421 protein-coding genes, 5 tRNA genes, 3 rRNA genes, 1 other RNA gene, 7 pseudogenes and 2 riboswitches (2 of these 439 only partly in view) are annotated in these 460,368 nt (G+C 61.9%); of the genes and pseudogenes, 178 read left to right on the top strand and 259 right to left on the bottom strand.

Annotated elements, in window-relative coordinates; genetic code table 11:
- Together kynU and kynA are read left to right on the top strand one after the other, a co-directional pair.
- A protein-coding gene (kynU, locus tag P0D84_RS03265; protein ID WP_408332401.1) for a kynureninase crosses the window boundary here: on the top strand, positions 1-286 show its 3' portion. It extends 965 nt beyond the left edge of the window; 286 of the gene's 1,251 nt are visible here — the last part of the coding sequence; the start codon falls outside the window, past its left edge; the stop codon is at positions 284-286.
- A 10-nt stretch (positions 287-296) separates the two neighbouring features.
- The gene (gene kynA, locus P0D84_RS03260) at positions 297-1,259 is read left to right on the top strand and encodes a tryptophan 2,3-dioxygenase (protein WP_408332399.1); all 963 of its coding nucleotides are present in this window, start codon (positions 297-299) and stop codon (positions 1,257-1,259) included.
- 295 nt (positions 1,260-1,554) lie between these two features.
- Here the strand turns inward: kynA and P0D84_RS03255 are convergent, their stop codons facing one another.
- A complete protein-coding gene (locus P0D84_RS03255; RefSeq protein WP_408331415.1) occupies positions 1,555-2,700 on the bottom strand; it encodes an ISAs1 family transposase in 1,146 nt (381 codons plus the stop codon).
- A gap of 234 nt (positions 2,701-2,934) precedes the next feature.
- Between P0D84_RS03255 and P0D84_RS03250 the strand changes: the two genes are divergently transcribed.
- Positions 2,935-3,423, top strand: a complete 489-nt coding sequence (locus P0D84_RS03250; RefSeq protein WP_408339643.1) for a hypothetical protein — start codon at positions 2,935-2,937, stop codon at positions 3,421-3,423.
- Positions 3,424-3,532: 109 nt separating this feature from the next.
- Here P0D84_RS03250 and P0D84_RS03245 read toward each other — a convergent pair whose 3' ends face one another.
- The 8 genes from P0D84_RS03245 to P0D84_RS03210 all read right to left on the bottom strand — a co-directional run bounded on the left by P0D84_RS03245 (position 3,533) and on the right by P0D84_RS03210 (position 10,301).
- Positions 3,533-3,778 (bottom strand): hypothetical protein, encoded by a 246-nt coding sequence (locus tag P0D84_RS03245; RefSeq protein WP_408332397.1) that lies wholly within the window; start codon positions 3,776-3,778, stop codon positions 3,533-3,535.
- Positions 3,779-4,003: 225 nt separating this feature from the next.
- Complete coding sequence (locus tag P0D84_RS03240) at positions 4,004-4,258, bottom strand: hypothetical protein (protein WP_408332396.1); 255 nt, start codon at positions 4,256-4,258, stop codon at positions 4,004-4,006.
- Positions 4,259-4,315: 57 nt separating this feature from the next.
- The gene (locus P0D84_RS03235) at positions 4,316-4,543 is read right to left on the bottom strand and encodes a hypothetical protein (RefSeq protein WP_408332394.1); all 228 of its coding nucleotides are present in this window, start codon (positions 4,541-4,543) and stop codon (positions 4,316-4,318) included.
- 141 nt (positions 4,544-4,684) lie between these two features.
- Entirely contained in the window at positions 4,685-4,924 is a 240-nt protein-coding gene (locus tag P0D84_RS03230) for a hypothetical protein (protein ID WP_408332392.1), read from the bottom strand.
- 520 nt (positions 4,925-5,444) lie between these two features.
- On the bottom strand, positions 5,445-5,816 hold the full coding sequence (locus P0D84_RS03225) for a hypothetical protein (protein ID WP_408332390.1): 372 nt from the start codon (positions 5,814-5,816) through the stop codon (positions 5,445-5,447).
- 376 nt (positions 5,817-6,192) lie between these two features.
- Entirely contained in the window at positions 6,193-6,540 is a 348-nt protein-coding gene (locus P0D84_RS03220) for a DUF3658 domain-containing protein (protein WP_408332388.1), read from the bottom strand.
- A 73-nt stretch (positions 6,541-6,613) separates the two neighbouring features.
- Positions 6,614-8,962: a DUF6531 domain-containing protein gene (locus tag P0D84_RS03215; protein ID WP_408332386.1), complete on the bottom strand. Its 2,349-nt coding sequence runs from the start codon at positions 8,960-8,962 to the stop codon at positions 6,614-6,616.
- 358 nt (positions 8,963-9,320) lie between these two features.
- Positions 9,321-10,301, bottom strand: a complete 981-nt coding sequence (locus tag P0D84_RS03210; RefSeq protein WP_408332384.1) for an AraC family transcriptional regulator — start codon at positions 10,299-10,301, stop codon at positions 9,321-9,323.
- A 386-nt stretch (positions 10,302-10,687) separates the two neighbouring features.
- Here P0D84_RS03210 and dalD point away from each other — a divergent pair, with 386 nt between their 5' ends.
- The 3 genes from dalD (at position 10,688) to P0D84_RS03195 (ending at position 14,698) form a co-directional block, all read left to right on the top strand.
- Positions 10,688-12,100 (top strand): D-arabinitol 4-dehydrogenase, encoded by a 1,413-nt coding sequence (dalD, locus tag P0D84_RS03205; protein WP_408332382.1) that lies wholly within the window; start codon positions 10,688-10,690, stop codon positions 12,098-12,100.
- A gap of 90 nt (positions 12,101-12,190) precedes the next feature.
- The gene (gene xylB / locus P0D84_RS03200) at positions 12,191-13,672 is read left to right on the top strand and encodes a xylulokinase (protein ID WP_408332380.1); all 1,482 of its coding nucleotides are present in this window, start codon (positions 12,191-12,193) and stop codon (positions 13,670-13,672) included.
- Positions 13,673-13,750: 78 nt separating this feature from the next.
- Positions 13,751-14,698, top strand: a complete 948-nt coding sequence (locus P0D84_RS03195; protein ID WP_408332378.1) for a sugar-binding transcriptional regulator — start codon at positions 13,751-13,753, stop codon at positions 14,696-14,698.
- A 120-nt stretch (positions 14,699-14,818) separates the two neighbouring features.
- On the opposite strand, the gene P0D84_RS03190 is transcribed toward P0D84_RS03195, so the two are convergent.
- From P0D84_RS03190 to P0D84_RS03165, 6 genes are all read right to left on the bottom strand, one after another.
- The gene (locus P0D84_RS03190) at positions 14,819-15,928 is read right to left on the bottom strand and encodes an ABC transporter ATP-binding protein (protein ID WP_408332376.1); all 1,110 of its coding nucleotides are present in this window, start codon (positions 15,926-15,928) and stop codon (positions 14,819-14,821) included.
- A 167-nt stretch (positions 15,929-16,095) separates the two neighbouring features.
- Positions 16,096-16,809 (bottom strand): HAD family hydrolase, encoded by a 714-nt coding sequence (locus P0D84_RS03185; RefSeq protein ID WP_408332374.1) that lies wholly within the window; start codon positions 16,807-16,809, stop codon positions 16,096-16,098.
- Positions 16,806-17,639: a carbohydrate ABC transporter permease gene (locus P0D84_RS03180; protein WP_408339640.1), complete on the bottom strand. Its 834-nt coding sequence runs from the start codon at positions 17,637-17,639 to the stop codon at positions 16,806-16,808. Before P0D84_RS03180 ends, P0D84_RS03185 begins: the two co-directional genes overlap by 4 nt.
- 38 nt (positions 17,640-17,677) lie before the next feature.
- Entirely contained in the window at positions 17,678-18,613 is a 936-nt protein-coding gene (locus P0D84_RS03175; RefSeq protein ID WP_408332372.1) for a carbohydrate ABC transporter permease, read from the bottom strand.
- A gap of 188 nt (positions 18,614-18,801) precedes the next feature.
- Positions 18,802-20,124, bottom strand: coding sequence for an ABC transporter substrate-binding protein (locus tag P0D84_RS03170; RefSeq protein WP_408332370.1), 1,323 nt, complete (start codon positions 20,122-20,124; stop codon positions 18,802-18,804).
- Between the two features lie 97 nt (positions 20,125-20,221).
- On the bottom strand, positions 20,222-21,004 hold the full coding sequence (locus P0D84_RS03165) for an L-iditol 2-dehydrogenase (RefSeq protein WP_408332368.1): 783 nt from the start codon (positions 21,002-21,004) through the stop codon (positions 20,222-20,224).
- A gap of 323 nt (positions 21,005-21,327) precedes the next feature.
- Between P0D84_RS03165 and P0D84_RS03160 the strand changes: the two genes are divergently transcribed.
- From P0D84_RS03160 to P0D84_RS03145, 4 genes are all read left to right on the top strand, one after another.
- Positions 21,328-21,795: a Fur family transcriptional regulator gene (locus tag P0D84_RS03160; protein ID WP_408339638.1), complete on the top strand. Its 468-nt coding sequence runs from the start codon at positions 21,328-21,330 to the stop codon at positions 21,793-21,795.
- 87 nt (positions 21,796-21,882) lie between these two features.
- The gene (locus P0D84_RS03155; protein ID WP_408332366.1) at positions 21,883-22,857 is read left to right on the top strand and encodes a metal ABC transporter solute-binding protein; all 975 of its coding nucleotides are present in this window, start codon (positions 21,883-21,885) and stop codon (positions 22,855-22,857) included.
- Complete coding sequence (locus P0D84_RS03150) at positions 22,854-23,831, top strand: ABC transporter ATP-binding protein (RefSeq protein WP_408332364.1); 978 nt, start codon at positions 22,854-22,856, stop codon at positions 23,829-23,831. Before P0D84_RS03155 ends, P0D84_RS03150 begins: the two co-directional genes overlap by 4 nt.
- Positions 23,824-24,606 (top strand): metal ABC transporter permease, encoded by a 783-nt coding sequence (locus tag P0D84_RS03145; RefSeq protein WP_179734094.1) that lies wholly within the window; start codon positions 23,824-23,826, stop codon positions 24,604-24,606. Before P0D84_RS03150 ends, P0D84_RS03145 begins: the two co-directional genes overlap by 8 nt.
- 76 nt (positions 24,607-24,682) lie before the next feature.
- Here P0D84_RS03145 and fghA read toward each other — a convergent pair whose 3' ends face one another.
- From fghA to P0D84_RS03130, 3 genes are all read right to left on the bottom strand, one after another.
- Positions 24,683-25,531, bottom strand: a complete 849-nt coding sequence (fghA, locus tag P0D84_RS03140; protein WP_408332362.1) for an S-formylglutathione hydrolase — start codon at positions 25,529-25,531, stop codon at positions 24,683-24,685.
- A gap of 79 nt (positions 25,532-25,610) precedes the next feature.
- Positions 25,611-26,717 (bottom strand): S-(hydroxymethyl)glutathione dehydrogenase/class III alcohol dehydrogenase, encoded by a 1,107-nt coding sequence (locus P0D84_RS03135; protein ID WP_028197996.1) that lies wholly within the window; start codon positions 26,715-26,717, stop codon positions 25,611-25,613.
- Positions 26,718-26,968: 251 nt separating this feature from the next.
- A complete protein-coding gene (locus P0D84_RS03130; RefSeq protein ID WP_408332360.1) occupies positions 26,969-28,594 on the bottom strand; it encodes a xylulokinase in 1,626 nt (541 codons plus the stop codon).
- A 424-nt stretch (positions 28,595-29,018) separates the two neighbouring features.
- Between P0D84_RS03130 and P0D84_RS03125 the strand changes: the two genes are divergently transcribed.
- The gene (locus P0D84_RS03125) at positions 29,019-30,428 is read left to right on the top strand and encodes a nucleobase:cation symporter-2 family protein (RefSeq protein ID WP_408332358.1); all 1,410 of its coding nucleotides are present in this window, start codon (positions 29,019-29,021) and stop codon (positions 30,426-30,428) included.
- Positions 30,425-30,760 carry a hypothetical protein gene (locus tag P0D84_RS03120; RefSeq protein WP_408332356.1) on the top strand — a complete coding sequence of 112 codons (336 nt, stop codon included), beginning with the start codon at positions 30,425-30,427 and terminating at the stop codon, positions 30,758-30,760. The genes P0D84_RS03125 and P0D84_RS03120 overlap by 4 nt, the downstream gene beginning before the upstream one ends.
- Positions 30,761-30,841: 81 nt before the next feature.
- Here P0D84_RS03120 and P0D84_RS03115 read toward each other — a convergent pair whose 3' ends face one another.
- Genes P0D84_RS03115 through P0D84_RS03105 form a run of 3 tightly spaced genes read right to left on the bottom strand, consistent with a single transcriptional unit; the run spans position 30,842 to position 36,863 of the window.
- A complete protein-coding gene (locus tag P0D84_RS03115) occupies positions 30,842-32,389 on the bottom strand; it encodes an efflux transporter outer membrane subunit (RefSeq protein ID WP_408332354.1) in 1,548 nt (515 codons plus the stop codon).
- A gap of 1 nt (position 32,390) precedes the next feature.
- The gene (locus P0D84_RS03110; protein WP_408332352.1) at positions 32,391-35,612 is read right to left on the bottom strand and encodes an efflux RND transporter permease subunit; all 3,222 of its coding nucleotides are present in this window, start codon (positions 35,610-35,612) and stop codon (positions 32,391-32,393) included.
- 18 nt (positions 35,613-35,630) lie between these two features.
- Entirely contained in the window at positions 35,631-36,863 is a 1,233-nt protein-coding gene (locus P0D84_RS03105; RefSeq protein ID WP_408332350.1) for an efflux RND transporter periplasmic adaptor subunit, read from the bottom strand.
- A 429-nt stretch (positions 36,864-37,292) separates the two neighbouring features.
- Between P0D84_RS03105 and P0D84_RS03100 the strand changes: the two genes are divergently transcribed.
- Positions 37,293-37,961: a TetR family transcriptional regulator gene (locus P0D84_RS03100; protein ID WP_408339635.1), complete on the top strand. Its 669-nt coding sequence runs from the start codon at positions 37,293-37,295 to the stop codon at positions 37,959-37,961.
- 197 nt (positions 37,962-38,158) lie between these two features.
- On the opposite strand, the gene P0D84_RS03095 is transcribed toward P0D84_RS03100, so the two are convergent.
- Positions 38,159-38,791: a cysteine hydrolase family protein gene (locus P0D84_RS03095; RefSeq protein WP_408332348.1), complete on the bottom strand. Its 633-nt coding sequence runs from the start codon at positions 38,789-38,791 to the stop codon at positions 38,159-38,161.
- A 188-nt stretch (positions 38,792-38,979) separates the two neighbouring features.
- Between P0D84_RS03095 and P0D84_RS03090 the strand changes: the two genes are divergently transcribed.
- Positions 38,980-39,975 (top strand): helix-turn-helix domain-containing protein, encoded by a 996-nt coding sequence (locus P0D84_RS03090; RefSeq protein ID WP_408332346.1) that lies wholly within the window; start codon positions 38,980-38,982, stop codon positions 39,973-39,975.
- A gap of 345 nt (positions 39,976-40,320) precedes the next feature.
- On the opposite strand, the gene P0D84_RS03085 is transcribed toward P0D84_RS03090, so the two are convergent.
- From P0D84_RS03085 to P0D84_RS03060, 6 genes are all read right to left on the bottom strand, one after another.
- The gene (locus tag P0D84_RS03085) at positions 40,321-41,082 is read right to left on the bottom strand and encodes an SRPBCC family protein (RefSeq protein WP_408332344.1); all 762 of its coding nucleotides are present in this window, start codon (positions 41,080-41,082) and stop codon (positions 40,321-40,323) included.
- Positions 41,083-41,114: 32 nt separating this feature from the next.
- Positions 41,115-41,507: a DUF427 domain-containing protein gene (locus tag P0D84_RS03080; RefSeq protein WP_408332342.1), complete on the bottom strand. Its 393-nt coding sequence runs from the start codon at positions 41,505-41,507 to the stop codon at positions 41,115-41,117.
- A gap of 175 nt (positions 41,508-41,682) precedes the next feature.
- Entirely contained in the window at positions 41,683-42,177 is a 495-nt protein-coding gene (locus tag P0D84_RS03075) for a carboxypeptidase regulatory-like domain-containing protein (protein WP_408332340.1), read from the bottom strand.
- Positions 42,178-42,557: 380 nt separating this feature from the next.
- Positions 42,558-44,066, bottom strand: coding sequence for a DegQ family serine endoprotease (locus P0D84_RS03070; protein WP_408332338.1), 1,509 nt, complete (start codon positions 44,064-44,066; stop codon positions 42,558-42,560).
- Positions 44,067-44,234: 168 nt separating this feature from the next.
- Positions 44,235-45,536, bottom strand: a complete 1,302-nt coding sequence (locus P0D84_RS03065; protein ID WP_408332336.1) for an ATP-binding protein — start codon at positions 45,534-45,536, stop codon at positions 44,235-44,237.
- A gap of 4 nt (positions 45,537-45,540) precedes the next feature.
- Entirely contained in the window at positions 45,541-46,203 is a 663-nt protein-coding gene (locus tag P0D84_RS03060; RefSeq protein ID WP_153134552.1) for a response regulator, read from the bottom strand.
- 315 nt (positions 46,204-46,518) lie between these two features.
- Here P0D84_RS03060 and dacB point away from each other — a divergent pair, with 315 nt between their 5' ends.
- The 3 genes from dacB (at position 46,519) to P0D84_RS03045 (ending at position 50,640) form a co-directional block, all read left to right on the top strand.
- Positions 46,519-48,180, top strand: coding sequence for a D-alanyl-D-alanine carboxypeptidase/D-alanyl-D-alanine endopeptidase (gene dacB, locus P0D84_RS03055; protein ID WP_408332333.1), 1,662 nt, complete (start codon positions 46,519-46,521; stop codon positions 48,178-48,180).
- A 205-nt stretch (positions 48,181-48,385) separates the two neighbouring features.
- The gene (locus P0D84_RS03050; RefSeq protein ID WP_408332331.1) at positions 48,386-49,336 is read left to right on the top strand and encodes a sterol desaturase family protein; all 951 of its coding nucleotides are present in this window, start codon (positions 48,386-48,388) and stop codon (positions 49,334-49,336) included.
- 95 nt (positions 49,337-49,431) lie between these two features.
- A complete protein-coding gene (locus P0D84_RS03045; protein ID WP_408332329.1) occupies positions 49,432-50,640 on the top strand; it encodes an SGNH/GDSL hydrolase family protein in 1,209 nt (402 codons plus the stop codon).
- A 210-nt stretch (positions 50,641-50,850) separates the two neighbouring features.
- Here the strand turns inward: P0D84_RS03045 and P0D84_RS03040 are convergent, their stop codons facing one another.
- The 9 genes from P0D84_RS03040 to P0D84_RS03000 all read right to left on the bottom strand — a co-directional run bounded on the left by P0D84_RS03040 (position 50,851) and on the right by P0D84_RS03000 (position 60,756).
- Positions 50,851-51,903 (bottom strand): L-threonylcarbamoyladenylate synthase, encoded by a 1,053-nt coding sequence (locus P0D84_RS03040; RefSeq protein ID WP_408332327.1) that lies wholly within the window; start codon positions 51,901-51,903, stop codon positions 50,851-50,853.
- A 10-nt stretch (positions 51,904-51,913) separates the two neighbouring features.
- Entirely contained in the window at positions 51,914-53,110 is a 1,197-nt protein-coding gene (locus tag P0D84_RS03035; RefSeq protein WP_408332325.1) for a 5-(carboxyamino)imidazole ribonucleotide synthase, read from the bottom strand.
- 104 nt (positions 53,111-53,214) lie between these two features.
- Positions 53,215-53,733 carry a 5-(carboxyamino)imidazole ribonucleotide mutase gene (purE, locus tag P0D84_RS03030; protein ID WP_029968172.1) on the bottom strand — a complete coding sequence of 173 codons (519 nt, stop codon included), beginning with the start codon at positions 53,731-53,733 and terminating at the stop codon, positions 53,215-53,217.
- A 39-nt stretch (positions 53,734-53,772) separates the two neighbouring features.
- Entirely contained in the window at positions 53,773-54,663 is an 891-nt protein-coding gene (locus P0D84_RS03025) for a phosphoribosylaminoimidazolesuccinocarboxamide synthase (protein ID WP_028196245.1), read from the bottom strand.
- A 132-nt stretch (positions 54,664-54,795) separates the two neighbouring features.
- Positions 54,796-55,860 carry a class II fructose-bisphosphate aldolase gene (gene fba, locus P0D84_RS03020; RefSeq protein ID WP_063497240.1) on the bottom strand — a complete coding sequence of 355 codons (1,065 nt, stop codon included), beginning with the start codon at positions 55,858-55,860 and terminating at the stop codon, positions 54,796-54,798.
- A gap of 454 nt (positions 55,861-56,314) precedes the next feature.
- Positions 56,315-57,751 carry a pyruvate kinase gene (gene pyk, locus P0D84_RS03015; RefSeq protein WP_408339633.1) on the bottom strand — a complete coding sequence of 479 codons (1,437 nt, stop codon included), beginning with the start codon at positions 57,749-57,751 and terminating at the stop codon, positions 56,315-56,317.
- A 472-nt stretch (positions 57,752-58,223) separates the two neighbouring features.
- Positions 58,224-59,417, bottom strand: coding sequence for a phosphoglycerate kinase (locus tag P0D84_RS03010; RefSeq protein WP_408339630.1), 1,194 nt, complete (start codon positions 59,415-59,417; stop codon positions 58,224-58,226).
- 272 nt (positions 59,418-59,689) lie between these two features.
- Positions 59,690-60,013 (bottom strand): AzlD domain-containing protein, encoded by a 324-nt coding sequence (locus tag P0D84_RS03005; protein WP_132373242.1) that lies wholly within the window; start codon positions 60,011-60,013, stop codon positions 59,690-59,692.
- A complete protein-coding gene (locus P0D84_RS03000) occupies positions 60,010-60,756 on the bottom strand; it encodes an AzlC family ABC transporter permease (protein WP_408332322.1) in 747 nt (248 codons plus the stop codon). The genes P0D84_RS03005 and P0D84_RS03000 overlap by 4 nt, the downstream gene beginning before the upstream one ends.
- 307 nt (positions 60,757-61,063) lie before the next feature.
- On the opposite strand from P0D84_RS03000, the gene P0D84_RS02995 reads away from it, so the two are divergent.
- The 6 genes from P0D84_RS02995 to P0D84_RS02970 all read left to right on the top strand — a co-directional run bounded on the left by P0D84_RS02995 (position 61,064) and on the right by P0D84_RS02970 (position 65,964).
- Positions 61,064-61,987 carry a branched-chain amino acid transaminase gene (locus P0D84_RS02995; RefSeq protein ID WP_408332320.1) on the top strand — a complete coding sequence of 308 codons (924 nt, stop codon included), beginning with the start codon at positions 61,064-61,066 and terminating at the stop codon, positions 61,985-61,987.
- Positions 61,988-62,080: 93 nt separating this feature from the next.
- A complete protein-coding gene (locus tag P0D84_RS02990; RefSeq protein ID WP_408332318.1) occupies positions 62,081-62,275 on the top strand; it encodes a zinc-finger domain-containing protein in 195 nt (64 codons plus the stop codon).
- Between the two features lie 260 nt (positions 62,276-62,535).
- Positions 62,536-63,561 carry a lipopolysaccharide heptosyltransferase II gene (gene waaF, locus P0D84_RS02985; RefSeq protein ID WP_408332317.1) on the top strand — a complete coding sequence of 342 codons (1,026 nt, stop codon included), beginning with the start codon at positions 62,536-62,538 and terminating at the stop codon, positions 63,559-63,561.
- A gap of 178 nt (positions 63,562-63,739) precedes the next feature.
- Positions 63,740-64,186, top strand: a complete 447-nt coding sequence (locus P0D84_RS02980) for a nuclear transport factor 2 family protein (RefSeq protein WP_408332315.1) — start codon at positions 63,740-63,742, stop codon at positions 64,184-64,186.
- A 67-nt stretch (positions 64,187-64,253) separates the two neighbouring features.
- A complete protein-coding gene (locus P0D84_RS02975) occupies positions 64,254-65,393 on the top strand; it encodes a YheT family hydrolase (RefSeq protein ID WP_408332313.1) in 1,140 nt (379 codons plus the stop codon).
- Entirely contained in the window at positions 65,386-65,964 is a 579-nt protein-coding gene (locus tag P0D84_RS02970; RefSeq protein WP_408332311.1) for a DUF2946 family protein, read from the top strand. Before P0D84_RS02975 ends, P0D84_RS02970 begins: the two co-directional genes overlap by 8 nt.
- Before the next feature lie 78 nt (positions 65,965-66,042).
- Here the strand turns inward: P0D84_RS02970 and P0D84_RS02965 are convergent, their stop codons facing one another.
- Positions 66,043-67,776 carry a M48 family metalloprotease gene (locus P0D84_RS02965; RefSeq protein WP_408332309.1) on the bottom strand — a complete coding sequence of 578 codons (1,734 nt, stop codon included), beginning with the start codon at positions 67,774-67,776 and terminating at the stop codon, positions 66,043-66,045.
- Between the two features lie 146 nt (positions 67,777-67,922).
- Between P0D84_RS02965 and moaC (P0D84_RS02960) the strand changes: the two genes are divergently transcribed.
- Both moaC (P0D84_RS02960) and P0D84_RS02955 read left to right on the top strand, forming a co-directional pair.
- The gene (moaC, locus tag P0D84_RS02960; RefSeq protein ID WP_408332307.1) at positions 67,923-68,402 is read left to right on the top strand and encodes a cyclic pyranopterin monophosphate synthase MoaC; all 480 of its coding nucleotides are present in this window, start codon (positions 67,923-67,925) and stop codon (positions 68,400-68,402) included.
- Between the two features lie 139 nt (positions 68,403-68,541).
- Entirely contained in the window at positions 68,542-69,525 is a 984-nt protein-coding gene (locus P0D84_RS02955) for a tyrosine-type recombinase/integrase (protein ID WP_408332305.1), read from the top strand.
- 197 nt (positions 69,526-69,722) lie between these two features.
- Here the strand turns inward: P0D84_RS02955 and P0D84_RS02950 are convergent, their stop codons facing one another.
- The 7 genes from P0D84_RS02950 to P0D84_RS02920 form a co-directional block, all read right to left on the bottom strand.
- Positions 69,723-70,016, bottom strand: a complete 294-nt coding sequence (locus P0D84_RS02950) for a hypothetical protein (protein WP_408332303.1) — start codon at positions 70,014-70,016, stop codon at positions 69,723-69,725.
- Positions 70,017-70,100: 84 nt separating this feature from the next.
- Positions 70,101-70,664, bottom strand: a complete 564-nt coding sequence (locus tag P0D84_RS02945) for a hypothetical protein (protein WP_408332301.1) — start codon at positions 70,662-70,664, stop codon at positions 70,101-70,103.
- Between the two features lie 4 nt (positions 70,665-70,668).
- Positions 70,669-71,652, bottom strand: coding sequence for an ADP-ribosylglycohydrolase family protein (locus tag P0D84_RS02940; protein WP_408332299.1), 984 nt, complete (start codon positions 71,650-71,652; stop codon positions 70,669-70,671).
- 25 nt (positions 71,653-71,677) lie between these two features.
- Complete coding sequence (locus tag P0D84_RS02935; protein ID WP_408332297.1) at positions 71,678-72,493, bottom strand: alpha/beta hydrolase family protein; 816 nt, start codon at positions 72,491-72,493, stop codon at positions 71,678-71,680.
- A gap of 215 nt (positions 72,494-72,708) precedes the next feature.
- Positions 72,709-74,523, bottom strand: a complete 1,815-nt coding sequence (locus P0D84_RS02930) for a hypothetical protein (RefSeq protein WP_408332295.1) — start codon at positions 74,521-74,523, stop codon at positions 72,709-72,711.
- A 526-nt stretch (positions 74,524-75,049) separates the two neighbouring features.
- The gene (locus P0D84_RS02925; protein ID WP_408332293.1) at positions 75,050-75,535 is read right to left on the bottom strand and encodes a hypothetical protein; all 486 of its coding nucleotides are present in this window, start codon (positions 75,533-75,535) and stop codon (positions 75,050-75,052) included.
- Positions 75,536-75,721: 186 nt separating this feature from the next.
- A complete protein-coding gene (locus tag P0D84_RS02920; protein WP_408332291.1) occupies positions 75,722-76,342 on the bottom strand; it encodes a recombinase family protein in 621 nt (206 codons plus the stop codon).
- Between the two features lie 1,039 nt (positions 76,343-77,381).
- Between P0D84_RS02920 and P0D84_RS02915 the strand changes: the two genes are divergently transcribed.
- The 4 genes from P0D84_RS02915 to P0D84_RS02900 all read left to right on the top strand — a co-directional run bounded on the left by P0D84_RS02915 (position 77,382) and on the right by P0D84_RS02900 (position 81,031).
- Complete coding sequence (locus tag P0D84_RS02915; RefSeq protein WP_408339918.1) at positions 77,382-78,242, top strand: hypothetical protein; 861 nt, start codon at positions 77,382-77,384, stop codon at positions 78,240-78,242.
- A gap of 488 nt (positions 78,243-78,730) precedes the next feature.
- Positions 78,731-78,991, top strand: a complete 261-nt coding sequence (locus tag P0D84_RS02910; protein WP_408332289.1) for a hypothetical protein — start codon at positions 78,731-78,733, stop codon at positions 78,989-78,991.
- 1,182 nt (positions 78,992-80,173) lie between these two features.
- Positions 80,174-80,371 (top strand): hypothetical protein, encoded by a 198-nt coding sequence (locus tag P0D84_RS02905; protein ID WP_408332287.1) that lies wholly within the window; start codon positions 80,174-80,176, stop codon positions 80,369-80,371.
- Between the two features lie 399 nt (positions 80,372-80,770).
- Positions 80,771-81,031, top strand: a complete 261-nt coding sequence (locus P0D84_RS02900; protein WP_408332285.1) for a hypothetical protein — start codon at positions 80,771-80,773, stop codon at positions 81,029-81,031.
- Positions 81,032-81,081: 50 nt separating this feature from the next.
- Here P0D84_RS02900 and P0D84_RS02895 read toward each other — a convergent pair whose 3' ends face one another.
- Entirely contained in the window at positions 81,082-81,345 is a 264-nt protein-coding gene (locus P0D84_RS02895) for a hypothetical protein (protein ID WP_408332283.1), read from the bottom strand.
- Positions 81,346-81,681: 336 nt separating this feature from the next.
- On the opposite strand from P0D84_RS02895, the gene P0D84_RS02890 reads away from it, so the two are divergent.
- The 3 genes and pseudogenes from P0D84_RS02890 to moaC (P0D84_RS02880) all read left to right on the top strand — a co-directional run.
- Positions 81,682-82,407: a hypothetical protein gene (locus P0D84_RS02890; protein WP_408332281.1), complete on the top strand. Its 726-nt coding sequence runs from the start codon at positions 81,682-81,684 to the stop codon at positions 82,405-82,407.
- A 296-nt stretch (positions 82,408-82,703) separates the two neighbouring features.
- Entirely contained in the window at positions 82,704-83,342 is a 639-nt protein-coding gene (locus P0D84_RS02885; protein WP_408332279.1) for a hypothetical protein, read from the top strand.
- 248 nt (positions 83,343-83,590) lie between these two features.
- A pseudogene (moaC, locus tag P0D84_RS02880) lies at positions 83,591-83,686 on the top strand (cyclic pyranopterin monophosphate synthase MoaC); the annotation flags it as partial.
- A 69-nt stretch (positions 83,687-83,755) separates the two neighbouring features.
- On the opposite strand, the gene P0D84_RS02875 reads toward moaC (P0D84_RS02880), so the two are convergent.
- The 11 genes and pseudogenes from P0D84_RS02875 to recA all read right to left on the bottom strand — a co-directional run bounded on the left by P0D84_RS02875 (position 83,756) and on the right by recA (position 97,521).
- Entirely contained in the window at positions 83,756-85,540 is a 1,785-nt protein-coding gene (locus P0D84_RS02875) for a PglL family O-oligosaccharyltransferase (RefSeq protein WP_408332277.1), read from the bottom strand.
- Positions 85,541-85,666: 126 nt separating this feature from the next.
- Positions 85,667-86,671, bottom strand: a pseudogene (locus tag P0D84_RS02870) (group II intron reverse transcriptase); the annotation flags it as partial.
- Complete coding sequence (locus P0D84_RS02865; RefSeq protein ID WP_408332275.1) at positions 86,616-88,346, bottom strand: recombinase family protein; 1,731 nt, start codon at positions 88,344-88,346, stop codon at positions 86,616-86,618. The gene P0D84_RS02865 and the pseudogene P0D84_RS02870, both read right to left, overlap by 56 nt.
- Positions 88,347-88,670: 324 nt before the next feature.
- Positions 88,671-89,393 (bottom strand): annotated as a pseudogene (locus P0D84_RS02860) (reverse transcriptase N-terminal domain-containing protein); the annotation flags it as partial.
- A 1,253-nt stretch (positions 89,394-90,646) separates the two neighbouring features.
- Entirely contained in the window at positions 90,647-91,270 is a 624-nt protein-coding gene (locus tag P0D84_RS02855) for a pilin (protein WP_408332273.1), read from the bottom strand.
- A gap of 129 nt (positions 91,271-91,399) precedes the next feature.
- Positions 91,400-92,104 carry a TerC family protein gene (locus tag P0D84_RS02850; protein WP_408332271.1) on the bottom strand — a complete coding sequence of 235 codons (705 nt, stop codon included), beginning with the start codon at positions 92,102-92,104 and terminating at the stop codon, positions 91,400-91,402.
- A gap of 147 nt (positions 92,105-92,251) precedes the next feature.
- Positions 92,252-93,133, bottom strand: a complete 882-nt coding sequence (sucD, locus tag P0D84_RS02845; protein ID WP_408332269.1) for a succinate--CoA ligase subunit alpha — start codon at positions 93,131-93,133, stop codon at positions 92,252-92,254.
- Between the two features lie 137 nt (positions 93,134-93,270).
- A complete protein-coding gene (sucC, locus tag P0D84_RS02840; RefSeq protein WP_179734195.1) occupies positions 93,271-94,437 on the bottom strand; it encodes an ADP-forming succinate--CoA ligase subunit beta in 1,167 nt (388 codons plus the stop codon).
- Positions 94,434-95,174, bottom strand: a complete 741-nt coding sequence (locus P0D84_RS02835) for a DUF2889 domain-containing protein (RefSeq protein ID WP_408332267.1) — start codon at positions 95,172-95,174, stop codon at positions 94,434-94,436. The genes sucC and P0D84_RS02835 overlap by 4 nt, the downstream gene beginning before the upstream one ends.
- Positions 95,175-95,375: 201 nt before the next feature.
- Positions 95,376-95,993, bottom strand: a pseudogene (recX, locus tag P0D84_RS02830) (recombination regulator RecX); the annotation flags it as partial.
- A gap of 451 nt (positions 95,994-96,444) precedes the next feature.
- Positions 96,445-97,521 carry a recombinase RecA gene (gene recA, locus P0D84_RS02825; RefSeq protein WP_408332265.1) on the bottom strand — a complete coding sequence of 359 codons (1,077 nt, stop codon included), beginning with the start codon at positions 97,519-97,521 and terminating at the stop codon, positions 96,445-96,447.
- 242 nt (positions 97,522-97,763) lie between these two features.
- Between recA and P0D84_RS02820 the strand changes: the two genes are divergently transcribed.
- Positions 97,764-98,543: a response regulator gene (locus P0D84_RS02820; protein ID WP_408332263.1), complete on the top strand. Its 780-nt coding sequence runs from the start codon at positions 97,764-97,766 to the stop codon at positions 98,541-98,543.
- Between the two features lie 9 nt (positions 98,544-98,552).
- Positions 98,553-100,091, top strand: a complete 1,539-nt coding sequence (locus P0D84_RS02815; protein ID WP_408332261.1) for a sensor histidine kinase — start codon at positions 98,553-98,555, stop codon at positions 100,089-100,091.
- Here the strand turns inward: P0D84_RS02815 and P0D84_RS02810 are convergent.
- Positions 100,083-100,268, bottom strand: coding sequence for a hypothetical protein (locus tag P0D84_RS02810; RefSeq protein ID WP_408332259.1), 186 nt, complete (start codon positions 100,266-100,268; stop codon positions 100,083-100,085). The two genes, P0D84_RS02815 and P0D84_RS02810, sit on opposite strands and share 9 nt — an antisense overlap.
- 53 nt (positions 100,269-100,321) lie before the next feature.
- Between P0D84_RS02810 and P0D84_RS02805 the strand changes: the two genes are divergently transcribed.
- The 3 genes from P0D84_RS02805 (at position 100,322) to P0D84_RS02795 (ending at position 102,578) form a co-directional block, all read left to right on the top strand.
- Entirely contained in the window at positions 100,322-101,980 is a 1,659-nt protein-coding gene (locus P0D84_RS02805; protein WP_408332257.1) for an MFS transporter, read from the top strand.
- Positions 101,981-102,066: 86 nt separating this feature from the next.
- A tRNA-Met gene (locus P0D84_RS02800) sits at positions 102,067-102,143 on the top strand.
- An 84-nt stretch (positions 102,144-102,227) separates the two neighbouring features.
- Positions 102,228-102,578: a hypothetical protein gene (locus P0D84_RS02795; protein WP_408332255.1), complete on the top strand. Its 351-nt coding sequence runs from the start codon at positions 102,228-102,230 to the stop codon at positions 102,576-102,578.
- Between the two features lie 116 nt (positions 102,579-102,694).
- Here P0D84_RS02795 and P0D84_RS02790 read toward each other — a convergent pair whose 3' ends face one another.
- Positions 102,695-104,455, bottom strand: coding sequence for an alpha/beta hydrolase (locus P0D84_RS02790; RefSeq protein ID WP_408332253.1), 1,761 nt, complete (start codon positions 104,453-104,455; stop codon positions 102,695-102,697).
- Positions 104,456-104,692: 237 nt separating this feature from the next.
- Complete coding sequence (locus tag P0D84_RS02785) at positions 104,693-105,136, bottom strand: MarR family winged helix-turn-helix transcriptional regulator (protein WP_408332251.1); 444 nt, start codon at positions 105,134-105,136, stop codon at positions 104,693-104,695.
- A gap of 158 nt (positions 105,137-105,294) precedes the next feature.
- Between P0D84_RS02785 and P0D84_RS02780 the strand changes: the two genes are divergently transcribed.
- On the top strand, positions 105,295-106,833 hold the full coding sequence (locus P0D84_RS02780) for a DHA2 family efflux MFS transporter permease subunit (RefSeq protein WP_408332249.1): 1,539 nt from the start codon (positions 105,295-105,297) through the stop codon (positions 106,831-106,833).
- A 48-nt stretch (positions 106,834-106,881) separates the two neighbouring features.
- Here the strand turns inward: P0D84_RS02780 and P0D84_RS02775 are convergent, their stop codons facing one another.
- Positions 106,882-107,595, bottom strand: a complete 714-nt coding sequence (locus P0D84_RS02775; RefSeq protein WP_408339628.1) for a FadR/GntR family transcriptional regulator — start codon at positions 107,593-107,595, stop codon at positions 106,882-106,884.
- A gap of 276 nt (positions 107,596-107,871) precedes the next feature.
- On the opposite strand from P0D84_RS02775, the gene dgoD reads away from it, so the two are divergent.
- The 3 genes from dgoD to P0D84_RS02760 all read left to right on the top strand — a co-directional run bounded on the left by dgoD (position 107,872) and on the right by P0D84_RS02760 (position 109,957).
- Positions 107,872-109,020, top strand: a complete 1,149-nt coding sequence (dgoD, locus tag P0D84_RS02770) for a galactonate dehydratase (RefSeq protein WP_408332247.1) — start codon at positions 107,872-107,874, stop codon at positions 109,018-109,020.
- 377 nt (positions 109,021-109,397) lie between these two features.
- Positions 109,398-109,700, top strand: a complete 303-nt coding sequence (locus P0D84_RS02765) for a hypothetical protein (protein ID WP_408332245.1) — start codon at positions 109,398-109,400, stop codon at positions 109,698-109,700.
- Positions 109,701-109,726: 26 nt separating this feature from the next.
- Entirely contained in the window at positions 109,727-109,957 is a 231-nt protein-coding gene (locus P0D84_RS02760) for a YodC family protein (protein ID WP_408332243.1), read from the top strand.
- Between the two features lie 149 nt (positions 109,958-110,106).
- On the opposite strand, the gene P0D84_RS02755 is transcribed toward P0D84_RS02760, so the two are convergent.
- A complete protein-coding gene (locus tag P0D84_RS02755; protein WP_408332241.1) occupies positions 110,107-111,036 on the bottom strand; it encodes a CopD family protein in 930 nt (309 codons plus the stop codon).
- A complete protein-coding gene (gene copC / locus P0D84_RS02750; protein ID WP_408332239.1) occupies positions 111,033-111,410 on the bottom strand; it encodes a copper homeostasis periplasmic binding protein CopC in 378 nt (125 codons plus the stop codon). Before copC ends, P0D84_RS02755 begins: the two co-directional genes overlap by 4 nt.
- A gap of 372 nt (positions 111,411-111,782) precedes the next feature.
- Here copC and P0D84_RS02745 point away from each other — a divergent pair, with 372 nt between their 5' ends.
- From P0D84_RS02745 to P0D84_RS02730, 4 genes are all read left to right on the top strand, one after another.
- Positions 111,783-112,514, top strand: coding sequence for a c-type cytochrome (locus P0D84_RS02745; protein ID WP_408339626.1), 732 nt, complete (start codon positions 111,783-111,785; stop codon positions 112,512-112,514).
- A gap of 21 nt (positions 112,515-112,535) precedes the next feature.
- Positions 112,536-113,834, top strand: a complete 1,299-nt coding sequence (locus P0D84_RS02740; RefSeq protein ID WP_408332237.1) for a c-type cytochrome — start codon at positions 112,536-112,538, stop codon at positions 113,832-113,834.
- A 118-nt stretch (positions 113,835-113,952) separates the two neighbouring features.
- Positions 113,953-114,573 (top strand): PAQR family membrane homeostasis protein TrhA, encoded by a 621-nt coding sequence (gene trhA / locus P0D84_RS02735; protein ID WP_408332235.1) that lies wholly within the window; start codon positions 113,953-113,955, stop codon positions 114,571-114,573.
- 246 nt (positions 114,574-114,819) lie between these two features.
- A complete protein-coding gene (locus P0D84_RS02730; protein ID WP_408332233.1) occupies positions 114,820-116,403 on the top strand; it encodes a DEAD/DEAH box helicase in 1,584 nt (527 codons plus the stop codon).
- A 41-nt stretch (positions 116,404-116,444) separates the two neighbouring features.
- Here the strand turns inward: P0D84_RS02730 and P0D84_RS02725 are convergent, their stop codons facing one another.
- The 4 genes and pseudogenes from P0D84_RS02725 to P0D84_RS02710 all read right to left on the bottom strand — a co-directional run.
- Complete coding sequence (locus tag P0D84_RS02725) at positions 116,445-116,969, bottom strand: hypothetical protein (RefSeq protein ID WP_408332231.1); 525 nt, start codon at positions 116,967-116,969, stop codon at positions 116,445-116,447.
- 130 nt (positions 116,970-117,099) lie between these two features.
- Complete coding sequence (locus P0D84_RS02720) at positions 117,100-117,927, bottom strand: ferritin-like domain-containing protein (protein WP_408332229.1); 828 nt, start codon at positions 117,925-117,927, stop codon at positions 117,100-117,102.
- Between the two features lie 344 nt (positions 117,928-118,271).
- Positions 118,272-118,945: pseudogene (locus P0D84_RS02715) on the bottom strand (MFS transporter); the annotation flags it as partial.
- 187 nt (positions 118,946-119,132) lie between these two features.
- A pseudogene (locus tag P0D84_RS02710) lies at positions 119,133-119,905 on the bottom strand (gamma-glutamyltransferase); the annotation flags it as partial.
- A 305-nt stretch (positions 119,906-120,210) separates the two neighbouring features.
- Here P0D84_RS02710 and P0D84_RS02705 point away from each other — a divergent pair.
- From P0D84_RS02705 to P0D84_RS02695, 3 genes are all read left to right on the top strand, one after another.
- Positions 120,211-120,990 carry a DeoR/GlpR family DNA-binding transcription regulator gene (locus tag P0D84_RS02705; protein ID WP_408332227.1) on the top strand — a complete coding sequence of 260 codons (780 nt, stop codon included), beginning with the start codon at positions 120,211-120,213 and terminating at the stop codon, positions 120,988-120,990.
- 317 nt (positions 120,991-121,307) lie between these two features.
- The gene (locus P0D84_RS02700) at positions 121,308-121,505 is read left to right on the top strand and encodes a hypothetical protein (RefSeq protein ID WP_408332225.1); all 198 of its coding nucleotides are present in this window, start codon (positions 121,308-121,310) and stop codon (positions 121,503-121,505) included.
- Positions 121,506-121,696: 191 nt separating this feature from the next.
- The gene (locus P0D84_RS02695) at positions 121,697-122,323 is read left to right on the top strand and encodes a TetR/AcrR family transcriptional regulator (protein WP_408332223.1); all 627 of its coding nucleotides are present in this window, start codon (positions 121,697-121,699) and stop codon (positions 122,321-122,323) included.
- 78 nt (positions 122,324-122,401) lie between these two features.
- Here P0D84_RS02695 and P0D84_RS02690 read toward each other — a convergent pair whose 3' ends face one another.
- Complete coding sequence (locus P0D84_RS02690) at positions 122,402-122,776, bottom strand: hypothetical protein (RefSeq protein WP_408332221.1); 375 nt, start codon at positions 122,774-122,776, stop codon at positions 122,402-122,404.
- Between the two features lie 209 nt (positions 122,777-122,985).
- On the opposite strand from P0D84_RS02690, the gene glpD reads away from it, so the two are divergent.
- The 5 genes from glpD (at position 122,986) to P0D84_RS02665 (ending at position 128,380) form a co-directional block, all read left to right on the top strand.
- A complete protein-coding gene (gene glpD / locus P0D84_RS02685) occupies positions 122,986-124,515 on the top strand; it encodes a glycerol-3-phosphate dehydrogenase (protein ID WP_408332219.1) in 1,530 nt (509 codons plus the stop codon).
- A gap of 167 nt (positions 124,516-124,682) precedes the next feature.
- Entirely contained in the window at positions 124,683-126,182 is a 1,500-nt protein-coding gene (gene glpK, locus P0D84_RS02680) for a glycerol kinase GlpK (protein WP_408332217.1), read from the top strand.
- Positions 126,183-126,278: 96 nt separating this feature from the next.
- Complete coding sequence (locus tag P0D84_RS02675; protein WP_408332215.1) at positions 126,279-126,992, top strand: MIP/aquaporin family protein; 714 nt, start codon at positions 126,279-126,281, stop codon at positions 126,990-126,992.
- A gap of 231 nt (positions 126,993-127,223) precedes the next feature.
- On the top strand, positions 127,224-127,910 hold the full coding sequence (locus P0D84_RS02670) for an HAD family hydrolase (RefSeq protein ID WP_408332213.1): 687 nt from the start codon (positions 127,224-127,226) through the stop codon (positions 127,908-127,910).
- A gap of 53 nt (positions 127,911-127,963) precedes the next feature.
- On the top strand, positions 127,964-128,380 hold the full coding sequence (locus P0D84_RS02665; protein WP_408332211.1) for a DUF4279 domain-containing protein: 417 nt from the start codon (positions 127,964-127,966) through the stop codon (positions 128,378-128,380).
- Positions 128,381-128,637: 257 nt separating this feature from the next.
- On the opposite strand, the gene ribB is transcribed toward P0D84_RS02665, so the two are convergent.
- The 4 genes from ribB to P0D84_RS02645 all read right to left on the bottom strand — a co-directional run bounded on the left by ribB (position 128,638) and on the right by P0D84_RS02645 (position 132,316).
- Entirely contained in the window at positions 128,638-129,357 is a 720-nt protein-coding gene (ribB, locus tag P0D84_RS02660; protein ID WP_408332209.1) for a 3,4-dihydroxy-2-butanone-4-phosphate synthase, read from the bottom strand.
- A 146-nt stretch (positions 129,358-129,503) separates the two neighbouring features.
- A riboswitch (FMN riboswitch) is annotated at positions 129,504-129,732 on the bottom strand.
- A 122-nt stretch (positions 129,733-129,854) separates the two neighbouring features.
- Positions 129,855-130,544 carry a helix-turn-helix domain-containing protein gene (locus P0D84_RS02655; RefSeq protein WP_408332207.1) on the bottom strand — a complete coding sequence of 230 codons (690 nt, stop codon included), beginning with the start codon at positions 130,542-130,544 and terminating at the stop codon, positions 129,855-129,857.
- A gap of 189 nt (positions 130,545-130,733) precedes the next feature.
- Positions 130,734-131,900 carry an MFS transporter gene (locus P0D84_RS02650; RefSeq protein ID WP_408332205.1) on the bottom strand — a complete coding sequence of 389 codons (1,167 nt, stop codon included), beginning with the start codon at positions 131,898-131,900 and terminating at the stop codon, positions 130,734-130,736.
- A gap of 17 nt (positions 131,901-131,917) precedes the next feature.
- Positions 131,918-132,316: a VOC family protein gene (locus tag P0D84_RS02645; RefSeq protein WP_408332203.1), complete on the bottom strand. Its 399-nt coding sequence runs from the start codon at positions 132,314-132,316 to the stop codon at positions 131,918-131,920.
- A gap of 118 nt (positions 132,317-132,434) precedes the next feature.
- Here P0D84_RS02645 and P0D84_RS02640 point away from each other — a divergent pair, with 118 nt between their 5' ends.
- From P0D84_RS02640 to lnt, 7 genes are all read left to right on the top strand, one after another.
- Positions 132,435-133,418 (top strand): LysR family transcriptional regulator, encoded by a 984-nt coding sequence (locus tag P0D84_RS02640; protein WP_408332201.1) that lies wholly within the window; start codon positions 132,435-132,437, stop codon positions 133,416-133,418.
- Between the two features lie 210 nt (positions 133,419-133,628).
- Complete coding sequence (gene miaB / locus P0D84_RS02635; protein ID WP_408332199.1) at positions 133,629-135,002, top strand: tRNA (N6-isopentenyl adenosine(37)-C2)-methylthiotransferase MiaB; 1,374 nt, start codon at positions 133,629-133,631, stop codon at positions 135,000-135,002.
- 46 nt (positions 135,003-135,048) lie between these two features.
- Positions 135,049-136,128 (top strand): PhoH family protein, encoded by a 1,080-nt coding sequence (locus P0D84_RS02630; protein WP_408332197.1) that lies wholly within the window; start codon positions 135,049-135,051, stop codon positions 136,126-136,128.
- A 99-nt stretch (positions 136,129-136,227) separates the two neighbouring features.
- Entirely contained in the window at positions 136,228-136,689 is a 462-nt protein-coding gene (gene ybeY / locus P0D84_RS02625; RefSeq protein ID WP_408332195.1) for an rRNA maturation RNase YbeY, read from the top strand.
- A 27-nt stretch (positions 136,690-136,716) separates the two neighbouring features.
- Complete coding sequence (locus P0D84_RS02620; RefSeq protein WP_408332193.1) at positions 136,717-137,418, top strand: gamma-glutamylcyclotransferase; 702 nt, start codon at positions 136,717-136,719, stop codon at positions 137,416-137,418.
- Positions 137,419-137,761: 343 nt separating this feature from the next.
- The gene (locus tag P0D84_RS02615) at positions 137,762-138,655 is read left to right on the top strand and encodes a CorC family transporter (protein ID WP_091799238.1); all 894 of its coding nucleotides are present in this window, start codon (positions 137,762-137,764) and stop codon (positions 138,653-138,655) included.
- Positions 138,656-138,704: 49 nt separating this feature from the next.
- Positions 138,705-140,426 carry an apolipoprotein N-acyltransferase gene (gene lnt / locus P0D84_RS02610; RefSeq protein WP_408332191.1) on the top strand — a complete coding sequence of 574 codons (1,722 nt, stop codon included), beginning with the start codon at positions 138,705-138,707 and terminating at the stop codon, positions 140,424-140,426.
- A gap of 196 nt (positions 140,427-140,622) precedes the next feature.
- Here the strand turns inward: lnt and P0D84_RS02605 are convergent, their stop codons facing one another.
- Positions 140,623-141,237 carry a glutathione S-transferase C-terminal domain-containing protein gene (locus tag P0D84_RS02605; protein ID WP_408332189.1) on the bottom strand — a complete coding sequence of 205 codons (615 nt, stop codon included), beginning with the start codon at positions 141,235-141,237 and terminating at the stop codon, positions 140,623-140,625.
- A 341-nt stretch (positions 141,238-141,578) separates the two neighbouring features.
- Between P0D84_RS02605 and P0D84_RS02600 the strand changes: the two genes are divergently transcribed.
- The 5 genes from P0D84_RS02600 (at position 141,579) to purH (ending at position 147,450) form a co-directional block, all read left to right on the top strand.
- On the top strand, positions 141,579-142,985 hold the full coding sequence (locus P0D84_RS02600; RefSeq protein WP_408332188.1) for an aminopeptidase P N-terminal domain-containing protein: 1,407 nt from the start codon (positions 141,579-141,581) through the stop codon (positions 142,983-142,985).
- 44 nt (positions 142,986-143,029) lie between these two features.
- Positions 143,030-144,280 carry a UbiH/UbiF/VisC/COQ6 family ubiquinone biosynthesis hydroxylase gene (locus P0D84_RS02595; protein WP_408332186.1) on the top strand — a complete coding sequence of 417 codons (1,251 nt, stop codon included), beginning with the start codon at positions 143,030-143,032 and terminating at the stop codon, positions 144,278-144,280.
- A 251-nt stretch (positions 144,281-144,531) separates the two neighbouring features.
- Positions 144,532-145,599: a tRNA dihydrouridine synthase DusB gene (gene dusB, locus P0D84_RS02590; RefSeq protein ID WP_408332184.1), complete on the top strand. Its 1,068-nt coding sequence runs from the start codon at positions 144,532-144,534 to the stop codon at positions 145,597-145,599.
- Positions 145,596-145,829 carry a Fis family transcriptional regulator gene (locus tag P0D84_RS02585; protein WP_007180440.1) on the top strand — a complete coding sequence of 78 codons (234 nt, stop codon included), beginning with the start codon at positions 145,596-145,598 and terminating at the stop codon, positions 145,827-145,829. Before dusB ends, P0D84_RS02585 begins: the two co-directional genes overlap by 4 nt.
- Positions 145,830-145,884: 55 nt before the next feature.
- On the top strand, positions 145,885-147,450 hold the full coding sequence (gene purH / locus P0D84_RS02580; protein WP_408332182.1) for a bifunctional phosphoribosylaminoimidazolecarboxamide formyltransferase/IMP cyclohydrolase: 1,566 nt from the start codon (positions 145,885-145,887) through the stop codon (positions 147,448-147,450).
- A 337-nt stretch (positions 147,451-147,787) separates the two neighbouring features.
- Here purH and P0D84_RS02575 read toward each other — a convergent pair whose 3' ends face one another.
- Positions 147,788-148,027 carry a hypothetical protein gene (locus P0D84_RS02575; protein ID WP_408332180.1) on the bottom strand — a complete coding sequence of 80 codons (240 nt, stop codon included), beginning with the start codon at positions 148,025-148,027 and terminating at the stop codon, positions 147,788-147,790.
- 133 nt (positions 148,028-148,160) lie between these two features.
- On the opposite strand from P0D84_RS02575, the gene ruvC reads away from it, so the two are divergent.
- The 5 genes from ruvC to P0D84_RS02550 all read left to right on the top strand — a co-directional run bounded on the left by ruvC (position 148,161) and on the right by P0D84_RS02550 (position 151,921).
- Complete coding sequence (gene ruvC, locus P0D84_RS02570) at positions 148,161-148,703, top strand: crossover junction endodeoxyribonuclease RuvC (RefSeq protein ID WP_063497310.1); 543 nt, start codon at positions 148,161-148,163, stop codon at positions 148,701-148,703.
- Positions 148,704-148,833: 130 nt separating this feature from the next.
- Positions 148,834-149,415 (top strand): Holliday junction branch migration protein RuvA, encoded by a 582-nt coding sequence (gene ruvA, locus P0D84_RS02565; RefSeq protein WP_408332178.1) that lies wholly within the window; start codon positions 148,834-148,836, stop codon positions 149,413-149,415.
- A gap of 198 nt (positions 149,416-149,613) precedes the next feature.
- Positions 149,614-150,678 carry a Holliday junction branch migration DNA helicase RuvB gene (ruvB, locus tag P0D84_RS02560; protein WP_408332176.1) on the top strand — a complete coding sequence of 355 codons (1,065 nt, stop codon included), beginning with the start codon at positions 149,614-149,616 and terminating at the stop codon, positions 150,676-150,678.
- A 33-nt stretch (positions 150,679-150,711) separates the two neighbouring features.
- Positions 150,712-151,650, top strand: coding sequence for an oxygenase MpaB family protein (locus tag P0D84_RS02555; RefSeq protein ID WP_408332174.1), 939 nt, complete (start codon positions 150,712-150,714; stop codon positions 151,648-151,650).
- A 142-nt stretch (positions 151,651-151,792) separates the two neighbouring features.
- Positions 151,793-151,921 (top strand): hypothetical protein, encoded by a 129-nt coding sequence (locus P0D84_RS02550; RefSeq protein ID WP_408332172.1) that lies wholly within the window; start codon positions 151,793-151,795, stop codon positions 151,919-151,921.
- Here the strand turns inward: P0D84_RS02550 and P0D84_RS02545 are convergent.
- The 3 genes from P0D84_RS02545 to tyrS form a co-directional block, all read right to left on the bottom strand.
- Entirely contained in the window at positions 151,918-152,598 is a 681-nt protein-coding gene (locus P0D84_RS02545) for a histidine phosphatase family protein (protein ID WP_408332170.1), read from the bottom strand. The genes P0D84_RS02550 and P0D84_RS02545 overlap by 4 nt on opposite strands.
- A 111-nt stretch (positions 152,599-152,709) precedes the next feature.
- Positions 152,710-153,168: a D-aminoacyl-tRNA deacylase gene (gene dtd / locus P0D84_RS02540; protein ID WP_408332168.1), complete on the bottom strand. Its 459-nt coding sequence runs from the start codon at positions 153,166-153,168 to the stop codon at positions 152,710-152,712.
- A gap of 52 nt (positions 153,169-153,220) precedes the next feature.
- Positions 153,221-154,465, bottom strand: a complete 1,245-nt coding sequence (tyrS, locus tag P0D84_RS02535) for a tyrosine--tRNA ligase (RefSeq protein ID WP_408332166.1) — start codon at positions 154,463-154,465, stop codon at positions 153,221-153,223.
- Positions 154,466-154,722: 257 nt separating this feature from the next.
- Between tyrS and P0D84_RS02530 the strand changes: the two genes are divergently transcribed.
- Positions 154,723-155,853: an anhydro-N-acetylmuramic acid kinase gene (locus P0D84_RS02530; RefSeq protein ID WP_408332164.1), complete on the top strand. Its 1,131-nt coding sequence runs from the start codon at positions 154,723-154,725 to the stop codon at positions 155,851-155,853.
- An 86-nt stretch (positions 155,854-155,939) separates the two neighbouring features.
- Here P0D84_RS02530 and erpA read toward each other — a convergent pair whose 3' ends face one another.
- From erpA to rplM, 3 genes are all read right to left on the bottom strand, one after another.
- A complete protein-coding gene (erpA, locus tag P0D84_RS02525; protein ID WP_007180424.1) occupies positions 155,940-156,305 on the bottom strand; it encodes an iron-sulfur cluster insertion protein ErpA in 366 nt (121 codons plus the stop codon).
- A 265-nt stretch (positions 156,306-156,570) separates the two neighbouring features.
- Entirely contained in the window at positions 156,571-156,963 is a 393-nt protein-coding gene (gene rpsI / locus P0D84_RS02520; protein WP_007180423.1) for a 30S ribosomal protein S9, read from the bottom strand.
- A gap of 11 nt (positions 156,964-156,974) precedes the next feature.
- Positions 156,975-157,403 (bottom strand): 50S ribosomal protein L13, encoded by a 429-nt coding sequence (gene rplM / locus P0D84_RS02515; RefSeq protein ID WP_007180422.1) that lies wholly within the window; start codon positions 157,401-157,403, stop codon positions 156,975-156,977.
- Positions 157,404-158,086: 683 nt separating this feature from the next.
- On the opposite strand from rplM, the gene P0D84_RS02510 reads away from it, so the two are divergent.
- Complete coding sequence (locus P0D84_RS02510) at positions 158,087-158,509, top strand: OsmC family protein (protein ID WP_323046753.1); 423 nt, start codon at positions 158,087-158,089, stop codon at positions 158,507-158,509.
- A 98-nt stretch (positions 158,510-158,607) separates the two neighbouring features.
- Here the strand turns inward: P0D84_RS02510 and rnpB are convergent.
- The 3 genes from rnpB to pyrC all read right to left on the bottom strand — a co-directional run bounded on the left by rnpB (position 158,608) and on the right by pyrC (position 161,062).
- Positions 158,608-159,020: RNase P RNA component class A (rnpB, locus tag P0D84_RS02505), an RNA gene on the bottom strand.
- Positions 159,021-159,146: 126 nt separating this feature from the next.
- On the bottom strand, positions 159,147-159,980 hold the full coding sequence (locus P0D84_RS02500; protein WP_408332162.1) for a DUF3025 domain-containing protein: 834 nt from the start codon (positions 159,978-159,980) through the stop codon (positions 159,147-159,149).
- A gap of 11 nt (positions 159,981-159,991) precedes the next feature.
- Positions 159,992-161,062: a dihydroorotase gene (pyrC, locus tag P0D84_RS02495; protein WP_408332160.1), complete on the bottom strand. Its 1,071-nt coding sequence runs from the start codon at positions 161,060-161,062 to the stop codon at positions 159,992-159,994.
- Between the two features lie 178 nt (positions 161,063-161,240).
- On the opposite strand from pyrC, the gene P0D84_RS02490 reads away from it, so the two are divergent.
- The gene (locus P0D84_RS02490; RefSeq protein WP_408332158.1) at positions 161,241-162,173 is read left to right on the top strand and encodes a class II glutamine amidotransferase; all 933 of its coding nucleotides are present in this window, start codon (positions 161,241-161,243) and stop codon (positions 162,171-162,173) included.
- A 246-nt stretch (positions 162,174-162,419) separates the two neighbouring features.
- Here P0D84_RS02490 and P0D84_RS02485 read toward each other — a convergent pair whose 3' ends face one another.
- The 6 genes from P0D84_RS02485 to P0D84_RS02460 form a co-directional block, all read right to left on the bottom strand.
- On the bottom strand, positions 162,420-163,145 hold the full coding sequence (locus P0D84_RS02485; protein WP_408332156.1) for an amino acid ABC transporter ATP-binding protein: 726 nt from the start codon (positions 163,143-163,145) through the stop codon (positions 162,420-162,422).
- The gene (gltK, locus tag P0D84_RS02480; protein WP_408332154.1) at positions 163,142-163,819 is read right to left on the bottom strand and encodes a glutamate/aspartate ABC transporter permease GltK; all 678 of its coding nucleotides are present in this window, start codon (positions 163,817-163,819) and stop codon (positions 163,142-163,144) included. The genes P0D84_RS02485 and gltK overlap by 4 nt, the downstream gene beginning before the upstream one ends.
- Complete coding sequence (locus P0D84_RS02475; protein WP_408332152.1) at positions 163,819-164,559, bottom strand: amino acid ABC transporter permease; 741 nt, start codon at positions 164,557-164,559, stop codon at positions 163,819-163,821. The genes gltK and P0D84_RS02475 overlap by 1 nt, the downstream gene beginning before the upstream one ends.
- An 82-nt stretch (positions 164,560-164,641) precedes the next feature.
- The gene (locus P0D84_RS02470) at positions 164,642-165,535 is read right to left on the bottom strand and encodes a glutamate/aspartate ABC transporter substrate-binding protein (protein ID WP_408332150.1); all 894 of its coding nucleotides are present in this window, start codon (positions 165,533-165,535) and stop codon (positions 164,642-164,644) included.
- 367 nt (positions 165,536-165,902) lie between these two features.
- A complete protein-coding gene (locus P0D84_RS02465) occupies positions 165,903-167,216 on the bottom strand; it encodes a Glu/Leu/Phe/Val family dehydrogenase (protein ID WP_408332148.1) in 1,314 nt (437 codons plus the stop codon).
- 137 nt (positions 167,217-167,353) lie between these two features.
- Positions 167,354-168,316, bottom strand: a complete 963-nt coding sequence (locus tag P0D84_RS02460) for a LysR family transcriptional regulator (RefSeq protein WP_408332146.1) — start codon at positions 168,314-168,316, stop codon at positions 167,354-167,356.
- A gap of 126 nt (positions 168,317-168,442) precedes the next feature.
- Here P0D84_RS02460 and purB point away from each other — a divergent pair, with 126 nt between their 5' ends.
- On the top strand, positions 168,443-169,831 hold the full coding sequence (gene purB / locus P0D84_RS02455; protein ID WP_408332144.1) for an adenylosuccinate lyase: 1,389 nt from the start codon (positions 168,443-168,445) through the stop codon (positions 169,829-169,831).
- Between the two features lie 114 nt (positions 169,832-169,945).
- Here the strand turns inward: purB and P0D84_RS02450 are convergent, their stop codons facing one another.
- The 4 genes from P0D84_RS02450 to edd form a co-directional block, all read right to left on the bottom strand.
- Positions 169,946-170,449 (bottom strand): gluconokinase, encoded by a 504-nt coding sequence (locus P0D84_RS02450; protein WP_408332142.1) that lies wholly within the window; start codon positions 170,447-170,449, stop codon positions 169,946-169,948.
- An 11-nt stretch (positions 170,450-170,460) separates the two neighbouring features.
- Positions 170,461-171,846 (bottom strand): GntP family permease, encoded by a 1,386-nt coding sequence (locus tag P0D84_RS02445; RefSeq protein ID WP_408332140.1) that lies wholly within the window; start codon positions 171,844-171,846, stop codon positions 170,461-170,463.
- 253 nt (positions 171,847-172,099) lie between these two features.
- Positions 172,100-172,741 carry a bifunctional 4-hydroxy-2-oxoglutarate aldolase/2-dehydro-3-deoxy-phosphogluconate aldolase gene (gene eda, locus P0D84_RS02440; RefSeq protein WP_408332138.1) on the bottom strand — a complete coding sequence of 214 codons (642 nt, stop codon included), beginning with the start codon at positions 172,739-172,741 and terminating at the stop codon, positions 172,100-172,102.
- 26 nt (positions 172,742-172,767) lie between these two features.
- Positions 172,768-174,672, bottom strand: coding sequence for a phosphogluconate dehydratase (edd, locus tag P0D84_RS02435; protein WP_408332136.1), 1,905 nt, complete (start codon positions 174,670-174,672; stop codon positions 172,768-172,770).
- Positions 174,673-174,963: 291 nt separating this feature from the next.
- Here edd and P0D84_RS02430 point away from each other — a divergent pair, with 291 nt between their 5' ends.
- Positions 174,964-175,809, top strand: a complete 846-nt coding sequence (locus P0D84_RS02430; protein WP_408332134.1) for a MurR/RpiR family transcriptional regulator — start codon at positions 174,964-174,966, stop codon at positions 175,807-175,809.
- Positions 175,810-176,100: 291 nt separating this feature from the next.
- On the opposite strand, the pseudogene P0D84_RS02425 reads toward P0D84_RS02430, so the two are convergent.
- The 11 genes and pseudogenes from P0D84_RS02425 to P0D84_RS02375 form a co-directional block, all read right to left on the bottom strand.
- Positions 176,101-177,531, bottom strand: a pseudogene (locus P0D84_RS02425) (YadA family autotransporter adhesin); the annotation flags it as partial.
- Entirely contained in the window at positions 177,464-178,327 is an 864-nt protein-coding gene (locus P0D84_RS02420; protein ID WP_408339624.1) for a hypothetical protein, read from the bottom strand. The pseudogene P0D84_RS02425 and the gene P0D84_RS02420, both read right to left, overlap by 68 nt.
- Positions 178,328-178,941: 614 nt before the next feature.
- On the bottom strand, positions 178,942-179,358 hold the full coding sequence (locus P0D84_RS02415; protein WP_408332132.1) for a CopD family protein: 417 nt from the start codon (positions 179,356-179,358) through the stop codon (positions 178,942-178,944).
- A gap of 162 nt (positions 179,359-179,520) precedes the next feature.
- A complete protein-coding gene (locus P0D84_RS02410) occupies positions 179,521-180,792 on the bottom strand; it encodes a glutamate-5-semialdehyde dehydrogenase (protein ID WP_408332130.1) in 1,272 nt (423 codons plus the stop codon).
- 419 nt (positions 180,793-181,211) lie between these two features.
- Entirely contained in the window at positions 181,212-182,330 is a 1,119-nt protein-coding gene (gene holA / locus P0D84_RS02405) for a DNA polymerase III subunit delta (RefSeq protein ID WP_408332128.1), read from the bottom strand.
- Between the two features lie 84 nt (positions 182,331-182,414).
- Complete coding sequence (locus P0D84_RS02400; protein WP_408332126.1) at positions 182,415-182,966, bottom strand: LPS-assembly lipoprotein LptE; 552 nt, start codon at positions 182,964-182,966, stop codon at positions 182,415-182,417.
- Positions 182,967-183,057: 91 nt separating this feature from the next.
- Positions 183,058-185,649 (bottom strand): leucine--tRNA ligase, encoded by a 2,592-nt coding sequence (gene leuS, locus P0D84_RS02395; protein ID WP_408332124.1) that lies wholly within the window; start codon positions 185,647-185,649, stop codon positions 183,058-183,060.
- Positions 185,650-185,913: 264 nt separating this feature from the next.
- Positions 185,914-186,351 carry an ExbD/TolR family protein gene (locus P0D84_RS02390; protein WP_408332122.1) on the bottom strand — a complete coding sequence of 146 codons (438 nt, stop codon included), beginning with the start codon at positions 186,349-186,351 and terminating at the stop codon, positions 185,914-185,916.
- Positions 186,352-186,386: 35 nt separating this feature from the next.
- On the bottom strand, positions 186,387-187,115 hold the full coding sequence (locus tag P0D84_RS02385) for a MotA/TolQ/ExbB proton channel family protein (RefSeq protein WP_408332120.1): 729 nt from the start codon (positions 187,113-187,115) through the stop codon (positions 186,387-186,389).
- Between the two features lie 77 nt (positions 187,116-187,192).
- Positions 187,193-187,990: a 4-hydroxy-tetrahydrodipicolinate reductase gene (gene dapB / locus P0D84_RS02380; RefSeq protein ID WP_408332118.1), complete on the bottom strand. Its 798-nt coding sequence runs from the start codon at positions 187,988-187,990 to the stop codon at positions 187,193-187,195.
- Between the two features lie 182 nt (positions 187,991-188,172).
- Positions 188,173-189,003 (bottom strand): outer membrane protein assembly factor BamE, encoded by an 831-nt coding sequence (locus P0D84_RS02375; protein ID WP_408339622.1) that lies wholly within the window; start codon positions 189,001-189,003, stop codon positions 188,173-188,175.
- 158 nt (positions 189,004-189,161) lie between these two features.
- On the opposite strand from P0D84_RS02375, the gene fur reads away from it, so the two are divergent.
- Positions 189,162-189,590, top strand: coding sequence for a ferric iron uptake transcriptional regulator (gene fur, locus P0D84_RS02370; RefSeq protein WP_179734383.1), 429 nt, complete (start codon positions 189,162-189,164; stop codon positions 189,588-189,590).
- A 253-nt stretch (positions 189,591-189,843) separates the two neighbouring features.
- Here the strand turns inward: fur and P0D84_RS02365 are convergent, their stop codons facing one another.
- The 3 genes from P0D84_RS02365 to P0D84_RS02355 form a co-directional block, all read right to left on the bottom strand.
- Complete coding sequence (locus tag P0D84_RS02365; RefSeq protein ID WP_408332116.1) at positions 189,844-190,353, bottom strand: ureidoglycolate lyase; 510 nt, start codon at positions 190,351-190,353, stop codon at positions 189,844-189,846.
- Between the two features lie 13 nt (positions 190,354-190,366).
- Positions 190,367-191,377 carry an allantoicase gene (gene alc / locus P0D84_RS02360; protein WP_408332114.1) on the bottom strand — a complete coding sequence of 337 codons (1,011 nt, stop codon included), beginning with the start codon at positions 191,375-191,377 and terminating at the stop codon, positions 190,367-190,369.
- Between the two features lie 300 nt (positions 191,378-191,677).
- Entirely contained in the window at positions 191,678-193,006 is a 1,329-nt protein-coding gene (locus tag P0D84_RS02355; RefSeq protein WP_408332112.1) for a C4-dicarboxylate transporter DctA, read from the bottom strand.
- 227 nt (positions 193,007-193,233) lie between these two features.
- Between P0D84_RS02355 and P0D84_RS02350 the strand changes: the two genes are divergently transcribed.
- The gene (locus tag P0D84_RS02350; protein ID WP_408332109.1) at positions 193,234-193,926 is read left to right on the top strand and encodes a FadR/GntR family transcriptional regulator; all 693 of its coding nucleotides are present in this window, start codon (positions 193,234-193,236) and stop codon (positions 193,924-193,926) included.
- A 98-nt stretch (positions 193,927-194,024) separates the two neighbouring features.
- Here P0D84_RS02350 and gap read toward each other — a convergent pair whose 3' ends face one another.
- Positions 194,025-195,035 carry a type I glyceraldehyde-3-phosphate dehydrogenase gene (gene gap, locus P0D84_RS02345; protein WP_408332107.1) on the bottom strand — a complete coding sequence of 337 codons (1,011 nt, stop codon included), beginning with the start codon at positions 195,033-195,035 and terminating at the stop codon, positions 194,025-194,027.
- A 95-nt stretch (positions 195,036-195,130) separates the two neighbouring features.
- Positions 195,131-197,152, bottom strand: a complete 2,022-nt coding sequence (gene tkt / locus P0D84_RS02340; protein ID WP_408332105.1) for a transketolase — start codon at positions 197,150-197,152, stop codon at positions 195,131-195,133.
- Positions 197,153-197,472: 320 nt separating this feature from the next.
- On the opposite strand from tkt, the gene speE reads away from it, so the two are divergent.
- The 3 genes from speE (at position 197,473) to P0D84_RS02325 (ending at position 199,642) form a co-directional block, all read left to right on the top strand.
- Positions 197,473-198,354, top strand: a complete 882-nt coding sequence (speE, locus tag P0D84_RS02335; RefSeq protein ID WP_408332103.1) for a polyamine aminopropyltransferase — start codon at positions 197,473-197,475, stop codon at positions 198,352-198,354.
- A 114-nt stretch (positions 198,355-198,468) separates the two neighbouring features.
- A complete protein-coding gene (locus tag P0D84_RS02330; RefSeq protein WP_054034519.1) occupies positions 198,469-198,882 on the top strand; it encodes a VOC family protein in 414 nt (137 codons plus the stop codon).
- Between the two features lie 19 nt (positions 198,883-198,901).
- Positions 198,902-199,642: a 16S rRNA (uracil(1498)-N(3))-methyltransferase gene (locus P0D84_RS02325; RefSeq protein WP_408332102.1), complete on the top strand. Its 741-nt coding sequence runs from the start codon at positions 198,902-198,904 to the stop codon at positions 199,640-199,642.
- Positions 199,643-199,941: 299 nt separating this feature from the next.
- Here the strand turns inward: P0D84_RS02325 and P0D84_RS02320 are convergent, their stop codons facing one another.
- From P0D84_RS02320 to P0D84_RS02310, 3 genes are all read right to left on the bottom strand, one after another.
- On the bottom strand, positions 199,942-200,502 hold the full coding sequence (locus tag P0D84_RS02320) for a barstar family protein (protein ID WP_323043186.1): 561 nt from the start codon (positions 200,500-200,502) through the stop codon (positions 199,942-199,944).
- A gap of 16 nt (positions 200,503-200,518) precedes the next feature.
- Entirely contained in the window at positions 200,519-200,935 is a 417-nt protein-coding gene (locus P0D84_RS02315; RefSeq protein WP_408332100.1) for a ribonuclease, read from the bottom strand.
- Positions 200,936-201,351: 416 nt separating this feature from the next.
- Positions 201,352-203,691, bottom strand: coding sequence for an NADP-dependent malic enzyme (locus tag P0D84_RS02310; protein ID WP_408332098.1), 2,340 nt, complete (start codon positions 203,689-203,691; stop codon positions 201,352-201,354).
- A 234-nt stretch (positions 203,692-203,925) separates the two neighbouring features.
- Between P0D84_RS02310 and thiL the strand changes: the two genes are divergently transcribed.
- The 4 genes from thiL (at position 203,926) to P0D84_RS02290 (ending at position 206,643) form a co-directional block, all read left to right on the top strand.
- Entirely contained in the window at positions 203,926-204,924 is a 999-nt protein-coding gene (thiL, locus tag P0D84_RS02305; RefSeq protein WP_408339618.1) for a thiamine-phosphate kinase, read from the top strand.
- Positions 204,914-205,486: a phosphatidylglycerophosphatase A family protein gene (locus P0D84_RS02300; protein WP_408332096.1), complete on the top strand. Its 573-nt coding sequence runs from the start codon at positions 204,914-204,916 to the stop codon at positions 205,484-205,486. The genes thiL and P0D84_RS02300 overlap by 11 nt, the downstream gene beginning before the upstream one ends.
- Before the next feature lie 103 nt (positions 205,487-205,589).
- Positions 205,590-206,090 (top strand): CinA family protein, encoded by a 501-nt coding sequence (locus P0D84_RS02295; RefSeq protein WP_168795226.1) that lies wholly within the window; start codon positions 205,590-205,592, stop codon positions 206,088-206,090.
- 31 nt (positions 206,091-206,121) lie between these two features.
- Positions 206,122-206,643 carry a cupin domain-containing protein gene (locus P0D84_RS02290; RefSeq protein WP_408332094.1) on the top strand — a complete coding sequence of 174 codons (522 nt, stop codon included), beginning with the start codon at positions 206,122-206,124 and terminating at the stop codon, positions 206,641-206,643.
- Between the two features lie 214 nt (positions 206,644-206,857).
- On the opposite strand, the gene pyrF is transcribed toward P0D84_RS02290, so the two are convergent.
- The 16 genes from pyrF to mpl all read right to left on the bottom strand — a co-directional run bounded on the left by pyrF (position 206,858) and on the right by mpl (position 226,081).
- Positions 206,858-207,673, bottom strand: a complete 816-nt coding sequence (pyrF, locus tag P0D84_RS02285; RefSeq protein ID WP_408332092.1) for an orotidine-5'-phosphate decarboxylase — start codon at positions 207,671-207,673, stop codon at positions 206,858-206,860.
- 216 nt (positions 207,674-207,889) lie between these two features.
- Positions 207,890-208,942, bottom strand: coding sequence for an aldose 1-epimerase (locus P0D84_RS02280; RefSeq protein ID WP_408332090.1), 1,053 nt, complete (start codon positions 208,940-208,942; stop codon positions 207,890-207,892).
- 211 nt (positions 208,943-209,153) lie between these two features.
- Entirely contained in the window at positions 209,154-210,104 is a 951-nt protein-coding gene (locus P0D84_RS02275) for an SMP-30/gluconolactonase/LRE family protein (protein WP_408332088.1), read from the bottom strand.
- A complete protein-coding gene (locus P0D84_RS02270) occupies positions 210,101-210,901 on the bottom strand; it encodes an SDR family NAD(P)-dependent oxidoreductase (RefSeq protein ID WP_408332086.1) in 801 nt (266 codons plus the stop codon). The genes P0D84_RS02275 and P0D84_RS02270 overlap by 4 nt, the downstream gene beginning before the upstream one ends.
- A 40-nt stretch (positions 210,902-210,941) precedes the next feature.
- On the bottom strand, positions 210,942-211,958 hold the full coding sequence (gene araH, locus P0D84_RS02265; RefSeq protein ID WP_408332084.1) for an L-arabinose ABC transporter permease AraH: 1,017 nt from the start codon (positions 211,956-211,958) through the stop codon (positions 210,942-210,944).
- Between the two features lie 54 nt (positions 211,959-212,012).
- Positions 212,013-213,554 carry an L-arabinose ABC transporter ATP-binding protein AraG gene (gene araG / locus P0D84_RS02260; RefSeq protein ID WP_408332082.1) on the bottom strand — a complete coding sequence of 514 codons (1,542 nt, stop codon included), beginning with the start codon at positions 213,552-213,554 and terminating at the stop codon, positions 212,013-212,015.
- Between the two features lie 280 nt (positions 213,555-213,834).
- Complete coding sequence (locus P0D84_RS02255; RefSeq protein WP_408332080.1) at positions 213,835-214,833, bottom strand: arabinose ABC transporter substrate-binding protein; 999 nt, start codon at positions 214,831-214,833, stop codon at positions 213,835-213,837.
- Positions 214,834-215,061: 228 nt separating this feature from the next.
- Positions 215,062-215,838 carry an SDR family oxidoreductase gene (locus P0D84_RS02250; protein WP_408332078.1) on the bottom strand — a complete coding sequence of 259 codons (777 nt, stop codon included), beginning with the start codon at positions 215,836-215,838 and terminating at the stop codon, positions 215,062-215,064.
- Positions 215,835-216,515 (bottom strand): 2-dehydro-3-deoxy-6-phosphogalactonate aldolase, encoded by a 681-nt coding sequence (locus P0D84_RS02245; protein WP_408332076.1) that lies wholly within the window; start codon positions 216,513-216,515, stop codon positions 215,835-215,837. The genes P0D84_RS02250 and P0D84_RS02245 overlap by 4 nt, the downstream gene beginning before the upstream one ends.
- 36 nt (positions 216,516-216,551) lie before the next feature.
- Positions 216,552-217,640: a 2-dehydro-3-deoxygalactonokinase gene (locus P0D84_RS02240; RefSeq protein WP_408339616.1), complete on the bottom strand. Its 1,089-nt coding sequence runs from the start codon at positions 217,638-217,640 to the stop codon at positions 216,552-216,554.
- Between the two features lie 260 nt (positions 217,641-217,900).
- Positions 217,901-218,878 (bottom strand): IclR family transcriptional regulator, encoded by a 978-nt coding sequence (locus tag P0D84_RS02235; protein WP_408332074.1) that lies wholly within the window; start codon positions 218,876-218,878, stop codon positions 217,901-217,903.
- 1,257 nt (positions 218,879-220,135) lie between these two features.
- The gene (mtgA, locus tag P0D84_RS02230; RefSeq protein WP_408332072.1) at positions 220,136-220,858 is read right to left on the bottom strand and encodes a monofunctional biosynthetic peptidoglycan transglycosylase; all 723 of its coding nucleotides are present in this window, start codon (positions 220,856-220,858) and stop codon (positions 220,136-220,138) included.
- A gap of 65 nt (positions 220,859-220,923) precedes the next feature.
- Positions 220,924-221,793: a shikimate dehydrogenase gene (aroE, locus tag P0D84_RS02225; RefSeq protein ID WP_408332070.1), complete on the bottom strand. Its 870-nt coding sequence runs from the start codon at positions 221,791-221,793 to the stop codon at positions 220,924-220,926.
- On the bottom strand, positions 221,790-223,904 hold the full coding sequence (locus P0D84_RS02220) for a ribonuclease catalytic domain-containing protein (protein ID WP_408332068.1): 2,115 nt from the start codon (positions 223,902-223,904) through the stop codon (positions 221,790-221,792). The genes aroE and P0D84_RS02220 overlap by 4 nt, the downstream gene beginning before the upstream one ends.
- A 183-nt stretch (positions 223,905-224,087) precedes the next feature.
- Positions 224,088-224,690, bottom strand: coding sequence for a YqiA/YcfP family alpha/beta fold hydrolase (locus P0D84_RS02215; protein WP_408332066.1), 603 nt, complete (start codon positions 224,688-224,690; stop codon positions 224,088-224,090).
- Positions 224,687-226,081, bottom strand: a complete 1,395-nt coding sequence (mpl, locus tag P0D84_RS02210; RefSeq protein ID WP_408332064.1) for a UDP-N-acetylmuramate:L-alanyl-gamma-D-glutamyl-meso-diaminopimelate ligase — start codon at positions 226,079-226,081, stop codon at positions 224,687-224,689. The genes P0D84_RS02215 and mpl overlap by 4 nt, the downstream gene beginning before the upstream one ends.
- A gap of 211 nt (positions 226,082-226,292) precedes the next feature.
- On the opposite strand from mpl, the gene P0D84_RS02205 reads away from it, so the two are divergent.
- The 10 genes from P0D84_RS02205 (at position 226,293) to P0D84_RS02160 (ending at position 234,618) form a co-directional block, all read left to right on the top strand.
- Positions 226,293-226,946, top strand: coding sequence for a UDP-N-acetylmuramate--alanine ligase (locus P0D84_RS02205; protein WP_408332062.1), 654 nt, complete (start codon positions 226,293-226,295; stop codon positions 226,944-226,946).
- A gap of 15 nt (positions 226,947-226,961) precedes the next feature.
- A complete protein-coding gene (locus P0D84_RS02200) occupies positions 226,962-227,510 on the top strand; it encodes a TlpA family protein disulfide reductase (RefSeq protein ID WP_408332060.1) in 549 nt (182 codons plus the stop codon).
- Between the two features lie 194 nt (positions 227,511-227,704).
- Positions 227,705-228,160 (top strand): type II 3-dehydroquinate dehydratase, encoded by a 456-nt coding sequence (aroQ, locus tag P0D84_RS02195; RefSeq protein ID WP_408332058.1) that lies wholly within the window; start codon positions 227,705-227,707, stop codon positions 228,158-228,160.
- Between the two features lie 76 nt (positions 228,161-228,236).
- Entirely contained in the window at positions 228,237-228,701 is a 465-nt protein-coding gene (gene accB, locus P0D84_RS02190; protein ID WP_408332056.1) for an acetyl-CoA carboxylase biotin carboxyl carrier protein, read from the top strand.
- Positions 228,702-228,819: 118 nt separating this feature from the next.
- On the top strand, positions 228,820-230,187 hold the full coding sequence (gene accC / locus P0D84_RS02185) for an acetyl-CoA carboxylase biotin carboxylase subunit (RefSeq protein ID WP_179734457.1): 1,368 nt from the start codon (positions 228,820-228,822) through the stop codon (positions 230,185-230,187).
- A gap of 3 nt (positions 230,188-230,190) precedes the next feature.
- Positions 230,191-231,093 (top strand): 50S ribosomal protein L11 methyltransferase, encoded by a 903-nt coding sequence (prmA, locus tag P0D84_RS02180; protein WP_408332054.1) that lies wholly within the window; start codon positions 230,191-230,193, stop codon positions 231,091-231,093.
- A 48-nt stretch (positions 231,094-231,141) separates the two neighbouring features.
- The gene (locus P0D84_RS02175; protein WP_408332051.1) at positions 231,142-232,497 is read left to right on the top strand and encodes a zinc-ribbon and DUF3426 domain-containing protein; all 1,356 of its coding nucleotides are present in this window, start codon (positions 231,142-231,144) and stop codon (positions 232,495-232,497) included.
- 73 nt (positions 232,498-232,570) lie between these two features.
- Positions 232,571-233,071 (top strand): thiol peroxidase, encoded by a 501-nt coding sequence (gene tpx, locus P0D84_RS02170; RefSeq protein WP_408332050.1) that lies wholly within the window; start codon positions 232,571-232,573, stop codon positions 233,069-233,071.
- Between the two features lie 106 nt (positions 233,072-233,177).
- Complete coding sequence (locus tag P0D84_RS02165) at positions 233,178-234,113, top strand: carbohydrate kinase family protein (RefSeq protein WP_408332048.1); 936 nt, start codon at positions 233,178-233,180, stop codon at positions 234,111-234,113.
- Between the two features lie 28 nt (positions 234,114-234,141).
- On the top strand, positions 234,142-234,618 hold the full coding sequence (locus tag P0D84_RS02160; protein WP_408332046.1) for an outer membrane lipoprotein: 477 nt from the start codon (positions 234,142-234,144) through the stop codon (positions 234,616-234,618).
- Positions 234,619-234,888: 270 nt separating this feature from the next.
- Here the strand turns inward: P0D84_RS02160 and P0D84_RS02155 are convergent, their stop codons facing one another.
- From P0D84_RS02155 to P0D84_RS02145, 3 genes are all read right to left on the bottom strand, one after another.
- Positions 234,889-235,503: a histone H1-like DNA-binding protein gene (locus tag P0D84_RS02155; protein ID WP_179734468.1), complete on the bottom strand. Its 615-nt coding sequence runs from the start codon at positions 235,501-235,503 to the stop codon at positions 234,889-234,891.
- 30 nt (positions 235,504-235,533) lie between these two features.
- The gene (locus tag P0D84_RS02150) at positions 235,534-235,860 is read right to left on the bottom strand and encodes a hypothetical protein (RefSeq protein WP_408332044.1); all 327 of its coding nucleotides are present in this window, start codon (positions 235,858-235,860) and stop codon (positions 235,534-235,536) included.
- A gap of 83 nt (positions 235,861-235,943) precedes the next feature.
- A complete protein-coding gene (locus tag P0D84_RS02145) occupies positions 235,944-237,179 on the bottom strand; it encodes a ribonucleotide-diphosphate reductase subunit beta (RefSeq protein ID WP_408332042.1) in 1,236 nt (411 codons plus the stop codon).
- Positions 237,180-237,631: 452 nt separating this feature from the next.
- On the opposite strand from P0D84_RS02145, the gene P0D84_RS02140 reads away from it, so the two are divergent.
- Entirely contained in the window at positions 237,632-237,823 is a 192-nt protein-coding gene (locus tag P0D84_RS02140; protein ID WP_408332040.1) for a hypothetical protein, read from the top strand.
- Between the two features lie 99 nt (positions 237,824-237,922).
- Here the strand turns inward: P0D84_RS02140 and P0D84_RS02135 are convergent, their stop codons facing one another.
- The 5 genes from P0D84_RS02135 to P0D84_RS02115 all read right to left on the bottom strand — a co-directional run bounded on the left by P0D84_RS02135 (position 237,923) and on the right by P0D84_RS02115 (position 243,296).
- Positions 237,923-240,928, bottom strand: coding sequence for a ribonucleoside-diphosphate reductase subunit alpha (locus tag P0D84_RS02135; protein ID WP_408332038.1), 3,006 nt, complete (start codon positions 240,926-240,928; stop codon positions 237,923-237,925).
- A gap of 45 nt (positions 240,929-240,973) precedes the next feature.
- Positions 240,974-241,096, bottom strand: a complete 123-nt coding sequence (locus P0D84_RS02130; protein ID WP_408332037.1) for a hypothetical protein — start codon at positions 241,094-241,096, stop codon at positions 240,974-240,976.
- A 361-nt stretch (positions 241,097-241,457) separates the two neighbouring features.
- Positions 241,458-242,054: a 1,6-anhydro-N-acetylmuramyl-L-alanine amidase AmpD gene (gene ampD, locus P0D84_RS02125; protein ID WP_408332035.1), complete on the bottom strand. Its 597-nt coding sequence runs from the start codon at positions 242,052-242,054 to the stop codon at positions 241,458-241,460.
- Positions 242,051-242,347 carry a PP0621 family protein gene (locus tag P0D84_RS02120; RefSeq protein ID WP_408332033.1) on the bottom strand — a complete coding sequence of 99 codons (297 nt, stop codon included), beginning with the start codon at positions 242,345-242,347 and terminating at the stop codon, positions 242,051-242,053. Before P0D84_RS02120 ends, ampD begins: the two co-directional genes overlap by 4 nt.
- Positions 242,348-242,357: 10 nt before the next feature.
- Positions 242,358-243,296 (bottom strand): cytochrome C assembly family protein, encoded by a 939-nt coding sequence (locus P0D84_RS02115; protein ID WP_408332031.1) that lies wholly within the window; start codon positions 243,294-243,296, stop codon positions 242,358-242,360.
- A gap of 81 nt (positions 243,297-243,377) precedes the next feature.
- Here P0D84_RS02115 and ffh point away from each other — a divergent pair, with 81 nt between their 5' ends.
- A complete protein-coding gene (gene ffh, locus P0D84_RS02110; protein ID WP_408332029.1) occupies positions 243,378-244,745 on the top strand; it encodes a signal recognition particle protein in 1,368 nt (455 codons plus the stop codon).
- A 149-nt stretch (positions 244,746-244,894) separates the two neighbouring features.
- A complete protein-coding gene (locus P0D84_RS02105; RefSeq protein WP_408332027.1) occupies positions 244,895-245,446 on the top strand; it encodes a hypoxanthine-guanine phosphoribosyltransferase in 552 nt (183 codons plus the stop codon).
- A gap of 204 nt (positions 245,447-245,650) precedes the next feature.
- On the opposite strand, the gene P0D84_RS02100 is transcribed toward P0D84_RS02105, so the two are convergent.
- Both P0D84_RS02100 and P0D84_RS02095 read right to left on the bottom strand, forming a co-directional pair.
- A complete protein-coding gene (locus P0D84_RS02100; RefSeq protein ID WP_408332025.1) occupies positions 245,651-246,250 on the bottom strand; it encodes a MarC family protein in 600 nt (199 codons plus the stop codon).
- A gap of 12 nt (positions 246,251-246,262) precedes the next feature.
- The gene (locus tag P0D84_RS02095) at positions 246,263-247,999 is read right to left on the bottom strand and encodes a proline--tRNA ligase (RefSeq protein ID WP_408332023.1); all 1,737 of its coding nucleotides are present in this window, start codon (positions 247,997-247,999) and stop codon (positions 246,263-246,265) included.
- Between the two features lie 382 nt (positions 248,000-248,381).
- On the opposite strand from P0D84_RS02095, the gene P0D84_RS02090 reads away from it, so the two are divergent.
- Together P0D84_RS02090 and P0D84_RS02085 are read left to right on the top strand one after the other, a co-directional pair.
- Positions 248,382-249,125, top strand: coding sequence for an RNA pyrophosphohydrolase (locus P0D84_RS02090; protein WP_408339614.1), 744 nt, complete (start codon positions 248,382-248,384; stop codon positions 249,123-249,125).
- 77 nt (positions 249,126-249,202) lie between these two features.
- Positions 249,203-249,754 (top strand): CNP1-like family protein, encoded by a 552-nt coding sequence (locus P0D84_RS02085; protein ID WP_408332021.1) that lies wholly within the window; start codon positions 249,203-249,205, stop codon positions 249,752-249,754.
- A 112-nt stretch (positions 249,755-249,866) separates the two neighbouring features.
- Here the strand turns inward: P0D84_RS02085 and proB are convergent, their stop codons facing one another.
- From proB to rplU, 4 genes are all read right to left on the bottom strand, one after another.
- A complete protein-coding gene (gene proB / locus P0D84_RS02080; RefSeq protein WP_408332019.1) occupies positions 249,867-250,985 on the bottom strand; it encodes a glutamate 5-kinase in 1,119 nt (372 codons plus the stop codon).
- A gap of 74 nt (positions 250,986-251,059) precedes the next feature.
- Positions 251,060-252,178 (bottom strand): Obg family GTPase CgtA, encoded by a 1,119-nt coding sequence (gene cgtA / locus P0D84_RS02075; protein ID WP_408332017.1) that lies wholly within the window; start codon positions 252,176-252,178, stop codon positions 251,060-251,062.
- Positions 252,179-252,417: 239 nt separating this feature from the next.
- Positions 252,418-252,681: a 50S ribosomal protein L27 gene (gene rpmA / locus P0D84_RS02070; protein WP_007180330.1), complete on the bottom strand. Its 264-nt coding sequence runs from the start codon at positions 252,679-252,681 to the stop codon at positions 252,418-252,420.
- Positions 252,682-252,706: 25 nt separating this feature from the next.
- Positions 252,707-253,018: a 50S ribosomal protein L21 gene (gene rplU / locus P0D84_RS02065; protein WP_007180329.1), complete on the bottom strand. Its 312-nt coding sequence runs from the start codon at positions 253,016-253,018 to the stop codon at positions 252,707-252,709.
- A gap of 238 nt (positions 253,019-253,256) precedes the next feature.
- Here rplU and P0D84_RS02060 point away from each other — a divergent pair, with 238 nt between their 5' ends.
- The 26 genes from P0D84_RS02060 to yacG all read left to right on the top strand — a co-directional run bounded on the left by P0D84_RS02060 (position 253,257) and on the right by yacG (position 285,013).
- Entirely contained in the window at positions 253,257-254,249 is a 993-nt protein-coding gene (locus P0D84_RS02060) for a polyprenyl synthetase family protein (protein ID WP_179734498.1), read from the top strand.
- A gap of 49 nt (positions 254,250-254,298) precedes the next feature.
- Positions 254,299-254,375 (top strand) — tRNA-Pro (locus P0D84_RS02055).
- 974 nt (positions 254,376-255,349) lie between these two features.
- Positions 255,350-256,399 carry a type VI secretion system protein TssA gene (gene tssA, locus P0D84_RS02050; RefSeq protein WP_408332015.1) on the top strand — a complete coding sequence of 350 codons (1,050 nt, stop codon included), beginning with the start codon at positions 255,350-255,352 and terminating at the stop codon, positions 256,397-256,399.
- Positions 256,400-256,450: 51 nt separating this feature from the next.
- Positions 256,451-257,011: a type VI secretion system contractile sheath small subunit gene (gene tssB / locus P0D84_RS02045; RefSeq protein ID WP_408332014.1), complete on the top strand. Its 561-nt coding sequence runs from the start codon at positions 256,451-256,453 to the stop codon at positions 257,009-257,011.
- A 111-nt stretch (positions 257,012-257,122) separates the two neighbouring features.
- Positions 257,123-258,583 (top strand): type VI secretion system contractile sheath large subunit, encoded by a 1,461-nt coding sequence (gene tssC / locus P0D84_RS02040; RefSeq protein WP_408339611.1) that lies wholly within the window; start codon positions 257,123-257,125, stop codon positions 258,581-258,583.
- A 60-nt stretch (positions 258,584-258,643) separates the two neighbouring features.
- The gene (locus P0D84_RS02035; RefSeq protein ID WP_408332011.1) at positions 258,644-259,126 is read left to right on the top strand and encodes an Hcp family type VI secretion system effector; all 483 of its coding nucleotides are present in this window, start codon (positions 258,644-258,646) and stop codon (positions 259,124-259,126) included.
- Between the two features lie 96 nt (positions 259,127-259,222).
- Complete coding sequence (gene tssE, locus P0D84_RS02030) at positions 259,223-259,762, top strand: type VI secretion system baseplate subunit TssE (RefSeq protein ID WP_408332010.1); 540 nt, start codon at positions 259,223-259,225, stop codon at positions 259,760-259,762.
- Positions 259,762-261,669 (top strand): type VI secretion system baseplate subunit TssF, encoded by a 1,908-nt coding sequence (gene tssF / locus P0D84_RS02025; RefSeq protein WP_408332008.1) that lies wholly within the window; start codon positions 259,762-259,764, stop codon positions 261,667-261,669. The genes tssE and tssF overlap by 1 nt, the downstream gene beginning before the upstream one ends.
- The gene (tssG, locus tag P0D84_RS02020; RefSeq protein ID WP_408332006.1) at positions 261,666-262,754 is read left to right on the top strand and encodes a type VI secretion system baseplate subunit TssG; all 1,089 of its coding nucleotides are present in this window, start codon (positions 261,666-261,668) and stop codon (positions 262,752-262,754) included. Before tssF ends, tssG begins: the two co-directional genes overlap by 4 nt.
- A gap of 10 nt (positions 262,755-262,764) precedes the next feature.
- The gene (locus tag P0D84_RS02015) at positions 262,765-264,948 is read left to right on the top strand and encodes a type VI secretion system Vgr family protein (RefSeq protein ID WP_408332004.1); all 2,184 of its coding nucleotides are present in this window, start codon (positions 262,765-262,767) and stop codon (positions 264,946-264,948) included.
- A 22-nt stretch (positions 264,949-264,970) separates the two neighbouring features.
- Positions 264,971-267,496, top strand: a complete 2,526-nt coding sequence (locus P0D84_RS02010) for a DUF2169 family type VI secretion system accessory protein (protein WP_408332002.1) — start codon at positions 264,971-264,973, stop codon at positions 267,494-267,496.
- On the top strand, positions 267,493-268,590 hold the full coding sequence (locus P0D84_RS02005; protein WP_408332000.1) for a pentapeptide repeat-containing protein: 1,098 nt from the start codon (positions 267,493-267,495) through the stop codon (positions 268,588-268,590). The genes P0D84_RS02010 and P0D84_RS02005 overlap by 4 nt, the downstream gene beginning before the upstream one ends.
- A 2-nt stretch (positions 268,591-268,592) precedes the next feature.
- Positions 268,593-269,468, top strand: a complete 876-nt coding sequence (locus P0D84_RS02000; RefSeq protein ID WP_408331998.1) for a DUF3540 domain-containing protein — start codon at positions 268,593-268,595, stop codon at positions 269,466-269,468.
- A 9-nt stretch (positions 269,469-269,477) separates the two neighbouring features.
- A complete protein-coding gene (locus P0D84_RS01995; protein ID WP_408331996.1) occupies positions 269,478-269,867 on the top strand; it encodes a DUF4150 domain-containing protein in 390 nt (129 codons plus the stop codon).
- 75 nt (positions 269,868-269,942) lie between these two features.
- Positions 269,943-270,437 carry a type VI secretion system lipoprotein TssJ gene (gene tssJ / locus P0D84_RS01990; RefSeq protein ID WP_408331994.1) on the top strand — a complete coding sequence of 165 codons (495 nt, stop codon included), beginning with the start codon at positions 269,943-269,945 and terminating at the stop codon, positions 270,435-270,437.
- Entirely contained in the window at positions 270,434-271,801 is a 1,368-nt protein-coding gene (gene tssK, locus P0D84_RS01985; RefSeq protein WP_408331992.1) for a type VI secretion system baseplate subunit TssK, read from the top strand. Before tssJ ends, tssK begins: the two co-directional genes overlap by 4 nt.
- 31 nt (positions 271,802-271,832) lie before the next feature.
- Entirely contained in the window at positions 271,833-273,149 is a 1,317-nt protein-coding gene (tssL, locus tag P0D84_RS01980; protein WP_408331990.1) for a type VI secretion system protein TssL, long form, read from the top strand.
- Positions 273,146-276,733: a type VI secretion system membrane subunit TssM gene (gene tssM, locus P0D84_RS01975; RefSeq protein WP_408331988.1), complete on the top strand. Its 3,588-nt coding sequence runs from the start codon at positions 273,146-273,148 to the stop codon at positions 276,731-276,733. The genes tssL and tssM overlap by 4 nt, the downstream gene beginning before the upstream one ends.
- A gap of 27 nt (positions 276,734-276,760) precedes the next feature.
- Positions 276,761-277,894, top strand: a complete 1,134-nt coding sequence (locus P0D84_RS01970; RefSeq protein ID WP_408331986.1) for an FHA domain-containing protein — start codon at positions 276,761-276,763, stop codon at positions 277,892-277,894.
- Positions 277,895-277,989: 95 nt separating this feature from the next.
- The gene (locus tag P0D84_RS01965; protein ID WP_408331984.1) at positions 277,990-279,288 is read left to right on the top strand and encodes an HlyC/CorC family transporter; all 1,299 of its coding nucleotides are present in this window, start codon (positions 277,990-277,992) and stop codon (positions 279,286-279,288) included.
- A 191-nt stretch (positions 279,289-279,479) separates the two neighbouring features.
- Positions 279,480-280,787, top strand: a complete 1,308-nt coding sequence (locus P0D84_RS01960; protein ID WP_408331982.1) for a GspE/PulE family protein — start codon at positions 279,480-279,482, stop codon at positions 280,785-280,787.
- Complete coding sequence (locus P0D84_RS01955; RefSeq protein WP_408331980.1) at positions 280,784-282,013, top strand: type II secretion system F family protein; 1,230 nt, start codon at positions 280,784-280,786, stop codon at positions 282,011-282,013. Before P0D84_RS01960 ends, P0D84_RS01955 begins: the two co-directional genes overlap by 4 nt.
- Positions 282,014-282,041: 28 nt before the next feature.
- Positions 282,042-282,983 (top strand): prepilin peptidase, encoded by a 942-nt coding sequence (locus tag P0D84_RS01950; RefSeq protein WP_408331978.1) that lies wholly within the window; start codon positions 282,042-282,044, stop codon positions 282,981-282,983.
- Positions 282,984-282,986: 3 nt separating this feature from the next.
- Complete coding sequence (coaE, locus tag P0D84_RS01945; RefSeq protein ID WP_408331976.1) at positions 282,987-283,589, top strand: dephospho-CoA kinase; 603 nt, start codon at positions 282,987-282,989, stop codon at positions 283,587-283,589.
- A gap of 325 nt (positions 283,590-283,914) precedes the next feature.
- Positions 283,915-284,670, top strand: a complete 756-nt coding sequence (gene zapD / locus P0D84_RS01940; RefSeq protein ID WP_091798841.1) for a cell division protein ZapD — start codon at positions 283,915-283,917, stop codon at positions 284,668-284,670.
- Between the two features lie 145 nt (positions 284,671-284,815).
- A complete protein-coding gene (gene yacG, locus P0D84_RS01935) occupies positions 284,816-285,013 on the top strand; it encodes a DNA gyrase inhibitor YacG (RefSeq protein WP_323046636.1) in 198 nt (65 codons plus the stop codon).
- 117 nt (positions 285,014-285,130) lie between these two features.
- On the opposite strand, the gene P0D84_RS01930 is transcribed toward yacG, so the two are convergent.
- The 4 genes from P0D84_RS01930 to secA form a co-directional block, all read right to left on the bottom strand.
- Positions 285,131-285,553, bottom strand: coding sequence for an NUDIX domain-containing protein (locus P0D84_RS01930; protein ID WP_408331974.1), 423 nt, complete (start codon positions 285,551-285,553; stop codon positions 285,131-285,133).
- The gene (locus tag P0D84_RS01925; RefSeq protein WP_408331972.1) at positions 285,550-286,419 is read right to left on the bottom strand and encodes an ATP-binding protein; all 870 of its coding nucleotides are present in this window, start codon (positions 286,417-286,419) and stop codon (positions 285,550-285,552) included. Before P0D84_RS01925 ends, P0D84_RS01930 begins: the two co-directional genes overlap by 4 nt.
- A gap of 56 nt (positions 286,420-286,475) precedes the next feature.
- On the bottom strand, positions 286,476-287,717 hold the full coding sequence (argJ, locus tag P0D84_RS01920; RefSeq protein WP_408331970.1) for a bifunctional glutamate N-acetyltransferase/amino-acid acetyltransferase ArgJ: 1,242 nt from the start codon (positions 287,715-287,717) through the stop codon (positions 286,476-286,478).
- Positions 287,718-287,866: 149 nt separating this feature from the next.
- Positions 287,867-290,683, bottom strand: a complete 2,817-nt coding sequence (gene secA, locus P0D84_RS01915) for a preprotein translocase subunit SecA (RefSeq protein WP_408339608.1) — start codon at positions 290,681-290,683, stop codon at positions 287,867-287,869.
- 290 nt (positions 290,684-290,973) lie between these two features.
- On the opposite strand from secA, the gene P0D84_RS01910 reads away from it, so the two are divergent.
- Entirely contained in the window at positions 290,974-291,459 is a 486-nt protein-coding gene (locus P0D84_RS01910; protein WP_408331968.1) for a DciA family protein, read from the top strand.
- An 80-nt stretch (positions 291,460-291,539) separates the two neighbouring features.
- On the opposite strand, the gene lpxC is transcribed toward P0D84_RS01910, so the two are convergent.
- From lpxC to coq7, 18 genes are all read right to left on the bottom strand, one after another.
- A complete protein-coding gene (gene lpxC, locus P0D84_RS01905) occupies positions 291,540-292,457 on the bottom strand; it encodes a UDP-3-O-acyl-N-acetylglucosamine deacetylase (RefSeq protein ID WP_408331966.1) in 918 nt (305 codons plus the stop codon).
- 290 nt (positions 292,458-292,747) lie between these two features.
- A complete protein-coding gene (locus P0D84_RS01900) occupies positions 292,748-293,251 on the bottom strand; it encodes a peroxiredoxin (protein ID WP_408331965.1) in 504 nt (167 codons plus the stop codon).
- A gap of 247 nt (positions 293,252-293,498) precedes the next feature.
- The gene (ftsZ, locus tag P0D84_RS01895) at positions 293,499-294,698 is read right to left on the bottom strand and encodes a cell division protein FtsZ (protein WP_408331963.1); all 1,200 of its coding nucleotides are present in this window, start codon (positions 294,696-294,698) and stop codon (positions 293,499-293,501) included.
- Between the two features lie 131 nt (positions 294,699-294,829).
- Complete coding sequence (gene ftsA, locus P0D84_RS01890; protein ID WP_012434417.1) at positions 294,830-296,062, bottom strand: cell division protein FtsA; 1,233 nt, start codon at positions 296,060-296,062, stop codon at positions 294,830-294,832.
- A gap of 27 nt (positions 296,063-296,089) precedes the next feature.
- On the bottom strand, positions 296,090-296,842 hold the full coding sequence (locus P0D84_RS01885; protein ID WP_408331961.1) for a cell division protein FtsQ/DivIB: 753 nt from the start codon (positions 296,840-296,842) through the stop codon (positions 296,090-296,092).
- A gap of 24 nt (positions 296,843-296,866) precedes the next feature.
- Positions 296,867-297,808: a D-alanine--D-alanine ligase gene (locus P0D84_RS01880; RefSeq protein WP_408339606.1), complete on the bottom strand. Its 942-nt coding sequence runs from the start codon at positions 297,806-297,808 to the stop codon at positions 296,867-296,869.
- Between the two features lie 5 nt (positions 297,809-297,813).
- On the bottom strand, positions 297,814-299,217 hold the full coding sequence (gene murC / locus P0D84_RS01875; protein WP_408331958.1) for a UDP-N-acetylmuramate--L-alanine ligase: 1,404 nt from the start codon (positions 299,215-299,217) through the stop codon (positions 297,814-297,816).
- Entirely contained in the window at positions 299,214-300,332 is a 1,119-nt protein-coding gene (gene murG, locus P0D84_RS01870; RefSeq protein ID WP_408331956.1) for an undecaprenyldiphospho-muramoylpentapeptide beta-N-acetylglucosaminyltransferase, read from the bottom strand. Before murG ends, murC begins: the two co-directional genes overlap by 4 nt.
- Positions 300,333-300,444: 112 nt before the next feature.
- Positions 300,445-301,725, bottom strand: a complete 1,281-nt coding sequence (gene ftsW, locus P0D84_RS01865) for a putative lipid II flippase FtsW (RefSeq protein WP_408331954.1) — start codon at positions 301,723-301,725, stop codon at positions 300,445-300,447.
- On the bottom strand, positions 301,722-303,236 hold the full coding sequence (gene murD / locus P0D84_RS01860) for a UDP-N-acetylmuramoyl-L-alanine--D-glutamate ligase (protein WP_408331952.1): 1,515 nt from the start codon (positions 303,234-303,236) through the stop codon (positions 301,722-301,724). Before murD ends, ftsW begins: the two co-directional genes overlap by 4 nt.
- Before the next feature lie 23 nt (positions 303,237-303,259).
- The gene (gene mraY, locus P0D84_RS01855) at positions 303,260-304,429 is read right to left on the bottom strand and encodes a phospho-N-acetylmuramoyl-pentapeptide-transferase (RefSeq protein WP_408331950.1); all 1,170 of its coding nucleotides are present in this window, start codon (positions 304,427-304,429) and stop codon (positions 303,260-303,262) included.
- 17 nt (positions 304,430-304,446) lie between these two features.
- Positions 304,447-305,874 carry a UDP-N-acetylmuramoyl-tripeptide--D-alanyl-D-alanine ligase gene (locus P0D84_RS01850; RefSeq protein ID WP_408331948.1) on the bottom strand — a complete coding sequence of 476 codons (1,428 nt, stop codon included), beginning with the start codon at positions 305,872-305,874 and terminating at the stop codon, positions 304,447-304,449.
- Entirely contained in the window at positions 305,871-307,433 is a 1,563-nt protein-coding gene (locus tag P0D84_RS01845) for a UDP-N-acetylmuramoyl-L-alanyl-D-glutamate--2,6-diaminopimelate ligase (protein WP_408331946.1), read from the bottom strand. Before P0D84_RS01845 ends, P0D84_RS01850 begins: the two co-directional genes overlap by 4 nt.
- On the bottom strand, positions 307,430-309,295 hold the full coding sequence (locus P0D84_RS01840) for a peptidoglycan D,D-transpeptidase FtsI family protein (RefSeq protein WP_408331944.1): 1,866 nt from the start codon (positions 309,293-309,295) through the stop codon (positions 307,430-307,432). Before P0D84_RS01840 ends, P0D84_RS01845 begins: the two co-directional genes overlap by 4 nt.
- Positions 309,292-309,642: a cell division protein FtsL gene (gene ftsL / locus P0D84_RS01835; protein WP_408331943.1), complete on the bottom strand. Its 351-nt coding sequence runs from the start codon at positions 309,640-309,642 to the stop codon at positions 309,292-309,294. Before ftsL ends, P0D84_RS01840 begins: the two co-directional genes overlap by 4 nt.
- Positions 309,639-310,592: a 16S rRNA (cytosine(1402)-N(4))-methyltransferase RsmH gene (gene rsmH / locus P0D84_RS01830; RefSeq protein ID WP_408331941.1), complete on the bottom strand. Its 954-nt coding sequence runs from the start codon at positions 310,590-310,592 to the stop codon at positions 309,639-309,641. The genes ftsL and rsmH overlap by 4 nt, the downstream gene beginning before the upstream one ends.
- 15 nt (positions 310,593-310,607) lie before the next feature.
- Entirely contained in the window at positions 310,608-311,036 is a 429-nt protein-coding gene (gene mraZ / locus P0D84_RS01825) for a division/cell wall cluster transcriptional repressor MraZ (protein WP_006053203.1), read from the bottom strand.
- Between the two features lie 467 nt (positions 311,037-311,503).
- Complete coding sequence (gene coq7 / locus P0D84_RS01820; protein ID WP_408331938.1) at positions 311,504-312,136, bottom strand: 2-polyprenyl-3-methyl-6-methoxy-1,4-benzoquinone monooxygenase; 633 nt, start codon at positions 312,134-312,136, stop codon at positions 311,504-311,506.
- Between the two features lie 302 nt (positions 312,137-312,438).
- Between coq7 and P0D84_RS01815 the strand changes: the two genes are divergently transcribed.
- The gene (locus P0D84_RS01815) at positions 312,439-313,608 is read left to right on the top strand and encodes a porin (protein ID WP_408331936.1); all 1,170 of its coding nucleotides are present in this window, start codon (positions 312,439-312,441) and stop codon (positions 313,606-313,608) included.
- A 223-nt stretch (positions 313,609-313,831) separates the two neighbouring features.
- Here P0D84_RS01815 and P0D84_RS01810 read toward each other — a convergent pair whose 3' ends face one another.
- Both P0D84_RS01810 and P0D84_RS01805 read right to left on the bottom strand, forming a co-directional pair.
- Positions 313,832-315,505, bottom strand: coding sequence for a long-chain fatty acid--CoA ligase (locus P0D84_RS01810; protein WP_408331935.1), 1,674 nt, complete (start codon positions 315,503-315,505; stop codon positions 313,832-313,834).
- 147 nt (positions 315,506-315,652) lie between these two features.
- Complete coding sequence (locus P0D84_RS01805) at positions 315,653-317,731, bottom strand: molybdopterin-containing oxidoreductase family protein (RefSeq protein WP_408331933.1); 2,079 nt, start codon at positions 317,729-317,731, stop codon at positions 315,653-315,655.
- A gap of 174 nt (positions 317,732-317,905) precedes the next feature.
- Here P0D84_RS01805 and P0D84_RS01800 point away from each other — a divergent pair, with 174 nt between their 5' ends.
- Positions 317,906-319,102: a M20 aminoacylase family protein gene (locus P0D84_RS01800; protein ID WP_408331931.1), complete on the top strand. Its 1,197-nt coding sequence runs from the start codon at positions 317,906-317,908 to the stop codon at positions 319,100-319,102.
- 298 nt (positions 319,103-319,400) lie between these two features.
- Here P0D84_RS01800 and rrf read toward each other — a convergent pair.
- The 6 genes from rrf to P0D84_RS01770 form a co-directional block, all read right to left on the bottom strand.
- Positions 319,401-319,513: ribosomal RNA gene (gene rrf / locus P0D84_RS01795) — 5S ribosomal RNA — on the bottom strand.
- Between the two features lie 153 nt (positions 319,514-319,666).
- Positions 319,667-322,545 (bottom strand): 23S ribosomal RNA (locus tag P0D84_RS01790).
- Between the two features lie 337 nt (positions 322,546-322,882).
- Positions 322,883-322,958, bottom strand: a tRNA-Ala gene (locus P0D84_RS01785).
- A 75-nt stretch (positions 322,959-323,033) separates the two neighbouring features.
- Positions 323,034-323,110: transfer RNA gene (locus tag P0D84_RS01780), tRNA-Ile, on the bottom strand.
- Positions 323,111-323,174: 64 nt separating this feature from the next.
- Positions 323,175-324,705: ribosomal RNA gene (locus P0D84_RS01775) — 16S ribosomal RNA — on the bottom strand.
- Together the 16S, 23S and 5S rRNA genes with 2 tRNA genes alongside form the textbook arrangement of a ribosomal RNA operon.
- Before the next feature lie 511 nt (positions 324,706-325,216).
- Positions 325,217-325,993, bottom strand: a complete 777-nt coding sequence (locus P0D84_RS01770) for an enoyl-CoA hydratase (protein ID WP_408331929.1) — start codon at positions 325,991-325,993, stop codon at positions 325,217-325,219.
- 132 nt (positions 325,994-326,125) lie between these two features.
- On the opposite strand from P0D84_RS01770, the gene paaN reads away from it, so the two are divergent.
- The 5 genes from paaN (at position 326,126) to paaK (ending at position 331,934) form a co-directional block, all read left to right on the top strand.
- Positions 326,126-327,826: a phenylacetic acid degradation protein PaaN gene (gene paaN, locus P0D84_RS01765; protein WP_408331927.1), complete on the top strand. Its 1,701-nt coding sequence runs from the start codon at positions 326,126-326,128 to the stop codon at positions 327,824-327,826.
- 126 nt (positions 327,827-327,952) lie between these two features.
- Complete coding sequence (gene pcaF / locus P0D84_RS01760; RefSeq protein WP_408331925.1) at positions 327,953-329,155, top strand: 3-oxoadipyl-CoA thiolase; 1,203 nt, start codon at positions 327,953-327,955, stop codon at positions 329,153-329,155.
- 58 nt (positions 329,156-329,213) lie between these two features.
- The gene (gene paaG / locus P0D84_RS01755) at positions 329,214-330,005 is read left to right on the top strand and encodes a 2-(1,2-epoxy-1,2-dihydrophenyl)acetyl-CoA isomerase PaaG (RefSeq protein ID WP_408331923.1); all 792 of its coding nucleotides are present in this window, start codon (positions 329,214-329,216) and stop codon (positions 330,003-330,005) included.
- A gap of 1 nt (position 330,006) precedes the next feature.
- Complete coding sequence (gene paaI, locus P0D84_RS01750) at positions 330,007-330,480, top strand: hydroxyphenylacetyl-CoA thioesterase PaaI (RefSeq protein WP_408331921.1); 474 nt, start codon at positions 330,007-330,009, stop codon at positions 330,478-330,480.
- A gap of 149 nt (positions 330,481-330,629) precedes the next feature.
- Positions 330,630-331,934 carry a phenylacetate--CoA ligase PaaK gene (paaK, locus tag P0D84_RS01745; protein WP_408331919.1) on the top strand — a complete coding sequence of 435 codons (1,305 nt, stop codon included), beginning with the start codon at positions 330,630-330,632 and terminating at the stop codon, positions 331,932-331,934.
- A 326-nt stretch (positions 331,935-332,260) separates the two neighbouring features.
- On the opposite strand, the gene mltA is transcribed toward paaK, so the two are convergent.
- Positions 332,261-333,385 carry a murein transglycosylase A gene (gene mltA / locus P0D84_RS01740; protein ID WP_408331917.1) on the bottom strand — a complete coding sequence of 375 codons (1,125 nt, stop codon included), beginning with the start codon at positions 333,383-333,385 and terminating at the stop codon, positions 332,261-332,263.
- Between the two features lie 28 nt (positions 333,386-333,413).
- Here mltA and P0D84_RS01735 point away from each other — a divergent pair, with 28 nt between their 5' ends.
- Positions 333,414-333,575 (top strand): hypothetical protein, encoded by a 162-nt coding sequence (locus P0D84_RS01735; protein ID WP_408331915.1) that lies wholly within the window; start codon positions 333,414-333,416, stop codon positions 333,573-333,575.
- 46 nt (positions 333,576-333,621) lie between these two features.
- Here the strand turns inward: P0D84_RS01735 and apaG are convergent, their stop codons facing one another.
- Positions 333,622-333,996: a Co2+/Mg2+ efflux facilitator ApaG/CorD gene (apaG, locus tag P0D84_RS01730; RefSeq protein ID WP_408331913.1), complete on the bottom strand. Its 375-nt coding sequence runs from the start codon at positions 333,994-333,996 to the stop codon at positions 333,622-333,624.
- Between the two features lie 276 nt (positions 333,997-334,272).
- Here apaG and rpe point away from each other — a divergent pair, with 276 nt between their 5' ends.
- The 8 genes from rpe to P0D84_RS01690 all read left to right on the top strand — a co-directional run bounded on the left by rpe (position 334,273) and on the right by P0D84_RS01690 (position 341,746).
- Positions 334,273-334,956, top strand: coding sequence for a ribulose-phosphate 3-epimerase (gene rpe, locus P0D84_RS01725; RefSeq protein ID WP_408331911.1), 684 nt, complete (start codon positions 334,273-334,275; stop codon positions 334,954-334,956).
- Positions 334,957-334,982: 26 nt separating this feature from the next.
- Positions 334,983-335,699, top strand: coding sequence for a phosphoglycolate phosphatase (locus P0D84_RS01720; RefSeq protein WP_408331909.1), 717 nt, complete (start codon positions 334,983-334,985; stop codon positions 335,697-335,699).
- Between the two features lie 373 nt (positions 335,700-336,072).
- Complete coding sequence (gene trpE, locus P0D84_RS01715; protein WP_408331907.1) at positions 336,073-337,566, top strand: anthranilate synthase component I; 1,494 nt, start codon at positions 336,073-336,075, stop codon at positions 337,564-337,566.
- Between the two features lie 13 nt (positions 337,567-337,579).
- The gene (locus tag P0D84_RS01710; protein ID WP_169487624.1) at positions 337,580-338,167 is read left to right on the top strand and encodes an aminodeoxychorismate/anthranilate synthase component II; all 588 of its coding nucleotides are present in this window, start codon (positions 337,580-337,582) and stop codon (positions 338,165-338,167) included.
- A 17-nt stretch (positions 338,168-338,184) separates the two neighbouring features.
- Positions 338,185-339,216 (top strand): anthranilate phosphoribosyltransferase, encoded by a 1,032-nt coding sequence (trpD, locus tag P0D84_RS01705; RefSeq protein WP_408331904.1) that lies wholly within the window; start codon positions 338,185-338,187, stop codon positions 339,214-339,216.
- Between the two features lie 18 nt (positions 339,217-339,234).
- Positions 339,235-340,020 (top strand): indole-3-glycerol phosphate synthase TrpC, encoded by a 786-nt coding sequence (trpC, locus tag P0D84_RS01700; RefSeq protein ID WP_408331902.1) that lies wholly within the window; start codon positions 339,235-339,237, stop codon positions 340,018-340,020.
- Between the two features lie 39 nt (positions 340,021-340,059).
- Positions 340,060-340,686, top strand: a complete 627-nt coding sequence (locus P0D84_RS01695) for a CYTH domain-containing protein (RefSeq protein WP_408331900.1) — start codon at positions 340,060-340,062, stop codon at positions 340,684-340,686.
- Positions 340,687-340,906: 220 nt separating this feature from the next.
- Complete coding sequence (locus tag P0D84_RS01690) at positions 340,907-341,746, top strand: uracil-DNA glycosylase (protein WP_408331898.1); 840 nt, start codon at positions 340,907-340,909, stop codon at positions 341,744-341,746.
- A 209-nt stretch (positions 341,747-341,955) separates the two neighbouring features.
- On the opposite strand, the gene P0D84_RS01685 is transcribed toward P0D84_RS01690, so the two are convergent.
- The 5 genes from P0D84_RS01685 to P0D84_RS01665 all read right to left on the bottom strand — a co-directional run bounded on the left by P0D84_RS01685 (position 341,956) and on the right by P0D84_RS01665 (position 346,994).
- Complete coding sequence (locus P0D84_RS01685; RefSeq protein ID WP_408331896.1) at positions 341,956-342,552, bottom strand: FMN-dependent NADH-azoreductase; 597 nt, start codon at positions 342,550-342,552, stop codon at positions 341,956-341,958.
- Between the two features lie 152 nt (positions 342,553-342,704).
- Complete coding sequence (locus tag P0D84_RS01680; RefSeq protein WP_408331894.1) at positions 342,705-344,495, bottom strand: M61 family metallopeptidase; 1,791 nt, start codon at positions 344,493-344,495, stop codon at positions 342,705-342,707.
- 95 nt (positions 344,496-344,590) lie between these two features.
- A complete protein-coding gene (locus tag P0D84_RS01675; RefSeq protein WP_408331892.1) occupies positions 344,591-345,316 on the bottom strand; it encodes a DsbC family protein in 726 nt (241 codons plus the stop codon).
- 134 nt (positions 345,317-345,450) lie between these two features.
- On the bottom strand, positions 345,451-346,623 hold the full coding sequence (locus P0D84_RS01670) for a UbiH/UbiF family hydroxylase (protein ID WP_408331890.1): 1,173 nt from the start codon (positions 346,621-346,623) through the stop codon (positions 345,451-345,453).
- A gap of 65 nt (positions 346,624-346,688) precedes the next feature.
- Positions 346,689-346,994 carry a hypothetical protein gene (locus P0D84_RS01665; protein ID WP_408331888.1) on the bottom strand — a complete coding sequence of 102 codons (306 nt, stop codon included), beginning with the start codon at positions 346,992-346,994 and terminating at the stop codon, positions 346,689-346,691.
- A gap of 351 nt (positions 346,995-347,345) precedes the next feature.
- Between P0D84_RS01665 and ychF the strand changes: the two genes are divergently transcribed.
- Positions 347,346-348,440 (top strand): redox-regulated ATPase YchF, encoded by a 1,095-nt coding sequence (gene ychF / locus P0D84_RS01660; protein WP_408331886.1) that lies wholly within the window; start codon positions 347,346-347,348, stop codon positions 348,438-348,440.
- A gap of 181 nt (positions 348,441-348,621) precedes the next feature.
- Here ychF and P0D84_RS01655 read toward each other — a convergent pair whose 3' ends face one another.
- Complete coding sequence (locus P0D84_RS01655; RefSeq protein ID WP_408331884.1) at positions 348,622-349,533, bottom strand: glycerophosphodiester phosphodiesterase family protein; 912 nt, start codon at positions 349,531-349,533, stop codon at positions 348,622-348,624.
- Positions 349,534-349,875: 342 nt separating this feature from the next.
- Between P0D84_RS01655 and ugpB the strand changes: the two genes are divergently transcribed.
- The 7 genes from ugpB to P0D84_RS01620 all read left to right on the top strand — a co-directional run bounded on the left by ugpB (position 349,876) and on the right by P0D84_RS01620 (position 357,854).
- Positions 349,876-351,201 carry a sn-glycerol-3-phosphate ABC transporter substrate-binding protein UgpB gene (ugpB, locus tag P0D84_RS01650; RefSeq protein WP_408331882.1) on the top strand — a complete coding sequence of 442 codons (1,326 nt, stop codon included), beginning with the start codon at positions 349,876-349,878 and terminating at the stop codon, positions 351,199-351,201.
- Between the two features lie 71 nt (positions 351,202-351,272).
- Positions 351,273-352,157 (top strand): sn-glycerol-3-phosphate ABC transporter permease UgpA, encoded by an 885-nt coding sequence (gene ugpA, locus P0D84_RS01645; protein ID WP_323047574.1) that lies wholly within the window; start codon positions 351,273-351,275, stop codon positions 352,155-352,157.
- The gene (gene ugpE, locus P0D84_RS01640) at positions 352,154-352,999 is read left to right on the top strand and encodes a sn-glycerol-3-phosphate ABC transporter permease UgpE (protein ID WP_408331879.1); all 846 of its coding nucleotides are present in this window, start codon (positions 352,154-352,156) and stop codon (positions 352,997-352,999) included. The genes ugpA and ugpE overlap by 4 nt, the downstream gene beginning before the upstream one ends.
- A 91-nt stretch (positions 353,000-353,090) precedes the next feature.
- Positions 353,091-354,179, top strand: coding sequence for a sn-glycerol-3-phosphate import ATP-binding protein UgpC (locus tag P0D84_RS01635; RefSeq protein ID WP_408331877.1), 1,089 nt, complete (start codon positions 353,091-353,093; stop codon positions 354,177-354,179).
- A gap of 51 nt (positions 354,180-354,230) precedes the next feature.
- The gene (locus P0D84_RS01630; protein WP_408331875.1) at positions 354,231-354,536 is read left to right on the top strand and encodes a DUF3761 domain-containing protein; all 306 of its coding nucleotides are present in this window, start codon (positions 354,231-354,233) and stop codon (positions 354,534-354,536) included.
- 236 nt (positions 354,537-354,772) lie between these two features.
- Complete coding sequence (ettA, locus tag P0D84_RS01625; protein ID WP_408331873.1) at positions 354,773-356,437, top strand: energy-dependent translational throttle protein EttA; 1,665 nt, start codon at positions 354,773-354,775, stop codon at positions 356,435-356,437.
- A gap of 295 nt (positions 356,438-356,732) precedes the next feature.
- Positions 356,733-357,854: a DUF748 domain-containing protein gene (locus P0D84_RS01620; RefSeq protein ID WP_408331871.1), complete on the top strand. Its 1,122-nt coding sequence runs from the start codon at positions 356,733-356,735 to the stop codon at positions 357,852-357,854.
- Positions 357,855-357,991: 137 nt separating this feature from the next.
- Here P0D84_RS01620 and P0D84_RS01615 read toward each other — a convergent pair whose 3' ends face one another.
- Genes P0D84_RS01615 through P0D84_RS01605 form a run of 3 tightly spaced genes read right to left on the bottom strand, consistent with a single transcriptional unit; the run spans position 357,992 to position 360,745 of the window.
- Positions 357,992-358,615: an HAD family hydrolase gene (locus P0D84_RS01615; protein WP_408331869.1), complete on the bottom strand. Its 624-nt coding sequence runs from the start codon at positions 358,613-358,615 to the stop codon at positions 357,992-357,994.
- A 32-nt stretch (positions 358,616-358,647) separates the two neighbouring features.
- On the bottom strand, positions 358,648-360,462 hold the full coding sequence (locus P0D84_RS01610) for an aminopeptidase P family protein (protein ID WP_408331867.1): 1,815 nt from the start codon (positions 360,460-360,462) through the stop codon (positions 358,648-358,650).
- 19 nt (positions 360,463-360,481) lie between these two features.
- Positions 360,482-360,745 (bottom strand): hypothetical protein, encoded by a 264-nt coding sequence (locus P0D84_RS01605; RefSeq protein WP_408331865.1) that lies wholly within the window; start codon positions 360,743-360,745, stop codon positions 360,482-360,484.
- 218 nt (positions 360,746-360,963) lie between these two features.
- Between P0D84_RS01605 and P0D84_RS01600 the strand changes: the two genes are divergently transcribed.
- The 7 genes from P0D84_RS01600 (at position 360,964) to P0D84_RS01570 (ending at position 367,172) form a co-directional block, all read left to right on the top strand.
- Positions 360,964-361,674 carry a response regulator transcription factor gene (locus P0D84_RS01600; RefSeq protein ID WP_408331863.1) on the top strand — a complete coding sequence of 237 codons (711 nt, stop codon included), beginning with the start codon at positions 360,964-360,966 and terminating at the stop codon, positions 361,672-361,674.
- A gap of 63 nt (positions 361,675-361,737) precedes the next feature.
- Positions 361,738-363,024 carry a glutamyl-tRNA reductase gene (gene hemA, locus P0D84_RS01595; RefSeq protein ID WP_408331861.1) on the top strand — a complete coding sequence of 429 codons (1,287 nt, stop codon included), beginning with the start codon at positions 361,738-361,740 and terminating at the stop codon, positions 363,022-363,024.
- A gap of 122 nt (positions 363,025-363,146) precedes the next feature.
- On the top strand, positions 363,147-364,229 hold the full coding sequence (gene prfA / locus P0D84_RS01590; RefSeq protein WP_408331859.1) for a peptide chain release factor 1: 1,083 nt from the start codon (positions 363,147-363,149) through the stop codon (positions 364,227-364,229).
- A 6-nt stretch (positions 364,230-364,235) separates the two neighbouring features.
- Positions 364,236-365,078 (top strand): peptide chain release factor N(5)-glutamine methyltransferase, encoded by an 843-nt coding sequence (gene prmC / locus P0D84_RS01585; protein WP_408331857.1) that lies wholly within the window; start codon positions 364,236-364,238, stop codon positions 365,076-365,078.
- Positions 365,079-365,191: 113 nt separating this feature from the next.
- Positions 365,192-365,503 carry a Grx4 family monothiol glutaredoxin gene (grxD, locus tag P0D84_RS01580; RefSeq protein ID WP_179734661.1) on the top strand — a complete coding sequence of 104 codons (312 nt, stop codon included), beginning with the start codon at positions 365,192-365,194 and terminating at the stop codon, positions 365,501-365,503.
- Between the two features lie 61 nt (positions 365,504-365,564).
- Positions 365,565-366,164 carry a UbiX family flavin prenyltransferase gene (locus P0D84_RS01575; protein WP_408331855.1) on the top strand — a complete coding sequence of 200 codons (600 nt, stop codon included), beginning with the start codon at positions 365,565-365,567 and terminating at the stop codon, positions 366,162-366,164.
- A 222-nt stretch (positions 366,165-366,386) separates the two neighbouring features.
- Positions 366,387-367,172 carry a DODA-type extradiol aromatic ring-opening family dioxygenase gene (locus P0D84_RS01570; RefSeq protein ID WP_408331853.1) on the top strand — a complete coding sequence of 262 codons (786 nt, stop codon included), beginning with the start codon at positions 366,387-366,389 and terminating at the stop codon, positions 367,170-367,172.
- A 143-nt stretch (positions 367,173-367,315) separates the two neighbouring features.
- Here the strand turns inward: P0D84_RS01570 and P0D84_RS01565 are convergent, their stop codons facing one another.
- On the bottom strand, positions 367,316-368,911 hold the full coding sequence (locus P0D84_RS01565) for an APC family permease (RefSeq protein WP_408331851.1): 1,596 nt from the start codon (positions 368,909-368,911) through the stop codon (positions 367,316-367,318).
- A gap of 564 nt (positions 368,912-369,475) precedes the next feature.
- Here P0D84_RS01565 and P0D84_RS01560 point away from each other — a divergent pair.
- On the top strand, positions 369,476-369,679 hold the full coding sequence (locus P0D84_RS01560; protein ID WP_060858913.1) for a cold-shock protein: 204 nt from the start codon (positions 369,476-369,478) through the stop codon (positions 369,677-369,679).
- A 108-nt stretch (positions 369,680-369,787) separates the two neighbouring features.
- Here the strand turns inward: P0D84_RS01560 and P0D84_RS01555 are convergent, their stop codons facing one another.
- On the bottom strand, positions 369,788-371,038 hold the full coding sequence (locus P0D84_RS01555; protein ID WP_408331849.1) for an Hsp70 family protein: 1,251 nt from the start codon (positions 371,036-371,038) through the stop codon (positions 369,788-369,790).
- Positions 371,039-371,227: 189 nt separating this feature from the next.
- On the opposite strand from P0D84_RS01555, the gene P0D84_RS01550 reads away from it, so the two are divergent.
- On the top strand, positions 371,228-372,703 hold the full coding sequence (locus tag P0D84_RS01550; RefSeq protein WP_408331847.1) for an MFS transporter: 1,476 nt from the start codon (positions 371,228-371,230) through the stop codon (positions 372,701-372,703).
- 126 nt (positions 372,704-372,829) lie between these two features.
- On the opposite strand, the gene P0D84_RS01545 is transcribed toward P0D84_RS01550, so the two are convergent.
- Both P0D84_RS01545 and P0D84_RS01540 read right to left on the bottom strand, forming a co-directional pair.
- Positions 372,830-373,423, bottom strand: a complete 594-nt coding sequence (locus tag P0D84_RS01545) for a nitroreductase family protein (RefSeq protein WP_408331845.1) — start codon at positions 373,421-373,423, stop codon at positions 372,830-372,832.
- 186 nt (positions 373,424-373,609) lie between these two features.
- Positions 373,610-374,893 (bottom strand): MFS transporter, encoded by a 1,284-nt coding sequence (locus tag P0D84_RS01540; RefSeq protein ID WP_408331843.1) that lies wholly within the window; start codon positions 374,891-374,893, stop codon positions 373,610-373,612.
- A gap of 154 nt (positions 374,894-375,047) precedes the next feature.
- Between P0D84_RS01540 and P0D84_RS01535 the strand changes: the two genes are divergently transcribed.
- Both P0D84_RS01535 and P0D84_RS01530 read left to right on the top strand, forming a co-directional pair.
- Positions 375,048-375,689, top strand: coding sequence for a TetR/AcrR family transcriptional regulator (locus P0D84_RS01535; protein WP_408331841.1), 642 nt, complete (start codon positions 375,048-375,050; stop codon positions 375,687-375,689).
- Between the two features lie 93 nt (positions 375,690-375,782).
- A complete protein-coding gene (locus P0D84_RS01530; protein WP_408331839.1) occupies positions 375,783-376,337 on the top strand; it encodes a DUF1415 domain-containing protein in 555 nt (184 codons plus the stop codon).
- 41 nt (positions 376,338-376,378) lie between these two features.
- Here the strand turns inward: P0D84_RS01530 and P0D84_RS01525 are convergent, their stop codons facing one another.
- A complete protein-coding gene (locus tag P0D84_RS01525; protein ID WP_408331837.1) occupies positions 376,379-377,221 on the bottom strand; it encodes a class I SAM-dependent methyltransferase in 843 nt (280 codons plus the stop codon).
- Between the two features lie 392 nt (positions 377,222-377,613).
- Here P0D84_RS01525 and P0D84_RS01520 point away from each other — a divergent pair, with 392 nt between their 5' ends.
- On the top strand, positions 377,614-377,934 hold the full coding sequence (locus P0D84_RS01520) for a type II toxin-antitoxin system HicA family toxin (protein ID WP_028199662.1): 321 nt from the start codon (positions 377,614-377,616) through the stop codon (positions 377,932-377,934).
- 137 nt (positions 377,935-378,071) lie between these two features.
- On the opposite strand, the gene P0D84_RS01515 is transcribed toward P0D84_RS01520, so the two are convergent.
- The gene (locus P0D84_RS01515) at positions 378,072-378,281 is read right to left on the bottom strand and encodes a DUF1059 domain-containing protein (RefSeq protein WP_408331834.1); all 210 of its coding nucleotides are present in this window, start codon (positions 378,279-378,281) and stop codon (positions 378,072-378,074) included.
- A 371-nt stretch (positions 378,282-378,652) separates the two neighbouring features.
- On the opposite strand from P0D84_RS01515, the gene P0D84_RS01510 reads away from it, so the two are divergent.
- Positions 378,653-379,930 (top strand): TIGR03862 family flavoprotein, encoded by a 1,278-nt coding sequence (locus P0D84_RS01510; RefSeq protein ID WP_408331832.1) that lies wholly within the window; start codon positions 378,653-378,655, stop codon positions 379,928-379,930.
- Positions 379,931-379,972: 42 nt separating this feature from the next.
- Here P0D84_RS01510 and P0D84_RS01505 read toward each other — a convergent pair whose 3' ends face one another.
- The 8 genes from P0D84_RS01505 to P0D84_RS01470 all read right to left on the bottom strand — a co-directional run bounded on the left by P0D84_RS01505 (position 379,973) and on the right by P0D84_RS01470 (position 386,596).
- Entirely contained in the window at positions 379,973-381,097 is a 1,125-nt protein-coding gene (locus P0D84_RS01505; RefSeq protein ID WP_408331830.1) for a methyltransferase, read from the bottom strand.
- Positions 381,098-381,446: 349 nt separating this feature from the next.
- Positions 381,447-381,522 (bottom strand) — tRNA-Thr (locus P0D84_RS01500).
- Between the two features lie 19 nt (positions 381,523-381,541).
- Entirely contained in the window at positions 381,542-382,072 is a 531-nt protein-coding gene (locus P0D84_RS01495; protein WP_408331828.1) for a ClpXP protease specificity-enhancing factor, read from the bottom strand.
- A 74-nt stretch (positions 382,073-382,146) separates the two neighbouring features.
- Positions 382,147-382,758, bottom strand: coding sequence for a glutathione S-transferase N-terminal domain-containing protein (locus P0D84_RS01490; protein WP_006052302.1), 612 nt, complete (start codon positions 382,756-382,758; stop codon positions 382,147-382,149).
- A 94-nt stretch (positions 382,759-382,852) separates the two neighbouring features.
- Positions 382,853-383,608 (bottom strand): cytochrome c1, encoded by a 756-nt coding sequence (locus tag P0D84_RS01485; RefSeq protein ID WP_408331826.1) that lies wholly within the window; start codon positions 383,606-383,608, stop codon positions 382,853-382,855.
- A 22-nt stretch (positions 383,609-383,630) separates the two neighbouring features.
- On the bottom strand, positions 383,631-385,010 hold the full coding sequence (locus P0D84_RS01480) for a cytochrome b (protein WP_408331824.1): 1,380 nt from the start codon (positions 385,008-385,010) through the stop codon (positions 383,631-383,633).
- Positions 385,010-385,630 (bottom strand): ubiquinol-cytochrome c reductase iron-sulfur subunit, encoded by a 621-nt coding sequence (gene petA / locus P0D84_RS01475; RefSeq protein WP_408339603.1) that lies wholly within the window; start codon positions 385,628-385,630, stop codon positions 385,010-385,012. Before petA ends, P0D84_RS01480 begins: the two co-directional genes overlap by 1 nt.
- A 219-nt stretch (positions 385,631-385,849) precedes the next feature.
- The gene (locus P0D84_RS01470; RefSeq protein ID WP_408331822.1) at positions 385,850-386,596 is read right to left on the bottom strand and encodes a Nif3-like dinuclear metal center hexameric protein; all 747 of its coding nucleotides are present in this window, start codon (positions 386,594-386,596) and stop codon (positions 385,850-385,852) included.
- A 19-nt stretch (positions 386,597-386,615) separates the two neighbouring features.
- On the opposite strand from P0D84_RS01470, the gene P0D84_RS01465 reads away from it, so the two are divergent.
- Positions 386,616-387,839: a Do family serine endopeptidase gene (locus P0D84_RS01465; RefSeq protein WP_408331819.1), complete on the top strand. Its 1,224-nt coding sequence runs from the start codon at positions 386,616-386,618 to the stop codon at positions 387,837-387,839.
- A gap of 247 nt (positions 387,840-388,086) precedes the next feature.
- Here the strand turns inward: P0D84_RS01465 and tatC are convergent, their stop codons facing one another.
- The 29 genes from tatC to P0D84_RS01320 all read right to left on the bottom strand — a co-directional run bounded on the left by tatC (position 388,087) and on the right by P0D84_RS01320 (position 410,346).
- Positions 388,087-388,863, bottom strand: coding sequence for a twin-arginine translocase subunit TatC (gene tatC, locus P0D84_RS01460; RefSeq protein ID WP_408331817.1), 777 nt, complete (start codon positions 388,861-388,863; stop codon positions 388,087-388,089).
- Between the two features lie 34 nt (positions 388,864-388,897).
- Entirely contained in the window at positions 388,898-389,416 is a 519-nt protein-coding gene (gene tatB / locus P0D84_RS01455) for a Sec-independent protein translocase protein TatB (RefSeq protein WP_408331815.1), read from the bottom strand.
- A 39-nt stretch (positions 389,417-389,455) separates the two neighbouring features.
- Positions 389,456-389,695, bottom strand: coding sequence for a Sec-independent protein translocase subunit TatA (tatA, locus tag P0D84_RS01450; RefSeq protein ID WP_408253448.1), 240 nt, complete (start codon positions 389,693-389,695; stop codon positions 389,456-389,458).
- Positions 389,696-389,937: 242 nt separating this feature from the next.
- A complete protein-coding gene (locus P0D84_RS01445; RefSeq protein WP_408331813.1) occupies positions 389,938-390,303 on the bottom strand; it encodes a histidine triad nucleotide-binding protein in 366 nt (121 codons plus the stop codon).
- Between the two features lie 81 nt (positions 390,304-390,384).
- Positions 390,385-390,780: a DUF4870 family protein gene (locus P0D84_RS01440; protein ID WP_408331811.1), complete on the bottom strand. Its 396-nt coding sequence runs from the start codon at positions 390,778-390,780 to the stop codon at positions 390,385-390,387.
- A 94-nt stretch (positions 390,781-390,874) separates the two neighbouring features.
- A complete protein-coding gene (locus tag P0D84_RS01435; RefSeq protein WP_408331809.1) occupies positions 390,875-391,267 on the bottom strand; it encodes a phosphoribosyl-ATP diphosphatase in 393 nt (130 codons plus the stop codon).
- Positions 391,264-391,674: a phosphoribosyl-AMP cyclohydrolase gene (hisI, locus tag P0D84_RS01430; RefSeq protein WP_408331807.1), complete on the bottom strand. Its 411-nt coding sequence runs from the start codon at positions 391,672-391,674 to the stop codon at positions 391,264-391,266. The genes P0D84_RS01435 and hisI overlap by 4 nt, the downstream gene beginning before the upstream one ends.
- 1 nt (position 391,675) lies before the next feature.
- Positions 391,676-392,449 carry an imidazole glycerol phosphate synthase subunit HisF gene (gene hisF, locus P0D84_RS01425; RefSeq protein WP_063497498.1) on the bottom strand — a complete coding sequence of 258 codons (774 nt, stop codon included), beginning with the start codon at positions 392,447-392,449 and terminating at the stop codon, positions 391,676-391,678.
- Between the two features lie 255 nt (positions 392,450-392,704).
- Positions 392,705-393,457, bottom strand: a complete 753-nt coding sequence (hisA, locus tag P0D84_RS01420) for a 1-(5-phosphoribosyl)-5-[(5-phosphoribosylamino)methylideneamino]imidazole-4-carboxamide isomerase (protein WP_054036624.1) — start codon at positions 393,455-393,457, stop codon at positions 392,705-392,707.
- A 214-nt stretch (positions 393,458-393,671) separates the two neighbouring features.
- Positions 393,672-394,313: an imidazole glycerol phosphate synthase subunit HisH gene (hisH, locus tag P0D84_RS01415; RefSeq protein WP_408331804.1), complete on the bottom strand. Its 642-nt coding sequence runs from the start codon at positions 394,311-394,313 to the stop codon at positions 393,672-393,674.
- On the bottom strand, positions 394,310-394,930 hold the full coding sequence (locus P0D84_RS01410) for a MarC family protein (protein WP_408331802.1): 621 nt from the start codon (positions 394,928-394,930) through the stop codon (positions 394,310-394,312). The genes hisH and P0D84_RS01410 overlap by 4 nt, the downstream gene beginning before the upstream one ends.
- 71 nt (positions 394,931-395,001) lie before the next feature.
- Entirely contained in the window at positions 395,002-395,589 is a 588-nt protein-coding gene (gene hisB / locus P0D84_RS01405) for an imidazoleglycerol-phosphate dehydratase HisB (RefSeq protein WP_408331800.1), read from the bottom strand.
- A gap of 117 nt (positions 395,590-395,706) precedes the next feature.
- The gene (gene hisC, locus P0D84_RS01400; protein ID WP_408331798.1) at positions 395,707-396,777 is read right to left on the bottom strand and encodes a histidinol-phosphate transaminase; all 1,071 of its coding nucleotides are present in this window, start codon (positions 396,775-396,777) and stop codon (positions 395,707-395,709) included.
- A 178-nt stretch (positions 396,778-396,955) separates the two neighbouring features.
- The gene (hisD, locus tag P0D84_RS01395; RefSeq protein WP_408331796.1) at positions 396,956-398,278 is read right to left on the bottom strand and encodes a histidinol dehydrogenase; all 1,323 of its coding nucleotides are present in this window, start codon (positions 398,276-398,278) and stop codon (positions 396,956-396,958) included.
- Between the two features lie 59 nt (positions 398,279-398,337).
- Positions 398,338-399,033: an ATP phosphoribosyltransferase gene (hisG, locus tag P0D84_RS01390; RefSeq protein ID WP_408331794.1), complete on the bottom strand. Its 696-nt coding sequence runs from the start codon at positions 399,031-399,033 to the stop codon at positions 398,338-398,340.
- Complete coding sequence (gene murA / locus P0D84_RS01385) at positions 399,030-400,292, bottom strand: UDP-N-acetylglucosamine 1-carboxyvinyltransferase (protein WP_408331792.1); 1,263 nt, start codon at positions 400,290-400,292, stop codon at positions 399,030-399,032. Before murA ends, hisG begins: the two co-directional genes overlap by 4 nt.
- Before the next feature lie 111 nt (positions 400,293-400,403).
- Positions 400,404-400,643 carry a BolA family protein gene (locus P0D84_RS01380; protein ID WP_408331790.1) on the bottom strand — a complete coding sequence of 80 codons (240 nt, stop codon included), beginning with the start codon at positions 400,641-400,643 and terminating at the stop codon, positions 400,404-400,406.
- 15 nt (positions 400,644-400,658) lie between these two features.
- On the bottom strand, positions 400,659-401,423 hold the full coding sequence (locus P0D84_RS01375; protein WP_408331788.1) for an ABC transporter permease: 765 nt from the start codon (positions 401,421-401,423) through the stop codon (positions 400,659-400,661).
- The gene (locus P0D84_RS01370; RefSeq protein ID WP_408331786.1) at positions 401,420-402,352 is read right to left on the bottom strand and encodes an ABC transporter ATP-binding protein; all 933 of its coding nucleotides are present in this window, start codon (positions 402,350-402,352) and stop codon (positions 401,420-401,422) included. The genes P0D84_RS01375 and P0D84_RS01370 overlap by 4 nt, the downstream gene beginning before the upstream one ends.
- A 169-nt stretch (positions 402,353-402,521) precedes the next feature.
- Positions 402,522-402,815 (bottom strand): STAS domain-containing protein, encoded by a 294-nt coding sequence (locus P0D84_RS01365; RefSeq protein WP_408331784.1) that lies wholly within the window; start codon positions 402,813-402,815, stop codon positions 402,522-402,524.
- Positions 402,812-403,444 (bottom strand): MlaC/ttg2D family ABC transporter substrate-binding protein, encoded by a 633-nt coding sequence (locus P0D84_RS01360; protein WP_408331782.1) that lies wholly within the window; start codon positions 403,442-403,444, stop codon positions 402,812-402,814. Before P0D84_RS01360 ends, P0D84_RS01365 begins: the two co-directional genes overlap by 4 nt.
- A 118-nt stretch (positions 403,445-403,562) precedes the next feature.
- Positions 403,563-404,630 carry an MlaA family lipoprotein gene (locus P0D84_RS01355; RefSeq protein WP_408331781.1) on the bottom strand — a complete coding sequence of 356 codons (1,068 nt, stop codon included), beginning with the start codon at positions 404,628-404,630 and terminating at the stop codon, positions 403,563-403,565.
- A gap of 11 nt (positions 404,631-404,641) precedes the next feature.
- A complete protein-coding gene (gene mlaD, locus P0D84_RS01350) occupies positions 404,642-405,205 on the bottom strand; it encodes an outer membrane lipid asymmetry maintenance protein MlaD (RefSeq protein ID WP_408331779.1) in 564 nt (187 codons plus the stop codon).
- A 91-nt stretch (positions 405,206-405,296) separates the two neighbouring features.
- Complete coding sequence (gene mlaE / locus P0D84_RS01345; RefSeq protein ID WP_172312138.1) at positions 405,297-406,064, bottom strand: lipid asymmetry maintenance ABC transporter permease subunit MlaE; 768 nt, start codon at positions 406,062-406,064, stop codon at positions 405,297-405,299.
- Positions 406,061-406,882 (bottom strand): ABC transporter ATP-binding protein, encoded by an 822-nt coding sequence (locus tag P0D84_RS01340; RefSeq protein WP_408331776.1) that lies wholly within the window; start codon positions 406,880-406,882, stop codon positions 406,061-406,063. The genes mlaE and P0D84_RS01340 overlap by 4 nt, the downstream gene beginning before the upstream one ends.
- 94 nt (positions 406,883-406,976) lie before the next feature.
- Positions 406,977-408,080, bottom strand: coding sequence for a thiamine phosphate synthase (gene thiE, locus P0D84_RS01335; RefSeq protein ID WP_408331774.1), 1,104 nt, complete (start codon positions 408,078-408,080; stop codon positions 406,977-406,979).
- Positions 408,077-408,892 (bottom strand): thiazole synthase, encoded by an 816-nt coding sequence (locus tag P0D84_RS01330; RefSeq protein WP_408331772.1) that lies wholly within the window; start codon positions 408,890-408,892, stop codon positions 408,077-408,079. Before P0D84_RS01330 ends, thiE begins: the two co-directional genes overlap by 4 nt.
- A gap of 39 nt (positions 408,893-408,931) precedes the next feature.
- A complete protein-coding gene (gene thiS / locus P0D84_RS01325) occupies positions 408,932-409,129 on the bottom strand; it encodes a sulfur carrier protein ThiS (RefSeq protein WP_120289231.1) in 198 nt (65 codons plus the stop codon).
- Between the two features lie 86 nt (positions 409,130-409,215).
- Positions 409,216-410,346, bottom strand: a complete 1,131-nt coding sequence (locus P0D84_RS01320; protein ID WP_408331770.1) for an FAD-dependent oxidoreductase — start codon at positions 410,344-410,346, stop codon at positions 409,216-409,218.
- Positions 410,347-410,583: 237 nt separating this feature from the next.
- Positions 410,584-410,707: riboswitch (TPP riboswitch) on the bottom strand.
- A 378-nt stretch (positions 410,708-411,085) separates the two neighbouring features.
- Between P0D84_RS01320 and P0D84_RS01315 the strand changes: the two genes are divergently transcribed.
- The 5 genes from P0D84_RS01315 to P0D84_RS01295 all read left to right on the top strand — a co-directional run bounded on the left by P0D84_RS01315 (position 411,086) and on the right by P0D84_RS01295 (position 416,698).
- On the top strand, positions 411,086-412,837 hold the full coding sequence (locus P0D84_RS01315) for an ABC transporter ATP-binding protein/permease (RefSeq protein ID WP_408331767.1): 1,752 nt from the start codon (positions 411,086-411,088) through the stop codon (positions 412,835-412,837).
- Positions 412,838-412,860: 23 nt separating this feature from the next.
- Positions 412,861-413,652, top strand: coding sequence for an SDR family NAD(P)-dependent oxidoreductase (locus tag P0D84_RS01310; protein WP_408331765.1), 792 nt, complete (start codon positions 412,861-412,863; stop codon positions 413,650-413,652).
- Positions 413,653-413,760: 108 nt separating this feature from the next.
- Positions 413,761-414,486, top strand: coding sequence for a response regulator (locus P0D84_RS01305; protein ID WP_408331763.1), 726 nt, complete (start codon positions 413,761-413,763; stop codon positions 414,484-414,486).
- A gap of 203 nt (positions 414,487-414,689) precedes the next feature.
- Positions 414,690-415,430, top strand: a complete 741-nt coding sequence (locus tag P0D84_RS01300) for a response regulator (protein ID WP_179734754.1) — start codon at positions 414,690-414,692, stop codon at positions 415,428-415,430.
- Entirely contained in the window at positions 415,427-416,698 is a 1,272-nt protein-coding gene (locus tag P0D84_RS01295; RefSeq protein WP_408331761.1) for an ATP-binding protein, read from the top strand. The genes P0D84_RS01300 and P0D84_RS01295 overlap by 4 nt, the downstream gene beginning before the upstream one ends.
- A 36-nt stretch (positions 416,699-416,734) precedes the next feature.
- Here the strand turns inward: P0D84_RS01295 and P0D84_RS01290 are convergent, their stop codons facing one another.
- Positions 416,735-417,661, bottom strand: a complete 927-nt coding sequence (locus P0D84_RS01290; protein ID WP_408331759.1) for a tyrosine-protein phosphatase — start codon at positions 417,659-417,661, stop codon at positions 416,735-416,737.
- Positions 417,662-417,912: 251 nt separating this feature from the next.
- Here P0D84_RS01290 and P0D84_RS01285 point away from each other — a divergent pair, with 251 nt between their 5' ends.
- Positions 417,913-419,172, top strand: a complete 1,260-nt coding sequence (locus P0D84_RS01285; RefSeq protein WP_408331757.1) for an MFS transporter — start codon at positions 417,913-417,915, stop codon at positions 419,170-419,172.
- 2 nt (positions 419,173-419,174) lie between these two features.
- Complete coding sequence (locus P0D84_RS01280) at positions 419,175-420,455, top strand: D-amino acid dehydrogenase (RefSeq protein ID WP_408339600.1); 1,281 nt, start codon at positions 419,175-419,177, stop codon at positions 420,453-420,455.
- A 269-nt stretch (positions 420,456-420,724) separates the two neighbouring features.
- Here P0D84_RS01280 and P0D84_RS01275 read toward each other — a convergent pair whose 3' ends face one another.
- From P0D84_RS01275 to P0D84_RS01265, 3 genes are all read right to left on the bottom strand, one after another.
- On the bottom strand, positions 420,725-422,194 hold the full coding sequence (locus tag P0D84_RS01275; protein WP_408331755.1) for a glutamate synthase subunit beta: 1,470 nt from the start codon (positions 422,192-422,194) through the stop codon (positions 420,725-420,727).
- 124 nt (positions 422,195-422,318) lie between these two features.
- Positions 422,319-427,022 carry a glutamate synthase-related protein gene (locus P0D84_RS01270; protein ID WP_408331753.1) on the bottom strand — a complete coding sequence of 1,568 codons (4,704 nt, stop codon included), beginning with the start codon at positions 427,020-427,022 and terminating at the stop codon, positions 422,319-422,321.
- Positions 427,023-427,319: 297 nt separating this feature from the next.
- Positions 427,320-428,027, bottom strand: coding sequence for a transposase (locus P0D84_RS01265; protein WP_054036587.1), 708 nt, complete (start codon positions 428,025-428,027; stop codon positions 427,320-427,322).
- Positions 428,028-428,214: 187 nt separating this feature from the next.
- Between P0D84_RS01265 and P0D84_RS01260 the strand changes: the two genes are divergently transcribed.
- On the top strand, positions 428,215-428,940 hold the full coding sequence (locus P0D84_RS01260; RefSeq protein WP_408331751.1) for an OmpW/AlkL family protein: 726 nt from the start codon (positions 428,215-428,217) through the stop codon (positions 428,938-428,940).
- Positions 428,941-429,278: 338 nt separating this feature from the next.
- Positions 429,279-429,659, top strand: coding sequence for an ElaB/YgaM/YqjD family protein (locus P0D84_RS01255; RefSeq protein ID WP_408331749.1), 381 nt, complete (start codon positions 429,279-429,281; stop codon positions 429,657-429,659).
- 145 nt (positions 429,660-429,804) lie between these two features.
- Here the strand turns inward: P0D84_RS01255 and P0D84_RS01250 are convergent, their stop codons facing one another.
- The 7 genes from P0D84_RS01250 to pilM form a co-directional block, all read right to left on the bottom strand.
- On the bottom strand, positions 429,805-431,007 hold the full coding sequence (locus P0D84_RS01250) for a deoxyguanosinetriphosphate triphosphohydrolase (protein WP_408331747.1): 1,203 nt from the start codon (positions 431,005-431,007) through the stop codon (positions 429,805-429,807).
- A 72-nt stretch (positions 431,008-431,079) separates the two neighbouring features.
- Positions 431,080-432,165, bottom strand: a complete 1,086-nt coding sequence (gene aroB / locus P0D84_RS01245; protein ID WP_408331745.1) for a 3-dehydroquinate synthase — start codon at positions 432,163-432,165, stop codon at positions 431,080-431,082.
- Positions 432,165-432,716: a shikimate kinase gene (locus P0D84_RS01240; protein WP_154560936.1), complete on the bottom strand. Its 552-nt coding sequence runs from the start codon at positions 432,714-432,716 to the stop codon at positions 432,165-432,167. The genes aroB and P0D84_RS01240 overlap by 1 nt, the downstream gene beginning before the upstream one ends.
- A 106-nt stretch (positions 432,717-432,822) precedes the next feature.
- Entirely contained in the window at positions 432,823-434,490 is a 1,668-nt protein-coding gene (locus tag P0D84_RS01235) for a type IV pilus secretin PilQ (protein WP_408331742.1), read from the bottom strand.
- A gap of 284 nt (positions 434,491-434,774) precedes the next feature.
- Positions 434,775-435,698, bottom strand: a complete 924-nt coding sequence (locus P0D84_RS01230) for a hypothetical protein (RefSeq protein ID WP_408331740.1) — start codon at positions 435,696-435,698, stop codon at positions 434,775-434,777.
- Entirely contained in the window at positions 435,695-436,408 is a 714-nt protein-coding gene (locus P0D84_RS01225) for a fimbrial assembly protein (RefSeq protein ID WP_408339599.1), read from the bottom strand. The genes P0D84_RS01230 and P0D84_RS01225 overlap by 4 nt, the downstream gene beginning before the upstream one ends.
- The gene (pilM, locus tag P0D84_RS01220) at positions 436,408-437,400 is read right to left on the bottom strand and encodes a type IV pilus biogenesis protein PilM (protein ID WP_408331738.1); all 993 of its coding nucleotides are present in this window, start codon (positions 437,398-437,400) and stop codon (positions 436,408-436,410) included. Before pilM ends, P0D84_RS01225 begins: the two co-directional genes overlap by 1 nt.
- Before the next feature lie 253 nt (positions 437,401-437,653).
- Here pilM and P0D84_RS01215 point away from each other — a divergent pair, with 253 nt between their 5' ends.
- A complete protein-coding gene (locus tag P0D84_RS01215; RefSeq protein ID WP_408331736.1) occupies positions 437,654-440,053 on the top strand; it encodes a penicillin-binding protein 1A in 2,400 nt (799 codons plus the stop codon).
- 96 nt (positions 440,054-440,149) lie between these two features.
- Here P0D84_RS01215 and cyaY read toward each other — a convergent pair whose 3' ends face one another.
- Positions 440,150-440,467, bottom strand: coding sequence for an iron donor protein CyaY (cyaY, locus tag P0D84_RS01210; RefSeq protein ID WP_211633109.1), 318 nt, complete (start codon positions 440,465-440,467; stop codon positions 440,150-440,152).
- 35 nt (positions 440,468-440,502) lie between these two features.
- On the opposite strand from cyaY, the gene lptM reads away from it, so the two are divergent.
- Together lptM and lysA are read left to right on the top strand one after the other, a co-directional pair.
- Entirely contained in the window at positions 440,503-440,856 is a 354-nt protein-coding gene (lptM, locus tag P0D84_RS01205) for an LPS translocon maturation chaperone LptM (RefSeq protein WP_408331733.1), read from the top strand.
- 9 nt (positions 440,857-440,865) lie between these two features.
- Positions 440,866-442,128, top strand: coding sequence for a diaminopimelate decarboxylase (gene lysA, locus P0D84_RS01200; RefSeq protein WP_408331731.1), 1,263 nt, complete (start codon positions 440,866-440,868; stop codon positions 442,126-442,128).
- Positions 442,129-442,211: 83 nt separating this feature from the next.
- On the opposite strand, the gene msrQ is transcribed toward lysA, so the two are convergent.
- From msrQ to P0D84_RS01175, 5 genes are all read right to left on the bottom strand, one after another.
- Positions 442,212-442,907: a protein-methionine-sulfoxide reductase heme-binding subunit MsrQ gene (gene msrQ / locus P0D84_RS01195; protein ID WP_408331729.1), complete on the bottom strand. Its 696-nt coding sequence runs from the start codon at positions 442,905-442,907 to the stop codon at positions 442,212-442,214.
- Positions 442,908-442,921: 14 nt separating this feature from the next.
- Positions 442,922-443,917 (bottom strand): protein-methionine-sulfoxide reductase catalytic subunit MsrP, encoded by a 996-nt coding sequence (gene msrP / locus P0D84_RS01190; RefSeq protein WP_408331727.1) that lies wholly within the window; start codon positions 443,915-443,917, stop codon positions 442,922-442,924.
- Between the two features lie 199 nt (positions 443,918-444,116).
- On the bottom strand, positions 444,117-445,325 hold the full coding sequence (ccsB, locus tag P0D84_RS01185) for a c-type cytochrome biogenesis protein CcsB (protein ID WP_408331725.1): 1,209 nt from the start codon (positions 445,323-445,325) through the stop codon (positions 444,117-444,119).
- A 4-nt stretch (positions 445,326-445,329) separates the two neighbouring features.
- Positions 445,330-447,552 (bottom strand): cytochrome c biogenesis protein ResB, encoded by a 2,223-nt coding sequence (locus P0D84_RS01180; protein ID WP_408331723.1) that lies wholly within the window; start codon positions 447,550-447,552, stop codon positions 445,330-445,332.
- A gap of 115 nt (positions 447,553-447,667) precedes the next feature.
- Entirely contained in the window at positions 447,668-448,321 is a 654-nt protein-coding gene (locus P0D84_RS01175) for a c-type cytochrome (protein WP_408331721.1), read from the bottom strand.
- A 226-nt stretch (positions 448,322-448,547) separates the two neighbouring features.
- Here P0D84_RS01175 and yihA point away from each other — a divergent pair, with 226 nt between their 5' ends.
- Entirely contained in the window at positions 448,548-449,201 is a 654-nt protein-coding gene (gene yihA / locus P0D84_RS01170; RefSeq protein ID WP_408331720.1) for a ribosome biogenesis GTP-binding protein YihA/YsxC, read from the top strand.
- 261 nt (positions 449,202-449,462) lie between these two features.
- The gene (gene hemB, locus P0D84_RS01165) at positions 449,463-450,461 is read left to right on the top strand and encodes a porphobilinogen synthase (protein WP_408339597.1); all 999 of its coding nucleotides are present in this window, start codon (positions 449,463-449,465) and stop codon (positions 450,459-450,461) included.
- Positions 450,462-450,583: 122 nt separating this feature from the next.
- Here hemB and dsbD read toward each other — a convergent pair whose 3' ends face one another.
- From dsbD to rpsH, 16 genes are all read right to left on the bottom strand, one after another.
- Entirely contained in the window at positions 450,584-452,464 is a 1,881-nt protein-coding gene (gene dsbD, locus P0D84_RS01160; protein ID WP_408331718.1) for a protein-disulfide reductase DsbD, read from the bottom strand.
- Positions 452,457-452,783, bottom strand: a complete 327-nt coding sequence (gene cutA / locus P0D84_RS01155; RefSeq protein ID WP_408331716.1) for a divalent-cation tolerance protein CutA — start codon at positions 452,781-452,783, stop codon at positions 452,457-452,459. The genes dsbD and cutA overlap by 8 nt, the downstream gene beginning before the upstream one ends.
- Positions 452,784-452,979: 196 nt before the next feature.
- Positions 452,980-453,372 carry a 50S ribosomal protein L17 gene (rplQ, locus tag P0D84_RS01150; protein ID WP_135894945.1) on the bottom strand — a complete coding sequence of 131 codons (393 nt, stop codon included), beginning with the start codon at positions 453,370-453,372 and terminating at the stop codon, positions 452,980-452,982.
- Between the two features lie 170 nt (positions 453,373-453,542).
- A complete protein-coding gene (locus P0D84_RS01145) occupies positions 453,543-454,520 on the bottom strand; it encodes a DNA-directed RNA polymerase subunit alpha (protein ID WP_028199575.1) in 978 nt (325 codons plus the stop codon).
- Between the two features lie 124 nt (positions 454,521-454,644).
- A complete protein-coding gene (rpsD, locus tag P0D84_RS01140; RefSeq protein WP_007180123.1) occupies positions 454,645-455,268 on the bottom strand; it encodes a 30S ribosomal protein S4 in 624 nt (207 codons plus the stop codon).
- A gap of 156 nt (positions 455,269-455,424) precedes the next feature.
- Positions 455,425-455,829: a 30S ribosomal protein S11 gene (gene rpsK / locus P0D84_RS01135; protein WP_006052224.1), complete on the bottom strand. Its 405-nt coding sequence runs from the start codon at positions 455,827-455,829 to the stop codon at positions 455,425-455,427.
- Positions 455,830-455,857: 28 nt separating this feature from the next.
- Positions 455,858-456,223 (bottom strand): 30S ribosomal protein S13, encoded by a 366-nt coding sequence (gene rpsM, locus P0D84_RS01130; protein ID WP_012434566.1) that lies wholly within the window; start codon positions 456,221-456,223, stop codon positions 455,858-455,860.
- Positions 456,224-456,264: 41 nt separating this feature from the next.
- Entirely contained in the window at positions 456,265-456,381 is a 117-nt protein-coding gene (gene rpmJ / locus P0D84_RS01125) for a 50S ribosomal protein L36 (protein WP_004199844.1), read from the bottom strand.
- A gap of 20 nt (positions 456,382-456,401) precedes the next feature.
- Positions 456,402-456,620: a translation initiation factor IF-1 gene (gene infA / locus P0D84_RS01120; protein WP_004521905.1), complete on the bottom strand. Its 219-nt coding sequence runs from the start codon at positions 456,618-456,620 to the stop codon at positions 456,402-456,404.
- Positions 456,621-456,628: 8 nt separating this feature from the next.
- A complete protein-coding gene (secY, locus tag P0D84_RS01115; protein ID WP_063497536.1) occupies positions 456,629-457,975 on the bottom strand; it encodes a preprotein translocase subunit SecY in 1,347 nt (448 codons plus the stop codon).
- Positions 457,976-458,021: 46 nt separating this feature from the next.
- A complete protein-coding gene (gene rplO / locus P0D84_RS01110) occupies positions 458,022-458,456 on the bottom strand; it encodes a 50S ribosomal protein L15 (protein ID WP_408331713.1) in 435 nt (144 codons plus the stop codon).
- 29 nt (positions 458,457-458,485) lie between these two features.
- Positions 458,486-458,668, bottom strand: coding sequence for a 50S ribosomal protein L30 (gene rpmD / locus P0D84_RS01105; RefSeq protein ID WP_007180126.1), 183 nt, complete (start codon positions 458,666-458,668; stop codon positions 458,486-458,488).
- A 10-nt stretch (positions 458,669-458,678) separates the two neighbouring features.
- Positions 458,679-459,197 (bottom strand): 30S ribosomal protein S5, encoded by a 519-nt coding sequence (gene rpsE / locus P0D84_RS01100; protein ID WP_006052219.1) that lies wholly within the window; start codon positions 459,195-459,197, stop codon positions 458,679-458,681.
- A 14-nt stretch (positions 459,198-459,211) separates the two neighbouring features.
- Complete coding sequence (gene rplR, locus P0D84_RS01095) at positions 459,212-459,577, bottom strand: 50S ribosomal protein L18 (RefSeq protein WP_006052218.1); 366 nt, start codon at positions 459,575-459,577, stop codon at positions 459,212-459,214.
- Between the two features lie 12 nt (positions 459,578-459,589).
- Entirely contained in the window at positions 459,590-460,120 is a 531-nt protein-coding gene (gene rplF, locus P0D84_RS01090; protein ID WP_028199570.1) for a 50S ribosomal protein L6, read from the bottom strand.
- 18 nt (positions 460,121-460,138) lie between these two features.
- Positions 460,139-460,368: the 3' portion of a 30S ribosomal protein S8 gene (gene rpsH / locus P0D84_RS01085; RefSeq protein WP_006052216.1), read on the bottom strand. 166 nt of this gene lie beyond the right edge of the window; 230 of the gene's 396 nt are visible here — the last part of the coding sequence; its start codon lies off the right edge, out of view; the stop codon is at positions 460,139-460,141.

The raw sequence follows: 460,368 nt of genomic DNA, 5'->3' as shown, positions 1-460,368 counted from the left end.
GGCGCGTTGCAGCGAGTTTCCGTTGACGCTCGTGACGCCGCGCGAGCATGCGCAACGAGGTTCGCATGCGAGCTTCGAACATCCGCATGGTTATGAGGTCATGCAGGCGTTGATCGCGCGTGGTGTGATTGGTGATTATCGTGAGCCGCGTGTATTGCGGTTTGGTTTTACGCCGCTGTATACGCGTTTTGTCGATGTGTGGGATGCGGTGGAGACGTTGCGCGATGTGCTCGCGCAAGAGACCTGGCGGGCACCTGAATTTGCCGCTCGCGGCGCTGTGACCTGAGGAGCGCGCGATGACCGATCACATGCAAACGCCGGGACTGCCGGAAGAGAAGCCGGCGCAAGGGTGTCCGTTTGGGTATGGGAGTGGTAGTAGTGCTCAGGTGGCCTCTCCTGCCTCTCCTGCCTCGGCTTCCGATGCTTCTGTTTCGTCCAACGACGGCTGGCACGACGCGCAACTCGATTTTTCGGAGTCGATGAGTTACGGCGATTATCTGTCGTTGGGGACGGTGCTGGATGCACAGCATCCTTTGTCGCCGGATCACAACGAGATGCTGTTCATCATTCAGCATCAGACAAGCGAGTTGTGGATGAAACTCGCGCTGTATGAGTTGCGCGCGGCGCTGAAAGCGGTGCATCGCGATGAGTTGCCGCCGGCGTTCAAGATGCTCGCTCGCGTGTCGCGAATCATGGAGCAACTCGTGCAGGCGTGGAGTGTTCTCGCGACGATGACGCCGTCTGAGTACACGGCGATGCGGCCTTATCTTGGCAGCTCTTCCGGGTTCCAGTCATATCAGTATCGGCAGATCGAGTTTTTGCTCGGCAATAAGAATGAGCAGATGCTGAAGCCGCATGCGCATCGGCCGGATGTGCTTGCTGAAGTCACGGCTTCGCTGCAAGCGCCTTCCTTCTACGATGAAGTTGTTCGATTGCTGGCGCGGCGCGGGTTTGAGATTTCACCGTCGAGGCTGGAGCGGGATTGGACGCAGCCTACTACTCACGATGCTTCGGTTGAGGCCGCGTGGTTGGAGGTGTATCGCAATCCTTCGCAGCATTGGGAGTTGTATGAGATGGCGGAGGAGCTTGTCGATCTCGAGGACGCGTTTCGGCAGTGGCGGTTTAGACATGTGACGACTGTTGAACGGATTATTGGGTTCAAGCAAGGTACGGGCGGGACGAGTGGCGCGCCGTATTTGCGGAAGATGCTGGATGTGGTTTTGTTTCCTGAGCTTTGGCATGTGAGGACGATGCTTTAGACGCCTTTGTGTTGCCGTCGCAGTGCGATGCGTTGATCGTAGTTGTGAAGCGCGGAGGGACTCGTCGATGCACCCGCCCAAATGTAAAGATTGGTCATAGCTCGCGCATTTAGCCTATGTGGTTGATCGTCTCGAAAAACGGGTGGGTTAGATTTCTGTTTGCCGTGAGAAAAAGCGGCCGGGTGTGAGAGCCCACAGCATAAAACCGCACTACTTGCGAAAGCAGGTAGTGCACAACCCTACACGTCTATTTCTATGGGCGGGCTGTGGTGAGGGAGTCGCCAGGGCCGGAGCATCAAATTCTGGGAAGTCGCGTGAGCTGGAGTAACTCGAATAAGTAGTCGGGATTCCAGCCGGCGACCTTGCGACGTGCGGCCACGCTGCGCTTTTTCTTACCGGATTCGGGCCGCATGCGCAGCAAATTCAAAGTGATGCGGCGCAAGGTGGCGAAATTGGCCGTCGCATTGCGCAAGCGCACGGTGCTGGCGTCCTCGCGGAAGGTCACGTCAAGGCAATGATGCAAACCATTCTCGATGGCCCAGTGCATGCGGCTCGCCTCAAGTAGGTATTTGGCGTCGGGTGCTGCGGAGCTGATCAGGTACTGCGTCTGCGAGCTGACCTGGCCCGCGATCTCGCGTGTCCGCTCAATGCGCACCAGGCTCTTAAGCCTGGGCCAGCGGTCCAGTTCGCTGAGATAGTCCGGCGCTGCCACTGCGACACAGTGACGGGTTTCAAGGCGACCATGCCCTTTATCCAGCGTCTCAAAGATCGATGGATTCATGTGCGCCCAATCGTGGGCTTTGCCGATTCGCATATAGTCTTCAACGGCCTGAGCCAGACCGGGCTGGTTATCCTTCGCAACCAGCAGATAGTCGCCACCACGCTCAGTGATCTTCTGGGCGATGGCCACCTGAGTGCCGATGGCGTCTATGGTTACCAGGCTGCCCTTGAGCGACAGGACGGGCAGCAGAGCTTCAATGGCAGTGATCTCGTTTGACTTCTCCTCGCAGCGCTGCTGCGCCAGCACCAGCCCACTTAGACTCGCGTAGGCCGTCACGCTATGCAAGGCACGCACACCCCTGGCGTGCGTGCCCGAACCACGCACACTCTTGCCGTCGATTGCGATGACCGAATGAAGATCCGGACACACCTCGCCTACCCAATTCAGCAGGCACGCATCCAGTTGCTTCGGATCGAGCACCTCGAAGATCCGTCGGATGGTGTCGTGCCCCGGGATGCCATGGGGCAATTCGAGGTATTGCCGAAGCCTCGCTTCGTTGGCAAGCCCCCATTCTTCCATCTCGTCCCACCCTTGTGCGCCGGCCAGCACAGAGAACAGCGCAATCGACAGAACGTCGATCAACTTGTGCCACGTTCGTCCAACGACGCGGGGATCTTCTATTGCCGACAGCAGACTGATCAGATGTTTTCCCGGGCTCATTTGCGCTACTCTGAAAAACCAGAAGTAAACGCTTTTTCCGCCAAGCTTACAACTCGTTGCTGTAACTCATTGCTTGTAAACGGGTTTTGGCGCTCCGGCCCTGAGGGAGTCGCAAGGCTCGCCGGTTTTGGTTTTGTGCCCGGTCTCTCAAACTCGCTACGTGCCCGCTCACCCCATCTGTTCTGTTAGTTGGTGAGTGTTCGGGAAGTTCAGGAACCCACCGGAAATCGCACCATGAGCAAACCCACTAAGAAGAATCAAACCACGTCACGCCCGCCCGTTGATGCACTTCAGTATGAAAAACTCGCACTTTCGGCGTTTGGCGCATGCGACCGGCAAATCCGGCAGCTTGAAACACTGATTAACCTTGCGGCAAGCATCACCCGATGCCCGGCTACGACGGTTGAAGAACGACGTCGTGAACGCAATCTGCTGGAACATCTGCTTTATACCGTCGAGCAATACCAGCAGGAAGTTGAAGGCGACCGCGATCTTTACCAGGTGATCGCGCTCGATGCGAAGGGCGTTGCGCACAGCCGCATCACGGCCAAGCTTGCGGCGGAGCTTCTTTCGGAAGCGGCGCACGCGGGACGAGAAGCAGGGGAAGCTGCTTCGGAGGCCGAAGGTGCGGCGGATAACAAAGCTGTGACGCGTAAGCAGGAGCGCGTTAAGACTGCGGCGCAGGCGCGAGCGGATTCGCAGCAGACGGCGGTGAAGCACTAAGAGGAAGTAGCGGCCACCGTGCCGCTTGAAAGAGTAAGGCGTGCATTGTTCGCGCCTTCTCTTTTTAGCGGCAGCCCTGGAGACTTTAGCGGCGCCGTGGGTTGGCCAACTATTGCGTTTCCCCGCGAGGCTTAAGCTCCATCTCTGGCGGCGCAATTTCTGGATGTTCTTCGTAGAGTGGTTGCAGACCCAACACGTATAGGTGGTCAAGCAACCTACCCATCGCCAAGCGGAGCCCTTTGAATTCTTCGTCTGGGCAACGATCATGTACAAGAATGATGGCCTCGTTAATCGTGCCGCTTATCTTGAGCAGTTGACTACTTAATTCTGCGGCTATCTCTTGATTCTTAATCATGGCCTTCCTTTGACATCCGTGTAATTCTTATTGCACAAAAAAAGCGAAATTCCAATGCGACCCGGCGTCGGACCGGTCTGATGAGAATGCACGTAAGCCGGTACGGGCGTAAAGCGTGTGTCGCGAACAAAGGCATGACTTGATGCCACTCCCGTTTCACGCTGTCGAGTACTTGCGGAACCACCGCATAGCACCAAAGAGGCGCAATTGCTCGCGCCGCTTTTGTTATCGCTTGCTCTTTTTCTTTGGGGGGACCATGACCAGCCCCTCGGGAGCAAGATCTGGATAGGCTCGCCAGAGTGGTTCGAGCAGCAGGTATAACCCACCGACAACTCTCCCGGCCTCAGAGTGAAACCCCTCGAACTCATCTCTCGAGCAATTCTCCTGAATTATTTTTGTTGCATTTTCGACCGATAAATACGCCTCTAACAGTTGCTTGCTTACTTCTAACGCGACCTCTTTCTCTATTTCCTTGTCCACATTCGTATCCTTCGCTGGATTGATCGACTTCTCACGTGTTTTGGCAGCTACCACACCTTATCGTTTACCTTTTCTTTTCGGCGGACGGCTCATATCCAATCCTTCTGGAGCAAGTTCGAGGTGCTCCTGCCATAGCGGCCTTAGGAGAAAGCTGAACATATGTCCCGCCACATGCGCGGCTCCAGCGCGGAATGCTTGAATCTCTTGCTCCGAGCCGTACTCGTCAACGCACTTCAACGCGTCAACAATCGAGCCGTGCGCTGACAGCAGTTTTTCGTTGACCACTGTAGCGAGCTTTTTTCCTCAATCAAGACGTTATACCTAGCATCGGTTGTCTACGCTGTACACATTCGCGCATAAAAAAATGCAACTCTAAGTGGAGAATCGGAAAGCACGAACAATGGTGCCCTTCTTACACCTTCGCGGTTATCGATTTTTTCCTTTTGGCGGGTCGACGATTACACCTTCGGGAGCCAAATTTGGGTAGTCTTTCCAAAGCGGTAGTAAAAGCATAGTTATGCCGCCTGCCACTCTTCCTGCCTCAGCCCGAAAAAACTCAAACTCTTCCACCTCGCAGCGCTCCTGAACCAGCCTGATAGAATCTTCGACCGATCGAAACGCGTTAAGCAATAGCCGGTCAAGCTCCGTCGCAATTTCCCTGTTCATTGTGTTTTCCTAATAGTCGTTGTCGGCCAAGCACTGAATCACACAGTTGTGGCTGTTACGGCCGTCGTTCATCGCCGGGGGGGCGGCAGAGTCTCCCTCAGGCATTTATCGATGCATTTATCTCGCACTCTCGCTTAATAATCTGGCACGTTACCAGGCTCACAAAGCTTCATCGATTTCATGCGAACTGCGCCTAGCATATTTTCCTTTGGAACGAGAGAAAACGCGGACCAGTCGGCTGCATTCACATAAACCACGCCGGCCTTGCATCGCATATGCGCCTGCTTCGGATTTGTATCGCACCATGCACCGTCGACCGCACATCGTTGCCACTGCGGGATGACGCTCAACGGCGTTACCTCTCCGTTCGACGCCTTCGTATAAGTCTGCACGTCACGCGTTGCTATCGACAGGTACATGAAGTCAACGTTTGCCCTTATCGGGCGTGTAGCCTCGGCATCCGCATAATGTCTGCGCAGGTCCGCGACATAGAAGCATCCCGCGCCAAACAACACAGTTGTCACCAATCCAACAGCGACAATGAACCCTCGTCTGGAACACAATCGCGTTCAGCGTGTGAACACATGGCCGAATAAGGGAACGCGACAAGGCACGCGACAGTTATGAAGAACCAGATTCCCGTGGCATAACTCTCGCAGTCGTAGCCGCACATGGGTGCGAAGGCCAGCACGATGCAAGCAGCAACAGTGCCGGTAATTGCCCCGATACCAGCGAACATCACGAGCGCTGCCAGCCTTTTCATTTCATTTCTCAAAATAATATTTGCTTTGATTGGCGCAAATCGGAGAATCCAAACGGAAAGCTCGAGGCAAAAGAATTCAACCCAAATCGCCTGCCAAGCGTTAGCAATGGAGTCTATCGGGCCGCTCATGGTCAAGCGTGTCCCATTCCAAAGGTCAATATGCCCGCCGCTCAAATTGTCCTTCGAATCCCCTTCCTGTCGCCAGTATCCGTAAAAAATGTCAATACCTCAATTCCACCTGCTTGATCGAACCCGGGGCATCGAATTCGTTTGAACGACAATTTTCTTGTTTGGCATCCGTCAAACTCCCGCTTCTCTTGCAAGGACGTCATCGCTCCAAAATACGGCGCAGCTATCAGAAACTTCAGTACAGACGCGCTGTAGGCGACGGCGCGCGTCGAGACGCTCCAAAACCATGTGGCCATCGTCTGTTTCGAAGAAGTAGCGATTAGAGACGTTATCGCAAAGAGGAACGCGCGAACAATAATGGCGCGTTTCTTTGGCATTAGCCGTGGTCCGCATCGGCGTTCGACTGGCGCAATCGAACCTCACAACGCCGCATACGTCTCACGTTGCCCTCAGCTTCGATCGTTCCTTTTTCAACCAGCAGTATTACGCGTTGTGCATAAAACACGTCTGGAACGCCCTTAATGTGTAGCGCATTCTGCTGCATGGTAATGCCCACCACCATCGCGACCTTGCGCCAGTTGTCCGTAACGTTTCTGAGGATGGCTTCGTCAATTTTCCGAAGCGCAGCTTCATCGAGAGCACTTACCGCGTCCAATTGTTCCGGCGTAAGCGCAGGGTCGTCCTGATAGTCCGCCGTGTCCATTTCGTTTTGCTTTCGTTTCATTGTCCGTAGTCCTGTCAAGCGTCAAAGTTTCGCACGATGCTGGTGCGGGAGCACACGTCGTGCACCAGTAAGGTCACGCACCGCCACATCGTGCGGGCATGCACCCACTCATACATCTCCTCATCGAGCCCCCCCAAACATGAAACTGGTCGAAGTCAGTTCGTGCTTTATTACACATTGCCCTGCATCCCGCTTTTTCTGCTGCGCAACCATCTCCGCAAGGCTTAGCACCTAGCAGGTTCTTGGATGTCGTGCCCTTTGCGAAATCCTCGGCCGTCAGCGTAGTATCCGTAATCGATTCTGACGGAATGGCGCTGTTAAATCCGCCCAATTGGAGGTTGAAATAAGGGTAGTTGTAGTAGAGCTTCGTCTGCATCCCGCCACCGGCAAACAGATAGCAGTCGCCGCACAGTTGCACAATGGTCCGTGCATCTGTAGATACTTGCGATTTAGCCCATCCCAACCGGTTCGGTGGCGGTCCAGCGGGTGCGACGCCGGTTTCGTAGTTGGTCAACCAAGTGTCAATCTCGTCGCCGCTGATATCGGTAGCGGGACCGAGATTTGTCGACACGGTACCTGTACGCGACACCACTTTGCCGTCGGCCGAATAACTGAAGTTGACCTTCAACAACCGCTTTACACCGCCGTTGGCCGGGCCCGCATCTTCCCAATATTGAAAGGCTGTCAGACGGCCGCGAGAGTCATAGAGGGGATTTGCCGAAAAACCTGGCCCCACGATGCCGATTGCCCGATGCGCCGCGTCCCGAGTCGAGACCCCGACTGTGTTGGCGGCATTCAGTCTGTCAACTATCAGGCGCAAATTCCCGGTGGCATCCCGTGTGATTGACCAGTTTCCGGTAAGAACGCCGTTTTCTTTAAGCTGGACGAAATTGGGCCGGTTCGCCGAGTCGTACGCGATGCCGTACGTACGAATCAGTCCACCTGATGACAGCGCGAAGAATCCATTAGCACCGGTCGGATCGTCCGTTGGCCTTTCGTCGATGCCCGCGACGTTACCATCAGCATCGTACGCGTACGCGCGTCTCCAACCAGGTGCCATAACTTCCGACGGTCGCAAGCTCGTCGCGTCAACGTAACGCACAGACGTAACAAGTTTGCCCGACGCATCAGTGACGATCTTTATGATCGGACGACCTGCCTCGTCATACGTGTATTGGACGTTTGCCCCACCTGCTATTACAAGACTTAAAAGATTCCCGTATGCGTCGAATGTGCGACTACTCGAACCCGATGGCGAACCTACAGAGATCGGACGCCGCACACCGGCAACCGATGAGAAATTCAACGTGTTGGAGCCCTTGCTGTCGCTTACAGTTGTAGCGCCATTGCCATACGTGAATTGCACGTTTCGCATCGTGTCTGGGTGACCAACTGCGGTGACGCGAGCTTTCTCGTCGTAACTCCAAGTCGCAATGCGCGATCCGTTTTCATCAACGATCCCGGTCAATAGCGCCGTAAAACGCTTGTCCTCATACATATAACGGCGAACGTTACCATCCGGCCAAATGACCGACACGAGGTTCCCTTTTGCGTCATAGGAGTATTGCGTGACGGCGCCGGTTGGGTCCGTCAAATGAGTAACTCGTGCGTTCGCGTCATAAGCCAATCGAAGCGTCAGGTCATAATATGGGTTCGAGTTCGCAGCGTGTTGGATGAGTGCAACTAGCAACCCGGTTGCTGGCGCAACATTGCTTGGCGTGTTTGCGTCACTGTAAATCAGTGTGGTCGTGAAGCCATTGCGGCTACTCACTGATTGAAGGACACCCTGTGGCGAATAAGTTTCCACAGTGCCGGTGGCCCAATCGGTAACTGTCCATGAAGACGCCTGTTGCGCGAGCGTAAGCGGCGAGCCGTCACTTGCTCGCCATACAGTTCCAGAACGGCCGAATGCGACACGATTGCCGTCCTCACGATATGCGAGAACCTTGGGCGTGCTGCCGCTAACATCGGCGAGATCCAACTGGCGCTGCCAGTTATGAACCCATTGCGTCCCGATCTTTGCATCGGACCTTAAAAGAGGTTGCCCCCTGTAAGTGCGACGGAAATACATTGGCACATCATCACCGCTGACAAAATCGTCCTCTGTGATCAATGTGGCACCAGTGACAGGATAGACAGGGTCCGAAACTGGACAGCTGCCGTCGGGGATTCCATCCGGAGCCGACGCACACCAACTCTTTATCAAGTCGATGTTATTTCGGCAGTTGTATGCCCCTTCGCCACTCGGCGTATTGCTCGCCGCGATCAACGGACAGGTCGGGTCGCCTTGGATCGCGCCAGATTTTGGAAAGAGCGTAAGGCAGTCAGCAGCATATGCAGTGGGTGGAACGAATATGAACACGATGGCTGCAAGCAAACGAACCACCGATGCTATTCCGCCTAATGTTTTTTCTATTTTCATGAATCTCCCTTTTGTAATGCGTCGTTACAAGCGCGTAATAATTCGACGTTGCACGAAGGAGAGCAAAAACCAGAATAGGAACAGTCTGAAAATGCCGATTAAGCGACACATCTTCACAAACCGGCTGAAATTAGAGGCATCGAAACAGGAAGAGCGCTAAGCGGACGTCTCAACAACGATCACATCGGGGCATTCGAGGGGGAGACAAGCACCAGCGCGGTTGACACTTGTGCCGGTCGTATCCACCGTGTGCACAAACCAGCCACGCGGTAAGCGTCCCCACGCTGTGGGCGAACAGCGGGGTAGTCATTGAAACTCAGTTGAAGCAAAGCGTTTCGGCTTATCGCCTTACGTAGAACTATGCCGACGGATAAACAGTTGCGATACCGCGTGGCAACCCTGCCGCAACCACAATCGCAGGCGCGTCATCAACACCTACTCCACCAGCGACCGCCCCATCAGATGCCTCCCGACTCGCCTCATTCAATTGCTGATACCGTCGAAACTTCGAAGGCGCCATCCCCTTCACCGCAAGGAACTGCCGATTGAAATTCGACAGGTTATTAAACCCCGCCTTGAAGCAGATATCCGTAACACTCAACTCATCGTCCGCAAGCAATTGGCAAGCGAGATTAATGCGCATACGGTTCACATACTGCACAAACGGCAACCCTGTATGCCGACGAAAATACCGCGAAAACGCACTAACACTCTGCCCGGCAAGCTGCGCCAGATCCGACTCACGCAGATCGTTGGCCAGGTTCTTACCGATATACGACAGTGCATGATTAATCCGACTCGACGCAAACCCACTCGGGTCGACCTGATAAGCAGGACTCGCGAGCGTCTCACGATCCTCGGCATTCATCAGGCTCTCGATCATCGACATAAACAGCACGAGACGCCGCAGTCCGCGCGCGCCTAGCAACTCGAGAAACAGCGGCCGAATCGCCGCGCTCGTTTCTGCACCAAACAACACCCCCCGTCGCGAATCAGCAAGCAGCGCCTCCACTTGCCGCCACTCCGGAAAACTGCCCATACAACTCGATACGAACTCCTGCCCAAACTGAAGAACCAGATTGCGCTGCGCGATCGTCTCGCCTTCCGGCACGTCGCTGACCCAGTTGTGCGGCAAGTTCGGCCCCAGCAACACCAGGTTGCCAGGCACAAAGCTGCTGATATGGTCACCGACGAACATCTTGCCGGTCGTCGCCACGATCAGATGGATTTCGTATTCCGGGTGAAAGTGCCAGCGCACCGTGCGATACGGATAACCGTGCGACCACACTTTGAACGATTCGTCGCGTCGTACGGCGACGAGTTCGAGATCGGGTTGCATTCGCGTCTTCCTCCATGAAGCGGCGTGCAGCGGGTGCCGCTGATCTTCGTCTTATATAGCGAAACGTAGCCCTCAAACGCCTTATCCACCACTAAAAATGAAGCCGCGAACCGATACATTTTTGCATCCGGGTTAGTCCTGGCGCGGCGAATGTCAAATTTGACGCAATGCAATACGCGCCGTGAGACGCGTCCCATAACGCGCGAGGGGCTGGCGAGCCATGTCGAGAGTCGCGCCACGCCGCGCTGCGCCACGAAAAGCCGCTGAGCTCGCCTTGACATTCGTTTCACCGGGTACGATCATTCGCTCACAGACAGAGCAAATGCTCCACCATAGAAAAAACGCACGCTCCGAGCCGTGCGATCAAATACATTCAGGAGACGCACATGAACAGCGCACAAGGCAGCGGCACGGCCGCACACGTGATCCTGCACATCGGCGCGGGATCGTTTCATCGCGCGCATCAGGCCTGGTATCTCCATCGGTTGAACGAGGCGAAAGTGGCGGGCGAGCCGCACTGGTCGCTGACGGTCGGCAATATCCGCAGCGACATGAACGCGGTGCTCGAAGCGCTCGCCGCGCAAAACGGCGTCTATACGCTCGAGACCGTCACGCCGCAGGGCGAACGCGCGTACGAGACGATTCGTTCGATCGAGCGCGTAGTGCCATGGACCGAGAGTCTCGATATGTTGATCGAAGCCGGAGCCGATCCGGCCTGCAAGATCATTGCGTTTACGGTCACCGAAGGCGGCTATTACCTCGACGAACAGGACGAACTCGACACGGCCAACGCCGATCTCGCGGCCGATCTGAACGGCGGTCACACCACTATCTACGGCGCGCTCGCGGCGATTCTCGACGCGCGCATGAAGCGCGGCGCCGGTCCGGTCACGCTGCAGACCTGCGATAACCTGCGCAGCAACGGCGAGCGTTTTCATGCGGGCATGAGCGAGTTTCTCGAGCGACGCGGCGCGGACAATCTGGCGCAATGGTTCGACGACAACACCGAGTGTCCGAGTTCGATGGTCGACCGCATCACGCCGCGTCCGACACCCGACGTGCGTGAGCGCGTGAAAGCCGCCACCGGCGTCGACGATACCTGTCCGGTGATGGGCGAGGCCTTCATCCAATGGGTGATCGAAGACCGTTTCGTGGCGGGACGCCCGGCGTGGGAACAGGTCGGCGCGGAACTGGTCGACTCGGTGCTGCCCTACGAGGAAGCCAAGATCCGCATTCTCAACGCGACGCATAGCTGCATCGCGTGGGCGGGCACGCTGGTCGGACTGAACTACATCCACGAAGGCACGCTCGATCCGGACATCAACAAATTTGCCTTCGATTACGTGACCGAAGACGTGATCCCTTGCCTCACGCCGAGCCCGCTCGATCTAGAACGCTATCGCGACGTGGTGCTCGAGCGCTTCGGCAATCCGTATATCCAGGACACCAATCAACGCGTCGCGGCCGACGGCTTTTCGAAGCTACCCGGCTTTATCGCGCCGACGCTCTCGGAATGCTTCGAGCGCGGCGTCACACCCGCAGCGACGGCGATGTTGCCGGCGCTGTTCTTCCGTTTCCTGGAACGCTGGAACGCCGGCGCGCTGCCGTATGCCTATCAGGACGGTGTGATGGACGAGAAAGTCGCGCGCGGCTTCTTTGTCGCGCCCGATCCGTTGCAGGCGTTCGCGGCTGACCGGCTGCTATGGGGCAGTATGGCCGGCACGCCGCAGTTGGAATCGGCGTTGGCGGGCGCGTTGGCGCGTGTCGACGTGTGGCTCGCCAAACGCGGCGCGGTTTGATTCCGGCGAAGTCCTGGGCTTAATGCGCATGGCACTGCCCGCCATGTGCGGCTAAAGTAGCGCATCCCTAACGACGAAGGTTCCGCGCCCATGTATCTCGGCATCGACCTCGGCACGTCCGAAGTGAAAGTCCTGCTGCTCGCCTCCGATGGACGTGTGATCGGCACCGCGGGCTCGCCCTTTACCGTTTCACGCCCGCATCAGCGCTGGGCCGAACAAAATCCTGCAGACTGGTGGGCCGGCACGCGCACGGCGCTGGCCGCGTTGCGCGCCAAACATCCTGGAGAGTTCGCGCAGATTCGCGGCATTGGCCTCTCGGGGCAAATGCACGGCGCCGTGCTGCTCGACGCGGAAGACCGCGTGCTGCGGCCCGCGATCCTGTGGAACGACATGCGCAGCGACAAGGAATGCGCGGAGCTGACCGAGCGCGCGCCGGAGCTGCACACCGTGGCCGGCAATCTCGCGATGCCCGGTTTCACCGCGCCGAAGCTGCTGTGGGTTGCGCGTCACGAACCCGACATCTTCGCCCGGACAGCCTGCGTGCTGTTGCCGAAGGATTACCTGCGCTTGCAACTGACCGGCGGCAAGGTGTCCGATCCATCAGACGCAGCCGGCACGCTATGGCTCGACGTTGCCAAACGCGACTGGTCCGATTCGCTGCTGGCCGCCTGCAACATGACGCGCGCGCAGATGCCGGGCTTGTGCGAAGGCAGCGAGCCGTCCGGCACGCTGCTCCCCGAAGTCGCGCGCGAATTCGGTTTGAGCGACGGCGTGATCGTCGCGGCCGGCGGCGGCGACAACGCCACCAGTGCGATCGGCATCGGCGCGACGCAACCGGGCGACGGCTTCGTCTCGCTCGGCACGTCCGGCGTGTTGTGCGTGGTCGGCGACAGTTTCCGGCCGAACCCCGCTTCCGCGGTGCACGCGTTCTGTCACGCGATTCCGGATCGCTGGCATCAGATGAGCGTGGTGCTGTCGGCGGCAAGCTGTTTGCGCTGGGTCTGCAAGCTCACCTCGACCGACGAGCCGACCCTGCTCGCCGAAATCGAGGCGCTCCCAGCGGACGCCTTGAACACCGCCCCGCTCTTTCTGCCCTATCTGTCCGGTGAACGCACGCCGCACAACGACCCATACGCGCAAGGCGTGTTCTTCGGCATGAATCACGCGACCGATCGCGCCTTGCTCGGCTACGCGGTACTCGAAGGCGTGACGCTCGCGCTCACCGACGGCCTCGACGCCTTGCGCGCGGCCGGCACCGAAGCAAAGGCGCTGTCCCTGCTCGGCGGCGGCGCCCGCAGCGATTACTGGGCGCAACTGCTCGCCGACGCGCTCAACACCGCCACTCGCAAGCACGGCGGCGGCGAAACCGGCGCGGCGCTCGGCGCGGCACGTCTGGGCTGGCTGGCCGCGGGCGGCGAGCCGGCCAAGGTGCTGTCCAAGCCGCCGATCGAAAAGGAGTTCACGCCGAATCCGCGACGGCACGCCGAACTGCGCAACCGGCTCGAAGCGTATCGCGCGCTCTATCGCCACGTGCGGCCGCTGTTCGATCCCGCGCGGCAACCGCTCGCCTGACCGGCAAACCACAGCCGGTTCCCGTTGAGAGGCGGTGACCGGCTGCTATCATCGGCGCACTTCAAGCGAACCGTCACCGTGCCCAAGTCCACAGAAAAATTAGATCTAGCTACCCGCGCCGCGTGGCTCTACTACGTCGCCGGTAATACCCAGAACGAGATCGCCGAGAAACTGCAGGTGTCGCGCCCGGTCGCGCAACGGCTGGTCGCCTTCGCGGTGGAAAAGAACCTGATTCGCGTGCGCGTCGATCACAAACTGGCCGATTGCCTCGCGCTCGCCGATCAACTCTCGAAGCGCTACGGTCTGAGCATGTGCGAAGTCGTACCGATCGACAGCGATACGTCGGAGGAAGTCGACCGCAAGCTGGCCGTGGCCGGCGCGCAGGTCATGGAGCGCTATCTCAGCGAAGAAAAACCGATGGTGGTCGCCGTGAGCAGCGGCCGTACGCTGAAGGCCGCGGTCGATCAGATCGCGCAGCTGGAGCGTCCGCAGCACCGGTTGGTATCGATGGTCGGGGCGATCGCCCAGGACGGCTCCTCGAACCGCTATGACGTCGCGCTGCACATTTCGGAGAAGACCGGCGGCAAGTATTTTCTGCTGCCCGCGCCGCTACTCGCCGATAGCGAAACCGAGCGCGCACAGTGGTGCAATCACCGGCTGTACCGGATCGTCGAATCGCTGTCGGCCAAAGCGGATGTCGCGTTCGTCGGCATCGGCAATATCGGGCCGAAATGCCCGTTGCACGAAGACGGCTTTATCACGTCGGTGGAAGTGAAAGAGCTGATGCAGAACGGCGCGGTCGCCGAAATGCTCGGCCTGCCGATCGATTCAGCAGGCGCGCACGTCGAATCGCCGACCGGCCGGCGCGTGACCAGCATCGCACTCGACTCGCCGCCGCGGCGCCCCACCATCGGGTTTGCCGGCGGCGAGCGCAAGCACGAGGCCCTGATCGCTGTGCTCAAAGGTGGCTGGTTGTCGGGATTGGTGACCGACGAGTTGTGCGCGCGGGCGGCGCTCGAAGCCTGAGCGCGGCGCGCAAAGACGGCGTCCTGGCAGGACTTGTTTGCGATGCGTTATCCACCGCGGTACCGGTCGCAATGTGATTGCGCGGAAAGCGGCGCGCCCGCCGCTTTCCTGATCACTTCATCACGCGGCCAGCACTTCGACGATCTTGCGCTGGAATGCTTTTCCTTCGCTGTCGAACAAATGGCAGTGGTCCGGCGTGGCGCCGAGCTTTTGCATCTCGCCCTTGGCGTGCCGTTCGAGCGGCGGAATCCGCGCGATCAGGCCATCCGGCGAAACGCTCGATTCCGCATACAGATAGGCGGCGTCGCCGAGCGATTCGAGCGCCATGGTGCGCGCCGAGATGCCGTCTTCCGTCGAGCCTACGTGCAAATGCTCGGGGCGAATCCCGACCGTCACCTTGTCGCCCTGCTTCACCGCGCCCGGTTCCACCGCGACGCGCTGCGTCTCGCCGGTTTCGTAGCGCACCGTGACGCCGTCGTGCGTGACCGATTGCACCACGCCGTCCATAAAGTTCATCTTCGGCGAGCCGATAAAACCGGCGACGAAGCGATTGGCCGGCGCGTGATAAAGCATGGTCGGGCTGCCGACCTGCTCCACGTTGCCCGCCGACAGCACCACGATCTTGTCGGCCAGCGTCATGGCTTCGACCTGATCGTGCGTCACGTAGATCATGGTGGTCTTCAGCTCGTCATGCAGACGCGCGAATTCGAGGCGCATCTTCACGCGTAGCGCGGCGTCGAGATTCGATAGCGGTTCATCGAACAGGAACACCTTCGGCTTGCGCGTAATCGCGCGGCCGATGGCGACGCGCTGGCGCTGACCGCCCGAGAGCTGCTTCGGCTTGCGATCGAGCAGATGGTCGATGTGCAGGATCTTCGCCGCGTTGCGCACGGCGGCGTCGACCTCCGGCTTCTTGGTGCCGGCGAGTTTCAGGCCGAACGCCATGTTGTCGTACAGCGTCATGTGCGGATACAGCGCGTACGACTGGAACACCATCGCGATGCCGCGCTTGGCGGGCGGCACGTCGTTCACGCGCGTGCCGTCGATGGTCAGGTCGCCGCCGCTGATGTCTTCGAGGCCGGCGATCATCCGCATCAGCGTCGATTTACCGCAACCGCTCGGGCCCACGAACACGACGAATTCGCCGTCCAGGATGTCGAGGTTGATGTCGCGCATCACCTCGTTGTCGTCGTAGGCTTTTCTGATGTTGCGCAGAGTTACGCTTGCCATGATGTGTCTCCGTGTGTTGCTGTCTGTTGCTATCCAGTGCTTCAGCTGTGTCAGTGGCTTACGGTACTTCCGGTGCTTCCGTTTCTTCAGCAGCTGCGTTGATTCGCTTCTCGATGTGCGCTTCAGATCCTGCTCATTCGCCGCCCATCTGCTTTGAACTGCCGCGCTTACGGCGCCGCTGCTGTCGCGCTCAGCGTCCATTGCGCGACCAGTTCCGGCAACTGCAACATTTCGTCGAATACATGACGCGCGCCCGCTGCATGCAACGCATCGATCTGCGCGTCACTCGCATGACCGCCGCCGATGAAGCCCAGCACCGTCATGCCGGCCGCGGCCGCGGCCGTCACGCCTGTCACGCTGTCTTCCACCACGAGGCAAGCGGACGGCGCGAGGCCGAAGGCATGCGCCGCGGCAAGATAGACATCGGGCGCGGGCTTCGGATTCGGCACCGCATCGGCGCAAAACAGCCGGTCGCCGAAAAACTTCACGAGCCCCGTGCGCGCCAGGACCTTCTCCACATACGGCCGGAAACTGTTGCTCGCGCATGCTTTGGTGAGCGGCACCTGCGCGAGCGCGGTCTCGATCCCTTCGACTGTGGGTGCCTGCATCGCCGCCGCCTCCACCGCGCGACGAATCGCATCGATATCCTCGGCACTCAGGCGCTGACCAAGTTGCGCCGCCGTGCCTTGCAGGACCTTTTCGATGCGCAGGCCGAGCAGCGGCAGCACCACCGGTTCGACATCGGCATCGGGCCAGCGCGCTTCGAGTTCGTGCACCAGCATGCGCGCCGCCACGGCTTCGCTGTCGATCAGCACGCCGTCGCAATCGCAGATCAGCACAAAATTCAAGGCACTCGCGCCTGCAATCGTGCCTGCCGTCATTTGACCGCCCCGAACGTAAGGCCGCGCACCAGTTGCTTTTGCGACAGCCAGCCGACGATCAGAATCGGCGCCACCGCGAGCAGCGACGCCGCGGAGAGCTTGGCCCAGAACAAACCTTCAGGACTCGAATACGAGGCGATGAACACGGTCAGCGGCGCGGCGTTCGAACTCGACAGGTTGATACTCCAGAACGCTTCGTTCCACGACAGGATCACCAGCAGCAGCGCAGTGGAGGCGAGCCCCGGCAGCGACATCGGCATCAGCAGATAGACGATTTCCTGCCACGTCACCGCGCCGTCGATCCGTCCTGCTTCGAGAATGTCGCGCGGAATCTCCGCGAAGTACGTGAACGACATCCATACCGCAATCGGCAGGTTGATCAGCGTGTAGACGATCACCAGACCCGAGACCGTGTCGAGCAAGCCACTGTTTTTCCACAGCAGATAGATCGGCACCAGCACGCCGACCGACGGCATCATCTTGGTCGACAGCATCCACAGCAGCACTTTCTGCGTGCGGCGCGTCGGAAAGAAGGCCATCGCGTACGCCGCCGGCACGGCAAGCAACAGGCACAACACCGTGACGCCCACCGAGATCAGGATCGAATTCCACGCAAACGAAAAGTAATTGCTGCGGGCGAACACCTCGCGGAAGCTATCGAGCGTCGGAATGAAGAATAGCGACGACGAATAGGCCTGCTGCTCCGTCTTGAACGCGGTGATCGTCATCCAGAAGATCGGGAAGAACAGCAGCAGGGCGACCAGCCACGCAATCAGGCCAGGAATACCGCGACGAATCGCGGCGAACGGCGACTTCGCCGGCACAGTCATGGGCGCCGTGCTCGACGCCGGGGTAGAGGCAACGTGGCTCATTTTTCGTACTCCCCTTTCAGGTTCTTCGCGAGCATCCGCACAAGGAAGAACGACACGATATTGGCCAGCACGACAGCGAGAATGCCGCCCGCCGAAGCGAGACCGACGTCGAACTGTTGCAGACCCAGCGAATAGATCAGGTACGACAGATTGGTGGTCGCGGTGCCCGGACCGCCGCCCGTGGTCGTATAAATTTCGGCGAAGATCGACAGCAGGAAAATCGTCTCCATCATCACCACCACTGCAATCGCCCGTTTCAGGTGAGGCAGCGTGATGTAGAAGAACATCGAGAACGGACCCGCACCGTCGATGCGCGCCGCCTCCTTCTGTTCCTGATCGAGCGACTGGATCGCGGTGAACAGAATCAGGAACGCGAACGGCAGCCACTGCCACGCGACGATCATGATCACCGCGGTGAGCGGATACTCGGCGAACCAGTCGATCGGCTGCATGCCGATCGCGCGCATGCCCTGAGCGATCAGGCCATACACCGGATGCAGGATCATGTTCTTCCAGATCAGCGCGCTCACAGTCGGCATCACGAAGAACGGTGCGATGGCTAGTAGCCGCGCAATGCCTTGACCGTAAAACTTGCGGTCGAACAGAATCGCCATCAGCACGCCGCCAACCACAGTGATCACCAGCACGGAGATGATCAGCTGTAGCGTGTGTCCGATCGACGGGCCAAACGACGGATCGCTGGCGAGATATTTGTAGTTGTCGAAACCGGCGAAGCCTTTCAGATCCGGATTCAGCAGGTTGTAGCGCGAGAACGAAAACCAGATCGTCATCGCCAGCGGAATCGCCATCCACAGCACGAGTACCGCGACCGAGGGCGAGACTAGCCAGCGGGCGGAATTGGCTTTACGGATTTCTCTTTCTTTTTCTGTCTGGGGATGGGCATGCATGAGAGGTAGGTGCAGAGGACGCATGATTGGCCACCTGTTCGGTAATGCGCGGGCTGTCCGGCTCGAGCCGGAGCCGGAACCGCGGGAGCCGCCACGACACCACTCGATGTCGCGAGGCAGGCGCGGCGGGGACGGCCCGCTGTGCTGCGTGAGCCAGCTGACGGGTGTCAGCCGGCGCGTTTCACGTTACGTTCCAGTACTGGCAGTGCTGCTTACTTCTGATAACCAGCCTGCTTCACCGCGCGGTCCGCAGTGGCGTTGCCGGCTGCCAGCGCCTGATCGACCGTCATCTGACCGGCAATCGCGCCGGAGATGCTCTGGCCGACCACCGTGCCGAACGACTGGAACTCAGGAATCCCGACGAACTGCACACCGGTGTACGGCACCGGCTTGAGCGTCGGATGGTCCGGATCAGCCGTTTCGATCGCCTTCAGCACGAAGTCGCCGAACGGTGCGGCCTGCTTGTACTCAGGACGTGCGTAAGTGGATTGGCGCGTTCCCGGCGGCACCGAGGCCCAGCCTTCATCCTTCGCGACCAGTTCGATGTACTGCTTCGACGTGGCCCACGCGATGAATTTCTTGGCCGAGTCCGCCTGCTTCGAGGACTTCGGAATCGCCAGCGCCCAGGCCCACAACCAGTGCGAACCCTTCGGCGTGACGGCAATCGGCGCCGCGGCAAAACCGACCTTGTCGGCAATCTGCGACTGCTGCTTGTTATAGAGTATGCCGGCCGCCACCGTCGCGTCGATCCATATCGCGCACTTGCCCGACGACATCAGCGTAAGGTTTTCGTTGAAGCCGTTCGAGCTGGCTCCCGGAGGACCATTTTTCTTCAACAGGTCGACGTAGAAGGTCATCGCCTTCTTCCATTCCGGGGACGTGAGCTGCGCCTGCCACTTCTCGTCGAACCAGCGGCCGCCGAAGGTATTCACCACCGTCGTGCCGTACGCCATGTTTTCGCCCCAGCCCGCCTTGCCGCGCAGGCAGATGCCGTACATGCCGTTGGCTTTGTCGGTGAGCTTGTCGGCGAATTGCGCGATCTGGTCATAGGTGGGCTGATCCGGCATCTTCAGGCCCTTCGCCGCGAACAGGTCTTTGCGGTAATACGTCATCGAGCTTTCGACGTAGAACGGCAAGGCATACAACTGGCCGCCGCTCGAGAGACCGTCGCGGGCCGTCTTGACGACGTCGTTCAGATCGTAATCGGCGGGCAGATTGGTGATCGGCGTGAGCCAGCCACGCTTGCCCCACTGCGGCGTTTCGTATGCACCGATCGTCATCACGTCGAACTGGCCGCTGCCGGTGGTGATGTCGGTGGTAGCGCGTTGACGCAGCACGTTTTCTTCGAGAATCACCCAGTTGAGCTTGATGTCCGGATTCGCCTTCTCGAAAGCGGGCGAGAGCTTCTTCAGCTCGATCATGTCCGGGTTGTTCAACGTGGCGATGGTCACCGTGGCCGCCTGAGCCTGCAGCGCGAAGCACGCGACTGCGCCGGCACTGACCGCCTTGAGTGCGGATTTGAGGGCTGGTTTCATGTGTTGTCTCCTTTCTCGTACGTTATATGGTGCTGCGTTTGTTCTACGAAAATGACGATGGGTAACGCGGGTGCGGCTCATCCACGCTGTGATCCACTCAGCTCATCCAGTTGCCGCCGTCCACGTTCAGGGTTTGCGCGGTGATGTAGTCGGCGTCCGCCGACGCGAGAAACAGGGCAGCGCCGGTCAGATCGTCCGGCACACCCATGCGGCCAAGCGGCACCGCTTCACCCACCAGGCGCTTCTTCTCGCCGAGCGGACGGTTTTCATAACGGGCGAAGAGCGCGTCGACCTCGTTCCACATCGGCGTATCGACGACACCCGGCGCGATGCCGTTCACGTTGATCTGGTGCGGCGCGAGCGCGAGCGCGGCGGATTGCGTATAGCTGAGTACGGCGGCTTTGGTTGCGCAGTAATGCGACACCAGCGCCTCGCCGCGCCGCCCGGCTTGCGACGACATATTGATGATCTTGCCGCCGTGGCCCTGCTCGACCATTTTGCGGGCGACGGTTTGCATCAGGAAGAACATGCCCTTCACATTGACCGCGAAGAGGCGGTCGAACACGTCCCATGATTCGTCGAGAATCGGGCGCATATCGAAGAGCGCCGCGTTGTTGAACAGAATGTCGACCTGGCCGAAGCGCTCCAGCGTGCTGGCAAGAATACGTTCGATATCCTCGCGGCGCGTCACGTCGGCGCTGACGGTCAGCACGCGATCGCCGTAAGCGCTGAGCAACGAAGCGCCGAAACTGTTCGCCGGCTTCACATCGACCAGCACGCAGCGCGCGCCTTCGTCCAGATAGCGCCTGGCCACGGCTTCACCGATTCCACTTGCCGCGCCCGTCAGAATGGCCACCTTGTCTTGCAATCGTGCCGCCACTGCTCGTCTCCGGTTCGTTTCGCTTCTTGAAGCGCAGTGAGCGAACGCTCATTGCGCGAACAATTGCTCTGTTTGTGATCGAATGATCGGATACGGACCGGGTCATGTCAAGGCGCTCGGCCAGATTTCGATGGTGCAGCGCGGCAGGACCCAATCACAGCGGCGGCGGCTTCGGGTCAACACTAATACGAGAAATGGAACAGGGCCAAGCTGCTTTCTGTGCAAGCCGCCGGCAAAAATTCGAGATACGTTATATCATTGCGGCCTCGCTTCGCTTTTGAAGCTTTGCCAGTTCGTCAGGAGGTCCGCTGATGGCTACATCGATTGCAGAACACCATGCCGTACGGCTCGCTCATGGGGAGGCGCATGCCGCCCTGCATGGACTCGCGCTCACGCCGCTGCGTCGTCAGGTGTATGCGGCGATTGTCGCCAGTGACCGGCCGGTCGGCGCCTATGAGTTGCTGGATGCGCTCGAGCCGCAACGCGGCCGCGTGCCGCCCACTACCGTCTACCGGGCGCTGGATTTTCTGCTCGCCCACGGCTTCGTTCATCGGATCGAATCGAAGAACGCGTTCGTGGCCTGCTGCGAAGTCGGCGTGCCGCACAGCAGCCAGTTTCTGATGTGCGACGAGTGCGGCGCGACTGTCGAGATTCCCGGCGGCGAGCTTGCCCAGCAGCTGTCGCATAGCGCACCAGCGCATGGTTTCGAGGTGCACCGCCAGGTGGTCGAACTCAGCGGCCTGTGCGCACGCTGCGCCCGCGCGGCGCGGCCGGCCGGTGCGTCGGCATGAAGCCATGCACGCTGCCGGCATCACCGCAAAAGCGCGCCGCGCCCATAGTTTGTAGTTCATTCAACTTTCACGCAGCAGGAAACAACGATGAAGAAATTCGGCTCGATGTTGAACGGGGCGCGCCGTGCGCTGAAGCTGTCGAAGGCCATGGCCATGGGCGCGGCTGCTGCTACTGCCGTCACGCTTAGTCATGGCGCGTTGGCCGCGGATGCGAAAATCCCGGTGGTGACAGCGGAAAACTTTTACGGTGACGTCGTGCAGCAGCTGGGCGGCGAGCGCGTCGACGTGACGAGCATCCTCAGCAATCCGGACCAGGATCCGCATCTGTTCGAAGCCAGTCCGAAGACGGCGCGCGCGCTACAGCATGCGAGCCTTGTGGTCTACAACGGCGCCGACTACGATCCGTGGATGGAAAAACTGCTGGCCGCCTCGAAGGGTGCGAAGCGCACCACGATCGTCGCCGCGGACCTCGTCGGCAAGAAGAGCGGAGACAATCCGCACCTCTGGTACGACCCGGCGACCATGCCGAAAGTGGCGCGCGCGGTGAGCGAAGCGCTCGTCGCGGCTGACCCGGCGCACAAGTCGGCGTACGATGCGAACCTCGCGAAGTTTCTCGATTCGTTGCAACCGATCGACGCCAAAGTCGCCGGTCTGCATGGCCGCTACGCCGGCGTGCCGGTGACGGCAACCGAGCCGGTGTTCGGCTATATGTCGGACGCGGTCGGCCTCTCGATGCGCAATCTGCGCTTCCAGCTGGCCACAATGAACGACACTGAAGCAAGCGCGGCCGATATCGCCGCGTTCGAACGCGATCTGCGCGAAAAGCGCGTGCGCGTTCTGATCTATAACAGCCAGGCAACCGAGGCTCTGACCAAACGCATGTTGAAGCTCGCGCAGCAATCGAAGGTGCCGACCATGAGCGTCACCGAAACCGAACCGGCCGGCAAGACCTATCAGACGTGGATGCTGACCCAGCTCGACGCGCTGGGCACGGCGCTGGCCGCGGGCGATGCGAGCGGAGCGAATGCGGCGGCTTCCGCCGCCAAAGGAAAAACCCCATGAACGAAACTGGCCGCAGCACGCCAGCTAATGCATCAACGAGTGCATTAAGCAGCGCACGCGCCAATGCGCCCGTGCTCGAACTCGAGCACGTGACGCTCGAACTCGGCGGCCGCACGATTCTGCGCGACACCGGCTTCGTGGTGAACCAGGGCGAATTCATCGGCGTGCTCGGGCCGAACGGCGCGGGCAAAACCACGCTGATGCGCGCCGTGCTCGGTCTCGTACCGGCGGCGAGCGGCGCGATCCGCGTGCTGGGGCAGCCGGTCGAACGTGGCAACGCGTCGATCGGCTATATGCCACAGACGCGCAGTGCGCTAGCTGGGCGCCGCGTGCGCGGCCGCGATTTCGTCGCCATGGCAGCCGATGGACACCGCTGGGGCCTACCCCACGCGGACAGCAAGACTCGCGCGGATGTCGAGCGGGTGCTCGATCTGGTGGGCGGCCGTCAACTGGCCGAGCGGCCGTTATCGGAACTGTCGGGCGGTGAACGTCAGCGGCTGCTGCTTGCGCAATGTCTGCTCGGCAATCCCAAGCTGCTGCTCCTCGATGAACCGCTGATCAGTCTCGATCCGCATCATCAGAAGAGCGTGGTCGAACTGGTGCGGCGGGTGCAGCAGGAACTCGGCATTGCCGTGCTGTTCTCGGCGCATGAATTGAATCCGCTGCTGAATTCGCTCGATCGCGTGCTGTATCTCGGCAGCGGCGTCGCCGCGCTCGGCACGGTCGATGAAGTCATTACGAGGCCGGTGCTGTCGCGTCTTTATGGCTCGCCGATCGATGTGATGCGCGTGAACGGCCGGATCTTCGTGATGTCGGGCGACGTCGAAGTCGAAAAACACGATCACGAGCACGAACACGACGAGAATGGCGGCCATGATCACGCCCACTCGCATTCGCACGACCACAGCCACTTGCACGGCCATTCGCATTCCCACTCCCACGACTCACGCGACGGACACACGCACGATGTTTGAATACGATTTCATGGTGAACGCGTTCGCGGCGTCGGGGATCGTCGCGGTGCTGGCGGGGATAGTCGGATATTTTCTGGTGATGCGTGGACAGACCTTCGCGGGCCACGCGCTCTCGCACGTCGGTTTCACCGGGGCGACCGGTGCGGTCCTGATCGGTATCTCGCCGATCTGGGGGATGATCGGCTTCACGCTGGCAGCCGGCGTCGGCATGGGCGCGCTGGGCGAGCGGCTCGCCGGACGCGATGTGGCGATCGGCGTGATCCTGTCGCTGTCGCTCGGCTTCGGCTTGCTGTTTCTGCACTTCTTCACCGCGTACGCGACCCAGGTCACCGCGCTGCTGTTCGGCAACGTGCTCGGCGTGAATGCGTCGACGCTCGGCGTGCTGGCGGCGTTGGGCGTGGTCAGTTTGCTGGCGCTTGCGGCGATCATGCGGCCGCTGTTGTTTGCTTCGTTGCAACCGGAATTGGCCGAAGCCAAGGGCGTGTCGTTGCGTCTGGTGTCGGTGCTATTTCTGTCGATTGCCGCACTGGCGGTGGCGGCGTGCACGCAGATTGTCGGCGTGCTGCTGGTGTTCACGCTGATGGTCGGGCCGGCGGCGGCTGCGCAAAACATGACGACGCGGCTTTCCACCGGGCTCGTGCTCGCCGCCGTGTTTGCGCTGGTGCAGGCGTGGCTGGGATTGACGCTGGCGTTCTATACGGATTGGCCGACGAGCTTCTGGATCACCGTGCTGTCGGCTGTGGTGTATGGCGGGAGTTTGTTGCGGCGGCGTTGAAACGGGGTCGGCCAAAACCCAGCAGTAACGGCGGCACACCTGCATGCCGCCGCTACTGCTCCGAGCTTTCTCTACTTCAAAGCAACACCTTCGCGTGATGCGCGATGTGGTCCTCGATGAAAGTCGAAATGAAGTAATACCCGTGGTCGTAGCCTTCGTGACGACGCAAGGTCAGCGGCTGTCCCGCGGCCTTGCAAGCGGCTTCGAACACATCCGGATTCAACTGCTCGGCGAGGAACTGATCCGCCAGCCCCTGATCGACCAGAATTCCTTCCGCGAATTTGCGCGATGCGTGAGCAACCAGTTCGCTCGAGTCGTACTGCTTCCAGGCTTCACGGTCTTCGCCAAGATACCCGCTGAACGCCTTCACGCCCCACGGGCATTGCGAAGGCGCGGCGATCGGCGCGAACGCCGACACCGACCGATAGATCTCCGGATTGCGCAGCGCCAGCATTAACGCGCCGTGTCCCCCCATCGAATGCCCGAAGATGCCCAGACGCGCACCGTCCACCGGCAGATTCGCCAGCACCGTTTCACGCAGTTCGTCGCGCACGTACGAGTACATTCGATAGTGCTTCGCCCATGGCTGCTGCGTCGCGTCGACGTAAAAGCCCGCGCCCACGCCGAAGTCCCACGCCGCGCTTTCACCCGGCACGCCCGCACCGCGCGGACTGGTGTCCGGCGCGATCAGCGCGATGCCGCGTTGCGCGGCGAAGCGCTGCGCGCCCCCTTTGATCGGAAAGGTTTCTTCGGTGCAGGTCAGACCGGCGAGATAAAACAGCGCGGGCACATTCGCATTGGCCTGCAAGGCCTGCGGCGGCAGATACACCGAGAAACGCATCGGCAAACCAACGGTCTGCGAGTCGTGCCGGTAGATCCGCTGCTCGCCGCCATGGCAGGCATGCGACGACAATAGTTCAAGCATCCACATGCTCCTTTCTGTGCTGGGTCGGTCCCGTATTAGTGCTGCATTGGCGCCGCATTGATGCGGCGTTAGTGGCGCGTTAGTACAGCACGACCGAGCGGATCGACTCGCCCTTCTTCATCAGATCGAAGCCTTCGTTGATGCGTTCGAGCGGCAAGCGATGCGTGATCAGATCGTCGATATTGATCTTGCCTTCCATGTACCAGTCGACGATCTTCGGCACGTCGGTGCGGCCGCGCGCGCCGCCGAACGCCGATCCTTTCCACTCGCGGCCCGTCACCAGCTGGAACGGACGCGTGCTGATTTCCTCGCCCGCCGCCGCCACGCCGATAATGAACGACTGGCCCCAGCCCTTGTGCGTGCACTCCAGCGCCTGACGCATCACCTTGGTGTTGCCGATGCATTCGAACGAGTAGTCCGCGCCGCCATCAGTGAGTTGCACGATATGGTCGACGACGTTTTCCACTTCATTCGGGTTGATGAAGTGGGTCATGCCGAACTTCTTCGCCAGCTCGACGCGGCCCGGATTCAGGTCGACGCCGATGATCTTGTCCGCGCCCACCATCTTCGCGCCCTGGATCACGTTCAACCCAATGCCGCCGAGACCGAACACCACCACGTTCGCGCCCGCTTCAACCTTCGCCGAATAGACGACAGCGCCCACGCCCGTCGTCACGCCGCAGCCGATGTAGCAGATCTTGTCGAACGGCGCGTCTTCACGCACCTTCGCGACCGCGATCTCCGGCACGACGATGTAGTTCGAAAACGTGGACGTGCCCATGTAGTGAAACAGCGGCTTGCCGTCCAGAGAGAAACGCGACGTGGCGTCGGGCATCAGACCCTTGCCTTGCGTCGAACGGATCGCCTGACAGAGATTGGTTTTGCGCGACAGACAGAATTTGCACTGGCGGCATTCCGGCGTGTACAGAGGAATGACGTGATCGCCCTTCTTCAACGTGCCGACGCCAGGACCGACGTCGACAATCACGCCCGCGCCTTCGTGGCCGAGAATCGCCGGAAAGATGCCTTCAGGATCCGCGCCCGAGAGCGTGTAGTAGTCGGTGTGGCAGATGCCGGTCGCTTTCACTTCGATCAGTACTTCGCCGGCGCGCGGCCCTTCCAGATCCACTTCTTCGATCGTCAACGGGGCGCCTGCTTTCCATGCGATTGCTGCTTTGGTTTTCATCGTGAATGCTCCTATGAGACTGTGAATGCGTGGCGCGTCGCGGTGCGATATTGCGCGACGCGCCGTTGACTGTCGACCAATGCGGTCCGCGTGCTGCCAATCGGACGCAGCGCTTAATTTGCGGGTCGGGCAGCGGACCAATTCTGCCGCTGCTGCAGGGACCAAGGTGCCGACGCACAATGTAGCGCGCGAAAGCCGTCATGGTATTGCAAAGTGCGCCGCGGCATTGTTCGTACGTAACATCGGTTCGCTTACGGATACGGAGCCTTGCCGAACCATGTTTCGACGCGGCCATACAAATCGAGAAAGCGCGCATAACGTTCGGCGAGCGCCGTATCGCCTTGCGGCCCGGCAACGCGCGTCGCGCCTGGCGCAAGTGTGACGAGATCGCCCGCGTGCCAATATCCGCTCGCCAATCCGCCGAGAATTGCAGCACCGCGTGGCGCCGCGTTCGGACAATCGACCGCGTGAAGTTCAACGTTCAGCGCATCGGCGAGCAATTGCCGCCAGCGCGTATCGACTGAGCCGCCGCCCGCGAGCTTCAATGACGTCACCGTCGCGCCGCTCGCGCGGATCGCGTCGAGCCCGGCACGCAGCGAGAACGCGACGCCCTCGAATGCGGCGCGCATCATCGCGCCGCGCGTGTGATCGAGCGCCAGGCCGAGCCAGCCGCCACGCGCGGCCGGGTTGAGCCAAGGGGTACGTTCGCCGGTGAGGTATGGCAGGAAGGTGAGCCCTGTCGCAGCGCTGGAATTAGCGCCTGTTGCATCGCCAAGGGCACCACCCGACAGGTTGCCTGTGGCACTGCCAGATGCATGGCCAATCGCGCCGCTGGACGCACCGTTGAGCGCGCCGTCCGGTATGTTGCCCGGAGCACTGACAGATGCATTGCCGAACGCAGTACCCGACGCACCGCCGAACGCGCCGCCCGAAAAGTCGCTCGCGACACTGCCGAACGCATCCCGATAGGCATCAGCCCATTCATACGACAGCCAGCCACGCACGCGTTCAAGCGCGACGCCGACGTTTTGCATCGCCGCCATCCGATACCAGTGATCGCTCGCCGCTCGATAGCGATGCAGGCCCCGTATCGCTTGCGGCGCCTGTTCGGCGAGCACGACGATTTGGCCGCCGGTGCCGGTGGTGAGTAACGCGTCGCCATCGCGCGCGAGACCGCTGCCGAGTGCCGCGCATGGCGTATCCGCAGCGCCGATCGCTAGCACGATGCCGGCGCGCAGACCCAGTTCCTGCGCGGCTTGCCGCGACAAAATGCCGCCCGCCGCATAGGACGGCGCGAGCGGTGCAAACCATTCATGCGGTAATTCGAGCCGCTCGAGCAGCGCTCGATCCCACACACCGGCGGGATCGGCAAGCGCGGTCGCGCAGGCGTCGGACGGATCGGTTGCGACCGCGCCGCCCAGCGCGACACGCAGCCAATCTTTCGGTTGCAATGCCCAACGCGTCTTCTGCGCGGACTGCGGTTCGTTCTGCACGATCCAACGTAACAAGGGACCGGCCATGCCCGGCGCAACGGGATTCGGCTGCGGCTCGGGCCACTGATCGAGCAAGCCCAATGCACGCGTGTCCGGCCAGAGCATCGCGGGGCGCACGGCTTCGCCATCGGCGTCGATCAGCACGACACCATGCATCTGCCCGGAGAAGCCGATGGCCTGCACGTCGCCTCGCAACCCGGCAGGTAAGCGCGCCGCCGCTGCGCATAGCGCGCGCCACCAGGTTTCCACCGAAGTTTCCGCCCAACCCGGATGCGGCGTTTCGAGTGCATAAGCGACACCCGCCGCAGCCAGCTCGCGGCCGTTTTCATCGATGATTGCTGCTTTGAGGGAGCCGGTGCCGAGGTCGATGCCAAGAAAACTCATGGGCGATAGAACGTCAATTTGAGGCGGGTGATAAGCACGCAAAAGGTGCCCGGAACGGCGTGCCTTCAACCGCCGCTGCATCACTTTGGAAGCGCGCCCGAATGCACACGGAAAACCCGGAATCGCGGGTTAACCCCGCCGCGCCGCGAGCTGCATGAAAACAGCACTATGCGGCGAGCGAGATACACCTCATTGATTCTCACACATATCTCGTTAAGGCGGGCGCGCCCTGCTCATGGACCGCACCGCCGCTGCGCGGGACTTAGCGCCGATTTGTCCGGTGCGCGGATTTCGTTTTGCTTTCAAATGGGCCTCATGCATATCGTCACCGGGAATGCCGGAATAGGCCCCAGTGGTCTTGTTGCACTTTTTCGTTCCGCATACCTTGGAGTCATCCCAAAACGAGATGGTGGAGAGAGACAAAATGCAATCGAACACGGTTCACCCGTGCGACGAGCGACTGCCCGCAGGCCAGTTGCTCACGCTCGGCATCCAGCACGTTTTGGTGATGTACGCAGGCGCAGTTGCGGTGCCGCTGATCATCGGTGCGGCGCTCAAATTGCCGAAAGACCAGATCGCGTTTCTGATCAGCGCCGATCTGTTTTCCTGTGGGATCGCCACGCTGATTCAGACCCTGGGTCTGTGGATCTTCGGCATCCGTCTGCCGGTCATCATGGGCTGCACCTTCGCGGCCGTCGGTCCGATGGTCGCGATCGGCACCAATCCGTCGCTCGGCATTCTCGATATCTTCGGCTCGACGATCGCGGCCGGGGTGATCGGCATTCTTCTCGCGCCAGCGGTCGGCAAGTTACTGCGCTTTTTCCCGCCGGTGGTGATCGGCGTGGTGATCTCGGTGATCGGTCTGTCGCTGATGGAAGTGGGCATCAACTGGGCGGCCGGCGGTGTGGGCAATCCCGATTACGGCAACCCGATCTACCTCGGGCTGTCGCTGGTGGTGTTGATGCTGATTCTGCTCATCAACAAGTTCGCCAAGGGCTTCGTCGCCAATATCTCCGTGCTGCTCGGCATCGTGGCGGGTTTCGTGATCGCGCTGGCGCTCGGCCGCGTCAACATGGAAGGCGTCACGCACGCGCCATGGGTTGGCTTCGTGATGCCGTTCCACTTCGGCCTGCCGCATTTCGATCCGCTCGCGATCGCAACGATGGTCACGGTGATGTTCGTTACCTTCATCGAATCGACCGGGATGTTCCTCGCCGTTGGCGATATGGTCGATCGTCCGGTGGATCAGAAGACGCTGGTGCGCGGCCTGCGCGTCGACGGTCTGGGCACGTTGATCGGCGGCATCTTCAACTCGTTTCCGCATACCTCGTTCTCGCAGAACGTCGGCCTGATCGGCGTGACGGGGGTGAAGAGCCGCTTTGTCTGCGCGATGGGCGGTGTGATTCTGGTGCTGCTGGGTCTGTTTCCGAAGATGGCGCAGGTGGTGGCTTCGGTGCCGGCCTTCGTGCTGGGCGGCGCGGGCATCGTGATGTTCGGCATGGTCGCGGCGAACGGTATCAAGGTGCTGGCCAAGGTCGACTTCGTGAAGAACCATCACAACCTGTTCATCGTCGCGGTGAGTATCGGTATGGGTCTGGTGCCGGTGGTGTCGCCGCAATTTTTCTCGAAGCTGCCGCCGGCGCTGTCGCCGCTGTTGCATAGCGGGATCCTGCTGGCTTCGGTATCGGCGGTGGTGCTGAATCTGATCTTCAACGGTGTGAAGAGCGAGAAGAAGGCGCAGTGCGAAATTCGCAAGGCCGGGCATGATTTCGACGGACGCGGCGGTAATGAGCCGCCACGCGACGAAATGCTGCGGGCGATCGATTTGCAGTGAATTTTGGGAACCGGGGCCACGCGACTGGCGTCGGTGAGGTGCTTGAGGTGCTTGAGGTGCTTGAGGTGCTTGAGGTGCTTGAGGTGCTTGAGGTGCTTGAGGTGCTTGAGGTGCTTGAGGTGCTTGAGGTGCTTGAGGTGCTTGAGGTGCCTGAGGTGCCTGAGGTGCCTGAGGTGCCTGAGGTGCCTGAGGTGCGCGAGGTGCGCGAGGTGCTTAAGTGCTTGAGGTGCACGAGGGTTGCTGAAGTCACGCGCATTCAGCGCACCAAACAAAAACGCCACGGCATGCCGTGGCGTTTTTTTGTTACCGGTTGGACAGAGCAGCCTTTCTGAAACCGTGAAAACCGGCCTGTCACACCCCGTTGCATGGGGCGGCTTCCGAGGAAACGAAACGCGCCTTGCGCCCCGCCAGACTCAGCCCGCCGTCGCCGCCGAAGCTGCAACCGGCGCACTGGCCGCGCCGTAATCGACCGGCGCGTCGGCCGGACGCGGCTGTTCGCCGCTCCGCTCGATCCAGCCGCCGCCGAGTGCCTGATACAGCGTGACCAGGTTCTGCAGACGCTCCATGCGCGCGGTAGTCAATAACAGTTGCGCCGCATACAGATCGGTCTGCGCGGTCAGCACCGACAGGTAGCTGTCGACGCCGTTCGTATAACGCAGATTCGACAGATCCAGCCGGCGTTGTTCCGCAAAGGTATCGCGCTCCAGCGCCTGGATTTGCTGATCGTACGTGCCGCGTGCCGCCAGCCCGTCCGCCACTTCGCGGAAGGCCGTCTGGATCGCCTTTTCGTACGTGGCAATCTGGACTTTCTTCTGGATGTTGGCGAGATCGAGATTGGCCAGGTTCTGACCGCCCTCGAAGATCGGCAGCGTGATCGACGGCGCGAAGCTCCATGCCGCCGAACCCGGTTTGAACAGACCGCCGAGCGTCGGGCTCAGTGTTCCGAAACTGCCGGTCAGCGAGACCTTCGGGAAGAACGCCGCGCGCGCCGCGCCGATATTCGCGTTGGCCGCGAGCAGATTCTCCTCGGCCTCCATGATGTCCGGACGACGCGTCAGCAGATCGGACGGCAAACCAGCCGGAATATCCGTCAGGAGATTCTGGTCGTTCAACGTTAGACCCGGCGGCAAATCGGCGGGCAGCGGTTCGCCGACCAGCAGCACCAGCGCGTTTTCAGCCTGCGCCCGCAGACGTTCCTGCGACTGCAGATTCGCGCTGGCCGTCTCGACCACAGTTTGCGACTGGCGCAGATCGAGCTCGGAGCCGGTGCCGTTGTCGAACTGCAGCTTGACGATCCGATACGATTCCTCCGAGGTCTTCAACGTGTTCTGCGTGACCTTCAGAAGATCGTCCAGTTGCAGCACCGTCAGATACTGATTCGCCACCTGCGAGACCAGCGAGATTTCCGCCGCCTTGCGCGCCTGAGCAGTTGCCAGGTACTGCGCCAACGCCTGGTCCTTCAGGCTTTGAATCCGCCCGAAGAAGTCGATTTCCCACGAGGCGTTCAGGCCGACCGAGTACGAGTTGGTAATCGTTTGGTTAAAGAACGACAGGTCTTTCGGCGTGCGCTGTTTGCTTTGCGAAACTGCGGCGTCGAGCGTCGGCAACAGCTGCGCCCGAACGATGCGGTACTGCGCCGCCGACGCCTGCATGTTCAACACCGACACACGCAGATCGCGGTTGTTCTTCAGCGCGATCTCGATGATCCGCTGCATGCGCGGATCGACGAAAAAATCACGCCAGCCGATATCCGCCGCCGCCTGACCGCCAGCGCTGCGCGCCGCGGTCGACATGCCCGTCTCCCCCGGGCCCGGTTGGGTCGCGCCCGGCTGCGTGTCATACACGCCGCCGGTCGGGAAGGTGCTCGTCACGGGTTCGGCCGGGCGCTGGTACTTCGGCGCCATCGTGCAACCCGCGGCGAACAGCGCTACCGCCACTGCAATCAAAGAGTGTTTTTGCATCTCAATGTCCGTCCTTGCCCGAGCCTTGATCAGTCGACCCGCCGGCCGACCCGCCACCTTGCGGATCATGCGGATGGTGCTGGTTATAGTGTTCGAGCGCCTCATCCGGGTCTTCCTTCTCGCCGCCGAACTTCGCGCGGATCACGACGAAGAACATCGGGATCATGAAAATCGCGAGGAAGGTCGCCGTCAACATCCCGCCGATCACGCCGGTACCGATCGCGTGCTGGCTCGCCGAGCCGGCGCCGTTACTGATCGCGAGCGGCATCACGCCGAGAATGAATGCGAGCGAGGTCATCAGAATCGGACGCAACCGCAGACGCGCTGCTTCGAGCGCGGCCTCGATCGGCCCCATTCCTTCGCCCTGCTGCAACTCGCGGGCGAATTCCACGATCAGAATCGCGTTCTTCGCCGACAGCCCCACTGTGGTCAACAGACCCACCTGGAAGAACACGTCGTTCTCCAGCCCGCGCAGGGTAGCGGCCAGCAGTGCGCCGATCACGCCGAGCGGCACCACCATGATCACCGAGAACGGGATCGACCAGCTTTCATACAGCGCCGCGAGACAGAGGAACACGACGAGGATCGAGATGCCGTACAGAATCGGCGCCTGCGAACCCGACTGGCGTTCCTGCAGCGACAGGCCCGTCCATTCGTAGCCGACCCCCGCCGGCAGCTTCGCCACGAGTGCTTCCATGGCCGTCATGGCCTGACCGGTCGACTTGCCCGCTGCTGCCGCCCCCTGGATTTCCACTGCCGAAATACCGTTGTAGCGCTCGAGCTTCGGCGAACCGTAGGTCCACGTGCCGCTGGCGAACGACGAGAACGGCACCATGCCACCGGCCGTATTGCGCACGTACCAGGCATTCAGGTCTTCCGGCTTCATGCGGAACGGAGCATCGCCTTGCAGATACACCTTCTTGATCCGGCCATCGGTATCGAGGAAGTTGTTCACGTATTGCGACGCCCACGCGATCGAGAACGTCTGGTCGATCGCCGACAACGACACGCCGAGTGCCGAAGCCTTCTCGTGGTCGATGTTGACCGTGAACTGCGGCGTGTCGTTCAGGCCGTTCGGACGCACCTGAGCCAGCGTCGGATCTTTCGCCGCCATGCCCAGCAACATGTTGCGTGCTTCCATCAGCTTTTCGTGGCCAATACCCGCGCGATCCTGCAGTTCGAAGTCGAAGCCCGCAGCCGTGCCGAGTTCAGGAATCGACGGCGGATTCACCGGATACACCAGCGCGTTCTTGTAGCCCGCGAAGTGCATGAACAGACGGCCCACCAGCGCCTGCACCTTCTGATCCGAGTGCTGACGTTGCGAGTAATCCTTCATCCGCACGAACACGAGACCCGCATTCTGGCCGCGGCCCGCGAAGCTGAAGCCGTTCACCGTGAAGGTCGATTCGACGATGCTCTTCTCGTCGTTGAGCAGGTAGTCGGAAATGTCCTTCAGCGCGCGCGCCGTGGTTTCCTGCGTCGAGCCGGACGGCGTTTGCACCAGCACGAACATCGTGCCCTGGTCTTCGTCAGGCAGGAACGACTTCGGCAACTTCACGAACAGCAGGCCGACCGCGAAGATCACCACCATATAGATGATCAGCCAACGGCCCGAGCGCTTGATCACGTGGTGAACGCCCGAGTGATACTTGTCGCGGCTCTTGTTGAAGGTGCGGTTGAACCAGCCGAAGAAACCCGTGGTTTTTTCCTGGTGCCCCTTTTCGATCGGCTTGAGAATCGTCGCGCACAAGGCCGGCGTCAGAATCAACGCAACCATGACGGACAGCACCATCGCCGCCACGATCGTCAGCGAGAACTGCCGGTAAATCGCGCCGACCGAACCGCCCGAAAACGCCACCGGCACGAACACCGCCGACAGCACGAGCGCCACGCCGACCAGTGCGCCGGTAATCTGGTCCATCGCCTTGCGGGTCGCATCTCGAGGCGATAAACCCTCCTCCTGCATCACCCGCTCGACGTTTTCCACCACCACGATCGCATCGTCCACCAGCAAACCGATCGCCAGCACGAGCCCGAACATGGACAGCGTGTTGATCGAGAAGCCCACCAGACCCATGATCGCGAACGTGCCCAACAGCACCACCGGCACGGCGATCGTCGGGATCAGCGTGGCGCGCAGGTTCTGCAGGAACAGGTACATGACCAGGAACACCAGCACGATACCTTCGAGCAGCGTCTTGACCACTTCTTCGATCGACAGGCGCACGAACGGCGTGGTGTCGTACGGATATTGCACGACGAGGCCGTGCGGGAAGTACTTCGACAGTTCCGCGACCTTCGCGCGCACCGCCTTGGCCGTGGCCAGAGCGTTAGCGCCCGTGGCGAGCTGAATACCGAAGCCTGCCGTCGGCTGACCGTTGTACTTGGTGTCGAAGTTGTAGTTTTCGCCACCGAGTTCGATACGGGCTACGTCCTTGATACGGACTTGCGAACCATCCGGGTTCACCTTGAGCAGCACGTTGCCGAACTGTTCAGGCGTATTCAGCAGCGTGGCCTCCGTGATGGTGGCCTGCAGCACCTGCCCCGGCACCGACGGCGTGCCGCCAAGCGAACCGCCCGCGACCTGCACGTTCTGCGCCTGCAATGCCGTCTGCACATCTACCGGCGTGAGGCCGAAGTTGGTCAGCTTGTTCGCATCCAGCCAGATCCGCATTGCATACTGCGAGCCGAACAGCGTTACCGTACCCACACCGTCGATCCGGCTGACCGGGTCTTCGACGTTCGACGCGACGTAGTTCGCCAGATCGTACTTGCTCATGCTGCCGTCTTCGGACACGAACGCCATCACCAGCAAGAAGCTGCTGCTCGACTTCGTGACCTTGGTGCCCAGCTGCTGCACGGCTTGCGGCAACAGCGGCGTGGCGAGCTGCAGCTTGTTCTGCACCTGCACCTGCGCGATGTCAGGATTGGTGCCGGCTGCGAACGTCAGCGTGATGGTTGCCGTACCCGAGTCGTCCGACGTGGACGACAGATACAGCAAGTGGTCGAGACCACTCATCTGCTGTTCGATCACCTGCGTGACGGTGTTTTCCACCGTCTTCGCCGATGCGCCCGGGTACGTTGCGCTGATCTGCACGGCCGGCGGGGCGATGGTCGGGTATTGCGCGATCGGCAATGTAAACACCGACGCGATACCCGCGAGCATCAGAATAATGGCGATCACCCATGCAAAAATTGGGCGATCGATAAAGAACTTTGCCATGAGGCGGGCTCCCTGTTATTACGCGCCCGATGCAGCAGAGGCAGGTTGAGCCGTCTGCGCAGCACCGCTGGCGGCCTGCGCACCCTGAGCGGATGCGTCGGAAGCGGGTGTGGCGGGAAGTTGCGCGGCAACGGTCTTGACCTGCTGGCCCGGGTGCGCCTTGTCGGTGCCCTGGACAATCACGCGGTCACCGGGCTTCAGGCCACTCTCGACCACCCAGTTCGAACCGTACGTGCCCGACGTAACCAGCTGACGCAGCACGACCTTGTCGTCCTGGCCTACGACCAGCGCGGTCGGCTGACCCTTCTGGTCATGCGTGACGCCCACTTGCGGGACGACAAGCGCGTTTTCGTTGACGCCTTCTTCGATCTTTGCGCGCACGAACATACCCGGCAGCAATACCTTGTCCGCGTTCTTGAAGATCGCGCGAACCGTGACCGAACCGGTGCCCTGGTCGACCGTCACGTCGGTGAACTGCAGCTTGCCCTTTTCCGAATAGGTGCGGCCGTCCTCGAGGATCAGCGAGACCTTGGCGGCGTCCGGGCCGCTCGTCTTCAGACGGCCTTCCTGTACTTCGCGACGCAGCTTCAGACCGTCGAGGCTCGATTGCGTCAGGTCCACATAGACTGGATCGAGTTGTTGGACCGTGGCCAGCAGCGTGGCGGCGCTCGCTTGCACATAAGCGCCCGGCGTGACTTGCGAGATGCCGATCTGGCCGCTCACCGGCGAGGTCACGTCGGTATAGCCGAGGTTGATTTGCGCCGTGTCGACCGCTGCCTTGCCGGAGGCCACGTCAGCCGCGGCCTGGCCCGCAGAGGCCACCGCGTTGTCGTAGTCCTGCTTGCTGACCGCGTTGGCGGCAACCAACACCTTGTAGCGGCTGGCTTGCGCGGTGGTCGTCGCAAGGTTGGCCTGGGCCTTCGCCAGGGTTGCCTTCGCGTTGTTCAACGTCGCGATATAGGGTGCCGGATCGATCTTGTACAGACGCTGGCCGGCCTTGACCTGGTCGCCTTCGGTGAATTCACGGCGCAGCACGATGCCGTCGACCCGTGCGCGGACTTGCGCGACGAGGAACGCACTGGTGCGGCCCGGCAATTCGGTGATAACGGGCACAGCTGTCGGTTGGACGGTAATGACGCCAACTTCGGGCGTTTGCGGCGGCGGCGCCGATTGTTTTGGTCCGCACGCTGCCAGCAATACGGCAGCCGTCGCGGCACTAATTAAGCGGAATGGAACCCGTTCGACGCGCATGGAGCGACCTCTGTCTAGGACTGAGAATGAAAAAGTGCGCGCATCCCTTACCCCGGGGACGACTGCGCACACATGCGTCTTGCGACGCGTGACCGGAAGCCCGTGGATGCAAACCGAAGCTGCAGGGGCATCTGGCAAAATGCGCCAAACCCGGGAAATGCCGCACGGCGCCGCCCGTTGGGGCACGGCGCAAGAGCGTTTTGAAAGGCAACAGTGACGGATATTAACCGGTCGTCACGGCTTGGGCTATCCGATCGTGGGATGCTATTATATATACATCCACGAATGCATGTAAAAGTGCATTTACTTCTTTTGTGGGCAGGGGGCCCGCAAGATCGGTTCGCAATTTGCTTAAATGTAGACAGATTGTCACCGGGCGTACTTAAGAACGTTCGGGAAAACCCCACAATCAGGGCAGATCACAACAATATGGTCAGAAGAACCAAAGAAGAGGCCCAGGAGACGCGGAACAGCATTCTCGACGCGGCCGAACGGGTTTTCTTCGAGAAGGGCGTGTCGCGCACGTCCCTCGCCGACATCGCGCAGGCCGCCGGCGTCACGCGCGGCGCCATCTATTGGCATTTCGCCCATAAAAGCGATCTGTTTACTGAAATGTTCGACCGCGTGCTACTGCCGCTGGATGAACTCAAGGCCGCCTCGCAAGATCCCAACGAGCCCGACCCGCTCGGCCGCCTGATGGAAATCTGCACGGTCTGCCTGCGCGACACGGCCAACGACCCGCGCCGCCGGCGGGTGTTCGACATCCTGTTTCTGAAGTGCGAGCTGGTCGAGGAGATGGGGCCGGTGATGGTCCGCTATCAAACCAATATGCGCGAAGGGCTGAAGAAGATCGAAGGCGGTCTGCGCAATGCGATCTCCAAAGGGCAAATGCCGGCCGATCTCGACACCAGCATCGCGGCGGCAATGGTGCATGCGTTCGTCAGCGGATCGCTGCGTGACATGCTGTTTCTGCCGGAGGCGACCGATTTCGGCAAGCATGCGCAGCAAATGGTCGCGGGGATGTTCGATGCGCTGCGGCTGAGTCCGGCGTTGCGCCAGGGAAGGGCGCCGGGGCTATTCGATCGGTCCGCTAGCTGAATAATTAGCGCGGCCGCGAAACAGCGGGCGGGGTGCGCATTCGCGCAATCCGCCCGCTTTTGTTTGCGCGTGCAGGTCTTTACAAGAGGGCACTACCGCCGCCGGTCTTAACAGCGGGTCTTAACAACGTGTTCTTACCGCAGACCTTTGCAGCGGACCTTTGCAGCAGGCCTTTCACCGAGCCCCTTGCAGCGGCCTCAGGCGGTCGCCTGATTCGCCCGCGCCTTCTGGTTCGACGCGTAGATGTTGCCGCGTTCGAGCGGCGCCCCGCTCTTCACCGCCGCAATCCATTGTTCCGTGCTCGCCACGGCCGCGAAGCGCGACTGCAACACCACGCTGAACACCCGGTGAATGTCCTGCGCACTCGCAAAGCCCGCGCTGTTCTCATAGGGCACGGAGCCCGTCGCATCGGCCAGGAATTCGACCGCAAGCCCGTCGTGCAGTGCGTGGAATATGGTCGACGCATCGCAGTTATGGGTCATGTAGCCGATCACCGTCAGCGTGTCGATCTCTCGCGCGGCAAGCCAGGCGCCCAGATCGGTGCCGGCGTAAGCGCTCGGCAGCGACTTCTCCACATAGTGATCGTGCGGGCGCGAGCCCACCACCGGATGCAGTTCCGCGCCGACGCTGCCACGCGCGAACAACGGTGAGGTGGCCGGCGCGAAATTCTGCACGACCACCACCGGCACGCCAGCTGCGCGGGCCGCATCCATCGCCCGGCCGATGTTGACGAGCGAGGTTTGCACATCCGGATATTCGATCGGCAGATCGCCGGTGACGTATTCGTTCTGCACATCGATGACGATCAGCGCGCGGCGTGGTGCGGTCATGGCAAGACTCCTTGTCGGTTAATCGGTTAGGGCTCGCGCTGCGCGGCCCGGCATGGGCCCGAGCAGACAGCGGCGATGACTGCATTGTTGGCCTCTCGCCGTTTTCCCGATAGCGACCCGAACGACAAGATTCGCTAGAATCGGGCCATCGTTGGATCATCGTTGGATTTCACAGGACGACTGCGCTGATGGCTTCCCCCACCTCCTCCACCGCGGCGCGCGACAATGCGCCCCGCCACGTCGTCGTGGTCGTCGCGTTCGATCGCATCAACCCGTTCCATCTTTCGGTACCGTGCGTGGTGTTCGGCGAGGATCGTCGTGACGGCGGCTTGCCCAATTTCGATTTTCGCGTCTGCGCGGCCGAGAGCGGCATCCTGACCACCACCGCCGGGTTCTCGATCGCCGTCACGCATGGACTCGAAGCACTCGCCGACGCGGACACGATCATCGTGCCGAGCTGGCGCGATCCGGCCGAGACGCCGCCCGCCGCGCTGCTCGAAGCGCTGCGCGCCGCGCATGCTCGTGGCGCCCAGCTGGTCGGGCTGTGCCTGGGCTCGTTCGTGCTGGCCGCCGCTGGTATTCTCGACGGCCGGCCGGCGTCGACTCACTGGGCGTGGGCGGACGACTTCGCGCGCCGCTATCCGCGCGTGCGGCTCGACCCGGACGTGCTCTATGTCGACGACGGCAACGTGCTGACCTCGGCCGGCACTGCCGCCGGTCTCGACTGCTGCCTTCATGTGCTGCGCAAGATGTGCGGCGCGCAGGCGGCGAACTATGTCGCGCGCCGGCTGGTGGTGCCGCCGCATCGGCAGGGTGGCCAGGCGCAGTACATTCAGCAACCGGTGGCGCCGAACGTGCGCGGCGACCGCCTGTCCTGTCTGCTCGAGTGGGTGAGCGGGAATCTGAGTGCGCCGCATACGCTCGACACACTCGCCGAGCGCGCGTTGATGAGCCGCCGCACCTTCACGCGGCGCTTCCGGCTGGCCACCGGCACGACCGTCGGCGCATGGCTGTTGGCGCAGCGGCTCGCCCGCGCTCAGCAGTTGCTGGAAAGCACGGATGAGTCAGTGGAAGCGATCGCGGGGATTGCGGGTTTCGGCTCGACCGCTTCGCTACGGCAACATTTCGCGGAGGCGTTCCGCACGTCGCCATCCGCATGGCGGCGGGAGTTTCGCGGCGTGTGAGCACGTGTGAAGGCGCGCGATATTTTTTGTTTGAGAGCGGGGAAAGGCGCGCATGCGTGGGAGCAGATCAAGGCGATCGGGGCTGAGACAAGCGAGACCCGATAAACCGTTCGAGGGCCGCAGACGTCACCAAGTTGACGGCGTTTCGTAGTGACCCACCAGGATTTTGTAGTCGCGTCAGCGCGACAGAGGTGCGCCTGCCTGTAGCCGTGGCGCGTGGCGGCCGTGACGGTGCCCGTGGTTATGGCTGTGGCTGTAGTTGTTGCGCTGGCGGTGGCCCCAACGTGACCGGTGCCCTAATGTCGTCATCACCAACTCAACAAAGCCAAACGAACCAAAGCCATTTCAGTGTTCGCTAATCCATCGCGCCACATACAACAGCAGCGCCACCAGAAATATCATCGCCGCCCACGCCCAGTTCGGAACCGCGTGCGCACCGGGCTCGCGATGCGAGACGCCATGCGACACACCATGGACCGCACCATGCGACGCGCTCGCCGCCCGCCCGCTCAACGCGTTGCCATGATCCGTGCGAGTCCGCCGAGCCACACCGCCGAGCGTGATCGGCCGCAGAAACACATGCTGCCGGCGCGCCGCCGCCCCCCGCGCCCGGTTCGGCCCTTGCCCATGCTTGGCACGAACGACCGCACCAAACTCGTCGAAAAAATCATCGGCCAGCTGGTGCAGCGCGTTTTCGAGCTGGCGCGTGGGCAGTTCGGCGAGCGGCCCGGACGAGGTCGCCCAGATCGTGTAATCGATCCGCGTGCCCCGCTCTCTGCCGATGCCATGCGAGCCGTCCTCCGCGCGCAACCTCACCTCGATCTGACCGCGTAACGCGCCGATGCCTTCGGCTCGCGCCTTGAAGTTGATGGTGCGGCGCTGCGCGTCCGCCGGTCCGGAATCCTGACCGGCTACGTGAGCCCGCGCTTCGTAACGCGCGCGCAACGGCCCGAGCGGCACAGTCAGGGTGAGCGCATATTCGCCGTGGCTGAGCCGGCTGAACGACTCGCAGTTGTCGAGGCTGGCACGCAACAAGGCGAGGTCCTGCAACGCGTCCCAAACCGCGGACGGCGCAAGTGGAATCCGTAACGCGTCGTTCAATTCCATGTCAGCCTCCCCGATGAACGCGCGACGACCGGTCAGGATGTCTGATCGATACGGTCGACGCGCGATGCGTAAAACGCGAGATATCCTTTTATTTGTGCCACCGCCTCGAGCGGCGTCTCATAGCTCCACACGGCGTTTTCGATCAGACCGTCTTCAGTGCGCAGATGGAAGTATGACGCCTCGCCCTTGAACGGGCAGTGCGAAGTATGCGTTGAGCGTTCGAGGCGCGCCATGTTCACGTCGCCACGCGGGAAATAGAACACGTCCGCGAGACCGGTTTCCGTGAGCGTCAGGCCCGCCTGGGTGTCGGCCATGGTCACGCCGCCATGGATCACACGCACCCGGTGATTGTTGCCGGATATGCCGATGGTATGCCCGCCCGCGCTCGCGCCGGGGCTTCCGTGAGGTGTCAAGGCATCGCTCATGGCTCGGCTCCGTGATGGTGTCCAACTCGATGTGCAACTGGTGTGCGAAAGTACAAACAGTAAAGCCACGGGGCACGCCCGTGGCTTCATTATCGGCCAAACTTCCGCCGCTTGCGCGGCCTTCCTGAATGCCGAAGAGGGGTCTCGCCCGACGCCGCTCAAACCGGCGAGCCGCTTATTGCGTATTCCAATAGAAGGCTGCCTTGGCGGTGCCCTTGGCCGGGATCGTCACCGGCTTGGTCTGGTCGCGATCCTTGTATTGCGCATGCACGGTGTAACGGCCCGGCCGCAGCTTGACCAGCATGTACGGCCCGCGCGACGTGGTGCTCAACACTTCGCCGTCGTGCGCGTCGACCACCCGCACGTGGACGTCGGCAAGAAAATCGGAGCCGGGTCCGGTGAAGCGCAGCGACAGTGGCCACTGGCTTTGCGCCTGCTGCAGTGCTTTCGATTCGTCAAGGCCGACGCCGCCCGACACGAACGAAACGTCGCCTTGCTGCTGGATTTGCGGCAGGCCGCCGCCGTTGGCGTTGCCCGCGCTGCTTTCGTCGGTGGTAGTGCCGCCCGTTACGTCACTCGCCTGTGCATAAGCGCCGCCCGCCAGACCGAGCGTGAGCGCTGCGCATACCGCGGCGGCTACGATCCTTCGCTGATTGCGTTGGGTTTTCATCGGTTCGCTCCTTATTAAGGTCCTTGTCGTCCGGTATCCGTCGATGGACCCGGACTAAGGCAGACGCAACCTGCGTGCCACCAGCAAGTCGCGTCGTTTGGAAACCGCTGCTGCACCGCGCCACGCGGCGCGGAGCGCCCTTCTTCATGGCTTGGAAAGGGTGAAAAAAATGCCGGTCCGTCAGCAGTAAGTGCAAGGACCGGCAAGCATTGCTTCAATTTCCGGGCAAGATCGGCCCGCGCGTCAGTCAGAGTGACCGCCAAACGATCCGCCGTGTCGACCAAGCGATCAGCCGTGTCAGTCAACATGCCAGCCAAACGATCAACCACGCGATCATTCAAGCCGCCAACACGCTGACCGACTCACCGAATCGCCGATCCTCAGCCGAGATCCACCGGCACGAAGATCTGCGCGTTATCGCGCTGGATCAGCAGGGCGATGCTGTTGCCCGCGGCGGCAATCATCTGCTTCAACTGATCGACGGTCGTGACCGGCCGCCCATTCACCGCCAGAATCACGTCGCCCGGCTGGATGCCGGCGTTTTCAGCCGCGCCGCCCGATTGCTGCACGAGCAGACCGTGAGAGACCGACGCACCGCTCTTTTCTTCGGGCGTCAGCGGCCGCACCGCCACGCCGAGACGGCCTTGCAACTGGGCCGGCTGATCGGCCTTGTCCGAAGCCACTTTTGCATCCGACAACGAACCGATCGTCACCTTCAGATCCTTGGTGGCCTTGTCGCGCCACACCTGCACGGTGGCGGAGCTGCCCGGCGCCAGACCCGCGATCTGCGCCGGCAGATCCGACGAGTCGCCGACCGCTTCACCATTCACCGACAGAATCACGTCACCCGGTTGCAAACCGCCCTTGGCGGCCGGGCCGCCCGGATCGACCGAGCTGACGAGCGCGCCTTGCGGCTTTTGCATGCCGAACGAATTGGCCAGCGTCTGGTTCATGCCCTGCACCGCGACGCCGAGACGTCCGCGGCTCACATGGCCGGTCTTGACGATGTCGTCCTTGACCTTGATCGCTTCGTTGATCGGAATCGCGAACGAAAGGCCCTGGAAGCCGCCTGTGCGCGAATAGATCATCGAGTTGATACCAATCACCTCGCCCTGCAGGTTGAACAGCGGGCCACCCGAGTTACCCGGATTCACCGGCACGTCGGTCTGGATGAACGGCGTGTAGTTTTCGTTCGGCAGCGAACGCGACTTCGCGCTGATGATGCCCGAGGTCACCGTGTTGTCGAAACCGTAAGGCGAGCCGATCGCGACCACCCACTGGCCGACCTTGCTCTGACTCGGATCGCCGATCTTCACGGTCGGCAGACTGCTTGCGTCGATCTTCAGCACGGCAATGTCGGACTGCTTGTCGGCACCGACCACTTTCGCCTTGAATTCACGCTTGTCGGTCAGCTTCACGGTGACGACGTTCGCACCGTCCACCACATGGGCGTTGGTCAGGATGTAGCCGTCACTGCTGACGATGAACCCCGAGCCCAGGCTCGCGCTCGGTTGATCGGGCGCGTCGCCGCCGTCGCTGCCGTCGCCGCCTTGCATGCCCGGCACACCGCCGAAGAAGTGCTTGTAGAACTGATAGAACGGATCGCTCGGATCGATCGGCAACTGATTGCCGCCGTTGCCGCGCAGTGCCGCCTGCTTGACCACATGCTTCGCACTGATGTTGACGACGGCCGGGCCGTAAGTTTCGACCAGACCCGAGAAATCGGGGATGCCGGTCTTCGCGGCGGCTTCAGCAGGCATCATCGCGGCCTGCGCTGGCGTGATCACCTGCGGCGCGGGCACGTCGCGATGCCCCGCCACATAGCCGGCGGAAAGCGCCACGGCGACAGCCACTGCAACAGCGCTGCGGGACAAGGTTTTCGCGTTCATCGTGTACTCCTGACTGGGAGAAAGAGGCTTTGGAATGAGATGAAGCGTACGTGGCATCGCTTAAAAGAGTCTTAAGCAGCGTCTGATCGCTTCAGAGCAGTTTTTTAGGCGCGTTTAAGCCTCGCTTAAGCCTGTTTCGAACCACTTTACGAACAGAAAGCCTCACACTCAGAAGCGGACTTCGACCTGCAACCCACCCGTCGGCGATTCGTCGAGCCGCACCGCCGCATGGTGTTGCGTAGCGATGCGCCGCACGATCGCGAGGCCGAGGCCGCTGCCGGCCACATCGGTGCGCGCGCGGTTCGCGCCCGCGCCGGCCCGGTAGAAGCGATCGAATACGCGGTCGCGTTCCGCCGGCTCGATGCCTGGCCCGCTGTCGGCGATCCGTACCACCGGATGCCCTTCTTCGACATGCAGACCAACGTCGACGCGCCCGCCTCGCGGCGTGTATTTGGTTGCGTTATCGACGAGGTTGTTGAACATGATCCGCAGCGCGTCGGCGTCGCCGATTACCGTGGCGGCTTCGCTCGCCTCGATGCCGAGATCGACGCCGCGATTCTGCGCAAGCGGCGCGTACGCCACCACGCAGTCCTGCAGCAGCGCGCGCAGATCGATCGCGTTGGTCGCGGCGAGGCCGTCCGGTTCCGAGCGTGCGAGCGCCAGCAATTGCTCGGCAAGCCGCGTGGCGCGCGTGACGCCGGCTTGCAGATCGGCCAGCGCTTCGCTGCGCGCCACATCGTCTTTCGCACGGGCAACCAGTTGCGATTGGATCTGCACCGCTGCGAGCGGCGTGCGCAATTCGTGCGCGGCGTCGGCAACGAATGCTTTCTGAATGTCGAGCGCGGTGGCGAGGCGCTCGAGCAGGCCGTTCAACGCGCGCACGAGCGGCTGCACTTCGAGCGGCAGGCGCTGATCGGGCAAGGGATCGAGCGCTTCGGGGTGACGCGCGTCGAGCGCGCTGGTCACGCGCCGCAACGGCCGCAGCCCTCGTCCGACAATGATCCACACCGCGACGCCCAATAACGGCAGGAGCACGATCAACGGCCACAACGTCCGCAACGCGACATTCGCCGCGAGCCGGTTGCGCACCGAAACCGGCTGCGCCAGCTGCACGACGTTATCGCCGACAATCGCGCCATACACACGCCAATCGCCGCGCTCCGTACGCTCGGTGGAAAAGCCGAGTTCGGCGCGTGGCGCGAGCGGCGCACGCGGTCGCGAGTAGTACATCAAGACGCCATTGCGATTCCAGATTTGCAACACGATGCCTTCGTCGCCGGTGTCGCGCGAACCCAGCACTTGCGAAAACGGTTCCGACGGCAGTGCCGCGGCGATCTGCTCCAACTGGTAATCGAACAGTTCGTTGGCTTCGGCAAGCGCCTGCCGGTAGATCAGCCAACCCGCAATGCCGACGCCGAGCAACACCAGCGCCAGCAGCCAGAACAGCAATTGACGACGAATTGAACGCATCGGCTCAGGCGTCCTTCGCGATCATGTAGCCAAGACCGCGCACGTTGCGGATCAGGTCCGCGCCGAGCTTCTTGCGCAGTGCGTGAATGTAGACCTCGACGGTATTGCTGCCGATCTCCTCGCCCCAGCCATACATTTTTTCCTCGAGCTGGCTCTTCGAGAGCACCGCGCCAGGACGCGCGATCAGTGCTTCGAGCAGCGCGAATTCACGCGCCGACAACGCGACCGGCGCGCCGTCGAGTGTGACCTGATGCGAGGCCGGATCGAGCGTCAGGTTGCCGTGGCGGATCGTCGAATCGCTGCGGCCCGATTGGCGGCGGATCAGCGCGCGCATGCGGGCGCCGAGTTCATCGAGATCGAAAGGTTTGACAAGGTAATCGTCGGCGCCGGCGTCGAGGCCCTTGACGCGATCGGCGACCGCGTCGCGCGCCGTGAGGATCAGCACCGGCGTGGCGTGGCCTTTGGCGCGCAGCGTACGCAGCACCTCAAGGCCGTCGCGTTTGGGCAGGCCGAGGTCGAGCAACACCAGATCGTAGGGTTGGCCGGTTGCCGCGCTGAGCGCCGCTTCGCCGTCTTCCACCCAATCGACCGCGAAGCCTTCGCCGCGTAGCGCCTTGCGCACACCTTCGGCGATCATCCGGTCGTCTTCGACTAGCAATATGCGCATGTTGGTACGGTCCTGAAACATTCGATGATGCCGCATTCTAGCGCCCAGCCCGGCATGCGCGCCGCGCGATGCTTTTTCACCGCAGCCTCGCGGCATGTCTCTACAATGGGCGCTTTGCGTCGCGCGGCTCGGTTCAGCAGCAGGCCCCGCTCCGTATGCGGGGTGCGTGAATTCGCCGCCGCGTTTGCATGACCGCCCGCTGCCGCTCTCGCGAACGCGCAACGAAACCGTTGCCCGCACGCGTCGCGCGCTGCATCGACACACCCTGGATTGCCGCGTACCACGCGCCCCGAAATCTTGCTTCCTCGCCTGTCCATGACGCACGCTTTTTTGTCTTCTCTCGCACGCTGTGTGGCGCTGCCTCCACTCTCTCCTGCTCGCGCTCGCGCTCGCGCTCGCGCCCTGCCGCGCCGCTTCGCGCCGCGCACGGCGGCCTTGCTGCTCGCCTGTGCCGCGCTCGGTTGCAGCACGCTGCTGCCGCTCACCGCACAGGCTCGCGTCAAGGCCACGCATCCGAGCGTCAACGTCACGACCGTCCTGCCGCAACCGGTGATGGTCGGCCTGCAGCGCGCCCATGTGCCCTTGTCGTCGATCAGCGTGGTAGTCGAAAAAGTCGGCGACCGCACGCCGATCCTCGCGCTGAATGCCGGCAAGCCGATGATGCCGGCCTCGACGATGAAGCTCGTCACCACTTACTCCGGCCTGTCGATGCTCGGCCCGGACTATCGCTGGCGCACGAGCGCGTACGCGGACGGCACGGTAGATGCCAACGGCGTGCTGCACGGCAATCTGTACATCCAGGGTACGGGCGACCCGAAGCTCGTGCCCGAAGAACTGATCGACCTCGTGCAGAAGATCCACAAGGCGGGCATCAGCGGTATCGACGGCGCGCTGGTGCTCGACAAGCGTTACTTCGATGCCTCGACGCGCGACCTGCCGCCGTTCGACGACGACGCCACCGCGCCGTACAACGTCGGCCCCGACCCACTGCTGTATGCCTTCAAATCGCTGTCGTTCACGCTGACGCCTTCCCCGGACGGCAGCGTCGCCATCGACGTGCTGCCCGCGCTCTCGCAGCTGCAGATCGACAATCAGATGCACGCAGTGAGCGGCCCATGCCGTGGCGACGCCGCCTCCGCCACACCCACCGTGACGCCGCAACCCAACGGCACCGTGGTGGCGTCGTTCGCCGGCGACTACTCGATGCGCTGCGGCCCGCGTACGATCAACGTCGCGGTGCTCGATCACTCCGCGTTCTTCGCGGGCGGCTTCCTCGCGCTGTGGCAGCAAACCGGCGGCACGTTCAGCGGCGCAACCCACGAAGGCGCGGTGCCGCTCGGCGCGCGCCTCGTCGCCACCCACCAGGGGCCGATGCTGTCCGACATTGTTCGCGACATCAACAAGTTCAGTAACAACACGATGGCGCGCAACCTGTTCCTGACGATCGGCGCGACGGAAGAAAAACCGCCTGCCACGCCCGCCAAATCGGCGCGCGCGATCGAGGCGTTTCTGCGCCGCGACAGCATCGACATGGAATACCTGACGCTCGACAACGGTTCGGGCCTCTCGCGCGACGAGCGCGTCACCGCGCTCGCGCTCGCCGATCTGCTGCAACGGGCCAACGCGAGCCCGGTCGCTCAGGTGTTCGTGGAGTCGCTGCCGATCGCCGGCGTGGACGGCACGATGCGCAACCGCTTGATCAACCAGGGCGCCGGCGGCAACGCGCACATCAAGACCGGCACCCTGCGCGACGTGCGGGCGATCGCCGGCTATGTGGCTTCGGCGGACGGCAACAGTTATGTGGTGGTGAGCCTGATCAACGACCCGCATTCCGAAGCCGCGCGCGCCGCACACGACGCCTTGCTCGAATGGGTATACCAGGGACCGTCCCAGGGATTCACGAAAGTCTCCGACCCGGTCACCGAACCGCGCGGCAGCAAGCCCAGGAAAAACCCGCACAAGCGCAGCACCCATTGAGGATTCCTTCTATAGAAGCCGCGCGCCGCAACGCGCCCAAGCGTGTACGCTGTCGGGCAGTGTTTGAGGCGCGCGTAAAACGCAACGCGTAGCGCACGAGCCGCGCAGCCCCGCGTAACCATTAGGGTCGCGTGGCCCATTCAAACGAAAACGACAACGTCCGTTGCGGCAAACGCAGCGGCCAGGGACCACGGAGGAAGACACAATGCAATTCGATGCCGAATTGCTGCTGCTCGCCATGGCGCCGGTCTTTCTCGCATGCATTGGCTGGGAGGCGTGGCACCTGCGGCGCACGCGCCTCGGCGCGCAGCTTTATAGCTGGCGCGACACGTTCTGCAACGCCGCGCTCGCGCTGATGCAGCAAGCCGCCGACAAGCTCGCGTGGCTCGCGATCATCCCCGTGTATGCCTTTTTCTACGATCACTATCGCGTCACCACGTGGCAGGCGAATTGGGTGTCCTTTGTCGTGCTGTTCGTCGCTCAGGATCTGCTTTATTACGTGTTCCACCGTTGCAGCCATCGCGTGCGCTGGCTGTGGGCCGCGCATGTCGTGCATCACTCGTCGGAGCGGATGAATTTTTCCACCGCATTCCGCCAGAGCCTGATGTACCCGATTGCCGGTATGTGGCTGTTCTGGATCCCGCTTGCCGTGCTCGGCTTTCCGCCGAAGCAGATCGTCGCGATCGTGCTGATCAACCTCGGCTTCCAGTTTTTCGTGCATACCCAGGCGATCGGCAAACTCGGCTGGCTCGAATACGTGTTCAACACGCCGTCGATTCACCGCGTACATCACGCGCGCAACGACCGCTATATCGACCGCAACTATGCCGGCGTGCTGGTGATCTGGGATCGCCTGTTCGGCAGCTTTGTCGAGGAAGATGCGCACGATGCGCCGGTGTACGGCATCGTCGAGCCGCTTTACACGTATAACCCGCTGAAGGCGACGTTTCATGAATGGGCGTCGATGGCCGCCGATTTCGTGAGCGTGCGAGGCTGGCGCAACAAGTTGCGCGCGCTGTTCGCACCACCCGCGTGGGCCGCGGCGTATCACGCCCGGCGCACCACCGGCGCGAGCGTCGATATCGCGGCAGCGGGCGGCGATACGAGCGTTGAAGAAAACCATACGGCCGCGCTTCAAACACCGCGCAGGCCTTAGAAGATTCTGTAAGCGTGTCGTCACGCCGCGGACGCGGGGGACGCCGCCTGCAATACATGGCACAAAGGCCACACATACGAGGAGATGAAGTTAACATGAAGCAAACAGCATCGAAGAAGCTCAAGTTCGTACGCGTCACGCAGATCGCCATCGCCAGTGCGGCGTTTGTACTGCTCGCGGCTTGTGGTGGCGGCAGCGATAACAACAACCAGAGCAGCACACCGGCGGGCGGCGTGAAATTGCAGGTCGTATCGTTCGGCGACAGTTTATCGGATGTCGGCACGTATGCGCCGGTAATTCAGTTGAGCTTCGGCGGCGGCCGCTTCACGACCAACCCGGGCGAAGTGTGGACGCAGAAGGTTGCCGAATACTATGGCGGCACGTTGACCGCTGCGTATCTGGGCGGCTTCGGTCAACCGCTGGTAGCGGCGGGCGGATACGGCTACGCCCAAGGCGGTTCGCGCGTAGATCAGCCGCAAGGCGAAGGTTACGCGCCGAACTTCATGGCAGCCACGACGATTCCGGTCACGCAGCAGATCACACAGTATCTGGGCGCGCACAGCAGCTTCAATGCGAACCAGCTCGTACTGATGAACGGCGGCGCGAACGACATTTTCATTCAGGCGCAAGCGGTTTCGGACGCCGGCACCGCGGCGGCGACGGCGGTCCTGCAGAGCGGCGGAACGGCTGCGGCGGCGCAGGCGGCGGCCACAGCCGCGTCGAATGCGGCGATCCCCGCGGCGCTTCAGGCGATCGGCGTGGCGGCGGGCAAGTTCATCGGCGCGGTTCAGCAGGTCATCGCGGCGGGCGCGACCCATGTGGTCGTGTCGGATGTGCCGGACATCAAGTCCACGCCGCAAGGTGTGCAGAGCGGTGCGCAAGGTCAGCAATTGTTCGATGCGCTGACCCTGACGTTCAACGGCGCGCTGGCACAAGCGTTTGCTTCGAACAAGCAGGTCATTTATGTGAGCGCGTATAAGTGGCTGGACACCTCGCTGGCGTCCTACCAGCAGCTGGGCTTCACGGTGTCGAACACGGGCACGGCGTGTAACCTGAACGCGATGGGGCAAGCGGCCACGACCTATGCCACGCAGAATCCGCTCGTGCTCCAGCCTGGGCAGACGGCTGCGTCTTACGGCAGCCAGTTCCAGTCGTCGCTGTTTTGCTCGCCGCAAACTTATACCGTAGCCGGCGCGGATCAGACGTACATGTTTGCGGATCTGGTCCACCCGAGCACGCATTTGCACGCGTTGTTCGCGCAGACGGTCGAGCAGGCGATCGCTGCGACTGGGCTGGGGAAATAAGTTGAGGGTTGCCGCGTAGCGGCAGCAGGATGCGAGTTTTGCGAACGCCTGGCTTGCTGGTCAAGCCAGGCGTTTTTTATTGCCTGCGCGGCACTTCTGATTAATCGCCAGCGGCGTTAGCGTGTCGTGATTTTTTTGCCTACGCGGCGCTCGATATCTATTTACCGCTGCGCGCGACCTTAGCGCTACACAGGCAAAAAAAATCAAACTTCAACCTTGTGCTTCAAAAGCCGCAGCAGCCCGGCCGAGCCGATCGTTCACAGCGATCCACTCAATCGTGTCCGGCAACTTCTCGATAAGAATCCGGCTCACATCCGCGCGATCCAGCGCCCTTAGCAGGCCATACAACTCGCGCGCATAGACATGCGGATCTTCCGGCGCGGCAATGAAATGCACGCCCTCGGCATGCGCCCACTCCCCTGCGCGGGACGCTCGCGCTACCAAGGCAACGCGCTCGTCGCCCTGGCGCGCCGCAAGCAAAGTCTGCAACGCATCAAAAGGCAGCAAAGCCAACGGCGTGCGCGGCGCGTAATGTGCCTTCAACGTCCCGGAAGCACGCGGCGCAGTCGCATCCGATCCGTCCGGCAATCTCGGCGCCTCGCCGAGCACATCGGCAATATCTTGCGGCGTGACGCGGCCAGGCCTTAACAGCGCTGGAAATCCACGCGACAAATCCAGAATCGTCGATTCGATCCCGACATCCGACGCGCCGCCGTCCAGCACATGAATCGCGCCGCCGAACTCTTCGCGCACATGCTGCGCAGTCGTCGGGCTCACATGGCCGAAGCGATTCGCCGACGGCGCCGCCACACCGCCATGCCCGCCACGCAACGCACTGAACGCTTCCAGCAAAGCCTGGGCAACCGGATGCGACGGGCAGCGCAGCCCCACCGAATCCTGCCCGCCGCTCACCGCTGCATCGATTCGCGCCGCGCGCTTCAGGATCAACGTGAGTGGCCCGGGCCAGAACGCATCGATCAAACGCTGGGCCTCAGCAGGCAAATGCTCGACCCAGTAGTTCGGATCGCCCTGCGGCGCCAGGTGCACGATCACCGGATGATTCGCCGGCCTGCCCTTCGCCGCATAAATACGCGCGACCGCGTCCGGACTCTCGGCGTCGCCGCCGAGTCCGTAGACAGTCTCCGTGGGGAACGCGACCAGACCACCTGCGTCGAGCAGCGCGGCCGCGTGCCCGATCTGCTCGGCGCTCACAGGCAAGGCGTTCGCAGCGCCTCCTTCGGCAGGTTTGCTTTGATCCGGCATGGCGCTCGTGTCAACTCGTGATGATATGCAGGAGCCGCGCGCAATCGCGGCCAGCCGTGCGGGCTTCTTCGAGCGTCGCGGCGGTGAAGTTCACGTGACCCATCTTACGGCCGCAACGCGCCTCTTCCTTGCCGTACAGGTGCAGACGCGCCGCCGGCATCGCGGCGACTTCGTGCCACGGCGGCGTGACCGCCGCGCGCTTCGGGCCGTCCGGGAACCAGACGTCGCCGAGGACATTCAGCATCACGGCCGGCGAATGCTGGCGCGTGTCGCCGAGCGGCATACCGGTCATCGCGCGCACCTGCTGTTCGAACTGGCTGGTGGCGCAGGCATCGACGGTGTAGTGGCCGGAGTTGTGCGGGCGCGGCGCCATTTCGTTGGCGACGAGCGATCCGTCTTCAAGGATGAAGAACTCGACGCACAGCACGCCCACATAGCCGAGCTTGTCGGCGATTTGCAGCGCGGCCTGTTGTGCCTGCCCGACCAGCGTCGAGCTGGCATCCGGCGCGGGGACGATGGTGTGCGATAGCACGCCGTCGCGATGCGTGTTCTGCGCCAGCGGATACACCACCGACGCGCCGCTCGCCGCGCGCGCAATCAGCGCGGACACCTCGAACTTCAGCGGCAAGCGCTTTTCCAGCACGCACGCCACGCCGGCGAGCGATGCATGCGCCTCGCGCACTTCCTCCGCGTTGCGCACGCGAATCTGGCCTTTACCGTCATAGCCCATGCGGGCAGTCTTGAGAATGCCCGGCAGCACCGCCTCGAGCTTCGCATCGTCGAGCGCGGCCAACGCATCCGACGACTCGATCACGACGTGTGGCGCCACCGCCACGCCTGACGACGCGATAAAACGCTTCTCGGCGATCCGGTCTTGCGCCACGGCGACGCAACGGCCCGCCGGGCTGACGAACGTGGTCCTGGCGAGGAAATCGAGGCTCGCGGCCGGCACGTTCTCGAATTCGGTCGAGACCGCCGCGCACAGGCGCGCGAGTTCGGTCAGCGACGCTTCGTCGTCGTAAGCCGCACGGATATGGCGGTCGGCCACCGCACCCGCCGGACTGGTTTCGTCCGGGTCGAGCACAGCGACGCGATAGCCCATCGCCTGCGCGGCAAAACAGAACATGCGGCCGAGCTGGCCGCCACCAACCATGCCAAGCCATGCGCCGGGCAGAATCGGTGAAACCGGTGTGTTGTCTGGGTTCATCTTAGTGGTCGGTCGCGGCCGGATGCGCATGCAAAACGTGCAATAGCGGCATCCGGCCGGGGGTCGGACATTGGGGGACGTCTAAAAGCAATCGGCCTTGGCGCTTACAGCGCCGGCAGCACCATTGCGTGAGCCGCTTCGTTCTGGCGCACGCGGAACGCCGCCAGTTTTTCCGCATACTCGGCGCTCGTGCCGCTCAGAATCGACACCGCGAACAGCGCCGCATTCGCCGCGCCCGCTTCGCCGATGGCAAACGTGGCGACCGGCACGCCCTTGGGCATCTGCACGATCGAATGCAACGAATCCACGCCCTTCAGATACTTGCTCGCCACCGGCACGCCGAGCACGGGCACCGTGGTCTTGGCGGCCAGCATGCCCGGCAGATGCGCCGCGCCGCCCGCACCCGCGATGATCGCGCGAATACCGCGCTCGCGCGCGCTCTCTGCATAGGCAAACATCTCGTCGGGCATGCGGTGCGCCGACACGACCTTCGCTTCGTACGGCACGCCGAATTCCTGCAGAATCGCCACGGCGTTCTTCATCACTTCCCAGTCGGAGCTGGAGCCCATCAGCACGCCGACAACGGGCGCGCCATGCGTATGGGCAGTTTGTGCTTCACTCATCTTACGGCTTCCTTGTTTCTTGACCAGTGCGAACCGTAATCAGGCGAGCTTGTGTCCGGTCAGGCGTTCGAGGGCTTCCTGGTACTTCTCGCCCGTCTTCGTGACCACGTCGTCCGGCAGCTTCGGTGCGGGCGGCTCTTTCTTCCACGGCTGGGTTTCGAGCCAGTCACGCACGAACTGCTTGTCGAACGACGGCGGGTTCGTGCCGACCTGATACTGGTCAGCCGGCCAGAAACGCGACGAATCGGCGGTCAACGCCTCGTCCATCAAATACAGTTGGCCGTGGTTGTCCAGGCCGAACTCGAATTTCGTGTCCGCGATGATGATGCCGCGCGTGGCAGCGTAGTCAGCGGCTTCCTTGTACAGCTTGATCGAGATGTCGCGGATCGTGGCCGACAGTTCGGTGCCGATGCGGCGCTCCATCTCGTTGTACGTGATGTTTTCGTCGTGGTGGCCCATTTCAGCCTTGGCTGCCGGCGTGAAAATCGGCTCGGGCAACTTCTGCGCGTTTTGCAGGCCGGGCGGCAGTTCCACGCCGCACACCGAGCCGGTTGCCTGGTAGTCTTTCCAGCCGCTGCCGGCCAGATAGCCGCGCACCACCGCTTCGACGAGGATCGGCTCGAGGCGCTTCACGACAACCGCGCGACCCTTCACCTGCTCGACTTCGTCTGCCGCCACCACGGATTCGGGCGCCACACCCGTGAGGTGATTCGGCACCACATGCTTGAGTTTCTCGAACCAGAAGTTCGCCATTTCGTTGAGCACGCGGCCCTTGTTCGGAATCGGCTCGCCCATGATGACGTCGAACGCCGACAGACGGTCGGTCGTGACGATCAGCAACTGGTCGTTGCCCACCGCATAGTTGTCGCGGACTTTACCGCGGCCGAGCAGCGGCAGCGAGTGGAGCGTGGATTCGTAAAGGGTAGACATCGTCGTGGTTCGCTAAAAGTGGGGCAAAAAGTGTGACCGGAACAAAAGGGAAACGCCGTTCCCCGGATGATGCGGGAACGGCGATCTAACGGCAACCTGGCCAATTGGCCAAGCCTGACGCTTAGTTATAGCTTAGCGGACAACCTGTGCGAGCTCGCCCGACTTGTATTTCTCCGCGATTTTATCAAGCGAAACCGGCTTGATCTTGCCAGCCTGGCCTTCGCAGCCGAATTGCGTGAAGCGCTCGAGACAGATCTTCATCGCGGCTTCGCGCGCCGGCTTCAGGTAGTCGCGCGGATCGAACTTGCCCGGATTGGTCGCCATGTAGCGGCGGATCGCGCCGGTGATCGCCAGACGCAGGTCGGTGTCGATATTGACCTTGCGCACGCCGTTTTTGATACCTTCCTGAATTTCCTCGACCGGCACGCCGTAGGTTTCCTTCATGTCGCCGCCGAATTCGCGGATTTCCGCGAGCAGCTCCTGCGGCACCGACGACGAACCGTGCATCACCAGATGCGTGTTCGGAATGCGCTGGTGAATTTCCTTGATGCGCTGGATCGACAGGATGTCGCCCGTGGGCTTCTTGCTGAACTTGTACGCGCCGTGCGACGTACCGATCGCGATCGCCAATGCGTCGCATTGCGTCAGCTTCACGAAGTCGGCTGCCTGCTCCGGGTCGGTCAGCAACTGTTCGCGGGTCATCGTGCCTTCCGCGCCGTGGCCGTCTTCCTTGTCGCCCTTCATGGTTTCGAGCGAACCGAGCACGCCCAGCTCCGCTTCCACCGTGATGCCGATCGAGTGCGCCGCTTCAACCACCTTGCGCGAGACTTCGACGTTGTATTCGTACGAGGCGACCGTCTTGCCGTCGGCTTCGAGCGAACCGTCCATCATCACGCTGGTGAAACCGCTGCGGATCGCCGCCATGCAGACCGCCGGCGACTGGCCGTGGTCCTGGTGCATCACGACCGGAATGTGCGGGTACGACTCGACCGCTGCTTCGATCAGGTGGCGCAGGAACGGCTCGCCCGCGTACTTACGCGCGCCGGCCGACGCCTGCATGATGACCGGGGCGTTGACCTTGTCGGCCGCCGCCATGATCGCCTGCACCTGCTCCAGGTTGTTCACGTTGAATGCCGGAATGCCATAACCGTTTTCCGCGGCATGGTCCAGCAGTTGACGCATTGATACGAGAGGCATGCTGTAACTCCTTAGATTGAAACGAATTCTGTGCCGTCGGCATCTTATTGGGCGATTTTATCGCGAAGCAAGCTGCATACCCTTTCACCCATTCCCTAAAGCGCGTTTTCCTTCACGCGCGATTGGAGTCTGTGCGCCGCCTCTCGCGGGGTATGGACAGCCTGCTTCGGTCAATCAAGTGTGTGTCGACCAGAGTTGGCGTGTCGACCCGAGTTAGCGCTTTAACGCTTACTCGGGTCCCATAGCGCTTACTCTGGTCCCATGCAACGCGCGCCGATCGAGCAGTCTTCGGTGTCGACCGGAGCTAGTGCTTCAGCACTTACTCCGGTCCCACACATAGTGAGTCGACGGGAATTAGCGTGTCGACCCGAGTAGCGTTTCGCCCAGAGTTAGCGCTTTAGTGCTTACTCTGGTGCCATAGCGCTTACTGCCGTCCCACACACAGTGCGCCGAATCAATACGGCTCGCCGACCCGCACGATCTTCAGCGTATTCGTGCCGCCCGCTTGCCCCATCGGCTCGCCGACGGTCAGCACAACCATGTCGCCACGCGACGCGTAACCCTTGCCGACCACGGTTTCCAGCGCCTGCTGCAACGCGGTGTCGCGGTCAGTGCTGGTGTCCAGATGCAGCGACGTGACATTGCGGTAGATCGCCATGGCCCGTTCGCTGCCGACGCGCGGCGTGAGCGCGAAAATCGGCACGTGGGTCCAATGACGCGACATCCACAGCGCGGTCGAACCCGATTCGGTCAACGCGACGATTGCCTTCGCGCCCAGGTGGAACGCCGTAAACAGCGCGCCCATGGCGATGGACTGGTCGATTCGCGTGAACGTGCGGTCGAGGAAATCCTTGTCCAGCTCGGACTGCTCCGACTTCTCCGCTTCCACGCAGATCGCCGCCATCGTCTCGATGGTCTGCACCGGGTACTTGCCCGCCGCCGATTCGGCCGACAGCATCACCGCGTCGGTGCCGTCCAGCACCGCGTTGGCGACGTCCGACACTTCGGCGCGGGTCGGCACCGGCGCGTAGATCATCGACTCCATCATCTGGGTCGCGGTGATCACGAACTTGTTCGATTCGCGCGCCATACGAATCATGCGCTTTTGCAGCGCGGGAACTGCGGCATTCCCCACTTCCACGGCCAAGTCGCCACGCGCGACCATGATGCCGTCCGATGCGTCGAGGATGCCTTGCAGCGCCGGAATCGCTTCCGCACGCTCGATCTTCGCGATCATCTTCGGCTTGATGCCGTATGGCGCACCCGCAATGTTCGCGAGCTGACGGGCCATTTCCATGTCGGTGGAGTTCTTGGGGAACGATACCGCGACGTAATCCACACCGAGCGACATGGCCGTGCGGATGTCTTCCATGTCTTTGGCCGTCAGCGCCGGCGCCGTGAGGCCGCCGCCCTGGCGGTTGATACCCTTGTTGTTCGACAGTTCGCCACCGATCTTCACCGTGGTGTGAATCTCGCTGCCGAGCACGCGCACAACGTCGAGCACGATCAGGCCGTCGTTGAGCAACAGGACGTCGCCCGGTTTCAGGTCGCGCGGCAGGTCTTTGTAGTCGAGACCGGAGCGTTGTTCATTACCGAGTTCGCACTCGGCGTCAAGAATGAACGGCTCGCCGGCGACCAGCGTGATCTTGCCGTTTTCGAATTTGCCGACCCGAATCTTCGGGCCTTGCAGGTCAGCCATGATGGCAACTTCACGGCCGGCCTGGCGGGCCGCCTCGCGCACGAATTCGGCGCGCTGGCGGTGGTCGTCGGCGGTGCCGTGCGAGAAATTGAGCCGCACCACGTCCAACCCTGCCTGAATCATTTGCAGCAGGATTTCCGGCGTGCTGGAAGCCGGTCCGATGGTGGCGACAATCTTGGTGGCGCGATGCATGAGTCTCCTCGTCTGGATGGGATCGCTGGAAAGAGCGCTGCGAGTCGGTTGCGGAGGCTGCGCACCGAAGGATGCTGCCGGGGGCTGCGCGCCGGTTGAAACCAGCGTCGCTCTATGGGGTGAAGCGGTGTTCGACACCAGCACGGGGGGTGCCGGTGGGGGGGCGAGCGCGACCTCTTCGTCAGGGAGTTCTGCTGGGGAGGAAGCGGCTGGTGCAGCATCTGCACCGGACAATTCGGCTCCCTCGACGGCAGTGGTCAACTCCGCGAGCGCGAGGGGCGAGCCGGATTCTTCATGTTGCTGGCTAGCTGACACGATCGCGGACTCAACCGCCGGATCGGCCGCTGCCGGAATGGCTGCAGAGGGCGTTTCGCGCTCCTTGGCCGTTGCTGCTGCGGTATTGCGCGCCTTGCCGGCAGGCTGACCGTCGCGCGCTTTTGCAGACTTCGCTGAGGGGGAGCGCGTCGCCACGTTAAGCCCGCGATTCCAGGACTTCGACCGCAGGCAGTTTCTTGCCCTCGAGGAATTCGAGGAAGGCGCCGCCACCCGTCGAGATGTAGCTCACCTTGTCGTGGATGCCGTACTTGGCAATGGCCGCGAGCGTGTCGCCGCCGCCTGCAATCGAAAACGCCGACGATTTGGCGATCGCGTCGGCCAGGGTCCTGGTGCCGTTGCCGAACTGGTCGAACTCGAACACGCCGACCGGGCCGTTCCACACAATCGTGCCGGCCTTTTCCAGTTGTGCTGCGAGCACCTTGGCGGTTTCCGGTCCGATGTCGAGGATCATGTCGTCGTCTTGAACGTCGGCGACGGCTTTGATTTCGGCTTTGGCGGTAGGCGAAAACTCTTTCGCCGTGACCACGTCGGTCGGGATCGGCACCGAGGCGCCGCGGGCTTTCGCTGCGTCGATGATGGCTTTGGCTTCATTGACCAGATCGGCTTCCGCGAGCGACTTGCCGATTTTCAGGCCGGCGGCCAGCATGAACGTATTGGCGATACCGCCGCCCACGATCAACTGGTCGACCTTGTCAGCCAGCGATTTCAGAATGGTCAGCTTGGTGGACACCTTCGAGCCGGCGACGATCGCCACCAGCGGCCGCTTCGGCGCACCCAGCGCCTTGCCGAGCGCTTCCAGCTCGGCGGCCAGCAGCGGGCCGGCGCAGGCGACCGGCGCGTACTTCGCAATGCCGTGGGTGGTGGCTTCAGCGCGGTGTGCGGTGCCGAACGCGTCGTTCACGTAGATGTCGCAGAGCTTCGCCATTTTCTGCGCGAGCTCGTCGGAATCTTTCTTTTCACCCTTGTTTACGCGGCAGTTTTCCAGCAGCACGACCTGGCCCGGCGCTACATTCACGCCGTTTTCGACCCAGTTCGCGACCAGCGGGACGTCACGGCCGAGCAGTTCGGCGAGGCGCTTTGCCACCGGCGCGAGCGAGTCTTCCGGCTTGAAATCGCCTTCGGTGGGGCGGCCCAGGTGCGACGTGACCATCACGGCGGCGCCGGCGTCCAGCGCGGCCTTGATAGCCGGCACGGAGGCGCGGATACGGGTGTCTTCGGTGATGTTGCCTTGATCGTCCTGCGGCACGTTCAGATCGGCGCGGATGAACACGCGTTTGCCGGAAAGCTTGCCTTCGGCGATCAGATCGGAGAGACGCAATACCTTGTTCATGGGCGTGTGTGTGCGAGTTGATGGGAAGGCGGTGGCGGACGACGCACTGCCATAGAGGCGCGGCAAACTCCAGCGCTTCGGCACGGCAGCGGCTCCACTGAATCGGGCGCCAGCGGATCGGCCGCGGCTGTCGCGCCATGCACCGGCGCGCTTATCCCGGAAACGACCATTTTAACTGATCCACACTGCCTTCTGACCCGCAACCAGGCGAATGTCCCGTATTTGGAGGATGCGCCACGCATTCCGCAACGCAGCATTTTCGCCTCGCTCCATCACATGAAGAGGCGCAGGAGTGTGAACACGACCATTCCCACCACGATTGTGCCGAGCATGGTGCGCCGCCACAGAAACCACGCCAGACCGGACAGCGTCGCGTAAAACTCGTGGTTCGACGGTGCGAATGAGAGTCCGTCCGGCGTCGCCAGCACATCGGGCAGCACCACGGCGGCAAGCGCCGCGGCCGGCGCATAGCGCAGCATCCGCTGCACGCGCGCCGGCAACACCGTGCGCTCGCCGCCGATTAGAAACATCGCGCGTGTCAGGGCGGTGACGAAGGTCATGCCGAAAATGGCGAGCCAGATCTGCGTGGATGTCATTGGGAATCTCCGGCGCTGTTACGGATGCGGCGCAAGTCGGCGCGTTCGGCCATCAGGTCGGCGGCACTGCCGGCGATGATCGCGGCGATCACCGCCAGCGGCAGCGCGAGCCGGTATGGCAGGTCGAACGCCAGCAGCGACACCACGCCAGCCATGCTGACGGCAACCAGCGTCGAACGGGTGGCGATCGCCGACACCATGATGGGCAGCAAAGCCAGCGTACCCGCCAGCGCGAGACCCCAGTTATCCGGAATCAGGCTCGCCAGCAGAATGCCGACGATCGACGACACCTGCCATGACAGCCAGCTGCACACGGCCATGCCCCAGAAGTACGCCTCCTTGCCCGGCACGTAGCCGGTCTGGAAGCTCTTCTTCTGGAACAGCAGATAGATCACGTCGCCGTTGAAGTAGCCGAGTACGATGCGCCGCCACATCGGCAGATACGAAAAATGCGGCGCGAGGCCGGCGCTGAAGATCACGAAACGCGTATTGACCATCGCGGCCGTGAGCAGCACGGTCCAGATCGGCAATCTGGCGGCGAGCAGCGGCAGCACCGCCAGTTGCGACGAGCCCGCGTAGCACAGCAACGACATGGTGAGCGCCTGCGGCAGCGTAAGCACGGACTTGCTCATCGCAATACCCGTGACCAGGCCCCAGGAGAAAATCGCCATCAGCGTGGGCGAATAGTCGCGTGCGCCCTCACGGAAAGCACGACGATCGGTATCTGATAGACGAGCGAGCATGAGGTGAAACGCGGGCGCCAAGGGGCGCCGCAACGAAGGGAGGTCGACGCCAGGTCGTCAGGCACCCGCTGGCGCATCCGGATTTGAATTATGCGTGCGCTGAAGTATAGCGCCCGGGATGCGGCCAAATGCCCGTTCCTTGTGCAAAAGACGCTAAAATAGCGCTCCTCGACTTCACACCAAAAGAAAACCCCGGGCCGCCCCGCGTTTTCCGCCCGAAGGAAGTCCCCTTGGGGATTCCCCCTCGGGGGACTTGGCGCGCAGCGGCAGGTTTGGGGGCTCTCACACATTCCCGCTGGAGAATCGTATGTCAATGGCCGACCGCGACGGCAAGATCTGGATGGATGGCAAGCTCATCGACTGGCGCGACGCCAAGATCCACGTGCTCACTCACACGCTGCATTACGGCATGGGCGTTTTCGAAGGCGTACGCGCCTACAAGACGGCGGATGGCGGCACCGCGATTTTCCGCCTCCAGGAACACACCAAGCGCCTCCTGAACTCGGCCAAGATCTTCCAGATGGACGTGCCGTTCGACCACGAAACGCTGGCCGCCGCACAGTGCGAAGTGGTGCGCGAAAACAAGCTGGAATCGTGCTACCTGCGCCCGATCATCTGGGTCGGCTCGGAAAAGCTCGGCGTGTCCGCCAAGGGCAACACGATCCACGTGGCGATCGCCGCCTGGCCGTGGGGCGCTTACCTCGGTGAAGACGGTATCGCCAAGGGCATCCGCGTGAAGACTTCGTCGTTCACGCGCCATCACGTGAACGTGTCGATGGTCCGCGCCAAGGCATCGGGCTGGTACGTGAACTCGATCCTCGCCAATCAGGAAGCCATCGCCGACGGTTACGACGAAGCGCTCTTGCTCGACGTGGACGGTTACGTATCGGAAGGTTCGGGCGAGAACTTCTTCCTCGTGAACAACGGCAAGCTCTATACGCCGGATCTGTCGTCGTGCCTCGACGGCATCACGCGCGACACGGTCATCACGCTGGCGCGCGACGCGGGCATCCAGGTGATCGAAAAACGCATCACGCGCGACGAGGTCTATACCTGCGACGAAGCGTTCTTCACCGGCACCGCCGCCGAAGTCACGCCGATCCGCGAACTCGACAACCGCACGATCGGCTCGGGCGCACGCGGCCCGATCACCGAGAAGCTGCAATCGGGCTTCTTCGATATCGTGAACGGCAAGAGCGAGAAATACGCGCACTGGCTGACCAAGATCTAACGCGCGCTGCGCCGCCACCAGGGCCTCGGCCCCTCGGCCATCGCCCTTTTGACGGCGCAACGCACGGACCCTGCATACAACGAGACAGTCCCCATGAGCGAAATCAAGGAAATGCCGCTGGTCGAACTGTCGGCAAGAGATCTGCCGGCATATTGTCCGAATCCGTCGATGCCGCGCTGGAGCACGCACCCGCGTGTCTTTATCGATGTCACGCACGGCGAAGCGCGCTGCCCGTATTGCGGCACGCGCTACAAGCTGCGCGACGGCGAAGTGGTCAAGGGTCATTAAGCCTGCTGAACACTGCGCGTTGATCGCTTGCTGCGCTTCTTGCCTGCGTGCCTGCTACCCGGTCCGTTGTGTGACGGATCGGTTCTGGTTTTGCAGCAGAGCGTAGCAAGCCAGGCGCTTCGCAACCAGGCCGCAGCCGCGGCGGGGCCAGCCATGCTGGAACTGCGCCGCAAAGCTCGCGGCTTTTCCCCTTTTCAACAATCGAACGTCACGCGCATGGTTCGCGCGGCGCTTCGTTTCGATACCGGACACTCACTCTGATGCGTCGCGCGTTGGTTATCGCACCGAACTGGATCGGTGACGCATTGATGGCGCAGCCGCTGTTTGCGCGCCTCGTGAAATTGCATCCACGCATCGTGATCGATGCGGTCGCGCCTTCGTGGGTTGCGCCCGTGCTCGAACGCATGCCCGAGATTCGCGACGTTTACGCTACGGACCTCGCGCACGGCAAGCTGCAGATGCTGCGCCGCTGGCAGCTGGCGAGCGACTTGCGCGATGTCGGCTACGACGCGGCCTATGTCCTGCCGAATTCGTTCAAGTCGGCACTGATTCCGTGGATGGCGGGCATTCCGCTGCGCATCGGCTACACCGGCGAAAGCCGCTACGGCTTGCTGAACGTGCGTCACACGAACCCGCGCAAGGACGAGCGCCCGCCAATGGTCGGCCAGTACGCAGCCCTCGCCTATGCGCCCGGCGGCAAGCTCCCCGGCGACCTGCCGACGCCACGGCTCGACGCGGACCTGAACGAAGCGTCACGCGTGTCGGCGCGCTTCAATCTGGACACGCGCGTGCCGCTGCTGGTGTTCTGCCCGGGCGCCGAGTACGGTCCGGCGAAACGCTGGCCGCCCGAGTATTTCGCGGCGCTCGCGCAGATGGTGGGCCAGTCGTTCCCGTACACGCAGATCGTCGCGCTCGGCTCACCGAAAGACGCGCCGCTCGCTCAGGCGATCGCCGAGAAAGCGCCGAACGTGCGCAACCTGTGCGGCCAAACGGCGCTGGGCGAGGCCTGCGCGCTGATCTCGCGAGCCAATGCGGTCGTCACCAACGATTCCGGCCTGATGCATGTGGCCGCCGCGCTGCGCCGCCCGCTGGTGGCCGTGTACGGTTCGACCGATCCGCGCCACACGCCGCCCTTGTCCGAGCTTGCGAAGGTACAATGGCTTCATCTCGAATGCAGCCCCTGTTTTCAGCGCGAGTGTCCGCTCGGCCATCTGAACTGCCTGAAGCAGCTGAGCGCCGAGCAGGTATTCGGCGATTTGCGCGGCATGTTGCTTGCGCAACGTTGAACCCAGCTAATTCGGCTGATACTTGCACGCAACACCGCACGCCCCCGAGCGCGTCGCGTCATGTTCGCGCCTTGCGGCACGGGCATTCTCGCGCCTGGGTGCGATTGTCCGGTGAGCCGGACTGTCCCGCTGACCGCTGCCCCGCAACCGCGCGCCGCGCACAAGAGACTGACGAGCCATGCCACGTTTTGCCCATATCTTCGAAGCCGCCGCCGATACGCTGAACGCCTATTACCAGGCCGTCGCCGAGGTGAATATCGACAGCTTGATGGGCCTGTGGATCGATGAGGAGTTCGTGAGCTGCATCTGTGCCGACGGCTCCCACCTGCACGGTCTCGAGAGCATTCGCGCCGGCTTGCAAACCCAGCTCGAAGCCGCGCCCGTTTCGATTGAACCGCTCGATATTCGCGTCTACGACAGCCTCGGCACCGTCGTCTATGCCATTGCCGAAGCACACCGCCCGGCTGATCCGAAGGCGACGCCCGCGATGGTGTTCACCACGTATGTGATGGTCCACGAGCGCGGCGAGTGGAAGATTGCGCATATTCACGCGAGTCCGATGCCGAATGAGGCCGCCAGCCAGTTCGCCACGAAGATGCGGCATGGCCAGGGTTCGCTGCACTGACGCCTGACGGGCGTTTTCGTCTGTTCAGACCGTTTTACCGGTTTTACTTTTTTGCTTCGACGCTGGCATGAGCACGCCCCGCAGGAAGTCGCCCGCCCCGAACGAAGTCCCCTCCGGGGCCTGGGGAACGACGCACGATGAATCCGCTTCTGGCGGCACAGCACGCGCCGTGGCAGCAGTCGAAGCTACCGTCGATCTGCTCTACCGCGCGCCGCTCTGGCTGCCGAACCGGCATGTGCAGACCATTGTCCCGTCGCTGTTTGCGCGCCGTCCGGTCATTGCGTTCCGGCGCGAACGCTGGGATACGCCGGATGGCGATTTCATCGATCTCGATTGGGTCGTGCATGACGGCCAAACCGCCGCTGCGCTCGCCCCCGCCTCCCCGCCTCACGTTCCCGCCGACGACGCTCCGCTGTTCGTCCTGTTTCACGGCCTCGAAGGCAGTTCCACGTCGCACTACGCCGCCACGTTGATGGCGGCCGCGCGTGAGTACGGCTGGCACGGCGTGGTGCCGCACTTTCGCAGTTGCAGCGGAGCGCTGAATCTGTTGCCGCGCTTCTACCATCTCGCCGATAGCAACGAAGTCGACTGGATTCTGCGGCGCTTGCGCGCCACGCATCGCGGGCCGATCGTGGCGGCGGGCGTGTCGCTCGGCGGCAATGTGCTGCTGCGCTGGCTTGGCGAGCGGCGCGAAGAGGCGTCGCCGGTGCTCTCGGCCGCCGCGGCGATTTCTACGCCGATCGACGTACATGCCGGCGGCCGCGCGTTGTCGCAGGGCTTCGGCATGGTCTACACGCGCAGTTTCCTGAAGACGCTGAAGCAGAAGGCCGAGCAGAAGCTCGCGCAGTTTCCCGGGCTGTTCGACCGCGACGCGATGCTGGCGAGCCGCACGATGTACGACTTCGACAATGTGGTGACGGCACCGCTGCACGGCTTTCGCGATACCGACCACTACTGGAGCAGCGCGACCACGCGTCCGTTGCTGCCTGGCATTGCCGTGCCGACACTCGTGCTGAACGCACGCAACGACCCGTTCTTACCGGCCGAAGCGTTGCCGGCTCGGCACCAGGTGTCGGCAGCGGTGGAACTTGATCAACCCAGGCATGGCGGCCACGCCGGTTTTATGACTGGGCCCTTCCCGGGGCGCATCGACTGGTTGTCGCGGCGCGTGCTCGGTTATCTGGAGCGGTACGTCGATCATGGATGACATTGTCAAACAGGCCTTGGCCAAATGGCCGAATGTGCCGAGTTGCACCGGATGGTTGATGCTGGACCGGCGCGGCAACTGGCGCATGCGGGACGAAGCCGCTCAGGCCGGCGGTGAGCCAGGCACGGCGATCCGGCACGAGGCGTTGCTCGGGTTTATCAATCGGAATTACGACGCCGACGAACGCGGGCAGTGGTTTTTCCAGAATGGGCCGCAGCGGGTGTATGTCGAGTTGGGCTATACGCCGTGGGTCGTCAGGTTGTCGGCTGATGTCACTGGCGCGCTTGCCTTGACCGACCAGGCCGGCGGAGCTTTCGAACCTTCGGCTGTGTTCGTCGACGATGACGGCGGGATTCTGTTTGTCGATAGCTCGGTGCCACCGAGGGTCGCTGTTTTGCACGATCACGATCTCGAGGTTTTTTCCGATCACGCAGCGTTGGGCGATGACTCGATGAGCGGGGAGTTTCGCTGGAACAACGGGGTTGTTTTGCCTTTGCAGGGCGTGCTGCGAAATGAGGTTGCCGAGCGGTTCGGATTTGTCGATAGTCCGGCCGCTGCGGCGAGTGCTTAGGCCGTTTGGCTACTGATCGCTGGGATTGGCTGCATAGTCCGCATTCTGGTCAGATCGAAGGCGGGCGAGTCCTAACTCCTAACTCTTCTCGTCAAGGCGTTCCTCTTTATACCGGCTCTCCATTTCATGTAACCGGGCATCGACGGTGGCGAGATCGTAGTAGCCGATCGCCTTCAGATCGCGTGCCTCCTTCAGTTGCCGGATGGCTGATGGCCATGCCCCCTCGAGAGCGAATTTTTCGGCGAGCGCCCGATGCTGCGTCAACGCATCCCCGCTGCCCGCACTCGCCTGCGCCAGATACAACCACCATGCAGGCTGATCGGGCTGCGCACGCGTCTCTTTCAAAGCCAAAGCCTGCGCCGCGGCAAAGCGCTTCAACGTCAGCAAGGTCTGAATATGCATGTCGATCGCGGCGTTCGACTGCGGCCAACGCTTCTGTGCAAAGTCGGCCAGACGAGCCGCCTCGTCATCACGCCCGGCGCGGCGCGCGATGTCGGCCGCCAGCACGTCGAGGCTCGGCGAACTGCGCATAGGCTCACCTTCGCTGCGCTCTCCGTTTGCGAACGCGGCACGCGACACCGCCAGCGACGCCACTGCATCGTCGTATCGCTCGAGCAGCATCTGCCCGTATGCAATCCCGTACCAGTTCGCGGCCACGTTCACTGCGGTACGGTCCTCGATTTCGGAGCGCAGGCGCGAAATCTCGTCCGCGTATTCACTGCGCGAGCGGTCCTGCAGCAAGCGCGCCCGCGCTCGCACAAAACCGTATTCGGAGGTCTGATGCGGTTGCCGGTAAGGCGCGCGGCGCGCACGGTCCTCCATGTCGGCAATCCGTTCGCCAGTCAGCGGATGGGTGCGCGCATAGGCCGGTATGCCCGTGTCGCTCATCGCCGCGCGATCGAGGCGGCCAAAAAACGTCGTCATTGCGTAGGGGTCGTAGCCGGCGCCGGCTAGCAGCAGAAAGCCGACGCGGTCCGCTTCGTGTTCGGCGGAGCGCGAGAAACGCAGCTGGTTGTCGACCGCATAAGCCTGGCCGCCAATCGCAATCGCGCTGCCGAGGTCGCCACTGTGCGCGAGCACGCCCGCCAGAACGCCGAACAACAGGCCGGCGAGCGCGGCATAGGAGCTGCGCTCGCCGGTCGTGATCATTCGCGAAATGTGCCGCTGCAAGACGTGCCCCATCTCGTGGCCGAGCACGGAGGCGAGTTCGGACTCGGTTTGCGTCGTCACGATCAAACCGGTGTTCACGCCGATAAAGCCACCTGGCAGCGAGAAGGCGTTGATCTGCGCATCGCGGACTGCGAACAACTCGAAGTCCGGACGATAGCCGCCGATATATAGCGCGTTCGCAGCCGCGGCGAGTTTCGCAGCGACCGAGTTCAGGTAGTCCCGCACCAGCCAGTCGTCGAGATAGTCCGGGTCGCGGCGCAATTCGCGCATCACGCGCTCGCCGAGCCTGCGCTCGGCTTGCGGCGTCAGCGAGTCGGAGCCGCCGTTACCGAGGTCGGGTAATTGCTGCGGGACGATTGGGGCGCGCCAGTTGGTGGTCACGCCCGAGTTGCCGGAGAAGCGGCTCTGGGCGCCGCCATAGACGCCGAAGACGCCTTGCGCGATATCGGATGGGATGATGGGGTTGGCGAAAGTTTCGGCTGGGCCGCTTTCCAACGGCGGTTCCGCGGACTGCATGTTGAGGGCGAGGCTTGTGCTTGTATTCGTACTCGTGCCCGATACGCCGCGCGATTGCGCGTACGCGCCCGGCGGAGTCGCGAGCGCGAAACACAACAACGCAGCAAGAAACCGTTTCGAACGCATCGCGAGGTCGGTTAGCGAGGTCGGTTAGCGAAGTCGAAAAGCAACGCCCGCCGCTCGGACTAAGATAGCGGGCATAGGGCAATTGTAATCAGCTTCGCCCGCCCAGCCACACTGCTATGATAGGCGCCCTCTGAAGGAGCCCAACCATGCCTGAACTCACTCATTTCGACGCCGCCGGCCAGGCGCATATGGTGGACGTCGGCAGCAAGCAGGAGACCAGGCGCATCGCTATCGCGCGTGGCTCGATTCGCATGCTGCCGGAGACCTTCGCGCTGATTCGCGACGGCAACGCCAAGAAGGGCGACGTAATCGGCATCGCGCGTATCGCCGCGATTCAAGGGTCGAAGCGCACCGCCGATCTGATTCCGCTATGTCATCCGCTCGCGCTGACGCGCGTCAAAGTGGACTTCGAACTCGATGAAACGCTGCCTGGCGTGCATTGCAAGGTCCAGGTCGAAACGCTGGGACGCACGGGCGTGGAGATGGAAGCGCTAACCGCCGTGCAAATCGGCTTGCTGACGGTGTACGACATGTGCAAGGCGGTGGATCGCGGGATGACGATCACCGATGTGAAGGTGCTGGAGAAGCACGGCGGGAAATCGGGGGATTGGGTGGCGGCGGGTTAAGGTATTGTTTTTTAAGCCTTAGTTCGACGCTGCGCTTGATTCTGCAACGAAGCCGTCCCCTGACGCGTGCAGCGCAGACCTGACTTTTGGGGTCCAGAAAATCGATCTTGCTCCAATCCTGCTCCACTTAGGAACAGGAATGGCCGCTATACACCGTAGAAAAGACAAATGGCAGGTGCGCATTCGCCGTAAGGGGTTCCCTGTCGAAGTAAAGACTTTCAACACCCGCGCCGATGCGGAACAGTGGGCGCGATCCGTCGAAACAGAGATGGATCGGGGAGCCTTCATTAGTCGCAGTGAAGCCGAAGCCAACACTCTCGAAGACATCATCAAGCGTTACGTCACCGACGTTTGTCCCACAAGGCGTAGCGGTATGGACGAAATATCGCGGCTTCGCGCTACATGCCGCACCAAACTTGCGAAACTCAGCATGATCGCGTTGACGCCGAAGGCAGTTGCGGCTTATCGGGACGAACGGCTGAAAAAAGTGAAGCCAGCCACGGTGATTCGGGAACTGGCGTATCTATCAGCGATCATCAATCACGCCCGTCGTGAATGGGACATCAATATCGCGAACCCGGTCACAATGGTTCGTAAACCGCCTTCACCGCAAGGTCGAGATCGTGTACTCACCACCGACGAAGAAACTCGCCTTCTTGCGGCAATGGTCCCGGCTGGACGGCGAAGCGTATGGCTGCTTCCGGCAACAATCCTGAGCTTGGAAACAGGTATGCGGCGCGGCGAACTCGTTGAACTGCGATGGTCGAATATCAACTTGGAAGCCCAGACAGCGCATTTGCCGCTCACCAAGAATGGTTCGGCACGAACGGTTCCGTTGTCCAAGAAGGCCGTCAGAATCTTGGCTGACCTTCCCCGTTCTATTGAAGGCAACGTGATTCCCGTCAAAGGGAATACCTTGCATGCGGCTTTCAGGAAGGCTTGCAAACGGGCTGAGATCACCGACTTTCATTGGCACGACTTGCGCCATACAGCGATTACCCGATTGGCGCACAAGTTGCCGAACTTGATCGAACTTGCGGCAGTGTCTGGACATCGCAACTTGGGAATGTTGAAACGGTACTACCATCCGTCCGCTACCGAGTTGGCTCAAAAACTCGGCTGAATGGCAGGAAGATATTCCCGTCGGCTGGACCCACTATCTTACTTGGTAGTGGGTCAAAGCAATGTCTTCCCGAGATCGACCCGCTACGTGGACAACTTGTCCCAATCTTCACCAAGCATCCATCGCAGCGCGGAAAGTTTACCGTTAGTCAGTCCCCACTCGAAGTCGGACCAAGGTCCGAAGTAAGCGCATGCGGCTTAAGATGTCCATCGCCGTCCAAACATGAAGCCCGATGACGCGACAGCGAAGGCAAGCGCCCATCTAGGCAAAGACTGGATGGCATGGATGTCCATCACGCCAAGGCCGATGACGGGAAGAATCGTGCTGGCAGCGATCCCGACAAGGGTCCTTACCATTAGCCGAGCGATGGCGTCGGTCAACCATCTTTGCGTGAAAACACCGCGTGCTGGTATCCGAGACAGGACCGAAACCAAGCCACCCGCAAACGCCCAGATCAAAACGTCCGGCGGCGCGGAGTTCGAGATAGTCATGGATGCTCTCCCTTGTTTGACTGCCCGCAGTTTCCCGCAGCCAATCGGGATCACACCAACACACTCCGCGCCGAAATTCGTGTTTTACTTTTTCTCGTCGTTGAGAATTGAACGTCCTGTGCGGCGTGGAAGCGGTATCGTGCTGTGACCCAACCCGAAGATTTGCATCGGGTCCTTTGAACGCGGCAATCCCTTCACGAACTGCCCGCTGGTTTTGTAGATAGCTTCCACGTCCCTACGGCTGGCTTCGATGCCGCGCTTACTAAGCCCGTCACAGACTCTGTCGAACATGTCATCTGGGGACAGAGAAGCGCCATCCAGCCGCGTATTCTGCAATTCAAGCAGTACATCCTTCTCAATTCGCGCCCGCCGAGCGGCCCGCTCCCGCATGGACTGCGACGGACCATCCCAACCGAACGCTTCATTGAAATCCTTCAATTGCCCTTGATTCAAGCGACCCTGAGCGTCTAACAGGGCGTCGGCGGCCCAATCCGGCATGACGGCTTGAAACCGGGCACATAGATAGACAGTTTCGATGAGCGCACTCCGTTCACCTTTTTCGAAATGTTCACGCGCCATTTCCATATACCGAAGTATGGCTTCATCACCCCACATGGCTTCCTGCACGGCCTTCGACAAAGTCACCATTGGTTCACCTGACATTGAAAGGCGACCCGGCTAAGACCGGTTCGACAAGATGGAAGCCACGAAGCTGTCTCAGCCATCGCTCAGGGATTCCGTCGATACCGTACTTGATTCCGGCAAGACCACATGCGACTGCGGCTGTCGTGTCAGTATCGTTTCCGAAGCTGATTGCAGTCCGGGCCACATCTTCAAACGACCCTGCTTCCATCGCCTTCCGCGCCGACCAGATCGTATCAAGGACGTATCCGGTCCCGCGTGATTCATCGGTCTTCGGGAAGCTTCTAAGTACGTCCAGTTCGCAGAGAAACGCCCTTCGTGCCGTTTGGTCGGACCACTCGGCATAGATTTTTTCGAGACGTTGGTCGGCTGATGACCAAGGGTCTGCAAGGTCGTGCAAATAACCCCTTGCGACAAGACAGTAGAACGCGCAGACAACCAGTGAACGCGGGTGTCCGTGCGTTACCATCGACTGCAAATGTGCATAGTGAACCAACTCGCCATCGGGACCGGTATGCCACAAGGCAAGCGGCAGGACCCGCATCAGTGACCCATTGCCGTTATCCATGACAGACGCGCCGCCCGATTCACGTGGTGACGTACCGTCGCGTAACCTGAGTAACGCGTCGGCTGTCTGAATACCCACATCGAACACATGTCCATCAACCGCAAGATAACCGTCGTCCAGCCATCGCAGCAGCCGTTCGGCGAAGTCGGTCAAGGAAAACTTCCCGCATTCGCGCAAGCTTGCGAGTAGGCAAAGGGCTTGTGCACCATCGTCGGACCACGTACCGACCGGCACACCGGCATGTGACCGCCTGAAGCCGACAGGCGTTGTCATCTCAATCTGATCGCGTGGCGGAATCTGTGTAGGCTTCTTGAATTCAAACCCTACGCCGACCGCATCGCCGACCAGTAGGCCGACAAGCCCACCAAGTTCGGCATCGAACTGACGGTTCTGTATCAATGAAGCGAAACCATTCTTATTTGTCAAATTCATTCCCCCGACTATGCATAGGTTAACGGGACACGCTGGCCGCCAACCAGCCATTGATGTCGCCAAGAACTTCGTCTTCAATTCCAAGGAAGCCGTGCGGTGAATGTCCACCGCAGTCAGTCACCCTGTCACCGCCACCGCCTGTCGATTCGACGGCGACAAGGTCGAAGTGATTCCTGTCAGCCAGCCGCTTCGCACCGTAAAACATTGCTGCCGGACAAGCGTCGTGACGATTGGAAACGACCAGCACGCGGACCTTGGTGCCGTCTGCGTCAAGGCCGGAAACACCGGCTTTACCGTACCGGGCGATAGACACAGGTGATGTCAGCACAAATGCGTCTGCAAGATCAGGATTACGTTCGAGCGCATTTCCGACCAAGGTCGTTCCCCGACTCGTACCGACCAGCGCGATTCTCGACGAAGGGAAACGCTGCCGCAGTGCTTTGATTACCGCTGCCACATCCCCGAACGCGTCCTTTCCTAGACGAAACCCGTCGTCAATCCCATTCGCGTAATCAGACGGCGTGTCGATCAGTACAGCCGCGTCACCCTGCCGAACCCAATAAGCAGCCGTTCGGATGAGAAAATTCCCGCGAAGCGTAGTCGGGCCATCTGCTGTCAGGTGCAAAGCGCCGTCGTCACCGGCGAAAAGAACGATGACCCACGCCGGAGTTGCGCCGGATGTTTCGATATACAGACTTTCAGTCACCCCATCACGACTCGGCACGGTCACCAGTTCACCCGATGGAGCAGCCGCAATGCCTGCCAGCCTTTCTGGTTCTGCGGCCCAAGACTTGACTGCAAAAAGAATCGCCAACCCCACGACAACGCGCTTCATGATGCCTTGTCCGTGAGTCGAATGTTCATAATGCCGTCCTTCAGCCGCCAACAGTCAACGAATGCAAATTTCATAGCAAAGAGTCGCTTCATCGCTTTCCCACGGTTTTATGATGCCCGGATCAATACCGACATCTGAAGAAAAAGCGGGTGATTCATTGTCACCCGCCATGCAGCCGCTGACATGAATCACCCGCAGATCGGGAAGCCCGACGTTCAGTCCTGATACTTCCAGATGTTGTAGTACGTCGTCTGACCGACGTTCCAGTACAACTCAGCCAGACGTGAGCCACCCGCCTGAAGCGCCGGGAACTGGCAAGCAGTCGCGCACTGCTGGATACCTGTTTGACTCATACCAGCCGTTACGGACGACGAGTATTGTCCTGAAGCTGCAAACGTCGCCGGACCCGGCCACCATCCATCGACTTCACCGGTCGTCACACCCGTGCCCGGAACCGCCTGAATCTGCGTTCGCGACGCCAAAGGCGCGATGTTCTGATTATTGAAGAGATTCGACCACGACAGGCTGACCGAAGATTGGGAACCTGCGAGCGCGCCGCTTGGATTAAGGAAGTCATTCTGAACACTGGACGCAAGCGTCTGCCACTGAATCCCGGTACCTACGGCTGCGCTGATAGGCGGGGTCGTATTAATAACGGTCATCGGCTGCCCGATCTGCGCACCGGTCGAGTCATAGAACGTAACGGTGTACGGAGCAAACTGTTGCACCGTGGAAAGGTCAATCGGCGACGAAGCGTAGAACCCACGCCTACCGTTCGGCGGGTTGTATGTCCCTGTCGCACCGGCGACCGCTTGCCATGACCAACGATATAGATTTGTGTTCGAACCTGAAGTCAGGCCACCGGTCGGCACACTCGTCTGGACGGTGGATGTCAGTGCAAGCGTATTGTTGCCTGTAGCGGCACGCGGTACGAGATACAACGTACCGTTAATGCCGGGACCCGTTACTGAAGCGGACGCAAGGTTCGCCGGATTCGGTCCGCCGACCGGGATGCTGATCCCTAGACCCGACTCATACCGGCTGAACTGTGCGTTAGTCGCATCAAGGAACTGCCAGCGGCTCAGATACGAAGAGATTGTGGCGTTGTACTGCTGCTGGTTTCCGATGATGTCCCACGTATTGCTACCCGTTTGCTGAACGACCGTCACAGCAGTCCCGGCCACCCCACCGCTGGACGTGTAGGGGATCGAAATCAACGCTTCTTGCGTGCCGCCCGCACCCTTCAGGAATTCAAGGGTTTGCGGCGTCCCGATAGTGACGCCTGTGGCTGCAATCTGCGGATGCGCGTCCGCGAAGGCGGTAAAGCCGTTTTCTTTGTATTTCGCATCAATTGCTTGACCGCACGCCGCTGCCGTTCCCCCAAGGCACTGTGTAAGTTGCGCAACAAGCGCCGTCAGGTAATTCGCCGCGACAGGTGGCGCAGCAAGCGGTGCGGACACCGACGTGCTTTGGTTCAGGGTAATGCCGCTCGATGGCGCTGCTGACGAAATGAGTTGGGTACCGCCAGTCGGCGCGGGAACGACTTGCACTGCGTCAATCACGGCGTCCGCACCGCTCTGATTCGGCGTGAACACGGTGCCCACCGGATCGAACGATGCAGCGCTCAGCCCGTTAGACGGAAGGATAGTGGCAAGCGCCCCATTGAGTTTGGCGATGGCACTTGTCACTGAAGCGGTCTGCGCAAGGGACGATAAGCTACCGCTGCCAGCAAGTTCTAACGCGTTGCCGCTGGTCGTCAGGAGTGCCGCCACCGCCGTTGTCAAGGTGGTGACGTTTCCGATCACAGGTGCTGTCGTTCCTTTGGGTATGGTGGTGACGACCGAAGCCAACGTCGGATTCACGCCGGTGGGATCGGAAGCGACAATCAACAGCGGAGCGGTCAGCCCCGCCAGAGAGATTGTGTAGTTGCCTGAAGCGTCACTGGTCGTGCTTGCGCTATTACCCTTCGCATCTATTACCGTGATGTTAGCTCCGGCGACACTACCACCAACGGCCACGGTCCCGGACATGGCGGTCGGCGTTGCGTTGCTGGTGGTCGCGGTTGAACTTCCGCCGCTACCGCCGCCGCATCCTGCCAATATAGACACCGCCAACGCGACTGCTGCTGTGCGTGGGAACCCCGATTTAATGTGATGGCTTGACGCCCATTTTCGATTCATGAAAACCTTCTTGTCGTAATACTTCAATGAAGAACAGCCTGCAACGAATGAGAACTGACCGCTATGCGACCGTTCTCGTTAGTTGCATCGATGTGGTGATTAACCAATTGTTTGTTGGCCCCGTCTGAATTTCGCCATATCGGAAAGCGGCCAATTCTCACCACCATAGTTTTGGAAAGCAAGCAGCTTCAATCGTCTGATGAGACGCCGAACCACACATCTCATCGCCGGTATTGCACGCTTGCGACTTCTCGGGCAGCCAATTTTCGACCAACGCGAACTGGACGGATTTTCAGAAGACGGGGACTGACGAAGTACACCGCTAGAGCGGACCCCGTCAATCCAGACCAGCGGCCTTATCCATAGGAGCGTGGCGTCAACGAAGCGTGAAGGTATAGCTCACCGTAGATTCGGGCCACGGTGTCGGCAGCATCTCACCGGCCAAGAAGATGCCGCATCCGTACTTCTGGTACAGCATCGCAAGCGCAAAAAGGGGTGCATAGACAGGCGGACCGCCCCTTCTAAAGCCGATGTAAGTCAGGCCATCCGCATGTGCACCAAACGCGCCATGGACCATGCGATAGAACTCGTCGCTATCGGTCGGACAACCATTGTCATCAGCGATCAGGGACACATACTTCCAACACCGGGCGTTCTGGTCGTTCTCGTACAAGCCCGTCAGATCGATATCGTCCCGATAGTCGTCCGTGATCTCGATGCGAACGCGTGGCGGTACATGGCGATCTAGATACATCGGGAAGTGAACAAGGTCGAAGGAATGCTTCGTGAGTTCTTCTTTGCTGGCCTTTCCGATGTTGCCGAATGGTATGGACACGCGTGCGGTGCCGTTGCTGTCAGACATGACAATTTCTCCGTTTTAGCCGATTCGACAATTTCGTCAGGGACGGCAAGCTGGATACAAATCCCCCCAATCCTTTTCCCAATCCGGGCCGGGGACTAACCGGTTGCAACAGCGCAAGGGTACCGTAGTGGAACATCGCCAAGCAAGCACCATTCGGTCCCAGAGCGGTGCCTGAGACCCACGACTTCAAGCAGCTTCCTGCTTCACCTGTTGACCAAGTCGCGACAGCGTCGAACGCGAACAACCGGTCGCCGCGATGATGTGGTTCCAGCTATCACCACGACGCAGCATTTGCATGATGGCCGCATTGCGCTGGACATCAGGCTTCCGACCGCGATAACCGCCTGATTCTTTCAGCTTGGCAATGCCCTGAGCCTGTCGCCGCCTACGGTCGTCATAATCCTTTCTCGCGATGGCAGCCAGCATGTCCAGCAACATGGAATTGAGCGCATCAAGCATTCGACTGGTGATGTCATCCGCCGTGGTCGCCATGATCCATGATGTTGGAAGGTCGAGTGCGACGACCCGAACGCGACGGGATTGAAGTTCAGACTTCAGCTTCTGCCAGTCGTCGCTATTGAGACGCGACAGCCGGTCCACTTGCTCAATCAACAGGATGTCGCCTTCATGCGCATCCGACAGCAACCTGAATAGCTCTGGTCGTTGCAGTGACGCACCGGATTCGTTCTCGGTATAGAAGGCTGCGATGTGAAGACCACGCTCCTTGGCAAAGTCGATCAGATCGTTCTTGGCACGACCGGCGTCCTGCTCTTTTGTTGATGCCCGAAGATACGCCCTGACGAACATAGATTACCCCACCGGTTCGATTTGACTAGTTCGTATAATATCGGTTCGATATGGGTTGTGTCAACCGATATATCGAACCACGATTAGAGCGGTTTCCATCAGGTGTACCCGTTTGGAACCGCGTTTGGGTAGGGCGTGACTGACAAACGGTGACCATTGGATTTGAAAGCAACATGACCCCAACAAGAATCGTGCCAGATATGGACAAAATGGACCCGTTTGTGATATAATGCTTTTTCCGTCGATTCACTCGGTTGTTGATGAGTGGGTTAGACCGGCCTGCATGTCCATCGCCTGTCCAAGAAACGGCTTTCTGCCGATTCCGCAAAATCCGACGCTGCATTGTGCAATTGAGCGACGGCACCTGATTTGTTTCGTCGTTGATCTTTGAACTCATATCGCCGCTGATTTCTGCTGGTAGTGAGTTGTCATTGAAGGACTGCGTCCCGCCCATGCGGCGGAACGAGTGACTACAGGCCGAAGTTGTGCGCCAATGAGTACAAGCAGAACTGGCGGACGCGTGACTTGTCCATCAGCAGCGCCGGTGATCCGTGGCTGTGGAACACATGAGAAGGAACAAGTCCCGTCAAATCACATGGCAGTGCATGAATTCGACGGCACGCAGTGACGGCGATTCAACTAAGGCCGCAGGCCGAAGTTCGATCCCGTCCACATGTCGCCGGATGAGATTCAATGTAGTCCAACGAAGAACAAATAGGAAACAACTAGGCTCTCGCTCTTCAATCAGGTCCAGATGTCGCGGCAATCAGGTCTTCATTAAATAACGAATCCAACTCGTCCGCTACCGCGTCCGAGTACGTCGCTGCCCTGTGCAGCGCAGGCCATCACGTCGAACTGGTTTCTTCAAATAAATGAAATCAGATAAGAAAAAGACATGTGACCGACTAAGAAAAGATAAGTAACCAACTAGGAACCGACTATCCACAAGACTATGGTTCACTATTCTGTCAATTTGACAGGGTTTCGAGGGGGTGTTCGCTCGCCCCGTTATGAAAGGAGATTGAAATGACAATTCACCATGACCGGGGAACTTCCCCACCATTCACAAGAGAACAACGAAGTGTCAACACGAAACATCAAAAGCGAGATCAAGGACGCGGCATCGGTCGAAAAAAATCTTTACCAGTACGTGGACAAGGAACTTGATACGGTTGCGTCCGGCAAGTTCCTGAAAGTACAAATCAAGGTCATCCCGGAATCACAGTTCCCCATGTGGGCGACCACGTTTGCATCGATGCTCTGCGCCAATCCAGAACTGGCGAACCTGACGAACAAAGAACTTGCAGCCCTGATCGAAAACGAGTCCGGGGAAACGGGCTTCAATTACACCATCATTTCGAAGAAACTTAGTGAAGGTCAGCGCCATCACGCGGGTGAAATTCTTCGAAAGCATGGTTATGCCACCGACACGTTGGTCAAAGGTACGGACATCAAACGGATCGTGAAAGACGACGTTCGCACCGAAGCCCTGAAAGACGACGGCGTGGTCTTCCATGCGGACGGCGTGTCGATGGGTCGCAAGAGATATGCGTACCGGCAACGCGCCGTCACGCCGAGCGGTAAGCCGTGGCATGACTTCTGTATCCGCCTTGCTGGCGATGACACATCGCTTCAAGCCTTTCTCGCCGCACGTACAATCGGCATCAACGACTTTGTGAGCCGCGACGAAGCTGCCCGCGCTACTGCCAGCCCAGAAGAAGCCGCACGGCGTCACAAACTGGAGCGCCAAGCGACTGAATCGCGCCGACTTACGAAAATCATGTCTGCCGATGGCGCAAATAGAAACGGCGCTGGTGCCATTGCTGATTTCAAAGCGATGCATACGCCGGACCGGTGCCTGCAATGGACATCTGACGGATTGATGGCCTGCGCCCAGTGATTGCAGAGTCGGCAACCGACGCACCATTGCACCGGACCATTGCAATGCACTGCCGCGACTGTTCGCCCGGTATGTCCATTTTCATACAATCGCTCGGCGCTACAGTCGGCACTATTGCCGTCCACTGACCGGGACGTCCCTGCTAATGAACCACAGTGTGATGGATACCGAGACTATGCCGACACTAATACTCAGTCTCGTAGGCCAGCAGTGGAACAGGTGGTCAGTAGCGTACCAACGGCTATTTCAGCCCGTACTGGTATCAGCTTTACCATTCAGTCCGCTGATACCATCACCGGCAACACCATCACCGGCTACCATTACTGGTAACACCATCGCCAGCTACCCGTACAGCGGTCACACCCAGCATGATCGTCTACCTGCCGGTCTTCATACCCGTCGCGATCCCACACCTTGCGACATGTGCCGTTACCCGGTAACGTAGTCGCACGGAGTGTTACCGGGTAACGACGATAAGGAGAAGCGGGATGGCACAGACAACAGCAGAGCGACAGGCCGCCTATCGTGCAAGGCGCACGACTGCGGGCACGGACGGCAACGGAGAGCGGCGGCTGGACATGTGGGTGACAACTGAAGCTGATCTCGCGCTCGCACGGCTGGCACGCCGTTACTCGGTAACGAAACGGGAGATGCTTGAGCGGCTGGTGGTGCGGGCGGACGCCGCAATCGTGCGCAGGCTCGATCCGGTCTCGGCAGAATGGGATGTCTACTTCAGCGATACCCGATAGCTCATCAGCGTTACCGGGTAACGGACCCACTTCCCTTGCGCAGCCGAGTTTCCAGCAACAGACCCACCCCCAATAGTGAGCGGTACCAGTCGGTCTGCCATAACCGACTGGACGCTACAACACTGGTCAATCAGCCTGACTACCATTGCTACAGTGGCCCTTACTTCTTGCCAAAGCGAAAGTTTATGAACTCAGAGTCAGGAAATAGAATAAGATTCTTGCGTTAGCCATTTTCATCGTCTACTGAATATCAAGCGACCGTGTAACCACATGACCAATTGGGGATAAGTAATGAAAAAGTCACTAATAGCATTAGCAATTGTTGGTGGTTTGTTTTATATTTCAACCACTTCAGCGCAAATCAATTGCACACAAATGGGAAATACGACTCAGTGTGACAATGGGATGACCGCTACTCAAATGGGCAATGTGACGCAGTACAGCAATGGAACGACTGCTACACAGATGGGTAACACTACGCAGTATAGCGACGGGGTCACTGCTACCCAAATGGGTAATACCACGCAGTATAGTGATGGGGTCACTGCCACCCGAATGGGAAACGTTACACAATACAGCAATGGTAGAACTTGCACCCAAATGGGTAATATGGTTCAGTGCAACTAAAACAAAAATCGAAATAACCATAGGCACCTTACATAGGCGCGGACCAGTGAAGCATCACTCGGTCTACCATTGCAACAGTGGAACCGGACTGTTGGTCGCCGAGACCACTACCAATGACTACCATTAGCAGGCCGAGTATCAATGGTCAGTCGGCGATTGGTGGTACGACCGGGCACTGCAACAGCGTGCAATCAGTCTGCTTACCATTGGTACAGTGGGCCACCGTCGCATGTAATCCAATGATGGACCGCTCAGTACCATTGCACGACCGGAGTATCAATGGTTGGCACCACCACTGCATGACGGGCGCGTGACACTTCATGTACGGGTAATTACCAAGAAAAAAAATTCCGCACAACGGTTTCGCGAAGTTAGTATATTTCCTCTAAATAATCACTACAGATGTCCGGTGCCGCGCAAGGTTCCGGGAGAACGCATCCCCACGCAGCCTTAAGTTACCGAACGGTGTGCGGTCGTCAATATGACGATGACACATCCGTCTCTGGCAGACAGCCATAAGCTTGGAATCGCTTCGCACCAAGGAGACAGACACGCATGTTGAGTCCGCATGAATTCACCACGCTGATGCTGGTCAGAGACGCGTCCGATCAGATCGAACCGGACAGCGCGGAGCTTCGCACCCTGCTGGAACGTCAACTAGTGATCGTCGAACTGCTGCCGTCAGGACACCGGCGACTTCGCACCACTCTGCAAGGCGACACCGTCCTGCAAGCTATTTCGCGGATCCACTGAGCGCACTCCGCTTGGCCTGTGAGAGACGGCGGGTCTGACGGGACCGACATCACGGTTACAGGTAATCATCGCGGCAATTGAAGGAAGGCAAGCGGTCAGCGACTGCGGACCGGACCTAACAATGGAGATTGCAATGGGCGAATCGTGGCTGGGAATTGTGATCGGTACTTTCGTGCTAGTAATTGCCGCAACCGCCGTGATCGCCCACTACCGTCGCGAACGTCGTCGTGCGGAGTTGCTCAGGAACCTAGATCACCACGACTGGTGCCGCTGGCCCCGATCCCAACGGTGATGGCTTCCTAAACGACAGCGTGATAAGCCGCGTACAAGACCGTCCGATCCTTACGACCTTGGATCACTGACATCACACAAACGATAAATAAAAACGGCGAGATGGGTATGTCAAGACAGGCACACTCGGAACAGGAATTGGCTCATATCCAGACAATGATCTTTCAGTTGGAACATCTGGATAACATCCACAACGCCCTACAGGCGAACATCGTAATGCAACCGGACTACTGGCGAACGCGCATTCTCGCAGTGCTTGCACTCCCCAACATGCCGACTTACATCCAGAAGCAGGGTTCGGCACTTCTGGCGAGATTGGAGCGGCTCCACGCAGCGTCGCGTGTTGCTGCCAGACACGACCGGAATTAAGCGCACCGCCAAACAGTATCCGACCTTCTATCAATCGCGATGGAGTAGTTTCACGGAACGAGTGTGTCATCCACTACTCGCTGACCCGCGCTATACCCTGTCATGACAGCATCAGGTTCAGTCGCGAAGGGCCGCTGGTTGTCTGCCGTCAGGCGTATTGGCGCAACCGTTGGACGAGTAGCGCCCAACCTTCGAATATGCACGACCGCTATAAAGCCGCGTGGTGGCAACAACCAGACGTTCCCGGAAGCTTCCCATACCGTTTCAAGCTCTACGGCGATCTCGAAGCCCTTGTAGGTGTAGCTTCTGTTCATTGATGCACTCGATTCACGACCTTGGGGCCGTTCGATTCTATCGCCGATCAGATCGTCAACGCGAGTGAGATTCCCGGTTGCGGCGACTGTCCGTCACCAACTGAAACGGTTAACCGTATCCGCAACTGCGTGAGTTATCCAACCCGTGAATTTTGCATCGGCGCTACAGTCCGGTCACAGTCTTCCAGTAACATATTGTCACCATTACTATGCGTTCGCTGATCTTACGAAACCTGTCAGAAAGCATACAAATGGTCGCGTGAAAAATGCACTGCTGATCGTTTTCGCCTATTCGTCCGACAGCCATTGCACACAAACTAGACATCGGGGAATGCTTTGAAGAAGAAAATAGCAGTTGCCGTACTTCCGGTTCTGTTCGCCGGTTGCGTCGCAGACCTGCCGATGACCCAGACCGCTTCCGGCTATCCAGAAGGAAATTTTTCAAACACGACGCTTGAAGCGGTTGAAAACAAACTGATCGGTGCGTGCTCGCAAATTGGTGCGATGGTCACTGAATCCAGCACAAATCAAGTCGTCTGCGGCAAAACAATGGAAGGCCAGTCATCGGTGCTAACACAATTGCTCCTTGGCAACGCATCCAGCACTACACCAGTAGATAAGTTGCGTTTCGTGATGTATCCGACCGGCTCATCAGTTCACGTCACGGCGTATCAATGGGTCGAAACGCAAATGGCGTTCGGCCAAGTGAACCGAGCGGAGTTGAACGGCAATAAGCAGCGCTACGATCTTCAGCAATTGCTCTACAAGTTTGGCGCGGACGATCCCGCTTCGGGAGCGTACAGCAACGAATCGCGAGTCGTCGCTCTGGAAATTCTCAATGAGAAGCAAAATCCAAACGAAGGCGTAGGCGAAACTTATTACGTCAACGTGCCAATTTGCGATGTGCGTCCGAAGCCGGATGGGTCGGTGGAAGAGCAATACCACCAAGGTGATGCACTGAAAATTTACGCCAGAGAGAAGGGTTATGCCCGAGTTTCTCCCGATGGAGCGCCGCCCCAATGGGTGGTATTCGAGCTGCTCAAACCTACCAGAGATAACTGACATCGATGGGCCAGACGCAGTCGCCAAGCCACCATTCATAAGTTATGCGGGATTTGCGCCTATTGTATCTGGCACAAGCGCAAATCCCGCGCTTATTCATCGGATAGCCGAAACTCTTTATGTCGCATCACTGCGCGAGTGATAGCCTGTCAAACAACACAACCATTGGCGATGGGCCAGTCACGGAAATTTTCCATAGGCGACATCACGCTACCAATCCATCAGCCGATATTACATGTTAAAAATATTCACGTTAAATTCATTATCTTTGGCATACCGATCCCATTGCATAACTCATGCAAATTGACATCATGCACCCACCAAAACTCTTCCGATATTCAGAAAATAAATGGTTGGAACGCTCTCTTAATTTTGGGGAATTTCGCCTTCGACCGGCAAGTGACTACAAAGAGCACGAAAACGATCTTGCACGACACGATGATGAACTCGTTCGAATAAGCAAATCTCCGGCAAGCGCTGTCACCATTACAGTGAAAGCCACGGGAAATCATATTAGACCAATCGGCGATATAACCTACCGATCAGCGGTAGGAACAAATTATTTGACAGTATGTTTTTCGGATCGGTGGGATGAACAGTTATTTGATGAGTTTCCTAACACCGACGCATGTCTAGTTATCCACAACGTTGAGGAATTCAGCGATCGCTTTCACAATGCAGTAAAATTAAAACTGCCGCATTGGGCTGGCATGGACGCTCCCGTTGTATATGGCGGAAAAAGTGAGTACGGCCCCGTTTTTTCAAAACCACCCCAATTCGTCACTCAGCATGAATGGCGGTTTGCATGGCGACCCGGCATACGTATTGAACACGTCGAACCGGTCATAATCGGCATTGGCAGCATTGCAAATATCGCGGAGATCCGTGAAGATCCACGCCATAAGCTCTCAACAGAAAGTAAATCTATAATCTGATCCGAATTCCTGGAGGATAGTGTCAACATCGGCTTCGAGAGTTTGTGCGTCGCCACGCTTCCGCGCATGTCCAAGGATACGGCGGATCGCGTAAACTTACGGCTGGCGTTGGAAGCGCAGATTTTTTTGTTCCAATTCTGCTCCAACGCCGCTCCACTCAACCAACTGGATTGGTCGAGATCGAATGCTGCGGCGCTCGTAAGCCATTGATTTATAAGACCGTCACGCAAGGCTATGAACGGCATCCAGACATGTGCAAGGCGGTGGATCGCGGGATGACGATCACCGATGTGAAGGTGCTGGAGAAGCACGGCGGGAAATCGGGGGATTGGGTGGCGGGTTGATGATGGACAACGTCATCGCCCCGCTCCGCCGCTAAAGCTGCGGCTAAGGCTACAAAACGGCAGAGCCGCTCAATCCTCGTCGCTGTCGTCGTCCTGATTGACGTCGCCCGGCGGCGTGCCGTAGCGCTTGACCAATTCCGCCTTGAAGCCGGTCAGCGTCTTCTGCTCATCGCACAGTTCATACAGGTAGGCCAACTGCGAGGGCCAGTCCTTCAGCTCCTGAGCAAAGATCTTCAGGCGCTCGACAGTGTCGAATGCCCCCGCCGTGTCACCGTTCAATGCCTGCAGCACCGCGTACCGGCGCAGGACGGTTTCACCCGGCAGCAGTGCGATCGCCTGCTTGTGCATGGCGAGTTTGTGCTGCAGATCCATCGAATTCATCGGCAGCAACGTCGCGAGGCCGTACTCGCCCCACGCCTGGAACAGGAACGACGGCTCCGCGCGATACTGCTCGGCAGGACGTGAGCCGTAGTACAGCACCTCGGCGCGCGCATAGTCGCGATACACCGGATACAGCGCGGCCGCGCCGCCGAACACGACCACAGCAAACACACCGAACGACAAGCGGCCAGGCACGAGGCGCAAGGGCCGTGTCTCGAGCAAGCCGAACACGAACATCGCCGGCAGCAGGAAAAACATGTACTGCTGCGGATACTCGACCAACGCATGCATGACCAGCACGCCGATCAACGCGATGCCGAACACGCGTGCTGCGCTCTGCGGCGCGCGGACCACGCGCACCAACCACGTGATGAGGCCGAATAGCACGATCGCGAGGCCGATCAAGCCGGTTTTCGCGAGCAGATCGATAAAGATGTCGTGCGAGTTGTTGGCAATCTCGACGCCGCCCAGCGACTTCGCATACGCGAACTGGTAGCTCGGAAACTCGCCCCAGCCGACACCCAGCAGCGGATGCGCCTTGAACATCGTCCAGCCGTACTTCCACAGCGCAAGGCGCGGCGCGATCTGGCCAGCGTCCTTGAAACGTTCCGCCGCGGACTGACCGAGTTCCAGGTGGTAGTGCACGTTGGCCCAGCGGATCAACGCGTTGACGACAAAGAACAGCACCGTCAATGCGATCGGGATCAGCCATTCGCGATTGCTGCGGCGAAAGTGCGACTGACTGCGCATCTGCGCGAAAGCCATCCAGAAACCCGCCACCACAATCACGCCCATCTGCAACCAGGGTCCGCGCGACACGGTCAGCGCGAGTCCAACGGCGAAAATCGTCGACACGAGCAACCAGATGCTGACGGCAAGCCGGCGTGTCTGCACGAGGTACAGCGCCCCTGCCATCGCGAACGCGATATAGGTGGCCAGGTGATTCGCCTGCGCCATATTGCCGAACGGCCGGCGCTCAACGGTATTGTTATAGGCGACGACCAGCGGCGTCACGCGCGCCTCGAGGTGAAACAGTTGGATCACCTGACAGAACACCGCAAACAGGCCGCCGACGATCAACGCCCCCGCCGCCCAGCGCAGCGCTGTTTCGTTCAGCTTGACGCGTGTGAACCCATAGCCGGCGTGCGTTGCCATGAATGCGGCGAGCAGATAACCGCCGCCGAGCCAGTTCATCGACGGCTGCGAGACCGGCAGCAGCACGGATTGCGCCACCAGCACCAGTCCGAACAGCAACGGCACCAGCGCGACAACCGGCGACGCAAACGTCACGCGCGGCCTCGCCGTCCACACCAGCAGCACGACACCCGCGCCCATCAGCAGATACAGCGCGAGCGCCGTGAATTCAGCGTAGAAAGTCGGAATCGGATACGTGTGGTTGACGACTGCATAAGGCAGCACCAACGCGAGAGCCATCAGAATGAGAGACAGGTAGCGCGCAAATGGGGTGGGCATCGAATAACCGGTGGACGTCAGGTAGGGTAGCCCCCCTTCCTTGCGGAAGAGGGGCCCCCTAAGAACCGTACGTGCGAGTTTCCCCGCATACGGCTCAAGCCTACATATTTCTTTTACAAAGCCCCGTCAGTGCAACGACGGAGCCGGCTTAGTTACCACAAGTTTACCAACGTGTACCTGCCGGTGGCAGTCGGGGTGCAGCAAAACCCTGTTGGACAGAGCGTCGGTCCCGCCATGCATCCGATATTCCAGATGATGGTCGTGCCAGCTTGTCTCGTTCGTCAGAGCCCAGCCACAGTGCGCACACAATCCACCCTGTGACTTGTACAGCGCCACCCATTGCTTGCGATAGCGCATCGAGTACTCCATGCGATCCTGCCGCAATTGCTCGCTGTACTGCTCCCACACTGGATCAAAAGGATTGAATTCCCCTTTGACCTTCCTGTGGCGCCTGATGTCCGTACCGCTGATCTGGTACAACTCAAGCAAACCCTTGCTGCCGTCCTCTTGAACTACGGGAGCGGCGGCGAACACCCAATGCCGATTGCCAATCGAGTGAAAATACTTCCGTCTCACCCACTCGGCGCTCTTGTGTGGATGCCTCCGCTTCGACCACCGCCAGAGTCGATAAAACACCAACGACTCCATACGGCTATACGCCTGCTTAGCAACTACGGGGCTGTGATATTGCGCCCAGCCTCGTAGCATCGGATTCAGCAATCGGATCAGCTCCTCCTGCTTTACCGCCTTGTGACCGCCGATCGTATCCGCCACCTTGCGGTAGAACGTCTGCACGTTCTTCCTGCTCGGCTTGATGAGTAGCGTCCCCGAGTACTTACGGAAATTCCACCCAAGGAAATCAAAGCCTTCGTCAATGTGGACGATCCGGGTTTTCTCCTCCGATAGTTGCAGTCCCCGTGTTTCAAGGAAGGCTTCTATCCAAGGCCGGACTTCCTGTTCCAGCATCTCTTTCGAGTCGCCGGTGATAACGAAGTCGTCCGCGTATCGCACCACATTTACTTTCAGCTTCTTCGCTTTCCCGATCCCAAATTTCGCACCAAGGTGCGCACTCAGTTCACGTTCCAGCCCGTTCAGCGTCACGTTTGCCAGCGTCGGGGAAATTACGCCGCCTACAATGTTGCATACTTTTCACTCCATCGTCTGAATCATTCGAATTCTCGCCTGCGAGGAGACCTCCGGGCTGCGGATCGATCCGGAATACGACGAGGATTTCATCTTTGTGGATTTCGACACGCTTGACCAGAGCCAGTACGATCTTGCGCTTCGTTGCGAGATCGATCGTAGCGAGTTTGTCCGTAACGGCACTTGCAAATTCCTCCAGCCGGTTGATGACCAGAAACAGTTCACTTTGAGCCACCCCGTGCTGCCGGGATTCCTGGATCTGCTGATCGACCTGCTCTAGCCGGTTCTTCAACTGCTGTATCTTCGGCTCGAAGTCCGTCCTGTCGATGATACCGTCGGCATAGCTGTCGATGAGCCGGGACTTGCCTTTCTCCAACTGAAGCCTTTGCCTTTCCAGGCTGGCCGTATCGAAGCCACTATTCTCATTGCGCTCCATCGCATCCAGTCGTCGTTCATATTCCTTCTTCAGTCGACTCGGATGCCTCAACAGATCCGCGACCTGCTGCCATACGAGGTCATCGAGACGATCCGTTCGCACTTGCAGGTTGTCGCAGATGCGTTGACCACCGAAGCGATAGGCATCGGTTCCGACACAGCGGTAATAAGCATAATCTCGCTGATGCCCCTTGGCCGCCGCCTTGCTGACTTTCTTGCCGTAGTACGCGTAACGGCATTGCCCACAAACAGTCAGCCCCTGAAGCAGGTAGATCGGCGCGTTCTGGCGGCGTTGGCGCGCCAGCTTGCGATTCTCGGCAAGCTGCTCCTGGACTGAATGGAACATCGCTTCGCTAACAATCGCCGGCACCGGGATTTCGATCCACTGCTGCGGGTCCGTGGATGTTGTCGAGTATGCCCTCCTTGGCACATCGGCGCTGTGGCGTTGGGTGCGCACGCGGACATGCGGCAGGCGATCACGAGACTGGGTTTTACCGAACGCGGCCCGCCCCATGTAAGCGGGATTACGCAATATTCCCCATACCACACTACGGTCCCAGTACAGCTTGCCGGATGCCGTCACCGTGCCCGCCTCGGCAAGACGACGAACCACTTCGCCTATGCTCAGCCGGTCCATCCCGATCCACTGGAAGATAGTCTTTACCGTCGCCGCTTGCGGTAGTTCAATCACGTACTGGGCCGGTGTCCCATCGAGCTGCTTGCGGATATAACGGTAACCATAGGGAGCCGTCGATAGCACATTCACGCTTCCGCGCTTTGCGCTATGAAGCTTACCGCGTCGATTACGCTCGGTGATCTTTGCCCGTTCGTACTCCGAAATCATGCCCTGCATCTGCAACAGCAGCGACTCTTCCGGTGTCGCGCCAATCTCATGATTGAGAAACACCACCTGCACGCCACACGCAGAGAACTCCTCCATCAGCAATGCCTGGTGTGCATACTTTCGCGCCAGCCGGTCGGGAGACAGGATGTACAGCCGATCAACCAGCCCGAGTGCGGCACGGTCCCTGAGTCGCTCTAGCTGCGGTCTGATCAGCGTCGCACCGCTTATCCCGGCGTCTATGAAGCACATGTCGTCGACAAGATGCGCATCGTCAGCGGTAATGCGCTCCCTCAGCGCGGCAATCTGGCTTTCAATGGTGCCGCGTTTGGTCTGTTGTTCGGAGGATACCCGCGCGTAGAGCGCGACCATTGCAGCGTTGCTCATCGCTTACCTCGCTTGATAGCCGCTCGCCGTGTCGCCACGGGCCGAACAGCGGATGGCTGTGCCGTAGCGCGTGAATCTATCGGACTGAGCTGCTCGTACGCCTTCTGCAGCTGTTCGCCGGCATACCGGTTCGGTTCAAAGGCAAGACGGACACGCCAGTTCTTACGTCGTCCTCGGGTCATTGTCGCGCCTCCCTGTCGGCGGGAGCGAGGGTCTCAAGGACGAGAACCGCATCGACGTCAGGACATCCTCTGGACCACGGCGCCAGACACTCCCTTGAAATGCGCAGGCCCCATTTTACCCGCGAGTTTGCTATGTTGTTGGCGGAGCTATGATGCCTCCCTGCGGCGTACCGGCCTCCGTCGCCTGTAGCTGCCCTTTGTAAATCAGGCCAGCCTTCAGCCATTTGCAGAGGATCACGCTGTCCATCGGGACATGGTTTTCCAGCCACTTATGGTTGATGTGGTCAAAGCATCCCTTGATATCCGCCTCAAGTACCCATTGCGCTGAACTGCGACGGGCCATGACAACGAAAATTTGAGACATGGCATCAGCCGTCGAACGGTTGAGCCTGAACCCATAGGAGTTCGGGTCACTCGTCGACTCTGCTACCGGCTCCAAGCCCAGCAGATACAAGGCTTGCATCGCCCTGTCCCGCATGGTGGGAATGCCCAGAGGGCGCTCCTTCCCATTGGCCTTGGGGATAAAGACCCTCCGTAAAGGCAGAGGCTTATATCCATGCCGCTTCAACCTGCCGACAGCAAGCCATCGGCTTTCAGGCGAGTCCCATAGCTCGCGATCGACTCCAGCCGTTCGCGCACCTTGGTTCTGCGTAACACGTCGCACCGCATACAGCTTTGCGGACAACGTGCGGGTCAGCATCCGTTGCAAGGCTTTCACCCTGCGCCAGTTACCTTCCCGCGTCGCCTTCGCAATTCGAATCTGCATCCCTCTCACGTTCCGCTCAATTCGACGCCAATCGATGGCGTGCCAATTGTCCGGCGCGTGGGAAAGCGCAGATCCGGTCTTTCGACCAGATACTTTCATGCTGCTCTCCTACCTTGGATTAGATCCCCGGCAGAAGGCGCATCTCCCCCAGCGGGGAAGACACACCCCGCTGGGGAACAACAGACACCTCAATATGAGCGCATGCACTCACATCTCGGACAAACTCCTCAATACGGGCGCATGCGCCCGCATCTAACCAAGTGACAGAGGGTAGTCAGCCGTCTTGCGACGGTAGACCAGACGGAAGTCTGCCCGCTTTCGCGTGGGGTGATGTTCCAACCCCTATCCGGACCGTTACAGCCCGACCTTCGCTTTGTCCGTCCTCCCATACCTGCACAATCAACAGCGTCCCTTACGGTTCGCTTGCCAGCCTGACTGCGCTGGCAACCATACAGGCTTACCACGTTCCCGGCATGTCACACGACTGACGTAGGTTCTGCCTCTTCCCCGGTGGCTAGGTGACGACGTAATCCGACGGTTGAGCGGATTAACCAGCCACGTACCTTTTGGTTAGAGCCCAATGTTCAAGCAGCTTTGGCTCTTCAGTGCTTACGAGGTTTATCAGCAGTTCACTTACGTTAACCCTATCAGCCAGCCTAGCTCCTCAACCCCCTTGCTGCTGGGAGTATCCAGATCGCTCCTCGCGGAATCGATCTGCCCGAAACATCCGAGGGCTACGTTGTCAGAAGAGCTTCACACCCCACCGTTACCAGTGACGCATGTCTTCTTAGGCTACTGCTGGTCGTACAGCAGGTTCACTATCCTCGCCGTACAGCTGACGAGGCCAAACAATGACACACCGAGCTTTCGCTCGTATCGGTTCGCGAATCCATTGCCGCTGACGGCGCAGGAATTACATACATCACTCCCCCCTGTCGGCGGAGGTGAAGCCGCTGACGGGGCGGAACCTGACGGTAATCAGGTCAATGCAATGCGAGCTCTCGGAGAATGTGCTCTACCGAGACTCGTATGAACGAGACCCGGCAAACCTCTACCGGCTCTCGCTTCGCTAAAAGAGATACCCCGCTTCTGAGCAGTTGCGTCGAGGGACTCACGCCCCTTCCCGATGCTCCACGTGATATCTTCGCGACCGGTTAGGCTCATACCGACGCCTCCTTTGCCGCTAGTCGATGCCCCTTACGTTGGGGCTACCCGGACACGAGCATGCGTGTCGCACCAACCGGCGCACTATACAAAAAAATTCTCCTGCTGTGCGCCGGCTGGGCTGAAATATCCCGAAAATCAGTGTTTTACGTCCGGATTACAACTCACCCGATCGGGCGTCCCACTGCTCAAGCACGGCACTCCGGTGGTGCAAGGTTCGACGCCAACGACGGCGCATCGGCAGGTGCGGGACCGGCGCCCGGCGCAGGCAACGAGGAGGCCGTTTTGCCGCCGGCGAAACATTCCCACGTGACCGCGCCCGCCTGTACGGCGCCCTTGCTCAACGCGATTCGCGCAGTGGGCGCGTCGGCATTGTCGGGCACCGACGGCACCATGGTCAGCGTGTTCGAACCAGCAGGCGCGACGCGCGTCGTGAACGCGATGGTGATCTGGCCGGTGTCGTCGTCGACGTGAATGGACTCGACGTTGCGGGTAGCCGGCGGCGATGCATAACCGCCGCCGAACGCATTGCCGCTAGCGGCGTTTTCGGACACCGCGAGCCGCGCGGACGCCGCCAACGAGAGACCCTCGCCCACCCGGCTGCGGGCCAGATAGTCCTGATACGCGGGAATCGCATAGGCCGCGATCACGCCGACAATCGCCAGCACGATCATCAGCTCGATCAGCGTGAAACCACGTCCAAAACAGCGGCAGGCATGGATGAGGGGCGCGCTCCAGCGCGCTCGTTCGAACGCGCTCCGGGGGGAAACCGCGGACAGTGAAAAAGGGGAATACGGCAAAGTAACGATCATCGGCAGGCTCCTGAAACGAAAAACGCCTGCCCCGCGAATCGGGGACAGGCGCTTCAATCGTAGCCAGCGGTGCCCGTTCCACACAGTCAGCCGAACGGCTAACGTTGCGATGACGCGGCGGTTTTCAGGTCAAGCCGCCGCGCGATTCGCGTTGCGGCGCTTGAGCAGATAACCCAAGATCACGACGAACAGCGCACCGCCAATACTCATGCCGTACTCCGCCGCCGGTGTATCGAGGATCGGCCACCGGTCGCCGGCCGGGTCGTTGATGATCAAGCCGCCCGCGATCCAGCCGAGCAGCGCGGCGCCGAGCGTGATGACGATCGGAAAACGGTCGAGCAGCTTCAGCACCAGCTGGCTGCCCCACACGATCAGCGGAATGCTCACCACCAGGCCGAAAATCACCAGCGCGAGACGATGTTCGGGGTCGGCCGCCTCGGCCGCACCGGCAATCGCGATTACATTGTCCAGGCTCATCACCGCATCCGCGATGATGATGGTCTTGATCGCCGACATGAGTTTGTCGGCCGGCTTGATGTTCTCGTGGACGTCATGCGCGGGAGCCATCAGACGTACACCGATCCACAGCAGCAACAGGCCACCAGCAAATTTCAGCAACGGCACGTCGAGCAGCGCCACGGCAAACGCAATCAGCGCCACGCGCAGCACGATCGCGCCGACCGTGCCCCACAGCACGCCCTTGGTACGCTGCTCAGCCGGCAGGTTGCGGCAGGCAAGCGCGATCACCACAGCATTGTCGCCACCCAGCAGGATGTCGATGACGATGATCTGAATGACTGCGCCCCAATGGAGCGTGGCGAAGAACTCGAGCATGGCTAAAAGAATAAGGAGGAATCAGACGCACAGCCAATAAAAAAAGCGGGGGAGTCTAAAACTCCCCCGCTTTTTAAGACTGCCCGCTCACGAAAGGGTTTCGTAAGCGTATCAAAAAACGCGCCGTCACTGCGCGCGAATTTCGATTTACAGCATCGCCTTCAGAAGACGCGCCATTTCCGACGGGTTCTTCGTGACCGTGATGCCGCAGGCTTCCATGATTTCCAGCTTGGCTTCAGCCGTATCCGCACCGCCCGAGATCAGCGCGCCGGCGTGGCCCATGCGCTTGCCCGGAGGCGCCGTGACACCGGCGATAAAGCCAACCACCGGCTTCTTCATGTTGTCCTTGATCCACTCAGCAGCGTTCGCTTCGTCCGGACCGCCGATCTCGCCGATCATGATGACGGCGTCCGTTTCCGGATCGTCGTTGAACATCTTCATCACGTCGATGTGCTTCAGACCGTTGATCGGGTCGCCGCCGATACCGACTGCCGACGACTGGCCGAGGCCGATCGCCGTCAATTGGCCGACTGCTTCATACGTCAGCGTGCCCGAACGCGACACCACGCCGATGCGACCCTTGCGGTGGATGTGACCCGGCATGATGCCGATCTTCAGTTCGTCCGGCGTGATCGTGCCCGGGCAGTTCGGTCCGAGCAGCAGCGTCTTGCTGTTCTTTGCGCGCATGCGTGCCTTGAGCTCGATCATGTCACGGACAGGAATGCCTTCCGTGATACAGATTGCGAGATCCAGGTCGGCTTCGACGGCTTCCCAGATGGCAGCAGCAGCGCCTGCCGGCGGAACGTAAATCACCGACACGGTCGCGCCCGTTTCTGCCTTGGCTTCAGCGACGCTAGCGTAGATAGGAATGCCTTCGAAATCTTCGCCGGCACGCTTCGGATTCACGCCCGCGACGTACGCTTCACGGCCGTTTGCATATTCACGGCAAGCACGCGTGTGGAACTGACCGGTCTTGCCGGTAATGCCCTGCGTGATGACCTTGGTGTCTTTGTTAATCAGAATCGACATGTATTGACCTCTGTTCGTTTGGCGTCGCGCCGGTGCGCCGCGAGGCGGGATGTTCTCCGCCCGCGTCGCTCACGCGCCGCCATTCGTAATCCTGGTTGTCCTGGTTGAGCCTGGCTCAATGGCTAACCGAGCGCTCTTTACTTGCCTTGAGCGGCCGCGACGACCTTCTGGGCCGCTTCTTCCATGCTGTCTGCCGCAATGATCGGCAGGCCGGATTCAGCGAGCATCTTCTTGCCCAGGTCTTCGTTCGTGCCCTTCATGCGGACCACCAGCGGCACCTTCAGCGACACGGCCTTCGACGCCGCGATCACGCCTTCCGCGATCACGTCGCAGCGCATGATGCCGCCAAAAATGTTGACCAGAATCGCGGTCAGGTTCGGGTTCTTCAGCATGATCTTGAACGCTTCCGTGACCTTCTCGGTCGTGGCGCCACCGCCCACGTCCAGGAAGTTCGCCGGTTCGCCGCCGAACAGCTTGATGGTGTCCATCGTTGCCATTGCGAGGCCAGCGCCGTTCACGAGGCAGCCGATGTTGCCGTCGAGCGAGATGTAGGCGAGGTCGAACTTCGACGCTTCGACTTCAGCCGGATCTTCTTCGTCCAGATCGCGATACGCGACGATTTCCGGGTGACGGAACAGCGCGTTCGAATCGAAGTTGAACTTCGCGTCCAACGCGATGACCTTGCCGTCGCCGGTCAGGATCAGCGGGTTGATTTCGGCGAGCGATGCGTCGGTTTCCCAGAATGCCTTGTACAGGCCTTGCAGGATCGCGCGCGCTTGCGGCAGCGAAGCGGCGGGCACGCCGATCTTCGTTGCGAGCTCGTCGGCTTCGGCGTCTTTCAGACCGGTCGACGGATCGACGGCGATCTTGTGGATCAGCTCAGGCGTCTTTTCCGCGACTTCTTCGACGTCCATGCCGCCTTCGCTCGATGCCATCACGACGATCTTCTGCGAAACGCGATCGATCACCAGGCCGACATACAGTTCCTTCTTGATGTCAGCGCCTTCTTCGATCAGCAGACGATTCACCTTCTGGCCTTCCGGACCGGTCTGATGCGTGACGAGCTGCATGCCGAGGATCTGGTTCGAGTATTCGCGAACCTGTTCCAGCGACTTGGCGACCTTCACGCCGCCGCCCTTGCCACGGCCACCCGCGTGGATCTGAGCCTTCACGACCCATACCGGGCCGCCGAGCTCTTCCGCGGCCTTGACCGCATCATCCACCGAGAAGACCGGCTTGCCGCGCGGTACCGCGACGCCGAATTTCCGCAGGATTTCCTTACCCTGGTACTCGTGAATCTTCATGCGTGATTCCCTTCAGTCTGAGAGTTGGATTGAACTTCGTTTCCGCTGCCGTCGTTCATGCCGGAGGTGTTGCCGCCCTTATCTGTCTGGCGGGCTGCCCCGTCGCCTGACGATGCCGCGCGATCCGCTGTATACGGAGCGCGGCCATACCAGCGCGGATAGAACTGCTGCACCGCCTCGCCGTCGAAACGCAGCGCGTGGCAGCGTCCCAGCTGGAATGGCGGTTTATCGTTGGAATGCTCGCCGGTGCTGTTAGACGAGCCGTCTCCTGAACCAGCGCTCGCGCCCGGTGCGCCTTTATCGGTATTCCACACGTCGCCGGCGAACGCCTGTATCGCGGCGGTGGGCAGGATCGCGCACAACTCGGTGAGATGCGTGCAACCCACCGTGCCGCCCAGCAAACGGGCAGATTCACGACGGAAGTTTTGACGGAGATTGAGCCCGATAAGGGCACGGTAGGCGGGATTGCTGGCTTGGCACAACCCTGGATAGGGCACCCAGTCGGACGACGCTTCCGCGTCGACGACGTTGAGCTTGCGATCGATGGTGATGCGAAGCCAGAGTTCATGGATCGGCTGACCATTGGGCCGGACGCCCGACGCAAGCACCACATCGCGCGGTTTTTCGTCGGTCAAGCATGCTTCCACATCCCACAGGCCATCGGCTCGCTCATAGGCTTCCGCTCTGATTGCGCGACGGTGGCGCAACTGACGGGATACGGGCGGGGAGAGCGGCATGCGGGAAGGAAAGGCCGGATTGGAAAACCCATGAATTTTAGCATACTGGGTATTTGAGACAGGTCGGAATGCGCAGGGCCGCCCGGCAGGCCGGAGAGCGCGGCAGACGCTATCTCAAAGTGAGGGTGTGACGGCAAAACGAGGAGGTTTTCGCGCTGGAGCCTAGGCGGCACCCATACGCGGTACCAGATAGTCGCCGCTTCACTCCTCGTCGATACCTTTGAGAATTTTGCCAATCGTGGCGCCCGAGAAACCGCGCGATGCCAGAAAGCGCGCCTGCTTGGCCCGCTCGGCAGCCGTTTCGGGAAGCCGGCCGAATTTCTTCTGCCAAACGGCCTGCGCACGCGCGAGTTCGGTTTCACGCAGCTGCGCACTGGCTTCTTCGACTAGCGTTTGGTCGACCGCGTGCTGCTTCAATTCGCCGACGATACGGCTCGCACCCAAGCGCGACGAGCGCCGATGGACCAGGCTTTCGGCAAAACGTGAATCGGACAGCCAGTTTTCAGCTTCCAGCGCATCGAGCAAGGTGTCGAGCGAATCGGTTTCTTCGACGAATGGCTTCAGCTTGCGCGCCAGTTCGGAGCGGCTGTATTCACGCCGGGACAAATAGCCGAGTGCCCGTCCTTTTAGCGAACGAGCCGGGCGTTGGGATTTTTTTGCATCGTCCTGACCGGGCTTCGCCTCACCGGGTGTGCGGCGCGAGCGGGTATAGGTGGTTTCGGACGGGTCTGTTGTGTCTTGCGCGGAAGCGTCGGATTGTGGCTGACGACCTGCGGCGCGATCATGCGCGTCGAAGGGTTCGAATGGCTCGAACGGATCGGCGTCGCCGGCTGCGGCAAAGGGATCGGGATCTGACGCGTATGAGCGCTGGGAGGCAGCGTTGCTGCCCGGATAGCGCGGCGCACGCGAGGTGGAACGCCCGAAAGAGCTTCCAGAAGACTTGCCGAACGAACTATTAGACGAACTGCCAGACGAGCCGCCGAACGAACCGCCCGAAGAACGACCGGAGGAACTGCCAAACGAGCTGTTCGAGGAACGCCCGAACGAACTGCTCGAGGAACGACCAGACGAACCGCCAAACGAGTTTCCCGACGATCGCCCAAACGACCGGGTAGACCTGGAAGTCGACGAGGAAGTTGATGAGGAAGGTTCCGACGAAGAGGATGACGGCGACTCGAACGAATCGTCATCACCGTCACGCGGGCCGTCCGCGTTGCGTCCAGCGTTGGCAGCGTTAGACAGCGGCCGGCCCTTGCGTATCACGTGCGGGTTACTCTTCTTCGCCCGCGACTTCGGCGCTGACGCTCGTCGCCGCTTCAGCCATGGCATTCACGCCCAGCGATTCACGGATACGGTTTTCGATCTCACGGGCGATGTCCGGATTTTCACGCAAAAACTCGCGCGCGTTGTCCTTCCCCTGGCCAATCCGTTCGCCGTTGTAGCTATACCAGGCGCCGGCCTTGTCCACGATCTTCGCCTGCACGCCGAGGTCGATGACTTCGCCCTGACGCGAAATGCCTTCGCCGTAAAGGATGTCGAAAATCGCTTCCCGGAACGGTGGCGATACCTTGTTCTTCACAACCTTCACGCGCGTTTCGTTGCCGATCACTTCGTCGTTCTTCTTGATCGAGCCGATCCGGCGAATGTCCAGACGTACCGACGCGTAGAACTTCAGCGCGTTACCACCCGTGGTGGTTTCCGGATTGCCGAACATCACGCCGATCTTCATACGGATCTGGTTGATGAAGATCACGAGGCAGTTCGTGCGCTTGATCGTGCCGGTGAGCTTGCGCAGCGCTTGCGACATCAGACGCGCTTGCAGACCCGGCAGCGAGTCGCCCATTTCGCCTTCGATTTCGGCCTTCGGCACGAGTGCCGCGACCGAGTCGATCACGATCATGTCGATCGAGCCCGAGCGCACCAGTGCGTCGGCGATTTCCAGCGCCTGTTCACCGGTATCCGGCTGCGAAACCAGCAGGTCGTTCACGTTCACGCCGAGCTTGCCCGCGTACTGGATGTCCAGCGCGTGTTCCGCGTCGATAAACGCTGCCGTGCCGCCGATCTTCTGCATTTCGGCGATGACTTGCAGCGTCAGCGTGGTTTTACCGGACGATTCCGGACCATAAATTTCGACCACACGGCCACGCGGCAAACCGCCGACGCCCAGCGCGATGTCGAGGCCAAGCGATCCGGTTGAGACCACCTGGATGTCTTCGACTACCTCACCTGCGCCGAGCCGCATGACCGACCCTTTGCCGAACTGTTTTTCGATCTGCGCAAGCGCGGCAGCGAGTGCCTTGCTCTTTTCAGCAGTCAGTCCAGCCGAGCCTTTCTTGCTTTCTTCCATGAATCGTCCTTTGCTATGATGAACGGCGCCTGAGGCAGATGTGCAGCCCACGAGTTAACCTACTCGGCAAGGACAGCACACGAAACTCAGACACTGTATAAAAAAACAGTAGTTTTGGCAAGCGCGATTCTCATGCGAACGCGCATTTTTACCGTCGCGCCGCCCAACTACCCACAATAATTTTCGGAGACCGCTGTGCGCCATGGATACCCACGGTGCCGGCAAGGCAAGGTTGGCGCACCATGCGAATTCTGATTGCCGAAGACGACAGCATACTCGCGGACGGTCTGGTTCGATCACTCCGCCAATCGGCCTATGCCGTCGATCACGTGAAGAGCGGCGTCGAGGCCGACACCGCCCTTTCGATGCAAACTTTCGACCTGCTGATCCTCGATCTGGGCCTGCCGCGCATGTCGGGGCTCGAGGTGCTGCGCCGCCTGCGCGCCCGCAACTCGACCGTGCCGGTGTTGATTCTCACGGCCGCGGACAGCGTCGACGAACGCGTCAAGGGACTCGATCTCGGCGCCGACGATTACATGGCCAAGCCCTTCGCGCTCAATGAACTCGAGGCGCGCGTGCGCGCGCTGACCCGGCGCGGCGCGGGCGGCGGCCCGACGGTGGTGCGGCATGGTTCGCTGTCGTTCGATCAGGTCGGCCGGATCGCCTATGTCAACGAGCAGGTGATCGATCTGTCGGCACGCGAACTCGGCTTGCTCGAAGTGCTGCTGCAACGGATCGGCCGGCTGGTGTCGAAGGAACAACTCGTCGACCATTTGTGCGAATGGGGCGAGGAAGTCAGCAATAACGCGATCGAAGTCTATGTGCACCGGCTACGCAAGAAGATCGAGCCGAGCGGTGTGCGTATCATCACCGTGCGGGGGCTCGGGTATTGCCTCGAAAAAGCCGCCCTGCCGGCGAACGTGAATGCGAACGCAAATATGAGCGCCAACGCCCCCACCGAGCCCGAGCCGCCCACCTCGCCCTCGTCGGCAGCCATGCCGGCGAGCCATCACTACAAATAGAGCACGCCCATGTCCGCACGCGCAGACCGCGCCACGGCGCACGCGGCGGACCTCGACGAGGCGCGCGACGAGCGCTACGCCAATCCGTTCGCCCCGCCCGACGAGACCGAAGCCGCCGCCGAAGCGCGCCCGCGCTCGCTGTTCGGCGAGATTCTCGACTGGATGCTGGCGCCGCTGCTGCTGCTTTGGCCGATGAGCCTCGCGGTCACCTACCTGGTCGCCAAGTCGATCGCCAACGGCCCGTTCGACCGCGCGCTCGAAACCGACGCCTATGTGCTCGCCCGCCAGATCCATCCGATCAACGGCGTGGCGGAGCTCTCGCTGCCCGACTCCACCCGCGACTTTCTGCGTGCCGACAACGTCGACAGCGTGTTCTATCAGGTACTCGGCACGCGCGGCGAACTGGTGGGCGGCGAGCGCGACATGCCGCTGCCGCACGAGGAAGACCGGCCGCCGCCGGGCCTCGTCGAATTCCGTGACGACATGCTGCGTGGCAACGATATCCGCGTCGCCTATACGACCGTCGAGTTTCCGCAGACACCCGGCGCGCAGCCTGTGCTGGTGCAGGTTGCCGAAACGCTCGACAAACGCAGCCAGCTTGCCAACGACATCATCAAAGGCGTGATCCTGCCGCAGTTCGTGATCCTGCCGCTGGCGATCCTGCTGGTCTGGTTCGGCCTGTCGCGCGGCCTCGCGCCGCTGCATGCCCTGCAGGCGCATATTCGCGCACGCCGCCCGGACGATCTGTCGCCGCTCGAAGCCCGCCGCGCGCCGCCGGAAATCGAGCCGCTGGTGACGTCGTTCAACGATCTGCTGACGCGCCTCGAACAGAACATGGAATTGCAGAAGCGCTTTATCGCCGACGCCGCGCATCAGATGAAAACACCGCTTGCCGGCCTGCGCACCCAGGCTGAACTCGCGCTGCGCCAGGACGCCTCCGCGGAAGTCCACCGCTCGCTCGAACAGATCGCCACCAGTTCGGAGCACGCGGCGCGTCTGGTCACCCAGTTGCTGGCGCTCGCGCGCGCGGAAAACCGCATGTCGGGGCAGATTTTCACCCCGGTCGAGGTGACGGAAGTCGCGCGCAGCGCCGTGCGCGACTGGGTTCAAGCCGCCCTCGCCAAGCAGATGGACCTCGGCTACGAAGCGCCCGAAGAGCCGGTCGAAGTCGACGGCAATCCGGTCATGCTGCGGGAGATGCTGTCGAATCTGATCGACAACGCGATCCGTTACACGCCGGCTGGCGGCCGGATCACCGTGCGGGTAAGACATGACGCGACGGCGCGGCGCGTGCATCTCGAAGTGGAAGACACGGGGCTTGGCATTCCGGTGGCCGAGCGCTCGCGGGTAGTCGAGCGTTTTTACCGGATTCTCGGCCGCGAAGGCGACGGCAGCGGCCTCGGGCTCGCGATCGTCCGGGAGATCGCGACGATGCACGGCGGGGAGATGACGATCGACGATAACGTCTATCAAACTTCCCCACGGCTTGCCGGAACGCTCGTGCGTGTCAGCTTGCAGGTGCTTGAACGGGTACGGGACTTACCCTAAGCGCACTAACAGCCACGCCTTGGTCGCCACCATATTGAGATAATTTAGCATCACGTTTGATAAATTTAGCGCTACGTTGACGATTTTTGACAGAAATTCCCCTCGCACGATCGAGCTGCCATTTTCACCCCGCCGCGTCAGTACGCCGTAAGTTTCCACTCCAATAATCGGTTCCACGGGAACGCCTTTGCCGGCGGACCGCGTGTACATATCAATATTGGAGACGACATATGGCTACCGTTGGCGGGCAAATCTCGCACGTGCCGATGACGCACGAAGAGAAGCGGGTGATCTTCGCATCGTCGCTAGGCACGGTTTTCGAGTGGTACGACTTCTATCTGGCCGGCTCGCTCGCGGCCTTCATCAGCAAGAGCTTCTTCTCCGGCGTCAATCCGACGGCCGCCTTCATCTTCACGCTGCTCAGCTTCGCCGCCGGCTTCGCGGTGCGGCCATTCGGCGCGATCGTGTTCGGGCGCCTCGGCGATATGGTGGGGCGCAAGTACACCTTCCTCGTCACGATTGTGATCATGGGCTTGTCGACGTTCCTGGTCGGCTTCCTGCCGGGTTATGCATCGATCGGCATCGCCTCGCCGGTGATCTTCATCGCCATGCGGATGCTGCAAGGTCTCGCGCTCGGCGGTGAATATGGCGGTGCGGCAACCTATGTCGCGGAACATGCGCCTGCGGGACGCCGCGGCTTCTACACCGCATGGATCCAGACGACCGCCACCCTCGGCCTGTTCCTGTCGCTGCTGGTGATTCTCGGCGTGCGCACGGCCATGGGCGAAGACGCGTTCGGCGTTTGGGGCTGGCGGATTCCGTTCATCGCGTCGATCATCCTGCTCGGCGTGTCGGTGTGGATTCGGCTGCAACTGCATGAATCGCCGGTATTCGAGCGCATCAAGGCCGAAGGCAAGACCTCGAAGGCACCGCTGACCGAAGCATTCGGTCAATGGAAGAACCTGAAGATCGTGATCCTCGCGCTGATCGGCCTGACCGCCGGCCAGGCCGTGGTCTGGTACACGGGCCAGTTCTACACGCTGTTCTTCCTGACGCAGACGCTCAAGGTGGATGGCGCGACGGCCAACATCCTGATCGCGATCGCGCTTCTGATCGGCACGCCGTTCTTCCTGTTCTTCGGCTCGCTGTCGGACCGCATCGGCCGCAAGCCGATCATCATGGCCGGCCTGCTGATTGCTGCGTGCACGTACTTCCCGCTGTTCAAGGCGCTGACTCACTACACGAATCCGGCGCTGGAAGCGGCTACGGCAAAAGCGCCGATCGTTGTGATTGCGAACCCGGACGAGTGCTCGTTCCAGTTCAATCCAGTCGGCACCTCGAAGTTCACGAGTTCCTGCGACATCGCCAAGAGCGCACTCTCGAAATCTGGCTTGAACTACGAGAACGTCGCGGCGCCGGCGGGCACGCTGGCGGAGATCAAGGTCGGCGATACGGTGATCAACACGTATGACGGCAAGGCCGCCGACGCCAAGGACCAGGGCAAGGTGTTCGACAAGACCCTGGCCACGACGCTGAAGACTGCCGGCTATCCGCCGAAGGCCGATCCGTCGCAGATCAACTGGCCGATGAGCGTGGTAATCCTGACGATCATGATGATCTACGTGACGATGGTCTATGGGCCGATTGCGGCGATGCTGGTGGAGATGTTCCCGACTCGCATCCGCTATACCTCGATGTCGTTGCCGTATCACATCGGCAATGGCTGGTTCGGCGGCTTCCTGCCGGCAACCGCCTTCGCGATCGTGGCGGCCAAGGGCAACATCTACTCGGGGCTGTGGTATCCGATTGTGATCGCGCTCATCACGCTGGTGATCGGTGTGCTGTTCGTCAAGGAAACCAAAGACTCGGATATTTACGCGAAGGACTGACACGCCTGACGGATGGGGCAATTTAAAAAAGTTGCGCAGCGGGGGTTGACAGCCCCCGGCCCTATCCTCATAATCTCGCTTCTTTCGGCGAATTAGCTCAGTTGGTTAGAGCGACGGAATCATAATCCGCAGGTCCGGGGTTCGAGTCCCTGATTCGCCACCAGTTGCAAGAAAAAGCCGCTGATCCACAAGGTCAGCGGCTTTTTTGTTTTGGCTTTCCAAACAGCAACTTCAAGGAGGTTTCTTGATGACGTTCCGCACCACCGCGCTTGCCGTGGCCGCCGCATCCATCGCGCTTCTGGCCGGCGCAGCGCCGCTCACCGCCGCCGCCCAAACGCCTCCTGACAGTCAGTGGCGCACCAGTCCAATTACGCTTTCGACGTTGCTGCAGGACGGCTACAAGATCGTTGCCGTCGTGAATGATGCTCACGGCAATGCCGGTCCGGCCGATACGATCTTTGTTCAACGCGATCAGAGCGCGTTCAAGTGCATCGACCCGCAGCAGCCCGATCCCAAAGCGAAACCGCCGGCCACGCCGGCTGCCTGCTTCGAGCTGGTCCAGCCGTCCGGCGCGGTGGCGGGCTCCGAGGCCAAGTAGCCGCACGCTCGCGATAACCGGCGGCGGCCCGCTTACTCGCGGGCCCGGCTCAATGTGGCAACCGTCAACAAATCCAGCCACTTGCGCTACTCACGCCCGTGCAATACGGCCGTAGGTCAGGCCGGCTCCAACTCGTTCCCTGCATCGAGCCATAGCTTCCTGCTGTCCTCGCAGTCCACTCGTCGAGGCGGCAGCGTGCCAGTCAGCAAGTAGCGCGTGACCGGCTCATCCACACACGGGTTGCCGTGCGGATAATCGACGTGCGAATGCTCGCCTTTTATGTAGAGCAAGCTCGCGTTCGGAAGTCTGTCGAACATGCGCAGCGCGCCCTCAGCAGCCGTGTAGCCGTCGAATTGCGCCTGAATCATAAGGATCGATGGCGCACGCGCCACCTCATCGATGGTCGGCTTGAGCACCGCCGGCTGCGGCGGCTTCCAGAACAGGCAACTGAAATTGAGCACGCTACCACCCAGCGTTCCACTGCCCAGCGGATATCGCTGCGCATATTCCCGGTGTTTGTCGATCCATAGTTGCCTGCTAGTGCTGAACGCAGGCGTGTCGTTGCACATGACTGCCAGATCCACGGCCTCTTCGGTTGTCATATGCAGCGGGTCGTCTTTGAAAGGAGAAGGCTGCGCAGCTTCAAAGTAGTTTGGGATGACAGTCTTTGTTGCGATCTGCAGTGCCATCTGGTTTGCTAGCCGATGGCGCGAAAACGCGTGATGCCGGGCGAGCGCCAGGACCTGATCCTTCGTACTACCGGGGTTCTGCTCGAGTATCTGCTGGACACCTTTCGCCGCTACGAATACGGACGCCCCTTCATCGATGTAGCCCGATAGGGCAAATACACGCGATTGATCAAGTGCGGACGAAGCCGCCGCCTGCAGCCTCGGCGGCAACGCCGCAAATAGTTGCCGTGTCGCCGCCGGGTTACTGCCAAGATTGAAATGCGCGTCATGTCGTGCTGCGTAGGGCCCAATTATCTCGTCAGCGATTCGCTGGATCGCTGGCGGCTGCTGCAAGGTACCGGCCTCGGCCATGGTACGCGCGGAGAAATCCAGATTGGCGCTCAACACCATTCTGCCGGTCCGCTCAGGAAACAGCCCTGCATACCAGGCGCCGAGCCATGTGCCATACGAGTGGCCCATGTAATTGAGTTTGGCGTCACCGGATATTGCCCGAATCAGATCCATGTCCCGGGCAATCTGACCGGTGTTGATATAGGGGGTGAGCGGGTTGTTCTGGCACGCCTTCGATTTGAGTTCGGCATTACGCAGCAAGGCATCGACGGTCGACGCGCTGACATCGCTGCCCCACCAAACGGTGCTGAGGCGCTGGGTCGAACCGCAGGTCAATTGCGTGCTTGAACCCATTCCCCGCGGCGAAAAGCCGATCAGATCGTACGCGTCGAGCAGGTGTCGTTCAGAAACAGTCGCATCCACGCCAGCCAATTGGCGATAGAACGTGAGGTTCGCCAGACGGCCGTCTCCGCCCGGCCCACCTGGGTTGAACAGCAGCGAACCAATGCGCCTCGCCGGATCCTTCACAGCAAGCCGCGTTACTGCGATCGTTATCTCGCCTTTAGCAGGGTCTCCCCAGTCCATCGGTGCGCGAAGATCCGCGCAACGAAAGCGCGGAGACTCTGCGACTTTCCCGTAAGCCGCAGGCAAGCCGCTCTTGTCACACGGGAGCCAACCCACCTGTTGCTCAAAGTACGGTTTCAGTGCCGAGGCGATTTTTGGGTTGTGTTCGAAGCGCGGTTCCGGTGCTGAAGCGCGCTTCTGTTGCGGTGTCAGGTCATCCTCCCCGCCACCGCCGCAGCCGGCCAAGGCAGCGGCGAAGATGATCAACGTCGTTTTTGCCGAGATGGTTTTCATCCCTACCTCCCCCCGACCCGGTCGGTCGGCTTGCAGCCGTCTGCATCGCGCACGACAGCGTCGGGTGACTGAACGTCCCGGCTGAGCGGCAGTAGCACTTGGCCAGGAGGAACGGCAGCGAGTGAAAAGATCAACTGACACGCTGCCAATGAATATTGGCAGGTCAAGGACGGCCTTCGACGTGGTTCAACGCCGCAGCCGCGGGTAATCACTGACCGCGGTGGAAGTTTGGCGGCTTCAGCGATCCACGAGACGGCTGAGATTACCGCGTACCCTTTGCAGCAGCGCGATCAGCTGTTTCGCTTCTTCGTCGGTAAAACCGTTCAGTGCTTCGAGCGCGACTTCATCGCCCACTTTGCGCGCCTTGCCGAGCGTGCGCTCGGCCTTTGGCGTCATACGCACCTGCCTCTCGCGGCGATCCTGCGGATTGGCCGTGCGCTCGATCCAGCCGCCCTCCTCCATGCGGTCCAGCAGACGTCCCGCCGAAATCGGCGCGACTTCGAGCAGGTCCGCGAGCCGCGCCTGATTGACGTCGCCGTAATGGGCGAGATTGGCCAGCACGCGGCACTGCGCGCGTGTCAGATCGACCGATGACTTCGCGAGATCGTCGAAACGCTTGCCTGTCAGGCGGCCGACGTCGGAAATCAGAAAGCCGAAGCGTTCTTCGAGTGGGGTGTTCATGCGCGAATTATACGAAAGGCTCTCGTTTGTCATCACCGGGGCGGGTGCCGGATGGGTGCGGAACGCGCGCAATTCAGGCTCCGCATAATTCCTGGTGGGCGCATGCGCTTGCGGCCGATATACTAAGCATGCTTACTATATTGAAGATCCGCTTCCCCATGTCCTCCGACTCCCCGCCGACGAGCACCGCCGCCCCGCTCAACCGGCCGATGATCACCGTCTCGATCATGCTCGCGACGCTGATCCAGACGCTCGACAGCACCATCGCCAACGTCGCGCTGCCGCACATGCAGGGCACGCTGTCCGCGTCGCAGGATGAGATCACGTGGGTGCTGACTTCGTATATCGTCGCGGCTGCGATCGCCACGCCGCTGACCGGCTGGCTGTCCGACCGGCTGAGCGTCAAGCGGCTGCTGATCTTCGCGATCGGTGGCTTCACGGTGGCCTCGGCGCTGTGCGGATTGTCGGAGACGCTGACGCAGATCGTCGCATCACGTTTGCTGCAGGGAATTTTCGGGGCCTCGCTGGTGCCGCTGTCGCAGTCGATCCTGCTCGACATCAATCCGCGCGAAAAGCAGGGCCAGGCGATGGCGGTGTGGGGCATGGGCGTGATGGTCGGGCCGATTCTCGGGCCGACGCTTGGCGGCTGGCTCACCGATAGCTACAACTGGCGCTGGGTGTTTTTCATCAATGTGCCGATCGGTGCGTTCGCCCTGTTCGGCGTGGCGACCTTCCTGCCCGCGCGCGAACCGAAGCACGACGCGAAATTCGACGCGTTTGGCTTTGCCACGCTGGGTCTCTCTATCGGCGCACTGCAGGCCATGCTCGACCGCGGCGAGCAACTCGACTGGTTCGGCTCGCATGAGATTGTCATCGAGGCGCTCGTCGCGGCGATCAGCTTCGCGTTCTTCCTCGTGCATACCGCGACGGTCGGCAAGAAATCGTTCTTCAAATACGAGTTGCTGAAGGACCCGAACTTCGCAACCGGCACGTTCTTTATCTTCGTGATCGGCGCGGTGATGTATGCGACGCGCGCGCTGCTGCCGCCGATGCTGCAAAACCTGATGAACTATCCGGTCGCGACCACGGGTCTCGTCACGGCGCCGAGCGGCGCGGGAACCATGGTTGCGATGCTGTTCGCCGGGCGGCTCTTGAAGCGGGTCGACGCGCGGCTTCTCCTGCTCGCCGGCTTCCTGATCTCCGCGTTCGCGCTATGGCAGATGATGCATTACACGATCGTGCTGTCGGCGTCGGACATTGTCTGGCCCGGCGTGATCCAGGGCTTCGGCCTGGGTCTCGTGTTCGTGCCGCTGAGCGCGCTGACCTTCTCGACGCTCACGCCCGCGTTGCGCGCGGACGGCACCGCCACGTACAGCCTGATGCGCAATATCGGCAGCAGTATCGGCATTTCGATCGTGCAGACGCTGATGACGCGCAACACGCAGGTCTCGCATGCGGACCTCGTTGCGAATATCACGCCGTTCAATCCGGCGATCCAGCCGATGCTCAACAGCGGCTCGAATTACGATATGGCGGCGCTGAACGTGTCGATTACACAGCAGGCGTCGATGATCGCCTATTTGAACGACTTCAAGCTGATGTTCATGGCGACGCTGTTCGTGATTCCGTTGCTGCTGTTGATCCGTCCGGCGCGCCAGGCGCCGGATGCGTCGGTGGCGCATGCGGCGATGGATTGAGCACGATGATCGGGGTCAAGCGGGAGCGGCAGCGCACTCGCGCCACGCTCACCCTTCGATCCTGCCGCGCGTCACGCCCAGCAACCCCGCCATCGCCTCTCGCGCAGCCACTGCATCACGGTCACGGATCGCTTCGAATACCGCCGTATGCTCGGCCAGTGACACGTTAAACACATCCGCGCGTTTCGCATTCAGGCGTAGTTGCGCTTCCAGCGTGCGCTCGATCAGCGTGCCGAGCGGAATCAGCAATTCGTTGCTGCATGCCGTTAGCACGCTCAAATGAAACTGCAAATCGGCCCGCACCCATTCATCGACATTGCGCGCCCCGACCATCGACGCATGCGCGACCTTCAATGCGTTGAAAGTGTCGTCGGTATGCGAGGCCGCGGCGAGACCCGCCGCGAACGGCTCGATCATCTCGCGCATTTCTTGCAGCTTGAGGGCGAACGCCATCGGCTCGGCAACGCGCGAGTACCAGTCGAGCACGTCGACATCGAGCAGATTCCACGCGATTTTTGGCCGCACGCGCGTGCCCACGCGCGGACGCGATTCGACCAGCCCCTTCGACGTCAGCGTGCGCAGTGCCTCGCGCAACACGGTCCGGCTCACGCCGAAGGTGTCCATTAACTCCGCCTCGCGCGGCAGGATCGAGTCGGGCGCGTAGTCGCCGCGCAGAATCGCGGTCGCCAGCAGATGGGCGACACGCCCGTGCAGATCGTGCTGAATAGCTTTCTCCCGGCGGCCTTGCGCCGCTATTGATATCGAACCTGAGACCGGAACGGACCGCGATTATCCGGTATATCGACCAGCCAACCTATGGTTTCGGTGCCGTTCCGGCGTTGATAAGCTTGGCCGGCGCTCGGCCGCGAGATCGTCGTGGTCGCGGTCGTTGTGGTCGCCCGGGGAGTAACGCTTCGGCCAGCACCCCGTCACTATCTGGCCAATAGTACTATTAATAGTACTTAAACACGCTTTTGTTGTAGCATGTGAATCCTCGAAATATTCCGCAGGCGCCCAAGCCACTAGGAGACGCACACCATGAAAATCACCAGGCTCGAAACCTTCATCGTTCCGCCACGCTGGTGCTTCCTCAAGATCGAAACGGACGAAGGCGTCATCGGCTGGGGCGAGCCAGTGGTCGAAGGCCGCGCGCATACCGTGGCGGCCGCCGTCGAGGAACTGTCCGATTATCTGATCGGCAAAGATCCGCTGCTGATCGAAGACCACTGGCAGGTGATGTATCGCTCGGGCTTCTACCGCGGCGGCCCGATCACGATGAGCGCGATCGCCGGCGTCGACCAGGCGCTGTGGGACATCAAGGGTAAGCATCATGGCGTGCCGATTCATGCACTGCTGGGCGGCCAGGTGCGCGACAAGATCAAGGTGTATTCGTGGATCGGCGGCGACCGTCCGAGCGATGTCGCGAACAACGCACGCGCCGTGGTCGAACGCGGCTTCAAGGCCGTGAAGATGAACGGCTCGGAAGAATTGCAGATCATCGATACCTTCGACAAGGTGCAGGGCGTCATCAACAACGTCGCCGCCGTGCGCGAAGCGGTCGGGCCGAACATCGGCATCGGCGTGGACTTTCACGGCCGCGTGCACAAGCCCATGGCAAAGGTGCTGGCCAAAGAACTCGACCCGTACAAGCTGCTCTTCATCGAAGAACCGGTGCTGTCGGAAAACGCGGAAGCATTGCGCGACATCGTCAATCAGACCAACACGCCGATCGCTTTGGGCGAACGGCTGTATTCGCGCTGGGACTTCAAGCACATCCTGTCGGGCGGCTATGTCGACATCATCCAACCGGACGCGTCGCACGCGGGTGGGATTACCGAGTGCCGCAAGATCGCGTCGATGGCCGAGGCGTACGACGTCGCGCTAGCGCTGCACTGCCCGCTCGGTCCGATTGCGTTGGCCACCTGTCTGCAGATCGATGCGGTCAGCTACAACGCGTTCATCCAGGAACAGAGCTTGGGCATTCACTACAACCAGGGCAACGACCTGCTCGATTACATCAAGAACCCCGAAGTCTTCAAATACGAAGACGGCTTCGTGTCGATTCCGCAAGGCCCAGGCCTCGGTATCGAAGTGAATGAAGAGAAGGTCCGCGAGATGGCAAAGGTCGGTCATCGCTGGCGCAATCCCGTGTGGCGCCACGAGGATGGCAGCGTCGCGGAATGGTAGTTGCGTAGTTGAACGCCGCCTGCGGGCGGCGTTTTTGTTTTTGCACGGCCCGTGGCGCCGGCTTGGTCGGCGCGTTGTCTTATCTGTTCCTGGTCGGGCGAATCGAATGGATTCGCTGAGATGAGGCGCCTTTTCTGAACGCTGTCTTGCCCTCGACGCGCGCGTTACGGGGGCGTGACACGCTCACGTCGCAGTTACGTAACATCACGGACCGGAACGGCGTGGAAACGTGTTTTCCGAGCCTTCAAGACTTTCCCGTGGTATCACGCAAAGCCTTATCCAGAAAGGCTTCCAAGCCGTTTGTTCGGCATCAGACATACGCCTGGCCCACTCCTTGCTCAAATGCATTCAAACGACTAATGCATCGGGGAAACATCATGGGCGAATTCCTTCCAGACTATCTGCTCCGCGAACAGGCCGCCGTCGGCGCGCTGGTGGTGTTCGGCGTGCTTCGCATCATCGGCGCGATGCTCGCCTATGAACGCGGCTGGCGCATCTCGGTAGTCGAAAAATGCTTTATCGCCGCCGCGGTGGTGTACTGCGTGCCGCAGCTCTTCGAGCTGTTGACGCATATGTACGGCTCACGCGCCGCAGGCGCGGAACTGGAAGGCAAGGCAGCGGGCTGCGCGATCGCGCTCTTCTGTGCGCCGATTCTTGGACATCGGCTCGGCCTCGAATGATCGGTTTCACTCAGCGGAAGCACACCATGCGACTGAGAAAGAGATCTGCGAGCCTTCCAAAACCTGCCTACCGCGCCGGCGACGTCGTGACGCTCAGGTCCGGCGGACGTCCGCTGACGGTCACGTGGACCGGGCCAGTGCTGTTCGCGCCGGGCTACTGGCTGATCTGCCAGTGGTTTGGCGATGACGGCGAACTGCAGCAGGAAATGTTTCCGGAAGATACGCTGGAACGGGCGGGCCGCGCACTCGCCGTCTAAAGAGCAGTAACGGATCAGCCGGCCACCGCCGGGCGACCGTGTGTATTGCGCCGCACGCTTTTGCTGTGCGGCGCTTTTTTATCTTGCATTGAAGAAGCAACGGCGGCGCGCACTGTAATTCGCGCGACTAACCTCCTCCCAACGCTAACTCAACCCAACGCGGCAAACGCCGGCACGCTGTGCGACAAGACGGCAGCCGCGACGAACACGCCGATCATCGCCAGCGCTTCCAGATACAGCACGTTGACGAAGGTATGCGCGTCCATCGTCGAGGCCGTGCGGCGCAAACGCGGCAGCGCCGAGAAGCGGTTGAGTCCGCCGAGCACCAGCGCAAGCACGACCAGCGCAAGCTTGAGCGTCAGCACATGGCCCCAGGTGCTCATCTGGATCGCTTCGAACGAGCCGCCCGAACCGCGCACGGCATTGAAGACGCCAGTGATCAGCACCAGCCCGACCGCCACCACCGATACGCTCGACACCTGCGTCGCCGTACGGATCAGCAGCCCACGCGCGGTCGAGGTGCCGAGCGCGGGCAGTACCGCGAGCCCCGCCGCCATCGCCAGGCCGCCCCACACGCTCGTGACCAGCACATGCAGCGTCTGCATGCCGATCGCCGCCGAGAGCGGGCCGGCATCGGCCGCATGCCCGAGCGACGCCTTGCCCGCCGCGATAGCGATCACCGCGAGCCACAGCAGCGCATTGCGCAGCATGCCCGTATGACTGGCCATCGCCGTGCCCAGCAACACCAGCGCGCCGGCGAACGCCACGCTCCAGCCGTAGCCGACATGAGTTTGCGTCAATACAGTCGGCACCACGCCGAATGCGGACGGCAACGCGACGCCGCTCATCGACGCCGCCTGATACAACAGCCACCCGAGGTCCGCCAGCACCAGCACGACGCTGGCCGTCAGCATCGACCGTTGAGCGCGCAACCAGGCGGGCCGCGCCGGCGCGATCTTGGCCCGTGCGTCCTTGGCGAGCCACGCGCCGAGCAACGCCGAACCGATGGCAAACGCAAACGCGACGTTCATGAGCGCGGCCATGGCGACCTGCCCGATCCACAGTCCGTCGAGGTTCATTGGACGACGAACGCGAAGTTGCCTTGAGTACGGTGGCCGTCCGTGGCAACCGCGATCCAATGCACCGCATAGCGGCCGGCCGTCAACTGCGGCAGCCCGAGGTGCATCACCTTTGCGTCACTTTTGTCGACTTGCGACGCAGCCGGCGCGGCGGGCTTGCCGCTTGCGTCACTCAGATCGATCCTGCTGAAAGCCGGCTCGAGCGGCTCGGTGAAATGGATCGTCACTTCCGCGGGAGCAGCCACCTCGGCGTTGGCCGCCGGCTCGCTCGACACCAGATGCGCATGCGCAAAAGCCGTGGACGCCATGACCAGAGCCGCAGCGCCGAACGTCAACGCATGCAGCGCCGGACGGGAAAAATTGAATAGCTTCATGTAAGGCCGATAGCTTATGGAAAGTAAAACGGTAGGCGTTGAGCCGGGGGCGTCCGCGTCGGACAGACACCGGCGCGCCCGGAAGTGTACGCTTCGATGGTCCCCGCGCGCGTCGGTTCAACGTGGTTTGTTACACAGGCCGGCAAGAACGGCACTTGCGCCAGCGATCGCGCACACAAAATCGAGATGGCAGACCCGGCCTGTCCACGCGGTCGTGCGCGGCAAACTGTCGCATTAGCGTGACAACGGGAACCTTCTTCAAGCTGACAAATAGCCACCATCACCCTACGATGATAGAATGCTGCGCGTCGCCGCAGCGCCGGCTGCCCTTCACTCCGAGCCGCTCGAAGTTCGGTCAGGTCCCCGCTTTTGATGGAGTTACGCGTGTCTCCAAGACGCCTTTTCCGCTCGCTGCTTGCCCTTCTGCTGATCGGCTCCGCGGGTGTCTATAGCGCTGCGAAAGCGCAGACTCAACCGAAGGCCCCCGATACGATGGAAGCGCGCGTGCAAGGTTGCACGGCCTGTCACGGCTCGCATGGCCAGGGTACCGACAACGACTACTTCCCGCGTCTGGCGGGCAAGCCGGCAGACTATCTGTACAACCAGTTGCAGAACTTCCGCGAAGGGCGCCGCAAGTACCCGCCCATGAACTATCTCGTCACGTATCTCTCGGACGACTATCTTCATCAGATCGCCACGTACTTCTCGCAGCAACGTCCGCCGTACCCCACGCCGGCCAAGCCGACCGTGTCGGCGGCAATCGTTGCGCGCGGCCAGCAGATCGTGCTGAACGGCGACGCATCCAGACAGATTCCGGCCTGCGCGGCTTGCCACGGCAAAGCGCTGACCGGTATGGAACCCGCTATCCCGGGTCTGGTCGGCCTGCATTCGGACTACATCAGCGCGCAGCTGGGCGCATGGCGTTCGGGCTCGCGTCATGCCATCGCACCTGATTGCATGCACACCATCGCCACGCGTCTGACCGACGATGACGTGAACGCCGTCGCCTCATGGCTTGCCACGCAAACGGCCCCACAAAACCCCGTGCCGGCTCCGGCCCGCTCGATGAAGACTCCGCTTGCCTGCGGCAGCGAACCGCAATAAGGCACCGGGAGAGACACTCAAATGAAACGCAAGTCTTTGTTCGCCCTCTCGGCAGTCGTCGTCGTTGCGGCTGCCGCACTCGTTCCCGTCCTGTGGTCGGGCGGCGACAATCTGCATAACGGCACGGCCATGGCGGCAACGCCCGCCGACCAGGCGGCGCTGATCAAGAAGGGCGAGTACCTCGCCCGCGCCGGCGACTGTATCGCGTGCCACACGGTGCGCGGCGGCAAGCAGTTCGCCGGCGGCCTGCCGATGCTGACGCCGTTCGGCACGATGTTCACGCCGAACATCACGCCTGACGACCAGTACGGTATCGGCAAGTGGACGCAGGATGACTTCTACCGCGCGATGCACACGGGCCGTTCGAAAGACGGCAGCCTGCTGTACCCGGGCTTCCCGTTCACGAGTTACACGAAGGTCACGCGCGCCGACTCGGACGCGATCTACGCGTACATGCGCTCGGTTACGCCGGTCAATGTGCCGAGCCGTCCGCACGAACTGAAATTCCCGTTCAACCAGCGCAACATGCTGATCGGCTGGCGCACGTTGTTCTTCCGCGAAGGCGAGTACAAGGCTGATCCGACCAAGTCGGTCGAATGGAACCGTGGCGCGTATCTGATCGAAGGCCTCGGCCACTGCGGCATGTGCCACACGTCGATCAACGCAATGGGCGGCCCGGTCAGCTCGGCGGCGTTCGCCGGCGGCTTGATCCCGCTGCAGAACTGGTACGCACCGTCGTTGACGTCGAACAAGGAAGCCGGCCTCGGCGACTGGGAAACCAAAGACATCGCCGATCTGCTGAAGACCGGTGTGTCGAACCGCGGCGCGGTGTTCGGTCCGATGGCTGAAGTGGTTCACAACAGCCTGCAGTACATGTCGGACGAAGACATCAACGCAATGGCCACGTACCTGAAGACTATTCCGCAGAAGAGCGAAGCACCGGAACCGCTGCAGCTCGAAACTTCGGAAAAGTTCGGTGGCGAACTGTTGAAGCAAGGCCAAAAGATCTACGCTGACAACTGCGCGAAGTGCCACGCGGAAAACGGCCTCGGTATGCCGCCGTCCTTCCCGCCGCTCGCGAACAACCAGTCGATCCAGATGCCGTCGGCGGTCAACCCGATCCGTATGGTGCTGAATGGCGGTTATCCGCCGAGCACGGACGGCAACCCGCATCCGTACGGCATGCCGCCGTTCGCGCAGGCGCTGTCGAACACGGAAGTGGCTGCTGTCGTGACGTACATTCGTATGTCCTGGGGCAACCACGGTACGGCCGTGTCGCCGCAGCAAGTGTCTGACCTGCGTTCGGCGCCGCTCGACTAAGCAGCGTTAGAAGCACCTGGGGCGCGGCCTGCGAATAACGCGGCCGCGCCCTTCGTTTTTTCAGGACCGGTATCATGTGGGGATTAACCCTGATGAAACCGCGCGGGAGGAAAGAGCTGTGCATGTCGGAGAGCGTTTCAATAGCATCACCCACCTCGTCGGCGCCGTGCTGTCGGTGGCGGGGCTTGCTGCGCTCGTGACGATGGGCGCGCTCGACCGCGACGCGTACAAGGTGGTGAGTTTCAGTGTCTACGGTGCAATGCTGTTCGTGCTGTATGCTATCTCGACGCTTTACCACAGCGTGCGCAACCCGCGCGTCAAGGCGGTTCTGCAAAAATGCGATCATTCGGCGATCTACCTGCTGATCGCCGGCAGCTATACGCCGTTCACGCTCGTCACATTGCGCGGACCGTGGGGCTGGTCGCTATTCGGCGTAAGCTGGGGGCTTGCCGCTCTCGGCATCGTGCAGGAACTGACGCTCGGGCGACGCACCCGCAGCGTTTCGATGGTGCTGTATGTCTTGATGGGATGGCTCGCGCTCGTTGCCGTCTGCCCGCTGGTTCAAGCCTTACCGGCAGCGGGTACCGCCTGGCTCGTGGCCGGCGGGGTCATCTACAGCGCCGGCATCTACTTCTTCATCAACGACGAGCGCATCCGGCACGGACATGGTATCTGGCACCTGTTCGTACTGGCGGGCAGTCTGTGTCAATTCGTCAGTGTTGCGCGCTACGTCGCGTGACATCCCACGGCGGCGAAATGCAACTTAAGGCCAGTCAACGTGTCTGCATAGCGCGTTGAAGCATTCGGCACGCGTTTCCCGCGTGCCGCCGATTTCTCTGCGACCGGAACCGGGCTTTGGCCTCGAACGCGCCATGCGGGCGTGTTCATGCCGCGCTTGTGCCCGCTTTTAGGCCTGACTCGGGCCACCTGGGCCCTTTTGGCGCCGTCTGGTGCCGTTCGCGAAACTGCATTGCAAAGAACATCTATGTCTTTTGATTCTCTCGGCTTGTCCGAACCGCTGGTCCGCGCTGTACACGAACTCGGCTACACCACCCCGACTCCGATCCAGACCCAGGCAATCCCCGCCGTGCTCAACGGCGGCGATCTGCTGGCCGGCGCGCAGACCGGCACCGGCAAGACCGCCGGCTTCACGCTGCCGATCCTGCAGCGTCTGAACACCATGCCCGCTGTCAACACGGCCTCGGGCAAGCGCGTCGTGCGCGCGCTGATCCTCACGCCAACGCGTGAGCTGGCCGCACAGGTCGAAGAAAGCGTGCGCGCCTACGGCAAGTACCTGAAGCTGAAGTCGACCGTGATGTTCGGCGGCGTCGGCATCAATCCGCAGATCGGCGCGCTGCGCAGCGGCGTGGACATTGTCGTCGCCACGCCGGGGCGTTTGCTCGACCACATGCAGCAGAAGACCATTGACCTGTCGCATCTCGAGATTCTCGTGCTCGACGAAGCCGACCGCATGCTCGACATGGGCTTCATCCACGACATCAAGCGCGTGCTCGCGAAGTTGCCGCCGAAGCGTCAGAACCTGCTGTTCTCGGCCACCTTCTCCGACGAGATCAAGACGCTCGCCGACAATCTGCTCGACTCGCCGGCATTGATCGAAGTCGCCCGCCGCAACACGACGGCTGAGACGATCGCGCAGAAGATTCACCCGGTCGACCGCGACAAGAAGCGCGAGCTGCTCACGCACCTCATCAAGCAACACAACTGGTTCCAGGTGCTGGTGTTCACACGCACCAAGCACGGCGCGAACCGCCTCGCCGAACAGCTGACCAAAGACAGCATCAGCGCACTGGCGATTCACGGCAACAAGAGCCAGTCGGCCCGTACGCGTGCGCTCGCCGAGTTCAAGGACGGCACGCTACAAGTGCTGGTCGCCACTGATATCGCAGCACGCGGCATCGATATCGATCAGCTGCCGCACGTGGTCAACTACGATCTGCCGAACGTGCCGGAAGATTACGTGCACCGCATCGGCCGCACGGGCCGCGCAGGCGCGACGGGCGAGGCGATCTCGCTGGTGTGCGTCGACGAACTGCAACTGCTGAAGGACATCGAGAAGCTGATCAAGCGTCCGGTGCCGCAGGAAGTGATCGCCGGTTTCGAACCGGATCCGACTGCCAAGCCGGAGCCGATTCTGCGCCGTGGTCAGGGTGGTGGTGGCGGCGGCGGTGGACGTGCGCCGCGCCAGGGTCAAGGTGCGCCGAAGCGCGAAGGTGGCCAGCGGGAAAGCGGCCGCCGCGAGGGCGCGCCGTCTTCCGCGAAGCCGGCGCAACGTTCGGGTCAGCGTCCGGCGAATGGTCAGCAGCAGCCGAAGCCGCAAGGCGCGAAGCCGGCCGGCAACGGCGGCCAGCCGCGCCGCGACGGCCAGCGTCACGACGGTCAGCCGCGTGCAGCGGCGCACGAAGGCAGCGCCGCGCAACATGCGCCGCGCAAGCCGCAGGCTGCGAAGCCGCAAGGCGGCAATCCAGGCGCTTTGCTGGGCGGCGCAAAACCGCGCAACGACGCGCCGCGTGGCGGCCAACCGACACGCAGCGGCCAGCGCGGCCGTTAAACTTTAAGCGCTGCCTGCTCGTTAGCTATAGTCCCAGCAGACTAACGGCTAGCCGCAGCGGCAGCTTGCTTCAGGTGTTCGATCTGCCGTTCCCATCGATCGAGCACCACCTCCCCTTCCCTTTCCAGTTCAAACGTAATGCCGCTTGTCAGGCGCGCATAACGCACGCTTTGCGCCTCGCCCGTGTCGATCGAGCCGATGAGGTATGCGAGGCCGCTATCGTCGCCTGTCACGGCTGTTAGTGGCGTGAAACGCAACTGCACCTGATAGAACGCCTCGTCGCAGACGAACGTCAGCGCGGCCCGGCCGCTTTGCGCGATCACGCGCGCCGCCCGAGCCTGCGGCCACAACGCAATACATAGCGCGCGCGAATCGGGCGCGTACAACTCGCCGACGCCGAGCAACGACGTGCGCAGATGGCCGTTCGCATCGACGGTGAGCAACGACGCGGTAAATCCCGTCTTGCTCGCCAACGACGACCCGTCGAATAACGCGCGAACGGCGTCGGGCCATTCGTCGAACACCTGTTGTTCAAGCGGACGTTCGGGTGCAGGGGAGTCGCTCATCGTCTCGATCCGGTCAGTAGCTGTTTGCGAAAGTCGCAGACCTCAATCATGCCTCGAAAAAGCGAATGGCCCGCACCAGCGGGCCATTCCTTTTCGTCTCTACACGCGCCTCGGACTCAGCAGAAAAACATCAGCGGAAGAACACGTGCTGCGTGATCTTGGCGAGCGGGTAATGCACGCCCGGCTGAATCTTGGCCGGCAGATCGAGCGGCTTGAGCAGCATCTTCACGCACATATCGGCAGACAGATTACGCCGCACCAACGCGTTGATGCGCGCCGCACGCTCGCGGTTATAGGCAGAATCGTGCACGCGCTCCGGATAACGAATCGCGAAGACATGGCGCAGTGCAATCTCCGAGTCTTCGTTCTTGATTTCCATCACGCGGCGCATCAATGCGCCGAGAACAGCAAGACGTCCGTTGCCTTCGATCTTGTTGTACTTCTTGAAAAACTTGAAAAAGTGCTTGTAGTGGCGGACTTCATCCGTGCGGATGTTGTCAGTGATCTGCTTGAGCACCGGCTCGTCCGACGATTCGCCGATCGCGCGATACAGCGTGGCGGTACCGGTTTCCACCACGCAGCGCGCGACCATCTCGAGCGCGCGGGTCTTTTCGAAGTCTTCGACCGAACAGGTCAGCGAATACTCCTCCATGAAATCGCGGAACGCGGTGTCCCAATCGAACTCAGGCCAGACGTAGGCGATATATGTCCTAAGCGCCCGGCCGTGCTGCATTTCTTCCGGCTCCCATTCCTGGTTGAGCCAGGCTGAGACTTCCGGGTCGCCGTCGAAGAAGGTGCTCAGATTGCTGGTGTAAAGATCGGTACCGCTTTCGATAAACGAGGCGGCACACAAGAGAAGCAGCAGGTCTTCGTTAGCGACGGCCTTCTGGCGATCTATGCGGGTGAGGTCGATATCCTCGATCCGCCAGGGCATCACATGGTTCAGCTCAGTGGGCATTGTGTCTTTGCTCCGAAAGCTGTATCGACTCGTGGAGCGCGCTCAAAACCGCCCGCTATCGCAAGGGCGGTCCGCCGTGTCAGATACAGCGCCTTGAATTAGAGTTAACCCCGTGTATCTGCATCTTAGCCGGTGTTTCCCAACTCTGCAGGTAACCCAGCACAGACCGTGCCGCCCTGCCGCAGTTCCAATTTCGCGGTAATTAAATCCTTCGGTTGGTTACAAACCGCGCACGCAGGCCATAAAAAAGCCAGCTCGACGACGAGCTGGCTTCGGCTGGAACAGGGGTGCGGGTCAAGCGCAGCGAGGTTCGCTGCGTGGCACAACGGTCGCCCGCAACGCCGTCATGCGGGTTGAACGCCTTCGAGATGCCGAACGCGCCGCATCCGCCACGCGACCACGACAAGCGACAACCCGGACAACACTGCGGCAATCAGGACGTAGTAACCTGGCGCGAGCTTGTCGCCGGTCGCGTGAATGAAAGTCTCCACAATCGTCGGCGCAAAGCCGCCAAAGATCGTCACGCCGATGCTGTAACCGATTAAAAGACCCGTCGAGCGCACCTGCGTCGGGAAGATCTCGGACATCAGCGCGGGCATCGGTCCAGAGTAAGCGGCCTTGAAAATACCGGCCGTGCCTTGCAACACCAACAGCCAGCCGATCGTTGGATGCGACTGGAACCATGCGAACATCGGATAGATCAGCGCGCCCATCAGAATCGACGTGGTCAGCATGATGCGAATCCGGGCGATGCGATTGGACAACGCGCCATCACCGGCGAGAGCAAAAACTGCAAGCCGCCGTTGAGCACCACCACGCCGAACGACGCCGCCGCCGGCATGTGCAACGGCTTGACCGCGTACATCGGCATGTAGAGTGGCAGCACATACACGCCGACCGTTGATTGCGCGACGATGCCCACGGCCAGCAGCAGATTCACCCACTGGTTGGAGAAAGACGCGCCCTTGTCCTCGGGCGTCTCCGTGTGCTTGCCCGCAGCCTCGCGCGTTCTTTCGGCTGCGCGCGGTGCCTGGCTTTAATTGCGTTACGGGATGCCGGCCGTCGGTGGGTCGAGTCGCCGTCGCCCCGAATGCCCGCATAGCTGGATGCCGGGATGCGGGCCCACCACACCGCACGATGCATCGCCGATGACGCAAGCGATGCGCGGCGGCCGCGTCGGCTCCGCCGCGCCTCGTCTGTATCGTTTAAAACCCAGCGGCCAACCCGTCGCGGCGGCTGTCGCTCGCCGCCACATAGCCGCGGTCCGGATCGTTACGATCGAGCTTCCAGATGTACTGGCCGGAGCCGAAGTCCATGTACGGATCGTCCACCGACTTGATCGTGTGGCCCAGTTTCTGCGGCGCCGCAGCGGTCTTCGGATCGAGCGTCGATTCGATATCGATCGTGAAGTCGCGATTGACCTTCCAGCGCGGCGCAGGCGGCCTGCGGCTGCTGACCCGTAGTCGAGCATCCGCACGATCGATAGCAGATGGCCTTGCGGCTGCATATCACCGCCCATCACGCCGAAGCTCATCACCGCTTCCTGCTTGCCGTCGACCTGCTGCGTGAGGAACGACGGGATGATGGTGTGGAACGGCCGCTTGCCGCCTTCCACCACGTTCGGCGACTTCGGGTCCATCGAGAAGCCACAGCCGCGGTTCTGCATCGAGATGCCGCTGTCCGGCACCACGATGCCCGAGCCGAAGCCCATGTAGTTCGACTGGATGAAGCTGACGATCATGCCGCGCTCGTCCGCCACCGACATATAGATCGTGCCGCCCGCCTTCGGCATGCCGAAGTCGAATTGCGGGGCGCGCTTCGGGTCGATCAGCTTGGCGCGCGACTTCAGGTACGCGTCGTCGAGCATCTGTTCGGGCGTGACCTCCATCGAACGCGGATCGGCGACGTAGCGGTAGACGTCGGCGAACGCCAGCTTCATGGCTTCGATCTGCAAGTGCTGCGATTCGACGTTGTCAACGGCGAGACGCCGGAAACCATTGGAAAGGGGTGAAAACGGTGTAACACGGGGTAAAACGCGGAGCCTTGGATTGCAGCGCGATCCGGCACAAAAAACAAATTCATTTATCGTATGAATAAATGCAAAACGTACTTGAATGGATCGCGCTACAGCCGTCTTGAGATCCAAACCATGACACACGAGCAGACAAGACGTGCGATGGTCTTACAATACGGTCACCCTCGTCCACGCCTTACCCGTTATTCCGGTTCAGCTCACCGCGCCGGCAGCGGAGAGCGCCGATAAAAACCCACGACCCGAGACCCATGACCCGAGACCCCCGCCTGACTCTCAATGCCCGGCAACAGGAACTGCTGGAGTGGGTGCAACGCGACGGCTTCGTGACCGTGGACGACCTTGCGGCGCACTTCGACGTGACGCCGCAGACGATCCGCCGCGACGTCAACTGGCTCGCCGACATGAACCTGCTGCGCCGCTATCACGGTGGCGCCAGTCTGCCGACCAGCTCCGAGAACGTCTCGTACACGGCGCGTCAGCGCATGTTCCATGACGAGAAGCGGCGCATTGCGACGCTAGTGGCCACTCACATTCCCGACCAGGCATCCCTCTTCATCAACCTCGGTACGACCACCGAGGAAGTCGCACGGGCGCTCAACCGGCATCGCGGCCTGCGCGTGATCACCAACAATCTGAACGTCGCCAGCATGATGAGCGGCTACCCGGATTGCGAAGTGCTGGTGACGGGCGGCATCGTGCGGCCGTGGGACAAGGGCATCGTCGGCGAACTGGCGATCGATTTCATCCGGCAGTTCAAAGTGGATTTCGCGATCATCGGTACCTCGAGTATCGAAACGGACGGCACGCTGCGCGATTTCGATACCCGCGAAGTGCGCGTCGCCGAGGCGATCATCCAGCATGCGCGCACGGTATTTCTCGCCGCCGACAACTCCAAATTCGGCCGCCCGGCACTCGTGCGCCAAGGTCATCTCGAGCAGATCGACGCACTTTTCACCGACGCCGCGCCGCCCGCCGAGATGAACGAAACGCTCGCTGCCGCCAATTGCCAGGTGTATGTCGCCGAGTAATACCACGCCATCCAGGCGACTTCGGCCATGTTGCAGCGCACGCGAAACTTCGAGTGAAATCAAGGATCTTGCCGCGGCTCCAAACCGCCTCTGCAGGTCTCAATTGTCAAAGGGAAAATTTACTGGGGCCCATTTGGTGTTTAACCGGCGTTTGACTACACTCCAGTTCCCCGGCGTCGTTCCGCGTTACGCGGAGTGCCGGTAGCGTGAACCTGTCGTAATAGCCGTACCTCCCGCCTGATCCTTTAGCGGACTTCACTGGCATCTGGCCAGTCGCCGGCAAGGCCGTCCGCGTTTGCTTGACATGGAGAGAAACGATGCTGAGTCCGCATGAATTCGCCACGTTGTTGCTCGTCAAGGACGCCCCCAATCAAGTTGACATGGAGCGACAAGAACTCGACGCCCTGCTGGAACGCCAGCTCGTGCAACTTGAACGGCTTGCGTCGGGCAACGAACAATGGCGGGTGACCGAAACCGGCGACAACGCACTCCGGGCCATCAAGCGTCTCTCCTAGTACGCCGGGTTTTGAAACCGACGACCGGCAGCATGACGGCGCGCTGCGCAGCGGTACCATCGCTCGTGCCCATGTCTTTCAAGCTGCCGCACATTTTTTGATCAAGCAAGGGGGCCGCGCAAAACGGCCGCTTTATTGTGCCCAGGTGATTTACACAGTAAATTGACGCGACGGACCTTTTGCCCTCGCGCATGCCAAAGACACTCTCCTCCGACGATATCCAGCAATTCCGCGAAGCCATGCGGCGCGTCGCCGAAAACGCGTTCGCCACGCGCGGCGCGCAAGGTGTGACGATGCGCGAACTGGCAAAGGAGCTAGGTTGCAGCGCGATGACGCCCTATCGCTACTTCCGCGACAAAGACGAGATCCTTGCGATGGTCCGCGCCGCAGCGTTCAACCGCTTTGCGGCGCGGCTCGAAGCGGTGGCAAAACAAGCGCCCGCGACCGACCATTCCGCCGTCAGCGACGCCTACGTGGCCTTCGCACTCGACGAGCCGCACGCCTACCGTCTGATGTTCGATCTGACGCAGCCGGAAGCCGCCTACCCGGAACACACGGCCGCGTTGCAGCGCGCGTGGCAACTGCTGGGGGCGCACTTCGAGCAGCTCGTTGCCGCGGGCATTCTGGAAGGCGATCCCCAATTGATCGGCTATGCGTACTGGGCAAGCCTGCACGGCTTCACCATGCTGACGCTCGCCAATCAGCTGCCGTTGCCCCAGGCGCAACAAGCCGACGCGAGCAACGCGCCGACGCGCGAGGCGGTGTTCGCGCAGATTCGCCGGATGTTATGGCGCGGGGCCCAGCCACAGCACGGCTAACGCCGAGCTAGCCCGTCAATTCACTCAGCGCGACTAGTCCGCCGGGAAGTACCAGCCAAACGGAACAAAGCGCGAAGCTCAGCCCGCGCGCAAAGTAGGATCGGCGGCCGCACGCCAGCTCAACGCCTTGGCTCGCTGGTCGGTGAAAAACGCCACCCACTGATTACGCACCTGCGGATCGGTACTCACCCCCTGACTCGCATAGCGCTGCGCAAGCGACGCCTGGAACGCGCAGTAATCCTCCTTCGACAGCTTGCCGCGCCGGTTCGCCACGTACGCATCGAACAGCGTCGCGTAGACGCCTTGTGCGTCATTACCGTAGTCGACCGTCTGGGCGCTGCACATCTGCTGCAACGATGCGAACGAGGGCGCGCCCATCGTCCCATTCAAGCTCGGCGAGCTGACGCATCCCGTCAGGAGCGCAGCGGCGCCGATTATCCAAAGTCCACGCATGAATTCACCTCGAAATGGCTGCTGCCGAGAGTATCGTCCGTGGCCGCCCGTTACGCCACTACCTTAGCCAACCGATAGAGGGCGTATAAGGCAATCGAACTTTACTTTTTCGAATATGTTCATTAAAGTTCGAAAACGAACACTATCGGTTCGATAGATTTTCCAAACGGTTTTCCAAATTTCCGGATACGACGCAGGGGACACGGCAGGTGACGCAAGGCTCGAGATACGATTTGCTCGTCGTGGGCGGCGGGATCAACGGCGCAGGCATCGCACGCGACGCGGCGGGCCGCGGCCTGTCGGTGCTGCTCTGCGAACAGGACGATCTGGCGGCGCATACGTCGTCGGCTAGTACCAAGCTGATTCACGGCGGTCTGCGCTACCTCGAATACCGCGAATTCGGGCTGGTGCGCAAAGCCCTGCAGGAGCGCGAAACACTGCTGCGCGCGGCGCCGCACATCATGTGGCCGCTGCGCTTCGTGATGCCGCACATGCCCGATCTGCGCCCGGCCTGGCTGATCCGCGCCGGTCTGTTCCTTTACGATCACCTCGCCAAACGCGAGTTGCTGCCCGGCTCGCGTGGCATCGTGATGCGCAACCATCCTGCCGGCGCACCGCTCGTCGATTCGATCAAACGTGGTTTCGTGTATTCGGACGGTTGGGTGAACGACGCGCGTCTGGTCGTGCTGAACGCGCTGGACGCGCAGGAACGCGGCGCGAAGATTCTCACGCGCACCAAACTGCTGAGCGCGGTGCGCGCCGGCGGCGAATGGCGCGCGCAACTCAAACGCGCGGACGGCACAATCCTCGACGTGCGCGCGGGCTCGATTGCGAATGCGGGCGGGCCGTGGGTCGGCGAATTGCTGCAAGGCGCGCTCGGCCGCGAGGCCACCCACAGCGTGCGCCTCGTGAAAGGCAGTCATATCGTCACGCGTCGTCTGTTCGAACACGATCATGCGTACATCTTTCAGAATCCGGACAAGCGGATCATCTTCGCGATTCCATACGAACACGATTACACGCTGATCGGCACGACCGACCTCGAATATCGCGGCGATCCTTCACAGGTCGCCATCAGCGCCGAGGAAACCCAGTACCTGTGCGACTCGATCAACCGCTACTTCAAGCAGAAGATCTCGCCGGAAGACGTGCGCTGGACCTATTCGGGCGTGCGTCCGCTGCTCGAGGAAGAAGGCGCGGACAATCCCTCGGCGGTCACGCGCGATTACTCGCTCGAGCTCGACGCGCCCGCGGGCGAAGCACCGCTGCTGTCGGTGTTCGGCGGCAAGATCACGACCTTCCGCAAGCTGGCGGAAGAAGCCGTCGACCAACTCGCGCACGCGCTGTATAACGGCGTGCCTTCGTGGACGGCCGGTGTGCCGTTGCCCGGTGGCGATATTCCGCAAGCCGACTTCGCGCGTTTCCTCGCCGGCTTCATGCAGCAGAATGCGTGGCTGCCCGCGGATCTGGCCCACCGCCTCGCCCGTGCGTACGGCACACGCGTGAAGCACGTCATTGGCAACGCGCGCTCGGTGGCCGACCTCGGCCGCGCGTTCGCGCCGGGTCTCTACGAAGCCGAACTGACTTATTTGCGCGACACCGAATGGGCGCGCAGCGCGCAGGACGTGTTGTGGCGCCGCTCGAAACTCGGCCTGCACGTCGAACCGGGCACGCTCGATTCGATCACGCATAACATCGACACCTGGTTCGCCCGCGAGCCGGTCCGGCAGAGCGCTTAGCCGGCGCCGCTGCACGAACCCGCATGAACCGAATCGATTTTCACCCCTCGGCCACTGACAAAGCCGGGACGCACAAGCTCACACTGTTGCAGCCCGCTTAAAACTACAAGCCGTTCCCGTCGCCGGTTAGCAGTCCGGCGATTCATAAAACGCATGGAGAAGAGACAATGCAGGATCAGTACATCCTCGCGCTTGACCAGGGCACCACGAGCTCGCGCGCGATGCTGTTCGACCGGCTCGGCAATATCGTGTCGACCGCTCAGAAAGAATTCCAGCAAATCTATCCGCATCCGGGCTGGGTCGAGCACGACCCGCAGGAAATCTGGTCGACACAGGCCGGCGTGGCCGCCGAAGCCGTCACACGCGCCGGCATGAACGGCACCTCGATCGCCGCGATCGGCATTACCAATCAGCGTGAGACCACCATCGTGTGGGACCGCGAAACCGGCCACCCCATTTACAACGCGATCGTCTGGCAAGACCGCCGCACCGCCGACTTCTGCGATCAGCTCAAAGAGCAAGGTCTCGAAGAGAAAGTCCGCGCGAAGACGGGTCTGCCGATCGATTCGTATTTCTCGGCGACCAAGATCCGCTGGATTCTCGACAATGTCGAAGGCGCACGCGAAAAAGCGAAGCAAGGCCGCCTCGCGTTCGGCACGGTGGATAGCTGGCTGGTGTGGAATTTCACTAAAGGCGGCCTGCACGTCACCGACGTGACCAACGCGTCGCGCACGATGCTGTTCAACATCCACACGCTGAAGTGGGACGACGAACTGCTCGAAGCGCTCGACATTCCGCGCAACATGCTGCCGGAAGTGCGTGCGTCGTCGGAACTGTACGGGCCAACCAAGACCACCGTGTTCGCCTCCAGAATTCCGCTCGCGGGCATCGCCGGCGACCAGCACGCGGCCCTGTTCGGCCAGATGTGCACGGAGTCGGGCATGGTGAAGAACACCTACGGCACCGGCTGCTTCCTCGTGATGAACACCGGCGACAAGCCGATCGAATCGAAGAACAATCTCGTCACCACGATCGCCTGGCAAATCGGCGATCAGATCAACTACGCACTCGAAGGCAGCATCTTCATTGGCGGCGCGGTGGTGCAATGGCTGCGCGACGGCCTCGGCCTCATCAAGAACGCCGCTGAAATCGAAACGCTGGCGCGCAGCGTACCGCATTGCGACGGCGTATATCTGGTGCCCGCCTTCGCTGGCCTCGGCGCGCCGCACTGGAATGCCCGCGCGCGCGGCACGCTGTTCGGCGTGACACGCGGCACGAGCTCGGCGCACATCGCCCGCGCCGCGCTCGACTCGATCGCCTACCAATCGCTCGACGTGCTGAAAGCGATGGAAGCCGATTCCGGCATTCGCATCGGCGAATTGCGCGTGGACGGCGGCGCTTGCGCGAACAATCTGTTGATGCAATTTCAGGCGGACATTCTCGGCGTCGATGCAGTGCGTCCAAAGGTAGCGGAGACGACCGCATTGGGCGCGGCCTATCTGGCCGGGCTCGCGGTCGGCTACTGGAAAGACGTGAACGAACTGAAAAGCCAGTGGGCGCTCGATCGCCGTTTCACGCCTGCCCTGCCGCACGCCGACGTCAAGGAATGCCTCGACGGCTGGAAGCGCGCGATCCGCGCCGCGAAGGCCTGGGCCGACACGCCCTGATTGCGCCCTGATTGCCGCTCTCACGCAATCTCTTTCGACATAACGAAGCCGCTTATCCCGCGGCTTCCGCAACAACTATATTTCGGATAACCAACGATGTCTCCTTACATTGCGGAATTCATCGGCACAGCACTCGTGGTGCTGCTCGGCGACGGCGCGGTCGCCAACGTGCTGCTCGCGCGCACCAAGGGCAAGGGCGCGGACCTGATCGTGATCGTGATGGGTTGGGCGATGGCCGTGTTCATCGCCGTGTACGTCACTGCATCGTTCAGCGGCGCGGATCTGAATCCTGTCGTGACGATCAGCCTCGCGCTGGCGGGCAAATTCGCGTGGGCCAAAGTGCCTGGCTACGTCGCCGCGCAAATGCTCGGCGGGATGGCGGGCGCCCTGCTCGTGTGGATCGCGTATCGTCAGCACTTCAATAAGGAAGGCGATGCTGACGTGAAGCTCGGCGTGTTCTGCACATCGCCCGCGATTCGCAGCGTGCCGCATAACCTGCTCACCGAAATGATCGCGACCTTCGTGTTGATTCTCGGCGTGCTCTATCTGGCTTCGCCGCAAGTCGGCCTGGGTGCGCTCGACGCGCTGCCGGTCGGCCTGCTCGTGCTCGGCATCGGTATTTCGCTTGGCGGCCCGACCGGTTACGCGATGAGCCCGGCGCGCGATCTCTCGCCGCGTCTGATGCACGCGCTGCTGCCGATTCCGGGCAAGCGCGACAGTGACTGGCGTTATTCGTGGATTCCAGTGTGCGGTCCGCTGCTGGGCGGTGCGGTGGCTGCGGCGCTATATCTGTACCTCCACACGCACTGAATCCGCGGTGCATTTATGACGCACTTAGGGCGCACCATTTAGGGAGCACCTAAGGCGCATCCATGGCGCGCACAACGCGCACCAAACGCACGCTCGAGGCGTAAATTAGCGCCGACGGAAAGCTTTGGCGCCGCGCATGCGGCGCCAAAGCACGTATCATGACGCTTTCAATCTTCGCGCATGGGCTTGCAACTGTCTTGCTCGCGTGCCTCTCGCTTTCCGTTTTAAAGCATGATCGACCACCTGATCTGTGACTGCGACGGCGTGCTCGTCGACAGCGAAATCATCGCTGACCGCGTGATGCTCGAAACGCTGTCCGCCACCTTCCCCGGCCTCGACTTCGAACCCGTCGTCAAAACGGCGTTCGGCCAGCAGACCTCGCGCTTTCTCGAAGGTATCGAGAAGTCGTTCGATATCACGCTGCCTGCCGATTTCTTCAATACGATCGAACACAACGTCGAGCTCGCGCTCGCAGCATCGCTCAGCCCGATCAACGGCGTGCGCGATGCATTGCAACGCGTGACACTGCCGGCCGCGGTCGTATCGAACAGCCGGCTAGCGCGTGTGAATGCGTCGGTGCGGCGCGCGGGCTTGCAGCAGATTTTCGGCGAGCGGATTTTCAGCGCCGAACAGGTCGCGCGACCGAAGCCTTATCCGGACGTGTATCTGTTCGCGGCGAAGACGCTGGGTGTTGAGCCGGCGCGATGCATCGTCGTGGAAGACAGCGTGGCCGGTTTGAATGCGGCGCGGGCGGCGGGCATGAAGACGATTGCCTTCGTGGGCGCGAGCCATATCCCCAATGGTTATGCGGACGCACTGCGCAAGATGGGGATGAGACGCATCATGAAGCATATGGATGAGCTGCCGGGGCTCGTCGAGGCCGGAGTGCGCGGTGAGTTTGGCGACGCGCAGTCGTAGACCTTCGCAATAACGAAGCGGTCTTCGTTTTACATCGCGGCAGACGTTAGCATATGAAATCCCATCAGCTTGCGCACGCATCATTCACAATATCGGGCCACCAGGTCGTGCCCGAGTTTTGTACCGACTATTTCGGCGTCGCCCCGGATATCGCGATCAAACAGGGTGAGCCGATTAACGATCCCACCGGCCAAGGTCGGATTTTGACCAGACGCACGAGTGTTTGGGGTGTGCGCAGTCAAACCGCAGTGAGAAGCGACTCACTGACTCCGCATCTTCGGTACCTGTTAGATCAGCTTCGACTGCCTCGAGATGACTTGCGCCGCCTTATAAAGTCAATTGACGCGCAGATGCGATTCTTCTGCTATTGGGACAACAGGACTGGCGACCGCGTGCCCGATGTACCTGACGACATCCGCGCGATGATGGAGTTTCTGGGAGGCGTCATAGAGATCGACGAATATCGATAGTCTATTGCTCGCCCAAGCCGCTGCGAAAAATTGTCGCAATAACCAGCTCTCTCGGCGCACAGATTATTGTTGAGTACGACGAGCTAACTATCGAATATAGTGGTTCTCAACCATCCGGGTCGGCCGCTGACTAAGCTCACGCATCCGGAGCGTCGGCACCATTCTGGCATCACACGGTACCGTTTCGCGTGCCTACGCCATAAAAGAAACCAACATGCAGTCGGTCTCTTCCATCCAACTAGCTGCGTCGGCTCGCATCAAACCTCGTCGGCCACACATTCACGCGCCGTCGCCAGCGCCTGACGGAATTCCACCAGCTCGGCGATCGTCAGCATCGGCAGATTGTGTTGCGCGGCGAAGCGCTCCACGTCCGCGCCGCGCGTCATCGTGCCATCCGCGTTCATCAGTTCGCACAGCACGCCGGCCGGCTTCAAACCCGCGAGAATCGCCAGGTCGACCGTGCCTTCGGTGTGGCCGCGGCGCGCGAGCACACCGCCGGGCTGCGCACGCAACGGGAACACATGGCCCGGGCGCACGATATCGGCAGGCTTCGCCGTATCGCTGATGGCAGCGCGAATCGTCGTCACGCGATCGAGCGCCGACACACCAGTAGTCACGCCATCGCGTGCTTCGATCGAGACCGTGAACGCGGTGCCATGACGGCTTTCGTTGTTGATGGCCATCGGCGGCAGTTCAAGCGCGCGGATTTTGTCATCAGGCAGGCACAGACAAACGATGCCGCTGCATTCGCGGATCAGCAAGGCCATGGTTTCGACGGAAAGACGCTCGGCGGAAACGATCAGATCGGCTTCGTTCTCGCGGTCGTGATCGTCTTGCAGGACGACGGCGCGGCCATCGCGCATGGCTTGCAAGGCGGCGGCGATACGCGGCGGAACGGGTTCGGTAGCGAGCAGCGGGAGATCGAGTGATGCGCTATCCGCAATCACCGACGGAGCAGGAAAAGTAGCAAAAGACATAGTTGAAACGCTCATCGCAAAAGTTGGGCGAAAAACGTTTCAGGGCATTGCAAACAGACAAAGACGCGCCGTTGACCGCCGCGCAAGGCGACGCTCGCGCACCGCTCTTATCTCTAGCGGCGCCACGGAAACGAACATGACTATCTGCACATCTTCTTCCATCCGGACTCTAACCGTCGGCTCTGGCTTCTCACCAGATCTGCTGACCCCGTGTCGACCAGAGTTAGCGCTTTAGCGCTTACTCTGGTCCCATGCAACGTAGTTGCACAGATCCAAACACCTTGACGACACAGGCGCTCGCGGGCTCACCGGCTCACGCTTTCGCGTTGCCGGCATACCGCCGGTGGGGAATTTCACCCCGCCCTGAAGACGCACTGATTGCCGGATCGACCGGCTGGCGAAGCATACAACAGTCGCGCGGACGCTGCAGCGCAACCCCCTACTGTTCACACGGACATCTCTGCTTCACAGCACATCCGCCTGATAAACCTCATTCGTCAAACCGGCGCGGCCTGGCGAGTCAAATCGTGCGGTGCGGGCACGTCCCAGCGCGGCGGCGTTTCGGCCTTCAGCGTCACACGAAACGCGCGCGCCTCGGTGTCGCCGGGATTGCGCAGGCTGTGCGGCTGGTCGGCGTCGAAGACGATCGCGTCGCCCGTTGCCAGCAATTGGCGTTGATCGTGCACGCTGACTTCCAGAGTGCCTTCGCTCACCACCAGATTCACCGTGGTGCCCGGCGCGCGGCGCGTGCCGGCCTCGGTATGCAACGGCGCGATACGCAACTCGTGAAACTCCGCGGCGGTCGGCTCGGCGTCGGGATAAAGCGGCCGGGCCGAGTAGCGCCCATTCGAACTGACGAGCCGTGACGAACGCTCCGCCGGCAAATGCTCGAAGCCATTGGTCGCATGACGCCGCAGGAACGCCGCCACCGATACTTTCAACGCCGCTGCCACCTTGCACAGCACTTTGATCGAAGGCACGCTGCGCGCCGATTCGATTTGCGCGAGCATCGCTCGCGAGACGCCGGAGGCGCGAGCCAAGGCATCGAGCGACAATTGGCGCTCGGCGCGCAAACGGGCGAGATTCACGCCGACCAGATGTTCAAGAGCGTCGAAGGGTTCAGCGGCACGCGACGACGCATCGGTGTCAGCGGTGGGATCGCGAACCAGCGCAAGCGGGGAATGCATGATTGCCTCCAGAAGCGCCGCCGGACGGCGGGCAAGCGGTTAGTGGAAGCAAGATAGCATCGCGCCTCGCCGCGCCCAACGAAGTTATCTTCACACTGTTATCAGTATTGCGGAGGACGATTCTCGCAAAGCTTGTGCGAATTTTTCATATGGGCGGGGTCGGGCTGGGATCCGCACGAAAACGCACACTCAGGCGCCCTGCGCGACGGTCGATGCCGGCGCATCCATCCGCGCGGCGAACCACGTCAGCAACAAAGCCGCGACGCTCACCGCCGCCGCAACCCAAGGCAGCGTATCGAGCGAATGGCCGTGATTGATCACCATACCGCCGAGCCACGCGCCGCCCGCATTGCCCACGTTGAACGCACCGATATTCAGCGTGGAAGCCAGATTCGGCGCGGCAGCGGCCTTCTCGACCACGCGCATCTGCAACGGCGGTACGGTCGCAAAAGCAGCAATGCCCCACACGAAAATGGTGATCGCCGCGGCCACCTGCGAATGACTGGTCCGCGCGAAGATCGCCATCACCACCGTGAGCGCCACCAGAATGCCCATCAGCGAAGGCATCAGCGCACGGTCCGCGAGCTTGCCGCCTACGGTATTGCCGATCGTGAGACCCACGCCGAACAACACCAGAATCAGCGTCACGCCACGCGGCGAGAAGCCGCTGACCTGCTCGAGAATCGGTGCGATATAGGTGAACACGACAAATACGCCGCCGAAGCCGAGCACCGTCATCGCCAGCGCAGTCCAGACGTGCGGATCCTTCAGTACGCGCACTTCGTGGCCCAATCCGACCGGACCGGAATCGTGACGATTCGGCACCAGCGCAGTCACACCGACGAGCGACAGCACGCCGAACGCGCTAATGATCCAGAATGCCGCACGCCAGCCGAACTGCTGGCCGACGAAAGTACCGAACGGCACGCCAAGCACGTTCGCCAGCGTCAAGCCGGTGAACATCATCGCAATCGCGCTCGCCCGCTTTTCAGCCGGTACGAGCGAAGCCGCCACCACCGCCCCAATGCCGAAGAACGAGCCATGCGCGAACGACGTCACCACGCGCGCGATCATCAGCACGGAATAGCTGGACGCGATCGCGCACAGCGTATTGCCGACGATGAACACGCCCATCAGCAACTGCAACGCGAGCTTGCGCGGCATCCTGCTGGTGACCACCGCCAGCAGCGGTGCGCCGACCGCCACGCCGAGCGCATAGCCGCTCACCAGCAAGCCGGCCGACGGAATCGACACGGCCAGGTCGCGTGCGACCTCGGGCAGCAAGCCCATGATCACGAACTCGGTCGTGCCGATGGCGAAAGCGCTGATCGCTAGCGCCAGTAATGGAATGGGCATTTTTTCTACTCCAGGTTTTAAAGTTGAGCGTGGCGCAGCGCGGTCACGAATTCGATGACCACCCCAGGCGCGAGCGCGACGAACAGTTGCAATTCGGCTTGCTGCGGCCCCATCGGTGGCACTTGCGCGAGCTGATAAGGCGTGTCCGCCACATGCAAGCGCTGCAATAGCGCCCGCCATTCGTCGGCGCTTTCCAGCCGGAAAGCGATGTGATCGATGCGCGGTGCCGCCCTGCCCGCTACGGCGGGCACCGTCGCGTCGATCAGATGAATCACCGGGCGGCCGTTCGCATACAGCCAGTAGCCATCGATCGAAAACGGCGGACGGGCGCCCTCCGTCAACCCGGCGACGTCGACGAAGAAACGTCGGGCGGTCTCGAGGTCGGCGGTGACGATCGTTGCGTGATCGAGTTGCATGGCGTGGGGCTGCGCAGAGCACAAAGGGTTTACGAGGACCGCATTGTGAATGCGGATGCGTCAATTTGATAATTGGCGTAGCATTTGAAGCATTTTCAAATTCTTTTGAAAGATCGAGATGGATAACCTCGGGGACATTCGCCTTTTCGTCGAAGCCGCGCAGCAGGGCAGCCTCTCCGCGGCGGGCCGCAAGATGGGCCTGACGCCGGCCGCCGCCAGCGCGCGGCTGGCCAAACTCGAAGCCGGGCTGAAAGCGCGCCTGTTCGAGCGCACTACCCGTCAGTTGCGGCTCACGGACGAAGGCCGCCTCTATCTGAACTGCTGCCGCCAGGCGCTGCAATCGCTCGACGACGCCGAAGCCGCGCTGCAAGCAGGCCAGGGCGTGGTGCGCGGCAAAGTCCGAATTTCAGCGACTTCGGACTTCGGCCGCAACCTGCTGATGCACTGGCTCGACGAATTCAACGTGCTTTACCCAGAGGTGACGTTCGCGCTGACGCTGTCGGACTCGCTATCGAATCTGGTGCAGCAGGACATCGATCTGGCGATCCGCTTCGGCGTGCCGCAGGACAGCTCGCTGGTCGCCCGCATGCTGGCGCCGAACCGGCGTGTGCTGTGCGCGTCGCCGGACTACATCGCCCGCAAGGGTGAGCCGAAGGACCCGCAAGATCTGGCAAATTTCGACTGCATCGTGCTCGGCACCGCGTCCGGACCGGTCAACGAATGGCGCTTCACGCGCGGCGATGAAGTGCAGCACTACACGGTGCCGCTCGAGACCTCCCGGGAAACCAACGACGGGGCCGTGGCCCGCGAATGGGCGCGGCGCGGCTACGGGATCGTCATCAAGTCGATGTGGGACGTGGAAGCGGACTTGCGCGCCGACTGCCTGAAAATCCTGCTGCCCGAGTGGCGCTATCCGGATGCGCCATTGCACGCGCTTTACCACCGCAACCGGTTCATGGCGCCGCGCGTGCGGGTCCTGCTGGATTTTCTGAGCGAGCGCTTCGCACAGGTGTCGGACGAACTGGAAGGCCTGCTGGGCTTGCCGCCGGAGCAGCCGCGGGCAGTGGCCGCGGCAAAAATCGCATCCGATGAAGGGCTATAATATTGAGTTACGCTGCAAACGTGCAATGAGCCGGGAGCCTGACTAGCCCAAACCGGGTCCTAACGGTGCCTAAGCGGGTGCCAATCGGGTGCCTAAGCAGGCGTTCAAGCGGCTGCCCAAGCGCCGCCCCGCCTACCGACCGCACGTTTTCATCCCTCTTCACCTTTTAAACGACGCCCCCAGGTTAACCACTGCGACCGGCGAAATTCGATGACCAAGAAAGTTTATGTAAAAACCTTTGGCTGCCAGATGAACGAGTACGACTCCGACAAGATGGTCGACGTACTCGGCGCGGCCGACGGACTCGTCAAGACGGACACGCCGGAAGATGCGGACGTCATTCTCTTCAACACCTGCTCGGTGCGCGAAAAAGCGCAGGAAAAAGTTTTCTCCGACCTCGGCCGCGTGCGCGAGTTGAAAGAAGCGAATCCGAATCTGATCATCGGCGTGGGCGGCTGCGTGGCGAGCCAGGAAGGCGCATCGATCGTGGCGCGGGCGCCGTATGTCGACCTGGTGTTCGGTCCGCAAACGCTGCACCGTCTGCCGCAAATGATCGACAAGCGCCGCGAAAGCGGCCGCGCCCAGGTCGACATCTCGTTCCCGGAAATCGAAAAGTTCGACCACCTGCCGCCGGCGCGCGTCGATGGCCCGACTGCGTTCGTGTCGATCATGGAAGGCTGCAGCAAGTACTGCAGCTACTGCGTCGTGCCGTACACGCGCGGCGAAGAAGTGTCGCGACCGCTCGACGACGTGCTGACCGAAATCGCCGGCCTCGCCGACCAGGGCGTGCGTGAAGTCACGCTGCTCGGCCAGAACGTGAACGCTTACCGGGCCGGTATCACGCTCGGCTCGAGCGAAATCGCCGACTTCGCCCAGTTGATCGAATACGTCGCCGATATTCCGGGCATCGAACGGATTCGCTACACCACGTCGCATCCGAAGGAATTCACGCAGCGCCTGATCGACACCTACGCCAAGGTGCCGAAGCTCGTCAGCCACCTGCATCTGCCCGTACAGCACGGCTCCGACCGCATCCTGATGGCAATGAAGCGCGGCTACACCGTGCTCGAATACAAGTCGGTGATCCGCAAGCTGCGCGCGATCCGTCCGGACCTGTCTTTGTCCACGGATATGATCGTCGGCTTCCCCGGCGAGACGGAAGAAGACTTCGACAAGATGATGGCGTTGATCCACGAGATGAAGTACGACACCAGCTTCTCGTTCATCTACAGCCCGCGTCCCGGCACGCCGGCAGCGAATCTGCACGACGACACGCCGCGCGAAGTGAAGCTCAAGCGCTTGCAACATCTGCAGGCCACGATCGAAGAAAACGTGCAGCGCATCAGCGATTCGATGGTCGGCAAGACCGAGCGGATTCTGGTCGAACGCCCGGCGCGCAAGGATCCGAACGAACTCGCGGGCCGCACCGAGAACAACCGCGTGGTGAATTTCCCGGCGCCGGTCGCGTCGCACGCGCGGCTGATCGGGCAGATGGTGGACGTGAAAATCGTCCATGCATACCCACATTCGTTACGTGGCGAGCTCGTGCTGGTGCACGACGACGCGCCCGCAACCACCCACTGAGCGACGCCAGCCAGCGTCACGAACCCGACAGGATCGATCCTCCGCCTTGAAGACCACTCAGCAGCATCTGGAATTCACCGCACCGCGCGACGACAACGCGCGGCTCGCCAACCTCTGCGGACCGCTCGACGAAAATCTGCGGCAGATCGAGCAGGCGCTCGACGTCACGCTGCAACGCCGTGGCCACCGCATTACGATTCGCGGGCGCGGCGCGAAACTCGCGCTCACCGCGCTCGAAAAGTTCTACAACAACTCGCAGGAGCCGCTGTCAGTCGACGACATCCAGCTCGCGCTCGTTGAAGTGCGCCACCCGGCGCGCCATCGCGCGAACGGCAACGGCAATGGCAATGGCGACGAAGCCGGCGACCCGCGCTTTCCGGGCAATCCGGATCATCCGTTCGACCAACCCGCCGACAGCGGCGACGACGACCTCGAGGAACTCGGCCCGAAGCTGTACACGCGGCGCGCCGATCTGCGCGGCCGTACGCCGGCGCAACGCGAGTATCTGAAGCAGATCATCGCGCACGACGTGACCTTCGGCGTCGGTCCGGCGGGCACGGGCAAGACGTATCTCGCGGTGGCCTGCGCGGTGGACGCGCTGGAACGCGATCAGGTCAAACGCATCGTGCTGACGCGGCCGGCCGTCGAAGCGGGCGAACGGCTCGGCTTCCTGCCGGGCGATCTGGCGCAGAAAGTCGATCCGTATCTGCGACCGCTCTACGACGCGCTGTACGACCTGCTCGGCTTCGACAAGACCGCCAAGATGTTCGAGCGGCAGATGATCGAAATCGCGCCGCTCGCCTACATGCGGGGCCGCACGCTGAATCACGCGTTCATCATCCTCGACGAGGCGCAGAACACCACGCCCGAACAGATGAAGATGTTCCTCACGCGGATCGGTTTCGGCTCGAAAGCGGTCGTCACCGGCGATACAACGCAGGTCGACTTGCCGCGTGGCGCGAAGAGCGGACTGATTGAAGCGCAGCAGGTGCTGTCGGACGTGCGCGGAATTGCGCTCACGCGCTTCACCAGTGCGGACGTGGTGCGGCATCCGCTGGTCGCGCGAATTGTGGAGGCGTACGATGCGCATTCGCTGAAAACCGCCGGTCCGGCAGACTCCCGCTAATTTGCGGCGCTGATTTTGCGGAGCCGATTGGCGGCGCAAAATCAGCGTTGAATTCCACGGGATAGGCTGCAGCAAACCTAGGCAACACATCGATTACGCATGAGCCGCACTCCGAAACTGACATTGAATCTGCAATTCCCCGCCGCCAAAGCCTGGCCGGAACACAAGGCGCTGCTGCCACGCGCCACCGTGGCCGGCTGGATCAAGGCGGCATTGTTCGCAAACGGCGAACTGACCGTGCGTTTCGTCGACGCCGAAGAAGGCCGCACGCTGAACCGCACCTATCGCGGCAAGGATTATTCGACCAACGTGCTGACTTTCGCGTACGCCGAATCGGAAGACGATCCGGTGACGGGCGACCTGATCCTGTGCTGTCCGGTGGTGGAGAAAGAGGCCGCCGAGCAGGGTAAGCCGCTCCTCGCGCACTACGCGCATCTGTTGGTGCACGGCACGCTCCACGCCCAAGGATACGACCACGAAGTCGAGGAAGAAGCCGAGGAAATGGAAGCGATCGAAACCGAAATCCTCGGCAAGCTCGGCTTCCCCGATCCTTATCAATAGTCGTTGCCATCATCGTTAGAAACCACCGTGAGCACTTCCTCCCCTGAAGCCGATACCCACAAAACGCCCTGCCCGGACTATCCGCCCGCGCTCGGCGAATCGCGGCTGCTAACGGACGAGGAGTTGCGCGCGTCGCTTGAATGCACGTTGCGCGACTGGGACCGCAAGCGCGATCTATGGTTATTCGGCTATGGTTCGCTGATCTGGAATCCTGGCCTGCCTACGGTCGAAGCCGCCCGCTCCAGGGTGCATGGCTACCACCGCGGCCTGTATCTGTGGTCGCGCGTGAATCGCGGTACGCCCGAACAGCCGGGCCTCGTGCTCGCGCTCGATCGCGGCGGCTCCTGCTCCGGCATCGCCTTCCGTCTCGCCGCCGAGGGGGCAATGCCGCATCTGGAAGCGCTCTGGCGCCGTGAAATGCCGATGGGTTCGTATCGCCCGGCGTGGTTACCGTGTGTGCTCGCCGACGGCCGCCGCGTCGACGCGCTCGCGTTCGTGATGCGCCGCGACGTGCCGACCTACACCGGCAAGCTGCGCGACGAGGTCGTCAAAACCGTGTTCGGCTGTGCGTGCGGCCGCTACGGCACCACGCTCGATTACGTCAGCCGCACGGTGCATGCGCTGCGTGAAAGCGGCATGCCCGACCGCGCGCTCGAAGCGCTGCTCAAGCGTTGCCGGGAGGAAAGCAGCGAGGCCAGCCGGACGGACGAGCAGCGAACAAGCCCATGACCGGGCCGATAAGCTGCAAGCCGCGAGCCGTTACTGGGCACGCGCAGCTGACCGGTTTGCGAACAGCTCCGAACCGCCACCGCGGGCGCAGTGCTGAGCATGGAAGCAGCGCCGGCCATCTCGGCCTGCAACGCGCTCGCCGCGCAAGGAACCGCACTTTTTTGCTCGAAAACGCTTTTCCCCGCGTAATCAGTTAGCATTGACCCACGCCCACCGTACGCGGCCGGGCGGTTTCATCCCAGCTGCACTCATCGCCCAGCCCGGCGGGACACGGTCCTGCCATGGGCCTGGTGTATCCTTAATGCTCTGCAACAGCGCGCCCAGTCTCGCCGGGCGCACTACCATGAACGACACGTATCCCAGTCGACGCCAAACCGACAAACCGCAAGAAAAGCGCTCACTCCTCGAGCGTCTGACCGACTTCATCTCGCCTGAGCCCGACTCGCGCGCCGAACTTCTGGAAATTCTGCAGGACGCGCACGAGCGCAACCTGATTGACGCCGACTCGCTGTCGATGATCGAAGGCGTGTTCCAGGTGTCCGAACTCAGCGCGCGCGACATCATGGTGCCGCGCGCGCAAATGGACGCGATCAACATCGCGGACAATCCCGCCGAATTCATCCCTTATGTGCTGGAAAAAGCGCACTCCCGCTATCCGGTCTACGAGGGCAATCGCGACAACATCATCGGCGTGCTGCTCGCGAAAGACCTGCTGCGCTACTACGCCGAAGAAGAGTTCGACGTGCGCGGCATGCTGCGCCCCGCCGTCTTCATCCCGGAGTCAAAGCGCCTGAACGTGCTGCTGCACGACTTCCGCGTGAATCGCAATCACCTCGCGGTGGTGGTCGACGAATACGGCGGCGTGGCCGGATTGATCACGATCGAAGACGTGCTGGAACAGATCGTCGGCGATATCGAGGACGAATACGATTTCGACGAGGAAAGCGGCAACATCATCGCCTCGCCGGACGGGCGCTTTCGCGTGCGCGCCCTCACCGAGATCGAGCAGTTCAACGAGGCCTTCGGCACCCATTACTCAGACGATGAAGTCGACACGATCGGCGGCCTTGTCACACATCATTTCGGACGGGTGCCGCATCGCGGCGAAAAAGTCCGCCTCGACGACCTGATCTTCGAGATTCTGCGCGGCGACGCCCGCCAGATTCACATGCTGCTGGTCCGCCGCGATCCGCTCGCGGGCCAGCGCGAGCGCGAAGCACAGCACGTGCAGACCTGATCCGCTTCCTTTCTTCGCTTCTTCAACTCCTCACGCCGACCGCGCAACAATGGCCGACCCGATTACTTCCCGTTCGCGCCGCGGCGTGAGTGCCTCTGCCGCTCACGACGCGCGCGGCCGTGCACTGCCCCGCTGGCATTACCTCGTCGCGCTGGTCGCCGGTGCGGCCAATACGCTGTCGTTCGCGCCGACGCCGCACGGCGGCTGGCTCGAACTCGTGATCTTCGTGTTCTTCTTTGCGTGGCTCACGCGGACGACCGGCTGGAAAAGCGCGGCGCTGACCGGCGGTGCGTTCGGCTTCGGCAACTTCGTCACCGGCGTGTGGTGGCTGTACGTCAGCATGCACTACTACGGCGGCATGGCCGCGCCGCTGGCGGGCGCGGCGGTCGTGCTGTTCTCGCTGTATCTGGCGGTGTATCCGGCGCTGGCCGCGGGCGTCTGGTCGTTCTGCGCGGGGCACGCGCGCAACGGCGCTTTAGACACCGATAAACCTTTCTCGCCGACCTGGCACGGCGCGCTGGCTTTTGCGAGCGCGTGGGCGATCGGTGAATGGTTGCGCGGCACCGTGTTCACCGGCTTTCCGTGGCTCGCGAGCGGTTATGCGCAGGTGGATGGGCCGTTTGCCGGGTTTGCGCCGGTGGCGGGCGTGTACGGCGTCGGCTGGATGATGGCGTTGACGGCGGCGTTGGTCGTGCAGGCGCTGGTGCCGCTGCTGCCCGCGACGCGCGGGCAGCGCGATACCGTTGACGGCAGCCATGCTGGAAATGCCGGCAATCAGGCTAAACGCAGTCTCGCGCGCGTCGCGGTACCGGGCGGAATTGCGGTTGCGCTGATCGCGGCCGGCCTGCTGCTGCCGCTCGCGCAATGGACTCTGCCCGCCAACGCGCCGCTGACGGTGCGTCTGCTGCAAGGCAACGTCAAACAGGAAATGAAGTTCGAAGAAGCCGGCACGCGCGCCGCGATCGACCAGTATCAGCAAATGATCACGTCGAAGCCGGCTGACCTGATCGTCACGCCGGAAACAGCGATTCCGGTGCTCGCGCAGCAATTGCCGCCGCAGTTCGCATCGGCGGTGCGCACCTTCTCGGACACGACCGGCACGGCGATCCTGTTCGGCGCGATCGGCGGCACCATCACGCCGGAAGGCCAGGTGGTCGACTACACGAACAGCCTGTTCGGCGTCACGCCAGGTACGCGCGATGTCTATCGCTACGACAAACACCACCTCGTGCCGTTTGGCGAATTCGTGCCGTGGGGCTTCCGCTGGTTCGTGAATCTGATGAGCATTCCGCTCGGCGATTTCGCACGCGGCGCACCGGTGCAGAAGCCGTTTATCGTGCATAACCAGCCGGTCGCCGTCGACATCTGCTACGAGGATATTTTCGGCGAAGAGATTGCGCGGAGTATCCGTGAGAGCGATACGCCGGCGGGCGTGCTAGTGAACTCGACCAATCTTGCCTGGTTCGGCGACACCATCGCGCTGGATCAGCATCTGCAGATCGCGCGCATGCGTTCATTGGAAACCGGCCGGCCGATGCTGCGCGCCACCAACACCGGCATGACCGCCGCGATCGATGCGCACGGTAAGGTGATCGGGCGATTGACGCCGTACACGATCGGCTCGCTCGATGTGACGGTGCAAGGCACGTCGGGCAGCACGCCGTATGTGACGAGCGGCAATAACACGGTGCTGGCGGTTTCGTTGTTCCTGCTGGCGTTCGGGTTCGCGTTCGGACCGGGGATTACGCGGCGTCAAAACGGTAAGAAATAAGCCACCCATGAGCGCCGGCTCAGCGAGCTGGCCGGTTCTACATGGAACGGCGACCTCGCTCAGACACGGCTGACAGAACCATCATAAAAAACGCGCGCTTCGGGAAAAACCGAGCGCGCGTTTTTATTCGAAAGCGACGCGGCGGATCGATGTCGATTGGACAACACAAGCAGCCACGCCCCTCAATGGTCTTCGCTCAACCGGCCGGCGGCGTATCAATGAACGACTGACGCAACGAAAGCTTCTGGAAATGTTTATCCAGATTCGGATACGTCTCGCGCCAGTTCAACTCAGCCATGCGGAAATCGAGGTAGCCCAATGCGCAACCCACTGCGATGTCCGCGAGCGTGTAGTGATTGCCCGCGCACCACGGTTTGCTGCCCAAGCCCTGCGACATCGCGATCAGGCCTTCGTCGATCTTGCGTTGCTGCCGCGCGACCCACGTGTCCACGCGCTGCTCGGGCGTGCGCTGGGTGCCTTCGAGGCGAATCAGCACCGCGGCATCAAGGATGCCGTCGGCGAGCGCCTCCCAGCAACGCACTTCGACGCGCTCGCGACCCGACGGCGGAATCAGCTTGCCGACCGGCGACAGCGTATCCACGTATTCGCAGATCACCCGCGAGTCGAACACCGCTTCGCCGTCTTCCATCACGAGGCACGGCACCTTGCCGAGCGGATTGAAGGTGTGAATCGTGGTGTCCGGCGCCCAGACGTTCTCGGGCACGAGTTGATAATCGATCTTTTTGTCGGCCAGCACGATTCGCGCTTTACGCACGAACGGACTGGCGAGCGAACCGATAAGTTTCATCATGACCATCTGCCTTTTCTTGAATTCGGCGCAAGTATAAGTGGTCGGCGGCATTCCCGAGCGCAGCGAACTCGCTTCGCAAGCCGCGTGAATGCTCGTTGCGGATGCATTGCAACATTGCCGCAACGCTCACGCGCCGTCTACCTGGCCGAACGGCTAATGCCGCCGACGCGAGCGCCATGCCTTACCACGCACCCCTCAAAAAATGGCCGGCCGGCATGCGGCGCCGGACGCCCACGGCAGGCAAACGGTCTTGCGCGCGGCGCGAACCGATCAGCGCGGCGGCCCTTCTCCCACAGTATCCGCGCAAAATAAGTCGCCGCATTGGGCGCTACAATCGCAACATGAACCAGCCGACCGAACCCACCATCGCCATCGACGTCTACCGCACGCGCCGCGAGCGCGTACTCGCCGCGCTGCGCGCAGCGGGCGGTGGCGTCGCCATCGTCCCCACCGCGCCGGAAAAGCTGCGCAACCGGGACGCCGACTACCCCTACCGGCACGATAGCTACTTCTACTATCTAACGGGCTTCACCGAACCCGAGGCGTTGCTGGTGCTCGACGCAAGCGCCGCGACGGGCGAGCCGACTGCGATCCTGTTCTGCCGTGAGAAGAATGTCGAGCGCGAGACGTGGGAAGGTTTCCGTTTCGGGCCAGAGGGCGCACGCGAGGCGTTCGGCTTCGACGCTGCCTTCGCCGTGAGCGAAGTCGATACGCAACTGCCACGCATTCTGGCCGATAAGCCGTCGCTGCATTACGCGCTCGGCACCTCTGCGCAACTGGACAACCAGGTGCGCGGCTGGCTCGACGCCGTGCGTGCGCAGGGCCGCAGCGGAGTCGCCGCTCCCGCCCTCGCGCGTGATCTGATCCCGCTGCTCGACGACATGCGGCTCATCAAGGACCACCACGAACTCGCCATCATGCGCCGCGCCGGACAGATTTCGGCACAGGCGCATCGGCGTGCAATGGCCGCCTGCCACCCCGGCGTGCGCGAGTACGAACTCGAAGCCGAGCTGCTCTACACGTTCCGCAAATTCGGCGCGCAGGCGCCGGCTTATACGTCGATCGTCGCCGCGGGCGCGAATGCCTGCGTGCTGCACTACCCGGCCGGCAACGCGATTGCCCAGGACGGCGACCTGATCCTGATCGACGCCGCCTGCGAACTCGACGGCTACGCGTCCGACATCACCCGCACCTTCCCGGCTAGCGGCCGCTTCACACCGGCGCAGCGCGAGCTGTACGACATCGTGCTGGCCGCGCAGCAGGCCGCCGTCGACGCCACCCGCGTCGGCGCTACCTTCGACGACCCGCACCAGGCCGCCGTGCGCGTGCTGTCGCAAGGTCTGCTCGACACCGGCATCATCGACCGCACGAAGTTGGCCTCGGTTGACGACGTCATCGCCGAGCGCGCCTACACGCCGTTCTATATGCACCGTACCGGCCACTGGCTCGGCATGGACGTGCACGATGTCGGCGACTACCGCGAACGCGGCGCACCGCGCGACGAAGCGGGCGCGCTGCCATGGCGCACGCTGCAGCCAGGGATGACGCTGACCATCGAGCCCGGTCTGTATATCCGTCCGGCCGAAGGCGTGCCCGAGCGCTACTGGAACATCGGCATCCGCATCGAGGACGACGCGATCGTCACGCCGGCCGGCTGCGAGCTGATCACGCGCGACGTGCCGGTGGCAGCCGACGAGATCGAGGCGCTGATGCAGCAAGCCCGTTCGGCGCAGGAAGCAAAGCAGTAAACCCGGCAGTCACGCAAGGCAGTAACCCAAGGAAGCAACCCGCAATGAACGACGTTCCCCAGTCGACGGTAATTCTGAAACCGGCCGTGTCCGATCATCCCTTCGATTTCGATGTGACGATCGTCGGCGCCGGGCCGGTCGGGCTGGCCCTTGCCGGCTGGCTGGCGCGCCGCAGCGCGACGCAGGCGCTGAAGATCGCGCTGATCGACGCGCGCGAGCCGGAAGATTCGATTGCCGATCCGCGCGCGATTGCCGTGTCGCACGGCAGCCGGATGATTCTCGAACCGCTGCGCTGGCCCACGGACTCGACCGCGATCCAGCGCATTCACGTATCGCAGCGCGGTCATTTCGGCCGCACGCTGATCGACCACGGCGAGCACGGACTGCCGGCGCTCGGCTACGTGCTGCGTTATGGTTCGATCGTCCATGGCCTCGCCGAAGCGGTTCACGCAACGTCTGTGCACTGGTTCCGCTCGACCTCCGCGTCGGCGCCGACTCAGGAACGCGACGGCGTCACGCTGCCGATCGAAACCGCGGGCGTCACGCGTCATTTGCGTACGCGAATTCTGGTGAATGCCGAAGGCGGTCTGTTCGGCGACCAGAGGTCAGGCAAGCGCGCCGGAAGCAAGCCGGGCAGCCGCACCGGCGAAGGCGGCACGCGCGATTACGGGCAAACCGCATTGGTCGGCACGGTCAGCGTGTCGGCGCCGCAACCGCACGTAGCGTGGGAACGCTTCACGTCGCAAGGGCCGATCGCGCTGCTGCCGATGGGCGGTGTGCGCGGCGCCGATTACGCGCTGGTCTGGTGCTGCGCGCCGGACGAAGCCACCCGCCGCTCACAACTCTCCGACGACGAATTCCTGCGCGAACTCGGCGCCGCATTCGGCAACCGCATGGGCCGCTTCACGCAGATCAAAGGACGCGCGTCTTTTCCGTTGGGACTGAACGCGGTCGATACCCTCGTGAACGGCCATGTGGTTGCGATCGGGAACGCAGCGCAGACACTGCATCCGGTGGCAGGTCAGGGTCTGAATCTCGGTCTGCGCGACGCGCATGCGCTCGCCGATGCCTTGTCGGCGGAAGGTCCCACTCCGCTCGCCCTGGCCACGTTCGCGCAACGCCGCGCGCTGGACCGGCGCCTGACGATCGGCGCCACCGACACGCTCGCGCGCCTTTTCACCGTCGACTTCCCGCCGCTCGCCGCGTTGCGCGGTCTCGCCCTTACCGCGCTGGAATTCGTGCCGCCGGTGAAAACCGCGCTGGCGCGACAAATGATGTTCGGTCAGCGCCGCTGAACGCGCCGCCCGCTCACGTCCCACAGCCGTTGTAGCTTTTTTGGGCAGCCCACGCTGAGGCGCGCGAGCGCTGCCGGCTTGATCAATCCGGCCACTTTCATAGAAGATTTAATGAGTTACGACAGACACAAGTCGGGTGTCGGCTATCCGTTAACGCTAAAATAGCCGTTTTCCCCTCGCATTTCGCGAATGCTCCGATTGACAGAATCTGAAAAGAAACTGAAGCAATCGGTCGCAGGCGCGTCCAGGTCATGCCCACTCTCGGCCCCCACAATCTGCGTAATAACCTGTTCGTCGCCCCCATGGCCGGCGTGACCGACCGGCCGTTCCGGCAATTGTGCAAACGGCTGGGCGCGGGCTATGCGGTGTCGGAAATGGTCGCCTCGAACGCGCAGTTGTGGAAAAGCGAAAAGACCATGCGCCGTGCCAACCACACGGGCGAGGTCGAGCCGATCGCCGTGCAGATCGCCGGCGCCGATCCGGCCATGATGGCCGAAGCCGCTCGCTACAACGTGGCGAACGGTGCGCAGATTATCGACATCAACATGGGCTGCCCCGCCAAGAAGGTGTGCAACGTGGCCGCGGGTTCTGCCTTGCTGCAAAACGAACCGCTGGTGCAGCGCATCGTCGAGGCGGTGGTGGGCGCGGTGGGCGTGGGGCCCGATGCGGTGCCGGTCACGCTGAAGATCCGTACCGGCTGGGATCGCGACAACAAGAATGCGTTGTCTGTCGCGCGGCTGGCGGAAGCTGCCGGCATTTCCATGCTGACCGTGCACGGCCGCACCCGAGCCGACCTGTATCACGGCGACGCCGAATACGAGACCATCGCTGCCGTCAAAGCGGCGGTGCGCATTCCGGTGGTCGCCAATGGCGACATTACGTCGCCGCAAAAAGCCCGCGAGGTGCTCGCCGCCACCGGCGCCGACGCCATCATGATCGGCCGCGCCGCGCAGGGGCGCCCGTGGCTGTTTCGCGAGATCGAGCATTTCCTGCAAACGGGCGAGTTGCTGCCGCCGCCGCGCATCGACGAAATCCAGCAGGTGATGAACGAGCATCTCGAAGATCACTACGCGTTCTACGGCGAATTTACGGGTGTGCGCACAGCGCGTAAGCATATCGGCTGGTACACTCGCGGCCTTTCTGGCGCCAACGTGTTCCGGCACCGCATGAATACGCTGGACACCACGCGCGAACAACTCCTCGCCGTCAACGAATTCTTCGACGCCCAAAAGGCGATCTCCGACCGCCTCGTCTACGTCGACGAGACGCTCAGCAAGAACGACGGCGAGCCGGACCCTACCGACCGACTAGCAGCATGAGCAAGAACAATATCGAACAATCTGTCCGCGACAGCCTGGGAATGTATTTCCAGGATCTCGACGGCTCCAATCCGCACGACGTCTACGACATGGTGATTTCGTGCGTGGAAAAACCCTTGCTCGAAGTGGTGCTCGAGCAGGCCGGCGGCAATCAGTCGCTGGCCGCCGAGTATCTCGGCATCAACCGCAATACGCTGCGCAAGAAGCTGCAACAGCACGGTTTGTTGTAATTCGTTGTAGTTTCAGGCGCCCTGCCACGTTTTCCTTCGGCTTTTCGTCTTCATCATGATCAAGCAAGCGCTCATCTCCGTTTCCGACAAGTCCGGCATCGTCGACTTCGCCAAGTCGCTGTCGGACCTCGGCGTCAAGATCCTGTCGACCGGCGGCACCGCGAAACTGCTCGCGGACGCGGGTCTCTCCGTCACCGAGGTCGCCGACTACACGGGCTTCCCGGAAATGCTGGACGGGCGCGTGAAAACGCTGCATCCAAAGGTGCACGGCGGCATTCTGGCGCGCCGCGATCTGCCGGAACACATGGCCGCGCTTGAAAAGCACGACATCCCGACGATCGACCTGCTGGTCGTGAATCTGTATCCGTTCGTGCAGACCGTGTCGAAAGAAGAATGCTCGCTGGAAGACGCGATCGAGAATATCGACATCGGCGGCCCGACCATGCTGCGTTCGGCCGCGAAGAATCATCGCGACGTGACCGTGGTGGTCGATCCGGTGGATTACGCGGTCGTGCTCGACGAAATGCGCGCGAACAGCAATGCGGTGTCGTACAAGACCAACTTCCGTCTGGCCACCAAGGTATTCGCGCACACCGCGCAATACGACGGCGCGATCACGAACTACCTGACGAGCCTGACCGACGAACTGCAACATGCGTCGCGCAATGCTTACCCGGCAACGTTCAACCTGGCGTTCAACAAGGTGCAGGACCTGCGCTACGGCGAAAACCCGCATCAGAGCGCCGCGTTCTATCGCGACCTCGTCGTGCCGGCCGGCGCACTGGCGAACTACAACCAGTTGCAAGGCAAGGAACTGTCGTACAACAACATCGCCGATTCCGATGCGGCGTGGGAATGCGTGAAGACGTTCGACGTGCCGGCTTGCGTGATCGTCAAGCACGCGAATCCGTGCGGCGTGGCAGTGGGCGCGGACGCCAACGAAGCGTATGCGAAGGCGTTCCAGACCGACCCGACTTCGGCGTTCGGCGGCATCATCGCGTTCAACCGCGAAGTGGACGAAACCGCGGCGCAAGCGGTCGCCAAGCAGTTTGTCGAAGTACTGATCGCGCCGTCGTTCAGCGCTGAAGCCCGCCAGCTGTTCGCGGCCAAGCAGAACGTGCGTTTGCTGGAAATCGCTTTGGGCGAAGGCCATAACGCGTTCGATCTGAAGCGCGTCGGCGGCGGTTTGCTGGTGCAGTCGCTCGATTCGAAGAACGTGCAGCCGCGCGAATTGCGCGTGGTCACCAAGCGTCATCCGACGCCGAAGGAAATGAACGATCTGCTGTTCGCATGGCGCGTCGCGAAGTATGTGAAATCGAACGCGATCGTGTTCTGCGGCAACGGCATGACGCTCGGCGTTGGCGCGGGTCAGATGAGCCGCGTGGACTCGGCGCGGATTGCGAGCATCAAGGCGCAAAACGCCGGTCTCACGCTGACGGGTTCGGCGGTGGCGTCGGATGCGTTCTTCCCGTTCCGCGACGGTCTGGATGTGGTGGTCGCGGCAGGCGCAACCTGTGTGATCCAACCGGGCGGCTCGATGCGCGACGACGAAGTGGTCAGCGCGGCGGATGAGCACAACATCGCGATGGTGTTGACCGGGGTGCGTCACTTCCGGCATTGATGCGGGCGATTTGGCGAGCGGTGCGTGCTGGTTTGTGATGCAGTGCTTGCCGGACTAAATTGAGCGAGGCGGCTCGGCGGATTTTCCGCCGGGCCGTTGTCTTTTGGGCGGTCTTTCCGATAGGGTCTCTGCGACGGATTCGCCGGGCTGTTTCTGTGGCGCGTTTCTTTGCACCGCCTCTTTGCACCGCCTCTTTGCGCCGCCTCTTTGCGCCGGCTCTTTGCGCCGGCTCTTTGTCCCGGTTCTTTGCCCCGGTTCTGTGGCGCGGTTCTGTGGCGCGGTTCTATGGCCCGTTTCTTTGGCTACGTTCGCTGCCCCGTTCTCAGAGCAATACCACTCAATCGTCCGGGTCCTTTCTCGCGTAACCTTCCTTCACCTCGACATGTTGGCTGATATAGGTGCTCAGCCCCCGCCCTCGCCGCGCGAGTCGCTTGAGCGTGGCGACGTGCTTCGCGCCGACGCTCGCCTTCGTGTACCAATACACGACGCCCGGTCTAAAGCGGACTGCGACGAAGTCCTCGCCGATTTCGTATGCGTCAACGCCTGAGTCGCCGCTGAGATTCCGGTAGTGCTCCATTTGCGATCAACTCCCGTTTCAACGTATGCGGCAGCAGTTTTTATTCCACTGACATCGCCGCACACCGACCGCCGCCCGGTGCGTTCGTTGTAGTATCGCAGGCACCTGGTTTTCACCGCACACGCGGCACCTCATGAGAATTCTCGGCATCGACCCCGGCTTGCGCGTGACTGGCTTTGGCGTAATCGATCAAACCGGACACACGCTCAGCTACGTCGCAAGCGGTGTCATCAAGACCGCCGACGCCGACCTGCCGTCGCGTCTCGGCACCATTTTCGAAGGCATTTCGACGCTGATCCGTCAGCATTCGCCGGATCAGTCGGCGATCGAAAAGGTGTTCGTCAACGTCAACCCGCAATCCACGCTGCTGCTTGGCCAGGCACGCGGCGCGGCGATCTGCGGACTGGTGGCGGGCGGCGTGCCGGTCGCCGAATATACGGCGCTGCAGTTGAAGCAAGCGGTAGTCGGCTACGGCCGCGCGACCAAGGAGCAGATGCAGCAGATGGTGGTGCGTCTGCTCAACCTCTCCGGCGTACCCGGCACCGACGCCGCCGACGCCCTCGGCATGGCGATCTGCCATGCACACGGCGGCACGACGCTCAGTACGCTGGGCGGCATCGCGCCTTCGCTGGCGAAGAAGGGTCTGCGCGTCAGGCGTGGACGGTTGGTGGGGTAGAGGCGCCAAGGCAGCGCCTGGTACGAATCGCCGTTCGGGGACATCGCTCGAAAGTGTCAACCATCGCACACCACGCCCGCGGCGCACTCGCTGCGCTACACTCGCCCTTTCTCTCAAGATTGAATCCGCCATGATCGGTCGCATTGCCGGCGTTCTGCTGGAAAAAAACCCGCCGCATCTGCTCGTCGACTGCAACGGCGTCGGCTACGAAGTCGACGTGCCGATGAGCACGTTCTACAACCTGCCGTCGAACGGCGAACGCGTCGTGCTGCTCACGCAAATGATCGTGCGCGAAGACGCGCATCTGCTGTACGGCTTCGGCACCGCCGAGGAGCGCTCCACCTTCCGCGAATTGCTGAAGATCAGCGGCATCGGCGCACGCATGGCGCTTGCGGTGCTGTCGGGCATGAGTGTGGGCGAACTGGCGCAAACCGTCACGATGCAGGACGCGGCGCGTCTGACGCGCGTGCCCGGCATCGGCAAGAAGACGGCGGAGCGGCTGCTCCTCGAACTGAAAGGCAAGATCGGCGCCGACCTTGGCGCGCTGGCGGGCGCGGCGTCGGCATCCGATCACGCCTCCGATATCCTGAACGCACTGATCGCGTTGGGTTACTCTGAAAAAGAAGCGCTGGCGGCCATCAAGAATGTGCCGGCCGGCACCGGCGTTTCCGAAGGCATCAAGCTCGCGTTGAAGGCGTTGTCGAAGGGTTAAAAGCTGGGGCCATGGCGGCGGCGCCGTGTTGTGCGATAAGTAAGGCTTCGTCAGCGGTGGGGGGCGCAGCGAAGGAAGTCCCATTGGGGCGCCCTGAAGGAAGTCCGCTTGGCGCGCGCCTCGAACGCCCCCTTGGAGCCGCAAACCTTGGCCGTTCGGCCGAGTTTCGCAACGGGGCGCGCGCGGTACAATGACCGCATGATCGAAACCGACAAACTCGCCGCCGAGCGCATCATCGCGGCCACGCCCGTCTCGCCGAACGAAGAAGCGTTCGAACGCGCGTTGCGCCCGCGCCAGCTCGAAGAATATGTCGGGCAGGAAAAAGTGCGCGGTCAGCTGGAAATTTTCATCGAGGCCGCCAAACGCCGTTCCGAGTCGCTCGACCACGTGCTGCTGTTCGGGCCGCCGGGTCTCGGCAAGACCACCCTCGCGCACATCATCGCGCGGGAAATGGGCGTCAATCTGCGGCAAACCTCCGGTCCGGTGCTCGAACGCGCCGGCGACCTCGCCGCGCTGCTCACCAATCTCGAAGCCAACGACGTCTTATTCATCGACGAAATCCACCGGCTCTCGCCGGTCGTCGAAGAAATTCTGTACCCGGCGTTGGAGGACTATCAGATCGACATCATGATTGGCGAGGGGCCGGCAGCGCGCAGCGTCAAGCTGGATCTGCAGCCGTTCACACTGGTCGGCGCAACCACCCGCGCGGGCATGCTGACCAATCCGCTGCGTGATCGCTTCGGTATCGTCGCGCGGCTCGAGTTTTACAACGCCGAAGAGCTTGCCCGTATCGTCACGCGTTCCGCATCGCTGCTGAATGCGCAGATTCATCCGGATGGCGCGTTCGAAATCGCCAAGCGCGCGCGCGGCACGCCGCGGATCGCGAACCGGCTGTTGCGCCGCGTGCGCGATTTCGCCGAGGTAAAAGCGGACGGCAACATCACGGCGCAAGTCGCTGACGCCGCGCTCAAAATGCTCGACGTGGACGCGGTCGGCTTCGACCTGATGGACCGCAAGCTCCTCGAAGCGATCCTCCACAAGTTCGACGGCGGCCCGGTCGGCGTCGACAATCTGGCGGCGGCCATCGGCGAAGAGCGCGACACGATCGAAGACGTGCTCGAACCGTATCTGATCCAGCAAGGCTTCCTGCAGCGCACGCCGCGTGGCCGCGTCGCCACGCTGCTCACGTACCGGCACTTCGGTCTCGCCGCGCCGGACGCATCCAGCCCAATATCCGGCCTGTGGGATGCGGCCGCAACCTGAGCGGGATACCAGTCGCGTGAGATCACTTTAGGGATGTCCGATCAAGCCAAGCAGCCCACTTCACGCGGTGGCCTCGCGCAGTTACTCACGGGCAGGCTCCGCTCGAAACTGGCCGCGGGCGTCACGCACCTGACCACCGGCAGCGGCCCCACACTCGACTACTCGTCGCCGCCGGGAGACCCCGGGCTATTCGGCCCCGAGTCCATGTGCTGGAAAGTCCACGCCGACTTCACGTCGATGATGACGGGCGGCATCAGCGCGCTGCTCCTCCAGGCATTGCACCCGCTGGCGCTCGCCGGCGTATGGGACCATTCGACGTTTCGCACCGATATTCTTGGGCGTCTGCGCCGAACCGCGACTTTCATTGCCGGCACCACGTATGGCAACCGGCACGATGCTTTAGCGCTGATCGAGCGCGTGAAGCACATTCACCTCGGCGTCACGGGTGTTGGACCTGATGGCCGGCCGTATCGTGCAAACGATCCTGCCTTGCTGACATGGGTGCACGTGGCCGAGGTATCGAGTTTCATGACTGCGCACTTGCGGTACGTGAACCCATTGCTGCCCGTTGCAGCGCAGGATCAATACTTCGCGGAAACCGGGCGCATCGCCGAGATGCTCGGCGCGTCGACTATTCCGCGTTCACGCGCCGAGATCGACGCCTATCTGCTCGTCATGCAGTCTGAGCTGGTGGCCAGCGAGCGCACTCAGGAAGTCGTGAAGATTCTCATGAACGCGCCGGCACCCACTGCAGCGATGCGGCCCGCAGGTGCGTTGATGTTGAATGCCGGCGTCGATCTGCTGCCCGATTGGGCGCAAACCATGCTGGGCTTCGAGCGATTCGCCGCTCTTCGCAGGTCGATTACCCGACCCGGCGTGCGGCTGGTCGCGCCGGTGATCCGCTGGGCCCTCGTGAACGGTGTATCGAAGCGGGCACGCCGCCGCGTGGCCGCCGCACGCGGATCGACGTGAGCCACGCGAAATAGCCACTGCGAAATAATTTGCTCAGGAAGAGCTTCCGCGAGCAGCTTCGTCAGATCAAGCGTTGCTGGCGAACATTGCTGCATCGCGATTGGATCGGCGATGCCCGCCGCCCCCGATCTCGAGCCCCCCGGTGCAGGTGCAGGTGCAGGTGCAGGTGCAGGTGCAGGTGCAGGTGCAGGCGCAGGCGCTCACCAAGGGTGTCATGCGCGGGGCAAGCGCCACAAACCAACTCCATGCAAGCGGAATCCGCGCCGCTTAACGCCCCGGTTCTGGCTCTCTCTTCTTGAAACTATCGTCATCGCCCGGCGCATCGAGATGCGACACGTCCGCCCACGAGACGATCGTCGCCATACGGGCGTCAGCGGCAAAATCCACCACGTTGACGCTCGTGTTCAGCAACGCGTAATCGCGCGGCGCATCGAGCGACAAACGCGCCGCAAAACGGCGCACACAATCGAGCACACCGCCGTGCGCGACGACAGCGACCCGTCTGCCCGGATGCGCAGTGACGATCGGCTCGACCGCATGCAGCACGCGGTGGTAAAACGCGCGCTGCGATTCGCCTTCAGGCGGCGCGAAACCGGGATCTCGGGTTTGCCAGTGCGCGTATTCATCGGGGAAACGGACGGCGATTTCGTCGCTGTCATGTCCCTGGAACGCGCCGTATGAGCGCTCGCGCAAACCCTCACTCAGTTGCACAGGCAAACCAAGCGCGTCGGCGATCGGCTGCGCGGTTTGCTGCGCGCGCAGCAGATCGCTTGAATAGATCGCGTCGAGCCGAGCGCCCTCTTTCACCTCATTCGCGATGCGGCTTGCAAGGCTTTGCGCCTGCGCGAGGCCGGTCGTCGCGAGCGGAATGTCGATGTGGCCTTGAATGCGCTTGATGCGGTTCCAGTCGGTTTCGCCGTGGCGGATGAACAGAATCTGCGTGGTCATGGGATGAGCGTGGGCGCCAGTAGCCGGTTATGCCGAGCCGCTATTGTCGCAAAAAGCGGCTGGATGAGTCGATGCGTACCGCCGCAGACACGACGCGGCGGTAGTTGAAATTCAAGGGTTGGTCTGCAGCCAGAACGTGACCGGCCCGTCGTTGACGAGCGACACCTGCATATCGGCGCCGAACTCGCCTGTCTCGACGACCGGATGCTTTGCGCGCGCTGCCGAGACGAAGTAATCGAACAGCCGCTTGCCCTCATCGGGCGGTGCGGCAGGCGTGAAGCTGGGACGCAAGCCGCTGTTGGTGTCGGCGGCCAAGGTGAACTGCGAAACCAGCAGCAAACCGCCTGCGCGCCCCGCACCGTCGAGATTCTGCACGGAGAGATTCATCTTGCCGGCCGCGTCGCTGAAGACGCGGTAGCCGAGCACCTTGGCGAGCAGCCGGTCAGCGGCGCCTTCCGTATCGCCGCGTTCGGCGCACACGAGCGCGAGCAGGCCTGCCTCGATCGCGCCGGTGACGCGGTCGCCCACGCGCACTTGCGCGTGCCGCACGCGCTGGATCAGCGCAATCATCGGCGCGACTCCGAATGCAACGCCTGAGTCAACATCGCGTGGGTGCTGTGCATCAAGCCGTCAGCGTGACACGCGCAAACCGGCGCTTGCCGACCTGCACGACGTACTCGCCGGCTTCGACCTTGAGGCCCTTGTCGGACACCGTCGCGCCATCGATCTTCACGCCGCCCTGCTCGATGTTGCGCAGCGCCTCGCTGGTGGACGGCACGAGGTTGGCCTGCTTGAGCAGCTGGCCGATTGCGAGCGGTGCGCCCGCGAGCGTCACGGACGGGATATCGTCGGGCACGCCGCCCTTCGCGCGATGATTGAAGTCTTCGAGCGCGCGCTCGGCATCGGCTTGCGAGTGGAAGCGCGCGACGATTTCCTGGCCAAGCATCACCTTGAAATCGCGCGGGTTGCGGCCCGCCTCGATCTCTTTCCGGAAACCGGCGATCTCGTCCATCGGACGGAACGACAGCAGTTCGAAGTAACGCCACATCAGCACGTCGGAGATACTCATCAGTTTGCCGAACATGTCTGTCGGCTTTTCGCTGATACCGATGTAGTTGTTCTTCGACTTCGACATCTTCTCGACGCCATCCAGGCCTTCGAGCAGCGGCATGGTCAGGATGCACTGCTGTTCCTGACCGTATTGCTTCTGCAGTTCGCGACCCACCAGCAGGTTGAATTTCTGATCCGTGCCGCCGAGCTCGAGGTCGGCATTGAGCGCGACCGAGTCGTAGCCTTGCATCAGCGGGTACAGGAATTCGTGGATCGAGATCGGCACGCCGCCCTGGAACCGCTTGGTGAAATCTTCGCGCTCGAGAATACGCGCCACGGTGTAACGCGATGCGAGCTTGATCATGCCGTCGGCGCCGAGCGGCATCGACCATTCGCTGTTGTAGCGGATTTCGGTCTTGTCGCGGTCGAGCACGAGCGCGGCCTGCTCGAAGTACGTCTTGGCATTCGATTCGATCTGCTCGCGCGTAAGCGGCGGACGCGTGGCGTTACGGCCCGAGGGATCGCCAATCAGCGACGTGAAGTCACCGATCAGGAAGATCACCGTGTGACCGAGGTCCTGCAACTGGCGCATCTTGTTCAGCACAACCGTGTGGCCGATGTGAATATCAGGCGCGGTCGGATCGAGGCCGAGCTTGATGCGCAGCGGCTTGGCCGTCGCCTGGCTTTTCGCGAGCTTTTGCGCGAATTCGTCTTCGATCAGCAGTTCGTCGACACCGCGTTTGGTGACCGCGAGCGCGTGACGGACTTCGTCGGTGATCGGGAAGGCGGGGCTTGGCTTGGTGGACTCGGTGGTCATGCTGGAAACGTGAAGTCGCGAAAAAAGGAGATTGTCCCATAGATGCGCGCCGCCGCGCCCATAGACGCATGCTCGCGCGAGCTTAAGTGACTTCAAGTGGTCACGAGTGCCCGCAAGGGGCCGCAAACGGCTTATCTGGCGTGGGATTTCCACGCTCGGGGTCGCGCCGCTAGCATGGCGATGCTTCAAATTCGGCCGCGCTTGCGCCGATAATCTGCTACAACGAATCGCAACGAACCCTCGAGAGGAGCAGCAACGTGGCGCAAGACCCAGCAGACGGCGTCTACTTTGGACTGATGTCCGGCACAAGCATGGACGGCGTGGACGGTGTGGCCGTCAGATTCGCCGAAGGCAAACCGCCGCAGGTGCTGGCCGAGGCGTTTGTCGGCTTCGCAGCGGGCTTGCGCGAGGCGTTGTTCGCGCTGCAACAACCGGGTGACAACGAGATCGAACGCGAAGCTCTGGCTGCCAATGCACTCGCCACGCGCTACACAGTGTGCTGCCACGAATTGCTGCAGGCCAGCCGCGTGCCGGCGTCGGAAGTGCGTGCAATCGGCGTCCACGGTCAGACGGTGCGGCATCGGCCGGAAAGGGGTTACACGCGGCAGATCAATAACCCGGCGCTGCTCGCGGAAATGATGCACATCGACGTAATCGCGGATTTTCGTAGCCGCGATGTCGCAGCCGGCGGCCAAGGCGCGCCGCTTGTGCCGGCGTTTCACGCCACCGTATTCGGTGCGAAAGACGAGACGCGGGTGGTCTGCAATCTGGGCGGCATCAGCAATATCACGATCCTGAACGCGACCGGCAGCGTGCGCGGCTTCGACTGCGGGCCGGCGAACGCGCTGCTCGACGAGTGGGCGCAGCGCCATCTCGGCAAGCCTTTTGACGAAAACGGCCACTTCGCGGCCGGCGGCCAGGTGGATCGGCCGCTGCTGAACGCCTTGCTCGACGAGCCCTTCTTCTCGCAACAGCCACCGAAAAGCACGGGCCGCGACCTGTTCAACGCCGAATGGCTCGATGCGAAACTCCAGCCGTTTGCCGCGGTTGCCCCCGCGGACGTTCAAGCGACGCTGGTCGCGCTGACCGCAGTGACGGTGGCGCGTGAGATCGAACGGCATGCGTCGGATGCCAAGGCGGTTTATGTGTGCGGCGGGGGCGCGCGCAATCCGGAGATTCTGAAAGCGCTGCAACAGGCACTGGAGGACAGCGGCGTCAGTGGCGTGCCCGTGATGACAACCGACGCGCTCGGCGTACCGCCGAGCCAGGTTGAACCGCTGGCGTTCGCATGGCTGGCAATGCGCTGCATCGCGCGGTTGCCGGGCAATTTGCCGGCAGTCACCGGCGCCGCTGCCGAACGCGTGCTGGGGGCGATCTACCCGCGCTAATCGAAGAGCCCAGGTTTAGCTCAGGCAATAAAAAACGGGGCCGAAGCCCCGCTTTCTTTACAGCCTATCACCGGAACGGTTTGCCATCAAACCGAGAACGACGAGCCGCAACCACACGTGGTGGTCGCGTTCGGATTCTTGATAACGAACTGCGCGCCGTTGATGTCGTCTTTATAGTCGATCTCAGCGCCGACCAGATACTGGTAGCTCATGGAATCGATCAGCAGCTGGACGCCGCTCTTGTTCATGACGGTGTCGTCTTCGTTGACGGCTTCGTCGAACGTGAAACCGTATTGAAAGCCCGAGCAGCCGCCGCCCTGCACGAAAACGCGCAGTTTGAGGTCCGCATTGCCTTCCTCTTCGATCAGTTGCTTGACCTTGTCAGCCGCTGCGTCGGTAAAAACGAAGGGGGCGGGCATCTCGGTCACGGGTGTGTCGGTGACTGCGTTCATTCGAACTCTCCAAAAAGCTTCTAACCGCTATTGTAGGGCTGATCTCGATATCGTGCCGAAGCCCACAAAATCAATGGGTTCTTAGGGAAATTCAGTGGACAGCCCTCATGCCGCCGCCAGCTTGCCTGAGCGGATCAAATCGCCCCTCGGCAATAAAGCCGTTAGCGCGACGCCAAGCTGAAAACCCATAAAAAAAGCCGCCTTCGCGAAAGCGTTGGCGGCTTTTGCAGCATTCCGGCCCGAAGCCGGATCGCACACGAAACGATTAACGCTTCGAGAATTGCTTCCTGCGACGTGCCTTGTGGAAACCGACCTTCTTACGTTCGACTTCACGCGCATCACGCGTCACGAAGCCAGCCTTCGACAGTTCCGGCTTCAGCGTTGCGTCATAGTCCATCAGCGCGCGGGTGATGCCGTGGCGAACCGCACCGGCTTGACCCGTTTCACCGCCACCGTTCACGTTGACTTTGATGTCGAACGTGACGCCGTGGTTAGTGAGTTCCAGCGGCTGACGCACGATCATCAGCGATGTTTCACGCGAGAAGTAATCGGCGATAGGCTTGCCGTTTACAATGATCTCGCCCTTGCCAGCCTTGATGAAGACGCGTGCGACGGCGCTCTTGCGGCGGCCCGTGCCGTAATTCCAGTTACCGATCATGTGGGCTCCCCTTAGATCTCGAGCGCTTTCGGCTGTTGTGCCGAATGCGGATGCGTTGCTTCAGCGTAGACCTTCAGCTTCTTGATCATCGCGTAGCCGAGCGGGCCCTTCGGCAGCATGCCCTTGACCGCTTTCTCGAGCGCACGGCCCGGGAAGCGTTCTTGCATCTTGCCGAACGTCGTTTCATAGATACCGCCCGGGTAACCCGAGTGACGGTAGTACTTCTTGTCAGTAGCCTTGTTGCCCGTGACGCGCAGCTTACCGGCGTTGATAACGATGATGAAATCACCGGTGTCGACGTGCGGAGTGAATTCAGGCTTGTGCTTGCCGCGAAGACGGTGTGCCACTTCGCTGGCGACACGCCCGAGAACCTTATCCGTCGCGTCAATCACGTACCATTCACGCGTAACCTCATGGGCTTTTGCGGAAAACGTCTTCATGATCGATCCAAAAAAATTGCTGCGCCCAATGTATTTTTTCCTGCTTGTAGTGTGCGCATCGAGGCGCGTGCAGGCTCTCCCTGGTTCTTCCTCCGCGGGCGCGGATGCGGAAAAGCCCTGAATTATAAAGGAATTTGTCACGCCGAGTCAAAACTTGCGGCGCGTGCGATGAGAAATCGTTCGATTTCGCGACCGGCCACGGTCATCTGCCCCTCTAGTGAGCCCGAAAACGACATAGGCGAGGGCCAAACCGCAGGCGAAAAAAAACCCGAACAAGCGGTTCGGGTTTAATCCACCAAAGGAGGAGGTGGAGGAGACAGCGGAGGTTGCAGAACTGCTGCAACCGATGGAATCGATTATATGAGGTGGCCTTGTGCGACGCAAGAACATTTGCATTACGAAATCATCTTTCATAATGCGGCAATCGTCCGCGCACATCAAAAAACGATGAATTCTCTTTAAAATCAAAAGCCAAGAACGCTTCAAAGGGCTGCCAAAGCAGGCATCGGCTAGAGTAAAACCCCTAAACCCGTCAGGGCATTCCCGAATCGGCGAAACATGCCGCACCGCAACACGCAAGCAGACAGCGCGCATAAGTTCCAGCGAAAAGTCACTCCGGGCGGACACGCAAACGGCGGGCTACAATGCCGTTTCGATATAAGCGCAGCGCGGTGGAGCACAACATGGAATGCAAAGTTAGCTGGATGGGGCAAGACGGAATGGCATTTGCGGCCGAGACCGGCAGCGGCCATCTGGTCACGATGGACGGCGCGCCGGAAGGCGGCGGCCGCAATCTTTCGCCGCGTCCAATGGAAATGGTTCTGCTCGGCACGGGCGGCTGCACCGCCTACGACGTCGTGATGATCCTGAAGAAAAGCCGCCAGGAAATCGCCGGCTGCTCAGTCACGCTGAAGGCCGAGCGCGCCAGCGAAGATCCGAAAGTGTTCACCAAAATCCACTTCCATTTCACCGTGACGGGCAAGAATCTGAATCCGGCTACCGTGGAACGCGCGATCAATCTGTCGCATGACAAATACTGCTCGGCGTCGATCATGATCGCGAAGACCGCTGAGCTCACGCACTCGTTCGACATCGTCGCGGCTTGAGTACGGTGCTTCGGCGCAAGTCGCCGCGCATTTAAGCAAACCAGAGCGGCAAAATAAAAATGCCGGCGTCCACAAGGACGCCGGCATTTTTTGTTGGGTGGCAAAGCAGGCCGATAAGCCGGATTCTGTGCACGCACCACGTCCGAAAACGCGCGCGCGTAGCAGTCATTCCTCTAGGCGCGCCATTACTGACGCGCTCAAGCTTCCTACCCGCAGACGTGACGGGGGCCCCGTCCTGCATCTCGAAGATGCTAGCCTGCCTACTTGGAATTGCTCCGGGTGGAGGTTACCGTGCCGGTCTGCCTTGCAGCAGCCGCGGTGCGCTCTTACCGCACCGTTTCACCCTTACCTGATCCCGACTTGCGCCGGGCCATCGGCGGTTTGCTTTCTGTTGCCCTATTCCGCGTGTCACCACGGATGGCCGTTAGCCATCACCCTGCCCTATGGAGTCCGGACTTTCCTCGCCCTCTTTGGCCGAAACCGCGGAGGCCGCGACTGCCTGGCCTGCTTTGCTGGGGCGCATTTTAACATCTGCAAGGATGGAAGCCGCGTCGGCGAGAGAAATAGCCGGATGGCGGCCAGCCCGACGCGAGCAATTCGGATCGCCGCGCCGCGCTGCGACGTGAGCCGACAAACCCTAGCGTGTGCGGCGGCCTGCTCGAAACACCGAGGCATCCTCGTAAAACGCCGGCACTTCGTTCTCAGGCCACCATCCTGGAATGCCCAGCACGGGGAGCGGCGCGAACATACGGCTCGTCAATGCCTTCGTGCCCAGCAGCGCCGCGCTCACCGCCTCGTCGAGCCAGGCGTCGCGCGCCGCGGCGTCCCAGCCGAAGTATCCGGATGGCACGTCGACAATCCACGCGTGGCCTGTGCACGCCTTGAACGGCGTGACCAGCTTTTCCAGCAGCGCATGACCAAAGCAGCGCACTTCGCAGCGCGTCCCCCAGGCGTCACGATGAGCAACCAGCAACGTCTGCCAGTCGAATCCGCGCAACGCGGCGCTCAACGCCGGATCGGCACAGGCGAACAGCAACGCGTTTTCGTCGAACAAGGTCAACGTGTCACGCACGCCGCCGCGAGTCGGGCCGACACCTGACACGTCGATCGCCGCCGACTGTCGCGCATTCAGCGCCGCCTTGATACGGGGAAACGCAAACCACATCGACCCATTGAAGAAGTCGTGCAGGTTATGGCGGGTCGGCACGCAGCCCGTCGACGCGATGTGCGCCTCATAAGCCGCGCCCGGCGGCAGATCGTCTTGCGCAATGAACGTGAGGCGCTGACCGCGCCCCGTGACCTGCCGCATCTCGCCGGTATCGGCATTCATTTCGGCGAGCAAGGCCGCGTAGCTCGTCAGCGCGCGCTGCTGCCAGCGCTCGCCGCGCGCCGCGAACTGCGCGAACCACGGCTTCGACCAGTCAATCGCGGCGAAACCGAAGTCCACGCGCGTCGCCTCTTGCACCTGCATCTAACGCAGCCTCAGACGAGGCGCCACCCAATCGACTCACCGCCACGCAGCGGCACAACAGGCGTGTCGCCGACCGGCAATTCAGCCGGCAGCGTCCATTCTTCGCGACGCAGCGTGACCTTCTCCGCGCTGCGCGGCAGACCATAGAAGTCCGCACCGAAGAAGCTGGCGAAGCCCTCGAGCTTGTCCAGCGCGCCGGCTTTGTCGAATGCTTCCGTATAGAGTTCGAGCGCATGCAGCGCCGTGTAGCAACCCGCACAGCCGCACGCGTGCTCCTTCAAACCCTTCGGATGCGGCGCGCTATCGGTGCCGAGAAAGAAGCGCGGATTGCCCGAAGTCGCCGCCTCGACCAGCGCCACGCGATGCGTCTCTCGCTTCAACACCGGCAGGCAGTAGTAATGCGGGCGAATCCCGCCCTGGAAGATCGCGTTGCGGTTGTACAGCAAATGGTGCGCGGTAATCGTCGCACCCAGCAGCCCCGGCGCCACACCAGCTTCGCGGATATAGTCGACGGCATCTTTCGTGGTGATGTGCTCGAACACCACCTTCAGCGCCGGAAACGCGCGGCGCAGCGGCGTCATCACGCGGTCGATGAACACTTTCTCGCGATCGAACAGGTCGATCGACGAATCCGTCACTTCGCCGTGTACCAACAACGGCATGCCGGTTTCCTGCATCACTTCGAGCGTTCTGGCGCACTTCATGATGTCGGTGACGCCTGCGTCCGAGTTCGTGGTCGCACCCGCCGGGTACAGCTTCAAGCCATGCACGAAGCCGCTTTCGCGCGCGCGGCGGATTTCGTCGGGTGGCGTGTTGTCGGTCAGGTACAGCGTCATCAGCGGTTCGAACTTCGCGCCGGCCGGGATCGCGGCGACGATGCGCTCGCGGTACGCCTCGGCCATCGCGGTCGTGGTGACCGGCGGCTTCAGGTTAGGCATGATGATCGCGCGGCCGAACTGGCGGGCGGTATCCGGCAACACGGCAGCGAGCATCTCGCCGTCGCGAACGTGCAGGTGCCAGTCGTCCGGACGGGCGAGCGTAACAGTGTCGATGGAATCGGGAGAAGCGTTGGAAGCGGTCATGGCGAGAGGGGAACGAGATTCTGCGGGAAAAGGCCGATCGGCGCGGGCACGCGACGGCAATTCGTACCGTTGCGGCCTGAACACACGTCAATTTTGCTATTTGGCGCTTCTGGCTCGGTGATATGCTTGGAAAATCATCATTGTAACGGCTCGCCCCGTTCCCAGGCTTACCCGCCACATGTGCCAACTTCTTGGAATGAACTGCGCCGCGCCGACGGACGTCACGTTCTCGTTCACCGGCTTTGCGGCGCGCGGCGGCGTCACCGATCACCACGCCGACGGCTGGGGCATCGCCTTCTTCGAAGACAAAGCGTGCCGCCTGTTCATCGATCATCAGTCATCGGCTACCTCGCCGATCGCCGAGATGGTGAAGCGCTACCCGATTAAATCGAAGAACACGATCGCGCATATTCGCAAGGCGACGCAAGGGCACATCCTGCTCGAGAACTGCCACCCGTTCATGCGCGAACTCTGGGGACGCCACTGGATCTTCGCGCACAACGGCGACCTGAAGGATTATTCGCCGGCGCTCAACGGCGTGTATCAGCCAGTCGGCACGACCGATAGCGAGCTCGCGTTCTGCGCGCTGCTGCAAGGTTTGCGCAAGGCTTTTCCGGGTTGCCAGCCGCCGCTGGAAGAACTGTTCGAGGCACTCGAAACGCTCACGCGCGAGATCACGCGATTCGGCGTGTTCAATTTCCTGATGTCGAACGGCCAGGCGCTGTTCGCCCATTGCTCAACGCATCTGCACTACATCGTGCGACGCTGGCCCTTCTCGACCGCTCATCTGGTCGATGCGGACGTGTCGATCGATTTCGCCAAATACACGACGCCGGAAGATCGCGTCGCAGTCATCGCGACCAAGCCGCTCACCGATAACGAAGTGTGGACCGCCTTCCAGCCAGGCGACCTGATGATGTTCCAGCATGGCGAAGTGATCGGCCGCGTCAACGTGCCGGTGCCGTTTTCGGTGCTGGAGAAGCTGCGCAATCCGGCGCTGGACGCATCGGCTTCGGCAACCACGATTGCGGCTTCGGTCGGCGCGGTGGCCACGGCCGACCTCGGGGTCGACCTCGAAGCCGCGGACGACACCGCCGCTTTCGAATCCTGATCCGGCGCGTGCGCTCGGTAATGCCGGAACGCTGACCTTACCGCGGCGTTCGCAAACGCAAGAGCCGTTAGCCCGTCCGGATTTACGTTCGGCCGAACGGTCAGCCCGCGCCTCGTTCGCGAAGAACATCAGAAGGTCAACTTCAGAAGCTCAACTTCAGAAAACCAAAAAAGCCGCTTCATCCCATGAAGCGGCTTTTTTTCTACAAGGGCCACGCCACATGAGCAGCGTGCCCCGACAAAACCCTCAGTGCAGGATCTTCGCCAGAAAATCCTTCGCACGATCCGACTTCGGATTCGCGAAGAAGTCTTCCTTGCGATCGTCTTCCACGATCAAACCCTTGTCCATGAAGATCACGCGGTGTGCGACCTTCTTGGCAAAGCCCATTTCGTGCGTGACGCACATCATGGTCATGCCTTCCTGCGCGAGTTCGACCATCACGTCGAGCACTTCGTTGATCATTTCCGGATCGAGCGCGGAGGTCGGCTCGTCGAATAGCATCGCAATCGGGTCCATCGACAACGCGCGCGCAATCGCCACACGCTGCTGCTGACCGCCCGACAACTGCCCCGGGAATTTATCCGCATGCGCCCGCAGACCGACGCGATCGAGCAGCTTGTAGCCCTTGGTCGTGGCTTCGTCCTTCGAGCGGCCAAGCACCTTGAGCTGCGCGAGTGTCAGGTTCTGCACGATCGACAGATGCGGGAACAGTTCGAAGTGCTGGAACACCATGCCGACCTTTGCACGCAACTTCGACAAGTTGGTCTTCTTGTCGGTCAGCGATTGGCCGTTGATGACGATCTCGCCCTTCTGGAACGGCTCGAGACCGTTGACGGTCTTGATCAGTGTGGACTTGCCCGAGCCCGACGGCCCGCACACCACAACCACTTCACCTTTTTTGACTTCCGTCGTGCAGTCGGTCAGTACTTGAAACTGGCCGTACCACTTCGAAACATTCTTGATAGAGATCATCTTGCGACCTTTTTCTGAAGACCTTTGACGAGGCTCGACGCGATCACGCAGATCACGAAATAACACGCGCCCGCGAACAGTACCATTTCGACATTCGTACCGTCACGGTCGCCAATATTCGTGGCGGTGCGGAAGAAGTCGGCGAGGCTGATCACGTAGACGAGCGACGTATCCTGAAACAGCACGATACCTTGCGTAAGCAGCAGCGGCACCATCGCGCGGAACGCCTGCGGCAATACGATGAGGCGCATGGCCTGCGGATAGCTCATGCCGAGCGCAAACGCGGCATTGACCTGCCCGCGCGGCACCGACTGAATACCGGCGCGGATGATTTCCGAATAGTACGCGGCCTCGAACAGCGAGAAAGCGACCATCGCCGAAGCGAGGCGAATGTCGATATCCGGCGACAAGCCCAGCACGTTCTGCAGCACCTGCGGCACGATCAGGAAAAACCACAGCAGCACCATCACCAGCGGGATCGAGCGGAACACCGTGACGTAGCCCTTCGCGAACCATTCGAACGGCTTGAATGGCGAGAGCCGCATCATCGCGAGAATCGTGCCCCAGATGATGCCGATCACGATCGCGATCAACGTGATCTTGATGGTGACGATAGCGCCGGTCCACAGCGTAGGCAGTGCGCCCGGAATACCGCTCCAGTCGAAATGATGCATCACTTACCTCCGATATAGCCGGGCAACCGGGTCCTGGCTTCGACCCAGCGCATCAGTTGCATCACGACCAGATTGATCAGCACATACGCCAGCGTGACCGCGATGAACGACTCATACGTCTGCGACGTGTAGTCGACCAGTTGGCGCGCCTGGGCCGACAGATCCAGCAGACCGATGGTCGAAGCAACCGCCGAGTTCTTGAAGATGTTCAGAAACTCGGACGTGAGCGGCGGCACGATAATCCGGTACGCAACCGGCAGCAGCACGTAGCGATACGTCTGCCATTGCGTGAAGCCCATTGCCAGACCCGCGGCGCGCTGGCCACGCGGCAACGCGTTGATACCCGAGCGCACCTGCTCGCACACGCGCGCGGCAGTGAACAACCCGAGACAGATGATCGACGACGAGAAGAACTGCGCACCCGGTGGCAGTTGCTTGTACCAGCTACCGATCGACACAGGCAGCAACTCCGGTATCACCAGATACCAGATGAAGAACTGCACGATCAGCGGGATGTTGCGGAAGATCGCAACATAGAGCGTGCCGATACCCGACGCCCATTTGTTCGGCACCGTGCGCAGCACACCGAAAAACGAACCGACGATCAGCGCGATCACCCATGCCGACAGCGACACGGTAATCGTCACCCAGAAGCCGGACATCAGCCAGCCCAGATAGGTGGTCGGCTCGCCGGTGGAGACCGGACTCAGCAAAATGCCCCAGTTCCAGTGATATGACATGACCAAGACTCCAGCAAAAAGAAACGGAAGAAGCGTGCAGCCCCTTCCGTTTCGTTCAGCGTTTCAAAAAAACAGCTACGGTTTAGTCGATTGCCTTGTCATTCGGGCTCTTGTAGAGCGCCTTGATGTCGTCGCTTTCCGGGAAGTTCAGGTTCAGGCCCTTCGGCGGAATCGGCGATTCGAACCACTTCTTGTAGATCTGATCGGCTTCGCCCGAGGTTTCGACCTTCGCGATCGCGTCGTCGACGACCTTCTTGAACTCCGGATCGTTCTTGCGAATCATGCAGCCGTACGCTTCATGCGATTGCGGCGTGCCGACAATCACGAAATCGCCCGGGTTGTTCGACTTGGCGCGCTCGCCCGCTAGCAGGGCGTCGTCCATCATGAACGCGGCAGCACGGCCGGTGGAGAGCGTCAGGAACGACTCGCCATGGTCCTTCGCGCTGATGATGTTCATGCCCATGCTCTTGTCCTGGTTCATCTTGCGAAGCAGGCGCTCGGAGGTGGTGCCGGCCGTCGTGACGACGGTCTTGCCCTTCAGGTCCGGGAAGTCCTTGATGCCCGAGTCTTTCTTGGTCATCAGACGCGTGCCGATCACGAAGATCGTGTTCGAGAACGAAGCCTGTTGCTGGCGCTCGGCGTTATTCGTGGTGGAGCCGCATTCCATGTCGACGGTGCCGTTTTGCACCAGCGGAATACGGTTTTGCGACGTGACAGGCGTGAGTTTGACCTTCAGGTTAGGCATGTTCAGCTTCGCCTTGACCGCTTCCACCACCTTCAGCGCGAATTCCTGCGAATAGCCGATGACATTCTGCTTGTCGTCGTAATACGAAAACGGGATCGACGATTCGCGATGACCCAGCGAAATGACGCCCGTGTCCTTGATCTTTTTCAGCGTCCCAGCGTCTTGCGCCTGCGCGCCAACCGTAAACAGTCCGAGAGTCGCGAGCAGCAACGCAGCTTTTTTAACCTTCATGTGTGATCTCCTTGGCAAGAACCGGCGCCAGTTTAGCAAAGTAATTATTCTGAAAGTATTGCTATAAACCATGTCTGTTGCGTGTTTCCCAATCCTCCAACCCCTCAATCTCTCAATTCCTCAAGGGGACTTCCTTCGGGGCGGACGACTTTCCCCGGAGCGCGCGCCACTATGGGATTACGGCGCCTTAGCCATGGATCCAAAAGCCGCGCGCCCGGTGGAAGTCCCTTTGGGGCAGACACGTAAAGGCGGGCGGCATCGATACGATGCCGCCCGCCGGGTCAAACACGCGGTCTTGTGAACCGCGTTGAAGCAAGCATTGGCAGCGGTCCGCAAGTTGGCGGATCCGCCGTTTCAGACCAGAGAATCAGGGATACAGGCCACGCAATTGGCGCGCTTCGAGAATCCGCTTACATGCGACGATAAACGCCGCAGTCCGCACGGACACTTTCTGTTCGCTCGACACTTGCCACACTGCGGCAAATGCTTCACGCATCACGCGTTCGAGACGCTGGTTGATTTCGTCTTCGGTCCAGAAGAAGCTCGAGAAGTCCTGCACCCACTCGAAGTACGACACGGTCACGCCGCCGGCATTCGCCACCACGTCCGGAATCACGAGGATGCCGCGGTCGTGCAGAATGTCGTCCGCTGCCGTGGTGGTCGGGCCGTTGGCGCCTTCCACGACGATCTTCGTCTTGATCTTTCCCGCGTTCTTTTCGGTGATCTGGTTTTCCAGAGCAGCCGGAATCAGAATGTCGGATTCGACGGTCCAGAATTCCTCGTTCGTCACCGCGTCGGCTTCCGGGAAACCGCCCACGCCGCCCGTCTTCGCGACGTGCTCGAGCAGTGCGCCCGCATCGATACCGGTCGATTTGTACAGCGAACCGGTGTGATCCTGCACCGCGACCACCTTCGCGCCCGCTTCCTGGAACAGACGCGCAGCAATACCACCCACGTTACCGAAGCCCTGCACAGCGATCCGCGCGCCCTGGATGTCGAAGCCGATGCGGCGTGCCGCTTCGCTACCGACCACGAACACGCCACGGCCGGTCGCTTCACGGCGGCCCAGCGAACCACCGAGCGTGATCGGCTTGCCGGTCACGACGCCCGTGGCCGTTTGGCCCTGGTTCATCGAATACGTGTCCATCATCCACGCCATGATCTGCTCGTTCGTGTTCACGTCCGGCGCGGGGATGTCGGTGTTCGGTCCAATGATGATGCCGATTTCGCTCGTGTAGCGGCGCGTCATGCGCTCCAGCTCGCCCCGCGACAAGGTGCGCGGATCGACACGAATCCCGCCCTTCGCGCCGCCGTACGGCACGTTCACAGCCGCGTTCTTCACCGACATCCACGCCGACAGCGCCATCACTTCCGACAGCGTCACGTCCTGGTGATAACGCACGCCGCCCTTACCCGGACCACGCGACACGTTGTGCTGCACGCGATAGCCTTCGAAGTGCGCAACCGTGCCGTTATCGAGTTCGATAGGCACGTCGACGATCAGAATGCGCTTCGGGCGCTTCAGGGTTTCGAGCCAGCGGGACAGCGAGCCGAGGTACGGCGCGACGCGGTCGACCTGACGCAGGTAGTTGCCCCACGGGCCGAGGTCTTCGCTATTGAGGTAGGAGGGAACGGACTGCAACGATGATGCGGATTGTGCGACTTGCTGCTGGGAAGACATGAACGCTCCGGCGTTGATCGAATAGCGCCATTGTCGAAAAACGCGGTTTTGAAATCCAATGCCGTTTCCTTATCCGATTATGTTTTTTTTGCATAACCGTCAGGAACTTGCAAACTCACGTCGCAGGCAAGCAGGTTTCAGGCAGCGCCCGCGCCTTGCGCCAACTCCTCCGACACTACGTCCCACAACTGCCGCACGAGTATCTGCCGCGCATCGTCGCTCTTCGCCGCGAGCTTGTCGCGATACAGGCGGATCTCCATCGTCAAGGTGAGCTGTCCTTCGGGCGTGCCGCGCGTGGCGCGGTCGAGGCGGATCAGCTTGCCGTCGGCGACCGCGTCTTCCACCGCGCTATGCGGCAGGAATGCGATGCCATGGCCGGCCAGCGCCATCGCCTTGAGCCCCTCGGCCATGTCGGTTTCGTACAGCCGGTCGAGGTACAGGCGCTCCGGCGCGTTGGTCAGGATTACTTCGGTCATGCGGCCCAGGTAGGCATTCGGCGTGTACGTCAGATACGGCGCCGGCGCGTCGGCACTGCCGGGCAGCGTGTGGCGCGGCCTGCCGGCCCGCGCCGGCGCCGAGAACGGACTGATCGGCTCGTTGCCGAGCGTGAGCATGTCGTAGCGCGCCGGATCGAGCGCGACGGGGTGGCTCGGATGGTGATAGCCCATCATCAGATCGCAGCCGCCTTCCACCAGCGCCAAAGCCGCGTCGTGCACGTTCAACGCCCGCAGCCGGGTATGGATCGGGCCCATCTGAGCCTCGATGCGTTGCAGCCAGCGTGGAAAATACGTGAGCGACAGCGTATGCGGCACCGCGAACTCGATGGTCGCCTGCGGCGTCGCCGTGTGCCCGCGCAGTAGCGCGCGCGCCTCGTGGAACTGCGACAGCATCGCGAGCGCCTGTTCGTAGAACACCTGGCCTGCCGCCGTCAGCCGCGTCGGGTAAACCGAACGATCGATCAGTTCCGTGCCGAGCCACGCTTCCAGTGCCTGAATCCGCCGCGAAAACGCCGGTTGCGTGACGTGACGCGATTCGGCCGAGCGGCTGAAACTACGCGTTTCCGCGAGCGAAACGAAGTCTTCGAGCCATTTCAGTTCCATGCGAAAGCCTGCTGCCGGCGGGAGGGAAGGAGTCAGCATTCTAGCGGCGCGGCTGGGGCGCGGGCTTTGAGTGGTAAAATTCGCGATTCCCTCCGTTCCCGATCTGCGCCCCAAGCCGCCCCCACCATGTCCGACACCCGCCCCGACACCCTGTTCGCGCTGAACGCGCTCTCCCCGCTCGACGGCCGCTACGCCTCGAAAACCGAAGCCCTGCGCGACTGGCTCTCGGAAGCCGCTTTCATGCGCAATCGCGTGACGGTTGAAATCCACTGGCTGATCGCGCTCTCGCACGCCGGTTTTGCCGAAGTGCCGCGCTTTTCCGAAGCGTCCGAACAATTCCTGCTGCAACTGGCCGAGCGCTTCACCGCGCACGACGCCGCGCGCATCAAGGACATCGAACGCGTCACGAATCATGACGTGAAAGCGGTCGAGTACTGGCTGAAGGAATCGGTGAAGGGTCAGGAAGAACTGGAACGCGCGAGCGAGTTCATCCACTTCGCCTGCACGTCGGAAGATATCAACAATACGTCGCACGGTTTGATGCTGGCCGGTGCACGCGAGCACGTGATTCTGCCGGCGCTGCGTTCGGTGCATCAACGCCTCGTGGCGCTGGCTCACGCGCAAGCCGAACAGCCGATGCTGTCGCGCACGCACGGCCAGCCGGCCAGCCCGACCACGCTCGGCAAGGAAATCGCCAACGTCGCCGCGCGCCTGGAACGCGCGATTGACCGCATCGCGAAGGTCGAACTGCTGGGCAAGATGAACGGCGCGGTCGGTAACTTCAATGCGCATCTGTCCGCGTATCCGGAATTCGACTGGGAGGCGTTCTCGCGCGAAGTGGTCGAACAACGGCTGAAGCTCACGTTCAATCCGTACACGATCCAGATCGAACCGCACGATTACATGGCCGAACTGTTCGACGCCGTGTCACGCGCCAACACGATCCTGCTGGATCTGGACCGCGACGTATGGGGCTACATCTCGGTCGGTTACTTCAAGCAACGCACGAAGGCCGGCGAAATCGGCTCGTCGACGATGCCGCACAAGGTCAACCCGATCGACTTCGAAAACTCGGAAGGCAATCTCGGTCTGGCCAACGCCACGCTGCGGCACCTCGCCGACAAGTTGCCGATTTCGCGCTGGCAGCGCGACCTCACCGACTCGACGGTGCTGCGCAATATTGGCGTCGCGTTCGGCTACTCGCTGCTCGCATACGACTCGCTGATCCGCGGTCTGGACAAGCTCGAAGTGAATGCGCAGCGTCTGAACGAAGATCTGGATAACTGCTGGGAAGTGCTGGCCGAGCCGGTGCAAACGGTGATGCGCCGTTACGGCATCGAGAATCCGTACGAGCAATTGAAGGAACTGACGCGCGGCAAGGGCATCACGCGTGAAGCGCTGCAAACGTTCGTGAGCGGCCTCGCGATTCCGCAAGATGCGAAGGATCGTTTGCTTGCCATGACGCCGCATTCGTATATCGGCAAGGCGGTGGAATTGGCCAAGCGGATCGCTTAATCGCTTGATCGCTTAATCGCTCAAAGCTCGCTGCTTGTCTTGCTGGCTTCAGCCATAAAAATAGGCGCTCCTCGGAGCGCCTATTTTTTTATCCCGCACGCGTGAGCCAGAAACTCAGCGCGCCCTCATCTGAATCAACACCTCGTCCACGATTTGTTCCGGCGACAATGCGATGCTCACCGTGATCGCCTCGTCCGGACCTGGCTCTTCGAGCGTATCGAGCTGGCTTTGCAGCAGCGACGGATCGAAGAAGTGACCCGTGCGCGTGGTCAGCCGCTCGCGTAGCATCTCAAACGAACCCTTCAGATAAACGAAGCACACGTCCTTATCACCGTTGCCGCCGCCGCGCAGAACATCGCGGTACGAGCGCTTCAGCGACGAACACGTGAACACCGCCTCCTCGGCCGCCTTCTGCTTTTCTTCGATCGCCGCACGGATGGTTTGCAGCCACGGCCAACGGTCTTCGTCAGTGAGCGGAATGCCTTTGTGCATTTTCTCCTTGTTGGCGGTGCTGTGAAATGCGTCGCCGTCGGTGAACGCGCAGTGCAGGCGTTCCGCCAGCATTTCGCCAATCCTCGTTTTGCCGGCGCCCGACACGCCCATTGCGATCAAAATCATCAAAAAACTCCTTACACGACCGTCGCGAGCGCGAAAGTCAAACCCAAGCCCATCAGTGAAATGATGGTTTCGAGGAGCGACCATGTCTTGAAGGTCTGCCCCACCGTCATACCGAAGTATTCCTTGATCAACCAGAAACCGCCGTCGTTCACGTGCGAAAAGATCAGCGAGCCCGAGCCGGTGGCGAGCACCAGCAATTCCGGCGTGACCTGCACGCCGCTCGCCGAGGCGATCGGCGCGACGATACCGCAGGCGGTCGTCATCGCCACTGTCGCCGAACCCGTGGCCAGACGGATCAGCGCGGCCACCAGCCAGCCGAACAGCAACGGCGACAGATGCATGGCCGTTGCCACGTTGACGATTTCCTTCGAGATGCCGCTATCCATCAGCACGCGCCCGAAACCGCCGCCCGCGCCCACGATCAGCGTGATGCCCGCGATCGGCGCCAGACATTCGCCGCAGAACTTCTGGATCTGCTCACGATTGAAGCCGCGGCTCGCGCCAAAGGTCCAGAAACTGACCAGCACGGCGATCAACAGCGCGACGTCCGAATTACCGACGAAACGCAGCAGGTCGTTCGCCAGGGTCTTCGGCGTAAACACGAGGTCGGCCCAACTGCCGATCAGCATCAGAATCACCGGCAACAGGATCGTGAACAGCGTAATGCCGAAGCTTGGCAATTCGCGTTTAGGTGCCGCCTGTTTGGCGTCATTTTGCGCGTCGTCAGCGTGGCCGAGGAATTGCGCGGCAAGCGGATTGCTCTCCGGCAGCTTGATGTAACGGCTGATCAACAACGCGAACAACGGACCGGCGACGATCGCCGTCGGCACGCCCACGATCAGCCCGTAAGCAATCGTCTTGCCGATGTCGGCGTGATAGGCCTGCACCGCGAGCATCGCGGCCGGGTGCGGCGGAATCAAACCGTGCACGACGGACAGACCCGCGACCATCGGCAAGCCGACCAGCAGCAGCGACTTGTTGGTGCGTTTGGCGACGTTGAACGCGATCGGAATCAGCAGCACGAAACCGACTTCAAAAAACACCGGCAAGCCGACGATGATCGCCACGACCATCATCGCCCAGTGAATGTGTTTCTCGCCGAACTTGTCGATCAGCGTGGTCGCGATGCGCTCCGCGCCGCCCGACTCGGCCATCATTTTGCCAAGCATCGTGCCGAGCCCGACCACGATCGCAATGTGACCAAGCGTATTGCCGTTGCCGGTTTCGAACGATTTGACGATAGTGCCGATCGGCATGCCGGATGCGAGACCCAGCAGCAGCGAAACAATGATCAGGACGAGGAACGGATAAACCTTGTAGCGGGTGATCAGCAAGATCAGAAGCGCGATGGCGATCACCGCGAAGACCAACAGCGTGCTGCCGTGGACAGCTTCCATGAAGCTCCTCCTTTGCATTTATTGATTTTAGGTGCGCAACGCAGCTGGCACCGTGTCTCGTTGCGGCCTGCGGCGACCTCGAAACCCGGCCAACCGCACGGACGCTGAATTCTACTGTTTGTCGTCTCTCAAGGCGCGCTAAACCGGCACACGTCTAGAAAAAAGAGCCCCGCCGCGACAGCCGGAAAGACCGTATCGACAGGGCTCCCTATGTCGGACCCGACTGGCCGGTTAAATAGCGTGCCGTTTCAACTTAGTGGGCCGGCGCGGCCAACTGGCTGGCCGCACGCGCGAGACGCGTGACTTCTTCCCAGTTTTGCGCCGCCAGCGCCGCTTTCGGCGTGAGCCACGAGCCACCGACGCACACCACGTTCGGCAGCGACAGGAAATGCGTCGCCGTCTCGGCCGTGATGCCGCCGGTCGGGCAGAACTTCAGGTCCGGGAACGGGCCATGAAAAGCTTGCAGCATCGGCACGCCGCCGGCCTGCTGCGCCGGGAAAAACTTCACGATCTCATAGCCGAGTTCCAGCGCGGTGATGATGTCGGACGGTGTCATCACCCCCGGCAGCAGCGGCAAGCCGGCATCTTGCGCGGCCTTGTGCATGTCTCTCGTCAGACCCGGCGAGACGCCGAACTGCGCGCCCGCTTTCTTCGCCTGAGCGCAGTGCTCCGGCCTCGTGATCGTGCCGACGCCAACCACGATGTCGTCGGCCAACTGGCTCGCGCGTTCAATTGCGCCCAGACCCGCTGCGGTGCGCAGCGTGATTTCGAGCACCTTTACGCCACCCGCGTGCAGTGCGCGCGACACGTGTTCACCCTGCTCGACCGAGTCGAACGCGAGCACCGGAATCACCGGGCCGAGGCGCACGATATCGCTTACTGTTTTCGCCGTCATAGTCAGACTCCTTGTTTCTGCAGCGTTTAGCTGGCTTGAGTGGTGCTTGTGTGTTCTGTGGTGTGTGCTTTGGCCCGCTCACCGTGGTGCGCCGCGCGCTCGCCCACCATCGGACCGAACACCGAGGCGCCCTGCTCCGCCGGCGCTGCCGCCGCACGGAACACGCCGAACAGTTCACGGCCGAAGCCGACTTCGTTCTCCGCCTGGTGCAACGGCAACGCTTCCGGCCGCGCCGCCCATTCGGCCGCATCGATTTCGATGTCCAGCACGCCGGCATCCGCATCGATCACCAGCATGTCGCCGGTGCGAACCTTGCCGATCGGACCTTGCAGCAATGCCTCCGGCGACAGGTGAATCACTGCCGGCACCTTGCCCGACGCGCCCGACATGCGGCCGTCCGTCACCAGTGCGACGTGGAAACCTTGATCCTGCAACACACCGAGCAACGGCGTCAAACGATGCAGCTCGGGCATGCCATTTGCGCGAGCGCCCTGAAAGCGCACAACAGCAATGAAATCGCGCTTCAGTTCGCCCTTGTCGAAGGCGGCCTGCACCGCTTCCTGCGAATCGAACACGATGGCCGGCGCCTTCACCTTGCGGTGCTGCGCAGCCACTGCGGAAATCTTGATCACGCCGCGGCCGAGCTTGCCTTGCATCAGACGCAAGCCGCCGTCCGGCTGGAACGGTTCCTTGATGCCGCGCAGCACCGCCGTGTCTTCGCTCTTTTCCGCACCGGGCACCCATTGCAGCTTGCCGTCGATCAGCTTCGGCTCTTCGGTGTAGTGATGCAGCCCCTTGCCGGCGACTGTGTTCACGTCTTCATGGAGTAGGCCGCCTGCCAGCAGATTGCGGACCAGGAATGCGACGCCGCCCGCAGCGTGGAAGTGGTTCACATCGGCCTTCCCGTTCGGGTAAATCTTTGCGAGCAGTGGCACGGCTTGCGAAAGCGTGTCGAAGTCGTCCCAGTCGATCACGATGCCGGCCGCACGCGCAATCGCGACCAGGTGCAGCGTGTGATTGGTCGACCCGCCCGTCGCCAGCAACGCGACGATGCCGTTGACGATCGCTTTCTCGTCGACCACGTGGCCGATCGGCATGTAGTTGCCGCGGTCCACCGTCAGATCGAGCACGCGGCGCGCGGCCTGCGCGGTCAGCGCGTCGCGCAGCGGCGTATGCGGATGCACGAAAGCCGAACTCGGCAGATGCAGGCCCATCACTTCCATCAGCATCTGATTGCTGTTCGCGGTGCCGTAGAACGTGCAGGTGCCATGGCTGTGATACGCGGCGGCTTCCGCTTCGAGCAATGCGTCGCGGCCGCACTGGCCGGTGGCGAAGAGCTGACGGGTCTTGGCTTTGTCGTCGTTCGAGAGGCCGCTGCCCATCGGGCCGGCCGGCACGAAAATGGTCGGCAGATGGCCGAATTGCAGCGCGCCGATCAAGAGGCCCGGCACGATCTTGTCGCAGATGCCGAGGCAAAGCGCCGCGTCGAACATGTTGTGCGTGAGGGCGACCGCCGTGCTCATCGCGATCACTTCGCGCGAGAACAGCGACAGTTCCATGCCCGCATTGCCTTGCGTGACGCCGTCGCACATGGCCGGCACGCCGCCCGCGAATTGCGCGACGCCACCGTTTTCACGCGCGGCCTCTTTGATGATGTCGGGGTAGTTTTTGTACGGCGCATGCGCGGACAACATTTCGTTGTACGACGATACGATGCCGATGTTCGGCTCGCGGATCGCCTTGATGGCGAACTTGTCGTTGCCTTCGAGGCCGGCAAAACCGTGAGCCAGATTGGCGCAGGAGAGTGCACCGCGCGCCGGGAACTTGCCTTGAGCGTGATGGACGCGGGCCAGATACGCCTCGCGAGTGGGTTTGCTGCGCTCGACCACGCGTTGCGTGACCTTCAACAATTGCGAATGCGGGGAAACCATCGGAGCTCCTTCGTCGCTGGCGTGGAGGCGTGCGCGCACTGTGCCAGGTAGGTATCGCGGGGATGTCGGATCAGTCGACGATGCAATCTTAGTAGAAAAACTACACGATCGCAATCACGACGCCTGTTGCACTGCGGCATCTTCGAAAGGCCGCATCGCCTTACTGGCTTTGCCTTAGCGATCTACACGTCTAAACCAGGGATTACACCTAGCTGTAGATATGTAGTTTTTGTAGCTTCCTCAGCAATCAGATATAGTCCACGCATTCTTCAGCATAGTGCGAGTTTTCCGATGATGCTGTCCCAGGTGGAAGCGATGCGCGAACAGTTGCGCCCGTCCGAGCGCAAGCTGGCCGATTACGTGATTGAAGCGCCACGCGAAGTGCTCGATTTGTCGATGACCGAAGTGGCCGCGCGCGCCGGTGTCAGTCAGCCGACCATCGCGCGGTTCTGTCATGCGCTCGGCTTTTCGGGCTTTCGCGAGTTCAAGATCCGGCTGGCGCAGGGGATCGCGGCGGAAGTGCCCGCCGTCTACCGCGACGTGCGGCCGGACGAGCCGGCGCCGGGCGTCGCCGCGAAGGTGCTCGATCGGACCATCGGCGCGCTGATCCAGGTGCGCAACAATCTCTCGTCAGATAGCGTGGCGGCGGCGATTGCGTTGCTGTCGCAAGCGCGCCGCATTGAGTTCTACGGAGCGGGCGGTTCGGGCATCGCGGCGCTGGATGTGCAGCACAAGTTCTTTCGCCTGGGCATGCCGAGCGTCGCGTATTCGGACCCGCACACGTTTCTGATGTCAGCGGCGCTGCTGGGTGAAGGCGATGTGGTGGTGGCGATTTCGAATACCGGTCGCACGCGCGATATCGTCGATGCGGTGAAGTCGGCGCTGGCGGCAGGCGCGAAGGTGATTGCGATCACGCACGGCAATTCGCCGTTGGCGCGGCTTGCTACGGTCGGCTTGTTTGCCAACGTCGACGAAGACACGGATATCTTTTCGCCGATGACCTCACGCGTTTCGCATCTGGCGATCGGAGATATTCTTGCCGTGGGTGTGGCTTTGAGTCGGGGGCCTGAGCTTGTCGAAAAGATGGCGCAGGCGAAGGAAGTGATTACTCGCAGAAGGATCGAGCCGGGCGCGTGATGTTTACGGTTGGTCGCACACTGGACGTTTTGCGGTTGGTCGCACGCCCGACGTTTGCAGCGACATGCGTTCTCGTAGCGACAGCAGCGGTAGCAGGGCAACGCGTCGCTCGGGAAAGATGTGCGACGTGTCCGCGCAATCGTATCCACTGTTCGGTACGTCAACCGCACGCGCAAAAAAAGGACGAGCTCCTCGAAGGGAGCCCGCCCTTTTTCTTTACTAGCGGGTCAAACTTGCGGCCCGCGGAAAGGCGCGGCTCAACCGCCGCGCCTTTTCACCACTGTCACACGCTTACCACTGATACGAAGCACCGGCGCCAACCGTCGTATTGTTTCCACTGATGCCCGCACCCATCTTGATCTTCAGATTCGCCGTGATCCGCGCTGACGCGCCGATCGCCGCGGCCTGATAGCCCTTGTAGTTTGCCCCGGCGACGCCGACTGCCAGCGTCTTGCCCGGATCGACTTCCGGGATCATCGTCAGCGCGGTGGCGGCTGCGACGCCGGCGTAGGCATTGCGTGCGACATCATTGATGCCCGACTGGAATTGACGCATGTTCACGGCATCTGTTGCAGCCTTGCCATCCGCGACGTTTGTAATACGACGCTCGTTGCCTTGCGAACCCACAGAGACGGTGTTCGCCTGATCGGCCACCGACTCCGAACCGATCGCCACCGAGTTGTTACCGCTTGCCTGCGCCCCGCCGCCGATCGCCACGGCATTGTTGCCGGTAGCGACTGCCGCCGGCGCACTTCCTGCGTTGACGGAAATCGCGGTGCTGCCGGTTTGCTGCTGGTTCTGCACCGTATGGGACAAACTGGACAGTTGCTGGTTGGTATTCCACAACTGCGCGCCGGTCACTGCATCTGTGCTCGCCGCGGACAGTTCGGCATCCTGCAAATTGGTCAACTTCACCTTCGCCGCATCGGCCGAGCCACCCAGCGTCACCTGATTGTGCGCCGACGTGTCGTACACCATCGCGTTCGCCGCCGAACCGTTGCCCATCGAACCGACGATCGACTGCAAGCTCGCGATATCGGTGGTGTTCTGCGACACACGGACGTCGATATTGCCAAGCGCGGCGCCGACGCTGTTCACAGCCGTGCCGCCCACGTTGTAGTTCGGCGCCGAAACCGTGCCGTCCGCGTTGACGGTAGAACCACCGCCTAATGCCGCCGCCGTGCTGGCGGCATGCGCAAACAGTTGCGAGCCGTTCACCGCATCCACGCTCGCCGCGTTCACCGCACCGGCTGCCACACCTGTCACCACGCGGTTGCCCGCTGTGCCGGCCATGTTGACCAGCAGGCCGTCTGTCGTCGCGCCGACCAGCACGTCACGCGATGTCTGATCCTGCGTCACCATACCGAGGCTGCCATCGCCGATCTGCGTCTGCAACGACGACAGGTTGGTGTTGAGCGCATCGAGCGCGCCGCCGACCGTGGTTTGCGTGCCGCCGAGCATGTGGTAGGTCGGGCTGGCGACCGAACCGTCCGTGTTCACTTGCGCACCGCCGCCGAGCGATGAGACGGCAGCCCCGAGTTGGCCCAGATTCACTACATCCGTGCTTTGCGTACCTGCCGCAACATTCACGATCCGGCGCTCCGCGCCAACCTTTCCCACTGAAACAGTGTTCGCCTGATCGGCCACCGAGCGGCTACCCAGCGCCACCGCTGACGATGCCGAGGCGTTCGTCATAGCACCCAGGGCAACACTCTCGATACCGCCAGACTGTGCGCCCATACCCACGGCCAAAGTGTAATAGGAACTCGCGCTGGCATTTCCCCCGAAGGTTAGCCGCCGCGTTGCTCCCGATGGCTATTTCATAGCCCACTTGGCTCCCACCACCTGTCGCCCGAGCATTGGAACCAATGGCGATCGCACCTTGACCATACTGTGCGACATCCGACTGGGCTCCAAGGAAGCCCGTGTCAGCCAGAGCCTTCGAACCGATCGCAATGTTGTCGCCTGCATAATATCCAACAGTCGCCTGATCCGAGCCATCGCCCTTGCCGCCCGCCTTCAGATAAGGAAGATTATTTACGGTTGTCTGCAAGTTGAATAGCTGAGAACCGTTCACCGCGTCCGTGCTCGTCGCCGACACTGCGCCCGCCGCCATCTTCGTGATCTGCTTGCCACCCATGTTGAGCGTATTCAGCGCAAAGAGACCACTGTTCGTGATCTTCAACTGGTCGACGCCACCTGCACCGATGAGAACAGTGTTCGGATCAATCACCGTGAGATACGCACCCGGATTGCCGCTGCTGTTGTAGGAAACTATCCCTGCCTGCCGCGCCCCGTTGACTGAGGTGCAGTCAGCGTTGGTGACGATCTGCCCGCCGTCCGCGGAAGAGATGCATGCGGAGTTTGCCGTGCCGGTTCCCAGGACGCCGACCGCAAATGAGTTGGGCACAGCCGCTACTGCGGCGCTCGTCGCCGACCCGAACCCAGCACCAGCCGCCAGCATCCCAATCAGCACCGATTTGCTGTCAAAGCTTGTCTTGCCCCGACCTTTCGTCACTTCGGATGCGGCGACATACGTTCCAGTGACTTCATTCCATACCGTCTTATATGACTTGTTCACGACTTTACCCTTGAATACCTGATAGCGATCGGCGCCTCATCGGTCTCCCGTGCGCACCCTTTCCTACAGAAAGATCGGGCGCGCAGCCTGTACCACGGAGTATTCGTGACAACTGGCATCCATCCTTCTGATGAGGACGTCACTTTAGGATTAGGGGAATATCGCCAACAATAGGATTAGTCTTAAAGAAATCGCATTGCTTTCAGACATTTTGGGACTTTACTGGAGTCTTATAAGACTTTTGAATTGAAGGAAAAGGCTGGCCCAGTATGGTCGAGGGACGCCCTGGCATGTCGTGATCTGCGAACACAGGCGAGAAAACTTCTACGGTTAAAACTGAAAAATCAGAAAACGTCCGTTAGCGCGAATCGCAGGTTTGCAATCGTGCAGGTTGGTCGCGCAACGGCTCGAATCGAATGGAAAGAATGGCGAAATATCGCCCGGGCGGCGGATACCCGTTGTGAATCGCATCCCCCGCAATGACGCGCGCGCCCCGGGGGAGGATGAAAAGGCTTGATAGATTGATTGAAACGGTCGGGTTGTCGCTACCTCTAGAACGGCTTGATCACCACCAATGCCACCGCCGCCAACATCCCCAGCACCGGCAATTCATTGAACATCCGATACCACTTGTCCGACCGGCGATTCTCCCCGCGTTCGAACGTCCGCAGCAGCACACCGCAGTACGCGTGATAAATGATCAGCAACACCACCACGCCGACCTTCGCGTGAATCCAGCCCTGCCCCCGCCCGATTCCTACCGCTAGCCACAACCACAGTCCGCACGCCAAAGCCGGCACCGCGATGAACGTCATGAAGCGGAACAGCTTGCGGGCCATCGTCAACAATCGCGCCGTGGCGGCGGGTTCCGTCTCCATTGCCAGATTGACGAAGATGCGCGGCAGATAGAACAGGCCGGCAAACCAGGAAGCAACCAGAACGATGTGAAACGTCTTTACCCAAAGCATCAACGGTCCTTGCGACTTGTATCGTGGAAATCAGCGCTCGTGGCGGCGCGTTCGTAATGAAAAGAGGTAGCCGGCCGCATTTCCCGGCGGCGTTCGCGATTAAACGCACAGCCGACGGCGCTTATTCCGGCGTGCGCGATGAAATGCGCGGCCGACGGCGACTTATTGCCGGCCTTCGCCATGCCCAAGCACGACGTACTTCATGGACGTCAATCCTTCCAGCCCAACCGGTCCGCGCGCGTGCAGCTTGTCGTTCGAAATGCCGATCTCCGCGCCGAGGCCGAATTCGAAGCCGTCCGCGAAACGCGTCGAGGCATTGACCATCACGCTCGCCGAATCGACTTCGCGCAAGAAGCGCATCGCACGGTCGTGGTCTTCGGTGACGATCGCGTCGGTGTGCTTCGAGCTATATGTGTTGATGTGGTCGATCGCCGCGTCGAGATCGTCGACCACCTTGATCGCCAGCACCGGCGCGAGATATTCGGTGCGCCAGTCTTCTTCGGTAGCATCGACGAGCTGGCCGACCCCGGCGTCGGCCAGCACCGCGCGCGCCGCGGCGTCCACGCGCAATTCGACTTCCTTATCGCGATAGAGCTTGCCCAACGGCGGCAGCACTTCAGCCGCGATGCCGCGTGCGACCAGCAGCGTTTCCATCGTGTTGCAGGTGCCGTAGCGGTGCGTCTTCGCGTTGTCGCAAACGGTCAGCGCCTTGGTCAGATCCGCGCGATCGTCGACATACACGTGGCAGATGCCGTCGAGGTGCTTGATCATCGGCACACGCGCCTCGTTCATTAAGCGCTCGATCAGGCTCTTCCCGCCGCGCGGCACGATCACGTCGACATATTCGGTCATCGTGATCAGCTTGCCGACTGCGGCGCGGTCCGAGGTGGCCACCACTTGCACGGCGTCCTGCGGCAAACCTGCGGCTTCCAGTCCTTCGCCGATCAGCTTCGCCAATGCCGTGTTGCATTCCAGCGCTTCAGAGCCGCCACGCAGAATCGTCGCGTTGCCCGACTTCAGGCACAGCGCGGCGGCGTCGATCGTTACGTTCGGACGCGATTCGTAGATGATGCCGATCACGCCGAGCGGCACACGCATCTGGCCGACCTGAATCCCGCTCGGCCGGTACTTCAGATTGCTGATCTCGCCGATCGGATCGGCCAGCGCGGCGACTTGCCGCAGGCCTTCGACCATCGTCTTCAGCGCCTTGTCCGACAGCGTCAGACGGTCGATGAAAGCGGCGTCGAGACCTTTGTCGCGCGCACGGGCTACATCGCGCGCGTTGGCTTCCTTCAGCAGCGCGGCATCGCGTTCGATCCCGTGAGCGACTGCGGCGAGCGCGGCGTTCTTCGCCGCCGTCGACGCCCGCGCCATCGCACGCGAAGCGTGGCGGGCGCGGCGGCCGAGGTCGGTCATGTACTGGTCGATATCCATGGTGATTCTCGTGGTGCCGCGCACATCGAGGTGCGGCGGACAGGCAAAGTTAGCGAAGGATCGAAAGATTGTAAGTCGGGTGGCGGAGGTTTGCTTGTCGTGGCGGCTGGAGTGGCTGCGGTGGGATCCTTGGCGCCGATGCTGCTGACGGTGCGGAGCCTGATATTGCACTGGCGCCGACCATGCCGTGTCTCCATGCCTGCTGATTGGAGAAGCTCGCCAGCCACTCGTCAACATGCCGGCCTCACCAGCCACGTGGACGACTTTAGCGGCGTCGGGACCTCGTCAGCGTGGCCAGCCACTTCTGGCACTTCTGGCACTTCTGGCACTTCTGGCACTTCTGGCACTTCTGGCACTTCTGGCACTTCAGGCACTTCAGCCACTTCAGGCAGCCACTCTAGCTGCCTCGAGCGCCCAGATCAGCCCGGTCTGCGTGTCGGCGCAACCGCCCCGGCCCGAGGTCGTGGCGGCGGCACGGGCGCTGCTTTTGGCGAAGCTACCGTCATGGCCAGTTCAAACAGACCGTCCCACGGATCGGGCGGCGGATCGTTGCGATGATTGCCCGGCGTGCCGCCCGACAAGCCTTTAACCTGCCTATCCAGCCGCGCCGCCAGAGCCAGCGCTTTCTCCAGCGCGCCTTCAGTGACGCGCGACAACGCCGGCCCGATCAGCCGCTCACGCGGCCCCCACACGCGGTTCTCGCGCACCAGCATCGCGAGCGGCTTGCCCGCCGCGACACCGCGCTTGATCCGCAACAATGTCCGCACTTCTTCGACCACTGCCCACAGCACCAGCACCGCAGCTTCGCCTTCGCCACGCAAGCCGTCGAGCATGCGTGAGAGCCGACCGACGTCACCCGCCAGCATCGCTTCGTTCAGCTTGAAAACGTCATAGCGAGCGACGTTCAGCACCGCGTCCTGAATCTGTTCAAAGCTCAACGAACCAGCCGGATACAGCAGCCCGAGCTTCTGGATTTCCTGATGCGCAGCCAGCAGATTGCCTTCAACACGCTCGGCGATGAACGCCAGCGCGCGCCGCCCTTCTTCCCCGGCAACGACCCGCTGGCCCTGCGCGGCAAGCCGTTGACCCACCCAATTCGGCAACTGCGCACGCTCGACCGGATCGATTTTCAACGCCACGCCGGCATCGGCCAGTGCGGTAAACCACGCCGACTTTTGCGTAGCCGCATCGAGCCGCGGCAACGTGATCATCGTCAGAACATCGTCATTGACGGCGGCGGCGAGCGCCTTCAGCGCATCCGCGCCCTCCTTGCCGGGCTTACCCGAAGGAATGCGCAATTCGACCAGTTGACGGTCGCCGAACAGCGACATCGATTGACTCGCGCCAAGCAGCGAACTCCAGTCGAAGCCGCGCTCAACCGTAAACACCGAACGATCGGTAAAACCGGCCGCGCGCGCCGTCGCACGAATCCGGTCGCTCGCTTCCTGCGCGAGCAGATGCTCGTCGCCGTACACGACGTACAGCCCGGCGAGTCCCTTCGCGAGATGCGCTTCGAGCGCGTCAAGTCGCAGTTGCATGGCTACCGATCGGCGAGGTTAACGGGCTGCATGAGCGAGTACATAGGCACATGCAGCAAGCGAAACAAAGACACAATGCGACGCTCACAGCGGCGGCGGCGGCAACGGCGCGCGCGGCGCCACCGACGGCACCTGCTGACCCGGCGCCGGATGCAGCGAGCGCACCAGCGACAACCGGCGCGTAAGCTGGTCTATCGCGTCGTTTTCCATGTCCGCGAAGAGGATGTCGGCCTCAGCGGCCTTAGCTTGTGAAAACTGGTCGCTATAGGTCATCGCGCGGTTTAGCGCGATCACGCTCGACGGAATCAGCACTGTGCCGTCCTTGCCGACCAGCGTGTAGGTCATCGACAGATTCAGTGCATACTCTTCGACGACACCGAGCGAGTTCAGCGTGAGCGTATTGACGCCGCGACCCTCGGTGATCTGCAGCGTTGCATCGGCATTCGCGACGGAAGTGACCACCACCGTGTCGCTGCCGCCCTGCACCATGCGTGCGAGCCGCGCGCCGGCCGCAGCCGAACCGCCGGAGACATAGAGTCGTTTGAATGCGTAGTCCTGCTGGCCGCGCAACTGGAAGCCGCAGGCGGACAACATCAACACGCTGCACGCCAGCGTCAATAACATTCTGCGAGTCACATTGGCTCCTGGTTCGCAGTAGATTCCGCAGCGAGAGACAAGCGCCGCCGCGCGCAGCGGCGCCTGTCTGCTGTCATGTTTCGGTGGGCTGTCAAACCACCACGTTCACGAGGCGCCCCGGCACCACGACGATCTTCTTCGGTGCCTTGCCTTCGCTGAACTTCTCGACCGCCTCATGAGCGGCGGCGAGCTTTTCGATCGCTTCACGCGTCGCATCTTTCGCCACCGTGAGCGCGCCGCGCACCTTGCCGTTCACCTGCAGCACGAGTTCGATTTCGGCCTGTTCCAGCGCCTGTTCATCGACCTTCGGCCACGCGGCGTCGAGCAGCGAGCCGAATTCGTCGGCATAACCGAGTTCCTGCCACAACTGGAACGTCTGATGCGGCACGACCGGATACAGCACGCGCAGCATCACGCTATACGTCTCGCGCAGTACCGCCGGTTGTGCGCCCTTCGCGCTGTCGAGCGCGTTGAGCATCTTCATCGACGCCGACACCACCGTGTTGTACTGCAAACGCTGGTAGTCGAAGTCGGCCTGCTTCAGCACGCTGTAGATCTCGCGACGCAGCACCTTATCGGCGTCGCTGAAAGTCGCGGCGTCGAGCTTGCCGCCGGCGCGCAACGCGGCTTCGTTCGCGTGACCGAAATTCCACACGCGGCGCAGGAAGCGGCTCGCGCCTTCCACGCCTGAACCTGACCATTCGAGCTGCTGCTCGGGCGGTGCGGCGAACATCACGAACAGACGCGCGGTATCCGCGCCGTGTTGATCGATCAGCAATTGCGGATCGACGCCGTTGTTCTTCGACTTCGACATTTTTTCGACGCCGCCGAGCACCACCGGCTGGCCGTCCGAATTCAGCACGGCGCCGACCGGGCGGCCCTTGTCGTCGAACGAGACGGTGACGTCGGCCGGGTTGTACCAGGTCTTCTTGCCCGCTTCGCTTTCGCGGTAGTACGTTTCGTTGAGTACCATGCCCTGCGTGAGCAGGTTCTTGGCCGGCTCGCCGAACTTGACCAGACCCATGTCGCGCATGACCTTGGCCCAGAAGCGCGAATACAAGAGGTGAAGAATCGCATGCTCGATACCGCCGATGTACTGATCCATCGGCGCCCAGTAATCGGTGCGCTCGTCGACCATGGTCTTCGCATCCGGCGACGCATAGCGATAGAAGTACCAGGACGAATCGACGAAGGTGTCCATCGTGTCGGTTTCGCGCTTCGCCGCGCCGCCGCAGGTCGGGCACGTGCAATTCACGAACGCCTCGGACTTGGCGAGCGGGTTGCCCGTGCCGTCCGGCACGAGGTCTTCCGGCAGCACGACCGGCAGATCTTTTTCCGGCACCGGCACGTCGCCGCACGTCGGGCAGTGGATGATCGGGATCGGCGTGCCCCAGTAACGCTGGCGCGACACGCCCCAGTCACGCAGACGCCACGTGATCTGCTTGTCGCCGAGGCCGAGTTCCTTCAGGTCGGCGGCGATCTGGTCGACCGCCTGCTCGTACGCGAGGCCGTCGTACTTGCCGCTGTTGATCAGCGTGCCGGTTTTCTCGCCGTACCATTCCTGCCAGGCTTCGGTGGAGAATTCCTTGCCCTCAACCGCGACCACCTGCCTGATCGGCAGATCGTATTTCTTCACGAACGCGAAGTCGCGCTCGTCGTGCGCGGGCACGCCCATCACGGCACCCTCGCCGTAGCTCATGAGCACGTAGTTGCCGATCCACACTTCGACCTGTTCCTGCGTCAGCGGATGCGTGACGTAGAAGCCGGTGCCCATGCCCTTCTTTTCCATCGTCGCGACGTCGGCTTCCGCCACGCCGCCGAGCTTGCATTCTTCGATGAAGGCCCGCAGTTCCGGCTTGTCTTGCGCGAGACGCGTAGCGAGCGGGTGCTCGGCGGCGACCGCGCAGAACGTCACGCCCATGATCGTGTCGGCACGCGTGGTGAACACGCGCAACAGTTTTTGTTCGCCGTCGATTTCATACGGGAAACCGAAATTCACGCCGAAGCTCTTGCCGATCCAGTTCTGCTGCATGATCTTGACGCGCTCGGGCCAGCCGAGGCCTTCGAGGTCGTTCAGCAGTTCATCCGCGTACTGCGTGATGCGCATGTAGTACATCGGGATTTCGCGCTTTTCGATCAGCGCGCCGGAACGCCAGCCGCGGCCGTCGATCACCTGCTCGTTGGCGAGCACGGTCTGATCGACCGGGTCCCAGTTGACGGTGCCGGTTTTCTTGTACGCAATGCCCTTTTCGAGCATCTTCAGGAACAGCCACTGGTTCCACTTGTAGTAATCCGGGCTGCAGGTCGCGACTTCGCGCGACCAGTCGATCGCGAGGCCCATGGACTGCATCTGCTTCTTCATGTAAGCGATGTTGTCGTAGGTCCACTTCGCGGGCGGCACGTTGTTGGCCATTGCCGCGTTTTCCGCCGGCATGCCGAACGCGTCCCACCCCATCGGCATCAGCACGTTGTAGCCGTTCATCCGCAGGTAGCGGTACATCACGTCGTTGATCGTGTAGTTGCGCACGTGCCCCATGTGCAGCTTGCCCGACGGATACGGCAGCATCGAGACGCAATAGAACTTGGGCTTGTCGGTGGTTTCCGTCGTCTTGTACGCGTCGATGGCGCGCCATTGCCCTTGCGCGGCGGCTTCGACGTCGGAGGGAACGTATTTTTCGTGCATGGTGTGATGGGATCGCTGGGTTCGGTGCTTTCGCACCGGGCCTGGTGCTCTGCTGGATGAAATGGCTTCGTTTCCCCTTCTGCGGGGGAAAGGGCTGATTATACCGTCCGCGGACGGGTGCGCCGCGTGGCGAGATGCGCTGGCTCGAGCGCGGCGCGGCGGGCTCCGTCCGTGTTTGCGTCCGCGCAGCGCTATGACCGCACGCTCGCAACCCGGGTGCTGCGGCGGCTTAATGAGCGCCGCGTCGCGGCGGCTGCAGCGCCGCTAGGGCTTCACAGCCGGCGGCGGCGGGTCGGTCACGAAGCCGATCCGCTCGAGGCCGGCCTGCTGCGCCGCGCCCATGACCTGCGCGATGACTTCGTAGCGCGTCGAGCGCTCGGCGCGTAGCTGGATCTCAGGCTGATCGGCCTGCGCCGCTTTGCCTGCCTCCACGAATTTCGCGCGCATCTGCTGCAGCGTAATGACAGTGCCGTTCCAGTACAGCTTGCCGGCAGCATCGATTGAAAGAGAAATGGTTTGCGGCGTTTGCCGCGCGGGCGCTGCCGCGACCTTGGGCAGATCGAGCCGGATCGCGTGCGTGAATAAAGGCGCCGTAATGATAAAAATCACCAGCAGCACGAGCATCACATCGATCAACGGCGTCATGTTGATCTCGGCCATTGGCGCGGCCGTCTGCTTTTTCTCGAGTCCGCCGAATGCCATATCGCCTCCTTCTGTCTTCCAGACTCTGCGGGTGCTCAGTAGGTCCGGGCCTGGGCTTGCTGAGGCTGCGGCTGAGATTGCGGCTGCGGCCGGCCCTGATCCGCCGGCGCGCACACGTAGGCATGCAGATCGTGCGCGAAACCGTCGAGTTCTTCCGACAACTGCCGCACCAGCCGCCCAAGCACGTTATAAGCGAGCACCGCGGGAATGGCGACCACGAGGCCGAATGCCGTCATGATCAGCGCCTCGCCGACCGGACCCGCGACGTTTTCGATCTGCGCCTGACCGCTCGCCGCGATGCTGCCGAGCGCGTGATAGATGCCCCAAACCGTGCCGAGCAAGCCGACGAACGGCGCGGTGCTGCCCACCGAGGCCAGCAGCACCTGGCCGAACTCGAGCCGCCGCTGCGACGCGTTGAGCGCCTGACGCAGCGCTCTCAACACCCGCTCGCCGCGCTCGACGCGGGCGAGCAGCGCGCCGGGGATGTCCACTTCGGCTGCATGCAGCGCGGCCTCGGCTAGCGGCGTGAAGACGCGTTCACGGTCCACGCGCTTCAATGCCGCGACGCCGTCCGACAACGTCGGCGCCTGCCAGAACTGCGCAATCGCCGGCGCGGCCTGGCGTTTGGCACGCGTGAGAATCCAGCTTTTGACGATCAGAAAACACCAGCTCGCAATCGACATAGCCAGCAGCACGTACGCGACGCCATGCGTGATCGCGTCACTGGTTTGCAGGTAATGGAGGATGCCGCTGCTGCCTGCCATCTGACCTCGCCGTGGGAAAGTGATTACAGGGGGCTACAAAGGAACGAAGCGGGACCGCAACGAGCCCCGAACTACGCTCACCGCAGGCCGAGTACGTCCTGCATGTCGAAGAAGCCGTTCTTGTGGCCCTCGAGGAAACGTACAGCACGAAGCGCGCCTTGCGCATACGACAGGCGGCTCGCCGATTTGTGCGTAATTTCGATGCGCTCGCCGATGCCGGCAAACAGCACCGTATGGTCGCCGACGATGTCGCCGCCGCGAATCGCCGAGAAGCCGATCGTGGACGGATCGCGTTCGCCGGTCACGCCTTCACGGCTGTAGACCGCGCAATCCTCGAGATTGCGGCCGAGCGCGTGGGCGATCACTTCGCCCATGGTCAGCGCGGTGCCGGACGGCGCGTCGACCTTGTGGCGGTGATGCGCCTCGATGATTTCGATGTCGTAGCCGGTGGCGAAATGCTTCGCGGCGTATTCGAGCAGCTTCAGCGTGACATTGACGCCCACGCTCATGTTCGACGAAAACATGATCGCGATCTTGTTCGCGGCCGCTCGCAGTTGCGCTTTCTGCTCGTTGTCGAAACCGGTCGTGCCGATCACCATTTTGACGTTATGACGCTGCGCGGCTTCCAGATGCATCAGCGTGCCTTCGGGGCGCGTGAAATCGATCAGGTAGTCGGATTCGGCGAACACACGGTCGATGTCGTCCGTCATCAGCACGCCCGTCTGTTTGCCGAGAAACGCACCGGCGTCCTGACCGAGTTGCGGGGCGCCCGCACGGTCGAGCGCGCCGGATAGCGTGGCGCCGGATTCGTTGAGGACGGTTTCGATGAGCATCCGGCCCATACGGCCCGATGCGCCAGCAATGGCAATTTTCATGGCTACGAGGGTTCGAAAAGGCAACACCCGGCAAATGCGGGCAAAAGCGGCGGCGGGGGCAGCACACCCGGGCGCCGCACTGACTGGACTGCAGAAAGCCTGACAAGCACGGCGCGTTATCCGTACGCCGTGCCTGCGAAGGGCCCCTATCAAGGGCCCTTGTTAATACGCCGACAGCTCGATTAGCCGCCCGTTCCCGAAGTTGCGGGAGCAGCGGTCAACGGTGCGTTCAGCGTCGGGCCGCCAGTGCTGCTTTGCGGGCCCGTCGGTCCCACCGGAGTGTCAGGCGTGCCCGGCGCTTGCGGCGGTGGCGGACGATGGAACTGGAACTGCGGCTGACCGGCAGACGTTGGGCCTTGCGACGGAATACCGCCACCGTTGGCGGTCGGCGCGGTGGCGCGCACCGGTGACTGCCCGCCCGACGGCGTTTGCACAGCGTTGGTCAGCCGATTGGCGGCTTGCGCGGCTTCAGCGTTGGCATCCGTGGACGGTACGGCCGCTGCGGCGGCGCCATCGACGGACGGCGAGCGCGTGGTGTCAACGGCAGCCGGCACCGCAGCTATCGGCGCGCTGGCACCCGTTGCAGCACTTGCCACGTTCGGCACGGCGGCCTTCTTGCCAAGCTTGTCGCCGTCGATTTCCGCCAGCAACTCGAGGTTGGACGGCAGATCTTCCCCACCCGTCCAGCTCGAGAGGCGGTCGCCCGCGAACATGATCACGAGATCGCGCTGTTGCACGACGTTAGTCGAGCCGCGCTTGAAATAGAACACGTAGTCCCAGCGGTCCGCGTGGAACATGTCGGTCAAAAGCGGCGTGCCGAGCAACTGCCTCACCTGCGCGCGCGACATGCCGACCTGCAATTGTGCAGCCGCTTCTTTCGAGACGAAATTGCCTTGCACAACCGTAATACGATACGGCGTAATGCTTTGGGCAACGCGCTGCGTCAGGCTGTCGTAAGTGGAACATCCGGCAAGAACCGCGACAGTCGCAACAGCGATCAAGGTACCCCGCATGCGGCTCCCCCGGTAGATCAATTGAGATTTTGAAATCATTTCACTCACCGTGCGGGCCCGCTGACGAGCCGCGCGAGTTTCATTCCATCGAAGATGACCAGAACGGCAAAAACACATTACTATGAGAGCCCAGCATTGTACTCTAGGGATCCCTTGTCATGACCAATCCAACCGATCTCAAGAATATCGGGCTCAAGGCGACCCTTCCGCGCCTCAAAATCCTTGAGATTTTCCAGCATAGCCCAGTGCGCCATCTGACCGCAGAAGACGTCTACCGCAACCTGTTGCACGAGGAACTCGATATCGGTCTCGCAACCGTGTATCGGGTGCTGACGCAGTTCGAGCAGGCGGGCCTGCTCTCGCGCAGCAATTTCGAATCGGGCAAGGCGGTGTTCGAACTGAACGAAGGGTCGCATCACGACCACCTCGTCTGCCTCGATTGCGGGCTCGTCGAAGAGTTTTTCGACTCCGAGATCGAGAGCCGCCAGCAATCCATCGCGAAGGAACGCGGCTTCAAGCTGCAGGAACATGCGTTGGCGCTGTACGGCGTCTGTACCAAGGAGAATTGTCCGCATCGCAAGCATTAATGCGGAATTGGTGCGCTGCCGGCCGCGTCGGGGTGCGCGGTTCGGTGGGCTACAGGAAACCCGGTCGACGAAAATCGGCCGGGTTTTTTTATGCGCGACGCTGGGGCCGCGCGGGTACGCTAGCCTCGATGCCGACGCGTCGGTCCGCGAGCGGGCCGATCGGTGCCGGGCATCGCGAGCGCGGTCAAGCTGATCGAGTTGTCCGAACAGACTTGCATGTGGCGTATTGCCGCTGCGTGGCGACTTCGGCGTTTCACGCCAACTCGACGCTCGCTTCGAATTCGAGCCGCCACGGCTCGGCCAGCGATAATTCGTCGCAATCAGGCTGCTCGCCACCTCGATCCACCACGACAAAATCGCTCACCTGATCGAGCGCGAGCAGCGGATGGTGCCAAACGCCTTTCGCGTAGTTGACGCCCTGCCAGCCGTCGCTCCAGAACGCTCGCATCCGCGCCGGATCGAACTCGCCCGGCGGAGCCACGACCACCAGATAGCGGCGCGCCGTCAAGGGAATGAAAGCCTGACTGCCCAGCGAATGCCGTTCCATCATTGTGATTTCGATTGGCAGCGCGTGCGGCTGCGCCCGAAACAGATTGATCAGCGGCCGGCCGCCGTTCTCCGTCACGTCGACGTTCGCGAGGTCGTGATAGCGCTCGGTCGTGCCACCGTTGATCGGAAAATGACGCGCGCCGTCCAGTTCCATGAGCTCGCCGAACGGCGCGAAAGCCGCGCGCGTCAGACGTTCCATCTGCAATGTCTTCATCGACGTGACTCCGTTATACGATCTCGCCCCACAAACGCAGGCGTGACACGCCGCCGTCCGGGAAGATATTGAAACGCACGTGCGTCACCGGTCCGAGCGGCGCGATGTCGTCCGCGAAGCTGTGCACGTGGTCCATCCGCAGCTTCTGTTCACCGAGCAGCACCGGCCAGAACATCGCCTGCGTAATGAGCGAATCGTCCGTGCCGCCCGTTACCGAGGCCGCCTGCAACGAACAGCGGTCGGGGTAGTTGCCCTTGAAGTGCGCCGTATCCACTTCGATCTTGCGAATCACGCCCGGCCGTGCGAGCGCGACGATCGCCCAGTCGTTGCCCGGCTCGCGACGACGCCGCGTTTCCCAGCCGTCGCCCATATCGACGCCGCGGCCCGGCATCAGCATCTGCGAGGCCGGCCCGAAATGCTCGTTGTTCGCAGCGACGAGGTACGCGCCATTTTCGATCGCGGCGAGATCCAGCAGCGTGCCGCGCTCGACGCGTTCCCAAGCGCGCTTCGGCTGGCCGTACACGCGCAGGCGCGCGAGACCGCCGTCCGGATACAGATTCACGCGCAGATGGGTAAACGCGCGGGCATCGCTTACTTCGACGTAATGGTGGCGGTTGCCCCGCAGCGTGGTGGCCGGCACGAGCGTTTGCCAGTCGGCATTGTCGGGGGGAGCGTCGCCGTCTACGTAACACGCGTCGATCGACGCGGCCGGCGGGAAATTGCCGGTGAAGTGGCTCGTGTCCAGATCGACACCATGCACGACGCCCGGCCGCGCGAGCCGTATCACGCAATAGTCGTGGCCGGTGGTGCGCTTGCGGCGCGTCTCCCAGCCGTCCATCCATTTGCCGTGGTCGTCGTACTTGCCGGGGATGAACACCGCCGGCTGCGGCTCGAGCATGCGCTCTTTCGGCGCGAAGAATTCATCGCTCGCGTAGAGCGCCTGCGCGCCCAGACGCGGGTCGGCGAGGTTCATGTAGCGACGGGTGAATGCGGGAGCGTTGGGGTCGAGGATCGGATTAGCCATGGTCTTGGTCAGGCGACGAAAAGTGAGGAAGAGCCGGCGGAGTCAACGCATCTGCCGGGGCAAAGCGCGCGCCGCTTCGGCGCGCTGGATTGGACTGCCGATTCTGAAGCAGCGGCATCGGACTGTTGCTTTTGGGGCGCTGGTTGTGAAGCGCCGGCATCGGAGTGCTGGTTCTGCGGTGCTGGTTCTGCGGTGCTGGTTCTGCGGTGCTGGTTCCGAAGCACCAGCATCGGGGCGCTGGTTCTGGGGCGCCGGTTCAGAAGCGCCCGCATCAGGCAGCGGCGTCTCGGACTGCTCTGATCAAACGGCCGGCACGTGCTCGCCAGCAATGGGCTCGGTGCTCGCGTCTTCGCCTGCGGGCACATAACGCAATGCTTCGTCCCGGTTCAGCACGCGATGCGCGCGCGCCCGGTCGATATCGTTTTCCCACACGGCGACCACCACGGTCGCCACGCAATTGCCGATCAGGTTAGTCAACGCGCGGGCAATGCCGACGAACCAGTCGACCGGCAGAATCAGCACGAGGCCGAGCACGGGAATCGCCGGAATCGCGGATAACGTCGCGGCCAGAATCACGATCGCCGAGCCGGGAATGCCGTGCGCGCCCTTCGAGGTCACCAGCGACACCAGCACCACCACGATCAGATCGTGGATCGACAGCGGCGTATTGGTAGCCTGCGCGATGAAGATCACCGCGAGCGTCAGATAGATGGAGAAGCCGTCCAGATTGAAGGAGTAGCCGGTCGGAATCACCAGCCCGACGGTCGAATCCTTGACGCCCATCCATTCGAGCTTGCGCATGATCTGCGGCAGGACGGCGTCGGATGAAGCCGTGCCGAGCACGATCGACAGCTCTTCGCGCAGATAGCGGATCAGCTTGAAGATACTGAAGCCCGCCAGACGCATCACGACGCCGAGCACGACCGCCACGAACACAAAGCAGCTCGCGTAGAACACCAGCACCAGCATGCCGAGTTGCTTGAGCGACTCGACGCCGTACGTGCCGGTTGTGAATGCGATCGCACCGAGCACACCGAGCGGCGCGAGCTTGATGATGAAACCCATCACGCGGAAAAACACCTGCGAGAGTTCGTCGATCAGGCTGCTGACGCGCTGCGCCTTATTGCCCAGCAGCGAGAGCGCCGAGCCGAACAGCACCGAAAACACGAGAATTTGCAGGATGTCGCCGGTCGCGAATGCGTTGATCGCCGTGTCGGGGATGATCTTCAGTAGAAAGCCGGCCGTGTCCTTGAGGCTCTTCGCGTTTTCCGTGTAGGTCGACAGCGAAGCGGGGTCGAGCGAATGCAGGTCGATGTTCATGCCGACGCCAGGCCGTGTCGCATAGGCCAGCACCGCGCCGATCACAAGCGCGATCGTTGTCATGACCTCGAAGTAGACCACCGCCTTGAGACCCACGCGGCCGACTTTGCGCAGGTCGCCGGCATGCGCCATGCCGCTCACCACCACGCAGAAGACGATCGGGCCAATCACCATCTTGATCAGCTTGAGAAAGCCGTCGCCGAGCGGGCGCAGCGACTGCGCGAAATGCGGGAACACGGCACCGATCACAATGCCCGCCACCAGCGCTATGACGACCCGGCCAAACAGTGAATTGAAGAATTTCAACACGGCTTCCTCCTGGTTACGATTCGCATCTGTTCAGACTGGTCCGACCAGTACTGTTATCTCGAATAGTAGGAAGCCGATATACTGGCGTCAAGGATTCATTAAATAGCGTTTACCCGCTGTTTTTTAACCGTTTTGAGGTTGGATTACGTGGGTAAAACGGCTCCTCATACGAGCGTCCAGAACGCGTATTACAATGCTGGTCAGACCGCGCACTCAAGTGAGCCACGATGAAAAACGTCCCGCATACCGTCACTGACGCCGCCATCGCGACCATCCGCGAACGGATCGAAGCGGGTGTTTATCCGGTAGGCAGTTTGCTGCCGGCGCAACGTCAGCTTTCTGAAGAACTGGCGATCAGCCGCGCGTCCTTGCGCGAGGCGCTCTCGACACTCGAAGCGCTCGGTCTACTGATGATTCGCCCCGGCAAGGGCGTCTACGTGGAAAGTGCGCAGGCTGCCGCCGCGCAATCGTGGCGTTTCGCCGAGCAGTCGTCGCTGCCGGATACGTATCAGATGCGTTTCGCGCTGGAAGGCTTCATTGCGCGCATGGCGGCGCTGGCCGTCAGCGATTCCGACCTTGCCTGGTTCGAAAACAACATCGCGGCCATGCAAACAGCGCTCGCCTGCGACGAACTCGACGAAGCTGCCCGCCTCGACTACGACTTCCACATGCGGATCGTTAGCATTGCCGGCAACGCGGCGATCGAGTCGATCCTGAGCAGCAGCGCGGAAATCATGAAGGAAAGTCAACGGATGCCGTTTTACCGGCGTGAACTGGTGCTCTCGACGTACACCGAGCATCGCGCGATTCTCGACGCGCTCAAGGCGCGTGATTCCGCGGCGGCGGGCAAGGCAATCGAAACCCATATTTCGAATGCCGCGCAGCGCGCCGGTGTCTATTTCCCGACGCCGCTGGCATAAAAAAAAACCGCTCCGAAGAGCGGTTTTTTTGCCGTTGCCTCTGACCGTATGCCGCCCGCCCAAAGCCGGCAGGAGAGGCATACGGATCCAGCAGAAGCTTACTTCGCGTTAGCCAGCGCCACAGCCGTGTCCAGCATGCGGTTCGAGAAGCCCCACTCGTTGTCGTACCAGCTCGACACCTTCACCAGACGGCCCGAGACCTTGGTCAGCGTTGCGTCGAACGTCGACGAAGCCGGGTTGTGGTTGAAATCGATCGAGACCAGCGGCGCCGTGTTGTAGCCGAGGATGCCCTTGAGCGCGCCTTCCGACGCTTCCTTCATGATCGCGTTGACTTCCTCGACCGTCGTGTCGCGCGCGGCGATGAACGACAGGTCGACGATCGACACGTTGATCGTCGGGACGCGAATCGCGTAACCGTCCAGCTTGCCGTTCAGTTCCGGCAACACGAGACCCACCGCCGATGCAGCACCGGTCTTGGTCGGGATCTGGCTATGCGTGGCCGAACGCGCGCGGCGCAGGTCTTCGTGATACACGTCCGTCAGAACCTGGTCGTTCGTGTACGCGTGAATCGTGGTCATCAAACCGTTCACGAGGCCGATCTTGTCGTTCAGCGGCTTGACCATCGGTGCCAGGCAGTTGGTCGTGCACGATGCGTTCGAGATCACCGTGTCCGATGCCTTCAGCACATTGTGGTTCACGCCGTAGACGATCGTTGCGTCGACGTCCTTACCGCCCGGCGCCGAGATGATGACCTTCTTTGCGCCACCCTTGATGTGCGCGCTAGCCTTTTCCTTGGTCGTGAAAAAGCCCGTGCATTCCATCACCACGTCGACGTTCAGCTCGCCCCACGGCAGTTCTGCCGGGTTGCGGTTAGCCAGCACGCGGATCTTGTCGCCGTTGACGACGAGGTAGTCGCCGTCCACCGACACTTCGCCCGGAAACTTGCCGTGCGCCGTATCGTATTGCGTCAGGTGAGCGTTGGTGTTGGCATCGCCAAGATCGTTGATGGCGACGATTTCGATATCGTGCTTCTTGCCGTTTTCATAGAAGGCGCGCAGCGTGTTGCGGCCGATCCGGCCGTAGCCGTTGATTGCGACGCGAATCGTCATGGTCTATCTCCTGATGGCTGAAAAAAATCGTCCATGTTGGTCTGATTTGCCGGGCTTGCCGCGCGTGGGGTACGCGCGGCAGCCTCAAACGCAGATCAGCCGAGTGCGGCTTTAGCCGTCTCTACAACGTGCTCGACGGTGAAGCCGAAATGCTTGAACAGTACGCCAGCCGGGGCCGATTCGCCGAACGTGTCGATGCCGACCACGCCGCCTTCCAGACCCACGTACTTGCGCCAGAAATCCGTGACACCCGCTTCGATCGCAACACGGCGCACGCCGTGCGGCAAGACGCGTTCGCGGTATTCGGCGTCCTGCTTGTCGAACACGGTGGTCGACGGCATCGACACGACACGTGCCGCGATGCCTTCGCGAGCCAGCGGCTCGACCGCGTTCAACGCCAGTTCGACTTCCGAACCGGTGGCGATCAGGATGATCTTGCGCGCGACGATCTCGTCGTTCCAGTCGCGCAGCATGTAACCGCCCTTATCGATGTTGGCGATCTGCGCGTCAGTACGTTCCGAGAACGGCAGGTTCTGACGGCTGAAGATCAGGCACGACGGGCCGTGATGCTCGACCGCGTGGGTCCAGGCCACCGCCGTTTCGACCGTATCGGCCGGGCGCCACACTTGCAGATTCGGGATCAGACGCAGGCTCGCGACGTGTTCGATCGACTGGTGAGTCGGGCCGTCTTCGCCGAGGCCGATCGAGTCGTGCGTGAACACGAAGATCGACGGTGCTTTCATCAGCGCGGCCACGCGCAATGCATTGCGGCTGTAGTCCGAGAATGTCAGGAACGTGCCGCCGAAGGCCTTGAAGCCGCCGTGCAGCGCGATGCCGTTAATCGCGGCGCTCATGCCGAACTCGCGCACACCGTAGTTCACGTAGTTGCCGGCGGCCTTGCCTTCAGCGTTCACACGCACCGGCTTGGCGGCCTTCCAGTTGGTCAGATTCGACCCGGTCAGATCGGCGGAACCGCCGAGCAGTTCCGGCAGCACGGCCGACAAACCTTCGATAGCTTGTTGCGATGCCTTGCGCGTCGCGACGGTTTCCGCCCGTTCGTTCGCGCCGGCGATGATGGCTTTCGCCTTTTCCTTCCAGTCGGCGGGCAATTGCTTCGCATCGCGGCGCTTGAATTCAGCGGCTTCCTGCGGGTATTTGGCCGCGTACGCTGCAAACGCCTTGTCCCAGTCGGATTCGTTACGTGCGCCGGCTTCCTTCGCGTCCCACGCTGCGTAGACTTCCTGCGGGATCACGAACGGCTCCCACTTCCAGCCGATCTTTTCGCGCGTCGCCGCGATTTCCTTGTCGCCGAGCGGCGCGCCGTGCGAATCGTGGCTGCCGGCCTTGGTCGGCGCGCCTTCGCCGATCACGGTCTTGCAACAGATCAGCGTGGGCTTGTCCGACTGCTTCGCTTGCTTGATCGCAGCGTCGACCGCGTCGACGTCGTGGCCGACCACGTTCGGGATCACGTTCCAGCCGTACGCTTCGAAGCGCTTCGGGGTGTCGTCGTGGAACCAGTGGACTACTTCGCCGTCGATCGAGATGCCGTTGTCGTCGTAGAACGCGATCAGCTTGTTCAGCTTCAGCACGCCCGCGAGCGAGCAGGCTTCGTGCGAGATGCCTTCCATCAGGCAGCCGTCGCCGACGAACACATACGTGTGATGGTCGACGATCTTCGCGTCAGGTTTGTTGAATTCGGTGGCGAGCAGCGATTCGGCGAGCGCCATGCCGACTGCATTCGCGAGGCCCTGGCCGAGCGGGCCCGTGGTGGTTTCGACGCCCGGCGTGATGCCGTATTCCGGGTGACCCGGCGTCTTCGAATGCATCTGGCGGAAATTCTTCAGCTCTTCGATCGGCAGGTCGTAGCCGGTCAGGTGCAGCAGCGAGTACAGCAGCATCGAGCCATGGCCGTTCGACAGAATGAAACGGTCGCGATCGGCCCACTGCGGGTTCTTCGGATTGTGGCGCAGATGACGCGACCACAAAGCCACGCCGATTTCGGCCATGCCCATCGGCATGCCCGGGTGACCGGAATTCGCTTTTTGAACGGCATCCATGGACAACGCGCGGATTGCGTTGGCCATCAGGGAAGTGGGTGCGGGAGACGGGGTCGTCATGTCGAGTCCGGAGACAGAGTCAGAAAGCGGTGCGCGCTTGAGGACCGGATGCTCGAATGCCAGTCCACTGCGGCGCACGGTGCGGCGCCACGAGACGCGAAACGGGCAGAGCAAACGGACAAGGCTGAAAGCGTCACATTCTAACAGAACGTTGACCGCGGCCCGCTCGGAACGCCCCCTGGTACTGCAGTCCGGCAGCGCCGACTGGCAACGCGGCTCGACGCGACGGCTGCGGCGCGCGGAGCGTCTGCCCTTTACAATCGGGCAACCTCGATTCACTGTCTCAATGTGCCACTGTGCTCCGCACGGAGCCCGCCCTCATGAGCGCTTCCCTGTTGTTCCACCCGAGTCACGACGCCGTCTACGGCTTTGAGCACGCGCGCCGCCTTGCGAGCGTGAGTTCGCCGTACCAGCAGATCGAGGTGTGGGATACGCCGCAGCTCGGCCGGCTATTCACGCTCGACGGTCGCCCGATGACCGCCATCGGCGACGAATTCATTTACCACGAATGCATGGTGCATCCGGCCGCGCTGGCGCATCCAGCGCCGCGGACAGCGCTGGTGCTGGGCGGCGGCGATGGCGGCGCCGCGCGGCAATTGCTCAAGCACCCCAGCATCGAGCGGATCGTGGTGGCGGAGCTCGATGCCGAAGTCGTACGCATGACCCGCGAGTATCTGCCCGAGGTCCACGGCGGCGCTTTCGACGATCCGCGTGTCGAACTGGTGATCGGCGATGCCGCGCATTTCGTCGCGGGAGCTGCCGCCACAGCCACCGCGCAGTTTGATCTCGTCGTCTTCGACCTGACGCCGCCGGATTCCCCCGCTGCGGGGCTGTATACACCGGACTTCTACATCCAGCTCAAGCGCGTCATGAGACCGACCGCCGCGCTCTCGTTGCATCTCGGTTCTCCCTATTTCCAGCCGCAGCGCGTCGCTGGCCTGCTCGACGATCTACGCGACACATTCGCCTTCGTGCGCACGATGCACACCTTCGTTCCGCTCTACGGCTCGCTCTGGATGATGGCGACCGCCAGCGACACACTCGACCCCGCAGCCCTCAGCGTCGAAGCGCTCGCCGAGCGTATTGCCGCGCGCCAGATCGACTCGTTGAAGCACTACGACCCGGCACTGCACGCGGGACTGTTCTCGGCATCCCGCTCCGTGCGCGATAAACTAAGTCAATTCTTAAAGCCATCAAGCTAACGCGTGGGCAAAATGCACGGTTCGGTCGGCGCGCGCTATCGGCGTATCGATACGCGACCGCCCGCCTGGCCTCGCAGCATGCATCCCGCAACCTCAATAGATCCGGAGAACCCCATGACCGCCTCCCGCCCAGCCGGTGTGCCCTGGTTGACCCCCTATCTGACGGTGCGAGACGCACGTGCCGCGACCGCGTTCTTCGAAGCGGCATTCGGTTTCGAGGTGCGTGACAGCGTCCAGGACGATGGTGTCGTCATGCACGTCGAGATGACTTACCAAGGCCAGCTGATCGTGATGTTCGCGCCTGAAGGCGCGTTCGGCTCGGCGGCGAAAACACCGAAAAGCGCGGGCGCGATTGCGCCGCAATCGTTCTATGTCTATGTCGACGATGTCGACGCGGTTTACACGCGGGCGCTAGCCGCCGGCGCAAAATCGTTGAGCGAGCCACAGGATCAGTTCTGGGGCGACCGGTTTGCCCAGGTCGAAGATCTGGACGGCTACCGTTGGGCGCTCGCTCGCCACCTTTCCTGAACCAATGAGTATTTTTCTGATGCCTCGCTTCTTCGTCGGTACGCCTCTCAAGCCCGACGACATCATGCAGTTGCCCGATGACGTCATGCGCCACATCCTCGTGCTGCGTTTGCAGCCCGGCGATTCGATCGTGCTTTTCAACGGCGAAGGCGGCGAATACAGCGCCGAACTCGTCGAAGTCGAACGCCGCTCGGCCAAGGTGAGAATTCACGAATTCCGCAATATTGAGGTGGAAGCGCCATATCACCTCACCCTCGCGCAGGGCATTGCCGGCGGGGACAAGATGGACTGGCTCATCGAGAAGGCGGTCGAACTTGGGGCCTCGTCGTTCGTGCCGTTGACCACCACGCGCAGCGTCGTGCGTCTTTCCGGCGACCGCGCGCAGCGGCGTCACGTGCACTGGCAGGGCATCGTGCGGGCATCGTGCGAACAGTGCGGGCGCAATCGCCTGCCGGAAGTGATGCCGGTGCGCGAGATCGCCACGTGGCTCGGCGCGCTGCCGCGCACGCCTGAAGTCGGGGAAATGCGCATTCTGCTGTCGCCGCGCGCCAGCATCAGCTTTTCGGCGCTGCCCGCCAATCCGCCGTTTGGGCGAGTGACCGTGCTGGTCGGCCCGGAAGGCGGTTTTTCCGCTGCGGAAGAAGCCGCTGCAACCGATCATGGATTTACTGCGGTCGGTCTCGGGCCGCGCGTGTTGCGCACGGAAACCGCGGGCATCGCCGTGCTCTCGGCGTTGGCGGCCCGCTGGGGCGGCTGGTAAGCCAGACTACGCGCCAGGCGCAGCCAGCTTGGGTGGGATAAGCGAGACGGTAGGCGAGAACCAGGCTGGTCAGCTGTCTGGCCTTAGAGCTACGCTAAGCCAAGCCGCCAAGTCAGGTCGGGTCAGGTCGGGTCAGGTCGGGTCAGGCTAACCAAACCAAACTAAATGAAGCCGGGGCTTCAAAACCATGCGGCTGGTTCAAACATCAAAGCAAAGGCCCGCCTGTTGGCGGGCCTTTCTCTTTCCTTCGCGGTAGCCGGCGCGGAGATAAATCGCCCGCGCAAATCACCCAGCAAATTTCAGGCAAACGAATAAAACACCCGGAACGCGACCTTGCGTTCGGCCCAGAACTCGGCCGCTTCACGGAACACGTCGAGAAGCGTCTCACGCCCTTCCTTGTCGAACTTTTGCGCAACCGGCAGCTGTTCGAGCACGATCACGAAACCGGGCTGCGCGCCTGCCTTCTGGACCAGATCGGTCAGGCAATCGTAGAGCGCGTCGTAATTCTTGCCGAAATGCTTCGGAAACAGGAACGACGTCGCAATGGTCTCCAGCACTTCCTGTTTGGACTGAGCGTTCGCACAGTACGCGTATAGAAAGTGCTGGCCGAGTTGATTGGCCTCGTCAGCTAGATCCTGCACGCGAAACGCGCGGATCGACTGTACGATGTTAGGTCGTACGGTCTTGAAAAGGCTCATGGGCTCCTCGTTCGATGAAACCACAGTGCTGCCTTCGCTCTGGTTATCCCTGCCCTGGTCGCCGGCACGCATCCGCATGACGCGCTGGAACAAATTGCCGTCGCCAGCCGCGAAAAGATCCGTCGCGACTCCGGAGTCGTGCGCGTAGACGTTGTCGCTCATGCCGTTCATCCCGATGTCATTCAACAATACGATTGAAACTGGTGTAATGGTCGTCCGAGTAGTAACAGTTGTCGATCCGCCGTAGCGGACCTCCGCAGACGATGCGACGCGCCCCGCGATTTCGTGAACGAGGCGTGGGAACGGTGTATTCGTGGTAATAGCCGCGCCGATGCGGCGGTAGCAACCGTTCGCGATTGCCGAATACGATGCCATCCTTCTCATACGGGTAAGGCCCGCCCGCGGCAATCAAGTTCAATGTATTGACCGCTTCGCGTGGCAACTGCGCCGCCGCGATAGTGCCCTGCACCTGTGCTTGTGACTCGGCGGGTACCGTGTAGTCGCGCGCAAACGCGCCAGGCACGGAGCCGCATAAAGCGCAGAGCATCAAAGCACCAGTCAGCACGCCTTTCATGCGCTGCCACTTGCGTGCCATGAATCAAGGTTCCCCGCTGTTAGATCACGAGTTTGACGACCATGAAAGTCGTAAGGGTATCGCTAAAACCCCACAGAATCAACGTTCACCGGACACGCGAAAGCGCCCAATCGCGCGGGAAAGAGCTACGGATCGGGCTTTGACGACTTTTGACAGAATATTTAGCTTGTACGGGCTAAAATTAGCCCGATGAAGCGAATCGTGCGCGCCCAAGCCTGCAGGCTATCCGTTGCGCAGCCATTTCTGAAGTGAATGCCTTGCGATTTCTACAGTCTTTCGGGGGCGGAATGGCCTCATTCAGCCTCTTTTAGGGTGGCAATCCCCTGTTCACCCGCAGGCGTGCCCATTGCGGGCACGCCTTTTTTTGCATGGCGCCTGCCAAAGGCCACGCCACGCTTTTAGTCCCGGATCAGGAATCAGCGGGACGCGATCACATCCGCCACCAGCAGCGCCGTCATGTTGACGATCCGGCGCACCGTGGCCGAAGCCGTCAGCACATGCACCGGCCTGGCCGCGCCCAGCAGCATCGGGCCAATCGCGATGTTGTTGCCCGCAGCGGTCTTCAGCAGGTTGTACGAGATGTTGGCCGCGTCGATGTTCGGCAGCACCAGCAGGTTCGCGTCGCCTTCGAGCGTCGAGTCGGGCAGGATTTCGCGGCGCAGATTCGCGTCCAGCGCCAGGTCGCCGTGCATTTCCCCGTCCACCTGCAGCTCCGGCGCGCGCTCGCGCAGGATCGCCAGCGTGTCGCGCATTTTCTGCGCGCTCGGCGCATTGCTCGAACCGAAGTTCGAATGCGACACCAGCGCGACCTTCGGTTCGATACCGAAGCGGCGCACTTCTTCAGCCGCCATGATCGTGATCTCGGCCAGCTGCTCCGGCGTCGGATCGACGTTCACGTGCGTGTCGACCAGGAAAATCTGCCGGTTCGGCAACACCAGCGCGTTCATCGCCGCATAGACCTTCGCGCCCTGCTTCTTGCCGATCACCTGATCGATGAAGTGCAGGTGGCGATGCGTGGTGGACACCGTGCCGCAGATCATGCCGTCCGCCTCGCCCTTTTCCACCAGCATCGCGCCGATCAGCGTGGTGCGGCGGCGCATTTCGAGCTTCGCCATCTGCGCGGTGATGCCCTTGCGGGACATCATCCTGTGATATTCCTGCCAGAAGTCACGATAGCGCTCGTCGTGATCGGTGTTCACGACCGTGTAGTCCTGACCCGCGACCAGGCGCAGGCCGTAGCGCGCAATGCGCTGCTCGATCACCGCCGGGCGGCCGATCAGGATCGGCTTCGCCAGCTTTTCGTCGACGATGATCTGCATGGCGCGCAGCACGCGCTCTTCCTCGCCTTCAGCGAACACGATGCGCTTCTTCTCCGGCTCGACGCCACGCGCCAGCTGGAAGATCGGCTTCATCGTCGTGCCGCTGTGATAGACGAACTGCTGCAGATGCTGTTCGTAAGCGTCCATGTCCTCGATCGGACGCTCGGCGACACCCGAATCCATCGCGGCCTTCGCCACCGCCGGTGCGACCTTGACGATCAGGCGCGGATCGAACGGCTTCGGAATCAGATACTCCGGACCAAACGACAGATCCTGGATGCCATACGCGGTCGCGACGATATCGCTCTGCTCCTGGCGCGCCAGTTCGGCGATCGCGTTGACCGCCGCGATTTCCATTTCCCGCGTCACCGTCGTCGCGCCCGCATCCAGCGCGCCGCGGAACAGGAACGGGAACACCAGCACGTTGTTGACCTGGTTCGGGTAGTCCGTGCGGCCCGTGCACAGCACGGCGTCCGGACGCACTTCGAGCGCCAGTTCCGGCAGGATTTCCGGTGTCGGATTGGCCAGCGCCAGAATCAGCGGCTTGTCCGCCATCTGTTTGACCATGTCCTGCTTGAGCACGCCGCCAGCCGAGAGGCCCAGGAAAATGTCCGCGCCGCCGATCGCTTCAGCGAGCGTGCGGGCTTCCGTTTCACGTGCGAAGCGCTCCTTGTCCGGGTCCATCAGTTCGACGCGGCCCTTGTAGACCACGCCGGCCAGATCGGTGACGGTGATGTTCTCGAGCGGCAGGCCGATGTCGACCAGCAGATCCAGACAGGCCAGCGCCGCCGCGCCCGCGCCGGACGATACCAGCTTGACCTTCTTGATGTCCTTGCCGACCACCTTCAGACCGTTGGTGATCGCTGCCGCGACGACGATCGCGGTGCCGTGCTGGTCGTCGTGGAAGACCGGAATCTTCATGCGCTTGCGGCATTCACGTTCGACGATGAAGCAGTCCGGCGCCTTGATGTCTTCGAGGTTGATGCCGCCGAAAGTCGGCTCGAGCGCCGCGATCACGTCGACCAGCTTGTGCGGGTCGGACTCGTTCAGCTCGATATCGAACACGTCGATGCCGGCGAACTTCTTGAACAGAACGGCCTTGCCTTCCATGACCGGCTTCGAGGCGAGCGGCCCGATGTTGCCCAGACCCAGCACTGCGGTGCCGTTCGTGACAACGCCGACCAGGTTGCTGCGCGCGGTGAAGCGCGCGGCGTTGAGCGGATTCTCGACGATTTCCTCGCACGCGAACGCAACGCCCGGCGAGTACGCCAGCGCGAGGTCGCGCTGGTTGATCATCTGCTTGGTCGGGGCGATCGCGATCTTTCCGGGGGTCGGGAACTCGTGATAATCGAGGGCGGCTTCGCGGAGTTTGCTATTGACGGGAGTCGACATAAGGCGGGCTTCGAAGTGCGGATTAGAATAGATGTTCGACGGCATTGTAGCCCCAATTGACGGCTCAATCCCTTCAATACGGATACAACTGCCGCGACTGAAACAGCGCGAAAGACAGGATGTGGCGTGCTTCGCCGAGACCACGAAATGAAGCGGAGCCGAGGACCGATCGAGCGTTAATTCCACTCATTTCCATACAATGCGCGCCGTTAGCGGCTTTTTTGTTGCACTTATCCGGTTGCACTTACCGCTTGCACTTATCAATTGCCCATCGCCACCATGCTCTCCGAGTTTTCACTGATCGATCGTTTTTTCGCCCGCCGCGCAGGCGGCGTGGCGTCCCGTGCCGAGGAAGGTGAGCTCGGCATCGGCGACGACTGCGCCCTGCTCGCGCCGCGCCCGGGAGAAATGCTGGCGATATCGACGGACATGCTGGTAGAAGGCCGCCACTTTTTCCCCGCTGTCGATCCGCAGGCGCTCGGTCACAAGGCGCTCGCGGTGAACCTGTCGGACCTGGCCGCGATGGGCGCGCGGCCCCAGGCGTTCACCCTCGCGTTCTCCTTGCCAAAGGCCGACGAGGCATGGCTCGCTGCGTTTAGCGATGGGCTCTTCACGCTGGCCGAGCGCTACGGCTGCGCTCTGATCGGCGGCGATACGACCGGCGGCCCATTGAATCTGTGCATCACCGTGTTCGGCAGCGTGCCGCCGCAAGTTGCCCTGCGCCGCGACGCCGCCCAACCGGGCGATGACATCTGGATCTCCGGCACACTCGGCGATGCACGTGCGGGCCTGGGCGTGCAGCGCGGTGAGTGGTCCGCCGATGCCAGCGACACTGCGACGTTTCGCCGCGCCCTCGAGCGTCCGGAGCCGCGCATCTCCCTCGGCCTTGCGTTGCGAGGCATCGCGCATGCGGCGCTCGATCTCTCGGACGGTCTCGCCGGGGACCTGCTGCACATCCTCGAACGCTCGGACATGCAGGCCACCGTCAATGCCGACGCCGTCCCGCGCTCCACCGCCCTGCGCCGCCTCTCGCCCGAGATCCAGCGACGCTGCACGCTCGCCGGCGGCGACGATTACGAGTTGTGCTTCACCGCGCCGGTTGCCGCGCGCGCGAAGGTCGAAGCAGCCGGCCGCGAAGTGGCGGTACCGGTTACGCGCATCGGTACAATAAGCGGTCTTCAAACGGCGGCCGACCGCCCGGCGATCGGCTGGCGCGACGCCGCCGGCGCGCCGCTCACTCTGACGTTGCAAGGCTTCGATCACTTCCATGCAGACTGATCCCCCGCTGGTCCCCGCCGACGATCTCATCGGCAACCCGCCGCCCAACGCGTCCGGTCCGCGCGCGCCGCGTCCGCAGCCGCGCCGCGCTACCGCGCGTTTCATGCTGTCGCATCCGCTGCACATTCTGTCGCTGGGTTTTGGCAGCGGCTTGTCGCCGGTCGCGCCGGGCACGATCGGCACGCTGTTCGCATGGGCGTCATTCGCCGTCTTGAGCCGTTACCTGACCGTGGTCGAGTGGGGCGTCCTGATCGTCGCCGGGTTTTTCGGTGGCATTGCGATTTGCGGCTTTACGGCGAAGAAGCTGGGTATCGACGATCCGTCGTCGATCGTCTGGGACGAAATCATCGCCTTCTGGCTGGTACTGCTGATAGTTACGCCGGTCACGCTGAGCGGGCAGTTCTGGGCGTTCATCGTGTTCCGCTTCTTCGACATGGTGAAACCGCCGCCGATCGGCTATTTGGATCGCCGGCTGAAAGGTGGCTTTGGCATCATGTTCGATGACCTGGTCGCCGCGTTTTTCACGCTGCTCGTGATCGCGCTCTGGCGCATGTCGGTTTAACCGCTGCCCGTTGGCTGGTGCCGGTCGGCCACTTTCCGCTGGCCACCGGCCACCGCTCACCGGCCGCCTCCCGCAGCCATTCCCCGTTTTCCGGATTGAAGCCATGCCTACCGATTCCGTGGTTCACCAGCTTGCGATTCGCGTGAGCAACCGCCTGCGCGACGAGCGCCTGATGCTCGTCACTGCCGAATCTTGTACTGGCGGCATGGTGGCGACCGCGATTACCGATATTTCCGGCAGCAGCGGCTGGTTCGAGCGCGGCTTCGTCACGTATTCGAATCAGGCGAAGTCCGAAATGATCGGCGTGCCGGCCGATCTGATCGACAAGCACGGCGCGGTCAGCGAGCAAGTGGCGCGCGCGATGGCCGAGGGCGCGCTGCGCAACAGCCGCGCGCAGGTGTCGCTATCGATTACCGGCGTCGCCGGCCCGGGCGGCGGCACTGAGACCAAGCCGGTCGGCATGGTGTCGTTCGGTTGGAGCAATCGGCTGCATACCTCGGTGGAAACCAAAGTTTTCAAGGGCGACCGCGAGAAGATCCGCGTGCAGGCCGCAGCGCACGCGTTGCGCGGCGTGCTGGCCCTGCTCGACGAGCGCGAACATTAACTTCTGGTTCAACAGCGAGGCGCCGCCCCCGATGCCCAACGTATCTGCTTCGCACACCGCCAAAGACGAGTTGATCCGTCGCTTCGATCTGAAGCCGCATCCGGAAGGTGGATTTTTCAGCGAGACGTACCGGTCCGCTGAGCCTGTGCGGCGCGGCGACGGTTCAATGCAGACGCGCTCGGCGTCCACCGCGATTTATTACCTGCTCTGTGACGGCGCACATTCGGCGTGGCATCGGATCAAGTCCGACGAGGTCTGGCATTTTTATGCCGGCGAGCCGTTGAACGTCCACGTGCTGGACGAAGCCGGTTCGCTGATCACACACAGGTTGGGCAATGCGCTAACGCATTCGGGTGCCGTGTTTCAGGCTGTGGTGCCCGCGGGGCTGTGGTTTGCCGCGGAATGCGCGGACCCGGCGACGTTCGCGCTGGTGGGCTGCACGGTGGCGCCGGGTTTCGAATTCAGCGAGTTCGAGCTGGCGGATGTTGAGGCTTTGAAAGCGCAGCATCCGCGGCATGCGGCGTTGATTGAGCGCCTGGGGCCGGGTACCTGATCGGCATCGACAGAAGGCAGGGGCTCGGGCCGGTCGCTTGATTAGCCTGGACAGATGCAGAGCCTGCGACCAGCGGCAACACGAGCGTCAACAAAACAAAGGCCGGCCCCGCCTGACCTGCCTCGACGGAAGCGAAAGCACGTCGGCCGCTGGACCAGCCCGAACAACAGCGGGAATTGATTCAACGATCGTCCATCACGACGACCACCCTTTATCACCGGAACGCATTAATCCGGTCACGCGTCTCCATCGCGACCTTCGCCGCGGCCTCGGCGAAATCCTCGTCCTTGCCGGCATAGATAATTGCCCGCGACGAGTTGATCAGCATGCCCGTGCCGTTCGCCGTGCGGCCGGCATTGACCGTCGCCTGAACATCGCCGCCTTGCGCGCCGATGCCCGGAATCAGCAGCGGCATATCGCCGACGATCCCACGCACCACTTCGATTTCCTTCGGGAAGGTCGCGCCGACCACGAGCCCGAGTTGACCGCTCGCATTCCACTTGTCCGCCGCCAGCTGCGCGACGACCTGATACAACGGCCGTCCGCCCGTCTCCAGGAACTGCAGATCCGACCCGCCCGGGTTCGAGGTCCGGCACAACACGATCACGCCTTTGCCCGCGTGCTCCAGATACGGCTCGATCGAATCGAAACCCATATACGGATTCACCGTGACCGCCTCCGCCTGATAGCGCTCGAATGCCTCGCGCGCGTACTGCTCGGCGGTGCTGCCGATGTCGCCGCGCTTCGCGTCCAGAATCACCGGCAAGCCAGGATGGTGCGCATGAATGTGCGCGATCAGCTGCTCGAGCTGGTCCTCCGCGCGATGAGCGGCGAAGTACGCGATCTGTGGCTTGAACGACGACGCGTACGGTGCGGTCGCATCGACGATGGTGCGGCAGAAGTCGAAAATCGCTTCGGGACGGTTCGCGAGCGCGCCCGGGAATTTGCTGGGCTCGGGATCGAGGCCGACGCACAGCAGCGAGTTCGTGCGCTGCCAGGCGTCGTTGAGTGTCTGGATGAAATTGGACATGGTGAGTCTCGCGGCGAGCCGATAACGGAAGAGGCGCGTATTTTACCCGTCCTGCGCGGGAGGCCGCGGCCAGGCATCATGCCAACCCGGGCTGGGTTTGCCCCGGATCATGACGGGCGTTCCGTTTCGCAGCCGCGGTTCAATGCCAGCCCAGAGGGTGGCGTCCTGCCTCGGGTCGGAACGCGCGCTCCCGTTCCGCCGCGCCCTGCTCGCCCGCTACTGTTTCCGCCGCGCCCCGCGCGCACCCGGCATTGAACGCAACCCGGTGCGTTCGACAGTGAAGCGGAACGTGCGCGTCAGCCGCTCGCCCCGTCCCAGCATCGTCATGCCGTTCTCGCATGCGCCGCCGGCCAGATTCATCGCGTTGATCGGATGATCGACCGGCTCGAAGCAGAAGAAGTCCTCGCCCGGTGGCGTGTACAGCACGTAGTAGTCGGTGTCGGCGGCAATATTCAGCGACAGGCGGCGCTTGGGCCACACCACCGCCGCCTGCCCGCTCCAACCCGTGAACGCATGATTGACGATGGCTTCCGGCAGTGGATACGCCACGCCAAATTGCCATGCGGGCGGCGTCGGCACGTGACGCACCGGCAGCCAGTCGTCGCCGGAGAGCCACAGGCCGCCGGCCGCCGCCGACAACTCGGTATCCGCGTCACGCACGAAAAATGGATGCACGCCCAGCCCGAAAGGCAGCGCCTCGCGGCCGGCGTTCTCGATTTCCAGCGTGATGACGAGCGTGGCGCCGTCGAGCGTATAGGTTTGCGTCGCGCGAAATGCGTACGGTTTGCCGTGGCGGCGATCGAGCGTCAGACGCACATTTTCGCGATCCGATTGCGCGACCTGCCAGGCGGAGAGCCAACCGTCGCCATGAATCGGCAAGGGCTCGTCGGCGCGATTTTGCGGCACTTCGACACGCCGCCCCGCCACATTGAAATGACCGCCGCCGATCCGGTTCGAATACGGCAGCAGCGGATAGCAAGCGAGCTGGTTCGGCTGGGTATCCGAGCCGACATGGCGGCAGCGCCGGAAAATCGGCGTGAGCGCACCGTCGTTGCGCCAGTCGAAACGGGTGACGCCGCCGCCGAGCGTCGGCGCGACGTCGAGGCGCAAGTGCGCGTTGGCGAGCGTAATACACGCGACATCGCCGCCGCTGGTTTCGCCGACCGCCACCGCCGACGTACTGGGCCCGGGAAGCACCGGATTAGCCGCGGCGTTGAGTCGCGCGCGTCGGGTCTGAGAAGAAGCGGAAACAAGATTCGCAACAGTCATATCTGGCTCCATCGAGAGGCGTGGGACGTTGCCGTCATTGCTGACGGATGCTGTTGGGCGATTTTTTTTTAACCGGTCGCCTCTGGGTCCGAACTGCATGCTGCCGATTTGCTGCCACTGGTTTTGCGACATCAACTGCTGATTCGCCTTCAAAGTCACGGCTAAACCGCCCTCCGTTACCGCCTCGCGACTGAGGCAGCGTCATTCTGCGCTATCTCGGCGAGCCTTGGAACACGGGCTCCGGCAAACCGTGCCGTGCGGGCGTGGCGATGAATACGCCGCCCGCACCAGGATCGCCCGCGAGCGCGGCCGCGTCGAGATCGATGCGCGCGCTCGTGATGTACAGCGTGTTCAGTTCCGCCTGCCCGGAAGGATGTCCGTTTGGGGGACCGCCAAACGCCACGCAACTCGGTTGCGCGGTCGGCACCTCGACGCGCTCGGTTTCCACACCGTCGGGGCCATACCGCACCACGCGCCTGCCGCCCCATTGCGCGTTCCATAGGCCGCCATCGTGATCGACGGTCGAGCCGTCGGGCTCGCCGCTCGCGTCGGTCAATGTCGTGAACACGCGGTCGTTGGCGATGCCGCCGTCCGCGCGATAGTCGCACGTGCGGATTTCACGGGTCGGTGAGTCGCAGTAATACAACGTCGCGCCATCGGGACTGAACGCGATGCTGTTCGAGATCGCCGGCGCGGGCAACGGCAACCGCTCCAGCGACAAATCATGGTTCAGACGATAAAACCCGCCGACCGCTTGCAGCGGCAAACCTTCGTCTTTCGTACCGAACACGAAACGACCCTGACGATCGCAGCGGCCGTCGTTCACGCGCGTGTTCATGCCAGCTTCGACGTCGACGATACGCTGCGTCTCGCCCGTTACCAGATTGAAGAACGCCAGATGCGTCGCCAGGCCGAGCAGCAAGTACGTTGGATCGGCACACAGCGCGAACGTGGCGAGTCGCTCGGGCATGGGCCATGAGGTGCTGCCGTCGCTCGGGTCATAGCGCCATAGGCGCGCGCCTTCGATGTCGGTCCAGTAGAAGCGGCCGGTTTTCGCGCACCACGTCGCGCCTTCGCCGAGCGTGCATTTTGTGTCGAGCAGGAGTGCCGCGCAGGGTGGCGGCGACCCCGCAGGCAATCGCACGTAGGTGTCCGCACTCACGCCCAGCCTCCGTCGACGATGAGGTCCTGCGCGGTGATCATCCTGCTATCGTCCGCGGCGAGGAACAGCGCCATGCGCGCGAGGTCGGCCGGTTGCAGTTCAGCGTCGATGCACTGGCCTTCTTTGATCGAGCGGCGGCCTGCGTCGTCGAGCCACAAACGCTTCTGCTTTTCCGTCATCACCCAGCCCGGCACCAGCGTGTTGACGCGGATGTTGAAGTGACCGAGGTCGCGGGCGAGACCACGCGTCAAACCCTGCACGGCCGATTTCGACATCACGTACACCGGATAGCCGCCGTTCTTCAGCATCCAGCTAATCGAGCCGAGGTTGATGATCGAGCCGGCGTTGGCCGCTTTCATGTCTTCGATCACGGCCTGCGCCGCGAAGAACTGATGACGGATATTCACCGCGATACCCGCATCGAAAGACTCGCGCGTGACTTCAGCGATCGTGTGACGCTTATCGTTGGCTGCGTTGTTCACGAGCACCTGTATCGGCCCGAGCGCGGTTTTGACATCAGCGATCGCTTTTTGCAGCGCGTCGACGTCAGTCAGGTCGCAGGGCACGAACAGCGGCTTGTGTTTCGAATCGCCGAGTTCATCGGCGAGCGCTTCACCCGCAGTCGCGTCGATATCGAAGAACGCGACGCGCGCACCCTGCGCCGCGAAATGCTCGACGAACGATGCGCCGATACCGGTCGCGCCGCCCGTAATCAACACCGTGCGGTCGACGAGACTCGGATAGCGGGCAAACGCGTTGTCCGCGAGACGGTCGTTTGCATTGGCCGGAGACGACATCGTTCGATTCCTCCTGGAGCAAGGTAAGTGGATCGCGGTTTTAATCGCGCGAGCCGCGGTTCTTCAACTGGTCGAGCAGCACGGCGGCGAGCAGGATCGCGCCGCGCACGAGGTACTGATAGAACGCGTCGATGTTCATCAGGTTCATCACGTTCTCGACCGTACCCATGATCAGCACGCCGATCACGACACCGGAGATCGTCGCGCGACCGCCGAGCAGCGACACGCCGCCCAACACGCACGCCGAAATCACGTTCAGCTCGAAACCTTCCGCCGCATTCGGCTGGCCGGAGGTAATGCGCGAAGCCAGAATCACACCAGCTAGCGCGGTCACCGCGCCTTGAATCAGGAAAATAAAGACGCGCGTGCGTTCGACATTGATACCGGCGAGACGCGAAGCTTCCGGATTACCGCCGATCGCCAGCGTATTACGGCCGTACACGGTTTGATTGAGCATCACGCCAAACACGATGAAGCACAGCAGCGTGACCCAGATCGGCAGCGATACGCCGAAGAAACTCAAGCCGCCCAGCGCGATGAACGTATCCGACGACACACCCACGGCCTGCCCGTGCGACACGATAAAGCCGAGACCGCGAACGATTTCCATCGTGGCCAGCGTCGTGATCAGCGCGTTGATGCGCAGATAGGCGATCACCGCGCCATTGACGAAGCCGATCACGGCGCCTGCCGCCACCGCGGCGATGATCGCGATGAAGGTATTGCCCGTGGCGTTCAACACCATCGCGCACAGCACACCGGCGAACGCGACCGTCGAACCCACCGACAAGTCGAAATCGCGCGAGGCCAGACAGAACATCATCGTGCACGCGACCATGCCGATCTGCGAGATCGACAACGCGAGACCGAGCATGTTCTCGATCGAGAAGAAGTGGTCGACCGTCAGCGACATCGTGACGAACATCACGATGAAGATCAGGATCAGGCTGTACTCGGTGATCTGCTGCCACCATTTCGCCTTGTCGTTTGACTGCGGTATCAGCGCTTCGGCCGCGCCTTTGGCGGCTTGTTGCGCGAGGTTTTCTCTGGCTTGCATTTTGAAGACTCCTCCCGTTCCCCACGGGTTGCCGGACTTTCGTCCAAATAAGGTTCAGGCCGCTTGCTCGGTGGCGGCGGTTGCGGTTCCGGGCAGCGCGGTCGAGCTTTGCGGCAACGCGAGGCTCAACACCGTTTGTTCCGTTGCATCCTTGCGTGCCAGCTCACCGGAAATCCGGCCCTGACGCATCACGATGATCCGGTCGGACACGCCGAGCACTTCCGGCAATTCCGACGAAATCATGACGATCGCGCAGCCGCGTTCGGCAAGCTGATAAATCACGTTATAGATCTCATGCTTCGCGCCGACGTCGATCCCGCGCGTCGGCTCGTCGAGAATCACGACCTTCAGATCGGGCTCGGCCAGCCAGCGCGACAGAATCGTCTTCTGCTGGTTGCCGCCCGACAGAAAACGAATCTTCTGCCGGCGGCTCGGCGTCTTGATCTTCAGCAGCTTGATAAAACGGTCGGCGGTTTCCGCTTCCTTCTTGCGGTCGAGGAACATTCCCGCGCGCAGATAGTGACGGCGGCAGCTGATATTGATGTTCTCCGACACCGTCGCCATGGCGACAATGCCTTCTTCCTTGCGGTCTTCCGGGCACAGCACGATGCCGTGCCTGATCGCTTCGCCCGCACTGCGCACCTTGATCGGCTTGCCGTCGAGGACGATTTCGCCGCCCTTCTTGTGATCGGCGCCGTACACGAGGTGCATCAGTTCGCTGCGGCCTGCGCCCACCAGACCGAAAAAACCGACGATCTCGCCGCGCCGCACTTCGAAGCTGGCCGGCTGCGCGAGCGCATGGCCTTCGATCGCTTTCGCCGCGAAGCGCACGTCGCCCAACGGACGTGCTGAATAGTTATAGATGTCGGAGATCTCGCGCCCAACCATTTCGCTCACGATGGTGTCGCGCGACACACCTTCGAGTGTCGGATGGGAGGCAATCTTGCGGCCGTCGCGGAAGATCGTGCAGGCGTCGCAAAGCTCGTAGATCTCATCCATGCGGTGCGAGATGTAGATCATCGCGCGGTTGTCGGCACGCAGATCGCGCACCAGCTTGAACAGCACTTCGGTCTCGCGATGCGACAGCGAGCTGGTCGGTTCATCGAGTGCGATCACGCGCGCATTACGCAGCAGCGCCTTGCAGATTTCGACCATCTGGCGTTGCGCGATCGAGAGCTTACGCAGCTTTGCGTTCGGATCGAGCCCCACGCCCATCGCTTCGAGGCGTTCACGCACGAAGCGTTTCGCTTCGCGCTTGTTGACCCAGCCGAGCGAGTTCGGCAACTGACCCAGCAGCAGGTTTTCCGCGACCGTCAGATCGGGCACGTATTGCAGTTCCTGGTGAATCACCGCGATGCCCGCCGCGATCGAGGAAGCCGCGCTCGTAAAGCGCACCTCATTCCCGTCGATCATCACGCGGCCCGAATCGGGCTGGTATTCACCGCCGAGAATCTTCAGCAGGGTGGATTTCCCGGCGCCGTTTTCGCCCATCAGGCCGTGCACCTGGCCGACGTTGACGTCGAAGGACACACCGTCGAGTGCGCGCACGCCTGGAAAGACTTTGCCGATATTGTCAAAACGTAGCGTCGCTGACACTTCGCCTCCTTTGTCGACCAGAGTTAGCGCTTCAGCGCTTACTCTGGTCCCATGCAGTTTTGCTGCGGTCGACCAGCGTTAGCGCTTTAGCACCTACTCTGGTCCCATGCAACATAGTTGCTGCTTCATGTGAGCCGTGCTTCTTTAAGCGCCGCGTGGGCGCCAAGCACGGTCTGTCTCAACTGCTCATCTTTTATTGCTGCGGCCGGTGCGCCCAATCCCTGGAGAATGACGCACCGGCACAGTTCACTTCATGTCACCGCGTGCCGAATCAACCCGCTTAGTTCGCCGCGAGGCCCATCTTCTGACGCACGTCGGCCACGTTGTCACGCGTGGCCAGCATGCCGGTCGTCAGCGTCAGCATCGGCGGTTCCTTGCCTTGCGTGATCCAGTCGTACATCAGCGTAGAGGTTTCTTCGCCGTGGCGCTTCGGGCTGATGATCACCGTGCCGTAAAAGCCGGTCGGCGACGGCTTCTTGAACTCGTTCAATGCCGAATCCGAACCGCCGATGCCGATACCGATCATGTTGTCCGCCTTGAAGCCGCGGCCTTCCGCTGCGCGGACCGCGCCGAGCACAGCTTCGTCGTTCAGACCGTAAGCGACCCAGTGCTTGAAGTTCGGGTTCTTGGTCAGCGCGATGTTGGCGGCGTTGAACGCGTTTTCCGTGTCCGTCTTCGCTTGCGGCGCGGCGATGATGTTCGCCTTCGGGAAGCCGGCGGCGATCAGTGCGTCGGTCGCGCCGCTGGTGCGGTCATGCGCGGTCGGCAGTTGTTCGTAAGTCACGTCGATTGCGCCGACATCCTTCATGTCCCAGCCGCGCTTCTTGATTTCCGCGACCAGGCCGTCGCCCACCTGCTTGCCGATGTTGTACGCAGAAATGCCCATATGCGGCACCGATGCGATCGGCTTGCCCGCGCCGTCGACGAGGCGGTCGTCCACCGTCATCATCTTCAGGCCGTCGGCCTTCGCTTTGGCGACGATGCCCGGTCCGAGCTTGACGTCAGGCGTGCAGATCACAAAACCTTGCGCTTTCTGAGCCGACAGATTGTCGATAGCGCTCATCACCTTCTCGCCCGACGGCGCGCCGATTTTCACCAGCGTGAAGCCCTTCTCCTTGGCGGCAATTTCCGCGAACTTCCATTCGTCCTGGAACCACGGTTCCTCCGGCTGCTTCACGAGGAAGCCGATCTTGACCGGATCCGCGGCTTGCGCGACCGGTGCGTTGAAGAGCACACCCGCCGCCGCTGCTGCCAGCGTGAGGAAAATTCTTCGTTTCATGATGCGTGTCTCCTGACTAATTGATAACGAGAAGGTATCGGCCGCGTCTTCTTGTACCGGTTGTGACACACGCGGCCAGCGCGTCGTCCGGTGAAACCTTGGCTTGCTGTTGCTGCCGTTTGTTCTTGTTGCCCGTTCTTTGCCCCGTTCTTGTTGCCCGTTCCTGCTGCTCGTTCCTGTTGCTGTAACTGCCGGTCCCGCATCCTGTTGCGCGCCGCTGCGCCATGTTCAGTCGTGATAAACCGCCGAGCGGCCGCCATCCACGGTGATGCAACTCGCGTTGATGAACGGCGCTTCATCCGAGGCGAGAAACACCGCCGTCATCGCCACTTCTTCCGGGCGGCCGATACGTTTCATCGGTTGCAGATCGAGCGTCGCCTGTTTCGCGGCCACGGGATCGGCTTGTTCGTTCCACCAGTCGTGCGTCAGTTGCGTTTCGATGTACCCCGGCGCGATCGCATTGACCCGCACGTTGCGCGGCGCGTATTCGATGCCGAGCGCACGCGTCAAGCCGATCACGCCATGCTTGGCGACCGGGTACGGAAAACACCCCGGAATGATCTTGAACGCATGCGTCGACGCGATATTCACGATGCTGCCCGCGCCACGTTCGACCATGCCCGGCAGCACCGCGCGGCATCCATTCCAGACGCCGTCGAGATCAACCGCGAAGCAACGGCGCCAGTCGTCGTCGGTCATTGTCAGCGGGTCGCAGAACACGTTGATGCCGGCGTTGTTGACCAGCACGTCGAGCGCACCGAACGCGCGTTCGCCCTCGCCGACTGCCTGCTGAACCGATGCCGACTGCGTCACATCCGTATGCACCGCCAACACGCGGGCGCCGGTTTGCGCCTTGATCTGCTCCGCCGTGTGCCGCGCCGTTTCGATATCGAGTTCGGCCAGGACGACCGCCGCGCCCTCGCGCGCGAACGCCAGCGCGATCGCCGCACCGATGCCGCGCCCGGCGCCGGTGATCAAGGCGACTTTGTCGGCGAGCCGCTTCATTTCTTCGCGCCTGCCCGGGCGATGCGCAACCCGTTGATGAACGCCTTCGCGTGCGAGCCGGTCACCGCCACGCTCTGACCCGGCTTGTACAGCGCCGAACCGAGGCCGAAACCATTCGCGCCGGCGCTCAGGAACGGACCCATGTTGTCCGGCGTGATCCCACCGACCGGCACCAGCGGCACTTGCGCCGCGATCACCGCGCGCCACGCCTTCACGACCTGGCAGCCGAGTTGTTCGGCGGGGAACATTTTCAGTACGTCCGCGCCGTTTTTCAGCGCGATGAAGGCTTCATTCGGCGTCGCCACGCCCGGCGCGCAGGCCATCCCTTGTGCTTTCGCGGCGCCGACGACGTCCGGATCGCTATGCGGCATCACGATCAGCTCGCCGCCCGCGGACTTCACGTCGTTGACGAAACTGGGATGCAGCACCGTGCCCGCACCGACGATCGCATCCGCCGGCAACGCCTTGCGGATCGCCGCGATGCTGTCGAACGGCTGCGGCGAATTCAACGGCACTTCGATGATGCGAAAGCCAGCTTCGTACAGGGCCTGACCGTGCTCGGCGGCATCAGCGGGCGTCACGCCGCGCATGATCGCGATTAGCGGACACACGTCGAACGCCGCGATCAAACCCGCGTGCGGCATGTACGGGGCGGGCAGATTGATGTGAGGTTGCATGTCGGTTCCTTGTTTCGTGAGCGGCGGCGCGGCCGGTCAGCCGGCGCGCGCCGCTTGAGGCGCCGGATTAACGAGCCCTGCCTGAGTGGCGACGCGCCATAGGCCGCGCTCGGTGGCGTGCTTCACCAGGTCCGCGTGAGTGCAGCCGAATTGCGCGAGTGCCACGCGATAGCGTTCGCACAGCGCTTCATTGCCGATCAGGCGCAAGTGCTGCCCAGCGAGCGAGGTTTGCTGTTGCATGAGCGCGGCTTCGAGACCCGCCAGTTCGTGCCCGATCAGCAGGCCCGACAGATAGTCAGGCTGCTGTTCGCGCGAAAGTTGTCCGGTCAGGCCGAGCGTGCGGGAGCTGAATACGGTGGCCAGCAAGCCCGACTGTCCCTTGTCACGGGCGATGTTCACGCCGTGCAGGAATGCATCGGTGTCCGGACGATCCGGCGTAACCATCGTGCGGCCGAGGATGGTGTGCTCGCGCAATGCCGCGAACACCTCGCCGGTCATGAAGGTATGAAAACGTTCGATGCGGCCTGCCTGCACGACGGCCCATTTCGCGTGGGTGCCAGGCAGGCCGATCAGCGAGCGCTTGCTGCTGTCCATGGCGCCCGTGTCCTGACCGAGTGCGCCGAAGATCTGGGTTTCCTCGCCGCGCATCACGTTCGGCAATTCGCCGCGCTGCAGGACGCCCGGCACGATGTGCAGCGTCGCGCCGCTAGCGGCTTTTACGCGGACGATTCCGGCCACCAGCGCATCGGCACTCGCCGGCGCGTCGACATACGGTGCTTCGACCCAGCCTTGCGCGCTGCCGACCATGCCTGCCGCGATCACCGGCACGGCGGGCGCCTGGTCGAGCCAGGCGCCGCACGCGTCGTCGAAGGCGGCGTCGAAGCCGCCTTGCTCGGCGCTGCGCGGCAAATTCATGATGCCGGCCGTCGACGCGCGCGTCGCCACCACCTCGCCGGCCGTGTCGTACAGATACGCGCGCAGCGACGTCGTGCCCCAGTCGAGCGCGATAAGCGCTGCGTGCTGGAGGTCGGCGGTGGCGCTTCCGTTGGCGGTGGGGCTTCCGTTGGAGGCGGCGCTTCCGTTGGCGGCCGCGCTACCGTTGGCGATGGCACTTCCGTTGGCGATGGCGCTTCCGTTGGTGGCGGCGCTTCCGATGGCGGCTGCGCTTCCGATGGCGGCGGCGCTTCCGTTGGCGGCGGCGCTTCCGATGGCGGCGGTGCTTCCGATGGCGGCGGCGCTTCCGCTGGCGTTGGCGCTTCCGCTGGCGGCGGCGCTTCCGCTGGCGTCGGCGCTTCCGTTGGTGGCGGCGCTTCCGATGGCGGCTGCGCTTCCGTTGACGGTGGCGGCAACTTTAGTAACTGCCGACAGGGGGCGCGCCGTTTGCTTCATCGCTTGATCCTGCGGGTTGCCGGTTGCGGGGTGCGCCAGCCGAGTTCTTCCGAGATCGCGCGCGCTTCGCGCTGCACGACCGGAATCAGTTCATCCATACGTTCCAGCGACATATAAGGAATCGTGCTCGCCACCGACAGCGCAGCCACGACGGAGCCCGATGCATCGCGCACCGGTGCCGCGACGCAACGGATCGACGCTTCGTTTTCCTCGAGGTCGAAGGTGTAGCCGCCGGCGGCGTAATTGGTCATGCGCTGCATGAAGGTCTGCTGGTCGGGGCGGTTATCCGGCTTGAAGCTGACGCCGGCGAGCGCGCGCCGCGATGCCTCGAAAAGCGTCTGCCAGACGTCCGGCGTGAGGTCGAGCATCATGGCTTTGCCAATCCCAGTCGACGCCAACGGCATCCGATGACCGACGCGCGAGCGCATTTCGAGGCCGCGCGTGCCGGGGATCTTGTCGATGTACAGGACGTCGTCGCCGTCGCGCACGCCGAGGTGGATCGTGTCGAGCGTCTGTTCAGCGAGCGATTCGAGATGCTGACGCGCGACTGCGGTGAGCGGCATCTGTTCGAGCGCGATGGTGCCGAGTTCGATCAGCTTCGGGCCGAGCAGATAGCCGCCTTGCACTTGCCGCAGATAGCGCGCCTGCACGAGGCTGCTCACCAGCCGATGGGTGGTGCTGCGGGTCGTGCCAAGCGCGGCGCCGAAGGTACGCAGATCGCGTACGCCGGCCGCGGCGGCTTCCAGAATCGCCAGACCGCGCAGCAGCGTTTGCGTGCCGGCTTGTTGCGGAGTGACGTCGAGCAGCGTGCTGGGCAAGGCGATTTCGTTGAGCACGGCCGGTTGCGCGCTGGCGCGGTGTGCTTTCGCGGCGTTGGCGGCCGGTTGTGGCGCGACGCGGGTCGCGTGGTCAGCTTGCGGCTCCAGATCGGCTTTGGACGCGCCGGCGGCGTGAGTGGGCATCGCTTTGTTCATGGCGATCTGCTTTTGGTGGTTTTTTTGCGCTTACAGCGCGGGGCCGGAGAGGAGGCCTGCTTTGCTTTTGCTCGCTGCGCTGGATGTGTTGCCGGTGGCGCGGGCAAGCGAGTGCTGCCTTTGGGTATTAGGCATGGTTTGGCTTTGTCTCCGGTTTTTTTAGCTGTCGCTGGCCGCGGCCGGGTTTGCTGGCTCGCGGTGCGGGTTGGTTTGGATTGTAGGGCGGTTTTTGGGAAAGCTCCAATATGTGAGTGTTTGATTCATATAATGGGATTTTTTCCCTGCGGGAGGCTTGGGGCCTTTTCTTGATTTGATTGCCTGCTCGCGCTTGTTTGGCTGTGCTTTATGGCGTGGGCCTTTCCTTGATTTGTTTGCCTGCCCGGCGCTTCATGGCTGTGCTTTTATGGCGTTGGCCTTTCCTTGATTTGTTTGCCTGCCCGGCGCTTCATGGCTGTGCTTTTATGGCGTTGGCCTTTCCTTGATTTGTTTGCCTGCCCGGCGCTTCATGGCTGTGCTTTTATGGCGTTGGCCTTTCCTTGATTTGTTATTGGTCGATTAGCGTCGCCCCTGTGCGGGGCGGGCACTTACTTCTCTTTGCCGCCGCAAAGAGAAGTAAGCAAGAGAAAGCGGCTCACACCGCTAACTCTTAAGCGGGTCCCCGCACAGCTACGGTAGTGGCTCATCTGGAATCGGTGCCCTCGCGCATTCAACGTAAGTGACAAGGGCGTCATACTTCCCGCCTCGCACTGTGTGCTCGCCGGAAGGGCTCATCCATAACCAGGGGCTTCGGTTGTGGGCGGCGGGCCATCGGCTTCGCCTCGGCGAAGCGTCCGGGCGACAGCACGGGAGAGGCAGACTCGAAGAGACGATATGCGCCGAGCCACCGCGCGAAATGAACCGTGAGCGCGAAACCGCAGCAATCGGCTTTATGAACCAGGCTTCGGCGCGCGCAGCGCCGCCGGAAGTATGACGGTTGTGTCACCAGGGCCGAATGTGCGAGGGCACGGATTCCAGATGCACCACTACCGTAGCTGTGCGGGGGACCCGCTTAAGAGTTAGCGGTGTGAGCCGCTTTCTCTTGCTTACTTCTCTTTGCGGCGGCAAAGAGAAGTAAGTGCCCGCCCCGCACAGGGGCGACGCTAATAGACCAATATCAATTCAAGGAAAGGCCAACGCCGTAGGCAAACAGACAAACAATTCAAGGAAAGCCCGACGCCATAGGCATACAACCAAAAACCCGCCAAACAGTCCCAACCCTTACTCCGGCAATTCCGCCGCCCCCATCCTCCTCGCAATCACGCGCGAACGTTGAGCCAGATACCCCGAGCCCCTGTGCTCATCAAAATATTTAGGCTGCGGCAGCATCACGGCCAACCGGGCCGACTGCCCAGCAGTCAATTTGGCAGCAGAAGTCTTGTAGTAATAGTGCGCGGCCGCCTCCGCGCCATAAACCCCATTCCCCCACTCAACAGAGTTGAGATAAATCTCAAAGATCCGCTGCTTATCCATCAAGGTTTCGAGCATCCACGTAATGATCAACTCCTGGCCCTTGCGGATATAACTCTTCTCCCGCGACAAAAACAGATTCCGCGCCAGCTGTTGAGTAATCGTCGACCCGCCACGCACAATCTTGCCCTTGGCCTTATTGCGCTCCCACGCCTGCAAAATGGCGTCCGTCTCGTAGCCGTTGTTATTCACGAAATTCGCGTCTTCGGAAGCGATAATCGCACGCTTCAGGTTGTGCGAAATCTGCTCATACGGCACCCACGTATGCTGCACCGAAAGATCAGGCCGATCCTCCGACAACCGCCGCGCATCCGATCGCATAAAAGCCGTCGACTGGGGATTCACGTAATTCCATATCGCGATCTGCGCGAAGTAAAACGCCTGCGTCGCGAACCACGCAATCGCCACCACGGCGCCCAGATAAAACACCCACCGCACCGGACCTGGCCGGCTCCCGCGCCGCGTTGCTGTCATCGTGACTGGAGTCCTCAAGTCGGTGAATCGGTGAGTGAGCGTGTTCCGGAAAGTAATGCAGCGATCTAGGCGTGCGGCGGCGCCGTCAACAGCGCTCGCAATTCGGCCAGCACCGGTGCGCCGTCAGGCCGCACGCCGCGCCACACGTAGAACGACTCGGCTGCCTGCTCGACCAGCATGCCGAGACCATCGGCGCCACGCGCACCGAGCTTCTGCGCGTGCTCCATGAACACCGTCGGATGCGCACCGTACATCATGTCGTAAGCGAGCGTGCCGCTGCCGAACGCACGGTCGTCGCACTCGGGCAACGAAGCATCCAGACTGCCCGCCGTCGCGTTGACGATCACGTCGTACGTGCCCGCCTCGATCGCTCGCGCACTGCCGCCGCTCAGACGGCAAGCGGCGTCGCGTGCAGCGTCGGCGAACTGCTCGACCAGCGCTTCGGCCTTCGCCGCGGTGCGGTTGACGATCGTCAGCGTATGCGGCGCGCGATCCAGCATCGGCAGCACGACGCCGCGCGCGGCACCGCCTGCGCCAAGCAACAAAATCCGCGCGCCCTTCAACGGCACACCGAGATTCACCTCGATGTCTCGCACGAGGCCAAAGCCGTCTGTGTTGTCACCGTAGACACCGCTCGCGTCGAACCGCAGTGTGTTCACCGCACCCGCGGCCGCCGCACGCGGCGACACGGTGTCAGCGAACGCGTGTGCGTCGAGCTTGAACGGCACCGTGACGTTCAAGCCGCGTCCGCCCGCTTCGATAAAAGCCCGCACGTGCGGCACGAAAGCCTCGACCGGCGCGAGCAAGTGACCGTACTCGATCGGCTCGCCGGTCTGCGCGGCAAACCGGCCATGAATGAACGGCGACTTGCTATGACCGACCGGGTTGCCGATCACCGCGTAGCGATCGCGTGCTTCTGCTTCGTTAGTGCTCATCGTCCTGGCTCCGCCACGTGCTGCTGATCCGCTGATGCGTCACCGGCGCCGGCGCCGTTTTCGGCGTCGCCCGGTTCAGCCGCGCCGCCGTCGAGGTCCGCTTCGGCTTGCGCCTCGGCTTCGCCTTCGGCGCTTTCGTCCGTCACGTCGATGATTTCCTCTTCGCCCTCGTCGGCTTCCTCAGCTTCGCTGCCGCTCGTCACGGTCGGCGCGTCGAGCACGTGCAACAGGCGCACGGACGCTTCGACGGTCAGTTCGTCGAGCGACATCACTTCCATCTGCAAGCGCGTGCCACGCGCGTGCACGCCGAGACCCGGCACGTGCAGCAGGAGCGGAATCTCCTCGAGGCGCACGAGATCGCCCTTCACCACCGACGCCACCACCTGCTTCCGGTTCTCCTGCTTCAACCACCTCAGGCACCAGAAGTACTCCATGCGGCGCTGGTGATCGGCATACGCGGTGTAGGTGTCGTCGAAACCTTGCACGACGGCGAACAGATCGGCGTCTTTCGGCTTGAAGGGTGCGGCCAGTTTCGCGGTCACGCCATGCTGCACACAGGCGAGCAATTGCCACTGGTTCACGAGGTCAACGTAGCGGCGCAGCGGCGACGTGCTCCACGCGTATTGCGTGACGCCCAGCCCCTCGTGCGGCGCGGCGTTGGTTTGCATGCGGGTGCGCTTCGGGCCGGTCGGTGCGCCGAACGCGCGCTGCGTACGATAGATGCCCGGCACACCGTGGTCGTGCAGGAACGCACCCCACGACGAGTTGGCGAGAATCGCGAGCTCCGCGACGATCGTGTCGAGCGGCGACCCGCGCCGGCGCGGCGTGATGGTGACGTGCTCGCCTTCCACATAGAAGTTGAAATCGGTGTTGCGCTGCACTTCGCGGCGCAGGCCGTAACCGGCGCGCGCGGTCTGACGCTTTTCGAACAGCGCCTGCGCGAACGGCCACAGCACGGCAATGTCTTCCTTGTGCGGATAGTCGCCGGTGCCGGCGGCGAGCGCTTCTTCGGTGACCAGTTCATCCAGCGTGTTGTGGCGCAGATTGTTCTTCACGAACACGCGCTCGGCGCGCGTTTCGCTCGCCACGATTTCCTGCGTCTCGCGATTGATGATCACATACAGCGACAAAGCCGGCCGCAAGCCGCCTTCGGCCAGCGTGAACGCTTCGACGACGCTATCGGGCAGCATCGTGATCTTGTCGCCAGGCATATAGACGGTCGACAAGCGCGTGCGTGCAATCTCGTCGACCTCGTCGCCACGCACAATGCCGAGCGCGGGCGCGGCGATGTGCACGCCGATCCGCACACGGCCGTCGGCCAGATGTTCGACGGAGAATGCATCGTCGATTTCAGTGGTGGTGACGTCGTCTATCGAGAACGCCTGCACGTCGGCTTCCGGCAGATCTTCCGGCAACGTGCCGACGGTGACCGGCGGAAAACCGGTGCCGTGCGGGAAAAACTCGGAGAGGAATTTCGCCTCGTGCAGCGCGCGCGCCGACGGAATCCCGCCGCATTCGAGCATCAGGCGCGCCTGCGAGATGCCGCGCGCCGCTGCGGCGCCCTCCAGCGCCTTGTATTCAATCGTGTTCTTGTCGGGCCGGGTGAGCAAAGCCAGCGCCTTGCTGCCACTAAAGCCTTCCGGCAAACGACCTGCCTTCAATTCGTCTTCGTAACCTGCCTGCACCAGCGCCTGCTGACGCTTACGCTCCAGCCCGGCAAGCGCCAGCTTGAGCTGCTCCTGCGGCGCGCGCTGGTACATGCCGCGGCCCTTCCGACGAAAGTAGACCGGCGCGCCGTGCATGCGCAGCACCAGCGCCGCGCGCTCAATCGAGCCGAACGATTCGCCGAAGTACTCGGCGCCCAGCGTGGCAAACGGGAATTCGTCATCCGGCGCGCATTCCCACAGGAAGTCCAGATCGATGTCCTGCGCGGCGGCGTCGGCCTGCTGCATCAACTCGCCGGCGCTCGGCTTTTCAAATTCGATCAGCACATCTTTCGTGCGCACCTTGGCGCGACGGCCGCCCGGCAACTCGACCTGAAAAGCATCGCCTTGGCGCGACAGCACGCTGCCCGCCTTGAAACTGCCCGATTCCTCGAAGAAAACGTTCACTCAATACTCTCGTTCTGACTTGCATCTGCCGGCGCGCCCGATCGGGTTCAGCTATCGGTCACTGCGCGCGCGGCACGGCAACGTGTTCGTGGTAGTGGATCCGCGGCGCGATACGCGCGCGCCGGCGGCATGATTCTGGTGATACTCAACGGCCTCGCGGCGCAATCGTCGCGGCCGTGACTGTCAGGCCGCCTCGCGAGGGGCCGGCGGCTCGATGTCTTCGGCATCGCAAAAGGCCAGCACATCGTCGACGTATTGCGCGAATTCGCTGATCGCGTGGTCGCTCCCTTCGATTAGCGTAGTGCGCGCGCCCGGATAGTGCGCAAGCATTTCGCGGTAATCGAGCACTTCGTCGCCGGTGGCGGCTATCAAATAATAGCGTTCGGGCCGGGTAATCGACGCGACGCTGAGCGCGCGCAGTTCATCCAGATGATGCGGCTCGACGGTGATGCTGCCGCCGCCGTGCCACAAAGGCTGCTCGCCGAGGTAGGCGCTCAGGTCGCGTTGCGGCACGACCGCCGGGTTCAGCAACACCGCCGGCCAGCCGTGCTTCTCGGCGAGATGCGTGGCGAAGTAGCCACCCAGCGAACTGCCGATCACCGTGACATTTTCCGGTTGCGCTGCCGCTACCAGCGATTCGGCGAGCGCCACGGTCTCGAGGGGCGAGACCGGCAGCATCGGACAGCACCATTCGTCGCTGCGGCCCAGTTCGACGAGGCGTGCCGCCAGCACGCGCGCCTTGAACGAATTGGGTGACGAACGGAAACCGTGCAGATAAAGGATCACGAAGTGCCTCGCGCAGAGAGTGCGTCGAGCAGCTTCTGATGCACGCCGCCGAAGCCGCCGTTGCTCATCACCAGAATCTGGTCGCCCGGGCGCGCTGCGTGCACAACTGCTTTGACCAGCGCGTCGAGATTGTCGAAAGCCTGCGCCCTGCCGCCGAGCGGCGCGAGCGCTTCGCCGAGATTCCAGCCGAGTGCGTCGCGACCAGCGGGCGCCCCATAGCCGAACACCAGGTCGGCATCGGCGAGACTCGCCGGGAGTTGCGCCTTCATCACGCCGAGCTTCATGGTGTTCGAGCGCGGCTCGAGCACGGCCAGGATGCGCGTGTTCTCGCAGCCGACGCGCGCGCGCAGCCCAGCCACCGTGGTTTCGATCGCCGTGGGGTGATGGGCGAAATCGTCGTAGACGGTCACGCCGTCGACGCTGCCGCGCACTTCCATGCGGCGCTTCACATTGCGGAAGCTCGCCAGCGACTTCGCGGCCACGGCCGGCGGCACCCCGACGTGGCGCGCGGCGGCGATCGCGGCCAGCGCGTTCATGCGGTTGTGCTCACCCTGCACCTGCCACTCGACCACGCCGACGCGCTCGCTGTTGTGATACACGGCGAAACGCTCGTCGACCGGCTCGCCGTCTTCCGCCGGCAAGGTTTCCCAACCGCCTTGCACGCCGAAGCGCTCGACTTCGCTCCAGCAACCGCGCGTCAGCACTCGCTCCAGCGCGTTTTCGCGACCGTTCGTCACGATGCGGCCGATGCCCGGCACCGTGCGGATGAGATGATGAAACTGCGTTTCGATCGCGGCCAGATCCGGGAAGATGTCGGCGTGATCGAATTCAAGATTATTCAGGACCGCGGTCTTTGGGCGATAGTGAACGAACTTGGAACGCTTGTCGAAAAAGGCCGTGTCGTACTCATCGGCTTCGATCACGAAGAAGCTGGAATCGGTCAGCCGCGCCGAGACGCCGAAATTCAGCGGTACGCCGCCGATCAGGAAGCCCGGATTGAGACCCGCGTCTTCGAGCAGCCACGTCAGCATCGAACTGGTAGTGGTCTTGCCGTGGGTGCCGGCCACCGCCAGCACCCACTTGCCGTTCAGCACATGCTCGCCGAGCCATTGCGGACCGGAAACGTAAGGCAGGCCGCGATTGAGGATCGCTTCCATCAGCGGGTTGCCGCGCGAGACCACATTGCCGATCACGAACAGGTCGGCGTTGAGGCCGCTCAACTGTTCAGCGTCATAACCTTCGATCAGACGAATGCCTTGCGCCTCGAGCTGCGTGCTCATGGGCGGATAAACGCCGGCGTCGCAGCCCGTCACGGTGTGGCCCGCGCCGCGCGCGAGGACCGCGAGTCCGCCCATGAACGTGCCGCAGATACCGAGGATGTGGATGTGCATAAGCCTGTCGTGCCGCGCGGGCGTATTTTGCAAGGGATGGGAGCTCAGAGAGGCGGCCGAAACGACCGTCTGCAAAGGACGCTATTGTAACCGACGCCTTTCCATCGCCCTATGAACCGGGCCATCAGGGTGGCCGCCCGCCCGCCTACGCCAGGCGCCCGCTGCGAACCGCCCAGAAAGGGCTTTCATCAATCTCTAGTATGATTGAGAGATGGTTCGCAAATCACATTTCGATCCGCAGCGCGTGCGCGAGGAAATCGCCATCGCGGCTGCCCGGATGATCGCTGAAGACGGTCTCGACTACGCAACGGCCAAGCGTAAAGCGGCACGGCAGGTAGTCGGCGAGAGCCGTGTTGCCGGCGAATGGCTGCCGGATAACGACCAGATCGAAGAAGAAATCCGTGAATATCAGTCGCTTTTCCAGGGCGACAGCCAGCCGGCGCTGTTGCGGCGGCTACGCCACCTCGCGATCGACTGGATGGAGCGGCTCGCTCCGTTCAATCCGTATCTGACGGGCGCGGTGCTCGGCGGCACAGCCGGCGAACACTCGGATATTCACCTTCAGGTGTTCTGCGACAACCCGAAAGAAGTCGCTATCTACTTTCTGAACGCCAACATTCAATACGACGTGTCTGAGACGCGGCATTTTGCCGGTCGCGGCTACGTCGAGACGTTGAGCTTCCTCTGGCGCCCCACGAACGAAGCGCGCGATGCGGAGCCTGTCGGCATCCACGTCGCCCTGTACGAAACGGACGACTTGCGCGGCGCGGTACGGGCCGACGCGCGCGGCCGCACGGCCCGCGCGAATCAGCAGGCGGTTCAGGCGCTGCTGGACAGTAGCGACGTCACCTCTCCAACTAATTAATTAGACAGAGCTGGAATGAACATGAAACGGATTCTGGCAGGCGCGCTGGTCGCGATCGCCGCTGCGGGCGGCGGGGTGCTGGCCAATCACTGGCTGAACGGCGACGCCGAAGTCGCCCATGCGGCGCAGAGCGCTTCAACTCAGAGCGCAGTTGAACAGTTGTGGGCCGCGCCGGTCACTAATGTCGACGGCAAGCCGCAAACGCTAAGTTTGCTTAAAGGCCACCCAATTGTCGTCAACTTCTGGGCGTCGTGGTGCGGTCCATGCGTCGAAGAAATGCCCGCGCTTTCGCAACTTCAGCGCGACTATGCGAAGAAAGGCATCCAGTTCGTAGGACTTGGCGTTGATTCGGATAAAAATGTGCAGGCGTTCCTGCAAAAGGTGAAAGTGGCCTATCCGGTCTATGTAACCGGATTCGGGGGCGCCGACCTGGCGCGCGCATTCGGCAATACCGCCGGCGGGTTGCCCTTTACCGTTGTCATCGACGCAAAAGGCAATATCCGCTCGACAAAATTAGGGCAAATCGACCCGCAAGCGCTGAAACAGACGCTCGACGCGCTCTAAATTTCACATTCGTTTGACGATCAGATAGGTGCAAAAGGCGCGAAATTACGCGCAAATCGCTCAAATTTGAGAGAAGATGGGCGCCCGGCGCAGCGGCAAAAGGCCGCCGAGGCCATACCGAACGCGCAGGAAACTAGACAAGTTTCTCTAATCAGCGCTAAAGTGCGCCCAATTCCACGGAAAAAGAAGCGACCATGACGCGACTGCTGGTACTGCACGGCCCCAACCTCAATCTTCTCGGCACCCGGGAACCTGAGGTCTACGGTCGGGTGACGTTGCCACAGATCGATCAGGCACTGGCTGACCGCGCTGCGGACGCAGGTGTCGAACTGGCGTCGTTCCAGAGCAATCATGAAGGGGCACTCGTCGATCGCATCCAATCCGCGCGGACTGAAACAACCGATTTCATACTGATCAATCCCGCCGCGTACACGCACACCAGCGTGGCCATTCGGGATGCACTGGCGGGGGTCGGCATCCCGTTCGTCGAGATTCATCTGTCGAACGTACATCGCCGCGAACCGTTCCGGCATCACTCGTATTTCTCCGACCAGGCTGAAGGCGTGATTTGCGGCCTCGGCTGGAAGGGGTACCTGTACGCACTCGAATTCGCGCTTGACCGGCTTGCCGCCGGCTCGTCGCGCGGCTGATTCCAAACACGTCCAATTTAAGCCGGGTACTGCGATTGCACGCGCCGGCACTTTACGCATTAAAAGGGGCTTCCTGATGGATCTACGTAAACTGAAAACTCTGATCGACCTCGTCTCGGAGTCCGGTATTTCCGAACTCGAAGTGACCGAAGGTGAAGGCAAGGTCCGCATCGTCAAGAATGCGCCGCCGGTTTACGTGCAACCGTCCGCTTCGTATGCGCCGCAATACGCCCAGCCGGCTCCTCTGCCCGGCGGCGAAGCCCCGGCCGCAGCCGCACCGGCTACGCCGGCCGCAGCCGCGCCGCAGGGCCACGTGGTGACCTCGCCGATGGTCGGCACGTTCTACCGCGCGCCGTCACCGGGCGCGGACCCGTTCGTCCAGGTGGGCGACACGGTCAAGGAAGGTCAGACGATCTGCATTATCGAAGCGATGAAGCTGCTCAACGAAATCGAGTCGGACAAGTCCGGCGTGGTGAAGGAAATCCTCGTCGAGAACGGCCAGGCGGTCGAGTACGGCCAACCGTTGTTCGTGGTCGGCTAACGCGGCACGCTTTGCGCCTGCCGCCCGCGCGCCTGCCCTCCCGAGGCGCGCGACTGATCCTCTGAGGCAGCCTGTGTTGTGATCAACCGGGTGCCTATTGATGAGTCGAAAACCCGCTATGTTTGAAAAAATCCTCATTGCCAATCGTGGCGAGATCGCGCTTCGTATCCAGCGCGCCTGCCGCGAACTTGGCGTCAAGACCGTCGTCGTCTATTCGGAAGCCGACAAGGAAGCCAAGTACGTGAAGCTCGCCGACGAGGCGGTTTGTATCGGCCCGGCGCCTTCGAATCTGAGCTACCTGAACATGCCCGCGCTGATCAGCGCGGCAGAAGTGACGGACGCCGAAGCGATCCACCCCGGCTACGGCTTCCTGTCGGAAAACGCCGACTTCGCCGAACGCGTCGAGCAGTCCGGCTTCACCTTCATCGGTCCGCGCCCGGAAACCATCCGGATGATGGGCGACAAGGTGACCGCCAAGCAAACCATGATCAAGACCGGCGTGCCCTGCGTGCCGGGTTCTGAAGGCGCGTTGCCGGAAGATCCGAAAGAGATCGTGAAAATTGCCCGCCAGGTCGGCTACCCCGTGATCATCAAGGCCGCCGGTGGCGGCGGTGGCCGCGGCATGCGCGTGGTCCACACGGAAGCGGCGCTGGTCAACGCGGTCAACATGACGCGCGAAGAAGCCGGCCGTGCCTTCGGCAACCCGCAGGTCTACATGGAGAAATTCCTGGAGAACCCGCGGCACATCGAAATTCAGATCCTGGCCGACTCGTTCAAGAACGCGGTCTGGCTCGGCGAGCGCGATTGCTCGATGCAGCGCCGTCACCAGAAAGTGATCGAGGAAGCGCCGGCGCCAGGCATCGCGCGCCGCCTGATCGACCGCATCGGCGATCGCTGCGCGGACGCCTGCAAGAAGATGGGCTATCTTGGCGCGGGTACGTTCGAGTTCCTGTACGAAAACGGCGAGTTCTATTTCATCGAAATGAACACACGCGTGCAGGTCGAGCATCCGGTGACCGAGCTGATCACGGGCGTCGACATCGTGCAGGAACAGATCCGTATCGCGGCCGGTGAGAAGCTTGCGTTCCGTCAGCGCGACATCGTGTTCAAGGGTCATGCGATCGAATGCCGGATCAACGCTGAAGATCCGTTCAAGTTCATTCCGTCGCCGGGACGTTTGACGTCGTGGCATATGCCGGGCGGCCCCGGCATCCGTGTCGATTCGCACGCCTACAATGGCTATTTCGTGCCGCCGAACTATGATTCGATGATCGGCAAGCTGATCGCTTATGGCGCGACGCGCGAGCAGGCGATCAAGCGGATGCGCATCGCACTGTCGGAAATGGTGGTGGAAGGCATTCAGACCAACATCCCGCTGCACCGCGAACTGATGCTGGACGCGAAATTCGTCGAAGGCGGCACCAGCATCCACTACCTCGAAAACCGGTTGGCCGCGAAGCAGCAAGCCGCACCGGAAGAAGCGTAACTCATGAGCTACCGGGAACTGATCGCCGAACTGGCACGCGAGCACGCGGAGGAGTTCTCCGACGCGCTGCTCGAGTTGGGTGCGCTGTCCGTATCCGTTGAAGATGCGGACGCCGACACGCCCGACGAGCAGCCGCTGTTCGGCGAGCCCGGTCTCACGCCGGATCGCGCGGCGTGGCAGCGTTCGCGCGTGATCGCGCTGCTCGCGCCGGAACATGAGCCGGCGGTGCTGCTCACGGCCGCGGCCAATGAGATTGGGCTGGAAACCGCACCATCGTTCACCGTGCGTGAAGTCGAAGAGCAGGACTGGGTGCGTCTGACGCAGTCGCAATTCGATCCGATTCCGATCGGCGAGCGCATCTGGGTCGTGCCCTCGTGGCACGATGCACCGGACCCTGAGGCGCTCGTGCTGGAACTCGATCCGGGTCTCGCCTTTGGAACCGGCAGCCATCCCACCACGCGTCTGTGCATGGAATGGCTGGAACAATCGGTCAAGCCGGAGCAATCCGTGCTCGACTACGGCTGCGGCTCGGGCATCCTCGCGATCCTCGCGAAGAAGTGCGGCGCCAACCCGGTGTACGGCATCGACATCGACCCGCAAGCGGTCGAATCGGCGCGTCACAACAGCGAGCGCAACCGCGCAGAAGTCACCTACGGCTTGCCTGACGAATGCCCCGCCGGTGAGTTCGATATCGTGGTCGCCAATATCCTGTCCAATCCGCTCAAGCTGATGGCATCGATGCTGTCGTCGAAGGTCAAGCCGGGTGGCCGGATCGCGCTGTCCGGCATTCTGGCGCGGCAAGCGGACGAAGTGGCGCAGGTCTACGCACAGTGGATCGACATCGGCGTATGGCGCGAACACGAAGGTTGGGTATGTCTAACGGGAACGCGCCGCGAAAGCCATTAGAATAAGGCGTATTGTCCAACCAACAGCCTTTCGGCTTACCGGCTCAATATGCTCCTGGCAACGCGTTGCCCCTTCTGCGATACCGTCTTCCGCCTGCAACCGGCGCAGCTCGCGCTGCGCCGCGGCCTCGTGCGCTGCGGGCATTGCCATGAAGTATTCGACGCATCGAGCAGCCTGTTCGAACTGAACGAGGACGGTGACTTCTCGTCCGCCAAGCCGGTTGCCGCGGCTGCGGCGATCGAGGCGTTGTCCGGCGTACGTCCCAAGGGTCCTGATTTCAGCGCCGAAGCATGGGACCCCTGGGCACCGGCGCCGGACGCTACGATCGACAACCGCCTGCTCCACAACGCCAGCAATCTGCCGCTCACGCCGGTCTCCACCGGTGCGGGCGTCGCAGTCACGCCGCGCCACGCCACCGAGCCGGAACTGCCGGCGAGCGCCTTCACCACCCCGATTCCTTCCGACCACGAGCCCATCCTCGCGGACGCGCCGCTCGATCCGTTCGCCTACGAAGTCGATGCGCCGCCTGACATCCCGAGAGAGCCTTTCGCTTATCAGGCCGAGCCGCCTGCGGAACAGGCGCCGCGGGTCTGGCACAAGACCGAGCGTCCCTCTGAACATCTTGCCGATGCTGACGAACCGGTTTTGAAGGAGCCGGCGACTTTGCATGGCATTCCTGACAATGAGCCGCATTTTGGCGCGGCCGGCTTAGGCGCGGCCGGCTTAGGCGGAGCCGCCTCAGGTGCGGCGGGCTCAGGGGCGGCCAGCGCGGGTGGCCTGGACGCAGGCGGCGGCTCAGGCACGGCCGTCCCAGGTGGCCCGGCCACATTGGGATCGAGCGGCGAACCCTTCGCGGTTCAGCCCGTGCATGAAGGCGTCAATCCCTTCCCGGTGGTGCGTGAAACGCGCCCCGCCGAACCGCGCCGCGTCGGTTGGATCATCTTCGGCTCGGTGATCGCAGTGCTGCTGGTGATCGCCTTGCTCGCGCAACTCGCCTGGTGGCAGCGAGAAACCGTGCAGGTCTACTTCCCCCGTTCGCAGACGCTCTATGCAAAAGCCTGCGCGCAGCTGGGCTGCCAGATCACGCCGCCGCACGACATCGACGGCTTGCAGGTCGAACCGTCCGATCTGCGGCAAATCGACGGCCCGCACAAACTCGAACTGAAGATGCCGCTGCGCAACCGCTTCAACGTGGCGCTGGCCTACCCAGCCATCGAACTCACGCTGCTCGACGACCAGAACAATGTCGCCGTGCGCCGCGTGCTGTGGCCGCAAGACTACGTCCCACCCGGCACGCCGATCGCAGCCGGCCTGCCGCCGCACACGACCCAGACCATGATCGTCCGTCTCGACACGGGCAATGCGGTCGCTTCCAATTTCCGCGTACAGATTTTTTATCCGTAACGCGTCCTCGCGCGCCCGGCACTGACCGGGCGTATTCACCGTCATTACTGACGAATTTTCGGAGCACAACAACATGAGTCAAGTCACGCTGGGTGGCAACCCGATCGAAGTAGCCGGCACCTTCCCGTCGGTGGGCCAGAAAGCTCCCGCCTTCTCGCTGGTCGGCAAGGATCTGAAGGCGTTGTCGCTCGCCGATTTCGCCGGCAAGCGCAAGGTACTGAACATCGTCCCGAGCCTCGACACGCCGACCTGCGCCACGTCGACCCGTAAGTTCAACGAAGCCGCAGCCAAGCTGAGCAACACGGCGGTGATCGTCGTGTCGGGCGATCTGCCGTTCGCCGCATCGCGCTTCTGCACGACCGAAGGCATCGAGAACGTCGTGACGGCGTCCACGTTCCGCGGCCATGAGTTCGCGCAAGCCTATGGCGTCGACGTGACGAGCGGCCCGCTGACGGGTCTGACGGCACGCGCCGTGGTGGTGCTCGACGAGAACGACAAGGTCGTGCACGCCGAACTGGTCGGCGAAATCAAGAACGAGCCGAACTACGACGCCGCACTGGCCGCACTGAAGTAACCCGCATTGAAATAAGTTTTCGCGCACGAACCCCGGCGCCGCGCTTCATGCGCGGCGCTGTCACATCGTCGCGCCCATTCTCTCTATTTTTACAGGAAGGCTCGCCTTGGCTACGCTGATTTGCGGTTCGCTCGCCTACGACAACATCATGACCTTCGAAGGCCGCTTTCGGGATCACATCCTGCCGGAGCAGGTCCACATCCTGAACGTGAGCTTTCTCGTGCCGACGATGCGCCGCGAGTTCGGCGGCTGCGCGGGCAACATCGCTTACTCGCTGCATCTGCTGGGCGGCGATGCACGCATCATGGGGACGCTCGGCGAGACCGATGCGCAACTCTACATGGACCGGTTCGCACAGCTCGGGCTGTCGACGGAAAACGTGCTGGTGGTGCCGGGCACCTACTCGGCCCAGGCGATGATCACCACCGACCTGGAAAACAATCAGATCACCGCGTTCCACCCGGGCGCGATGATGCAGTCTCACCTGAATCGCGCCGATCAAGCGAAGGACATCACGCTCGGCATCGTCGGGCCTGACGGCTACGACGGCATGATCCAGCATTCGGAGCATCTGGCGGCCGCCGGCGTGCCGTTTATCTTCGATCCGGGCCAAGGTTTGCCGCTGTTCGACGGCGAGTCGCTGCGACGCATGATTGAACTTGCTACTTACGTAGCTGTCAACGATTACGAAGCCAAACTTGTGAGCAACAAGACAGGTTGGTCGATCGAAGAGATCGCGGGCAAGGTCGACGCGCTGATCATCACGCTCGGCGAACAAGGCGCGCAGATTCATCACGCCGGCGACATCGAAGCGATTCCGGCGGTCAAGGCACAGCAGGTGCTGGATCCTACAGGCTGCGGCGACGCGTTCCGCGGCGGCTTGCTGTACGGCATCGAGAACAAGCTTGGCTGGGCGACCACCGGGCGTCTGGCGAGCCTGATGGGCGCGCTCAAGATCGAACACCAGGGCCCGCAAAACTATGCGCCCAGCCGGGCGGAGATCAACGAACGGTTCAAGCAGGCGTTCGGATACGACCTGTAGTAATACCGCAAGCTATTGGAGTTAGGGAATGAGAACAACGAGTCGCCTGGTAGTGGCCGCCTTGATTGCCGGTTCACTGGCGGTTTCGGGCTGTGCGTACAACAGCAGCTCTGCCGATGTCTACACAGCGTCGCAAGCGCAGCGCGAAGAGACGGTTCGCATGGGCACAGTCGACAGCGTTCGGGCCGTGAAGATCAGTTCGAACAACGGCCAACCCAGCGGCCTCGGCGCGATCGGCGGCGGCGCGTTGGGCGCTGTGGCCGGCAGTGCGATCGGCGGCGGCCGCGGTTCGATCGTGACGGGCATCATCGGCGGCCTGGCTGGCGCGGTGGCAGGCAATGCGGTCGAGAACGGCGTGGCGGTGCATGACGGTCTCGAGATCACCGTGCGCCTCGATAACGGCGACATGCGCGCGATCACGCAAAGCGCCACCGGCGAAATCTTCCGCGCCGGCGAGCGCGTTCGTCTGCTCTCCAGCGGCGGCGTCACGCGCGTCACGCACTAAGTTTCCCCTCTCGCGCGGTTGGCGCTTCACGCGCCGCCGCGACGACCTCACACGCATGCGCTCCCCTGTGCATGCGTTTTTTTTCGCCCACGTGTTTTGTGGGTCGTTCGTTGGGCAGGCGTTTGCGTGAGTGAAACCTAAAAAAAATCCCGTCGCCAGAAACCCGGCAACGGGACCCTGACCGAGTAGCGCTCGGTCATACTTTAAGCGCTACTCGATCATCGACACACGGTACGACGTGTCGAAATACTTCTACCGCTCATCCGCCAGTTACGGACGGCTGCCCGTCGGGAACGGCCATGCCGCTGCCGGGTTCAGCGCGGTCTTCACCGTCGCCGCCGGTGCGCTCGAGACAGAAGTCGCAGCGGGTGCAGGAGCCGCCTTCTTGGCGACAGCCTTCTTCGCAGGGGCAGCCTTCTTGGCAGGAGCAGCGGCCTTCTTCGCGGCAGCCTTCTTGGCAGGCGCAGCCTTTTTAGCGGCAGCCTTTTTCGCAGGCGCAGCTTTCTTGGCAGCAGCCTTTTTCGCAGGCGCAGCCTTCTTGGCAGCAGCCTTCTTAGCCGGCGCCTTCTTTGCCGCGGCCTTCTTCGCCGGTGCGGCCTTCTTCGCTACAACCTTCTTGGCCGCAACCTTCTTCACTGCAGCCTTCTTGGCCGGCGCTGCCTTCTTTGCAGCAACCTTCTTCACTGCGACTTTCTTGGCTGCAACCTTCTTGGCCGGAGCAGCTTTCTTCGCTGCAACCTTCTTAGCCGGTGCTGCCTTCTTCGCTGCAACCTTCTTCACTGCGACTTTCTTTGCAGCGACTTTTTTCGCCGGAGCGGCCTTCTTAGCCGGAGCAGCCTTCTTTGCTGCGGGTTTCTTAGCTGCGGCTTTTTTTGCAGTTGCCATCATTTTCTCCTTCAGGTTTTCAGATGAGAGTCAGTTCAAACACCACCCTTCGTCAAAACCCGCTTCCCGCGGACGCTTCTCAGGGCGCGCGCTACGAAGCGGGCTATTCATCGGCGTACGCAGGTGCTGCGCGCTTACGCTAATGAATGCGGTAAGGCGCGCCGTGCCCTTGGGCACCGCGCGCCAGATCTGGTCGGCGCTGGATCTCAACGCCGGCAATTGCTTGATCGGGCCGCCGGCGCTAACGCCAGCGGCTTTTTCCGGGGGGAAGTTTGCCCATCCCACTGAAGGGTTCGCAAAGTGCCAGTCATGTTTGTGGGCCACGAAGGCACGCGGCGCACCGGGCACAATTTGCATCAGGCGGTTCTGCTCCTAACTAAATTGCCGCGGACCGAACCGCAGCATCCCCAAAATGAATGCATCTGCAACACGAACCCGGATCACTCCCAGGTCAACGCGCCGCCAGTCTGATATTCGATCACTCGCGTCTCGAAGAAGTTGCGTTCCTTCTTCAGGTCGATCATCTCGCTCATCCACGGGAACGGGTTTTCCTCGTTCGGGTACAGCGGATCGAGACCGATCTGCTGGCAACGGCGGTTGCAGATGAAGCGCAGATAGCTCTTAAACATCGACGCATTGAGGCCGAGCACCCCGCGCGGCATCGTATCTTCTGCGTAACGATATTCAAGTTCGACCGCTTGCTGGAAGATCTCGCGGATTTCCGCGCGGAACTCAGCCGTCCAGAGTTGCGGGTTTTCGAGTTTGATCTGGTTGATCAGGTCGATGCCGAAGTTGCAGTGCATCGACTCGTCGCGCAGGATGTATTGGTACTGTTCCGCCGCGCCGGTCATCTTGTTCTGGCGGCCCAGCGCCAGGATTTGCGTAAAGCCGACGTAGAAGAACAGGCCTTCCATCACACAGGCGAACACGATCAGCGAGCGCAGCAGGGTCTGGTCCGCTTCGAGCGTGCCGGTCTTGAAGGCCGGGTCGGTCAGGCAGTGGATGAACGGCAGCAGGAATTCGTCTTTCGCGCGGATCGAGGAAACCTCGTGATACGCGTTGAAGATCTCGCCTTCGTCGAGGCCCAGCGATTCGACGATGTACTGGTAAGCGTGCGTGTGGATCGCCTCTTCGAACGCCTGGCGCAGCAGGAACTGGCGGCATTCGGGCGCCGTGATGTGGCGGTAGGTGCCCAGCACGATATTGTTGGCGGCGAGGGAGTCAGCCGTCACGAAGAAGCCCAGGTTGCGCTTGACGATGCGGCGCTCGTCTTCGGTCAGACCGTTCGGGTCTTTCCAGAGGGCGATGTCGCGCGACATGTTCACTTCTTGCGGCATCCAGTGGTTGGCGCAACCAGCCAGATACTTTTCCCAGGCCCACTTGTATTTGAACGGCACCAACTGATTGACGTCGGTCTGGCCGTTGATGATGCGCTTGTCGGCGACATTGACCCGCGCTTCGGAAACGGCAGCCGTTCCGGTAGCAGCATGGGCGACATGAGCGACGGGAGCGACAGCGATGTCGTTCGCGAAGATGTCTTGAGCCGAGGGAGCGTGAGGAGCGGAACGCGTTCCGACTTGCGAACCGACAGCCGATCCCGCAGCGTTGCGCAACACATTCTGTTGCGTAGCGCTCGAGGGAGTTACGGCAGTGATCTCGTCATCCCAGTTGAGCATAAATGTCACCATCAATTTAGAACGGTTTGTACCATCTTTTCACGAGCGATAAAAGAGTTCGCTGATGAAAAATCCTGTTTTCGATTCGCGTTGCTACGTTCATACAACACTTTGTTCAACAGACTGTGTGCGTCGCCTCATGTGAAGCGTGTTGAACGTGTGTCGTCGAGGTGCTTCGCGAGCTCGAAGAGCAACGTGTTAAAAGCGACGTTTCGCTGCTCTATCTATGTGTATTGCGGAGCGTGCGTGCGGCGTCTTGCGATTGCTTCCTGCTTGCTTCCCGCTAACTTTCTGCTGTCTTGCCGACGCGGCGTTTGCCTCGCGCTTGCTTCGCATTCGTGTCGCGTTTGCTTGTTCGTCAGTGCTGGCGAGGTGAAGTTCAATGCGATGTCGAGATGCATCTGGCCGGCTGTGTCGATCGACCATCGACCGGGGCGTTTGCTGAGCGCTTCATGTCGAGCGCTTCGTCTGTGATGCCGACTGCGGACTGCTTCATCTACCACGTGCCTGGCGCTTGCCTGCCGCTTCACGACTTCAGTTCTTGCCATGCTTCGCTGCTGATCGATGAGCGGCGCAACTTCGATTTCGTTTCGCCGCACCGCTCATCGACTTCACTTCTGTACCACTTCCATCAGGCTGGCTGATCGCTGCATGCGGGTCTTTACCTACAACCCGTTCAGCAAGTAGCGATCCTGCCGCCTGCTTCGTGCTTGCACTCGCTTGTTGCGAGGGCACCGAGGCTCTTACTGGCAAGCCTCGCACTCGTCGAAGCCAGGATCACCCGGACGCATCATGCACACCGGACCATCCGCTTCCGGCGCTGCTTCGACTGCGACTGCCGGTGCGGCCGCCGCTGCCTGGATGCCGCCCGAAGCCGCACTGCTGCTCACACCGAAGCCGCCAGCCGCGCCACCGCCGAAACCACCCGCACCGCCCGCACCTTCGCCGCCGCCCGAGCTCACCGCGTTCAGCGCGCCGTGAGCAACCGTCGACTTCTCGACGTGCGTCGCCGCCATCGTGCGGAGGTAGTAGGTCGTCTTCAGACCGCGCACCCACGCAAGCTTGTAGATCTCGTCGAGCTTCTTACCCGACGCGCCGCCCATGTAAATGTTCAGCGACTGCGCCTGATCGATCCACTTCTGACGACGTGAAGCCGCCTCGACCAGCCACACCGGATCGAGTTCGAACGCGGTCGCGTAGATCGCGCGCAGGTCGGCCGGGATGCGGTCGATGCGCGAGAGCGTGCCGTCGAAGTACTTCAGGTCGGCGACCATCACTTCGTCCCACAGACCGCGTTCCTTCAGGTCGCGCACCAGGTAGTCGTTGACCACCGTGAATTCGCCCGACAGATTCGACTTCACATACAGGTTCTGGAACGTCGGTTCGATGCAAGCCGACACGCCGATGATGTTCGAGATCGTCGCCGTCGGTGCGATCGCGACGCAGTTCGAGTTGCGCATGCCGTAGGTGGCGATGCGCGAACGCAGTTCGGTCCAGTCCATCGATTCGCTCGAATCGACTTCGACGTAACCGCCGCGCGCTTCGGCCAGCAGCTTCACCGAGTCTTGCGGCAGGATGCCGCGATCCCACAGCGAACCGCGGTAGCTGGAGTAACGGCCGCGCTCTTGCGCCAGTTCTGTGGATGCGTAATAAGCGTAGTAGCAAACCGCTTCCATCGACGTATCGGCGAACTTGACCGCCTCTTGCGACGCGTACGGCGTGCGCAGCAGATGCAGGCAGTCCTGGAAGCCCATGATGCCCATGCCCACCGGACGGTGCTTCAGGTTCGAGTTACGTGCCTTGGCAACCGCGTAGTAGTTGATGTCGATCACGTTGTCGAGCATGCGCATTGCCACGCTGACGGTGCGCTTCAACTTGTCGTGGTCGAGCGCCAGCGTGCCGTCGGCCTGTTCTTTCAGGTGAGCGACGAGGTTCACGGAGCCCAGGTTGCAGACGGCGATTTCGGCGTCGCTGGTGTTCAGCGTGATTTCCGTGCACAGGTTCGACGAGTGGACGACGCCAACGTGCTGTTGCGGCGAGCGCACATTGCACGGATCCTTGAAGGTGATCCACGGGTGGCCGGTTTCGAACAGCATGCCCAGCATCTTGCGCCACAGTTGCGCCGCCGGGATTTTCTTGAACAGCTTGATCTCGCCGCGCGCGACCTTGTCTTCGTAAGCCGTGTAAGCCGTTTCGAACTCGGCGCCGAACTTGTCGTGCAGGTCCGGGCAGGTGGACGGCGAGAACAGCGTCCAGTCGCCGCCTTCGTGCACGCGCTTCATGAACAGGTCGGGAATCCAGTTCGCCGTGTTCATGTCGTGCGTACGACGACGGTCGTCGCCGGTGTTCTTGCGTAGTTCGAGGAATTCCTCGATGTCCAGGTGCCACGTTTCCAGGTACGCGCACACCGCGCCCTTGCGCTTGCCGCCCTGGTTGACTGCCACAGCCGTGTCGTTGACCACCTTCAGGAACGGCACGACGCCTTGCGACTTGCCGTTGGTGCCCTTGATGTGCGAACCCAGAGCACGCACGCGCGTCCAGTCGTTGCCCAAGCCGCCGGCGAACTTCGACAGCAGCGCGTTTTCCTTCAGCGCTTCGTAGATGCCGTCGAGGTCGTCGTCGACCGTGGTCAGATAGCACGACGACAGTTGCGAGCGGCGCGTGCCCGAGTTGAACAGCGTCGGCGTGGACGACATGAAGTCGAAGCTCGACAGCACGTTGTAAAACTCGATCGCGCGCGCTTCGCGGTCGATCTCGTTCAGCGACAGACCCATCGCCACACGCATAAAGAATGCCTGCGGCATTTCGATGCGCACGCCGTCGTGATGCAGGAAGTAGCGGTCGTACAGCGTTTGCAGACCGAGGTAGCCGAATTGCAGGTCGCGGTTGTTGTCGAGCGCGGCGCCGAGGCGCTTCAGATCGAACTGCAGCAGCTTGTCGTCGAGCAGTTCGGCTTGCACGCCGCGCTTGATGAACTGCGGGAAATACTCGGCGTAGCGCTCGCCCATTTCCGTTTGCGTGACTTCCTCTTCAAGGATCTCGCGGCGGATCGTGTGCAGCAGGATGCGTGCGGTGACCTGGCTGTATGCCGGGTCCTTTTCGATCATCGTGCGGGCAGCCAGAATTGCCGAGTCATAGACCTGGCTCATCGGCACGCCGTCATACAGATTCTTCACCGTTTCCGCGATGATCGGATCGGCGCTCACGGCGTCGCCCAGGTTCGAGCAAGCCAGTTCGATGATGCCGCGCAGCGCAGCCATGTCGAGCGGGCGCGTCACGCCGTTGTCGGTGACGTTCAGACCCGGCGTGTTGGCGACAATCTGCTCGTCATGACCGCGCGCCTGGGTGCGCTTCTCGCGATACAGCACGTACGCACGCGCGACGTTGTGCTCGCCGCCGCGCATCAGCGCGAGTTCGACCTGATCCTGGATGTCTTCGATATGGAACGTGCCGCCGTTCGGGCGGCTGCGCACGAGTGCGCGCACCACGTTCTGCGTGAGTTGCTCGACCAGTTCGCGCACGCGCGCCGACGCCGCGCCTTGACCACCATTGACGGCCAGGAATGCCTTCGTCACGGCGATGGCGATTTTCGACGGTTCGAACGACACCACGCTGCCATTACGACGGATCACCTTGTAGTCGGCGTAAGTGGCTTGCGGCGCGAGCGCTTGTGCGCCTTGAGCCTGGCCGAAGGCCTGGCCAGTCGGTGAGCCCTCATACCGGGTCGTCACGTTGTCGGTGGTTTGCATGTGCAAAGCTCCTGGTCCTGGAAATGTTGCGGGATGATCCGCGGATTAAAACGAACGCTGCGCCGCCGCGTGCGCAAGCGATGGGGTGCAGGAAAAAGGCCGGCTGAGCCGGGTGGCGGGATGCGACAGTGATGAAGCCTGATTCGAATTGATATCGGTCTTCATCATGTGTGTCGCGATCACTTGCTGTGCCCCTTTCCTGAATGCTTCTGGATGCCGCCGGAGGTCTCTACCGGCCGCGCCGCAGGAATTTTTTTCGCCGCCTGGAATGCTTGCGGCGCCATGCTCGGGGAGCGGGGCGCCGCTGACTTATGCACTCAGTTATGCACAGAGTTATACACACCAGACACAAGATGTAGTGCGAAACTGAATTTCTGGCACCAAGTATAGTGTAGTTTCAAGACAGGTCAAACCGATTTATTTGCTTTCGAAGTCTTGACTTTTGCATAGCGCGACGCGAAGCCGACTCCCCGGAGAACAAGGCGGCGCCTTGCTCTCCTCGCATCACGCGAACTCGCGCGAGGGGTCGTTACGGCGTTCTGGAAAACCTGAGATAGGGGAAGTACTGATCCGCCAACGCGGTGTCGCGCTGCAGACGCTGCCACTCGAAATGAGGCCCTGGATCGGTCTTGCGGCCGGGGGCAATGTCCGAGTGACCGGCGAGCCCTTCGACCGGATAGCGGACCTTCAGCGCCGTCACAAGTGCACCGAGCGTACGGTATTGCGCCGCTTCGAAAGCAGTCGTGTCACTGCCTTCCAGTTCGATGCCGATCGAGAAATCATTGCAGCGCTCGCGGCCGAAAAAATTCGACGCCCCGGCGTGCCATGCGCGCTCGTTGCAGGAAACGAATTGCTCGAGCGCGCCGTCGCGATGAATCACGAAATGCGCCGACACCCGCACGCCGCGCAGATGCGTGTCGTAGTACGGGTGGGCGTCGCAGTCGAGTGTGTTCAGGAACAGTTCGGCGATCGCCGTACCGCCGAACTCGTTGGGCGGCAGGCTGATGTTGTGCACGACGATCAGCGTCGGCACGGCCCCGGCGGGCCGCGCTTCGAAATTCGGCGATGGCAGTTTGCGTGCGGCGCTGACCCAACCGTCGGCATCGACGGTGAACGCGCCGCTCATCGGGCGTCGCGGCCCGTGGGATGTGCACCGTGACGCTGCGCGTGCGCGGCGCTGCAGAACGGCTGCCCGGCTACCACCACGGAGTCGCTCTTCGGTGCGTGCACGCCGCACTCGGCACAACGGATCATCGGCTCGGCGAGTTGCGGTTGCGCTTGCGGCGCATGGGGTCCTCGCGCGGCGCCGTTCGCGCCAGCGCCGGTGCGTTGCGACGCTTGCGCGTCGTGACGACGCAGCGCCTTGACCACCCATTGGCCAACGATGAACAGCAGGATCAGCAGAAAAATTTGTCGCATGGCAGGACACTCACACTACAGCACGGTGCAACAGCACCTCGAATACAAAACGGCTGCCGACGTACGCCAGCAGCAGCGCGACGAACGACGCCAGCACCCAGCGCAATGCCGCACGGCCGCGCCAGCCGGAAACCTTGCGCGCGGTCAGCAGCGCGCCGAACATTACCCAGGAAAGAATCGCGAAGACGGTCTTGTGATCGAGCTGCAATGCGCGGTCGACCAGTTGCTCGCTAAAGATGATGCCCGAGAGCAGCGTCAGCGTGAGCAGCACAAAGCCGGCACCGATCAGGCGGAACAGCAGCTTTTCCAGTGTCAGCAGCGGCGGCAAGGTATCGAGCCAGCTCGACAGCCAGCCGTTGCCCGCCGCGGCCGCGTTGCGCTGCGACACTCCGCCGCGCATCGCATGCAGACGCCGCTCGACCAGCAGCATCAGAATGGCGTGCAGCGCCGCGATCGCGAACAAACCGTATGCGATGTTGGCGATCAGGAAGTGCAGCTTGAACATCGGCGCAGCGGAATACGGCAGCACGCGCACGCCGCCGAACCCCAGCGGCAATAACGAAGCGGCACAGGCGAGCGGCAACACCAGCAGGCGCAAGCCGTCGAGCGGAAAGAAAAAGCTCTCGATCCAGTAGATGCCGGCGCCGAGCCAGAACATCGCCGACAGCGCGAACGCGAAGCCGAACACCATCGCGTTCTGCGGGAAGATGGTGGTATGCAGCAGCACACCGTGCGCGAGCAGCGCGACAAACAGCAACGCGCGGCCCGACGCGCCCATGCCCGAGCCGGCCGATGGCGCCGATGGGGTCAACACGCCCGCCGCGGCAACAGGCACCGGCGGCACGCTTTCGAGCATAGGGCGCAGGGCGGCGTGCCGGTGCGAGCGCCAGCCGGCCACGGCGAGACCGCCATAGAGGAGCGCAGTGAGGGCATACAGTACAATATCCATATTCCAAGTTTACACTAGGCCCCTGCTCCGCGACGTCTCCCGCTTCGCGCCCTGCTCCGGCCGCACTGTTCATCGCTCCCCATGCTCGACAATCTGACTCAACGGATGGCGCGCGTCGTCAAGACGCTGCGCGGCGAAGCCCGGCTCACCGAGGCGAACACCCAGGAAATGCTGCGCGAAGTGCGCCTCGCGCTGCTCGAGGCGGACGTGGCGCTGCCCGTCGTGCGCGAGTTCATCGCCAAGGTGAAGGAAAAAGCGCTCGGCGAGGAAGTCATCAGCAGCCTGTCGCCGGGTCAGGCGCTGGTCGGGGTGGTGCAGCGCGAGCTGACCGCGATCATCGGCGGCGACTATGAAGGCAAGGCGGTCGAACTGAATCTCGCCGTCACGCCGCCGGCCGTCATCCTGATGGCGGGTCTGCAAGGCGCCGGCAAGACCACCACGGTCGGCAAGCTCGCCAAGCTTCTGCGCGAGAAGTACAAGAAGAAGGTCCTCACCGTTTCGTGCGACGTTTACCGCCCGGCTGCTATCGCGCAGTTGAAGACGGTGACCGAGCAGGTGGGCGCGGACTTCTTCCCGTCGGAAGCGGATCAGAAGCCGGTGGATATCGCGCGTGCCGCGGTGGATTGGGCCAAGCGCCACTACCACGACGTGCTGCTGGTCGACACGGCCGGTCGCCTTGGTATCGACGAAGCGATGATGCAGGAAATCACCGCGTTGCACAGCGAGCTGAAACCGGCGGAAACGCTATTCGTCGTCGACGCGATGCTGGGTCAGGACGCCGTCAACACCGCGAAGGCCTTTAGCGACGCCTTGCCGCTTACTGGCGTGGTCCTCACCAAGCTCGACGGCGACTCGCGCGGTGGCGCGGCGCTCTCCGTGCGTCACGTGACGGGCAAGCCGATCAAGTTCGTCGGCGTCGCCGAAAAGCTCGACGGCCTCGAAATTTTCTATCCGGATCGCATGGCGAACCGGATTCTCGGCATGGGCGACATTCTCGCCCTCGTCGAAGAAGCGCAGCGCGGTGTGGACGTACAGGCCGCGCAGAAGCTCGCCGACAAGGTCAAGAAAGGCGGTGACTTCGACCTCAACGATTTCCGCGCGCAGCTTACGCAGATGAAGAGCATGGGCGGCCTGTCGTCGTTGATGGACAAGCTGCCCGCGCAGTTCCAGCAGGCCGCAGCCGGCGCCAACATGGGCATGGCCGAATCGCAGATGCGCCGCATGGAAGGCATCATCAATTCAATGACGCCGCTGGAGCGCGCCAAGCCCGAGCTGATCAAGGCCACCCGCAAGCGCCGCATCGCCGCGGGCGCGGGTGTGCAGGTGCAGGAAGTCAACCGCATGCTGAATCAATACGACCAGATGCGCACGATGATGAAGAAACTGAAGGGCGGCAACCTGCAAAAGATGATGCGCGGCATGAAGGGCATGATGCCCGGCATGCGCTAAGCTTTAGCAAGACGGCGGCGCGCGTGCTTTACGTGCAGTGCGGGAATAACGGCACGCGCGACTGACTCCGGAGTGGTGCGGGTTTATTCTGTACCGCACGCCGCCGTTCTCACCCACACTACGTATACAGTTACCGCCCGTCAGACGTCATGAACCGCGAAGAAGCTCTCCACATTTTTAGCCACTCCGAAGAAATCGTTTCGGCCGACGACGTCAACGCGTCGATCAGCGACATGGCTGCCGCCATCCGCAACGAGATGAGCGAGGACTTTCCGCTCGTGCTGTCGGTGATGGGCGGCGCGGCGGTGTTCACCGGCATGCTGCTGCCGCACCTCGATTTTCCGCTCGAGTTCGACTACATCCACCTGACCCGCTATCGCAACACCACCAAGGGCGGCAATGAGATGCAGTGGCGCGTGGCGCCGGCTGAGTCGGTGAAAGATCGCGTCGTGCTGGTGCTCGACGACATCCTCGACGAAGGCGAGACGATGGCCGCGATCCGCGACCGCATCCTCGCAATGGGCGCGAAGCGCTTCCTGAGCGCGGTGCTGTGCGAAAAGATCATTCCGAAGGCGAAGCCGTTGCGTCCGGATTACTGTGGTTTCGAAGTGCCGGACCGCTATGTGTTCGGTTGTGGGATGGACGCCAAGGGTTACTGGCGCAATCTGCCGACCATTCGGGCGTTGACCGAAGGGGCTTAAGCAAGTTGTTTTAGCGGCGCGGTTTGCGGCGCGCATTGGCGTAAAAAAAAGCGGCTCGCGGGCCGCTTTTTGTTTGTCGGGCTTCTGATAGCGCTCCTGCGTTAGCGTGTTCGACCCTGCGGCGAATCTCGCTCAAGCTTTTTGTTCGTCAGGCTGCTTGCCGCTCTCCCGCGCTGCCGCTTTGAACCCCGCACCGAAGCTCACTCAAAGTTGATGCACAAAAGAACGAATACCGCCGAGCATCATTTCGACTGAGATCGCCACCAGCACCAAGCCCATCAGCCGTTCGAAGGCCATCATCGCACGCTCGCCGAGCCACGCCTGAATGCGCTCCGCCAGCATCAACACGATCGCGCAGACGATCATCGTAACGGTCAACGCACCGATCCACTCCAACATCTTGCCGGGCGCCTGCGACGTCAGCAGCATCACCGTAGCCAGCGCCGACGGGCCCGCCAGCGCCGGAATGGCGAGCGGCACGATGAGCGGCTCACCGCCCCGCGTGTCGCCGCCGAGCGGGCCGTCCGGATGCGGGAACACCATTCTGAGCGCGATCAGAAACAGCACAATCCCGCCGCCGATGCGCAACGACTGGTCGGTCAGACTCATCATGCGCAGAAAGCCGTCGCCGACCACCATGAAGACCAACAGGATCGCGAACGCGATCGCCACCTCACGGAGAATGACGATCGTGCGCCGCTTCGGCGATACACCCCGCAGGCAACTGATAAAGAGCGGAATGTTGCCGAGCGGGTCGGTGATCAGAATCAGCAGGACGGTCGCGGATACGAAGGTGTACTCCACCGTCCGCTCCGCTTATTGCGCCAAGGCGGCGCGAACTTTGCCGATTACCGTTTGTGCGGCGTCATCGACGGGCAGCAGCGTGGCTTCAACATCGCGACGGCCCTGATACTCGAGCTTGCCGTCCTTCAGACCACGATCGCCGATCACCAGGCGATGGGGCACACCGATCAGCTCCCAGTCGGCGAACATCACGCCCGGACGTTCGCCGCGATCGTCGAGGATCACGTCGACGCCCGCTTCGAGCAACGCCGCGTACAGCTTGTCAGCCTGCTCGCGCACGGCTTCGCTGCGGTCGTAACCCATCGGGCACAGCACGACTTCGAACGGCGCGATCGAGTCCGGCCAGATGATGCCCTTCTCGTCGAAATTCTGTTCGATCGCCGCGCCCAGAATCCGCGTGACGCCGATGCCGTAGCAGCCCATTTCCATCTGGCGCGGCTTGCCGGTCTCGTCGAGACAGGTGGCGTTCATCGCTTCCGAATACTTCGTGCCGAGCTGGAACACGTGGCCGACTTCGATGCCGCGGCAGATGTCGAGCACACCCTTGCCGTCCGGCGACGGATCGCCCTTCTTCACATTGCGGATATCGGCGACGACCGGCTCCGGCAGATCGCGGCCCCAGTTCACGCCGGTGATGTGGTAGTCCACCTCGTTCGCGCCGACCACGAAGTCGCTCATGTTCGCGACCGTGCTATCCGCGACGACCTTGACCGGCTTCTTCGTGTTGATCGGGCCGAGGTAACCCGGCGGTGTGCCGAAGGTCTCGATGATTTCTGCTTCGGTGGCCATGCGGAAGTCGGCCAAACCCGGCAGCTTGGCTGCCTTGATCTCGTTCAGATCGTGGTCGCCACGCAGCATCAGCAACCAGATGGTCGGCTCGGCGCCTTCGTTTTCCGTGGCGAGTACGATCGACTTGATCGTGCGCTCGAGCGGGATGTTCAGCAGTTCAGCCACGGCCTCGCATTTCGCCTTGCCCGGCGTTGCGGTCTTCTTCATCTCTTCGGTCGGCGCTGCGCGTTCCGCGTAGAGCGGCAGCGCTTCAGCCGCTTCGACGTTGGCCGCGAAATCCGAGGTCGGGCAATAGGCGATCGCGTCTTCGCCGGTCTCGGCGATCACGTGGAATTCATGCGAACCGCTGCCGCCGATCGAACCGTTGTCCGCCGCCACCGCGCGGAAATCCAGCCCAAGGCGCGTGAAAATACGTACGTACGCGTCGTACATCTTGCGATACGACTCGCGCAGACCTTCGACGTCTTTGTCGAACGAGTACGCGTCTTTCATGATGAACTCGCGGCCACGCATCACGCCGAAACGCGGACGGATCTCGTCGCGGAACTTCGTCTGGATCTGGTAGAAGTTCACCGGCAACTGGCGATAGCTCTTGATCTGGCCGCGCGCAATGTCCGTGATCACTTCTTCGTGGGTCGGTCCGAACACGAAATCGGATTGCTTGCGGTCCTTGAAGCGCAGCAGCTCGGGACCGTATTTTTCCCAGCGGCCCGACTCCTGCCACAGTTCGGCCGGCTGCACCGACGGCATCAACAACTCGATGCCGCCCGCCCGGTTCATTTCTTCGCGCACGATGGCTTCCACCTTGCGGATCGAACGCAGACCGATCGGCAGGTAGTTATAGATGCCGCCAGCAATGCGGCGGATCATGCCGGCGCGCACCATGAGCCTGTGGCTGACGATCTCGGCGTCGGCGGGCGCTTCTTTCAGAGTGCCGATAAAGAAACGGGAAGCTTTCATTCAGATTTTCCAAAAGCGGCGGCTCCGGAGGGACCGCCCGAAAGGTGAAAACGGTAGGGAAATCGACACGGACCCGGTTTGGAACCGGCACGGACTCGCCGAACACCCGGCCCCGATCCAGCCTGGAACCAGCCAAAGTCTTGACCAGGCCCCCGGCAAACGCCCTGCACATACCAGGCAAAACCCCGGCAAAACTGCCCCATCGGGCCGCTGAAGCCACCGCGCAAAGCCTTTGCAGCAAGGGATAAGGCACGGAAAGACTACAGGCTGCCGCAACCGCGGGCGTTTTGCGGCGAATCGTTCCAATCTGGTGCGAATCGGTGCGTCGGGTCCGTTATCTGTTTATAATCAAAGCAATTTTAAAGGATTCGAAGGTGGTTGTATGCTGGATCGTGAAGGCTTTCGCCCGAACGTCGGCATCATCCTCTTGAACGCGCACAACGAGGTGTTTTGGGGCAAACGGCTCCGTGAACATTCCTGGCAGTTTCCGCAAGGGGGCATCAAGTACGGAGAGACCCCCGTGCAAGCGATGTATCGGGAGTTACACGAAGAAACCGGGCTGCTTCCTGAGCACGTCAAGGTGATTGGTCGCACGCGCGACTGGTTGCGTTACGAGGTGCCTGACAAGTTCATCAAGCGCGAAGTACGCGGTCATTACCGCGGCCAGAAACAAATCTGGTTTTTACTCCGGATGGTTGGACGCGATTGCGACATCTGCTTACGCGCCACCGACCACCCTGAGTTCGATGCATGGCGCTGGAACGAGTACTGGGTGCCCCTCGACTGTGTGATCGAGTTCAAGCGGGATGTGTATCAGTTGGCGCTGACGGAGCTATCCCGCTTCATGCGCCGGGCTGCGCCGCGTGCGGAAAAACCTGGCGGGCACCATGGGCCGCGTTATCCCCGGATAGCGTCGTCAATGGAAAGTCCGCCGGATTCGACGATGGTGACGGTCACCACCTCGGTGACCACACTCAGCATCGAAACGTCGATTCACACAACGATCGTGCCCGATTGCGGTCCGGGCTTCGGGTCGGTAGCCGAGGTTGGCTCCCGGTCGGAGCACGAAGACGAATCGGATCGCGAAACCGCCGGCTCGTTGTTCCGCCGTGGCGTACGCAATTAACAACTCTGTGCGGCTGTCCACGCCGCCTCTCTCTGGCGCGACTCGATGAGCCGCGCCAGTGTTTCGAGGAAACCATATTGAAAGCACTTGCTCTCGTCGTGGCGTGCGTCGCCACCGGCGCCCTGCTGGCTGGTTGCGCCAGCAAACCCACCAATAAAGACGACAGCGCGTTTGCCTACCTGCTGGACCGGCCGAGCAATTGGGTGGAAAACAAGGTCGACACGCTGCCGCCGCTGCCGCAAGAGTCGAATCTGCTGCCTTTTGACGTCTCCGGCAACACGCCGCTGCAATTCTCGATCGATAAAACGTCGCTTAGCGTCGGCAGCGACGGCGTAGTGCGCTACGTCGTCGTCGTAACGAGCCCAAGCGGCGCGCGCAACGTGAACTACGAAGGGATTCGCTGCGACACATATGAATGGCGGCAGTACGCGGGGCTGAACGCCGATCACGACGGCTGGGACCAAACCGTCGCCAACGACTTCAGGCGCATCGAGAATGGCGCGCTGAACGCCTATCAGGCATCGCTGTATCAGGATTATTTCTGTGCGAACAAGATGGCCACGGGCAACGCAAAGCAGATTGTCGAGAACATCCGCTACAAGCGCACGCAGACCTCGCTGGTTCATTAAGACAGCTTTCCCGAGCGTGCTTCTTACTTAGGAGCCGCCGCGGATGTGAAAAAGCCGTTCCAGCTCACGCTGGAACGGCTTTTTTGTCTGTCGTGCAGGTGTTGTCCCGCAGTCAGACCAGCACAAGATTGTCGCGGTGGATCACCTCAGGCTCCAGCATATAGCCGAGCACCGATTCAATCTCGCCGCTCGGACGCCGCTGGATCAGCTTGGTTTCCGCGCTGCTGTAGTTCGTCAGACCGCGCGCGACTTCACGTCCTGCCGCACTCAGGCAAGCGATCACTTCCCCGCGCGCAAACGCGCCCTGCACACCGACGATGCCGATTGGCAACAGGCTCTTGCCGCCTTCGGTCAGCTTTTCGACCGCACCGTCGTCGATCACCACGTGACCGCGCACCTGCAGGTGATCGGCCATCCATTGTTTGCGCGCCGCCATACGCGCAGTGCGGGCGATCAACTGCGTGCCGATCGCCTCACCCGAGGCCAGCCGTGACAACACGTCGGCTTCGCGCCCGCTCGCGATCACCGTATCGGCGCCGCTATGCGCGGCACGTTTGGCCGCGAGAATCTTGGTCAGCATGCCGCCGCGGCCGAGGCTGGAACCCGCGCCGCCCGCCATTGCCTCGAGCTCCGGCGCACCGGCATCGGCCTGCTGAACGAGCGTTGCGTTCGGGTCCTTGCGCGGATCGGCGGTAAACAGCCCTTGCTGATCGGTGAGGATCACGAGCGCATCGCCTTCGATCAGATTCGCGACCAAAGCGCCCAGCGTGTCGTTGTCGCCGAACTTGATTTCGTCGGTGACGACCGTATCGTTCTCGTTGATGATCGGCACGACGCCCAGACGCAGCAGCGTCAGCAGCGTGGAACGAGCGTTCAGATAGCGTTCACGGTCGGCGAGGTCGGCGTGAGTCAGCAGAATCTGCGCGGTCTGGATCGAATGCTCGGCGAAGCGGCTTTCGTAGACCTGTGCGAGACCCATTTGCCCGACAGCGGCGGCGGCCTGCAATTCGTCGATTTCGCGTGGCCGCCTGGTCCAGCCGAGCCGCTGCATCCCTTCGGCGATGGCGCCCGAACTGACCAGCACCACCTCCTTGCCTTGCGCGCGCAGGGCGGCAATCTGCGCAGCCCAGCGGCCGATCGCAGCATGATCGAGGCCGCGCCCGTCATTCGTGACGAGGCTCGAGCCGACTTTCACTACCAATCGCCGTGAATCTGCGATGACGGAACGCATTGTGCGCGGTCTCCCAAGATGACGCGTGTTGCATGCCGGCAGCCCTTGCAGGGCGCCGGCGCTCAGGCTTGCTATTACTGCGGGTCGACGCTGGAGTCGTCTGAAGCGGCCGGCGCTTCAGGTTTCTCGCGGAAGCGCACGTCAGCGGCGAGGTCTTCGGCTTCGGCCGCGCGCTGCGCGTCCGAATGCGCGGCGATGTGGTCGAATATCGCGTAGCAAAGGCTCTCACAACCCTGGCCGGTCAGCGCCGAGATTTCGAACACCGGACCCTCCCAGCCGAAGCCTTCAAGGAATGCCGACACACGCGCCTCGCGCTCATCTTCGGGCACCATGTCGAGCTTGTTCAGCACGAGCCAGCGGGGCTTCTCATACAGCAGCTCGTCGTACTTGCGCAGCTCGTTGACGATTGCCTTGGCTTCCGCAACGGGATCGACGGCTTCGTCGAACGGTGCGAGGTCGACAATGTGCAGCAACAAACCGGTGCGCTGCAGATGGCGCAGAAACTGGTGACCGAGGCCCGCGCCTTCCGCCGCGCCTTCGATCAGGCCAGGAATGTCGGCGATCACGAAGCTGCGGCTCGGCCCCACACGCACCACGCCGAGATTCGGCGCGAGCGTGGTGAACGGGTAATCCGCGATCTTCGGCCGCGCGTTCGACACCGACGAGATGAAGGTCGACTTGCCGGCATTCGGCATGCCGAGCAGGCCGACGTCGGCCAACACCTTCAGTTCGAGGCGCACCATGCGGCGCTCGCCGGGCTTGCCGTCGGTTTTCTGACGCGGCGCGCGGTTCGTACTGGATTTGAAATGCAGATTACCGAGACCACCCGCGCCGCCTTGCGCGATCTGCACGCTCTGATTGTGCTCGGTCAAGTCGGCGATCAACTCGCCGGTTTCCATATCGGTAATGGTCGTGCCAACCGGCATGCGCAGCGTAATATCGTCGCCGCCCTTGCCGTAGCAGTCCGCGCCGCGGCCGTTTTCGCCGTTGCGCGCCAAATGTTTTTTCGCGTAGCGGTAGTCGATCAGCGTATTGATGTTGCGGTCTGCAACCGCGATCACGCTGCCGCCCCGGCCGCCGTCGCCGCCATCCGGGCCGCCGAACGGAACGAATTTCTCGCGGCGCATCGACGCGCTGCCATCCCCTCCGTCGCCGGCGATGACTTCAATCCTCGCTTCGTCAATGAACTTCATGCGTAACTCCGTCCCGTGGTGTACTGCTAGATGGTGCTGCTGGGGTTGATGCTACCTGATGCCGCCATTTTGCCGCGCCCGCCGTGCGGTGAGCAATCAGCCGAACGGCTAGCCTTGCCGGCATGGCAATTCGATCCACCGGATCGCCAATGTCACCCGGCAAAAGACGCTGCAATAAAAAAAGCCCCGCTAACTTCGCGGGGCCTTCTTCCGGTCCTGAAGCCCGTGCCTGATTAAACTCAGACTGCTGCCGGGACGACGTTGACCATGTGCTTCTTCGCTGCGCCCTTCGTCGAGAAATTGACGTGGCCGTCCGTCAGTGCGAACAAGGTGTGATCCTTGCCGATACCGACGTTTTCGCCCGGGTGCATGCGCGTGCCACGTTGGCGAACGATGATGCCGCCAGCGTTGATGGCCTGACCGCCGTAAACCTTGACGCCGAGACGCTTCGATTCAGAGTCGCGGCCGTTCCGGGACGATCCGCCTGCCTTTTTGTGTGCCATTTGATTTGCTCCTTAACCGTTGCGCTTACGCGTTGATCGCGTCGATGCGCAGTTCGGTATAGTTCTGGCGGTGGCCGCCATGCTTCTGGTAGTGCTTCCGGCGACGCATCTTGAAGATGGTCACTTTTGCGTGACGACCTTGCGACACGACGGTAGCTTTGACGGAAGCCCCACTGACCAGCGGCGTACCGAACTTAATCGATTCGCCTTCGCCCACTGCGAGAACCTGGTCGAGCGTGATTTCAGCGTCAATGTCTGCCGGTATCTGTTCTACTTTAAGTTTTTCGCCGACGGCAACTTTATACTGCTTGCCACCGGTTTTTATGACCGCGTACATTGAGAACCTCACTCTGTGTTCATTTTTCCCACGCACCGCGCGCGGAAACCCATGATTATACATAGAGTTAGCTGCTCGGTCAAAACTCATTGCGAGGCGCCGTGCGCCTCGCCAGCGCCGTGCCGTCCAGCCCCGGCGCGCGGCCCTGCCGCTGCCTTCGTCTCGCCGTGCCGCAGCCTGCGACCCGGAACTGCCGCGATTCGCCTTATAATTCGCGGCACTACCCAATTCAGCCATCATGTCGTCGACTGCCACCCCCTCCTCCAACGCCGCCAGCCTGCTCGCTCCGATCGCCGAAGACATGCAGCAGGTCAATCGCGTCATCCGGCACCGTCTGGCGTCCGACGTGATGTTGATCAATCAGATCTCCGAGTACATCATCAGCGCCGGCGGCAAACGCCTGCGGCCCGCGCTGCTGCTGCTCGTGGCCGGCGCGCTGGGTGAAACGACCGGGCATCGGCACGAACTGGCGGCGGTGGTGGAATTCATCCACACGGCCACGCTGCTGCACGACGACGTGGTCGACGAATCCGATCTGCGGCGCGGCCGCCAGACCGCCAACGCGCTGTTCGGCAACGCCGCAAGCGTGCTGGTCGGCGACTTCCTGTACTCGCGCTCGTTCCAGATGATGGTCGGCGTGGGCAAGATGCGTGTGATGGAAATCCTGTCGGAGGCGACCAACATCATCTCCGAAGGCGAAGTGCTGCAGCTTTTGAATATGCACGACGCCGACGTGGACGAAGCGCGCTACATGCAGGTGATTCGCTACAAAACCGCCAAGCTGTTCGAAGCCGCCGCCCAGCTCGGCGCGGTGCTGGCCGGATCGGACGCGAAGATCGAAGCCGCCGCGGCGGAATTCGGCCGCCGCATCGGCACCGCGTTCCAGATCATGGACGACTGGCTCGACTACACGGGCACGGCTGAATCGATGGGCAAGAACGCCGGTGACGATCTGCGCGAAGGCAAACCCACCCTGCCGCTGATCTATCTGATCGAACGCGGCACGCCGGAGCAGTCGGCACTCGCGCGGGAAGCCATCGAGCAAGGCGGCACTGACCGATTCGACACCATTTTCGAAGCAATCACGCGTTCGGGCGCGCTGGACCACACACTCGAGTGCGCAAAGCAGGAAGCGCTGGCCGCGGCAGCAGCAATTTCTTCATTTCCCGATTCCATTTTCAAAGATAGCCTGCTAGAATTATGTTCTTACTCGACGGCAAGACAGTCTTGAACGAGACTGAAACACCGAGTTAGTCTGAATCGAGTCCAGCAGTACAGATCGGGGTGTAGCTTAGCCTGGTAGAGCGCTACGTTCGGGACGTAGAGGCCGGAGGTTCGAATCCTCTCACCCCGACCAGATTTGCCTTGTTAGTTCAAGGCTTGAAAAACCGCCCAGCTTGCTCGGCGGTTTTTTGTTTTGGGCTGCGTGAATTGTCCATCAGATCGTCGGGCGACGGCAGCGACCATCCGTGCTCACCCGGAAACTTACGTCCGCCACGCTGATCACGCGCAACTCTCGAAATTCCAGCGCCGCGGTACGCCAACTCGCGGTACTCCGTGTCGACGGTCAACGCCTTGGCGTCGTTACGATCCCCCTTCCTTCGGCGACTCACCGGCAAAACCCAGCTAGTCCAGTCCTATTGCCCCCACGCACTGCGCGATCCTCGCGGCAGTAAGCAAGCACCTCATCACTAAGCGCGAGCCAGACACACGCGCCGTCCACACAGAAAGCCAAATACCACCCGACCTATTCAGCGGAACGGAGCCGAGCGAGCGCGCTCGTGCAAGCCCCATGCCGGCAAACTTCGGCCCAAGCAATGCGTATTAAATCAATTCTCCATCGCATTGATCCTTTAATAATTTTTACAAAGATAAATTCTATTCCGGGATTGCAATGCCCCGCCATTGATCTCAAAGCATTTTATATCAACACCAAGTCGCCCCCTTTTTCATCTCAATATATTTTAGCCCAAACAAGTTTAAAATCCCTGCAAGCCGACTTGCCATTACGATAGAACCGGAATAAGATCACATCCAAGAAACAATTGCGCCATATATTTCGGCATCCTTATGACAAGAGTGATTCACCAACGTACTCTGCCGGCGAAACGCCCGAGGATAAAGGGCATGCATAAGGCCGGGGGCACGAGCACGCTGAGTGGACCTGCTCCATCCCAAGAAAAATCCTAATTTTTCTCAAAGGAATCGACGTTGATTAAGACGATTTTAGAATAATCCCAATTCACTAAGAATCAAACCAAAACCTCTAATTCGATCTCAATTGAATTCTGAGGTATATCAATTAACGCATCGCTCCGGCGCATCCATTTAATGAATGCTTTTTCGATCGATCAAATCGGCTTCATGAGTCCGGAGCAGCCTTGCGGCGTCGATCTGGAATATGACGTCGCATTCACGGTATTGCAGCAAGCCGCGACGGGCGTCCGTGAGCAGCAATTCGGCGACGCCCTGATTCCCGCCGTTGCCCCCGACTGGCGGCACGTCGAAACACTGGCTGTCGAGCTGCTTGGCCGCAGCGTCGATTTGCGAATCATCGCTCTGCTGACGCAGGCATGGACGGAGATCGACGGTTTGTCCGGTTACGCAAAAGGTCTGGCGCTCGCCGCTGAAACGCTAGAGCAGCAGTGGGAGGACGTCCATCCACAGTTGCGGATTGCTGGCGAGTTCGATCCGCTGGTCCGTGTCAACGCCATCGCGGCGTTGACCGACCCGAAGGGCGCTGGACGCGCCGCTCGCGAAGCCATCTTGCTGCGGCTGGCATCCGGTGATCTATCGTTGCGCGAGGCTGCGGCGATTCTCGAAGGCAATCCCGCGGCCGCGGCGAAAAGCCACCCTCCGTCCGGCGGTATTCAGAAGGCGGCGCTATGTGCAGCGCTGGCCGCAGCGCAAACACAACTGACCGCGGTTCCGCAACTGCTCGATTCGATCGATCGAATCCGCCAGCAGATCGCCACCAGGCTCGACATCTCCTGGGTTCCCTCCGCAAGCGCGGTGGAGGCCCCGTTAGAGACGGTGCAGCGGGCGATTCTTGCGTCACGCGAGCACGCTCCGCAGGCTGCGGGCGGCACCAGGCCGCACGTGGAACAAGCCCGGTCCATCGTCGCAAATGATTCTCGCGGGCCTGGCGAGCGGCCGCCAATCGGCTCGCGCGAGGCCGTCATGCTCGCGCTGGAGGATGCGTGCCTGTATCTGGAGCGGGCGGAGCCGAGTCATCCGGCGCCGCTACTGATCCGCCGCGCCCAACGCCTGATGCGGATGAACTTCTACGAGATCGTCCGTGACATGGCACCCGCTGCATTGCCTCAGGTGGATGTTCTGGCCGGTCACGCGCAGAGCACGTCAGACAACCCGCGCGGCTAAGGCGGTGCGCATCGCGGCTAGCACATCAATCAAATCAGCGGAGGACTTCAAATGGGCAACTCAAACGCGTCAAGAGCAAAAGCAACGGGGCAAAAATTCATCGCGCGCAATCGCGCGCCGCGGGTTCAGATCGAGTACGACGTCGAGACTTACGGCAGCGAGCGGAAGGTGGAAATACCGTTCGTGATGGGAGTGATTGCCGATCTCGTCGGCAAATCGACGCAGCCGCAGCCCGATCTCGAACAGCGCAAATTCTTCGAAGTCGACATCGACAACTTTGACGGCCGCCTGAAAGCGATCCGGCCGCGCGTCACCATGCAGGTGCCGAACAGCATCTCCGGGCAAGGGTTGCTAGCGGTGGATCTCAGCTTTGAAAGTCTTGGGGATTTCTCGCCGGACGCCATCGCGACCCAGGTCCCCGCGCTCAATCAGTTGCTGCAAGCGCGTTCGCAACTGTCGAATCTGCTGTCGTACATGGACGGCAAGAGCGGCGCGGAGGAACTGATTACCCAGGCGCTGAAAAGTCCCTCACTGCTCAAGGCACTGGTGGACGCCTCCGGTTCGCCGGATGCCGCGGACGCAGCCGGAACCGCCGGTGTCGAGCGCGCGTAACGTGTACCGCGACGTGTACAGCGACGTGCATGGCGCGAGGCATGCCTTCATCTCAAGACCGTTGAAAAGACCGCAATGAATCATACGGAATCCCCCTTGCCGCAACAGCTCATGCCTGTGCTCTCGGCTGACCGCTTTTCCGCCTCCCTGATCAGGGAGCTCAATCCCCGTACCGAACAGGCGCAGCAAGCGATCGACGGCGCGATGAAAACGCTCGCCCTGCAGGCGCTTGAGAACGCCGTGGCCATGTCGGACGACGCCTACCAAACAATCCAGGCCGTCATCGCCGAGATTGACCGCAAGCTCTCGGAGCAGATCAACGCCATCATCCATCACGAGGATTTTCAGCAGATCGAATCGTCGTGGCGCGGGTTGCACTATATGGTCAACAACACCGAGACGGACGAACTCCTGAAAATCCGTTGCCTGCCGGTGACGAAAACGGAGTTGAGCCGGGTGCTCAAGCGCTATAAGGGCGTCGCCTGGGACCAAAGCCCGATTTTCAAGAAGATCTACGAGGAAGAGTACGGCCAATTCGGCGGGGAACCGCTCGGCTGCCTGGTCGGAGATTACTACTTCGATCACAGTCCACAAGACATCGAGACGCTCGGCGAAATGGCAAAGATCGCGGCCGCCGCGCATTGTCCATTCATTACCGGCGCATCGCCCGCGGTCATGCAAATGGAGTCGTGGCAGGAGCTATCGAACCCGCGCGACCTCAGCAAGATTTTTCTGAATAGCGAGTACGTTGGCTGGCGCCACCTTCGCGAGATGGAAGACTCGCGCTATCTGGGCCTCACGATGCCGCGCTTTCTGGCTCGCCTGCCCTATGGCGTCCGCACGAATCCGGTCGACGCCTTCAACTTCGAAGAAGACACCGACGGCGCCAACCACGAGCGCTACGCATGGATCAATTCGGCCTATGCCATGGCGACCAACATCAACCGTTCGTTCAAGCAATATGGTTGGTGTACGTCGATTCGCGGCGTCGAATCCGGCGGCGCGGTGGAGGACCTGCCCACCCACTCGTTTCCAACCGACGACGGTGGCGTCGACATGAAGTGTCCCACTGAAATTGCGATCAGCGACCGCCGCGAAGCAGAACTCGCACGCAATGGCTTCATGCCTTTCGTCCATCACAAGAATTCCAGTCTTGCGGCATTCATCGGCGCCCAATCATTGCAGCGGCCGGCGGAGTATCACGACGCCACGGCCACGGACAACGCGAGGCTCGCGGCACGCTTGCCCTACCTGTTCGCGTGTTGCCGCTTTGCGCACTATTTGAAGTGCATCGTGCGCGACAAGGTGGGGTCATTCAAGGAGCGCAGCGAGATGGAATCGTGGCTCAACAACTGGATCATGCACTACGTCGACGGCGATCCTGTCAATTCATCGCAGGACACCAAGGCGCGAAAACCGCTTGCGGCGGCGTCCGTGGTTGTGGAAGACATCGACGACAACCCGGGCTATTACAGCGCGAAATTCTTTTTGCGACCGCACTATCAATTAGAAGGGCTAACGGTATCCCTGCGTCTCGTTTCGCAGTTACCCGCGCTCAAGCATGGCGATTGAGCCGTGCTTTCGCTTTGATCGTTGAAGTCGTTTCAATCAGTAGGAACCAGGAGGTAGGGAATGTCAGTTGATATGTACATGCGGGTGGACAACGTCACCGGCGAGTCCAAAGACGCCAATCACAAGGGATGGATCGACATCCAGTCCTACGGCTGGGGTGCAACGCAGCCCGGCAGCATGGCGACCGGAAGCGGCGGCGGCATCGGCAAAGTCAGTTTCAACGACTTGCAGGTCGAAACCTTCATGGATAAGGCGGCGCCCGCCATTCTCAAATACTGCGCCAACGGCAAGCACCTGCCGAAGGTCGAGATCTCCGTGTGCAAAGCCGGCGGCTCGCAAATCGAGTATCTACGCATCACCTTGTCCGAAGTGTTGGTGACGGCCGTACAGCAAGGCGCGGCAAAAGGGTCCGAGGCAGTGCGAATCACCTACTCGTTCCAAGCGGCAAAGGTGCAAAAACAGTATTGGGAACAGACGGACCAGGGCACGAAGGGCGGAGAAAGCGTACTCGCCTGGGACATCAAGGAAAACCGCGAGGTCTAACCTCTTCCCTTAACCGGTGCGCCGTGCGGACGCGGCGGCAAACGCTTCGTCCGCACGCCATTTAGTTAGCCAGTTAGCCAGCGAGAGTCTCTTTTTGTGAGTCCCACCCTTCCTTCCAACTCAACGCGAGATCGCGCGCCGATCCGCGCTCGTGCGCACGTCGAGGCGCTTCCCAGCCTGCTGGATCGGCTGACGGAGCGACGGCCGCCACCCGGCGACGGCGCGTTCGCGTTCGTGCCGTCGCGCGCTGATCTGCGCGACGCCGTGCTGCGCGACCTGAGCTGGCTATTGAACTGCGCCAGCCTTGAAGCGACCGACGATCTCGCCGCGTACCCGCACGTGCGCAGATCCGTGTTGAATTTCGGCATGCGTGCATGGGCGGGCGGTCGCGCTTCGGCAGTTGACCAGGACGGTATGGAGCGCGCAATCCGCGAGGCGGTCGTGCAGTTCGAGCCGCGCATTCTCGCTGAAAGCGTGGAGGTGCGTTGCAACGCGCACGCTCAGTCACGTGCCATCCTGTCACTGGAAATCACCGGCCAACTGTGTCCGGCCACGGCGCCTCAAGCCTTCCAGTTTCGCTCGGACATCGACATCGAGAGCGGCCATGTTGTGCTCCGTTCGCAGGAAGCCATGTAATGGACGCCCGCCTGCTCGACTACTACAACCGCGAACTTGCGTATCTGCGCGAGCTCGGCGCCGAATTCGCGGCCGAATTCCCGCAGGCCGCCGGACACCTGGGCATGCGCGGCATCGAGGTGAGCGATCCGTATGTCGAGCGGCTCCTTGAAGGTTTCAGCTTTCTGACCGCGCGCATCCAGCTAAAAATGGACGCCGAGTTTCCGCGTTTCTCCCAGCGCCTGCTCGACGTGGTCTATCCGAACTACCTCGCTCCGTTGCCGTCGATGACGATCGTCGCCGTGCAGCCGAACTTGCGCGAAGGCAGTCTGCTGTCCGGCTATACGCTGCCGGCCGGCACGTCGCTGCGCGGCAATCTGGCGCCAGGCGAGCAGACCGCCTGTGAATTCAGCACCGCGCACGATGTCACGTTGTGGCCGCTGCGTATCACCGAAGTCAAACTGGGCGGCGTCCCCGCCGATCTGCCGTTGCCGCACGGCCAGCTGACAAGCCGCGTGCGCGGCGCGCTGCATATTCAACTGGAAGCCAGCGGCGTCGGCAATCTGCGCGAGTTGCCGCTCGATTCGTTGACGTTTTTTCTCAGCGGTCCGGACAATCAGGCACTGCCGCTGCTGGAGCAGGTGCTAGGTCATCATCTCGGCGTCATCTGCCACGGGCCTTCGGTCTCGGGCAATACAAGTCACACTGGCAGCGCCTGCTCGCTGCTCGACGGCGAGGCCATCCGCCAGGAAGGTTTCGATGCTGCCCAGGCGTTGCTGCCATACGGTTCGCGTTCGTTCCAGGGATACCGGCTGCTGCACGAGTATTTCGCCTTTCCCCAACGTTTTCTGTTTTTCAGCATCGGTTCACTGCAACGCGCGCTGCAAAACATCGACGGCACCACGTTCTCACTGACCGTTCTGCTCGACGAAGCGTCGCCCGAGCTCGAACGGTCCGTCGATCTGCGCAGCCTCGCGTTGTTTTGCACGCCGGCGATCAACCTGTTCCCGAAGCGCACCGACCGCATCGCCATCACGAATCAGCGGTATGAGCATCATGTCGTAGTCGACCGCACGCGGCCGCTGGACTACGAAATTTACGGCGTCGAGAAAGTGGCGGGCCATCGCCAGTCTGACGGCGGGCACTGTGAGTTTCATCCTTTCTACGGCGGTCTTTCTCACGACCACGCCGATCGCGGCCGCTATTTTTCGATGCGGCGCGAAGCGCGGCTCGTCGCCCCACGCGACCATGCTGCAAGCCGCGCAGCGCGCAGCAGTACGAAATCGGCCTACGCCGGCAGCGAAGTATTCATCTCGTTGGTGGATCAGCACGAAGCGCCGTTTTCCGACGACTTGCGGCACCTGTCCGTCGACGCCATGTGTACCAACCGCGACCTCACACTGCTGATGCCAACCGGCAGCACTAGCGATTTCAGTCTGCGCACCTCGGCCCCGGTCGCCGCCATCCAGGCGCTCCGACGGCCCACGCCGCCGCAGCCGCCCCTTGCGGAAAACGAAATCACATGGCGACTCGTCAAGCATCTCGGGCTCGACTACCTCACGCTGACCGATCTTGACAGTGTGCAGGGAGCGCAGGCCTTGCGCGAATTGCTCGAACTCTATGCGAGCGCAGCCGACGCAGCTGTGCGGCCGCAAATTGACGGTGTACGCAGCGTTCGGGTTGAGCCGGTTTGCCGTCAGTTGCCTCAGGCGGGACCGCCGATGTTCGGCCGCGGTGTGGCGGTGTCGCTGCTGCTCGACGAAACCTCGTTTGCGGGCGCGAGCACGTATCTATTCGGCGCGGTGCTGGAGCAATTTTTTGCGCGTCACGTGTCATTGAATAGCTTTAGCGAACTCGCGGTAGCCACGCTGCAACGTGGGCAAGTGAAACGTTGGCCACCTCGCGTCGGAAGCCGCCCCACAGCATGAGCAACGCAATCGCCCCATCGTCGCGTGTGCCGCACGCCGGTTCTATGCTCGCGCATTTCTGGCAATGCGTTGCCGATGCGCCATACAAGTACGATCTGTACAACCTGTTGCGCTGGCTGGACGCGCGCGCGGCGGCCCCGGCGCCGTTGGGACGCGCGGCGCATCCCGCCGATGAACCGCTGCGGATCGGCCAGCTACCATCGCTCGCCTTCGCGCCGGCAACGCTCGCCGCCGCGTCTGCGCCAGCAGAGGGCGCGAAGCCGCGTGTCCTGATTCACAGCTTCGGTCTATTCGGACCGAACGGCCCCCTGCCCCTGCATCTGACGGAGCTTGTGCGCGAGCGTGCTCGCCATCACGACGACCACGCGCTGAGCGCATTCGCCGATCTGTTTCATCATCGGCTGATCCTGCTGTTCTACCGCGCCTGGGCCGATGCGCAGCCTACGGTCAGCCTCGACCATGGCGAGGGCGGACGGTTCGATCGCTACCTGGCAAGCCTCATCCATCTGCCGCGGCGCGAGGCGCGGCGACCCGACACGCTGTCGGATCACGCCAGATATTTCATGGCCGGCCACCTGGTGCGACAGACGCGCAACGCAGAGGGTCTGCGGAGCATCCTGCGCGCCTGCCTCGGCGTACCCGTCCAGATCGTCGAATGGCTGCCACAGTGGCTGCCGGTCGAAGCGCCGCAGCGCACCGCGCTACGCACGCACGCGAACACCCGCCGGCTTGGTGCCGACGCCATGCTGGGTGCGGCGGTTCGCGACGCGCAGACGAAATTCGAGGTTCGGCTCGGCCCCCTGTCACGCGAGCAATACGCCGCATTGCTACCCGGCACCCCGCTTTCGCAGCAGTTGACGGATTGGGTGCGGCAGTACGCCGGTGTCGAGTGGTCGTGGGACGTGCGCCTGCTGATGGCCGCCGATCAGGTTGCCGGCATCGCACTCGGCGCCGGCCGACCGCTGGGCTTCGCCAGTTGGCTCGGCACGCGAACCAGCACGCTCACTGCCGACGATCTCGTTTATCAACCTGAAACCCGCAACACCCGCGCCTCCCGCGCGGCCAGCGCTCAGTCGGGTCTTTGAAGAAGCTGCCATGAACCACATCATCATCGCGCACACGCCGCTCGATCCGCAGATGCTGCGATTCCGCTCGCTACGCGGCGAGGAGACTCTGTCGGCGCTGTATGAATTCAACGTGGAGCTGGTGAGCCCGTCCGCTTCGCTCGATATGAACGCGCTGCTTGGCAAGCCGCTGACGCTCTACATCGTCACGCTCAACGGCAGCACCCGATACCTCGGCGGCCAGATCGTGCGCTGCGAATTCGCCGGACGTGAGACCGATACGCCGCGCACCTACATCTATGCGGTCACGCTGCGGCCATGGCTGTGGTATCTGACGAAAACAACCGACTGCCGCATTTTTCAGAATCGCACGGCGGTCGAGATTCTGCGCGAGGTCATCGGCAAATATGGCTTTCCCGTCGAAGAACGCCTGCTCGCAAACTATCGAAGCTGGGACTATTGCGTGCAGTACCAGGAAAGCGATTTCAACTTCGTCAGCCGGCTGATGGAACAGGAAGGCATCTATTACTACTTCCGCCACGAAGCCGGTCAGCAGGTCCTGGTGCTCGCCGACGACACCAGCGCGCACGACCCGTTGCCCGAGCACGCCATGCTGCCGTATCAGTCGCCCGACCGCCTTGCGCTGCCGCGCGAAGAGGGTATTGATGAGTGGCGTCCCGCCACCCAGATCAGCGCGGGCGCGTTCGCCGTCGACGACTACGACTTCCGCAAACCGCGCGCCGATCTGTCGCAAATGCGGGCCCAGTCTTCGAGCGCCGAGCACGGCGGCTACGCCAGGTATGCGTGGCAAGGCGGCTACATCGAAGCCGAGCAGGGCGAGCATTACGTGCGCATGCGTCTCGAGGAAGAACAGGCGGTGAACGCGCGCGTACGCGCCCACACCCGTTTGCGTGAAGCCGCGCCGGGCTATCGCTTCACGCTGCAGGACTGTCCCCGGCAAGCGGAGAATCGCGAATACCTGCTGGTGAGCGTGGTCTACCGCCTGCAGGAAGGCGGCTATGCAAGCGGCAGCAGCCACGCGCAATACGACTTCGATCTCGTTGCGCAACCTGCTTCGCTGCCCTTTCGCGCGCCCAGCTTGACGCCGGTGCCCAAAGCCACGGGCCCGCAAACCGCGGTGGTCGTCGGACCGGCAGGCCAGGACATCTGGACCGATCAATACGGCCGCGTGAAAGTGCAATTCCGCTGGGACCGTTACGGCAATCGCGACGAGAACAGCTCGTGCTGGATTCGCGTGTCCGACGCGTGGGCCGGCGCCGGCTTCGGCAGCATTCATATTCCGCGTGTCGGCCAGGAGGTGGTGGTCGATTTTCTCAACGGCGCGCTCGACCGTCCGGTCATCACCGGGCGCATCTATAACGCCGATCAGATGCCGCCGTTCGCGCTGCCGGAAGCCGCCACGCAAAGCGGCTTCGTCACCCGCACGCCAGGCGGCAGCAGCGCTAACGCCAACATGCTTCGTTTCGAAGACAAAGCGGGCGCGGAGCAGATTGCCCTCCATGCGGAGCGCAACTACGACGTCTCCGTCGAGAACGACGCGACGCGCCAGGTCGGCCGCAACGAAGCCGTCAATGTGAGCAACGATGCGACGCGCGGCGTGGGCCGCGACTACACGGTATCGATCGGTAACGACTATGCCGCGTCGATCACCAGCAACCAGAGCCGCACGGTCGGCAACAACTCCAGCGCCGAGGTGGCTAACGATGAGACGCACACCATCGGCCGCAACTACAGCCTGAATGTCTCGAACGATTCGACCCACACGGTGGGCCATAAACACACGCTGACGGTCGCCGGTGACATGACGCATACCGTGGGCAGCGACCACAGCCTGAGCGTCGCCAGTAACTCCACCACCAGTGTTGGTGCCGATTCGACATCCAGCGTGGCCGCCAACTCCACCAGCACCGTGGGCGGCAACTCGGCCGTCACGGTCAGCGGCAGCTCGACCGGGATCGTGATCGGCTTGCAAACAGGCATCGCCACGGCTCAGCTCTTCGTGACCGGCTCGATCGTCACGGCGACCGGCTCCAGCGTCGGTGCAACCGGATCTAGCGTCAGCGCGACCGGATCGGACGTGGGCGCAACCGGCAGTTCGGTGTCTACAACCGGGTCGTCGGTCAGCAGCACGGGATCGAGCGTCAGTGCGACCGGCGTGTCGTTCTCGACCGTCGGCTTTTCGGTGACTTTCTGAGCCGCTGCGCGCCTGATATCCGATGAAAATCATCAAACCCACCCCCGTCGGCATTCTGACGCGTACTTATCGGCAGGCCGGCAACGAGCATCTCGGCATCGCGATACCGGTGATGGTGACGCTCGGCGAAGCGCCCTACCTCGCCAGTGAGTCTGAACTGTGGAATATGGTTGGCAGCGAGTTGGGCGGCTATGCACTCGACGCCGCGCTGCCGAAACAGCATGCCGAGTTTCTGGTAGCGGGGCGCGCCTACGGCCAGTATTGCAATGCGGCGCACCTGTGCCGTGTCGGCATTCGATTCGCCGGCCTCGACAAGCAATTGCAAGTGTCGGGCGCGCGCGAATGGAACGGCGATACGCCGTCGCAAGCCGCGCCGTTCGAATGCTTGCCGCTCGATTGGCCGCAGGCCTACGGCGGGCCAGGCTATGCCGACAATCCACGTGGCATCGGTTTTCCCACCGGCGCGCCGGGCACCGCGCAGTTGCTTCCGCACATCGCGTATCCGGACGCGCCAGTCGTCACGCGCGAACGCGGCATCGCACCGGCGGCCTTCACGCCGATCGCCGCTGACTGGCCGCAGCGCAGCGCGCTATATGGCGAGATGGACGAGCGGTGGCTCAAGGAGGATTGCCCAGGCTTTCCGCGCACGATGCATGCGGACTATTTCAACGTCGCGCCGCAGGATCAGCAATTCCCTCACCTCGATTCGCTGCCACCGGGTGCAGCGTATGAGTTGACCCACATGCATCCGGAGCGCCGGACACTGGCCGGCGCGTTGCCGCCCCTGCACGCGCGTTGCTTCGTGCAGCGGACACGCGAATCGGACTTGACCGAAGTCACCATGCGGCTGACGACGGTATGGTTCATTCCACACCGCGAACGGGCCATCATGATTTTTCATGGCGCGGCGCGGGTCCAGGAATTCGACGCGCAGGACGTGGCGTGCTTGCTGCTCGCCGTCGAATGCCACAACAAACCGCGCAGTGACGCGCATTATCGCCGCGTGTTCGATCTACGCATGGACAGCAAGCGCGGCGTGTTGCACGCCCTGCGCGACCTGGACCTCGCGCCGCAATCAATGCTAGCCGCCGCGGACGATGCGGACATCGACGGCGACGGTGACGCGCACGCCGGACCACAAGTCGGCGCGTTGCAACGCAATCTGCAACAACGCGCCCGCGAGCAGGCTAGCCAGGCGGCCGCCGCTGGCGCACTCATCTCCGTGCCGGAAGTGGCCACCACACGCCCACCGCGCCTCGACGAACTGGCCGAGTTCGTCGAGCGCAGCGAAAAGCTCGCCGAGACTCAGTTGGCCGCGCTCGAACAGACGCGTCAGCGAATCGAGGCCGAGCACCCCGAACTCACCGCGAGCCGAAACGCTGCGGCAAGACGTGGACCTTCCCAGACTTTCGCAAGCAATCGCGCCCAGCACCCTGCCCTGCCCGAGGTGCTCGAACAGGAACGGGAAGCCGAGCGCAGGCTGCGCGCATCCTATTTGCAGTCGGCCCACTATCAGGAAGCCGCGGCACGCCTCGACATTGCGTCGTCCGCCGCACTGCGCGAACGCGTTGCCGTTGGCCATGGCCGTGGCGAATCGCTCGCCGGCCTCGACCTCACCGGCGCCGATCTGAGTGGGATGAATTTGCGCGACGTGGACCTTGCCGGTGCGCTGCTCGAAAGCGCCGACCTGAGCGGCACCGACCTGACCGGCGCCAACTTGCGCGACGCGGTCATCGCGCGCGCCACGCTCGCCGGGACCACATTCGCCAAGGCCGATCTCTCAGGCGCCAACCTTTCGCTCGCCGACTGCGATGGAACCGACTTCAGCGAAGCAGTGCTCGACCGCTGTCTGTTCGAACGAGCGGTCTGGCGAAACTGCAACGCGCGGCGTGCATCGGCGAGGCGAGTCCAGTTCAGCGGCTGCCGTTTCGAAGCGGTCGATTTCGCGGAAGCCACGCTCAGCGAGTTGGTCTTCATCGAGCAGACACTGACCGACGTGACCCTGCACGCGGCGACGATCCGCAAGCTCGCATTCATTCAGTGCCGGCTCGACCGCGTTGCTTTCACGTCCGCCGACATCGAGGGTTTCGGTTTTGTCGAAACCGTGGCGCAGCAGATCCGTTTCGACCACGCGCGGCTTCGCAAAGCGTGTTTCGCGAAAGACACCGTACTGGATCGTGCGGACTTCTCGCGGGCGTCGCTGACCGAAGTGAATCTGCGGCATACACAGGCCCGCAACGCGCGATTCAGCGGCGCAACGATCAGCCAATGCGACTTTTCGGATGCCGGTCTGCAGCAAGCCGACCTGAGCGATGCGAAGTTCGACGGCGGCTATCTGGTTCGCACCGACCTGAGCGGCGCCAGCCTCGCCGGCGCCGACCTGATCGGCGCGCAAATGCGCCGCGCCATGCTGCACGACGCCGACTTCGACGAAGCGAATCTGTTCCACGCCAATCTTGCCGAAGCATCGATCGATGCATCCACGCGCCTTGGCCATGCCTACCTCGAGCAGACCGTGTTTCATCCGTTACGCAAGGCAAGCGCATGATGTCCGCACGTGAACAATTGCAGCAGGCCGTGCGCAACGGCGAAGCGATCAGCAACCGCTCGATCGGCGCACTGGCTCTCGAGGGGTGCGATCTGTCGGGCGGCATCTTCGACAAGGTCACGTTCGAAGGGACCCGGCTTGCGCAGGCACGCCTGGCCGAGAGCGTCTTCACCGACTGCCTGTTCAACGGCGTCGACCTGCGCGGCGCGGATCTGTCGAAAAGTGTCTTCATCAACGGAGCGCTGACCGGCACGGATCTGTCCGGCAGTCTGCTCGACGACTGCCGTCTGAGCGGAACGCGCGCGAACGGTACCCGTTTCAGCGAGGTGCGTGCCGCGCGCTTCGCGTGCCTGCATACCGAGCTTCTTGCGAGCAGGTTCGACGGCGCGCAAATCGACCAGGGCTTCTTTGACGAAACGCCTTTGCGTGGCGCCGACTTCTCCGCAGCGCGTCTGCAACGGTGCTTCTTCTATCGACTCGATCTGCGTGAGGTCGGCTTCGCGCGCTCGGAATTCGATCGCGTCGTGTTCACGGAATCGGATCTGAGCGGGCAGCGTCTGAACAGACAGACGTTCGTCCGCTGCCAGTTCATCACCACCAACCTGAGCCGCGCCGATTTCACGTCGGCTAATTTGACCCACTGCAATTTTCAGGGCGCGAGACTCGACCATGCGGTGCTGGAGCATGTGCACGCGCCGTCGGCCATTTTCTTCGGTGCGAACGTCGGCCATGCACGTTGCGCTCATGCACAGCTGGAGAACACCATCTGGGTCGACGCGCACGCGCAGCACACCGATTTTTCGGACGCGGATTTGCGCGGGGCCGTATTTCAACGCGCTGATGCGGCGCACGCACAGTTCGTGCGGACTCGCCTGAATGCGGCTGACTTCTCGCATGCGGTATTGGCCGGCGCGGACTTTCACGAAGCCGTGTTCGCACGCACTTCTTTCCACGGCGCGCAAGGCGCCGAACCGGCAACCTCTCCGGGCCGCCCAGGCGTGATCGCCGCTGAGCCGGCCCTCCTCGCCGCGCAGGAATGGTCGAGACACCGGGACGACCGTCGCCGACACACATTCATCAAGGAGCAGCCCTAGCCATGACAACGACCACAGCGCAGCGGCGCATGCCGGAGCATGACACCGGAGTCGAACGTGTCGAACCTATCGCGCGTGTCGAACGTGCGAAGGGTGACGAACGTGTTGAGCATATGGAACGTGTTGGACGCGCAGAACATCCGAAAGATGACGAGCGCGTTGAGCGTGTCAAACATGCGAAACATGTTGAACGCGCTGAACGCTTTGAACGCTTTGAACGTGCGGAGCATGTCAACCGCGTTGAACGCGCAGAACATGCGAAACAGGCCGAACGCACCGAGCGATCGCATAACAGCATCGGCACGGTGATCGCCGTCTTGCACGACGACGTCTATCTCGTAACCGGCGACGACGGCGCACTGCTCACCTGCAAGCGCGCGTTCAGTTGCCTGATCACACCTGCGATCCGCGATCGGGTGGCAGTCTGCGGCAGCGGCCCGCGGCACGGCTACGTGGCGGCGATACTCGAACGGGCCGCCGGCAGCGAGACATGCATCCGCGTGGAAGGCGACCTGCGCATCGACGCGTCCGGTGACGTGCGCGTCAGCGCGGCGCGCGAAATCGCGCTGGAGGGCGAGCGCCTGGCCGTCGCCACGCACGACGCGGAACTCACGGCCACGAAGAGCACGCTCGTCTGCGATGAACTGGAAGGACGCATCGGCCTCGTACGTCTGCTCGGCAAAACGATCGAAGCGGTAGTCGAACGCATCGTGCAAATCAGTAAGACCAGTTTCCGCTCGATCGACAGCGTCGACCATCTGCGCGCCGCGCATATCGACTACGCCGCGTCGGAAAGCGTGCGCCTGCACGGCAAGAACACCCTGCTGAGCGCCGAGCATCTGTCGAAGCTCGACGCCGAACAGATTCACCTGGGATAGGACTGGACGATGGTGATGGTCAACTCGAGCGCCGGGGGCGCCAACGACGCCGTATGCGTCAACCTGACGCCGCCCGTCGGCGTCCCGGTTGCTTACGACACCAATGCACAGCGGCCCCAGGCCATTCCCAATGTCAGCAACATCCTGATCGCCGCTGCCCCCGCGCACAACCTGGCAACGATCATTCCCGTCACGAGTGGCGATGCCCCGGGCTCGATGGGCGGCGTCATCTCGGGCACCGTATGCGCGAGTTCGCGCAACATCAACGGCGCCAATACGGTATTGCTGCACGGCATGCCGACCACCCGCATGACCGACCCCACGCAGCAGAACGCGACCAACGCAATCGGCACCGGCACATCGCCGAGCCAGACGCACATTCTGAATCTGGCGGGCTAAGCCTCACATGATCGCACCTCGATGAAGCGCCTACAGCTACGCCTACGCGCACGCCTCCGATTACGCCTACGCCTTTTGCTCGCCTTGGGCGCGGCCTTGTTGGCCGGCGCGTGCGCATCGTCCGCGAAACCTGAAGCGCGCGCCTGGGACATCTATCTCGAAGCCGCCGCCAACGTGAATCCCGACGGCCACGGCCGGCCAGCGCCGATTCTGATCGGCCTCTACACGTTGAAATCGACGGCGGTATTCGAAGCGAGCGATTTCCCGTCCTTGCAGGAGCGCGCTAAAGCGGTCCTCGCCGACGACCTCGTCTCGTTCGAACAAATCATCCTGCTGCCGGGCGAGCGCAAGCTGATCCAGCGAAGCGCCGAGCCCGGCGTGCGGGCACTCGGCGTCGTCGCGGGCTATCGGGAGCTCGACCGGCACAGCTGGAAAGCCACCTACGCACTCCCCGCCGACGGCGCGGGCAGCGTGTTTTCATTCTGGCCGTCCACTCACGAGCGGCTTGCCGTGCAAGTGAAGCTCAGCGGCGGCCTGATCGTTAGAACCATGGATTGGGCACACCGATGAACGACCACCATTCGCCACTCAAAAACGGCAGTACCGCCCGCAGCAAAGTTGTCTGGTCAGAAGGCATGTTTCTGCGGCCGCAACATTTCCAGCAACTCGAACGTTATGTCGAAGCCTATGTGCAGCAGCGTTGCCTGGCGTCGCATGCCGCGTTCTGGGGGTTCCAGAGCGTCGAGGTCGACCACGCCGCGCTGGCGCTCGGCAAAGTGGCGCTCGCGAGCGCGCAAGGCGTGTTGCCCGACGGCACGCCGTTTCTGCTGACCGAGCCCGACGAATTGCCTGCGCCGCTCGACATTCCGGCCGACGCCAAAGACCTCACGGTGCTGCTCGCTCTGCCGCGCAGGCGAGCCGGCGCCGACGACACGATCTTCGAAGAGCAAGCCGGATCACTCGCGCGCCACGCCGTCTATTCGCGCGACATCGCCGATAGCAATGCCGTTGCGTTGGGGCCCGCGGCTCTGCAACTGGCCCGGCCGCGGATGCGGCTCATGCTCGCCACCGAACTTGGCAGCCAATGGCATGGCATCGGTTTGCTGCGCGTGCTGGAGCGCCGCAGCGATCGCCAACTGGTGCTCGACAATCACTACATTCCGCCGATGCTGAGTGCGGATCAACATCCGGTGCTCGCCCAATACCTGCGCGAATTGCACGGGCTGCTCGAACAGCGCAGCGAGGCGCTCGCGCAGCGCCAGTCAAGGCCGGGGCGCGGCGGCGTGGCCGAGGTTTCGGAGTTCCTGCTGCTCGCGCTGATCAACCGGGCGCAGGCCGATACGTGGCACGCGCTGCACATGCCGCATCTGCATCCGGAGCGCCTGTTCCAGCAATGGCTGCGCCTTGCGTTCGAGCTGTCCACTTACACGGCCGAGGAGCGCCGGCCGGCGCTTTACCCCAGCTACCAGCACGACGATCTGCAAGGCAGTTTCGGGCCCTTGATGGCCGAATTGCGCCGCGCACTGTCGACCGTTCTCGAACAGAACGCCATCGCACTCGAATTGCAGGAGCGCGCGCACCGCGTCTGGGTGGCACAGATCCCGAGCGTCGAGCTTCTGCACCATGCCGGCTTCGTGCTCGCAGTGCATGCGGATCTACCGGCAGAAACCGTGCGCACGCGGTATCCGGCGCAAGTGAAGATCGGCCCGGTCGAACGGCTCGCGGAACTGGTGCACCTGCAGTTGCCGGGCATCGCCATGCGCAGCTTGCCGGTCGCGCCGCGACAGATCCCGTATCACGCGGGCTATCACTATTTCGAACTCGATGCAGGCGGTGAACTCTGGAAGCAACTCGAACAGTCCGGCGGCCTCGCGCTGCACGTGGCCGGCGATCTGCCGGGCCTGACGATGGAATGCTGGGCCATTCGCGGCTGATCTCACGTATGCGAAAGAAAGGCGAATAAACATGTCATCCATCGCAGCAGCGCCTGCGCAGCGCACAGGAACCAGGCAGTCATCGCCGGCGGTCGGGGCAGGACCGGCGTCGCGGCTTGAATCACGGCTTGAGTCAGGATTCGAGACGCCGTTCGCGCAACCCTCGGCCTATGCGTCCAATCCACTCGTCGCCGCCGCGCTGCCACTGTTCGAAGCGCTTGCGCAGATCCGTCTCAACGCGACAGTGACACCGGAGCGTCTGCGCGCATTCCTCGTCGCGGAAATGCGGCGTTTTCAGACGCGCGCCCAGCAGGCGGCCGTGTCGATCGAAACGATCGTCGGCGCGCGCTATTGCCTGTGCACCGCGCTCGACGAAGCCGCCGCACTCGCGCCGGGGGGCGGCAGCGGCGCATGGTCCGCGCACAGTTTGCTCGTCGCGTTTCATAACGAAACGTGGGGCGGCGAAAAGTTCTTCCACCTGCTCGCCCGTTTGTCGGCGCAGCCGCGCGAACATCGCGACCTCATCGAACTGCAGTTTTTCTGTCTCGCGCTGGGATTTCAAGGACGCTATCGCGTGATCCAGAACGGCGCCGCACAACTCGAAACGCTGACGCGGCGCCTGCACAAGTTGCTGCATGAGACGGCAGGCGGCTACGCATTGCCGCTATCGCCGCATTGGTGCGCCGCCGACCGCACGCCGGCGCGCGCGCTCCGCCGCGGCATGCCCCTGTGGATGTGGCTGGCAGGCGCCGCGCTGCTCGGTGGCGCGAGCTTCGTCGCGTTTCTGCTTGCCACGAATGCTTACGGTGATCGCACAACTGCGGCGATCAACGCGATCCGCCTGCCGGAAGTGACTTCGCAGCGCGCGCTCGACCGCGTGCCGCCCGTCGCCGCGCTGCTTGAGGCCGACGTGCAGAGCGGCGCGCTTAGCGTGCGCGACGAAGGCGATCGCAGCGTCATCGCGTTGCGCGGCGACGGACTGTTCGGCTCCGGATCCGCTGTCGCCAGCGAGGCCGCGTTGCCGGTACTCAGCCATCTTGCGGCCAGCCTCGATCGCGTGCCGGGAGACATCCTGATCACCGGACACACCGACAATCAGCCGATCCACGACCAGCGCTTCGCGTCGAATCTCGCGCTCTCGCTGGCCCGCGCCGAAGCCGTCAGGCAATGGCTGATCTCGGCCGGCCTCGACCCCAGCCGGCCCGTGAAAGTCGCCGGACGCGGCGACCAGCAACCGATCGACAGCAACGCAACAGCGGCAGGCCGCGCGCGCAACCGGCGCGTCGAGATCGCGGTGTATCCCGCCTCGTCCGCGCGCCCGGAGCTTGTGCCGAAGGCGGACCGATGAATAGCCTGAAACGCATTGCCGGATGGCCGGCGGCGCTGTTGCGCCAACTCGGCTGGGCAAGTTTGGCGTGGCTCGCGCTTCTCATCTCGCTGATCTGGATCGCGGGCCCGATGCTGGCGTTCGGCGATACGCGGCCACTGGAACCAGAACGATCCCGCTATGCACTGATCGCTGTGGTGCTGCTCACGTGGACGTGGCGGCAGGCTCGGCGCACGCGCGAGTCACGGCTGCCGGAGCCGTTGCGCCGCGCATCTTCCGTATCGCGGACCGACCCCGCCGAAGACGCCCAGCATCAACGCCTCGACGACCTGCGCGCGCGCTTCGATCACGCGCGCTACGTGCTGCGGCACGCCACCGTCCCTGCCGGCCGGCTTGCCACGTGGTTCGACAGACTCACTGGGCGGCACGTGTACCGTTTGCCGTGGTATCTGATCGTGGGCAGCGGCGCAGCCGGCAAAACGGCCGCGCTGCTCAATGGCGGGCTCGAACTGTCGATGGCCGAGCAGGCCGCGCGCGCCGCCAGCCGAGGCACGGAGCCGACTCACGCGTGCGATTGGTGGTTCAGCAACGATGCCGTTCTCGTCGATACGCCTGGCGCGTACCTCGATGCGGCCAATGCCGCCGACGCGCGCAACGCGGAATGGCGCGAACTGCTGGCGTTGCTCAAGCGCCATCGCCCACGCCAGCCGCTCAATGGCGTCGTCCTCGCAGTCGGCGTGGACGCCTTGCTGACACTCGACGAAGCCGGGCGCGCGGCCTATGCAACGCGGCTGCGAAAGCCTTTGCAACTGATGCAGAGCACGTTCGGCATGCGTGTACCCGTCTATCTGTGCATCACCCGGATGGATCGCCTCGACGGCTTCGGCGCCTATTTTTCCGGACTGAATCGCGACGGCCGGGCGCAGGTGTGGGGTGCGGCATTGGAATCCGGCGACAGCGCGTTGACCGAGACCTGCCAGCGCGCTTTTCAAGCGTTGCAGCAACGCCTGACGGATGGCTTGCGCGACGTGCTGATCGTCGAGCCCGATCTGGTTAGCCGGGCGCGCGCCTTTCTGTTTCCGCAGCAATTCGCGAGCATCGAGGAGCCGTTGGTCGACTTCTGCGAGGCGCTGTTTCGGCCCTCGCCGCTTGAAACCAATCTGCTGCCGCGCGGCGTCTATTTCACGAGCGCGCTACAAGGCGGCCTGGGTATCGATCGCGTGCTGCCGGCGACCCGCCAGCAGATGGGCATCGCCGATTCACTGCCTGCGGCCGCCGCGCCGCCGGGTCTGCACAGCTACTTTCTGAAGCAATGGCTGCGCGAGGCCGTATTCGCCGATGCGGGATTCGCGGGTTCAAGCCGCGACTCGCAACGGCGGCGTTTCGTCGTGCACACGATGATCGCCGCAATGGTCGGTATCGGGCTCGTCGGGCTGCTGGCCGGCTGGGCGATCAGTTACGCGCACAATCGAGCCTACCTCGATGAAGTGTCCATGCACGTCGGCGCATTGAATCGACTGTCAGCGCAGCCCATCGCGCTGACAGCCGGCGACTTGCAGCCGTTATCGCCGTTGCTCGATACCCTGCGGGCGTTGCCGCGTAGCGAAAATGTCGACACCGACGCGCCGCCTGGATGGCGTTACGGTATGGGGCTTTATCAAGGCGCCAGGATCCGCGAAGCAAGCGACGCGCTCTACCGACGCGCACTCGACGAAAAACTGTTGCCGCAGGCCGCTGCACGCATCGAGCGCATGCTGGCCGACGCGCCGGCCGACGACGCCGACTATTCGTACGAAGCGCTCAAAGCCTATCTGATGCTTTACGACGCGTCCCGCTACGACGGCGGCTTTCTCACCGCGTGGCTGTCCCTGGACACCCGCGGCGCGTTGCCCTCCGACCTGACGCAGGACGAACGCGCACGCCTGGAAGCGCATCTTGCGAACCTGTTCGCGTCACGCGTCGTCACGTCGCCGTTCGCGTTCAACGCGCCGCTCGTGGACGCGGTGCGCGCGCGGCTCGCGCACGAATCGCCCGCGCAACGCGCCAACCACCAGCTCAGTCGCGAACTGCTGCGCACGATGCGCAACGAGCCCGTCACGGTGGCCGGCGCCGGTGGCCCGCAAGCAGCACTCGTATTGACACGCCGAAGCGGTAAGCCGTTGACCGACGGCATAGCGAGCCTCTACACCTATCACGGCTACTGGGATGGTTTCGAACCGCGCGTCGCCGCGGCGGCGGCCCGCTTGCAAAGCGAAGACCCGTGGGTGCTCGGCATCCACCCAACGCCCGCAACCGACAACGCACGCATCGCCCTGGAAATCCGCCGCATGTTCCTGAACGACTATATCCAGGCATGGGACGCTTACCTGAACGATCTAAGCATCGTGGATAGCCAATCGCTTGCGCAAAGCATGCAGATAGCGCGCACCTTGTCCGCGCCCGATTCGCCGCTCAAGCAATTCCTGCAAGCCGCCGCCGACGAAACAACCTTGTTGCGCGCGCGCGCCGGCAGCGAGCAGCCCGCGCCGGGCGCACTGCAAAAACGCATTGGCGAAGCGAAAGAATCGCTGAGCGCGATGTTCGGCCACGCTTCGCCTGGCATGTCGGCGCCCGTCGCGGACGACCAGCCGGAGGGCATCGTCGACAGTCATTTCGAGCCCTTGCGGCGTCTGATGACAGCCGGCGGCGCCAGCGCCGCAGGCGTCACCCCGCTGGAAGGCAATCTGCGTGTGCTCGACGAACTGTATAGCTATCTCACCGCTGCCGATGCCGCCTTGGCAAGCGGCAGTCCGCCGCCGCAAACCGACGTCTTCAATAAGTTGCAAGCCGACGCGGGACGTCTGCCGGCGCCGTTGAGAAAGATTGTCGGCGACCTGTCGCAGGCGAGCGCGCTGCAGGTCAGCGGGGGGGCACGGCGCAACGTCGCGCAGGATGCGCAAGGCAGCCTCGGCCCACTGTGCCGGCAGGTCATCGCCGGGCGCTACCCGTTTGCACGCGGCTCGAACCGCGACGTCGCGCTGGACGATTTCACGCGGTTGTTCGCCTCAGGCGGACTGATGGACAGCTTCTTCCAGAAGAATCTGGCGTCGCAGGTCGACGTCCGCGACGGCCGCTGGGCATTCCGGCGCGACGCCAGCGGCAAGATGATCGCGGATAGCCATTTGCTCAGCGCTTTCCAGAACGCGGAAACGATTCGCAACGTCTTTTTCGCTACCGGCGCGGCAACACCGTCGCTACAGATCGAATTGACGCCGCTTGAACTGGACCCGGGCATCACGCAATACGCGCTGAATATCGACGGGCAGACGATGCGCTATGCGCATGGGCCGCCACTCCCAATGGCAGTGAAATGGCCGGGCGAGCGGGGCGTCGGCCTCGTCAGCCTGCAAATCAGCACGCAAACCGGTTCCGACGGCGTGCAAACCCAAGGTCCGTGGGCGCTCTATCGGCTATTCGATAAGGCGCGCATCACGCCGGGCGCCGCGCCCGAAAGCTTTATCGCCACCTTTGATTTCAGCGGCCGGAAACTGGCGCTTCGCGTGAGCGCGAACAGTAGTTACAACCCGTTCCAGCTACCTCAAATGAAAGCGTTCTCGTGTCCATGAGAATCGCTCGCTGCAGGAAACGTTACGATGCTCCAGCCGTCTCTTAAGCTCACCATTCTCGCTAGCCACGGTCAAGCGCTTGCCAGCGGCGCATGCGCAAGCTTCGTGCCCCAGGGCGGCAACATCGGCCGCGCGGCCGACAGCACGCTCAGGCTGCCTGACGACGATACCGTCGCGGAGCGCCACGCCGTCATCCGCGCGCAATACGGCGCATGGTGCCTCCTGAATATCGGCGGGCCCGCGGCGCTGACGGTGAATGGCAAGCCGATCGCCGCGGGTCAGGAGATCCGTTTGCAGTCCGGCGATATCGTCAATATCGGCAGTTATGTCTTACAGGCGACCGAGACATTGCCGCCGGCTTGGGACTTTCAGATCAGCAGGCCATCCGGCGCCATCCCACAGGATCCGAATTTGCCTCGGCCAGACATCGCAGACGGCAAATCGGCCAGGTTTGCAACGCCGCCCATGGAACCCCTGGTATTCGGGCGCCTTGACGGCCAGTCTGCTAGCGAGCCGCCGTCCGTCGAGCTGGACGGGCTGCTCGACACGCCGGTCGACCCGCTTGCGCTATTTGGCGCGCCAAGGCAGGGTTGGGAGAATCCAACCGAAGGGCATTCATCAGACTTGTTCGCCGACCTCGCGGGCGGCCGGGCCGCTAGCGGCTTTGAAGCCACCCCAACAGACGGACTGCACGGTTTCGCGCTGCGAGACGACGCGCCGGAACACGGCGCGCCACTACGGCTCAGGATTGCAAACGCGCAAACGCCTAGGCCGTCGGACAGCACGCCTGCGCCGATTGCAACCGCCATGGCAGCCACTCACGCTGCGTATGGCGAATCCGCGCCGGCGACTGAACGCGCCGCCCAAGCCGCTGTTCCTCAATACGGTGAACATTCGCAAGTGAAAGCGGCGCTTCGTCACGGCGGCCTCATCAGGGTCTCCTGCGCGAACACGCCGGTGAGCCTGAACGACGCACCGCAAGAACAACCCCAGGAGCGGCAATCGGGCAGCCGCGACGCCACCACGTCGGCGCTGCTCGCGCTAAGCGAGGCGTTTCTCGACGGCGCGGGCATCCACCCCGACAGGCACATCGAAGCGGGCCTCACGCCTGAATTCATGCGCGCCCTCGGCGCGATCGCGCGCGCGTTGAGGGAATGGTAGCAGCACCGCTGCCGCGCCTCAGCCCGCCCGGGCAGGCGGCTCGCCCACCCCGCTCTGCTATATTCTCTCCATCCCGTCCCTATCCTTCACTAAGCGTGGAACAACTTCCCTTATGGGCGCAGATCTGCGCCGTCTTTCTGCTGCTTATCTGCTCCAGCTTCTTTTCGATTTCCGAAACGGCGATGATGGCGATCAATCGCCATCGCCTGAAACACCTTGCCAACCAGAATGCGCTCGGCGCGAAGACCACTCAGGGTCTTCTGGCGCACACCGACCAGCTATTGAGCGTGGTCCTGATCGGCAACAATCTCTTCAACACGATCATTCCGGTGCTGACCACCTCGATCGCACTCCATACGTTTGGCCGCAATAACGTCGTGCTGTCCATCGCGACCGGCATCGTCGCGTTTCTGATTATCGTGTTCGCGGAAATCACGCCGAAGATCGTCGGCGCCACGTTCCCGGAGAAGATCGCGCTGCCGGCCAGCCTGCTGATCGCACCGATGATGCGTGTCGGCAAGCCGCTCGTCTGGTTCGTCAATCTGTTCGCGAACACGATCTTGCGCGTGCTGCATATCAACACCAAAGGCGCGCACGATCAGCGGCTTTCCACCGAAGAGCTGCGCACCATCGTGCTCGAATCAGGCAGCTTCATGCCGACCAAGCACCGCAGCATTCTGTTGAACCTGTTCGATCTCGAGAACATCTCCGTCGACGACGTGATGATCCCGCGCCGCCGCATCGAAGCGCTCGATTTCGACGCGCCGTTCGAACAGATCCTGCATCAGCTGGAAACCTGCTATCACAACAAGCTGATCGTCTATCAAGGCGACATCGACCGGGTGCTCGGCGTACTGCACGTGCGCAAGACACTCGCGGCCCTGCACAACCAGGAACTGGAGCGCGAGACGCTGCGCGAGTTGCTCGCCGAACCGTATTTCGTGCCGACCGGCACGCCCGTATTCCAGCAGCTGCAGTATTTCCAGGAGAGCCGTCACCGCACGGCGCTGATCGTCAACGAATATGGCGAGTTGCAAGGACTCGTCACGCCGGAAGACATCATCGAGGAACTGATCGGCGAATTCACCACGACGATTCCGCGCAGCGCGAATTCTCGCGGCGGCTGGAACGAGAAGGGCGAATGCATCGTCGCGGGCAGCATGCCGCTGCGCGAACTGAACCGCTGGCTGCTTCTCGCACTGCCAACGGACGGGCCGAAAACGCTCAATGGCTTGATTCTCGAAATACTCGAAGACATTCCCGACGGCGACGTGTGCGTGCAGATCGGCGAGCTGAAGCTGGAAGTGATGCGCAGCGACGACCAGGCGATTCGCACTGTCAAGCTGTTCAGACCGCCAGTGCGAGCGAAGGCAGGCAAGGCGCTGCGGGGTTGAGTGGTCGCCCTCTGAGCCCTCTGAGCCCTCTGAGCCCTCTGAGCCCTCTGAGCCCTCTGAGCCCTCTGAGCCCGCAGCATCGCATACCGGCGCGGTGCGCACCATTAGCCGATTGGCTGAATGGTGATGCTGGCGGCCTTGCCGGATGATGGCGTCGTCGTGTTCTACAGGCGGCTCATCACCGGTCTCTCATGCAAGGATCTTTTCAACCCGCGGCATCGCCGCGGCCCGTCGCCTTCGATAGCGAAAACCCAGCCAAACCAAAGCACAACGCGTTTGCTGCCGAGGCCAGCGCCAGTACCAACCTCACCCCAAGTCTCGCTGATTCCGACAACGCACCTGCCGTACGCCTCTTGACCGACACGTTGCAGGAGGCAACCCGCCGCAATGCTTCGGACCTGCACGTCGAACCGGAGGAGCATGGTTGGCGCGTGCGTTTGCGCATCGACGGCGTACTGCATGAAATCCCTCGGCCGCCCGCACATCTGCGCGACGCGTTCATCACGCGCGTAAAAGTGCTGGCGCGCATGGATATCGCCGAGCGGCGCGTGCCGCAGGACGGCCGGCTGCGTCTTGCCACGTCGCCCGGCCGTGTCGAAGACTATCGCGTCAACTCGTTGCCTACCCTGTTCGGCGAAAAGCTGGTGCTGCGCAGGCTCGACGCGCTGCCCACCGATCTTTCGCTCGACTCGCTCGGTCTCGATCCACAGCAACGTCACGCGGTCGATGCCGCGATTCGCGCGCCGCACGGTCTGGTACTCGTCACCGGACCCACTGGCAGCGGCAAGACGCTGTCGCTGTATTGCTTCCTGCACATGCTTAACGACGAGGCGCGCAATCTGTGCTCAGTGGAAGATCCGGCGGAAATTCAATTGGCGGGGATCACTCAGGTGAGTGTGCGCGAAAAGGCCGGCCTGACATTCGCGGTGGCGCTGCGAGCGTTTCTCCGTCAGGACCCCGATGTGATCATGGTCGGCGAAATCCGCGACGACGAAACCGCCGATGTTGCCGTGAAGGCCGCGCAGACCGGCCACCTCGTCCTGTCGACCTTGCACACAAACGACGCGCCTGCTGCCGTCGCGCGCCTGATCGACATCGGCGTGGAGCCATACAACCTGGCCGCCGCGCTGAGGATGGTCACGGCACAACGGCTCGTGCGGCGGCTTTGCGCAGCGTGCCGCGCACCCGCGCCGCAATCCGCTGCGGCGCTGCGGGCAGCGGGGTTCGCGGACGATCAGCTCGATGGCTGGCAACCCTTTGGCGTCATCGGTTGCGCGGCTTGCCACGGCATTGGCTATCGGGGCCGCGTCGGGGTTCACCAGGTGATGCCCGTCTCCGACGCGATGCGCGAGTTGATCGTGGCTCGCGCGGGCAGCCATGAACTGGCCCGGTTGGCGCAGACCGAACGGGTTGCCAGCTTGCGTGACGCGGCCTTGGCGCGTGTGCGCGATGGCACCACGAGCCTTGCGGAGGCGCTCGCCGCCACCGAGGTCGCATGAGCGCCGCAGCGACTTCTCCACCGCCAGTGGCCGAGATGCGCTTCAGATGGCGCGGCGTCGATGCCGACGGTATGCGGAAAACCGGGGCGCTCATCGCGCCGGACGTCAGCACTGCGCGAGCCATGCTCAAGCGCGAAAAGCTGTTCATCGTCGAACTCACGGCACGCGGGTCAGCGCGGCGTCCCCGCACCCGCAGCGCCGACGTCACTGTTTTCACCCGCCAGCTCGCCAGTCTGCTGCGCGCGGGTTTGCCGCTCGCCCCTTCGCTGGATCTGCTGGCGCAAGCGCAGAGTTCGCGTCGGCAAGGCATGCCGCGAATCGTCGGCGCGCTGGCGCGCGACATCACCGGTGGCTTACGCTTCTCCGCGGCGTTGCAGCGGCATCCTGCGCAATTCAACGCGCTGTACTGTCAGCTCGTCGAGGTCGGCGAAGCAGCCGGCGCGCTGCCGGCCGTCCTCGCCCGCATCGCCGACGACCGTGAACGCGCGGCCGCGCAGCGTGCCAAGGTGCGCGCGGCGCTGACCTATCCGGTCGCGATCCTGTTGCTGGCGATAGCAATTACCGTAGCGCTGCTGGTTTGGGTCGTGCCGACCTTCAAGCAGATCTTCGACGGCTTCGGCGCGAAACTGCCCGCGCCCACGCAGTTCGTGCTGGCTTTGTCGGCAGGCGCCGCGCGATGGAGCATTCCTCTAGTCGTCACGGTCTTCGCGGCGGCCTCGGCTGTGACGTTTCTGCTACGACGTTCCGAAGCAGCGCGTATCCGCTTCGCGCGCTTGTCGCTGACAATGCCGGTCGCCGGTCCGTTGCTGCGCACCTTGTGCGCGGCGCGCTGGAGCCGCGCGCTCGGCACCTTGCTGTCGGCTGGCACACCGCTCGCGGATGCGTTCCATTCACTGACTCACGCCACCGGCAACGCTTTCTTCGATCGCGCCACCGTGGAAATTGCGGCCCGGCTGCGGCGCGGCGAACGGCTCGCCGCGGCAATGCGCGCGGCGCAGTGCTTTCCGCCAGAGCTCGTCCAGCCAGTTGCTGTTGCCGAGGAGTCCGGCGCGCTCGACACGATGCTGATCGACGTGGCGTCCCTCGCCGATCGTCAGGTAGACGAAAAGATCGGCACGCTCTCGAGCTTGTGCGAGCCGCTGGTCATCATCGTGCTGGGTACGCTGGTCGGCGGGCTGGTGATCGCGATGTATCTTCCCATTATTCAACTCGGCAACGTGGTGTAGCATCGCAGCCGAATCCCACCCTTTATATATGCAGGCCACCATTCCGCTCGTGTCAGATACTTCTTCCAGCCTGTTTTCGGGCCTGCTGCCCGGCCACTTCGCAGGCGGCCTCGGCCTCGCATTCGGCAGCTTGCCCAGCGGCCTGCAGATTGCCTTCGCAGTCGTATTCGGTCTGGTGATCGGCAGCTTCCTGAACGTGGTGGTGCATCGGGTGCCGATCATGCTGGAGCGTGCGTGGCGCGAGGAGGTCAGCGAGACTACCGAAGCACCGCTCGAAGGCGACGGCTTGCCCGCCCGCTACAACCTGTGGGTGCCGCGCAGCGCGTGCCCTCACTGCGGCCACGTGCTCAGCGCGTGGGAGAACCTGCCGGTACTGAGCTATCTGCTGTTGCGCGGGCGCTGCTCCGCATGCAAGGCACGCATAAGCCTGCGCTACCCGCTGGTTGAAATCGCCAGCGCCGCCTTCGCGGCCGGGGCACTCACGCTGTATGGGCCGACCGGCATGGCATTGGCCGCCTTCGGACTGTGCGCCGTACTGCTTGCGATGAGCGCGATCGACATCGACACCCATCTGCTGCCTGACTCCATGACACTGCCGCTTCTGTGGGCCGGCTTGATCGTGAACTTCAACGGCATGTTCGCGAGCCTCCACGATGCCGTGCTGGGCGCGATCTTCGGCTATCTGGTGCTGTGGGCCGTGCACTGGCTGTTCCGGCTGGTGCGCGGCGTCGAGGGGATGGGTTATGGCGATTTCAAACTGCTGGCCGCGCTGGGCGCATGGCTCGGCTGGGCGGCCCTGCCGCAGATCGTGCTGATTGCGGCAGTCGCGGGCGCGGTAATCGGTCTCGTGGCGACATGGCGCGGCCGCATGCGCTTCGAAGAGCCGCTGCCGTTCGGGCCGTTTCTCGCTGCGGGCGGTGCTGTTACGCTATTTCTCGGCACACCGCTTTATCTGGCGCTGGGGGGCTGAACCATGTTTGCTGTGGGATTGACAGGTGGCATCGGCAGCGGCAAATCAACCGTCGCCGATCTGTTCGCCGCGCACGGCGTGCCCCTTGTCGACACGGACCTGATCGCGCATCGCATCACGGCGCCGCACGGTGTCGCGATGCCGCAGATCGCCGCGGAGTTCGGCGATGCGTTCGTTGCCGCGGACGGCTCGCTCGACCGCGCCCGCATGCGCACGCTGGTGTTTGGCGACGACGGCGCGCGCGAACGGCTCGAAAGCATCACCCATCCGTTGATTCGTGCGGAGACTGAGCGCGAGTGGAATGAGGCGCAAGGGCCGTATGTGATCGTGGTGGTACCGCTGCTGGTGGAATCGGGTAGCTGGAAGACCCGCGTAAATCGTGTGTTGACCGTCGATTGCAGCGTCGACACGCAAATCTCGCGCGTGATGAGTCGCAACGGCTTCAGCCGTGAACAGGTGCTGGCAATCATCGCCCGCCAGGCGACGCGCGAAGCGCGCCTCGCCGCCGCCGACGACGTCATCGACAACGACAACGCGCCGCTCGACTCGCTTAAGGCGCAGGTTGATGCGCAGCATCGCGTCTATCTTTCGCTAGCGGGTGTTTGAGAATGTGCGGACCGGGGCTTGCCAGGCGATATCGCCGATAGGCGTTCAATGAGCCCGTAGGAAACGACACCTAGGTGCCGCATACGTACAACGTGAGCGTGCAATAAGCCCTGCATGGGCGGCACATGCAGCCATGCACACCATGCCTGTGCCCATCATCCATTGAACTTTGCCGCGGCACCCGAGCCGAAGCACGCAGAAACCGCCCGAAACACGTGAAAAAAGTTGCGAAAGCGCGCTCAAAAAGTGCGTGATTGCTAGGGTAGTCTCACGGCATTAGAATGTTCTGCATTCCCGTCACCGACCACGCCCGAGGCGAGCCCGCTTGATCCTTTACGAGTATCCCTTCAACGAGCGAATCCGGACGCTATTGCGCCTCGAAGATCTGTTCGAGCGCTTCACGTTCTTTCTGACTCAGGAAGACGCCAGGGAACATCACGTCGCGCTGACCACGCTGTTCGAAATCTCAGAGGTTGCGGGTCGCGCGGATCTGAAGTCCGATCTGATGAAAGAGCTCGAGCGCCAACGGCAAACACTGGCGCCGTTCCGCGGCAATCCGGGCATCGAGCAGAACGCTTTAGAGGCCGTACTCGGGGAAATCGAGCAGACCCTGGCGGGGCTTTCGCAGATGCAAGGCAAGACCGGCCAGCATCTGGCGGACAACGAGTGGCTCGCCAGCATCCGCAGCCGCGCAATCATCCCGGGCGGCACCTGCAAGTTCGATTTGCCTTCGTACTATGCGTGGCAGCAGATCCATCCCGATCAGCGCCGGCAGGACATCGCCAAATGGGTCACGCCACTGCTGCCGTTGCGCGACGCGGCAACCATCGTGCTGCGCCTCGCGCGCGAATCGGGTCAGGCTTCCAAGGTCATGGCGATGCAGGGCAGCTATCAGCAGATGCTATCAGGCCGTTCATACCAGTTGATGCAGGTACGGGTGGCACCTGAATTGCGGGTGATTCCCGAGGCAAGCGCTAACAAGTACATGCTCTGGGTGCGCTTCACGGTGCAGGACGGCGATTTACGTCCGCGCGCAGTGGATGTCGACGTTCCGTTCCAGCTCACGCTTTGCAGCCTGTAAACCGGGCTGTAGCGCCCGCGTTGTAGAAACCGGGTTGTGGCGCCCGCATTGCAGGAACTGACTCGCGGGGCCGCGCGCCTTTAAAGCGGCGAAAAATGCCCCTATATTCGTTACTTGTTCCGTTTCCGATTGACTGCCTGACCGTATGCCTACTGTCGTCAAATGCCCCACTTGCGGTAAGGACGTCCGCTGGACCCCTGAAAGCCGCTTCCGCCCGTTCTGTTCCGAGCGCTGCAAGCAGATCGACCTTGGTGCCTGGGCCACTGAGAAGTACAAGATAGGTGGCACAGATGAAGAAGCGCCGTCGGATGAGTCGCCTAGCGGGGATTACAACCCGCATTGAGCGCGGCAGGCTGTAGACGCACGCAGCGGTGTGCTTGGGTCGTGCTTGGGCCGTGCTTGAGAGTCGTGCGGCACGACGCTGCTCCCGCAGCGCCGCACGCGCCCACGTGCCATTCTTCTAGTTCTTTTCAGCCGCGAGCCATTCCAGCACGGGAATCGTCGCCGGCAACAACGGCGAGACATCCGCCGGCAGCGTCTGCCAGACAAATGCCTGACCTTCGCGGCCGTGCGGCTCGCCGGTCCACTCCGTCACCTTGCAGAAGAACAGCCGCACATAGGCGTGCGGGTAATCGTGTTCGAGCGTGTGCCAAAGATAGCTCGCCTTCACGTCGATACCCAGCTCCTCATGCAGCTCGCGGGCCAGCGCGGCCTCGACCGACTCGCCCGCCTCCAGCTTGCCACCCGGAAACTCCCAGTACCCTTCGTACGGCTTGCCGGCCGGGCGCTGCGCCAGCAAATAGCGTCCGTCCGGCTGAATCAGCACACCGACGGCCACCTCCGTGACCTTGCGGCCGTCGGCATTCGTCTGCGTGTGGCTCATGCCGGGGTCTTCCGGCCGGACCAGTCGCGTGCAAATTGCCACGCGACGCGCCCCGAGCGCGAACCACGTTCCAGCGCCCACACCAGCGCGTCGCCACGTGCTGCTTCGACTTCCGCGTCGTCGCAGCCGAAATGCCGCAGCCAGTGGCCGATGATCGACAGATAATCGTCCTGCTTGAACGGATAGAAGCTGACCCACAACCCGAAGCGCTCAGACAACGAGATCTTTTCCTCGACCAGTTCACCCGGATGGATCTCGCCGTCGGACGTGTGCTTGTAGGTCTCGTTGTCGCTCATGTACTCAGGCAGCAGATGGCGGCGATTCGACGTTGCGTAGATCAGCACATTGTCCGACTGGGCAGCGATCGAGCCGTCCAGCGCGACCTTCAGCGCCTTGTAGCCCGACTCGCCGTCTTCGAACGAGAGGTCGTCGCAGAACACCACGAAGCGCTCCGGCCGCTGCGCGATCAGATCGACGATGTCGCCGAGGTCGTGCAAATCGTCTTTATCCACTTCGATCAGGCGCAAGCCGTCTTTCGCATACGCATTCAGGCACGCCTTGATCAGCGACGACTTGCCCGTGCCGCGCGCACCCGTCAGCAGCACGTTGTTGGCCGGCTGCTTGTGCACGAATTGACGCGTGTTTTGTTCGATCAACCCTTTCTGGCGATCGATGTTTTGCAGGTCGTCGAGCGTGATCGACGAGATAGCGGGAACCGGTTGCAGATAGCCGCGCCCCTGGCGCTTGCGCCAGCGGAAGGCGACCGCCGCCGACCAGTCGATCTGCGGTGCAGCGGGCGGAAGCATCGCTTCGAGGCGGACGAGCACGGCTTCGGCCCGGGTCAGAAACTGTTCGAGTTTGTCCATGGCAGTGAGTTGAGCGGCCAGAAAAGCCGCGTAAAAAACCCTAATGAGGAACCTGGTTACGAACGATAGTCGGCGTTGATGCTCACGTAGTCGTGCGACAGATCGCAAGTCCAGATCGTGGCTTGCGCATTGCCGCGGCCGAGTACGACGCGAATGCCGATCTCGCTCTTTTTCATGACGCGCTGGCCGTCTTCCTCACGGTAGGCCGGATTGCGGCCACCGGCGGTCGCGACCAGCACGTCGTCCAGATACAGATCGATCTTGCCGACGTCGAGATCGTCCACGCCGGCATAGCCGATGGCCGCGAGAATGCGGCCGAGATTCGGATCCGATGCGTAGAAGGCCGTCTTCACGAGCGGCGAATGGCCGATCGCATACGCGATCTGGCGGCATTCGCCGACGCTCGAGCCGCCTTCGACATGCACGGTCATGAATTTGGTCGCGCCTTCGCCGTCGCGCACGATCAGTTGTGCGAGGGTCTGGGCGACTTCGGTCACCGCGTCGCGCAGCGCTGCATAAGCGGGCGAATCGGTGGACGTGATCGCCGGCAGGCTCGATTGGCCCGAGGCGATCAGGATGAAAGAATCGTTGGTCGAGGTATCGCCGTCGATCGTGATGCAGTTAAACGAGCGATCCGCCACGTGCTTGACCAGCGCGTCGAGCACCGGTTGCGCAACAGCGGCGTCGAACGCGAGGAAGCCGAGCATGGTCGCCATATTCGGCTTGATCATGCCGGCCCCCTTACTGATGCCGGTGAGCGTGACCGTGTGGCCGTCGATCGTGATCTGGCGCGAGGTGGCTTTCGGCAACGTGTCCGTGGTCATGATCGCCTGAGCGGCGTCGTACCAGTTGGCTTCCTTGCGGTTCGCCAGCGCGGCCGGCAGACCCGCCTTCAGACGATCGACCGGCAGTGGTTCGAGAATCACGCCCGTCGAAAACGGCAGCACCTGGTCCGGCGTGATGTCCGCGAGACGCGCGAGTTCGGCGCAGGTTTCGCGCGCTGCGACGAGGCCCGGTTCGCCCGTGCCCGCGTTCGCATTGCCGGTGTTGATCACCAGCGCACGAATCGGCGCGCCGCCCGCGCGCACTCGCTCCAGATTCTCACGGCACACCGTGACGGGCGCAGCGCAAAAGCGATTCTGCGTGAACACGCCGCCTACCGTCGCGCCAACGCCAACGGAAATGACCAGCACGTCCTTGCGGTTCGGCTTGCGGATATTCGCCTCCGCCCAGCCCAGCGTGACGCCGGCGACAGGGTGGAGTTGAGCGGGATCGATCGAAGGGAAATTGACAGCCATGGTCGCGACCTGTCGAAGAAATGCCGGCGGGCGCCGGCATCGAGGAAATGGAAACTGATGGCTCGGACGTATGCCGAACCACCACGAAATCACTAGCGAAGCATCACGCAAAACGAAGCGGCGCGCTCAAAAGCGCGCCGCATTCGGCATTACGCAATCTTGCCGTGGCACTGCTTGTACTTCTTGCCGCTGCCGCACGGGCACGGGTCGTTACGGCCGACCTTCGGCACGCTGTCCACGCTCACGTCCGAGGCGACGCCATGCGACGAGGCATGGCTCATTGCGTCGCCGATCATCGCCGCAGTGGCTGCTTCCGCCGCGGCAGGCGCGGCCGCGGCGGCGGCCGCTTCGGCGAATTCGGCGTGACGGAACTCGACGTTTTCGAGGTGGTTGCCCTGCTCTTCGTACTGCTCGGCAGCCTGTTCCAGCTGTTCCGGCGACTGGATCTGCACGTTCATCACCACCCGGGTGACTTCGAGCTTCACGGCATCAAGCATCGCGGCGAACAGTTCGAATGCCTCGCGCTTGTATTCCTGCTTCGGATTCTTCTGCGCGTAACCGCGCAGATGGATACCCTGGCGCAGATGATCGAGCGCGGCCAGATGTTCGCGCCAGCTACGGTCCAGCGTTTGCAGCATGATCGAACGTTCGAACGCGCTGAACGATTCGCGGCCGACCTGTTCGACCTTCGATTCATACGCTTCGTCCGCGGCGGCTTCAACGGCTTCGAGAATTTCGTCCGAACTGATCGAGTTCGACTCGTTGATCATTTCCTGAATCGCGAGGTCGAGCTGCCATTCGTTGCGCAGCACTTCCTCGAGCTCGGGCACGTCCCACTGCTCTTCGATGCTGCCGGCCGGCACGAACCCGTGAACGATATCGGCGATCACGCCATGGCGCATTGCGCCGATGGTTTCGGTGATGTCGTTTGCTTCGAGCAATTCGTTGCGCTGCTGATAGATCACTTTGCGCTGATCGTTCGACACGTCGTCGTATTCGAGCAATTGCTTGCGAACGTCGAAGTTGCGCGCTTCAACCTTGCGCTGCGCCGATTCGATTGAACGCGACACGATGCCCGCCTCGATCGCCTCGCCTTCCGGCATCTTCAGGCGGTCCATGATCGCGCGCACGCGATCGCCCGCGAAGATGCGCAGCAGCGGATCTTCCAGCGACAGATAGAAGCGCGACGAACCCGGGTCGCCCTGACGGCCGGCACGGCCGCGCAACTGGTTGTCGATCCGGCGCGATTCGTGACGCTCGGTGCCAATGATGTGCAGACCGCCCGCGGCCTTCACCTGATCGTGCAACGCTTGCCATTCGTCGTGCAGCTTCTGAATACGGCGTTGCTTCTCTTCGTCAGAAAGCGTTTCATCCTGTTCGAGGAACGACGCCTGCTTTTCCGCGTTGCCGCCGAGCACGATGTCAGTACCGCGACCCGCCATGTTGGTAGCGATCGTGACGCGCTTCGGACGGCCCGCTTCGGCGACGATCTCAGCTTCACGCGCGTGCTGCTTGGCGTTCAGCACTTCGTGCGGCAAACCGGCCTGCTTCAGCAGATGCGACAGCAGTTCCGAGTTTTCGATCGACGTGGTGCCGACCAGCACCGGCTGACCGCGCTCGTGGCAATCGCGGATGTCGCGGATTACCGCGTCATAGCGTTCCTTGGCGGTCTTGTAGATCTGATCCTGCTTGTCGATCCGCTTTGGCGGACGGTTGGTCGGGATCACGACCGTTTCGAGACCGTAGATCTCGTTGAATTCGTACGCTTCGGTATCGGCCGTGCCGGTCATGCCGGACAGCTTGGCGTACATGCGGAAGTAGTTCTGGAACGTGATCGACGCGAGCGTCTGGTTCTCGCTCTGGATCTTGACGTGTTCCTTGGCCTCGACGGCCTGATGCAAGCCATCCGACCAGCGGCGGCCCGACATCAGACGGCCGGTGAATTCGTCGACGATCACGACTTCGCCGTTCTGCACCACGTAATGCTGATCCTTGAAGAACAACGTGTGCGCGCGCAGTGCGGCGTACACGTGGTGCATCAGCGTGATGTTCTGCGGCGCGTACAGGCTTTCGCCCTCGCCGATCAGGCCCCATTCGGCGAGCAGGCGCTCGGCCTTTTCGTGACCCGATTCCGTCAGGAAGACCTGGCGGCCTTTCTCGTCCAGCGTGTAGTCGCCCGGTTTTTCGACGCCGGTGCCATCCGCTTTCTCTTCGCCGATCTGACGTTCGAGCAGCGGCGGCAGCGCATTCATGCGCACGTAGAGTTCGGTGTGATCTTCGGCCTGGCCGGAAATGATCAGCGGCGTACGGGCTTCGTCGATCAGGATCGAGTCGACCTCGTCCACCACCGCGAAATTCAGGGCTCGCTGCACGCGCGCGTCGGTCTCGTAGACCATGTTGTCGCGCAGGTAGTCGAAGCCGAATTCGTTGTTGGTGCCATACGTGATGTCAGCGGCGTACGCTTCCTGCTTCGCGCCATGATCCATCTGCGACAGATTGATGCCGACCGACAAACCGAGGAAGTTGTACAGACGCGCCATCCATTCGGCGTCGCGTTGTGCCAGGTAGTCGTTGACAGTGACGACGTGCACGCCGCGGCCCGACAACGCATTCAGGTACACCGGCAGCGTGGCGACGAGCGTCTTGCCTTCGCCGGTACGCATTTCGCCGATCTTGCCGTAATGCAGAACCATGCCGCCGATCAGCTGCACGTCGAAGTGGCGCATTTTCAGCACCCGCTTGCTGGCCTCGCGACACACCGCGAAGGCTTCCGGCAGGAGCTTGTCGAGAGACTCGCCACTCGCGACGCGCTGGCGGAATTCACCCGTTTTGGCGCGCAGTTGGTCGTCCGTCAATTGCTCGATCTGCGGTTCGAGCGCATTGATCGCCGTGACGGTCTTTTGATATTGCTTGACTAGCCGCTGGTTGCGGCTGCCAAAAATCTTCTGAAGAAAACCGGTGGTCATCGGATCGGTGTCTGCGTCGCGGCTTCGGCTGGTTCGCGGCGTGCGGTTCATGCACGTGCGCTCCGGGGTCGGAAGGGCCTCGGCGGCTTAGTCCAAGAGTGAATTCGAATCGGGCATTTTAGCACGCGCCCCCGCCCACGCCTGTGTCAGCAGCGAGACGGCGGCACGGCACAGGAAGCCCGCCGCAGCGACCTCTGACGGTACGTATTGAGGCGGGTCCGCGTGCATCCCGCGCGGTACAATCGCGGCGTGAGCGCGCATAGGGTGCGAACACGCCGTCACCATCAAACATGAGCCGTATTCCGTCCTTTTCAAGGCCGCCGCCCAAGCAGTTCAAAGCGCGCCGCCCGCAGCCCGTCGCCGAAGTGCTCAATCGCACCGACGCGTTCGTGGCCCTGCGCGCGGGCGTCGAGCAGATTGCGGCGCTCGAAAAGGATCTGCGCGCTTTGTTGCCCGACTATCTGGCGACCAGCGTGGAGCCGAGCTTCATCAAGGAAGGCGTACTGGCCCTGTTTGCCGGGCACAATGCGCTGGCCGCGCGCCTGCGCCAGATTGAGCCGCGCTTGCTGTCGGAACTGCAGCAGCGCGGCTGGCCGGTCAATGCGTTGAGGATTCGCGTGCGGCCCCAGCCTTTGAAGGAACCGCCACCGGTCAAGCAGGCGCGCATGACGCCCGCCGGCGCGGACGCATTGCACGCGCTCTCCGAATCGCTCGCGCCCTCGCCGCTGCAAGAGGCGTTGGCGAAAATGGCGGCGCGGCATCGGAGAAATCGCTGAACAAAAAATAAGCGGCCCATCGGGGCCGCTTATTTTTCATCCATTCGCTTCGAACAATTCATCCGAAGCTGCTACGCAGATCACGCAAACGCCGTTTGCGTTTCGTACGCAAAGCCGCGCGGCGCCTTCTGCGTGTCCTCGAACGTAACGAGTTCGTACGAATCCTCATGCGCCAGCAGCTCGCGCAGCAGCGCGTTGTTCAGACCATGGCCCGACTTGTACGCCGTGTACGAAGCCAGCAACGGATGGCCGATCACGTACAGATCGCCGATCGCGTCGAGCATCTTGTGCTTCACGAATTCGTCGTCGTAACGCAGGCCGTCGTTATTCAGAATGCGGTATTCGTCGAGCACGATGGCGTTATCCATGCTGCCGCCGCGCGCCAAACCGAGTTCGCGCATCATTTCCACTTCATGCGCAAAGCCGAACGTACGCGCACGGGCGATTTCCCGCACATACGATGTATTGGCAAAATCCACTTCCAGCGCCTGGCCGGTTTTATCCACGGCAGGGTGACGGAAATCGATGGTGAATTTGAGCTTGAACCCGAAATACGGATCGAGACGCGCGAATTTATCGCCGTCGCGAATTTCCACAGGCTTGGTGACCTTAATGAATTTCTTCGGCGCGTTCTGTTCTTCAATACCGGCCGACTGAATCAGAAACACGAACGAACCCGCACTGCCGTCCATGATCGGAATTTCTTCAGCGGTCACGTCGATATAAAGATTATCGATACCGAGGCCTGCGCATGCGGACATCAAATGCTCGATGGTCGACACGCGCGCGCCGTCTTTTTGCAACACAGAAGCCAGACGTGTATCGCCAATCGCCATTGCCGACGCAGGAATGTCCACCGGCGTGGCCAAATCCACGCGCGAAAACACAATGCCAGTATCCGGCGCCGCCGGACGGAGCGTCAGCTCGACTTTGCGACCCGAGTGCAGGCCGATGCCGACTGTCTTGACGATTGATTTGATAGAGCGCTGCTTCAACATGGTGATCTTCTATTCGATTGAAAATCCCAATCGGGACTTTTTATTCCATAGCGCGAAGTATACTCCAATACCCTAAGGAGCGTCGTTGCACGGAACGCATCAATCTGTTTCGCTGCGTTACCTATTGGGCGCCCGTCAGGAAGCGTGACGGGCCGATGTCCGGAACGGAGGCGTTTCCGGGTCATCGGCCCGCGTAACGGCCTGTCACAAAAGCGTCTTATGCGCCGTTGCCCTGATACAACGCGATAACCGCGCAGGCTCGGGGGCGTGGGCATTCAACGCAACCGCAACTAGCTCAACGTCGCGAGGATACTCGCTGCATCGCTGACTTCGAATTTGCCGGCAGCCTCGACGTTCAACGTCTTGACCACGCCGTCGTCGACCACCATCGCGTAGCGTTGGGAACGGATTCCCATGCCGCGCGCCGACAAATCCTGCTCAAGACCGAGCGCCCGCGTGAAAGCCGCACTGCCGTCCGCCATCATGCGCACCTTGCCCGAGGCGTGCTGATCGCGTCCCCACGCGCCCATTACGAACGCGTCGTTGACGGACACGCACCAGATCTCGTCGATGCCGGCAGCGCGCAACTGCGCCGCATGCTCGACGTAACCCGGTACATGTTTGGCCGAACAGGTCGGCGTGAACGCGCCCGGCAATCCGAAGATCACCACGCGTTTGCCTGCCGTCTGCTCGCGCACGTCGAAACTGTTAGGCCCCAGCGTGCAGCCCGCCCGCGCGTCTTCGACGAACTCGAAGAGCGTCGCGTCGGGCAGCTTTTCACCTGTTTTAATCATGCTCAGTCCTTTGCATCGATGCGAAGCACGCTCGCACGTCGTCGTGTCGCAGTGAATTCAGCGTCCGCCCAACAACAGGCTCCGCCCGGCGACAACCGCCCCATCCGCTTCGCGAATCCGAAGAGGGCACTCGTCCTTGCCGCGAATCTGACGATACGCGGCCTGTTCGCCGTTCACCCGCCACGCTCGTGCATTCGTCCGCCAACGCTGCTAAAAACAGCGCGGCAACGAAAGCCTGCTCACGCGCTTAGTCCGCCTGCTTGCGCAGGAAGGCCGGAATGTCGTACGTGTCGACGCCCTTTTCCTGCAACGCCTGCACGTGCGAAGCCGCCGTATCGCGCGACTGGCGCCACACAGCGGGTGCATCCAGCGCGCCGTAATCGGCCGTGCTTGCATGATGCGACGACGACGGTGCGTAAGCAGCGTGCGCGCTGACCGGATGGTTGTCGGTGCCGGTGCGCAACAGCGTCATCGGTGCCGATTGCTGCTTCTTCGCCGCACGGCCCAGCCCCGTTGCCACGACCGTCACGCGCAGCGCGTCGCCCATTGCATCGTCGTACACCGCACCGAAAATGACCGTTGCGTCTTCCGCGGCATAGCTCTTGATGGTGTTCATCACTTCGCGCGTTTCCGACAGACGCAGCGAACGGCTCGACGTGATGTTGACCAGCACGCCACGCGCGCCCGACAGATCCACCCCTTCCAGCAGCGGGCTGGCAACAGCCTGCTCAGCAGCCAGACGGGCGCGATCGACACCGGCAACCGTCGCCGTGCCCATCATCGCCTTGCCCTGCTCGCCCATCACCGTCTTCACGTCTTCGAAGTCGACGTTCACCAGACCGTCGACGTTGATGATTTCCGCGATGCCGGCCACTGCGTTGTTCAGAACGTCGTCTGCGCACTGGAAGCACTTGTCCATCTCGGCGTCATCGCCCATCACCTCGAACAGCTTGTCGTTCAGGACGACGATCAGCGAATCGACGTGATCCTCCAGTTGCTGCGAACCCGCTTCTGCGACGCGCATCCGCTTGCCGCCTTCGAATTCGAACGGCTTGCTGACCACGCCAACAGTCAAGATACCCATTTCCTTGGCGATCTGCGCGACCACCGGTGCTGCGCCCGTGCCCGTGCCGCCGCCCATGCCGGCGGTGATGAACACCATGTGCGCGCCGCGCAGTGCGTCGGCGATGCGCTCACGGGCTTCTTCCGCTGCCGCGCGGCCCATTTCCGGCTTGGCGCCGGCGCCCAGACCCGTGTTGCCGAGCTGGATCACCGCCGAGGCGCGCGAACGCGACAGCGCCTGCGCGTCCGTGTTCATCACGATGAAGTCGACGCCTTGCACACCTTTGTTGATCATGTGCTGAACGGCATTGCCGCCAGCGCCACCTACTCCGATCACCTTGATGATGGTGCCGTTCGTTTCGGTTTCCAGCATCTGGAATTCCATGTTGCCTCCGTCAAGATAAAAAATTACAGCCACTTCGGCCGTTATTCGGCAGGAGATCGGGCAACCGCCTGTCGCGCGCCGGTCGCCGGCACCAGCGCGTATTTAGGTGAAACCGTTCAAAACAAAATTCGTTAGAAGTTGCCGAGGAACCAGTCTTTCATTCGCGTGAAGACCTGGCCCATCGACCCCGACTGCACCGCGACCTTGCGGCCACGCATCCGTTGCGAGCGTCCTTCGACGAGCAGACCCATCGCCGTCGAATAACGCGGGTTACGCACCACGTCAGCCAGACCGCCCGCGTATTCCGGCACGCCGATGCGCACCGGCTTCAGGAAAATGTCCTCGCCGAGTTCGACCATGCCGAGCATCATCGACGCGCCGCCGGTCAGCACCACGCCGGAGCTCAGCAGTTCCTCGTAACCCGACTCGCGCACCACTTGCTGCACGAGCGAAAACAGTTCTTCGACACGCGGCTCGACCACCGCCGCCAGCGCCTGGCGCGACAGCGTGCGCGGACCGCGCTCGCCGAGACCCGGCACTTCGATCATTTCGTCCGGATCGGCCAAGGCCTGCTTAGCAATGCCGTAGTCGACCTTGATGTCTTCCGCGTCCGGCGTCGGCGTGCGCAGCGCCATCGCAATGTCGCTCGTGATCTGATCGCCGGCGATCGGAATCACCGCCGTATGGCGAATCGCGCCTTCGCTGAAAATCGCAATGTCCGTCGTGCCGCCGCCGATATCGACCAGCACCACGCCGAGTTCTTTTTCATCTTCCGTCAGCACCGCCAGCGACGACGCCAGCGGCTGCAAGATCAGATCGTTCACTTCGAGCCCGCAACGGCGCACGCACTTGACGATGTTCTGCGCCGCGCTCACCGCGCCGGTGACGATATGCACCTTCACTTCCAGCCGGATGCCGCTCATGCCGATCGGCTCGCGCACATCTTCCTGACCGTCGATGATGAATTCCTGCGTCAGGATGTGCAGCACCTGCTGATCGGTCGGGATGTTGATCGCCTTCGCCGTCTCGATCACGCGCGCGACGTCCGCCTGCGTGACTTCCTTTTCCTTGATCGCCACCATGCCGCTCGAATTGAAGCTGCGGATATGGCTGCCGGCGATCCCGGTAAATACATTCGTGATCTTGCAATCGGCCATCAGCTCGGCTTCCTCGAGCGCGCGCTGAATGGATTGCACGGTGGCTTCGATGTTCACCACCACGCCTTTCTTGAGCCCCTTCGATTCGCTCTGGCCGAGGCCGATCACCTCGTAGTGACCTTCGCCCTTCAACTCGGCGACGATGGCCACGACCTTCGACGTCCCGATGTCGAGGGCGACCAGCAGATCTTTATAGTCTTTACTCATAGCGTGCTCATTGCGTGTGATGTCCGTTTACTTCTTGCCCTTGGCGGGTTCGGTGATAAAGCGCATCCCTGCCGCGCGAATCGCGAAACCGTTCGGATAGCGCAAGTCCGCATACTCGATATCCTTTCCCCAACGTTGCGTCACCGCGTCCCACGCCGCGGTCAGGCGCTTGCTGCGATCCAGCAGCGTGTCCTGATTGCGTTCGCGCCCAAGTTCCACCTGCATGCCGTTCGAGAGCTTCACCGTCCATGCGTAGCGCGGCGACAGCGTGACCTCATCCGGCGTCGCGCCCAACGGCGCAAACCACTTCTTGAAGTCGCTATAACGCGCGACGACTTCTTTTGCCGTGCCGTCCGGGCCGTCGAACGCGGGCAGATCATCATCGAGCTCGCCCTGGTTCGCGGTGAACAGCTCGCCGTCGACGCTCACCAGCTGATCGCTGCCCCACGTTCCCAGCGGCTTGTATTCTTCAAGCGTGACAGCCAGAGCATTCGGCCAGACCCGCCGCACGCTCGCGTGACGCACCCACGGCATCTGCTCGAATGCCTGACGCGCGACATCGAGATCCACCGTGAAAAAGTTGCCCTTCAAGCGCCCGACTACCCCGGCGCGCACCGTCGGCGAATTGATGTGCTCGGTGTCGCCGTCGATCTGGATTTCGCGCAGGGCGAAATTCGGCCGCTGAATCAACCAGTAACCACCTGCCGCCAGCAGCACGAGCACCAGCAACGCATGCAATGCGTTGGCGGCGAGATTGAGCTGGCGAACGTTGTTCCACATGGGGTTGCTTTCGGGTTGTCCCGGTTAGTCCTTCAGTGTCAGCGCCAACACGCCGACAACCAGTTCCTGATAACTGATGCCCACCGCGCGCGCCGCTTTCGGCGGCAACGAATGATCGGTCATGCCAGGTGCCGTGTTCACTTCCAGGAAGTACGGGTTGCCGTCCGCATCCAGCATGAAATCCGCGCGGCCCCAATCGGTGCAGCCGAGTACGTCGAACGCACGGCGCGCCAGCACTTTCAGACGCGCTTCCTCGTCCGGCGTCAGACCGCAAGGAATCAGGTACTGCGTGTCGTTGGCGATGTACTTCGCGTGGTAGTCGTAGAACTCGCCGGCCGGCACGATGCGGATCACCGGCAAGTCCAGATCGCCGGCGATGCACGCGGTGTACTCGCCGCCGCCTTCAATGCTCTTTTCCACCACGACGATCTTGTCGTACTTGACCGCTTCGACGAGCGCTGCCGGCAATGCGTCGACGCTTTTCACCTTGATCACCGCGACGCTCGAGCCTTCGCTGGCCGGCTTGACGAACAGCGGCAAGCCGAGTTTCACGACGATGTCTTGCGCGCGCGCTTCATAGTCGTCGCCGCGCAGCACCGCTTCGAACGGCGGCGTCGGAATGCCGAGTTGCTGCCACACCAGCTTGGTGCGGAACTTGTCCAGCCCGAGCGCCGAGCCGAGCACGCCGCTACCCGTGTAGCGAATGCCGTAAAAATCGAGCGCGCCCTGGATCTGGCCGTTCTCGCCATAACCGCCGTGCAACGCGTTGAACGCGCGCACGAAGCCTTCATCCTTCAACGCGGCGAGCGGACGCTCGGCCGGATCGAACGGATGCGCGTCGATACCGGCGTCGCGCAAACCTTGCAGCACGAGGCGGCCGGAATTGAGCGACACCTCGCGCTCGGCGGAGTCTCCACCGAGCAGCACTGCCACTTTGCCGAATTGTTTCGGATCGATACCGCTCATCTCACTCACACCTTCGTCTCTTGCGCGAGGCGACCCGGCACACCGCCGATCGAACCCGCGCCCATCGTGATCACCACATCGCCGTCGCGCACCACTGCTGAGAGCGCGTCCGGCACTTCATCCACCGTATCGACAAACACCGGCTCGACCTTGCCCGCCACCCGCAGCGCGCGCGCGAGCGCGCGGCCGTCCGCGGCGACGATCGGCGCTTCGCCGGCGGAATAGACTTCGGTCAGCACGAGCGCGTCGACGGTCGACAGCACCTTCACAAAATCTTCGAAGCAATCGCGCGTGCGCGTGAAGCGGTGCGGCTGGAATGCCAGCACCAGACGCCGCCCAGGAAACGCACCGCGCGCCGCCGCCACCGTGGCCGCCATTTCAACCGGGTGATGGCCGTAATCGTCGACCAGCGTATACGCGCCGCTTGTCTTGTCGTCGTTAATCACCGGCACTTCGCCGTAGCGCTGGAAGCGTCGGCCCACACCGTTGAAATCCGCCAGCGCTCGCTGGATATCGGCATCTTTCACTTCAAGTTCAGTCGCAATGGCGATGGCGGCCAACGCGTTCTGCACGTTGTGCTCGCCCGGCAGGTTCAGGACGATGTCGATCGGCGCCGCGTCTTCGCGCATCGCCGTGAAGTGCATCTTCCCGCCACGTGCTTCGACATTCACCGCGCGCACTTGCGCGTCCGGTGCAAGGCCGTAGCGAATGATCGGCTTCGACACGAACGGCAAAATCTCCTTCACATTCGGATCGTCGACGCACAGCACCGCGATCCCATAGAACGGCAGGCGATGCGTGAATTCGATGAACGCCTGCTTGAGCCGCGCGAAGTCGTGGCCGTAGGTGTCCATGTGATCGGCGTCGATGTTCGTGATGACTTCGATCACCGGGAACAGGTTCAGGAACGACGCATCCGACTCGTCCGCTTCGGCGACGATGAAGTCGCCCGTACCCAGACGCGCATTCGCGCCCGCGCTGATCAGGCGGCCGCCGATCACGAAGGTCGGATCGAGGCCGCCCGCGGCCAGCACGCTCGCCACCAGCGACGTGGTCGTGGTCTTGCCGTGCGTACCGGCGATCGCGATACCCTGCTTCAGCCGCATCAGCTCCGCGAGCATCACCGCGCGCGGCACGATCGGGATGCGGCGATGACGCGCGGCCAGCACTTCCGGGTTGTCGCTACGCACCGCCGTGGAGACGACCACCGCGTTCGCGCCTTCAATGTTCTCCGCCGCGTGACCGATCGCGATCCGCGCGCCGAGCGCAGCGAGACGATCGGTGATCGCGTTGCTCGACAGGTCCGAGCCGCTCACCTGATAGCCGAGGTTGACCAGCACCTCCGCGATGCCGCTCATGCCGACACCGCCGATGCCGACAAAGTGAATGTGTTTAACGATATGTTTCATTGCTTTCCTTCTGGGCTCGCGCCCGAAATCGAACCCGCCACAGTCGCGCAAATCTGCGCGACCTGTTCCGTGGCGTCGGGTTTCGCGAGCGAGCGCGAACGCTCCGCCATCTCCGCGAGGGTCTCTCGCGTCTGGCTGCGCAACCAGTCGGCGAGCGTTTCCGCCGACAGATCGCGTTGCTGCACGACCAGCGCCGCGCCGTTATCGGCGAGGAACGCTGCATTAGTGGTTTGGTGATCGTCTACTGCAAATGGGAACGGCACGAAGAACGCCGCCACCCCTACTGCTGAAATCTCCGACACGGTCATTGCGCCCGACCGGCAGATCACCAGATCCGCGTTCGCGTACGCACTCGTCATGTCGTCGATGAAGGGCACGAGTTCTACATCGGCACCGGCTTTCAGGCCTGCTGCCGCGTAATTCTCACGCAGCGCTTCAATATGCTTCGCGCCCGCCTGATGCACGATGCGCGGCCGTTCGTTCGGCGCCAGCAGCGCAAACGCGCGCGGCACCACTTCATTCAACGCCGCCGCACCCAGACTGCCGCCCACCACCAGCACATTCAACGGACCGCTGCGCTGCGCGTAGCGTGCTTTGGGTGCAATTGCGCGCGCAAGTTCCGCACGAATCGGGTTTCCGGTCCATTCGCCGTGCGGCAGCGCATTGGGGAACGCAACCAGCACGCGTTTGGCGAGTTTCGCGAGCACCTTGTTGGCGAGGCCCGCGATCGAGTTCTGTTCATGCAGCACCAGCGGGCGGCCACTCAACGCCGTCATCAAACCCGCCGGGAACGTGATGTAGCCGCCCATGCCGAGCACGACGTCCGGCTTCACGCGACGCAGCACGCTCAGGCTCTGCGAGCAGGCGCGCAGCAGGTTCAGCGGCAGCATCAGCTTGGTCTTCAGACCCTTGCCGCGCAGCCCGCCGAAGCGCACGTATTCCATCGGGATACCGTGCTTCGGCACCAGCGTGGCTTCCATGCCCGCGGGGTTGCCAAGCCATACGACCTTCCAGCCCCACGCCTGCATCAGGTGCGCGACCGCGAGCCCCGGGAACACATGTCCCCCGGTGCCGCCGGCCATCACCATCAGCGTGCGTTGCGGCAGAGCGGTCATACCTTGCCTCCCCGCATCAGCATCCGGTTTTGACTCCGGCCGCTGCGCTTAACTTCGCGCGCTTTGCGCACGAAGTTAGCCTTCACCGAAATCGTGCGCTGCTGCATGGGGGTCATACCTTCCCCCCACGCATCAGCACACGATTTTCATAATCCACCCGCATCAACACCGCCACTGCCAGGCAGTTCAGCAAAATGCCCGAGCCGCCGTAGCTAACTAGCGGCAACGTCAAACCCTTGGTCGGCAGGAGCCCGAGGTTCACGCCCATGTTGATGAAGGTCTGCGCGCCAAACCAGATGCCGATGCCCTTCGCCACCAGTCCCGCGAACGTGCGGTCGAGCGCGAGCGCCTGACGGCCGATCTCGAACGAGCGGCGCACGATCCAGTAGAACATCAGAATCACGACGAGCACGCCGACAAAACCCAGTTCCTCGCCAATCACCGCGAGGATGAAGTCGGTATGCGCTTCCGGCAAATAGTTGAGCTTCTCGACACTGCCGCCGAGACCGACGCCGAACCACTCGCCGCGTCCGAAAGCGATCAGCGAGTGAGTCAATTGATAAGCCTTGCCCTGCGCGTAACGGTCGTCCCACGGATCGAGGTAGGCGAAGATCCGCTCACGACGCCACGGCGACGCCCACACCAGCAAGCTGAAGGTGCCGACCGCAGTGGCCACCAGCCCGCCGAACAGCTTGCCGTTCACGCCGCCCAGAAACAGCACGCCCATCGCGATCGCGGCGATCACCATGAATGCGCCCATGTCCGGCTCGAGCAGCAGCAACGCACCGACGAGACCCACCGCAACCGCCATCGGCAGAAAGCCCTTGGCGAAGCTGTGCATGTATTCCTGCTTGCGCACCGTGTAGTTCGCCGCGTAAATCGTCACGGCGAGTTTCATGATTTCCGACGGCTGCATGTTCGTGATGCCAAGCGGAATCCAGCGGCGCGCGCCGTTCACGCCCTTGCCGATGTGTGGAATCAGCACAATCACGAGTGCGACCAGCGAAATCAGGAAGAGCTTCGGCGCGTATTTATCCCAGGTCGAGATCGGAATGCGGAACGACACGACGCCGATCACCGCCCCCATCACCACGAAAATGAGCTGGCGCACGAGGAATGCGTAATCGCGGTACGACGCGTACTTCGGTGAATCGGGCATCGCGATCGAGGCCGAATACACCATCACGACGCCGAGACCGAGCAGCGCGATGACCACCCATAGCAGCGAGTGATCGTAGTCGAGCATCCGCGAGCGCAGCGGACGCACGCCGTTGACAGCGCTCGCGAGACCACTGCCGCCGGTGCGGCTGGAAGCGCGGCTTGCGCCGCCCGTATCGCCATTGCCGGCACCGGAGCCGGCAAGGCTCGAACCGAAGCGTTCTGACCAGCTCATATCATCGTCCCCCGTTCGGCCGCGATGTCTTCCACCGTGCTGCGGAACACCGCCGCGCGATGTGCATAACCCTTAAACATGTCGAAACTCGCGCAAGCCGGCGACAGCAGCACGGCGTCCCCCGGTTGCGCCAATGCGGTGGCGGACCGCGTCGCTTCTTCGAGCGTTGCGTGGTCGGTCATCGCGATGCCCGTGTCTTGCAACGCGGCGCGAATCCGCGGCGCGTCGCGGCCGATCAGCATCACGGCGCGGCACCAGCGCATCACGGGCGCGGCGAGCGGTTCGAAATCCTGACCCTTGCCGTCGCCGCCGGCGATCAGCACCGCGCGTTGCGCGAGGCCGTCGAGCGCGGCAACCGTCGCGCCCACGTTGGTGCCCTTGCTGTCGTCGACGTAGTCGACACCTTCGATCGAGGCGATCAACTCCACGCGATGCGGCTCGCCACGGTATTCGCGCAGGCCGTGCAAAAGCGGCGCGCCAGGCAGACCGATCGCGCGCGCCAGCGCGTACGCGGCCAATGCGTTTGCGGCGTTGTGCAGACCGCGAATGCGCAGCGCGTCGGCCGGCATCAAACGTTTGAGCGCGATGTTCTTCGGCGCTGCCACTTCGTTCTTGCGACGGCGCGTCGGCGCTGGCTCGTCGCTGGCGTCGCGATCGTGCGCTTCGACCAGCCAGACCATGCCGTTGTCGCGCAGCAGACCGTAGTCGCCGTCGCTCTTCGGCTCGGTGACGCCGAACGTGATCATCGCAACGTTACTTTCCGCGGAAGGCGCGAGCGCCATCACCCGAGAGTCGTCACGATTCAGCACACGCACAGTCTGTGTACCGAAGATGCGGCCCTTCGCGGCGGCATAGGCATCGAGGCCGCCATGCCAGTCCAGATGATCCTGCGTGATGTTCAAAACGACCGCTGCATCCGGCGCAAACGTATGCGCGGTTTCTAGCTGAAAGCTCGACAGCTCCAGCACCCACACATCGGGCAGCGCGGTGTTGTCGATCGCTTCGCTGAGCTTGTCCAGCAAGGCCGGGCTGATGTTACCCGCCACCGCGACCTTCCTGCCGGCGCGTTCGCACAGGAGACCCGTCAGGCTCGTCGTCGTGGTCTTGCCGTTGGTGCCGGTGATCGCGATCACCTTCGGCGCATAGCCGCTTTCGCCAAGCGTCTTCAACGCTTGAGCGAAGAATTCGAGTTCGCCCCACACGGGGATGCCTTGCTCGCGCGCTGCCGTAATCAGCGGCAGCAAGTCGGCGGCGAGCGGCGACAAGCCCGGGCTGATCGCCACAAGCTCCACGCCTTCGAGCAACACCGGCGAAAACGGGCCGCCGACGAATTCAGCATCGACGCTGTGCGCTTCCAGCGCGGACAGGTTCGGCGGCACTTCGCGCGTATCGGCCACACGCAGCCGACAGCCGTGCCGCGCGCACCAGCGCGCCATTGCGAGACCGGATTCACCGAGTCCCAGCACGAGCACCATCGGCTTTTGCCGATCCCGAAACTTCTCGCCAAACATCGCCTGCTTCCCCTAAATACGACTTAACGCAACTTGAGCGTGGACAATCCGAACAGGCACAACATCAACGTGATGATCCAGAAACGCACGACCACCTGCGTTTCCTTCCAGCCCGACAATTCAAAGTGGTGATGCAGCGGCGCCATCTTGAACAGACGCCGGCCTTCGCCGTAACGGCGCTTGGTGAACTTGAACCACGTCACCTGCAACATCACGGAGAGCGTCTCCGCGACGAAAATGCCGCCCATGATGAAGAGCACGATTTCCTGGCGCACGATCACCGCCACCGTGCCGAGCGCGCCGCCCAGCGCCAATGCGCCGACGTCGCCCATGAACATCTGTGCCGGGTGGGTGTTGAACCAGAGGAACGCGAGCCCTGCCCCACCCATCGCCGAACAGAAGATCAGCAACTCGCCCGCACCGGGGATATGTGGAAACAGCAGATACTTCGAGTACACCGAGCTACCCATCACGTAGGCGAACACGCCGAGCGATGCGCCAACCAGTACGACCGGCATGATCACGAGGCCGTCGAGACCGTCGGTGAGATTGACCGCATTGCTCGCGCCGACGATCACCAGATACGTCAGCACAATGAAGCCCCACACGCCGAGCGGATAGCTGATCGATTTGACGAACGGCAGCATCAGGTCGGCGCGCGCCGGCAAGCCCATCGACAAGCCACTACGCACCCAGGCCATAAACAGATCGAACACGCGCACGTTGCTCGCTTCGGAGACGCTGAACGCGAGATACACCGCTGCGAACAAACCGATCACCGACTGCCAGAAATACTTTTCACGCGACGACATGCCGCGCGGGTCCTTGTAGACCACCTTGCGGTAATCGTCGACCCAACCGATCACGCCGAAACCGAACGTGACCAGAATCACGATCCAGATGAAACGATTGGTCAAATCGGCCCACAACAGCGTCGCCACGGCGATGCCGAGCAGAATCAGCACACCCCCCATGGTCGGCGTGCCGGATTTGACGAGGTGCGTTTGCGGACCGTCTTTACGAACGGCCTGGCCGACCTTCATCGCGGTCAGCTTGCGGATCACCGCCGGGCCACAGACGAGCCCGATCAGCAGCGCGGTAATGGTGGCCATCACCGCACGGAAAGTCAGATAACTGAACACGCGCAAGAAGCTTGCGTCATTCTGCAGCCATTGCGCCAGCGCCAGGAGCATGCTTCGGTCCTTCTATTTCAATGTGCAGCGGGCGCGTTGCCCGTTGCGTTGGGTTGTGGACTCGTTACGGCGTCCACCACGCGCTCCATTTGCATGAAGCGCGAGCCTTTCACGAGAAGCGTTGCAGCAGCGCCGAAACCGGCTTGCTGCAATTGCGCGACCAGCGTGCCGACGTCGGCTACGTGATGCGCGCCCGCGCCGTACGCGGTGCAGGCGTCGCGCGCGGCGTCGCCCATGGCGTATAGCGCGTCGATGCCGCGTTCCTTGGCGTAGGCACCGATTTCACGGTGAAACGCCGGGCCGCTGTCGCCGACTTCACCCATGTCGCCCATCACCAGCACGCGCGGCGATTCGCGCGACGCGAGCACGTCGATCGCAGCACGCATCGAATCGGGATTCGCGTTGTAGGTGTCGTCGATCACGGTCGCGCCGGCGAGCGTGCCGAGTGCAGCAAGCTTGACCTGCAGGCGGCCTTTCACCGCGCCGAACGATTCGAGGCCGCGTTTGATCGCGTCGAGCGACACGCCTGCGGCGAGCGCCGCTGCAGTGGCGGCCAACGCGTTGTGCGCGTTGTGGTTGCCGAGCACTTGCAGTGTCACGTCGACGTGGCCTTCCGGCGTGTCGATGCTCAGACAGTTGCCGGCGAACGTGCCCTTGACTGCGGCTTCGGTGTTGCGTTCATCGGCGTTCAAGGCGAAGTCGATGATGCGGTTGCCCGTGGCCGCGACGCGCCAGATGCTCGCGTACGCATCGTCCGCCGGGAACACGGCGACGCCTTCCGGCGTGAGCGCGTGAATCACACTCGCGTGTTCGAGCGCGACCGCTTCGACTGTCGCCATGAATTCCTGATGCTCGCGCTGGGCGTTGTTCACCACCGCGACCGTCGGCTCGGCGATTTTCGCGAGCAGCGAGGTCTCGCCCGGATGGTTCATGCCCAGTTCGACCACCGCCAGTTGATGCGCGGTATGCAGACGGAACAGCGTGAGCGGCAAGCCGATGTCGTTGTTGAAGTTGCCGGCGGTGGCAAGGCGTGCGTCCGCGCCGACCGCGGCGGCGAAGATCGACGCGATCATTTCCTTGACCGTCGTCTTGCCATTGCTGCCCGTCACGGCGACGAGCGGCATGCTGAATTTGCGCCGCCAGCCGCGTGCGAGCGCGCCGAGGCCCACGCGCGTATCGGTGACGCGCAAAGCGGGCACGCGCAAAGCGTCAGGCGTGCGCGAGACCAGCACAGCCGCGACGTTGCGCGAGGCGACTTCCGGCAGGAAATCGTGCGCGTCGAAACGATCACCTTTGATCGCGACGAACAGATCGCCTGGACCGGCACTGCGGCTATCGGTCGACACGCGTTCGAACAAGACGCTGTCGTCACCCAGCACGGTCGCGCCGGGGATCAGCGCGGCGGCTTCACGCAGCGAGAACATCGCGACACCTGGCTGGGTCATTCGCCACCTCCGCGTGCGTGTGTCGCCCGTGCGGCGAGCGCAAGGCGAGCGTGGTCCTGATCGGAGAAAGCGCGCTTCTTGCCCATGATTTCCTGTGTTGCTTCGTGCCCCTTGCCGGCCAGCACGATGACGTCTTCGCGCGCGGCGCCGCGGATCGCTTGCAAGATCGCGCTCGCGCGGTCCTCGACGCGGCGCGCCTTCGACGCGTCTTTCATTCCCGCGGCGATCTGCTCGATGATCGATTGCGGATCTTCGCTGCGCGGGTTGTCGCTGGTGACGACCACGCCGTCCGCGAGCGTCTCGGCGATCGCGCCCATCAGCGGACGTTTGGTCGCATCGCGGTCGCCGCCGCAGCCGAATATGCAGATCAGCTCGCCGCCACGTGCGGCAGCCATCGGGCGCAATGCTTCGAGGGTCTTTTCCAGCGCGTCCGGCGTGTGCGCGTAGTCGATTACGACGAGCGGCTCGTCGTTCTGCAAGCGGCCGCCCAGACGTTGCATGCGGCCATTGACCGGCTCGAGCTTCGCGAGTTCGGCAAGCGCGGCGTCGAACGGCACCTCCGCGGCGAGCAATGCGCCAAGCACGCCGAGCAGATTGCTGACGTTGAATGCGCCGAGCGTTTGCACTTCGACTTCGGCGTTGCCCCAGTCTGATGTGGTCAGGTGAAAGGCGGTGCCGGTGGCCGTGGCGCGCACGTTCGAGGCAAGCAGTAACGCATCGGCGCCCGACGCATTGCCTTGCGGCGCATCTTTGAGCGCTTCTTCGAGGCCGTAGGCGAACGTGCGTGCATGGCCCTTTGTGCTCGCGAGCAGACGGCGACCGGCGCCATCGTCGCGATTGATCACCGCGGCGCGCAGTCCCGGCCAGGCGAACAGACGCGCCTTGGCGGCTTCGTAGGCTTCGAACGTGCCGTGATAGTCGAGGTGGTCTTGCGTGAGATTTGTGAACACGGCGATATCGAACGCAGTGCCATTCACGCGGCCTTGATGCAGCGCGTGCGACGACACTTCCATCGCCACCGCCTGAGCACCGGCGTCGCGCAACTGCGCGAGACTGCGTTGCAGTTGTGGCGCGTCGGGCGTCGTGAAGCCGGTGTGGACGAGTTGACCCGGCAGACCCGTGCCGAGCGTACCGATGATCGCGCAACGTTTGCCGAGCGCGGTCAGCGCCGCGGAAATCCATTGGCTGCACGAAGTCTTGCCGTTCGTGCCGGTGATGCCGATCGACAGCATTGCATCGCTCGGATCGTGATACCAGGCGCTTGCAATCGAACCGGCGAGTTCATTCAACGCCGGCACGGCCAGCGTCGTGGAGGGATCGATCGCGCCGCTGAAACCTTCGGGCTGGACGAGCACGGCTGCCGCGCCACGCTCGATCGCGCCGTCGATGAACGGCCGGTTGTCCGCGCCGTCCACCGCGTAGGCGAAAAACGCATCGCCGGCCGCGAGCGAACGCGTGTCGGCATGCAGATGCGCGCCTGGCTGCACGCGAGCGTGCAGCCACTTGAGCGCGTCGGCGATTTGCCGGTGCGCTGGGTGCTTCTTGCGCAGCGCGCTCATCGCACGACTCCGGGATGGCTTTTCGCGTTGGCGGCGATCGTCATCTTCTTCGCGCCGGCGCTGGTGGAAAGTTTCTTGACCGTTGCGGCCGAAGGCGGTGCGCCCGGTGCGGCAGGCGCCGAATCGTCGGACACGACCATCTGCTTGACCGGCATGTCCGGCGGCACGTTCAGCGAGCGCAGCGTATCGCCGACGATCGAAGAGAACACCGGGCCCGACACCTGACCACCAAAGTGACTGCCCGCCGTCGGTTCGTCCACCGACACGGCGACGACGATGCGCGGATTCGGCATCGGCGCCATGCCGACGAACGATGCGCGGTACTTGGAGTGATCGTAGCCGTGGGCGCCATGCTTGTATGCAGTACCGCTCTTGCCGCCGACGCGATAGCCCGGCACGGCCGCATCCGGCGACGTGCCGCCCGGGGCCGTGACGGTTTCAAGCATTGCGCGCACTTCGCGAGCGGTGGTGGGCGCGAAGATTTGCGGCCCCGTAGCCGGCTGATCGCCAGGCGTGCGGAAAATCGACACGGGCATGATCTCGCCGTCATGCGCGATCGCAGTGTACGCGCGGCCCAACTGAAACAGTGACACCGACAAGCCGTAGCCGTACGACATGGTCGCCTGCTCGATGCGGCGCCAGCTCTTCCACGGACGCAGACGACCCGCCGCCGCGCCTGGGAAGCCGACCTTCGGCGCCTGGCCGAGACCGATGCTGGTGTACATATTCCACATCTCTTCGGGCTTGAGCTGCATGGCGATCTTCGTCGCGCCGATGTTGCTCGACTTCTGGATCACGCCACCCACCGTCAGCACGCCGAACGCGCTGTCGTCGGTAATCGGCGCACCGTCGAGCACAAAGCGGCCCGGCCCCGTGTCTACCAGTGTAGTCGGCGTCACGCGGTGCAGGTCGAGCGCGAGCGAGATCGTGAACGGCTTCATGATCGAACCCGGTTCGAAGGTGTCCGTGAGAATGCGGTTGCGCAGCTGGTCGCCCGTGAGGTGCGTACGGTCGTTCGGGTTGTACGTCGGATAGTTGACCAGCGCCAGCACTTCGCCGGACCGCACGTCGATCACCATCGCCGCGCCGGCCTTCGCCTTGAATTTCTCGACGGCCGCTTTCAGATTCGTATACGCGATGTACTGGATCTTGCTGTCGATCGAGAGATCGACATCCTGGCCGTTGTGCGGCACGACCTGTTCGTCCACATCCTCGATGATGTGGCCCATGCGGTCTTTAATGACTCGGCGGCTACCCGACATGCCGGCCAGCAATTTCTGGTCGGCGAGTTCGACGCCTTCCTGGCCTTCGTCTTCGACATTGGTGAAGCCGATCAGGTGAGCCGTGATCTCGCCTTCCGGATAGAAGCGCTTGTACTCGTCGCGTGCATAAATGCCGGGGATGTCCAGTGCCGCGACTTTTGCGGCAACGTCGACCGGCACCTGGCGCTTCACGTAGACGAAGTTCTTGTCTTCCGACAGCTTGGCGCGTAACTCCGTGTTCGTCATGTCGAGCAGCTTGCCGAGCTGATTGAGCTTGTCGGCGCCGAGGTCGTCGGGCACGGATTCCGGAATGGCCCAGATCGCGCGCACCGGCAAGCTCGTGGCGAGCACGAGGCCATTGCGGTCGAGAATCTTGCCGCGCGTGGCCGGCAGTTCAAGCCGGCGCTGATAGCGGATTTCACCCTGCTTCTGATAGAACGCGTTGCCCGGACCCTGGATCCAGAAGGCGCGCGCGGTCAGCGCGACGAACGCCATGAAGAGCATGAACACGACGAGTTTCGAGCGCCACATCGGCAGGCGCACCGACAGAATCGGGTTCGCCGAAAAGGCGACGCTCTTGCGAGTCGACGATTTTTTCATCGCACGCCTCCGCGACGGGTCGCCACGGGCGCCGAGGCTGGGGCGGAAGTCGGGATCGGCGCGTCCTCAGCCCTGGCCGCGCCCGGATCGAGCGTCAGGTACTGGGTGCGACCGGTGCTGACCGCTTGCATCTTCAGCGAATCGGTGGCGATCTGCTCGATGCGCGACGTCTTCGACTGCGCGCTCTGCTGATATTGAAGCTGTGAATAATCCTGCTGCAGCTGGCGCTCCTGCGATTGCGCGCGCTGCAACTGGATAAAGATCTGACGCTGCTGATTGGTTGCATTGACGACAGACAAAGCGCAGCCCATCAGGATCATCAGCAGGAAGATATTGAGGCGACTCATGGTGCGATCCGCTCCGCCACGCGCATCACGGCAGAACGGGCACGCGGATTCGCGGCGACTTCAGCGTCGCTTGCGAACACGCGGCCGATGATTTTGAGCGGAGGGCTCGGCAGATCGACTGCGCGAATCGGCAGACGGCGATCCACCGCAGGCGTACTGGCGTGCGCCTGCATGAATCGTTTGACGATCCGGTCCTCGAGCGAATGAAAGCTGATGACCACCAGCCGCCCCCCTTGCTCCAACAGCGACAACGCTGCTTCTAAAACGACTTGCAGCTCCGCAAGCTCTTGATTGATGTGAATCCGTATAGCTTGAAAGGTGCGGGTTGCCGGATCCTTGCCCTTCTCACGGGTTTTGACGACGTTAGCCACGATTTGGGCAAGCTCGCCCGTGCTGACGAGAGGCCCAAGACGGTCGGACTCTGCCCGGCGAGCAACAAGCGCCTTTGCAATCTGAAAAGCAAACCGTTCTTCCCCATAATCTCGTATCACCTCCGTCAGTTCCTGCACCGTGGCCCGCGCCAGCCAGTCAGCAGCAGACTCGCCGCGCGTCGGGTCCATCCGCATGTCGAGCGGGCCGTCGGCGCGGAAACTGAAACCCCGCTCCGGATCGTCGACTTGCGGCGACGACACGCCCAGATCCAACAAAACGCCCGACACCCGCCCTACCCCGCGCTCCGCAATCGCGTCACGCAGTGAAGCAAAACTCTCGTGCACGATGCCAAAGCGCGGATCGGCGATCTGCTGCGCCGTGGCGATGGCGAGCGGGTCTTTGTCGAACGCGATCAGGCGCCCCGCTTCACCCAGCTTCTGCAGCACCAACCGGCTATGACCGCCGCGCCCGAACGTACCGTCCACATAAACGCCGTCCGGCCGTGTTACCAGCGCATTGACCGCTTCTTCCAGCAGCACCGTGCGATGCTGCAATTCGTTTCCCATCGCAGGTGCCATATTTGTAGTCCGCGATCAGAACGTGAAATTCTTTAACGCTTCGGGCATGCCCTCGGCGATCGCTGCCTGTTCCTTTGCTGCGTAAATTTGTGCGTCCCACAACTCGAAGTGACGACCCATGCCGAGCAGGGTCACTTCCTTTTCCAGCGAGCCCGCCGCGCGCAATTCCGGCGACACGAGCACCCGGCCCGCGCCGTCCATATCGACGTCCATTGCGTTGCCGAGAAAAATGCGCTTCCACCAGGCCGCGTTCATGGGCAGCTTGTCGACCTTGTCGCGGAAGATCTCCCACTCCGGGCGCGGAAAGAGCAACAGGCAGCCGTCCGGGTGCTTGGTGATCGTCACCCGGCCCTCTGCCTGTGTTTGCAGCGCATCCCGATAGCGAGAGGGAATCGACATCCGCCCTTTCGCATCGAGCGTCAGCGCCGACGCCCCTTGGAACACTTCGCTCTCCCCCTGTCGACCGGAGTTAGCGCTTTAGCGCTTACTCCGGTCCCATCCACCCGGTTACTCTCGCGGCGTTTTTTGCGCCCGCTGCCCGATTCGTGAAAATCTACCCCAAACCGCCCGTGAGATCACACAAAAATACACTTTCTCACACTGTCTCCCACTTTAGAGGAACGCTAAACAGGGGTCAAGGGAGTTACGCGCTTTTCGAGTGGATTTTGTTTGTAAGAACAAGGACTTAGCGCGACTCTCTCACGTCAGACATAAAACGGAAAACCGTTATAAATGAATGAGCTAGTGAAACTTGTGAAGGTGATACGTGAAAAGTGCGAGGGAAAGGTGCGGAATGTAAGAGATCGTGAAGCGGGATTGGGAGGTGTTTGCTGGTGTTCCGGGTACTTCGAGCGAATGGCGCGCGAGGCGCCGTCCCACTTTCAGACGATGCGTGAGCAGAGGTCTCGAACTTATATGTAATAGGCGGTCCGTGTCATGACTTTCGACACCGCGCGCATCAGGGCTCGTGCGGGGAAAGGCAACTCGACGCCGCCCGCGTCCATGGCGGATTTACCGTGCTGCGCCTCGTCCACGCGCATCTGTTCGACGATTGCGCGCGACTCGCGGTCGGCTGCAGGCAACTCATCCAGATGGCTATCCAGATGCTGTTCGACCTGGCGTTCGGTTTCCGCCATGAAGCCGAGACTCACCCGGTCGCCCAACCGGCCTGCCGCGAGGCCGATTGCCAGCGCGCCTGTATACCAGAGCGGGTTCAGGAGACTTGGACGCGAATCGAGCGCCTCGAGGCGTTTGGCAGTCCACGCCAGATGATCTTCTTCCTCGATGGCGGCGCGATTGAACACGGCCCGCAAGGACGGCGACTTTGTAGCAAGTTTCTGAGCCTGGTAAAGCGCTTGGGCGCACACCTCACCCACGTGGTTCACCCGCATCAAGCCAGCCGCATGCGCGCGTTCCGCAGGCGAAAGCTCGACGGACTCCGCGGCCAGTCCTTGCGGGACCGGCAACGGACGACTCATCCGCGACACGCCGGTCATTGAGCGTAAACCCCGATCAAACTCGCTAATCAACTCGTCCAGAAACATTCAGCACCCCCTGATTCGACAACCGTCCCGTCGCGCTGACGGGTCCACGCGACAAGGCTTTGCGGGGCAAAACCGGGGTCGCGAAGACCTTCGGTTCAAACGTTTCCGACGGCCAATTTCTGATTTTAGACCATGTTGCGTAAACGAAACAGGAGCCTTCCTGGCCATCTCCTTTTTCTTTGTGGCATGTATGCCTTTTGTTACATTACGTGCAACTTCTCGCGAAGTTGGACACGCAAGGCCTCAACGCTACATAAATATTCGCCTTGTACAAAAGATTCGTAATTCTTGGAGATCATTCGATGAAAAAGTCGCTTCTCGCTCTCGCAGCACTGGGCGCATTCGCAGGCGTCGCACATGCTCAGAGCAGCGTGACCCTGTACGGTATCATTGACGAAGGCTTCAACATCAACACCAACTCGGGTGGCAAGCACCTGTACAACCTGTCCAGCGGCGTTCTGCAAGGTTCCCGTTGGGGCCTGCGCGGCACGGAAGATCTGGGCGGCGGTCTGAAGGCAATCTTCGTGTTGGAAAACGGCTTTGACGTGAACAACGGCAAGCTGGGTCAAGGCGGCCTGATGTTCGGTCGTCAAGCGTACGTCGGTCTGTCGAGCCAGTTCGGCACGGTCACGCTGGGTCGTCAGTACGACTCCGTCGTCGACTACGTCGGTCCGCTGGAAGCCGGTGACCAGTGGGGCGGCTACATCGCCGCTCACCCGGGTGACATCGACAACTTCAACAACGCGTACCGCACCAACAACACGGTCAAGTACACGAGCGCAAACTACGGCGGCCTGACGTTCGGCGGCACGTACAGCTTCGGCGGCGTTGCTGGCAACGTCACGTCGAACCAGATCTGGTCGTTGGGCGCTGGCTACAACAACGGTCCGTTGGTCTTGGGCGTCGGCTACTTGAACGCACGCACCCCGGCAGCATCGGGTGGCCTGTTCAACAACGGCGGCACGGCTTTGGCAGCGAACGCAGCTGTGACGTCGCCGGTCTACGCTGGCTTCTCGTCGGCTAATACGTACCAGGTGATTGGTGCTGGCGGTGCATACACGTTCGGCGCAGCAACGATCGGTGCAACGTACTCGAACATCCGCTTCGGCAACCTGGGCGCTTCGTTCGCTTCGCCGTTCAAGGGCCAATCGGCTACGTTCAACAACGCCGAACTCAACTTCAAGTATCAGTTGACCCCGGCATTGCTGGTCGGCGCAGCGTATGACTACACGCGCGGCGCGGAAATCAACGGCAACTCGCGTGCTCAGTACCACCAAGGTGCTGTTGGCGTGGACTACTTCCTGTCCAAGCGTACCGACGTGTACGTGACGGGTGTGTACCAACACGCTTTGGGCGATACGATCACCGCAGCAGGCGCTACGGTTGACGCAACGGCCGGCATCAACGGCCTGACCGGCTCGTCGAACCAGAATCAGTTCACGGCTCGCGTCGGCATCCGCCACAAGTTCTAATAAGTCGTAATAAAGCAGTTTGCCTCAAAGGCGCCTTCGGGCGCCTTTTTTTATGGGCGCGTGCCGCGTAGGTCAGCTGGTTGGTGTGGAGGCGACGGCTCAAAGAGAAACGCCCGGTGGATGAAAATCTGCCGGGCCTTTCTCGCTTTTCCGCGCAATGCGTGACTGCGTGTCAGTTCTGTTCAGGTCGATGGGCGTAATGGGCGTGCAGCGCCTGACACGCTTACGCCCGGCCGTCGCGCAACTCGCGACGCAGAATCTTGCCGACATTGCTCTTGGGCAACTCCGTGCGGAACTCGACGATCTTGGGCCGCTTGTAGCCGGTGAGCTGCTGTTTGCAATACGCGAAGATATCCGCATCGGTAAGCGCCTGATCTTTCTTCACGACGAACAGCTTTACCGCTTCACCCGAATGCTGATCCGGCACGCCGACTGCGGCGACTTCGAACACGCCCGGCAACGTGGCGACCACGTCCTCGATTTCGTTCGGATAGACGTTGAAGCCAGAGACCAGAATCATGTCCTTCTTCCGGTCGACGATCTTGACGAAACCACCTTCATTCATCAAGCCGACATCGCCCGATTTGAAGAAGCCATCCGGCGTCATGACCTTGGCCGTTTCGTCCGGGCGGTTCCAGTAGCCAGCCATCACCTGCGGGCCGCGGATGCAGATTTCCCCCGGCTGACCGAGCGGCATTTCGTTGCCTTCGTCGTCGCGAATCGAGATTTCCGTCGACGGCAGCGGCAGACCGATCGTGCCGCTATATTCCGTGACAGTAACCGGATTGCAGGTGACGCACGGCGATGTCTCCGACAAACCGTAGCCCTCGATGATCGGCGTATGCGTATGCTCGAACCAGCGCTTGGCGACGGCTTCCTGCACCGCCATACCGCCGCCATTTGCCGCGATCAGCTTCGAAAAATCGAGTTTGTGGAAGTCCGGGCTGTTCAGCATCGCGTTGTACAGCGTGTTGACGGCGGGAATCGTCGTGATCGGATAGCCTTCCAGTGCCCTGATCATGCCGGGTATGTCGCGCGGATTTGGAATCAGCACTCCGAGTCCGCCGGTACGGATCGTCAGCAGCCCGCATACCGTCAGCGCAAAGACGTGATAGAGCGGCAGCGCGACAACCGTAATGAACTGATCGATGTCCGTGCGGTTGGCGCGAACCGGATCGAGCCAGATTTCCGACTGCAGCACATTGGCAATCAAATTCCGATGCAACAGCGTCGCGCCCTTGGCCACGCCGGTCGTACCGCCCGTGTACTGTAGAAACGCGACGTCGTCCGGACCTTGCTGGACCGGTCTGAAATTCTGGCGCGCGCCCTCGGCGATCGCCGTATTGAATTTGACGTGACCCGGCAAGCTCCACGCCGGCACCATCTTTTTCACGCGCCGCACGACGAAGTTCACCAGCGTGCCCTTCACGCCCATCAAATCGCCCATTGCGGCGACGACAACGTGCTTGACCGACGTATTGCGCACGATCGCCTGCAGCGTGACAGCGAAGTTTTCGAGCAGGATGATCGCTTCCGCGCCGCTGTCCTTGAGCTGATGCTCGAGCTCCCGTGGCGTGTAGAGCGGGTTCACGTTCACGACCACATAACCCGCGCGCAAGATCGCCGCGATCGCCACGGGATATTGCAGTACGTTCGGCATCATGATCGCGATGCGCGCGCCGCGAGCGAGGCCCTTCGACTGAAACCATGCGGCGAGCTTGTGCGAGAGCGCGTCCAGTTCGCCGTAGCTGATCTCTTTGCCCATGCAGACGAACGCCGGTTTGGCGCGGTGGTCGCGGAAGGCTTCTTCGAGCAGCTCGGCGACAGACGAATAGCGGGTCGGGTCGATTTCTGCGGGAACGCCGGGCGGATAAGATTTCAGCCAGATTTTGTCCATGCAGCGTCTCCTTTTTTATTTTCGAATGATCGTGCTAAAAACGCATCGTAGCATGGGCACCCCTGTGCTATTCGCGAAAAGCGGCTAGGTTAGACTGCAGCCTCGAACCCGGTGCGGGCCGTCGCTGCGAGATTGTTGAGCGTGTTTTCAGGCACGTTCGACTTCGACAAGGCAGTCGTAGAACGTGGCCGATCCGCCCAGGTCCGTGAGCGCCTGGCTGGTGACCTGGTTGGCGTTGCGGCCGTCGGGCGCGAGCTTCTTCCACCAGATCGACAGGCCGACCACGAGCCCTTTGCGTGCCTTGTCGGTGACACGGGCTCGCGCTTGCATCGAGCCGCGGTCGTTGAATATGCGAACCTGATCACCGTCGACGATGTTTCGCTGCTGCGCGTCGATCGGGTGGATGTCCAGATGCGGCTCGCCTTCCGTCGAGCGCAGACTTTCGATGTTCACGAAGGTGCTGTTCAGGAAGTTACGGGCAGGCGGCGAAATCATCGCAAGTGGGTAACGGGCGGCGAGCTCGGGCGCACCGTCCGCGGACTCGTGAGGCGGCAGATAATCTGGCAGCGGGTCGAGACCTTGTTGCGCGAGACGCTCGCTGAAAAACTCGCACTTACCGGACGGCGTGCGAAAGCCACCCTCGGCGAACGGCGCGTCAGGCAGCTTTAGCTCCGCCCAGCCGGTTTTCTTTAGCGAGTCCCAGCTGACGCCTTCGAGCGTCTTGTCATTCCAGCGGAAGGCTCCCTGTGCGATAGCGTCATCACTCTCGTAGAGCGCTGGCTCCTGCAGGCCCATGCGGCGCGCGAGGCCGCGAAAGATCTCCGTGTTCGGGCGTGCATCGCCAACCGGCGCGATCGCCGGCAAGTTGACCATCACGTGTGTGTGCCCGTACGACTTGTGCACGTCGAGGTGCTCGAGTTGGGTCGTGGCCGGTAGAAGCAAATCGGCGTAGTCAGCGGTGTCGGTCCGAAAATGTTCGAGCACGATCGTGAACAGGTCCTCGCGTGCAAATCCTGCTGCGACCCGTTCCGAGTCCGGCGCGACCGCCACCGGATTGGAGTTATAGACGATGATCGCTTCGATTTTTGGACCGAAGGTAGCGTCGCCCGGGTGCAGCAGTGCGTCGCCGATCGCGTTCATATTAATGACGCGCGAAGCCTTGGCGGGCCAGCCGGGCATCAGATCCGGTCGCTGCAACGCGTGCGAATCCACCGGCGCCCATCCGCCCGACGACAGCAGGACACCGCCCGCTCGCTCGCGCCACGCGCCTGTCAGCGAAGGTAAGCAGGCGATTGCGCGTACGGCGTTACCACCGCCGCGCACCCGCTGCAGTCCGTAATTCATCCGGATCGCGGCCTTTTTCGTGCTGCCGTAAAGGCGCGCAACATCGACAATCACCTGCTCGTCGACACCGCAAATTTGAGCGGCACGTGACGGCGGATAACTGAGTGCGCGCACCTTGAGTTGCTCGAAGCCCAATGTATGAGTCGCGATGTACGCGTGATCGAGCAGATTTTCCGTGATCAACACGTTGATCATGCCGAGCGCCAAAGCACCGTCGGTTCCGGGTTTAAGTGCAATGTGCTGGTGGCATTTTTCCGCCGTCAGCGATCGGTATGGATCGATCGCGATCAGCCGTGCACCGCGACGCTTGGCTTCCTGAGCGCGTGTCCAGAAATGCAGGTTCGACGCGATGGGATTCGAACCCCAGATCAGGATAACCTCGCTTTCGGCGAAAAACTCGGTGCGCATGCCGAGGCTGGCGCCGTAGGTGTACTTCAACCCAGCCGCACCAGCGGCTGCGCAAATCGTGCGGTCCAACTGTGATGCCCCGAGTTTGTGGAAGAACCGTTGCGCAATGCTGTCGCCCTGAACCAGGCCCATTGTGCCGGCGTAGCTGTACGGCATGATGGCTTCTGGCGCCCGGCTCGCGATCTCCGACAGACGCGCAGCGGCCAGTTCGAACGCCTGATCCCAGCTGATCGGCTCAAAACGGCCTTCGCCTTTGCGGCCGATGCGCTTCATTGGTGTCGTCAAACGATGCGGATGGTGAACCCGGTCAGCATAGCGGCTGACTTTGGTACACAGCGCGCCTTGAGTCGGCGGATGATCGGGATCGCCAACGACCTTGATCGCCCGTCCGCCTTCGATAGTCACGCGCATCGCACAGGTATCAGGGCAATCGTGCGGGCACACCGCGCGGGCGAATTCAGTTGGAGCATTCATCGGCGATTCGTCCGGGAGAGCTGTAAGCGGTGGGGCAATCCCGAATTTTATTACGTCCGATGCCCCTTGACCTGCACTGTGCCGCCAAAAATGCCTTCGGCGTAGAATCGGTTATCAAGGTGCCCGGGCAATATGGCCCCGAGCGATTCCACGCAACGCAAAGCACAGCCCATCATGAAACTGATCCCAGAAATCCAGGCCGCCCACGGCGAAATTCAGACCCTCCGACGAACGATTCATGCCCACCCCGAGTTGCGTTACGAAGAAACCGCGACGGCGGATCTGGTTGCCAGGACACTTGAGTCCTGGGGCATCGAAACTCATCGTGGATTGGGCAAAACAGGCGTGGTCGGCGTACTGAAACGCGGCAACGGATCGCGCTCGATCGGGCTACGCGCCGACATGGACGCGCTGCCGATTCAGGAGCTGAACAGCTTCGATCATCGTTCGCAGAACGACGGCAAAATGCACGCGTGCGGCCATGATGGACATACCGCGATGCTGCTCGGCGCAGCGCGGCATCTGGTCAAGCACGGCGAATTTGACGGCACAATCGTGTTCATCTTTCAACCGGCAGAAGAAGGGGGCGCTGGCGCCCAGGCAATGATCGACGATGGCCTGTTCACAAAGTTTCCAGTCGATGCGGTTTTCGGCGTTCACAATTGGCCGGGCATGGCGGCAGGCCATTTCGGCGTGACCGAAGGCCCGATCATGGCATCTAGCAACGAATTTCGCATTGAAATCAAAGGCGTGGGTTCGCACGCGGCACTGCCGCACAACGGCCGCGACCCTGTGTTCACAGCGGTTCAGATTGCGAACGGGCTGCAGAGCATCATCACGCGAAACAAGAAGCCGCTCGATACTGCAGTACTGTCGATCACCCAGATTCACGCCGGCGACGCCGTCAATGTCGTCCCGAACGATGCGTGGATCGCTGGCACTGTGCGGACTTTTACCACCGAAACACTTGATCTGATCGAAGCACGCATGGGCAAAATCGCCCAGAGCACGGCTGAGGCTTACGATTGTTCGGTCGATATCCACTTTCATCGCAACTATCCACCAACCGTCAACAGTAGTGAAGAGGCTCGATTCGCGGCAGCGGTAATGAAGGAAATTGTCGGCGCGGAAAATGTCGACGATGCAGTCGAACCGACGATGGGCGCCGAGGATTTTTCGTTCATGCTGCTGGCGAAGCCGGGCTGTTACGCATTTCTCGGTAATGGCGACGGCGGGCACCGGGAATCAGGACATGGTGCCGGGCCTTGCATGCTTCATAACGCGAGCTATGACTTCAACGACGAGCTATTGTCGATCGGTTCGACGTATTGGGTTCGGCTGGCACAACGGTTCTTGGCACAGGAAAATTAAGGTGGTTTGAGTGAACTGACGGCGGACGCGCTTATCTGCAGGTGACGGGTTGCGCGAACGCGCTGCGGATCAGGGAGAAGCAATGCCGGAGCAGCGGGAGCGCATCGGCCATGTCGCGCGATGTTTCCAGATCCGGCCGTTACGACGGATGGACCACCTGGGCGAAGTGCCGGCGTGAGCGTGCCATCGCAGTCGTGATGGCACGGCTGGAGGCGAAGGCCCGTTCTGTGCCTGTTTTTGCAGACGGTAAACGCAGAAACCCCACCTTTTGGGGTGGGGTTTCTGTTGCTGCAGGGGAGCCTGACGATTACCTACTTTCACACGGGAATCCGCACTATCATCGGCGTGGAGTCGTTTCACGGTCCTGTTCGGGATGGGAAGGGGTGGGACCGACTCGCTATGGTCATCAGGCATGACTTGTTGTCGCACTGCTCGTGGAGCAATACAACCAATCTGGAAGAAGTAGTTTCTGGTGATGCTCACCAGGGGTAAAGCTGTTGGGGTTGTGTTGTTTCTGGCACAACACGTGATCTCAACCGTGGCGTAGTAAAACACACCGGTTATAGGATCAAGCCTTACGGGCAATTAGTATCAGTTAGCTTAACGCATTACTGCGCTTCCACACCTGACCTATCAACGTCCTGGTCTTGAACGACCCTTCAAGGGGCTCGAAGCCCCGGGGATATCTCATCTTAAGGCGAGTTTCCCGCTTAGATGCTTTCAGCGGTTATCTCTTCCGAACATAGCTACCCGGCGATGCCACTGGCGTGACAACCGGTACACCAGAGGTTCGTCCACTCCGGTCCTCTCGTACTAGGAGCAGCCCCCTTCAAATATCCAGCGCCCACGGCAGATAGGGACCAAACTGTCTCACGACGTTTTAAACCCAGCTCACGTACCTCTTTAAATGGCGAACAGCCATACCCTTGGGACCGGCTACAGCCCCAGGATGAGATGAGCCGACATCGAGGTGCCAAACACCGCCGTCGATATGAACTCTTGGGCGGTATCAGCCTGTTATCCCCAGAGTACCTTTTATCCGTTGAGCGATGGCCCTTCCATACAGAACCACCGGATCACTATGACCTGCTTTCGCACCTGCTCGACTTGTCGGTCTCGCAGTTAAGCACGCTTATGCCATTGCACTATCAGCACGATTTCCGACCGTACCTAGCGTACCTTCGTACTCCTCCGTTACACTTTGGGAGGAGACCGCCCCAGTCAAACTGCCTACCATGCACTGTCCCCGATCCGGATCACGGACCAAGGTTAGAACCTCAAACAAACCAGGGTGGTATTTCAAGGGCGGCTCCACGCAGACTGGCGTCCACGCTTCAAAGCCTCCCACCTATCCTACACAGACCGGTTCAAAGTCCAATGCAAAGCTACAGTAAAGGTTCATGGGGTCTTTCCGTCTAGCCGCGGGGAGATTGCATCATCACAAACACTTCAACTTCGCTGAGTCTCGGGAGGAGACAGTGTGGCCATCGTTACGCCATTCGTGCAGGTCGGAACTTACCCGACAAGGAATTTCGCTACCTTAGGACCGTTATAGTTACGGCCGCCGTTTACCGGGACTTCAATCAAGAGCTTGCACCCCATCATTTAATCTTCCGGCACCGGGCAGGCGTCACACCCTATACGTCCACTTTCGTGTTTGCAGAGTGCTGTGTTTTTATTAAACAGTCGCAGCCACCAGTTTATTGCAACCCCTTCACCCTAAGCGCGCAGGCGCGTCAGGCTACAGGGGCGTACCTTATCCCGAAGTTACGGTACCAATTTGCCGAGTTCCTTCTCCCGAGTTCTCTCAAGCGCCTTAGAATACTCATCTCGCCCACCTGTGTCGGTTTGCGGTACGGTCTTGTTAAACTGAAGCTTAGAGGCTTTTCTTGGAACCACTTCCGATTGCTTCTTCACCTAAGTGAATGGCGCCACGCCCTTGAATTACGCACCCGGATTTGCCTGAGTGCCTTCTCCAACGCAGCGACCGGGACTTCCAACACCCGGACAACCTTCCGCGATCCGTCCCCCCATCGCATTTAACAATGGTGCAGGAATATTAACCTGCTTCCCATCAGCTACGCATTTCTGCCTCGCCTTAGGGGCCGACTCACCCTACGCCGATGAACGTTGCGTAGGAAACCTTGGGCTTACGGCGAGGGGGCCTTTCACCCCCTTTATCGCTACTCATGTCAGCATTCGCACTTCCGATACCTCCAGCGCACTTTTCAATGCACCTTCGCAGGCTTACGGAACGCTCTCCTACCATGCACATAAATGTGCATCCGCAGCTTCGGTATATTGCTTAGCCCCGTTACATCTTCCGCGCAGGACGACTCGATCAGTGAGCTATTACGCTTTCTTTAAAGGATGGCTGCTTCTAAGCCAACCTCCTGACTGTTTTAGCCTTCCCACTTCGTTTCCCACTTAGCAATATTTGGGGACCTTAGCTGGCGGTCTGGGTTGTTTCCCTCTTGACACCGGACGTTAGCACCCGATGTCTGTCTCCCGTGATTGCACTCTTCGGTATTCGGAGTTTGCTATGGCGTAGTAATCCGCAATGGACCCCACAACCATGACAGTGCTCTACCCCCGAAGGTGATACACGAGGCACTACCTAAATAGTTTTCGGAGAGAACCAGCTATTTCCAGGTTTGTTTAGCCTTTCACCCCTATCCACAGCTCATCCCCTAACTTTTCAACGTTAGTGGGTTCGGACCTCCAGTACGTGTTACCGCACCTTCATCCTGGCCATGGATAGATCACCTGGTTTCGGGTCTACACCCAGCGACTGAACGCCCTGTTCGGACTCGCTTTCGCTACGCCTGCCCTAATCGGTTAAGCTTGCCACTGAATGTAAGTCGCTGACCCATTATACAAAAGGTACGCCGTCACCCCTTACGAGGCTCCGACTGTTTGTATGCATGCGGTTTCAGGATCTATTTCACTCCCCTCCCGGGGTTCTTTTCGCCTTTCCCTCACGGTACTGGTTCACTATCGGTCGATCACGAGTATTTAGCCTTGGAGGATGGTCCCCCCATCTTCAGACAGGATTTCACGTGTCCCGCCCTACTTGTCGTACACCCAGTTCTTCCTCGCTGTTTTCGTCTACAGGGCTATCACCTGCTATGGCGGCACTTTCCAGAGCCTTCGACTAACAATGAAGATAAAGAGTACAGGCTGATCCCATTTCGCTCGCCACTACTCTGGGAATCTCGGTTGATTTCTTTTCCTGCGGTTACTTAGATGTTTCAGTTCACCGCGTTCGCTTCTCGTGACCTATGTATTCAGTCACGGATACCTCAAAAGAGGTGGGTTTCCCCATTCGGACATCGACGGATCAAAGCTCGTTTGCCAGCTCCCCGTCGCTTTTCGCAGGCTACCGCGTCCTTCATCGCCTGTGATCGCCAAGGCATCCACCACATGCACTTGTTCGCTTGACCCTATAACGGGTGTGTCTCAACACCGATCCGAAGATCCATGCCTCGCCACAATCGCTACAGGTTGAGTATTCGTGTTGCGCCGTATTCCAAGGCAATCTTTCGATTACCTTTTCATACATTGATACAATCACAACCCTGATTCACCTACTCAACCACCCATCTCTAAGTGATCTTTCGTGAATCTCTTTACTACTTCTTCCTGATTGTTAAAGAACGACAGCCGATATGATGGTCGCTATGACCACCTATCACTCTGACTGGCTCAATCGCCAATGCCTGTTTCACTACACCGCAAACCTCTTGCAAGGTCCGCCGCAGTAAAACCGGCATTGAAGATTGGTGGAGGATGACGGGATCGAACCGACGACCCCCTGCTTGCAAAGCAGGTGCTCTCCCAGCTGAGCTAATCCCCCAGTCACACACAGATATTGCTATCTGTATTGATGCCCCAGGGGTTTCAGTCATTAGCGCAGCCACCGCAGAAACAGTGGTGGGTCTGGATGGATTCGAACCATCGACCCCCGCCTTATCAAGACGGTGCTCTAACCAACTGAGCTACAGACCCCTGAGTCTGTCTTTTTCACAGCCGATAAGCGTGAGCGCTCAACGCATTGACACGTTAGCTCGAGAAAGGAGGTGATCCAGCCGCACCTTCCGATACGGCTACCTTGTTACGACTTCACCCCAGTCATGAATCCTACCGTGGTGACCGTCCTCCTTGCGGTTAGACTAGCCACTTCTGGTAAAACCCACTCCCATGGTGTGACGGGCGGTGTGTACAAGACCCGGGAACGTATTCACCGCGGCATGCTGATCCGCGATTACTAGCGATTCCAGCTTCACGCACTCGAGTTGCAGAGTGCGATCCGGACTACGATCGGTTTTCTGGGATTGGCTCCCCCTCGCGGGTTGGCGACCCTCTGTTCCGACCATTGTATGACGTGTGAAGCCCTACCCATAAGGGCCATGAGGACTTGACGTCATCCCCACCTTCCTCCGGTTTGTCACCGGCAGTCTCCCTAGAGTGCTCTTGCGTAGCAACTAGGGACAAGGGTTGCGCTCGTTGCGGGACTTAACCCAACATCTCACGACACGAGCTGACGACAGCCATGCAGCACCTGTGTTATGGCTCCCTTTCGGGCACTCCCACCTCTCAGCAGGATTCCATACATGTCAAGGGTAGGTAAGGTTTTTCGCGTTGCATCGAATTAATCCACATCATCCACCGCTTGTGCGGGTCCCCGTCAATTCCTTTGAGTTTTAATCTTGCGACCGTACTCCCCAGGCGGTCAACTTCACGCGTTAGCTACGTTACCAAGTCAATGAAGACCCGACAACTAGTTGACATCGTTTAGGGCGTGGACTACCAGGGTATCTAATCCTGTTTGCTCCCCACGCTTTCGTGCATGAGCGTCAGTATTGGCCCAGGGGGCTGCCTTCGCCATCGGTATTCCTCCACATCTCTACGCATTTCACTGCTACACGTGGAATTCTACCCCCCTCTGCCATACTCTAGCCCGCCAGTCACAAATGCAGTTCCCAGGTTAAGCCCGGGGATTTCACATCTGTCTTAGCGGACCGCCTGCGCACGCTTTACGCCCAGTAATTCCGATTAACGCTTGCACCCTACGTATTACCGCGGCTGCTGGCACGTAGTTAGCCGGTGCTTATTCTTCCGGTACCGTCATCCCCCCGGGGTATTAACCCAGAGGTTTTCTTTCCGGACAAAAGTGCTTTACAACCCGAAGGCCTTCTTCACACACGCGGCATTGCTGGATCAGGCTTGCGCCCATTGTCCAAAATTCCCCACTGCTGCCTCCCGTAGGAGTCTGGGCCGTGTCTCAGTCCCAGTGTGGCTGGTCGTCCTCTCAGACCAGCTACAGATCGTCGCCTTGGTAGGCCTTTACCCCACCAACTAGCTAATCTGCCATCGGCCGCCCCTGTAGCGGGAGGTCTTGCGATCCCCCCCTTTCCTCCGTAGAGCGTATGCGGTATTAATCCGGCTTTCGCCGGGCTATCCCCCACTACAGGACACGTTCCGATGTATTACTCACCCGTTCGCCACTCGCCACCAGGGTTGCCCCCGTGCTGCCGTTCGACTTGCATGTGTAAGGCATGCCGCCAGCGTTCAATCTGAGCCAGGATCAAACTCTTCAGTTCAAACCTGTTACTGTTTTTCGGTTCTGTTACGAACCGGTCGCTCACTCAACGTACTGACGAATGATCCTCCTGCCAGCGTGTTTCCACCCCAGCAGGAAAACCTTCCTTTCATTACTGTGTGAGACTTGATACTTTCGCTTCCAGCAAACCCCGAAGAGTTCACTGCGCGTCGCGCATCAAGCGCCCACACTTATCGGCTGTTAATTTTTAAAGATCGAGTCCGCATTCACTACCGGAACCGCACCGCGCGCTGCTGGTATCAAGCTTCAACACCACAACCACCCGGTACCGCTTCGTTCTGCGTCGCTGCATCAGCAGCAGAGAAACGAGATTATGAAGAACTTTCGCTACGCCGTCAACAGGTTTTTCTAACTTTCCCAACCCGCCCACTTCGCTGAAAGCCTTGCCACTGCTGGCTCTCCCGCCTCCCGTGCCCCGTTGTCCGAAGCACGAAAGAGCGAGATTCTAGCGAGCCGAACCGCGCCTTGCAAGCGTTATTTTGACAAGCACATTAACGATGCGTGAAAACCGGTTTGCGCTTCTCAACGAACGCGGCCATCCCCTCCTTCTGATCCTCCGTAGCGAACAGCGAATGGAACAGGCGGCGCTCGAAATGCACGCCTTCCGCCAACGTCGTTTCGTATGCACGGTTGACCGATTCCTTGACCATCATCACCGCCGGCAACGGGAATTCAGCGATGGTCGCGGCCGCAGCCATCGCCTCGTCAAGGAGGGAAGCAGCGGGAATCACCCGCGAGACCAATCCAGCGCGCTCTGCCTCGGCTGCGTCCATGAAACGGGCGGTCAGACAGAGATCCATTGCTTTCGCCTTTGAGACGGCACGCGGCAGTCGCTGCGTACCGCCTGCGCCCGGCATGATGCCAAGCTTGATTTCCGGCTGGCCGAACTTCGCAGTGTCGGCGGCGAAAATAATGTCGCACATCATCGCCAACTCGCAACCGCCGCCAAGCGCGAAGCCCGCTACTGCGGCAATGATCGGCTTGCGGATGGAGCGCACCGTTTCCCAGTTGCGAGTGATGTAGTCACCTTTATAGACGTCCATATAGGTATAGGACGCCATCATTCCGATGTCGGCCCCGGCGGCAAAGGCCTTCTCACTGCCCGTCACGACGATCGCGCCGATTGCGTCGTCGGCATCGAACTCGCGCAGCGCTGCACCCAGTTCGTCCATCAATGCGTCGTTCAACGCGTTCAATGCTTTCGGGCGATTCAACGTGACCAAACCGACCCGCCCCCGCGTCTCAACCAGAATGTTCTCGTAAACCATGCCGCCTCCTAATGGTTAATGCCACGCGAAAACGCTTCGCGCGGCCGTCTTAATAATGCTACCATTCACCAACCAACCGGTCGGTCAATTATTCGACAGGCTTTCCCCAACGTATCGCCAAGCCCCTCTGCCATGACACATCCGCTATTCACCAAGCACGAAGACACGCTGCAAAAGGCACTCACCGCGGTTGAAACGCGCGGCTACTGGAGTCCGTTCGTCGAGATGCCCAGTCCGAAAGTGTACGGGGAAACAGCTAGCGCGGACGGCGAAGCCGCATTCAAAGCGCATCTGAACAAGACGTTCGAACTGGACCAGCCGGCGACCGGAGAAACCGTCGGCGCTGAAGTCTCGCCATTCGGGTTCCCGCTCGGCGTGCGCTATCCAAAGGCCGATCCTGACACACTGATCTCCGCGGCGGCCGCCGCACAGCGCAACTGGCGCGCGGCTGGCCCGCAAGCGTGGATCGGCGTATGCCTCGAAATCCTCACGCGCGTGAATCGCGCCAGCTTCGAAATCGGCTATAGCGTCATGCACACGACCGGTCAGGCATTCATGATGGCCTTCCAGGCCGGCGGCCCACATGCGCAAGACCGCGCGCTCGAAGCGGTCGTGTATGCATGGGACCAACTGCGCCGTATTCCCGCCGATGCCCATTGGGAAAAGCCGCAAGGCAAAAATCCGCCGCTCGCAATGCAAAAGCGCTACACCGTCGTGCCGCGCGGAACCGGCCTCGTGCTCGGCTGCTGCACCTTCCCGACGTGGAACGGCTATCCGGGCCTCTTCGCTGATCTGGCAACAGGCAACACGGTCATCGTCAAGCCGCATCCGGGCGCAATTCTGCCGCTCGCGCTGACCGTCCGAATCGCGCGTGACGTATTGCGCGAGGCCGGTTTCGATCCGAACATCGTTACGCTGCTCGCAACCAACCCGAACGACGGTCCGCTCGTACAGGATCTGGCACTGCGCCCGGAAATCAAATTGATCGACTTCACGGGCAGCACACAAAACGGCACCTGGCTCGAGCGCAACGCGCATCAGGCTCAGGTCTACACTGAAAAAGCCGGCGTCAACCAGATCGTGATCGACTCGGTGGACGACATCAAGGCCGCCGCTCGCAATATCGCCTTCTCACTCGCGCTGTACTCGGGCCAGATGTGCACCGCGCCGCAGAACATCTACGTACCGCGCGGCGGTATCCGCACCGCTGAAGGCACGCTCAGTTTCGACGAGGTCGCTCAAGCTATCGCCAGCGCAGTGCAAAAACTGGTTGCTGACCCAGCGCGCGCCGTCGAGCTGCTCGGCGCGATCCAGAACGAAGGCATAACTCAACGCATCGACGAGGCGGCCAAGCTTGGCCGCGTTCTGGCGGAAAGCCAAACGCTGGAACATCCGGCCTTTGCCGGCGCACGCGTGCGCACACCGCTCGTGCTCCAACTAGATGCTGCTAACGACCACGCCCAATTCACCAAAGAATGGTTCGGCCCGATCTCGTTCGTGATCGCAACGGACTCGACAGCGCAGTCGCTCGACCTTTCTGGCGCAATCGCCGCCGAGCACGGCGCGCTGACGCTGTCTGTTTACAGCACGGATGAAGCCGTGCTCGAAGAGGCGCACGAAGCATCGATCCGCGGTGGCGTAGCACTCTCGATCAACTTGACGGGCGGCGTTTTCGTCAATCAGTCGGCGGCCTTCTCTGACTTCCACGGCACGGGAGCAAACCCGGCAGCAAATGCCGCGCTGGCCGACGCGGCCTTTGTCGCGAACCGCTTCCGCGTCGTTCAAAGTCGCGTTCATGTTGAACCGAAAGCGGCGCCGGCGGTAGCTGGCTGAATGGCATAAGACAAAGGCACGGCTTTCGTCCTATGCCTTTTGGCCGAATGGACCGAGCCGTGCGCCCCAACTAACATGAGACATCGGTTCGGCATGTCCCGCCGGCCCATCCCAGCAGGAACCCACATGAACGACGCCTTTATTTGCGACGCGATTCGCACCCCAATCGGCCGCTACGGCGGCGCCCTGAAGGATGTCCGCGCCGACGACCTCGGCGCTGTACCGATCAGGGCGCTGATCGACCGCAACCCTGGCGTCGACTGGCGGGCTCTCGACGACGTGATCTATGGCTGCGCCAATCAGGCCGGTGAAGACAATCGCAACGTCGCCCGTATGTCCGCGTTGTTAGCCGGCTTACCGACGGATGCGCCCGGCGCAACCATCAACCGGCTGTGCGGTTCCGGCATGGACGCGGTCGGCACTGCTGCTCGCGCCATCAAGGCTGGCGAAGCGCGGTTGATGATCGCCGGCGGCGTCGAAAGCATGACGCGCGCGCCGTTCGTGATGGGCAAGGCCCCCAGCGCGTTTTCGCGGCAGGCCGACATTTACGACACGACCATCGGCTGGCGCTTTATCAATCCGTTAATGAAACACCAATATGGCGTCGATTCGATGCCGGAGACCGCGGAAAATGTCGCCGTCGAGTTCGGCATAAGCCGCGCGGATCAGGACGCGTTTGCGCTGTCGAGCCAGCAAAAAGCAGCGCGCGCGCAGCGCGACGGCACGTTGGCTCAGGAAATCGTCGGCGTTGAAATTGCGCAGAAGAAAGGCGACCCGGTCCACGTGACGCTCGACGAGCATCCGCGCGAAACGTCGCTCGAAAGTCTCGGCAAGCTCAAGGGCGTGGTCCGCCCCGACGGCAGCGTGACCGCCGGCAATGCGTCGGGCGTGAACGACGGCGCGTGCGCACTGCTGCTCGCGAATCAGGCCGCTGCCGATCAATATGGATTGCGTCGCCGCGCACGTGTGGTAGGCATGGCAACGGCGGGCGTGGAACCGCGCATCATGGGTATCGGCCCGGCGCCGGCCACGCAAAAGCTGTTGAAGCAATTGAACATGACACTCGACCAATTCGACGTGATCGAGTTGAACGAAGCCTTCGCCTCGCAGGGGCTTGCCGTCCTGCGCACACTCGGTCTGCGCGACGACGACCCGCGTGTGAATCCGAATGGCGGAGCGATTGCGCTCGGCCATCCGCTCGGCGCATCGGGCGCGCGTTTGATCACCACGGCGCTTTATCAGCTGGAACGGACCAACGGCCGCTTTGCGCTTTGCACGATGTGTATTGGCGTGGGTCAAGGCATTGCGCTGGTAATCGAGCGGCTCTGACATCAACACCGCTTCGCCCACCGTCTCGACGGTGAAAGAGACTTTGAGGAGACACCCAATGTCATATGAATCGATCCGCGTCGACATCGATACACCGAGCCGCGTAGCGACCATCACGCTGAACCGCCCGGACAAGCTGAACAGCTTTACGCGCGCTATGCACGAAGAATTGAGCGCCGCGCTTGGCGAGGTCGAAGCATCCGGCGCCCGCGCGCTCGTGCTAACCGGTGCGGGCCGCGGCTTCTGCGCGGGACAGGATCTCGCCGATCTCGACTTCACGCCGGGCGCGATGACAGATCTGGGCGAACTGATCGACACGCATTTCAATCCACTGATTCGCCGCCTGCAAGCGCTGCCATTGCCCGTGATTGCCGCAGTCAACGGCACGGCCGCCGGCGCCGGCGCCAATCTCGCGCTGGCTTGCGATCTCGTGCTTGCCGCTCGTTCGGCCAGCTTCATCCAGGCATTCGTGAAGATCGGTCTCGTACCGGATTCGGGCGGTACCTGGTTCCTGCCGCAACGCGTCGGCATGGCGCGCGCCTTGGGTCTCGCCATCACCGGCGACAAACTGAGTGCGGAGAAAGCCGAAAGCTGGGGGCTGATCTGGCAAACGGTTGACGACACCGAGCTGGCCGCCACGGCAAGCAAACTCGCGGCACAACTGGCGCAGCAACCCACGCGCGCCATCGCCATGATCAAGCAGGCGATGCGAGCGGGTGTGACGCAAACCTTGGATCACCAGCTCGATCTCGAACGCGATCTGCAACGCGAACTCGGCGCCTCCCACGATTACGTGGAAGGCGTGCAAGCGTTCGTGGAAAAACGCGCGCCGCGCTTCGAGGGTCGCTGACATGTCGACGCAATCGAACCATCCCGCCCAAATGACACCGGACGAACTCGCTCGCGCAACCGCGGCCGCCATGTACGAAAACGACGCGTGCAGTCGGGCGCTCGGGCTCGAGATTGTAGAAGTACGTCCAGGGTACGCACGCCTGCGTATGGCCGTTCGTGACGACTTTCTGAACGGTCATCAGATTTGCCATGGCGGCCTGATTTTCACACTCGCTGATTCGACGTTCGCTTTCGCCTGCAACACATACAACATCAACACAGTCGCAGCCGGCTGTTCGATCGAGTTCCTGCGGCCAGTACACGGCGGCGATATGTTGACGGCCGAAGCGGTCGAGCAAACGCTGAGCGGCCGCACGGGCATCTACGATATTCGCGTCATGAATCGAGCAGAGGAGACCGTGGCGATGTTTCGCGGCAAATCTGCGCAGATCAAAGGCAACCTGATTCCCACGGGTGATCGAACAACAGATTGAACAGTGGAGTCGCGCCAAATTCGCAGCAGAATCGCGGCGCGTCCGCGACACATTGGCAGCGCATTCATAGATAGCAACGAGTCCCCGGTTCTTGCGCGCAAGCGCACCGCACCCCCGACCCAAGCATTGAGGCAGCAAGGAGACATTCGATGACCACCGCCCTCCCGCTCGATCCCATCGAGACAGCCAGCCGCGACGAACTCGCCGCGCTCCAACTCGAACGGCTCAAATGGTCGCTGAACCATGCTTACGAGAATTCGCCGGTCTATCGGCGCAAATTCGATGAAGCCGGCGTCCACCCGAGCGAAGTGAAGACCCTCGCGGACCTGGCGCGCTTCCCCTTCACCACCAAGAAGGATCTGCGCGACAGCTACCCGTTCGGCATGTTTGCGGTGCCGCAAGAGCAGGTCTCGCGAATTCACGCGTCGTCCGGGACGACGGGTAAGCCGACGGTCGTCGGCTACACGGCGCGCGATATCGATACGTGGGCAAATCTCGTCGCACGTTCGATCCGTGCCGCGGGTGCGAGGCGCGGCGACAAGGTGCACGTGAGCTACGGCTATGGTCTGTTCACAGGCGGCCTGGGCGCACACTACGGCGCCGAGCGCGCGGGGCTGACGGTGATCCCGTTCGGCGGTGGTCAGACCGAAAAACAGGTACAACTGATTCAGGACTTTCGGCCCGACATCATCATGGTGACGCCGAGCTATATGTTGTCGATCGCCGACGAGCTCGAACGGCAGGGCATCGAGCCGGCGAATTGCTCGCTGCGCATCGGCATTTTCGGTGCGGAACCGTGGACCAACGACATGCGTCAGGCGATCGAAAAGCGCATGGGCATCGACGCTGTCGACATCTATGGTCTGTCTGAAGTGATGGGACCTGGCGTCGCTTCGGAATGCGTCGAGACCAAAGATGGCCCGACTATCTGGGAAGACCATTTCTATCCCGAGATCATCGACCCCGAAACCGGCGAAGTGCTGCCGGACGGCGAGCTAGGGGAGCTGGTATTCACGTCGCTGACGAAGGAAGCGCTGCCGATCGTCCGCTACCGGACGCGCGATCTGACGCGTCTCTTGCCGGGCAGCGCGCGCACCATGCGTCGGATGGAAAAGATCACGGGCCGTTCAGACGACATGATGATCGTGCGCGGCGTCAACGTATTCCCGACGCAGATCGAAGAACTGCTGCTCAAGCAGCACGCCCTCGCGCCTCACTATCAGATCGTGCTAACCAAGGAAGGCCCGCTCGACGTACTGACGTTGAACGTTGAGCCCTGCCCGGAATCAGCACCGGATACTGCCGCGCTCACTACGGCGAAACAGGCGTTGACCTATGACATCAAGGCGCTGATCGGTGTAAGCGCGATCGTGAATGTGCTGGGAGTGAACGGTATCGAGCGTTCGGTAGGCAAAGCACGGCGAGTGGTGGACAAGCGAAAGTCCGGGCTCTAAGCGAAGCGTGGATGCCTGATAACGGCGCTGACCGGCGTCAGCCCCGTTATCAACTGGCGCGGCCCCAAAACGGCAAATAACCATGCAGCGGTCAAAGCAAAACGATCGTGGACTAGCGAAAGCCGAGAGCACCAACTCCAGCGGCAAAGCCCGTATCTGGCGCTGTTCGATCGGGCTCGTCGCGTAGGCTGCTACGGCGAAAAATCAGCGACGGGCTTCCAGCAACGGTTGAGCCGCTGACAGACGCCACATGCCAGGTAAATCAGCCACGCAGCAGCGTTCGGCTCGCCACAAAGAAACCCGCCACCGCGCCGTCACCTGAACCCTCACGAATTCGGCAGCAACAACCACATCCGGCCGCCCTGCTTCATCTTGCCGGCCAGATCGCCAGCGTCGTCGCCGAGACCCCAGAAGTAGTCGGCGCGCACGCCGCCCTTGATGGCCGAACCCGTGTCCTGTGCAAAGACGAGGCGGTTCATCGGCGAGTTCGTCAACGGACGCGTGGTCTGCAAAAACACCGGTGTACCCAACGGAATCGAAGTCGGATCGACCGCGATCGACCGCTCCGGCGTCAACGGCACGCCCAACGCACCGATCGGACCGTCCGCCCCGCCGCTCGGCGCATTCTCGCCGGACGGCATCTCGCGGAAGAACACAAAGCGCGGATTGGTATCGAGCAGCCCGTCGACCCGCGTTGGGTTCGCACGCGCCCATGCCTTGATGCCCTGCATGGTCGCTTGCGCCGGTGTCAGTTCGCCGCGATCGAGCAGCCACCGTCCGATCGACTTGTACGGCTGGTTGTTGGTACCGCCAAAGCCGAGCCGCATCACGCTGCCGTCTTCCATCACGATGCGTCCGGACCCCTGCACTTGCAGGAAGAAGGCTTCGATCGGATCGTCGACCCACACGAGTTCATTGCCGTTGAGCACACCCTCGCGCTCGAGTTGCGCACGCGCCGGCAGCGGAGCACCCGCGCGATAACCGGATGGCCAGCGGTACAACGCCGTCTGGTACACGCCATGTCGTGTGCGCGAACCGCGCAGCAATGGCTCGTAGTAGCCGGTGACGAGACCGTCGAGCGTGCCGTCGTTATTGGCTAACTGAAAAGGCGTGAAGTACGCCTCAAAAAACGCCCGCGCGCTGGTCACGTCCAGATCGTCGATCTGCGAAGCCGCCGCGCATGCACGGGCCCAGTTCGGTTGACGCGCAAGCCTCAGGCAGTTTTGCCGCAACGCAGCCGTTGCGCCGATCAGCGAATCGTCCTGCCACCCTGGCACCTGCTGCCAGGCTACCGCTGTGAGCCGCGTCGCGGCCATCTGCCCAGGTATGATCGCGGCACCCGTGGGCGGCGAAACCGAAGGCCGGACCGCGCTGCCGCCACCGCAGGAAGCCAGCAGCACTGCGACCGAAAGCGCCCCGAGCCATGCTCCGGCCGTGCGGACAAACCGCATACAATGTTCGTTCTTGATGGAAACCGCCATGTCTGATCTGTTCGACGAATACCCAATGCTCATCTTCGCGCTGGAATCGCTCCTCGCGCTCTTCCTGCTCGTCTTTATCGTTGTATGGACGTCGTCCGGCAAGAAAAAGGCCGCGCGCGCCGCCAGCAATGAACCGCAAAAGCAGCAGAAATCTCAGTGAAGCTGCGCCGTAAGGCTTTTTAAAGACCGCGAGCCGCGCCCTCGGTTCAATGCAAAGTACGCGGCATGCGTAGCATGAATTCGGGCACGGGTGCGTCGAAGCGCTCGCCGTCCTCCGCCACGCAGAAATAGTCGCCGCGCATGGTGCCAACGGGCGTGGCGATCACGGCCCAACTCGTATATTCGAAGTGCTCGCCCGGTTTGAGCAACGGTTGATGCCCGACCACGCCCAGGCCTTTTACTTCCTGCACGTTGTTGTCGCTGTCGGTGATCACCCAGTGACGCGCAATCAGCTGCGCGGGCACCTGGCCGCTGTTACGGATAGTCAGCGTGTATGCAAACGCATACTGGCGGCGCTCCGGGTCAGACTCTTCGGGCAGATACTGCACCTGCGCCGAGACGCTGAATTCGTACTGGCTCATCCTGATTCCGGTCTGGTCAAACGGGTGTAAAAAATCGTGGGAAGCCCCGAACGCCAATGGTTTGCGGGCGCATTGACGAAGCGGCGCTTATGGTTTGGCATTCTGCTTGATGCGCGGCACGCCCGCAACCGGACAAATCCCTTTGGCCAAGGGCCGTTAAGGCGTTTTGTCACTTTTGGCGCGCGCTTTCGGAGCCGGTTTCAAACCATCCGCACCGCGGTTCAGAAGCGCACAAACCGGTAAAATAGCGTTTTCCCGCTTGCATCCGCCCCCGCCATGACGCAATTCCGCATCGCTCCCAGCATTCTGTCCGCCGATTTCTCGCGCCTCGGCGAAGAAGTCCGCAACGTTGTCGCCGCCGGCGCCGACTGGATCCACTTCGACGTGATGGACAACCATTACGTGCCGAACCTGACAATCGGCCCGCTCGTTTGCGAAGCGATCCGCCCGCACGTGAACGTGCCGATCGACGTGCACCTGATGGTGCGCCCGGTCGACCGCATCGTGCCGGACTTCGCCAAGGCCGGCGCGAATCTGATCAGCTTTCACCCGGAAGGCTCGGACCATATCGACCGGACGCTGTCGCTGATTCGCGACCACGGTTGCAAGGCCGGTCTTGTGTTCAACCCGGCCACCTCGCTGAGCTATCTGGACTATGTGATGGACAAGGTCGATCTGGTGCTGATCATGTCGGTGAATCCGGGCTTCGGCGGTCAGTCGTTCATTCCTGAGGCGCTCGTCAAGCTGCGCGAAGCGCGCAAGCGGATCAACGCCTACAAGGAAAAAACCGGCCGTGAGATTCATCTCGAGGTGGACGGCGGTGTGAAGGTCGACAACATCGCCGAAATCGCAGCGGCTGGCGCGGACACGTTCGTGGCAGGCTCGGCGATCTTCGGCGCGCCGGATCACAAGGCGGTGATCGACAAGATGCGCGCCGCACTCGCCAACATCGAGCACTGATCGAACACCGAGACCCTCCACGAAAGATGAACAATCCATACCCCGCTCCGACCTTCACCGGCTCGCGCCTGCAAGCCGCGATCATCGACCTGGATGGCACGATGATCGATACCGCCGACGATTTCACCGCCGGCCTGAACGGCATGCTTGCGCAACTCGACGCGACGGAAACCTCGCGCGAGGAAGTGATCGGCTACATCGGCAAAGGCTCGGAGAATCTGATTCGCAGCGTGCTGGCTCAGCGCTTCGAAACAGATCACGCACAGGACCGTTTCGATGAAGCGCTCGCCATTTATCAGGTGGAGTACGCCAAGATCAACGGCGTGCACACGCGGGTGTACCCGGAGGTCGAAGCCGGCCTCTCCGCCATGCGCGACGCCGGCCTCAAACTAGCCTGCGTCACCAACAAACCGCACCGTTTCGCGGTCGAATTGCTGGAGCAATACGGGCTCAGCCAATATTTCAGCGTCGTACTCGGCGGCGACAGTCTGCCGCAAAAGAAGCCGGATCCGCTGCCGATGCTCACCGCCGCGGCGCAGCTAGGCGTCGCGCCGCAAGCCACGGTCGCTATCGGCGATTCGGAAAACGATGCGCTGGCAGGCCGCGCGGCGGGCATGGCAACGTTGACGCTGCCGTACGGTTACAACCACGGCCGGCCTATACAAGAAATAAAATCCGATGGTATAGTTGCCTCGCTGCTCGATGCCGCCAAGGCTATCGCAGCGCACCATTCCACGACCTGAAAAGTCCCTCATCCTCATGTTTCTGAATAAAAAACGGAGTCTGATTAGCATCGACCGGGGAGCCTGGCCCTGGCGTCGCTGGTCGCGCTAACCTCGCCTGAGGTACGCTGAAGCTCGTCTTCGGCAACCGTTTTTTACTTCGCTGCGCTCACGCGTTTTTTCCATCACCTTAAGTTTCGCTGCATCGGTTGATTCGGCCAACGTGTACCCACAAAGTACATCTGTGCGCTGAAATCCCTTTGCATGCGTCGATGGGAAACTCGCGCCGGTCGGTATCATCGTGTCGAAAAGTCGAACGAACGCCTGACCGGGCGCGCCGCGCCCCGCTTTGTCCGACGCATTGTGCCGTCTGACGTACGTACAGGATCGGAACATGACCGAACTCGAATTCCAGTCCCTCGCCAACGAGGGTTTCAACCGCATTCCGCTGATCGCCGAAGCGCTCGCCGACCTCGAAACGCCGCTCTCGCTGTACCTGAAACTCGCTCAGCCTGAGCGCAACGGCGCCAACTCGTTCCTGCTGGAATCGGTGGTGGGCGGCGAACGCTTCGGCCGCTATTCGTTCATCGGCTTGCCGGCGCGCACGCTGCTGCGCACCCGCAATGGCGTGTCGGAAGTGGTGCGGGACGGCAAAGTCGTCGAAACGCACGAGGGCGATCCGCTCGAGTTCATCCAGCAATTCCAGGGGCGCTTCAAAGTGGCGCAGCGTCCCGGGCTGCCGCGCTTCGCGGGCGGCTTGGCCGGCTACTTCGGCTACGACGCGGTGCGCTACATCGAGAAAAAGCTCGCTCACACCGCGCCGAAAGACGATCTGAATCTGCCGGACATCCAGTTGCTGCTCACCGAAGAAGTCGCGGTGATCGACAACCTCGCGGGCAAGCTCTACCTGGTGGTGTACGCGGATCCGACGCAAGCCGAGGCGTACACAAAAGCCAGGCAGCGTCTGCGTGAATTGCGCCAGCGTTTGCGCACGACCGTGCAGCCGCCGGTCACATCGGCGAGCGTGCGCACCGAGACCTATCGCGAGTTCGCCAAAGACGATTATCTGGCCGCCGTGCGCAAGGCGAAGGAATACATCGCCGCTGGCGAGTTGATGCAGGTGCAGGTCGGCCAGCGTCTGATCAAGCCTTACCGCGACAATCCGCTGTCGCTGTATCGCGCGCTACGCTCGTTGAATCCGTCGCCGTATATGTATTACTACAACTTCGGCGACTTCCACGTGGTCGGCGCGTCGCCGGAAATTCTGGTGCGCCAGGAAAAGCGCGGCGAGGATCGCATCGTGACGATCCGGCCGCTCGCCGGCACGCGGCCGCGCGGCAACACGCCGGAACGCGACGCGGAACTCGCCACCGAATTGCTGAACGATCCGAAGGAAATCGCCGAACACGTGATGCTGATTGACCTCGCGCGTAACGACGTGGGCCGCATCGCCCAGATCGGCTCGGTGGTCGTCACCGACAAGATGGTGATCGAGAAGTACTCGCACGTGCAGCACATCGTGAGTTCCGTCGAAGGCAAGCTGAAACCGGGCACCACCAATTTCGACGTGCTGCGCGCCACTTTCCCGGCCGGCACGCTGTCCGGTGCGCCGAAAGTCCGCGCAATGGAACTGATCGACGAACTTGAGCCAGTCAAGCGCGGCCTCTACGGCGGCGCTGTCGGCTATCTGTCGTTCACCGGCGAAATGGATCTTGCCATCACGATCCGCACCGGCGTGATCGCAAACGGCAATCTGTATGTGCAGGCGGCAGCGGGTGTAGTCGCGGATTCGGTGCCGGAATCCGAATGGCAAGAGACCGAGAACAAGGCGCGCGCGGTACTGCGTGCTGCTGAGCAAGTTCAAGACGGCCTCGATAGCGACTTCTGACCGGAGACACACCATGCTGCTCATGATCGACAACTACGACTCGTTCACCTACAACCTGGTGCAGTACTTCGGCGAACTCGGCGAAGACGTGCGCACCTATCGGAACGACGAAATCACGCTGGACGAGATTGCGAAGCTCAACCCGGAGCGCATTTGTCTGTCGCCCGGCCCGAGCAATCCGCAACATGCCGGCATCACGCTCGACGTGTTACGCGAATTCAGCGGCAAGACGCCGATTCTCGGCGTCTGCCTCGGCCATCAGGCAATCGGCGAAGCATTCGGCGGCCGCGTCGTGCGCGCGCAAACCATCATGCACGGCAAGGTGAGCACGATCGAAACCGACTGCAAAGGCGTGTTCGCCGACCTGCCGAAGCATTTCGTCGTCACCCGCTACCACTCGCTTGCGATCGAACGCGAATCGCTGCCCGACTGCCTCGAAGTGTCCGCATGGACCGAGGACGGTGAAATCATGGGCGTGCGTCACAAGGAACTGGCGGTTGAAGGCGTGCAGTTCCATCCGGAATCGATCCTGTCCGAACACGGCCACGCATTGCTCGAAAACTTCGTGAAGCAGTCGAAGACAGCCCACCGCACCGCTTGATGAAGAGAGACGAAATCATGTCGATTACGCCCCAGGAAGCGCTGCAACGCACGATCGAGCACCGCGAAATTTTCCACGACGAAATGCTGCATCTGATGCGGCTCATCATGCGCGGCGAACTGTCGCCGGTGATGTCGGCGGCGATCATCACCGGCCTGCGCGTCAAAAAAGAGACCATCGGCGAAATCACCGCGGCCGCCACGGTGATGCGTGAATTTGCCCGGCACGTCGAGGTGCAGGACAACTCGAATTTCGTCGATATCGTCGGCACCGGCGGCGACGGCTCGCACACCTTCAACATTTCCACGGCAACAATGTTCGTTTCGGCCGCGGCCGGCGCCAAGGTCGCGAAGCACGGCAACCGCGGCGTGTCGAGCAAGTCGGGCAGCGCGGACGTGCTCGAGGCGCTCGGCGTGAATATCGATCTGCAGCCGGAACAGGTGGCGGCCTCGATTGCGGAAACCGGCATGGGCTTCATGTTCGCGCCGAACCATCATCCGGCAATGAAGAACATCGCGCCGGTGCGCCGCGAACTCGGCGTGCGCACCCTCTTCAATATTCTCGGGCCGCTGACCAATCCGGCCGGCGCGCCGAATCAGCTGATGGGCGTGTTCCACGGCGATCTGGTCGGCATTCAGGTGCGCGTGATGCAGCGCCTCGGTGCCAAGCATGTGCTGGTGGTGTACGGTATGGACGGCATGGACGAGGTCTCGCTCGGCGCGGCCACGCAAGTCGGCGAGCTGCGCGACGGCCAGATCCACGAGTACGAGATCCATCCGGAAGACTTCGGCATGCAGATGGTGTCGAACCGCACGCTGAAAGTGGCCGACGCCGCCGAATCCAGACTGATGCTGCTCGAAGCGCTCGACAACAAGCCGGGCGTCGCGCGTGAGATCGTCACGCTGAACGCGGGCGCGGCCCTCTATTCGGCGAACGTGGCGGCGTCGATCGCGGACGGCATTCAGTTGGCACGTGAAGCGATCGCGAGCGGCAAAGCGCGCGCGAAGGTCGACGACCTGATCCGCTTCACCCAGCAATTCAAGCAGTAACTACGTAGCGAGACACTTATGAGCGACATCCTCGACCGCATCATCGCGGTCAAACGCGAAGAAGTCCGCGCGGCCGAACAAAGCGCGCCGCTCGAAGAACTGCGCCTCGAAGCATCGTCGCGCGACATTCGCGATTTCGTCGGTGCATTGCGCGCGAAACACGCGGCGGGTCTGGCCGCGGTGATTTCCGAAGTGAAGAAAGCGAGTCCGTCGAAAGGCGTGCTGCGCGAAAACTTCGTCCCTGCGGAGATCGCGCGTTCGTATGAAAAGCACGGTGCAGCCTGCTTGTCTGTCCTCACCGACGTGCAGTTCTTTCAAGGCAGCGTTGCGTATCTGGAAGAAGCGCGCGCCGCCTGCAACCTGCCGGTGCTGCGCAAAGACTTCATCGTCGATCCGTACCAGATCGTCGAAGCCCGCGCGATGGGTGCCGACGCGATCCTGCTGATCGCCGCCGCTTTGGAAACCTCGCAGATGCAGGACCTCGAAGCGCTCGCGCATTCGCTGGGTCTCGCGGTGCTGGTCGAAGTGCACGACCGCAATGAGCTGATGGAAGCGCTTACGCTGAAGACGCCGCTGATCGGGATCAACAACCGCAATCTGCGCACCTTCGAAACGTCGATCGAGACGACCATCGGCATGCTCGAATCGATTCCGGACGACCGTATCGTCGTGACGGAGTCGGGCATTCTGTCGCGCGTGGATGTGGAACGTTTGCGGGCAATGGACGTGCATACGTTCCTCGTCGGCGAGGCGTTCATGCGCGCGGAAGAGCCGGGTGTGGAACTTGCCCGAATGTTTTTCTGAGCGCAGTTTCAACACGCAGGCCAGGTAGCGGAGCAAGTCATGGGCATGGAACGTGAAATCAAGCTGGCACTGCCGGTGAGCCAGGTGAAAACGGCGACGCAGTGGTTCGTCGCGCGCACCGGCAACCAGGGGCGCCCGATCGAGCTGGCGAATATTTACTTCGACACACCCAAACTGGCATTGGCGAGTTCAAAGAGCGCACTGCGTTTGCGGCATACGCCGGACGGCTGGCTGCAAACGTTCAAGACGGTGGGCGACGCCAAGGACGGTCTACACAGCCGGCACGAATGGGAAATGCCGGTGGCGGGAGAAAAGCTGGAGATCGAAGCCTTGCTGCGCCAGTGTGACGAACCCGCCACCGCGGAAGCCCTGAGTCAGGCTGCGCCGGAACTGATCGAACTGTTCCGCACGAATTTCACGCGCACGCTGTGGAATATCGATCTGGACGGCTCCGAAGTCGAAGCCGCGATCGACCAGGGCGACGTTATCGCGGAGGTGAATGGCGAAATGCGCCGCGCGCCGATCTCTGAAGTCGAACTGGAACTGAAGTCCGGCGACGAAGCGGTGCTGGATACGTTGGCGAAAGAACTGGGCAAGCAGGTGGCCGGACTTGCGCCGGACAACATCAGCAAAGCTCAGCGCGGCTATCAATTGCGGGCAGACTAAGCCGTCGGCGCGCGGGTTTGTGCCGCCACATCTGCGTTTCGCCGTTTGCGTTTCGCCGCAGTTGTTTCGCCGCAGTTGTGTCGCCGATTGCACCACGCGCTGAAGTCCAATCGCAATACCGCCGCACGCCAGCACAATGCGCAGCGCTCACGCAGCACAACGCAGCGTTCAAGCAGCGCAAACTTGAGCTAGCCCGCGTTTGCTGCGACACTTCCTCGCCATGACCTCAGCTTCCCGCACCCGCTCCAATTCGTCGCAAGCCTCGTTGTTCGGCGACACCTCGGCCACGCCGTCCAGCGCAACAGCGCAGCAGCAGACATCCGCCGCCGCCGACTCACCGCCGCCGACCCTCGAAGCCCAGTTCGCCGCCCTGCCCCCGGCCTGGCGCGCACACCTCAAACCGTTCATCGAAAGCGACGCCTACGCGCCGTTGTGCCGTTTCGTCGACGGAGAGCGCGCTGCCGGCAAAACCGTCTATCCCACCGACGTCTTCCGCGCCCTGCGTCTCACCAGCCCCGACGAAGTCAAAGTCGTGATCCTCGGCCAGGATCCGTACCACGGCGAAGACCGCGGCACGCCGCAAGCGCACGGACTGGCGTTTTCAGTGGCGCCGAACGTGCGCACGCCGCCGTCGCTGCGCAACATCTTCAAGGAAATTGCCGCCAGCCTCGGCCACGAGCCGCCGCGTCATGGCTGCCTCGACACTTGGGCCAAGCAAGGCGTGTTGCTGCTCAACACGGTACTGACCGTCGAGCGCGACTCGGCCGCGAGTCACGCGAAACGCGGCTGGGAGAAATGCACCGACACGCTGATCCACGAACTGGCCATGCGTCACGACGGTCTCGTATTCATGCTGTGGGGCGCGCATGCACAAGCCAAACGCGCGCTGCTCGGTGGCAAGTCGCATTACGTGCTGGAGGCGCCGCATCCGTCGCCGCTGTCGGCGCATCGGGGCTTTCTCGGCTGCGGGCACTTCGCTTCGGCGAACGAATATCTCGTGAAGCACGGCCGCACACCCATCGATTGGCGCTTGCCCGACGAGGCGCAGATGCTGGCATAAGACGTCAATCGCGCGAGGCACGCGCGCACCGACGCTGACCATAGGTCGGAAACCGAAAACCGAAAACCTGAAACTGGAAACCGAAAAACCCGATAACCAATAACCCAGGATCGCAGCCGCAAAAAACAAAAACGCCACGGAATCACACCCCGTGGCGTTTTTTCATTCCACCGCGCCGCAATCATCCGGCGCGGGACAAACCTCACACCTTACGCAGCAGCGATCGCTTCACGCGCACCAGCCAATGCGGCAGACGCAGCCTCCGGGCCCATGTTCAGGCCTTCAGCGTAGATGAAGCTCACATCGGTCATGCCGAGGAAACCCAGGAAGCTCTTCAGATACGGCGTTTGGCTGTCGTTCGGGGTGCCCAAATACTTGCCGCCGCGAGCCGACACCACGAATACCTTCTTGCCCTTCACGAGACCTTCCGGACCATTCGCCGTGTACTGGAACGTAATGCCGGCGCGTGCGATGAAGTCGAAGTACGTCTTCAGTTGCGAAGAAATACTGAAGTTGTACATCGGTGCGCCGATCACGACAATGTCGGCGGCTTGCAGTTCGGCGATCAGCGCTTCGCTGCGCGCGGAGATCGCAACTTGCTCCGGCGTGCGCTGGTCTGCCGGCGTGAAGAACGCGCCGAGGACGGCGTCGTCCAGGTGCGGCAGCGGTTCAGCTTGCAGGTTACGGACGACAACTTGCGCGCCCGGATTCGATTGTTGCAGCTTTGCGGTCAGCTCGTTGACGAGCAGCGTCGAGTTCGCGCCTTGCGAACGGGCTGCCGAGTTGATTTGCAGGATCGTGGTCATGGTTGACTCCAGTAGGTGCGCGCAGTGTGGCGCCAGTGGAGCCATTGTGTTTTTTTACCGGCCCGGGAAAAAGCCGTCCGGCAGCGAAGGATTGTTGCACTGGTAGAACAATCCCCGCTTGGAACCGTCGATTAGGACGACCAGCATTACGATCAGCTTGCCAGCCAGCGCTCCCGCGCCTTGCGCGCCGCCAGCTGTTTGTCGCTCACGGTGAGCTTGTAGCGCGCCACCTCGGGCCCGTCCAGCTTGACTTGCGCGGTGCGAAGCTCGTCGCGGCGGAAGGCGTGAACTTCGACTTTCGCACCCGGCAGATAGCGCGACAAGAGGGAATCAAGATTCGAGCCGGTTACACGCAAACCGTCAAGCGCGACCAGGACGTCGCCTGCCGAAAGTCCGGCTTTCTGCGCCGCGCTGCCTTCGTGAACCGCTGCCAGCGTGCAATCCGCGCCGCTGCGCATGCGCGCGCCGAGCGACGGCTTACCGTTCTTGTCCAGTTCCGGCGCGAGCGTGACGCCAAACGGCGCGAGCAGCGTGTCGAGGGGCAGATCGTGCGTGCTATGCACGGCTTCGGCGAACAGCTCGCCCAGTTGCGCACCGGTCGCTTCGGCAAAAAGCGCCTCGATCTCGCTTGCTTCGACGCCCACGGGCTTACCGCGATAGAAGTCGCGCCCAAAGCGCTGCCACAAGAGACGCATCACGTCGTCGAGCGATTTACGGTTGCTGGTCTGCGCGCGGATCGTCAGATCGAATGCGAGCGCGACGAGCGAGCCCTTGGTGTAATAGCTGACGATTGCGTTCGGCGCATTTTCGTCCTGCCGATAGTATTTGACCCACGCGTCGAACGAGCTTTCGGCCACCGTCTGTTTCAGCCGGCCGCTGCCGCGCAACACGCCGCCAATCACCTTGCCGAGTATGCCGAGATAGTCGTCTTGCGAGATCAGGCCCGCGCGCACGAGGATCAGATCGTCGTAGTAAGAGGTAAAGCCTTCGAACAACCACAGCAGCGGCGTGTAGTTTTCGACACTCAAGTCGTACGGCGCAAACACGGCCGGCTTGATGCGCTTCACATTCCAGGTGTGGAAGTATTCATGGCTGCACAGACCGAGGTAGGTTCGGTAGCCTTCGGTGGGGGCGTCGCGGCCTTCCACCGGCAAATCGGTGCGATTGCAGATCAGCGCCGTCGACGCGCGATGTTCCAGCCCGCCGTAACCATCCGTGACCGCCTGCGTCATGAATACATAGCGATCCACGGGCGCCTTCTTCGACTTCGGCTCGAACAACGCGATCTGCGCTTCGCAGATGCGCTTCAGATCGGCGGACAGACGCGCCATATCCAGCCCAATCACACGCCCTGCGATCACGATGTCGTGCGGTACGCCGTGCGCCTTGAAGGTCGCCAGCGCGAACTCGCCCAACGTCACGGGATGATCGATCAACTCGTCGTAGTTCTGCGCGCGATATTCGCCGAAGCCGTAGCGCTTCGTCCCGCGCGCTTCCGGCAACGCGGTCGCGACGCGCCAGTTGCGATACGCCGCGCCTTCCGGCTTCTGGATATCGACCACGCACTGGGCTTCCTCATGACCGAGCGGCGACAGGAACACGCTGGTGCCATTGAAAAAGCCCGTCGTATCGTCCAGATGCGCGGCGCGCACCGACAGATCCCACGCATACACCTCATAGCGCAGCGTCAACGCGCCCTTGACCGGCGCGGCCTGCCACGTGTGCTTGTCGGTCTTTTCGACGCGCACCTTGCGGCCCGCTTCGTTGACGGCGCGCAGCGTGACGATGTTGCGCGCGAACTCGCGCACCATGTAGCTGCCCGGGATCCAGACCGGCAGCATGAAACGCTGCCCGGCCGGATCGGGATCGGCAACAGTCACGGTAACTTCGAACAGATGGGCGGCGGGTTGCTTGGGAACGATGGTGTAGCGGATCGGCTTCATCGGCGGCGATTAGATGGTTTCAGGCGGGGATATTCGGGGCTCGATGTGAAAGGAGGCGCACTGCGCGCCTCCTTTCTTCGACTTGCGTTGCGTGCTCAGTGCACGGCGGACATTTCCCTGTCCAGGCGGTCTGCCGGCACGGCGCCGGGCAGGCGGCGGCCGTCGGCCAGAAATACGGTCGGCGTGCCGTCGACGCCCATCGCCCGGCCGAGCGCCAGGTTCTTGTCGATCGCGGCGGTGTTGCAGGTGCCGGCTGCCGTGGGCGACTGATGATCCTGCATCCACGATTCCCACGCCTTCGCGCGGTCGGGCGAACACCAGATCGACTTCGACTTGACGGTGGAATCCGGCGACAGCACCGGGTACAGGAAGGTGTAGACCGTGACGTTATCGATCGACTTGAGCGACGTTTCGAGCTGCTTGCAGTACGGGCAGTTCGGATCGGAGAACACGGCGATCTTGCGCGCGCCGTTGCCCTTCACGACCTTCACCGCGTTCGCGAACGGCAGGCTCGCGAAGTCGATGCGGTTGGTCTCCGACAGACGCGCTTCCGTCAGATTCTTGCGGGTCTTCGCGTCGACCATGTCGCCAAGCATGAGGTAGTCGCCGTTCGCATCGCTATAGATGATCTGCGTGCCGAGGTTCACTTCGTAGAGCCCGGCAATCGGCGACTTCGAGACGCTCTTGATCGTCACGTCGTTCAGGCGCGTTTGCAGCGTGGCTTTGAGCTTGTCGGTGGTTTGATCGGCCTGCGCGGAGCAGCCGATTGCCACGGCGGCGATCGCGAGCACGACGGCTGCGATGCGAAAGGATTTTTTCATGCTGAATTCCTGAAGTTCAAGCGCGCGCGGTGCGCGTTTTTCGACGTTTCGGGTGTGACGAGATTGGTGCCCAGAATGGCGTCCATCCGTTCATGATACCCGCCTCGCCGGTCGGACACGCGGGTTCGGCCGCTTTACCCCAACGCGGCCGACACCAGCCAGCGCTTGATGAACGGCTGCGCGCCCACAAACGCCATGCCGGTATTGCGCAACACCTTGGCAAACGGCCCGGGCGCCGAGAAGAGTTTTTGCAGGCCGTCGGTGGCGACCATCAGCGCGCGGATGTCTTCGCGGCGGGCGCGTTCGTAGCGGCGCAGCAGAACCATGTCGCCGAGATCGCGGAACGCTTCCTTGCCGGCGACCGTCTCGGCGAGCGCAGCGACATCGCGCAAACCGAGGTTCATGCCCTGGCCCGCCAGCGGATGAATCAGGTGCGCGGCGTCGCCGACCAGCGCGACGCGCGGCGCCACCAGCTTGTCGACGGTTTGCAGCGCGAGCGGAAAGCCTTGCGCGGGCGTCATGCATTCCAAAGCGCCGAACTGGCCGCCGGTCACGCGTTCGACCTCCGCGGCGAGTTGTGCCGGATCGAGCGCGACCAGTTGCTCCGCGTGTTCCGTGCGCGCCGACCACACCAGCGAGACGTGGCCGTCCGGCATCGGCAGCAGCGCGATGATTTCGCCGTCCTTGAACCATTGATACGCGGTTTCGCCGTGCGGCTTCTCGGCCTTGAAATTCGCGACCACGCCGGTCTGCTTATAGTCGCGCCGGTTCATCTTCGAGCCGATCTGCGCACGCACCCACGAATGCGCGCCGTCCGCGCCAACCACCAGATCGGCCTCGAGCACATTGCCGTTGGCCAGACCTACGCTTGCACCGTCGGCGGTAAAGTCCAGCGCCTGCGCGCGCGCGTCGATCCAGGTGAGATTCGGCTGGAAACGCAGCGCGGCATCCAGCGCACGCTCGATGACCGACGACTCGACGATCCACGCCAGTTGCGGCACGGACGCCTGAAACGCGGAAAAATGGAGTTCGGCGTGGGCGTCGCCGTAGACACGCATGTCGTAGACGGGTCCGAGCTTCGACAAATCGAGCGCCTGCCAGACCCGCAACCGCTCCAGCAGCGCCTGCGAACTCGACGACAGCGCGTAGACCCGCGAGTCGAAGGCCGCGCCGGCGGGCAGTGCCGCGCAGGGTTGCGCAAGTAGTGCCACGCGTAGTCCGCCTTGCGTCAGCGCCAGCGCCGCGGTCTTGCCGACGAGCCCGCCGCCGATCACGGCGGCATCAAAGGTCTGGTGGTGTGCGTTCATCCGCGCATTATAGCCGCGGGGGTTGCGGGGGACGGATCGACGCATGCGGCATTTCGGCCTGAAACCTAATGTCCAAGCGCGGCGTGCGCCGCATGGGTTTCGCGCAAAAGCATGAAATCACGGTCGGTTGACAGGACTCGCCACGCGCTCGTCACCAGTTCGCTTTTACGGTCCCGCTGATCGCCCCGTACGGTGCAGTCTGGGAAGACGCGGTCGTACACCCGCCACAGGGAGTCGAAATCATTGGTGTCGGCGAACTGCGCAATGTTGCGTTTGTCCTCCAGCGTGAGCTGCTTCACCATGCAGTCCACCGTCTGGCGATCAGTGGCGGCCTGGGCTTCCTCGTAGTTCGGCGAGAGCCAGGCAACCACGCCCGCGCCAATCAGCGCGGCGCACAATATCCACCTAGCCCATTTATTTATTGTCATCGTGTTTCCCCGGAATAGGGCTCTAGCGGCCCCGGACCAGCATATTACAATGTTCCGACTGAATATTTCCGGGTCAGCACGGTTTCCCGCGCCCTTCCCAGTCAGCCCATCCGAACGGGTTACAATTGCGCTTTCCGTGACAAGACTCGCCCAGAATCGTCGAGGCAACGCCCCGATCTGGTGTCTTGTCCCGCTCCGCTGCGTTTCCTCCGCCACGCCACCCGCGAAGGCTTTCCGAATCCTGCAACAGCGTCGAGCGCATCACGCAACTTACTGATTCACTGAAGGATTTCCATGAGCCTCAAATGCGGCATCGTCGGCCTGCCTAACGTCGGCAAGTCCACTCTGTTCAACGCGCTGACCAAGGCGGGCATCGCCGCGGAAAACTATCCGTTCTGCACGATCGAGCCGAACGTCGGCATCGTCGAAGTGCCGGACGCGCGTCTGAAAGCGCTCGCCGAAATTGTCAAGCCGGAGCGCATCTTGCCGGCCGTGGTGGAATTCGTCGACATCGCCGGTCTCGTGGCCGGTGCGAGCAAGGGTGAAGGTCTGGGCAACCAGTTCCTCGCGAACATTCGCGAAACCGACGCGATTACGCACGTGGTGCGCTGCTTCGAAGACGAGAACGTAATCCACGTCGCGAACAAGATCGATCCGCTGTCGGATATCGAGGTGATCAACACCGAACTGGCGCTGGCCGACCTCGCCACCGTCGAAAAGGCGCTGACACGCTATTCGAAGGCCGCCAAGTCGGGTAACGACAAGGAAGCCGCCAGGAACGCCGCCGTGCTGGAAAAGGTCCGCGCGCAACTCGACCAGGCCAAGCCGGTTCGCGCGCTCGATCTGTCGGATGAGGAAAAGGCCACGCTCAAGCCGTTCTGCCTGATCACCGCCAAGCCGACCATGTACGTCGCCAACGTGAAAGATGACGGCTTCGAGAACAACCCGCATCTGGACGCGGTCACGAAGTTCGCGGCAGCCGAAGGCGCGCCGGTCGTCGCCGTGTGCGCGGCAATCGAAGCGGAAATCGCCGACCTCGAAGAAGCGGATATGGAAGTGTTCCTCGCCGACATGGGCATGGAAGAGCCGGGCCTGAATCGGGTGATTCGGGCGGGTTTCAAGTTGCTGGGCCTGCAAACCTACTTCACGGCCGGCGTGAAGGAAGTGCGCGCGTGGACGATCCATGTCGGCGATACGGCACCGCAGGCAGCGGGCGCGATTCACACCGACTTCGAGCGCGGCTTCATTCGCGCGCAGACGATCGCCTTCAACGACTTCATCACCTACAAGGGTGAGCAAGGCGCGAAAGAAGCCGGCAAGATGCGTGCGGAAGGCAAGGAATACGTCGTGCACGACGGCGACGTGATGAACTTCCTGTTCAACGTTTGAGGTTTGGCCTCGGCGCGAGGCGGTAGCCGGCGAATGCTGAGCCCCGCCGGTTTTGAGGTTTAGCCTCTGCGCGAGGTGGTAGCCGGTGATCGCTGAACTCCGCCGTACTTGGAGAAGGCCCGCGAAATGCGGGCTTTTTTTATGGGCCGACGTGTGCCTGCTTCTGTGGCTACTTCTGTGCCTACTTCTGCGCCTCACACCGCAGCGGCATAGCCATACTTGCCTTGATCGCAGCCATCCTTTGCGGCGAATCCGCCAGCACCGCATCGATCCCCAGACACGCCGCCGTCCGATAATCGGCCGCATTGTTCACCGCGATCGCGACGATCCGTACATCCGGCTTCTGCCGGAAACACGCGACCGTTGTGGGTGTCCACAGCGTTGCCTGAACCTCGGAGCGGCCTTCGCCCAGCGTAAATTTTTCCACCACGGTCATTGTCCGGTGCAACTCGAACGCGGCGGCGGTGTGCTCAGCCGGCGCGTCCACGCAGCCCTGGTTGAGCAACACGCGCACGAGGCGTCCGCGTGTCGCATCGCGTGATTCGAACAGCCTGGCCTGCGAATAGGCGGCGAAGCTCTGCTGATAATCCGCCTCGGTCGAATAGATCGTCACGCGCGACCACGCGCTTTCTTCGTTGAGCACCTGTGCCACGGCCTGAGCCTGCGGCCCAGCCGGCAACGCTTTCATATCCAGGATGATCGGCGTGCCCAGCGGAATCGTGCGCAATGCCTCACGTAACGTCGGAATACCGATCGGGTGATTGCGATAGGGATAGATATCGCCGCTCTTGAAACTCCAGCCGGCGTTCACGCGCGCGAGTTCCGCCGCCGTGAATTCGGATACCGGCCCCTTTGCATTGGTCAATGCCGACAGATCGGCCGGACGGTACAACACAGGCACGCCGTCCTTGCTCAACTGAACGGTCAGCCACATCTCGTCGGCATGATGCGCGATAGACTGGCGAATCGCCTCGAGCGTGTTCTCCGGCGCGTCGCCCGTGCCGCCGCGATGCGCAATGATCTTCGGCAACGATGTCACCGGTGTCAATCTGGCGTCCGCCATCTCAGGCGTCAACGCACAACCAATCGTCATGAAGCCCGCTATCGAAGCGCAAACTGCCAATCGCCCGGCACTTAGCATCTGGAATCCTTATTAAAAAATGACATCAGGAAACATGCATGACTGCGCGAAGCACGCCGCCACCTCACCGTCCATGATGCCCGCGCACAAGCAGCGCGTGTTGGGTCTTGACGTCGCAGGTCCTGGCGGCTTCAGACGCGCATTGTTTCCGTTTCGTGACGGCCGATGTTAAATTGCGGCATTCGGCGCCTGCCAGAAGCGGGGGCCGGCCGGCAGCCGACGCCGGACTGTCATCGAACACAAATAAAATCGCGCGATTCCAGCCCGCGCCCGTTCCGCTTAGGAGACACATCAATGAGTTGCAAGCCGCTGTTCCGTTCGCTTTCCGTGGCCGCCCTATTGAGCTTCGGCATCAGTCAGGCAGCCCACGCCGCCACTGAAATCCAGTTCTGGCACGGCATGGAAGCCGCCCTCGGCGAACGCCTGAACGACATCGCCAACGCGTTCAACGCGTCGCAAAGCGATTACAAGATCGTGCCGGTGTTCAAAGGCACCTACGACCAGACGCTCGCCGCCGGCATCGCCGCTTATCGTAGCGGCAACGCACCGGCCGTTCTGCAAGTCTACGAAGTCGGCACCGCCACGATGATGCAGGCGAAGAAGGCGGTGATCCCCGTCTCTGAAGTGTTCAAGCAAGCCGGCGTACCGCTCGACGAAAAGGCCTTCGTGCCGACCATCGCCAGCTATTACAGCGACGCCAAGAGCGGTGAGCTGATCTCGATGCCGTTCAACAGCTCGACCCCGGTGCTGTACTACAACAAGGACGCTTTCAAGAAAGCCGGGCTCGATCCGAATCAGCCGCCGAAAACCTGGGCCGAATTGCAGGTAGATGCGCAGAAGCTGAAGGCCTCGGGCATGGCGTGCGGCTATTCGTCGGGCTGGCAGAGCTGGATTCAGCTTGAAAATTACAGCGCCTGGCATGGCGCGCCATTCGCGTCGAAGAACAACGGATTCGACGGCGCCGACGCGCAGCTCGAATTCAACAAGCCGCTGCAGGTCGCGCACATCCAGTTCCTGCAGAACATGCAGAAGGAAGGCACCTTCACCTACGTCGGCCGCAAGGACGAGCCGGTGTCGAAGTTCTATAGCGGCGACTGCGGGATCATCACGAACTCGTCGGGGTCGCTCGCCACGATCAAGAAGTACGCCAAGTTCAACTTCGGCACCGGCATGATGCCGTACGACGCGAGCGTGAAGGGTGCGCCGCAGAACGCGATCATCGGCGGCGCCAGCCTGTGGGTGCTGTCGGGCAAAGACCCGGCCGTCTACAAGGGCGTGGCGAAGTTCCTCGCGTATCTGTCGTCCGCACCGGTTGCCGCGAAGTGGCATCAGGACACCGGCTATCTGCCGGTCACGACCGCCGCGTATCAGCTGACGCAGCAGCAAGGCTTCTACGAGAAGAACCCGGGCAGCGACACGGCGATCAAGCAGATGCTCAACAAGCCGCCGCTGCCGTTCACGAAGGGTTTGCGTCTAGGCAACATGCCGCAGATCCGCACCGTTATCGACGAAGAACTCGAACAGGTCTGGGCGGGGAAGAAGACGCCGCAACAGGCGCTCGATTCATCCGTGTCGCGTGGCGACGAGCTGCTGCGCCGCTTCGAGAAAGCTGGTAACTAAATCCCCGCCGGCAGGGTTTCGGTGCTTTCGCACCGAAACCCGATGTTGCAGTAGAACCTTGGGAATCCTCGATGGAAAAGCGCTCTAGCTTCGGCACCAGCGTGCTGCCCTACCTGCTGGTTGCGCCGCAACTCCTGATCACGCTGCTGTTCTTTCTTTGGCCGGCGGGCGAAGCGCTGTGGCAATCCACGCAGAGCCAGGACGCGTTCGGCACGTCGAGCGAGTTTGTCGGACTCGCCAATTTCAAGCAGTTATTCGCCGATCCGCTTTATCTGTCGTCGTTCAATACGACGCTGATTTTCTGCGCGCTGGTCACGGTCTCGGGACTGGTCATCTCCTTGCTGCTGGCGGTCTGCGCGGATCGCGTCACGCGCGGCGCGAAGACCTACCAGACGCTGCTGATCTGGCCGTATGCAGTCGCGCCGGCCATCGCCGCCGTGTTGTGGTCGTTCCTGTTCAACCCGAGCATCGGCCTCGTCACCTATGCGCTCGCCAAGTACGGCATTGTGTGGAATCACGCGCTGAATGCGGGCCAGGCGATGTTTCTGGTCGTGCTGGCATCCGTGTGGAAACAGGTCAGCTATAACTTTCTGTTTTTCTATGCCGGCTTGCAGGCGATTCCGCGCTCGCTGATCGAAGCAGCAGCCATCGACGGCGCAGGTCCCGTGCGGCGTTTCTTCGGCATTGCACTGCCGCTGCTCTCGCCGACCAGCTTCTTCCTGCTGGTGATCAATATCACCTACGCGTTTTTCGACACCTTCCCCGTGATCGACGCAGCCACCGGCGGCGGCCCCGCGCAAGCCACCCGCACGCTGATCTACAAGATCTTCGCCGAAGGTTTCCAGGGCCTGGACATCGGCAGTTCGGGCGCGCAGTCCGTCATCCTGATGGTGATCGTCGTCGCGTTGACGGTCGTGCAATTCCGCTTCATCGAACGCAGGGTTCAATACTCATGATCGAGAACCGACGCGGTTTCGACCTCTTTTGCCATGCGGTGCTGATACTCGGCGTCGTGCTGGTGGTGTTTCCGGTGTATGTCGCGTTCTGCGCGGCCACGATGAGCGAGCATGAGGTGTTCAGCGTGCCGTTGTCGCTGGTGCCGAGCACGCATCTGTTCGAAAATATCGCGACCGTGTGGTCCCAAGGCAGCGGCAATGCAGCCGCACCGTTCGGCCGCATGCTGTTCAACAGCCTCATGATGGCGCTGGTGATTTCGATCGGCAAGATCGCCGTCTCGATGATCTCCGCGTACGCGATCGTGTTCTTCCGTTTTCCGTTTCGCAATCTCGCGTTCTGGCTGATCTTCATCACGCTGATGCTGCCGGTCGAAGTGCGGATCTTCCCGACCGTGCAGGTCGTGTCGTCGATGCATCTGAGCAATACTTACAGCGGGTTGACGTTACCGCTGATCGCCTCGGCCACCGCCACCTTCCTGTTCCGCCAGTTCTTCATGACGCTGCCCGACGAATTGATGGAAGCGGCGCGCATCGACGGCGCCGGGGCGATGCGTTTCTTCTGGGACGTGGTGCTGCCGCTGTCGAAAACGAATATGGCGGCGCTGTTCGTGATCACCTTCATTTACGGCTGGAATCAGTACCTGTGGCCGATCCTGATTACGAGCCAGCAATCGCTGACCACGGCCGTGGTCGGCATCAAAAGCATGATCGCCTCGGGCGACACGGCCACCGAATGGCATCTCGTGATGACCGCGACGCTGCTCGCCATGTTGCCGCCGCTCGCCGTCGTGCTGACGATGCAGCGCTGGTTCGTGCGCGGACTGGTGGATGCAGAGAAGTGATCGGCGCCGTTTGGGCGTGCTCCCGGATTGGATTAGAACATCCCGCGCCAGGCGTGGCTCGCGCGGCAAGCAACGAAAAGGTTAAAACGGCATGGCTGCACTGACTCTGCAAGGCGTTAAGAAGACCTATGACGGCAAACAGTTCGTGTTGCACGGCATCGACGTGGACGTCGCGGACGGCGAGTTCGTTGTAATGGTCGGTCCGTCGGGTTGCGGCAAATCGACCTTGCTACGGATGGTGGCCGGGCTCGAAGGCATTTCCGAAGGCACCATCTCGATCGCCGGCAAAGTGGTCAACAAACTGGAGCCGAAGGATCGCAACATCGCGATGGTGTTCCAGAACTATGCGCTGTATCCGCATATGAGCGTGGCCGAGAACATGGGCTACGCGCTGAAGATCGCGGGCGTCGATCGCGCGCAGATTACGAAGCGCGTGCAGGCTGCGGCGCAGATTCTCGAGCTTGAACCGCTGCTCGCACGCAAGCCGCGCGAGTTGTCCGGTGGTCAGCGGCAACGCGTCGCAATGGGTCGTGCGATCGTGCGCGAACCGGCGGTGTTTCTGTTCGACGAACCGTTGTCCAATCTCGATGCACGGCTGCGTGTGCAAATGCGCCTCGAAATCCAGCGCCTGCACGCGCGGCTTGCCACAACCAGTCTCTATGTCACCCACGACCAGATCGAAGCGATGACGCTGGCGCAACGCGTGATCGTGATGAACAAGGGACACGCGGAGCAGATCGGCGCGCCGACCGACGTCTACGAACGGCCGGCCACGGTGTTCGTCGCGAGCTTCATCGGCTCGCCGGGGATGAATCTGCTGGACGGCCGGGTGTCGGACGACGGTTCCATGTTCGAGGTCGCAGGCAACGGGCCGAGGCTGCCGCTCACCGGCGTGGCGGCAATCGGCCGGGAAGTTGCCAGGGGCCGCGAATGGACGCTCGGCATTCGCCCTGAGCACATGACGCCGGGCCAGGCGGACGCTGCGCACGCCACGCTGACCGTCGATTCTTGCGAACTGCTCGGCGCGGACAACCTCGCGCATGGCCGCTGGGGCAAGCACGACGTCACGGTCCGCTTGCCGCACACGCATCGGCCCGCGGCAGGTGAAACGCTGCAAGTCGCGTTGCCCGCGCAACATCTGCATTTCTTCGATCCGTCGACGGGACGGCGCGCGAACTGAGCAGCGGCACCAAGCACACACGCTACGAAAACCATAACAACATAAAAGACCATGACAAGTATCACCTTGAGCCGTTTTCGGCCTTACGCCGCCGCGGCCGCCGTAGCCACCGCTCTGCTGTTCAGCGCATCTTCGGCGTTTGCGTATGTTGCCCCAGGCTCGCCCGACGAATCCAACCTCAGCAATCACAACACCTACACCAATCGCGATGGCAATGCGGTGCACGCCCCGGCCCGCTCGCTATCTGGCAAAGCACCCGAAGGCGCAACCGCGCGTTGCCGCGACGGCACCTACAGTTTCAGCCGGCATCGCAGCGGCACCTGTTCACGGCACGGCGGCGTGGCAGATTGGCTTTAAGCCTCGAACCGATTGAAGGTGCGTGAACCGACACCCTCTGCCGCCCCACCCCCGCCCCGAAGTACAATGCCACCTGAACCACCCGCCCGCGCGCGGGGCGTCGCGAAGTTCCACGCCCCGCTCGGCGCCGCGCCGGCCGGCGTCGGGCGCACTGCCCGGCCATAACACCGATTACCCATCCACCCACGACCGCCCGCCCCCACGCGGCCGGCGTCGTCAACGTCTACTGCAAGCAAATGGCCCAATACGTCTTCACCATGAACCGGGTCGGCAAGATCGTGCCGCCCAAGCGTCAAATCCTGAAAGACATCTCGCTGTCGTTTTTCCCCGGCGCGAAGATCGGCCTGCTCGGCCTGAACGGCTCGGGCAAGTCGACGCTGATCCGCATCATGGCCGGTGTGGACAAGGACATCGAAGGCGAAGCCACGCCGATGCCGAACCTGAACATCGGCTATCTCCCGCAGGAACCTCAGCTCGATCCGAACAAGACGGTGCGTGAAGCAGTCGAGGAAGGTCTCGGCGACGTCTTCGGCGCACAAAAGAAGCTCGACGAAATCTACGCCGCCTACGCGGAGCCGGACGCCGACTTCGACGCGCTCGCCGCAGAGCAGGCGAAGTACGAAGCCATTCTCGCCACCACCGACGGCAGCGCCGAACAGCAAATCGAAATCGCCGCCGACGCCCTGCGCCTGCCGGCGTGGGACGCGAAGATCGAACACCTGTCGGGCGGCGAAAAGCGCCGCGTAGCACTCTGCAAGCTGCTGCTCGAAAAGCCGGACATGCTGCTGCTCGACGAGCCGACCAACCACCTGGACGCGGAATCGGTCGACTGGCTCGAACAGTTCCTCACGCGTTTCCCGGGCACCGTCGTCGCCGTGACCCACGATCGCTACTTCCTGGATAACGCCGCCGAGTGGATTCTCGAACTCGACCGCGGCCACGGCATTCCGTGGAAGGGCAACTACAGCAGCTGGCTCGACCAGAAGGAAGAGCGCCTGAAGCAGGAAGAGTCGTCGGAATCGGCGCGTCAGAAGGCGATCAAGAAGGAACTGGAGTGGGTGCGCCAGAACCCGAAGGGCCGTCAGGCAAAGTCGAAGGCGCGTATCGCCCGCTTCGAGGAACTGAACAGTCAGGACTACCAGAAGCGCAACGAGACCTCGGAAATTTTCATCCCGGTCGGCGACCGCCTGGGTAATGAGGTGATCGAGTTCAAGAACGTCAGCAAGTCATATGGCGACCGTTTGCTGCTCGACGACGTCAGCTTCAAGATTCCGGCGGGCGCGATCGTCGGCATCATCGGGCCGAACGGCGCCGGTAAGTCGACGCTGTTCCGCATGCTGACCGGCCGCGAACAGCCGGATTCGGGCGAGATCGTGCAAGGCCCGACGGTCAAGCTCGCGTATGTGGACCAGAGCCGCGACGCGCTCGAGGCCTCGAAAACCGTGTTCGAGGAAATCTCCGGTGGTGCGGACGTGCTGACGGTCGGCAAGTACGAAACACCGTCGCGTGCGTACATCGGCCGCTTCAACTTCAAGGGTGGCGATCAGCAGAAAATCGTCGGCAACCTGTCGGGTGGTGAACGCGGCCGCTTGCATCTGGCGAAGACGCTGATCGCGGGCGGCAACGTGCTGCTGCTGGACGAACCGTCGAACGATCTCGACGTCGAAACGCTGCGTGCGCTTGAAGACGCGTTGCTCGAATTCGCGGGCTCGGTGCTGGTCATCTCGCACGATCGCTGGTTCCTCGACCGCATCGCGACACACATCCTCGCGTTCGAAGGCGATTCGCAAATCACCTTCTTCGACGGTAATTACCAGGAATACGAAGCGGACAAGCGCGCGCGTCTTGGTGAAGAAGCGGCACGTCCGAAGCGCCTGCGTTACAAGCCGATCGCGCGATAAATCGCGAGCCGGGCGGCGGTCGGTGTAGTCAGGCCGCCGCGCGCTCCGGAGATGCGAGATACGCAGCGCAACGCCGCTGCTACGAACACAGCGCAGAAACGGGCTTCTGAACCTGGCAACGCGAGGCGTTCGGCGGATGAGCGCCAAGGCACACGTTTTGCGTGCCCTGGCGCGATACACGTTGTCCCGCCAGGAAGCAGCAACTCCGCCGAGGCAAATCAATGCGCGTCGCACTGGCGCGCGCACAGGCCGATCACACCCACACCGCGCACGGCGCGGCGACGAGGAGGCAAGCATGGCGATGTCGAAGGGCAAGCGCTGGGCCATTGCCGTAGGCGGTGTGTTGCTGGTGCTGATTGTCGTCGCGGTCGGTGCGCTCCAGTTCGCGCAGCGCGAAGTCAAGGAACGCGTGATAGCGGCGCTCGGCCCACTCGGCAGCGCCGAAAGTATCCGGGTCGGCCTCACCTCAGTCCATCTCACCAACGTTCGGCTCAAGGCGCCGCCCGACTGGCCCGCCGGCGACCCTTTGCGGGCCGACGAAATCATCGTCACGCCTGACATTCGCGATCTGATCGCGCGCCGCATGCATATTCGCAGCGTGGTGGTGCGCGGCTTCGACATAGCGGTGTTGCGTAGCAAGGACGGCGCGATCCGCCTGATGCCGAATCTGCGGGAATCCGTGAACAAGTCCGATGAAGAAGCCAGCGGCGTCGCAATATCCGCCCCCCGCGAAAAGCTGATCGACCACATCAGCTTCGAACAAGGCAACTTCCATTTCTACGATATGACGGTCGGACCGCCGGCGTTCAAGGTGACGGTCGGCAACGCGAACGCGACGGTCGATCACCTGCAACTGCCCGCGCTCAGCGAACCGACCACAGTCAACCTCACCGGCTCGATCAGAGGCCCGGCGCATACGGGCACGGTTTCGTTCGGCGGGTGGATCAAGATCGCCAATAAGGATTCGCAGACCACCAGCCAACTGCGCGGCGTCGATGTGGTGATGCTCGATCCTTACCTGGTGAAAAAGACCGGCGCGAAGGCGCAGGTGACAGGCGGCACGGTCGACCTGACAGTCGACTCGACCGTGCGCAACTATCAGCTGCACGCGCCCGGCACGGTGACGATCCACAATCTGCAACTCGCCGACAGCGGCAATCCGCTCGACACCTTCATGTCGATCCCGACCAAGGCCGCCATCGCCGCGCTCAAGTCGCACAACGGCGATATCACGCTGCATTTCACGCTGGATGGGAATTTGCGCGACCCGAAGTTTTCGGTGCGGGAAAGTCTGATGACGCGCCTCGGCACCGGTTTTGCGAAAGCGATGGGCGTGAGCGTCGAAGGCGTGGCGAAGGGCGCCGGGGAAACCGTGAAAGGTCTGGGTAACGCGTTGAAGAATCTGCTCGGGCAGTAGGCAGGGCGAGGCGGACGGCGCCGCTCAGCGTTGGGCGTTAGCCTTTACGCGTTGGACGCTGGACGCTGGGCGTTGGACGTTGAGCGAGCGTCAACGCGAAGCCGCACCGCAGCTTCGCTTCAACCGGCATCCCGCGTTTAAACCGGCAAGCCCAGCTCGCGTAGCCTCGCTTCAGTTCGCGCCGCGCTTGTGTGATGTACCCCGTGCCAGCCCAATGCCGTTGCGGCCTCGGCGTTTTTCAGATTGTCGTCGATGAAGACGAGTTGGTCCGGCTCAATGCCCGGCAATTGCGCCTCGATCCGCTGACGCATTTCCGCGAAAATCGCCGGATCCGGTTTCACCAGCCTCACCCTGCCCGACACGACGGTGTCGCGGAATCGCCGCAACACGGGGTAGTGTTCCCACGCGTAGGGAAACGTCTCCGCCGACCAGTTCGTCAGCCCGAAAAGCGGCACATTGGCCGCCTCGAGCTTTTCCATGATCGCGACGCCCTCTTCCAGCACGCCGGCCACCATCTCGTGCCAGCGTTCGTAAAACGCGCGGATCAGCGGTGCGTGATCGGGAAACTTCGCGATCAGTTGGTCTGTGGCCTCGACGATCGGCTGGCCGCCGTCCTGGCGGATCACCCAGTCCATCGAACAGACGTGAGTCAGAAACCAGCGGCGCTCCGTTTCGTCAGGGATCAACTGACGGTACAGATACTCGGGGCTCCAGTCGATCAGCACGCCGCCGAAATCGAACACCACTGCCTTGATGGCCATGCACGCTCCGTCAGTCAACTCGTGCGACGAGATCAGATAGGTTGTGTACGCAACTCGAGCCACGCCTTGGCCTCGCCCGAGACATGCGGCGACAGGCGCGTGCGCACCGTCTCATGATAGGCATTGAGCCACGCGCGCTCGTCGTCACGCAACAGCGACAGGTCGAGGCAGCGCGTGTCGATCGGGCACAGAGTCAGCGTCTCGAACTTGAGGAAATCGCCGAACTCGGTCTTTTCCGCGGGCACATTGAGCACAAGGTTTTCGATCCGCACGCCCCATTTGCCTGGCCGGTAAAGGCCCGGCTCGACCGAGGTGATCATGCCTTCTTCCATAGCCGTCCACGGTTCGGCCGGCGCGTAGTGCGAAATCACCTGCGGGCCTTCGTGCACGTTCAGGAAATAGCCCACGCCGTGACCGGTACCGTGACCATAATCGGCGCCGGCTTCCCAGATCGGCGCGCGGGCAATCGCGTCCAGCATCGGCGAACGGATGCCGCGCGGGAATTTTGCGCGCGACAGCGCCATGGTGCCTTTCAGCACGATCGTGAAATCGCGCCGCTGTGCCTCGCTGATGGTGCCGATCGGCACGACGCGAGTGATGTCGGTCGTGCCGCTCAGATACTGTGCGCCCGAATCGATCAGCAGCAGGCCATTGCCCTCGATCACCGAATGCGCTTCGGCGGTCGCGCGGTAGTGCGGCATCGCGCCGTTCGCGTTGAAGCCGGCGATCGTCGCAAAGCTCAGCGACACGAAGCCCGGACGGCGCGCGCGGGCCGCCGTCAGGCGCTCGTCGATCGTCAGTTCGGTGATCGTTTCGCGGCCCAACGCGCCTTCGAACCACGCGAAGAATTCGGCGAGTGCCGCGCCGTCCTGTTCCATCGTCGCGCGCACGTGCTCCGCGTCAGCCTCGGTCTTACGCGATTTGAAGAACGTGGACGGGTTGACCGCCTCGACGACCTTCACCGTGGACGGCACCGATTGCAGCGAGCCATACGTAATGCGGCGCGGGTCGATCAGCAGCGTGCTGCCGACGGGCAGCGCGGCCAGCGCGCCGGCTGCCTTCGCATACGGTTCGACGCTGATGTTGTCGCGCGCGAGCGCATCGGCCAACGCTTGCGGCACCTTGCCGTCGGCAACGAAGAGCGACGCGCTTTCCAGACCGAGCAGCGCGTGCGCCACGAACACCGGGTTGTAGCTGACGTCGGCGCCGCGCAGATTCAAAAGCCATGCAAGGTCGTCGAGCGTGGAAATGAAATGCCACTGCGCGCCCTTCTCCGCCATTGCGCGGCGAATCTGCGCGAGCTTTTCGGACCGGGCGATGCTCGCGTGCAGTGCGGCATGCTCAAACACGGCGGCAGCGGGCAGCGACGGTCGCTGCGGCCAGATCGCGTCGAACAGATCTACGTCAGTGCGCAGCTTCACATCACGCGCGGTGAGCGCCTGGCTCAACGCGCGCGCCGCCGACACACCGAGCACGGCACCGTCCACACCAACCGTACCGCCGCTCGCGACGTTCTCCGCGAGCCATTCGAAATGCGGCGCGGTCTGCTGCCCGCCCGTCATTTTCATCAACTGAACGCCGGTGCCGGCCAGTTGCGCGTTGGCTTGTTCCCAATAGCGGCTGTCGGTCCACACGCCGGCGAAATCGGCGGTCACGACCAGCGTGCCGGCCGAGCCGGTGAACCCCGACAACCACTGCCGGCCTTGCCAACGCTCGGGGAGATATTCGGAAAGATGTGGATCCGCGGATGGCACCAGATAGGCGGCTACGCCTTCGCGCGCCATCGCATTGCGCAATGTCGCGAGCCGTTCGGGGATGGAGGAGGTTTCGGGGAGACGGGCGTTCATCGGAGTCACCTGCAAATATTCATCGACGGGAAAGCAAGCCGACCGTCACGGCAACGGCGACCAGCGCGACGGCGGTACATACCGGCCATTCGAGCGTACCGCCATCATGAAAGAGACCAACCACGTTGCCAGCCATGCGCGCGACAGCCGCGCCGAGCAGGCCGGCGAGCAGCGCTATCCACCATTGGGCGCGATTCGAGCCGCTCGAGCGGCGCAACGGATGCAGCCACCAGCCCGCGAGGCCGATCACTGCGCCCAGCACCAGGATTCCGGGCCACCCCATTAGCAGCAGCTCACGCGGCAGCAACTCTCGCGCAGTTTCAGATTCGTCTCATGGGCGAAAAGGGCCAGGACAGCTAGCATTTTTGTCTCATTAACTATAAACGTTCAGCACGGCGCTTTCCGCATAGCGGTTGAGTTTAGGGGTCGGGGTGATGTTAGGCAAGCTGCAGGCCTTACGGAGAAGCCTGGTCCTTGGTAATGCCAAGCTGAAAGCGCCCCATGCGAATCGCCCTCATCGAGCCGGACCTTCGACACGCCACCTTGGTCGGCCACCTGATTTTTGCCGGCGGCCATGTGTGCCAGCACTTCACCGCGAGCACGCCGTTCCTCCATCGCGCTGCCGACGAATTCTTCGATCTTCTCATCACCGAAAGCTGGGCCGGCGACCATTCCGCCGAAGACGTGATTCCGCGCGCCCGCTCCATCCTGCCGAGCTTGCCGGTGATCGTGCTGTTCTCGGAACCGCGCGAGAGCCAGATCGTCGCCGCGCTGCACGCTGGAGCCGACGATTGCCTGACCAAGCCGGTCCGCGGGCCGGAAATGCTGGCCCGCGTCGACGCGTTGCTGCGGCGCACGGGCTTGCGGCGGCCGCCCAACCGGCGTCGCGATCTGATCGGCGGCTATGCGTTCGACGCAGCGCAATTCGCCGTCACCTTCCGCAATCACACGGTCGCCCTGACGCCGAAGGAATACCGCTTTGCGCTACTGCTGTTCACCAATCTGTCGCGGCCGGTATCGCGCGCGCATATTCTCGAAACCGTCTGGACACGCCGCCGCGACGTACGGTCGCGCACTGTCGACACCCATGCGTCGCGGGTGCGGACCAAATTGCAGTTGCGCCCGGAATTCGGCTATTGCCTGACACCGCTTTACGGCTATGGTTATCAACTCGACGCGGTCCCGCCGGAGGGCCTTGTAGACGCGGGATGACGCGTGCACCAGGTAAGAATCGTGAAAACGCTATAATATGAGGCGAAACCATAGTCCCCCCATATGCAGCTTCTAACGATCGGAATCAATCATCACACTGCGCCCGTCGCCTTGCGCGAACGCGTAGCGTTTCCGCTCGAGCAGATCAAGCCCGCATTGGACACCTTCAAGAGCGTCTGGCTGGGCCGCACCGCCCGCACGGCGCCGGAAGCCGCCATTCTGTCCACCTGCAACCGCACCGAGCTCTACTGCGCGACCGACGACCAGGCCGCGCGTGAAGCCGCGATCCAGTGGTTCTCGAAGTACCACAACCTGCCCATCGAGGAACTCGCGCCCCATGTTTACGCGCTGCCGCAGTCGGAAGCTGTGCGCCACGCGTTCCGCGTCGCCTCGGGGCTCGATTCGATGGTGCTGGGCGAGACGCAAATCGTCGGACAAATGAAGGATGCAGTGCGCACGGCGTCTGAAGCCGGTGCGCTCGGCACCTATCTGAACCAGTTGTTCCAGCGCACCTTCGCCGTCGCGAAGGAAGTGCGCAGCACCACCGAAATTGGCGCGCAGTCGGTTTCCATGGCGGCAGCCGCGGTGCGGCTCGCGCAGCGGATTTTCGACAAGGTGTCGAACCAGCGCGTGCTGTTCATCGGCGCGGGCGAAATGATCGAGTTGTGCGCCACGCACTTCGCGGCGCAGCAGCCGCGCGAACTCGTCGTCGCAAACCGCACCGCTGAGCGCGGCACACGCCTCGCCGAACGCTTCAACGGCCGTGCCATTCCGCTGTCGGAACTGCCCGCGCGCATGCATGAGTTCGACATCATCGTGTCGTGCACCGCCTCCACTCTGCCGATCATCGGCTTGGGCGCGGTCGAGCGGGCCGTGAAGGCACGCCGTCACCGGCCGATTTTCATGGTCGATCTGGCGGTGCCGCGCGATATCGAACCCGAAGTCGGCAAGCTCGAAGACGTCTTCCTGTACACCGTCGACGACCTCGGCGCAATCGTGCGCGAAGGCAATGCGTCGCGGCAAGCCGCGGTCGCTCAGGCCGAAACGATCATCGAAACGCGCGTGCAGAATTTCATGCAATGGCTCGACGCGCGCAGCATCGTGCCGGTGATCCGCCATATGCATACGCAGGCCGACGTGCTGCGTCGCGCCGAAGTCGAGCGCGCGCAGAAAATGCTCGCACGCGGCGACGACCCGGCAGCGGTGCTCGAAGCGTTGTCGCAATCGCTCACCAACAAACTGATCCACGGCCCCACGCACGCGCTCAATCGCGCGAGCAGCGAGAACCGTGACACGCTCATCGAGTTGATGAGCGGCTTCTACAAACACTCCGGTTCCTCGGAGCGTTAGCGGCGCAACCACTGCCGCACCGTCCGCGCCGCCCTGACTGGCCCGCGACGTGCTTCTGACCAGGGCATCCGCCCACTCCCCTAGTCGCCATCCTTGCCGGAGCCCGCTCCGATACCCGTCCGATGAAAACGAGCATGCAACGCAAGCTCGACCAGCTCACTATCCGGCTGGCCGAACTGAACGACCTGTTGAGCCGCGAGGACGTCACCTCGAATCTCGACCAATACCGCAAGCTCACGCGTGAACACGCCGAGCTCGGGCCGGTCGTCGAGCATTACGCGCTGTGGCGCCACGCAATGAACGACGCGGCGACCGCGCAGGAACTGCTGGCGGACGTGTCGATGCGCGACTTCGCGGAAGAAGAAATTCGCGCGGCACGCGAGCGGATGGAAAAGCTTGGCGGCGAATTGCAGAAAATGCTGCTGCCGAAAGACCCCAACGACGACCGCAACATCTTCCTCGAAATCCGCGCCGGAACAGGCGGCGACGAATCGGCGCTGTTCGCGGGCGATTTGCTGCGCATGTATCTGCGCTTTGCCGAACGCAATCGTTGGCAGGTCGAGATGATGTCGGCGAGCGAATCGGACTTGGGCGGCTACAAGGAAGTGATCGTGAGGATTGCCGGCGAAGCCACCTATTCCAAGCTGAAGTTCGAGTCGGGCGGCCATCGCGTGCAGCGCGTGCCGGCGACCGAAACGCAGGGCCGCATCCACACGTCGGCCTGCACGGTCGCGGTGATGCCGGAAGCGGACGAGATCGGCGAAGTCGAGATCAATCCGGCCGATCTGCGGATCGACACGTTCCGCGCGTCCGGCGCGGGCGGTCAGCACATCAACAAAACCGACTCAGCCGTGCGTGTCACGCACTTGCCGACGGGGATCGTCGTCGAATGTCAGGACGACCGCTCGCAGCACAAGAACAAGGATCGTGCGTTGAAGGTTTTGGCCGCGCGTATCAAGGACAAGCAGTCCCATGAGCAGCAGGCGAAGGAAGCCGCCACGCGTAAAAGCCTGATCGGGTCGGGCGACCGCTCGGAACGGATTCGCACCTACAACTTCCCGCAAGGACGTCTGACGGATCACCGGATCAATCTGACGCTGTATCGCCTCGACGCAATCATGGACGGCGATCTCGACGAATTGATCGCGGCATTGGTCAGCGAACATCAGGCCGAGTTGCTGGCATCGCTCGGCGACGCAGACTAAGCGCCGATGGATCCGGTCACGCCTGCCGCGCTGTTGCGCGCCTCGCCACTGCCGCCGCTCGAAGCGAGAATTCTGCTCACACACGTGCTTGGGTGGCGGCATACGCAACTGATCACGCGCGGCGAGGAACCGCTCGAGAGCAGCATTGTCGAGCGCTATCGGGCGCTGGAAACGCGGCGTGTCGCCGGTGAGCCGGTAGCGCAACTGGTCGGCGCGCGCGAGTTTTTTGGGCTTGATTTCGAAGTGACGCCGGACGTGCTGATCCCGCGCCCCGAAACCGAATTGCTGGTCGAAACGGCGTTGGCAGCCATGGAAGACATTTCGCGGCCGCGCGTGCTCGATCTCGGCACCGGCACCGGCGTGATTGCCGTAGCGATTGCGTCGATGCGGCCAGATGCGCGGGTTTGGGCACTGGATCGTTCGGCCGAAGCGCTGGCGGTCGCCACGCGCAATGCGGCGCGCCTGCTTGACGCCAAACGCCCCGGCGGTGCCTTGGTACTGCAGCAAAGCGACTGGTACGGCTCGCTCGACACCGCCTTGCGCTTCGACGTGATCGTCAGCAACCCGCCGTATATCGCCAGCGGCGACCCGCATCTGTCGGAAGGGGATCTGCGCTTCGAACCGCGCGGCGCGCTCACCGACGAAGCCGACGGGCTCAGCGCGATCCGTAAGATCGTCGCGGGCGCGCCCACACGTTTGGCCGCCAACGGCGTATTGTGGATCGAACACGGGTACGATCAGGCAGAAGCCGTCCGTAGCTTGCTGACGGCGCAAGGTTTTACGCACGTGCGCTCGGAGCAGGATCTCGCCGGCATCGAGCGAATCGGCGGCGGGCAGTTGCCCGGCTAACCTCGGCGGATGGCCTCGATCGCCGAGGAGGAAAGCGGCCCTCGGCCGGCCGTACCGAAATCCGCTATCATTTCAGCCTATTCTCTACACATCACGGAACCGCAGGGTCAGTCATGGATACGCAACAACGCATCAAGCAAATCGTCGACGACAACAACGTCGTCCTCTTCATGAAGGGCACCGCTCAGTTCCCGATGTGCGGCTTTTCCGGCCGCGCCATCCAGATCCTGAAAGCGTGCGGCGTCGGTGAAATCAAAACCGTCAACGTGCTCGAAGACGACGAAGTCCGCCAGGGCATCAAGCAGTTCTCGAACTGGCCGACCATTCCGCAGCTCTACGTGAAGGGCGAATTCGTCGGCGGCTCGGACATCATGATGGAAATGTACGAATCGGGCGAACTGCAGCAGCTGTTTGCCGCGGCTTAAATGGCCGTTGTAGTGGCCGCTGTCCGAACCTCTGCTGTCCTCCGATAAGGCGCCGCGAGCCATGGAAACACGTGCTGCGGCGCCGCGCCGGCTGATCGTGGCGATCACCGGCGCAACCGGCGCCATCTACGGCATCCGGTTGCTCGAGACGTTGCGCAGGTTGGGCGGCGTCGAAAGTCATCTGCTGATTTCGAGCGCCGGCTGGCTCAATATCCAGCATGAACTCCAGTTGAGCAAAGAAGACGTGCATCCCCTCGCGGATGTCGTCCACTCGGTGCGCGACGTCGGCGCGAGCATCGCGTCCGGCTCGTTTGCCACCGACGGCATGGTCGTCGCTCCCTGCTCGATGAAGACGCTTGCCAGCGTCGCGCACGGTTTTTCCGACAACCTGATTACCCGCGCCGCCGATGTCACGCTCAAGGAGCGCCGCCGGCTCGTGCTGCTGGTGCGCGAAACGCCGTTCAATCTCGCGCATCTGCGTAACATGACGGCCGTCACCGAAATGGGCGGCGTGATCTTTCCGCCTCTGCCCGCCTTCTATAACCAGCCCGCCTCGATCGACGAAATGGTCGATCACACGACGGCGCGCGTGCTGGATCTGTTCGCACTCGGGCCTGCTATGTCGCCGGCGTGGCAAGGATTGCGCGGCGCGCAGGAATAATTCGCGGGACGACATGCCGCCGCCGCGCATGGCGCGAAGGCAGACGCTACGTTGCCGTGACCCGGCGAGCGAGACGAGCGGCGTCCGACAATCGATCCATCACCATTAATAACGCCTGCGACATAATCAATTCCGATTTCACCCGTTTATCAAACGCTGGTAAGGACCTATATTGATAGCAACCCCACTTTCGCGCCGCATTCCTGCGGCGGCGTTGCTGCCATGAATCGCTTACCGTCGCTTTTCCTTTCCCACGGCGCGCCTACGCTGCCGATCGACCCGCTCCTGCCGTCCGCCGAATTCGGCACGCTGTCGGCGCAACTACCGCGTCCTGAAGCCGTTCTGATGCTGTCGGCCCACTGGGGCACGGCGCAGCCGGTGGCGAGCACGTCCACAGCGCCGGAAACCATCCACGATTTCTACGGCTTCCCGCGTCAGTTGTATGAAATTCAATATCCGGCGCCGGGCGCGCCCGATGTGGCACGCCGTGCCGCTGTGCTACTCGGCGAACACGGCATGCTGACCGCCGCGCAGCCGCATGGGCTCGACCACGGCGCGTGGGTACCGATGCTGCTGATGTTCCCGGAAGCCAACGTGCCGGTCGCACAATTGTCGATCCAGCCGCACATGGACGCCGCCCACCATTTCCGCGTGGGTCGCGCGCTGCGCTCGCTAAAAGACGACGGCGTGATGCTGATCGGCTCGGGGCAGATCACCCATAACCTGCGCGCCGCGGACTTCTCCGCGCGCCCGGAAGACGCCGATCCGCGCGTGGCCGAATTCACCGACTGGTTCGAGGCCAGGCTCGCCGCCCATGACATCGACGCGTTGCTCGACTATCGCCGACAGGCGCCGCACGCGGTGCTGATGCATCCGACCGACGAACATCTGCTGCCCGTATTCGCGGCGCTGGGTGCGGCAGACGACGATTATTCGCTGGCGATTCAATCGCTTGGGACCTATCAACGGTCGCTCGCCATGACGAATTACGTGTTCGGCACCGCCTGATTCAGCGTCGACGCAACGCCATCGAAACGTCAGACCACGGTCAAGGCGCCGCAAACGAAAAAAGCCCGCCTGAGCAACTCAGGTGGGCTTTTTTCATACTGCGCCGGATCACGAAAATCCGGCAGAAGACTTAGCGCGGCAACTTAATGTGCGCCTATGCCTTCGAGCACTTCGTCGTGCGTCTGCCGCTCTTCGAGGTATTCCGAACGGTAGCCGCTATGCACGCCCCAGTAATAGAACACCAGCGAGAACGCGATCACAACCAGCATGTCCCAGCCATACGGCAGGATGCCATGGCCGCCGAATTCCTTGCTGCCGATCAGCGACAGGATCGCCATCACCGGCAGATAGGCGACGAGCCACCATGCCGCCTTCAGATCACGCCCCCAGCCGCTGAAACCCGACTTTGCCTGGAAATAGAAGTACACCGGCAGCGCGACGACCATCAGCAGAATGATTTCGCCAGTCAGCGGCCACTTTGCCCAGTACAGAATCAGCGATGCGCACACGAAAGCGAACGGCGCAATGATCTTCATGCCCGGAATGTGCAGCGGACGCTCCAGATCCGTCGCCGCGCGGCGCAGCGCCATCAGGCTGATCGGGCCAGTCAGGTACGAGATCACGGTCGCGACCGAGATCACCGCCGCCAACGAGCTCCAGCCGCGGAAGAAGAACAGGAAAATGAACGACACGAACAGGTTGAACCACATCGCCTGACGCGGTACCCCGTAGAACGGGTGCACGTTACCGAACATCTTCGGCATCGTGTTGTTGCGCTCCATTGCGTAAATCATGCGGGTGGTGGTCGCCATGTAGGTCGTGCCAGTGCCGCTCGGGCTCACGAACGCGTCGACGTACAGCAGGATCGCCAGCCAGTTGAGGTTCAGCGCGATCGCCAGTTCCGCGAACGGCGAAGCGAAGTTGAAGTGGCTCCAGCCCTTCATCACATCGCCGGGGCTCACCGCGCCGATATACGCGATCTGCAGCAGCACGTAGATCACGAGAGCCAGCAGGATCGAGCCGATCACCGCGAACGGCACGCTCCTGGCCGGATTGCGCGCTTCGCCGGCGAGGTTGATCGGACTCTGGAAACCGTTGAAGGCGAACACGATACCGCTCGTCGCCACAGCCGTCAGCACCGACGACCAGCCATACGGCGCGAAGGTGCTCACTTCGCCGAAGTTTTCCTTGTGGAAACCCGTCAGCATCAAGCCGAGAATGGTCGCGCCCGGAATCAGGAACTTGAAGACCGTGATCGCCGAATTGGCGCGCGCGAAGAGCTTCACGCCCCAGTAGTTCAACAGGAAGTAAATGATCACCAATGCGGCGGACAGCAATAGCCCGTTGGTAGTTAATGAGCCATCCACGAATAGCGCGTGCGCCCACGAATACGGCCAGGTACTCATATATTGAATGGATGCTTCAGCCTCGATAGGAATCACGGAGACAATAGCAATCCAGTTGGCCCATGCACTGATGAAACCCACCAGCGCGCCATGCGAATAGCGAGCGTAACGCACCATGCCACCGGACTCGGGGAACATCGCGCCGAGTTCCGCGTAAGTCAACGCAATCGCGAGAATCACGACCGCGCCGATCACCCATGCACAAATAGCAGCGGGTCCGGCGATTTTTGCAGCCTTCCACGCACCGAACAGCCAGCCCGATCCGATGATCGAACCCAAGCCGGTCAGCAATAGCGCGACCGGTCCGATGTTCCGTTGTATAGAACTTTTCACATCTTCTCCTGTGTCGGCCGGAGTGAGTGTGTCGACCGGAGTGGGCGCTTTAGCTGTCGACCAGAGTTCGCGCTACAGCGCGCTACTCCGGTCCCATGCAAAGCACTTACTCCGGTCCCATACTTACCCCGGTCCCATGCAAATTGCAGCAGAACCATGCCGGCACCGCGTGACGTCGCTTGTGGCGCGGAGACGGGTGACGCGCATGCAAGCGCGACGGCCATCCCAGAGGTGCAACCGACGCGCGGCGCGTAGTTTAACGGTTGCACCTGCGCGTTGCAGCGAAACCAAGGGTTGTCCCTAGCAAAATTTCCGCCCGCACGGAAAGGTTTGTAAGAAAAATTTACCCTCACCCAGCAAATTTTTGTAAAAATGGGATGAGAGTGTTGACCTTCGATCGAAATCGCCGTATAACGTTCGGGCAGGATTTCAAGCGGCGAGTGAATTGGTCTTTCGTAGTTCGCCCATCAACGGTACTCCGGTTGGTCCCATTACCCCCTTCCTTGATTTTCATGCGCACCCATTGGGCTTCGGCCTTATTTACCATCTTTAGGAACAAGTAATATGGAAACCGGTACCGTCAAGTGGTTCAATGACGCAAAGGGCTTTGGCTTCATCACGCCGGACGGCGGTGGCGAAGATCTGTTCGCGCATTTCTCGGAAATCCGCACGGAAGGCTTCAAGACGCTGCAAGAAAACCAAAAGGTTACGTTTGAAGTGAAGACGGGCCCGAAGGGCAAGCAAGCTGCTAACATCAAGCCGGCGTAAGCAAGCTTCCTTCTGGACGCAAAAAACCCCGCCTCGGCGGGGTTTTTTTATATCCGTCGCAAACGCAACCGGTGATTATCTTCGCAGTGTGCGATTGGATCGGTTCGGTTATCCGAACACACGCCGCGCGTGAATACCGAGACCTGTCGCGACACTGGCAAGACGGTCGCCGAATACCGCTTTGGCATCCGGAAATGCCGCTGCTAATGCACCCGATAGAAACGCTAATCCAGTCGAACCACCTGTGAAGTAAATCGCGTCGACATCGCGCGGGGCCACGCCGGCCGCCTGCACCGTATCACGCGCCGCCTGCACGATGCGCAGGGTCTCGTCCTGCCCGGCCTTGATGAGTTGCGCTTCGTCGAATGCGAGGCGCAGATCGTCTTCCACTTCGTCGAGGTCGATCACCGTCTCTCCGCCCGCCGCCACGCCGATCTTCGCCTCTTCTGCGTGGGCCGCCAGCGCATGCCCCAAGCGGCGCTCCACGACGCGCATCAGGCGGTCGTGATGCTTGATCTGGATGAACAGATGCCGCATGAGCGCGAGTTCGCTGACGCGCTTCGGCGCATAGACCGTGTTGATCAGGTGCCAGGTGGCCAGATCGAAATAGATGCGATTCGGAATCTCCCGGCCTTCGGGGTCGAGCGTCTGGTAGCCGAGTTCGCGCAGGATCGTCACCAGTTCGACGCGACGGTCGAAATCGGTACCCGCGACGTGCACGCCGTGGTGCGCCAGCACATCGTCTTTACGTTCAACGCGCTTCACGCGCTCCGGCCCCACCCGCACCAGCGAAAAGTCCGACGTACCGCCGCCGATGTCGGCCACCAGCACGAGTCCCTCTTCGGTCAGATGCGATTCGTAGTCGAACGCCGCCGCGATCGGCTCATACTGAAAGTGAATCTCCTGCAAACCGACTGAACGCGCCGCGGCCTCGAGCTGCCGCTGCGCCATCTGGTCCGCGCGCGGATCGTCGTCGACGAAGAACACCGGGCGGCCCAATACGGCGCGGCTGATCGGGCCGCCTGCGCTCTTCTCGGCCGAGCGCTTCAGGTGGTCGACGAAAATCGCGATGATGTCCGTGTACTTGATCGCCGAACCGTCGCCGAGATCGGTCGAATTCTCGGCCAGCGGCGAGCCGAGAATACTTTTCATGGAGCGCATCAAACGACCGTCGAAACCGTCGATGTACGCGGCCAACGCCGCACGCCCGAACTCGCGGGTGTTCTCGTCGGTGTTGAAAAAGACGGCGGTCGGCAGGGTCGTATTGGCGCCCTCGACGGGCGCAAGCCTAAGCGCAGCGCCGTCAGGGACGGCCACGGCCGAATTGGAAGTACCGAAGTCAATCGCGCAATAGTTCATGGCAGGAATCGCCGCTCACGGCTGGCGCGGACAGAAAGGGGAGCGGCTTTGTAACACGAAAGCCCAATCAGCATCAACTGACGCTTTCCGGGATGCCCGCGATCATGTCCAAGCCCACTCGACGGAACAAAAATTGCTGAATTCGACAGAATATGCCGCCAATTTTCGGCAATCAGGAGACTTATAGCAATGAGCGCGCCGCCTACCGCTGTCGTCCACGAGAAAAACGCCGCCGTCATTGAAACCAACCTGCCCTCGCGGCTCGATCGCTTGCCGTGGGGGCGCTTTCACTCGCGGATCGTCGTCGCGCTGGGCGTAACGTGGCTGCTCGACGGTCTTGAAGTGACGCTGGCGGGCGCGGTAGCGAGTGCGTTGAAGTCTAGCCCATCGTTGCGCTTTACCAACGCCGACGTGGGTCTCGCCGGCAGCGCTTACATTGCCGGCGCCGTGTTCGGCGCGCTCGGCTTCGGCTGGTTGACCGACCGGCTCGGCCGTCGCAAGCTGTTCTTCATCACACTCGCGTTGTATCTGGCCGCCACCGCGGCGACTGCTTTATCGTGGAATCTCGCCAGTTTCCTGCTGTTTCGCTTTCTCACCGGCGCAGGCATCGGTGGCGAATATACGGCGATCAATTCGACCATTCAGGAGTTCACGCCCGCGCGAGTGCGCGGCTGGACCGATCTCGGCATCAACGGCACCTTCTGGGTCGGCGCGGGACTCGGCGCGGCGGGCTCGCTGATCTTGCTCGATCCGAATCTGCTGCCGAGCGACTGGGGCTGGCGCGCCTGTTTTTTCATTGGCGCGGTGCTGGCGCTGGCGATTCTGCCGATGCGCATCTGGGTGCCCGAAAGTCCTCGCTGGCTGCTCACGCACGGCGACGAACCCGACGCGCGCTCGATCGTCGAGGGCATCGAAACGCGTTTTCGCAATGAAGGCCACGCACTGTCGGACGACGACCTCACAGGGCTAAGACTCCGGGCACGCGGCCACACGCCGCTGCGCGAGGTGTTTCACACCCTGTTCAACGTGCACCGACGGCGCGCGCTGGTCGGCCTGTCGTTGATGACCGCGCAGGCGTTCTTCTACAATGCGATCTTTTTCACCTATGCGCTGGTGCTGACCGACTTCTATCACGTGCCGGGCGACCACATCGGCTGGTATCTGCTGCCGTTCGCGCTCGGCAATTTCCTGGGACCGCTGCTGCTCGGCCGGCTTTTCGATGTCATCGGCCGGCGCAAGATGATCGCTGCGACTTACGCGCTGTCCGGCATCCTGCTGACGCTGAGCGGCTACCTGTTCGAGCAGCAGATGCTGACCGTCGTGACGCAGACAATTGCGTGGATGGTGGTCTTTTTTTTCGCCTCGGCGGCAGCGAGCTCGGCCTATCTGACGGTCAGCGAATCGTTTCCCCTGGAAATCCGCGCGTTGGCAATCGCGGTGTTCTACGCGTTCGGCACAGCGCTGGGCGGCATCGTCGGTCCGGCGTTTTTCGGCCGGCTGATCGATACGCATCAGCGCAGCGAAGTGTTTTTCGGCTATCTGGTCGGCTCGGGGCTGATGATCGCCGCGGCTGTGATCGCCGCTATCTGGGGCGTGGATGCGGAGCGCAAGTCGCTTGAGCATGTCGCCACGCCGCTTTCGAGCGTCGCGGACGGCGCCGAATGAACCACGCGCCTTGAAGCGGCAAAAGCGGCGGGAATGAGCCCCGCGCCTCGACCGTCAAGTGCCGCGCGGAATAAAAAAACGCGCGGTCAGCGCCGCGCGTTCTTATCACCAAAGGCTGAAAGGCCCTCAGAACGCCTTCTTCCACCCACCGCCATAAGCAATATCCGCCAGTGGCAAACGCTGACGCACCGACTTTTCGCGCTCGCGCAGCACCGGGTCGAGCTTGTCGACGTCGCCGTAATGACCGAGCGCAATCATGGCGATCACGTCGACGTCGTTCGGCAGCTTGAACGTAGCGCGGAACGCGTTCGGATCGAATCCGCTCATCTGATGCGCGGCGAGACCGAGCGCATGCGCCTGCAGCACCAGCGCCATCGCCGCGGCACCCGCATCGTAGGGCGCGCAACGGTTCACTTCGCCCTTGTTGGTGAGCGTGTGCGTAGTCACCGCGATCAGCACCGGCGCCGGCGCATTCCAGCCCTGATTGAACGGCACCAGCGTGGCGAAGGCCTGCTTGAACGAGACTTCATCGACGCTGCGGTCGAACACGAGGAAACGCCACGGTTGCGCGTTATACGAAGACGGCGCCCAGCGTGCCGCTTCGAGCACCGCATGCAAGTGCTCCCGGCTCACCGGCTCGCTCGAATAAGCGCGCGGACTCCAACGACCTGCAATCAGCTCGTGAATGGCAACTGCGGTAGGGGCGGGTTTGTTGGTCATGCGCTTCTCTCGGTCGAAATTCATGATCGACGGGCGGCTGCCCGGGGTGTCATAGCATAACCGGGCTGAGCCGCTCGCGCTCCAACAAGTGCGCAGTTAGTTTTCACGTCGGCTGCAATGGCAAACGCCTCCGGATGAGGCCGTTTGCGCTGGTTCACTATCTTCACCGCGCACAGGGGCGCTGCTTCACACCGCTTGTGGCTCCGGCACCTTGGCCGGGCGGTTGATCCGCAGCACGATCACGGCAGCCACCAGGCACAGCCCGCCAGAAATCATCGACGCTACCGTGTAGGTGCCGAGGCTCGCGCGCAGCATGCCCGCGCCGAGCGCCGCGAAAGCCGCACCGAGCTGGTGGCCGGCGACCACCCAGCCGAACACGACCGGCGCCGCTTCCTTGCCGTAGACATCGGTTGCGAGACGCACGGTGGGCGGCACGGTGGCGATCCAGTCGAGACCGTAAAACACGGCGAACAACGGCAGCCCGAAGAAATCGATGCCGAAAGCGTGCGGCAGATACATCAACGACAATCCGCGCAGCCCGTAATACCAGAACAGCAGCACGCGGCTATTGAAGCGGTCCGACAGCCAACCCGACAGCGTCGTGCCGAACAGATCGAAGATGCCCATTGCGGCGAGCAGGGATGCACCCTGTACTTCGGTCATCCCGTAGTCGCCGCACATGGCGATCAGGTGTGTGCCGACGTAACCGTTCGTGCTCGCACCGCAGATAAAGAAGCTGAAGAACAGCAGCCAGAAATCACGCGTCTTGCTCGCCATGGCGAGCGTACCGAAGGCGATGGCCAGCGGATTCTGCTTCGTCACGGTGGCAGAGATCGGCGCGTCCGCGGGTTCGCCGAACGGACGCAGCTTCATATCCGCGGGCCGCTCCGGCAACAGAAACGCGACCAGCGGCAAGACGACCGCCGCCGCGCCTGCGACGACCCACACCACCTGGCGCCAGCCGTAATGTTCGGCGACGGCCGCAAGCATCGGCAGGAACACCAATTGGCCGGTTGCCGAACTGGCGGTGAGAATCCCCATCACCAGGCCGCGATGCGTGGTAAACCAGCGCGTCACCACGGTAGCTGACAGCGACAGCGCCGCCACCCCGGTCGAACCACCAACCATCAGGCCCCAGATCAGAACCATCTGCCACGGATGCGTCATCAGCGACGACAACGCCACGCCCGCCGCCATCGTACCGAGCGCAATCAGCAAGGTAGGACGCACGCCAAAGCGCTGCATCGCCGCCGCGGCGAATGGCCCCATCAGGCCGTAAAGCGCGATGTTCACGGAGATCGCGAGCGATATCGTCGCGCGGCTCCAGGCAAATTGATGCTCCAGCGGCACCATCATCACGCTCGGCGTGGCGCGCGTGCCGGCCGCCGCGAGCAGCACCAGAAACACCACCGCCACGGTCAGCCAGCCATAGTGAAATCGTCCGCCAATCAGTCTCGCTGCCCAGTTCATCGGTTCTCCAGTCGACGCCAGCCCGCAGGCCGCGCCGCTCGTATTATTACGACTTCGGTAAAGGACTTGTGACAGATCAGTCACAATGAGTGTTGCGATATTAGTTACTGGTCGGTAACATGTCAAGGCGTCAATTCAATTCAGGTGGCATGCCATGTCCGATAGTGAAATCCTCAAACCAGCCGGCGCACGGCGCGCGCGCGGCGCGCAGACAGCCGGCCCGCAAGCGCAGCAGCATCTGTTGCGCGCTGCGGACGAACTGTTCTATCGCGAGGGTGTGCGAGCAGTCGGCGTCGACGCGGTGGTGGAGCGCGCGGGCGTAAACAAGATGAGCTTGTACCGGCAGTTTTCGTCGAAGGACGAATTGGTGATGGCGTATCTGGAGCGCAAGGACGAGCAGTTCTTCGGCTACGTGGAGAAAAGTTTCGCGAAGCATCCGGGCGAGCCCGCGAAACAGCTTCAGCAATATTTCGACGACCTGGCCGTGCGTGCCTCGATCGACGACTATCGCGGCTGTCCTTTCGTGAATGTCTCAGTGGAGTTTCCCGACGCGACCCATCCAGCGCGGCAATTTGTGTTTCGCAACAAGGCGCGGCTGATGGCGCGGCTTCTGGAATTGACGACCGCCGCAGGCGCCGATGATCCGGTGGCCTTGGCCAACGCGCTGGGTTTGATGATCGAAGGCGTGTACGCGGCCAGCCAGACCTATGGCCCCGGCTGCGGGCCGATTCTTGCCGCGCCGAAGGTGGCGGCGCAGTTGATCGCCGCGGCGTGCAGCGGGACGCAAGCGGGTTGAGATTCTCGCCGGCCGGTTGTGGCAGGGCACGGATCGGTGCTGCGGTGCCGGTCCGCGCCGTTAGAATGACACTTTCCCCTTTCGCTGTTTGCCATGTCATTGCCTGCCGACTCTCACGATGCTGTTATCGCCGCTACTCGTCATTGGCTGACAGAAGCTGTGATCGGGCTCAACTTATGTCCTTTTGCCAAGGCGGTGCATGTGAAAGGGCAGATTCGCTATGCCATTAGCGACGCTGTGAACATGGAAGGGGTTTTAGCCGATCTTGAAACCGAGATTCAGGCACTCGTCGCGGAAAATCCTGAAACGGTGGATACCACGCTTCTGGTTTTACCGCAGGCGTTCGGCGATTTTCTCGATTATAACGATTGCCTGTTTTTTGCCGATCGGCTTATCAAGCAGCTTCGGCTGGAAGGCATTATCCAGATCGCCAGCTTTCACCCTCATTATCAGTTCGAAGGCAGCGAGCCTGATGATATCGAGAATTATACGAATCGGGCGCCCTATCCGATTTTGCATTTACTTCGCGAGAAGAGTATTGAACGGGCGGTTCAGGCTTTTCCCGATGCGGAAGATATTTACGAGCGAAATCAGGAGACCCTTCGGCGGATCGGTCTTAAAGGCTGGAATGATTTGATGAAAATGTAGTTCGCGCGGTGGTGGCGACAAAACCACCACCAGGAAACAGATCAGCCGGCGACGAAAAACCTTTCTTTCAGCTCCTCGATCCCGAGCGTCTCCATCACTTCATTAAGCCTCTCGGCCGGCCGCCGTCTCGGCAGATCCTTGAACTGGGCAATAATCAGTTCGTTCTTCATCGAGTGCTCCCACCCGACCAGCTCGGTCACATTCACCTGATAGCCATGCGCTTCCAGCTGCAAGCAGCGCAGCACATTAGTAATCTGACTGCCGAATTCCCGGGTGTGCAGGGGATGCCGCCAGATCTCAGTCAACGCATTACCGAGCGATTTACTCTTGTTTTGCCGTAAAACCCCCGCCACTTCGGCCTGGCAACACGGCACGACCACGATGTACTTCGCACGCTTTTCCAGCGCAAACCGGAGTGCGTCGTCAGTCGCGGTATTGCACGCATGCAATGCCGTCACGATATCGATCTGGCGCGGCAAACGCGCCGACGTAATCGATTCCGCCACCGACAAATTCAGGAACGACATCCCCTTGAAGCCCAGCCTGCCGGCCAGCTCCTCGGATTTCGTCACGAGATCCTCGCGCGTTTCGATGCCGTAAATGTGCGACGCCCCACCAGCGGCGTCCTGAAACTCCTTGAAGAAAAGGTCATACAGGATAAAACCTAGGTATGACTTGCCCGCGCCGTGGTCGACGAGTGTCACCGCGCCCTGCTGGTCCTTAAGCTCTTTCAGCAGCGGCTCGATGAACTGGAACAGGTGGTAGACCTGCTTCAGCTTGCGGCGGCTGTCCTGGTTCATCTTGCCGTCGCGCGTCAGGATATGAAGCTCCTTCAGCAGCTCGACGGACTGGTTCGGACGGATTTCGTGGGTTTTGCTGGACATCGTGGAGACCGGGGACCGCCATCGATTGCAACGCGAACGTGCGACAGATGACGGAAAAAAGGAAAAGTTGCTGCCAGTTTACCCAAAGCGCAGCCCGCTCACCTGAGGAGCCGCGTCGACCCTGCAAAAATGCCGCAACCTGGAACACTTCCTGCTCAAAAAGAGCAGTACGCGGGACGGTTCCGACGTGGCTTGAATGCATCTTGCCGGGCGGCTCACCCGATGGCGCAAGCCCTGTCACGCATAACAACAGGCTACCGGCCCGTGGCATCGATCACGCGAACCGAATGCATGTGGGGAGGACGGTCCCGGAACACGGACCGAACGTTACGTAACCAGCAGCGCGCCGCGATCGCAAACGGGCGCGCGCTGGATAATAGAAGAGGCAGCAAATGGATACCGTACCCAACGGCAACGTCGAACAGAAATTTCAGGAAATGCTGGCGAAGCTCACCGCCGCGCCGGCGTGGTCGGAAAAGCAGCAGCTCGAACTGGAGATGGCGCGCGACATTTCCACCGAAATGCTGCGGCTCGCCGAAATCATGCGAGATGGCAGCGTTGACATGGAGACGTGCCTGACGATGCTCAAGTACGCGAAAGTGCTCGACTTCGTCATGACGACGCTCGCTTCGCGTCGCGACATCAAACCGCAAACGCTGCGCGTCATTTTCAAGCTGGCCGGCCTGAAGGTGGATGAGGCTTACCCCGGGTAGGACGCTCAGGCAACGCCGCGACCCGCGCACGCGGTACGCCGCCGCTCGCGCTTATTAGCCAGCTCCTGAACGATCAGTCGCAGGTTACGTATGCTGAACTGGTGCCGGACCTGGCGGACTTCAGGAAGGACGACGAATCACGCGCGCGGCGCCTCGATCGGCGGCGTGCCGTCATGAAACAGCGTCTTGAGCTGGGAACGCAGTTCCGGCGAGTCCGTATGCTTGTGAACCGTAACTGCGTGCTGCACGGCCGCGTCGAGCAATTCGTTCTCGCTGTCGGCGGATAGGGCAACGGTGCAATTCGTTTCGCTCGGGAACTCGCGACAGTCGATGTATTTGCGAGTCATGGCAATCTCCTTCATCCAACGTTGAAACAAACATCCAGACCACCAACAGGCGCGCCGGCCACGGCGCCAGCTGCGACGCGACCGCGTTCACGACGTCGGGTGGACTTGGAACGGCGTAGTTTGACGCGGTGAAGACGCGAACTGCGTCCGGTGGAAGGTGTTTGCAAAGTATAGTTTGCGTGCGGAGATTGCAAAGAAGCGAGCGCAGACTGGGCGCGTGCGAAAACGCCCGAACCCAGCGTTTTTCAGCCGGCTCAATCGGCATGCGCCACCGGTTTGTGCTACGCCGCCCGTGTGTGAAAATAGCGCCCTTCGCCTCCCGATCGCCAGATCAGGCGCGCGCCGCCCCTCCGCCCCATCCGCAGGACCGCATGTCATCCTCCTTCAATTCCGCCCGTGTCGCCGTGATAGGCGGCGGTCCCGCCGGCCTGATGGCCGCTGAGACGCTCGCCCGGCACGGCGTACAGGTCGACGTCCACGACGCGATGCCGTCAGTTGGCCGCAAATTCCTGATGGCGGGCAAAGGCGGCATGAACATCACCCATTCGGAACCGCTCGAGCCGTTTCTTGGCCGCTACGGAGCCCGTCGCGAACAGATCGAGCCGCTACTCCAGATGTTCGGCCCAGAAGCCCTGCGGGCCTGGTTGCAGGGGCTTGGCGTCGAAACTTTCGTTGGCAGTTCGGGCCGCGTTTTTCCGGCCGATATGAAAGCGGCGCCGATGTTGCGCGCGTGGTTGCATCGGTTGCGGGAAGCCGGCGTGCACTTTCACATGCGCCACAAGTGGACCGGCTGGAACCACGATAGCGGTGTCGGCAACGGCGCTGCCCACGCGTTGCGCTTCGAAACACCTGGCGGCGAGCAAATCGTGACTTGCGATGCCGTGGTGTTCGCACTCGGCGGCGCAAGCTGGCCACGACTCGGATCTGACGCCGCCTGGGTGCCGCTTCTAAACGCACGCGAGGTGCCGGTGACGCCGTTGCGGCCGGCGAACTGCGGTTTCGACGCAGACTGGAGCCCCTATCTGCGCGAGCGATTCGCCGGCCAGCCGGTGAAATCGGTGGCCATCACGCTCACCGATGTAGACAATAAAGTCCACAATCGACAAGGTGAAATACTTCTGACCGAAACTGGCCTCGAAGGGAGTCTGATTTACGCGCTGTCGGCCGCTATCCGGGAGCGAATTCTGGCCGACGGCGACGTCACGATCACGCTGGACCTGGCACCAGGCTTGACTTTGGCGCGCGTGGTGGCCGAAGTCGCGCGACCGCGCGGCTCGCGCTCGATGTCGACTCACCTGCACGGCAGAATCGGGATTAGCGGCGTCAAACTGGCTTTGTTGCACGAGATGCTGTCGAAGGAAGCCTTCGCCGATGCGAATCGGCTCGCGCACGCAATCAAGGCGCTACCGGTGCGGCTCACGCGGGCCCGGCCTATCGCGGAGGCGATCAGCACCGCTGGCGGCGTTCCTTTCGAAGCACTCGATGAGCATTTGATGGTCGAGCGTTTGCCCGGCGCGTTCTGCGCGGGCGAAATGCTCGACTGGGAAGCGCCGACTGGCGGCTATCTGCTCACGGCCTGCTTTGCCAGCGGGCTAGTGGCCGGACGCGGCGCATTGGCGTATCTCGAGGCGCGCGGTTTGCCGGTTTGACAACGCCGCTTTTCAGCGGCGCGTCATCGGACCTTGCTCGCCTTAGCGTGCCTTCAGACGCCAGAGCGATGTCAGTTCAGCCACGCGCGCCGTGTGCAGCGCGTCGGTTTCATCAGTCGATTTCGGATGCCGCGGGCGGATATCCTCTCGCCCCACTACGGTCAGCCCCGCCGTTTCAATCGCGGCAAGCAGCCACTCGCGTGTGCGCAAGCCGAGATGCTCGGCGAAATCCGACATGATCAACCAGCCTTCCCCGCCCGGAGACAAATGCTCCGTCAGACCGTTCAGAAAGCCGAGCAACATGCGGCTCTCCGAATCGTAGATCGCGTATTCAATCGGCGACGCAGGTCGTGCCGGCACCCATGGCGGATTGCAGACCACCAGCGGCGCACGGCCTTCAGGAAACAGATCGGCTTGCACGACCTCGATTTGTTGATCGTAGCCAAGACGCATGAGGTTTTCGCGCGCACAGGCGAGCGCCCGCGGATCCTGGTCGGTCGCGACGATTTTCTTCACGCCGCGTTTGGCCAGCAACGCAGCCAGCACGCCCGTACCCGTGCCGATATCGAACGCCTTGTTCAATGAGGGCAGCGGTGTGCGCGCAACCAGATCCACATACTCGCCGCGCACCGGCGAAAACACGCCGTAGTGCGGATGGATGCGATCACCGAGCGCGGGGATTTCCACGCCCTTCTTGCGCCACTCGTGCGCACCGATCAGCCCGAGCAATTCACGCAGCGACACGACCGAGGGTTCGTCGCTAGACGGCCCGTAGGTTTCGATGCAGGCCTGCTGTACTTCAGGCGCGCGGCGAAGCGGGATGACATAAGCGGCGTCAAGCGGAATCAGAATCATGCCGAGCGTACGGGCACGCTGCGACTGCGCCTGGCGATGCAGATTGAACGCGTCGATCGGCGTTTCGCCGTGCTTGCGCGGTTTGCGTTCCAGCCGGCGCGTGACCGCCTGCAGCAATTGACGGGCGTTCTGGAAGTCGCCGTTCCACAGCAGCGCCGTGCCTTCACAGGCGAGACGGTAGGCCGAGTCGGCGGTGGTGCGGTCATCCGCGACAACGACGCGCCTGGGCGGCGGCACCGCGGCTTCGGAGCGCCAACGCGCGGTGCGGGGGCCGTCGGCTTCGGGCCAGGTGATGGTTGCGGGGCTGGTCATGGTGAAAGGTGGGGTTTGTGTTGCGGGAGTGACGCGGTGAAACGTCGCGTCTTCGGGGGCGTTGCCCGCCGGAGTGACTGATCGTGATGCCGACTGACGCCCGAATAGTACCTCTCCCGGTCGGGTTCGCGGCGCGGTATCTGCTGGCGGCTCCCGGGACGCGATTGCCGCCATCGCCTTTGCTGCTGCCTATTTGGCCAAATTGTGGACTTAAAAGTCCACAATCGACAAGGTGAATGAGATCTGGTGGAAATGAGCGGTTTTTCGCCTCACCCGAAGACGCCCAAATGCCCGCCCCAAATAAAAAAACGGGTTTCTGAAATTCTTCAGAAACCCGTTTTCGTACTACTGGTGCCGGCTGCAGGACTCGAACCCGCCACCTCATGATTACAAGTCAAGCGCTCTACCTGATGAGCTAAGCCGGCATGAGGCCGTGATTCTACTTCATTTTACGATCTTGAGGCGAGCCCTTCCGCCACCTTTTGATCCGTCGTCGTCAGGCTGCGGGCCGTCCGTCGAGGTTTCCGCTTTGGCGGCAGCCGCATCGGCGGCAGTTGACGACGATTCGACCGCGCGCGGCGCCGTAGCGCGTGGTGCAGCCGGCGCCTCGGTCTCGTCCGCCAGTTCCGCATCGGCGCCTGAATCCTGCGCTTCGCCGCCCGCCGATTCGACCGGGAACGCCATGCCCTGGCCATTTTCGCGCGCGTAGATCGCGAGAATATTGGCGATCGGCACTTCGATCTTGTGCGACTTGCCGGAGAAGCGCGCGCTGAACTCGATCCATTCATTGCCCATCTGCAACTGGCTGGTCGCCTCGAAGCTGATGTTCAACACGATCTCGTTATCGCGCACGAACTGACGCGGCACGCGCGTCTGATTGTCGACCCGGACCGCAATATGCGGCGTGTAGCCGTTATCCGTGCACCATTCGTACAGCGCGCGCAGCAGATAAGGCTTGGTGGAAATCTCTTGCATCAACAGTCCTCTTACCGGGTTGGGGCGCGCACGGAAAACAATCGAGACGCGGCGCCCTCACCCCAAAGCCAAACTCAACGACGCATCACCTTTTCCGAAGGCGTCAGCGCTTCGATATAAGCCGGGCGGCTGAAAATGCGCTCGGCGTACTTCATCAGCGGCGCAGCGTTCTTCGACAGCTCGATGCCGTAGTGATCCAGACGCCACAGCAACGGCGCGATCGCGACGTCAAGCATCGAGAACTCTTCACCGAGCATGTACTTGTTCTTCAGGAAGATCGGCGCGAGCTGCGTCAGGCGATCGCGGATCGCGAGACGTGCCTTTTCGTGGTTCTTCTCGGCAGCCTTGCCCTTTTCGTTTTCGAGCGTGCCGACGTGAACGAACAGTTCCTTTTCGAAGTTGAGCAGGAACAGACGGGCTCGGGCGCGCTGAACCGGATCGGCCGGCATCAGTTGCGGATGCGGGAAGCGCTCGTCGATATACTCGTTGATGATGTTCGATTCGTACAGAATCAGGTCCCGTTCGACGAGAATCGGCACCTGACCATACGGATTCATCACAGCGATGTCTTCCGGCTTGTTAAACAGGTCGACGTCGCGGATCTCGAAGTCCATGCCCTTTTCGAACAACACCAGCCGGCAGCGCTGGGAGAACGGGCAAGTTGTGCCGGAATACAGAACCATCATGTTTACGTTTCCTCAAAAAGCTGAAAGGCCAGCGCGCGGAAAAACCGTCCAGCAGGTTTTTCCTGGCGCCGGCCCCACGCCGGTGACAGCGTGATTATTTGATATGTTTCCAGTACGCGGCGTTCAATCGCCAGGCGAAAAAGCTCAGGATGCCAAGAAACAGCAGCACCCACACGCCAAGCTGTTTGCGGGTTTTCTGTGTTGGTTCGGACATCCATGACAGGTACGACACAAGGTCGGCCACAGTAGAATCATAATCTACCGGCGACATTGTCCCCGGCGTGACCTGTTGGAAGCCGACAAATTTGTGCACTGTTTCGCCTGTTTTTTCGTCGACTGCGTCACCGAACTTCGCGGTACGTTCCCCTTGAAGCTGCCACAGCACGTGAGGCATGCTCACGTTCTCATACACCAGATTGTTCCAGCCGGTTGGCCGCGTATTGTCGCGATAGAAGCTGCGCAGATACGTGTACAGCCAGTCCTTGCCGCGCGCCCGTGCTTCGACCGACAAATCCGGCGGACTCGCGCCAAACCACGCTTTCGCGTCGTCCGGGCGCATCGCCACGGTCATGGTGTTGCCGACTTTATCCGTGGTGAACAGCAGGTTCGCCTGGATTTCGTTCGGCGTAATGCCGAGGTCCGTCAGCCGGTTGTAGCGCATCAGGTTCGCGCTGTGACAATTCAGGCAATAGTTTACAAATATTTGCGCGCCGTGCTGCAAAGAAGCGAAATTCTCCGCGTTATCGGGCGCGCGGTCGAGAGGGAAATTCTCGTCCGCGTGCGCCGGGCCGGCCAGCACCGCGAGCAGTGTCGCGGCAATTAGCGCGCACGTCGAAAGCAGTTTTTTCATTTCGTGTTCTCCTGGCACGCGATTAGTGGGGCTTGAACCGCACCCGCTCGGGCGGCTGCTTGAACGTGCCAAGCCGCGTCCAGACCGGCATACCGAGGAAAAACGCGAAGTAGATCAGCGCGCACACTTGCGCAATCAACGTCGAAGCCGGCGACGGCGGTTTGGTGCCGAGGAAGCCCAACGTCAGGAAAGCGAGCACGAAGATCCCGTAGAACACCTTGTGAAAAAACGGTCGGTAACGGATCGACTTCACCGGCGACCGGTCGAGCCACGGCAGGAAGAACAGCGAAATCACTGCGCCGCCCATCACCACCACACCCCAGAACTTCGATTCGGTGAACGCCATGGCGAGCACCACCAGCACGGCGAGCACCGGCAAACCGAGCTTCCACTTGCCGCGCGCACGCACCAGCGCGAACAGGCCGAGCAGCGCGACGATGATCATCAACACGATCTTGAACGGATCAGTGGTGGCGCGCAACATCGCATAGAAGGCGGTGAAGTACCACACCGGCGCAATTTCCTGCGGCGTTTGCAGCGGATTGGCGGGGATGAAGTTATTCGCTTCAAGGAAATACCCACCCATCTCCGGCGCGAAAAAGATGATCGCGGCGAAAATGATCAGAAACACCGAGACGCCCATGAAGTCGTGCACGGAGTAGTACGGATGGAACGGAATACCGTCGAGCGGAATGCCGTCCGGGTCCTTCTTCGCCTTGATCTCGATGCCGTCCGGGTTGTTCGAGCCCACCTCATGCAGTGCTACCAGGTGAGCGACCACGAGGCCGATCAGCACCAGCGGAATTGCGATCACGTGAAACGCGAAGAAGCGGTTCAGCGTGACGTCCGAGACAACGTAGTCGCCGCGAATCCACAGCGACAGATCCGGCCCGATGAACGGAATCGCCGAGAACAGATTGACGATCACCTGTGCACCCCAGAACGACATCTGTCCCCACGGCAGCAGGTAGCCAAAAAACGCCTCAGCCATCAGGCACAGGAAGATCGCGCAGCCGAAAATCCACACCAGTTCGCGCGGCTTGCGGTACGAGCCGTAGAGAAGCCCGCGGAACATATGCAGATACACGACGACGAAAAACATCGACGCGCCCGTGGAGTGCATATAGCGGATCAGCCAGCCCCACGGCACCTCGCGCATGATGTACTCGACCGACGCGAACGCGAGCGTCGCGTCGGGCTTGTAGTTCATGGTGAGGAAGATGCCGGTGACGATCTGATTGACCAGCACCAGCAACGCGAGCGAACCGAAGAAGTACCAGAAGTTGAAGTTCTTCGGCGCGTAGTACTCGGAAACGTGCTTCTTCCAGGTAGACGTCAGCGGAAAGCGGCGGTCGATCCAGCCGACCAGCCCGGTCGTCTCTACTTCATGTTCGATCGCCATTACGCTTCTCCTTTCTCGTCCTTGCCGATCACGAGCCCGGTGGCCGACGTGAACATGTAAGGCGGGATGTCGAGGTTCTGCGGCGCAGGTTTGTTCTTGAAGACGCGGCCGGCCATGTCATAGGTGGAGCCGTGGCAAGGGCACAGGAAGCCGCCTGGCCAGTCGTCTGGAAGATTGGGCTGCGGCCCCTCCTGGAAGCGCGGCGTCGGCGTACAGCCCAGATGGGTGCACACGGCGACGGCGACGAACAGATTCTTGTGGTCGGAACGTGAACGAAACTCGTTGTTGCAGTATTCCGGCAACGGCATCGAAAAAGGATTCTTGGTGTGGGGGTCCGCTACTTCGTTATCGGCTTTCTGGACATCGGCAAGCATCCTGTCGGTACGGTTGATGATCCACACAGGCTTACCGCGCCAGGCGACGGTCTTCATGTCGCCGGGCTTGAGATCGCTGATATCGACTTCGACCGGGGCACCTGCTGCCTTGGCCTTTTCAGATGGTGCAAACGAACTAACAAAGGGTACGACAGTGGCAACGCCTCCTATGCCACCCGCTACGGTCGTCGCTATCAGCCAGTTACGGCGGCCGCCGTCGACGCGTTCATCTTCCTTGTCTCGCATTACACGCCCCACTTCTGAGTTGGATTTTTCCTTCACGTCGCTTCTACCGCCGCTAGTTTGCGCGAATGGAGTCGGCATTTACAAGGCCCGATTGCCAAAAAGCGTGCGAACTCCTTGATAAGTCAGGGTTTCTCCGTACGGTTCGCAAACTTTTTCGCACCTCCTTTTAAGTGCCCTCTGTGTTATTCGTGCCTTTTTTATCTAATCCCGGGTTTCAATTCAAACGGGATTAGGGATGTCGATAAACACGTGCTCGATATCGAACGACTCGGACAGATGCTTGCCCACCGCTTGCACGCCGAAACGCTCGGTCGCGTGATGGCCGGCCGCGAGGAACGCCACACCGCTTTCCGCCGAGGTGTGCATGACTGACTCCGACACCTCGCCGGTCAGGTAGACGTCGGCGCCGGCGCTAATAGCGGCGTCGAACATGCCTTGCGCGGCCCCCGTGCACCAGCCTACGCGACGCAGTTCGCGATCCGGATCGCCGAACACGAGCGGCGTGCGGCCGAGCGTCTGCTCGACTTGCGCGGTGAAGTGCGCGAGCGTGATCGGCATCGGAAAGGTGGCAAGCCAGCCGAGATCGTTCTCGCCGAAGCGCGCGTCGCTGATCCAGCCCATCTTCGCGCCGATCTGCGCGTTGTTGCCGAACTCGGGATGGTCGTCGAGCGGCAGGTGGTAGGCGAACAGGTTCAGGTCGTTGGCGATCAGCAGCTTCAGTCGCGCGTGTTTGCGCCCGGTGATCTGTGGCGCCTCGTTGCGCCAGAAGTAGCCGTGATGGACCAGCACAGCGTCCGCACCCCAGTCGAGCGCGGCCTCCAGGAAGGCCACTGAAGCCGTCACGCCGGTCGCGAGCTTGTTGATCCGGCGACGCCCTTCCACCTGCAATCCATTGGGGCAATAGTCCTTGAAGCGCGCGGTTTCAAGAAGATTGTTCAAGTACAATTCAAGTTCGATCCGATCCATATAAACCTCTAGTCTTCAGATGCTTAGACGCTTTTGGCTGTTCTTTGCCCAAGCGGTGACCGTGCTGTTGGCGCTGATGTTCATCATTGCGACCCTCAAGCCGCAGTGGCTCCAGCGTCAAGGACAATTCGGCAAGCAACTCGCCGAACCGATCGTCGCCCTGCGGGAAGTGGCGCCAGGCATCGGCAGCGGCCCTGCACAGGCGTCCTATGCAGATGCCGCGCAAAAAGCCATGCCCGCGGTAGTCAACGTGTTCTCCAGCAAGGATGGCTCACTGCCACCCGATCCGCGTGCAAAAGATCCACTGTTCCGCTACTTCTTCGGCGACAAGAACAACCGCAAGCAGCAGCAACAACCCGCGTCGAATCTCGGCTCAGGGGTGATAGTGAGTTCGGAAGGTTACATTCTAACGAACCAGCACGTCGTGGACGGCGCCGATCAGATCGAAATCGCACTCGCCGACGGCCGCACCACGACCGCGAAGGTGATCGGCGTCGATCCTGAGACCGATCTGGCCGTGCTCAAGGTCAACATGACCAATCTGCCCACCATCACGCTCGGCCGCATGGACCAGACGCGCGTGGGCGACGTGGTGCTGGCTATCGGCAATCCATTCGGCGTTGGGCAGACGGTGACCATGGGTATTGTCAGCGCGCTCGGGCGCAATCACCTCGGCATCAACACCTTCGAAAACTTCATTCAGACGGACGCGGCCATCAACCCGGGCAATTCCGGTGGCGCACTGGTCGACGTGAACGGCAATCTGCTCGGCATCAATACCGCTATCTATTCGCGCTCGGGCGGCTCGCTCGGCATCGGCTTCGCGATTCCTGTTTCGACCGCGCGCAGCGTGCTGGAAAGCATCATCACGACGGGTTCGGTCACGCGCGGCTGGATCGGCGTGGAACCGCAGGACGTGACGCCGGAAATCGCCGAATCGTTCGGGCTCGAGCAGAAGTCCGGCGCGATTGTCGCGGGCGTGCTAAAGAACGGGCCCGCCGACCGCGCGGGCATCAAACCGGGCGACATCCTGGTGAGCGTAAACGGCCAGGAAATCACCGACACCACGCGTCTATTGAATGTCATCGCCCAAATCAAGCCTGGCACGGCCGCGAAGGTCCACCTGGTGCGCAAGAGTCGCGAGATGGATCTTGAGGTGACCATCGGCAAGCGTCCGCCTCCACCGAAGCAACCTGCGGAAGACAACGGCGGCGGTGATCAGCAGGATGACGACGGGGGTTGAAACGGTGCAGTGGCCAGCGGCACGGCGCGGCATCGCGGCGGGAGTTGAGTCACAGCACAGTGCACAGCGGGGGCGCCGACCTAAGGTAAGCGCGGCGCGGTGCAGCTGACCGAAGCAGCCGGCGACAGGGCAAGCCAAACGGCAACGCCGCAACAAAAAGGGCAGTCCATTGCGGACTGCCCTTTTTGTTTGCCGTGGCCCTTCGACTATCCGTCAGCGCAACTCGCGCGTGAGGCGCACTACCGGTTCAATCAGCCGGCGTGTCCTCAACAACCGCCGGCTGCTTGCCGACGATCAAGCGCGCCGCGATGATCCCCGCCTCGTACAGCACGATCAGCGGAATCGCCAGAATCAGCTGCGAGAACACGTCGGGCGGCGTCACCACCGCCGAAATCACGAACGCGCCCACGACCACGTACGGACGAATTTCCTTGAGCTTCTTGATGGTCAGCACATTCATGCGGACCAGCAGCACCACGACAATCGGCACTTCGAACGTCACCCCGAACGCGAGGAACATGGTCAGCACGAAGCTGAGGTAGTTGTCGATATCGGTGTTCATCTCCGCGCCGAGCGGCGCGTTGTAGTGCGCCATCACGCGAAAGATGGTCGGAAACACCACGAAGTACGCGAACGCCATGCCGCACAGGAACAGCGTGTAGCTGCTGCCCACCAGCGGCCCGACCAGCTTCTTCTCATGCTGGTACAGACCCGGCGCGACGAACGCCCAGACCTGGTACAGCACGACCGGCAGCGCTATCACAAAGGCGACCATCATGGTCACCTTCATCGGCACGAAGAACGAGCCGGTCACGTCCGTGACGATCATCTTGCCGTCCTTCGGCAGATTCTCCATCAAGGGCCGCGCTAGCAGCCGGAAGATGTCCGGCGCCCAATACACGAGTCCGACAAACACCACGATGACGGCAAGGCCGGCGCGAATGATACGGTCGCGCAATTCAACGAGGTGGGAAATGAAGGTCTCTTCAGTGCCTTCGTCCTGGGTTTGCTGGGGGTCGCTCACACCGGCCCTCGGTTAGGGATTGTCGCTCTGATCATCAGAAAAACCGCGTCGGACGACGCATGGTGGCCGGCGTATGCCGCGCCACGCGCGCAGCGCCTGACTGCACGCGCGTGCGGCGCGTGGTGGCGCGCTTGTACCAGCTGGGCATGGCGGTCTGCTTGACGCGCCAATTCTTGCGTTTCGGGGCCGCAGCGGGCGTGCTGGTCGGCCAGGACGAATTGCCGGCATCTTCGAGCGCGCCGCCTGCAATGCTCGGCGACACCGAGCTGCCGCTATTCCACGCGTCGTTCAGTTCGGTTTCATGCTTGCGCAGATTGTCCTGAACGCTGGTTTCGACGTTGCTCGCCGCCGCTTCGAACTCGGTTTTCATGCGACGCAATTCGTCGAGTTCGATTTCGCGGGTGACTTCGGCCTTCACGTCGTTGATATACCGCTGCGCGCGGCCGAACAACGCGCCGGCCGTGCGGGCGACGCGTGGCAGGCGCTCAGGCCCGAGTACGACCAGCGCGACGACGCCAATCAGCGCCATCTTGGTTAGACCGAGGTCCAGCATGAAATGGAGTGTCCGTCAGTAACGCGGTTGGGCCGCGGCTTAGCGGTAATCGCCGGAACGCGGAGTCTTTTCCTTCGCTTCCACATCCACGGCGCCGTTGCGCGGCAGTTCGCGCTGCTGCGCTTCGCCTGCGGGCGTTTCGGCTTCCTTCATGCCTTCCTTGAAGCCCTTCACCGCGCCACCCAGATCGCCGCCGATATTGCGCAGCTTCTTCGTGCCGAACACGAGTGCCACGATCAACAACACGATCAGCCAATGCCAAATGCTCAACGAACCCATGACTACTCTCCTTGACCCCGACACCGCATGTGTGCGGCAAAACTTGTACGCCCTGCGGCGTGAATCGAAGCATGTACGCTTCATCTATACGTTAGCGCGGGCTGTTCCGACTCAACCCACCCTACGCTGTGTCATTGTGATCGCCGATCACGTCGGCAACATTACAATGCAGTAAAAAAATAACGGCCGAGCTATTGTCAACGACCAAAACTCGCCGCGAGCTCCCGGCGCACGATTTTCTGTCAGCCCATCCGCAGCCACGGGCGCGGCCCCGCGAGGATGTGCGCGTGCAAGTGATACACCTCTTGCCCGCCTCCCGGCCCGGTATTGATTACCGTGCGAAAACCGGTTTCGCCACCGGTGTACGCCACGCCAAGCTGGTCGGCCAGACGCGCCACCAAGACAAGCATTCTACCAAGCAGCGGCGCATCACTTTCGGTGCAATTCGACAGCGTCGCGATGTGTTTGCGGGGAATCACCAGCACATGCGTTTCAGCCGCGGGACGAATGTCGCGGAAGGCCAAAAACTCCTCGTCTTCGTGGACTTTGGTCGACGGAATCTCACCGGCGGCAATCTTGCAGAAAAGGCAGTTCGGATCGTGGCTCATCGTATTCCTGACGCAGTATGGCTAGAGCGCGAGACGCGTTGGGGCAAGTGCATGTCGAGCCCGGTCACAACCGGACTCAACTCAGAACCAGCCACGCGGGTTCGCAAGCGGCTTGTTATCGTACAGATATAGCCAGCCTTTGATAATACGGTACAACATCCAGATACTGACGGCCCACAGGATCGGAATACCGATCACCACGAACAGCAGCACGCCGCCTATCGCATAACCCAGCAAGGCCATCCAGAAAGAACGGATCTGCCACTCGAAATGCGCCTCGTAAGGCGTACCCACCACGTCGGCCCGCTTCACGTAGTTGATGATGATCGCGATCAGAATCGTCAGACCACCCGTCAGCCAATGGACTGCATACAGCGCGTACAGCACATGTGTGAGCGCGCGCAGACTGCGTTCGCGCTCCGGCTCGAGCGCGTTGCGGTAGACCGGCGGCGGATACCTATCCTGCGACTGTTCCATGCTTGCGACCTCCCAAGGATGTGATCCCGTGCGTTCAGTGCAATGTGGGTGCCGACGTTCATCACTTCAAGACAGGGCGGACAAACCCGGACAATCAGTCGCCGTTCTGCTCGCGCTCGCGGCTCTTGCGCAGCGCCTTTTCCTCGATGCCCGACAGGCCTTCACGGCGCTCGAGTTCGGCGAGCACGTCGGCCGGGCTCAGGTCGAAATGCGACAGCATCACGAGGCAGTGAAACCACAGGTCCGCCACTTCGCCAACCAGTGCTTTCGGCGCGCCGCCGTGGCGCGCGTCTTTGGCGGCCAGCACGACTTCGGTGGCTTCTTCGCCGATCTTCTTGAGAATCGCGTCGTCGCCCTTGTGAAACAGGCGCGACACGTACGAGACGTCCGGATCGCCGCCCTTGCGGCTGTCGATGATGGCCGCGAGACGCAGCAGCGTGTCGCTGGTGGACGAAGCGGATTCGGTGGATGGCGTGGATTGCGTCATTTGTAGATGTGTTCGGGGTCTTTCAGCACGGGATCGACGGCAACCCAGCCGCCGTCTTCAACCGTGCCTTCGAATTTCTGGAAAAAGCACGAGTGGCGGCCGGTGTGGCAGGCGATGCCCGACACCTGCTCGACCTTCAGCAGCACGACGTCTTCGTCGCAATCGAGCCGCACTTCGTGCACATGCTGCACGTGGCCGGACTCTTCGCCCTTGAACCAAAGGCGCTGGCGCGAACGCGAGAAATACACCGCGCGGCCCAATTCCACCGTTTTCGCCAACGCTTCGCGGTTCATCCACGCGAACATCAACACGTCGTTGGTCGACGCTTCCTGCGCGATCACGGGCACGAGGCCGTTCGCGTCCCACCTGACCTTGTCGAGCCAATCTACCGCTGAAGGATTCACCACGTCACAACCTCACCGAAATGCCTTGATCGGCCATGAAGCGCTTGGCCTCGCCCACGGTGTGTTCGCCGTAGTGGAAGATGCTGGCGGCCAGCACCGCGTCCGCGTGACCGCTCTTGATGCCGTCAGCCAGATGCTGCAGCGAGCCGACGCCGCCCGAGGCGATCACCGGAATCGACACCGCATCGGACACCGCGCGCGTAAGCGCGAGATCGAAGCCGCTCTTGGTGCCGTCGCGGTCCATGCTGGTCAGCAGGATTTCGCCCGCGCCGAGTTCGGCCATCTTGCGCGCCCATTCGACCGCTTCGAGGCCCGTGGCCTTGCGCCCGCCATGCGTGAAGACTTCCCAGCGCGGCGCTTCGCCGTCCGCGGAGACGCGCTTCGCGTCGATTGCCACGACGATGCATTGCGAGCCGTATTTGTCCGTCGCGTCGCGCACGAGTTGCGGATTCGCGACCGCCGACGAGTTCATGCTGATCTTGTCCGCGCCGGCGTTGAGCAAGCGCCGCACATCTTCGACAGCGCGCACGCCGCCGCCGACCGTCAGCGGAATGAACACCTGCGAGGCGACCGCTTCGATGATCGGCAGGATCAGATCGCGTTGATCGGAGGTCGCGGTGATGTCGAGGAAGGTGAGTTCGTCGGCGCCCTGGTCGTCGTAACGGCGCGCGATTTCGACCGGGTCGCCCGCGTCGCGCAGTTCGACGAAGTTGACGCCCTTGACCACGCGTCCAGCCGTGACGTCGAGACAGGGGATGATGCGTTTAGCTAGAGCCATGATCTTGCAATTCTGCCAATACCGCTGATGAGGCCGCTCGCCTGACACTTCACGAGCGGCACAGTGTCGACGCGGCGAGCCGCGTCAGACCGAATATGTGCCGAGACACATGCGTGCGGCTTGACGCGCTTGCGGACGCGCCGTTGCGTCCGCTTATCGTCCGCTTTTGCGCCTGCTTGATGCCCGCCTGATGCCCGCTTTACGCCCGGCCATGCGCCAATGCCGCGGCGAATGCGACGCTGCGGGCGTCGAACCTCAAGCGTCGTCTGATTCGCGCAGCCGGTCCGCCAGCGTTTGAGCCGCCGCGAAGTCCAGATCGCCCGAGTAGATCGCCCGGCCGCAGATCACGCCTTCGATGCCCTCGTCCTCAACTTCGCACAGCGACTCGATGTCCGCGAGATTCGACAACCCGCCGCTCGCGATCACCGGAATCTTCACCGCTCGGGCGAGACGCACCGTCGCTTCGATGTTGATACCCTGCAGCATGCCGTCGCGGCCAATGTCGGTGTAGATGATCGACTCGCAGCCGTAATCCTCGAACTTGCGCGCCAGATCGGCCACTTCGTGGCCGGTCAGCTTGCTCCAGCCGTCGGTGGCGACCTTGCCGTCTTTCGCATCCAGACCGACGATGATATGACCGCCGAAGGCCGTGCACGCATCCTGCAGGAAGCCCGGATTCTTCACCGCAGCCGTGCCGATGATGACGTACGACAAACCGTCGTCCAGATAGCGCTCGATCGTGTTCAGGTCACGGATACCGCCGCCCAGCTGGACGGGAATCTCGCCCCCTACTTCCTCGATGATCGCGCGGATCGCGTCTTCGTTTTTCGGCTTGCCGGCGAACGCGCCATTCAGGTCGACCAGGTGCAGACGGCGGGCACCGCGGTCGACCCAATGCCGGGCCATGGCCGCCGGTTCCTCGGAAAATATCGTCGCCTGGTCCATATCGCCCTGTTTGAGGCGTACACAGTGACCATCTTTCAGGTCGATGGCGGGAATCAGCAGCATAGCAATCGGGTGTTGTCTGGGAGGTGGTTGAAGGTCGGCGGCAGCGGCTGACAGGCCAGCCCGCCACAACGCCGTTTCGCTAGTTTAGTACAACTCTTTCGACGCCCTTGCGGAGCGCCATATTGAAGCGAAATTGTCGCACTGCCGTTGTGGCGCACGGGCGGCGCTCCGCTTGTGGCGGAACGGCGCTCGACAGCAGGATGAAGAAAAGCGCTCACGGGTTCCAGTGCACGAAGTTGCGATACACGCGCAGCCCCGCCTCGGCGCTCTTTTCCGGGTGGAATTGGGTCGCGAAGATGTTATCCCGCGCCACCGCCGAGGTAAAGGGCACACCGTACACCGTTTCGCCCGAGGAATGGGCGGCGTTGTCCGGCACGACGTAATAGCTGTGCACGAAGTAGAAGAACGCGTTGTCCGCGACGCCGTCCCACAACGGATGCGGCTGTGCCTGGCGCACGCGGTTCCAGCCCATTTGCGGGACCTTGAAGCGCGAGCCGTCGTCCTGCACCTGGCCTTCCAGGTCGAAGCGCAGCACCTTGCCGGGCAACAGACCCAAGCCGGGCGTACCGCCCTCGGCGCTCCAGTCGAACAGCATCTGCTCGCCGACGCACACGCCCATCAGCGGCTTGCTGCGCGAGGCCTCGACCACGGCTTCCTGCAAGCCGGATGCGGCCAGACTGCGCATGCAGTCGGGCATGGCGCCCTGGCCGGGCAGCACCACGCGATCGGCCGAGCGGATCGCCTCGGGCTGATCGACGATCGCCACGTCCGCTTCCGGCGCGGCGCGGCGCAGTGCCTGGGCAACCGAGCGCAGGTTGCCCATTCCGTAATCCACAATCGCTATCGAAGTTTTCATTTCAAGTTAGGCAGCAATGCCTTCAATCCGTCGACGATGAATTCCACCGCCAGCGCCGATAACATCAAACCCATGAGCCGCGTGCCGATGTTGATACCCGTGCGACCTACCCAGCGAGCAATCGGTTCGGCGAGCCGCAGCGAAAAAAAGCAGATCGCCGCCAGCACGGCGCCGATCGCGATCAGGCTCAGCCGGTCGTACCAGTGCGACGAACCGGCCGCGTAGATGATCGTGGTGCTGATCGCGCCCGGGCCGGTCAACAGCGGGATCGCCAGCGGCACGACCGCGATGTTGTCCTTCTGTTCGGCTTCATGGCGCTCTTCCGGCGTCGAACGGCTGTTGCCGATCTGCGCGTTCAGCATGTTGATCGCCATCAGCAGCATGATGATCCCGCCGCCCACTTCGAGCGACCCCACCGAAATACCGAAGAAACTGATGATCTGCTGTCCGAGCAGCGTGGTCACCGCAATCACACAGAACACCGAGATCGCCGCAATGCGGATGGTTCTGCGCCGCTCGGCGTCGCTCTGAAGCGCCGTCAGGCTCATGAAGAACGGGATGGCGCCGACCGGGTTGATCAGCGCCAACAGCGAAATAAACGACTTCAGAATATCCATCGCACACCGGTCGCGTGAAAGCGCAGCCGGTCCTGGTCGTAGTCGTGTTGAATGAGCGGGTAAATGCGCGCTTAAAGGCTGCCCTTGGTCGACGGAATCTGCCCCGCCGCGCGTTCGTCCAGTTCAACCGCCATGCGCAATGCCCGCCCGAACGCCTTGAACACCGTTTCCATCTGATGATGGGCGTTCAGGCCGCGCAGGTTGTCGATATGCAGCGTCACGCCGGCATGGTTCACGAAGCCACGGAAAAATTCGATGGAGAGATCGACGTCGAACGTACCAATGCGCGCGCGCGTGAACGGCACGTGGAATTCGAGGCCCGGACGGCCGGAAAAATCGATCACGACGCGCGACAGCGCTTCGTCGAGCGGCACGTAGGAATGGCCGTAGCGGCGAATGCCCTTGCGCTCGCCGATTGCCTTCGCAACGGCCTGACCGAGCGTGATGCCGGTGTCTTCGACCGTGTGGTGGTCGTCGATATGCAGGTCGCCATGCGCTTCGATTTCGAGGTCGAACAATCCATGCCGTGCAATCTGGTCGAGCATGTGATCCAGAAACGGCACACCGGTGGCCAGCTTCTGCTGACCGGTGCCGTCCAGATTGATCTTCACACGGATCTGCGTTTCGCTGGTGTTGCGAACGACTTCCGCAAGGCGCATGGTAATTCCTCGAATCTAGCTAGAAAGCGATAGTAGTGGGGGATGGGAACACGGCGGGCCGCGCGCACTTTCCCCGGTTGAAGGAAGCGCTTACGCGGCCATTCGGCACGCCGTTGCTCAGTGCAGCACGAGTTTCAGTCCGGCGATCAACTGGGCGTTTTCTTCGGGCGAACCGACGGTCAAACGCACGCAATTGACCAGCAATGGATGCATTTTACTCACGTTTTTGATCAGAACCCGCGCCGCCAGCAGCGTTTCGAACATAACGGATGCATCGGGCACCCGCACCAGCAGGAAATTGCCGGCGCTCGGGAACACTTCCGCGCCCGGCAATTGGGCCACGGCCTGCGCGAGTTTCGTGCGCTCTTCGCGCAGTTGCTCGGCCTGGGCGTCGAGCACGTCGATGTGGTCGAGAAGGAAATCGGCGGCAGCTTGCGTCAGCACGTTGGTGTTGTACGGCGGGCGCACCTTGTCGAATTCGGTGAGCCAGCCCGGCTTGCCGACCAGATAACCCAGGCGGATGCCGGCCAGCCCGAGCTTGGAGACGGTACGCATCACGACGACGTTGTCGAACGCATCGGCACGCGGCAGCCAGCTTTGCTGCGCGAACGGCTGGTACGCCTCGTCGATCACCACCAGGCTCTTATTCGCCGCGGCGATGATGCGCTCCATGTCCGCGTCGTCATACAGCGTGCCGGTCGGGTTGTTCGGATAGGCCAGATAGACGATCGCCGGTTCATGCTCGGCGATCGCCGCCAGCATTGCTTCGGTGTCGAGTGTGAAATCGGGCTTCAGCGGCACGCCGATGAAATCCAGATGCGCCAGCGTCGCCGACATCTGATACATCACGAAACCCGGCACGGGTGCGAGCACCTTGGCGCCCGGCTTCGCACACGCCATCGACATCATGCTGATGATTTCATCCGAACCGTTGCCGAGCAGCACGTCGCAACCCGCGGGCACGCCCATCACGCGTTTGATCTTTTCGATCAGTGCTTCCGGGCGCGGCGCCGGGTAACGGTTCAGCGCGACGCCGGCCAGATGTTCGCCGAGATGCGCAGCGAGCACCGGTGGCAGCGGAAACGGATTTTCCATTGCGTCGAGCTTGATATAGCCCGTGGCGTCCGGAACCGGATAGCTCGTCATCGCGAGCACGTCGCGGCGGATGATGTCTTGAGGTGTCGTCATAAGTCAGCGGAACGGTCCGCAAGGGAGATGCTGGTCTGGCATCGGCGCCAGGTTGGTCTGTCTGGTCGTTATTTAACGGGAAACCGCGGGGAAACCGTCGGTAAAGTTCGCGGGCATCGGTTCGATGCCCGCCTGCTCCCTCATTGGGTTCGCCGCATTCAGGCGCGGGTGCTCACCTTCAGCCGTTCTGCCGCATGCGATATTCGGCGCTGCGGGCATGCGCCTGCAGGCCTTCGCCATAGGCGAGTTCCGCGGCGATCTCGCCGAGCGTCTGCGCGCCTTCCGCACTGACCTCGATCACGCTAGAGCGCTTGAAGAAATCGTAGACGCCCAAGGGGGACGAGAACCGTGCGGTACGAGACGTAGGCAGCACGTGATTGGGCCCCGCGCAGTAGTCACCGAGGCTTTCGCTGGTATAGCGGCCAAGGAAGATGGCGCCGGCATGGCGGATCAGCTGGGCCCATTGATGCGGTTCCAGCGCGGAGATTTCGAGGTGTTCCGCTGCGATGTCGTTGGCGATCGCGCAGGCTTCGGCCATATCGCGCACCTTGATCAGCGCCCCGCGGCCTTCGAGCGACGCGCGGATCACGTCCTGGCGTGGCATGGTCGGCAGCAGTTCGTTGATCGCGTCATGCACGCGGGCGATGAACGCGTCGTCCGGACACAGCAGGATGGATTGCGCGAGTTCGTCGTGCTCGGCCTGCGAGAATAGGTCCATCGCGACCCAACGCGGGTCCGTGGTGCCATCGCACAGCACCAGGATTTCCGACGGCCCAGCGATCATGTCGATGCCGACCGTACCGAACACGCGGCGCTTGGCCGACGCGACATACGCGTTACCCGGACCGCAGATCTTGTCGACTGCGGGCACCGTTTCCGTACCGTATGCCAGTGCGCCTACCGCTTGCGCGCCGCCGATCGTGAACACGCGATCCACGCCGCCCAGCAAGGCCGCCGCCAGCACCAGCGGATTTTTCACGCCGTCCGGCGTGGGCACGACCATGACGATTTCGCGCACGCCGGCTACGCGGGCCGGAATCGCGTTCATCAGCACCGACGACGGATACGCCGCCTTGCCGCCCGGCACGTAGATACCCGCGCGATCCAGCGGCGTGACTTTCTGGCCGAGCACGGTGCCGTCGGCCTCCGTGTACTGCCAGCTATGGCTGCCGCACTCGATCTTCTGCTTCTCGTGGTAACCGCGCACGCGCGCCGCCGCCGCTTCGAGCGCCGCACGGCGCTTCGGCTCGAGGTTTTCGAGCGCCGCTTCGAGTTCGGACATCGGCAACTCGAGCGCCTCGACGCTCTTCGCCTCGACACGGTCGAAGCGCTTCGTGTACTCGAGCACCGCAGCGTCGCCGCGCGCTTTCACGTCGTTCAGAACCTGCGCAACCGAGCGCTCGATTGCTTCGTCTTCGCTCGCCTCGAACGCGAGCACCGCGTGCAGCGACTTCTGGAAGCCGGGAGCGCTGGAATCGAGTTTGCGAATCTTGGTAGACATACGGTATCCGTTTCGGTAAGGCGCGCTAAAGCGTGGTCAAACGAGCGTGGTCAGACTATTCAGGCCGCGGCGCCGGCCTTCGACGCGCGTTCGAACGCATCGAGGATCGGCCGCAGCGCGGCGCGCTTGAGCTTCAGCGCCGCCTGGTTCACAACGAGGCGCGACGAAATCTGCATGATCTCCTCCACCTCGACAAGATTGTTGGCGCGCAAGGTGTTGCCCGAGCTCACCAGGTCGACGATCGCGTCGGCAAGGCCGACCAGCGGGGCCAGCTCCATCGAACCGTACAGCTTGATCAGGTCGACGTGCACGCCCTTGGCGGCAAAATGCTCACGTGCGGTTTCTACGTACTTGGTTGCGACGCGCAAGCGGGCGCCCTGGCGCACCGCGTTCGCATAATCGAAACCTGCGGCCACCGCGACCGACATGCGGCAGCGCGCAATCTCCAGGTCGACCGGCTGATATAGCCCACTGCCGCCATGTTCGAGCAACACGTCTTTGCCGGCCACGCCGAAATCGGCTGCGCCGTATTCGACGTAGGTCGGCACGTCGGTCGCGCGCACGATGATCACGCGCACGTTCGCGTCCGTGGTCGGCAGAATCAGCTTGCGCGAGGTTTCCGGGTCTTCGGTGACTTCAATGCCGGCCGCGGCGAGCAGCGGCAGGGTCTCTTCGAAGATACGCCCTTTCGACAATGCCAGCGTAAGCGGTGCGCTCACGGCCGGCGAAGACGACGTTTGCGGCATCGAGCTCATGCCTGGCTCCCGGAGACGCGGCGCACCTTTGCACCGATGGCGTTGAGCTTGGTCTCCATCCGGTCGTAGCCACGATCCAAGTGATAAATCCGGTCGATCAGCGTTTCGCCTTCGGCGCGCAACGCGGCGATCACGAGACTCGCCGATGCGCGCAGGTCGGTCGCCATCACCTTCGCGCCGGACAGCTTCTGGACGCCGGTCACGAGCGCGGTGTTGCCGTCGATCGTGATGTTGGCGCCGAGGCGGTTCAATTCCTGCACGTGCATGAAGCGGTTCTCGAAGATCGTTTCGACCACTTGCGACGTGCCGTCGGCGAGCGCGTTCAGTGCCATGAACTGCGCTTGCATGTCGGTCGGGAACGCCGGGTATTCGGAGGTGCGGAACGTGACGGCGCTCGGACGCTTGTCCATGCGCACGCGCATCCAGTCGTCGCCCTCTTCGACCGTGACGCCGGCTTCGCGCAGCTTTTCGGTCACGGCTTCGAGGATTAGCGGACGCACTTTACGCAAAGTCACGTCGCCGCCCGCAGCCGCGACTGCGCACAGGAACGTGCCCGCTTCGATACGATCCGGAATCACGGTATGTTTCGCGCCGTGCAGCTTGTCGACGCCCTGGATGACCAGGCGATCCGTGCCGATGCCTTCGATCTTCGCGCCCATCTCGACCAGCAGATGCGCGAGGTCGCCGACTTCCGGCTCACGCGCCGCGTTCTCGATCACCGTTTCGCCTTCGGCCAACACCGCTGCCATCAGCAGGTTTTCCGTGCCGGTGACGGTGATCATGTCGGTCACGATGCGCGCACCCTTCAGACGCTTCGCGCGCGCTTCGATGAAACCGTGTTCGATCGTGATCTCCGCGCCCATGGCCTGCAGGCCCTTGATGTGCTGATCCACCGGACGCGCGCCGATTGCGCAGCCACCCGGCAGCGATACGCGAGCGTGACCGAAGCGCGCGACCAGCGGGCCGAGCACGAGGATCGACGCACGCATGGTCTTCACCATCTCGTACGGTGCGACGAGGTTATCGACCTTCGACGCATCCAGCGACACGCGCCCCTCACCGCTCTCGATGCGCACGCCCATCTGGCCGAGCAGCTTGAGCATCGTGCGCACGTCCTGCAAGTCGGGCACGTTCTCCAGATGCACCGGCTCCGCGCTGAGCAGACCCGCGCACAGGATCGGCAACGCCGCGTTCTTGGCACCCGATACGACGACTTCACCCGATAGCGGGTAGCCACCTTCGATGATGAGTTTATCCATGCCTGTCTCTTCCTGACTGACCCGGACTTCGGCCGGGGCTGCTTTGACTGTGTTCGACGCGCCGCTACCGGCGTCGCGTCCTTCTTGAGTAATTCGCACTAAATTTCCAGATTACGCGGACTGCCATTCGGCGGGCGTCAGCGTCTTCATGCTGAGCGCGTGGATTTCCTCGCGCATGCGGTCGCCGAGCGCCGCGTACACGAGTTGATGGCGCTGGATCAGACGCTTGCCTTCGAAACTCGGCGAAACGATGGTCGCGAAGAAATGCTGACCGTCGCCTTCGACTTCGAGATGCTGGCAAGCGAGCCCAGCCGCAATGTATTGCTTGACCTGTTCGGGAGTCGGCAACATGAGAGAAGCTCCTGATCAGTGGCGCAGTTTGTAGCCGGTGGCGAGCATGCGCATCGCCACCAGTGCCAGCACCACGAAGAAACCGGCAACGATCGCGAGGCTCACGAGCGGATTGATATCCGACATCCCGAAGAAACCGTAGCGAAAGCCGTCGATCATGTAGAAAAAGGGATTGAGCCGCGACACTTCGCGCCACACCGGCGGCAGCGTATGCGTCGAGTAGAACACGCCCGAGAGAAACGTGAGCGGCATAATCAGAAAGTTTTGAAATGCAGCAAGCTGATCGAACTTCTCGGCCAGGATGCCGGCGATCAACCCGAGCGTGCCGAGAATCGCCGCACCGAAAATCGCGAAAAGAATGATGTAGAGCGGCGCGCTGAAGCTGACCGGCACGAACCAGATCGTCACGATGAACACGCCAAACCCGACCGACAGACCACGTGCCACAGCGGCCAGCACGTATGCGCCGAACATCTCGTAATGTGACAAAGGCGGCAGCAGCACGAACACCAGGTTGCCGGTGATCTTCGACTGGATCAGCGAGGACGAGCTATTCGCAAATGCGTTCTGCAACACGCTCATCATCACGAGACCGGGAATCAGGAAGCTCGTGTACTCGACGCCCGGATAGACTTCAACATGACCGCGCAACGCGTGGCCGAAAATCGTCAGATAAAGGAGCGCCGTGATGATCGGCGCCAGCACGGTCTGGAACGCCACTTTCCAGAACCGCAGGATTTCTTTATAAAACAGCGTGCTGAAACCACTGTAACCGTTCATGCAAGCCCCTCGATCACTTCCGGACCGTTCATTACCTGAACGAACACATCTTCGAGGTCGGCTTTACGGACCTCGATTTCTTCGAATGTACAACCCGCCGCGCGGCACTGCGCGAGAATCGGTTCGACCTCGTCGTAGCTTGTGAGCCGCAGCAGATGCTGGCGGCCATTGCCGTTGCCCGCGCCGCTTTCCACTTCGAGCGGACGCAACTCGACCGGCAAGACGCCTTGCGCAAAACGCAGGAACAACTGCATGCCGGCAAAGCGCTGCAGCAGCGCGCTGGTGCGCTCGAGCGCGACCACTTCACCGCGCCGCAACATCGCAATGCGGTCGCACAGCGATTCGGCTTCTTCAAGATAGTGCGTGGTCAGCACGATTGTGTGACCTTCGCGATTCAGCCGCGAAATGAATTTCCACAGCGTTTGACGCAACTCGACGTCCACGCCTGCAGTCGGCTCGTCGAGCACGATCACCGGCGGCCGGTGCACCAGCGCTTGCGCCACCAGCACGCGGCGCTTCATGCCGCCCGACAGCGCACGCATGTTGGCGTCGGCTTTGTCGGTGAGGTCGAGATTGGCCATGATCTCGTCGATCCACGCGTCGTTATTGCGCAGGCCGTAGTAGCCAGACTGGATGCGCAAGGTTTCGCGCACGGTGAAGAACGGGTCGAATACGAGCTCTTGCGGCACCACGCCGAGCGCGCGGCGTGCGTCGCGGAAATCGCTGACGACGTCATGGCCGCGTACCGCGATGCTGCCTTCATCGGCGCGTGCGAGACCGGCGAGGATGCTGATGAGCGTTGTCTTGCCCGCGCCGTTCGGACCGAGCAGTCCGAAGAACTCACCTTCTTCCACCGTGAGGCTGACGCCCTTGAGCGCCTGCAAGTCCTTGTAGCGCTTCTTGACGTTACGAATTTCTATGGCTGACATGACTGTGGGCCGCGTGTGTCGCGGCGCCTAAAGGAGCCCTGAGGGGCGCAAAAGTGCTGGAAGGGACGAAATTGGGGCCGGTTTTCTGCCCCAAAAAACGTTTGATTATAGGGCAAAAATCAGCAGCCCCGGCTCAGCCGGGGCGATTGGGAGTGACGCTATTGGAGCGTCAATGTCGCGTCGGTAGAAGGGTATCGACGCCGTAGGCTTGTGCGAGGCTGGCGAGACCAGCCGGCAAATTGACTATCTCGAACTTGACGCCGCGTGCCTGGGCGGCTCGCTCCCACGCGAGCAGAACGGCCAGCGCGGACGAATCGAATTGCGCGAGCGACGCGCAATCCACACCGTTCGCGCCTGCGGCGATGCGCTGCAGACCCGCGGCGAGCGCGGCTTTCGCGCTCGCGTGGGTCAGCGTCGCGCCGCATTCGAAGCGGCTGGCGACGGCGTTCAGCACCTCGCTCACGACTGCTTGCCCGCAGCCAGTTGCTGATTGCGCTGCGTGAGGAACTGGATCAGCCCGTCTACGCCCTTCTGCTGGATCTGCTCGTTGAACTGTTGCTGATACGCCTGGATCAGCCACGCACCGAGTACGTTGATGTCATACACGCGCCAGCCGTTCGGCGTCTTGTACAGGCGGTAGTCGAGTTCGATCGGCGAGCCGTTGTTCATCACCACCGAGCGCACCACCGTGTCGGTGTCGTCCGGGTTCATGCGGAACGGCTTGTACTGGATCTGCTGGTCGCGGACCTGGGCGAGCGCGCCCGAGTACGTGCGGATCAGCAACATCTTGAATTGCTCGACCACGGCGTTTTGCTGCTCAGGCGTAGCAGTGCGCCAGTTGCGGCCCATTGCCAGTTGCGTGGTGCGGCGGAAATCGGTGTACGGCAGAATCTTTTCGTTGACGAGCTGGGTGATGTGCGAGATGTCGCCCTGCTGAATCGACTTGTCGGCGCGCACCGCGTCGATCACCTGCTGGGTGACCGTCTTGATCAGGCCGTCCGGCGAATTGGCGTCGACCGTTTGTGCCGAAGCGCCGGCACTGGCGAAAGAGAACAATGCAGCGAAGAACGGAATCAGGAATAGTTTTTTCATATCGAGCTTTGCTTGCCTTAAAAATAGTGCAACCGTTTGAGCCGACATTAGCACGCGAGTTCAGCAGCAATCCATGCGCAAACTGCGAGAGTCGTTTCGAGGTGTTACGGCTGCACGATCAACGCAATTTGAATGACGGAAAGTTGAAACGCGTCGGCGGGACCAGCTGGCCGGCGGGGATCTGCGTCGTTTCCGGACCGCCGTTCAGATCGAGCGGCGGCGATTCGGCGCTGCCGGAGGCGGCTGCCGGGGCTGCCGCCTGGCCGGTCGCTCCTGCGGTTGCACCCGCTGCCGAAGCAGCTTGCGGCGGTGTCGCTGCTGCCGTACCGGAAGCAGCGGCCGCCTTCGCAGCAGCACCCTGCGTGCCCGCCGCACCAGCCGTGCCGGTCATGGCGCCGGCCGGCGCCGCAGCCGCGCCGCCGTCGACGTCGTCGTACTTCGGCAGCGGCGCTTCATCGCCGTAGTTCGGCAGCGCCTGCGCTTGCTTGCCGTCCGACAGCAGATACTGACGGCGTTGCAGATAGGCGTTACGCACGAACGAGTATTTGTCGAGGGCGGCGCCTTCCAGCACGTCGCTCGCGTTCAGCAAATTCGCACGCGTGTTGATGACGTTCAGGCCGTACAACGCCCAGCTCAGACCATCCGGATGAATGTAGCTGAGCGGATTCACATAGTAGTTGCCGACCGAGCCGACCGCGTCGCGCACCGTGCTCGGGCCGAACAGCGGCAATACGAGATACGGACCCGCCGGCACGCCGTAGTGGCCAAGCGTCAGGCCGAGATCGTTGTCGTGTTTGGGCAGCTTGGCGAGCGTCGCCACGTCGAACAGACCGCCGACGCCGAACACCGTGTTAATCACGATGCGCATGATGTCCTGGACACCATCGGTGATCTTCAATTGCAGCAGGTTGTTCGCCGCGATGTAGACGTCGCCGATGTTCGAGAAGAAGTTCGTGACACTGTCGCGCACCGGTTGCGGCGTCACAAACACATAGCCCTTCGCGACCGGCTTCAGCGCGTACTGGTCGAGCTTGTCGTTGACGGTGAAGATCGTGCGGTTCAGGCCTTCGAGCGGATCGCCCTTGGTCGGCGTCTGCACGGTCGAGCAGCCGACCAGCGTAGCCGTCGCGAGCGCGAACGTCGCCATCTGGACGGCGCGCACACCCTTTGTGCCTATGGTCTGCATTTTTGTTCTCCTTATTGACCGGCCGCGCCGGAGGCGGGCAGAGTCGGCGCCGCCGGCGCGGGCGCCGTGGCGGGGCCGGCCGCCGGGGCAGCCGAACCCGCGCCCGGCTTGGATGCGCCCGAGTCCGCGGCCTTGCTATACAGGAATTGTCCGATCAGGTTTTCCAGCACGATCGCCGATTGTGTCATCGAAATCGTGTCACCCGCCTTAAGCATCTCGCTGTCGCCGCCGGGTTCGAGCCCGATGTATTGCTCACCCAGCAGACCCGAGGTCAGGATCTTCGCCGAGGTGTCTTTCGGAAACGGGTATTGCTTGTCGATGTCGATCGTGACGACAGCCTGATAGGCATTGCTGTCGAAGCCGATCGAATCGACCCGGCCGACCGTCACGCCCGCGCTCTTCACCGGCGCGCGCGCCTTCAGGCCACCGATATTGTCAAACTTGAGCTTGACCGGGTACGTTGCCTGAAACGACAACGAGCTCATGTTGCCGGCCTTCAGCGCGAGAAAGAGCAACGCCACGAAACCCAACACCACGAACAGGCCGACCCAGAAGTCGAGAGCAGTCTTTTTCATCGTCATCCCAAAGTGAATCCGCCACGCCGCTCCCGCTCCCGTCACGCGCAATCCGAGGCGCGCCCGCTGACCGGAAGCGTGCAGCGCGGTCTTAACTGAACATCAGCGCGGTCAGCAGAAAATCGAGGCCGAGCACCGCAAGCGACGCATACACGACCGTCTTGGTCGTGGCGCGCGACACGCCTTCCGGTGTCGGCTTGGCTTCGTAGCCCTGAAACAGCGCAACAAAGGTCACCGCGAGGCCGAACACCACGCTCTTGATGACCCCGGCACCGACGTCGCGCCAGACATCGACGCCGCCTTGCATCTGCGACCAGAACGCGCCGGCATCGACGCCGATCAGCAGCACGCCCACCACATAACCGCCGAACACACCGACCGCGCTGAAAATCGCGGCCAGAATCGGCATGGAAATGATGCCCGCCCACAGGCGCGGCGCCACCACCACTTTTACGGGGTCCACCGCCATCATTTCCATGGCGGTGAGTTGCTCGCCCGCCTTCATCAAGCCGATCTCGGCCGTGAGCGACGTGCCGGCGCGACCGGCGAACAGCAGCGCCGTGACCACCGGCCCGAGTTCGCGCACTAGCGAAAGCGCGACCAAAAGCCCCAACGCCTGCTCCGAACCGTAGCGGTTCAGCGTGTAATAGCCCTGCAGACCGAGCACAAAGCCGACGAACAGCCCCGACACGGCGATGATCACCAGCGAATAGTTACCCACGAAGTGGATCTGCTTCGTGACAAGGCGCGGCCGGCGCAGCAGCGGGAAAAATTCGAGCAGCAGCCGGAAGAAGAAACGCGTGGCATAGCCGGCCGTGCCCAACCCGTCGATCACCGAGCGACCAAGCGCACTGATCATGACTGACCTCCGCCGATGCCGAAGTCCGCCGCGAGCGGCGTCTTGCTGGGGTAGTGGAATTTGAACGGGCCGTCGGGCGCGCCGTCGATGAACTGGCGCACCGTAGCGTCAGTCGACGCACGCAGTTCGGCCGGCGTGCCTTCGGCGTGCACCCCACCGTTGGCGAGGAAATAGACGTAGTCGGCAATCGCGAACGACTCCGGCACGTCGTGAGTGACGAGGATCGACGTTGCGCCAAGTGCCTGATTCAGCGCGCGAATCAGGTTTGCCGTGATGCCGAGCGAGATCGGATCGAGGCCGGCGAACGGCTCGTCGTACATCATCAGTTCGGGGTCGAGCGCGATGGCGCGGGCCAGCGCCACGCGCCGCGCCATACCGCCGGAAATCTCCGACGGCGCCAGGTCGCGCGCACCGCGCAAGCCGACCGCGTTGAGCTTCATCAGCACGAGGTCGCGGATCAGTTCTTCGGGGAGGTCGGTGTGCTCGCGCAGCGCGAAGGCGACGTTTTCGAACACCGACATATCGGTGAACAACGCGCCGAACTGGAACAGCATGCCCATCTTGCGACGCAGCGCATACAGGCCGTCGCGCGTTTGCGCGCCGATGTCCTGGCCCTGAAACAGGATCTGGCCGCGCTGGGCGCGCACCAGACCGCCGATCAGTCGCAGCACCGTGGTTTTACCGCAGCCCGAGCCGCCCATGACCGCGACGACCTGACCGCGCCTGAAGCGCAGATTCAGGTTCGACAGGACGAGCCGGTCGCCATAACCGAAGTCGACGTCGCGCAGCTCGAGTAGGGTCTCGGGGGAGGAAGACACGAAACTGACAGTCCTTTTACACGGAAGGCCGAATTATAGGGCCATCATGCAAAAGCTGCCTTGAGATGCCCAGTCCCTTTACCCAACTTGACGATTATTGCGTAAACGCATGTTGCAGCGCAGAAACCGCGGCGGCCGGATCGGCGGCCTCGGTCACGGCGCGCACAACGGCCGCGCAGCCCACACCGGTCGCCAGGACGTCTGGGAGCACCTGCAGATCGATCCCGCCGATCGCCACCAGCGGCACCACGCCGTCGAGCAGACGCACATATCGCGCGAGGCGCTTAAGGCCCTGCGGTGCGGTCGGCATGACCTTGGTGGTGGTCGGGAACACCGCGCCCAATGCCACGTAGCTTGGCCGGAAATGCAGCGCCTTCAGAATCTCGTAGAAACCGTGTGTCGACAGACCAAGCCGGATGCCGGCTGCGGCAAGCGCGGACAGATCGGCGGTGTGCACGTCTTCCTGGCCGAGGTGGACGCCGTAGGCGCCCGCTTCCAGCGCGGCTTGCCAGTGATCGTTGATGAAAACCTGGGCTTCGTGCTCGCGGCCCACGGCGACGCAGCGGGCGATTTCGCGCTTCAGTTCGTCCGCGGGCTCGGCCGATTTGCGGCGCAACTGCACCGTTTTCACGCCGAATCCCACCACCCGTTCGACCCATTCCGCAGTCGGCAGCACCGGATACAAGCCGAGCCGGTCCGGGCAACGCGCGAACGCTTGCGCCGGCGCGGCCGGCAGGCCGGCCAGGCGCGGAAAGTATGCGATATCGGCCGGAAATGCGTCGTCCGCCCTGGTTTCGTCGCCGTCGCGCCATGCGAGAGCCAGCACCAGCGCGTCATGCGGATCGAAACCACAGTCCAGAAACGCGGCCAGCGCAGCAATCCAGTCTTCCGCCAGATGACCCTCCAGAGCGTATTTCTCGCCGCCCAGATGCAGCGTCGCCGTATTCTCCGCGGCAACGATCACGCCGGCACCTTGTACCTGCCAGCGCGCCACCTGCTCGCCATGCGGCTGCGCGTCGGCGACGATGATCAGATCGCCGCCGTTCGGCTCATCCGGCGCGGTCAGGCAGATGCGCCACGGCACATGCGTCGGCGGCCATTCGCCCAGGCGGGCGCGGATCCGCTCCGCGGCTTCGGTGAGTTCATCGGCGGGCGGCCAGAAAAGGTCGCGGCCCGTCAAAGGCAAAGTCTGCGTCATACGGCGCTCCCATCTTGATGCCAGAACGGCATGCCGACCACCGGCGTGCTCGCGTGCGCGCTTTCGCGCTCGGCCATCGGCCCCGCCAGGAAAGCCTGGCGGCCCGCTTCGGCGCCCAACGCAAAGGCGCGCGCCATCGCGTCGGGATGCGTGGCTTGCGATACCGCAGTGTTCAACAGCACGCCGTCGAAGCCCCATTCCATCACTTGCGCGGCATGCGAGGGCACGCCGAGACCCGCGTCGACGATCAGCGGCACATCGGGCAGCCGTTCGCGCAATACGCGCAGGCCGTACGGATTGATGACGCCCTTGCCGGTGCCGATCGGCGCGCCCCACGGCATGAGCGCTTCGCAGCCCACATCGAGCAGACGGCGGCCGATCACGAGATCTTCGGTGCAATACGGCAGCACCTTGAAACCGTCCTTGATCAGTTGTGCAGCCGCTTCGATCAGGCCGATGGGATCGGGCTGCAGCGTGTAGTCGTCGCCAATCAGCTCGAGCTTGATCCACTCGGTTTCGAAGATTTCACGCGCCATATGCGCGGTGGTCACCGCCTCGCCGACAGTCAGGCAGCCGGCTGTGTTTGGCAACAAAGGCACGCCGTGGCGCTTGAGCAGATCGAAGAAACCGGCTTCGGCGCCGCCTTCGTTCATCTGCCGGCGCAGCGCGACGGTCACCATGCCGGGGCGCGCGGCGTCGATCGAATCCGACAGCGATTGCAGCGACGGATAGCGCGAGGTGCCGAGCAACACGCGGCTCGCGAAGCTTTGGCCGTAGAGCGTGAGCGCGTCGGCGGTGTGGAGGGAAGTCATTTGCATAGTCCTGGTCTCCGGCAATGCGTGGCGCGGCGTTTAGCCGCCGGCCACGGGTTGCACGACATCGAGCTTGTCGCCCGGCTGCAGCGCGCGTGCCGCATGTTGGGTACGCGCGACGAAATCGCCGTTCAGCGCGACCGCGAACGGCGGACGCGCGCCGAACGCGGCGAGCGCATCGGCGACAGTCGCGCCATCGGGCAGCGACAACGGCTTCTGATTGATATGAATGTCCATGGTGTTCGAATACGGTTCAATCGATGACGGTAGCAGCGCGGCGCGCTTATTTGCGTGCGGTTAGTTCATCAGCAGGCGCGCAACGCTCATGCCGGCTCCCGCGTGGAATCCAGGTGAAACAGCTCGCTCCAACGCGCGGCACTTTGCCAGTCGGCGAAAGCATCGGCGTCACCGATGCGGCCGTCGAGCAGCGCCGCGGCGAAGCGCACGGCTTCGTCGGCGACTTCGGGCACGATCATGTAGCCGTGCCGGTACAGGCCGTTCACGCGCAGTGTTTGCGCGCCATCCCACAGCAGGGCCGGACGGTGGTCCGGCAAAGTCGGGCGGCACTGCGAATTCAGTTCGAGGATGCGTGCCTCGCCGAAGCCGGGATGCACGGAAAACGCCGCGCTCAGCAGTTCGAGCGCCGAGCGCACGCTGACGGGCGACATGTCCTCGCCTTCCACCTCGGTTGCGCCGATTACGTAGAGATCGTTGGGCTTCGGTGCGATATACAGCGGATAGCGCGGATGCAGCAGGCGGACCGGTCGCGTCAGCTTGATACCCGGCGCATGCACGCGGGCGACTTCGCCGCGAATGCCGCGCAGCGTGGGCAACACGGGCTTCGCGCCCAAACCGCGGCAGTCGATCGTGATGCGCGCGGGCGGCAACGCATGGTCGTCGACCGCTGTGTTCCAGTGCGTTTCGACACCACGCTGGGCGAGGCCCGCGGCGAGCGCGGCCAGCACCTGGCGGTTATCCAGCTGGCCTTCGCGCGGCAGCAGCCAGCCCTGGTTGAAACGACCCGCCAACGCCGGCTCAGCGGCACCGACCTGAGCACCGGTCAGCGTGACGAAGCCGCCGTCGAGCAATTCAGCAGGCGCGTTCGAGCGCACCCGGCGCTCGAACAACGGCGCTTCGGTGCGGTCGGCGTGATGCCATACGACCAGCGTGCCATTGCGCTGGAAGAACACCGGTTCAGGCAATTCGGCCAGCACTCGCGGCCAGGCGTCGAGCGAACTCGCGCCCAGACGGGTGATCAGCAGTTCCGCACTGGCGGCTTCGGCAAGCGGCGCCAGCATGGCGGCGGCGACCCAGGCCGCGGCTTGCGTGCCCGCGGCATCGCCGCGCTCATAGAGCGCAACACGGTGCCCCTGCCCGGCGAGACGCCATGCGACGAGGCGCCCGCACAGCCCCCCGCCGAGTACCGCGAAATCAGGTTGAGCAGAACGATTCATCGCGCCCACCCCGAGTCGCAACGGCAAGCAGGGCTAAAGCAGCACGGCGCGCCGGCACAACTGACGAGCGCGCGGCCGAAAGCAAAACACGCAAAACACATATCTGAAGAATAGGCGGTCATCGAGTCCTTTCCGTACGGCCAAAAACGCACGTACCCAGGACGAAACCGGCGGGCAAGGCCGGCCGGGCAACACGCGCGTCCAATGACGGACGCCGCCCGGCGGGGAATGGAAGACTGGCTGCTTCCGGAAACTTCCCGCGCCGGTATTACCCGGATCGGGTGCAAAGGGTCTCTCTCAGCCTCGCCGCCGCTGCGTGAGAATCACGCAGCCTGTGGGCAAAGCACCCCTGTTTCGTCGAAGGTCATTAGACCATAAAAGGCGCGGCGCCCGCAAACCGATGGGCTAGCCCTCGCACGCCGTTGATCCGGCACCATCTTTCGCTTCATCAATACGGCCGAGCGCAGCGCTCTGGCACAATGCCAACACCGGATGCCGCAGGAGCCACGCGCGTGCGACATGCTTGGCCGCATGCGCGAGGGCGGCATCGCGGCGAGGCCTTGAAGCGGAAATTAATTTTCACTTAAGGGCTTCGCGCCAGAATCGGACGCTCACCCGGACGCTAATTCGTCGAGCACGACGCCCGGGCACGCACCGCAAACCCGACGTAGGCCGGCCTCACACAGGCCAGCCTCGATGGGCCGGCCCCCGGATGGGCCAGCACTTCATCAGGATGCTCATGACACCGAATACCGCTTCCAGCCCCGCGCTGCCGCCGGACGAAAAAGTCTCCGCCTGGAGCCTGATCAAACCCTATTGGATTTCCGAAGAACGAAAAACGGCGTGGGGGCTGCTCATCGCGATCATCGTGATGAATCTGCTCGTCGTGTGGATCAACGTGCGCCTGAACCACTGGAGCGCCGACTTCTACAACGCATTACAGACCAAGAACGTCCACGACTTCCCGCACCTGCTGATGGTGTTCTCGGGGCTCGCGTTCGGCTTCATCATTCTTGCGGTGTACGGTCGCTATCTGCGCCAGATGCTCGGCTTTCGCTGGCGCCAGTGGCTGACCACGCGTTATCTCAACGAGTGGCTGCACGACAGCGCCTTCTACCGGATCGAACGCGACCGGCTCACCGACAATCCCGACCAGCGGATCAGCGACGACCTGCAATCGTTCGCCACCACCACGCTCTCGCTGACGCTCGATCTGCTGTCCACGGTTGTCACGCTGGTCTCGTTCATCACGATCCTGTGGTCGCTGGCCGGCGCGCTGACCATTTCGCTCGGCGGCATGCCGTTGCAGATTCCGGGTTACATGGTGTGGGCCGCGGCACTGTACGCGGTGGTCGGCTCGCTGATCATCCAGAAGGTCGGCCATCCGCTCGTGTCGATCAATTACCAGGCACAGAAAGTCGAGGCGGATTTCCGTTTCGGCCTGATCCGTCTGCGTGAAAACGCCGAGCAGATCGCCTTCTACGACGGCATGGAGACCGAGAAGAAGAACACCCACTCGCTGTTCGCCCGCATCCGCGACAACTGGTGGCAGGTGATGAAGTACACCAAGCGGCTCACCTTCGTGTTGAGCTTCTATGGTCAGATCGCGATCATCTTTCCGCTGGTGGTGGCGGCCCCCCGCTACTTCGCCGGCGCCTTCACGTTCGGCGTGCTGATGCAGATCTCGAGCGCATTCGGCACCGTCAGCGATTCGTTCTCGTGGTTCATCAACAGTTACGGCACCCTGGTCGAGTGGCGCGCTACCGTGAACCGGTTGCGTGAATTCAAGCGCATCGTGCATGCGCCGCGTCTGAAGGAATCGGTGTCGCCGGCTACCGCGCATGGCGGCATCAATCTGCATTTTGTCGACGAAGACAAGCTTTCCACCGAAGGCCTGCAGCTTGCGCTGCCGAACGGCAACCCGCTGTCGCGCATTCGCGATATCGCGATCAAGCCGGGCTCGCGCTGGCTGGTGCGCGGTCCGTCCGGTTCGGGCAAGAGCACGCTGATGCGCGCGCTCGCCGGCTTGTGGCCGTTCGGCGACGGCTCGATCGACGCCCCGGTCAACGCGCGCATGATGTTCATCCCGCAAGTGAGCTACATGCCGATCGGCACACTGAAAGCCGCGCTCACCTATCCGTCCTCCGCGGACACCTACACCGACGAAGAATGCCGCGAAGCGCTCGTCACCTGCCACCTGTCGGAGTACGCCGACCGCCTGCAGGAATCGGGACACTGGACGCGCATTCTGTCGCCGGGCGAACAACAGCGCCTCGCCGGCGCTCGCGTCTTGCTGCACAAGCCGGACTACTTGTTCCTCGACGAAGCGACCAGCGCGCTCGATGCGGAAAACGAAGCACGTCTCTATCACCTGTTCACCGAGCGGCTGCCGAAGGCGGCGATCGTCAGCGTCGCGCATCGCGAATCGCTGGCGGCGTTCCACGGCGACACGCTCGACGTCGAGCGCTCGGGCGAACCGATTGCCGCGTGAACAGCGAGAGCCAGGTAAGCGACATGAGCGGCACGACTGGCACGCGCGGCGCCGAGCTTGATCGCGTCGTCCTGATTACCGGCGCGGGTTCCGGAATCGGCGCGGCACTGGCCCGGCGTATCGCCGCGCCGCGCACCGCCTTGATGCTGCACACACGCGGCGCCGACGACGAAGCGCGTCAGCGTCTTGCCCAGGTGGCCGCCGATTGCAGCGCGAACGGCGCACGCTGCGCGACAGTGTTCGGCGATCTGGCCGAACGCGGCGCCGCCGAACACGTGATTCATCAAACACTCGCGAGCTTCGGTGCGCTCGATCAACTGGTGGCGAACGCGGGCCACGCGCAACGGCAAACGCTGAACGCACTCGACGCGGATGCGTTCAGCGCCGCCTTCGCCGCCATGCCCGCCGCGTTCGCCGCGCTCGTGAAGCGCGCGACGCCCGCATTGGAAACCTCGAAGCGCGGTCGCGTGGTCGCGCTCAGTTCGTTCGTCGCGCATCGCTATCGCGCGGATGCACCGTTCGCCGCCACGGCGGCGGCGAAGGCGGCGCTCGAATCGCTGGCTAAAACCGCGGCCGCCGAACTTGCGCCACATGGCGTGACGGTCAATTGCGTGGCGCCCGGCTATACCCGTAAAGATCGCGGCCCCAGTGCCGACAATGCGTCGGTGTGGACCCGCGCCGCCGAAGCGACGCCGCTCGGTCACGTCGCCGAGCCCGCGGATATCGCGGCGCTGATTGCGTTCCTGCTTTCCGATGAAGCGCGCCATATCACCGGCCAGGTGATCCATATCGACGGCGGCCTCACGTTGGGCTAGGCAATAGGCCAACTAGCTGCATCGCCTGCTTGCTGTTCCTTACGCGAGAAAGGATTCGAAAGCGTTACGCGCTTTGCGCCGCTCGCGTAGCTCACTAAGATGACCTGGATGAACCCATCCATTCTGGTCGTCGACGACGACCCCGTCGTACGCGAGCTCGTCAGCGGATATCTGCTAGGGCGTGGCTTCAAGGTGTCCACGCTCGAACACGGTATGGCGTTGCAACGCACCTTGCAGGACGAGCGTCCCGCGCTGATCGTGCTCGACATCATGATGCCGGAACTCGACGGCATCAGTGCGCTGCGCGCATTGCGCGTCGCCGGCGACGATATTCCCGTGATCCTGCTCACGGCGCGCGCCGATCCGATCGACCGCGTGATCGGCCTCGAACTCGGCGCCGACGACTACCTCGGCAAGCCGTTCGAACCCAGCGAACTGGTCGCGCGGATTCGCACGGTTCTGCGCCGCCGCGGCACGCTTGCGCCGAGTGCGCCTGAGCACCGCGCGCCCTATCGCTTCGGCCGTTTCGAAGTGAATTTCCCGGCGCGCGAATTGCACCACGATGGCGAGCGCATTGCGCTGCGGTCGAGCGAATTCGCGATACTCAAGGTGTTTGTCACACACGCGATGACCGTCCTCACGCGCGCGCAGTTGCTGGAGAAACTGCATGGCAATAGCGAGTTGTATCGCAATCGCAGCCTCGATGTGTCGATCTGGCGTTTGCGGCGGCTGATCGAAGTCGATCCGTCCCAGCCTCGTTATGTGCAAACCGTCTGGGGACGCGGCTACGTGTTCGTGCCGGACGGTGAAATCGGCGCGGCGCAACTTAGCTGATGGTCCGCGAGCCCGTCGCGCAAAGTCCTCGGCGGTGATCCCGGCGACCACGATCTATTGCCGAATATGGCAGCCGCGAACGATCCGGTGAACCTTTGCTGGCGGCCCTCACACCCGAACCACCCAAGACGGCGCGGCTTTGCGTAAGCATTGGTAAGAAAACAGTCGGTCGCGCGTCGCGCACGCCAGTCTAGAATTTCGCCATGAATCCACAGGTCCTTATCGTCGACGACGACCCGGTCGTGCGCGATCTGCTTTGCAAGTTTCTGCAGACGAACGGCTTCGACGCGTCGGTGCTGCACGACGGCACCCATCTGCAACGCCGGCTCGAACGTGAGCGGCCGTCGGTCGTCGTGCTCGACATCATGATGCCGAACACCGACGGCCTGCGCGCGCTCACCGCGTTGCGCGCCGCCGGCGACGACATTCCGGTGATCTTCGTGACGGCGCGCGGTACGGTGGCCGACCGCATCGTCGGGCTTTCGCTTGGCGCGGACGACTACTTGACCAAGCCGTTCGACCCACGCGAGCTGCTCGCGCGCATCCATACGGTGTTGCGCCGCCGTGGGCCGTCCACCACGAGCGCGCCGGAAGCTCGCAAGCCGTATCGCTTTGGCCCGTTCGAACTCGATTTCGCCACCCGCTCGCTGTCGCGCGACGACTCAAAGCTGCCACTGCGCGACAGCGAGTTCGCGTTGCTGAAGATCTTCGTCAACAATCCGTACAAAGTGCTGTCGCGTGTGCTGATTCACGACCTCGTGCATCGCGACAATCTCGCCTTCCGCGACCGCAGCCTCGACGTGCCGATCTGGCGCCTGCGCCGCGTGATTGAAGACGATCCGTCCAATCCCTGCTACGTGCAGACCGTACGCGGCAAAGGCTACGTGTTCGTACCCGACGCCGACGGCACGCCGTTCGCCGACGAGGCCGCCGCAAACGCATGAGAAATCCGCTGAACACGCTGTTCGGCAGAATGGCGTTGCTGTCGACGGCGGTCCTGTTCGCGATTCAAGCGTGCTGGTTCGTGCTGGTGGTGATGCAACCGCCACGCCACGAAATCGACGGCTTCGCGCGCGGCCTTCTGCTGGTGCTGCAGGCGATCAACGGCGAACCGATGAAGGGGGCCGCGCTCGCGCCCGCTATGCGTGTACACCTCGTGCCCACCTGGAACATGCCGTCGAGTGTCCATCTGCACACGCCGACCGTGCGTCCGTTGGTCGAATTGAGCCGGCATCTGCGTGAGAACCTGCCGCCCGGCACGCAGATCGCCGTCGACGACCTGCGTCCGCCGCAGTTATGGGTACTGTTTCCCGGCAAGTCGAACTGGGTCGTCGTGCCGGTGGACGTGCCGCCGCGCCCGCGCTTCCTGATCGAATCCATTTCAATGCTGCTGGCCGCGCTGCTTCTGTCGCTGTTCGCGGTCTGGCAGATGCAGCGGCCACTGTCCCGCGTGGCGGATGCGGCTCGCGCGTTCGGTTCAGGCGGCCGGCCGGAACCCGTCACTGTGCAGGGTCCGCGTGAGCTGCGCGATCTGATCGGTTCGTTTAACGACATGATGCGGCGCCTGAACGAAGCCGGCGACGACCAGGCGGTGATGCTGGCCGGCGTCGCGCACGATCTGAAAGCACCGCTCACGCGGCTCAAATTGCGCGCGAGCGTGCTGGTCGCGGAAAACGAGCGAGCCGGACTGATCCGCGACGTCGACTCGCTGACCAACATCGTCCAGCAGTTTCTGGAGTTTGCCGGTCAGTCCGCCGACGCGGGGCCGCCGATCGAAGTCGACGCCTTCCTGCGCGAACAGTTTTCCGCCAGCGACAGCACCGAGACGCCGCTTTTCGCGCTCGATCTGCGCGCGGGTTCGTCGTTCACGCTGCCGCGCACCTTACTCGACCGGCTGGTCACGAACCTCGTCGACAATGCGCTCGAGCACGGCTCGCCGCCGGTGGATATCGCCACGTCGCGCAATGATCGGCATTGGGTGATCAGCGTGCGCGACCACGGCCCGGGCATTCCCGACGAGCGCATCGCCGCGGCAATGAAGCCGTTCGTACGGCTCGACGCCGCACGTGGCGGCGAAGGTCATTGCGGCCTCGGTCTCGCGATCGTCGCGCGGCTCGCGCACGATCGCGGCGGACGCTGCCATGTGCGCAATCATGCGCAAGGCGGCCTCGAAGTACGGATCGAATTGCCGGTCGGGCCAACGCCAACGTGAGAACGGTGGAGAAGGGTTGAGCCCGCAGAGCAGGCGTCAGACGACCAGGCGGCTGCGCAAGGTATCGATGGTCGCTTGAGACATGCCCAAGCCTTGCGTCAGATAGTTCGCCATCGTGCCGTAGCTCGCCTGCACCTGATCGAAACCCGCCTGCAGATAATTTTCCTCTACGTTGAACAAGGGCGACACGGCCGTGGCGACGACATCGCCATCCTGCGCACGCAACGTGGCGGCCTGCGCCTGGATCGACTGGGCCAGATAGACGTTGCTCAGCAAATAGTCCTGCATGATGACGTCGAGCGGCACATTGGCGATGCTGAGCAGGAGAGCCGCGGCCCAACCGGCACGGTCCTTACCCGCGTTGGAATGAAACAGTTGCGCGCCGGCGCCGTTGGCGAGCCGTGTGAGGAGTTGCCCGTAACCGATGCGCTGGGCGGCGCCGGTGACATAGGCGCGCGCCTGGGCTTCCATGAACGCGACGGCGGCGCCTGCCGTGTCGAACGTGGGCGCGACGAAGTCGCTGGTGCCGAGGACGTCGAGCGCCTGCAATGTCGCACCGGCCGGCAGGATATCCGCGGTGCGCGAGATTTCGCCGGGCGTGCGCAGATCGTAGACCGTGACGATGCCGAGTTTGACGAGGGCGGCCGCATCGACGGCGCTCGGGGTCAACGCGTTCGCGCGATAGAAGGCGCCGCGGCGCATCTGCTTGCCGTCGACAGTGGGATAGCCGGTGGCCGCACCCGCTACATCGCGAAAGTTGTTCACCGACGCGAGGCGTTGCGTTGCCGGCTGATCAGCGTCCAGATTTCCGCCCCCGCAAGCCGACAGCAGCGAACTGCTCATACCGGAGAGCAGCAGCACACTTACCGAGGATTTCAGGAACGCACGGCGCGATTGATCTGCCCGCAAAGGCGTGCTCGCGAAACGGCGGGACGGCGAGCAGGTCTTTGCGGTTGCGGGCATGAGCGGTGGCGAGGTGGCGAGCGCGGGCGTGAGGAGGATTGTCGCAGCTTGAACGCTGCCGGTGCAGTTTAACGACGGTCAATAGTTTTTGGGTTACACGGTAGTAGTTCGTAAGGAACTGGAATGGAGTTCTTACGTCGCCACCATTTTTGACCACACTGGCCGCACAACACCTCGTCCCCTTAGAATACAAAAACCCGCGATCAAGCCGCCGAAAGGCAAAAAAAACACTTGGAGACCCCAAAAAAAACATGCCCTCTCTCCAATGGTTCACCGAACTGACCCAGCGCGAACGCCGCACCCTTTATGCTGGCTTCGGCGGCTACGCAGTCGACGCCTTCGATTTCATGATCTACTCATTCCTCATTCCGACGCTCATCGCGACATGGGGCATGACCAAAAGCGAAGCCGGCATGATCGCGACCAGTTCGCTGATTTCATCGGCGGTCGGCGGCTGGCTCGCCGGTATCCTCGCCGACCGCTACGGACGAATCCGTGTTCTCCAGTGGACGATCGCCACCTTCGCGATCTTCACCTGTCTGTCCGGCTTCACGCACTCGTTCTGGCAACTGCTCACCACCCGCACGCTGCAAGGCATCGGCTTCGGCGGTGAATGGTCGGTGGTGACGATCATGATGGCTGAAACCATCCGTTCACCTCAGCATCGCGCGAAAGCCGTCGGCACCGTGCAGAGCAGTTGGTCCTTTGGCTGGGCCGCGGCGGCGATCATCTATTGGGCGTTCTTCGCGCTGCTGCCGGAGCAGTACGCATGGCGCGCCTGCTTCTGGATCGGCCTGCTGCCCGCGCTGTGGATCATCTACATCCGCCGCAATGTCAGCGATCCCGACATTTTTCTCGAAACGCGCCGCGCTCGGGAAAGTGGCTTCGATAGCTCGCATTTCCTGCAGATCTTCTCTGGCGCCCACCTGAAAACCACCTTGCTCGGCAGCGCGCTCTGCACCGGCATGCTGGGCGGCTACTACGCCATCACCACCTGGCTGCCGACCTATCTGAAAACCGTGCGCCATCTGTCGGTCTTCAACACGAGCGGCTATCTGATCGTGCTGATTGTCGGCTCGTTCATGGGCTATATCGTCGGCGCGATTCTGTGCGACAAGATCGGTCGGCGCGCGTCGTTCGTGCTGTTTGCGATCGGTTCGTTCGTGCTCGGCATGGTCTACACCATGCTGCCGATCACCGACGGCATGATGCTCGCGCTCGGCTTTCCGCTCGGCATTGTCGTACAAGGCATTTTCGCGGGTGTCGGCGCGTATCTGTCGGAGCTCTATCCGAATTCGATCCGTGGCTCGGGGCAAGGCTTCTGCTACAACCTCGGTCGCGGTCTCGGCTCGTTCTTTCCGATCCTGGTGGGTACACTGTCGCAAACCATGACGCTTGTTAAGGCGATGGGTATTGTTGCCGGTTCGGGCTATCTGCTGGTGATCGTCGCCGCAGTGTGTCTGCCGGAAACCAAAGGCAAAGTGCTCGGCGCGACCCGCCCTACCGCCTGAAACTGCGGTACACACACATGAAAACGATTGTTCTGGGAGGCGGCGTGATTGGCGTCGCCACCGCGTTTTATCTGCGCCAGCAAGGTTGCGACGTCACCGTGATCGAGCGCGAGCCGGACGTCGCGCTCTCCACCAGTTTCGGCAACGCCGGCGTGATCGCGCCGGGCTATGTGACGCCGTGGGCCGCGCCCGGCATGCCGACGAAAATACTCAAGTATCTGTTCAAGCCGGCCTCGCCGCTGATCTTCCGCCCGACCTTCGATCCGGCTCAATGGCGTTGGATCGCGCGCTGGCTGCGCGAATGCGACCTCGAACGCTTTCGCGTCAACAAGCAGCGCATGCAACGCATCGCTTATTACAGCCGGGAATGTCTGCACGAATTCCGTGGCCGTCATCCGTTCGACTATGGCCGCAGCCAGGGCTATCTGCAGTTGTTCCGCAGCGAGTACGACGTCGAACTCGCGCAGCCGGCGTTAGCTGTTCTGCGCGACGCGGGGATCGTGCATCGTGAAGTGAGCGCGGCGCAATGCGTCGAGATCGAACCGGGTTTGCGCTGGGCGCGTCAGACGCCGCTCTCGGGTCTCTATCTCCCCGACGACGAAGCCGGCGATTGCGCCCGCTTCACCCGCGAACTGCGTGCGATCTGCGAGCGCAATGGCGTGCGGTTTCGCTTCGACACTCGCGTGGCGGGGCTCGATGTAGAACGCAATGCGGTGCGTGGCGTGCGGATCGAAAGCGAGCGTGGCAACGAGACGGTGCAAGCGGATGCGGTGGTGGTGGCGCTGGGCGTCGACAGTGCGGCGCTGCTCGCGCCACTCGGCGTGAAGGTACCGCTCTACCCGGTCAAAGGCTATTCGGCGACGCTGCCCGTCACCGATGAAGAAAAAGCCCCGCGCGCGGCGCTGATGGACGAATCGCTGAAAACGGCGATCACGCGCTTCGGCAACAACCTGCGCGTGGCGGGCACGGCGGAACTCGGCAATCGCCAGACCACGTTACGCGAACAGGCGTTGCAGACGCTGATGAAAGTCCTCGGCGACTGGTTTCCGCACGCGGCCAATCCCACCTCCGCGCACTTCTGGGTGGGCCGCCGTCCGATGACGCCCGATGGCGCGCCGTTGCTTGGTCCGTCAGGTGTGGACAAGCTTTGGCTGAACCTCGGACATGGCTCGACGGGTTGGGCGATGTCGATGGGTTCGGGCCGGGTGGTCGCGGATTTGATTACGCAGCGCAAACCGGAAATCGATCTGGACGGGCTGACGTTGAACCGGTATCGGAAATAGCCGCGCTGCCTATCGCGGGACGTCACTCGCGACCCAACGCATAGATGGGACGCTCTGCGTGTCGCAGAACGGAAAAGCCGGGTCACCCTCTCAGGTGCCCGGCTTTGTTTTTTACCGCTTTGGTGTACCGCTTATGTACCGCCTTGTCGTCCCCACCTCGTCCTGCAAGCATTAGCTGGGTTCTACGCCTTGAAGCGGAAACCAGCAGCAACGATGTTGCATGGGACCAGAGTAAGCGCTAAAGCGCTAACTCTGGTCGACAGACGACATTAGCGCGGCAGTTCCGAATGCCCCATCAGGAAGGCGTCGACCGAACGTGCGCACTGACGGCCTTCGCGAATCGCCCACACCACCAGCGACTGGCCACGACGCATATCGCCCGCCGTGAATACCTTGTCCACCGACGTGTAATACGCCTTGTCGCCTTCAGTCGCGGCACGCACGTTGCCACGCGCGTCCTTGTCGACACCGAATGCCTCGAGCACTGGCGACACCGGCTGCGTGAAGCCCATGGCCAGCAACACCAGATCGGCCTTCATTTCGAATTCCGAGTTCGGCACTTCCTGCATCTTGCCGTCCTTCCATTCGACACGCGCGGCGATCAGCTTCTCGACCTTGCCGTTCTTGCCTTCGAGACGTTTGGTCGCCACCGCCCAATCGCGCTCGCAGCCTTCATCATGCGACGACGACGTACGCAACTTGATCGGCCAGTACGGCCAAACCAAAGGCTTGTTCTCTTCTTCCGGCGGTTGCGGCAGCAGCTCGAATTGCGTAACGCTCTTCGCGCCATGACGATTCGACGTGCCGACGCAGTCTGAACCCGTATCGCCGCCACCGATCACGACCACATGCTTGCCCTTGGCGAGCAACTGGTTCGCGACCTTGTCGCCGGCGTTGACCTTGTTCTGCTGCGGCAGGAATTCCATCGCGTAGTGGATGCCTTCCAGCTCACGGCCGGGCACCGGCAAATCGCGTGGCGTTTCCGAACCGCCGGCAATCACCACCGCGTCGAACTGTTCTTTCAGTTCGGCCGGCGTGATGGTTTCCTTCGCGGTATTGCCGATGTACTCCGGCAGCGAATCCGCCCGGCCGATGAACACGTTGGCGCGGAACGTCACGCCTTCGGCTTCCATCTGGCGCATGCGGCGGTCGATCAACCACTTCTCCAGCTTGAAGTCGGGAATGCCGTAACGCAGCAAACCACCAATGCGGTCGTTCTTTTCGAACACGGTGACATCGTGCCCCGCGCGCGCGAGTTGCTGCGCGACGGCCAAACCGGCGGGGCCTGATCCGACCACGGCGACCTTCTTGCCGGTCTTGTGCTTCGGCGGCAGGGGTGCGACCCAACCTTGCGCCCACGCTTTGTCGATGATCGCGTGTTCGATCGACTTGATGCCGACTGCGTCGTCGTTAATGCCGAGCGTACATGCCGCTTCGCACGGCGCCGGGCAGATGCGGCCCGTGAACTCGGGGAAGTTGTTGGTGGAGTGCAGCACTTCAATCGCGTTCTTCCAGTCCTGACGAAACACCAGGTCGTTGAAGTCCGGAATGATGTTGTTCACCGGGCAGCCGTTGTTGCAGAACGGAATGCCGCAGTCCATACAACGCGCGCCTTGAATCTTCGCTTCGTCGTCGGTCAGGGCCGCGACGAATTCCTTGTAGTGCTTCACACGCGTGAGCGGAGCTTCGTACGCCTCGTGGCGGCGCTCGAACTCGAGAAAACCGGTTGCCTTGCCCATGTGGTTCTCTTCTCTATCTGTATCAGGTGGGTGATCTTCACCCGCCGCGCGGACCGATTGAACGGTGAGGCGCGGCGGGTACGGCTAAATGTGACGTCTTCTGTGCTGGTGAGCAGTGGAGCGATTAAGCGGCGAGTACTTCCTTGTTCGCCTTCTTCGCTGCCATCTCGCCCAGCGCGCGCTTGTATTCGGTCGGGAACACCTTCACGAATTGACGGCGCGACGCATCCCAGTTTTCGAGCAACGCCTTTGCACGCGGCGAACCCGTGAACTGGAAGTGACTTTCGATGAGACCCTTGAGCAGGGCTTCGTCGGTCGTGCCGGTGTGCCACAAGCTCTTGTCGACCGTGCGTTCCTGTTCGGCCTGTTGCAGGACCGGATCGAGCGCGACCATCGACTTGTTGCACTTGCCCGCGAACGTGCTGTCCGGATCGAACACGTAGGCAATACCGCCCGACATACCCGCCGCGAAGTTACGGCCCGTTTCGCCGAGCACGATTACCGTGCCGCCCGTCATGTATTCGCAACCGTGGTCGCCCGTGCCTTCGACAACCGCCGTCGCACCCGAGTTACGCACGCAGAAACGCTCGCCGGCGACGCCGCGGAAGAACGCTTCGCCTTCGATCGCGCCGTACATCACCGTGTTGCCGCAGATGATGTTCTCTTCCGACTTGCCGCGGAAATCGTTGGTCGGACGAATGATGATGCGGCCGCCCGAGAGCCCCTTGCCGACGTAGTCGTTACCGTCGCCGACGAGATCCAGCGTGATGCCCTTGGCGAGGAAGGCGCCGAAGCTCTGACCCGCGGTGCCCTTCAACTGGATGTGAATCGTGTCGTCAGGCAGGCCGTCGTGGCCGTATTTCTTCGCGATCGTGCCGGACAGCATGGCGCCGACCGTACGGTTCACGTTGCGCACCGGCTGGATGAACGAGACGTGCTCGCCCTTCTCGATCGCGGCCTTCGCTTTCTCGATCAGCACGTGATCCAGTGCCTTCTCGAGACCGTGGTCCTGCACGCCGACGTGCTTGCGTGCCACTTCGGCCGGCACTTGCGGTTGATAGAACACGCGCGAGAAGTCGAGACCCTTCGCCTTCCAATGTTCGATGCCCTTCTTCATGTCGAGCAACTCGGCATGGCCGATCAGGTCGTCGAACTTGCGGATGCCCAGTTGCGCCATGATTTCGCGCGCTTCTTCCGCAACGAAGAAGAAGAAGTTGACGACGTGTTCCGGCTGACCCTGGAACTTCGCACGGAGCACCGGATCTTGCGTCGCGACGCCGACCGGGCAGGTGTTCAGGTGGCACTTGCGCATCATGATGCAGCCTTCGACAACGAGCGGCGCCGTTGCGAAGCCGAATTCGTCCGCGCCGAGCAGCGCGCCGATCACGACGTCGCGGCCGGTCTTCATCTGACCGTCGGCCTGCACGCGGATACGGCCGCGCAGCTGGTTCAGCACCAACGTTTGCTGCGTTTCAGCCAGGCCCAGCTCCCACGGCGTGCCGGCATGCTTGAGCGACGACAGTGGCGATGCGCCCGTGCCACCGTCCGTGCCGGCGATCACGACGTGATCCGCCTTCGCCTTGGCAACACCCGCTGCCACCGTGCCGACGCCCGATTCCGACACCAGCTTCACCGACACGCTCGCCGCCGAGTTGGCGTTCTTCAGGTCGTGAATCAGCTGCGCCAGATCTTCGATCGAGTAAATGTCGTGGTGCGGCGGCGGCGAGATGAGACCCACGCCCGGCACCGAGTAACGCAGCTTGCCGATGTATTCCGACACCTTGTGGCCCGGCAACTGACCGCCTTCGCCCGGCTTCGCGCCTTGCGCCATCTTGATCTGGATCTGATCAGCCGACGCGAGGTATTCCGCCGTCACACCGAAACGGCCCGACGCCACCTGCTTGATCTTCGAGCGCAGCGAATCGCCGTCCTTCAGCGGAATGTCGACGATCACTTCATCGCCGATCACCGACTTCATCGTGTCGCCGTTCTTGATCGGAATGCCGCGCAGTTCGTTGCGATAACGGTTCACGTCCTCGCCGCCTTCGCCGGTGTTCGACTTGCCGCCGATGCGGTTCATCGCAACAGCCAGCGTGGCGTGGGCTTCGGTCGAGATCGAGCCCAGCGACATCGCGCCGGTGGCGAAACGCTTGACGATGTCCTTCGCCGATTCCACTTCGTCGAGCGGGATCGCCCTGGTCGGATCGAACTTGAATTCGAACAGGCCGCGGAACGTCATGTGGCGCTTGGTCTGATCGTTGATCAGATGCGCGTATTCCTTGTACGTCTGATACGAGTTGCTGCGCGCCGAGTGTTGCAGCTTGGCGATCGCATCCGGCGTCCACATATGTTCTTCGCCGCGCACGCGGTACGCGTACTCGCCGCCCGCGTCGAGCATGTTCGCAAGCACCGGGTTGTCGCCGAACGCATCACGGTGCAGACGGATCGCTTCTTCCGCGACGTCGAACAGGCCGATCCCGCTAACCTTCGACGAGGTGCCCTTGAAGTACTTCTGCACCAGATCTTCAGCCAGACCGACCGCTTCGAAAATCTGCGCGCCGGTGTAGGACATGTAGGTCGAAATGCCCATCTTCGACATGACCTTCTGCAGGCCCTTGCCGACTGCCTTGGTGAAGTTGTAGACCGCCTTTTCCGGCGACAGGTCACCCTTCAGGCCCGCTGCGAGCTGGCCGAGCGTTTCCATCGCGAGGTACGGGTGCACGGCTTCCGCGCCGTAGCCCGCGAGCAACGCGAAGTGGTGCGTTTCACGCGCCGAGCCGGTTTCCACGACCAGGCCCGCGCTCGTGCGCAGACCGTGCTGGACGAGATGCGTGTGGATGGCGGCGGTGGCCAGCAATGCCGGAATCGCGACGTTGTCGCGGTCGGTCTTGCGGTCCGACACGATCAGCATGTTGTAGCCGGACTTGACCGCATCGACGGCTTCCGCGCACAGCGAGGCCAGGCGCGCTTCGATGCCTTCCTTGCCCCACGCCACCGGATAGCAGATGTTCAGTTCATACGAGCTGAACTTGCCGCCCGTGTACTGATCGATCGCGCGGATCTTCGCGATGTCCTTGAAGTCGAGCACCGGCTGCGATACTTCGAGACGCATCGGCGGGTTGATGTTGTTCGTGTCGAGCAGGTTCGGCTTCGGACCGACGAACGACACCAGCGACATCACCATGTTTTCACGGATCGGGTCGATCGGCGGGTTCGTGACTTGCGCGAACAGCTGCTTGAAGTAGTGATAGAGCGTCTTGTTCTTGTTGGACATGACCGCCAGCGGCGAGTCGTTGCCCATCGAACCGACGGCTTCTTCACCGGCTTGCGCCATCGGCGCCATCAGGAACTTGAGGTCTTCCTGGGTGTAGCCGAACGCCTGCTGGCGATCCAGCAAGGCAGCGGGTTCACGGCGTTCCGTCAAGACGTCTTCGGCCTTCGGCTCGATTTCGTCGAGCTTGATCCGCACGGCGTCGATCCAGCTCTTGTACGGCTTGGCGTTCGCGAGGTTGTCCTTCAGTTCCTTGTCGTCGATGATGCGGCCGTGCTCCATGTCGATCAGGAACATCTTGCCCGGCTGCAGACGCCACTTCTTGACGATCTTCGATTCCGGAATCGGCAACGTGCCCGCCTCCGACGCCATGATGACGAGGTCGTCATCAGTGACGATGTAGCGCGCCGGACGCAGGCCGTTACGGTCGAGCGTCGCGCCGATCTGACGGCCGTCGGTGAAGGCGATCGCGGCGGGGCCGTCCCACGGCTCCATCATCGCGGCGTGGTATTCGTAGAACGCGCGGCGATTGTCGTCCATCAGCGTGTGCTGTTCCCAGGCTTCCGGGATCATCATCATCATGGCGTGGACGAGCGGATAGCCGGCCATCACCAGCAGTTCGAGACAGTTGTCGAACGAGGCGGTGTCCGATTGGCCCGGATAGATCAGCGGCCACAGCTTGGGCAGATCGTCGCCGAGCACGTGCGACGCAATCGCGCCGGTACGGGCGTTCAGCCAGTTGACGTTGCCCTTCACCGTGTTGATTTCGCCGTTGTGGGCGATCATGCGGTACGGGTGAGCCAGTTCCCACGCCGGGAACGTGTTGGTCGAGAAGCGTTGGTGCACCAGCGCCAGCGCCGACACGGTGCGCTCGTCCTGCAGGTCGCGGTAATACACGCCGACCTGACCGGCCAGCAACAGGCCTTTGTAGACGACCGTGCGCGCCGAGCAGGACGGCACGAAGTATTCCTTGCCGTGCTTGAGCTTGAGCGCCTGGATGCGGTGGCTGGCGGTCTTGCGGATGATGTACAGCTTCCGCTCGAGCGCGTCGGTCACCATGATGTCCTTGCCGCGGCCGATGAAGATCTGGCGGATCAGCGGCTCGCTCGCCTTGACGGTGGGCGAAATCGGCATGGTGTGGTCGACCGGCACATCGCGCCAGCCCAGCACGACCTGGCCTTCGGCCTTCACCGTGCGTTCCAGTTCCTGTTCGCAGGCGAGACGCGAAGCGTGTTCCTTCGGCAGGAAGACCATGCCGACGCCGTATTCGCCGTGCGGCGGCAACACGACGCCCTGCTTGGCCATTTCCTCACGATAGAAACCGTCCGGAATCTGGATCAGGATGCCGGCACCGTCGCCCATCAGCGGGTCGGCGCCGACGGCGCCCCGGTGGTCGAGGTTCTCGAGAATCTTCAGGCCTTGCTCGATGATCTCGTGGCTTTTCTTGCCCTTGATATGGGCAACGAAGCCGACGCCACAGGCGTCATGTTCGTTTTGCGGGTCGTACAGGCCTTGCGCGGCGGGAACCGGGTGAGCGGGTTGCTGGGGGTCGTTCATGGGGACACCGTCTGTGAGGGGCCGGACAGGCCGTTAAACCGTTTTTCTATTGCCGCAGTTCGCACCGCAACCACGTCGGCGAGCTCAGTACGCGTGATGTTACGCATATCAAAAAGCGCCGGAATTCGGAATATACGCGACGAATCAATGGAATAGCAAATAAAACGTGATGGTTGATCCCTAATTATCAAGTTGGTGCATTGCGGTCGTTTTTTATTGGTGCCACATCATAAAAGTGCAAAAGAAAACGGCATTCGAAAATGCCGTTCGGGGTGAAGCCGCTTGATTTGAAACGCTTTATTGTGTCTGGGGCGTTTCGCGCACCTTGCGCGGCCGCCCGCGTGGCAGCGGCGATACGCGCCGGTTAGCGGCCCGCGCGGCCCATTCGCGGTAGGTATCGCTGCCCAGAACCCAGCCTTTCAGGGTGGCCTGCTGAAGCTGACTGGCTTCACGTTCGTCGAGCGGCTGCTCGCACAGTTCGCGGTAAGCGCGCTGCCGTTCGAACGGCGTGTTGCCGAGCGACCAGTACAACGGGTGGTCGGTAATCAGGCTGTCGAGTGTCAGGCCGATGTGATGGCGGTAGCTCGACCAGCGATAGTCCTCGGGCGCGCTCACCAGCCCCGCGCGCACCGGCGACATCTCGACAACGCGGCTTGCCAGCAGGAAATAGCGCTCGCCTTCGATCACGGTGGCGCGATAGCGGCCCTCCCACAGCGTGCCGCGGCGCGCGTAACGCCGGTTGAAATGCGCTACGTAGCGGCGCCCTACGGCCTGCATCGCCTTCGGCAGGCTCGACTCCTCGGTCGGCGTGACGAGCAGTTGCACCGAGCCCGGCATCAACGCATACGCGTGGATGGACAGATGATGGTCGCGTGAAGCCGCTTTCAAACAGTCGATGAAAAGCTCGTAGTCCTGGTCGTCGACGAATGCGGGTTGCTGATCGAGTCCGCGGAGAATGACGTGTTGCGGCTGGTCAGGGACATAAAGACGTGCAAGCCGTGCCATGCTGGAGTATCCAATAGTCGCGTTGGTACATACCCGAAGGTCCGAAGAACCGCGCGCGCCCGGGGTTCGGCGCAGCACGGCTAAGCCAGAAACCGCGCGGAGCCTAGGGAGAAAGCTCTAACCGCCGCGTATGGTTTGTTTCAAACGTTGTAGTCATAATGAGCGGGCCTTTTTTGGAGGAGCACATATGAAATTAAAACAGGCCGTAACGGGGATCGCGGCGCTAGCCTGTATGACAACAGCAGCGCACGCGCAATCGGCCGGAAGCTTTTACGTCACGTCAGGCTGGTTCCATCTTGCGCCTCAATCGAGCAGCGAGCCGCTGAGAGTGACAAGCGTAGGGGGCAGCCCGACCAACCTCCCCCAAGCCAACACCGGTGCATCACTCAGTTCAGCTGACACGCTTGGCTTCACTGCCGGTTACTTCATCACAGACCACATCGCTACCGAGTTCGTGATCGGCGTCCCGCCTTCGTTCGACCTGAACGGCACGGGCAACCTCGAACAATTCGGCAAGCTCGGTGAGGCGAAACAGTGGAGCCCGACTCTGCTGTTCAAGTACTACTTCAACGCCCCGACCGCTACGTTCCGTCCATATCTCGGCGTTGGTGTGAGCCGCATCTGGTTCACCGACGAAAAGATCACCAATGGCGCGTTCGAGGCAAGTGTTCTGCATGGTCCGACCAGCGTGTCTACGGATAGTTCGTGGGAGCCGGTGTTTAATGCGGGTTTCACCTATGCGTTCAACCAGCACTGGTTCGCGGGCGTCTCGATCTCGTACCTCCCGCTCAGCACGACTGCCAAACTGAACACCTCCGCCAACACCCCGGCCGGTACGCTGACTGTGCAATCGCAAACCAAGATCAAGCTGAACCCGATCGTTAGCTACGTCAACATCGGTTACCGTTTCTAACGCGTCACGAAATTGGGGCCGTTAAGTTAGGGTAGTCGAATTTTCGTGGCTTGGACAACGCCGTCATGCATTCAATGACGGCGTTTTTTTGATTGGCGCGCGTGGCATGACGGTTTGCGGCGTGCGGAGCCTACTTCAGCACGCTTGCGGCAGCATTTGTAAATTTCACCCGTCTTCCAGCTGGCTTGTGCAATATCTGCTGAGGAATGTGGGGCGGCGCCACGGTGTACAGGGGTTGCGGGTTTGGCACCGAAGTTGCGTTCCCATGGTGTTTCCTGCGTGACAACGCGTGTCTGCGTGACAGCGCGGGACCCTTCATCCTCATCGACGGAGCGACCATGACAGCACTTCCGAACACGCGAGACGCCCTCGGCGAATCCTGGACCAGCACCAGCCGCCGTGCGCGGCGTATCGCTCGCCATAGCCGCCATGCGGCCGAAGATATCGCAGACGAACTGCGCAACTTGATGTCGGAATTGGAATCCACTCTGGCGGACGGCACCCAGGCAGACGCCGTTGCGCTGCGCGGCAAATTGCGTAAGCAACTCGACGCCGCGCGTGCCCGTTTGAACGACACCCGCGAAGCCGTTCGCGAACGCGCCGAAGTCGCGATCGCCGATGCTGACGATTACGTGCATGAGAATCCGTGGCAGACGGTGGCGATCGTGGGCGGCGTTGCGCTGATCGCGGGCGCGTTGTTCGCGGCGCGGCTGCGCTAGGGCTGCGCCAGGCAAGTTGGGGTAAGCGCGCTGCGCTAGCGCGAAATAACGAACTGGCGGGTCGCCACGGCCGGCAACTTGCCTGGCAAATCATGCCGCCGTACCGGCGCCGGGTTCTGGCGCCGGGTTTTGCCGCTTGGTCCGCTCAGTTGTCGTCGATCACGAACAGCCGCTGGTATTCCTTCACCGCATAGCGATCCGTCATACCCGCGATGTAGTGGGCAATCAGCCGCGGTTGCAGCGATGCATCCGTCGATTGATAGCTGGGTGGCAATAGCCTCGGATCTTCGGTGAACGCATCGAACAGCCCGGCCACCACGCGGCGCGCCTTGTTAGCCATGCGCATGACGCGATAGTGCCGATACAGGTTCTTGAACAGAAAGCGCTTGAGCGCCGCAGCCTGCGCGGCGATCGCTTCGCTATGCGCGACCAGCGGCGGTGCGGCCCGCACATCGTCGAGCGAGACCGGCGCGTGCCTTGCAAGATTGAGCAAGGTCGTATCGATCAGGTCGACAATCAACGTGTTGATAATACGGCGCACCGTCTCGTGAATCAGCCGTCGCCCTTCGATTTGCGGGAAATCGCCGCGCGCCGCCCCGTAGTGGGTCTGCCATAACTCCACTTCGGCAAGCTGTTCCACCGTAAGCAAGCCCGAACGCAAGCCGTCGTCGACATCGTGATTGTTGTACGCGATCTCATCGGCGACGTTGGCGATCTGCGCCTCTATGGAAGGCTGCCGCCCCTCCAGAAAACGCTCGCCGAGCGCGCCGAGCCGCCGCGCGTTCTCGCGCGAGCAGTGCTTAAGAATGCCCTCGCGCGTTTCGAAGCAAAGGTTCAGCCCATTGAACGCGCCGTAGTGCTCCTCCAGATCGTCGACCACCGCGAGGCTTTGCAGGTTGTGCTCGAAGCCGCCGTGTTCGCGCATGCATTCGTTCAGCGCGTCCTGGCCCGCGTGACCGAACGGCGTATGGCCGAGATCGTGCGCCAGCGAAATGGCTTCGACGAGGTCTTCGTTGACGCGCAGATTGCGGGCCACCGAACGGGCGATCTGCGCGACTTCGAGGCTATGGGTGAGTCGCGTGCGAAACAGATCGCCCTCGTGATTGACGAATACCTGCGTTTTGTATTCAAGCCGGCGGAACGCCGTGGAGTGGACGATACGGTCGCGATCGCGCTGGAATTCGGTGCGCGCGCTGGGCGCGGCTTCGGGATAGCAGCGCCCGCGTGATTGGGCGGAATGTGCCGCGTAGGGCGCGAGATGCGCTTCGAGTGCTTCCTGCGCGGGCACGCCGCTCACGGGCGTGCCTGCCGGGCCATGCTTTACATCGTCGCTGCGCCTGTCAGTCACCGGATTCTCCGAAACATGGGCGGCGCCTCGTGACGCTGGTGCGTGAAGCTTTGCTGCAATGCCCTGCCGTTTCTAGACGGCAGCGGCCAGCGTGGCGTGCACCTCGGCGTCGGGCGCCTGGGTGATCAGCGTCTCACCGAAACGCTTCAGCAGAATGAATTTGATCGCGCCGGCTTCTGCCTTCTTGTCGACGCGCATGAGTTCGACGTAACGCGAGTCACCGAGTGCCGGCGCACGCGTAGGCAGATGGGCGGCGACGATCACGTCGACCAGACGCTTGCGCGCGGCTTCGTCGAGATAGCCCATGCGCACTGACAGGTCCGCCGCCATCACCATTCCGCAGCCGACCGCCTCGCCGTGCAGCCACTCGCCGTAGCCAAGCCCGGCTTCGATCGCGTGGCCGAAGGTGTGGCCGAAATTGAGAATCGCGCGCAGTCCGCCTTCGCGCTCGTCCTGCGCCACGACCGACGCCTTGATCTCGCACGAGCGCTTGACCGCCTCGGCCAGCGCTTGCGGCTCGCAGCGATTGAGCGCCTCGATGTTCGCTTCGATCCAGTTGAAGAAACCGGCGTCGGCAATCGCACCGGTCTTGATCACTTCGGCAACGCCTGCTGCCAGTTCGCGCGCCGGCAGCGTGCGCAGCGCGCCGATGTCGGCGATCACGGCCTGTGGCTGGTAGAACGCGCCGATCATGTTCTTGCCGAGCGGATGGTTGATACCGGTCTTGCCACCCACTGACGAATCGACTTGCGACAGCAAGGTGGTCGGCACCTGGATGAACGGCACGCCGCGCATGTAGCAGGCCGCGGCAAAACCCGTCATGTCGCCGATCACGCCGCCGCCGAGAGCGATCAGCGTGGTCTTGCGATCGGCGCGCGAACCCAGCAGCGCGTCGAAAATCAGATTCAGCGTTTCGAGGTTCTTGTACGCTTCGCCGTCCGGCAAAACGACCGTGGAGACCTGCTTGCCGAGCGGCGCAAGCGCCGCGCGCAGTTGGTCGCCGTAAAGCGGCTCGACGGTGGTGTTCGTGACGATCGTGACCGAACTGCCGGCGATATGCGGCGCGAACAACGCGGTCTGGCCGATCAGATCGGCACCGATATGGATGGGGTAGGCGCGCTCGCCCAGTTCGACATTGACGGTAATCATACGGTCCATTATGACGCAGGATGTTTGGCGACGCCGGCCATCTCGAGCTGCATCAGAACCATGTTGACGAGTCCGTTGACAGAAGGCCGGCCGGTTTCGATCACAAAGTGTGCGCATTCCCGGTATAGCGGATCGCGTACTTCGTAGAGCGCTTCGAGGCGCGCTTTGGGGTCTTCGGTCTGCAAAAGCGGGCGGTTCTTGTCGCGCCGGGTGCGTAGCCACAGATCATGTGGATTGGCGCGCAAGTAGATCACCACGCCCCGATTTTGCAGCGCTTCGCGGTTTTCCGGCCGCAGCACCGCGCCGCCGCCCGTGGCCAGCACGATATTCTCGCGCCCCGTCAGGTCGGAAATCACGTGCGCCTCGCGATCGCGAAAGCCCGCTTCGCCTTCCAGCTCGAAGATCACCGGGATGCGCGCGCCCGTACGCGCCTCGATTTCATGATCGGAATCGAAGAACGGGCGATCGAGGCGGCGCGCAATGGCCCGACCCACGGTGGTTTTGCCTGCCCCCATGAGCCCTACAAAAAATACATTGGCGTGTGCGTCCCGCGCTTGCAACGGTGTCCTCTGGCTAATCCGGTATGGTTCGTGCCGCAGCTTACTGGCAAAGCGGCTGCCTTGTCGAGCCTGCAGACCGCCGTTGAACAGCGGCGGCAGCGTGCCCCTAATTTGTCTGAACGACGCGCGGCGTGATGAAAACAGCCAGTTCACTGCGCTGGTCCCGATGGGCCCGATGGCGAAAAAGCGCGCCTAAAACGGGTATTTTGCCCAGGACTGGCACCCGCGTCACATCGTCCCGGTCGTCGGTTGCGTAAATTCCGCCGATCGACACCGTACCACCATCCTCGACTTCGACGCGCGTTTGCACGTGTTTGGTGTTGATCGCGGGCCCGGCGTCGGTCTGTTCGCCAACGCTGTCTTTGGCGACGTCGTGGTCCAGCACCACCCTGCCGTCCGGCATGATTTGCGGCTCGACTTCCAGTTTGAGCGTGGCGCGGCGAAACTGCACGCCCGACACGCCCTGCCCGACTTTCGCCTGGTACGGCAGCTCGGTACCCTGCTCGACAACCGCCTTCATCCGGTCCGCTGTCACGACGCGAGGGCTCGAGACGATTTCACCGCGCCCTTCCGCCTCCAGCGCGCTCAGTTCGATGTTCAGGAGCCGGGTCGCCCCCGCTGCGAATAAGGTCAGCCCGGCAGTGGCGGCGTCAAAACCGGAAATTGGCCGGGCCGACAGATCGTACACGGTGCCGTCCTTGCCGCCCGTCAAGCCCCGGGCGGTGCCGTCAGCGTTGGCGGCTGCCATGGAAAGGCGCACTCCGAGATTGCGCGAAAACCCGTGCTCGCCCTCGACGATACGCGCTTCGATCAATACCTGACGGGTCGGCCGGTCGACGGAGGCAAGCAAGGCTGTGATTTGCGCGAGCCGTGCTTCGAGATCGGTGACGAACAGCAGATTGGTGCGCGGATCGGCCGTCGCAGCACCGCGTTTGGACAGCACGCGCTGGTTGCCGGCGCCGGTCAGCAGACGCCGTACGTCCTCGGCGCGCGCGTAGTGCAGCTCGAACGTGCGGCTTGCGAGCGGCTCAAGATCGGCGGCTCTGGCGTGGGCTTCGAAACGCAGTCGTTCGCGCGCGGCCAGATCCGCGCTCGGCGCGACCCAGATCACGTTGCCGTGGCGCTCCATTGCGAGCCCGTTGACGTCGAGCAAGGTGTCGAACGCGGTGCGCCACGGCACCTTGTCGAGCCGCAATGAAACGGCGCCGCGCACTCTCTCGCTCGCGACGATGTTCAGTCCGGTGAACTGGGCGAACGCGTTGAGCACCGCACCGAGTTCGGCGCGCTGGAAGTTAAGCGAGATCGGTTTGTCGTCGGCGGCGAGTTTGGCGTCGGCAGGCGTTTTCGGTGCGTCGCTCAGGCGTGCGAGCGGAGGCAGCGGCACCGGCGGTCCTTCGAGCGCCGCGGCGCCGGTGAGCTCATCGCGGGCCGCTGCTGCGGTAACGTCGTGGCGGGCCGCGGTTGTGGACCGCCTCGGTAGCGGCACTGAGCCGTCTGCGTCATTGGCCAGGTCGTCGGCCAAGTAGTCGGCGCGGCCAGCCCCGGAGGTTGCCGCCGCTCGCGACATGCCAGACACAGCGCCGGGGTCGGCGTCGGGCTCAACAGCGGAATCGTCGCGGAACGGGTTGGGGATCTCGGCCGCGCTGCCGCGCGGCAGCGGCGGTACGTCGTATCGAGCATCGGGCTGCGTGATGGCTTCGTCGAGCGGCATGTATGCGGGTAGCGGCGGAAGCGGTGGGGTCGAAGCGTGCGCGATGCCGGCGCTTATCACCATACCCGCGACCAGGCTGCGAAGCGGGTTGCGAAGCGGATGGTGAACCGAGCTACGAACCGAACTCTGGACCAAACTGCGAGGCAGGCTGTAAATCGGACTGCGAACCGCACTGTGAGCCAGGCTGCGAACCGGATTGTGAGCCGCCCTGCGAATGGAGCTACCACCGAAGTTGGAAACCGCGCTCCCGCGCATGTTTCCCGGCATCCCGCAACCCACGCCAAAGCCAGACCACACACGAACGCCGGCGCAAGCCGCCGCGGCACCGAACGGCTTCATTAGCCTCATCAGGACGCCTCCGTCAGTGCCAGCGTGCGCATCGCGCCGCCATTGGCCAGCGTGATGCTGAGCGCGTCGAGCCGCGTAACGCGCTCAGTACCGAGTTGCTGCCCGGACACGACCGTGGTCGTGCCATCCGGCGTATCCAGCAAGGCCAGCCCGCGGGTTCGATCGTGCAGCAGGCCGACCAGCCGCAGTTGCGAAGTGCCAGGCTGCTGCTCGCCGGACGCGAGCATCTGCGGAATCGAGAATGGGTCGAAGAAGACGATATCTTCTTCGTCATCCAGATCGAGGCTCTCGTCGGCAAACGCATCCGCAGTAGTAGTTGAAGGCACCGGCCTCAACGCGCTGAATACCTGCAGCGTCGCCCTCACCGCTAACGAAGTGGCCTCGCGGTTGACCGTCACGTCGACCGGAACGATCAGCACCGGCAGGTCCGACAGCCCGCGCAGAAATGCCATCAGGTGGACGAAATCGGTGTGCGCGGTGAGTTGTATCGGACGCATGCTTTCTGCACCTGAACCGGTGGCGGCGCCCGGGTCTACCGAGAGCAACGAGACACTATTCTGCGCCGCCAGTTCAGACACGATGCGCGCATCGTCCGCCGAGGTCCACGGCGCAGACAACGGTCCACCGGGCTTGGCGGCAACTTCCCGGGGTAACGCGGGCAACTGCGTCAACGCGCGGCGCGCATCCGCGAGATGCCGCGTGGCCGCATCCAATGCCGTCCGGCTCGCCTCGACCCCGCCGAGATCGGCCAGAACCCAGCCATGCGCGCCAAGTCCGAACACCAGCGCTGCGATCAGCAATGCGACCGCCCAACGGCGCCGACGACTCCAGGCAGCGAGTGGCAAGCGCACCTGCTTCATCCATTGAGAAAAAGAAAACCGCGCGCTCGCCGCGCCGCCGAACTCGACAAAAGTCGTACTCATTTCGAACCTCCTGATTGTTCAGATTTCATGGGACGTTGCGCAGCGGGGCGTGACAGAAGGGCCGTTTTCCGCGGGGGGTCGTCCCAGCGCAGATGCGCCCCGAATTCGATCGGGCCTGTCGCGCTTGCCACCGCAACCGCGCCGCCGCGTGGTGTCGAGCGATGCAGGTCGCTCACCTCCGCGCCCTTCACGCCGCGGATCGCGCTCAAGCGCTTAAGCCATTCGGCCGACGCGATATGTCCGCGCGAGGTCGCGAGCAACTCCGTCTCATGCTCGCGCTGACGCAACTGCTGTAGCACCACACCGTCACCGGGTTCGAAACTCAATGCATCCAGCAGATCGCGCAAATGCGTGAGCGACTCGGACAACTTCATTGCACGTGCAGCGCCTTTGCGTTGTTCGTCTTGCGCTCGCAACAACCTGGCGTGCTCTGCGAGGGGCATGGCCAGTTCTGTGAGCGATTGTTCGATCGATGCGCGTTGTGCATCGAGCCGCGCTCTTTCGAATGCCTGCCACCCAACTAACGCGAGCACGGCCGCAAAACCGGCAAGCGCCGCGGCAACCCATTCGAGCAAACGCCGTCGACGCGCGAGTTGCGCATTGCGTTGCCGATACGGCAGCAGATTGAAGCCGCCGAGCCGCAGCGATACGCCACGCGTAGAAGTCCGCGTGGCCAGGGCCGCCGGATCCAGACCGGAGAGCGCGCGCATCATTCGAGCACCCCGCGCAACGCAAGCCCAAATGCGACCGCCGCGGTGGGCTCATGCAACAACGGATCGTGCAATTCGCGTACGAGCCCGCCCAGCGCCGCACATTCGAACGGCAGCACCGTGCAGCCCAACACGTCGGCGATATCCGCGATCGAGAAACCCACGCCGTCGAGCAGATCGACCTCGCCGCTCAACAACGCACAGTCGAGTACAGGACCGTGGACGAGGTCACGCAACGCGTCGGCTAGATCAGCATGTTCAGGCGCCGGGTAGCGCATTTCGCCGACCAGGCAGTCGTCGACGATGCGCCAGCCGTACACGCCGTCCGTGCCCACCCAGAGCGCGACATACGGCTCGTGCGGATCGAGCTCGTAGCTGGCCGCGTAGCGCATTGCGCGCAAAGCCGCATGCGGTTCGCCATCGATCGCACTGAGCGAAATGCCGGCCGTCGCTGCGCATTCGATACGCGCTTCGAGATGCTGGCGGGCGGTTGCGGCGATCGTTACCGAACGAATCGGTGAGCGCGTTTCGTCGACGAACCAGTCGACAGCCAATGCATGCCGTTCGAGCCCTGCGATGCGCTCGACTTCGCTCATCACCGCCGGCTCGAGTTCGGCGAGTTCATGGCCGCCGTCTTCCGCACAACCGCTTAGCGCGGCGAGCCGTGTGAGCGGCACGGTGGTGGTCAACGTTGCCGCGGCGGGCAACGCCATCGCGCAGCGCAATGCATGCGCGGCACACGCATGCGGCAGACCGGCGAATGCGTCGCGCAATGCACGCGCCACCGCATGCCGGTCGGCGATCTCCGTGCCGGCCATCGCGCCGGCGCCGAGCGGCACCGTGCTCACGTATTCGATATGCAGCGCGGCAGGTGCGCGCGCATGCTGACTTATCACGACGAGGCGCACCGCCTGCGATCCCACATCGATTCCCGCAGCGAAACGCTGCGCACCGAGTTGCACACCTTGAAGCCACGAATTTTTAAACGTCATCACGCCCTCCCTCTGACTCACGCGACGAACCATTCGAACGCGAGTTACGAGGGAGAATTGTGCGTAGCCGCGCCGCCGCGCGACACTCAGCCAAATGGCTAACGTTGCGCGACGCGCGCCCCGCACGCCATCAAAGCGTCTACAGTGAAGTCATTCCCGCGCGGCGCGCAGCCTTGTCAAGATCTGTCAGTAAGCATGCCGAAAGCTGAAAAGCCGGGCGGCTATAATCGCGGGACTGCTTTTTGGTGTCCATATGCAATCCACGTCTCCTACGTCCCCGCCGCCCGCGCCGCAAAAGCGCAAACGCCCGTTGTGGCTCAAGCTCATCATCGGCTTTGTGGGTTTGATCGTCGCAGGCATTCTGTGTGTGCTGCTGGTGCTCGGCTATGCGCTGGTGGTGGCCACGCCGAACCTGCCGTCGCTCGACGCGCTGACCGACTACCGGCCGAAGGTCCCATTGCGCATCTATACGGCCGACCACGTGCTGATCGGCGAATTCGGCGAAGAGCGGCGCGACATCGTCCATATCCAGGACGTGCCGGATAGCCTGAAGAAAGCCGTGCTGGCAATCGAAGACGCGCGCTTCTACGATCACGGCGGCGTCGACCTCACGGGCATCGCGAGAGCCGGTTTCGTCGCACTGACCAATGGTCACGCCACGCAAGGCGCCAGCACGATCACCATGCAGGTGGCGCGCAATTTCTTCCTTTCGAGTGAGAAGACCTACACGCGCAAGATCTACGAGATGCTGCTCGCGTACAAGATCGAGTCGAAACTGACGAAAGATCAGATTCTCGAGGTGTATATGAATCAGATCTATCTCGGTCAGCGCGCGTATGGCTTTGCGAGTGCGGCGCGGGTGTACTTCGGTAAAGATCTGAAGGATCTGACGCTGGCGGAATCGGCCATGCTGGCGGGCCTGCCGAAAGCGCCGTCCGCATATAACCCGGTGGTCAATCCGAAACGCGCGAAGATTCGTCAGGAGTACATTCTGCAGCGCATGCACGAACTGCACTACATCACTCAGGAACAATACGACGAGGCGAGCAAGCAGCCACTCGTCGTCAAGGGCGCGGGCAAGGAGTTCAGCGTGCACGCGGAGTACGTCGCGGAAATGGTGCGGCAGATGATGTACGCGCAGTATCGCGAAGAGGCGTACACGCGCGGCCTGAACGTCGTGACCACCATCGACTCGGCCGATCAGGACGTCGCTTACCGGGCGTTGCGCAAAGGTCTGATGGACTACGAACGGCGCCACGGCTATCGCGGCCCCGAAGCGTTCATCGATTTGCCCTCCGATGCGGACGACCGCGAACAGGCCATCGACGACGCGTTGCTCGAGCACCCCGACAACGGCGAAATCATTGCCGCGGTGGTGACGGCGGCGAGCCCGAAGCAGGTGCAGGCCACTTTCATCGACGGCAACGTCGCGACCATTCAGGGCGACGGCCTGCGCTTCGCGCAGTTCGCGCTAGGCGCGCGTGCGCAGCCGAATCAACGCGTGCGGCCCGGCGCGATCATTCGCCTCGTGAAGAATGACGACGGCAACTGGTCGATCACGCAGTTACCGCAAGTGGAAGGCGCATTCATTTCGGTGGTGCCGCAAGACGGCGCGATTCGTGCGCTGGTCGGCGGCTTCGACTTCAACAAGAACAAGTTCAACCACGTAACCCAGGCGTGGCGTCAGCCGGGTTCGAGCTTCAAGCCGTTCATCTACTCAGCCTCGCTTGAAAAGGGACTCGGACCGGCCACGGTGATCAATGACGCGCCGCTCTTTTTCAGCGCCGCGGAGACAGGCGGTCAGGCGTGGGAACCGAAGAACTATGGCGGGGGTTTCGACGGTCCGATGACCATGCGCACCGCGCTGCAGAAATCGAAGAATCTCGTGTCGATTCGCATCCTGAACCAGATCGGCACCAAGTACGCGCAGCAATACATCACGCGTTTCGGCTTCGATGCGGATCGTCACCCGGCCTATCTGCCGATGGCGCTCGGCGCCGGTCTCGTCACGCCCTTGCAGATGGCCGGCGCATTCTCGGTGTTTGCTAACGGCGGCTATCGCGTCAACCCGTATCTGATCGCCGAAGTCACCGACCAGCGCGGTATCGTCGTGGCGCACGCGCAACCGCTGGTCGCCGCGCAGAGCGCGCCGCACGCGATCGAACCGCGCAATGCGTATGTGATGAACAGCCTGCTGCAAAGCGTCGCGCAACGGGGCACGGGCGCGAAGACCAACGTGTTGAAGCGTACCGATCTCGGCGGCAAGACCGGCACCACCAACGATTCGCGCGACGCCTGGTTCGCCGGCTATCAGCACACGCTCACGGCCATTGCGTGGATCGGCTACGACAACCCGCGCAGTCTCGGCGATAAGGAAACCGGCGGTGGCCTCGCGTTGCCGGTGTGGGTCGATTACATGGCGCGCGCGCTCAAAGGCGTACCGGAGTACAAGATGCCGATGCCGGGCGGCGTGACTCAACTGGGCTCAGAGCTGTATTTTGACGACTTCACGCCCGGCAACGGTTTCGTCGCGACGGTCGGCGTCAGTCAGGCGGCGTTGGATGCCGACGCGAGCGGTGCATCCGCGGCGGCGCCCGAGCAAGTCGGCGAGCAGGAAAAGCAGGACATCATGAATCTGTTCCGCGGGCACTGAAAGCGCTTCCGCGAGGGAGGCTCCAAAGTCCGTCGAAAAAAAACGCCGCGCTGGATGCGCGGCGGTTTCATTTGGGCGGTGGCTTCGGTGGTGGCTTTACGCTTCGAAGTGAACCGGCTCGCCAGCCTGTTGCGTCGCGTACTCCGACAGCGCGGCAAAAAACTCCGTGCCGCTGCGGGTATCGCGCCACTCACCGTCGACGAAACGGAAGTGAAAACCGCCCGCTTTCGCGGCGATCCAGATTTCGCTCATCGGCGGCTGCAGATTGACGATGATCTTCGTGCGGTTCTCGAATTCGAGGGTCAGGACATTGCCGCTGCGCTCGAGTTCGATGTCGGCTTCCGTGTCGTCGAGCGCGCGTTCGATGGCGGCTAGCGCGGCTTCCGCGCGGGTCAGGTAATCACTATCGGACATGCTAAACTCCATCGATTATTTATTCAGGGACAGTCATGCGAGTCGTATCTCGGATGCGCGCGGCAGTGCCCGGCCGCGCGATTGTAGCGGGTTTAGCCATTCTCGCAGGTTGTGCACTTGCCGGCTGCGGGCAACGCGGTTCGCTCTATTTGCCCACCGTGCCGCCGCTGCCGGCCAAGCCGATCGATCGCACGCAACTGCCGTCGTCACCGTCATCAGATGAAGTGAAACCGGGCGCGGAAAACGCGTCGCCGACTGGTGAGGTACCCGACACTTCTGGCGCGCCGCTGTCGTTGTCGCCGGAAAGCGAACTCGCCGCGCCGCCCGCGTCTGCCGCATCCTCGGCTTTGCCTGCGCAACCTGCCTCCGCCGTCACTCCTGTTCAATAAGACTCTCGCATGACTCGATCCGCATTTGACTACGTCGACGGCGTGTTGCACGCCGAAGGCGTGTCCGCCGTCTCACTCGCCGAACAGTTCGGCACGCCGCTGTACGTGTATTCGCGCGCCGCGCTCACCGAAGCATGGAACGCCTACGCGGGCGCTTGCGCCGGCCGCCGCGCAACCGTGCATGTCGCCGTCAAGGCCAATAGCAATCTCGCGGTGCTGAATGTGTTCGCGCGCCTCGGTGCCGGCTTCGACATCGTGTCGGGCGGCGAACTGGCGCGCGTGCTGGCTGCCGGCGGCAAAGCGGAAAACACCGTGTTTTCCGGCGTCGGCAAGCACGCGGACGAGATGCGTCAGGCACTCGCGGCCGGCGTCAAATGCTTCAACGTCGAATCGATTCCCGAGCTCGACCGCCTGAATACGGTGGCCGCGGAAATGGGCAAGAAGGCGCCCGTCTCGCTGCGCGTGAATCCTGATGTCGACGCGAAAACGCATCCGTATATTTCCACTGGCCTGAAGTCGAACAAATTCGGCGTCGCGTTCGAAGACGCGCGGGCAACCTATCAAGCCGCCGCGGCGATGACGCATCTCGAGGTGGTCGGCATCGACTGCCATATCGGCTCGCAGATCACTGAAGTCGCACCGTATCTGGACGCGGTCGACAAGGTGTTGGAACTGGTCGAACAGATCGAACAGGACGGCGTGAAGATTCGCCACATCGACGTAGGCGGCGGTCTCGGCATCACGTATGACGACGAAACCCCGCCGGAAATCGGCAACTTCGTGCGCACCGTGCTGGATCGCATCGAAGCGCGCGGCCACGGGCATCGCGAGGTGTATTTCGAGCCGGGCCGTTCACTGGTCGGCAATGCGGGTGTGCTGCTGACGCGCGTCGAGTTTCTGAAGCCAGGCGCCGAGAAGAACTTCGCTATCGTCGATGCAGCGATGACCGATCTCGCACGCCCTGCGATGTACGAGGCCTATCATGCAATCGAGGCTGTCGTTCAGCGCGACGTGCCCGCTCACGTGTACGACGTGGTCGGCCCGGTTTGCGAGAGCGGCGACTGGCTGGGTCGTGAGCGTCTGCTGGCGGTCGAACCGGGCGATCTGCTGGCGATTCGCTCGGCAGGCGCGTATGGCTTCGTGATGAGCTCGAACTACAACACCCGTCCGCGTGCGGCCGAGGTAATGGTTGATGGTACACAAGGGCATGTCGTTCGCGCTCGTGAAGAGGTCAAGCAGCTGTTTGCGGGCGAGACGATTTTGCCGGCGTAAACGTCAGAGCTTTGGCTCTTCCATGAAAAAAGGCGATGCCGCTGCGGCATCGCCTTTTTTCATTTACGCGCTGTATCTGGCGGTCAGTGCGTCTTTAACCTCCGCTCGCGCAGCCATACGATCAAACGCCACCCCAGCAACGCGACCATGATCGCGCCGTAGATCTTCGGCAAAATCAGGTCGTGCTTGCCCGCCTTCATCCACCAGAAGTGCAGGATGGCGAGCGCACCGATCGCATAGATCGCGCGATGCAGCGTCTGCCAGCGGCGCCCAAGTTTGCGCACCATCGCGCGCGGCGACGTCACGGCCAACGCGATCAGCAACACGAACGCAGCGAAGCCCACGGTGATGAACGGCCGCTTGCCGATGTCCTTGAGAATCGCGGCAACATCGAACCACTTGTCGAACCACAGGTAAGTGGTGAAATGCAGGGTCGCATAGAAGAATGCGTAAAGACCCAGCATTCGACGAAACCTGACGAATGCAGCAATGCCGGTCAGCCGGCGCAAGGGTGTCACGGCCAACGTGATGCAAAGAAAGACGAGCGTCCACAGACCCGTCGAGCGCGTGATGAACTCGATCGGATTCGCGCCCAACCGATCGGTCATGCCGAACAGCGCGAGGCGCGCGAGCGGATACCACGCCGCGATGAACACGACGATCTTGGCCGGCACGATCCAGCGCGCGCCGCTTGCGGGGCGCTTTGCCGTCGCTGACGCCTTGGGGCCTGGCGTCGCGCGCGCGGTTTTAATAGCAGGTTGCGAATCGGAGGAAGCCATGATTACGTTGTCGTTCAAAAATTCTTCTTCAGGTCCATGCCCTGATAGAGCGACGCGACCTGATCGCCGTAGCCGTTGAACATCAAGGTCTTGCGCTTGGGCGTGAAGAAACCGTCTTCGCCGATACGCCGCTCCGTGGCCTGGCTCCAGCGCGGGTGATCGACGTTCGGATTCACGTTCGAGTAAAAGCCGTATTCATTCGACGCATACGTGTTCCAGCTGGTCGGCGGCTGCTTGTCGAGAAAGCGGATCTTCACCAGCGACTTCGCGCTCTTGAAGCCGTATTTCCACGGCACCACCACGCGGATCGGCGCGCCGTTCTGATTCGGCAGCACCTGTCCGTAGAGACCCATGGTCAGCAGCGTCAACGGATTCATCGCTTCGTCCATCCGCAGAGCTTCCCTGTACGGCCAGTCGAGTACCGGTTCCGACAGGCCAGGCATTTGCGACGGATCGGCCAGCGTGATGAATTGCACGTACCTGGCGTTGCCAGTGGGCTGCACACGCTTGATCAACTCCGAGAGCGGCACACCGATCCACGGAATCACCATCGACCAACCTTCGACACAACGCAACCGGTACACGCGCTCCTCGAGCGGCGCGAGCTTCAGCAATTCGTCGATGTCATACACCTTTGGATTCTTGATCTCACCCTCGACGCTCACCTTCCACGGGTGCGGCCGCAAGGTGCCGGCGTTATGCGCCGGATCGGCCTTGTCGGTACCGAACTCGTAGTAGTTGTTGTACGTGGTGATGTCCTTGTATGGCGTGATCTTGTCGAGCGCGACGAACTTCGCGTTGGTCTTCGCCGTGAGCTTCTGCGCCTTCGGATCCTGCGATGAATACGCCGCCAGCGCTTCGCCATTCACGCCGATCAGACTGCCGAGCGCTAACGCGCCCGCCGCCTGCAACACGCGCCGCCGGTTCTCGAAGACGCGCTGCGGCGTGATTTCGCTGCGCGCAATGTCATCGCCGATGAGTTGAATACGGTCGCTTCGCTTGATCCACATCGTGCTGCTCCTTGCCGGCCCATCGGGTTGTCTATCTTACGGGGCCATATTGATGATCGGCTCGTTTAGCCATTCGCCCAGCCATCCATAGGTACTGTTCTAACGAACACCCTGGATGCAGCGAATATTCCGCCAGACATAAAAAAACCGCCGGTGCGAAGCACGCGGCGGGTTCTTGGTCGGCGCTGAACGGCGGATCTTACAGCTTGCCGTAGCTATGCAGTCCCGACAGGAACATGTTGACGCCGAGGAACGCAAAGGTCGTCACCAACAGGCCGGTCAACGCCCACCATGCCGCCACTGCGCCGCGCAGGCCCTTCATCAAGCGCATATGAAGCCACGCCGCGTAGTTCAGCCAGACGATCAGCGCCCACGTTTCCTTCGGGTCCCAACTCCAGTAACCGCCCCATGCTTCCGCCGCCCACAGCGCGCCGAGGATCGTCGCGATCGTGAAGAACGCAAAGCCGACGGCGATCGACTTGTACATCAGGTCGTCGAGCACATCGAGCGCCGGCAGGCGGTCTGCCAGCACGCCGCGCTCTTTCGACAGATACGCGACGCCGACCATCGCCGACAGCGCGAAGCTGCCATAACCGATGAAGTTAGCCGGCACGTGGATCTTCATCCACCAGCTTTGCAGCGCGGGCACGAGCGGCTGAATCTGCTGTGCGTCACGGGCAACCGAATACCACATCAGGAAACCGACAGCCGCGCTGATCACCAGCAGGACAAACGCGCCGAGCGCACGGGTGTTGTAGTGCTGCTCGTAGTACAGATAGAACAGTGCGGTAATCAGGCTGAACAGCACGAACACTTCATACAGGTTCGAGATTGGAATATGGCCGACGTCGGCCCCGATCAGATACGACTCGTACCAGCGCACCATCAGACCGACGAAGCCCATCACCACGGCGGCCCACGTCATTTTCGAACCGATCGCGGCACCGGTTGGTGAACGCGACAGCAGGCCGATCCAGTAGAAGACGGTGGCGAACACAAAGAGCGCACTCATCCACAGAATCGCGGACTGGCTCGACAGGAAATATTTGAGGAAGAAGGCGTTATCCGCGCGCGTCAGATCGCCGTGATAGATCTGGATCGCCAGCAGCGACAGCGCGGCGATGCCCACCATCAGCGGGCGCACCGGCTTCCAGCGCCAGCCCAGCACCACGAACACCGGCACGGCGCAGCACAGCACCAGCTTGTCGTAGTAATTCATGAACGGGTGGTAGCGCGACAGCGCGAATCCCGCGCCCGCAACCATCACAACGGCGAACAGCCAGTCGACGATACCGAGCCGTTTCAGAAACGGCCGCTCGTCATACTGCGCGACGTTGAGCACCTCGTTCGCGAACGCCTTCTGCGGCCGCGAGGCTGAAGAGGATGAGGAAACCTGTGTCAAGTCCATGATCTTACCGGGTCGAATCTTGTGAGCTTGCGGACGGCGTGCCGGCATTGCCGGGTTTGTTGACGGCGCCGGCGGCGTCGGATGCTTCAGTGAGTTTGGTGCCCAACGCGGCGCCTACAGCGTCGCGCGTTTGGATGAACTCCTTTTCGAAGTCGAGCGTTTTGCGCGCGCTCGACATCGCCATCACGACATTCGTGCCGTGATCGGTATCTTTGAGCCAGAACCAGAGGCGCCGTTCGCGGACGTAGAACATCGAAAAGATGCCCAACACGAGGAGCAGGCTGCCAAGATACACGACTTTTTTGCCCGGCGCGCGCGTCAACTGAAATACCGAAGCTTGCACCTGCTTGAAGGAGTCAAGCTGCAAGTAGACCGGCGATCCATACAAAAAGCTGTCGGATATCGCATTGAGCGAGCTCTGGATGAAGCGGCTGGCGTCCGCATTGGCCTGTGCATCGGGCTCGCCCAATTGCTGACGCGACAGTTGCCACAGGTCCCACGTCGCGCCTTCCAGCATGCGCAACAGCAGACCCGCAGCTTTTTCCTGCTCACCCTTCGGCACAGAATGGTCGATGAAAGCCGCGATTGCCTGGAAGCCGCCCACCGCCTGGCCGTTCGGCATCTTTATGCTGTTGTCTCCGCCGGCAAACAGGGTCAGGACACGCAGCGCACTTTCTTCCAGGTGCTGTTGCAATTCGGCATTCGAACCCGGCACCGAACGCAGAGCGAAACGGTGCGCCGCCGTGGCGCGCATGGCCGGATCTTCAAGTGTGGCGCGCAGGTTCATCCATTCCTTGACGGTACCGCCGGTATCGGCCGGAATGCGCAGATAGCGGAATGGGTCGTCCGGATTTACACGCATGCCGGCGAGGAACATTTTTTCGCCGGCGACGTCCACCGGCAGCATGTAGTTGTTGTACTCGCGCGCCTGGCCGTCCTTGTCGCGCACCTTGTACTGCACCGACGGCCCGACGTTATGCAGATCGAGTGGATTCGATGTCTTGGCGCCGGAGCCGAGGCGCTCGTCGAACGCCTCTTTCAGCGTGCGATGCGCGGCGACACCGCGAGCATCGTTCTGGCCGCTGCCGTTCGACACGTTTTCGACGTTGATCGCGCGGAAATCGGTGAATTCGACGGTTTGGCCGTCAGCCAGCGGTGTGGCCGTGTTCAACGGTGCGTTGCCGCCGATCGTGCCGCCGAACGGCGCGGTCTTTGCGCTGTTGCCGGCCATCGGATACGCGGTCATCTGCATCTGCGAGCCGCCGTCCTGGAAACTCGACTGGTAGATCGACACGCCGTCATACGTGAACGGCTTGTTCACTTCGACGCGCGCCGGCACGCGTGCGCCGGTCTTGTGATCGACCACCACGATATCGCTGGCGAACAGCTTTGGCATGCCGGTCGAGTAATAGTCGACGATGAATTTGTTGAGTTCGATCGAGAACGGGAGATCCTGGATCAGAGAGCCGTCCGGCTGATTCAGAATCGCCGTCGACACATGCTGCCCTTCCGGCACCCATGCGTAACCGCGGAAAGTCGGGTTCGATTGCGACAGGCGATGTTCCGGCGGAATGTCGTTGATCACCGTGTTGGCGCGGATCGGCGACTTGTCGAACAGCCACATTTGGAGCTTGATCGGAAGATTGCTGTCGAGCAGACCACCCAGACAGATCACTACGATCGCAATGTGCGCGGAGATGTAACCGAATTTGGTCAACGCGCCGCGCTTGGCCGCGATCAGCGTTGCTCCGTCCGACTCACGTGTGACGAACCTGTAGCCGAGCTTGCCCGAGAGTTTGGCGAGCACCGCCGAGGTCTGCGCGCGCGTGCCATGCACCGCGAACTCGCCCTTGTGATGGAACGCGCGCAGGCTGCCTTCGCGGACCTTGTCCTTCCAGCTCTTGGCGTCCGCCACCATCTTCGGAGCATTGCGGATCACGCACAGCGACACCGACACCATCAGGAAACCGAGAATCAGCATGAACCACCACGAGCTGTACACCGTGTACAGACTCAGCGAGCGGAAGATGTCCGCCCAGAACGGGCCGAACTGATTGACGTAGTTGGGATAGGGATCGTCCTGCGTGAGGACGGTACCGATGATGCTGGCGATCGACAGGATCACGAGCAGCGCGATCGCGAAGCGCATCGAACTCAATACTTCGATGATGCTGCGCGTGATGCGATTGCCCGACTTCGACTGCAGACCCGACGTGGTGACGCTCATTCATACTCCGACTGAACAGCAAAAAAGGGTGAAGGGCTGTCGTAGGCACGACGCCCTCACCCTTTTCTTGTTTTGTACCGACCTCGCCGGGCCGGTTGCACTAGCGTGCGGAACCTTAATGCAAGCCCGCGATGTAATCGGCTACCGCCTTGATGTCACTATCCGACAGACGTGTTGCAATTGCATGCATCGGCTCGTTGTTGTTACGTGCGCCCGGACCTTGCGTGAACGCCATCAGCTGCGCCACCGTATATTCGGCCCACTGTCCCGACAGACGCGGATACTGCGACGGAATCCCTTGACCGGTCGGCCCGTGACAGCTTGCGCATGCCGGTACACCCTTGTCCGCTATGCCGCCGCGATAAATCTTCTGACCGAGCGGGACGGTGTCTTTGTTATGCGCGTAGCCTGGCTTCGGAGTCTGTGTCGAAAAATAGGCAGCCACGTTAACCATGTCCTGATCGGACAGCGCCGCCGCCATGCCCGCCATGATCGCATTGTTGCGCGCGGGTTGCTTGGCGCCCGGCTGCGTCTTGAAATCCATAAGCTGTTTGACGAGATACTCGGGATGCTGGCCCGCCAGCTTCGGATACGCACCGCCGGCACTGTTGCCGTCCGCACCGTGACATGACGCGCAAACCTGCACTGCGATTGCCTGACCCCGATTGACGTCCGGCTTTGCCGGATCTGCTGCTCGTGCCTGAATTGCCAAACCTGAAAGACCTGCCGCTAGTTGAAACGCCATCAGAGCCTTGCACAGTCGATTCATTCGCACACCCTGTCTCGTCTTGTGGGATTTTAGAGGTTTTGCAAGATACGACAGCGACTGAGTGACCCTGAGTGAACATTAAGAGCCGCCAAGGCACGTGGGCCGGCCCCCTCAGGTTTTCAGTAAACCATCGTATTGTACAATAACTCGCTAATCGCTAAGACGCCAGTCGGGCTTGACCCGTCCCCAATCCGGGTTCCCCGGCGTCTCGAATCCTGGCCTGATCATGTCCTTCCTGCTCCACCAATCCCGCTTTTTCACGACCGTCAACCACCTGCGTGACCTGCCGGCCACGGCGCAACCCGAAATCTGCTTTGCCGGGCGCTCGAATGCGGGCAAGTCGACGGCCATCAATATTCTGTGCAATCAGAAGCGGCTGGCCTTCGCCAGTAAGACTCCGGGGCGCACGCAGCACATCAACTATTTCTCGGTTGGAAAGGCGGACGAGCCGACTGCACATCTGGTCGACCTGCCGGGTTACGGCTATGCGGAAGTGCCGGGCGCGGCCAAGGCCCACTGGGAAGCACTGCTGTCCACTTATCTGCAATCGCGCTCGCAGTTGCGCGGCATGATCCTGATGATGGACTCGCGCCGCCCGTTGACGGATCTGGACCGGCGGATGATCGAGTGGTTCGCGCCGACCGGCAAGCCGATTCACACGCTGCTGACGAAATGCGACAAATTGACACGCCAGGAAAGCATCAATGCCTTGCGCGCGACGCAGAAAGGTTTGGCTGAATATCGTACCGCCGGCTATCAGGGCGAATTGACCGCGCAGTTGTTCTCGGCGCTCAAGCGCGTCGGCATAGACGAAGCGCATGAGTTGATCGAAAGCTGGCTGATCCCCGACGCGAAGGGCGAAACAGACGCCCCGCAGTAGCCGCACGGCACGTACGAGCGCAGGCAAAAGCGCCTTTTTGGCCCATTTCGGCCACTCATAAAAAAACCCGCCGCTTTAACGGCGGGTCAAACAGCCTAATCGAAAAAACGACAGGCACCCGCTCAGGGAGGAGAAGCGGGGAGGTCAGCGCCAGGCGCCTTGCTCGATCGGTATGATATACCATTGTCTCGAAAAGTTTCCGGGAGCGGAGGCAGGCGTTACTTGTCCACTCCACACATCCAACGTTTCTTCGATGCGTATATGAGCTTCTACCCGCACTACCGTCCGCGCCGCATGCGCCGTGACGACTTCTCGCGTCGTCTGATGCGAGAAAACATCCTCACCACCAACGACCTGATTTACCCTGTGTTCATCGTCGAAGGCACCAACGTGCGACAAGCCGTACCGTCGATGCCGGGCGTCGAGCGTGTGTCGGTCGATCTGCTGATGGGTGTGGCCGAACAATGCGTCGAGTTGGGCGTGCCCGTGCTGTCGCTGTTCCCGGCGATCGAGCCTTCCTTGAAGACGCCTGATGGCCGCGAAGCGACTAATCCCGCCGGTTTGATCCCGCGCGCCGTTCGCGAGCTGAAAAAGAACTTCCCCGATCTGGGTGTGCTCACCGACGTCGCGCTCGATCCGTACACGAGCCACGGCCAGGATGGCGTACTCGACGAGGCCGGCTACGTGATCAACGACGAGACCGTGGAGATTCTCGTTGAACAGGCGCGTGCGCAGGCTGAAGCGGGGGTCGATATTGTCGCGCCCTCGGACATGATGGACGGCCGCATCGGCGCGATCCGCGAAATGCTCGAGAGCGAGAGCTATATCCACACGCGCATCATGGCTTACGCGGCCAAGTTCGCGTCGGCGTTTTACGGCCCGTTCCGCGATGCCGTCGGTTCCGCGACGAACCTCGGCAAGGGCAACAAGATGACCTACCAGATGGACCCGGCCAATTCGAATGAAGCGCTGCGCGAAGTGCAAGCGGACATCGAGGAAGGCGCGGACATGGTGATGGTCAAGCCAGGCATGCCGTATCTGGATATCGTGCGTCGCGTGAAGGACGAGTTCAAATTCCCGACTTACGTGTACCAGGTGAGCGGCGAATACGCGATGTTGAAGGCGGCCGCGCAGAACGGCTGGCTGGACCACGACAAGGCGATGATGGAATCGCTGCTGGCGTTCAAGCGGGCAGGCGCGGATGGCGTGCTGACCTACTTCGCGCTGGATGCCGCGCGAATTTTGCGCTCGCAGAAGTGATTTGATTCGACGCGTCGCCGAGGCGGTCGGCGGCGGTCTGATAGCTCAAAAGAAACGGAGGCGGACTTTTTCAGTCACGCCTCCGTTTTTTTTGCACACATTCGCGGAAAACCCCACCGCCGTTAGGCGCCGGGCGCACTCGCGCGATCGAGGCTGCGCAGGAACTTGTCCGCGGACTCGTATCCGACGACGCGCAATACTTCCCTGCCGCCTTGATCGAAGAAGATGATGCCAGGCGGCCCGAACAAGCTGAAACGCTTGAGCAGCATCTGATCATCCGCGTTATTCGCGGTGACGTCGGCGCGCAGGAGGTTCATCTGCTTCAACTTCGCCTGGACACGCGGATCGCTGAACGTGAACTTCTCCATCTCTTTGCAGCTGACGCACCAATCGGCGTAAAAATCGAGCATAGCGGGCTGCGCAGCCGTTTTGACGGCCTCGTCGAGCTCGGTCGAGGAACGCACCGAGGCGAACGTCAGATCGTTCTGTGACGCTGCATTAGGCTCGTTGGAGGTGCTTGCGACAGTAGCCTCACTACCGCCTCGCGCGGCCAGAACAGCCAGCGGACGCAGCGGATCAGACGAGCCCGCAGCCAGGCCGACCAGCAGCACCGCCGCCCAGATTGCCAGCGCCGCGCCGATACCACGGCCGAGCCGGCGCCACACCGAGGCGCCTGCGGTTGGGCCAGAGAAAAGACCGAGTCCGGCGGCGGCGGTCAGCAGCCACAGCGCGCTCAACAGCATTGTCGCTGTCGCACCGAGCACCGGCCAGACGATCCACAGGGCCGCAGCAAGCAGCACCACGCCGAAAAACACCTTGACACCGTTCATCCATGTGCCGGCGCGCGGCAACAACGTACCGGCGCCAAGACCGATGATCAGGAGCGGCACACCAAGACCGAGTCCCATCGAGAACAGCGCCGCGCCGCCGAGCAATGCATCGCCCGTATGCGCGATGAATGCCAGCACGGCAAAGAGTGGCGCCGTCATGCAGGCGCCCACCACTAGCGCGGACAGCGCGCCCATTACGGCAACTGCGGCGAACTTGCCGCCGGAACGCCCGGTCGACGCACGCGACACACCGTCTTGCCAGCGCTGTGGCAACGCGATGTCGAAACCCGCGATCAGGGTCAATGCGAAAACTGTCAGCAATACGCCAAACGTTCCAAGCACCCATGGGTTCTGCAGCCACGCGCCGAGGCTCTGGCCAACCAGCGCCGCCGCGACGCCAAGCGCCGTGTACACAAGCGCCATGCCGATCACGTACGCCAGCGACAACGCGAAGCCGCGGGCGCGCGTCACCCGCGTGCCTTCGCCGATGATGATCGCCGACAGGATCGGGATCATCGGATACGAGCACGGCAACAAACTGAGCACGGCGCCGGCCACGAAATAGAGCCCAATGATCGCGAAGAAGCCACCACCTTGCAGCAGGGACTGCGCATAGTCGGCACTGGTGGCGCGGTCGTACCACGAGGTGCCGGCGCCTGCGGGTTGTTGCGCTGCAGCGGCCGCGGGAGCGGCTGCGCTGTCGACGGGCTGCAACGCAGCGCCGCTGACGTGGTACACGCGCTCCATCGGCGGATAGCAGATGCCGGCATCAGCGCAGCCTTGAGACGTGACAGCGAGGTCGAACGGCCCCTGGGCCTGTTTCACAGGAATGCGGATCGTCAGCTCATTGCGATAGGTTTCGACGTTCTTGTTAAAGGTCTGATCGAACTTCACGTGGCCAGCGGGCAGTTGCGGCTCGCCGATCGTCGTCGCGCCGTTACGGACCGCGAACGCGAAGCGCTCGCGATACATGTAGTAACCGTCTGCGATCTTGTAAGTGACGTCGATTTCACCGGGCTTTTCGGTCGCGCTGAATTTGAACGCGACGGCAGGATCGAGGAAGTCGTCCGCAGCGTGAGCAAGCGTGCCGAACTGCGAGAAGATCAGGCAGCCGAGCAGGAAAAGGACCGTGCGTAGCGCATTGCGCGCACGTCGATTTGGACCGTTAAACATGAAGAGGACGTTGGGTTTCAGCAGTGATCCACTGGCCGTACGCGGCCGATCCCATGGCTTGCCACGAGAGGATTTCCGGCGTGTCGTAAGGGTGGTGCGCCTGAATGTACTGCTCGAGTTCCAGCGCGCGTGCGCAACTCGTCTTGAACAGTAACTGAATCTCCTGCGCTGTTTCGATCGTACCCTGCCAGTGATAGCTGGACTGCACAGTGCCTAGTTGCGTAACGCAGGCACATAGCCGCGCGGCCAGTGCATCCGCGGCGAGCTTCTGAGCAACGGTGGCATCCGGTACCGTCGTCAGAATCAAGGTTACATTCATGCTCACAAAGGCTCCGGGCAGGCACGATTCAAGTGCAGATATTATCACCTGACTTTGCGGTACCTCGGGTTGCTGCAGGTGCCGCAGCGGCAAGCATGCGGCAGTTGGCCGCCACGATCGGCATACAGCAGTGAATTTCACCGCCGCAAACAAAAAAGCCAGGCTGGGTGCCTGGCTTTTTTTCAATGCTAAAAGCTTATTCAGCCTCTTGCACTTCAACTTCTTCAACTTCCGGACGGTCCAGCAATTCGACCAGTGCCATCGGTGCGTTGTCGCCGACGCGGAAGCCGAACTTCAGGACGCGCAGGTAGCCGCCCGGACGGGTAGCGTAACGCGGGCCGAGGACGTCGAACAGCTTCGTGACCGAATCACGATCGCGCAGGCGGTTGAACGCCAGACGACGATTTGCCAACGACGGCTTCTTGCCGAGCGTGATCAACGGCTCGACCACTTTACGGAGTTCTTTCGCCTTCGGCAGCGTCGTCTTGATGACTTCGTGCTCGATCAACGAGTTGGACATGTTACGGAGCATTGCCAGACGGTGGCTGCTCGTGCGGTTCAGTTTCCGCAGACCATGACGGTGACGCATGTTAATTCCTTTGATTCAAAGTTTTGGTCCAGCTCTTCTATCGCGCTCGATCCACCCGAAGGCGTGAGTGCACGGGCCGGTAGTGAAAAAAGACAAGACGCGGATTTTAAAGGAAAATCCGCGTCTTTGCCACTGCAGCGGCGGGGCTTGTCCCGAGACTACTTGTCGACTTACTTGTCCAATCCTGCCGGCGGCCAGTTTTCGAGTTTCATGCCGAGCGTCAAACCGCGCGACGCCAGTACTTCCTTGATTTCGTTCAACGATTTGCGACCCAGATTCGGGGTCTTGAGCAACTCGTTTTCCGTGCGCTGGATCAGGTCGCCGATGTAGTAAATGTTCTCGGCCTTCAGGCAGTTCGCGGAACGAACCGTCAGTTCGAGATCATCAACCGGACGCAGCAAAATCGGATCGATCTGCGGCGCACGCGACGGCGCTTCCGCCGTTGCTTCGGTGCCTTCCAGTGCAGCGAACACCGACAGTTGATCAACCAGAATACGCGCCGATTGACGGATCGCTTCTTCCGGCGAGATCACACCGTTGGTCTCGATGTTCATCACGAGCTTGTCGAGGTCGGTACGCTGTTCGACGCGCGCGCTTTCAACGGCGTAGCTCACGCGGCGAACCGGCGAGAATGACGCGTCCAGCACGATGCGGCCGATGATCTTGGCCGACTCTTCGCCGTAACGACGCACATTGCCCGGCACATAACCACGGCCCTTTTCGACCTTGATCTGCACGTCGAGCTTACCGCCCTTCGACAGATGCGCAATCACGTGATCCGGGTTGATCACTTCGCAATCGTGCGCGAGTTCGATGTCGCCAGCGGTGACAACGCCTTCGCCTTCCTTGCGAAGCGTAACCGTCACTTCATCACGGTTATGCAGCTTGAACACCACGCCCTTCAGGTTCAACAACAGGTTGACCACATCCTCTTGCACACCGTCGAGCGTCGAATACTCGTGTACGACGCCTGCGATCGTCACTTCGGTCGGCGCGTAGCCTACCATCGACGATAGCAGCACGCGCCGAAGCGCGTTACCCAAGGTGTGGCCGTAACCGCGTTCAAACGGTTCCATGACCACTTTCGCGTGGCTCTCACCAAGCGATTCAACTGCGATGATCTTGGGCTTCAACAAACTGGTTTGCATAGGTTTTCCTTTTCAATACCCTCGGCTCGTTACACCGATAAGGCTGACCGGTAACAACCTGAAAATAAACAGCCGAGACGCCCCCTTGCGCAACGCAATCGGGGTGCCCCGGCCGTTAATCCGATTACCGCGAATACAATTCGACGATCAGGCTTTCGTTAATATCGCCAGCGATGTCGCTGCGTTCCGGCTTCTGCTTGAACGTGCCTTCGAACTTCTTCGAATCGACAGCGACCCAGCTCGGCAGACCGCCTTGCTCAGCCAGCGACAGCGCTTCGAGAATACGCGCCTGCTTCTTCTTTTGTTCGCGCACTGCAACGACGTCGCCCGCCTTCACTTGCATCGACGGAATGTTCGACACAACGCCATTCACCGTGATCGCCTTGTGGCTCACGAGCTGACGCGCTTCAGCGCGCGTCGAGCCGAAGCCCATGCGATACACGACGTTGTCGAGACGCGATTCGAGCAATTGCAGCAGGTTTTCACCCGTGTTGCCCTTCAGGCGGTCGGCTTCAGCGAAGTAGCGGCGGAACTGACGCTCGAGGACACCGTAGATGCGCTTCACTTTTTGCTTTTCGCGCAGCTGCGTGCCGTAGTCGGACGTACGTGCACCCGACGTGCGGCCGTGTTGGCCGGGCTTGCTGTCAAGCTTGCACTTGTCAGCGAGCGAACGACGAGCGCTCTTCAGGAAGAGGTCAGTGCCTTCACGGCGGGACAGCTTGGCCTTAGGGCCGATATAACGTGCCACGTTGATTCCTTCTATGATTAATCACACGAATGCATGCACTCGTGCTAGTTCGAGCCCTTTGGGTCGAACGGTGGGCTTAGTCAATTCAATAGCGCAAGCAGCCTGTGGTCGCCGGCTTGAACCCCGGCGGCAACAGGCGCTAGCGAGAACAGCGTCTTAGATGCGACGACGCTTCGGCGGACGGCAGCCGTTGTGCGGGACCGGCGTCACGTCGGAGATCGCGGTGATCTTGATACCAAGACCATGCAACGCGCGCACCGCCGATTCGCGGCCAGGACCGGGGCCCTTGATCCGCACTTCGAGGTTCTTCACGCCGTATTCCATCGCCACGCGGCCAGCCGACTCGGCTGCCACCTGGGCTGCAAACGGGGTCGATTTACGCGAACCCTTGAAGCCCTGACCACCCGACGTTGCCCAAGCAAGTGCATTGCCTTGACGATCGGTGATCGTGATGATGGTGTTGTTGAACGACGCGTGAACGTGAACCACGCCCTCGGCGACGTTCTTCTTGACCTTCTTGCGAACGCGTTGCGCCGCGGAGTTGTTCGAAGCCTTAGCCATTACGTTTTCCTGTAACTGTCAGTTCCGCTTACTTCTTCAGCGATTGCGCTGCACGACGCGGACCCTTGCGCGTACGGGCATTCGTACGCGTGCGTTGGCCACGCAGGGGCAAGCCCTTGCGATGACGCACGCCACGGTAGCAGCCGAGATCCATCAGGCGCTTAATGTTCATCGTCGTTTCACGGCGCAGATCGCCTTCAACGATGAACTTGCCGACTTCTTCACGCAGCTTTTCGAGGTCTGCGTCGTTCAGGTCCTTGACCTTCTTCGAAAATGCCACACCAGCAGCGACGCAAATGTCGCGCGAGCGCGTGCGGCCGACACCGTAAATTGCCGTCAGGCCGATTTCGGTATGCTGGTGATTCGGGATGTTAACCCCTGCGATACGAGCCATTGTTTTTCCTCAAACAAAAAGCGCAGCAAAAAGCGCGGCGTTCAGCCTTGACGCTGTTTGTGGCGCGGATCAGAGCTGCAAATCACGCGCACAACGCCTTTGCGCTTGATGATCTTGCAATTGCGGCAAATGCGCTTAACCGATGCCATCACTTTCATGATATTACCCTTTTTTCAAATCACTTCGCCCGGAACACGATCCGCGCACGCGACAGATCGTAAGGCGTCAATTCAACCGTTACCTTGTCGCCCGGCAAGATTCGGATGTAGTGCATCCGCATCTTGCCGGATATGTGTCCCAATACGACATGGCCGTTTTCCAGCTTCACCCTAAAGGTAGCGTTAGGCAGGTTTTCGATGACTTCACCCTGCATCTGGATAACATCGTCTTTGGCCATAAGTCCTTTCAACGCATCGGGACGCCGCCGCCTTTGAAATTAGCTTTCTTCAGCAGCGATTCATACTGTTGCGACATAACGTACGACTGCACCTGCGCCATGAAATCCATTGTGACGACGACAATGATCAGCAGCGACGTTCCACCAAAATAAAACGGCACGTTCCAGCGCAGTACCAAAAATTCAGGCAGCAGACAAACAAACACGATGTAGATCGCACCAGCCAGCGTCAGACGCGTCAGGATACGGTCGATATATCGCGCGGTTTGATCGCCCGGGCGGATGCCTGGGACGAAAGCGCCACTCTTTTTCAGGTTGTCGGCCGTTTCCCTGCTGTTGAACACCAGTGCGGTGTAGAAAAAGCAGAAGAAGACGATCGCCAACGCGTACAGCAACACGTACACAGGTTGACCGGGCTTAAGGGCTTCGGCCACGTTGTGCAACGTGTCTGCGAACCAGCTGGTACGCGACCCCGAACTAAACCAGTTCAGGATGGTTGCCGGGAAGAGAATGATCGACGATGCAAAGATCGGCGGAATCACGCCCGACATATTCAACTTCAGCGGCAGATGTGAAGACTGTCCGCCGTAAATCTTGTTACCGACTTGCCGCTTGGCGTAGTTCACAAGAATCTTGCGCTGGCCGCGTTCGATGAACACCACCAGATACGTCACACCAGCAATCAGCGCAACCACGATAATCGCCGAGATGATGCTCATCGAGCCGGTTCGCACCAGTTCGAAAAGACCACCGATTGCGTTCGGGAAACCCGCCGCAATACCGCCGAAAATGATGATCGAGATACCGTTACCAAGCCCACGTTCCGTGATCTGCTCACCCAGCCACATCAGGAACATCGTCCCGGTCACCAGCGTCACGACCGTCGTCAACCGAAACACCATCCCCGGATCGATCACCAAGCCCGGCTGATTTTCCAGTGCGACGGCGATGCCGAACGCCTGGAACGTCGCCAGCAGGACCGTAAAGATACGCGTGTACTGCGTAATCTTCCGTTGACCCGCCTGCCCTTCCTTTTTCAACGCTTCCAGCTGCGGCGAGACAATCGCCAGCAACTGCATGATGATCGACGCCGAAATGTACGGCATGATCCCCAGCGCAAAAATCGTGAACCGCGAAAGTGCACCACCCGAGAACATGTTGAACATGCCAAGGATGCCGCCCGACTGGCTTTGGAACAACTTTGCCAGTTGGTCCGGGTCAATACCCGGCACCGGAATGTGCGCGCCGATACGGTAGACGATCAACGCCAGCAGCAGGAACACTGCACGCCGACGCAGATCGCCAAACTTCGCCGCGCTGCGACCGGGTTTTGCGAGACTCGGACTGTTAGCCAAGTACCTTCTCCGATGCAAATGCTAGTGACGGCAAATAACTTGCGCGTTACTCGGCAAAAGAGCCGCCGGCTGCTTCAATAGCAGCGCGCGCACCCTTCGTCGCACCCAGACCCTTCACAACGACCTTGCGTTTCAGCTCGCCCGTCGCGATGATCTTGGCGCTCTTGATCAGCTCGCCGAGCAGGCCGGCTTGTTTCAGAGCCAACAGATCGATTTCGTCGACCGGCAGCTTTTCCAGATCAGAGAGACGCACTTGACCGGCGAATTCCTTCGTCAGCGAGGTGAAGCCACGCTTCGGCAGGCGACGTTGCAGCGGCATTTGACCGCCTTCGAAGCCAACCTTGTGAAAGCCGCCCGAACGCGACTTCTGACCCTTGTGACCACGGCCAGCCGTCTTGCCCAGACCGGAGCCGATACCGCGGCCGACGCGACGCTTAGCGTGCTTCGAGCCTTCAGCCGGCTTCAGGTTATTCAATTCCATTATCAACTCCTTGAGTCCTGGTCAGCCGCTTAGCTGATGACCTTAACGAGGTACGAAACCTTGTTGATCATGCCGCGCACAGCCGGCGTGTCCTGCAACTCGCTAACCGAGTTGAGTCGGCGCAGGCCCAAGCCACGCACCGTCGCACGGTGCGTTTCACGGGTGCCGATCAGGCTCTTGACGAGCTGGACCTTGACAGTTTTATCAGACATGGTGTCCACCTTAGCCCAGAATATCTTCGACGGACTTGCCGCGCTTCGCCGCGATGTCACCCGGCGTGGACTGCTTGCGCAGACCGTCGAGCGTTGCACGAACGAGGTTGTACGGGTTCGTCGAACCGTGGCTCTTGGCCACAACGTTCTGCACGCCCATCACGTCGAACACTGCGCGCATCGGGCCGCCAGCGATCACACCGGTACCGTCCTTCGCCGGAGCGAGGAGGACCATGGATGCGCCATGCTTACCGTGCACTTCGTGTTGCAGGGTACCGTTCTTAAGCGGCACCTTGAACATGTTGCGGCGCGCCTGTTCCATCGCCTTCTGAACAGCGACCGGCACTTCCTTCGCCTTGCCCTTGCCCATACCGACGCGGCCATCACCGTCGCCAACCACGGTCAGTGCGGCAAAACCGAGAATCCGGCCGCCCTTCACAACCTTGGTCACGCGGTTGACCGAAATCATTTTTTCACGAAGGCCGTCGTCGCGTTCGTCAGCCTGAACTTTCGCTTGCATCTTTGCCATGACGAATTCTTCCCTTAGAACTTGAGTCCGGCTTCGCGCGCCGCATCAGCCAGCGCTTTCACGCGGCCGTGGTAACGGAAACCCGAACGGTCGAAGGCGACGGATTCGATGCCGGCAGCCTTAGCCTTTTCTGCAATGCGCTTACCGATCAGGGTCGCTGCAGCGACGTTGCCGCCCTTGCCCGTCTGATCAGCCAGTTGCGCACGCACTTCGGCTTCGAGCGTCGACGCGCTGGCGAGCACCTTGGTGCCGCACGGCGAGAACACTTGCGCATAGATGTGCGTGTTCGTGCGATGCACGGCGAGACGCGCGACCTGCAGCTCAGCGATCTTGATACGCGTCTGACGAGCGCGGCGCAGGCGAGATTGAGTCTTATCCATGATTGCGCACCCTTACTTCTTCTTCGTTTCTTTGAGGATCACAACCTCATTGGCGTAACGCACACCCTTGCCCTTGTAGGGCTCCGGCGGGCGATAGCCGCGCACTTCTGCAGCGACTTGGCCAACTTGTTGCTTGTTGATCCCCTTGATCACGATTTCGGTTTGCGTCGGGGTTTCAGCCTTGACGCCTTCCGGCATCTGGTGCACCACGGGGTGCGAGAAACCCAGCGACAGGTTCAGCTTGTCGCCTTGCGCCTGTGCGCGGTAACCGACGCCAACCAGCGTCAGCTTGCGCTCGAAACCCTTCGTCACGCCGTTCACCATGTTCGCAACCAGTGCGCGCATCGTGCCCGACATCGCATTCGCTTCGCGGCTTTCGTCCACCGGCTCGAACTTCAGCGTGCCGTTGTCGTTCACCACTTTAACGAGGCTGTTTGCAGCTTGCGAAATCGTACCCAGCGGACCCTTGACGGTAATGCGTTCGTCGCTCAGGGCCACTTCTGCGCCTTGCAGCGCGATCGGGCTTTTACCTACTCGAGACATGTTTCTCTCCTTTCGGCCTTAAGCGACGTAGCAGATGACTTCGCCGCCAACGCCCGTTGCACGCGCCTTGCGGTCCGTCATCACGCCCTTCGGCGTCGACACGATTGCCACGCCGAGGCCATTCATGACCACGGGGATGTCGTTACGGCCGCGGTACACACGCAGACCAGGCTTCGAAACGCGTTCAATGCGCTCGATCACCGGACGGCCAGCGTAGTACTTCAACACGATGTTCAATTCAGACTTCG

The sequence above is a fragment of the Paraburkholderia sp. RL17-337-BIB-A genome, from assembly GCF_046025895.1.
Taxonomy (GTDB): Bacteria; Pseudomonadota; Gammaproteobacteria; order Burkholderiales; family Burkholderiaceae; genus Paraburkholderia; species Paraburkholderia fungorum_C.
The sequence above is the reverse complement of the archived record's forward strand: the minus strand, read 5'-3'. Positions and strand labels throughout refer to the sequence as shown.

Excerpts from the sequence above, each read along its gene's own strand:
- kynA (WP_408332399.1), top strand. The coding sequence starts at position 297 with ATGACCGATCACATGCAAACGCCGGGACTGCCGGAAGAGAAGCCGGCG.
- P0D84_RS03255 (WP_408331415.1), bottom strand. The coding sequence starts at position 2,700 with ATGAGCCCGGGAAAACATCTGATCAGTCTGCTGTCGGCAATAGAAGAT.
- P0D84_RS03250 (WP_408339643.1), top strand. The coding sequence starts at position 2,935 with ATGAGCAAACCCACTAAGAAGAATCAAACCACGTCACGCCCGCCCGTT.
- P0D84_RS03245 (WP_408332397.1), bottom strand. The coding sequence starts at position 3,778 with ATGATTAAGAATCAAGAGATAGCCGCAGAATTAAGTAGTCAACTGCTC.
- P0D84_RS03230 (WP_408332392.1), bottom strand. The coding sequence starts at position 4,924 with ATGAACAGGGAAATTGCGACGGAGCTTGACCGGCTATTGCTTAACGCG.
- P0D84_RS03225 (WP_408332390.1), bottom strand. The coding sequence starts at position 5,816 with ATGAGCGGCCCGATAGACTCCATTGCTAACGCTTGGCAGGCGATTTGG.
- P0D84_RS03220 (WP_408332388.1), bottom strand. The coding sequence starts at position 6,540 with ATGAAACGAAAGCAAAACGAAATGGACACGGCGGACTATCAGGACGAC.
- P0D84_RS03215 (WP_408332386.1), bottom strand. The coding sequence starts at position 8,962 with ATGAAAATAGAAAAAACATTAGGCGGAATAGCATCGGTGGTTCGTTTG.
- P0D84_RS03210 (WP_408332384.1), bottom strand. The coding sequence starts at position 10,301 with ATGCAACCCGATCTCGAACTCGTCGCCGTACGACGCGACGAATCGTTC.
- dalD (WP_408332382.1), top strand. The coding sequence starts at position 10,688 with ATGAACAGCGCACAAGGCAGCGGCACGGCCGCACACGTGATCCTGCAC.
- xylB (WP_408332380.1), top strand. The coding sequence starts at position 12,191 with ATGTATCTCGGCATCGACCTCGGCACGTCCGAAGTGAAAGTCCTGCTG.
- P0D84_RS03190 (WP_408332376.1), bottom strand. The coding sequence starts at position 15,928 with ATGGCAAGCGTAACTCTGCGCAACATCAGAAAAGCCTACGACGACAAC.
- P0D84_RS03185 (WP_408332374.1), bottom strand. The coding sequence starts at position 16,809 with ATGACGGCAGGCACGATTGCAGGCGCGAGTGCCTTGAATTTTGTGCTG.
- P0D84_RS03180 (WP_408339640.1), bottom strand. The coding sequence starts at position 17,639 with ATGACTGTGCCGGCGAAGTCGCCGTTCGCCGCGATTCGTCGCGGTATT.
- P0D84_RS03175 (WP_408332372.1), bottom strand. The coding sequence starts at position 18,613 with ATGCGTCCTCTGCACCTACCTCTCATGCATGCCCATCCCCAGACAGAA.
- P0D84_RS03170 (WP_408332370.1), bottom strand. The coding sequence starts at position 20,124 with ATGAAACCAGCCCTCAAATCCGCACTCAAGGCGGTCAGTGCCGGCGCA.
- P0D84_RS03155 (WP_408332366.1), top strand. The coding sequence starts at position 21,883 with ATGAAGAAATTCGGCTCGATGTTGAACGGGGCGCGCCGTGCGCTGAAG.
- P0D84_RS03150 (WP_408332364.1), top strand. The coding sequence starts at position 22,854 with ATGAACGAAACTGGCCGCAGCACGCCAGCTAATGCATCAACGAGTGCA.
- P0D84_RS03145 (WP_179734094.1), top strand. The coding sequence starts at position 23,824 with ATGTTTGAATACGATTTCATGGTGAACGCGTTCGCGGCGTCGGGGATC.
- fghA (WP_408332362.1), bottom strand. The coding sequence starts at position 25,531 with ATGCTTGAACTATTGTCGTCGCATGCCTGCCATGGCGGCGAGCAGCGG.
- P0D84_RS03135 (WP_028197996.1), bottom strand. The coding sequence starts at position 26,717 with ATGAAAACCAAAGCAGCAATCGCATGGAAAGCAGGCGCCCCGTTGACG.
- P0D84_RS03130 (WP_408332360.1), bottom strand. The coding sequence starts at position 28,594 with ATGAGTTTTCTTGGCATCGACCTCGGCACCGGCTCCCTCAAAGCAGCA.
- P0D84_RS03125 (WP_408332358.1), top strand. The coding sequence starts at position 29,019 with ATGCAATCGAACACGGTTCACCCGTGCGACGAGCGACTGCCCGCAGGC.
- P0D84_RS03115 (WP_408332354.1), bottom strand. The coding sequence starts at position 32,389 with ATGCAAAAACACTCTTTGATTGCAGTGGCGGTAGCGCTGTTCGCCGCG.
- P0D84_RS03110 (WP_408332352.1), bottom strand. The coding sequence starts at position 35,612 with ATGGCAAAGTTCTTTATCGATCGCCCAATTTTTGCATGGGTGATCGCC.
- P0D84_RS03105 (WP_408332350.1), bottom strand. The coding sequence starts at position 36,863 with ATGCGCGTCGAACGGGTTCCATTCCGCTTAATTAGTGCCGCGACGGCT.
- P0D84_RS03100 (WP_408339635.1), top strand. The coding sequence starts at position 37,293 with ATGGTCAGAAGAACCAAAGAAGAGGCCCAGGAGACGCGGAACAGCATT.
- P0D84_RS03095 (WP_408332348.1), bottom strand. The coding sequence starts at position 38,791 with ATGACCGCACCACGCCGCGCGCTGATCGTCATCGATGTGCAGAACGAA.
- P0D84_RS03090 (WP_408332346.1), top strand. The coding sequence starts at position 38,980 with ATGGCTTCCCCCACCTCCTCCACCGCGGCGCGCGACAATGCGCCCCGC.
- P0D84_RS03085 (WP_408332344.1), bottom strand. The coding sequence starts at position 41,082 with ATGGAATTGAACGACGCGTTACGGATTCCACTTGCGCCGTCCGCGGTT.
- P0D84_RS03080 (WP_408332342.1), bottom strand. The coding sequence starts at position 41,507 with ATGAGCGATGCCTTGACACCTCACGGAAGCCCCGGCGCGAGCGCGGGC.
- P0D84_RS03075 (WP_408332340.1), bottom strand. The coding sequence starts at position 42,177 with ATGAAAACCCAACGCAATCAGCGAAGGATCGTAGCCGCCGCGGTATGC.
- P0D84_RS03070 (WP_408332338.1), bottom strand. The coding sequence starts at position 44,066 with ATGAACGCGAAAACCTTGTCCCGCAGCGCTGTTGCAGTGGCTGTCGCC.
- P0D84_RS03065 (WP_408332336.1), bottom strand. The coding sequence starts at position 45,536 with ATGCGTTCAATTCGTCGTCAATTGCTGTTCTGGCTGCTGGCGCTGGTG.
- P0D84_RS03060 (WP_153134552.1), bottom strand. The coding sequence starts at position 46,203 with ATGCGCATATTGCTAGTCGAAGACGACCGGATGATCGCCGAAGGTGTG.
- dacB (WP_408332333.1), top strand. The coding sequence starts at position 46,519 with ATGACGCACGCTTTTTTGTCTTCTCTCGCACGCTGTGTGGCGCTGCCT.
- P0D84_RS03050 (WP_408332331.1), top strand. The coding sequence starts at position 48,386 with ATGCAATTCGATGCCGAATTGCTGCTGCTCGCCATGGCGCCGGTCTTT.
- P0D84_RS03045 (WP_408332329.1), top strand. The coding sequence starts at position 49,432 with ATGAAGCAAACAGCATCGAAGAAGCTCAAGTTCGTACGCGTCACGCAG.
- P0D84_RS03040 (WP_408332327.1), bottom strand. The coding sequence starts at position 51,903 with ATGCCGGATCAAAGCAAACCTGCCGAAGGAGGCGCTGCGAACGCCTTG.
- P0D84_RS03035 (WP_408332325.1), bottom strand. The coding sequence starts at position 53,110 with ATGAACCCAGACAACACACCGGTTTCACCGATTCTGCCCGGCGCATGG.
- purE (WP_029968172.1), bottom strand. The coding sequence starts at position 53,733 with ATGAGTGAAGCACAAACTGCCCATACGCATGGCGCGCCCGTTGTCGGC.
- P0D84_RS03025 (WP_028196245.1), bottom strand. The coding sequence starts at position 54,663 with ATGTCTACCCTTTACGAATCCACGCTCCACTCGCTGCCGCTGCTCGGC.
- fba (WP_063497240.1), bottom strand. The coding sequence starts at position 55,860 with ATGCCTCTCGTATCAATGCGTCAACTGCTGGACCATGCCGCGGAAAAC.
- pyk (WP_408339633.1), bottom strand. The coding sequence starts at position 57,751 with ATGCATCGCGCCACCAAGATTGTCGCCACCATCGGACCGGCTTCCAGC.
- P0D84_RS03010 (WP_408339630.1), bottom strand. The coding sequence starts at position 59,417 with ATGAACAAGGTATTGCGTCTCTCCGATCTGATCGCCGAAGGCAAGCTT.
- P0D84_RS03005 (WP_132373242.1), bottom strand. The coding sequence starts at position 60,013 with ATGACATCCACGCAGATCTGGCTCGCCATTTTCGGCATGACCTTCGTC.
- P0D84_RS03000 (WP_408332322.1), bottom strand. The coding sequence starts at position 60,756 with ATGCTCGCTCGTCTATCAGATACCGATCGTCGTGCTTTCCGTGAGGGC.
- P0D84_RS02995 (WP_408332320.1), top strand. The coding sequence starts at position 61,064 with ATGTCAATGGCCGACCGCGACGGCAAGATCTGGATGGATGGCAAGCTC.
- P0D84_RS02990 (WP_408332318.1), top strand. The coding sequence starts at position 62,081 with ATGAGCGAAATCAAGGAAATGCCGCTGGTCGAACTGTCGGCAAGAGAT.
- waaF (WP_408332317.1), top strand. The coding sequence starts at position 62,536 with ATGCGTCGCGCGTTGGTTATCGCACCGAACTGGATCGGTGACGCATTG.
- P0D84_RS02980 (WP_408332315.1), top strand. The coding sequence starts at position 63,740 with ATGCCACGTTTTGCCCATATCTTCGAAGCCGCCGCCGATACGCTGAAC.
- P0D84_RS02975 (WP_408332313.1), top strand. The coding sequence starts at position 64,254 with ATGAGCACGCCCCGCAGGAAGTCGCCCGCCCCGAACGAAGTCCCCTCC.
- P0D84_RS02970 (WP_408332311.1), top strand. The coding sequence starts at position 65,386 with ATGGATGACATTGTCAAACAGGCCTTGGCCAAATGGCCGAATGTGCCG.
- P0D84_RS02965 (WP_408332309.1), bottom strand. The coding sequence starts at position 67,776 with ATGCGTTCGAAACGGTTTCTTGCTGCGTTGTTGTGTTTCGCGCTCGCG.
- moaC (WP_408332307.1), top strand. The coding sequence starts at position 67,923 with ATGCCTGAACTCACTCATTTCGACGCCGCCGGCCAGGCGCATATGGTG.
- P0D84_RS02955 (WP_408332305.1), top strand. The coding sequence starts at position 68,542 with ATGGCCGCTATACACCGTAGAAAAGACAAATGGCAGGTGCGCATTCGC.
- P0D84_RS02950 (WP_408332303.1), bottom strand. The coding sequence starts at position 70,016 with ATGACTATCTCGAACTCCGCGCCGCCGGACGTTTTGATCTGGGCGTTT.
- P0D84_RS02945 (WP_408332301.1), bottom strand. The coding sequence starts at position 70,664 with ATGGTGACTTTGTCGAAGGCCGTGCAGGAAGCCATGTGGGGTGATGAA.
- P0D84_RS02935 (WP_408332297.1), bottom strand. The coding sequence starts at position 72,493 with ATGAAGCGCGTTGTCGTGGGGTTGGCGATTCTTTTTGCAGTCAAGTCT.
- P0D84_RS02930 (WP_408332295.1), bottom strand. The coding sequence starts at position 74,523 with ATGTCCGGGACCGTGGCCGTTGGTGGTAGTGTCGCCGGAGCTAACATC.
- P0D84_RS02925 (WP_408332293.1), bottom strand. The coding sequence starts at position 75,535 with ATGTCTGACAGCAACGGCACCGCACGCGTGTCCATACCATTCGGCAAC.
- P0D84_RS02920 (WP_408332291.1), bottom strand. The coding sequence starts at position 76,342 with ATGTTCGTCAGGGCGTATCTTCGGGCATCAACAAAAGAGCAGGACGCC.
- P0D84_RS02915 (WP_408339918.1), top strand. The coding sequence starts at position 77,382 with ATGACCGGGGAACTTCCCCACCATTCACAAGAGAACAACGAAGTGTCA.
- P0D84_RS02910 (WP_408332289.1), top strand. The coding sequence starts at position 78,731 with ATGGCACAGACAACAGCAGAGCGACAGGCCGCCTATCGTGCAAGGCGC.
- P0D84_RS02905 (WP_408332287.1), top strand. The coding sequence starts at position 80,174 with ATGTTGAGTCCGCATGAATTCACCACGCTGATGCTGGTCAGAGACGCG.
- P0D84_RS02900 (WP_408332285.1), top strand. The coding sequence starts at position 80,771 with ATGTCAAGACAGGCACACTCGGAACAGGAATTGGCTCATATCCAGACA.
- P0D84_RS02895 (WP_408332283.1), bottom strand. The coding sequence starts at position 81,345 with ATGAACAGAAGCTACACCTACAAGGGCTTCGAGATCGCCGTAGAGCTT.
- P0D84_RS02885 (WP_408332279.1), top strand. The coding sequence starts at position 82,704 with ATGCAAATTGACATCATGCACCCACCAAAACTCTTCCGATATTCAGAA.
- P0D84_RS02875 (WP_408332277.1), bottom strand. The coding sequence starts at position 85,540 with ATGCCCACCCCATTTGCGCGCTACCTGTCTCTCATTCTGATGGCTCTC.
- P0D84_RS02865 (WP_408332275.1), bottom strand. The coding sequence starts at position 88,346 with ATGAGCAACGCTGCAATGGTCGCGCTCTACGCGCGGGTATCCTCCGAA.
- P0D84_RS02855 (WP_408332273.1), bottom strand. The coding sequence starts at position 91,270 with ATGATCGTTACTTTGCCGTATTCCCCTTTTTCACTGTCCGCGGTTTCC.
- P0D84_RS02850 (WP_408332271.1), bottom strand. The coding sequence starts at position 92,104 with ATGCTCGAGTTCTTCGCCACGCTCCATTGGGGCGCAGTCATTCAGATC.
- sucD (WP_408332269.1), bottom strand. The coding sequence starts at position 93,133 with ATGTCGATTCTGATTAACAAAGACACCAAGGTCATCACGCAGGGCATT.
- sucC (WP_179734195.1), bottom strand. The coding sequence starts at position 94,437 with ATGAAGATTCACGAGTACCAGGGTAAGGAAATCCTGCGGAAATTCGGC.
- P0D84_RS02835 (WP_408332267.1), bottom strand. The coding sequence starts at position 95,174 with ATGCCGCTCTCCCCGCCCGTATCCCGTCAGTTGCGCCACCGTCGCGCA.
- recA (WP_408332265.1), bottom strand. The coding sequence starts at position 97,521 with ATGGAAGAAAGCAAGAAAGGCTCGGCTGGACTGACTGCTGAAAAGAGC.
- P0D84_RS02820 (WP_408332263.1), top strand. The coding sequence starts at position 97,764 with ATGCGAATTCTGATTGCCGAAGACGACAGCATACTCGCGGACGGTCTG.
- P0D84_RS02815 (WP_408332261.1), top strand. The coding sequence starts at position 98,553 with ATGTCCGCACGCGCAGACCGCGCCACGGCGCACGCGGCGGACCTCGAC.
- P0D84_RS02805 (WP_408332257.1), top strand. The coding sequence starts at position 100,322 with ATGGCTACCGTTGGCGGGCAAATCTCGCACGTGCCGATGACGCACGAA.
- P0D84_RS02795 (WP_408332255.1), top strand. The coding sequence starts at position 102,228 with ATGACGTTCCGCACCACCGCGCTTGCCGTGGCCGCCGCATCCATCGCG.
- P0D84_RS02790 (WP_408332253.1), bottom strand. The coding sequence starts at position 104,455 with ATGAAAACCATCTCGGCAAAAACGACGTTGATCATCTTCGCCGCTGCC.
- P0D84_RS02785 (WP_408332251.1), bottom strand. The coding sequence starts at position 105,136 with ATGAACACCCCACTCGAAGAACGCTTCGGCTTTCTGATTTCCGACGTC.
- P0D84_RS02780 (WP_408332249.1), top strand. The coding sequence starts at position 105,295 with ATGTCCTCCGACTCCCCGCCGACGAGCACCGCCGCCCCGCTCAACCGG.
- dgoD (WP_408332247.1), top strand. The coding sequence starts at position 107,872 with ATGAAAATCACCAGGCTCGAAACCTTCATCGTTCCGCCACGCTGGTGC.
- P0D84_RS02765 (WP_408332245.1), top strand. The coding sequence starts at position 109,398 with ATGGGCGAATTCCTTCCAGACTATCTGCTCCGCGAACAGGCCGCCGTC.
- P0D84_RS02760 (WP_408332243.1), top strand. The coding sequence starts at position 109,727 with ATGCGACTGAGAAAGAGATCTGCGAGCCTTCCAAAACCTGCCTACCGC.
- P0D84_RS02755 (WP_408332241.1), bottom strand. The coding sequence starts at position 111,036 with ATGAACCTCGACGGACTGTGGATCGGGCAGGTCGCCATGGCCGCGCTC.
- copC (WP_408332239.1), bottom strand. The coding sequence starts at position 111,410 with ATGAAGCTATTCAATTTTTCCCGTCCGGCGCTGCATGCGTTGACGTTC.
- P0D84_RS02745 (WP_408339626.1), top strand. The coding sequence starts at position 111,783 with ATGGAGTTACGCGTGTCTCCAAGACGCCTTTTCCGCTCGCTGCTTGCC.
- P0D84_RS02740 (WP_408332237.1), top strand. The coding sequence starts at position 112,536 with ATGAAACGCAAGTCTTTGTTCGCCCTCTCGGCAGTCGTCGTCGTTGCG.
- P0D84_RS02730 (WP_408332233.1), top strand. The coding sequence starts at position 114,820 with ATGTCTTTTGATTCTCTCGGCTTGTCCGAACCGCTGGTCCGCGCTGTA.
- P0D84_RS02725 (WP_408332231.1), bottom strand. The coding sequence starts at position 116,969 with ATGAGCGACTCCCCTGCACCCGAACGTCCGCTTGAACAACAGGTGTTC.
- P0D84_RS02720 (WP_408332229.1), bottom strand. The coding sequence starts at position 117,927 with ATGCCCACTGAGCTGAACCATGTGATGCCCTGGCGGATCGAGGATATC.
- P0D84_RS02705 (WP_408332227.1), top strand. The coding sequence starts at position 120,211 with ATGACCCGAGACCCCCGCCTGACTCTCAATGCCCGGCAACAGGAACTG.
- P0D84_RS02700 (WP_408332225.1), top strand. The coding sequence starts at position 121,308 with ATGCTGAGTCCGCATGAATTCGCCACGTTGTTGCTCGTCAAGGACGCC.
- P0D84_RS02695 (WP_408332223.1), top strand. The coding sequence starts at position 121,697 with ATGCCAAAGACACTCTCCTCCGACGATATCCAGCAATTCCGCGAAGCC.
- P0D84_RS02690 (WP_408332221.1), bottom strand. The coding sequence starts at position 122,776 with ATGCGTGGACTTTGGATAATCGGCGCCGCTGCGCTCCTGACGGGATGC.
- glpK (WP_408332217.1), top strand. The coding sequence starts at position 124,683 with ATGCAGGATCAGTACATCCTCGCGCTTGACCAGGGCACCACGAGCTCG.
- P0D84_RS02675 (WP_408332215.1), top strand. The coding sequence starts at position 126,279 with ATGTCTCCTTACATTGCGGAATTCATCGGCACAGCACTCGTGGTGCTG.
- P0D84_RS02670 (WP_408332213.1), top strand. The coding sequence starts at position 127,224 with ATGATCGACCACCTGATCTGTGACTGCGACGGCGTGCTCGTCGACAGC.
- P0D84_RS02665 (WP_408332211.1), top strand. The coding sequence starts at position 127,964 with ATGAAATCCCATCAGCTTGCGCACGCATCATTCACAATATCGGGCCAC.
- ribB (WP_408332209.1), bottom strand. The coding sequence starts at position 129,357 with ATGTCTTTTGCTACTTTTCCTGCTCCGTCGGTGATTGCGGATAGCGCA.
- P0D84_RS02655 (WP_408332207.1), bottom strand. The coding sequence starts at position 130,544 with ATGCATTCCCCGCTTGCGCTGGTTCGCGATCCCACCGCTGACACCGAT.
- P0D84_RS02650 (WP_408332205.1), bottom strand. The coding sequence starts at position 131,900 with ATGCCCATTCCATTACTGGCGCTAGCGATCAGCGCTTTCGCCATCGGC.
- P0D84_RS02645 (WP_408332203.1), bottom strand. The coding sequence starts at position 132,316 with ATGCAACTCGATCACGCAACGATCGTCACCGCCGACCTCGAGACCGCC.
- P0D84_RS02640 (WP_408332201.1), top strand. The coding sequence starts at position 132,435 with ATGGATAACCTCGGGGACATTCGCCTTTTCGTCGAAGCCGCGCAGCAG.
- miaB (WP_408332199.1), top strand. The coding sequence starts at position 133,629 with ATGACCAAGAAAGTTTATGTAAAAACCTTTGGCTGCCAGATGAACGAG.
- ybeY (WP_408332195.1), top strand. The coding sequence starts at position 136,228 with ATGAGCCGCACTCCGAAACTGACATTGAATCTGCAATTCCCCGCCGCC.
- P0D84_RS02615 (WP_091799238.1), top strand. The coding sequence starts at position 137,762 with ATGAACGACACGTATCCCAGTCGACGCCAAACCGACAAACCGCAAGAA.
- lnt (WP_408332191.1), top strand. The coding sequence starts at position 138,705 with ATGGCCGACCCGATTACTTCCCGTTCGCGCCGCGGCGTGAGTGCCTCT.
- P0D84_RS02605 (WP_408332189.1), bottom strand. The coding sequence starts at position 141,237 with ATGATGAAACTTATCGGTTCGCTCGCCAGTCCGTTCGTGCGTAAAGCG.
- P0D84_RS02600 (WP_408332188.1), top strand. The coding sequence starts at position 141,579 with ATGAACCAGCCGACCGAACCCACCATCGCCATCGACGTCTACCGCACG.
- P0D84_RS02595 (WP_408332186.1), top strand. The coding sequence starts at position 143,030 with ATGAACGACGTTCCCCAGTCGACGGTAATTCTGAAACCGGCCGTGTCC.
- dusB (WP_408332184.1), top strand. The coding sequence starts at position 144,532 with ATGCCCACTCTCGGCCCCCACAATCTGCGTAATAACCTGTTCGTCGCC.
- P0D84_RS02585 (WP_007180440.1), top strand. The coding sequence starts at position 145,596 with ATGAGCAAGAACAATATCGAACAATCTGTCCGCGACAGCCTGGGAATG.
- purH (WP_408332182.1), top strand. The coding sequence starts at position 145,885 with ATGATCAAGCAAGCGCTCATCTCCGTTTCCGACAAGTCCGGCATCGTC.
- P0D84_RS02575 (WP_408332180.1), bottom strand. The coding sequence starts at position 148,027 with ATGGAGCACTACCGGAATCTCAGCGGCGACTCAGGCGTTGACGCATAC.
- ruvC (WP_063497310.1), top strand. The coding sequence starts at position 148,161 with ATGAGAATTCTCGGCATCGACCCCGGCTTGCGCGTGACTGGCTTTGGC.
- ruvA (WP_408332178.1), top strand. The coding sequence starts at position 148,834 with ATGATCGGTCGCATTGCCGGCGTTCTGCTGGAAAAAAACCCGCCGCAT.
- ruvB (WP_408332176.1), top strand. The coding sequence starts at position 149,614 with ATGATCGAAACCGACAAACTCGCCGCCGAGCGCATCATCGCGGCCACG.
- P0D84_RS02555 (WP_408332174.1), top strand. The coding sequence starts at position 150,712 with ATGTCCGATCAAGCCAAGCAGCCCACTTCACGCGGTGGCCTCGCGCAG.
- P0D84_RS02545 (WP_408332170.1), bottom strand. The coding sequence starts at position 152,598 with ATGACCACGCAGATTCTGTTCATCCGCCACGGCGAAACCGACTGGAAC.
- dtd (WP_408332168.1), bottom strand. The coding sequence starts at position 153,168 with ATGATTGCGCTGATCCAGCGCGTGCGGCACGCGCAAGTGCGCGTGGGC.
- tyrS (WP_408332166.1), bottom strand. The coding sequence starts at position 154,465 with ATGACCACCGAGTCCACCAAGCCAAGCCCCGCCTTCCCGATCACCGAC.
- erpA (WP_007180424.1), bottom strand. The coding sequence starts at position 156,305 with ATGAACGCAGTCACCGACACACCCGTGACCGAGATGCCCGCCCCCTTC.
- rpsI (WP_007180423.1), bottom strand. The coding sequence starts at position 156,963 with ATGATCGGTAACTGGAATTACGGCACGGGCCGCCGCAAGAGCGCCGTC.
- rplM (WP_007180422.1), bottom strand. The coding sequence starts at position 157,403 with ATGAAGACGTTTTCCGCAAAAGCCCATGAGGTTACGCGTGAATGGTAC.
- P0D84_RS02510 (WP_323046753.1), top strand. The coding sequence starts at position 158,087 with ATGGAATGCAAAGTTAGCTGGATGGGGCAAGACGGAATGGCATTTGCG.
- P0D84_RS02500 (WP_408332162.1), bottom strand. The coding sequence starts at position 159,980 with ATGCAGGTGCAAGAGGCGACGCGCGTGGACTTCGGTTTCGCCGCGATT.
- pyrC (WP_408332160.1), bottom strand. The coding sequence starts at position 161,062 with ATGACCGCTTCCAACGCTTCTCCCGATTCCATCGACACTGTTACGCTC.
- P0D84_RS02490 (WP_408332158.1), top strand. The coding sequence starts at position 161,241 with ATGTGCCAACTTCTTGGAATGAACTGCGCCGCGCCGACGGACGTCACG.
- P0D84_RS02485 (WP_408332156.1), bottom strand. The coding sequence starts at position 163,145 with ATGATCTCTATCAAGAATGTTTCGAAGTGGTACGGCCAGTTTCAAGTA.
- gltK (WP_408332154.1), bottom strand. The coding sequence starts at position 163,819 with ATGCATCATTTCGACTGGAGCGGTATTCCGGGCGCACTGCCTACGCTG.
- P0D84_RS02475 (WP_408332152.1), bottom strand. The coding sequence starts at position 164,559 with ATGTCATATCACTGGAACTGGGGCATTTTGCTGAGTCCGGTCTCCACC.
- P0D84_RS02470 (WP_408332150.1), bottom strand. The coding sequence starts at position 165,535 with ATGAAGGTTAAAAAAGCTGCGTTGCTGCTCGCGACTCTCGGACTGTTT.
- P0D84_RS02465 (WP_408332148.1), bottom strand. The coding sequence starts at position 167,216 with ATGTCTTCCCAGCAGCAAGTCGCACAATCCGCATCATCGTTGCAGTCC.
- P0D84_RS02460 (WP_408332146.1), bottom strand. The coding sequence starts at position 168,316 with ATGGAACTGAAATGGCTCGAAGACTTCGTTTCGCTCGCGGAAACGCGT.
- purB (WP_408332144.1), top strand. The coding sequence starts at position 168,443 with ATGTCCGACACCCGCCCCGACACCCTGTTCGCGCTGAACGCGCTCTCC.
- P0D84_RS02450 (WP_408332142.1), bottom strand. The coding sequence starts at position 170,449 with ATGATTTTGATCGCAATGGGCGTGTCGGGCGCCGGCAAAACGAGGATT.
- P0D84_RS02445 (WP_408332140.1), bottom strand. The coding sequence starts at position 171,846 with ATGGAAGCTGTCCACGGCAGCACGCTGTTGGTCTTCGCGGTGATCGCC.
- eda (WP_408332138.1), bottom strand. The coding sequence starts at position 172,741 with ATGACGGCGAAAACAGTAAGCGATATCGTGCGCCTCGGCCCGGTGATT.
- edd (WP_408332136.1), bottom strand. The coding sequence starts at position 174,672 with ATGGTTTCCCCGCATTCGCAATTGTTGAAGGTCACGCAACGCGTGGTC.
- P0D84_RS02430 (WP_408332134.1), top strand. The coding sequence starts at position 174,964 with ATGATGCTGTCCCAGGTGGAAGCGATGCGCGAACAGTTGCGCCCGTCC.
- P0D84_RS02415 (WP_408332132.1), bottom strand. The coding sequence starts at position 179,358 with ATGCTTTGGGTAAAGACGTTTCACATCGTTCTGGTTGCTTCCTGGTTT.
- P0D84_RS02410 (WP_408332130.1), bottom strand. The coding sequence starts at position 180,792 with ATGGATATCGACCAGTACATGACCGACCTCGGCCGCCGCGCCCGCCAC.
- holA (WP_408332128.1), bottom strand. The coding sequence starts at position 182,330 with ATGCAACTGCGACTTGACGCGCTCGAAGCGCATCTCGCGAAGGGACTC.
- leuS (WP_408332124.1), bottom strand. The coding sequence starts at position 185,649 with ATGCACGAAAAATACGTTCCCTCCGACGTCGAAGCCGCCGCGCAAGGG.
- P0D84_RS02390 (WP_408332122.1), bottom strand. The coding sequence starts at position 186,351 with ATGGCATTCGGCGGACTCGAGAAAAAGCAGACGGCCGCGCCAATGGCC.
- P0D84_RS02385 (WP_408332120.1), bottom strand. The coding sequence starts at position 187,115 with ATGGCAGGCAGCAGCGGCATCCTCCATTACCTGCAAACCAGTGACGCG.
- dapB (WP_408332118.1), bottom strand. The coding sequence starts at position 187,990 with ATGAAAATTGCCATTGCTGGCGCATCGGGCCGTATGGGCCGGATGCTC.
- P0D84_RS02375 (WP_408339622.1), bottom strand. The coding sequence starts at position 189,003 with ATGCGGGGTACCTTGATCGCTGTTGCGACTGTCGCGGTTCTTGCCGGA.
- fur (WP_179734383.1), top strand. The coding sequence starts at position 189,162 with ATGACCAATCCAACCGATCTCAAGAATATCGGGCTCAAGGCGACCCTT.
- P0D84_RS02365 (WP_408332116.1), bottom strand. The coding sequence starts at position 190,353 with ATGAAGACATTGCAGATGGAACGTCTGACGCGCGCGGCTTTCGCGCCG.
- alc (WP_408332114.1), bottom strand. The coding sequence starts at position 191,377 with ATGGCTAATCCGATCCTCGACCCCAACGCTCCCGCATTCACCCGTCGC.
- P0D84_RS02350 (WP_408332109.1), top strand. The coding sequence starts at position 193,234 with ATGAAAAACGTCCCGCATACCGTCACTGACGCCGCCATCGCGACCATC.
- gap (WP_408332107.1), bottom strand. The coding sequence starts at position 195,035 with ATGACGATTCGCGTCGCAATCAACGGCTACGGCCGGATCGGCCGCAAC.
- tkt (WP_408332105.1), bottom strand. The coding sequence starts at position 197,152 with ATGACGACCCCGTCTCCCGCACCCACTTCCCTGATGGCCAACGCAATC.
- speE (WP_408332103.1), top strand. The coding sequence starts at position 197,473 with ATGAGCGCTTCCCTGTTGTTCCACCCGAGTCACGACGCCGTCTACGGC.
- P0D84_RS02330 (WP_054034519.1), top strand. The coding sequence starts at position 198,469 with ATGACCGCCTCCCGCCCAGCCGGTGTGCCCTGGTTGACCCCCTATCTG.
- P0D84_RS02325 (WP_408332102.1), top strand. The coding sequence starts at position 198,902 with ATGCCTCGCTTCTTCGTCGGTACGCCTCTCAAGCCCGACGACATCATG.
- P0D84_RS02320 (WP_323043186.1), bottom strand. The coding sequence starts at position 200,502 with ATGAGCGACAACGTCTACGCGCACGACTCCGGAGTCGCGACGGATCTT.
- P0D84_RS02315 (WP_408332100.1), bottom strand. The coding sequence starts at position 200,935 with ATGGCACGCAAGTGGCAGCGCATGAAAGGCGTGCTGACTGGTGCTTTG.
- P0D84_RS02310 (WP_408332098.1), bottom strand. The coding sequence starts at position 203,691 with ATGCCGTCGAACATCTATTCTAATCCGCACTTCGAAGCCCGCCTTATG.
- thiL (WP_408339618.1), top strand. The coding sequence starts at position 203,926 with ATGCTCTCCGAGTTTTCACTGATCGATCGTTTTTTCGCCCGCCGCGCA.
- P0D84_RS02300 (WP_408332096.1), top strand. The coding sequence starts at position 204,914 with ATGCAGACTGATCCCCCGCTGGTCCCCGCCGACGATCTCATCGGCAAC.
- P0D84_RS02295 (WP_168795226.1), top strand. The coding sequence starts at position 205,590 with ATGCCTACCGATTCCGTGGTTCACCAGCTTGCGATTCGCGTGAGCAAC.
- P0D84_RS02290 (WP_408332094.1), top strand. The coding sequence starts at position 206,122 with ATGCCCAACGTATCTGCTTCGCACACCGCCAAAGACGAGTTGATCCGT.
- pyrF (WP_408332092.1), bottom strand. The coding sequence starts at position 207,673 with ATGTCCAATTTCATCCAGACACTCAACGACGCCTGGCAGCGCACGAAC.
- P0D84_RS02280 (WP_408332090.1), bottom strand. The coding sequence starts at position 208,942 with ATGACTGTTGCGAATCTTGTTTCCGCTTCTTCTCAGACCCGACGCGCG.
- P0D84_RS02270 (WP_408332086.1), bottom strand. The coding sequence starts at position 210,901 with ATGTCGTCTCCGGCCAATGCAAACGACCGTCTCGCGGACAACGCGTTT.
- araH (WP_408332084.1), bottom strand. The coding sequence starts at position 211,958 with ATGCAAGCCAGAGAAAACCTCGCGCAACAAGCCGCCAAAGGCGCGGCC.
- P0D84_RS02255 (WP_408332080.1), bottom strand. The coding sequence starts at position 214,833 with ATGAAACGAAGAATTTTCCTCACGCTGGCAGCAGCGGCGGCGGGTGTG.
- P0D84_RS02250 (WP_408332078.1), bottom strand. The coding sequence starts at position 215,838 with ATGAAGCGGCTCGCCGACAAAGTCGCCTTGATCACCGGCGCCGGGCGC.
- P0D84_RS02245 (WP_408332076.1), bottom strand. The coding sequence starts at position 216,515 with ATGCAACCTCACATCAATCTGCCCGCCCCGTACATGCCGCACGCGGGT.
- P0D84_RS02235 (WP_408332074.1), bottom strand. The coding sequence starts at position 218,878 with ATGAACAAAGCGATGCCCACTCACGCCGCCGGCGCGTCCAAAGCCGAT.
- mtgA (WP_408332072.1), bottom strand. The coding sequence starts at position 220,858 with ATGACAGCAACGCGGCGCGGGAGCCGGCCAGGTCCGGTGCGGTGGGTG.
- aroE (WP_408332070.1), bottom strand. The coding sequence starts at position 221,793 with ATGAGCACTAACGAAGCAGAAGCACGCGATCGCTACGCGGTGATCGGC.
- mpl (WP_408332064.1), bottom strand. The coding sequence starts at position 226,081 with ATGCACATCCACATCCTCGGTATCTGCGGCACGTTCATGGGCGGACTC.
- P0D84_RS02205 (WP_408332062.1), top strand. The coding sequence starts at position 226,293 with ATGGTTCGCAAATCACATTTCGATCCGCAGCGCGTGCGCGAGGAAATC.
- P0D84_RS02200 (WP_408332060.1), top strand. The coding sequence starts at position 226,962 with ATGAACATGAAACGGATTCTGGCAGGCGCGCTGGTCGCGATCGCCGCT.
- aroQ (WP_408332058.1), top strand. The coding sequence starts at position 227,705 with ATGACGCGACTGCTGGTACTGCACGGCCCCAACCTCAATCTTCTCGGC.
- accB (WP_408332056.1), top strand. The coding sequence starts at position 228,237 with ATGGATCTACGTAAACTGAAAACTCTGATCGACCTCGTCTCGGAGTCC.
- accC (WP_179734457.1), top strand. The coding sequence starts at position 228,820 with ATGTTTGAAAAAATCCTCATTGCCAATCGTGGCGAGATCGCGCTTCGT.
- prmA (WP_408332054.1), top strand. The coding sequence starts at position 230,191 with ATGAGCTACCGGGAACTGATCGCCGAACTGGCACGCGAGCACGCGGAG.
- P0D84_RS02175 (WP_408332051.1), top strand. The coding sequence starts at position 231,142 with ATGCTCCTGGCAACGCGTTGCCCCTTCTGCGATACCGTCTTCCGCCTG.
- tpx (WP_408332050.1), top strand. The coding sequence starts at position 232,571 with ATGAGTCAAGTCACGCTGGGTGGCAACCCGATCGAAGTAGCCGGCACC.
- P0D84_RS02160 (WP_408332046.1), top strand. The coding sequence starts at position 234,142 with ATGAGAACAACGAGTCGCCTGGTAGTGGCCGCCTTGATTGCCGGTTCA.
- P0D84_RS02155 (WP_179734468.1), bottom strand. The coding sequence starts at position 235,503 with ATGGCAACTGCAAAAAAAGCCGCAGCTAAGAAACCCGCAGCAAAGAAG.
- P0D84_RS02150 (WP_408332044.1), bottom strand. The coding sequence starts at position 235,860 with ATGCAAATTGTGCCCGGTGCGCCGCGTGCCTTCGTGGCCCACAAACAT.
- P0D84_RS02145 (WP_408332042.1), bottom strand. The coding sequence starts at position 237,179 with ATGCTCAACTGGGATGACGAGATCACTGCCGTAACTCCCTCGAGCGCT.
- P0D84_RS02140 (WP_408332040.1), top strand. The coding sequence starts at position 237,632 with ATGTCGAGCGCTTCGTCTGTGATGCCGACTGCGGACTGCTTCATCTAC.
- P0D84_RS02135 (WP_408332038.1), bottom strand. The coding sequence starts at position 240,928 with ATGCAAACCACCGACAACGTGACGACCCGGTATGAGGGCTCACCGACT.
- P0D84_RS02130 (WP_408332037.1), bottom strand. The coding sequence starts at position 241,096 with ATGATGAAGACCGATATCAATTCGAATCAGGCTTCATCACTGTCGCAT.
- ampD (WP_408332035.1), bottom strand. The coding sequence starts at position 242,054 with ATGAGCGGCGCGTTCACCGTCGATGCCGACGGTTGGGTCAGCGCCGCA.
- P0D84_RS02120 (WP_408332033.1), bottom strand. The coding sequence starts at position 242,347 with ATGCGACAAATTTTTCTGCTGATCCTGCTGTTCATCGTTGGCCAATGG.
- P0D84_RS02115 (WP_408332031.1), bottom strand. The coding sequence starts at position 243,296 with ATGGATATTGTACTGTATGCCCTCACTGCGCTCCTCTATGGCGGTCTC.
- ffh (WP_408332029.1), top strand. The coding sequence starts at position 243,378 with ATGCTCGACAATCTGACTCAACGGATGGCGCGCGTCGTCAAGACGCTG.
- P0D84_RS02105 (WP_408332027.1), top strand. The coding sequence starts at position 244,895 with ATGAACCGCGAAGAAGCTCTCCACATTTTTAGCCACTCCGAAGAAATC.
- P0D84_RS02095 (WP_408332023.1), bottom strand. The coding sequence starts at position 247,999 with ATGAAAGCTTCCCGTTTCTTTATCGGCACTCTGAAAGAAGCGCCCGCC.
- P0D84_RS02090 (WP_408339614.1), top strand. The coding sequence starts at position 248,382 with ATGCTGGATCGTGAAGGCTTTCGCCCGAACGTCGGCATCATCCTCTTG.
- proB (WP_408332019.1), bottom strand. The coding sequence starts at position 250,985 with ATGCGTTCCGTCATCGCAGATTCACGGCGATTGGTAGTGAAAGTCGGC.
- cgtA (WP_408332017.1), bottom strand. The coding sequence starts at position 252,178 with ATGAAGTTCATTGACGAAGCGAGGATTGAAGTCATCGCCGGCGACGGA.
- rpmA (WP_007180330.1), bottom strand. The coding sequence starts at position 252,681 with ATGGCACACAAAAAGGCAGGCGGATCGTCCCGGAACGGCCGCGACTCT.
- rplU (WP_007180329.1), bottom strand. The coding sequence starts at position 253,018 with ATGTACGCGGTCATAAAAACCGGTGGCAAGCAGTATAAAGTTGCCGTC.
- P0D84_RS02060 (WP_179734498.1), top strand. The coding sequence starts at position 253,257 with ATGTCGTCGACTGCCACCCCCTCCTCCAACGCCGCCAGCCTGCTCGCT.
- tssA (WP_408332015.1), top strand. The coding sequence starts at position 255,350 with ATGAATGCTTTTTCGATCGATCAAATCGGCTTCATGAGTCCGGAGCAG.
- tssB (WP_408332014.1), top strand. The coding sequence starts at position 256,451 with ATGGGCAACTCAAACGCGTCAAGAGCAAAAGCAACGGGGCAAAAATTC.
- tssC (WP_408339611.1), top strand. The coding sequence starts at position 257,123 with ATGCCTGTGCTCTCGGCTGACCGCTTTTCCGCCTCCCTGATCAGGGAG.
- P0D84_RS02035 (WP_408332011.1), top strand. The coding sequence starts at position 258,644 with ATGTCAGTTGATATGTACATGCGGGTGGACAACGTCACCGGCGAGTCC.
- tssF (WP_408332008.1), top strand. The coding sequence starts at position 259,762 with ATGGACGCCCGCCTGCTCGACTACTACAACCGCGAACTTGCGTATCTG.
- tssG (WP_408332006.1), top strand. The coding sequence starts at position 261,666 with ATGAGCAACGCAATCGCCCCATCGTCGCGTGTGCCGCACGCCGGTTCT.
- P0D84_RS02015 (WP_408332004.1), top strand. The coding sequence starts at position 262,765 with ATGAACCACATCATCATCGCGCACACGCCGCTCGATCCGCAGATGCTG.
- P0D84_RS02010 (WP_408332002.1), top strand. The coding sequence starts at position 264,971 with ATGAAAATCATCAAACCCACCCCCGTCGGCATTCTGACGCGTACTTAT.
- P0D84_RS02005 (WP_408332000.1), top strand. The coding sequence starts at position 267,493 with ATGATGTCCGCACGTGAACAATTGCAGCAGGCCGTGCGCAACGGCGAA.
- P0D84_RS02000 (WP_408331998.1), top strand. The coding sequence starts at position 268,593 with ATGACAACGACCACAGCGCAGCGGCGCATGCCGGAGCATGACACCGGA.
- P0D84_RS01995 (WP_408331996.1), top strand. The coding sequence starts at position 269,478 with ATGGTGATGGTCAACTCGAGCGCCGGGGGCGCCAACGACGCCGTATGC.
- tssK (WP_408331992.1), top strand. The coding sequence starts at position 270,434 with ATGAACGACCACCATTCGCCACTCAAAAACGGCAGTACCGCCCGCAGC.
- tssL (WP_408331990.1), top strand. The coding sequence starts at position 271,833 with ATGTCATCCATCGCAGCAGCGCCTGCGCAGCGCACAGGAACCAGGCAG.
- tssM (WP_408331988.1), top strand. The coding sequence starts at position 273,146 with ATGAATAGCCTGAAACGCATTGCCGGATGGCCGGCGGCGCTGTTGCGC.
- P0D84_RS01970 (WP_408331986.1), top strand. The coding sequence starts at position 276,761 with ATGCTCCAGCCGTCTCTTAAGCTCACCATTCTCGCTAGCCACGGTCAA.
- P0D84_RS01960 (WP_408331982.1), top strand. The coding sequence starts at position 279,480 with ATGCAAGGATCTTTTCAACCCGCGGCATCGCCGCGGCCCGTCGCCTTC.
- P0D84_RS01955 (WP_408331980.1), top strand. The coding sequence starts at position 280,784 with ATGAGCGCCGCAGCGACTTCTCCACCGCCAGTGGCCGAGATGCGCTTC.
- P0D84_RS01950 (WP_408331978.1), top strand. The coding sequence starts at position 282,042 with ATGCAGGCCACCATTCCGCTCGTGTCAGATACTTCTTCCAGCCTGTTT.
- coaE (WP_408331976.1), top strand. The coding sequence starts at position 282,987 with ATGTTTGCTGTGGGATTGACAGGTGGCATCGGCAGCGGCAAATCAACC.
- yacG (WP_323046636.1), top strand. The coding sequence starts at position 284,816 with ATGCCTACTGTCGTCAAATGCCCCACTTGCGGTAAGGACGTCCGCTGG.
- P0D84_RS01930 (WP_408331974.1), bottom strand. The coding sequence starts at position 285,553 with ATGAGCCACACGCAGACGAATGCCGACGGCCGCAAGGTCACGGAGGTG.
- P0D84_RS01925 (WP_408331972.1), bottom strand. The coding sequence starts at position 286,419 with ATGGACAAACTCGAACAGTTTCTGACCCGGGCCGAAGCCGTGCTCGTC.
- argJ (WP_408331970.1), bottom strand. The coding sequence starts at position 287,717 with ATGGCTGTCAATTTCCCTTCGATCGATCCCGCTCAACTCCACCCTGTC.
- secA (WP_408339608.1), bottom strand. The coding sequence starts at position 290,683 with ATGACCACCGGTTTTCTTCAGAAGATTTTTGGCAGCCGCAACCAGCGG.
- P0D84_RS01910 (WP_408331968.1), top strand. The coding sequence starts at position 290,974 with ATGAGCCGTATTCCGTCCTTTTCAAGGCCGCCGCCCAAGCAGTTCAAA.
- lpxC (WP_408331966.1), bottom strand. The coding sequence starts at position 292,457 with ATGTTGAAGCAGCGCTCTATCAAATCAATCGTCAAGACAGTCGGCATC.
- P0D84_RS01900 (WP_408331965.1), bottom strand. The coding sequence starts at position 293,251 with ATGATTAAAACAGGTGAAAAGCTGCCCGACGCGACGCTCTTCGAGTTC.
- ftsZ (WP_408331963.1), bottom strand. The coding sequence starts at position 294,698 with ATGGAATTCCAGATGCTGGAAACCGAAACGAACGGCACCATCATCAAG.
- ftsA (WP_012434417.1), bottom strand. The coding sequence starts at position 296,062 with ATGAGTAAAGACTATAAAGATCTGCTGGTCGCCCTCGACATCGGGACG.
- P0D84_RS01885 (WP_408331961.1), bottom strand. The coding sequence starts at position 296,842 with ATGTGGAACAACGTTCGCCAGCTCAATCTCGCCGCCAACGCATTGCAT.
- P0D84_RS01880 (WP_408339606.1), bottom strand. The coding sequence starts at position 297,808 with ATGAGCGGTATCGATCCGAAACAATTCGGCAAAGTGGCAGTGCTGCTC.
- murC (WP_408331958.1), bottom strand. The coding sequence starts at position 299,217 with ATGAAACATATCGTTAAACACATTCACTTTGTCGGCATCGGCGGTGTC.
- murG (WP_408331956.1), bottom strand. The coding sequence starts at position 300,332 with ATGACCGCTCTGCCGCAACGCACGCTGATGGTGATGGCCGGCGGCACC.
- ftsW (WP_408331954.1), bottom strand. The coding sequence starts at position 301,725 with ATGAGCTGGTCAGAACGCTTCGGTTCGAGCCTTGCCGGCTCCGGTGCC.
- murD (WP_408331952.1), bottom strand. The coding sequence starts at position 303,236 with ATGTTTGGCGAGAAGTTTCGGGATCGGCAAAAGCCGATGGTGCTCGTG.
- mraY (WP_408331950.1), bottom strand. The coding sequence starts at position 304,429 with ATGCTCCTGGCGCTGGCGCAATGGCTGCAGAATGACGCAAGCTTCTTG.
- P0D84_RS01850 (WP_408331948.1), bottom strand. The coding sequence starts at position 305,874 with ATGACCCAGCCAGGTGTCGCGATGTTCTCGCTGCGTGAAGCCGCCGCG.
- P0D84_RS01845 (WP_408331946.1), bottom strand. The coding sequence starts at position 307,433 with ATGAGCGCGCTGCGCAAGAAGCACCCAGCGCACCGGCAAATCGCCGAC.
- P0D84_RS01840 (WP_408331944.1), bottom strand. The coding sequence starts at position 309,295 with ATGAAAAAATCGTCGACTCGCAAGAGCGTCGCCTTTTCGGCGAACCCG.
- ftsL (WP_408331943.1), bottom strand. The coding sequence starts at position 309,642 with ATGAGTCGCCTCAATATCTTCCTGCTGATGATCCTGATGGGCTGCGCT.
- rsmH (WP_408331941.1), bottom strand. The coding sequence starts at position 310,592 with ATGGCACCTGCGATGGGAAACGAATTGCAGCATCGCACGGTGCTGCTG.
- coq7 (WP_408331938.1), bottom strand. The coding sequence starts at position 312,136 with ATGTTTCTGGACGAGTTGATTAGCGAGTTTGATCGGGGTTTACGCTCA.
- P0D84_RS01815 (WP_408331936.1), top strand. The coding sequence starts at position 312,439 with ATGAAAAAGTCGCTTCTCGCTCTCGCAGCACTGGGCGCATTCGCAGGC.
- P0D84_RS01810 (WP_408331935.1), bottom strand. The coding sequence starts at position 315,505 with ATGGACAAAATCTGGCTGAAATCTTATCCGCCCGGCGTTCCCGCAGAA.
- P0D84_RS01805 (WP_408331933.1), bottom strand. The coding sequence starts at position 317,731 with ATGAATGCTCCAACTGAATTCGCCCGCGCGGTGTGCCCGCACGATTGC.
- P0D84_RS01800 (WP_408331931.1), top strand. The coding sequence starts at position 317,906 with ATGAAACTGATCCCAGAAATCCAGGCCGCCCACGGCGAAATTCAGACC.
- P0D84_RS01770 (WP_408331929.1), bottom strand. The coding sequence starts at position 325,993 with ATGGTTTACGAGAACATTCTGGTTGAGACGCGGGGGCGGGTCGGTTTG.
- paaN (WP_408331927.1), top strand. The coding sequence starts at position 326,126 with ATGACACATCCGCTATTCACCAAGCACGAAGACACGCTGCAAAAGGCA.
- pcaF (WP_408331925.1), top strand. The coding sequence starts at position 327,953 with ATGAACGACGCCTTTATTTGCGACGCGATTCGCACCCCAATCGGCCGC.
- paaG (WP_408331923.1), top strand. The coding sequence starts at position 329,214 with ATGTCATATGAATCGATCCGCGTCGACATCGATACACCGAGCCGCGTA.
- paaI (WP_408331921.1), top strand. The coding sequence starts at position 330,007 with ATGTCGACGCAATCGAACCATCCCGCCCAAATGACACCGGACGAACTC.
- paaK (WP_408331919.1), top strand. The coding sequence starts at position 330,630 with ATGACCACCGCCCTCCCGCTCGATCCCATCGAGACAGCCAGCCGCGAC.
- mltA (WP_408331917.1), bottom strand. The coding sequence starts at position 333,385 with ATGCGGTTTGTCCGCACGGCCGGAGCATGGCTCGGGGCGCTTTCGGTC.
- P0D84_RS01735 (WP_408331915.1), top strand. The coding sequence starts at position 333,414 with ATGTCTGATCTGTTCGACGAATACCCAATGCTCATCTTCGCGCTGGAA.
- apaG (WP_408331913.1), bottom strand. The coding sequence starts at position 333,996 with ATGAGCCAGTACGAATTCAGCGTCTCGGCGCAGGTGCAGTATCTGCCC.
- rpe (WP_408331911.1), top strand. The coding sequence starts at position 334,273 with ATGACGCAATTCCGCATCGCTCCCAGCATTCTGTCCGCCGATTTCTCG.
- P0D84_RS01720 (WP_408331909.1), top strand. The coding sequence starts at position 334,983 with ATGAACAATCCATACCCCGCTCCGACCTTCACCGGCTCGCGCCTGCAA.
- trpE (WP_408331907.1), top strand. The coding sequence starts at position 336,073 with ATGACCGAACTCGAATTCCAGTCCCTCGCCAACGAGGGTTTCAACCGC.
- P0D84_RS01710 (WP_169487624.1), top strand. The coding sequence starts at position 337,580 with ATGCTGCTCATGATCGACAACTACGACTCGTTCACCTACAACCTGGTG.
- trpD (WP_408331904.1), top strand. The coding sequence starts at position 338,185 with ATGTCGATTACGCCCCAGGAAGCGCTGCAACGCACGATCGAGCACCGC.
- trpC (WP_408331902.1), top strand. The coding sequence starts at position 339,235 with ATGAGCGACATCCTCGACCGCATCATCGCGGTCAAACGCGAAGAAGTC.
- P0D84_RS01695 (WP_408331900.1), top strand. The coding sequence starts at position 340,060 with ATGGGCATGGAACGTGAAATCAAGCTGGCACTGCCGGTGAGCCAGGTG.
- P0D84_RS01690 (WP_408331898.1), top strand. The coding sequence starts at position 340,907 with ATGACCTCAGCTTCCCGCACCCGCTCCAATTCGTCGCAAGCCTCGTTG.
- P0D84_RS01685 (WP_408331896.1), bottom strand. The coding sequence starts at position 342,552 with ATGACCACGATCCTGCAAATCAACTCGGCAGCCCGTTCGCAAGGCGCG.
- P0D84_RS01680 (WP_408331894.1), bottom strand. The coding sequence starts at position 344,495 with ATGAAGCCGATCCGCTACACCATCGTTCCCAAGCAACCCGCCGCCCAT.
- P0D84_RS01675 (WP_408331892.1), bottom strand. The coding sequence starts at position 345,316 with ATGAAAAAATCCTTTCGCATCGCAGCCGTCGTGCTCGCGATCGCCGCC.
- P0D84_RS01670 (WP_408331890.1), bottom strand. The coding sequence starts at position 346,623 with ATGAACGCACACCACCAGACCTTTGATGCCGCCGTGATCGGCGGCGGG.
- ychF (WP_408331886.1), top strand. The coding sequence starts at position 347,346 with ATGAGCCTCAAATGCGGCATCGTCGGCCTGCCTAACGTCGGCAAGTCC.
- P0D84_RS01655 (WP_408331884.1), bottom strand. The coding sequence starts at position 349,533 with ATGACGATTGGTTGTGCGTTGACGCCTGAGATGGCGGACGCCAGATTG.
- ugpB (WP_408331882.1), top strand. The coding sequence starts at position 349,876 with ATGAGTTGCAAGCCGCTGTTCCGTTCGCTTTCCGTGGCCGCCCTATTG.
- ugpA (WP_323047574.1), top strand. The coding sequence starts at position 351,273 with ATGGAAAAGCGCTCTAGCTTCGGCACCAGCGTGCTGCCCTACCTGCTG.
- ugpE (WP_408331879.1), top strand. The coding sequence starts at position 352,154 with ATGATCGAGAACCGACGCGGTTTCGACCTCTTTTGCCATGCGGTGCTG.
- P0D84_RS01635 (WP_408331877.1), top strand. The coding sequence starts at position 353,091 with ATGGCTGCACTGACTCTGCAAGGCGTTAAGAAGACCTATGACGGCAAA.
- P0D84_RS01630 (WP_408331875.1), top strand. The coding sequence starts at position 354,231 with ATGACAAGTATCACCTTGAGCCGTTTTCGGCCTTACGCCGCCGCGGCC.
- ettA (WP_408331873.1), top strand. The coding sequence starts at position 354,773 with ATGGCCCAATACGTCTTCACCATGAACCGGGTCGGCAAGATCGTGCCG.
- P0D84_RS01620 (WP_408331871.1), top strand. The coding sequence starts at position 356,733 with ATGGCGATGTCGAAGGGCAAGCGCTGGGCCATTGCCGTAGGCGGTGTG.
- P0D84_RS01615 (WP_408331869.1), bottom strand. The coding sequence starts at position 358,615 with ATGGCCATCAAGGCAGTGGTGTTCGATTTCGGCGGCGTGCTGATCGAC.
- P0D84_RS01610 (WP_408331867.1), bottom strand. The coding sequence starts at position 360,462 with ATGAACGCCCGTCTCCCCGAAACCTCCTCCATCCCCGAACGGCTCGCG.
- P0D84_RS01605 (WP_408331865.1), bottom strand. The coding sequence starts at position 360,745 with ATGGGGTGGCCCGGAATCCTGGTGCTGGGCGCAGTGATCGGCCTCGCG.
- P0D84_RS01600 (WP_408331863.1), top strand. The coding sequence starts at position 360,964 with ATGCGAATCGCCCTCATCGAGCCGGACCTTCGACACGCCACCTTGGTC.
- hemA (WP_408331861.1), top strand. The coding sequence starts at position 361,738 with ATGCAGCTTCTAACGATCGGAATCAATCATCACACTGCGCCCGTCGCC.
- prfA (WP_408331859.1), top strand. The coding sequence starts at position 363,147 with ATGAAAACGAGCATGCAACGCAAGCTCGACCAGCTCACTATCCGGCTG.
- prmC (WP_408331857.1), top strand. The coding sequence starts at position 364,236 with ATGGATCCGGTCACGCCTGCCGCGCTGTTGCGCGCCTCGCCACTGCCG.
- grxD (WP_179734661.1), top strand. The coding sequence starts at position 365,192 with ATGGATACGCAACAACGCATCAAGCAAATCGTCGACGACAACAACGTC.
- P0D84_RS01575 (WP_408331855.1), top strand. The coding sequence starts at position 365,565 with ATGGAAACACGTGCTGCGGCGCCGCGCCGGCTGATCGTGGCGATCACC.
- P0D84_RS01570 (WP_408331853.1), top strand. The coding sequence starts at position 366,387 with ATGAATCGCTTACCGTCGCTTTTCCTTTCCCACGGCGCGCCTACGCTG.
- P0D84_RS01560 (WP_060858913.1), top strand. The coding sequence starts at position 369,476 with ATGGAAACCGGTACCGTCAAGTGGTTCAATGACGCAAAGGGCTTTGGC.
- P0D84_RS01555 (WP_408331849.1), bottom strand. The coding sequence starts at position 371,038 with ATGAACTATTGCGCGATTGACTTCGGTACTTCCAATTCGGCCGTGGCC.
- P0D84_RS01550 (WP_408331847.1), top strand. The coding sequence starts at position 371,228 with ATGAGCGCGCCGCCTACCGCTGTCGTCCACGAGAAAAACGCCGCCGTC.
- P0D84_RS01545 (WP_408331845.1), bottom strand. The coding sequence starts at position 373,423 with ATGACCAACAAACCCGCCCCTACCGCAGTTGCCATTCACGAGCTGATT.
- P0D84_RS01540 (WP_408331843.1), bottom strand. The coding sequence starts at position 374,893 with ATGAACTGGGCAGCGAGACTGATTGGCGGACGATTTCACTATGGCTGG.
- P0D84_RS01535 (WP_408331841.1), top strand. The coding sequence starts at position 375,048 with ATGTCCGATAGTGAAATCCTCAAACCAGCCGGCGCACGGCGCGCGCGC.
- P0D84_RS01530 (WP_408331839.1), top strand. The coding sequence starts at position 375,783 with ATGTCATTGCCTGCCGACTCTCACGATGCTGTTATCGCCGCTACTCGT.
- P0D84_RS01525 (WP_408331837.1), bottom strand. The coding sequence starts at position 377,221 with ATGTCCAGCAAAACCCACGAAATCCGTCCGAACCAGTCCGTCGAGCTG.
- P0D84_RS01520 (WP_028199662.1), top strand. The coding sequence starts at position 377,614 with ATGGATACCGTACCCAACGGCAACGTCGAACAGAAATTTCAGGAAATG.
- P0D84_RS01515 (WP_408331834.1), bottom strand. The coding sequence starts at position 378,281 with ATGACTCGCAAATACATCGACTGTCGCGAGTTCCCGAGCGAAACGAAT.
- P0D84_RS01510 (WP_408331832.1), top strand. The coding sequence starts at position 378,653 with ATGTCATCCTCCTTCAATTCCGCCCGTGTCGCCGTGATAGGCGGCGGT.
- P0D84_RS01505 (WP_408331830.1), bottom strand. The coding sequence starts at position 381,097 with ATGACCAGCCCCGCAACCATCACCTGGCCCGAAGCCGACGGCCCCCGC.
- P0D84_RS01495 (WP_408331828.1), bottom strand. The coding sequence starts at position 382,072 with ATGCAAGAGATTTCCACCAAGCCTTATCTGCTGCGCGCGCTGTACGAA.
- P0D84_RS01490 (WP_006052302.1), bottom strand. The coding sequence starts at position 382,758 with ATGATGGTTCTGTATTCCGGCACAACTTGCCCGTTCTCCCAGCGCTGC.
- P0D84_RS01485 (WP_408331826.1), bottom strand. The coding sequence starts at position 383,608 with ATGAAAAAACTGCTTTCGACGTGCGCGCTAATTGCCGCGACACTGCTC.
- P0D84_RS01480 (WP_408331824.1), bottom strand. The coding sequence starts at position 385,010 with ATGGCGATCGAACATGAAGTAGAGACGACCGGGCTGGTCGGCTGGATC.
- petA (WP_408339603.1), bottom strand. The coding sequence starts at position 385,630 with ATGCGAGACAAGGAAGATGAACGCGTCGACGGCGGCCGCCGTAACTGG.
- P0D84_RS01470 (WP_408331822.1), bottom strand. The coding sequence starts at position 386,596 with ATGGATCGGATCGAACTTGAATTGTACTTGAACAATCTTCTTGAAACC.
- P0D84_RS01465 (WP_408331819.1), top strand. The coding sequence starts at position 386,616 with ATGCTTAGACGCTTTTGGCTGTTCTTTGCCCAAGCGGTGACCGTGCTG.
- tatB (WP_408331815.1), bottom strand. The coding sequence starts at position 389,416 with ATGCTGGACCTCGGTCTAACCAAGATGGCGCTGATTGGCGTCGTCGCG.
- tatA (WP_408253448.1), bottom strand. The coding sequence starts at position 389,695 with ATGGGTTCGTTGAGCATTTGGCATTGGCTGATCGTGTTGTTGATCGTG.
- P0D84_RS01445 (WP_408331813.1), bottom strand. The coding sequence starts at position 390,303 with ATGAGCCACGATCCGAACTGCCTTTTCTGCAAGATTGCCGCCGGTGAG.
- P0D84_RS01440 (WP_408331811.1), bottom strand. The coding sequence starts at position 390,780 with ATGGAACAGTCGCAGGATAGGTATCCGCCGCCGGTCTACCGCAACGCG.
- P0D84_RS01435 (WP_408331809.1), bottom strand. The coding sequence starts at position 391,267 with ATGACGCAATCCACGCCATCCACCGAATCCGCTTCGTCCACCAGCGAC.
- hisF (WP_063497498.1), bottom strand. The coding sequence starts at position 392,449 with ATGGCTCTAGCTAAACGCATCATCCCCTGTCTCGACGTCACGGCTGGA.
- hisA (WP_054036624.1), bottom strand. The coding sequence starts at position 393,457 with ATGCTGCTGATTCCCGCCATCGACCTGAAAGATGGTCACTGTGTACGC.
- hisH (WP_408331804.1), bottom strand. The coding sequence starts at position 394,313 with ATGAAAACTTCGATAGCGATTGTGGATTACGGAATGGGCAACCTGCGC.
- P0D84_RS01410 (WP_408331802.1), bottom strand. The coding sequence starts at position 394,930 with ATGGATATTCTGAAGTCGTTTATTTCGCTGTTGGCGCTGATCAACCCG.
- hisB (WP_408331800.1), bottom strand. The coding sequence starts at position 395,589 with ATGCGCCTTGCGGAAGTCGTTCGCAACACCAGCGAAACGCAGATCCGT.
- hisC (WP_408331798.1), bottom strand. The coding sequence starts at position 396,777 with ATGACGACACCTCAAGACATCATCCGCCGCGACGTGCTCGCGATGACG.
- hisD (WP_408331796.1), bottom strand. The coding sequence starts at position 398,278 with ATGTCTACCAAGATTCGCAAACTCGATTCCAGCGCTCCCGGCTTCCAG.
- hisG (WP_408331794.1), bottom strand. The coding sequence starts at position 399,033 with ATGAGCTCGATGCCGCAAACGTCGTCTTCGCCGGCCGTGAGCGCACCG.
- murA (WP_408331792.1), bottom strand. The coding sequence starts at position 400,292 with ATGGATAAACTCATCATCGAAGGTGGCTACCCGCTATCGGGTGAAGTC.
- P0D84_RS01380 (WP_408331790.1), bottom strand. The coding sequence starts at position 400,643 with ATGTTGCCGACTCCCGAACAGGTCAAGCAATACATTGCGGCTGGGCTC.
- P0D84_RS01375 (WP_408331788.1), bottom strand. The coding sequence starts at position 401,423 with ATGAACGGTTACAGTGGTTTCAGCACGCTGTTTTATAAAGAAATCCTG.
- P0D84_RS01370 (WP_408331786.1), bottom strand. The coding sequence starts at position 402,352 with ATGTCAGCCATAGAAATTCGTAACGTCAAGAAGCGCTACAAGGACTTG.
- P0D84_RS01360 (WP_408331782.1), bottom strand. The coding sequence starts at position 403,444 with ATGAAAAAACTATTCCTGATTCCGTTCTTCGCTGCATTGTTCTCTTTC.
- P0D84_RS01355 (WP_408331781.1), bottom strand. The coding sequence starts at position 404,630 with ATGCAGACCATAGGCACAAAGGGTGTGCGCGCCGTCCAGATGGCGACG.
- mlaD (WP_408331779.1), bottom strand. The coding sequence starts at position 405,205 with ATGAAAAAGACTGCTCTCGACTTCTGGGTCGGCCTGTTCGTGGTGTTG.
- mlaE (WP_172312138.1), bottom strand. The coding sequence starts at position 406,064 with ATGATCAGTGCGCTTGGTCGCTCGGTGATCGACGGGTTGGGCACGGCC.
- thiE (WP_408331774.1), bottom strand. The coding sequence starts at position 408,080 with ATGACGCAGACTTTGCCTTTGACGGGCCGCGACCTTTTCTGGCCGCCC.
- P0D84_RS01330 (WP_408331772.1), bottom strand. The coding sequence starts at position 408,892 with ATGACTTCCCTCCACACCGCCGACGCGCTCACGCTCTACGGCCAAAGC.
- thiS (WP_120289231.1), bottom strand. The coding sequence starts at position 409,129 with ATGGACATTCATATCAATCAGAAGCCGTTGTCGCTGCCCGATGGCGCG.
- P0D84_RS01320 (WP_408331770.1), bottom strand. The coding sequence starts at position 410,346 with ATGAATCGTTCTGCTCAACCTGATTTCGCGGTACTCGGCGGGGGGCTG.
- P0D84_RS01315 (WP_408331767.1), top strand. The coding sequence starts at position 411,086 with ATGACACCGAATACCGCTTCCAGCCCCGCGCTGCCGCCGGACGAAAAA.
- P0D84_RS01310 (WP_408331765.1), top strand. The coding sequence starts at position 412,861 with ATGAGCGGCACGACTGGCACGCGCGGCGCCGAGCTTGATCGCGTCGTC.
- P0D84_RS01305 (WP_408331763.1), top strand. The coding sequence starts at position 413,761 with ATGAACCCATCCATTCTGGTCGTCGACGACGACCCCGTCGTACGCGAG.
- P0D84_RS01300 (WP_179734754.1), top strand. The coding sequence starts at position 414,690 with ATGAATCCACAGGTCCTTATCGTCGACGACGACCCGGTCGTGCGCGAT.
- P0D84_RS01295 (WP_408331761.1), top strand. The coding sequence starts at position 415,427 with ATGAGAAATCCGCTGAACACGCTGTTCGGCAGAATGGCGTTGCTGTCG.
- P0D84_RS01290 (WP_408331759.1), bottom strand. The coding sequence starts at position 417,661 with ATGCCCGCAACCGCAAAGACCTGCTCGCCGTCCCGCCGTTTCGCGAGC.
- P0D84_RS01285 (WP_408331757.1), top strand. The coding sequence starts at position 417,913 with ATGCCCTCTCTCCAATGGTTCACCGAACTGACCCAGCGCGAACGCCGC.
- P0D84_RS01275 (WP_408331755.1), bottom strand. The coding sequence starts at position 422,194 with ATGGGCAAGGCAACCGGTTTTCTCGAGTTCGAGCGCCGCCACGAGGCG.
- P0D84_RS01270 (WP_408331753.1), bottom strand. The coding sequence starts at position 427,022 with ATGAACGACCCCCAGCAACCCGCTCACCCGGTTCCCGCCGCGCAAGGC.
- P0D84_RS01265 (WP_054036587.1), bottom strand. The coding sequence starts at position 428,027 with ATGGCACGGCTTGCACGTCTTTATGTCCCTGACCAGCCGCAACACGTC.
- P0D84_RS01260 (WP_408331751.1), top strand. The coding sequence starts at position 428,215 with ATGAAATTAAAACAGGCCGTAACGGGGATCGCGGCGCTAGCCTGTATG.
- P0D84_RS01255 (WP_408331749.1), top strand. The coding sequence starts at position 429,279 with ATGACAGCACTTCCGAACACGCGAGACGCCCTCGGCGAATCCTGGACC.
- aroB (WP_408331745.1), bottom strand. The coding sequence starts at position 432,165 with ATGGACCGTATGATTACCGTCAATGTCGAACTGGGCGAGCGCGCCTAC.
- P0D84_RS01235 (WP_408331742.1), bottom strand. The coding sequence starts at position 434,490 with ATGGTGATAAGCGCCGGCATCGCGCACGCTTCGACCCCACCGCTTCCG.
- P0D84_RS01230 (WP_408331740.1), bottom strand. The coding sequence starts at position 435,698 with ATGAGTACGACTTTTGTCGAGTTCGGCGGCGCGGCGAGCGCGCGGTTT.
- P0D84_RS01225 (WP_408339599.1), bottom strand. The coding sequence starts at position 436,408 with ATGCGCGCGCTCTCCGGTCTGGATCCGGCGGCCCTGGCCACGCGGACT.
- pilM (WP_408331738.1), bottom strand. The coding sequence starts at position 437,400 with ATGACGTTTAAAAATTCGTGGCTTCAAGGTGTGCAACTCGGTGCGCAG.
- P0D84_RS01215 (WP_408331736.1), top strand. The coding sequence starts at position 437,654 with ATGCAATCCACGTCTCCTACGTCCCCGCCGCCCGCGCCGCAAAAGCGC.
- cyaY (WP_211633109.1), bottom strand. The coding sequence starts at position 440,467 with ATGTCCGATAGTGATTACCTGACCCGCGCGGAAGCCGCGCTAGCCGCC.
- lptM (WP_408331733.1), top strand. The coding sequence starts at position 440,503 with ATGCGAGTCGTATCTCGGATGCGCGCGGCAGTGCCCGGCCGCGCGATT.
- lysA (WP_408331731.1), top strand. The coding sequence starts at position 440,866 with ATGACTCGATCCGCATTTGACTACGTCGACGGCGTGTTGCACGCCGAA.
- msrQ (WP_408331729.1), bottom strand. The coding sequence starts at position 442,907 with ATGGCTTCCTCCGATTCGCAACCTGCTATTAAAACCGCGCGCGCGACG.
- msrP (WP_408331727.1), bottom strand. The coding sequence starts at position 443,917 with ATGTGGATCAAGCGAAGCGACCGTATTCAACTCATCGGCGATGACATT.
- ccsB (WP_408331725.1), bottom strand. The coding sequence starts at position 445,325 with ATGGACTTGACACAGGTTTCCTCATCCTCTTCAGCCTCGCGGCCGCAG.
- P0D84_RS01180 (WP_408331723.1), bottom strand. The coding sequence starts at position 447,552 with ATGAGCGTCACCACGTCGGGTCTGCAGTCGAAGTCGGGCAATCGCATC.
- P0D84_RS01175 (WP_408331721.1), bottom strand. The coding sequence starts at position 448,321 with ATGAATCGACTGTGCAAGGCTCTGATGGCGTTTCAACTAGCGGCAGGT.
- yihA (WP_408331720.1), top strand. The coding sequence starts at position 448,548 with ATGTCCTTCCTGCTCCACCAATCCCGCTTTTTCACGACCGTCAACCAC.
- hemB (WP_408339597.1), top strand. The coding sequence starts at position 449,463 with ATGAGCTTCTACCCGCACTACCGTCCGCGCCGCATGCGCCGTGACGAC.
- dsbD (WP_408331718.1), bottom strand. The coding sequence starts at position 452,464 with ATGTTTAACGGTCCAAATCGACGTGCGCGCAATGCGCTACGCACGGTC.
- cutA (WP_408331716.1), bottom strand. The coding sequence starts at position 452,783 with ATGAATGTAACCTTGATTCTGACGACGGTACCGGATGCCACCGTTGCT.
- rplQ (WP_135894945.1), bottom strand. The coding sequence starts at position 453,372 with ATGCGTCACCGTCATGGTCTGCGGAAACTGAACCGCACGAGCAGCCAC.
- P0D84_RS01145 (WP_028199575.1), bottom strand. The coding sequence starts at position 454,520 with ATGCAAACCAGTTTGTTGAAGCCCAAGATCATCGCAGTTGAATCGCTT.
- rpsK (WP_006052224.1), bottom strand. The coding sequence starts at position 455,829 with ATGGCTAAGGCTTCGAACAACTCCGCGGCGCAACGCGTTCGCAAGAAG.
- rpsM (WP_012434566.1), bottom strand. The coding sequence starts at position 456,223 with ATGGCTCGTATCGCAGGGGTTAACATCCCGAATCACCAGCATACCGAA.
- rpmJ (WP_004199844.1), bottom strand. The coding sequence starts at position 456,381 with ATGAAAGTGATGGCATCGGTTAAGCGCATTTGCCGCAATTGCAAGATC.
- infA (WP_004521905.1), bottom strand. The coding sequence starts at position 456,620 with ATGGCCAAAGACGATGTTATCCAGATGCAGGGTGAAGTCATCGAAAAC.
- rplO (WP_408331713.1), bottom strand. The coding sequence starts at position 458,456 with ATGGAATTGAATAACCTGAAGCCGGCTGAAGGCTCGAAGCACGCTAAG.
- rpmD (WP_007180126.1), bottom strand. The coding sequence starts at position 458,668 with ATGTCTGATAAAACTGTCAAGGTCCAGCTCGTCAAGAGCCTGATCGGC.
- rpsE (WP_006052219.1), bottom strand. The coding sequence starts at position 459,197 with ATGGCAAAGATGCAAGCGAAAGTTCAGGCTGACGAACGCGACGACGGC.
- rplR (WP_006052218.1), bottom strand. The coding sequence starts at position 459,577 with ATGGATAAGACTCAATCTCGCCTGCGCCGCGCTCGTCAGACGCGTATC.
- rplF (WP_028199570.1), bottom strand. The coding sequence starts at position 460,120 with ATGTCTCGAGTAGGTAAAAGCCCGATCGCGCTGCAAGGCGCAGAAGTG.